The 458248-nt window shown below is 73.8% G+C and carries 405 protein-coding genes, 5 tRNA genes, 4 pseudogenes, 1 CRISPR repeat array and 1 riboswitch (2 of these 416 only partly in view); of the genes and pseudogenes, 144 read left to right on the top strand and 270 right to left on the bottom strand.

Annotated elements, in window-relative coordinates:
* Together trpS and glyA are read right to left on the bottom strand one after the other, a co-directional pair.
* Positions 1-525: the 5' portion of a tryptophan--tRNA ligase gene (trpS, locus tag ACN20G_RS08760; RefSeq protein WP_424212176.1), read on the bottom strand. 489 nt of this gene lie to the left of the window's left edge; 525 of the gene's 1014 nt are visible here — the first part of the coding sequence; it begins with the start codon at positions 523-525; its stop codon lies off the left edge, out of view.
* A gap of 245 nt (positions 526-770) precedes the next feature.
* A complete protein-coding gene (glyA, locus tag ACN20G_RS08765; protein ID WP_424212177.1) occupies positions 771-2072 on the bottom strand; it encodes a serine hydroxymethyltransferase in 1302 nt (433 codons plus the stop codon).
* Between the two features lie 255 nt (positions 2073-2327).
* Between glyA and rocD the strand changes: the two genes are divergently transcribed.
* A complete protein-coding gene (gene rocD, locus ACN20G_RS08770; RefSeq protein ID WP_424212178.1) occupies positions 2328-3611 on the top strand; it encodes an ornithine--oxo-acid transaminase in 1284 nt (427 codons plus the stop codon).
* A gap of 50 nt (positions 3612-3661) precedes the next feature.
* Here the strand turns inward: rocD and ACN20G_RS08775 are convergent, their stop codons facing one another.
* Both ACN20G_RS08775 and ACN20G_RS08780 read right to left on the bottom strand, forming a co-directional pair.
* Positions 3662-4861 carry a glutathionylspermidine synthase family protein gene (locus ACN20G_RS08775; RefSeq protein ID WP_424212179.1) on the bottom strand — a complete coding sequence of 400 codons (1200 nt, stop codon included), beginning with the start codon at positions 4859-4861 and terminating at the stop codon, positions 3662-3664.
* Positions 4862-4868: 7 nt separating this feature from the next.
* On the bottom strand, positions 4869-5189 hold the full coding sequence (locus ACN20G_RS08780; protein WP_424212180.1) for a hypothetical protein: 321 nt from the start codon (positions 5187-5189) through the stop codon (positions 4869-4871).
* Positions 5190-5319: 130 nt separating this feature from the next.
* Here ACN20G_RS08780 and ACN20G_RS08785 point away from each other — a divergent pair, with 130 nt between their 5' ends.
* Positions 5320-6177, top strand: coding sequence for a hypothetical protein (locus tag ACN20G_RS08785; protein ID WP_424215434.1), 858 nt, complete (start codon positions 5320-5322; stop codon positions 6175-6177).
* Here the strand turns inward: ACN20G_RS08785 and ACN20G_RS08790 are convergent.
* Positions 6158-8026, bottom strand: coding sequence for a PLP-dependent aminotransferase family protein (locus ACN20G_RS08790; protein ID WP_424212181.1), 1869 nt, complete (start codon positions 8024-8026; stop codon positions 6158-6160). The two genes, ACN20G_RS08785 and ACN20G_RS08790, sit on opposite strands and share 20 nt — an antisense overlap.
* Before the next feature lie 164 nt (positions 8027-8190).
* Between ACN20G_RS08790 and ACN20G_RS08795 the strand changes: the two genes are divergently transcribed.
* Entirely contained in the window at positions 8191-8694 is a 504-nt protein-coding gene (locus ACN20G_RS08795; RefSeq protein WP_424212182.1) for a carboxymuconolactone decarboxylase family protein, read from the top strand.
* Positions 8695-8882: 188 nt separating this feature from the next.
* Here ACN20G_RS08795 and ACN20G_RS08800 read toward each other — a convergent pair whose 3' ends face one another.
* The 6 genes from ACN20G_RS08800 to ACN20G_RS08825 all read right to left on the bottom strand — a co-directional run bounded on the left by ACN20G_RS08800 (position 8883) and on the right by ACN20G_RS08825 (position 14064).
* Positions 8883-9611, bottom strand: coding sequence for a hypothetical protein (locus ACN20G_RS08800; RefSeq protein ID WP_424212183.1), 729 nt, complete (start codon positions 9609-9611; stop codon positions 8883-8885).
* Positions 9611-9919 carry a hypothetical protein gene (locus ACN20G_RS08805; RefSeq protein WP_424212184.1) on the bottom strand — a complete coding sequence of 103 codons (309 nt, stop codon included), beginning with the start codon at positions 9917-9919 and terminating at the stop codon, positions 9611-9613. Before ACN20G_RS08805 ends, ACN20G_RS08800 begins: the two co-directional genes overlap by 1 nt.
* 2 nt (positions 9920-9921) lie before the next feature.
* Complete coding sequence (locus ACN20G_RS08810; protein WP_424212185.1) at positions 9922-10398, bottom strand: hypothetical protein; 477 nt, start codon at positions 10396-10398, stop codon at positions 9922-9924.
* Entirely contained in the window at positions 10388-12241 is a 1854-nt protein-coding gene (locus ACN20G_RS08815) for a hypothetical protein (RefSeq protein ID WP_424212186.1), read from the bottom strand. The genes ACN20G_RS08810 and ACN20G_RS08815 overlap by 11 nt, the downstream gene beginning before the upstream one ends.
* A gap of 102 nt (positions 12242-12343) precedes the next feature.
* On the bottom strand, positions 12344-13333 hold the full coding sequence (locus ACN20G_RS08820) for a malate dehydrogenase (RefSeq protein ID WP_424212187.1): 990 nt from the start codon (positions 13331-13333) through the stop codon (positions 12344-12346).
* Between the two features lie 353 nt (positions 13334-13686).
* Positions 13687-14064, bottom strand: coding sequence for a winged helix-turn-helix transcriptional regulator (locus ACN20G_RS08825; RefSeq protein WP_424212188.1), 378 nt, complete (start codon positions 14062-14064; stop codon positions 13687-13689).
* A 74-nt stretch (positions 14065-14138) separates the two neighbouring features.
* Between ACN20G_RS08825 and ACN20G_RS08830 the strand changes: the two genes are divergently transcribed.
* The gene (locus ACN20G_RS08830) at positions 14139-15059 is read left to right on the top strand and encodes an NAD(P)-dependent oxidoreductase (protein ID WP_424212189.1); all 921 of its coding nucleotides are present in this window, start codon (positions 14139-14141) and stop codon (positions 15057-15059) included.
* Between the two features lie 82 nt (positions 15060-15141).
* Here ACN20G_RS08830 and ACN20G_RS08835 read toward each other — a convergent pair whose 3' ends face one another.
* Positions 15142-15783 (bottom strand): short chain dehydrogenase, encoded by a 642-nt coding sequence (locus tag ACN20G_RS08835; RefSeq protein WP_424212190.1) that lies wholly within the window; start codon positions 15781-15783, stop codon positions 15142-15144.
* 120 nt (positions 15784-15903) lie between these two features.
* Between ACN20G_RS08835 and ACN20G_RS08840 the strand changes: the two genes are divergently transcribed.
* Positions 15904-16779, top strand: coding sequence for a LysR family transcriptional regulator (locus tag ACN20G_RS08840; RefSeq protein ID WP_424212191.1), 876 nt, complete (start codon positions 15904-15906; stop codon positions 16777-16779).
* A gap of 59 nt (positions 16780-16838) precedes the next feature.
* Here the strand turns inward: ACN20G_RS08840 and ACN20G_RS08845 are convergent, their stop codons facing one another.
* On the bottom strand, positions 16839-17405 hold the full coding sequence (locus tag ACN20G_RS08845) for a DUF3017 domain-containing protein (RefSeq protein ID WP_424212192.1): 567 nt from the start codon (positions 17403-17405) through the stop codon (positions 16839-16841).
* Positions 17395-18258, bottom strand: a complete 864-nt coding sequence (locus ACN20G_RS08850) for a bifunctional methylenetetrahydrofolate dehydrogenase/methenyltetrahydrofolate cyclohydrolase (RefSeq protein ID WP_424212193.1) — start codon at positions 18256-18258, stop codon at positions 17395-17397. The genes ACN20G_RS08845 and ACN20G_RS08850 overlap by 11 nt, the downstream gene beginning before the upstream one ends.
* Before the next feature lie 349 nt (positions 18259-18607).
* Between ACN20G_RS08850 and ACN20G_RS08855 the strand changes: the two genes are divergently transcribed.
* Together ACN20G_RS08855 and ACN20G_RS08860 are read left to right on the top strand one after the other, a co-directional pair.
* Positions 18608-19159 carry a hypothetical protein gene (locus ACN20G_RS08855; RefSeq protein WP_424212194.1) on the top strand — a complete coding sequence of 184 codons (552 nt, stop codon included), beginning with the start codon at positions 18608-18610 and terminating at the stop codon, positions 19157-19159.
* Between the two features lie 304 nt (positions 19160-19463).
* Positions 19464-20129 carry a hypothetical protein gene (locus ACN20G_RS08860; protein ID WP_424212195.1) on the top strand — a complete coding sequence of 222 codons (666 nt, stop codon included), beginning with the start codon at positions 19464-19466 and terminating at the stop codon, positions 20127-20129.
* 88 nt (positions 20130-20217) lie between these two features.
* Here ACN20G_RS08860 and purH read toward each other — a convergent pair whose 3' ends face one another.
* Together purH and purN are read right to left on the bottom strand one after the other, a co-directional pair.
* Positions 20218-21786 carry a bifunctional phosphoribosylaminoimidazolecarboxamide formyltransferase/IMP cyclohydrolase gene (gene purH, locus ACN20G_RS08865; RefSeq protein ID WP_424212196.1) on the bottom strand — a complete coding sequence of 523 codons (1569 nt, stop codon included), beginning with the start codon at positions 21784-21786 and terminating at the stop codon, positions 20218-20220.
* Complete coding sequence (gene purN, locus ACN20G_RS08870) at positions 21783-22397, bottom strand: phosphoribosylglycinamide formyltransferase (RefSeq protein ID WP_424212197.1); 615 nt, start codon at positions 22395-22397, stop codon at positions 21783-21785. The genes purH and purN overlap by 4 nt, the downstream gene beginning before the upstream one ends.
* Before the next feature lie 228 nt (positions 22398-22625).
* Between purN and ACN20G_RS08875 the strand changes: the two genes are divergently transcribed.
* Positions 22626-23273, top strand: a complete 648-nt coding sequence (locus ACN20G_RS08875; protein WP_424212198.1) for a hypothetical protein — start codon at positions 22626-22628, stop codon at positions 23271-23273.
* An 807-nt stretch (positions 23274-24080) separates the two neighbouring features.
* On the opposite strand, the gene ACN20G_RS08880 is transcribed toward ACN20G_RS08875, so the two are convergent.
* A complete protein-coding gene (locus ACN20G_RS08880; RefSeq protein WP_424212199.1) occupies positions 24081-25823 on the bottom strand; it encodes a DUF6350 family protein in 1743 nt (580 codons plus the stop codon).
* Positions 25824-25932: 109 nt separating this feature from the next.
* Here ACN20G_RS08880 and ACN20G_RS08885 point away from each other — a divergent pair, with 109 nt between their 5' ends.
* The gene (locus ACN20G_RS08885; protein WP_424212201.1) at positions 25933-27267 is read left to right on the top strand and encodes a helix-turn-helix domain-containing protein; all 1335 of its coding nucleotides are present in this window, start codon (positions 25933-25935) and stop codon (positions 27265-27267) included.
* A 221-nt stretch (positions 27268-27488) separates the two neighbouring features.
* Here the strand turns inward: ACN20G_RS08885 and sucD are convergent, their stop codons facing one another.
* The 5 genes from sucD to ACN20G_RS08910 all read right to left on the bottom strand — a co-directional run bounded on the left by sucD (position 27489) and on the right by ACN20G_RS08910 (position 34515).
* Positions 27489-28373, bottom strand: a complete 885-nt coding sequence (gene sucD, locus ACN20G_RS08890) for a succinate--CoA ligase subunit alpha (RefSeq protein WP_424212202.1) — start codon at positions 28371-28373, stop codon at positions 27489-27491.
* 23 nt (positions 28374-28396) lie between these two features.
* The gene (gene sucC, locus ACN20G_RS08895; protein ID WP_424212203.1) at positions 28397-29575 is read right to left on the bottom strand and encodes an ADP-forming succinate--CoA ligase subunit beta; all 1179 of its coding nucleotides are present in this window, start codon (positions 29573-29575) and stop codon (positions 28397-28399) included.
* Between the two features lie 262 nt (positions 29576-29837).
* Positions 29838-31073, bottom strand: coding sequence for a VWA domain-containing protein (locus ACN20G_RS08900; RefSeq protein ID WP_424212204.1), 1236 nt, complete (start codon positions 31071-31073; stop codon positions 29838-29840).
* A 29-nt stretch (positions 31074-31102) separates the two neighbouring features.
* Positions 31103-33406 carry a DUF5682 family protein gene (locus ACN20G_RS08905; RefSeq protein WP_424212205.1) on the bottom strand — a complete coding sequence of 768 codons (2304 nt, stop codon included), beginning with the start codon at positions 33404-33406 and terminating at the stop codon, positions 31103-31105.
* Complete coding sequence (locus ACN20G_RS08910; RefSeq protein ID WP_424212206.1) at positions 33403-34515, bottom strand: ATP-binding protein; 1113 nt, start codon at positions 34513-34515, stop codon at positions 33403-33405. The genes ACN20G_RS08905 and ACN20G_RS08910 overlap by 4 nt, the downstream gene beginning before the upstream one ends.
* 148 nt (positions 34516-34663) lie before the next feature.
* Between ACN20G_RS08910 and ACN20G_RS08915 the strand changes: the two genes are divergently transcribed.
* Both ACN20G_RS08915 and ACN20G_RS08920 read left to right on the top strand, forming a co-directional pair.
* Positions 34664-35761: a hypothetical protein gene (locus ACN20G_RS08915; protein ID WP_424212207.1), complete on the top strand. Its 1098-nt coding sequence runs from the start codon at positions 34664-34666 to the stop codon at positions 35759-35761.
* Positions 35762-36132: 371 nt separating this feature from the next.
* Positions 36133-37767: a DUF5691 domain-containing protein gene (locus tag ACN20G_RS08920; RefSeq protein ID WP_424212208.1), complete on the top strand. Its 1635-nt coding sequence runs from the start codon at positions 36133-36135 to the stop codon at positions 37765-37767.
* Between the two features lie 18 nt (positions 37768-37785).
* Here ACN20G_RS08920 and ACN20G_RS08925 read toward each other — a convergent pair whose 3' ends face one another.
* Positions 37786-38199: a cobalamin B12-binding domain-containing protein gene (locus tag ACN20G_RS08925; RefSeq protein WP_424212209.1), complete on the bottom strand. Its 414-nt coding sequence runs from the start codon at positions 38197-38199 to the stop codon at positions 37786-37788.
* A 230-nt stretch (positions 38200-38429) separates the two neighbouring features.
* Here ACN20G_RS08925 and ACN20G_RS08930 point away from each other — a divergent pair, with 230 nt between their 5' ends.
* Positions 38430-39416, top strand: coding sequence for an esterase/lipase family protein (locus tag ACN20G_RS08930; protein WP_424212210.1), 987 nt, complete (start codon positions 38430-38432; stop codon positions 39414-39416).
* A gap of 214 nt (positions 39417-39630) precedes the next feature.
* Entirely contained in the window at positions 39631-41229 is a 1599-nt protein-coding gene (locus ACN20G_RS08935) for a M23 family metallopeptidase (protein WP_424212211.1), read from the top strand.
* A gap of 76 nt (positions 41230-41305) precedes the next feature.
* Here the strand turns inward: ACN20G_RS08935 and pcrA are convergent, their stop codons facing one another.
* Positions 41306-43837 carry a DNA helicase PcrA gene (gene pcrA / locus ACN20G_RS08940; protein WP_424212212.1) on the bottom strand — a complete coding sequence of 844 codons (2532 nt, stop codon included), beginning with the start codon at positions 43835-43837 and terminating at the stop codon, positions 41306-41308.
* A 221-nt stretch (positions 43838-44058) separates the two neighbouring features.
* Between pcrA and ACN20G_RS08945 the strand changes: the two genes are divergently transcribed.
* Together ACN20G_RS08945 and ACN20G_RS08950 are read left to right on the top strand one after the other, a co-directional pair.
* Positions 44059-44412 (top strand): hypothetical protein, encoded by a 354-nt coding sequence (locus ACN20G_RS08945; protein WP_424212213.1) that lies wholly within the window; start codon positions 44059-44061, stop codon positions 44410-44412.
* A gap of 257 nt (positions 44413-44669) precedes the next feature.
* Entirely contained in the window at positions 44670-45839 is a 1170-nt protein-coding gene (locus ACN20G_RS08950; protein WP_424212214.1) for an NlpC/P60 family protein, read from the top strand.
* 33 nt (positions 45840-45872) lie between these two features.
* Here the strand turns inward: ACN20G_RS08950 and ACN20G_RS08955 are convergent, their stop codons facing one another.
* Together ACN20G_RS08955 and ACN20G_RS08960 are read right to left on the bottom strand one after the other, a co-directional pair.
* The gene (locus tag ACN20G_RS08955; RefSeq protein WP_424212215.1) at positions 45873-46583 is read right to left on the bottom strand and encodes a LuxR C-terminal-related transcriptional regulator; all 711 of its coding nucleotides are present in this window, start codon (positions 46581-46583) and stop codon (positions 45873-45875) included.
* Positions 46580-47881, bottom strand: coding sequence for a PspC domain-containing protein (locus tag ACN20G_RS08960; RefSeq protein WP_424212216.1), 1302 nt, complete (start codon positions 47879-47881; stop codon positions 46580-46582). Before ACN20G_RS08960 ends, ACN20G_RS08955 begins: the two co-directional genes overlap by 4 nt.
* Before the next feature lie 131 nt (positions 47882-48012).
* Here ACN20G_RS08960 and ACN20G_RS08965 point away from each other — a divergent pair, with 131 nt between their 5' ends.
* The gene (locus tag ACN20G_RS08965; protein ID WP_424212217.1) at positions 48013-49455 is read left to right on the top strand and encodes a PspC domain-containing protein; all 1443 of its coding nucleotides are present in this window, start codon (positions 48013-48015) and stop codon (positions 49453-49455) included.
* Entirely contained in the window at positions 49442-49666 is a 225-nt protein-coding gene (locus ACN20G_RS08970; protein WP_424212218.1) for a hypothetical protein, read from the top strand. The genes ACN20G_RS08965 and ACN20G_RS08970 overlap by 14 nt, the downstream gene beginning before the upstream one ends.
* Here the strand turns inward: ACN20G_RS08970 and ACN20G_RS08975 are convergent.
* From ACN20G_RS08975 to guaA, 4 genes are all read right to left on the bottom strand, one after another.
* Positions 49612-50166: a DoxX family protein gene (locus ACN20G_RS08975; protein WP_424212219.1), complete on the bottom strand. Its 555-nt coding sequence runs from the start codon at positions 50164-50166 to the stop codon at positions 49612-49614. The two genes, ACN20G_RS08970 and ACN20G_RS08975, sit on opposite strands and share 55 nt — an antisense overlap.
* 55 nt (positions 50167-50221) lie before the next feature.
* Positions 50222-51487: a hypothetical protein gene (locus tag ACN20G_RS08980; RefSeq protein WP_424215435.1), complete on the bottom strand. Its 1266-nt coding sequence runs from the start codon at positions 51485-51487 to the stop codon at positions 50222-50224.
* A 100-nt stretch (positions 51488-51587) separates the two neighbouring features.
* Positions 51588-52424, bottom strand: a complete 837-nt coding sequence (locus tag ACN20G_RS08985; RefSeq protein ID WP_424215436.1) for a class II aldolase/adducin family protein — start codon at positions 52422-52424, stop codon at positions 51588-51590.
* Positions 52425-52786: 362 nt separating this feature from the next.
* Positions 52787-54379 (bottom strand): glutamine-hydrolyzing GMP synthase, encoded by a 1593-nt coding sequence (gene guaA, locus ACN20G_RS08990; RefSeq protein ID WP_424212220.1) that lies wholly within the window; start codon positions 54377-54379, stop codon positions 52787-52789.
* Between the two features lie 352 nt (positions 54380-54731).
* On the opposite strand from guaA, the gene ACN20G_RS08995 reads away from it, so the two are divergent.
* Entirely contained in the window at positions 54732-55043 is a 312-nt protein-coding gene (locus ACN20G_RS08995; protein WP_424212221.1) for a chorismate mutase, read from the top strand.
* Between the two features lie 475 nt (positions 55044-55518).
* The gene (locus ACN20G_RS09000) at positions 55519-57171 is read left to right on the top strand and encodes a hypothetical protein (protein ID WP_424212222.1); all 1653 of its coding nucleotides are present in this window, start codon (positions 55519-55521) and stop codon (positions 57169-57171) included.
* Positions 57172-57283: 112 nt separating this feature from the next.
* Here ACN20G_RS09000 and ACN20G_RS09005 read toward each other — a convergent pair whose 3' ends face one another.
* The 5 genes from ACN20G_RS09005 to ACN20G_RS09025 form a co-directional block, all read right to left on the bottom strand.
* A complete protein-coding gene (locus ACN20G_RS09005; RefSeq protein WP_424215437.1) occupies positions 57284-59056 on the bottom strand; it encodes an FAD-dependent oxidoreductase in 1773 nt (590 codons plus the stop codon).
* Positions 59057-59393: 337 nt separating this feature from the next.
* Entirely contained in the window at positions 59394-61025 is a 1632-nt protein-coding gene (locus ACN20G_RS09010) for a succinic semialdehyde dehydrogenase (RefSeq protein WP_424212223.1), read from the bottom strand.
* A 164-nt stretch (positions 61026-61189) separates the two neighbouring features.
* Entirely contained in the window at positions 61190-63328 is a 2139-nt protein-coding gene (locus tag ACN20G_RS09015; RefSeq protein WP_424215438.1) for a serine/threonine-protein kinase, read from the bottom strand.
* A 150-nt stretch (positions 63329-63478) separates the two neighbouring features.
* Positions 63479-67936 carry a hypothetical protein gene (locus ACN20G_RS09020; RefSeq protein WP_424212224.1) on the bottom strand — a complete coding sequence of 1486 codons (4458 nt, stop codon included), beginning with the start codon at positions 67934-67936 and terminating at the stop codon, positions 63479-63481.
* A gap of 276 nt (positions 67937-68212) precedes the next feature.
* A complete protein-coding gene (locus tag ACN20G_RS09025; RefSeq protein ID WP_424212225.1) occupies positions 68213-68857 on the bottom strand; it encodes a hypothetical protein in 645 nt (214 codons plus the stop codon).
* A 154-nt stretch (positions 68858-69011) separates the two neighbouring features.
* Between ACN20G_RS09025 and ACN20G_RS09030 the strand changes: the two are divergent.
* Positions 69012-69509, top strand: a pseudogene (locus ACN20G_RS09030) (hypothetical protein); the annotation flags it as partial.
* A gap of 90 nt (positions 69510-69599) precedes the next feature.
* Here ACN20G_RS09030 and ACN20G_RS09035 read toward each other — a convergent pair.
* Entirely contained in the window at positions 69600-72266 is a 2667-nt protein-coding gene (locus tag ACN20G_RS09035) for a serine/threonine-protein kinase (protein WP_424212226.1), read from the bottom strand.
* A gap of 209 nt (positions 72267-72475) precedes the next feature.
* Positions 72476-74182: a glycerol-3-phosphate dehydrogenase/oxidase gene (locus ACN20G_RS09040; protein WP_424212227.1), complete on the bottom strand. Its 1707-nt coding sequence runs from the start codon at positions 74180-74182 to the stop codon at positions 72476-72478.
* Between the two features lie 362 nt (positions 74183-74544).
* Between ACN20G_RS09040 and ACN20G_RS09045 the strand changes: the two genes are divergently transcribed.
* Together ACN20G_RS09045 and ACN20G_RS09050 are read left to right on the top strand one after the other, a co-directional pair.
* On the top strand, positions 74545-75813 hold the full coding sequence (locus ACN20G_RS09045) for a nucleotide sugar dehydrogenase (RefSeq protein ID WP_424212228.1): 1269 nt from the start codon (positions 74545-74547) through the stop codon (positions 75811-75813).
* 521 nt (positions 75814-76334) lie between these two features.
* On the top strand, positions 76335-77069 hold the full coding sequence (locus tag ACN20G_RS09050) for a hypothetical protein (protein ID WP_424212229.1): 735 nt from the start codon (positions 76335-76337) through the stop codon (positions 77067-77069).
* A gap of 325 nt (positions 77070-77394) precedes the next feature.
* Here the strand turns inward: ACN20G_RS09050 and ACN20G_RS09055 are convergent, their stop codons facing one another.
* The 4 genes from ACN20G_RS09055 to ACN20G_RS09070 all read right to left on the bottom strand — a co-directional run bounded on the left by ACN20G_RS09055 (position 77395) and on the right by ACN20G_RS09070 (position 82221).
* Positions 77395-78516 carry a GuaB3 family IMP dehydrogenase-related protein gene (locus tag ACN20G_RS09055; RefSeq protein WP_424212230.1) on the bottom strand — a complete coding sequence of 374 codons (1122 nt, stop codon included), beginning with the start codon at positions 78514-78516 and terminating at the stop codon, positions 77395-77397.
* 267 nt (positions 78517-78783) lie between these two features.
* On the bottom strand, positions 78784-80289 hold the full coding sequence (guaB, locus tag ACN20G_RS09060; RefSeq protein WP_424212231.1) for an IMP dehydrogenase: 1506 nt from the start codon (positions 80287-80289) through the stop codon (positions 78784-78786).
* Positions 80290-80481: 192 nt separating this feature from the next.
* Positions 80482-81108 carry a sigma-70 family RNA polymerase sigma factor gene (locus ACN20G_RS09065; protein WP_424212232.1) on the bottom strand — a complete coding sequence of 209 codons (627 nt, stop codon included), beginning with the start codon at positions 81106-81108 and terminating at the stop codon, positions 80482-80484.
* Positions 81109-81609: 501 nt separating this feature from the next.
* On the bottom strand, positions 81610-82221 hold the full coding sequence (locus ACN20G_RS09070) for a response regulator transcription factor (protein WP_003948568.1): 612 nt from the start codon (positions 82219-82221) through the stop codon (positions 81610-81612).
* A gap of 379 nt (positions 82222-82600) precedes the next feature.
* On the opposite strand from ACN20G_RS09070, the pseudogene ACN20G_RS09075 reads away from it, so the two are divergent.
* Positions 82601-82903 (top strand): annotated as a pseudogene (locus ACN20G_RS09075) (WhiB family transcriptional regulator); the annotation flags it as partial.
* A gap of 511 nt (positions 82904-83414) precedes the next feature.
* On the opposite strand, the gene ACN20G_RS09080 reads toward ACN20G_RS09075, so the two are convergent.
* On the bottom strand, positions 83415-84311 hold the full coding sequence (locus ACN20G_RS09080; protein WP_424212233.1) for a LysR family transcriptional regulator: 897 nt from the start codon (positions 84309-84311) through the stop codon (positions 83415-83417).
* A gap of 81 nt (positions 84312-84392) precedes the next feature.
* On the opposite strand from ACN20G_RS09080, the gene ACN20G_RS09085 reads away from it, so the two are divergent.
* Together ACN20G_RS09085 and ACN20G_RS09090 are read left to right on the top strand one after the other, a co-directional pair.
* The gene (locus ACN20G_RS09085) at positions 84393-85118 is read left to right on the top strand and encodes an MOSC domain-containing protein (protein WP_424212234.1); all 726 of its coding nucleotides are present in this window, start codon (positions 84393-84395) and stop codon (positions 85116-85118) included.
* Between the two features lie 75 nt (positions 85119-85193).
* Complete coding sequence (locus ACN20G_RS09090; RefSeq protein ID WP_424212235.1) at positions 85194-85967, top strand: SDR family NAD(P)-dependent oxidoreductase; 774 nt, start codon at positions 85194-85196, stop codon at positions 85965-85967.
* A gap of 208 nt (positions 85968-86175) precedes the next feature.
* Here ACN20G_RS09090 and groL (ACN20G_RS09095) read toward each other — a convergent pair whose 3' ends face one another.
* Both groL (ACN20G_RS09095) and groES read right to left on the bottom strand, forming a co-directional pair.
* Entirely contained in the window at positions 86176-87807 is a 1632-nt protein-coding gene (gene groL / locus ACN20G_RS09095) for a chaperonin GroEL (RefSeq protein ID WP_424212236.1), read from the bottom strand.
* Positions 87808-87969: 162 nt separating this feature from the next.
* Positions 87970-88278, bottom strand: coding sequence for a co-chaperone GroES (gene groES, locus ACN20G_RS09100; protein WP_007265952.1), 309 nt, complete (start codon positions 88276-88278; stop codon positions 87970-87972).
* A gap of 527 nt (positions 88279-88805) precedes the next feature.
* Here groES and ACN20G_RS09105 point away from each other — a divergent pair.
* The gene (locus ACN20G_RS09105) at positions 88806-90227 is read left to right on the top strand and encodes an FtsW/RodA/SpoVE family cell cycle protein (protein ID WP_424212237.1); all 1422 of its coding nucleotides are present in this window, start codon (positions 88806-88808) and stop codon (positions 90225-90227) included.
* Positions 90228-90297: 70 nt separating this feature from the next.
* Here the strand turns inward: ACN20G_RS09105 and ACN20G_RS09110 are convergent, their stop codons facing one another.
* Positions 90298-91209: a polysaccharide deacetylase family protein gene (locus tag ACN20G_RS09110; RefSeq protein WP_424212238.1), complete on the bottom strand. Its 912-nt coding sequence runs from the start codon at positions 91207-91209 to the stop codon at positions 90298-90300.
* Positions 91209-92123: a polysaccharide deacetylase family protein gene (locus ACN20G_RS09115; RefSeq protein WP_424212239.1), complete on the bottom strand. Its 915-nt coding sequence runs from the start codon at positions 92121-92123 to the stop codon at positions 91209-91211. Before ACN20G_RS09115 ends, ACN20G_RS09110 begins: the two co-directional genes overlap by 1 nt.
* Positions 92124-92194: 71 nt before the next feature.
* Between ACN20G_RS09115 and ACN20G_RS09120 the strand changes: the two genes are divergently transcribed.
* Positions 92195-93496: a class I SAM-dependent methyltransferase gene (locus ACN20G_RS09120; protein ID WP_424215439.1), complete on the top strand. Its 1302-nt coding sequence runs from the start codon at positions 92195-92197 to the stop codon at positions 93494-93496.
* On the opposite strand, the gene ACN20G_RS09125 is transcribed toward ACN20G_RS09120, so the two are convergent.
* From ACN20G_RS09125 to tsaB, 5 genes are all read right to left on the bottom strand, one after another.
* Positions 93438-94145, bottom strand: a complete 708-nt coding sequence (locus tag ACN20G_RS09125) for a hypothetical protein (protein WP_424212240.1) — start codon at positions 94143-94145, stop codon at positions 93438-93440. The two genes, ACN20G_RS09120 and ACN20G_RS09125, sit on opposite strands and share 59 nt — an antisense overlap.
* Positions 94146-94211: 66 nt before the next feature.
* Positions 94212-94496 (bottom strand): hypothetical protein, encoded by a 285-nt coding sequence (locus ACN20G_RS09130; RefSeq protein WP_424212241.1) that lies wholly within the window; start codon positions 94494-94496, stop codon positions 94212-94214.
* Positions 94493-95632, bottom strand: coding sequence for a tRNA (adenosine(37)-N6)-threonylcarbamoyltransferase complex transferase subunit TsaD (gene tsaD, locus ACN20G_RS09135; RefSeq protein WP_424212242.1), 1140 nt, complete (start codon positions 95630-95632; stop codon positions 94493-94495). The genes ACN20G_RS09130 and tsaD overlap by 4 nt, the downstream gene beginning before the upstream one ends.
* Positions 95625-96143, bottom strand: coding sequence for a ribosomal protein S18-alanine N-acetyltransferase (gene rimI / locus ACN20G_RS09140; protein ID WP_424215440.1), 519 nt, complete (start codon positions 96141-96143; stop codon positions 95625-95627). Before rimI ends, tsaD begins: the two co-directional genes overlap by 8 nt.
* A gap of 59 nt (positions 96144-96202) precedes the next feature.
* On the bottom strand, positions 96203-96868 hold the full coding sequence (gene tsaB, locus ACN20G_RS09145) for a tRNA (adenosine(37)-N6)-threonylcarbamoyltransferase complex dimerization subunit type 1 TsaB (protein ID WP_424212243.1): 666 nt from the start codon (positions 96866-96868) through the stop codon (positions 96203-96205).
* Positions 96869-96992: 124 nt separating this feature from the next.
* Between tsaB and ACN20G_RS09150 the strand changes: the two genes are divergently transcribed.
* Positions 96993-97547 (top strand): hypothetical protein, encoded by a 555-nt coding sequence (locus ACN20G_RS09150; RefSeq protein ID WP_424212244.1) that lies wholly within the window; start codon positions 96993-96995, stop codon positions 97545-97547.
* A gap of 21 nt (positions 97548-97568) precedes the next feature.
* Here the strand turns inward: ACN20G_RS09150 and ACN20G_RS09155 are convergent, their stop codons facing one another.
* The 8 genes from ACN20G_RS09155 to ACN20G_RS09190 all read right to left on the bottom strand — a co-directional run bounded on the left by ACN20G_RS09155 (position 97569) and on the right by ACN20G_RS09190 (position 105943).
* A complete protein-coding gene (locus tag ACN20G_RS09155; RefSeq protein ID WP_424212245.1) occupies positions 97569-97772 on the bottom strand; it encodes a hypothetical protein in 204 nt (67 codons plus the stop codon).
* Between the two features lie 273 nt (positions 97773-98045).
* Positions 98046-98672: a tRNA (adenosine(37)-N6)-threonylcarbamoyltransferase complex ATPase subunit type 1 TsaE gene (tsaE, locus tag ACN20G_RS09160; protein WP_424212246.1), complete on the bottom strand. Its 627-nt coding sequence runs from the start codon at positions 98670-98672 to the stop codon at positions 98046-98048.
* 11 nt (positions 98673-98683) lie between these two features.
* A complete protein-coding gene (locus ACN20G_RS09165; protein WP_424212247.1) occupies positions 98684-99814 on the bottom strand; it encodes an alpha/beta fold hydrolase in 1131 nt (376 codons plus the stop codon).
* 53 nt (positions 99815-99867) lie between these two features.
* The gene (gene alr, locus ACN20G_RS09170; protein ID WP_424212248.1) at positions 99868-101016 is read right to left on the bottom strand and encodes an alanine racemase; all 1149 of its coding nucleotides are present in this window, start codon (positions 101014-101016) and stop codon (positions 99868-99870) included.
* Between the two features lie 131 nt (positions 101017-101147).
* Positions 101148-102623: a bifunctional ADP-dependent NAD(P)H-hydrate dehydratase/NAD(P)H-hydrate epimerase gene (locus tag ACN20G_RS09175; RefSeq protein WP_424212249.1), complete on the bottom strand. Its 1476-nt coding sequence runs from the start codon at positions 102621-102623 to the stop codon at positions 101148-101150.
* A gap of 4 nt (positions 102624-102627) precedes the next feature.
* Entirely contained in the window at positions 102628-102996 is a 369-nt protein-coding gene (locus tag ACN20G_RS09180; RefSeq protein WP_424212250.1) for a holo-ACP synthase, read from the bottom strand.
* A 126-nt stretch (positions 102997-103122) separates the two neighbouring features.
* Complete coding sequence (glmS, locus tag ACN20G_RS09185) at positions 103123-104970, bottom strand: glutamine--fructose-6-phosphate transaminase (isomerizing) (protein ID WP_424212251.1); 1848 nt, start codon at positions 104968-104970, stop codon at positions 103123-103125.
* Positions 104971-105220: 250 nt separating this feature from the next.
* Positions 105221-105943 (bottom strand): hypothetical protein, encoded by a 723-nt coding sequence (locus ACN20G_RS09190; protein WP_424212252.1) that lies wholly within the window; start codon positions 105941-105943, stop codon positions 105221-105223.
* Positions 105944-106376: 433 nt separating this feature from the next.
* On the opposite strand from ACN20G_RS09190, the gene coaA reads away from it, so the two are divergent.
* Positions 106377-107402 (top strand): type I pantothenate kinase, encoded by a 1026-nt coding sequence (gene coaA / locus ACN20G_RS09195; protein WP_424212253.1) that lies wholly within the window; start codon positions 106377-106379, stop codon positions 107400-107402.
* An 85-nt stretch (positions 107403-107487) separates the two neighbouring features.
* On the opposite strand, the gene glmM is transcribed toward coaA, so the two are convergent.
* From glmM to rpsL, 40 genes are all read right to left on the bottom strand, one after another.
* The gene (gene glmM, locus ACN20G_RS09200) at positions 107488-108846 is read right to left on the bottom strand and encodes a phosphoglucosamine mutase (protein WP_424212254.1); all 1359 of its coding nucleotides are present in this window, start codon (positions 108844-108846) and stop codon (positions 107488-107490) included.
* A 229-nt stretch (positions 108847-109075) separates the two neighbouring features.
* The gene (gene rpsI, locus ACN20G_RS09205) at positions 109076-109591 is read right to left on the bottom strand and encodes a 30S ribosomal protein S9 (RefSeq protein WP_424212255.1); all 516 of its coding nucleotides are present in this window, start codon (positions 109589-109591) and stop codon (positions 109076-109078) included.
* Between the two features lie 42 nt (positions 109592-109633).
* Positions 109634-110077 (bottom strand): 50S ribosomal protein L13, encoded by a 444-nt coding sequence (gene rplM, locus ACN20G_RS09210; protein WP_424212256.1) that lies wholly within the window; start codon positions 110075-110077, stop codon positions 109634-109636.
* Between the two features lie 234 nt (positions 110078-110311).
* Entirely contained in the window at positions 110312-111610 is a 1299-nt protein-coding gene (locus ACN20G_RS09215; protein ID WP_424212257.1) for a glycosyltransferase family 87 protein, read from the bottom strand.
* Between the two features lie 45 nt (positions 111611-111655).
* Positions 111656-113278 carry an ATP-binding cassette domain-containing protein gene (locus ACN20G_RS09220; protein ID WP_424212258.1) on the bottom strand — a complete coding sequence of 541 codons (1623 nt, stop codon included), beginning with the start codon at positions 113276-113278 and terminating at the stop codon, positions 111656-111658.
* A gap of 55 nt (positions 113279-113333) precedes the next feature.
* Positions 113334-114197 carry a tRNA pseudouridine(38-40) synthase TruA gene (gene truA, locus ACN20G_RS09225; protein WP_424212259.1) on the bottom strand — a complete coding sequence of 288 codons (864 nt, stop codon included), beginning with the start codon at positions 114195-114197 and terminating at the stop codon, positions 113334-113336.
* A 126-nt stretch (positions 114198-114323) separates the two neighbouring features.
* Positions 114324-114803 (bottom strand): 50S ribosomal protein L17, encoded by a 480-nt coding sequence (gene rplQ, locus ACN20G_RS09230; RefSeq protein ID WP_424212260.1) that lies wholly within the window; start codon positions 114801-114803, stop codon positions 114324-114326.
* A 141-nt stretch (positions 114804-114944) separates the two neighbouring features.
* Entirely contained in the window at positions 114945-115967 is a 1023-nt protein-coding gene (locus tag ACN20G_RS09235; protein WP_424212261.1) for a DNA-directed RNA polymerase subunit alpha, read from the bottom strand.
* Positions 115968-116127: 160 nt separating this feature from the next.
* Positions 116128-116532 carry a 30S ribosomal protein S11 gene (rpsK, locus tag ACN20G_RS09240; RefSeq protein ID WP_003956432.1) on the bottom strand — a complete coding sequence of 135 codons (405 nt, stop codon included), beginning with the start codon at positions 116530-116532 and terminating at the stop codon, positions 116128-116130.
* A gap of 68 nt (positions 116533-116600) precedes the next feature.
* Positions 116601-116981 (bottom strand): 30S ribosomal protein S13, encoded by a 381-nt coding sequence (rpsM, locus tag ACN20G_RS09245; protein ID WP_146481856.1) that lies wholly within the window; start codon positions 116979-116981, stop codon positions 116601-116603.
* Between the two features lie 189 nt (positions 116982-117170).
* Positions 117171-117284 carry a 50S ribosomal protein L36 gene (gene rpmJ / locus ACN20G_RS09250; RefSeq protein WP_003956441.1) on the bottom strand — a complete coding sequence of 38 codons (114 nt, stop codon included), beginning with the start codon at positions 117282-117284 and terminating at the stop codon, positions 117171-117173.
* 68 nt (positions 117285-117352) lie between these two features.
* Positions 117353-117574: a translation initiation factor IF-1 gene (gene infA, locus ACN20G_RS09255; protein ID WP_003956442.1), complete on the bottom strand. Its 222-nt coding sequence runs from the start codon at positions 117572-117574 to the stop codon at positions 117353-117355.
* Between the two features lie 147 nt (positions 117575-117721).
* Positions 117722-118582: a type I methionyl aminopeptidase gene (gene map / locus ACN20G_RS09260; RefSeq protein WP_424215441.1), complete on the bottom strand. Its 861-nt coding sequence runs from the start codon at positions 118580-118582 to the stop codon at positions 117722-117724.
* A gap of 125 nt (positions 118583-118707) precedes the next feature.
* Positions 118708-119355, bottom strand: a complete 648-nt coding sequence (locus ACN20G_RS09265) for an adenylate kinase (RefSeq protein ID WP_424212263.1) — start codon at positions 119353-119355, stop codon at positions 118708-118710.
* Positions 119355-120668 (bottom strand): preprotein translocase subunit SecY, encoded by a 1314-nt coding sequence (secY, locus tag ACN20G_RS09270; RefSeq protein WP_424212264.1) that lies wholly within the window; start codon positions 120666-120668, stop codon positions 119355-119357. The genes ACN20G_RS09265 and secY overlap by 1 nt, the downstream gene beginning before the upstream one ends.
* A gap of 193 nt (positions 120669-120861) precedes the next feature.
* On the bottom strand, positions 120862-121317 hold the full coding sequence (gene rplO / locus ACN20G_RS09275; protein WP_424212265.1) for a 50S ribosomal protein L15: 456 nt from the start codon (positions 121315-121317) through the stop codon (positions 120862-120864).
* Between the two features lie 2 nt (positions 121318-121319).
* Positions 121320-121502 carry a 50S ribosomal protein L30 gene (gene rpmD / locus ACN20G_RS09280; RefSeq protein WP_053682614.1) on the bottom strand — a complete coding sequence of 61 codons (183 nt, stop codon included), beginning with the start codon at positions 121500-121502 and terminating at the stop codon, positions 121320-121322.
* Positions 121502-122107: a 30S ribosomal protein S5 gene (rpsE, locus tag ACN20G_RS09285; RefSeq protein WP_128554712.1), complete on the bottom strand. Its 606-nt coding sequence runs from the start codon at positions 122105-122107 to the stop codon at positions 121502-121504. The genes rpmD and rpsE overlap by 1 nt, the downstream gene beginning before the upstream one ends.
* A gap of 45 nt (positions 122108-122152) precedes the next feature.
* The gene (gene rplR / locus ACN20G_RS09290) at positions 122153-122536 is read right to left on the bottom strand and encodes a 50S ribosomal protein L18 (protein ID WP_424212266.1); all 384 of its coding nucleotides are present in this window, start codon (positions 122534-122536) and stop codon (positions 122153-122155) included.
* A 3-nt stretch (positions 122537-122539) separates the two neighbouring features.
* Positions 122540-123079: a 50S ribosomal protein L6 gene (gene rplF / locus ACN20G_RS09295; RefSeq protein ID WP_424212267.1), complete on the bottom strand. Its 540-nt coding sequence runs from the start codon at positions 123077-123079 to the stop codon at positions 122540-122542.
* Positions 123080-123099: 20 nt separating this feature from the next.
* The gene (gene rpsH / locus ACN20G_RS09300) at positions 123100-123498 is read right to left on the bottom strand and encodes a 30S ribosomal protein S8 (RefSeq protein ID WP_424212268.1); all 399 of its coding nucleotides are present in this window, start codon (positions 123496-123498) and stop codon (positions 123100-123102) included.
* Positions 123499-123717: 219 nt separating this feature from the next.
* Positions 123718-123903 carry a type Z 30S ribosomal protein S14 gene (locus ACN20G_RS09305; protein WP_003956452.1) on the bottom strand — a complete coding sequence of 62 codons (186 nt, stop codon included), beginning with the start codon at positions 123901-123903 and terminating at the stop codon, positions 123718-123720.
* Between the two features lie 5 nt (positions 123904-123908).
* Positions 123909-124460 carry a 50S ribosomal protein L5 gene (rplE, locus tag ACN20G_RS09310; protein ID WP_424212269.1) on the bottom strand — a complete coding sequence of 184 codons (552 nt, stop codon included), beginning with the start codon at positions 124458-124460 and terminating at the stop codon, positions 123909-123911.
* Positions 124460-124783 (bottom strand): 50S ribosomal protein L24, encoded by a 324-nt coding sequence (gene rplX / locus ACN20G_RS09315; RefSeq protein ID WP_424212270.1) that lies wholly within the window; start codon positions 124781-124783, stop codon positions 124460-124462. Before rplX ends, rplE begins: the two co-directional genes overlap by 1 nt.
* A gap of 2 nt (positions 124784-124785) precedes the next feature.
* Positions 124786-125154, bottom strand: coding sequence for a 50S ribosomal protein L14 (gene rplN, locus ACN20G_RS09320; protein WP_003956455.1), 369 nt, complete (start codon positions 125152-125154; stop codon positions 124786-124788).
* A 112-nt stretch (positions 125155-125266) separates the two neighbouring features.
* Positions 125267-125548, bottom strand: a complete 282-nt coding sequence (gene rpsQ / locus ACN20G_RS09325; protein ID WP_424212271.1) for a 30S ribosomal protein S17 — start codon at positions 125546-125548, stop codon at positions 125267-125269.
* The gene (rpmC, locus tag ACN20G_RS09330) at positions 125548-125772 is read right to left on the bottom strand and encodes a 50S ribosomal protein L29 (protein WP_424212272.1); all 225 of its coding nucleotides are present in this window, start codon (positions 125770-125772) and stop codon (positions 125548-125550) included. Before rpmC ends, rpsQ begins: the two co-directional genes overlap by 1 nt.
* Positions 125772-126191 (bottom strand): 50S ribosomal protein L16, encoded by a 420-nt coding sequence (gene rplP, locus ACN20G_RS09335; RefSeq protein WP_030653642.1) that lies wholly within the window; start codon positions 126189-126191, stop codon positions 125772-125774. The genes rpmC and rplP overlap by 1 nt, the downstream gene beginning before the upstream one ends.
* Before the next feature lie 5 nt (positions 126192-126196).
* Entirely contained in the window at positions 126197-127030 is an 834-nt protein-coding gene (gene rpsC, locus ACN20G_RS09340; RefSeq protein ID WP_424212273.1) for a 30S ribosomal protein S3, read from the bottom strand.
* Entirely contained in the window at positions 127030-127377 is a 348-nt protein-coding gene (rplV, locus tag ACN20G_RS09345; protein ID WP_125642225.1) for a 50S ribosomal protein L22, read from the bottom strand. Before rplV ends, rpsC begins: the two co-directional genes overlap by 1 nt.
* 43 nt (positions 127378-127420) lie before the next feature.
* The gene (rpsS, locus tag ACN20G_RS09350; protein WP_003956461.1) at positions 127421-127702 is read right to left on the bottom strand and encodes a 30S ribosomal protein S19; all 282 of its coding nucleotides are present in this window, start codon (positions 127700-127702) and stop codon (positions 127421-127423) included.
* 12 nt (positions 127703-127714) lie between these two features.
* A complete protein-coding gene (rplB, locus tag ACN20G_RS09355; RefSeq protein ID WP_424212274.1) occupies positions 127715-128551 on the bottom strand; it encodes a 50S ribosomal protein L2 in 837 nt (278 codons plus the stop codon).
* A gap of 39 nt (positions 128552-128590) precedes the next feature.
* Positions 128591-128911, bottom strand: a complete 321-nt coding sequence (rplW, locus tag ACN20G_RS09360; RefSeq protein WP_424212275.1) for a 50S ribosomal protein L23 — start codon at positions 128909-128911, stop codon at positions 128591-128593.
* A complete protein-coding gene (gene rplD / locus ACN20G_RS09365; protein ID WP_424212276.1) occupies positions 128911-129561 on the bottom strand; it encodes a 50S ribosomal protein L4 in 651 nt (216 codons plus the stop codon). The genes rplW and rplD overlap by 1 nt, the downstream gene beginning before the upstream one ends.
* A 5-nt stretch (positions 129562-129566) precedes the next feature.
* Positions 129567-130211: a 50S ribosomal protein L3 gene (gene rplC / locus ACN20G_RS09370; protein WP_424212277.1), complete on the bottom strand. Its 645-nt coding sequence runs from the start codon at positions 130209-130211 to the stop codon at positions 129567-129569.
* 14 nt (positions 130212-130225) lie between these two features.
* Positions 130226-130534: a 30S ribosomal protein S10 gene (gene rpsJ, locus ACN20G_RS09375; protein ID WP_003948644.1), complete on the bottom strand. Its 309-nt coding sequence runs from the start codon at positions 130532-130534 to the stop codon at positions 130226-130228.
* A 604-nt stretch (positions 130535-131138) separates the two neighbouring features.
* Positions 131139-132332: an elongation factor Tu gene (tuf, locus tag ACN20G_RS09380; protein WP_424212278.1), complete on the bottom strand. Its 1194-nt coding sequence runs from the start codon at positions 132330-132332 to the stop codon at positions 131139-131141.
* Positions 132333-132482: 150 nt separating this feature from the next.
* Positions 132483-134609, bottom strand: a complete 2127-nt coding sequence (gene fusA, locus ACN20G_RS09385) for an elongation factor G (RefSeq protein ID WP_424212279.1) — start codon at positions 134607-134609, stop codon at positions 132483-132485.
* A gap of 39 nt (positions 134610-134648) precedes the next feature.
* On the bottom strand, positions 134649-135119 hold the full coding sequence (gene rpsG / locus ACN20G_RS09390; protein WP_424212280.1) for a 30S ribosomal protein S7: 471 nt from the start codon (positions 135117-135119) through the stop codon (positions 134649-134651).
* 2 nt (positions 135120-135121) lie between these two features.
* Complete coding sequence (gene rpsL, locus ACN20G_RS09395; RefSeq protein WP_007265893.1) at positions 135122-135493, bottom strand: 30S ribosomal protein S12; 372 nt, start codon at positions 135491-135493, stop codon at positions 135122-135124.
* A gap of 333 nt (positions 135494-135826) precedes the next feature.
* On the opposite strand from rpsL, the gene ACN20G_RS09400 reads away from it, so the two are divergent.
* Complete coding sequence (locus ACN20G_RS09400) at positions 135827-137344, top strand: DUF6056 family protein (protein ID WP_424212281.1); 1518 nt, start codon at positions 135827-135829, stop codon at positions 137342-137344.
* Between the two features lie 91 nt (positions 137345-137435).
* Here ACN20G_RS09400 and ACN20G_RS09405 read toward each other — a convergent pair whose 3' ends face one another.
* The 10 genes from ACN20G_RS09405 to ACN20G_RS09450 all read right to left on the bottom strand — a co-directional run bounded on the left by ACN20G_RS09405 (position 137436) and on the right by ACN20G_RS09450 (position 150823).
* Positions 137436-141335 carry a DNA-directed RNA polymerase subunit beta' gene (locus ACN20G_RS09405; protein WP_424212282.1) on the bottom strand — a complete coding sequence of 1300 codons (3900 nt, stop codon included), beginning with the start codon at positions 141333-141335 and terminating at the stop codon, positions 137436-137438.
* Positions 141336-141468: 133 nt separating this feature from the next.
* Positions 141469-144951, bottom strand: coding sequence for a DNA-directed RNA polymerase subunit beta (gene rpoB, locus ACN20G_RS09410; RefSeq protein WP_424212283.1), 3483 nt, complete (start codon positions 144949-144951; stop codon positions 141469-141471).
* Between the two features lie 525 nt (positions 144952-145476).
* Positions 145477-145860: a 50S ribosomal protein L7/L12 gene (gene rplL / locus ACN20G_RS09415; RefSeq protein ID WP_424212284.1), complete on the bottom strand. Its 384-nt coding sequence runs from the start codon at positions 145858-145860 to the stop codon at positions 145477-145479.
* Between the two features lie 110 nt (positions 145861-145970).
* Positions 145971-146501 carry a 50S ribosomal protein L10 gene (rplJ, locus tag ACN20G_RS09420; RefSeq protein ID WP_424212285.1) on the bottom strand — a complete coding sequence of 177 codons (531 nt, stop codon included), beginning with the start codon at positions 146499-146501 and terminating at the stop codon, positions 145971-145973.
* Between the two features lie 316 nt (positions 146502-146817).
* Entirely contained in the window at positions 146818-147723 is a 906-nt protein-coding gene (locus ACN20G_RS09425; RefSeq protein WP_424212286.1) for an LppX_LprAFG lipoprotein, read from the bottom strand.
* A 200-nt stretch (positions 147724-147923) separates the two neighbouring features.
* Complete coding sequence (gene rplA / locus ACN20G_RS09430; protein WP_424212287.1) at positions 147924-148652, bottom strand: 50S ribosomal protein L1; 729 nt, start codon at positions 148650-148652, stop codon at positions 147924-147926.
* Between the two features lie 83 nt (positions 148653-148735).
* The gene (gene rplK / locus ACN20G_RS09435) at positions 148736-149170 is read right to left on the bottom strand and encodes a 50S ribosomal protein L11 (protein WP_424212288.1); all 435 of its coding nucleotides are present in this window, start codon (positions 149168-149170) and stop codon (positions 148736-148738) included.
* A 170-nt stretch (positions 149171-149340) separates the two neighbouring features.
* Positions 149341-150279: a transcription termination/antitermination protein NusG gene (gene nusG, locus ACN20G_RS09440; protein WP_424212289.1), complete on the bottom strand. Its 939-nt coding sequence runs from the start codon at positions 150277-150279 to the stop codon at positions 149341-149343.
* 80 nt (positions 150280-150359) lie between these two features.
* Positions 150360-150641, bottom strand: coding sequence for a preprotein translocase subunit SecE (gene secE, locus ACN20G_RS09445; RefSeq protein ID WP_424212290.1), 282 nt, complete (start codon positions 150639-150641; stop codon positions 150360-150362).
* A 109-nt stretch (positions 150642-150750) separates the two neighbouring features.
* Positions 150751-150823 (bottom strand) — tRNA-Trp (locus ACN20G_RS09450).
* A gap of 261 nt (positions 150824-151084) precedes the next feature.
* Here ACN20G_RS09450 and ACN20G_RS09455 point away from each other — a divergent pair.
* Together ACN20G_RS09455 and ACN20G_RS09460 are read left to right on the top strand one after the other, a co-directional pair.
* Positions 151085-152311: a pyridoxal phosphate-dependent aminotransferase gene (locus ACN20G_RS09455; RefSeq protein ID WP_424212291.1), complete on the top strand. Its 1227-nt coding sequence runs from the start codon at positions 151085-151087 to the stop codon at positions 152309-152311.
* Between the two features lie 166 nt (positions 152312-152477).
* Complete coding sequence (locus ACN20G_RS09460; RefSeq protein ID WP_424212292.1) at positions 152478-153551, top strand: adenosine deaminase; 1074 nt, start codon at positions 152478-152480, stop codon at positions 153549-153551.
* Here ACN20G_RS09460 and ACN20G_RS09465 read toward each other — a convergent pair.
* The 7 genes from ACN20G_RS09465 to ACN20G_RS09495 form a co-directional block, all read right to left on the bottom strand.
* Positions 153541-153957, bottom strand: coding sequence for a hypothetical protein (locus ACN20G_RS09465; protein WP_424212293.1), 417 nt, complete (start codon positions 153955-153957; stop codon positions 153541-153543). The two genes, ACN20G_RS09460 and ACN20G_RS09465, sit on opposite strands and share 11 nt — an antisense overlap.
* Positions 153958-153961: 4 nt before the next feature.
* Entirely contained in the window at positions 153962-155017 is a 1056-nt protein-coding gene (locus ACN20G_RS09470; RefSeq protein WP_424212294.1) for a UDP-N-acetylmuramate dehydrogenase, read from the bottom strand.
* Positions 155018-155123: 106 nt separating this feature from the next.
* The gene (locus ACN20G_RS09475; RefSeq protein ID WP_424212295.1) at positions 155124-155552 is read right to left on the bottom strand and encodes a MaoC family dehydratase; all 429 of its coding nucleotides are present in this window, start codon (positions 155550-155552) and stop codon (positions 155124-155126) included.
* A gap of 3 nt (positions 155553-155555) precedes the next feature.
* Positions 155556-156008 carry an FAS1-like dehydratase domain-containing protein gene (locus ACN20G_RS09480; RefSeq protein ID WP_424212296.1) on the bottom strand — a complete coding sequence of 151 codons (453 nt, stop codon included), beginning with the start codon at positions 156006-156008 and terminating at the stop codon, positions 155556-155558.
* A 144-nt stretch (positions 156009-156152) separates the two neighbouring features.
* A complete protein-coding gene (gene rpmG, locus ACN20G_RS09485) occupies positions 156153-156317 on the bottom strand; it encodes a 50S ribosomal protein L33 (RefSeq protein WP_424212297.1) in 165 nt (54 codons plus the stop codon).
* A gap of 87 nt (positions 156318-156404) precedes the next feature.
* A tRNA-Met gene (locus ACN20G_RS09490) sits at positions 156405-156477 on the bottom strand.
* A 49-nt stretch (positions 156478-156526) separates the two neighbouring features.
* Positions 156527-156599 (bottom strand) — tRNA-Thr (locus ACN20G_RS09495).
* Positions 156600-156928: 329 nt separating this feature from the next.
* Here ACN20G_RS09495 and ACN20G_RS09500 point away from each other — a divergent pair.
* From ACN20G_RS09500 to ACN20G_RS09510, 3 genes are all read left to right on the top strand, one after another.
* On the top strand, positions 156929-158266 hold the full coding sequence (locus tag ACN20G_RS09500; protein ID WP_424212298.1) for an amidohydrolase family protein: 1338 nt from the start codon (positions 156929-156931) through the stop codon (positions 158264-158266).
* A 68-nt stretch (positions 158267-158334) separates the two neighbouring features.
* A complete protein-coding gene (locus ACN20G_RS09505; protein ID WP_424212299.1) occupies positions 158335-158991 on the top strand; it encodes an SDR family oxidoreductase in 657 nt (218 codons plus the stop codon).
* 20 nt (positions 158992-159011) lie between these two features.
* Positions 159012-159623: a maleylpyruvate isomerase N-terminal domain-containing protein gene (locus tag ACN20G_RS09510; protein ID WP_424212300.1), complete on the top strand. Its 612-nt coding sequence runs from the start codon at positions 159012-159014 to the stop codon at positions 159621-159623.
* Positions 159624-159688: 65 nt separating this feature from the next.
* Here the strand turns inward: ACN20G_RS09510 and ACN20G_RS09515 are convergent.
* Positions 159689-159770, bottom strand: a tRNA-Tyr gene (locus tag ACN20G_RS09515).
* 200 nt (positions 159771-159970) lie between these two features.
* Between ACN20G_RS09515 and ACN20G_RS09520 the strand changes: the two genes are divergently transcribed.
* Entirely contained in the window at positions 159971-160459 is a 489-nt protein-coding gene (locus ACN20G_RS09520; protein WP_424212301.1) for a YajQ family cyclic di-GMP-binding protein, read from the top strand.
* 237 nt (positions 160460-160696) lie between these two features.
* Positions 160697-162100, top strand: coding sequence for a SulP family inorganic anion transporter (locus ACN20G_RS09525; RefSeq protein WP_424212302.1), 1404 nt, complete (start codon positions 160697-160699; stop codon positions 162098-162100).
* A gap of 44 nt (positions 162101-162144) precedes the next feature.
* On the opposite strand, the gene ACN20G_RS09530 is transcribed toward ACN20G_RS09525, so the two are convergent.
* The 12 genes from ACN20G_RS09530 to ACN20G_RS09585 all read right to left on the bottom strand — a co-directional run bounded on the left by ACN20G_RS09530 (position 162145) and on the right by ACN20G_RS09585 (position 173535).
* The gene (locus ACN20G_RS09530; protein ID WP_424212303.1) at positions 162145-162537 is read right to left on the bottom strand and encodes a YccF domain-containing protein; all 393 of its coding nucleotides are present in this window, start codon (positions 162535-162537) and stop codon (positions 162145-162147) included.
* Positions 162534-163400: a zinc metalloprotease HtpX gene (htpX, locus tag ACN20G_RS09535; RefSeq protein ID WP_424212304.1), complete on the bottom strand. Its 867-nt coding sequence runs from the start codon at positions 163398-163400 to the stop codon at positions 162534-162536. Before htpX ends, ACN20G_RS09530 begins: the two co-directional genes overlap by 4 nt.
* Positions 163401-163576: 176 nt before the next feature.
* Positions 163577-165193, bottom strand: coding sequence for an NADH-quinone oxidoreductase subunit N (locus ACN20G_RS09540; RefSeq protein WP_424212305.1), 1617 nt, complete (start codon positions 165191-165193; stop codon positions 163577-163579).
* Positions 165190-166764 (bottom strand): complex I subunit 4 family protein, encoded by a 1575-nt coding sequence (locus ACN20G_RS09545; RefSeq protein WP_424212306.1) that lies wholly within the window; start codon positions 166762-166764, stop codon positions 165190-165192. Before ACN20G_RS09545 ends, ACN20G_RS09540 begins: the two co-directional genes overlap by 4 nt.
* Positions 166765-166786: 22 nt before the next feature.
* Entirely contained in the window at positions 166787-168796 is a 2010-nt protein-coding gene (locus ACN20G_RS09550; RefSeq protein WP_424212307.1) for an NADH-quinone oxidoreductase subunit L, read from the bottom strand.
* Complete coding sequence (nuoK, locus tag ACN20G_RS09555; RefSeq protein ID WP_424212308.1) at positions 168793-169173, bottom strand: NADH-quinone oxidoreductase subunit NuoK; 381 nt, start codon at positions 169171-169173, stop codon at positions 168793-168795. The genes ACN20G_RS09550 and nuoK (ACN20G_RS09555) overlap by 4 nt, the downstream gene beginning before the upstream one ends.
* On the bottom strand, positions 169173-169784 hold the full coding sequence (locus ACN20G_RS09560) for an NADH-quinone oxidoreductase subunit J (protein ID WP_424212309.1): 612 nt from the start codon (positions 169782-169784) through the stop codon (positions 169173-169175). Before ACN20G_RS09560 ends, nuoK (ACN20G_RS09555) begins: the two co-directional genes overlap by 1 nt.
* Positions 169781-170350, bottom strand: a complete 570-nt coding sequence (locus ACN20G_RS09565; protein WP_424212310.1) for a NuoI/complex I 23 kDa subunit family protein — start codon at positions 170348-170350, stop codon at positions 169781-169783. Before ACN20G_RS09565 ends, ACN20G_RS09560 begins: the two co-directional genes overlap by 4 nt.
* Complete coding sequence (locus tag ACN20G_RS09570; protein ID WP_424212311.1) at positions 170350-171318, bottom strand: complex I subunit 1/NuoH family protein; 969 nt, start codon at positions 171316-171318, stop codon at positions 170350-170352. The genes ACN20G_RS09565 and ACN20G_RS09570 overlap by 1 nt, the downstream gene beginning before the upstream one ends.
* Complete coding sequence (locus ACN20G_RS09575; RefSeq protein ID WP_424212312.1) at positions 171315-172421, bottom strand: NADH-quinone oxidoreductase subunit C; 1107 nt, start codon at positions 172419-172421, stop codon at positions 171315-171317. The genes ACN20G_RS09570 and ACN20G_RS09575 overlap by 4 nt, the downstream gene beginning before the upstream one ends.
* Positions 172418-173137, bottom strand: a complete 720-nt coding sequence (locus ACN20G_RS09580; protein WP_424212313.1) for an NADH-quinone oxidoreductase subunit B — start codon at positions 173135-173137, stop codon at positions 172418-172420. The genes ACN20G_RS09575 and ACN20G_RS09580 overlap by 4 nt, the downstream gene beginning before the upstream one ends.
* The gene (locus ACN20G_RS09585) at positions 173128-173535 is read right to left on the bottom strand and encodes an NADH-quinone oxidoreductase subunit A (RefSeq protein ID WP_424212314.1); all 408 of its coding nucleotides are present in this window, start codon (positions 173533-173535) and stop codon (positions 173128-173130) included. The genes ACN20G_RS09580 and ACN20G_RS09585 overlap by 10 nt, the downstream gene beginning before the upstream one ends.
* A gap of 205 nt (positions 173536-173740) precedes the next feature.
* Here ACN20G_RS09585 and ACN20G_RS09590 point away from each other — a divergent pair, with 205 nt between their 5' ends.
* The 8 genes from ACN20G_RS09590 to ACN20G_RS09625 all read left to right on the top strand — a co-directional run bounded on the left by ACN20G_RS09590 (position 173741) and on the right by ACN20G_RS09625 (position 184218).
* Complete coding sequence (locus tag ACN20G_RS09590) at positions 173741-174931, top strand: sensor histidine kinase (RefSeq protein ID WP_424212315.1); 1191 nt, start codon at positions 173741-173743, stop codon at positions 174929-174931.
* A 259-nt stretch (positions 174932-175190) separates the two neighbouring features.
* Positions 175191-176480 (top strand): sensor histidine kinase, encoded by a 1290-nt coding sequence (locus tag ACN20G_RS09595; protein WP_424212316.1) that lies wholly within the window; start codon positions 175191-175193, stop codon positions 176478-176480.
* A 474-nt stretch (positions 176481-176954) separates the two neighbouring features.
* Positions 176955-177626, top strand: coding sequence for a response regulator transcription factor (locus ACN20G_RS09600; RefSeq protein ID WP_424212317.1), 672 nt, complete (start codon positions 176955-176957; stop codon positions 177624-177626).
* 204 nt (positions 177627-177830) lie between these two features.
* Positions 177831-179774, top strand: a complete 1944-nt coding sequence (locus ACN20G_RS09605; RefSeq protein WP_424212318.1) for a 2-oxoacid:acceptor oxidoreductase subunit alpha — start codon at positions 177831-177833, stop codon at positions 179772-179774.
* Entirely contained in the window at positions 179767-180819 is a 1053-nt protein-coding gene (locus tag ACN20G_RS09610) for a 2-oxoacid:ferredoxin oxidoreductase subunit beta (protein WP_424212319.1), read from the top strand. The genes ACN20G_RS09605 and ACN20G_RS09610 overlap by 8 nt, the downstream gene beginning before the upstream one ends.
* Before the next feature lie 317 nt (positions 180820-181136).
* The gene (gene rarD / locus ACN20G_RS09615) at positions 181137-182093 is read left to right on the top strand and encodes an EamA family transporter RarD (RefSeq protein WP_424215443.1); all 957 of its coding nucleotides are present in this window, start codon (positions 181137-181139) and stop codon (positions 182091-182093) included.
* 222 nt (positions 182094-182315) lie between these two features.
* Entirely contained in the window at positions 182316-182627 is a 312-nt protein-coding gene (locus ACN20G_RS09620; protein ID WP_424212320.1) for a hypothetical protein, read from the top strand.
* Between the two features lie 274 nt (positions 182628-182901).
* Positions 182902-184218, top strand: a complete 1317-nt coding sequence (locus tag ACN20G_RS09625; RefSeq protein WP_424212321.1) for a M28 family metallopeptidase — start codon at positions 182902-182904, stop codon at positions 184216-184218.
* 160 nt (positions 184219-184378) lie between these two features.
* On the opposite strand, the gene ACN20G_RS09630 is transcribed toward ACN20G_RS09625, so the two are convergent.
* The 4 genes from ACN20G_RS09630 to ACN20G_RS09645 all read right to left on the bottom strand — a co-directional run bounded on the left by ACN20G_RS09630 (position 184379) and on the right by ACN20G_RS09645 (position 187896).
* On the bottom strand, positions 184379-184798 hold the full coding sequence (locus tag ACN20G_RS09630; RefSeq protein ID WP_424212322.1) for a hypothetical protein: 420 nt from the start codon (positions 184796-184798) through the stop codon (positions 184379-184381).
* The gene (locus ACN20G_RS09635; protein ID WP_424212323.1) at positions 184795-184998 is read right to left on the bottom strand and encodes a plasmid partition protein ParG; all 204 of its coding nucleotides are present in this window, start codon (positions 184996-184998) and stop codon (positions 184795-184797) included. Before ACN20G_RS09635 ends, ACN20G_RS09630 begins: the two co-directional genes overlap by 4 nt.
* A 254-nt stretch (positions 184999-185252) precedes the next feature.
* Positions 185253-186506, bottom strand: a complete 1254-nt coding sequence (locus ACN20G_RS09640; protein WP_424215444.1) for a LolA family protein — start codon at positions 186504-186506, stop codon at positions 185253-185255.
* A gap of 379 nt (positions 186507-186885) precedes the next feature.
* Positions 186886-187896 carry a polyprenyl synthetase family protein gene (locus tag ACN20G_RS09645; protein ID WP_424212324.1) on the bottom strand — a complete coding sequence of 337 codons (1011 nt, stop codon included), beginning with the start codon at positions 187894-187896 and terminating at the stop codon, positions 186886-186888.
* Between the two features lie 223 nt (positions 187897-188119).
* Here ACN20G_RS09645 and ACN20G_RS09650 point away from each other — a divergent pair, with 223 nt between their 5' ends.
* Together ACN20G_RS09650 and ACN20G_RS09655 are read left to right on the top strand one after the other, a co-directional pair.
* Positions 188120-189634, top strand: a complete 1515-nt coding sequence (locus ACN20G_RS09650) for a peptide MFS transporter (protein ID WP_424215445.1) — start codon at positions 188120-188122, stop codon at positions 189632-189634.
* A 67-nt stretch (positions 189635-189701) separates the two neighbouring features.
* Positions 189702-191714 carry a CocE/NonD family hydrolase gene (locus ACN20G_RS09655; protein ID WP_424212325.1) on the top strand — a complete coding sequence of 671 codons (2013 nt, stop codon included), beginning with the start codon at positions 189702-189704 and terminating at the stop codon, positions 191712-191714.
* A gap of 87 nt (positions 191715-191801) precedes the next feature.
* Here the strand turns inward: ACN20G_RS09655 and ACN20G_RS09660 are convergent, their stop codons facing one another.
* Positions 191802-192686 carry a Cof-type HAD-IIB family hydrolase gene (locus ACN20G_RS09660; RefSeq protein WP_424212326.1) on the bottom strand — a complete coding sequence of 295 codons (885 nt, stop codon included), beginning with the start codon at positions 192684-192686 and terminating at the stop codon, positions 191802-191804.
* A gap of 164 nt (positions 192687-192850) precedes the next feature.
* Here ACN20G_RS09660 and fahA point away from each other — a divergent pair, with 164 nt between their 5' ends.
* The 3 genes from fahA (at position 192851) to ACN20G_RS09675 (ending at position 197118) form a co-directional block, all read left to right on the top strand.
* Positions 192851-194170, top strand: a complete 1320-nt coding sequence (fahA, locus tag ACN20G_RS09665; protein WP_424212327.1) for a fumarylacetoacetase — start codon at positions 192851-192853, stop codon at positions 194168-194170.
* A gap of 84 nt (positions 194171-194254) precedes the next feature.
* Positions 194255-195373, top strand: coding sequence for a MerR family transcriptional regulator (locus ACN20G_RS09670; RefSeq protein WP_424212328.1), 1119 nt, complete (start codon positions 194255-194257; stop codon positions 195371-195373).
* A 1313-nt stretch (positions 195374-196686) separates the two neighbouring features.
* A complete protein-coding gene (locus tag ACN20G_RS09675; RefSeq protein WP_424212329.1) occupies positions 196687-197118 on the top strand; it encodes a hypothetical protein in 432 nt (143 codons plus the stop codon).
* Positions 197119-197176: 58 nt separating this feature from the next.
* Here the strand turns inward: ACN20G_RS09675 and ACN20G_RS09680 are convergent, their stop codons facing one another.
* Positions 197177-197359 (bottom strand): DUF397 domain-containing protein, encoded by a 183-nt coding sequence (locus tag ACN20G_RS09680; RefSeq protein WP_424212330.1) that lies wholly within the window; start codon positions 197357-197359, stop codon positions 197177-197179.
* Complete coding sequence (locus tag ACN20G_RS09685) at positions 197356-198219, bottom strand: DUF5753 domain-containing protein (protein WP_424212331.1); 864 nt, start codon at positions 198217-198219, stop codon at positions 197356-197358. Before ACN20G_RS09685 ends, ACN20G_RS09680 begins: the two co-directional genes overlap by 4 nt.
* A gap of 246 nt (positions 198220-198465) precedes the next feature.
* On the opposite strand from ACN20G_RS09685, the gene ACN20G_RS09690 reads away from it, so the two are divergent.
* Positions 198466-198831 carry a hypothetical protein gene (locus ACN20G_RS09690; protein ID WP_424212332.1) on the top strand — a complete coding sequence of 122 codons (366 nt, stop codon included), beginning with the start codon at positions 198466-198468 and terminating at the stop codon, positions 198829-198831.
* Positions 198832-198862: 31 nt separating this feature from the next.
* Positions 198863-199276, top strand: a complete 414-nt coding sequence (locus ACN20G_RS09695) for a VOC family protein (protein ID WP_424212333.1) — start codon at positions 198863-198865, stop codon at positions 199274-199276.
* An 84-nt stretch (positions 199277-199360) separates the two neighbouring features.
* On the opposite strand, the gene nuoN is transcribed toward ACN20G_RS09695, so the two are convergent.
* From nuoN to ACN20G_RS09765, 14 genes are read right to left on the bottom strand one after another with little or no spacing between them, the layout of a single operon-like run.
* Complete coding sequence (gene nuoN / locus ACN20G_RS09700; RefSeq protein WP_424212334.1) at positions 199361-201016, bottom strand: NADH-quinone oxidoreductase subunit NuoN; 1656 nt, start codon at positions 201014-201016, stop codon at positions 199361-199363.
* Positions 201013-202599: an NADH-quinone oxidoreductase subunit M gene (locus ACN20G_RS09705; RefSeq protein WP_424212335.1), complete on the bottom strand. Its 1587-nt coding sequence runs from the start codon at positions 202597-202599 to the stop codon at positions 201013-201015. Before ACN20G_RS09705 ends, nuoN begins: the two co-directional genes overlap by 4 nt.
* Before the next feature lies 1 nt (position 202600).
* Positions 202601-204496 carry an NADH-quinone oxidoreductase subunit L gene (gene nuoL, locus ACN20G_RS09710; protein WP_424212336.1) on the bottom strand — a complete coding sequence of 632 codons (1896 nt, stop codon included), beginning with the start codon at positions 204494-204496 and terminating at the stop codon, positions 202601-202603.
* A 12-nt stretch (positions 204497-204508) separates the two neighbouring features.
* Entirely contained in the window at positions 204509-204808 is a 300-nt protein-coding gene (gene nuoK, locus ACN20G_RS09715; RefSeq protein WP_424212337.1) for an NADH-quinone oxidoreductase subunit NuoK, read from the bottom strand.
* Positions 204805-205650 carry an NADH-quinone oxidoreductase subunit J gene (locus tag ACN20G_RS09720; protein ID WP_424212338.1) on the bottom strand — a complete coding sequence of 282 codons (846 nt, stop codon included), beginning with the start codon at positions 205648-205650 and terminating at the stop codon, positions 204805-204807. The genes nuoK (ACN20G_RS09715) and ACN20G_RS09720 overlap by 4 nt, the downstream gene beginning before the upstream one ends.
* Positions 205647-206261 (bottom strand): NADH-quinone oxidoreductase subunit NuoI, encoded by a 615-nt coding sequence (nuoI, locus tag ACN20G_RS09725; RefSeq protein ID WP_424215447.1) that lies wholly within the window; start codon positions 206259-206261, stop codon positions 205647-205649. Before nuoI ends, ACN20G_RS09720 begins: the two co-directional genes overlap by 4 nt.
* Positions 206262-206301: 40 nt before the next feature.
* The gene (gene nuoH / locus ACN20G_RS09730; protein ID WP_424212339.1) at positions 206302-207690 is read right to left on the bottom strand and encodes an NADH-quinone oxidoreductase subunit NuoH; all 1389 of its coding nucleotides are present in this window, start codon (positions 207688-207690) and stop codon (positions 206302-206304) included.
* Positions 207687-210215 carry an NADH-quinone oxidoreductase subunit G gene (locus ACN20G_RS09735; RefSeq protein ID WP_424212340.1) on the bottom strand — a complete coding sequence of 843 codons (2529 nt, stop codon included), beginning with the start codon at positions 210213-210215 and terminating at the stop codon, positions 207687-207689. The genes nuoH and ACN20G_RS09735 overlap by 4 nt, the downstream gene beginning before the upstream one ends.
* On the bottom strand, positions 210212-211597 hold the full coding sequence (gene nuoF / locus ACN20G_RS09740) for an NADH-quinone oxidoreductase subunit NuoF (protein ID WP_424212341.1): 1386 nt from the start codon (positions 211595-211597) through the stop codon (positions 210212-210214). The genes ACN20G_RS09735 and nuoF overlap by 4 nt, the downstream gene beginning before the upstream one ends.
* A complete protein-coding gene (gene nuoE / locus ACN20G_RS09745; protein WP_424212342.1) occupies positions 211597-212337 on the bottom strand; it encodes an NADH-quinone oxidoreductase subunit NuoE in 741 nt (246 codons plus the stop codon). The genes nuoF and nuoE overlap by 1 nt, the downstream gene beginning before the upstream one ends.
* Entirely contained in the window at positions 212334-213656 is a 1323-nt protein-coding gene (locus ACN20G_RS09750; protein WP_424212343.1) for an NADH-quinone oxidoreductase subunit D, read from the bottom strand. Before ACN20G_RS09750 ends, nuoE begins: the two co-directional genes overlap by 4 nt.
* Entirely contained in the window at positions 213653-214390 is a 738-nt protein-coding gene (locus ACN20G_RS09755) for an NADH-quinone oxidoreductase subunit C (protein WP_424212344.1), read from the bottom strand. The genes ACN20G_RS09750 and ACN20G_RS09755 overlap by 4 nt, the downstream gene beginning before the upstream one ends.
* A complete protein-coding gene (locus ACN20G_RS09760) occupies positions 214387-214941 on the bottom strand; it encodes a NuoB/complex I 20 kDa subunit family protein (RefSeq protein WP_424212345.1) in 555 nt (184 codons plus the stop codon). The genes ACN20G_RS09755 and ACN20G_RS09760 overlap by 4 nt, the downstream gene beginning before the upstream one ends.
* Before the next feature lie 15 nt (positions 214942-214956).
* Complete coding sequence (locus tag ACN20G_RS09765) at positions 214957-215316, bottom strand: NADH-quinone oxidoreductase subunit A (protein ID WP_424212346.1); 360 nt, start codon at positions 215314-215316, stop codon at positions 214957-214959.
* Positions 215317-216169: 853 nt separating this feature from the next.
* On the opposite strand from ACN20G_RS09765, the gene ACN20G_RS09770 reads away from it, so the two are divergent.
* Positions 216170-217057: a C40 family peptidase gene (locus tag ACN20G_RS09770; protein ID WP_424212347.1), complete on the top strand. Its 888-nt coding sequence runs from the start codon at positions 216170-216172 to the stop codon at positions 217055-217057.
* A gap of 483 nt (positions 217058-217540) precedes the next feature.
* Here the strand turns inward: ACN20G_RS09770 and ACN20G_RS09775 are convergent, their stop codons facing one another.
* Positions 217541-218824 carry a geranylgeranyl reductase family protein gene (locus ACN20G_RS09775; RefSeq protein ID WP_424212348.1) on the bottom strand — a complete coding sequence of 428 codons (1284 nt, stop codon included), beginning with the start codon at positions 218822-218824 and terminating at the stop codon, positions 217541-217543.
* Positions 218825-218918: 94 nt separating this feature from the next.
* On the opposite strand from ACN20G_RS09775, the gene ACN20G_RS09780 reads away from it, so the two are divergent.
* Positions 218919-219455, top strand: a complete 537-nt coding sequence (locus ACN20G_RS09780; RefSeq protein WP_424212349.1) for a GNAT family N-acetyltransferase — start codon at positions 218919-218921, stop codon at positions 219453-219455.
* Between the two features lie 120 nt (positions 219456-219575).
* Here ACN20G_RS09780 and ACN20G_RS09785 read toward each other — a convergent pair whose 3' ends face one another.
* Together ACN20G_RS09785 and ACN20G_RS09790 are read right to left on the bottom strand one after the other, a co-directional pair.
* Positions 219576-220499, bottom strand: a complete 924-nt coding sequence (locus tag ACN20G_RS09785) for a glutaminase (RefSeq protein WP_424215448.1) — start codon at positions 220497-220499, stop codon at positions 219576-219578.
* Between the two features lie 209 nt (positions 220500-220708).
* Positions 220709-221395: pseudogene (locus ACN20G_RS09790) on the bottom strand (demethylmenaquinone methyltransferase); the annotation flags it as partial.
* A gap of 292 nt (positions 221396-221687) precedes the next feature.
* Between ACN20G_RS09790 and ACN20G_RS09795 the strand changes: the two are divergent.
* Positions 221688-222608 carry a DUF3152 domain-containing protein gene (locus ACN20G_RS09795; RefSeq protein WP_424212350.1) on the top strand — a complete coding sequence of 307 codons (921 nt, stop codon included), beginning with the start codon at positions 221688-221690 and terminating at the stop codon, positions 222606-222608.
* A gap of 65 nt (positions 222609-222673) precedes the next feature.
* Here ACN20G_RS09795 and ACN20G_RS09800 read toward each other — a convergent pair whose 3' ends face one another.
* Positions 222674-223267 carry a dihydrofolate reductase family protein gene (locus ACN20G_RS09800; protein WP_424215449.1) on the bottom strand — a complete coding sequence of 198 codons (594 nt, stop codon included), beginning with the start codon at positions 223265-223267 and terminating at the stop codon, positions 222674-222676.
* A 68-nt stretch (positions 223268-223335) separates the two neighbouring features.
* On the opposite strand from ACN20G_RS09800, the gene ACN20G_RS09805 reads away from it, so the two are divergent.
* Positions 223336-223917, top strand: a complete 582-nt coding sequence (locus tag ACN20G_RS09805) for a TetR/AcrR family transcriptional regulator (RefSeq protein ID WP_424212351.1) — start codon at positions 223336-223338, stop codon at positions 223915-223917.
* A 112-nt stretch (positions 223918-224029) separates the two neighbouring features.
* On the opposite strand, the gene ACN20G_RS09810 is transcribed toward ACN20G_RS09805, so the two are convergent.
* The 4 genes from ACN20G_RS09810 to ACN20G_RS09825 form a co-directional block, all read right to left on the bottom strand.
* Positions 224030-224716, bottom strand: a complete 687-nt coding sequence (locus tag ACN20G_RS09810) for an imidazolonepropionase-like domain-containing protein (RefSeq protein WP_424212352.1) — start codon at positions 224714-224716, stop codon at positions 224030-224032.
* Between the two features lie 99 nt (positions 224717-224815).
* Entirely contained in the window at positions 224816-226015 is a 1200-nt protein-coding gene (mqnC, locus tag ACN20G_RS09815; RefSeq protein ID WP_424212353.1) for a cyclic dehypoxanthinyl futalosine synthase, read from the bottom strand.
* 143 nt (positions 226016-226158) lie between these two features.
* On the bottom strand, positions 226159-226647 hold the full coding sequence (locus ACN20G_RS09820; protein WP_424212354.1) for a hypothetical protein: 489 nt from the start codon (positions 226645-226647) through the stop codon (positions 226159-226161).
* A 204-nt stretch (positions 226648-226851) separates the two neighbouring features.
* The gene (locus ACN20G_RS09825) at positions 226852-227790 is read right to left on the bottom strand and encodes a serine/threonine-protein kinase (protein ID WP_424212355.1); all 939 of its coding nucleotides are present in this window, start codon (positions 227788-227790) and stop codon (positions 226852-226854) included.
* Between the two features lie 135 nt (positions 227791-227925).
* Here ACN20G_RS09825 and ACN20G_RS09830 point away from each other — a divergent pair, with 135 nt between their 5' ends.
* Positions 227926-229086 carry an alpha/beta hydrolase gene (locus ACN20G_RS09830; protein WP_424212356.1) on the top strand — a complete coding sequence of 387 codons (1161 nt, stop codon included), beginning with the start codon at positions 227926-227928 and terminating at the stop codon, positions 229084-229086.
* A 63-nt stretch (positions 229087-229149) separates the two neighbouring features.
* Here ACN20G_RS09830 and ACN20G_RS09835 read toward each other — a convergent pair whose 3' ends face one another.
* On the bottom strand, positions 229150-229998 hold the full coding sequence (locus ACN20G_RS09835) for a menaquinone biosynthetic enzyme MqnA/MqnD family protein (RefSeq protein ID WP_424212357.1): 849 nt from the start codon (positions 229996-229998) through the stop codon (positions 229150-229152).
* A 236-nt stretch (positions 229999-230234) separates the two neighbouring features.
* On the opposite strand from ACN20G_RS09835, the gene ACN20G_RS09840 reads away from it, so the two are divergent.
* Entirely contained in the window at positions 230235-230438 is a 204-nt protein-coding gene (locus ACN20G_RS09840; protein ID WP_112451444.1) for a cold-shock protein, read from the top strand.
* Between the two features lie 146 nt (positions 230439-230584).
* Positions 230585-231637, top strand: a complete 1053-nt coding sequence (locus tag ACN20G_RS09845; protein WP_424212358.1) for a hypothetical protein — start codon at positions 230585-230587, stop codon at positions 231635-231637.
* 80 nt (positions 231638-231717) lie between these two features.
* Here ACN20G_RS09845 and ACN20G_RS09850 read toward each other — a convergent pair whose 3' ends face one another.
* Positions 231718-233493 carry a lytic transglycosylase domain-containing protein gene (locus ACN20G_RS09850; protein ID WP_424212359.1) on the bottom strand — a complete coding sequence of 592 codons (1776 nt, stop codon included), beginning with the start codon at positions 233491-233493 and terminating at the stop codon, positions 231718-231720.
* A 282-nt stretch (positions 233494-233775) separates the two neighbouring features.
* Here ACN20G_RS09850 and ACN20G_RS09855 point away from each other — a divergent pair, with 282 nt between their 5' ends.
* The 3 genes from ACN20G_RS09855 to ACN20G_RS09865 all read left to right on the top strand — a co-directional run bounded on the left by ACN20G_RS09855 (position 233776) and on the right by ACN20G_RS09865 (position 237106).
* On the top strand, positions 233776-234588 hold the full coding sequence (locus tag ACN20G_RS09855; protein WP_424212360.1) for a thioredoxin domain-containing protein: 813 nt from the start codon (positions 233776-233778) through the stop codon (positions 234586-234588).
* Between the two features lie 188 nt (positions 234589-234776).
* The gene (locus tag ACN20G_RS09860) at positions 234777-236627 is read left to right on the top strand and encodes a serine/threonine-protein kinase (RefSeq protein WP_424212361.1); all 1851 of its coding nucleotides are present in this window, start codon (positions 234777-234779) and stop codon (positions 236625-236627) included.
* A 65-nt stretch (positions 236628-236692) separates the two neighbouring features.
* Positions 236693-237106, top strand: coding sequence for a VOC family protein (locus ACN20G_RS09865; RefSeq protein ID WP_424212362.1), 414 nt, complete (start codon positions 236693-236695; stop codon positions 237104-237106).
* A gap of 137 nt (positions 237107-237243) precedes the next feature.
* Positions 237244-238004: direct repeats of the CRISPR family, unit length 29 nt; unit sequence GGGGTCATCCCCGCGTGTGCGGGGAGCAG.
* 1435 nt (positions 238005-239439) lie between these two features.
* Here the strand turns inward: ACN20G_RS09865 and ACN20G_RS09870 are convergent.
* The 4 genes from ACN20G_RS09870 to ACN20G_RS09885 all read right to left on the bottom strand — a co-directional run bounded on the left by ACN20G_RS09870 (position 239440) and on the right by ACN20G_RS09885 (position 244599).
* Positions 239440-239778: a hypothetical protein gene (locus ACN20G_RS09870; RefSeq protein ID WP_424212363.1), complete on the bottom strand. Its 339-nt coding sequence runs from the start codon at positions 239776-239778 to the stop codon at positions 239440-239442.
* 103 nt (positions 239779-239881) lie between these two features.
* Positions 239882-240268, bottom strand: coding sequence for a nuclear transport factor 2 family protein (locus tag ACN20G_RS09875; protein WP_424212364.1), 387 nt, complete (start codon positions 240266-240268; stop codon positions 239882-239884).
* A gap of 85 nt (positions 240269-240353) precedes the next feature.
* Positions 240354-242180, bottom strand: a complete 1827-nt coding sequence (locus ACN20G_RS09880) for a serine/threonine-protein kinase (RefSeq protein WP_424212365.1) — start codon at positions 242178-242180, stop codon at positions 240354-240356.
* Between the two features lie 106 nt (positions 242181-242286).
* Positions 242287-244599, bottom strand: coding sequence for a serine/threonine-protein kinase (locus ACN20G_RS09885; protein ID WP_424212366.1), 2313 nt, complete (start codon positions 244597-244599; stop codon positions 242287-242289).
* 1187 nt (positions 244600-245786) lie between these two features.
* Between ACN20G_RS09885 and ACN20G_RS09890 the strand changes: the two genes are divergently transcribed.
* Positions 245787-246161: a hypothetical protein gene (locus ACN20G_RS09890; RefSeq protein ID WP_424212367.1), complete on the top strand. Its 375-nt coding sequence runs from the start codon at positions 245787-245789 to the stop codon at positions 246159-246161.
* Between the two features lie 98 nt (positions 246162-246259).
* Complete coding sequence (locus tag ACN20G_RS09895; RefSeq protein ID WP_424212368.1) at positions 246260-247579, top strand: hypothetical protein; 1320 nt, start codon at positions 246260-246262, stop codon at positions 247577-247579.
* A gap of 166 nt (positions 247580-247745) precedes the next feature.
* Here ACN20G_RS09895 and ACN20G_RS09900 read toward each other — a convergent pair whose 3' ends face one another.
* The 9 genes from ACN20G_RS09900 to ACN20G_RS09940 all read right to left on the bottom strand — a co-directional run bounded on the left by ACN20G_RS09900 (position 247746) and on the right by ACN20G_RS09940 (position 260826).
* The gene (locus ACN20G_RS09900; protein WP_424212369.1) at positions 247746-249305 is read right to left on the bottom strand and encodes an APC family permease; all 1560 of its coding nucleotides are present in this window, start codon (positions 249303-249305) and stop codon (positions 247746-247748) included.
* 380 nt (positions 249306-249685) lie between these two features.
* Positions 249686-250621, bottom strand: a complete 936-nt coding sequence (locus ACN20G_RS09905; RefSeq protein ID WP_424212370.1) for a S1 family peptidase — start codon at positions 250619-250621, stop codon at positions 249686-249688.
* Positions 250622-250910: 289 nt separating this feature from the next.
* The gene (locus ACN20G_RS09910; protein ID WP_424212371.1) at positions 250911-252470 is read right to left on the bottom strand and encodes an aldehyde dehydrogenase family protein; all 1560 of its coding nucleotides are present in this window, start codon (positions 252468-252470) and stop codon (positions 250911-250913) included.
* Positions 252467-254206 carry an N-acyl-D-amino-acid deacylase family protein gene (locus tag ACN20G_RS09915; RefSeq protein ID WP_424212372.1) on the bottom strand — a complete coding sequence of 580 codons (1740 nt, stop codon included), beginning with the start codon at positions 254204-254206 and terminating at the stop codon, positions 252467-252469. Before ACN20G_RS09915 ends, ACN20G_RS09910 begins: the two co-directional genes overlap by 4 nt.
* Before the next feature lie 339 nt (positions 254207-254545).
* Positions 254546-255673, bottom strand: coding sequence for an LLM class flavin-dependent oxidoreductase (locus ACN20G_RS09920; protein WP_424212373.1), 1128 nt, complete (start codon positions 255671-255673; stop codon positions 254546-254548).
* 347 nt (positions 255674-256020) lie between these two features.
* The gene (locus ACN20G_RS09925; protein WP_424212374.1) at positions 256021-256821 is read right to left on the bottom strand and encodes an SDR family NAD(P)-dependent oxidoreductase; all 801 of its coding nucleotides are present in this window, start codon (positions 256819-256821) and stop codon (positions 256021-256023) included.
* Between the two features lie 85 nt (positions 256822-256906).
* On the bottom strand, positions 256907-257854 hold the full coding sequence (locus tag ACN20G_RS09930; protein WP_424212375.1) for a TIGR03619 family F420-dependent LLM class oxidoreductase: 948 nt from the start codon (positions 257852-257854) through the stop codon (positions 256907-256909).
* A 195-nt stretch (positions 257855-258049) separates the two neighbouring features.
* The gene (locus tag ACN20G_RS09935) at positions 258050-259207 is read right to left on the bottom strand and encodes a hypothetical protein (RefSeq protein ID WP_424212376.1); all 1158 of its coding nucleotides are present in this window, start codon (positions 259205-259207) and stop codon (positions 258050-258052) included.
* A 1103-nt stretch (positions 259208-260310) separates the two neighbouring features.
* Positions 260311-260826 carry a SigE family RNA polymerase sigma factor gene (locus tag ACN20G_RS09940; protein WP_424212377.1) on the bottom strand — a complete coding sequence of 172 codons (516 nt, stop codon included), beginning with the start codon at positions 260824-260826 and terminating at the stop codon, positions 260311-260313.
* 179 nt (positions 260827-261005) lie between these two features.
* On the opposite strand from ACN20G_RS09940, the gene ACN20G_RS09945 reads away from it, so the two are divergent.
* On the top strand, positions 261006-261653 hold the full coding sequence (locus ACN20G_RS09945) for a hypothetical protein (protein ID WP_424212378.1): 648 nt from the start codon (positions 261006-261008) through the stop codon (positions 261651-261653).
* A 19-nt stretch (positions 261654-261672) separates the two neighbouring features.
* On the opposite strand, the gene ACN20G_RS09950 is transcribed toward ACN20G_RS09945, so the two are convergent.
* Positions 261673-261909, bottom strand: a complete 237-nt coding sequence (locus tag ACN20G_RS09950; RefSeq protein WP_424212379.1) for a hypothetical protein — start codon at positions 261907-261909, stop codon at positions 261673-261675.
* 294 nt (positions 261910-262203) lie between these two features.
* On the opposite strand from ACN20G_RS09950, the gene ACN20G_RS09955 reads away from it, so the two are divergent.
* Entirely contained in the window at positions 262204-262797 is a 594-nt protein-coding gene (locus tag ACN20G_RS09955; RefSeq protein ID WP_424212380.1) for an N-acetyltransferase family protein, read from the top strand.
* Positions 262798-262854: 57 nt separating this feature from the next.
* Here ACN20G_RS09955 and ACN20G_RS09960 read toward each other — a convergent pair whose 3' ends face one another.
* Positions 262855-263724 (bottom strand): L,D-transpeptidase family protein, encoded by an 870-nt coding sequence (locus ACN20G_RS09960; RefSeq protein WP_424212381.1) that lies wholly within the window; start codon positions 263722-263724, stop codon positions 262855-262857.
* Positions 263725-264185: 461 nt separating this feature from the next.
* Here ACN20G_RS09960 and ACN20G_RS09965 point away from each other — a divergent pair, with 461 nt between their 5' ends.
* Positions 264186-264665, top strand: a complete 480-nt coding sequence (locus ACN20G_RS09965; protein WP_424212382.1) for an NUDIX hydrolase — start codon at positions 264186-264188, stop codon at positions 264663-264665.
* A gap of 134 nt (positions 264666-264799) precedes the next feature.
* Here ACN20G_RS09965 and ACN20G_RS09970 read toward each other — a convergent pair whose 3' ends face one another.
* Positions 264800-265717, bottom strand: coding sequence for a trypsin-like serine peptidase (locus tag ACN20G_RS09970; protein WP_424212383.1), 918 nt, complete (start codon positions 265715-265717; stop codon positions 264800-264802).
* Between the two features lie 332 nt (positions 265718-266049).
* Between ACN20G_RS09970 and ACN20G_RS09975 the strand changes: the two genes are divergently transcribed.
* Positions 266050-266397, top strand: a complete 348-nt coding sequence (locus ACN20G_RS09975) for a hypothetical protein (protein WP_424212384.1) — start codon at positions 266050-266052, stop codon at positions 266395-266397.
* A gap of 687 nt (positions 266398-267084) precedes the next feature.
* Here the strand turns inward: ACN20G_RS09975 and ACN20G_RS09980 are convergent.
* Entirely contained in the window at positions 267085-268326 is a 1242-nt protein-coding gene (locus tag ACN20G_RS09980) for an amidohydrolase family protein (RefSeq protein ID WP_424212385.1), read from the bottom strand.
* Positions 268327-268683: 357 nt separating this feature from the next.
* Between ACN20G_RS09980 and ACN20G_RS09985 the strand changes: the two genes are divergently transcribed.
* Both ACN20G_RS09985 and ACN20G_RS09990 read left to right on the top strand, forming a co-directional pair.
* Positions 268684-271776 (top strand): AfsR/SARP family transcriptional regulator, encoded by a 3093-nt coding sequence (locus ACN20G_RS09985; RefSeq protein WP_424212386.1) that lies wholly within the window; start codon positions 268684-268686, stop codon positions 271774-271776.
* A 152-nt stretch (positions 271777-271928) separates the two neighbouring features.
* Entirely contained in the window at positions 271929-272156 is a 228-nt protein-coding gene (locus ACN20G_RS09990) for a hypothetical protein (protein ID WP_424212387.1), read from the top strand.
* Between the two features lie 275 nt (positions 272157-272431).
* Here ACN20G_RS09990 and ACN20G_RS09995 read toward each other — a convergent pair whose 3' ends face one another.
* Entirely contained in the window at positions 272432-273226 is a 795-nt protein-coding gene (locus ACN20G_RS09995) for an IclR family transcriptional regulator (RefSeq protein WP_424212388.1), read from the bottom strand.
* Positions 273227-273424: 198 nt separating this feature from the next.
* Between ACN20G_RS09995 and ACN20G_RS10000 the strand changes: the two genes are divergently transcribed.
* Positions 273425-274192 (top strand): class I SAM-dependent methyltransferase, encoded by a 768-nt coding sequence (locus ACN20G_RS10000; RefSeq protein WP_424215451.1) that lies wholly within the window; start codon positions 273425-273427, stop codon positions 274190-274192.
* Positions 274193-274211: 19 nt separating this feature from the next.
* Here ACN20G_RS10000 and ACN20G_RS10005 read toward each other — a convergent pair whose 3' ends face one another.
* On the bottom strand, positions 274212-275933 hold the full coding sequence (locus tag ACN20G_RS10005) for a FadD3 family acyl-CoA ligase (RefSeq protein ID WP_424212389.1): 1722 nt from the start codon (positions 275931-275933) through the stop codon (positions 274212-274214).
* A gap of 148 nt (positions 275934-276081) precedes the next feature.
* Here ACN20G_RS10005 and ACN20G_RS10010 point away from each other — a divergent pair, with 148 nt between their 5' ends.
* The 3 genes from ACN20G_RS10010 (at position 276082) to ACN20G_RS10020 (ending at position 278596) form a co-directional block, all read left to right on the top strand.
* Positions 276082-277233 (top strand): lipid-transfer protein, encoded by a 1152-nt coding sequence (locus ACN20G_RS10010; RefSeq protein WP_424212390.1) that lies wholly within the window; start codon positions 276082-276084, stop codon positions 277231-277233.
* Between the two features lie 143 nt (positions 277234-277376).
* Positions 277377-277805, top strand: a complete 429-nt coding sequence (locus ACN20G_RS10015; protein WP_424215452.1) for a Zn-ribbon domain-containing OB-fold protein — start codon at positions 277377-277379, stop codon at positions 277803-277805.
* Positions 277802-278596, top strand: coding sequence for an enoyl-CoA hydratase/isomerase family protein (locus tag ACN20G_RS10020; RefSeq protein ID WP_424212391.1), 795 nt, complete (start codon positions 277802-277804; stop codon positions 278594-278596). Before ACN20G_RS10015 ends, ACN20G_RS10020 begins: the two co-directional genes overlap by 4 nt.
* Positions 278597-278599: 3 nt before the next feature.
* Here the strand turns inward: ACN20G_RS10020 and ACN20G_RS10025 are convergent, their stop codons facing one another.
* Positions 278600-279169 carry a hypothetical protein gene (locus tag ACN20G_RS10025; RefSeq protein ID WP_424212392.1) on the bottom strand — a complete coding sequence of 190 codons (570 nt, stop codon included), beginning with the start codon at positions 279167-279169 and terminating at the stop codon, positions 278600-278602.
* A gap of 168 nt (positions 279170-279337) precedes the next feature.
* On the opposite strand from ACN20G_RS10025, the gene ACN20G_RS10030 reads away from it, so the two are divergent.
* Entirely contained in the window at positions 279338-279982 is a 645-nt protein-coding gene (locus ACN20G_RS10030; protein WP_424212393.1) for a hypothetical protein, read from the top strand.
* 105 nt (positions 279983-280087) lie between these two features.
* Here ACN20G_RS10030 and ACN20G_RS10035 read toward each other — a convergent pair whose 3' ends face one another.
* The 3 genes from ACN20G_RS10035 to ACN20G_RS10045 all read right to left on the bottom strand — a co-directional run bounded on the left by ACN20G_RS10035 (position 280088) and on the right by ACN20G_RS10045 (position 284482).
* Positions 280088-280588: a peptidylprolyl isomerase gene (locus ACN20G_RS10035; protein ID WP_424212394.1), complete on the bottom strand. Its 501-nt coding sequence runs from the start codon at positions 280586-280588 to the stop codon at positions 280088-280090.
* A gap of 447 nt (positions 280589-281035) precedes the next feature.
* Positions 281036-283510: a serine/threonine-protein kinase gene (locus ACN20G_RS10040; RefSeq protein ID WP_424212395.1), complete on the bottom strand. Its 2475-nt coding sequence runs from the start codon at positions 283508-283510 to the stop codon at positions 281036-281038.
* Positions 283511-283591: 81 nt separating this feature from the next.
* On the bottom strand, positions 283592-284482 hold the full coding sequence (locus ACN20G_RS10045; RefSeq protein WP_424212396.1) for a VOC family protein: 891 nt from the start codon (positions 284480-284482) through the stop codon (positions 283592-283594).
* Between the two features lie 404 nt (positions 284483-284886).
* Here ACN20G_RS10045 and ACN20G_RS10050 point away from each other — a divergent pair, with 404 nt between their 5' ends.
* Positions 284887-285534 carry a TetR family transcriptional regulator gene (locus tag ACN20G_RS10050; protein ID WP_424212397.1) on the top strand — a complete coding sequence of 216 codons (648 nt, stop codon included), beginning with the start codon at positions 284887-284889 and terminating at the stop codon, positions 285532-285534.
* 69 nt (positions 285535-285603) lie between these two features.
* Here the strand turns inward: ACN20G_RS10050 and ACN20G_RS10055 are convergent, their stop codons facing one another.
* Entirely contained in the window at positions 285604-286095 is a 492-nt protein-coding gene (locus ACN20G_RS10055; RefSeq protein ID WP_424212398.1) for a nitroreductase family deazaflavin-dependent oxidoreductase, read from the bottom strand.
* Positions 286095-287321 carry an acyl-CoA dehydrogenase family protein gene (locus tag ACN20G_RS10060; protein WP_424212399.1) on the bottom strand — a complete coding sequence of 409 codons (1227 nt, stop codon included), beginning with the start codon at positions 287319-287321 and terminating at the stop codon, positions 286095-286097. Before ACN20G_RS10060 ends, ACN20G_RS10055 begins: the two co-directional genes overlap by 1 nt.
* A 150-nt stretch (positions 287322-287471) precedes the next feature.
* Here ACN20G_RS10060 and ACN20G_RS10065 point away from each other — a divergent pair, with 150 nt between their 5' ends.
* Together ACN20G_RS10065 and ACN20G_RS10070 are read left to right on the top strand one after the other, a co-directional pair.
* Positions 287472-288629 carry an acetyl-CoA acetyltransferase gene (locus ACN20G_RS10065; RefSeq protein WP_424212400.1) on the top strand — a complete coding sequence of 386 codons (1158 nt, stop codon included), beginning with the start codon at positions 287472-287474 and terminating at the stop codon, positions 288627-288629.
* A gap of 54 nt (positions 288630-288683) precedes the next feature.
* A complete protein-coding gene (locus tag ACN20G_RS10070; protein ID WP_424212401.1) occupies positions 288684-289355 on the top strand; it encodes a pyridoxine/pyridoxamine 5'-phosphate oxidase in 672 nt (223 codons plus the stop codon).
* Between the two features lie 43 nt (positions 289356-289398).
* Here the strand turns inward: ACN20G_RS10070 and ACN20G_RS10075 are convergent, their stop codons facing one another.
* Positions 289399-289833: a Zn-ribbon domain-containing OB-fold protein gene (locus ACN20G_RS10075; protein WP_424212402.1), complete on the bottom strand. Its 435-nt coding sequence runs from the start codon at positions 289831-289833 to the stop codon at positions 289399-289401.
* Positions 289830-290282, bottom strand: a complete 453-nt coding sequence (locus tag ACN20G_RS10080) for a DoxX family membrane protein (protein ID WP_424212403.1) — start codon at positions 290280-290282, stop codon at positions 289830-289832. Before ACN20G_RS10080 ends, ACN20G_RS10075 begins: the two co-directional genes overlap by 4 nt.
* A gap of 204 nt (positions 290283-290486) precedes the next feature.
* Between ACN20G_RS10080 and ACN20G_RS10085 the strand changes: the two genes are divergently transcribed.
* The 3 genes from ACN20G_RS10085 to ACN20G_RS10095 all read left to right on the top strand — a co-directional run bounded on the left by ACN20G_RS10085 (position 290487) and on the right by ACN20G_RS10095 (position 294986).
* On the top strand, positions 290487-291710 hold the full coding sequence (locus ACN20G_RS10085; protein WP_424212404.1) for a flavin-containing monooxygenase: 1224 nt from the start codon (positions 290487-290489) through the stop codon (positions 291708-291710).
* 128 nt (positions 291711-291838) lie between these two features.
* Positions 291839-294076, top strand: a complete 2238-nt coding sequence (locus ACN20G_RS10090) for an acetate--CoA ligase family protein (RefSeq protein ID WP_424212405.1) — start codon at positions 291839-291841, stop codon at positions 294074-294076.
* A 190-nt stretch (positions 294077-294266) separates the two neighbouring features.
* On the top strand, positions 294267-294986 hold the full coding sequence (locus tag ACN20G_RS10095; RefSeq protein WP_424215453.1) for an enoyl-CoA hydratase/isomerase family protein: 720 nt from the start codon (positions 294267-294269) through the stop codon (positions 294984-294986).
* 272 nt (positions 294987-295258) lie between these two features.
* On the opposite strand, the gene ACN20G_RS10100 is transcribed toward ACN20G_RS10095, so the two are convergent.
* Positions 295259-296071 carry a VOC family protein gene (locus ACN20G_RS10100; protein ID WP_424212406.1) on the bottom strand — a complete coding sequence of 271 codons (813 nt, stop codon included), beginning with the start codon at positions 296069-296071 and terminating at the stop codon, positions 295259-295261.
* A 293-nt stretch (positions 296072-296364) separates the two neighbouring features.
* On the opposite strand from ACN20G_RS10100, the gene ACN20G_RS10105 reads away from it, so the two are divergent.
* Together ACN20G_RS10105 and ACN20G_RS10110 are read left to right on the top strand one after the other, a co-directional pair.
* Positions 296365-296994, top strand: a complete 630-nt coding sequence (locus ACN20G_RS10105) for a flavin reductase family protein (protein ID WP_424215454.1) — start codon at positions 296365-296367, stop codon at positions 296992-296994.
* Positions 296995-297347: 353 nt separating this feature from the next.
* A complete protein-coding gene (locus ACN20G_RS10110) occupies positions 297348-298106 on the top strand; it encodes a hypothetical protein (RefSeq protein WP_424212407.1) in 759 nt (252 codons plus the stop codon).
* A 24-nt stretch (positions 298107-298130) separates the two neighbouring features.
* Here ACN20G_RS10110 and ACN20G_RS10115 read toward each other — a convergent pair whose 3' ends face one another.
* From ACN20G_RS10115 to ACN20G_RS10125, 3 genes are all read right to left on the bottom strand, one after another.
* Complete coding sequence (locus ACN20G_RS10115; protein ID WP_424212408.1) at positions 298131-299198, bottom strand: Zn-dependent alcohol dehydrogenase; 1068 nt, start codon at positions 299196-299198, stop codon at positions 298131-298133.
* Complete coding sequence (locus tag ACN20G_RS10120; protein WP_424212409.1) at positions 299195-300472, bottom strand: acyl-CoA dehydrogenase family protein; 1278 nt, start codon at positions 300470-300472, stop codon at positions 299195-299197. Before ACN20G_RS10120 ends, ACN20G_RS10115 begins: the two co-directional genes overlap by 4 nt.
* 118 nt (positions 300473-300590) lie before the next feature.
* Entirely contained in the window at positions 300591-301502 is a 912-nt protein-coding gene (locus ACN20G_RS10125; RefSeq protein ID WP_424212410.1) for an SDR family oxidoreductase, read from the bottom strand.
* Positions 301503-301630: 128 nt separating this feature from the next.
* On the opposite strand from ACN20G_RS10125, the gene ACN20G_RS10130 reads away from it, so the two are divergent.
* Positions 301631-302557, top strand: coding sequence for a cyclase family protein (locus tag ACN20G_RS10130; protein WP_424212411.1), 927 nt, complete (start codon positions 301631-301633; stop codon positions 302555-302557).
* Positions 302558-302620: 63 nt separating this feature from the next.
* Here the strand turns inward: ACN20G_RS10130 and ACN20G_RS10135 are convergent, their stop codons facing one another.
* The 6 genes from ACN20G_RS10135 to ACN20G_RS10160 form a co-directional block, all read right to left on the bottom strand.
* A complete protein-coding gene (locus ACN20G_RS10135; RefSeq protein ID WP_424212412.1) occupies positions 302621-302881 on the bottom strand; it encodes a hypothetical protein in 261 nt (86 codons plus the stop codon).
* A gap of 89 nt (positions 302882-302970) precedes the next feature.
* Positions 302971-303630, bottom strand: coding sequence for a hypothetical protein (locus ACN20G_RS10140; protein WP_424212413.1), 660 nt, complete (start codon positions 303628-303630; stop codon positions 302971-302973).
* Between the two features lie 441 nt (positions 303631-304071).
* A complete protein-coding gene (locus tag ACN20G_RS10145; protein ID WP_424212414.1) occupies positions 304072-304521 on the bottom strand; it encodes an ATP-binding protein in 450 nt (149 codons plus the stop codon).
* A 303-nt stretch (positions 304522-304824) separates the two neighbouring features.
* Positions 304825-305844: an acyl-CoA dehydrogenase family protein gene (locus ACN20G_RS10150; protein WP_424215455.1), complete on the bottom strand. Its 1020-nt coding sequence runs from the start codon at positions 305842-305844 to the stop codon at positions 304825-304827.
* A 5-nt stretch (positions 305845-305849) separates the two neighbouring features.
* On the bottom strand, positions 305850-307010 hold the full coding sequence (locus tag ACN20G_RS10155) for an acyl-CoA dehydrogenase (protein WP_424212415.1): 1161 nt from the start codon (positions 307008-307010) through the stop codon (positions 305850-305852).
* Entirely contained in the window at positions 307010-308332 is a 1323-nt protein-coding gene (locus ACN20G_RS10160) for an amidohydrolase family protein (RefSeq protein WP_424212416.1), read from the bottom strand. The genes ACN20G_RS10155 and ACN20G_RS10160 overlap by 1 nt, the downstream gene beginning before the upstream one ends.
* Positions 308333-308461: 129 nt before the next feature.
* Between ACN20G_RS10160 and ACN20G_RS10165 the strand changes: the two genes are divergently transcribed.
* A complete protein-coding gene (locus ACN20G_RS10165) occupies positions 308462-310129 on the top strand; it encodes a class I adenylate-forming enzyme family protein (RefSeq protein ID WP_424212417.1) in 1668 nt (555 codons plus the stop codon).
* Between the two features lie 202 nt (positions 310130-310331).
* On the opposite strand, the gene ACN20G_RS10170 is transcribed toward ACN20G_RS10165, so the two are convergent.
* Positions 310332-310886, bottom strand: coding sequence for an EF-hand domain-containing protein (locus ACN20G_RS10170; RefSeq protein ID WP_424212418.1), 555 nt, complete (start codon positions 310884-310886; stop codon positions 310332-310334).
* Between the two features lie 307 nt (positions 310887-311193).
* Here ACN20G_RS10170 and ACN20G_RS10175 point away from each other — a divergent pair, with 307 nt between their 5' ends.
* Together ACN20G_RS10175 and ACN20G_RS10180 are read left to right on the top strand one after the other, a co-directional pair.
* Complete coding sequence (locus ACN20G_RS10175) at positions 311194-311739, top strand: sigma-70 family RNA polymerase sigma factor (RefSeq protein WP_424212419.1); 546 nt, start codon at positions 311194-311196, stop codon at positions 311737-311739.
* Complete coding sequence (locus tag ACN20G_RS10180; RefSeq protein WP_424212420.1) at positions 311736-312881, top strand: maleylpyruvate isomerase N-terminal domain-containing protein; 1146 nt, start codon at positions 311736-311738, stop codon at positions 312879-312881. Before ACN20G_RS10175 ends, ACN20G_RS10180 begins: the two co-directional genes overlap by 4 nt.
* Before the next feature lie 87 nt (positions 312882-312968).
* Here the strand turns inward: ACN20G_RS10180 and purU are convergent, their stop codons facing one another.
* Together purU and ACN20G_RS10190 are read right to left on the bottom strand one after the other, a co-directional pair.
* Entirely contained in the window at positions 312969-313847 is an 879-nt protein-coding gene (purU, locus tag ACN20G_RS10185) for a formyltetrahydrofolate deformylase (protein WP_424212421.1), read from the bottom strand.
* A 14-nt stretch (positions 313848-313861) separates the two neighbouring features.
* Positions 313862-314308: an SCO4402 family protein gene (locus ACN20G_RS10190; protein ID WP_424215456.1), complete on the bottom strand. Its 447-nt coding sequence runs from the start codon at positions 314306-314308 to the stop codon at positions 313862-313864.
* Between the two features lie 187 nt (positions 314309-314495).
* On the opposite strand from ACN20G_RS10190, the gene ACN20G_RS10195 reads away from it, so the two are divergent.
* Positions 314496-315965 (top strand): ABC transporter substrate-binding protein, encoded by a 1470-nt coding sequence (locus ACN20G_RS10195; protein ID WP_424212422.1) that lies wholly within the window; start codon positions 314496-314498, stop codon positions 315963-315965.
* A gap of 15 nt (positions 315966-315980) precedes the next feature.
* On the opposite strand, the gene ACN20G_RS10200 is transcribed toward ACN20G_RS10195, so the two are convergent.
* Positions 315981-316838, bottom strand: a complete 858-nt coding sequence (locus ACN20G_RS10200) for a hypothetical protein (protein WP_424212423.1) — start codon at positions 316836-316838, stop codon at positions 315981-315983.
* A gap of 868 nt (positions 316839-317706) precedes the next feature.
* Positions 317707-319092, bottom strand: a complete 1386-nt coding sequence (locus tag ACN20G_RS10205) for a transcriptional regulator (RefSeq protein ID WP_424212424.1) — start codon at positions 319090-319092, stop codon at positions 317707-317709.
* 358 nt (positions 319093-319450) lie between these two features.
* Here ACN20G_RS10205 and ACN20G_RS10210 point away from each other — a divergent pair, with 358 nt between their 5' ends.
* The 4 genes from ACN20G_RS10210 to ACN20G_RS10225 all read left to right on the top strand — a co-directional run bounded on the left by ACN20G_RS10210 (position 319451) and on the right by ACN20G_RS10225 (position 324719).
* Positions 319451-320119 (top strand): bifunctional DNA primase/polymerase, encoded by a 669-nt coding sequence (locus tag ACN20G_RS10210; protein WP_424212425.1) that lies wholly within the window; start codon positions 319451-319453, stop codon positions 320117-320119.
* A 279-nt stretch (positions 320120-320398) separates the two neighbouring features.
* Entirely contained in the window at positions 320399-321235 is an 837-nt protein-coding gene (locus ACN20G_RS10215; protein ID WP_424212426.1) for an ABC transporter ATP-binding protein, read from the top strand.
* On the top strand, positions 321232-322872 hold the full coding sequence (locus ACN20G_RS10220) for a transporter (RefSeq protein WP_424212427.1): 1641 nt from the start codon (positions 321232-321234) through the stop codon (positions 322870-322872). Before ACN20G_RS10215 ends, ACN20G_RS10220 begins: the two co-directional genes overlap by 4 nt.
* 701 nt (positions 322873-323573) lie before the next feature.
* Complete coding sequence (locus ACN20G_RS10225) at positions 323574-324719, top strand: lysostaphin resistance A-like protein (RefSeq protein WP_424212428.1); 1146 nt, start codon at positions 323574-323576, stop codon at positions 324717-324719.
* A gap of 17 nt (positions 324720-324736) precedes the next feature.
* Here the strand turns inward: ACN20G_RS10225 and ACN20G_RS10230 are convergent, their stop codons facing one another.
* The gene (locus ACN20G_RS10230; RefSeq protein WP_424212429.1) at positions 324737-325720 is read right to left on the bottom strand and encodes an alpha/beta fold hydrolase; all 984 of its coding nucleotides are present in this window, start codon (positions 325718-325720) and stop codon (positions 324737-324739) included.
* A 362-nt stretch (positions 325721-326082) separates the two neighbouring features.
* On the bottom strand, positions 326083-326775 hold the full coding sequence (locus tag ACN20G_RS10235) for a metal-dependent transcriptional regulator (protein WP_424212430.1): 693 nt from the start codon (positions 326773-326775) through the stop codon (positions 326083-326085).
* A 187-nt stretch (positions 326776-326962) separates the two neighbouring features.
* Between ACN20G_RS10235 and ACN20G_RS10240 the strand changes: the two genes are divergently transcribed.
* Positions 326963-327718, top strand: coding sequence for an SIS domain-containing protein (locus ACN20G_RS10240; protein WP_424212431.1), 756 nt, complete (start codon positions 326963-326965; stop codon positions 327716-327718).
* Positions 327719-327761: 43 nt separating this feature from the next.
* On the opposite strand, the gene ACN20G_RS10245 is transcribed toward ACN20G_RS10240, so the two are convergent.
* The 3 genes from ACN20G_RS10245 to pdxH form a co-directional block, all read right to left on the bottom strand.
* The gene (locus ACN20G_RS10245) at positions 327762-329135 is read right to left on the bottom strand and encodes a PAS domain-containing protein (RefSeq protein ID WP_424212432.1); all 1374 of its coding nucleotides are present in this window, start codon (positions 329133-329135) and stop codon (positions 327762-327764) included.
* A 100-nt stretch (positions 329136-329235) separates the two neighbouring features.
* Positions 329236-329871, bottom strand: coding sequence for a hypothetical protein (locus ACN20G_RS10250; RefSeq protein WP_424212433.1), 636 nt, complete (start codon positions 329869-329871; stop codon positions 329236-329238).
* Between the two features lie 413 nt (positions 329872-330284).
* Positions 330285-330914 carry a pyridoxamine 5'-phosphate oxidase gene (pdxH, locus tag ACN20G_RS10255; RefSeq protein ID WP_424215457.1) on the bottom strand — a complete coding sequence of 210 codons (630 nt, stop codon included), beginning with the start codon at positions 330912-330914 and terminating at the stop codon, positions 330285-330287.
* A gap of 258 nt (positions 330915-331172) precedes the next feature.
* On the opposite strand from pdxH, the gene ACN20G_RS10260 reads away from it, so the two are divergent.
* Complete coding sequence (locus ACN20G_RS10260; RefSeq protein ID WP_424212434.1) at positions 331173-332282, top strand: citrate synthase 2; 1110 nt, start codon at positions 331173-331175, stop codon at positions 332280-332282.
* A gap of 72 nt (positions 332283-332354) precedes the next feature.
* Here the strand turns inward: ACN20G_RS10260 and ACN20G_RS10265 are convergent, their stop codons facing one another.
* The 7 genes from ACN20G_RS10265 to ACN20G_RS10295 all read right to left on the bottom strand — a co-directional run bounded on the left by ACN20G_RS10265 (position 332355) and on the right by ACN20G_RS10295 (position 341308).
* On the bottom strand, positions 332355-332999 hold the full coding sequence (locus ACN20G_RS10265; protein ID WP_424212435.1) for a TetR/AcrR family transcriptional regulator: 645 nt from the start codon (positions 332997-332999) through the stop codon (positions 332355-332357).
* Positions 332987-333793, bottom strand: coding sequence for an enoyl-CoA hydratase-related protein (locus tag ACN20G_RS10270; RefSeq protein WP_424212436.1), 807 nt, complete (start codon positions 333791-333793; stop codon positions 332987-332989). Before ACN20G_RS10270 ends, ACN20G_RS10265 begins: the two co-directional genes overlap by 13 nt.
* 74 nt (positions 333794-333867) lie before the next feature.
* Positions 333868-335088 (bottom strand): acyl-CoA dehydrogenase family protein, encoded by a 1221-nt coding sequence (locus ACN20G_RS10275; RefSeq protein ID WP_424212437.1) that lies wholly within the window; start codon positions 335086-335088, stop codon positions 333868-333870.
* Entirely contained in the window at positions 335085-337100 is a 2016-nt protein-coding gene (locus ACN20G_RS10280; RefSeq protein WP_424212438.1) for a biotin carboxylase N-terminal domain-containing protein, read from the bottom strand. The genes ACN20G_RS10275 and ACN20G_RS10280 overlap by 4 nt, the downstream gene beginning before the upstream one ends.
* A 13-nt stretch (positions 337101-337113) precedes the next feature.
* A complete protein-coding gene (locus ACN20G_RS10285) occupies positions 337114-338715 on the bottom strand; it encodes an acyl-CoA carboxylase subunit beta (RefSeq protein ID WP_424212439.1) in 1602 nt (533 codons plus the stop codon).
* Positions 338712-340388 carry an acyclic terpene utilization AtuA family protein gene (locus tag ACN20G_RS10290; protein ID WP_424215458.1) on the bottom strand — a complete coding sequence of 559 codons (1677 nt, stop codon included), beginning with the start codon at positions 340386-340388 and terminating at the stop codon, positions 338712-338714. Before ACN20G_RS10290 ends, ACN20G_RS10285 begins: the two co-directional genes overlap by 4 nt.
* 80 nt (positions 340389-340468) lie before the next feature.
* Positions 340469-341308 (bottom strand): TIGR03084 family metal-binding protein, encoded by an 840-nt coding sequence (locus ACN20G_RS10295; protein ID WP_424212440.1) that lies wholly within the window; start codon positions 341306-341308, stop codon positions 340469-340471.
* 175 nt (positions 341309-341483) lie between these two features.
* On the opposite strand from ACN20G_RS10295, the gene ACN20G_RS10300 reads away from it, so the two are divergent.
* Positions 341484-341726, top strand: a complete 243-nt coding sequence (locus ACN20G_RS10300) for a hypothetical protein (RefSeq protein ID WP_424212441.1) — start codon at positions 341484-341486, stop codon at positions 341724-341726.
* 32 nt (positions 341727-341758) lie between these two features.
* On the opposite strand, the gene ACN20G_RS10305 is transcribed toward ACN20G_RS10300, so the two are convergent.
* Positions 341759-342787, bottom strand: a complete 1029-nt coding sequence (locus ACN20G_RS10305) for an EamA family transporter (RefSeq protein ID WP_424212442.1) — start codon at positions 342785-342787, stop codon at positions 341759-341761.
* A 215-nt stretch (positions 342788-343002) separates the two neighbouring features.
* Positions 343003-346053: an FAD-binding and (Fe-S)-binding domain-containing protein gene (locus ACN20G_RS10310; RefSeq protein WP_424212443.1), complete on the bottom strand. Its 3051-nt coding sequence runs from the start codon at positions 346051-346053 to the stop codon at positions 343003-343005.
* 140 nt (positions 346054-346193) lie between these two features.
* Between ACN20G_RS10310 and serC the strand changes: the two genes are divergently transcribed.
* The 4 genes from serC (at position 346194) to ACN20G_RS10330 (ending at position 352679) form a co-directional block, all read left to right on the top strand.
* A complete protein-coding gene (gene serC / locus ACN20G_RS10315; RefSeq protein ID WP_424212444.1) occupies positions 346194-347312 on the top strand; it encodes a phosphoserine transaminase in 1119 nt (372 codons plus the stop codon).
* Positions 347313-347647: 335 nt separating this feature from the next.
* A complete protein-coding gene (locus ACN20G_RS10320; RefSeq protein WP_424212445.1) occupies positions 347648-348484 on the top strand; it encodes a hypothetical protein in 837 nt (278 codons plus the stop codon).
* A gap of 5 nt (positions 348485-348489) precedes the next feature.
* Entirely contained in the window at positions 348490-349128 is a 639-nt protein-coding gene (locus ACN20G_RS10325) for a class F sortase (protein WP_424212446.1), read from the top strand.
* 281 nt (positions 349129-349409) lie between these two features.
* On the top strand, positions 349410-352679 hold the full coding sequence (locus ACN20G_RS10330; RefSeq protein ID WP_424215459.1) for a sacsin N-terminal ATP-binding-like domain-containing protein: 3270 nt from the start codon (positions 349410-349412) through the stop codon (positions 352677-352679).
* A gap of 60 nt (positions 352680-352739) precedes the next feature.
* Here ACN20G_RS10330 and ACN20G_RS10335 read toward each other — a convergent pair whose 3' ends face one another.
* From ACN20G_RS10335 to ACN20G_RS10345, 3 genes are all read right to left on the bottom strand, one after another.
* A complete protein-coding gene (locus tag ACN20G_RS10335; protein WP_424212447.1) occupies positions 352740-352928 on the bottom strand; it encodes a hypothetical protein in 189 nt (62 codons plus the stop codon).
* 13 nt (positions 352929-352941) lie between these two features.
* Entirely contained in the window at positions 352942-355611 is a 2670-nt protein-coding gene (locus ACN20G_RS10340; protein WP_424212448.1) for an HAD-IC family P-type ATPase, read from the bottom strand.
* A gap of 292 nt (positions 355612-355903) precedes the next feature.
* Positions 355904-356197 carry a DUF2530 domain-containing protein gene (locus tag ACN20G_RS10345; protein ID WP_424212449.1) on the bottom strand — a complete coding sequence of 98 codons (294 nt, stop codon included), beginning with the start codon at positions 356195-356197 and terminating at the stop codon, positions 355904-355906.
* Between the two features lie 159 nt (positions 356198-356356).
* On the opposite strand from ACN20G_RS10345, the gene ACN20G_RS10350 reads away from it, so the two are divergent.
* A complete protein-coding gene (locus tag ACN20G_RS10350) occupies positions 356357-357814 on the top strand; it encodes an NCS2 family permease (RefSeq protein WP_424212450.1) in 1458 nt (485 codons plus the stop codon).
* A 70-nt stretch (positions 357815-357884) separates the two neighbouring features.
* Here ACN20G_RS10350 and ACN20G_RS10355 read toward each other — a convergent pair whose 3' ends face one another.
* A complete protein-coding gene (locus ACN20G_RS10355; RefSeq protein WP_424212451.1) occupies positions 357885-358385 on the bottom strand; it encodes a hypothetical protein in 501 nt (166 codons plus the stop codon).
* Positions 358386-358541: 156 nt separating this feature from the next.
* On the opposite strand from ACN20G_RS10355, the gene ACN20G_RS10360 reads away from it, so the two are divergent.
* Both ACN20G_RS10360 and ACN20G_RS10365 read left to right on the top strand, forming a co-directional pair.
* A complete protein-coding gene (locus ACN20G_RS10360; RefSeq protein ID WP_424212452.1) occupies positions 358542-358979 on the top strand; it encodes a MarR family winged helix-turn-helix transcriptional regulator in 438 nt (145 codons plus the stop codon).
* Positions 358980-359920: 941 nt separating this feature from the next.
* Positions 359921-361198, top strand: a complete 1278-nt coding sequence (locus tag ACN20G_RS10365; protein ID WP_424215460.1) for an MFS transporter — start codon at positions 359921-359923, stop codon at positions 361196-361198.
* Positions 361199-361237: 39 nt separating this feature from the next.
* Here the strand turns inward: ACN20G_RS10365 and ACN20G_RS10370 are convergent, their stop codons facing one another.
* Positions 361238-361510, bottom strand: a complete 273-nt coding sequence (locus ACN20G_RS10370) for a hypothetical protein (RefSeq protein WP_424212453.1) — start codon at positions 361508-361510, stop codon at positions 361238-361240.
* Positions 361507-361944: a hypothetical protein gene (locus ACN20G_RS10375; protein ID WP_424212454.1), complete on the bottom strand. Its 438-nt coding sequence runs from the start codon at positions 361942-361944 to the stop codon at positions 361507-361509. Before ACN20G_RS10375 ends, ACN20G_RS10370 begins: the two co-directional genes overlap by 4 nt.
* 284 nt (positions 361945-362228) lie before the next feature.
* Here ACN20G_RS10375 and ACN20G_RS10380 point away from each other — a divergent pair, with 284 nt between their 5' ends.
* The 7 genes and pseudogenes from ACN20G_RS10380 (at position 362229) to thpR (ending at position 365223) form a co-directional block, all read left to right on the top strand.
* On the top strand, positions 362229-363080 hold the full coding sequence (locus ACN20G_RS10380; protein WP_424212455.1) for a helix-turn-helix domain-containing protein: 852 nt from the start codon (positions 362229-362231) through the stop codon (positions 363078-363080).
* A gap of 7 nt (positions 363081-363087) precedes the next feature.
* Entirely contained in the window at positions 363088-363282 is a 195-nt protein-coding gene (locus tag ACN20G_RS10385; RefSeq protein WP_424212456.1) for a DUF397 domain-containing protein, read from the top strand.
* Positions 363283-363356: 74 nt separating this feature from the next.
* Complete coding sequence (locus tag ACN20G_RS10390) at positions 363357-363551, top strand: DUF397 domain-containing protein (RefSeq protein WP_424212457.1); 195 nt, start codon at positions 363357-363359, stop codon at positions 363549-363551.
* A 63-nt stretch (positions 363552-363614) separates the two neighbouring features.
* A pseudogene (locus ACN20G_RS10395) lies at positions 363615-363752 on the top strand (DUF397 domain-containing protein); the annotation flags it as partial.
* Between the two features lie 122 nt (positions 363753-363874).
* A complete protein-coding gene (locus tag ACN20G_RS10400; RefSeq protein WP_424215461.1) occupies positions 363875-364057 on the top strand; it encodes a DUF397 domain-containing protein in 183 nt (60 codons plus the stop codon).
* Positions 364058-364201: 144 nt separating this feature from the next.
* Complete coding sequence (locus tag ACN20G_RS10405; RefSeq protein WP_424215462.1) at positions 364202-364537, top strand: DUF397 domain-containing protein; 336 nt, start codon at positions 364202-364204, stop codon at positions 364535-364537.
* Positions 364538-364665: 128 nt separating this feature from the next.
* The gene (gene thpR / locus ACN20G_RS10410) at positions 364666-365223 is read left to right on the top strand and encodes an RNA 2',3'-cyclic phosphodiesterase (protein WP_424212458.1); all 558 of its coding nucleotides are present in this window, start codon (positions 364666-364668) and stop codon (positions 365221-365223) included.
* 397 nt (positions 365224-365620) lie between these two features.
* On the opposite strand, the gene ACN20G_RS10415 is transcribed toward thpR, so the two are convergent.
* From ACN20G_RS10415 to ACN20G_RS10425, 3 genes are all read right to left on the bottom strand, one after another.
* Entirely contained in the window at positions 365621-366610 is a 990-nt protein-coding gene (locus ACN20G_RS10415; protein ID WP_424212460.1) for an aldo/keto reductase, read from the bottom strand.
* 967 nt (positions 366611-367577) lie between these two features.
* Entirely contained in the window at positions 367578-368291 is a 714-nt protein-coding gene (locus ACN20G_RS10420) for a hypothetical protein (RefSeq protein WP_424212461.1), read from the bottom strand.
* 1482 nt (positions 368292-369773) lie between these two features.
* On the bottom strand, positions 369774-370592 hold the full coding sequence (locus ACN20G_RS10425) for a GDSL-type esterase/lipase family protein (protein WP_424212462.1): 819 nt from the start codon (positions 370590-370592) through the stop codon (positions 369774-369776).
* Between the two features lie 193 nt (positions 370593-370785).
* Here ACN20G_RS10425 and ACN20G_RS10430 point away from each other — a divergent pair, with 193 nt between their 5' ends.
* Complete coding sequence (locus ACN20G_RS10430) at positions 370786-372204, top strand: WD40 repeat domain-containing protein (RefSeq protein ID WP_424212463.1); 1419 nt, start codon at positions 370786-370788, stop codon at positions 372202-372204.
* Positions 372205-372735: 531 nt separating this feature from the next.
* Here the strand turns inward: ACN20G_RS10430 and ACN20G_RS10435 are convergent.
* Together ACN20G_RS10435 and ACN20G_RS10440 are read right to left on the bottom strand one after the other, a co-directional pair.
* Positions 372736-373236: a hypothetical protein gene (locus tag ACN20G_RS10435; protein WP_424212464.1), complete on the bottom strand. Its 501-nt coding sequence runs from the start codon at positions 373234-373236 to the stop codon at positions 372736-372738.
* A gap of 273 nt (positions 373237-373509) precedes the next feature.
* A complete protein-coding gene (locus ACN20G_RS10440) occupies positions 373510-374442 on the bottom strand; it encodes a DUF3027 domain-containing protein (RefSeq protein WP_424212465.1) in 933 nt (310 codons plus the stop codon).
* Between the two features lie 949 nt (positions 374443-375391).
* Between ACN20G_RS10440 and ACN20G_RS10445 the strand changes: the two genes are divergently transcribed.
* The 4 genes from ACN20G_RS10445 to ACN20G_RS10460 all read left to right on the top strand — a co-directional run bounded on the left by ACN20G_RS10445 (position 375392) and on the right by ACN20G_RS10460 (position 379112).
* Positions 375392-376750, top strand: coding sequence for an MFS transporter (locus ACN20G_RS10445; RefSeq protein WP_424212466.1), 1359 nt, complete (start codon positions 375392-375394; stop codon positions 376748-376750).
* A gap of 98 nt (positions 376751-376848) precedes the next feature.
* Positions 376849-377346, top strand: a complete 498-nt coding sequence (locus ACN20G_RS10450; RefSeq protein WP_424212467.1) for a DUF2771 domain-containing protein — start codon at positions 376849-376851, stop codon at positions 377344-377346.
* Positions 377347-377473: 127 nt separating this feature from the next.
* Positions 377474-378268 (top strand): futalosine hydrolase, encoded by a 795-nt coding sequence (locus tag ACN20G_RS10455; RefSeq protein WP_424212468.1) that lies wholly within the window; start codon positions 377474-377476, stop codon positions 378266-378268.
* The gene (locus tag ACN20G_RS10460) at positions 378255-379112 is read left to right on the top strand and encodes a 1,4-dihydroxy-6-naphthoate synthase (protein ID WP_424212469.1); all 858 of its coding nucleotides are present in this window, start codon (positions 378255-378257) and stop codon (positions 379110-379112) included. The genes ACN20G_RS10455 and ACN20G_RS10460 overlap by 14 nt, the downstream gene beginning before the upstream one ends.
* 91 nt (positions 379113-379203) lie before the next feature.
* Here ACN20G_RS10460 and ACN20G_RS10465 read toward each other — a convergent pair whose 3' ends face one another.
* The gene (locus ACN20G_RS10465) at positions 379204-379587 is read right to left on the bottom strand and encodes a cold-shock protein (protein WP_424212470.1); all 384 of its coding nucleotides are present in this window, start codon (positions 379585-379587) and stop codon (positions 379204-379206) included.
* Positions 379588-379924: 337 nt separating this feature from the next.
* Here ACN20G_RS10465 and ACN20G_RS10470 point away from each other — a divergent pair, with 337 nt between their 5' ends.
* Positions 379925-380179, top strand: a complete 255-nt coding sequence (locus tag ACN20G_RS10470) for a hypothetical protein (protein ID WP_424212471.1) — start codon at positions 379925-379927, stop codon at positions 380177-380179.
* Between the two features lie 83 nt (positions 380180-380262).
* Here the strand turns inward: ACN20G_RS10470 and ACN20G_RS10475 are convergent, their stop codons facing one another.
* Both ACN20G_RS10475 and ACN20G_RS10480 read right to left on the bottom strand, forming a co-directional pair.
* Positions 380263-380856, bottom strand: coding sequence for an HAD family hydrolase (locus tag ACN20G_RS10475; RefSeq protein ID WP_424215463.1), 594 nt, complete (start codon positions 380854-380856; stop codon positions 380263-380265).
* Positions 380857-381119: 263 nt separating this feature from the next.
* The gene (locus tag ACN20G_RS10480) at positions 381120-381305 is read right to left on the bottom strand and encodes a hypothetical protein (RefSeq protein WP_424212472.1); all 186 of its coding nucleotides are present in this window, start codon (positions 381303-381305) and stop codon (positions 381120-381122) included.
* A 564-nt stretch (positions 381306-381869) separates the two neighbouring features.
* On the opposite strand from ACN20G_RS10480, the gene ACN20G_RS10485 reads away from it, so the two are divergent.
* On the top strand, positions 381870-383933 hold the full coding sequence (locus tag ACN20G_RS10485) for a HelD family protein (RefSeq protein ID WP_424215464.1): 2064 nt from the start codon (positions 381870-381872) through the stop codon (positions 383931-383933).
* A gap of 149 nt (positions 383934-384082) precedes the next feature.
* Here ACN20G_RS10485 and ACN20G_RS10490 read toward each other — a convergent pair whose 3' ends face one another.
* A complete protein-coding gene (locus tag ACN20G_RS10490; protein ID WP_424212473.1) occupies positions 384083-384790 on the bottom strand; it encodes a copper homeostasis protein CutC in 708 nt (235 codons plus the stop codon).
* A gap of 116 nt (positions 384791-384906) precedes the next feature.
* Between ACN20G_RS10490 and ACN20G_RS10495 the strand changes: the two genes are divergently transcribed.
* Both ACN20G_RS10495 and ACN20G_RS10500 read left to right on the top strand, forming a co-directional pair.
* Positions 384907-385611 carry a hypothetical protein gene (locus tag ACN20G_RS10495; RefSeq protein ID WP_424212474.1) on the top strand — a complete coding sequence of 235 codons (705 nt, stop codon included), beginning with the start codon at positions 384907-384909 and terminating at the stop codon, positions 385609-385611.
* Between the two features lie 212 nt (positions 385612-385823).
* Complete coding sequence (locus tag ACN20G_RS10500) at positions 385824-387098, top strand: Cmx/CmrA family chloramphenicol efflux MFS transporter (protein ID WP_424215465.1); 1275 nt, start codon at positions 385824-385826, stop codon at positions 387096-387098.
* Positions 387099-387265: 167 nt separating this feature from the next.
* Here ACN20G_RS10500 and ACN20G_RS10505 read toward each other — a convergent pair whose 3' ends face one another.
* From ACN20G_RS10505 to ACN20G_RS10515, 3 genes are read right to left on the bottom strand one after another with little or no spacing between them, the layout of a single operon-like run.
* Positions 387266-388933, bottom strand: coding sequence for a DNA repair helicase XPB (locus ACN20G_RS10505; RefSeq protein ID WP_424212475.1), 1668 nt, complete (start codon positions 388931-388933; stop codon positions 387266-387268).
* 54 nt (positions 388934-388987) lie between these two features.
* A complete protein-coding gene (locus tag ACN20G_RS10510; RefSeq protein WP_424212476.1) occupies positions 388988-389644 on the bottom strand; it encodes a DUF4291 domain-containing protein in 657 nt (218 codons plus the stop codon).
* Positions 389645-389694: 50 nt separating this feature from the next.
* Positions 389695-392175, bottom strand: a complete 2481-nt coding sequence (locus ACN20G_RS10515; protein WP_424212477.1) for a helicase C-terminal domain-containing protein — start codon at positions 392173-392175, stop codon at positions 389695-389697.
* Between the two features lie 106 nt (positions 392176-392281).
* On the opposite strand from ACN20G_RS10515, the gene ACN20G_RS10520 reads away from it, so the two are divergent.
* Positions 392282-393466: a hypothetical protein gene (locus ACN20G_RS10520; protein ID WP_424212478.1), complete on the top strand. Its 1185-nt coding sequence runs from the start codon at positions 392282-392284 to the stop codon at positions 393464-393466.
* A gap of 931 nt (positions 393467-394397) precedes the next feature.
* On the opposite strand, the gene ACN20G_RS10525 is transcribed toward ACN20G_RS10520, so the two are convergent.
* The 4 genes from ACN20G_RS10525 to ACN20G_RS10540 all read right to left on the bottom strand — a co-directional run bounded on the left by ACN20G_RS10525 (position 394398) and on the right by ACN20G_RS10540 (position 397402).
* Positions 394398-395864, bottom strand: a complete 1467-nt coding sequence (locus tag ACN20G_RS10525; RefSeq protein WP_424212479.1) for a hypothetical protein — start codon at positions 395862-395864, stop codon at positions 394398-394400.
* 120 nt (positions 395865-395984) lie between these two features.
* Complete coding sequence (locus tag ACN20G_RS10530) at positions 395985-396569, bottom strand: SMI1/KNR4 family protein (RefSeq protein ID WP_424212480.1); 585 nt, start codon at positions 396567-396569, stop codon at positions 395985-395987.
* A 9-nt stretch (positions 396570-396578) separates the two neighbouring features.
* On the bottom strand, positions 396579-396926 hold the full coding sequence (locus ACN20G_RS10535; RefSeq protein WP_424212481.1) for a DUF4031 domain-containing protein: 348 nt from the start codon (positions 396924-396926) through the stop codon (positions 396579-396581).
* Complete coding sequence (locus ACN20G_RS10540; RefSeq protein WP_424212482.1) at positions 396923-397402, bottom strand: hypothetical protein; 480 nt, start codon at positions 397400-397402, stop codon at positions 396923-396925. The genes ACN20G_RS10535 and ACN20G_RS10540 overlap by 4 nt, the downstream gene beginning before the upstream one ends.
* A gap of 121 nt (positions 397403-397523) precedes the next feature.
* Here ACN20G_RS10540 and ACN20G_RS10545 point away from each other — a divergent pair, with 121 nt between their 5' ends.
* The 3 genes from ACN20G_RS10545 to ACN20G_RS10555 all read left to right on the top strand — a co-directional run bounded on the left by ACN20G_RS10545 (position 397524) and on the right by ACN20G_RS10555 (position 401110).
* A complete protein-coding gene (locus ACN20G_RS10545) occupies positions 397524-398495 on the top strand; it encodes a MurR/RpiR family transcriptional regulator (protein WP_424212483.1) in 972 nt (323 codons plus the stop codon).
* 12 nt (positions 398496-398507) lie between these two features.
* Positions 398508-399458 (top strand): N-acetylmuramic acid 6-phosphate etherase, encoded by a 951-nt coding sequence (gene murQ / locus ACN20G_RS10550; protein ID WP_424212484.1) that lies wholly within the window; start codon positions 398508-398510, stop codon positions 399456-399458.
* A gap of 104 nt (positions 399459-399562) precedes the next feature.
* On the top strand, positions 399563-401110 hold the full coding sequence (locus ACN20G_RS10555) for a PTS transporter subunit EIIC (protein WP_424212485.1): 1548 nt from the start codon (positions 399563-399565) through the stop codon (positions 401108-401110).
* Positions 401111-401251: 141 nt separating this feature from the next.
* Here ACN20G_RS10555 and ACN20G_RS10560 read toward each other — a convergent pair whose 3' ends face one another.
* The 7 genes from ACN20G_RS10560 to thrC all read right to left on the bottom strand — a co-directional run bounded on the left by ACN20G_RS10560 (position 401252) and on the right by thrC (position 408766).
* Positions 401252-401905 (bottom strand): Uma2 family endonuclease, encoded by a 654-nt coding sequence (locus ACN20G_RS10560; RefSeq protein WP_424212486.1) that lies wholly within the window; start codon positions 401903-401905, stop codon positions 401252-401254.
* Between the two features lie 137 nt (positions 401906-402042).
* The gene (locus tag ACN20G_RS10565) at positions 402043-403518 is read right to left on the bottom strand and encodes an alanine/glycine:cation symporter family protein (protein WP_424212487.1); all 1476 of its coding nucleotides are present in this window, start codon (positions 403516-403518) and stop codon (positions 402043-402045) included.
* 189 nt (positions 403519-403707) lie between these two features.
* Positions 403708-404325: a phosphoribosylanthranilate isomerase gene (locus ACN20G_RS10570; RefSeq protein WP_424212488.1), complete on the bottom strand. Its 618-nt coding sequence runs from the start codon at positions 404323-404325 to the stop codon at positions 403708-403710.
* A gap of 188 nt (positions 404326-404513) precedes the next feature.
* Positions 404514-406133 (bottom strand): chaperonin GroEL, encoded by a 1620-nt coding sequence (groL, locus tag ACN20G_RS10575; protein ID WP_424212489.1) that lies wholly within the window; start codon positions 406131-406133, stop codon positions 404514-404516.
* Positions 406134-406526: 393 nt separating this feature from the next.
* On the bottom strand, positions 406527-406733 hold the full coding sequence (locus ACN20G_RS10580) for a cold-shock protein (RefSeq protein WP_424215466.1): 207 nt from the start codon (positions 406731-406733) through the stop codon (positions 406527-406529).
* A gap of 422 nt (positions 406734-407155) precedes the next feature.
* Positions 407156-407434, bottom strand: a complete 279-nt coding sequence (locus ACN20G_RS10585; RefSeq protein ID WP_424212490.1) for a MoaD/ThiS family protein — start codon at positions 407432-407434, stop codon at positions 407156-407158.
* 54 nt (positions 407435-407488) lie between these two features.
* Positions 407489-408766, bottom strand: a complete 1278-nt coding sequence (thrC, locus tag ACN20G_RS10590) for a threonine synthase (RefSeq protein ID WP_424212491.1) — start codon at positions 408764-408766, stop codon at positions 407489-407491.
* Positions 408767-408784: 18 nt separating this feature from the next.
* A riboswitch (SAM riboswitch) is annotated at positions 408785-408930 on the bottom strand.
* 194 nt (positions 408931-409124) lie between these two features.
* Here thrC and ACN20G_RS10595 point away from each other — a divergent pair.
* Both ACN20G_RS10595 and ACN20G_RS10600 read left to right on the top strand, forming a co-directional pair.
* Positions 409125-410078: a glucosyl-3-phosphoglycerate synthase gene (locus ACN20G_RS10595; protein WP_424212492.1), complete on the top strand. Its 954-nt coding sequence runs from the start codon at positions 409125-409127 to the stop codon at positions 410076-410078.
* Positions 410079-410118: 40 nt separating this feature from the next.
* Positions 410119-411618: an alpha,alpha-trehalose-phosphate synthase (UDP-forming) gene (locus tag ACN20G_RS10600; protein WP_424212493.1), complete on the top strand. Its 1500-nt coding sequence runs from the start codon at positions 410119-410121 to the stop codon at positions 411616-411618.
* Positions 411619-411644: 26 nt separating this feature from the next.
* Here ACN20G_RS10600 and otsB read toward each other — a convergent pair whose 3' ends face one another.
* The 3 genes from otsB to ACN20G_RS10615 all read right to left on the bottom strand — a co-directional run bounded on the left by otsB (position 411645) and on the right by ACN20G_RS10615 (position 414415).
* Positions 411645-412586, bottom strand: coding sequence for a trehalose-phosphatase (otsB, locus tag ACN20G_RS10605; RefSeq protein WP_424212494.1), 942 nt, complete (start codon positions 412584-412586; stop codon positions 411645-411647).
* Between the two features lie 61 nt (positions 412587-412647).
* The gene (locus ACN20G_RS10610; RefSeq protein WP_424212495.1) at positions 412648-412983 is read right to left on the bottom strand and encodes a DUF3263 domain-containing protein; all 336 of its coding nucleotides are present in this window, start codon (positions 412981-412983) and stop codon (positions 412648-412650) included.
* 73 nt (positions 412984-413056) lie between these two features.
* Complete coding sequence (locus ACN20G_RS10615) at positions 413057-414415, bottom strand: extracellular solute-binding protein (protein WP_424212496.1); 1359 nt, start codon at positions 414413-414415, stop codon at positions 413057-413059.
* A gap of 208 nt (positions 414416-414623) precedes the next feature.
* Between ACN20G_RS10615 and ACN20G_RS10620 the strand changes: the two genes are divergently transcribed.
* The 3 genes from ACN20G_RS10620 to ACN20G_RS10630 all read left to right on the top strand — a co-directional run bounded on the left by ACN20G_RS10620 (position 414624) and on the right by ACN20G_RS10630 (position 417912).
* Positions 414624-415556, top strand: coding sequence for an ROK family protein (locus ACN20G_RS10620; RefSeq protein WP_424215467.1), 933 nt, complete (start codon positions 414624-414626; stop codon positions 415554-415556).
* Positions 415556-416707, top strand: a complete 1152-nt coding sequence (gene nagA / locus ACN20G_RS10625) for an N-acetylglucosamine-6-phosphate deacetylase (RefSeq protein WP_424212497.1) — start codon at positions 415556-415558, stop codon at positions 416705-416707. The genes ACN20G_RS10620 and nagA overlap by 1 nt, the downstream gene beginning before the upstream one ends.
* 185 nt (positions 416708-416892) lie before the next feature.
* Positions 416893-417912, top strand: a complete 1020-nt coding sequence (locus tag ACN20G_RS10630; RefSeq protein WP_424212498.1) for a 1-phosphofructokinase family hexose kinase — start codon at positions 416893-416895, stop codon at positions 417910-417912.
* Between the two features lie 97 nt (positions 417913-418009).
* Here the strand turns inward: ACN20G_RS10630 and ACN20G_RS10635 are convergent, their stop codons facing one another.
* Entirely contained in the window at positions 418010-419077 is a 1068-nt protein-coding gene (locus tag ACN20G_RS10635) for a carbohydrate-binding protein (protein WP_424212499.1), read from the bottom strand.
* Positions 419078-419178: 101 nt separating this feature from the next.
* Positions 419179-420996: a diguanylate cyclase CdgB gene (gene cdgB, locus ACN20G_RS10640; RefSeq protein WP_424212500.1), complete on the bottom strand. Its 1818-nt coding sequence runs from the start codon at positions 420994-420996 to the stop codon at positions 419179-419181.
* A gap of 394 nt (positions 420997-421390) precedes the next feature.
* Here cdgB and ACN20G_RS10645 point away from each other — a divergent pair, with 394 nt between their 5' ends.
* On the top strand, positions 421391-421903 hold the full coding sequence (locus ACN20G_RS10645) for a flavin reductase family protein (protein ID WP_424212501.1): 513 nt from the start codon (positions 421391-421393) through the stop codon (positions 421901-421903).
* 92 nt (positions 421904-421995) lie between these two features.
* On the opposite strand, the gene arfB is transcribed toward ACN20G_RS10645, so the two are convergent.
* A complete protein-coding gene (gene arfB / locus ACN20G_RS10650; protein ID WP_424212502.1) occupies positions 421996-422421 on the bottom strand; it encodes an alternative ribosome rescue aminoacyl-tRNA hydrolase ArfB in 426 nt (141 codons plus the stop codon).
* A 143-nt stretch (positions 422422-422564) separates the two neighbouring features.
* On the opposite strand from arfB, the gene ACN20G_RS10655 reads away from it, so the two are divergent.
* Positions 422565-423140 (top strand): TerD family protein, encoded by a 576-nt coding sequence (locus ACN20G_RS10655; protein ID WP_424212503.1) that lies wholly within the window; start codon positions 422565-422567, stop codon positions 423138-423140.
* A gap of 111 nt (positions 423141-423251) precedes the next feature.
* On the opposite strand, the gene ACN20G_RS10660 is transcribed toward ACN20G_RS10655, so the two are convergent.
* On the bottom strand, positions 423252-423551 hold the full coding sequence (locus ACN20G_RS10660; protein WP_424212504.1) for a hypothetical protein: 300 nt from the start codon (positions 423549-423551) through the stop codon (positions 423252-423254).
* A 297-nt stretch (positions 423552-423848) separates the two neighbouring features.
* On the opposite strand from ACN20G_RS10660, the gene ACN20G_RS10665 reads away from it, so the two are divergent.
* On the top strand, positions 423849-424364 hold the full coding sequence (locus ACN20G_RS10665) for a GNAT family N-acetyltransferase (RefSeq protein WP_424212505.1): 516 nt from the start codon (positions 423849-423851) through the stop codon (positions 424362-424364).
* A 117-nt stretch (positions 424365-424481) separates the two neighbouring features.
* Here the strand turns inward: ACN20G_RS10665 and ACN20G_RS10670 are convergent, their stop codons facing one another.
* Positions 424482-425891, bottom strand: a complete 1410-nt coding sequence (locus ACN20G_RS10670) for a M1 family metallopeptidase (RefSeq protein WP_424215468.1) — start codon at positions 425889-425891, stop codon at positions 424482-424484.
* 283 nt (positions 425892-426174) lie between these two features.
* Complete coding sequence (locus ACN20G_RS10675; RefSeq protein ID WP_424212506.1) at positions 426175-426720, bottom strand: GlcG/HbpS family heme-binding protein; 546 nt, start codon at positions 426718-426720, stop codon at positions 426175-426177.
* A gap of 347 nt (positions 426721-427067) precedes the next feature.
* Here ACN20G_RS10675 and ACN20G_RS10680 point away from each other — a divergent pair, with 347 nt between their 5' ends.
* From ACN20G_RS10680 to ACN20G_RS10690, 3 genes are all read left to right on the top strand, one after another.
* Positions 427068-428459 (top strand): sensor histidine kinase, encoded by a 1392-nt coding sequence (locus tag ACN20G_RS10680; protein WP_424212507.1) that lies wholly within the window; start codon positions 427068-427070, stop codon positions 428457-428459.
* The gene (locus ACN20G_RS10685) at positions 428456-429079 is read left to right on the top strand and encodes a response regulator (protein WP_424212508.1); all 624 of its coding nucleotides are present in this window, start codon (positions 428456-428458) and stop codon (positions 429077-429079) included. Before ACN20G_RS10680 ends, ACN20G_RS10685 begins: the two co-directional genes overlap by 4 nt.
* Positions 429080-429148: 69 nt before the next feature.
* Positions 429149-429652 carry a hypothetical protein gene (locus ACN20G_RS10690; protein ID WP_424212509.1) on the top strand — a complete coding sequence of 168 codons (504 nt, stop codon included), beginning with the start codon at positions 429149-429151 and terminating at the stop codon, positions 429650-429652.
* Positions 429653-429794: 142 nt separating this feature from the next.
* Here the strand turns inward: ACN20G_RS10690 and ACN20G_RS10695 are convergent, their stop codons facing one another.
* From ACN20G_RS10695 to ACN20G_RS10705, 3 genes are all read right to left on the bottom strand, one after another.
* Positions 429795-430508, bottom strand: a complete 714-nt coding sequence (locus ACN20G_RS10695) for a pentapeptide repeat-containing protein (RefSeq protein ID WP_424212510.1) — start codon at positions 430506-430508, stop codon at positions 429795-429797.
* Positions 430509-430554: 46 nt separating this feature from the next.
* The gene (locus ACN20G_RS10700) at positions 430555-431475 is read right to left on the bottom strand and encodes an aminoglycoside phosphotransferase family protein (protein ID WP_424215469.1); all 921 of its coding nucleotides are present in this window, start codon (positions 431473-431475) and stop codon (positions 430555-430557) included.
* Between the two features lie 73 nt (positions 431476-431548).
* Positions 431549-432286: a DsbA family protein gene (locus ACN20G_RS10705; protein ID WP_424212511.1), complete on the bottom strand. Its 738-nt coding sequence runs from the start codon at positions 432284-432286 to the stop codon at positions 431549-431551.
* A 159-nt stretch (positions 432287-432445) separates the two neighbouring features.
* Between ACN20G_RS10705 and ACN20G_RS10710 the strand changes: the two genes are divergently transcribed.
* Positions 432446-433819 carry an NAD(P)/FAD-dependent oxidoreductase gene (locus ACN20G_RS10710; protein WP_424212512.1) on the top strand — a complete coding sequence of 458 codons (1374 nt, stop codon included), beginning with the start codon at positions 432446-432448 and terminating at the stop codon, positions 433817-433819.
* A gap of 55 nt (positions 433820-433874) precedes the next feature.
* Here the strand turns inward: ACN20G_RS10710 and ACN20G_RS10715 are convergent.
* Positions 433875-433948 (bottom strand) — tRNA-Thr (locus ACN20G_RS10715).
* Positions 433949-434132: 184 nt separating this feature from the next.
* Between ACN20G_RS10715 and ACN20G_RS10720 the strand changes: the two genes are divergently transcribed.
* The 3 genes from ACN20G_RS10720 (at position 434133) to ACN20G_RS10730 (ending at position 436910) form a co-directional block, all read left to right on the top strand.
* Positions 434133-435221: an ABC transporter ATP-binding protein gene (locus ACN20G_RS10720; protein ID WP_424212513.1), complete on the top strand. Its 1089-nt coding sequence runs from the start codon at positions 434133-434135 to the stop codon at positions 435219-435221.
* Positions 435222-435457: 236 nt separating this feature from the next.
* Positions 435458-435880: a hypothetical protein gene (locus ACN20G_RS10725; RefSeq protein ID WP_424212514.1), complete on the top strand. Its 423-nt coding sequence runs from the start codon at positions 435458-435460 to the stop codon at positions 435878-435880.
* 235 nt (positions 435881-436115) lie between these two features.
* Positions 436116-436910, top strand: coding sequence for a nucleotidyltransferase family protein (locus ACN20G_RS10730; protein ID WP_424212515.1), 795 nt, complete (start codon positions 436116-436118; stop codon positions 436908-436910).
* A 100-nt stretch (positions 436911-437010) separates the two neighbouring features.
* On the opposite strand, the gene ACN20G_RS10735 is transcribed toward ACN20G_RS10730, so the two are convergent.
* The 6 genes from ACN20G_RS10735 to ACN20G_RS10760 all read right to left on the bottom strand — a co-directional run bounded on the left by ACN20G_RS10735 (position 437011) and on the right by ACN20G_RS10760 (position 444039).
* Complete coding sequence (locus ACN20G_RS10735; RefSeq protein ID WP_424212516.1) at positions 437011-438615, bottom strand: DoxX family protein; 1605 nt, start codon at positions 438613-438615, stop codon at positions 437011-437013.
* Positions 438616-438986: 371 nt separating this feature from the next.
* Complete coding sequence (gene rlmB / locus ACN20G_RS10740; RefSeq protein WP_424212517.1) at positions 438987-439943, bottom strand: 23S rRNA (guanosine(2251)-2'-O)-methyltransferase RlmB; 957 nt, start codon at positions 439941-439943, stop codon at positions 438987-438989.
* 133 nt (positions 439944-440076) lie between these two features.
* A complete protein-coding gene (gene cysS, locus ACN20G_RS10745; RefSeq protein ID WP_424212518.1) occupies positions 440077-441477 on the bottom strand; it encodes a cysteine--tRNA ligase in 1401 nt (466 codons plus the stop codon).
* A gap of 187 nt (positions 441478-441664) precedes the next feature.
* Positions 441665-442195 (bottom strand): 2-C-methyl-D-erythritol 2,4-cyclodiphosphate synthase, encoded by a 531-nt coding sequence (gene ispF / locus ACN20G_RS10750; protein ID WP_424212519.1) that lies wholly within the window; start codon positions 442193-442195, stop codon positions 441665-441667.
* Positions 442185-443078, bottom strand: a complete 894-nt coding sequence (gene ispD, locus ACN20G_RS10755) for a 2-C-methyl-D-erythritol 4-phosphate cytidylyltransferase (protein ID WP_424212520.1) — start codon at positions 443076-443078, stop codon at positions 442185-442187. Before ispD ends, ispF begins: the two co-directional genes overlap by 11 nt.
* A 478-nt stretch (positions 443079-443556) precedes the next feature.
* Positions 443557-444039 (bottom strand): CarD family transcriptional regulator, encoded by a 483-nt coding sequence (locus ACN20G_RS10760; protein WP_003953493.1) that lies wholly within the window; start codon positions 444037-444039, stop codon positions 443557-443559.
* 641 nt (positions 444040-444680) lie between these two features.
* On the opposite strand from ACN20G_RS10760, the gene ACN20G_RS10765 reads away from it, so the two are divergent.
* Positions 444681-445370, top strand: coding sequence for a DUF461 domain-containing protein (locus ACN20G_RS10765; protein ID WP_424212521.1), 690 nt, complete (start codon positions 444681-444683; stop codon positions 445368-445370).
* A gap of 195 nt (positions 445371-445565) precedes the next feature.
* Here the strand turns inward: ACN20G_RS10765 and ACN20G_RS10770 are convergent, their stop codons facing one another.
* On the bottom strand, positions 445566-446246 hold the full coding sequence (locus tag ACN20G_RS10770; RefSeq protein WP_037653407.1) for a response regulator transcription factor: 681 nt from the start codon (positions 446244-446246) through the stop codon (positions 445566-445568).
* Positions 446243-447511 carry a sensor histidine kinase gene (locus ACN20G_RS10775; protein ID WP_424212523.1) on the bottom strand — a complete coding sequence of 423 codons (1269 nt, stop codon included), beginning with the start codon at positions 447509-447511 and terminating at the stop codon, positions 446243-446245. The genes ACN20G_RS10770 and ACN20G_RS10775 overlap by 4 nt, the downstream gene beginning before the upstream one ends.
* Before the next feature lie 198 nt (positions 447512-447709).
* Between ACN20G_RS10775 and phoU the strand changes: the two genes are divergently transcribed.
* On the top strand, positions 447710-448387 hold the full coding sequence (phoU, locus tag ACN20G_RS10780; RefSeq protein WP_424212524.1) for a phosphate signaling complex protein PhoU: 678 nt from the start codon (positions 447710-447712) through the stop codon (positions 448385-448387).
* Positions 448388-448666: 279 nt separating this feature from the next.
* Positions 448667-448819, top strand: a complete 153-nt coding sequence (locus ACN20G_RS10785) for a hypothetical protein (RefSeq protein WP_424212525.1) — start codon at positions 448667-448669, stop codon at positions 448817-448819.
* Between the two features lie 81 nt (positions 448820-448900).
* On the opposite strand, the gene ACN20G_RS10790 is transcribed toward ACN20G_RS10785, so the two are convergent.
* Positions 448901-449662, bottom strand: coding sequence for a phosphoglyceromutase (locus ACN20G_RS10790; RefSeq protein ID WP_424212526.1), 762 nt, complete (start codon positions 449660-449662; stop codon positions 448901-448903).
* A 229-nt stretch (positions 449663-449891) separates the two neighbouring features.
* Here ACN20G_RS10790 and ACN20G_RS10795 point away from each other — a divergent pair, with 229 nt between their 5' ends.
* A complete protein-coding gene (locus ACN20G_RS10795; protein ID WP_424215470.1) occupies positions 449892-451292 on the top strand; it encodes an MDR family MFS transporter in 1401 nt (466 codons plus the stop codon).
* Between the two features lie 13 nt (positions 451293-451305).
* Here ACN20G_RS10795 and ACN20G_RS10800 read toward each other — a convergent pair whose 3' ends face one another.
* Positions 451306-451938, bottom strand: coding sequence for a YbjN domain-containing protein (locus ACN20G_RS10800; RefSeq protein ID WP_424212527.1), 633 nt, complete (start codon positions 451936-451938; stop codon positions 451306-451308).
* Entirely contained in the window at positions 451931-453304 is a 1374-nt protein-coding gene (gene mshA, locus ACN20G_RS10805) for a D-inositol-3-phosphate glycosyltransferase (RefSeq protein WP_424212528.1), read from the bottom strand. Before mshA ends, ACN20G_RS10800 begins: the two co-directional genes overlap by 8 nt.
* Before the next feature lie 397 nt (positions 453305-453701).
* Here mshA and ACN20G_RS10810 point away from each other — a divergent pair, with 397 nt between their 5' ends.
* Positions 453702-454523, top strand: coding sequence for a class I SAM-dependent methyltransferase (locus ACN20G_RS10810; protein WP_424212529.1), 822 nt, complete (start codon positions 453702-453704; stop codon positions 454521-454523).
* 16 nt (positions 454524-454539) lie between these two features.
* Here ACN20G_RS10810 and ACN20G_RS10815 read toward each other — a convergent pair whose 3' ends face one another.
* Entirely contained in the window at positions 454540-455667 is a 1128-nt protein-coding gene (locus ACN20G_RS10815; protein WP_424212530.1) for an NlpC/P60 family protein, read from the bottom strand.
* A 286-nt stretch (positions 455668-455953) separates the two neighbouring features.
* On the opposite strand from ACN20G_RS10815, the gene ACN20G_RS10820 reads away from it, so the two are divergent.
* Together ACN20G_RS10820 and ACN20G_RS10825 are read left to right on the top strand one after the other, a co-directional pair.
* Entirely contained in the window at positions 455954-456604 is a 651-nt protein-coding gene (locus ACN20G_RS10820) for a hypothetical protein (protein WP_424212531.1), read from the top strand.
* Between the two features lie 191 nt (positions 456605-456795).
* Positions 456796-458248 carry the 5' portion of a PP2C family protein-serine/threonine phosphatase gene (locus tag ACN20G_RS10825; RefSeq protein ID WP_424212532.1) on the top strand. Its footprint extends 122 nt past the window's final position, so only the first 1453 of its 1575 coding nucleotides appear in the window; its start codon is at positions 456796-456798; its stop codon lies off the right edge, out of view.

A 458248-nucleotide genomic window follows, 5' to 3' on the forward strand; every position in this document is an offset into this window, starting at 1 on the left:
GGTGGGGCCGTAGCGCTGGTTGAAGCGCTCGGCGAGGTCGCGGGTCAGCTCGATGTGCTGGCGCTGGTCCTCGCCCACCGGCACGGCGTCGGCCTGGTAGAGGAGGATGTCGGCGACCTGGAGGATCGGGTACGTGAACAGGCCGACGGTCGCGTTGTTCGCGCCCTGCTTGGCGGACTTGTCCTTGAACTGGGTCATCCGGCCGGCCTCGCCGAAGCCCGTGATGCAGTTCATGACCCAGCCGAGCTGCGCGTGCTCGGGCACGTGGCTCTGCACGAAGAGGGTGCAGCGCTCGGGGTCGAGGCCGGCGGCCAGCAGCTGCGCCACGGAGAGCCGGGTGTTCTCGCGCAGCGCCTTCGGGTCCTGCGGGACGGTGATCGCGTGCAGGTCCACGACCATGTAGAACGCGTCGTGCGTCTCCTGGAGGGCGACGTACTGGCGGATGGCGCCGAGGTAGTTGCCGAGGTGGAAGGAGCCGGAGGTCGGCTGGATACCGGAGAGCGCGCGCGGACGATCAGAGGCCATGGGGGCATTCTCTCAAACGCTCGGATCGGGTTCGGTCGCCGCCGGCCGGAAACCCGCCGAAACACACCGGTCGTCGGGTCGGAATGCGGTGCGAATCACGCGCGGACGAGCGCCGGCGGACCGCCGCGTCGCGTCCGGATGTCGTCCCGCCCGATCGTTCGACCGGATCCCCGCAGGTGGGACGGGGTGCGCGGGGTGCGCGGGGCGGGCGCCGTGCCACGCGCCCCGCGCGCCCCGTCCGTGCGTCAGGCGATCGGCAGGCCCGGCGCCGGGAACGCGGCCATCAACTCGGCCACCTCCTCGCGGATCACGCCGAGGGTCTTCTCGTCCCCCGCGCCGGCCGCCGTGACCGCCCGGTCGATCCACTCCGCGACCTGCGGCATGTGCGCCACGCCCAGGCCGCGCGAGGTGAGTGCCGGGGTGCCGATGCGGATGCCGGAGGGGTCGAAGGGCTTCCGGGTGTCGTAGGGGACGGTGTTGTAATTGACGACGATGCCGGCCCGGTCCAGGGCCTTCGCGGCGATCTTGCCGGGGACCTCGCGGCGGGTCAGGTCCATCAGGATCAGGTGGTTGTCGGTGCCGCCCGAGACCAGGTCGAAGCCGCGCCCGAGCAGCGCCTCGGCCAGCGCCTTGGCGTTGGCGACGACGGCGTGCGCGTACGTGGTGAACGCGGGCTGCGCCGCCTCGTGCAGGGCCACCGCGATCCCGGCCGTGGTCTGGTTGTGCGGGCCGCCCTGGAGCCCGGGGAAGACGGCCCGGTCGATGGCCTTGGCGTGCTCCTCGACGCACATGAGCATCGCGCCGCGCGGGCCGCGCAGGGTCTTGTGGGTGGTGGTCGAGATGACGTCGGCGTGCCCGACCGGGGAGGGGTGGGCGCCGCCCGCGATCAGACCGGCGATGTGCGCCACGTCCGCCACGAGCACCGCGCCGACCTCCCGGGCGATCTCGGCGAACGCGGCGAAGTCCACGGTGCGGGGCATCGCCGTGCCGCCGCAGAACAGGATCCTGGGCCGCTCGGCGAGGGCCTGCTCGCGCACCGCGTCGTAGTCGATCAGCCCGGTGTCGGCGCGCACGCCGTAGCCCACGCCCCGGAACCAGGCGCCGGTGGCCGAGACGCCCCAGCCGTGCGTGAGGTGCCCGCCCATCGGCAGGGCCATGCCCATCACCGTGTCCCCCGGCTCGGCGAAGGCCAGGTACACGGCGAGGTTGGCGGGGGACCCGGAGTAGGGCTGCACGTTGGCGTGGTCCACGCCGAACAGGCCCTTGGCCCGCTCGACGGCCAGGGACTCCACCCGGTCGATCCACTGCTGGCCCTCGTAGTACCGGCGGCCCGGGTAGCCCTCGCTGTACTTGTTCTGCAGGACCGTGCCGGATGCCTCCAGCACGGCCGCCGAGACGTAGTTCTCGCTGGGGATCAGGCGCAGGGTCTCGGCCTGGAGGCGCTCCTCGGCGTCGACGAGCTCGGCGAGGGCCGGGTCCGTCGCGAGCAGCGCGGGCCGGCGGTCGGAGGGGGTGTGGGACGGGACGTGGTGCGGGCGTGCGGTCATCGCGGGCTCCCGGATCGAGGTCGAGTGTCAACCCCGCCGGGCCCAGGCGAGCGGCCCCGTCTGCGGTGCGTGCGCGCACGTCTCCCCCGGGGTTCATTCCCCGTGCGCCAGTCGGCGTGCGTGCTCACAGCCTAGCCTTCGCGCGTCCGTGCGGGCACGACACCCCGGTGGGTTTCCCTCGGGCGCCGGGGAGCGACGATAGAAGGAGACGTGTCACCCACGTCACAGGTCAGGACCGGACGAAACGGAGATCCCGTGTCTCAAGCGACTTCCTCCCCCCTCACCACCCCGGCCGGTGCCACGGCCGCCGCGATCGCCGCCGCCGAGGCCCACAGCGCGCACAACTACCACCCGCTGCCGGTGGTGATCGCCTCCGCCGAGGGCGCGTGGATGACGGACGTGGAGGGGCGGCGCTTCCTCGACCTGCTGGCCGGGTACTCGGCGCTGAACTTCGGGCACGGCAACCGCCGGCTGCTGGACGCCGCGAAGGCGCAGCTGGAGCGGGTCACGCTGACCTCCCGGGCCTTCCACCACGACCGGTTCGCCGAGTTCGCGACCCGGCTGGCCGCGCTGTGCGGCAAGGACATGGTGCTGCCGATGAACACGGGCGCGGAGGCCGTGGAGACGGCCGTGAAGACCGCCCGCAAGTGGGGCTACGAGGTCAAGGGGGTGCCGGACGGGCGGGCCAGGATCATCGTCGCCGCCGACAACTTCCACGGCCGCACCACCACGATCGTGTCCTTCTCCACCGACCCCGACGCGCGCAACGGCTTCGGCCCGTACACGCCCGGCTTCGACATCGTGCCGTACGGGGACGCCGAGGCGCTGGCCGCCGCGATCACCGAGGACACGGTGGCGGTGCTGCTGGAGCCGATCCAGGGCGAGGCGGGGGTGCTGGTGCCGCCGCCCGGGTACCTGGCGCGGGTGCGGGAGCTGACCCGGGAGCACGACGTGCTGTTCATGGCGGACGAGATCCAGTCCGGGCTCGGGCGCACGGGGCGCACCTTCGCGTGCGAGCACGAAGGGGTCGTGCCCGACCTGTACCTGCTGGGCAAGGCGCTGGGCGGCGGGGTGGTGCCGGTGTCGGCGGTGGTCGGGGACCGGGACGTGCTCGGGGTGTTCCGGCCGGGCGAGCACGGTTCGACCTTCGGCGGCAATCCGCTGGCCTGCGCGGTGGCGCTGGAGGTGATCGCGATGCTGGAGTCCGGGGAGTTCCAGAAGGCGGCGACCGAGCTGGGCGAGCACCTGCACCGGGAACTGCGGGCGATGATCGGCGACGGGGTGACGGCGGTCCGCGGCCGGGGCCTGTGGGCGGGGGTGGACGTGGACCCGGCGCGGGGCACGGGCCGGGAGGTGTCGGAGCGGCTGATGGCGCGCGGGGTGCTGGTGAAGGACACGCACGGGGCGACGATCCGGATCGCGCCGCCGCTGGTGGTGGACCGGGAGGACCTGGACTGGGCGCTGGGGCAGTTGCGGGAGGTGCTGGCGGAGCTCGCGCGGGACGCGGGGGACACGCGGGACGCGCAGGGCACGGCCTGAGCTCCGGGCGCGCGGCCCCGCCGGTCGGTCCCGGCCGGCGGGGCGGCGCGTCAGAGGATGACGTGCGGGAGGAAGCGGGCGTACTCGTCGGTGATCGGGCCCTCGGACTCGCGGATGCCGAGGCCGGCCGCCTCGTGTTCGACGACCCACGCGCCGAGCACGGGCCGGTTGCCGTCGAACTCGGGCAGCGGGGCGAGCTGCTGGAACACGTACCGTTCGCCGGGTTCGGGGACGAAGGGGGTGTCGGCGCCGGGTTCGTGGAGGGTGACGCCGGCGCCCTCGCGGCCGAGGAGGGGTTTGGCCACGTAGCCGGGGCCGTCGGGGTCGGCGAGTTCGCGGGGGCCGTCGAGGTAGGCGGGCAGCAGGTTGGGGTGGTCGGGGAAGAGCTCCCACATGATCGCGAGCAGGGCCTTGTTCGACAGCAGCATCTTCCAGATCGGTTCGATCCAGCAGGTGGAGCCGGTGGAGCCGCCGTTGTCGAGGGTGCCGAGCACGTGCGGGCCGAACTCGTCGGTGACGAGCCACTCCCACGGGTAGAGCTTGAAGCAGCCGCGGATGAAGCGGAGCTTCTCGTCGACGAAGCGGCCGGTCAGCTCGTCCCAGCCGATGGCCTCCACGGTCATGCCGACGGTGGTCAGCCCGGCCTGTTGGGCGGTCTCCTGGAGGTAGGCGACCGTCATGAGGTCCTCGCCGAGTTCGTCGGCCTCGGAGTGCGCGAAGTGGACCACGTCGGTGGGGAGCAGGGGGGCCTGCTTGCGCCAGGCGTCGACGAGGCGTTCGTGCAGGGAGTTCCACTGGTCGGCGCCGGGGAAGCGGTCCTCCATCCAGAACCACTGGGGGCTGGCGGCCTCGACCAGGGAGGTGGGGGTGTCGGCGTTGTACTCCAGCAGTTTGGCGGGGGTGTCGCGGTTCTCGTAGCGCAGGTCGAACCGGCCGTAGAGCGAGGGGAGTTCCTCGCGGCGCCGCCAGGACTCGGCGATCCGTTCGGCGACGCGTTCGTCGGTGATCCCGAGGTCGGCCCAGCGGCCCTCGGCGACGATGTGGTCGGCGGCCGAGAGGGCCATCGCGTGGAGTTCTTCGACCACGTTCTCCAGCGCCTCCACCTCGGGGAGGTCGAAGACGTAGTGGGCGCTCTCGTCCCAGTAGGGGCGCAGTTCGCCGTCGGGGTGGCGGGTGAGGGGGTAGATCAGGCCCTGTTCCTCGACGATCCGCTGCCAGTCGGGGCGGGGTTCGATGGTGCGGCGTTCCATCCCGGCGTCAGCCCCCGCTGGACTTTCCGCCGGAGGACTTGCCTATGCCGCCGCGCGAGACCTTCGACTTGTCGAAGCTGCCGCCGGAGACCTTCTTCCCGGAGGAGGAGCCGCCGCCGTAGTACCAGACGCCGCCGGAGCCGCCGCGCGAGCCGCCGCTCTTGCACTCGTAGTCGGGCAGTTGCTTCATCGTCTTGGGGTCCACGCAGCGTTTGTCGGGCTCGTCGTCGCTGCCGCAGGCCACCAGGGTGGCCGCGAGCAGGCCCATGCCGCCGAGGACGACGGCGCCGGAGCGCATCCGCCGACTGCGGCCGGTCGTGTGGTCCATTGCTGCCCTCTCCGGGGAATCAGGGAAGTCGTGTAGCGCACAGGGTAGGACGGGGGACCGACCGATGGAATTCGGCCGCCCTGTTGATCTTCGTGGGGGCGGTGATTGGAGTGGGTTCGTGCTGATCGGCATGGTTTGCGCGCTGGGTGCGGCGGTCTGTTTCGGGACCGCGTCGGTGTTCCAGGCGATGGCGGCGCGGGCGGTGGCCTCGCCGGACGGCGGGGCCGGCGGGGCGCTGGGGTTGTTGTGGCGGGCGGTACGGCAGTGGCGATACCTGTTGGGCCTGGGGCTGGACGGGGCCGGTTTCGTGCTCCAGATCGCGGCGCTGCGGGCGTTGCCGATCTACGTGGTGGGGGCGGCGTTGGCGGCGAGCCTGGCGGTGACGGCGTTGGTCGCGGCGCGGCTGTTGGGCACGCGCCTGTCACGGGCGGAGTGGGCGGCGGTCGCGGTGGTGTGCGCGGGTCTGGCGCTGCTCGCGTCGGCCTCGGGCGCGGAGGGCGGGGAGCGCGGGCCGGGGTGGTTGCCGGGGGCACTGCTCGCGGCGGCGGTGGGGGTGTTGGCGGTGGGCGCGGTCGCCGGCCGGCTGCCGGCGGGCCCCCGGGCGCTGGTGCTGGGCCTGGCGGCGGGCACCGGCTTCGGGGTGGTGGAGGTCGCGGTGCGGTTGATCGACGCGCTGGAGCCGGGGATGTTCGCGCACCTGCCGGTGTGGGCGCTGCTGGTGGGGGGCGCGGCCGGGTTCCTGCTGCTGACCTCCGCGTTGGAGCGGGGGTCGGTGACGGCGGCGACGGCGGGGCTGGTGCTCGGGGAGACGGTGGCGCCGGCGGTGGTGGGGGTGTGGTGGTTGGGCGACCGCACCCGGCCGGGGCTGGCGCCGCTCGCGGTGGCCGGGTTCGCGCTGGCCGTGGTGGCGGCGCTGGCCCTGTCCCGGTTCGGCGAACCGGACGCGGGGCCGGGGCCGGAGGCGGGGCTCAGGGCAGGGCGGCGGTGAGCGCGGCCAACGCGGCCGACCAGGCGCTGTCGGAGGGGGTGCCGTAGCCGACGACGAGCGCGTCCCGGTGCGGCCCGGTCGCGGCCGGATGCCGGAACGGGCCCAGGCCGGTGACCGCCAGATCGTGCCAGGCCGCCGCCGCCCGCACCACCTCGCCTTCCGTGCCCGGCGGCAGATCGAGGACGGCGTGCAGTCCGGCGGCCGTCCCCGAGACCGGCGCCCGGTCCCCCACGGCGCGGGCCAGCGCGTCCCGCCGCTGCCGGTAGCGGCGTCGGGTGCCGCGCACGTGCCGGTCGTAGGCGCCGGAGGTGATGAACCGGGCCAGGGTCAGCTGGTCGGTGACGCCCGTGACCCAGCCGGTGGTCCCGATCCGGGCCGCGACCGGCTCCACCAGATCGGCCGGCAGCACCAGCCAGCCGAGCCGCAGCGCGGGCGAGAGGGACTTGCTCGCCGTGCCCATGTACACGACCCGTTCGGGGTCCAGGCTCTGGAGGGCGCCCACGGCCTGCCGGTCGTAGCGGAACTCGCCGTCGTAGTCGTCCTCGACGACCAGCCCGTCCACCGAACGCGCCCAGTCCACGACGGCGGCGCGCCGGGCGGCGGTGAGGGCGTGGCCGGTGGGGAACTGGTGGGCGGGGGTGAGGAGCACGGCGCGCACCCCCGCGTACGCCGGGTCCTGCGAGAGCAGCGGGGTGCGGGCGCCGCCGGAGTCGACTTCGAGGGGGTGGGTGCGCAGGCCCACCTCGTCGGCCACGTCCCGGTGCACGAACAGCCCGTGCGACTCCACCGCCAGGTCCCGCACCCGGCGGGCCCGCAACACCCGCAGCAGCAGCCCGAGTCCGTGGGTGGCGCCGGAGCAGACCACGATCCGGTCCGGGTCCGCCCACACGCCCCGGGCGCGGGCCAGATAGCCGGCGAGGGCCTCGCGCAGTTCGATCCGGCCGCGCGGGTCACGGATGTGCCCGAAGGCTTCGTGCGGGGCCTCGGTGAGGGCGGTACGGGCGGCGGCCAGCCACGCGGCCCGGGGGAACGCGGACACGTCGGGGGTGCCGGGCAGCAACGAGTGCCGGGGGGCGCGCACGGGTCGGGGGGCGCGGCCGGCGGGGACGGGCGGGGGCGGCGGGGCGCCGAGCCGCAGCGTGAGCCCGGAGCCGACCCCCGGGGTCGGGGCGCCGGCGGGCCGACGGGGGCGGGCGCGGGGTTCGACGCGCCGGGCCACCCGGGTCCCCGAGCCCTGGCGGGCGGTCAGCCAGCCCTCGGCGACGAGTTCGGCGTAGGCGTCGGCGACGGTGTTGCGGGCCACGCCCAGGTCCAGGGCGAGGGCGCGGGAAGGCGGCAGCCGGGTGTCGGGCGCGAGCCGCCCGTCGCGCACGGCCTGGCGCAGCGCGTCGGCGAGCCCGGCCCGCACCCCGCGACCGGAGGCGGGCGCGAGGTTCAAATGCAGATCCACCCCAAGCACAGCCCCCCCGACGACGGCACCGGACTCGTACTCAGGTTCGGCGGCGGACTCGGGCTCGACGCCGGACTCGGCGACGGGCACGGGGGCGGGCCGGGACTCGGCGACGGGCACGGCGGCGGGCACGGGCACGGCGGCGGGCGCGGGCTCGGCGGCGGGCGCGGGGGCGGCGGCGGGCTCGGGGGCGGCGGGGGGCTCGGGCTCGGTGGGGGGCTTGGGGGTGACGGGCTCGCCGGAGGCGGGTTCGGGGGGCGCGGGGGGCGCGGGCGCCGGCGCGTGCTCCGGGGTCGGGGCGGGGACGGGCGGTTCCGCGTCCCGCGTCGTGCTCCGCCCGGACCGCCCCTCGCGTGCCCGGCCCGCCCCGCTCCTCGCATTGGCCCGCGTACTCGTCATGAACATGGACCCTATCGGCGGAGCGCTCCCGCACCGGCCGGCGACCGCCCGACACCCGCCCGCCGTCACCCCCGCGCGCGGCGTCCCCGCCCCGCCCATTGGCCCACGAAGACACGTCCCGGATGGCCCACGGAAGCAGGCCGCCGACTGCCTACCGTGGAGCCATGACCACGCACGAGAACCCGCCTGCCAACGCCCCCGAGCACACCCCCCGCCTGAACGTCGCCCAGCACGCCCCCGAGGTGTACCGGGCCGTGATCGCCCTGGACGCCGCGTCCCGCAAGCACCTCGACCCGGTGCTGCTGGAGCTGGTCAAGATCCGCGCCTCGCAGCTCAACCACTGCGCCTTCTGCCTGGACATGCACACCAAGGACGCGCTCGCCGCCGGCGAGACCGTGGAGCGGATCGTGCAGCTGAGCGCCTGGGAGGAGTCGCGGCACTTCTACACCGAGCGCGAGCTCGCGGCGATCGAGCTCACCGAGGCCGTCACCGTGCTCACCGACGGTTTCGTGCCGGACGAGGTGTGGGAGCGGGTCGCCAAGCACTTCGACGAGACGGAGCTGGCGCACCTGCTGGCCGCGATCTCCACGATCAACGTGTGGAACCGGTTCGCGGTCAGCACCCGCATGGTGCCCGGCCACTACACCCCCGGCCAGTACGGCCACTGACCCGAACCCGGGCCCGCCCGGTGCCGCCCGGCGCGGCCCGCTGCGGCCAGGTGCGGCGCGGCCCAGCGCTGTGCGGCCCGGTGCGGCGCGGCCCGGGGTCGGCCCCGGCGCGGCGCGGCCCGGCGCGGCCCGGCGCGGCGCGGCGCGGGCCGGGGTCAGCCCGGGCCGGGGTCAGCCCGGCCCGGGGGTCAGCTCGGGCCGGGGCGGGCCGTCGGGCGGAACGTGGACACCGCCGCCTCGTGCCGGGCCCGGGTCGCCGGCCAGTCGGCCTCAGGCCCGGCCGTGAGCACCGCCCACAGCGCCGCGTCCCCGGGCACCCGCAGCACCCGTTCCACCGCCCGCCGGGGGCCGTGGCCGGTGGGCCGGTCGTAGCGGTACACCAGCTCGGCGGCGGCGCCCGGGTCCGCGCCCGGGACCGGGCCCGCCGACAGCTCGCGGTAGCCCGCGTTGCCCCGGGCCAGCACCCCGGAGGAGTGCCGCACGGCGGCGGCCGGGGTCAGGCCCGGCTCGGTCACCCGGAACACCTGGATCAGCTCCGACTCGTCGGCGTTGACCCAGAACACCCCCTGCCCGCGCACGACCCGCCGCCAGTCCGCCGGCACCACCAGCGTGAACCCGGCCGGATCCACCACCCGACGCCCGGCGCCGCCCCCGGCGCCGACCCCCGGGCCGCCGGTGGGCCCGGCCCCGGCCCCGGCCCCCGCGCCCGGACGCGCGTCGGGGCTCGCGGCCCCCACCGGGTCCGGGACCCCGGGGGCCGCCGGCGGGCGGGGCGCGGTGCGCGGGTCGAGGGCGGGCGGCCCGGCGGAGGCCCCGACCGGGCCGGCCGCGCCGATCCGCCCCTGCGCCGCGCCCCCGTCGGCGCCCGTGCCCGCGCCCATGAGCCGTACCGCGCCCACGCCGAGCGCGGCGGCCATCAGCACCGCCGCGAGGGCGGACAGCCGGCGCCGCCACGCGACCGGGGCCGGGCCCGGGGCGGCCGGGCCCGGCCGCCCCGGGGGACGGCGCGGGTCGGGGCCGCGGGGCGCGGCGGGGGCACCCGGCGGGCGGTGGGGCCGGGTTCGGGGCCGACGTCCCAGGCCGGGGGCAGTCCGAGCCCCGGCCCGACCCCGTCCGCGGCGGGCTGCGGGTCCCGCCCGGGGGCGGGGCCGGTGGGCACGTCGTACACCCAGCGTTCCGCCCGCGCGTCCCAGCGCGGGGTGCCGCGCCGTTCGGGCCCGGGCACGGTCAGCTCCCCAGCGTGACGAGGAGGCCGGCCAGGGTGGTGGCGGCGCTGACCGTCTCGATCAGCGGGGTCCAGCGCACCAGGGCGGCCCGCAGCCGGGCCGCGATCCCGGGCCGCACGCGGTCGGGCCCGCCGTCCGGCCCGCCCGGGGCCTCCCCGTCCGCGTCCCCGCCGTCGCCCGTCGCCTCGGCGTCCGTTTCCAACGCGTCCGCGACGGCGTCGAGTTCGGCTTCCAGTGCGGCGCGTTCGGGTCCGCGCGGGGCCTGTTCGACGAGGGCGGTCCGCAACGCCAGCACGGCCTTGAGGAGTTCGCCCCGGGTCGGCGGCCCGGCCGGGGCCGGGCCGGGCGGGGGCGCGGGGCGGGCGATCTCGTTGCGGACGTGCGCGCCGCCGATGCTGAACGCGCTCCCGGTGACGCTGCCGATGCTGATCGGGCCGGGGGCCGTGCCCGGTCCCGATCCGCCGTGTTCACTCGCCATGGCCGTCGTGCCCCTTCGCCTTCGTCGCGCGGGTGGTGTTGACGACCTGTCGGCCGCCGACGCTGAACGCGCTGTCGCTGACGGAGCGAATGTAGACGCCGCCCTCGGCGACGCGCACGGTCCGCTCCCGGAACTCCTCCGTGTGTCGGCCGGATGTGTGCAGGGCCAGCGCGACCCCGTGCACGACCCGGTCCTGGATCGTGCCGAGCCAGCGGTCGAGGTCCATGGCGTGGAAGGGGGAGCCCTCGTCCTCGGCCGCGAGTTCCCGCACCGAGAGGGCCGGGCCCCGGGCCGGCAGGGGGCGGGAGCCGGCGAGGGCCCTGCCGGCCGAGGCGAGGCCCCGGAGCAGCACCAGGGGTGCGTCGAGGAGGGCTTCGGGCACGTACCCGACGGCCCGCGCCGTGCGCCGGAGGGTGCCGGGGGCGCGGTGGGCGCGGGCGCGGGCCCCGGCCTCGCGGAAGGCGCGCCGGACCGGCGGCAGCACGTGCGGGGCGACCTCCAGCGTGAGCGTCCCGCCCTGCACGTGGACGCGGACGAAGACGGTGAGGACGAGGTTGCCGTCCCAGCCGGCGACCCGGATCCGCAGGAAGTGCCGGCGGCGCTCGCCGCCCTCGGCGACCGTCTCGGCCCGCCGCTCGGCGGTCAGGGCGGGGGCGGAGGGCACCTCCTCGCGCCGGAGGGTCCCGTCGAGGGGCGTGAACACGCACTCGTCGACGACGAGTTCCCGCAGCCGGTCGGCCGCCGCGCCCGTGCCGGGCGTCGGTTCGGCGGGCACCCGCAGGGCCGCCACGAGCGGGGTGAGGGCGTCCAGGAGGATCGCGTTCGTCAGCGGGCCCGGGGCCTCGCCCTCGGGGAGGTCGGCGCGGGGGCGGAGTTCGACGGTGGTGCGCCAGGCCCGCAGCGGCAGGCCGAAGCCGCGGAAGGGCGCGTCCTCGTCGTGGCTCACGAGCGCGGAGTGCTGTTCGCGGCGGATCCGGCGCAGCCGCCGGTCGAGCCGGCCGCCGGGGGCGGGGCTGCGGGGGGCGGGGCGGCCGTCGAGGATCGCGCGGGCGAAGGCGCCGCGCCGGCGGGCCGCCACGAGGGTGACGGCGCCCAGGACCGCGAGGGCGCAGGGTCCGGTGGCCCGGCCGAGCCGGTCGGTGTCCGAGCGGTCGGCCCGCGCGGGGTCGGCGCCGAGCCGGTGCGGGGCGGCCGGGGCGGGTGCGGCCGGCGCGAGGGCGGGTCCGGTGCCGACGCCGGCGCGGGTCGGGTCCGCGGGGCCGGCGGCGGGTGTCCGGGCCTGCGGGGGCGGGCCCTCGGGGGCGGTCGGGGCGGGGCGGTCGGGTTCGGGGGCCGTGAACGGGAGCAGGGCGAGGCCGAGGGCCGCGGTGGCGGCGTAGCCCCGGGCCGTCCACCGCACGGCGCCGAGCAGGCCGCGCCGGCCGCGTCCGGCGCGGGCCGCGCGGGGGGCGAGCCTGCCGGCCGCGCCGAGGGTGACGGCGGCGCCGAACAGGGGCCACAGCGCGCCGTCGAGGACGAAGAGGCCGCCGACCCACAGGCCGCAGGTGGCGCCGGCGCAGACCACGTCGGTGCGGCGGGCGCGCAGGGCGTGTCGCAGGACCGGGGCCGCGTCGTGGCCGGGGGCGGGGGCGGCGATCCGGTCGCCGCGCTCCCACAGCTCCGCGATCACCCGATCGCGGTACCCGGCGTCGAGGTGGACGCCCGCGCACAGGTGACGGCGGGCGTGGTCGGCGGCGGGGTCGGCGGGGGGCGGCGGCCGGTCCGCGCCGCCCGGCGGGGCCCCGCCGGCGCGGGATCCCGGGGGTTCGGCGGCTCGGGGCGGGACGAGGGGCGACCTGGTCATCGGGCGACCATAGGGCGCGGCGGGAGGGCTCCGGCGCCCCGAACGCGGGAACCGCCCCGATCGGGTGGGATCGGGGCGGTTCCGGGCGGGCGCGGGGTGGGATCAGATCAGGCCGAGTTCACGGACCGCGTCGCGCTCCTCGACGAGCTCCTGGACGGAGGCGTCGATGCGGGCGCGGGAGAACTCGTTGACGTCGAGGCCCTGGACGATCTCGTAGCGGCCGTCCTTGCAGACGACGGGGAACGAGGAGATGAGACCCTCGGGCACGCCGTAGGAGCCGTCGGAGGGGATGCCCATGGAGGTCCAGTCGCCCTCGGCGGTGCCGTTGACCCAGGTGTGCACGTGGTCGATGGCGGCGTTGGCGGCGGAGGCCGCGGAGGACGCGCCGCGGGCCTCGATGATCGCGGCGCCGCGCTTGGCGACGGTCGGGATGAAGGTGTCGGCCAGCCACGCCTCGTCGGCGATGACCTCGGCGGCGTTCTTGCCGGCGATCTCCGCGTGGAAGACGTCGGGGTACTGGGTCGCCGAGTGGTTGCCCCAGATGGTGAGGCGCTTGATGTCGGAGACGGCCGCGCCGGTCTTCGCCGCGAGCTGCGAGATCGCGCGGTTGTGGTCGAGGCGGGTCATCGCGGTGAAGCGCTCGGCCGGCACGTCGGGGGCGGCGGCCTGGGCGATCAGGGCGTTGGTGTTGGCCGGGTTGCCGACGACGAGGACCTTGATGTCGTCCGCGGCGTTGTCGTTGATGGCCTTGCCCTGCGGCTTGAAGATGCCGCCGTTCGCGGAGAGCAGGTCACCGCGCTCCATGCCCTTGGTGCGGGGGCGGGCGCCGACGAGCAGCGCGACGTTGGCGCGGTCGAACGCCTTGTTCGCGTCGTCGGTGATCTCGATGCCGCGCAGCAGCGGGAACGCGCAGTCGTCCAGCTCCATGGCGGTGCCCTCGGCGGCCTTGAGGCCCTGCGGGATCTCCAGGAGGCGCAGGTTCACCGGGGTGTCCGGGCCCAGGAGGTGGCCGGAGGCGATGCGGAACAGCAGGGCGTAGCCGATCTGTCCGGCGGCGCCGGTGACGGTGACGTTCACAGGAGTGCGGGTCATGGCCTTCTCCGTTGGCTGACGATGGGGCGTCCCGGCCCCGTGTGCTGGAGGACGCCGCTCCCCAGGTGAATCTTGATGTGAAGAGACATCCGCCGTCAGGCTATCCGACCCCGCTGCCGGCGTATCGGCGGGCCCGTGTAACGCGCGGCACATCGGGCGCGCGCGGGACTTGTCAGGCCACCTTTTTGTGGGTACTTGGCAGCGGGCGCGCGGCGGGCGAACCTGGTGGAGCAACGGGGAACGCCGCGAAGCCGGCGGCGACCCGACGAACGGAGAGGGGGGCGTGGGATGTCAGTGACAGATCGGAGCGGCATCCCCCGAACGCTTCGGCCACCCTCGCCCCCCGCCCCGGCTCAGGAAGCCCGGGCCCGGACCTCCATCGGTTCGGCCTCGGCCTCCCGGGCCACCACCTCCAGACGCCGGTACCCCCAGTCCGACAGCGGACCGAGGGCCTCGGCGAGTTCCAGGCCGAAGGGTGTCAGGGAGTACTCGGTGCGCAGCGGCAGCACGTCGAACACCTCGCGGTGCACCAGACCGTCCGCCTCCATCTCGCGCAGGGCCTGAGTCAGCACCTTCTCGCTGATCCCGTCCAGTTGGCGGCGCAGCACGCCGGGTCGGGTCGGGCCCGCCTCCAACATCCACAGCAGCGTGGTCTTCCACTTGCCGTCGATCACCGCGATCGCGGCCGTCACTCCGCACACCTCGGGATCCCGGGCTCGGCCGCGCGTCACCGGCCCACCCCGTGACACCGCTTCGTCCGGCAAGACCGTTTCATCCGCATTTGCAACCTCCAGGGAGTCGTGCCATGTCCTCGTCCACCACCTCCAACGCATCCACCGGGGCCGTCCCTTCCCCGTCGACCGTCACCGTTCTGGGCCTGGGCCCGATGGGCAAGGCGCTGGCCGGCGCGTTCGCCGACGCCGGTGCCCGGACCACGGTCTGGAACCGCACGCCGGGCAAGGACGCGGAGTCGATCTCGCGGGGCGCGGTCTCGGCCGCCTCGGCCGTCGAAGCGGTGTCGGCGAGCGACCTGATCGTCGTGTCGGTCGTGAACCAGGCCGCCGTGGACGCCGTGCTCCGTGACCCCGAGGTCGCCGCCGCCCTCAAGGGCCGCACGGTCTTCAACCTGACGGCCGACACCCCGGAGCGGGCCCGCGGCACCGCCGCCTGGGCCGCCGAGCAGGGCATCGACTACGTGGACGGCGCGATCATGAGCCCGGCCCCGACCATCGGCACCCCGCACGGCGTCTTCCTGTACAGCGGCCCGACCGACCTGTACAAGCGTCACGAGTCGGTGCTGGCCCTGCTCGACGGCAGCCACACCTACCTCGGTGAGGAGATCGGCCGCGCGGCCGCCTTCGACCTGGGTCTGCTGGACCTGTTCTGGACCGCGATCGGCGGCTTCGCCCACTCGGTGGCCCTGGCCCAGGCCGAGGGCGTCTCCGCGAAGGACTTCGCGCCCTTCGCCGCCGGCATCACCGCGATCCTCCCGGCGCTGTTCGCCGACGCCGCCGAGGACCTGGAGCGGGGCGAGTTCCCCGGCACGGTGAACCCGCTCACCTCCGCCGCGTCCTCGATGGCGCACATCGTGGAGTCGGCCGAGTCCCACGGCATCGACTCGGCGATCATGCGCTCGGTGGAGGGCCTCACCCACCGCGCGATCGGCCTCGGCCACGGCGGCGACGGCTTCGCCCGCCTCGCCGAGCTGCTGGGCCGTCGCGGCTGATCGCCTTCGACCCGCACGCGGGCGTGGCCCCCGGGAGCGTACTCCCGGGGGCCACGCCCGCGTTCGCGTTCCCACCCGGCCCTCAGACCGCCAGGACCCGGCCCGTGATCGCGCCCTCCACCGAACGGACGTACGCGGCGGCGGCGTGGGCGACGGGGACGGGCACGAAGCCGGCGAACAGGTCCCCGTACGCGCCCATCGACTCCTCGAACACCGTCGGGCTGACCACGTTCACCCGCTGCCGGCCCGGCAGTTCGACCGCCGCCGACCCCACCCACGCCTCGATCGCCCCGTTCGCGAGCGCCGCGACGGAGCCGGTGACCAGGGCGTCGCGCGACAGAACGCCGGTGATCAGGGTGAAGGAGGCGTGCGCGGGAAGCCGGGCGGAGCCCTGACGGACGAGTTCGATCTGGCTGAGCACCTTGCCGTCGAGACCGGCCCGCACCGCCTCGGGGGTCAGCTCGGCCAACGGCGCCCACGGCACCCACCCGGCCGCGTTCGCGACCGCGTCCACCCCGTCGCCGACCGCGTCGTACAGGGCCGCGATCGAGGCCGGGTCGGTGATGTCCACCCGGTGGTCCACCCCCTCGCCGGAGCGGGAGGCGGTGACGAGCTCGTGGCCCCGGGCGAGCAGGGCGGTGCGCACGGCGGAGCCGAGGGTGCCGCGGGCCCCGATCAGCAGGACGGTGCGGCGGTGGGCGGGCGAAGGCGTGTCGGTGCTCATGGAACGGAGCATCCCTCCCCGCGAACCATTCAGTCCAGCTACCTTTTCTACACGGACCACGTAGCAAAACTGACGTGACGGACAGACGAGGGGGCGACGGTCGTGCTCGACGTTCGACGAATGATCATCCTGCGGGACCTGGCACTGCACGGGAAGGTGACCGAGGTCGCGGCCCTGCACGGCGTCACCCCGTCCGCCGTCTCCCAACAACTGCGCGCCCTGGAGGCCGAGGCCGGCGCGAGCCTGGTCGAACGCGACGGCCGCGGCCTGCGCCTGACCCCGGCCGGCAGCACCCTGGCCGCCGCCTGCGAACCCGTCCTCGCCGCCCTCGAACGCGCCGAGGGCGCCGTGCGGGCCCTGGAGGCCGAACCCGCCGGGCCGCTGCCGATCGGCTGCGCGCCCAGCGCCCTGGGTCCCGTGGCCGCGCCGCTGCTCGCCGAACTCGCCGTCCGACACCCCCGGTTGCGGCCCCGAGTCGCGCAGTGGGACCCGGAGGACGCCGTCCCGCTGCTGCGCGCCCGCCGGCTCGACCTCGCGATCACCTACCACTACCCGCTGCTCGGCGCCCCGCCCGGCGAAGGGGTCACGGCCCGCCCGCTGTTCGAGGACCCGCTGTGCCTGGCCGTGCCCGACGCCGACGCGGACCTCGTCGAGGCCGAGGGGATCGGCGCGCTGCGGGACCGCGACTGGCTCTCCGCGCCCGCGCCGAGCAGTTGCCGCGAGATGCTCCTCGACCGCTGCCGCGCCGCCGGGTTCACCCCGCGCGTGACCCACGACTGCGCGGACCTGCGCGCGGGCCTGGCGCTGGTGGCGGCCGGGGTCGCGGTCACGATCCTGCCCGGCCTGCTCGCCGCCGACCCGCCGGCCGGGGTCACCGTGCGCCGGCTGCCCGGCCCCGGGCGCACCGTGGCCGCGGCCGTCCGCACCGGCACCGAGACCCGCCCGGCGATCGCGGCGGCCCTGGCCGTGCTCGCCCACGCGCCCGACCCGACCTGACCGACGCCGGTCGGGCCGGGTCGGCGGGGGTCGGGTCGACGGGGGCCGGGTCGGCGGGGTCAGCGCACCGTCCAGCGGACCGCGTCCTCCAGGAACGGCACCTCCAGCCACGGCTTCGGCTCCAGGACCAGCGCCAGGAAGGTGATGGCCACGCCCAGGAACCCGTAGGTCACCAGGTCGGTGAACCGCGAGCGCACGGCGAGCATGCCCACCGACGGCAGCACCCGGCGCAGCACGGCCGCGCCGATCAGGGCCACGCCGATGATCAGGCACCCCACCCGGGGCTGCCCCAGGGCCGTCACCGACAGGCCGATCGCGGTGGCCGCGAGCACGCTGAGCATCGGCCACTGGCGCACCGGCGCGGCCGCGTCACCCGGGGCCGCGCGACCGCCGCCCTCGGGGCGGGCGGTGTCGGTGGTCAGCGAGAAGCGCCGCCCGGTGCGCCGCGCGGGCCGGCCCCCGGCGCTCCGCGCGGCCGCCCGCCCCTCGCCCGCGCCCGAGCCCTGACCGGAACCCGAACCGGAGGCGGTACCGGAACCCGAACCGGCATCCGCGGCCGCGTCCCGCTGCGACGCGGCCCGGTCCGGCTCGTCCCCGGCCGGAGCCGGACCGGACTCAGCGGGCACCGTCGGCCGCCCGCTCCGCCGCGTCCACCACGTTCACCAGCAACTGGGCCCGCGTCATCGGCCCGACCCCGCCCGGGTTCGGCGACACCCACGCCGCGACCTCGGCCACCCCCGGGTGCACGTCCCCGACGATCTTGCCGTTCTCGTCCCGGCTCACGCCCACGTCCAGCACGGCCGCCCCGGGCTTCACGTCCTCCGGCTTCACCAGGTGCGGCACGCCCGCCGCCGCCACCACGACGTCCGCCTGCCGCAGCAGGCCAGACAGGTCGCGCGTGCCCGTGTGACACAGGGTCACGGTCGCGTTCTCCGAGCGCCGCGTCAGCAACAACCCGATCGAACGCCCCACGGTGATCCCGCGTCCCACGACCACCACGTGCGCCCCGTCGATCCGCACGTCGTGCGCGCGCAGCAGCTCCACGATCCCGTACGGGGTGCACGGCAGCGGACCCGGCTCGTTCAGGACCAGCCGGCCCAGCGACATCGGGTGCAGGCCGTCGGCGTCCTTGGCCGGGTCCATCAACTCCAGCACCCGGTTGGTGTCGATGCCGCGCGGCAACGGCAACTGCACGATGTAGCCGCTGCACTCGGGGTCCTCGTTCAGCTCGCGGACCACCGCCTCGATCTCCTCCTGCGTCGCCGTCGCGGGCAGCTCGCGCCGGATGGAGTGGATGCCGACCTCGGCGCAGTCGCGGTGCTTGCCCGCCACGTACCAGCGGCTCCCCGGGTCGTCACCGACCAGCAGGGTGCCGAGCCCGGGACGCACGCCCCGCTCGGCGAGGGCGGCGACGCGGGTCGCCACCCGGGACTTGATCGTGGCGGCGGTCGCCTTGCCGTCGAGAATCCGGGCAGTCATGGGCGCTCCTGTTGTGGTCACGTGGGCCTCGGGCACATCGGGAGGACGCGACGGCTCCGCCGTTCGCCGCAAGGCAGCGCCACACCTTCACGGAGCGTCACGAACGGCCATGATAGTTGGCCGTCCCCCCACCGCTCCCCCACCGCCGAACGGCACGGGAAGCGGGTTGGTTGCACTTGCACAACAACGAACCGGTGCGCTCGGTATCGGCTGGACAATCCTCACACCGCCCCTACACGATGATCGGAACATCACCGTGGGCAGGACCGTGGGGGCGGGGACACAGCGATGGACCGCACCCTCACGCCCGGTCCGCGCGTCCCCACTTCGTCACGGAGGAACACCCCACATGAGCTTCGGCGACCCGAACAACCCCTACGGCCAGCCCCAGCAGGGTCAGCAGCCCGGTTACGGCTACCCGCAGCAGCCGCCGGCGTACCCCGCGCAGGACGGCGGCTACGGGTACGGCATGCCGACCGCTCCGGCCACGATGCCCGGTGGCGTCAAGGCCGCCCGGGTGCTGCTGTTCATCCAGGGCGCCTTCCAGATCCTCGGCGCGATCATCGTCGCCTTCGGCGCCGCCGCCATCAGCGTGGTCAAGGACGACCCGAGCCTCAAGGCCGAGGACGCCGAGATGCTCTCGTCCCTGGGCGCCGGCGTGCTCTACGTCCTGGCCGTGATCAGCCTCGCCTTCGCCGTGTTCGCGATCGTGGCGGCCGCGAAGTTCAACAGCGGCCGCAACGGCGTCCGCGTGGCGACCATCGTCTACGCCGGCATCTCCATCGTGCTCGGCGTCTTCCAGCTCCCGCTGGGCATCGTCTCCCTCGTCATGTCCATCCTGATCCTGGTGTTCGTGGCGAAGGCCGACGGCAAGGCATGGTTCAACCGCCCGAGCTACTGACGCACCACCCGTGACGCCCCCACGTCACGCACCACCGCTCGCCGGAAGGCCGCGCCCCGCACCGGGACGCGGCCTTCCGCCGTTCCCGGCCCCGGCCCCGGCCCCGCGCACCGGTCCGGTCCCGGTCCCGGTCTCGTACCGGTCCGGTGACGACCTGCCGGCCCGCCCCGTCCACGCTGGACACCGCGCCCCCACCGGCCCGACCATGGGACGCACAGTGCCGCGGAAAGTACCGGGGGGACCGACCGCTCGCTTCACCGACGTTCCTCCGCCACGCCCGCGCGTCCCCACGGAGGAACCACCCATGAGCTACGGCGACCCGAACAACCCCTACGGCCAGCAGCCCCCGCAGAACCCCCCGGGCTACGGCTACCCGCACGGCGCGGCCCCCGCCTACGGCGCGCCCGCGTACGGCGCCACCCCCTACGGCGGGTCGCCGCAGGCCCCGATGCAGATGCCGGGCGGGGTGAGGCTGGCCCGCGTGTGCCTGTGGATCACCGTCGCCTTCCAGATCATCGGGCTCCTCATCGGCGCCATCGCCCTGCTGGTCGCGGGCAGCCTCCTCAGCGACCTCGGGGACCTCGACTCCTCCTCCGGCCACGGCTACGGCTCCGCCTCCGGCGACGAGTTCGCGGCCGTCGCCATCGGCTTCGCCGTCGTCATCGGCGTCCTCGTCCTCGGATTCATGCTGTGGACGATCCTCACCGCCGCGAAGATCGGCAAGGGCGGCGGCGGGGTCCGCGTCTCCGGCATCATCCTCGGCTCGCTGATGAGCGCGGGCGGCGCGTTCAGCGTCCTGTCCAGCCTCACCCTGTTCGGCGCGGACTCCGGCGGGCTCACCCCGATCGCCGTCGTCTCCCTGCTGATGAACCTGTTCTCGCTCGCCCTCGGCCTCGGCGTCCTGATCGGCCTCGCCGGCTCGCCCGCCGGCCACTGGTTCCGCCGCCCCCGCCCCGGCGTCCACTACTGAGCCGACACGCCGACGGCCCCGCCGCCGACCGCGAGGGTCGGGGCGGGGCCGTCGGCGTACCGCCCGTCAGCCGTGCGTCGGGTGCCCGTCAGTGGAAGAAGTGCCGGGTCCCGGTGAAGTACATGGTGACCCCGGCCTTGCGGGCCGCCTCGATCACCAGCTCGTCGCGCACCGAACCACCCGGCTGCACCACGGCCCGCACCCCGGCCTCGGTCAGGATCTCCAGACCGTCGGGGAACGGGAAGAAGGCGTCGGAGGCCGCGTACGAGCCGCGGGCCCGCTCGGCACCCGCCCGCTCGACCGCCAGCTTCGCCGAGTCCACCCGGTTCACCTGGCCCATGCCCACGCCCACCGACGCGCCGTCCTTGGCGAGCAGGATCGCGTTCGACTTCACGGCCCGCGACGCCCGCCACGCAAACACCAGCTCCGCGAGGTCCGCCTCGTTCAGCGCCTCGCCGACGGCCAGCGTCCAGTTCTTCGGGTCGTCGCCCTCGGCGTCGATCAGGTCCGACTCCTGGAGCAGCACCCCGCCGCTGATCGGCTTCAGGTCACCGGGCCGACGCGGGTCCCCGTCGATCCGCAGCACCCGGATGTTCTTCTTCCGCGCCAGCACCTCCAGCGCGCCGTCCTCGTAGCCGGGGGCCACGACGACCTCCGTGAAGATCTCCGCGACCTGCTCCGCGAGCTCCACCGTCACCGGACGGTTGACGGCGATCACCCCGCCGAACGCCGACAGCGGGTCACAGGCGTGCGCCTTGCGGTGCGCGTCCGCGACGTCCGCGCCCACCGCGATCCCGCACGGGTTGGCGTGCTTGATGATCGCGACGCACGGCGCGGCGTGGTCGTACGCGGCCCGCAGGGCGGCGTCGGTGTCCACGTAGTTGTTGAACGACATCTCCTTGCCGTGCAACTGCCCGGCGTTCGCGAGCCCGCCCGGCCGGCCGTCGGTGTACAGGGCGGCCGCCTGGTGCGGGTTCTCCCCGTACCGCAGCGACGCCTTGCGCTCCCACGCCCCGGCCGTGAACTCGGGCAGTGCCGCGCCCTCGGACTCCGGCGCGTACACCTCGGTGAACCAGGAGGCCACCGCCACGTCGTACGCCGCCGTGTGCTGGAACGCCTCCGCCGCCAGCCGCTTGCGGGTCGTCAGGTCGAAGCCGCCGTCCCCGACCGCCGCCAACACGTCCGCGTACCGGCCCGGGTTCACCACGACCGCCACCGACGGGTGGTTCTTCGCGGCGGCCCGCACCATCGACGGACCGCCGATGTCGATCTGCTCCACGCACTCGTCGGCCGAGGCGTCCGAGGCCACCGTCTCCCGGAACGGGTACAGGTTCACCACGACGAGGTCGAACGGGGCGACCTCCAGCTCCTCCAGCTGCCGCCGGTGGTCCTCCAGCCGCAGGTCCGCGAGGATCCCGGCGTGCACCCGCGGGTGCAGGGTCTTCACCCGGCCGTCGAGGCACTCGGGGAACCCGGTCAGCTCCTCGACCTTCGTCACGGGCACGCCGGCGCCGGCGATCCGCCCGGCCGTGGAGCCCGTCGAGACCAGCTCGACACCGGCCGCGTGCAGACCGCGCGCCAGCTCCTCCAGTCCGGACTTGTCGTAGACGCTGACGAGCGCCCGGCGGATGGGCCGCTTGTTGCCTTCGGCGGTCACTGGATCGTTACCTTTCGTCCCTCGATGCGGTAGCCGTGCCGGGCCATGCGCCCCACGACGTCGACGAGCAGCGTGCGCTCGACTTCCTTGATGCGCTCGTGCAGAGCGGCTTCGTCGTCCTCGTCCCGGACCTCGACCACACCCTGGGCGATGATCGGACCGGTGTCCACGCCGGTGTCCACGAAGTGGACGGTGCAGCCGGTCACCCGCACCCCGTACGCCAGCGCGTCCCGCACCCCGTGCGCGCCCGGGAAGGCCGGCAGCAGGGCGGGGTGCGTGTTGACGAAGGCGCCCCCGAAACGGGCCACGAACTCCTTGCCCACGATCTTCATGAACCCGGCGGACACCACCAGGTCCGGCTCGTGGGCGGCCACGGCCTCCGTGAGCGCCCGGTCCCAGTCCTCGCGGGTCGCGTGGTCCTTCACGGAGCACACGAACGTCGGGACCCCGGCCTTCTCGGCCCGCTCCAGACCCGCGATCCCGGTCCGGTCCGCGCCCACGGCCACCACCTCGGCCCCGTACCCCCCGGGATCGGCGGCGACGGCGTCGAGCAGGGCCTGGAGGTTGGTGCCGGACCCGGAGACCAGCACGACCAGGCGGGAAGCGGCCATGAGCGGCCCTTTCTCGCGAAGGAGAGGCATGCGCCTTGTACGGTCATACGAAACATCGTGGTCCCGATATACGGGGAACCATACGAAGCGACCGACCGCCTGCAACGATACCGGCACACCGGACCGCCCCCGAGGGACGGGGGCCGGCCCGGCAGGTAGCGTCTGGGATACAACGCGAAAACACGACGCCGCAGCCCAGCCCACGACACAGGGGAAGAAACGCACCCGATGCCGGACCGCCGCCAGTCCTCCGCCTCCTCCGACACCCCGCCCTCCGACGAGCGCCCCGGGACCGGAGGCGGCGACGCGGACCGCCCCGCCTCGGACAACCCGTTCGCCGCGCCGCCCGCGGACCGGCCCGACCAGCCCTGGCAGCCCCGCCAGGGCGCGGACCGCCTCCCGCCCGAACAGCGCGAACCGGCCGGCGGCCCCGAGGGCACGGGCCGCGGCCCCGCCCGCTGGGACCCCACCGACCCCCTCCAGCGACGCGCGCGGTACGCGATGCTCGCGGGCATGTGGGGCGTGTTCTTCGGGGTGTTCGAGATCCCGTCGATGGCCCTGCTGCTCGGCGCGCTCGCCCTGTACTGGGGCATCAGCGCGCTGCGCGGCCGCCGCCCCGAACCGGAGGAGGGCAAGCCGGCCCCGCCCCCCGTCGACCCGGCGATGACCCGCCCCCAGCGCACGGCGGCGATCAGCGGCATCGTCGGCGCGACCCTCGCCGTCGTGGTCTCCCTGGCCACGTACGGCGTCCAGATCGCGTTCAAGGACTACTACGTCTGCCGAGCCGACGCCCTCACCCAAACCGCGGAACTCCGCTGCAACGACCTCCTGCCGGACAACGGCGTCGGAGCGCTCCTGCGAGTGGAACAGGAATAACCCCCACCGAGCGCCGCCCCGCCCCACCCCGGCACCGACCGGAAGGGGTGGCGGCGCGTACCCGAGCGCGGGCGCACACATGGCCGAGACGGCCGCCTGCCGGCGGCGGCCGGGAGGGAGCCCGGGGTGCGGTGCGTGGCCGGATGCGGGCACGGTCGTGGCGGGGGTGGCCGCCTGCCGGCGGCGGGCAGGTCAACAACGTTTCCCGGCGGCGGCCGGGGAGGAGACCCGGGGTGCGGTACGTGCCCGGGTGCGGGTGGGGTCGTGGCCGGGGTGGCCGCCTGACGGCGGCGGGTAAGTCAACAGCGTTTCCCGGCGGCGGCCGGGAGGGGACCCGGGTGTCGGTGAGTGCCCGGGTGCCGGTGGGTTCGTGGTGTGGGGCCCGACGGGCCCCGGTCGGGCTTCGGCCGGGCCCGAGTGTCGGGTGACCCCGGCCGCTCCGGGCCGCAGGCGCGTCTGACCGTGGGTTGGTGCGGTGGGGGGCGTGGCCACGCGCGGTCCGGGTTCGTGGAACGGATCGCCGGTCGGCTTCCCGGGCCTCTTGTGTGCTGGGGACCCGCCCCGGCCGCGTCCGGGGCTGCGGACGGCTACGGCCCCTGACCCCCGACCCCCTCCGCCGCCCCTGGGAAAAGCTTTTGACCTGCCCGCCGCCGGCAGGCGGCCACCTCGGCCACTGACTCGCCCGCAGACGGCGACGCACCCCGCCCCCAGGCCCCTCCCCGCCGCCACCGGGAAACGCCTTTGACCTACCCGCCGCCGGCAGGCGGCCACGCCCGCCACGCACCCGCCCGCAGGCCGGCGCGTGGGTCAGTTGTGCTCTGCCTGGGCGGGTTCTGATGGTTCGCCGGACGCCGGGGTCTTCGCGCGGGGCGGCTTCGCGCGTGAGCGCGACAGGAGGCGGGCCCCGGTGACCTTCACCGCCAACGGCTCGGCATCCGCCCCGGGCCCCGGCTCCGGTGCCGGGCTCGGCTCCGGGGCCGGTGCCGGGCTCGGTGCCGGCCCTGGGGTCGGGCTCGCAGCTTGCGCCTCCGCCGCCGCGCCCGCCGCCTCCCCCGGTCCCTCCCCCGACCCCCCGTCAGGGCCCGCGCCGACGCTGCGGCGGAGGAGGTCCCAGCGGGCGCCCGCGCCGATCAGCGCTTCCGCCGCCGCTTCGGCGGCGGGGTCGGGGCGGCCGGCGGTGGGGGCGGACGGGGCGGGGTCCTCGGCGGGGCGGCCGCCCGAGAGGCCCAGCAGCCACCACGCGCCGCGCCGGCCGGCGGGTTCGGCCTGGTCGGGTTCGCCCGGCGCGGGGGCGGACGCCGGAAGGAGCGCGCGGGAGGGACGGGTGCGCCAGCCGTGCACGAGGAGGGCCGGCGGGAGGGCGCAGACCAGGATCCAGGCCCCCGCCGCCGCCCCGACCTGCCACCACACGGGCCCGATGGACGCGAGCGTCCCGGTGCCCAGGGCGCCGGCGGAGGCGCCGGCCAGCAGCGCCGTGAGCGCGGCGCACACCCCGGCGGCCAGGGTCGTCGTCCAGGCCACCTCCCCGTAGCCGACCTCGCGGGGTCGGCGGACGGCGAACCAGCCGACGCCGATCCCGGCGAGCACCGGCACCGCCGCGACGGCCCAGGTCCACGGCCCGCCCGGCCCGTCGCCGGGGAGCGCCGCCAGAAGCGGGAAGCGGGGCAGTCGGGGGGAGCCGGGGAAGCCGAAGGGGGTCGCGGCGGCGCCCGCGCCGATGGTGAACCCGGGCCCGAGCGCGTAGGACACGGCCCAGGCGATCGCGTTGGGCAGCAGGGCGAGGGCGAGCAGGAGGACGGCGAAGCGACCCGACCAGACGCCGGTCAGATGGGTGAACGCCTCCTTCGCGGGGCCCCCGTGGCGGGTGAGCGCGGCCCCGAGGAGCAGGGCGCCGCCCCCCGCCAGCATGAGGGCGCCCGCGCTCCCCGCGCGCAGCGCGAGCGCGTAGCGGGGGCGTGCGATGCCGAGGCGAACGCGCCGGGGGATCCTGTCGGGGAGGGGGCCCAACGGGCGGCCCCGGCCGCACCAGACCCCGCCGGCCGCCGCCGTGAGCACGACCAGCGGGACGTGCCAGGCCGCGCTCAGCGGCACCACGGGGAGGGGCCCGCGCAGGGCGTAGACGGTGACGGCCGTCGCGACCGCGAGGTATCCGCCGGTGACGGCCGCGATGGTGACGCCGGGTGGGGTCTCGTCCTGGTCGGGGGCGGGGCGGGTGGCCCGCCAGGTGAGCCGTACGGGGAGTGCGACGAGGAGCAACGGGGTGATCCCGACGGGCGCGGGCACCCCCGAAAGGGTGTCGGGCCTGGTCAGTTCCGTGCCGTGGGCGAGCAGCCACAGGGCCGCCGCCACGTGCAGCGCGGCGCCGGGGCCGCTGTCCGGGTAGGGGGAGCTGATCCACAGCACCATCACCAGCACGGCCAGGGATCCCAGCCCCAGACCGGCCGCGACGGCGCCGCCGATCACACAGGTCGCCACGGCGGAGGTGCGGCGTCCGCCGACCCCTCGGAGGGCTTCCGACAACGCGGTCCCACGTTCGGTCACTTGGGTCACGGGGTCATGGTCCCAACGACACGCGCTGAGATCGGGTAACAAGCAATCGGCCGTTGTGTCGCCCAATATACGGTTATGTACTTTTTCGCCCTGGTTGCGGGAGTGTGAGATGACTCAGAGCGTCGACACACCCTCGGATCTCACGCTCCCCTCCCCCAAGGAGAGACGCCGTCTGCGAGAGGCCGCCGCGCTCACGCACGAGGACATCGCGGCGGCCGTCGGGGTCACCCCGAGCACGGTCCGCAACTGGGAGAACGGGCGCACCGGCCCCCGGGGCCGCAAGCGGGACACCTACCTGCGGATCCTGCACGGCCTCCAGCCCGAACGCCACGCCCCGGCACCCGGTCCGGCCCCGGCCCCGACCCCCGATCCCGCGCCTGCGCAGGGCCGGGGACAGGAACAGGGACAGGGGCAGGGGCAGGGGCAGGGGCAGGGACCGGTGTACGGCCCGGAGCCGAAGCCGACGGCCACCCACGAGCCCCCCGAGCCCCCCGCCCCGGAACCCGCCCCGGAGCCCGCCCGCGCGCGGCGCGGGGAGGGGGAGCCGTTGTTGCCCGCCGGGGTCGACGACGTGGAGGAGCGCGCGGCGGCCGAGGCGGCCGGCGGGGTCCGGCCGACCCCGGCCCGCGCCTTCGACGTGCTGTACGCCGCCACCGCCCCGGTCCTGGCGCGGCAGGCGTACCTGCTGACCGGGCGGCGGGCCCTGGCCCTGGAGGCGGTGGAGCACGCGTTCCAGCGCGCGTGGGACCGGTGGCCGGAGGTGGCGCGGGATCCCGATCCGGCCGGGTGGGTGCGGGCGGCCGTGCACGAGTACGCGTTGTCCCCGTGGCACCGGCTGCGGCGGGCCGCGCACCGCCCGGCCGTGCCGGCGTCCCCGCACCGGCCCGACGCCGCCGGGGCCGCGCCGCCGCTGATGACGGCGATGCTGACCCTGGCCCCCGTGCACCGCCGCACCGTGCTGCTCTACGACGGGATCGGCCTGGACCTGCCGGAGACGGCCGCCGAGACGGAGGCGAGCACGCCGACGACCGGGCAGCGGCTGCTGAACGCGCACGACGACCTCGCCGAGCTGCTGCCCGAGCTCGCGGGACTGCCCGACGACCGGCGGTCGGCGGTGCTGCGGGACCGGCTGGCGGCGCTGGTGCCGGCGGAGCCGTTGGTGCCGAGGCCGGCGGTGGTGGTGCGCGACGCGTGCGAGCGGCGCGCGCGGTGGTGGACGCGGGTGGTGATCGGGGTGACGGCCCTGATCACCGTGGCCACGGCGTACACGCTGGCGACGGCGCCCCGCGCCTACGAGCCGCCGCCCTCGCCGGCCGAGAGCGTCACGGGCGTGGCCCCGCACAGCGGGCCGGAGCGGCTCACCGAGCAGGGCGCTGAGCTGCGGGATCGGCTGCGGCGGGACCCGGGTTCGGTGCCGCACCGGCTGGTTCCCCGAGTCGGCTGAGCGCCGGGGCGGGGGCGTACGTCCGGACGTCCGGACCGCCTGGCGCCCGGACGGCCCGGCACCCCGACGCCCCGACGCCCGGACGGCCCGGCACCCTGGCGTCCGGACGGCCGCCCGCCCGGCCGCCCGGCCGTTCGGACGCGGGAACGGGCGCGGCCCGCGTCCCCGTGGAGGGGGACGCGGGCCGCGCCCGTTCGCGTGGTGCGAGGGTGACCGGAGGGTCAGCCGGCGAGGATCTCGCGGGCCAGGCGCGCGGTCTCGGTCGGGGTCTTGCCGACCTTGACGCCCGCGGCCTCCAGGGCCTCCTGCTTGGCCTGCGCCGTGCCGGAGGAGCCGGAGACGATGGCGCCGGCGTGGCCCATGGTCTTGCCCTCGGGCGCGGTGAAGCCGGCGACGTAGCCGACGACCGGCTTCGTCACGTGCTCCTTGATGTACGCCGCCGCGCGCTCCTCGGCGTCGCCGCCGATCTCGCCGATCATCACGATGAGGTCGGTGTCCGGGTCGGCCTCGAAGGCAGCCAGGGCGTCGATGTGCGTGGTGCCGATGACCGGGTCGCCACCGATGCCGACGGCGGAGGTGAAGCCGATGTCGCGGAGCTCGTACATCATCTGGTACGTCAGCGTGCCGGACTTGGAGACCAGACCGATGCGGCCGGGCTTGGTGATGTCGCCCGGGATGATGCCGGCGTTGGACTGCCCGGGGGTGATGAGGCCGGGGCAGTTCGGGCCGATGATGCGGGTCTTGTTGCCCTTGGCGGTGGCGTAGGCCCAGAAGGCGGCGGAGTCGTGCACCGCGATGCCCTCGGTGATGACCACGGCGAGGGGGATCTCGGCGTCGATGGCCTCGATCACGGCGGCCTTGGCGAAGGCCGGGGGGACGAACAGCACGGAGACGTCCGCGCCGGTCTTCTCCATGGCCTCGGCGACGGTGCCGAAGACGGGGACCTCGGTGCCGTCGAAGTCGACGGAGGTGCCGGCCTTGCGCGGGTTGACGCCACCGACGATGTTGGTGCCGTCGCCCAGCATCAGGCGGGTGTGCTTCATGCCCGTGGCACCGGTCATGCCCTGGACGATGACCTTGCTGTCCTTGGTGAGGAAGATAGCCATGGTGAGTCTGTGACCTCGTCCCTTTACTTCGCAGCCGCGAGCTCGGCGGCCTTGTCGGCCGCGCCGTCCATGGTGTCCACGCGCTGCACGAGCGGGTGGTTGGCGTCGGACAGGATCTTCCGACCCAGCTCCGCGTTGTTGCCGTCGAGGCGCACGACGAGCGGCTTCTCGACCTTCTCGCCCTTGCTCTCGAGCAGGGCGAGGGCCTGGACGATGCCGTTGGCGACCTCGTCGCAGGCGGTGATGCCGCCGAAGACGTTGACGAACACGGACTTGACGTCCGGGTCTCCGAGGATGATCTCCAGGCCGTTGGCCATGACCTCGGCGGAGGCGCCGCCGCCGATGTCGAGGAAGTTGGCGGGCTTGACGCCGCCGTGGTTTTCCCCGGCGTAGGCGACGACGTCGAGGGTGCTCATGACGAGACCCGCGCCGTTGCCGATGATGCCGACCTCGCCGTCGAGCTTGACGTAGTTGAGGTTCTTCGCCTTGGCCGCGGCCTCCAGCGGGTTCGCGGCGGCCTTGTCGACGAGCTCCTCGTGGGAGGGCTGACGGAAGTCGGCGTTCTCGTCCAGGGAGACCTTGCCGTCGAGGGCGATGACCTTGCCGCCCGCGACCTTGGCCAGCGGGTTGACCTCGACGAGGAGGGCGTCCTCGGCGACGAAGGTGTCCCACAGGGTCACGAGGACCTCGGCGACCTGCTCCGCGACCTCGGCCGGGAACTTGGCCAGCTCGACGATCTCGCGGGCCTTCTCGATGGTGACGCCGTCGATGGCGTTGACGGGGACCTTCGCGAGGGCCTCGGGGGTCTTCTCCGCGACCTCCTCGATGTCCATGCCGCCCTGCACCGAGGCCATCGCCAGGAAGGTGCGGTTGGTGCGGTCCAGGAGGTAGGAGACGTAGTACTCCTCGACGATCTCCGGCGCGGTCTCGGCGATCATCACCTTGTGGACCGTGTGGCCCTTGATGTCCATGCCGAGGATGTCCGTCGCGCGGGCGACGGCCTCGTCCGGGGTCGCCGCCAGCTTCACGCCGCCGGCCTTGCCGCGGCCGCCGACCTTGACCTGGGCCTTGACGACGGACTTGCCGCCCAGCCGCTCGGTCGCCTCGCGGGCCGCCTCAGGCGTGTCGATGACTTCACCGGCCAGCACCGGTACACCGTGCTTGGCGAAGAGGTCCCTCGCCTGGTACTCGAACAGGTCCACGCGCGTCCGTCCCTTGTCGTAAAGATTCGCAGTATTCGCGGTTTTCTGCGTGGGCGTGCCGCGGAGGGCAACGTGACGGCGCTGTCACAAGGGAAGCGCACACGGTGACCGTGAACGCGGCATGTCCGTCTCGCAGGTTATCCCCGCAGGACGTAGGTCCCTAAATCGCAGATCACACCGGGGCGGTGATACCTGTCACAGATCCCCTGACGGTTCACCTCGCGTTTCGTGCGATCCGACCAGCCGGGCCCGGTACCTGCGCTCATGTCGCCGGAGTCGGCACCGCGGCGCCTTCCAGCGCCGCCGCCATCACCTCCGGGAACGCGTCGGGGGTGCACGCGAACACGGTGGCGCCGGCCGCCGCGAGGGCCTCCGCGTGCTCCCGGTCCCAGGCCGGTTCGCCCTCGTCGGACAGGGCCGGCAGCACGATCACGCGGACGCCCGCCGCGGTCAGCTCGGCCACCCGCCGGCGCGCCGCGTCCCGCGCGCCCCCGTCGTGCAGGTCGCTGACGAGGACGAGGACGGTGTCCGGCGGGCGCGTGATCCGCGCGGCGCAGTACGCGAGTGCCCGCCCGATGTCCGTGCCCCCGCCCAGCCGCGTCCCGAACAGCACGTCCACCGGATCCTCGATCGACTCCGTCAGGTCCGCGACCTCCGTGTCGAACACGACGAGTCGGGTGTCCAGCCACCGCAGCGAGGCCAGCACCGCCCCGAACACCGCCGCGTAGACCGCGGACGCCGCCATCGACGCCGACTGGTCCACGCACAGCACCACCTCCTTGCGGGGCCCGCGCCCGGCCCGGGCGTGCCCCACGAGCCGCTCGGGCACGAGGGTCGCGTGCTCGGGCCGCCAGTGCCGCAGGTTGGCGCGGATCGTGCGGTCCCAGTCCACGTCGGCGGGGCGCGGCCGGCGGGTGCGGGCGCTCCGGTCCCGGGCCCCGGTGAGCGCGGCCCGCGTCGCGGGGGCCAGCCGCCGTTCCAGGTCGGTGACCACCCGTCGGACCAGTTCGCGGGCCGTGGCCCGGGTGGTGTCGGGCAGCACGTCCCGCAGCGCGAGCAGGGTGCCCACGAGGTGCACGTCGGGTTCGACCACCGCCAGCGTCTCGGGCTCCAGGAGCAGGTCCCGCAGGCCCAGCCGGTCGATCGCGTCGCGCTGGAGGATCCGCACGACGGGGGTCGGGAAGCAGGACCGAACGTCCCCCAGCCAGCGCGCGACCGACGGGGCCGAAAGTCCCGTGCCGCCCGCCCGCGCCCCGCCGCCGGGCCCGCCGCCGGATCCGCCGGGTCCCGCCGGGTCCCCGTCGGGGGCGTCGTAGAGGCGGGCGAGGGCCGCGTCCACGACGGCGTCCCGACCGGCCGGCACGTGCCCCGTGCCGTCCGCGTCCCCGCCGCCCAGCACCAGCCGCCAGCGTCGGGCCCGTTCGCCCTCCGACACCCGCGCCCCGCCCCCGGCGCCGGCCCCGACCCCGGCCCTGTCGTCGTCCCTGTCCTCGTTCACGCCGCGCTCCCCCGTTTCCGTTCCGCGCCTCATCGGGCGCTCCCGGCCAGCAGTCGCACCACCGGCACGATCGCCGCCGCCCGCTCGCGGTCCTCCCCCGCCGCCGGCGCGAAGCCCGCCGGGATCCCGTCGCCCACCGCCGGAGCCGTCCGGCCCGGCCCGCGTCGGACGGCCTCGCCCAGGGCGCGGCGGACCGCCGGCGGGAATCCGCCGAAGGTGCGCCGCAGCAGCGGCAGCGCCTCCGTGAACGCCCGCTCCGGGACCGTCGACACCCACCCGTCGAGCAGGGCCGTGAGGCGTTCGTCGTGCACGAGGAGCATGCCGCCGCCGTCGGCGAAGCCCTCGATCCAGCCGGCCGCGTCGCTCGGGTCGGTGCCCGGCGACAGGGCCAGGGACATGCGGCGGGCGGCCCCGTCCGCGTCGAGCGCGTCCGCGTCCCACAGCAGGCGCACGGCCCGGCCGCGCAGCGTCCCGGGCACCGCGGGCCGGTCCGCGAGCGCCCGCAGCGCCGCCGTCCACCGGTCCGCCAGCCCGGGGTCTCCGAGCAGACCGATCGCCCCGTGCGCCGCGTCCAGCCGGGTGCGGGCCGCGGCCGCGGCCCCCGGGTCCAGGCCCGCGCACGCGGTGGGCAGCCCGATCCGGACCCGCTCGGCGAGTCCGCCGGCCACCGCAGCGAGCGCGCCCGTGTCCGTGCCCCGCACGTCGCCGTAGCGCAGGGCCCGGGCCAGCGCGGGCAGCGCGTCGGCGAGGGCGAGGACGTCCGCGTGGAGCGCGGCCCGGTCCGCGAGGCCCGCCAGCACCTCCGGCAGGGCCCCGTCGAGTCCGGCGGCCAAGGCCGCGCGGGCCAGGTCGGCGGCGGCGGCCGGGGTCTCGGCGGCCCGCGCCTCGGCCCGGACCCGGGCCCCGGCCGCCGTCTCCACCGTGGTGCCCCACACCCCGGCCTCGGCCACCCGCACCGACAGTTCGGGCTCCCAGCGCAGCCGCCAGGTCTCCCGGAAGGTGCCGACGCCGGGCCGGGACGCGGCCGGTACGGCCCAGTCCACGCCGAGCAGTCGCAGCCGGTGCAGGAGCCGCGAGCGGTCCGCGTCCAGGGTTCGGCGCAGGTCGAGTTCGAGCTCCCGGTCCCCGGCCTCCGGTCTCAGCCGCAGGGAGCGCTGGAGCCGGTCCAGGTCCCGGCGCAGGGGCGCGGCGGGCGCCGCGGCCGGCACCTCGCCGAGGTCGTCGCCGACCACGAGCCGGTGCCCGATCAGCCCGAGCGGCAGCTCGGAGCCCTCGCACAGCACGGCCCGCGCCGCCTCCAGCGTCTCCTCCAGGCCCGGCAGGGGCCGCTCGCGCAGGGCGGCGAGGGCCTCGGCGAAGCGGACGGCCTCGATCACGTGCGCCGTGGACACGTGCAGGTCCTGCTCCCGGAGCAGGGCCGCGATCCGGGCCAGCCAGCGCTCCGCGGGCCGGTCGGGGGCCGCGAACAGGTGCGCGTACCAGCCGGGCGCGGCGATGCCGGCGCCGTAGCCGCCGGAGCGGGCGAGCCGGCGGTGGGTCCACGGCACCCACGACAGGTGCGGCCGGACCCGGGGCAGGCCGGTGAGCAGGGCGCGATCGGCGGCGACGGTGGTCCGGGCGCGCAGCGCCGGCACGTGCCAGGCCCCGCAGACCACGGCGATGCCGGGGCCGAACTCGCGCCGCGCGGCCCGGATCCGCTGCCGCATGTGCGCCTCGCGCGCGGCCTCCCGGCCCCCTTCGGCCGGGGCGCCGGCCCGTTCGCGCAGCGCGGTCATGGCCTCCTCCACGGCGAGGAACGGGGCGAGGGGGTGGTGTTCGGGGCCGGCGCGGTGCTCGACCACGTCCTCCCACCAGCGTTCCGGATCGGCGTGCCCGGCGGCCTCCGCGAGCGCCCCCAGCGGATCGGCCCGCACCCCGTCCTCCCCGTCTCCGTCCCCCGCGCCGTGCGCCGCGCGGTCCCAGGCGAGGGTGTGGGCGGCCGGGAGGTCGAAGAAGCGCGCGGGGCGGCCCCGTTCACGGGCCCAGCGGATCGCGACCCACTCGGGGGAGAACACGGCGAAGGGCCAGAACACCGATCGGCCCGGCTCGTCCGTCGGGTGGGCGGCCAGGGCGATCGGCGGGCGCAGGTCCGGGTCGTCGGCGAACTCCAGCAGCGGGTCGGCCTCCGGCGGGCCCTCCACGAGCACCGCGGCCGGGTCGAGGGCGTCCAACGCGGCCCGCACCGCGCGCGCCGACCCGGGCCCGTGGTGCCGCACGCCGAGCAGCCACGGCCCGCCCGCCGCCGACCCGTCCGTCCCCGACCCGCCGTGCGTCGTCACGCCCGACGCCGTCATGCCCGGGGGCCGATCTCGCGGCAGGCCCGGTAGAGGTCCTGCCAGCCCTCCCGTTCGCGCACCACGGTCTCCAGGTACTCGTGCCAGGCCGTCCCGTCGGCGGCCGGGTCGCGGACCACCGCGGCCAGCACCCCGGCCGCCAGGTCCGGGGCCCGCAGCACCCCGTCGCCGAAGTGCGCCGCCAGCGCGAGCCCGCCGGTGACCACGGAGATCGCGTCGGCCGTGGACAGGGTGCCGCCGGGGGACTTCAGGCGGGTGCGGCCGTCGTCGGTGACCCCTTCGCGCAGTTCGCGGAAGAGGGTGACCACCCGCCGGATCTCCGCCGAGCCGGCCGGCAGGGCGGGCAGGTCCATGGCCCGGCCCAGTTCGTCCACCCGTCGGGCCACGATGTCCACCTCGGCGTCCACGCTCGACGGCAGCGGCAGCACCACCGTGTTGAAGCGGCGGCGCAGGGCGCCCGACAGTTCGTGCACGCCCCGGTCGCGGTCGTTGGCGGTGGCGATCAGGTTGAAGCCGCGGACGGCCTGCACCTCCTGGCCCAACTCGGGTATCGGCAGGGTCTTCTCGGACAGGATCGTGATCAGCGCGTCCTGCACCTCGGCGGGGATCCGGGTCAGCTCCTCCACCCGGGCCGTGGCGCCGGCGGCCATGGCCCGCATCACGGGGCTGGGCACGAGCGCTCCCCGCCCCGGCCCCTCGGCCAGCAGCCGGGCGTAGTTCCAGCCGTAGCGCACGGCCTCCTCGGGGGTGCCGGCCGTGCCCTGCACGAGCAGGGTGGAATCGCCGCTGACGGCGGCGGCCAGGTGCTCGGAGACCCGGGTCTTGGCGGTGCCGGGAACGCCGAGCAGCAGCAGGGCCCGATCGGTGACGAGGGTGGCCACGGCCACCTCCACGATCCGGCGCGGCCCCACGTACTTGGGGGTGATCACGGTGCCGTCGGGGAGGGTGGTGCCGAGCAGGTAGTCGGCGACGGCGCGCGGCGAGAGCCGCCACCGTTCGGGGCGGGGCCGGTCGTCGGCGGCGTCGAGGGCTTTCAGTTCGTGCGCGTACGCGTGCTCCGCGTGCGGGCGCAGCACGTCGGGTCGGCTGCCGTTCTCGGACGCGGTCATGGCTCCCCCTCGGGCTCGGCGGTCCCGGTGCGAACCGCGCTCCACCACCATGCGCCGGCCCACTGACAACGCCCGCCCATTTCAACGTCGTTGCAGGTCAGCGCGGGGTCCGGGGGGATTGTCAGTGGGCCTGCCTACGGTGTTCGACATGACTGAGCGACAGGTCCGTCGGACGGCGGAACACGTGTTGTCCGCCGGTTCCGAGGACGTCGACGCGCCGTCGCGCCGGCCGCCCCGGGGCGCCGGCGAGGGGGGATCACGAACCCGGTCCGGAGCTTCCGCTTCCGGGTCCGGGCGGGCCGAGGAGGCGGCCCGGCGGCGGGCTGAACGCCGCGAGGAACGGATCGACGCGGGCGCCCGGGAGCTCGAACGGCGACTGGCCGACCTGGTCCGCGAGGGCCTGGCCGGGCGGGCCGCCGAGAGACCCGGGGACTGGGCCGGGACGGCGGCCCGGATGGTCGACGCCCAGGCCCCCGGACTGGCCGCGCGCGTCCGTGACCTGGGCGCGCTGCCGGTCTCCGAGCCCGGCCGGCTGCTCGCGGAATGCGCGACCGCGCACCTGCTGGCCCGGGCCTGGCTCGGCCGGGAGGCGCTGCCGCCCGCGTTGGCGGCGGTGGTCCGGGCGCGGGTGGGACTGCCCGCGCCGGCCGTCGGGCCGGCCGTCCGCGACCTGTGGTCGGTGCTGTCCCAACGGGACCTCCCGTCCCTCGACGGCCGCCTGACCACGCGCAGAATCTGGTTGCACGGCCACAACACGGGTGATTCCGTACTCCTGTTGGACTTCGGCGGCGGCGGTCGCCTCCCGGCCCTGACCCTGCCGGTGGGCTTCCGGATCGACGCCGAGGTACGACGCCGTCCCGGCGCGGACGGACCGCGGGCGGACCTCGGCGAGAGGTTCGGGGAACCGGACGTGGACCCGTCCGTACCCACCGGCGTGTCCACCGAGGAGGCCCTCGACGCCTACGGATCCGCCCTGCGGCGGGATCCCTGGCTCGACTCCGTGCCGGTGGTGCTGGGCCCGGTGATCCCGGTGCCGACACCGCTCGGCTGGCACGTACGCGACGCCGACGGCGCCCACGCGCTGCCGGTCACGGGCGCCGGGGGGCGTCCGAGACCGGGCCTGTGGCGGCTGGCCGCCGTCTCCGGCGGGGCGCCGGTCACGGTCTTCGGGGAGTGCGGCCACCGCGGCCTCACGCCGCTGACCGTCTGGGACCCCGTGACGGGCGAGCCCACGCCCCTCACCTGACCCGCCCGCGCACCACCCGCACACACCCACTCCACCACCAACCCGCGGCGCGCCGCGCCGCGGGACGCCCCGCCCTGCCCCGAACCGGGCCGGCGGGGCCGCCGGGACACCACCGATCGGGGGATCCGGATGTCCGACGACAACCACGCGAGCTGAACCGCGTCCGACCACGCACACCACACCGCACGCCACGCGCACCACACCACGACCCGGGGGGACTTCCGATGGACGACAACCACGCGAGCTGACACCACCGCGCCACTCCACGACGGGACCGGGGCGGCGGCCGACCACCGCCGCCCCGGCACCACCGCGCCGAACACCACCACACCACCACATCGCCGCATCGCCGCACCAGGGAGGGACCAGCCGTGCACACACCGCCCCGAGGCCCCGTCGACCCCGCCCCCACGTCCGCGTGGGAGGAGGCGGTGCGCACGGCGCTGCTCGGCACCGACCGGCGCCGCGCCGGCCCGCCCACCGAGCCCGGGGCCCTGCTCACGACGGCCGCCGAACTCGTCCTCGCCCGCCGGGCCGGCCTGCGCCCGGGCCCCGCGCCCGCCGCCCCCGCGCCCGCACCGCCCGACCCCCGGCCCGAGCCGCCCGAGGCCGCGCGCCGCAGGCTCGCGAGCCTGCTCGCGGGCCGCGCGGCCGGGCCCGCCGCCCGCCGCGCCCCGGGCCCGGACCTCACGGAGCTGCTGCCGCAGTGGTTGGCGACGGCCGTGGCCCACGGCTATCGGGCCCCGTCCGCCCTGCTGCCCGCCCTGTTGGAGACGGCGCGGGCCCGCACCGACCTGCGGGCCCCGGCCCTGGCCCTGGCCGGGCCGCGCGGCCGGTGGCTGGCCGCGCTGAACCCGGAGTGGCGGTTCGTGTCCCGGGCCCCGGTCCCGGGCGCGGGACTGCCGGACCCGGCGGACGGGCCGGCCGTGCACCGGCTGTGGGGGGAGGGCCTGTTCGCGGAACGGGTCGCGCTGCTCGGGCTGGTGCGCCGGCGCTCCCCGGCGGCCGCCGTGGAGCTGCTGCGGGCGACCTGGGACACCGAACGGGCCGAGGACCGGCTGCTGTTCCTCGACGCGCTGCGCACCGGCCTCTCCCTCGCCGACGAGCCCTTCCTGGAGGCCGCGTTGACGGACCGGAGCCGCAACGTGCGCGTCACGGCGGCCGAGTTGTTGTCGGCGCTGCCCGGGTCGGCGCTGGCCGCGCGGATGGCGGCCCGCGCCACGGCCCACGTCGGCCCCGGGGGCACCGTCCCGCCGGCGGCCTGCGACCCGGGCATGGAGCACGACGGGGTGCTCCCGCACCCGCCGTCCGGGCGCGGCGCGCGGTCCTGGTGGCTGGGGCAGCTCGTGGAGGCGGCGCCGCTGGACTGCTGGCGCGAGCGGTTCGACGGGGCCGGCCCGGCCGAGGTGCTGGCCTCCGCGACCGGGGACCGGTGGGGGCCGGACCTGCACGCGGGCTGGTGCCGGGCCGCGATCCGGCAGCGGAACGCCGTGTGGGCGACGGCCCTGCTGGGCGATCCCGGCGCGCCCGTCGCCGCCGGTCCGCTGACCGCCTCGCCGGCCGAGCGGGCCGGGCTGTTGGAGACCCTGCCGGAGGCGGAGCGGGCGGTGTGGGTGGCCGGGTTCGTGCGGGCGCACGGGCTGCCGGAGGCATTCCAACTGCTGGGCACGTGCGCGGTGCCGTGGGCCGGATCGCTGGGGGAGGCGGTGTTGGACGCGTTGGCGGCGGCCCGGGACGCGGGGGGCTACCCGTGGAGCTTCAGCGGGGTGATGGGCCTGGCCGAACGCTGCCTGGACCCGTCCGCCGCGCCCCGCCCGACCCCCGGCCCGCCCCCGCCCGAGGGCGCGCGGGACGCGACCGCCGGGGCGGGCGGCGACCCGGCCCGGGGGTCGGCGCCGGTGGATCCGACGCAGGCCGACGCCTACTGGGCGGAGGCGTTCGACCGGCTCGCGGCCACCCTGCGCGTGCGCGCGACGATGGCGGCGGAGCTGGAGCCGCCCCGGTGAGGGCCTGGGCGAGGCGGGTCAGGCGGCCTCGGCGGGGCGGATGTTGGCCCGTACCCAGTCGACGATCGCGCCCGTCGTGGCCCCCGGGGTGAAGATCGCGGCGACGCCGGCCTCCTTGAGCGGGGCGATGTCGTCCTCGGGGATGATCCCGCCGCCGAACACCTTGATGTCCTGCGCGTCGCGCTCCTTGAGCAGTTCCAGCACCTTCGCGAAGAGGGTGTTGTGGGCGCCCGAGAGGATCGAGAGGCCGATGGCGTCCGCGTCCTCCTGGATCGCGGTGTCCACGATCTGCTCCGGGGTCTGGTGGAGGCCGGTGTAGATGACCTCCATGCCCGCGTCGCGCAGGGCACGGGCGATGACCTTGGCCCCCCGGTCGTGCCCATCGAGGCCCGGCTTGGCCACCACCACACGGATCGGACCGGTCACACCCATCGCACTGCCTCCCGAGTGAACGAACGTTAAGCACAGGATCGCGCACGTCACCGTTTCGCGGTCAAGCGGGAGGGGGAAATCACACGGGGGACGCCGGCGATTCACCGACTCGGCGAGCCGCCCCGTCGTCACCGTCGCCCGTCACCGTCATCCGTCACCGCGCCGACAGCCGCACGGCACGGCGACGTGACGGTGTCGACGACGCGACCGTCGAGCCGGCGGAGACCGTCATGCGATCGTCGTCACTTCACATCAATCAGCGGGTGCGGCGCCTCGGGCCGGTCGCGCCCACCCCCGGATCCGCCCCCTTCCCGCCGTTCCCGTCCGGCCCGTTCGGGCCGCTGCCGGCGCGCGCCTCGTTCGGGCTCACGCCGCTGCCGTTCCCGCTGCCCACCTCCGGGCCGGCCGCCCGCGCCGCCCTGTTGGAGGCGCTCGTGCTCGTCGGGCACCTCGCGCTCTATCCCACCGGGATGCTCCCCGAACGCGCCGGATCCGAGGACCCGGACCGGTCCCCGGCCTCCGGGGCGGGCCGGCCCCCGGTGCTGCTCGTGCACGGGTTCTCCGACAACCGCTCGGTGTTCCTGCCGCTGCGCCGGGCCCTGCGCGCCGCCGGGGACCGGCGGGTGGAGACCTTCGACTACCCGCTCTCGACCCGCGATCCCCGGCTCGTGGCACGGCGGTTGGGCGAGCGGGTCGAGGCCCTGCGCACGCGTACGGGGCACGAACGGGTGGACGTGGTGGGCCACAGCCTCGGCGGGTTGATCGCGCGCTACCACGTGCAGTGCCTCGGGGGCGACACGCGGGTGCGGACTCTGGTCACCCTCGCCACGCCGCACACCGGCACCCGGGTGATCCCCCTGATGGACGTACATCCCCTGGTTCGCCAAGTACGCCCCGATTCACCCCTGATGGCGGAACTGTCCGCCCCGGCCCCCGGCTGCCGCACCCGGTGCGTGGCCTTCTGGAGCGCGTGGGACGCCGTGATGGTGCCGGCCTCCACCGCCCGGCTCGAACACCCCGACCTGCACGCGGAGAACATCGAGGTCACCGGCATCGGACACCTCGCGATGCCGGTGCACCCGGCCGTGATCGGCGCCGTGCGCGGGGTGTTGGACGGCGGACCGCGGTCGGTTTCCGCGGGCCCCGCGCGGGTCGACGCGGGCGCCCCCGGACCGGTCGGGAACGCCGGCGCGGCCGGCGCGGACTCCGCCGCCTGAGGGCTCGAACAGGTCTCGAACCCCAGGCCAAGCGGGGGTTGGGGGCCCTGCGGACACGGCCGAATGCCCACGCCCCGGACGCCGAAACCCGCGGAAGATTGTCGGCGCCGGTGACCGACGGGTACAGTCACGCCACTGCTCTCCGCCGGGGAACCCCCCATTCCCTTTCTCCCCGGACCCCAGGCCCCCCACCGCCGAGGCGAAAGAGACGTTGGTGAACGACCACCCCTCGCCCAGCCGGTACCCGGACACCGGGTACGACGGGTACGAAGACCTCTCCGCCGGCGGCCACGACACCCAGGGCCAAGGCTGGGCCCGGGCCCCGCACCCCGACCCCTACGGTCCCGGCGCCGACCAGGCGACCGGCTCCTGGGACAGCACCGCCTGGACCGGCGGCCTGCCCCCGGACGCGGGGCTCGGCGCGATCCCGGGGCAGCACGTCCCCGAGGACACCACCGGGCAGTGGAACGCGAGCGCGTGGAACACCTCCCACGAGGCCGGGGCCTTCGTGCCCGATCCGGCCTCCGGCGATCACACCGGCGGCGGCCAGTGGGCGATGCCGACCCCGATGCCCGGCGGCGTGGCCGACGGCGGCTCGGGCACCTGGGACTCCACCGCGTGGGCCGCGCCCGCCGCCCCGGAGGCCACGCAGGTGTGGGGCGAGCCGCTGGTGCCCGCGCCGGCCGGCGAGTGGGCGCACCCGGCGACCGCCGTGATCCCCCAGTACCAGGAGCAGTACCAGGAGCAGTACCAGGACCCCTCGCAGGACCCGTACCAGGAGCAGCGGTACTGGGACGGGGGCCCGGAGTCCCACCAAGAGCGGTTCGCGCAGGCCGAGACCGCCGTGTTCGCCCCCGTGCCGGACGCGCCCGCCGCGCACGAGGTCCACGACCCGTACGCGCCCTACGCACCCGCCCCCGAGGGCCCCGACGAGGAGTTCGACCCGCACTCCGCCGCCACCCGCACCATGCCCGCGCAGGCCCCCGCCCCCGACGCCCCCGCCGGGCGGGCCGCCGCGCGCCGCGCCGCGGGCCGTTCCGGGGGTCCGGCCGGCCGCTCCGGGTCCTCCCGGCGCGGGGCGACGAGCCCGGCGAAGCGGTCCGCGCTGCTGACGGTCGCGGTGCCCTCCGCCTGCGTGATGGGGGTGGCCGGGGTGGCCGCCGCCTCCGTGGGCGGGTTGACCGGCGGACCCGAGAAACCGGCGCCCGACACCACCACGATGGCCGCGCCCGACACGAACCCGGTGCCGGTCGCGGCGAACAGCCGGCTCGACACCCAGCTCGCCGCGCTCAGCGCCGACGCCGGCGACTTCGCCGAACGCGCCGGCCGCACCCAGGAGCGGATCGACCTGCGCAAGCGGGAGGCCGACGAGCGCAAGAAGCGCGAGGAGGAGGCCGCCCGCAAGGAGGCCCTGCGCCCCAAGTTCGCGCTGCCGGTGGCGCAGCACGGCCTGAGCGCCGGCTACGGGCAGTCCGGCATCAACTGGATGTCCCTGCACACCGGCATCGACTTCCCCGTGGCCTACGGCACCCCCGTGATGGCCGCCACCGACGGCACCGTCCGCACCCAGTGGAACAACGCCTACGGGAACATGGTCATGCTGACCTCCCCCGACGGCACCGAGACCTGGTACTGCCACCTCGGCAGCTACAAGATCCGCTCCGGCAAGGTGAAGGCCGGCGACGTGATCGCCTATTCCGGCAACTCGGGCAACTCCACCGGCCCGCACCTGCACTTCGAGGTACGGCCCGGCAGCGGCTCGCCCGTGGACCCGGCGGCCTGGCTGCGCAGCAAGGGCTTCGACCCCTCCTGAGCCCGCCCGACCGGGACGACCGAGCCGACCGGGACGAGAGGGGCCCGTGTCCCCTCCGCCCCGGCCGGCCGGCGCGTCAGAGCTTCTGCACCGGCGCGTAGCGCAGCAGCAGCCGCTTGGGCTTGGCGTCGCCGAAGTCGATCGTGGCCTGCGCGTCCGCGCCCGTGCCCTTGACCTCGCGGACCGTGCCCAGACCGAACTGGTCGTGGGTGACGCGGTCGCCGACGGCCAGCGCGATCACCGGCTTCTCGGTGGCCCGGCGGGTCGCGAACCCCGAGGGCCCGGACTTCGAGCGGGCCGTGGACAGGAACGCCTCGGGCGAGGTGCCGAAGGAGGCGCGTTCGCCGCCCCGGGCCCGCATCGGGCCGGCGGGCTTCTGCACCGGGCCGGTCCGCTTCCAGCTCAGGTACTGGTCGGGGATCTCCTCCAGGAACCGCGAGGGCGGGTTGTAGGAGGGGGTGCCCCAGGCGCTGCGCATCGCGGCGCGGGTCAGGTACAGGCGCTCGCGGGCCCGGGTGATGCCCACGTAGGCCAGCCGGCGCTCCTCCTCCAGCTCCTTGGTCTGCCCCAGCGAACGGGAGTGCGGGAACACCCCGTCCTCCAGGCCGGTGAGGAACACGACGGGGAATTCGAGGCCCTTGGCGGTGTGCAGGGTCATCAGGGTGACCACGCCGGAGCCGTCGGGGTCGTCGTCGGGGATCTGGTCGGAGTCGGCCACGAGCGCGACCTGTTCGAGGAACTCGGAGAGGGTCCCGGGGTTCTCCTCGCCCCGGGCCTGCTCGAACTCCAGGGCGACGGCGGCCAGCTCCTGGAGGTTCTCGATCCGGGTCTCGTCCTGCGGGTCGGTGGACGCCTGGAGCTCGGCCAGGTAGCCCGAACGCTCCAGGACGGCCTCCAGGACCACGGCCGGGCCCGCGCCGGACTCGGCGATGGTGCGCAGCTCGTCCATGAGCACGTTGAAGCGCTTGACGGCGTTGGTGGAGCGGGCGGCCATGCCGTATGCCTCGTCCACCCGGCGCAGGGCCTGCGGGAAGGTGATCCGCTCGCGGGCGGCGAGGGCGTCGACCATGGCCTCGGCGCGCTCGCCGATGCCGCGCTTGGGCACGTTGAGGATGCGGCGCAGCGGCACGTTGTCCTCGGGGTTCGCCAGCACCCGCAGGTAGGCGAGGATGTCGCGGACCTCCTTGCGCTCGTAGAAGCGCACGCCGCCGACCACCTTGTAGGGCAGGCCGACCCGGATCAGGATCTCCTCGAACACGCGGGACTGGGCGTTGGTGCGGTAGAAGATCGCCACGTCGCCGGCCTTGGCGTCGCGGGCGTCGGTGAGCCGGTCGATCTCCTCGGCGACGAACTGGGCCTCGTCGTGCTCGGTGTCGGCGACGTAGCCGACGATGCCGACGCCGGTGCCGGCGTCCGTCCACAGGTTCTTCGCGCGCCGGTTCTCGTTGCGTTCGATGACGGCGTTCGCGGCCGAGAGGATGGTCTGGGTGGAGCGGTAGTTCTGCTCCAGCAGGATCGTCGTGGCGTCCGGGTAGTCCTCCTCGAACCGGAGGATGTTGCGGATGGTGGCGCCGCGGAAGGCGTAGATGGACTGGTCGGCGTCGCCCACCACGCACAGTTCGGCGGGCGGCACGTGGCCGGCGGCGGCCGGTTCGTCGACCTCGCCGGCGGGCGCGGTGCCGGCGGCGCCGCCCACGAGCTCGCGGATCAGCGTGTACTGGGCGTGGTTGGTGTCCTGGTACTCGTCCACGAGCACGTGCCGGAAGCGGCGCCGGTAGTGCTCGGCCACGTCGGGGAATGCCTGGAGCAGGTGGACGGTGGTCATGATGATGTCGTCGAAGTCGAGGGCGTTGGCCTCGCGCAGCCGGGCCTGGTACATGGCGTATGCCTGGGCGAGGGTGCGTTCGAAGGCGTCGCCCCCGCCGCCGACCTGGGCGGCGTAGCCCTCGGCGTCGACGAGTTCGTTCTTGAGGTTGGAGACCTTGGCGTTGAAGGACTTCGGGGGGAACTTCTTCGGGTCCAGGTCGAGGTCGCGGCAGACCAGGGCCATCAGGCGCTTGGAGTCGGCGGCGTCGTAGATCGAGAAGGAGCTGGTGAAGCCGAGCTTCTTCGACTCGCGGCGCAGGATGCGCACGCAGGCGCTGTGGAAGGTGGAGACCCACATGGCGGCGGCGCGCGGGCCGATCAGGTTCTCCACGCGCTCGCGCATCTCGGCGGCGGCCTTGTTGGTGAAGGTGATCGCGAGGATCTGCCCGGGGTGGACCCCGCGCGCGGTGAGCAGGTGCCCGATCCGGTGGGTGAGCACGCGGGTCTTGCCGGAGCCCGCGCCGGCGACGATGAGCAGCGGGGACCCGGCGTGGACGACGGCGGCGCGCTGCTGCTCGTTGAGGCCGTCGAGGAGGGTCGCGGGGTCGATGACGGGCTTGGGGGCGCCGTCGCGGTAGTAGGCGTCCGAGGTCATCGGCTCGGCGAAGCGGCCCCCGAAGAGGTCGTCCGCGCCGGCCGGGGCGGCGTCGTACTCCGGGGCGTGCGCGTCCTCCGGCGGCGGGGGCTCCTCGTCGGCGGGGGCCAGGTCTGCCAGGAAGCTGTCGTCAAAGAGGCTGCTCATCGCGCTTTCGAGTCTGGGTCGGGGTCCGGCGGTCGGCGGGCCCGGGGCGGACGGGAGGCGGGGGACGCGGGATCGGGGCGGGGTCGGGACGGCGGTCGACCTTCCACTGTAGGCGCTCGGACCGACGGACCGGGCCCGCTCCCGGGGGCCGGTCCGGGGCGGTGGGACGGGAGCGGACCCGCGACGGCGGGGGCCCGGGAGGCACCCCGTACGCTCGACCCATGACTGTCCTCCTCAACGTCCTCGTCGGCCTGCACATCATCGGCATCGCCTCCCTGCTGGGCGGTTTCCTGACCCAGGTGAAGGCGATCGGCCCGGGCACCGCGCGGATGGTGCCGGCGATGCTGCACGGCGCGCTGACCATGCTCGTGACGGGGGTGCTGCTGGTCGGCCTGCGGGAGATGGACGGGGGCGGCCTGAACCACGTCAAGATCGGCGTGAAGCTGGCCGTGCTGTTCGTGATCCTGGCGCTGGTCTACGTGAAGCGGGACGAGGAGACGGTCTCCAAGGGCGTGTTCACGACGGTCGGCGGACTGACCGTCGCCAACGTCTTCATCGCGGTGCTCTGGCACTGAGCCGAGCCCCGGCCGCGCGGCGCGACCCCGGACGGGGCACCCGCCCGAAGCGCGGGCCCGAGCCTGACGCGCCGCACGCGCGGTCCGGTCGTCGGCGGTCGCCCGGCGCTCGGATCCGCAGCGGAACGATCTCTTCCGCTCCCACTCCGGACAATGCGGGTCATCTCGACATCGACCCGTGACCTGCCGCCCTAGCGTCCTGCCCCGAGCACCCCGGCCCCCGCCGGAGTCCGCATCGGGAAGGACGTGACCCCCGCGTGGCCAGTCATCGCAAGCCCCGCCGTCCCCGCGCCGCGCACGAGCACCCGAGCGACGCGGCGACCGGCGGGGCCCGCGCCCCCAAGGGCCCGCGCGGCCCGTTCGGCGGCGCCGCCGCCCGCATCGCCGCCGCCCTCGCCCTGGCCGGCGCCGCCGGGGCCGGCGGACTCGACGGGGCCGCGCACGCCGCCCCCGCGCCCGACCCGGCCCGGATCCGCGCCGAGGCCGACCGACTGCACCGCGAGGCCGAGGCCGCCGGGGAACGCGCGAACGGGGCCGCCGAACGCGCCGACGCCGCCGCCCGCGCCCTGGCCGGACTGCGGGCCGAGACCGCCCGCCGCACCGCCCGACTCGACGCCGCCCGCGACGGACTCGGCGCCGTGGCCGCCGCCCGCTACCGCGAGGGCTCCCTCGGCCCCGCCGTCCGCCTGGCCCTGTCCCGCGACCCCGCCCGCTTCCTGGACCGGGCCGCCCTGATGGACCGGGCCGGACAGCGCAGCGCGGCGAAGGTGGCCGAGGTGCGGCGCGGGATGCGGGCCGTGGACGAGGCCCGCGCGAAGGCCGAGGGCACCCTGGCCGAGCTGCGCCGGGAGCAGGCCGCGCTGGCCCGCGAGAAGGCGGCGGCCGGGGTCCGACTGACCGAGGCGCGGGCCCTGCTCGACCGCTTGGGGGCGACGGAACGCGCCCGGTGGGAAAACGGCCCCGACACCGGGACCGCCCCCGACACCGCCCGCGCCCCGGGCACCGCGCACGGCGCGAACGGTGCGCCCGGCACCCCGGCCGCCGTGCCCGCCGTCGCGGCCTCGAACACCGCCGGCTCCTCCCGCGCCGCCCGCGCGGTCTCCTACGCGCGCGGCGCGATCGGCAAACCCTACGTCTGGGGCGCCACCGGCCCCTCCGGCTACGACTGCTCCGGCCTGACCCAGGCGGCCTGGCGCGCGGCCGGCGTCAGCCTCCCGCGCACCACCTACACCCAGATCAACGCCGGCCGCCGCGTCTCCCGCGACCGGCTCGCCCCCGGCGACCTCGTCTTCTTCTACTCCGGCGTCAGCCACGTCGGGATCTACATCGGCGACGGCAAGATGATCCACGCCCCGCGCTCCGGCTCCACCGTGCGCGTGGCGCCCGTGGACTCCATGCCCTTCGCGGGCGCCGCCCGCCCCGCCTGACCACCCCGCCCGAGCACCCGCCCGAGCGGCGCCTCAGACCAGCCGGCGGGCCGTGGCCCAGCGCGTCAGCTCGTGCCGGTTGGACAGCTGGAGCTTGCGCAGCACCGCCGACACGTGCGACTCCACCGTCTTCACCGAGATGAACAGCTGCTTGGCGATCTCCTTGTACGCGTACCCGCGCGCGATCAGCCGCAGCACCTCGCGCTCCCGCTGCGTGAGCCGGTCCAGGTCCTCGTCCACCGGCGGGGCGTCGGTGGACGCGAACGCGTCGAGCACGAACCCGGCCAGCCGGGGCGAGAACACCGCGTCCCCGTCCCGGACCCGGAACACCGAGGCCACCAGGTCGTCGCCGGTGATGTTCTTCGTGACGTACCCGCGCGCACCGCCCCGGATCACGCCGATCACGTCCTCCGCCGCGTCCGACACCGACAGCGCCAGGAACCGCACCGCGCCCTCCCCCGACATCAGGGGCGCGCACCGCCGCAGCACCTCCACCCCGCCGCCGCCCGGCAGGTGCACGTCGAGGAGGACCACCTCGGGCCGGGTCGCGGTGATCACCGTGACCGCCTGGTCCACGTCGGCCGCCTCGCCGACCACCTCCACGCCCGTGCGCTCCGTCTCGCCGATCTCCGCCTGGACCCCGGCCCGGAACATCCGGTGGTCGTCCACGAGGACCACGCGCACCCGCCGGACCTCGCCGCCCGCCGTCGTGCCCGCCGTGCCGTCCGTGCTCTCTCCGGTCATGCTCCGCTCGCCCTCTCCATCTCCAGCTCGACTTCCGTGCCGCCGTCGGGCGCGGACCGAAGCCGCGCCGAACCCCCGTTGCGCCGCATCCGGCCGATGATCGATTCTCGTACGCCCATCCGGTCCTCGGGGACCGCGTCCATGTCGAACCCGGGACCCCGGTCCCGCACCGAGACGAACACGTTGGCCCCCTCCACCTCCGCGTACACCTGCACCGGCGCCCCGCCACCGTACTTGGCCGCGTTCACCATCGCCTCGCGCGCGGCCTGCACCTGCGCCACCAGGCCCTCGTCCAGCGGGCAGTCCCCCACCACGACCACCTCCAGCACCACCCCGTGCAGGTCCTCCACCTCGGCCGCCGTCCGCCGCACCGCCTCCGCGAGCGTGTCCGGCTCCTCCTCGGCCTCCTTGCCCGTGCCCTCCGGCTTGTACAGCCAGTTCCGCAGCTCCCGCTCCTGCGCCCGCGCCAGCCGGCGCACCTGCGCCGGATCCTCCGCGTTGCGCTGGATCAGGGTCAGGGTGTGCAGCACCGAGTCGTGCACGTGGGCCGCGACCTCGGCCCGCTCCTGGGCCCGGATCCGCATCAGCCGCTCGTCGGACAGGTCGCGGGTGATCCGGATCAGCCAGGGCCCGGCCAGCAGGACCACGCCGACCAGCACCGCCAGCGTCGCCGTCAGCACGTTGCCCAGCTGCGCCGCCGACCCCCGGATCACGATGAACACGGTCAGGCCGACGCCCACCAGGATCACCCCGGCCGCCGCCCGCCCGAACTGGAGCCAGCGGCCCCGCCCGTCGGTCTCCGGCCGCTCCGCCCACACCGCGCGGCGCGCGTTGTCCGCCTGCCGCCACACCAGCACCACGCCGGCGCCGACCAGCAGCGTCGGCCACACGTACCGCCCCGACTCGGAGCCCGAGTTCACCTTCGACGCGAAGTTCGCGGCGCCCGCCGCCAACACGATCAGCGCGATGACCTGCCCCGCGTCGGGCCGGCGCAGCCGCCGCGTCCCGTCCGGCAGGGTCTCGAACGGGAACGCCGTGCGCGGACCCGCGCCGCCCGCGCCGAGCGGCACCACCACCCAGAACACCGCGTACAGCAGCATCCCGAGCCCGTCCCCGAACAGCACCATCGCCGCGAACGCGAGCCGCACCCACAGCACCGGCATCCCGAAGTGCCCGGCCAGGCCCCGGGCCACCCCGCCCAGCATCCGGCCCTCGGCACTGCGGTAGAGCCGGCGCGGAGGGGCCTCCTCCGGGTCGGTCGTCCTGGGGGCGCGCGGGGGCGCGGTCGCTGCGGGCATGCTCCGATGGTCACACGCCCGCCGGCGCCCGGACATCAGGGCCGTCCCCGATCCTTCTCGGGGACATCTCAGGGTTCCCCCAGGGTGGGTCCCCGATGCCGCTCCGGGTCGGGGCCCGTCACCATGGGGGCATGACGGACGTGCACGAGGCCCCCGCCGCGGGGGCCGCCCCGGAGGAACGGCCCCCGCTGCGCCGCGCCAAACGCGACAAGGTGCTGGCCGGGGTCTGCGGCGGCCTAGGCCGCCGGTTCGACCTCGACCCGGTGATCTTCCGGGTGGTGCTCGGGGTGCTGGCCGTCACCGGCGGCGTCGGACTCCTCTTCTACGGCTTCGCCTGGCTGCTGCTGCCCGCCGACGGCCAGGAGGAGAGCGAGATCAAGCGGATGCTGACCGGCCGGATCGACGGCGGCGCCCTCGCGGCGGTGCTGCTCGCCCTGGTCGGCTGCGCCCTCTTCCTGTCCATGCTCGACAACGGCGTGATGGGCCTGTTCTCGGTGCTCGTCATCACCGCCCTCGGCGCCGCCGGCCACTGGTCGCACAAGAAGCGCCTCGCCGACGCCGCCGAGGCCGCCGCGAAGACGGCCGCGGAACCCGCCGGGGCCGGCGCCGCCGGGCCCGAGGCCCCCGCCGCCCCCTCCGCGCCCGCCGCGCCCGCCAAGGCCCCCCGGCACCGGCCGGAGGCCCCGCCCGAGACCCTCGCCCCGCCCGTCACCGCCGGCGTGCACTCCTGGTGGAGGGAGCCGCTGGTCAAGGACGGCACCACGGGCCCGCGGCCCGGCAGCTACCTGTGGGGCCCGGTGGGCGCCGCCTCCGCCGTCGGCGTCGACCCGGCCGCCGCCCGGGACCTGGCCGCCGCCCACACCATCGCGTACCGCGCCGCGAGCGCCCCGCCCGCGCCGCCCGCCGCCCCCGCGCCCCCGACCGTGCCGCCCCCGCGCAAGCGCGGCTCCGGCATCGGCGGCCGGATCTTCCTCCTCGCCCTGATCGCGGCCTGGATCGGCGCCGCCACCCACTGGCACGGCCACCCCCTCGGCCAGGCCCTCCAGATCGGTCTGGCCTGCGCCCTCGGGGTCTTCGGCCTGGGCCTGGCCGTCAGCTCCCTCAAGGGCCGCACCGGCTTCTGGACCCTGCTGTGGGCCGTGATCACGGCCGCCCTGCTGGCCGGGGCCACCCTGCTGCCCCGCCAGATCGGCACGGACTTCGGGCAGGCGTCCTGGCGCCCCGCCTCCGTCGCCGACCTCAAGCCCGTCTACTCGGCCGGCACCGGCACCGCCCTGCTCGACCTCAGCGGCGTGGACGTGCCCGAGGGCACCACCGTCACGGTTCGCGCGGAACTCGACGCGGGGGTGCTCAGGGTGATCCTGCCCCGCGAGGTCACCACCCGCGTGGACGCCCGGCTCGACCTCGGCGACGTCCGCCTGCCCGAGGACGCCCCCGAGGATTTCCGACCGGGCACCGACGAACACGTCTCGACGACCCTGCGACCCGTGTCCGGCACCAAGGCCGGCGGCACGATCGACCTGCGGCTGGAGAACGCCGTGGGCCTGGTGGAGGTGGACCGTGCGCACCCATGAGTTCCAGCCCGGCCGGCTGGTCGCCGGCCTGGCCCTGCTCGTCGCGGGCGTCCTGTACGTACTCGACGGCACCGGCCGGATCGACGTGGCCTGGTTCCTCGTGATCCCCCTGGCCCTCGGCGGCCTCGCCCTGGCCGCCCTCACCGGCCTGGTCGGCTACGCGATCCGGCGCGACCGCCGGGCCCGCAGGGAGGAGTCCGCCGACCACTGACCCGAGCCCGCCAGCACCAACGGCAGCCACGCCATCAGATAGGCCAGGTCGTTGCCGTAGTAGTACGGGCTGACCTGCCAGGACACCGTCAGCCACAGGCTCAGCGAGATCAGCGCCCCGCCCGCCGCCGCGACCCGCCCCCACAGGCCGACCAGGGTCCCCAGGCCCACCAGCAGCTCCCCGACGGCGATCAGGGTCCCGAACAGCACGGGCGAGGTCAGGGCCCCGTCCACCAGCGCGGGGATCGCGGAGGTGTCCCGGACCCCGCGCATGAGGTCCCCGATCGAGCCGCCGCCGGAGGCCGCGAGGAAGGCCGGGTCGGTGAGCTTGTCGAGGCCCGCGTAGACGAAGGTCACGCCGAGGAAGATCCGCAGCGGCAGCAGGGCGAGGGCCGTGCCCCGGGCGGCGAGCCGTTCCCGCGCGGAGGCGCGGGCGGGCTCGGGGGCACGGGCGGGCTCGGGCAGGGGGCGCGGCGGGGGTTCGGATGCGGAAGCGGCCATGGCCCATTCTCGCCCCGCCGGTCCCCGCGCACCCGCCCGGGGGCGGGGCGGGTCCTCAGTCCGCGATGTCGATCCAGCGGCGGTTGGACTCGGCGCCGGCCGCCGTCACCACCCGGATCTCGGTGCGGCCCGGTTCCACGTCCGCCGGGACCGGCACGGTGATCACCCCGTCGGAGGGGTTCGCGAACCCGCCCTCCACGGGCACCAGCGGCACGTGCACGTGCACCGCCCCGATCCGCACGACGAGCCGGGCCAGCATCTCCGGGGTGTGCGCCCCGGGCGGCACGAAGCCCAGGCCGCGGATCTCGATGTCGTCGCCGGTGCGGACGGCCGCGTCGAGGTCGCCGGGTTCGCGGCGGCGCACCACCGACAGCACGAGCGGCGCGGAGCCCTCGGTGAGCTTCGCGGCCAGGTAGACCCCGGCGGACAGGGCCACGAGCAGGGTCCACGCCCAGGGCAGGGTGGGCAGCCGGTCCGGGGAGCGGGCCAGGGAGACGGCCGCGAAGCCCAGGGAGACGACGGTGATCAGCGCGTACTGGGCGTCGGGCAGGTTGCCCCGGCCCGCGTCGTCGGTGAGGAGGTCGGCGCCGCGCGGCCGGTCGGCGGGGAGCTTCTGGAGCCGCTGGGTGCGCACCCGCACGCACACCACGCGGCGGACGGCGACGGCGACCCCGGAGGTGAGGGCGAGGGCCGCGAGCAGGGGCGCGGCCCGGTACAGGTCCAGGCCCGCGAACAGGGCGTCGACCTGCGGTCCGGAGGCGGCGGCGGCCAGTCGCAGCGCGGGCAGCAGGGTCGCGAACGCGATCAGCAGGATCCAGCCGGCGGCGACGGTCTTGGAGGTGGAGAGACGGTTGTCCTCGCCGACGAGCGGGGCGAGGAGTCCGCCGCGCGGGTCGTGGGCGCGGGCCGAGAGGGTGAGGAGGGCGGCCAAGAGGAGGGCGGTGAGGAGGGCGGCGGTGCGGGCGGCGGTCCAGCCGGTGCCGAGCGCGGTGCCGAGCTGTACGAGCAGCAGCAGTCCGGCGGCGATCCACACGCCGAGGACGGCGCGGCGGGAGAACAGCGAGAGCCGGCCGGGCCCGGCGGCGCGGCCCCGGTCGGCGACGGCCCGCGCGGACAGGGCGAGTTCGTCCGAGACCCATTGGCGGGTGGCGCCGGGCGAGCGGGTGACGGCGGCGGGCAGGCCCTGCCCGGCCGTGAACTCCTCGTGTTTGGCGCGGAACGCGGCCAGGGCCCGCCGGTGGCCCTCGCGGGCCCCGGTGGGGCAGGTGTCGCACGTGCAGCGGCCGGCGTGGCCGGCGCGGTGGATCTCGTCGACAGCCACAACCGTCACGCCTCCCTCACGACCGTCAGAGATTGCGCATTGTGCACCACTCGGGGTACCTCGCGCGGTCCCGTCGACGTCAGGGCAGGTGATCGTACGTTCATGGGGTTGACGCGGATGGCGGTACGGGCCGGTGGGGCGGGGGCACGGATCCCTCCCACAGGGTCTGGAAGTCGACCCAGGCCGCGAGGTCGGTGCCGAAGCGGGCGCGGGCGGCGGCGGCCGAGCGGTGGTCGACGAGGACGGGCTTGCCGGCGGCGCGGGCCAGGAGTTGGACGCGGGCGGCGCGTTCGAAGGCGATGAACCACCAGGCGGCGGCGTCCACGGAGGCCCCGACGGTGAGGTGCCCGTGGTTGCGCAGCAGCAGGGCCTTGCGGGAGCCGAGCGCGAGGGCCATGCGGGCGCATTCGGCGGGGTCGGGGGCGGCGCCGGTGTACTGGTCGAGGAGGGCGTGGTCCTCGTAGAAGAGGCAGCTCTCCTGGCTGATGGGGGCGAGGAGTTCGCCGAGGGAGGCGAGGGCGACGGCGTGCGGGGTGTGCAGGTGGGCGACGGCCACGGCGTCGGGGCGGGCCCGGTGGACGGCGGCGTGCACGGCGAACGCGGCCTCGTTCAGCCGCCGGGTGCCGCGCAGCACCCGCCCGTCGCCGTCCACGAGGAGGAGGTCGGCGGGGGTGAGACCGGCGAGCGCGCGACCGAAGGGGTTGACCCAGTAGCAGTCCTCGTAGCCGGGGTCGCGGGCGCTGAGGTGGCCGGTGACCCCGTCCTCGTAGCCGAGGGCGGCGAACAGGCGCAGGGTGCCGGCGAGGCGTTCGCGCAGGTGGGCGCGTTCGGCCTCGGGGGTGTCGAAGACGGGCGGCAGGTCGAAGCCGAGGGCGGCGGTGGGCAGCGGGGTGGGGGCCTCGGGCCCGTCGGGGCCGTCCCCCGCGTCGAGGAACACCGGCTCGGGCACGGGGGCGGGGGCATCGGCCGGGGGGCGTGCGAACGGTGAGGGCGGGGGCGCGACCGGCGGGGGCGCGAACCCCGGCGCGGACGCGCGGTCGAACCCCGGGTCGGACAACGGGTCGGTCTGCGGATCGGTCTGCGGATCGGACACGGCGGGCCCCCTCCTGCTCCTTGCGACGGGCGCAAGCTACCGGCGCGGATCGCAACAGACCAGAGCGCGGGCCGGGCGGGACCGGGCGGCGGGGCCGGAACGAGGCCGGGAACGGGGCCGGGAACGCCGGAGGCCGCCGGCCCCGCGCGCGGCGGGGACGACGGCCTCGGCCGTGCCCTCGGGCTCTCACCGGAGGGCGGGCGGGATCACTCCCACTCGATGGTGCCCGGCGGCTTGCTGGTGCAGTCGAGGACGACCCGGTTGACGTCCTTGACCTCGTTGGTGATGCGGGTGGAGATCCGGGCGAGGACCTCGTACGGCATCCGGGTCCAGTCGGCGGTCATCGCGTCCTCGGAGGACACCGGGCGCAGCACGATCGGGTGCCCGTAGGTGCGGCCGTCGCCCTGGACGCCGACGGAGCGCACGTCGGCGAGGAGCACGACGGGGCACTGCCAGATCTGGCGGTCCAGGCCGGCGGCGGTCAGCTCGGCGCGGGCGATGGCGTCGGCCTCGCGCAGCAGGTCCAGGCGCTCCTTGGTGACCTCGCCGACGATGCGGATGCCGAGGCCGGGGCCGGGGAACGGCTGGCGCTGGACGATCTCCTCGGGCAGGCCGAGTTCCTGGCCGACCATGCGGACCTCGTCCTTGAACAGCTGGCGCAGCGGCTCGACGAGCTCGAACTCCAGGTCCTCGGGGAGGCCGCCCACGTTGTGGTGGGACTTGATGTTGGCGGTGCCGGTGCCGCCGCCGGACTCGACCACGTCCGGGTAGAGGGTGCCCTGGACGAGGAACTCGACCGGGCTCTCGTCGGGGGCCTCGGCGATGATCTCGGCCTGGGCCTGCTCGAAGACGCGGATGAACTCGCGGCCGATGATCTTCCGCTTCTCCTCCGGGTCGGAGACCCCGGCGAGGGCGGTCAGGAAGCGCTCCTGCGCGTCGACGACCTTCAGCTTCACGCCGGTCGCGGCCACGAAGTCCTTCTCGACCTGCTCGGTCTCGCCCTTGCGCATCAGACCGTGGTCGACGTACACGCAGGTGAGCTGCGAGCCGATGGCCTTCTGCACGAGGGCGGCGGCCACGGCGGAGTCCACGCCGCCGGACAGGCCGCAGATGGCGCGCTTGTCGCCGACCTGCGCGCGGATCGCCGCGACCTGCTCCTCGACGATGTTGCCGGTGGTCCAGGTGGGGGCGAGGCCGGCGCCGCGGTAGAGGAAGTGCTCCAGGATCTGCTGGCCGTGCGTGGAGTGCATGACCTCGGGGTGGTACTGCACGCCGTACAGCTTGCGCTCGTCGTCCTCGAACGCGGCGACGGGCACCACGTCGGTGGAGGCGGTGACGGTGAACCCGGCCGGGGCGGCGGAGCACGCGTCGCCGTGGGACATCCACACCGACTGCTGGTCGGGGGTGCCCTCGAAGAGGGTGGAGCCGGACTTGCCGACGGCGAGGGCGGTACGGCCGTACTCGCGGGCGCCGGTGTTGTCGACGGTGCCGCCGAGGGTGACCGCCATCAGCTGGAAGCCGTAGCACATGCCGAAGACCGGGACCCCGGCCTCGAACAGGGCGCGGTCGATGCCGGGCGCGCCCTCCTCGTAGACCGAGGACGGGCCGCCGGAGAGGATGATCGCCTTGGGGTTCTTGGCCAGGATCTCGGCCACGGGCATCGTGCTGGGCACGATCTCGCTGTACACCCGGGCCTCGCGGACGCGGCGGGCGATGAGCTGGGCGTACTGGGCGCCGAAGTCGACGACGAGAACCGTGTCCGGGGCGCTGTCGTGGGCGGCGGAGGGTGCTTCTGGCACGGGGCGGCCTTCCGGCGGAAGAAACGGGTTTGTCCCGGCGATTCTAACGGGGGCGGGTCGGGGGCCTTTGTCGGACCGTCCGAACGTTCCCGGCCGGCGGGCCGGAGCTTGGCGGGCGGGGCCCGGGCCGGCACAATGCGTTCCGTGCGCGAGCAGCTGAGCTTCCTCTTTACCTATGGCACCGGACGGTCCGGCCGCCATGGGTTCTCGTGATGCTCACCGCACACATCTGAACTTCCGAGAGCGCCCCGGTCCGATGGGACCGGGGCGCTCTCGCGTTCCCCGCTCCGATCGGCCGCCGGGGGCCCGCCCCCGGACCCCACCGACCGCACCACAGACCGGAGCACCCGCCATGAACGCCACCACCGCCACCGCCCCCGTGACCGCCCCCACCGCGCCCGCCGTGACCTCGGTCGAGGAGGCGGACGCGTTGATCGCCGAGTCCCGGCGCCGGATCGACGCGATCGACGATCGGATCATCGGCCTGATCCAGGAACGGATGGCCGTCTCGGCGGTGATCCAGGAGACCCGGATCACCACGGGCGGGCGCCGGGTGCACCTGTCGCGCGAGATGGAGGTGCTGGCGCACTTCCGCGACGCACTGGGCAAGCCGGGCACGAACCTGGCGATGACCCTGCTGGAGGTCTGCCGGGGCCGGATCTGACCCGGGCCGCGTCCGACCCGGGCCGCGTCCGACACGGGCGCGCGGGCGTTCGTCACCCGTCCGGGCCGTGACCGGGCCGGCCGGGGCTTCGTTGAGGGGGTGTCCGTGCCGGCCAGGCACGGTGCCCGCGAGGGAAGCGGATCCACGAGCACCACGCGTGGCTTCGTCGGAGCGATGAGACCCGTCCACGGTGACGTGCGGCGGGTCGTGGGACCTCGCACCGACGTGTGACCGGACGGCAGGGGACAGCAGCCCGGTCACCACTGGGACGGTCGGTCCCGGGGGACGCCCCGGGCCGGCCGTCCCGCATGTGTTCGCGGCGGGCAGCGCGCTCCCCCTCCGAGCGCGCTGCCCGCGTACATGGGTGACAGACGATCAGGTGCGAAGGTTGCACGTGTCGCCCCACCCCGGAACGTGACCTCGATCACACCACCCGACACGCAACTGACCGGTAGCCTCAACAGTCTTTCTGAGCATGACAAAGATCACGGCCCTGTCGGCCGCGGCCGGCCTGGTGATCCTGGGCGCGGCCACCGCGCCCTCCGCCCTCGCGGCGGAGCCCGAGCTCGCCCTGCACGCCCCGGAACAGCAGGCCGTACGCCTGGCCGGAGGCCCCGTCGGCGGCGCCTCCTACCTCACCGTGGACACGAACCTCTCGGCCGCCGAGGCGGCCGGCCAGGAACTGGTCTTCACCGTGCCCCTGCCGAGCGCCGAGGACATCGTCGTCACCTCCGACCCCGCCGCGACCTGGCAGAAGTGCGCCGTCACGGCCGCCGACCCCGCCAAGTCCGCGCCCGCGGTCCTCACGTGCAAGGTTCCCGGCTCCACCGCCCGATCGCTGACGCTGGCGCTGATCGGCCAGAAGCAGGACAAGACCTTCCCCCTCCAGGTCTCGGCCGCCGCCCCCGGCAAGAAGTTCAAGCCCGCCACCACGAAGCTGACCGTCGGGGCGACCGAGCTGCTCGTCTCGCCGCAGGCCAAGCCCGCGCAGGCCCCGCCCGGGGCCGAGACGCGGCTGCGGCCGACGTTCGTCAACGCGGGCGGGACCGAGCTCGCCAAGGTCGACGTGACCCTGCGCACCACGCGCGGCCTGGACCTCGTCGAGACGTACACGAACTGCAAGCCGACGCCCGGGGACGTGTGGACCACGGTCGTCTGCTCCCTGGAGGGGCCGTTCAAGCCCGGCACCGTGTACGAGCTGACCAAGCCGGTCACGGCGAAGACGGACAAGAACGCGTTCGCGGACCTCTACGAGCTGTCCGCCGCCCCCGGCGCCTCCGGCGCGGGCGTCGCCCCGGCGAAGGGCGCCGGGACCCCGCTCACGGCCACCGCCAAGGGCTCCGACGCGGGCGCCGCGCGCACCGCCGAGACGACGCCCGGGGGGCCGGCGACCTGGCGCGCGAGCGCCCGCACCGAGTTCGCGACCACCAACACCGCCGACTTCCGGGCCCTGCCCGGCAAGGTCACCGGGGTGCCCGGCGCGAAGAAGGTGAGGGCCTCGTTCGGGTTCCACAACGCGGGCCCGGCGTGGATCGGCGACCCGGTCGGCGGGGCCCCCGCGGCCCGCGTGGACATCGTGCTCCCGGCCGGGGTGAGCGTGGACACCAAGCCCGCCGCCTGCGCCCCCGTCACCGAGGGCGGCACGACGTTCTACCGCTGCCTGACCGGACCGCTCGCCAAGGAGGGCACGGACCTGCTGTTCCCGTTCGAGCTGTCCGTGGCGGCCGACGCGAAGGCCGGCGGCAAGGGCGGCAGCGTCCACGTGACCGACGCCGCCGGCAAGGCGCCCGCCTTCGACCGGACCCCGGGCAACGACACGGCCGCGATCGTGCTCGACACGAAGGCCGCGACCACCTCCCCGGCCCCGACCGGCACGAAGAGCCCGAAGCCGTCCACGAGCGTCTCGGCCACGCCGAGCCGTTCCGCGACCGCGAGCCCGAGCGCCTCGCGCAGCACCGGCGCCACGACCGGCGCCACCGGCGGCAACAACACGACGCCGAACGGCAGCCTGTCGAACACCGGCAGCGACGTGGTCCCGCTCGCGCTCGGCGCGGCCGGGATCGTCGTGGCCGGCGGCGCGCTGGTCTTCGCGTTCCGTCGTCGCTCCACCGGCGGCGACGCCGCCTGACCGACCGCGGGCGCGAACCGGCGGCCCCGGTCCGCGCCCGCCCCGCGCACGCCGGACGGCCCGCGCCCCCACCCCGTCGGACGGGGTGGGGGCGCGGGCCGTCCGGCGTGCGTCAGGGGGCCTCGTGGCGGGGCGGGACCGGGGGGACGGCCAGGAACGGCAGCCGCAGCGCGCCGAACGCCTCCTTCGGGACGGCCGGCCGGACCGGTTCCACCGCCGCGATCCGCCGGTACGCCTCGCCCGGGGCCGGGCGCGGGTCCCGTTCGCCCTTGTTGGGCCAGAAGGCCATGGCCCGTTCGGCCTGCGCGGTGATGGTGAGGGACGGGTTGACGCCGAGGTTCGCGGAGACCGCCGCGCCGTCCACGACGGAGACTCCCGGGTGCCCGTGCAGCCGGTGCCAGGGGTCGACGACCCCGTCGGCGGGGGTCGCGCCGATCGGGCAGCCGCCGAGGAAGTGGGCGGTGAGCGGGGTGCCCATGAGCTCGCCGACGTTGCTGCCGGGGAAGCCGTTGATCTCCTCGGCCAGCAGGGTCGCGGCGCGGGTCGCGGCCTCGATCTGCACGGGGTTGGGCGCGCCGTGCCCCTGCCGGGCCGTCAGCAGGCCCTTGCCGATCCCGCCGGTCCTCAGGTGGGTGGTGAGGGAGTTGTCGAGGGACTGCATGACGAGGCCGATGATGGTCCGCTCCGACCAGCGGCGGTTGGACAGCGACCGGGCGAACTGGAGCGGGTGGGCGGCGGTGCGGGCGAACCAGGCCGCGACCCGGTGCCGGTGGAAGGGCACTTGGAGGACGGTCAGGAAACCCATCGCGTTGGAGCCCTTGCCGTAGCGGACCGGCTCGATGTGGGTGTCGGCGTCGGGGTGCACGGAGGAGGTGATGGCCACGCCCCTGGTGAAGTCGGCGCGGGCCCCCGCCCCGTGCCGGCGGCGATAGCGGCGGTCGTCGGTCTGGGCGCCGACGAGGCCCTCGGAGTTGGTGCGGGTGAGGTCGCCGAGGCGGGCCGAGAGCCGGGGCAGTTCGCCCTTGGCCTTCATGGTGTGCAGGAGGGTCTGGGTGCCGTAGGTGCCGGCGGCGACGACCACGTGCCGGCTGCGGAGCACGCGGGCGCGCCCGCCGCGGCGGTGGTCGGTGGGGACGGTGCGGACGCGGTGCCCGCCGTCGGGGTGTTCGCCGATCGCGGTGACGGTGGTCATCGGGTGGACGACGGCGCCGGCGCGTTCGGCGAGGTGCAGGTAGTTCTCGTTCAGGGTGTTCTTCGCGCCGTGCCGGCAGCCGGTCATGCACTCGCCGCACTCGACGCAGGCGCGGCGGCTGGGGCCGGCGCCGCCGAAGTACGGGTCGGGCACCTCCCCGCCGGGGTGGGTGCGGGCGGCCTCGGCGCCGGGCGAGCCCTCGGCGTCGCGGCCGTCGCCGAAGAACACGCCGACGGGCGCGAGGTGGAAGGTGTCGCCGACGCCCATCTTGTCGGCGACGGCCCTCAGGTGCTCGTCGGAGGGGGTGAGGGTGGGGTTGAGGCGCACCCCGAGCATCCGGCGGGCCTGGTCGTAGTAGGGCGTCAGCTCCTCGCGCCAGTCGGTGATGTCGGCCCACTGCCGGTCCGTGAAGAAGGCGTCCGGGGGGACGTAGAGGGTGTTGGCGTAGTTGAGGGAGCCGCCGCCGACGCCCGCGCCGGCCAGCACCATCACGTTGCCGAGGAGGTGGATGCGCTGGATGCCGAAGAGGCCGAGGGCCGGGGCCCACAGGTAGTCGCGCAGGGCCCAGGAGCTCTTCGGGAGGGAGGCGCGGGTGAAGCGGCGGCCGGCCTCCAGCACGCCGACCCGCCAGCCCTTCTCGCTGAGCCGGAGGGCGGTGACGGCGCCGCCGAAGCCGGAGCCGACGACGATCACGTCGTAGTCGTAGTCCGCGTCGTCGGGGAGGGTCGGGGCGGGCGGCGCGCTCTCGGCGGGGGCCCCGGTGGGAGCCCCGGCGTGCGGGTCGCGCGCCGGTGTCGTGCCGGGCGCCGAGGCCGTGCCGGGCGCCGGTGGCGTGTCGTGCCGCGGGTCCGTCCCCTGCGTCGGGTCCGGCCGGTCCGTTCCGTACTGGTCGTGCGACACCACGCGCCTCCCCATGGGCGTCGGTTGCGGGTCTCGGGCAGGCCGGACCGCCGCCGGGCGCCCGATGGGCGGGCGCCGACGGTCGGACGGTCGGTCGATCGGCGGGTCCCGGGACGGGCCCGGGCCCCGGTCAGCGCATCCGGAGGGCCTTCAGGACCTTCAGGCTGCGGTTCATGAACTCGGCGTAGCCCGCGTCGTCCATGCCCAGGGACGGCGCCATCGGCAGGATCCGCTGGTGGGCGACGGTCTGGGCCTCGGTGTACTTGAGGATGCCCTCGGAGCCGTGCCGGCGGCCCAGCCCCGAGTCCTTCATGCCGCCCATCGGCGACTGCACGCTGCCGTAGGCGGGGGCGTAGCCCTCGTTGATGTTGACGGTGCCGGTGCGCAGCCGGGCCGCGACGGCGTGGCCCCGGCGGGAGTCCTTGGTCCAGACGCTGGAGTTGAGGCCGTAGACGGTGGCGTTGGCGCGGTCGACGACCTCGTCTTCGTCGGTGAACCGGTAGATCGAGACGACCGGCCCGAAGGTCTCCTCCCCGCACACGGCCATCGGGGCCTCGACCCCGTCGAGGATGGTGGGCTCGTGGAAGAGGGGGCCGATGTCGGGGCGGGCGACGCCGCCGGCGAGGACGGTCGCGCCCTTGGCCACGGCCTCCTCGATGTGTCGGCGGACCGTCTCCAGTTGCCGTTCGCCGACCAGGGAACCCATGTCGGCGCCGTAGGCCAGGGCTCCGCCCAGCCGCATGGCCCGGGTGCGGGCCACGAAGCGTTCGACGAAGGCGTCCGCGATCGACTCGTGCACGTACAGCCGCTCGATGGAGATGCAGAGCTGGCCGGCGGAGGAGAAGCAGGCGCGGACGGCGCCCTGCGCGGCCTTCTCCACGTCCGCGTCGTGCAGCACCAGCATCGCGTTCTTGCCGCCGAGTTCGAGGGAGACCCCGACGAGGCGTTCGGCGGCGCCCCGGGCGACCTCGCGGCCGGTGCGGGTGGAGCCGGTGAAGGACACGTAGTCGGCGTGCCGCACGAGCTCCGGGCCGACGACGGGGCCCTCGCCCAGCACGACCTGGAAGACCTCGGCGGGCAGCCCGGCCTCGATCAGCAGGTCACGGGCCCACAGGGCGGTCAGCGCGGTCTCCGTGTCGGGCTTCATGACGACCGCGTTGCCCGCGACGAAGGCCGGCAGGGCGTCGCCGACGGACAGCTCCAGCGGGTAGTTCCACGGCGCGATCTGGCCGACGACCCCGCGCGGGCGGCGCAGTTCGGTGACCTTCGTCAGCAGCGGGACGGCCCCCGTGTGGCCCTTGGGGCGCAGGTAGGCGGCGGCGCGCCGGCCGTAGTGGCGGGCGGCGACGACGACGGCCTGCACCTCCTCGTGCGCGTGCAGCCGGGCCTTGCCGGTCTCCAGCTGCACCAGGTCCAGCACCTCGCCCTGACGGGCCAGCAGCAGGTCGTGGAAGCGCAGCAGGACGGCCGCGCGGGCCTTGACCGGGACCTCCTCCCACGCGGCCTGGGCGGCGCGGGCGCGGACGAAGGCCGTGGCCACGTCCTCCGGGGTGGACTCGGGCAGTTCGGCCAGCCGCTCCCCGGTGAGGGGGGTGTGGTTGGCGGTGCGGCCGGAACCGATCACGTCCCGGGTCAGCCGGGCCACCAGGTCGGGGGTGACCACGTCGGCGGCGGTGCGCGCGCCGGGCGGGGTCGGGGCGACCGGGTTGGTGGGTCGCGGCTGGGCGTCGAGGGCGGGAGCGGGGGCCTGCGAGTCCGTCATGACGTCGAGCGTATTGCGCGCGCCCCCGATTTGGGTACCCGCCGGTAACCCGATTTCACGTTTCCGCCGGCGTTCACTGGCACGGTGGCGCGATTCCGCCGGGCGGGGCGGGCGGGTGGACGGTCGGGCGGGTGGGTGGGTGGCCGGACGGTCGGGTGGGCGGGTCAGGTGCCGGGGCGGAATCCGCGCAGCGCGGTGTCCAGCGCCGATCGGGAGACCTGCGGGTCCCCGTCCGGACCGGACAGGAACACGGCGTACTCCGTGCCGTCCGCCGCCAGCCACATCTGCTCGACCCCGCGCCGGGGCCCCGGGAACGAGGTCCGCTCCGTCCACGCGAACTCCCAGCTCCCGGCCTGCCGTCGGCCCTGGAAGGTGTTCGGGTACAACTGCTCCCGCCGGTAGTCCGGCACCCGGCTCTTGATCTGCCGCTCCAACTCCAGCAGGTGCGCGTACGGGTCGGTCTGGCGGGGCGCGGGGTCGGCGGAGACGCGGATCCGGTGCCGGCCGCCGTCGGGCGTGTAGTCGATCTGCCCGTCCTCGACCTTCCGCGTCCACCCCTCGGGCACGAACAGCGTGAACCCGGCCGGGTCCCGCACCTCCCGCCAGCCCGCCGGCGGCACGGCCCGCGCGCCGGCGGAGGGCGCGGTGGACGCGGGGTCGCCGGCGGCGCCCTCGGTGTCGGTGCGGTCGGGGGCGTCGGCGGTGGTCCGGTCCGCCTCCCCCGTGCCGTCCGCGTACTTCAGCACGCCGACCGCGCCGGCCCCGCCGAGCACGGCGGCCACCAACGCCACCAGCGCGGCCCGCCGCACCCGCCCGGGCGCGCCGGGACGGGCCCGACCCACGACCCCGGCCGGCGGATCCGCGACGGCCGTCACGGCGGCCCCGACGCCGACCGGCGGAACGGGCAGTGACGCCGTGCGGGAGGGCACGGGCGGGCCGGACAGGGGAGCGGGCCCGGACGACGGCACGGGGACGGCCGCGGACGTGGGCGTGGGGGCGGGAGTGGGGGCGGGCTCGGGCCGGTACGCGGACGCGCCGTCCGCCCGGGCCCCGAAGCCCTCGAAGGCCCCGCCCGGCGCGCCGGCCGCGTCGCCGCCCGCGGGATCGCGGGGGGACGCGTACGGGGACCCGTACAGGCTGCTCTCATCGCCGCCCTCGGGGCGTTGGGGGGAGGCGTACGGGGATCCGTACGCGCCGCCCTCGTGCCCGGTCGCGGGCGGGGCCTCGTACGGGCCGCGCATCGCCGGCCGGCCGCGCCCCGGATCCGGCACCGCGCCGGCCGACCCGCTGTCACCCGTCCCGCCCGCGCCGTTCACCCCGCCCGCGCCGTACGGGTCCCGCGCGCCGTACGAGTCCCGCGTGCCCTGCGTGCCGAACGTGTCGCGCGGGTCTCCCAGCGCGTCCGGGGCCAGCACCTGCGTCGGCACGAACGCGTGCGCCGTGCGCGGGGCCCGGCCCTCCATCGCCTGGATCAGCATCTGCTCGACCTCGGCCGCCGTCGGCCGCGCGTCCGGGTCCTTCCGCAGCAACGCCGTGATCACCGGCCCCAGCGCGCCCGCCCGCGTCGGCTCCGCCGGCTCCTCCGTCACCACCGCCTGAAGGCTCGACAGCGGCGAGGTCCGGCGGAACGGGGACCGCGACTCCACCGCCGTGTACAGCGTCGCCCCGAGCGCCCACAGGTCGGACGCCGGGTTCGGGTCCCCGCCGTTGACGCGCTCGGGCGCCAGGTAGTCCAGCGAACCGATCAGCTCCCCGGTCCGCGTGATCGAGGTGTCGCCCTCGATGGCCGCGATCCCGAAGTCGGTGAGCAGCACCCGCCCGTCGCGCGCCAGCAGCACGTTGCCCGGCTTCACGTCCCGGTGCAGCACCCCCACCGCGTGCGCGGCCCGCAGCGCGCCCAGCACGTGCAGCCCGATCCGGGCCGCCTCGCGCGGCTCGATCCGCCCGGCGGCCTTCGCGGCGTCGGCCAGCGAGGGCCCGTCGATGTACTCCATGACGATCCACGGCCGCTCGTCGTGCGCGAACACGTCGTGCACGGTGACCACCGAGGGGTGCGCGATCCGGGCGGCGGCCCGCGCCTCCTTGCGGGTGCGCTGGTGCAGCACGGCCCGCTCGGCCTCGGTGACGTACAGCCCGGCGGTCAGCTCCTTGACGGCGACCGTGCGGTGCAGGAGTTCGTCGTGCGCCCGCCAGACCCGGCCCATGCCGCCCCGGCCGATCGCCTCCAGCAGCCGGTACCGGCCCGCGAGCGGTTCGCCCGTGTCGCCGGCCGCCCGGCTCCCGCTCCCGCCCGCCTGTGTCATCTCGTCCACGCCGTCCTGCCGCTCCTGCCGGGATTCCCCGCGCCAGCCTAAGGAGCCCAGGGGGGTGTTCGGCACTCGAACGGGGGCCCGGGGGGCGGGTTGTGACCGAATCGCCGGATTGACGGACCGTCACAGAGGGCGTGCGTGCGCTCAGCGTCCCGGGCGGTAACTCGACGTGGCCTTCTCGGCGACCTCGTTCACCTTCGCCATGCCGTCCTGCGGGCCCAGGACCAGCACCACGTGGTACGAACCGCCCAGGGCCACGACGTGGTTGCGGGCGTACACCACCCGGCCGCCGCCGTCGATCCACGTGTAGGTGCCCTCGGCGCTGATGGTCTGCCCCACCTTCGTGGACCGCACCCCGGCCGTCGTCGTCCAACTCGTGCTGCGCACCGGGTCCAGCTCGCGCTCGGTGTCCTTCTGGTACGTCAACGGGTCGGGGTTCCCGCGCACCGGGTCCCGGCCCGGGACCACCACGAGGGTGTAGTCGCCGTTGGAGAACCGCACCTGGCCCATGTCGTTGATGCCGCTGCGCTTCCAGTCGGACGGCACCAGGATCGAGAACGCCTCCGGGTCCTGCTGTGCGGTGTAGCCGGCGGGCGCGGTGGTCTGCGGCCCCCCGGACGCGGGCGGGGCGGCGGGCGGGGACGCCGGGCCCTTCGAGGGCGACGCCTTCGGGGAGCCGGGCGCGGGCGCGGCGGGGGTGGGCGCGGCGGGTGCCTGCGCGCCGGTGCGGCCGGCCGGGTTCGGGTCGGCGGCGTCGAAGTCCAGCGAGAACAGGGCGAAGACGACCGCGCCGGCGAGCGCGAGCACCAGCCCCAGCAGTACCGGCCGGCCCCGCGAACGGCCCCCGGCGCGGGGCGCGCGAACGGCGCGCGGGGCACGCGGCGGCTTGGGCGCGCGGGGCGGCTTCGGCGGGCGGGTGCGGCGGCCGGTCCGGGCGGACCGGGCGGGCGGGTCGACGTCGGCGTCGTGGCCGAAGTCGAGGTCCTCGTCGTGGTCGGTGGGGGCGCCCGCGTGACCGGCGGCGCCGAGGTGCGCGCCGGGCAGGTCGAGGGCGAACCGGCGCGTGTCGAACCCGTCGCCGCGACCGTCGTCGTACCCGTCACGGCCGAAGTCGCGATCGGGGGTGCGATCGGGGCCGGGCGCGGGGACAGGGGCGCGGCCGTGGTCGGGGAACGGATCGGCGTACGGCTCGCGCTCCCACGGCCGGTGATCGGGCAGACCGGTCCCGGGCCGCCGGAAAGCGGCGTCCCGATCGGCGTCCCGATCAACGTCCCGGCCCGTGTCCGTCCCGGCGTCCGCGCCGTGCCCGCCGCGCACTTCGAGACCGAACGGGGGCACGGGCAACTCCCGCGTCCCGTGCCCGGAGGCCCGCGCGGCGTCCGGGAGCGCCGGCCGCGCCGGCTCACCCGCGCCGTCGCCGACGCCCGGCCGGACCCACAGCGAATCCGTGCCCTCGTCGGGATCCGCCGCCGGACCGGTCCGGGCCGGGGCCGCCGACCCGTTCGCGCCACGCCCGGAGCGTCCGCCCCGGGAACCGAACCGGCCGCCCGCGCGCCCGCCCGTGCGGTGCCGGCCGTGCCGCAACTCGCCGCGCCGGCGCACCTCCGGCAACCTGGCCGGATCCGCGTCGGGCTGCCCGGCGGCCCACTCCGCGCTGCCGGGCTCGGGCGCGGCCCGCACGAGCGAGCGCAGCCAGCCGCGCAGCTCCTCGACCTCCGGCCGGTCCATCGGATCGGGCCGCAGCAGGGATTCGACGATCGGCCGCAGCGGGCCGGAGTCCTCGGCGAACGCGGGCGGCTCGGTGCACACCATGTCGACCAGCTCGGCGACGTCGTCCTCCGGGTAGGGGGCGTGCCCCTGCACCGCGCGGTACAGCAGAGCGCCCAGGGCCCACAGATCGGTGGCCGGGCCGACGGGCGCGGCGAGCTGCCAGTTCCCGCGCACCGGCCCGGCGGCCTGCTCGGGCGCCCACCGCTCGGTCACGGGGCCGACGACGGCCATCCGCGTGAGCCGGGCCCGTTCGGCGTCCAAGGGGGTGTCGGGGGGCCGCACGAGCGGCTCGGCCCCCGCGGGCTCGTCCCACCCGGCCCCGTGCCCGCCATCGGCCGCGCGGGCATGCCGCTCGACCCCGGGCTCACCCGCGCCCGAGACCGGTGCGGCCACGCCCGGCACGACCCCGTCGCCCGACCGCCGGTCGGCGCGCACCGGCGCCGGCGGAACGGCGGACACCGCACCACGCGGCCCGGGCACCACACCGGCCCCGGCAGGCCCCGCCGCCGCTCGACCCGCCCCGGGGCCCGAACCGTCGGGGCCCTCGTCGGGAACGGCACGCTGGAAGCCCTCGGGCAGGGTCAGCCCGGCGGGCAGCCCGGCGACCGGTCGACGGGGCTCCGCCGCGGCGCCCGGCTCGAACTCCTCGGGCAGTCGGCGCTCCACGGCCGGGCGACGCCGACCGACACCGTGCCAGGGCACGGCCCCGTCGGCGGCAGCGGCGGCCGCGGCGGCGGCCCGCGCGCGGGCCACGGCGTCCGCGTCCGGTGCGGCCTCGGGCCCGCCGAGCGACCACACCCGCGTCTCGTCCCCGACCCCGTACGGCCGCGACTCCCCCGGCCGCACCCCGCCGTCCCCGCCACCGACGCGCCCCGCCAACTCCTCGGCGGACCACACCCGCGTGGCCTCCATGTCCCCGACCCCACGCCCACCCGCGGCACCCTCGCCGGCCCGCCCACCCACCGAACCACCGGCGGACCACACGTCCGCCCCCTCCGAACCACCCCGCTCACCGCCCGGCGACACCCCCGCACGACCGTCGGCGGCACCACGCTCACCACCACCGGCAACGAGATCGTCGGCGGACCACGCCCGCGTGGCATCCGCCCCACCGCGTTCGTCGGCACCCCGGCCGCCCGCCGGCCACACCCCGGCACCGCCGCCCGCGACGAGGCCGTCGGCGGACCACGCACGTGTGGGTTCCTCGCCGCCGCGCTCGCCGGCGGCCGGCCACGCCCCCGTGCCGGCGTCCGCGCCACCGTCCGTCCGGTCGGCAGCGGACCACGACCGCGTGGCGTCCGGGCCGCCGGGCCCGCCCGTGCCCGCCGGGCCCTCGCCGGCGGGCCACGATCGCGTTCCGTCCGGGCTGCCGGGCGCGCCCGGTCCGCGTGCGGCACTCGTCGGGTGCGGGGCGGGCGACGTCCGCGTGCCGTCCGGGCCGGCTGCGGGCGGGACCGTGCGGCCCGGGCCGGTCGGGGCGGGCTGCGGCGGGGCGCCGTACGGGAAGGCGTAGTCCTGGGGGGTGGTCGAGCCGTAGGGGCGGTCGGGGGCACCCTCCTGGACCGCTCGTTCGGCGGCCCTGGTGCCGGCCCGGTGCGCGGCCACGGCCATGGCCCGGGCCGCCGCGAGCACCGCCGCGCCCGGCTCGGGGAACCCGGAGCCGGTGCCGGTGGCGGCGGGAGCCGTCTCCGGGGCCGTCGGGACGGCCTCGGAGGCCGCCGGGTCGATCAGGTCGCGGTAGACGAGCCCGCCCGGGCTCCCGCGCCCCGACGCGGACGGGCCGCCGTCGGGGCCGGTGCGGGGCACGACGCCGAACGCGGGGACGGGCGGGCGCCCACCGTCCGCACGCACCGTCACCCTCGCCCCGCCCGTGCCCGCGTCGGCCGCCGAGACCCGCCCGGGGCCCGGGCCCGCCGTGCCGTTCGCTTCGGCACCCGGCGCGCCACCGACACCACCGCCGGGGTCCGTACCGGCCGCGTCGCCTCGCCCGGGGCGTCCGTCGTCGCCCGCACCGCCCGGGGACCACACCCGCGTCGCCTCGCCCGCGTCCGGGTGGCCGCCGAGACCGGCGGGCACCGGGCCGGGCTCGGTCGCCGGCAGCGCCGGCCGGACCTGCTCACCGCCGAAACCGATCGCACCACCGCCACCGCCACCGGCCCCGGCCCCGCCACCCGCACCCGCCGCGCCGCCCACCCCGCCGCCCACACCACCGTCGGCCCACGGGCCCCGGTCCGGCTCGCGGTCGGGTTCCTCGCCCTCCCGCGGCACGGGGTCGTACCCGCACAACGCGTCCTCGGCGGCCCCGGCCGCGAGCCCGGTCAGGACGACCCGGCCGTCGTCGCAGACAAGGACGGTGCGCGTGGTGATGTTCCGGTGGGTCCACCCCTGCACGTGCAACACCCGCAGCGCGCCCAGCACGTCGGCCGCCACCTCGGCCGCCCGGTACGGCGTCAGCGGCTGGTCGGCGATCAGCGCGGCGAGCGGCCTGGCCGGCACCAGTTCGCTGACGATCCACAGCGAGCCGCCCTCGGCGAACACGTCGAAGACCTGGTCGAGCCGGGGGTGTTCGGGAACCTGCGCCGCGGCCTGCGCGGCGGCGATCGCCCGGCGCACGGCGGGCAGCGCGCTCACGGCCGCGTCGTCGGCCGGTCCGGGGCGGCGCCCGTCGGGGAGTTCGGCGTCCACGACCTCCGGCAACGGCACCTGACGGATCAGCACCTCCTGCCCGGTCCGGGTGTCGAAGGCCCGGGTCTCCACGAGGTCCCAGTCGTCGGAGGGCGGCACGGGCAGCCGGTAGCGCTGCGCGAGGATCCGTCCCGCGTACTCCTGCACCCGCCGCTCACCCCCTGAGCTGTCCGACGGCCCCCTGCCACGGCCCGCCCGACACGATACGACGCGCGGGGCGCCCGCGTCCCGGGCACCGCGAGGCCCGTGCGAACCCGTGCGAACGAGCCGTGCGAACCGTGTGGCCCCCGCCCGAACCCGTGCGGACCGGGCGGGATTCCTCCCTTGTCCCTGCCCGCCCCGACGGCCCCCCGAACCGCGTCCGCCCCGATTCCCGCGCCCGTTTCCCCCGGGCACCCGCGCCGACGTGCGGGAACGTGCCCGTCACCCGTTCGCGGGACCTTCGCTCCCGTCCGGAACGTGGACGACGTGGATCTCGGCGGCGCCCCGGGCGAGCACGCCGTCCGCCGAGTGGAAGCGCGCGCAGGCGTGCCCGGGGGCCCCGGCGCGGGCGTGGGCGGGGCCTTCGTGGACCAGGTCGAGGAAATGCCGGGCGGTCTCACGGAAGACCGGCGCGCTGCCGGTCATGAACAGGGTCTCGGCGTGCTCGTGCTGAACGAACCGGTCCCGGTTCTCCCGCCGGTGCGGCTCGGGGACACCACCGTTCCCCCGGCCGAGGCGGGCAGTGGTGGGCCGCCCGGCGTCGAGCCGGGAGCGCAGGGCCTTCCACCGGGAGGGGGCGAAGCGGAGGGAATGGTGCAGGAGCACGAGGTCCAGGTCGGCCCGGGGGCCGTCACCGGGCGCGGAGGCCCATCCGGAGCGCAGCGGGACGTGGACGAGGGAACGCGGGGAACGGGCCGCGAGCAGCCACAACCCGCCGAGCACGCGGCAGGCGTCCGTATCGACCCACAGGTCGAAGCCGAGCGGGCCGGCGACGAGTTCGGCCTCGGGCAGGGCGCGGGCGGGCCGGATCACCCGGAACTCCTCGGCCCCGAGCCGGGCGCGATGAATCAGAACGGGGAGTTCCACGGTTGGTTCCTTCCTCGCGACACGGGACGGCGATGGGTGTTTCACGTGAAACACGCGCCTTGGTGCGTGTTTCACGTGAAACACCCACCCCGAACACCTCGGCACCCGGCAGCCCCCGACCCGCGCGCACGGACCGTGCCCCGATCCCGAGCACCTGGCCCAGGCCCGGGCCCTGACCGGCGTGTTCCGCGCGGCGGTCGACCCCGACACCCTGGACTTCGACGTGGAGACGGCCGCGCGGGCCGCCGCCGAGGTGCTCGGCGGGCGGGTCCCGGGCCTCCTCGCCCGAAGGCTGCGCACCGCCCCGCGCCGGCTCGACGCCCTGGTGGCCGAGTTGGAGGGCCTCGTGCGCGAGGTGTCGGGGATGTCGGGGACGGAGCTCGTCGCGAGGGCGTTCCGGGATCAGGTCCGGCTCGCCCTGGCGCACGCCGTCACGAACGCCCCGTGGCTGGCGGTGGATCGCGACGGGCCCGCCGGGGACTCCTGGGCCTACCGCCACAACCTGCTCTTCGCCGTGCGCAACGGGGAGACCGAGCCCACGATGCCGGCGCTGCCGGTCGCGATCGAGGTCGACCTGGCCGAGCGGGAGGCGCACGAGGCGACCCTCAAGGACGCCGTCCCGTGCGGGGTCCGGGTCCGGGCCGTCCGCCTCGCTCGGGACGTTCCGGACGCGACCGATACGACAGCCGACGCCGACGACGCCGACGCCCGGGCCCGACCGAGCCCGGCCGGCCGCCCGGGCTCAGCCCAGGGGGCGGAAGGTGTCGAAGGCGGTGGTGCGGAGTTGGGCGCAGTCGGCGGCGTCCCACGCGCTCTTCTCACACGTGATCATGATCGCGTAGCCGTTCTTGGCGTCGATCTTGAAGCCCCGGTTGAGGACGCGGACGGTCTTGCCGTTCTCCGTGCGCTCGAACTCCCAGTCCGCCGTGGTCGGGTAGTCGCGGTAGTTCACGCGGCGCACGTCGAGCAGCTTGTAGTCGCTGCTGCTGCCGGCGACGGCCGGGGCGAGCTTGAGCCAGGCGAGGCGGGCGTCGCCCGTGGGGCTGTCGGTGTGGTCGATCTGCAGGCGCGGGTAGCCGCCGCCCTTGCTGTATATGGCCCCGGAGTCCAGCGCCCGTCCGGTCTGCTCGAACCCGGCGGGCACGGCCACGCCGAAGCGGAACTCGGTGTTGGTGATGCTCCGGTAGCCGGCCGGCAGCGCGGGCGGGGTCGCCACGCCGGTGCCGCTGCCCGAACCGGAGCCGTCGCCGGTTCCGGTGCCCGGGGTCGTGCCCGGCTTCTGCGAGGTGCCGCCGTTGCCGCCGTTCGGCGCGGGGCTGCCGCCCGTAGCTCCGCCGGGGGTGACGGGCGCGGGGCTGACGACGCCCTTGCCGTCGGTCTTCCCGCCGCCGCCCGGCTCCTCGTCGGAGCCGGAGACGGCCGCGACGATCCCCCACACCACCAGGGCCAGGGCCACGAGCACGCCGACGCCGACGAGGACGAGGGTGCGTCGGGCGACCACGTCCGTCAGCGGCGCCTGGGTCCACTCCACGCGGCGGATCCGACCCGGCGGCTTCGTGGCGACGGCGCTCGTGGCCTCGCCCCCGTCGGCCGCCCCGCCCTCGGAACCCGGGCCGGAGCCGGACCCGGAGCCCGCACCGGCACCCGTGCCCGCGCCGCCGCCGGAACCGGAGGCGGAGCCCGCGCCGGAAGCCGCGCCCGCGCCCGAACCGGAGCCCGTGCCCGCGCCGGCGCTCTTGGTGAGCACGGTCGGACGGTCGCCCGCGTCGCCCTCGCCGGTCTTCTCGCGCGACGCGACGCCCTCGGCCGCACCGGGCGGGGTCTTGCCGGGCGTCTTCGTGGCGCCGCCCACCGAGGCCGCCGCCGCGCCGACGGCACCGACCGTGCCGGCCGCCGCCTTGCGCGCGGCGGCGAGCGCGGCCCGCGCCCGCTCGCGCTTCTCGCGGTCCTCCTTGTCGCGACGATCCTTCTCCCGCCGGTCGCGTTCGGCCCTCTCCCGGCGCTCCTGTTCGCGCTTGGCCTTCGCCTCCGCCTTCGACGCGGCCCGCGCCTCGGCGTGTTCGGCGGCGGCGACGGCGCTGACGATGGGGATCATGCGGGTCGCGTCCATCACGTCGTCGGCCCCGGGCCGGGCCTGCCCGGGTTCGGGCAGCGCGAGGATCGTGTTGAGGAGGGCGCGGGTGCCGGCGTCGTCGAGACGGTGCTCGGGGTCCTTGCGCAGCAGCCCGTAGATCACGTCGGCGACGGGCCCGGCGTTGCGCGGCGGGTCGACCTGCTCGGTCATGACGGCGGTGAGGGTGGCGAGGGCGGAGCCCTTGTCGTACGGGGGGTGGCCCTCGGTCGCGGCGTACAGCAGGCCGCCGAGCGACCACAGGTCGGAGGGCGGGCCGGGGCGACGGCCGCGGGCGCGTTCGGGCGCGATGTAGGAGGGGGCGCCGACGAGCATGCCGGTGGAGGTGATGGACGGGTCGCCCTCGACCTGGGCGATGCCGAAGTCGGTGAGGACCACCCGCCCGTTCTCGGCGATCAGCACGTTGGAGGGCTTCACGTCGCGGTGCAGGATGCCCTGGTCGTGCGCGGCCTTCAGCACGTCGAGGACGGCGAGTCCGACCTCGGCGGCGCGGCGCGGGCTGAGCGGGCCGTGTTCGCGGATGTACTCGGCGAGGGAGGGGCCCTCGATGAGTTCCATGACGATCCACGGGCGGGCGTCCTCGTCGACCACGTCGTAGACGGTGACGGCGCCGCCGCTGCGGATCCGGGCGATGGCCTTGGCCTCGCGCAGGGTGCGGGTGACCAGGCGGCGCTTCTCGTCCTCGTCGACGCCGGAGCCGAAACGGAGTTCCTTCACGGCGACGACCCGGCCGAGGGTCTCGTCGGTGGCGCGCCAGACGGTGCCCATGCCGCCCTTGCCGAGGACGGATTCGAGCCGGTAGCGGCCGGCGAGGAGCCGGCCGACGGTGGTGCCGCCGGTGGTGGAGGACACGGGCTCGGGCGTCCGCGCGGCCTCGGCGGGCCGGGCCTCGGCGGGGCGGCGTCCCTGGGACGGTATGGATCCGGCGGCGGGCACGGCGTCCTGCGGCTCGGCCCGTTCGGAACTCTCGGAACGCGCGGGACGGGCGTCACCCGAGCCCGCACGGGGGGTGTCACGGGGCGCGTCGGCGGCGCCCTTGCGCAGCATGACGGTGGACGTGGGCACACCCGCGCCGCCGGCGACGTCGTCGACCACGGCACCGGCCGCGCCGGCGCCCACGCCGTCGGCCTCGTCCACACCCTCGGCCTCGCTCGCGGCCTCGCTCGCGGCCCGTTCCGGTTCGGCGCCCTTCACGTTCTTCTCGACCTCGCCCGGCCCGTCCGCCCCGTCCGCACCGTCGCCGTCGCGGGTCTCCCCGGGCGTCCGGTCGGAGGGCACGGCGTCCACCGGTTCGTTCGGGGTCCCGGTCCCCCCGGGAACCGGCCTGCTCGTGTGCTCCGGCTCAGACATGGGTCCCCTCTGCGCTCGTGCCGCCATCGCGTTCGACCGGCCCGCCACCCGCTCCCGGGCGTGGCGCAACCCGCCCCGGCCGAAGCCTCATTCTCCCTCACTCCGCGACGGACGGGCGCCACGGGTCCGCCGGTTCCTCAGAGCGGAACGATGTCCGGGGCGCCGAGCCGGGCCGCGTCCGCCGTCTGGTCGTCCGGTTGCCGCTGGGATTCCCGTTCGGCCTGCACCCGCTTCTCGTAGTGCTCGACCTCCTTGGCGGTCTGTTCGGCGTCCCAGCCGAGCACCGGCGCCATCAACTCGGCGCACTCCAGGGCCGATCCGGTGCCCCGGTCGAAGGTCTCGATGGAGATCCGGGTGCGGCGGGTCAGCACGTCGTCGAGGTGGCGGGCGCCCTCGTGGGAGGCGGCGTAGACGACCTCGGCCCGCAGGTAGTCGTCGGCGCCCGCCAGGGGGACGGACAGGGACGGATCGGTCGCGATGAGGTCCAACAGCTCCTCTGTCAAGGATCCGTAACGGTTCAACAGGTGCTCGACGCGCACGACGTGCAGTCCCGCGCGGGCCGCGATCCGGGCCCGGCCGTTCCACAGGGCGCGGTAGCCCTCGGCGCCGAGCAGCGGCACGTCCTCGGTGACGCAGGGGGCGACGCGCTGGTCGAGGGCGTGCACGGCCTCGTCCACGGCGTCCTTGGCCATCACCCGGTACGTCGTGTACTTGCCGCCGGCGACGACCACGAGGCCGGGCACGGGGTGGGCCACGGTGTGTTCGCGCGAGAGTTTGCTCGTCGCGTCGGACTCCCCGGCGAGCAGGGGGCGCAGGCCGGCGTAGACGCCCTGCACGTCGTCGCGGGTGAGGGGGGTGGCGAGGACGGAGTTGACGTGGTCGAGGAGGTAGTCGATGTCGGCGCTGGACGCGGCCGGGTGGGCCTTGTCGAGGGCCCAGTCGGTGTCGGTGGTGCCGATGATCCAGTGCCGGCCCCAGGGGATGACGAAGAGGACGGACTTCTCGGTGCGCAGGATCAGGCCGGTGGAGGAGTGGATGCGGTCCTTGGGGACGACGAGGTGGATGCCCTTGGAGGCGCGCACGTGGAAGCGGCCGCGTTCGCCGATCAGCGCCTGGGTGTCGTCGGTCCACACGCCGGTGGCGTTGACGACCTGCTTGGCGCGGATCTCGTACTCGCCACCCGCCTCCACGTCCCGGACCCGGGCGCCGATGACCCGTTCGCCCTCGCGGAGGAAGCCGACGACGCGGGCGCGGTTGGCGCAGCTCGCGCCGTAGGCGGCGGCGGTGCGCACGAGGGTGGTGACGTAGCGGGCGTCGTCCATCTGCGCGTCGTAGTACTGGAGGGCGCCGACGAGGGCGTCCTTGCGCAGGGCCGGTGCGACGCGCAGGGCGCGGCGGCGGGTGAGGTGGCGATGGGTGGGCAGGCCGCGGCCGTGTCCGGAGGAGAGGGACATGGCGTCGTAGAGGGCGACGCCGGTGCCGGCGTAGACGCGTTCCCAGCCCTTGCCCTGGAGGGGGTAGAGAAAGGGGACGGGTTTGACGAGGTGGGGGGCGAGGCGTTCGAGGAGCAGGCCGCGTTCCTTGAGGGCCTCGCGGACGAGGGCGAAGTCGAGCATCTCCAGGTAGCGCAGGCCGCCGTGGATGAGTTTGCTGGAGCGACTGGAGGTGCCCGAGGCCCAGTCCCGGGCCTCGACGAGGCCGGTGGACAGGCCGCGGGTGACGGCGTCGAGCGCGGTGCCGGCGCCCACCACCCCGGCGCCGACCACGAGCACGTCGAGTTCTCGTTCCGCCATGCGGGCGAGCGCCTCGGCGCGCTGCGCGGGTCCCAGTGTCGCTGTCCTCACCGCTGCCTCCCGTGATGTCACGTGCGTGCTGTGCTTCGCGAGCCGCCGCGCCGTGTGGTGGTGTCGCACGGTGCGGGGTGATGCGCCTGGTCCCCCTCCGGCCAGGTTTGCCCACTCCTGCCCCGTCCCGTCGGCCCCACGCCCGAACGGGGGCGAGCTCGGGCACGGGTTCATCAGTGTGCGGGCGCGAGGGGCGCGCCGGCCACGGCCGCCCGACGCTCCGGGGCGCCACACACGAAGATCTTCACACAATCCGGCATAACGGTCATATAACCGCCTAGTCTGACATTGCGCCACATCCCGCCACGGCGCACCACCGCGCACCACCCGTGTCCCGTCAGGGAAGGGAAGGGACGGCACCCATGCCCGCAGACCTCGCCGTCATCGGACTCGGCCACCTCGGCCTCCCGCTCGCCCAAGCCGCCGTCGCCGCCGGCATCGAGACCATCGGCCACGAACCCGGCACCCCCGCCGACTCCCCGCCGTCCGCCGGCTTCCGCGCCGGCACCCCCGACTGCCCGCTCACCGCCGCCGAACTGCGCCGCATGTCCGCCGCCGGCTTCCGCGTCGCCACCGACCCGGCCGAACTCGGCCGCGTGCGCACCGCCGTCATCTGCGCCCCCGTCCACCTCGGCCCCGACCGCGCCCCCGACCTCGGCGCCCTCACCGCCGCCGGCCGCGCCCTGGCCGCCCGGCTGCGCCCGCACACCACCGTCATCCTCGAATCCCCCGCCCACCCGGGCCTGACGGAGAACCACCTGCGGCCCCTGCTGGAAGAGGGCTCCGGCCTGCGCGCCGGCCGCGACTTCCACCTCGCCTACTCCCCCGTCCGGCTCGACCCGGGCAGCCGCGTGCACACCCTCGCCAACACCCCGAAGGTGATCGGCGGCCTCACCCCGGCCTGCACCGAGTCCGCCGCCGCGTTCTACGCCCGCGTCACGGAGAAGGTGGTCCGCGCGCGCGGCCTGCGCGAGGCCGAGACGGTGCACCTGCTGGAGACCAACTTCCGGCACGTCAACATCGCGCTGATGAACGAGATGGCCGTGCTCTGCCACGACCTCGGCGTGGACCTGTGGGACGTGATCCGCTGCGCCGAGACCAAGCCCTACGGCTTCCACTCCTTCCGCCCCGGCCCCGGAGTCGGCGGCCACTCCGAACCCATCGACCCCAACTACCTCCCCCACACCACCCGCACCCCCGGTCACCCGCTGCGGATGGTGGGCCTGGCCCGCGAGATCAACGACCGGATGCCCCAGTACGTGATCCAGCGCTCGGCGACCCTGCTCAACGAACACGGCAAGTCGGCACGCGGCGCCCGCGTGCTCCTCCTCGGCGTCACGTACAAGCCCGACCTGGCCGACCGCCAAGGCTCCCCCGCCCCCGAGATCGCCGGCCGCCTGATGGACCTCGGCGCGCAGGTCAGCTACCACGACCCCCACGTCCCCGCGTGGCGCGTCCGCGACCGCCCGATCCCCCGCGCGGAATCCCTCTACGAAGCGGCGGCGGAAGCGGACCTGACGATCCTCCTCCAACACCACCGCGTGTACGACCTCCAGGGCCTGGCGGTAAAAGCCCAACTCCTCATGGACACCCGAGGCGCCACCCCGGCCGGCGCGGCGTACCGCCTGTAGCCAACCCACCAAGGCAAACCATCCCCGCGTGCGCGGGGAGCGGGGCTTGCCGTCCCGGCCGTGCACCGGCACGAAGGGGTCATCCCCGCGTGCGCGGGGAGCAGGGCTTTTTACCTGCGGGTTTGGTGGGGCTGGGGGGACTCTCTCGCAAGGATTGGGAATCGCGACATTTCCGGCTCCACCAGGGTTCGGGGTGGGCGGAGCGTAGCAAGAGGGCGGATAGGGCCGGGGCGGCTGGAGGGCGGGCGGGGGGACTGAGGGCCCGGGCCGGTGCCCGGCGTCGGCACGTGGTCGGGACCGAGGGGTGGTGCCAAAGGCCCGGGTTTCGGGTGGGGCTCTCAGGAACGGGGTGCCGGCGTGAAAATCCCTCCCCCGCTGTCACTGGCCGCTGCTAGCGTGCGACTCCCTTGATCTCGCACTTACGTGCGACCTTTCGTGCGCCCACGTACCACCACCGTCCGACACTCGGAACATCGATTCATCGACATGGCGGGCCGGGCGCGGTACCTGGAGCGGATCCCATGTCTCAGCAGTTCCCCCCGCACGCGCCCGAGCCCAACCCCTACGGCGCCCAGCCGCACCCGCAGGCCCCGTACGGGCAGGAGAACCCCTACGGTCAGGCCCCCCAGCCCCAGGCCGCCGGCCCGTACGGCGCACAGCCGGCGCAGCCGGCGGCGGCGCCCTACGGCCAGGCCCCAGCCGCACCGGCGGCCGGCGGCAACCCGTTCGCCCAGCAGCCGCCGCAGCACCCGCAGGGCCCGCAGCCCGCGCCCGGTGTGTCCCCCTGGATCGGCGACGCCGGTGCGAACGCCGTGCCCGCCGAACCGACCCCCGCCCCGCGTCCGACCACCCCGGCCGGTTTCGCGCTCGCGCTGGTCGGCGCGGTCGTCGTCGGTCTGGTGTTCGCCGTGCTGTACGGCTGGATCGCGGGGGCGACCGGCTACTCGTTCAGCCTCGTCGCCGCCCTCGCCGGCCTCGCGGCGGGCGTCGTGGCGGGCAAGGTCGGCGGCGCGAACCCGGTGCTGCCGATCCTCGTGGCCATCGTCAGCGCGGGCTCCGTGGTCCTCGGCCAGCTCGCCACGGTCGTGTTCGTCGGCATGAACGAGCTGAACCTCTCCCTCTCCGACATGTTCGCCCTCGACCCGTCCGTCACGGAGATCTGGAAGGAGTCCCTCGGCCTGAAGGACTTCCTGTTCATCGCGGTCGGCGGCTACCTCGGCTTCTCCACCACCCGCAAGTCCGCCGGCGCCAACTGACCCCGGTCCGTTCCCCTCCGGCCGGGCCGCCCGCCCGAGCGGGGCGCGCCCCGGCCGCGGAGGCTCCCCCGTCACACCCGGGCGCATCACGTGACGTCGTTCCCCTGTCCTCCCGCTTCCCCCCATATCGAAGGTAACCGAGAGTGACCGTCTTGGGGAGGGGGCGTGCGAAGCGTGTGGGGCTTGGGGGTCTGCGCCTGCGCTCCGCCGATGCCGGAGGGCCGGCCTCCGCGCGCTGCTCGCGTGCGGGGGCCGGCCCTCCGGGTGGTTCGCCAGGTGTCGTGCCGGGCCGGTGGCGATGTCCGTGCCGCCGGCCGTGCCCGGGTCAGCGGTGGTGGGAGTCCGCCACCGTGACCTCGACGCGCTGGAATTCCTTCAGCTCGCTGTAGCCCGTGGTGGCCATCGAGCGGCGCAGGGCGCCGAAGAGGTTCATCGAGCCGTCGGGGGTGTGGGACGGGCCGGTGAGGATCTCCTCGGTGGTGCCCACGGTGCCCAGGTCGACCTTCTTGCCGCGCGGCACGTCCTCGTGCACGGCCTCCATGCCCCAGTGGTTGCCCTTGCCGGGGGCGTCCGTGGCGCGGGCCAGCGGGGAGCCGATCATGACGGCGTCCGCGCCGCAGGCCACGGCCTTCGGGAGGTCGCCGGACCAGCCGACGCCGCCGTCGGCGATGACGTGCACGTACCGGCCGCCGGACTCGTCCATGTAGTCGCGGCGCGCGGCGGCCACGTCGGCGACGGCGGTGGCCATCGGGACCTGGATGCCGAGCACGTTGCGGGTGGTGTGCGCGGCGCCGCCGCCGAAGCCCACCAGGACGCCGGCCGCGCCGGTGCGCATCAGGTGCAGGGCGGCGGTGTACGTGGCGCAGCCGCCGACGATGACCGGGACGTCCAGCTCGTAGATGAACTGCTTCAGGTTGAGCGGCTCGGCCGCGCCGGAGACGTGCTCGGCGGAGACGGTGGTGCCGCGGATCACGAAGATGTCCACGCCCGCGTCGACGACCGCCTTGGAGAACTGGGCGGTGCGCTGCGGGGAGAGCGCGGCGGCGGTCACGACGCCGGAGTCGCGGACCTCCTTGATGCGCTGCCCGATCAGGTCGGCCTGGATCGGGGCCGCGTAGATCTCCTGGAGGCGACGGGTCGCGGTGGCCTCGTCGAGGCCGGCGATCTCGTCGAGCAGCGGCTGCGGGTCCTCGTAGCGGGTCCAGAGACCTTCGAGGTTGAGGACGCCGAGGCCGCCGAGCTGACCGATGCGGATCGCGGTCTCGGGGGAGACCACCGAGTCCATGGGGGCGGCCAGGAACGGCAGCTCGAAGCGGTAGGCGTCGATCTGCCAGGCGATCGAGACCTCCTTCGGGTCGCGCGTGCGGCGGCTCGGAACAATGGCGATGTCGTCGAACGCGTACGCCCTGCGGCCGCGCTTGCCGCGCCCGATCTCGATCTCAGTCACGTGTGGTGGCCTTTCCTCTGGGTCTGCCCGTCCAGTATCCCCGAAGCCCGGAGTCGCGCGTTCTGGTGACCGCCGTACGGACAGCCGGCCGAACCGTTCGCCCGTCCCGAGCCGTCCGAGCCCGCCCGCGTCCGGGCACGCCGACGGGGCGGCCCCTCCGGGTGGAGGGGTCGCCCCGTGCGGTGCGGAGGGCCGAGAGACGGCCGCCCGCCGGTACTGCCCGCTTGTCCGTGCTGTCCGTACGTCCCGTACCGACAGCACGTCCCGTCAGTGCTTGCGCGAGTAGTTCGGCGCCTCGACGGTCATCTGGATGTCGTGCGGGTGGCTCTCCTTGAGGCCCGCCGAGGTGATCCGGACGAAGCGGCCGTTGTCCTGGAGCTCGGGCACGGTGCGGCCGCCGACGTAGAACATCGACTGGCGCAGGCCGCCCACGAGCTGGTGGACGACGGCGGACAGGGGGCCGCGGTAGGGCACCTGGCCCTCGATGCCCTCGGGGATGAGCTTGTCGTCGCCGCCCACGCCCTCCTGGAAGTAGCGGTCCTTGGAGAAGGACTTGCGGTCGCCGCGGGACTGCATGGCGCCGAGCGAGCCCATGCCCCGGTAGGACTTGAACTGCTTGCCGTTGATGAACAGCAGCTCGCCCGGGGACTCCTCGCAGCCGGCCAGCAGCGAGCCCAGCATGACGGTGTCGGCGCCGGCCACGAGGGCCTTGGCGATGTCGCCGGAGTACTGGAGGCCGCCGTCGCCGATGACGGGGACGCCCGCGGCCTTCGCGGCCAGCGATGCCTCGTAGATGGCGGTGACCTGCGGGACGCCGATGCCGGCGACGACGCGGGTGGTGCAGATGGAGCCGGGGCCCACGCCGACCTTGATGCCGTCGGCACCGGCGTCGATGAGGGACTGGGCGCCGTCGCGGGTCGCGACGTTGCCGCCGATGACGTCCACCGACGCGTTCGACTTGATCTTGGCGACCATGTCGCCGACCAGGCGGGAGTGGCCGTGGGCGGTGTCGACGACGATGAAGTCGACGCCCGCCTCGATGAGGGCCTGGGCCCGCTCGAAGGCGTCGCCCGCGACGCCGACGGCCGCGCCGACGAGCAGCCGGCCGTCCTTGTCCTTGGCGGCGTTCGGGTACTTCTCGGCCTTCACGAAGTCCTTGACCGTGATGAGGCCCTTGAGGATGCCCGCGTCGTCGACGAGGGGCAGCTTCTCGATCTTGTGCCGGCGCAGCAGTTCCATCGCGTCGACGCCGGTGATCCCGACCTTGCCGGTGACCAGCGGCATCGGGGTCATGACCTCGCGCACCTGGCGGTTGCGGTCCGACTCGAAGGCCATGTCGCGGTTGGTGACGATGCCCAGCAGCTTGCCGGCCGGGTCCGTGACGGGCACGCCGGAGATGCGGAACTTCGCGCACAGCTCGTCGGCCTCGCGGAGCGTGGCGTCGGGGTGCACGGTGATCGGGTCGGTCACCATGCCGGACTCGGAGCGCTTGACGAGGTCGACCTGGTTGGCCTGGTCGGCGATCGACAGGTTGCGGTGCAGCACGCCCACGCCGCCCTGGCGGGCCATGGCGATGGCCATGCGGGCCTCGGTGACCTTGTCCATGGCCGCGGACAGCAGCGGGACGTTGACCCGCACGTTGCGGGAGATCAGCGAAGAGGTGTCGATTTCCTCGGGGGCCATGTCGGACGAGCCGGGCAGCAGGAGCACGTCGTCGTAGGTCAGCCCGAGCATGGCGAATTTCTCGGGTACTCCGTCACCGTTGACAGTCATGACACCTTCCCGGATGGTCTTGCTCAGCGCGGATGTCCATGCTAACGGCCCCGGCCGGCGTCTCATTCCACCACCAAGATCGACCGGCTTTTTCGTCTCTTCCCACGAGCCGAAACGCCCCCGAAGCCCCGCAACACCGACCGAACGGGACGAACCGAACCGGGGCCGACGCCGAACCGCCGCCGGCCCGGCCTACTGTTCGGCCAGGGCCCGCAGTCGGCTGAGCGCCCGGTGCTGCGCCACCCGGACCGCGCCGGGGGACATGCCGAGCATCTGCCCGGTCTCCTCCGCCGTCAGCCCGACCGCGACCCGCAGCACGAGCAGTTCGCGCTGGGTCTCGGGCAGGTTCGCCAGCAGCTTCTTCGCCCAGGCCGCGTCGCTGCTCAGCAGGGCCTGCTCCTCGGGGCCCAGCGAGTCGTCGGGCCGCTCGGGCATCTCGTCGGAGGGGACGGCGGTGGAGCCGGGGTGGCGCATCGCGGCCCGTTGCAGGTCGGCGACCTTGTGCGCGGCGATCGCGAAGACGAACGCCTCGAAGGGCCGGCCGGTGTCCCGGTAGCGGGGCAGGGCCATGAGGACGGCGACGCAGACCTCCTGCGCCAGGTCCTCCACGAAGTGCCGGGCGTCGCCGGGCAGCCGCGAGAGCCGGGTGCGGCAGTAGCGCAGGGCGAGCGGGTGCACGTGGGCGAGCAGGTCGTGGGTGGCCTGCTCGTCGCCTTCGACGGCGCGGCGCACGAGGGCGCTGATCGTGCCGGCACCGCCGGTGGGGGCGCCGTCCGGGCCCGTGGCCGAAGCCGGCCCCTGGGCCTCGTCGTCGCGCATCAATCCATGGTGCCTGGGTGGCGGGGGATTCGTGGCACCCCGGTCCGTGTTGTGCATCGAAGCGTTATGAGCGGGTGCGCCGGAAGACATCGTCTGTGCCCCTCCCCTCCCGCTCGGCCGAATGGTCCCCGTGGAACCTCACACCATCAAGGATGCGGCATCGGGGGCGAAGCGACACGTCCCCCGTTCGCGTCCCCCGTTTCGCGCCCCCTCAATCACGGAACGCGCGCCGGATTGCCGCCGGCCGTGCACCCGTGCCCGGGCGTGCGCGTCGCGCGCGCCGGGCGGACGGGGGTTCGGGGGCGGGGCGGGGACGGTCCGTCCCGCGTGCCCCGCCGTACCCCTGGGCCCTCCCCCCTTCCGTGCCGCCGGTGCGGTGGCGCACGGCCGGGGAGGACGGTGGTCCTCCGCCGCGCGTGGGGCGGGGACCGCGGGACCGGGCGCGCGGCCCGGTCGACGGGCTCCGGGGGCGTGCCCCCGGGGTCCCGTGCGGTGCGCGGGTCAGCGCACCAGGCCCCAGCGGAAGCCGAGCGCGACCGCGTGGGCGCGGTCGGAGGCGCCGAGCTTCTTGAAGAGTCGACGGGCGTGGGTCTTGACCGTGTCCTCGGAGAGGAACAGCTCGCGGCCGATCTCGGCGTTGGAGCGGCCGTGGCTCATGCCTTCGAGCACCTGGATCTCGCGCGCGGTGAGGGTGGGCGCGGCGCCCATCTCGGCGGAGCGGAGCCGGCGGGGGGCCAGGCGCCAGGTCGGGTCGGCGAGGGCCTGGGTCACGGTGGCCCGCAGTTCGGCGCGCGAGGCGTCCTTGTGCAGGTAGCCGCGGGCGCCGGCGGCGACCGCGAGGGCCACGCCGTCCAGGTCCTCGGCGACGGTCAGCATGATGATGCGGGCGCCGGGGTCGGCCGAGAGCAGTCGACGGACCGTCTCGACGCCGCCGAGGCCGGGCATCCGGACGTCCATGAGGATCAGGTCGGACCGGTCGGCACCCCAGCGGCGGAGGACTTCCTCGCCGTTGGCCGCCGTGGTCACGCGCTCGACGCCGGGCACGGTGGCCACAGCCCGTCGGAGCGCCTCTCGGGCAAGCGGGGAGTCGTCGCAGACGAGGACGGATGTCATGACCGCCCTCCGGAGCTGCTGATGCGCGTCACCTTGAGCCTCCAGGCTGGTACGTGTCGTCACCTGTGCGGTCGATGCCACCGGACACCTGTCCGATCGCCGGTGCTCTCAACCGCCTTCGCACTCTCAACGACGGTCACTCGAAAGAGTTACGGGGCGGGAGCACACCTTCGGCACTCTACGTGAGGAGGCAATCACGACACGCGCACCGCCGGGTAGCTGTCCCCCATCTGGAGCTATGCCCTATTTGGCGGCTTTCCTTCCGTTTGATGGGTGTCTGACGCTAGGGTCCGAATAAGTCATATTTGCAGCTGGTCACACCACAGCTGTGGAGACTTGGACCGTATCCGCGTCAGTACCGGCACCAAGAGGACTTCCCATGGCAGATTTCTCCCGCCTCCCCGGACCGAACGCCGACCTCTGGGACTGGCAGCTGCTGGCCGCCTGCCGCGGGGTCGACAGCTCCCTCTTCTTCCACCCGGAAGGTGAGCGGGGCGCGGCCCGGAGCGCGCGCGAAGCCTCGGCGAAGGAGGTGTGCATGCGCTGCCCCGTCCGGGCCGAGTGCGCGGCGCACGCGCTGGCCGTCCGCGAGCCCTACGGCGTGTGGGGCGGACTGACGGAGGACGAACGCGAGGAGCTGATGGGCCGGGCCCGGCACCGCCTCATCCCCGCCACGGCCGCGGTCACCGCCGCCACCACCGGAGCCACCACGAGCGCGCTCGGCAACCTCACCGGCACCCTCGGCGCCCCGCAGCCGAAGCCCGCCCCCAAGCCCACCCCGCCGCCCAAGCGCACGCCCCCGCCCACCCCGACCGCCCCCACCCCGAAGCCCGCCCCGCCCGCCGGCGCCCGCACCCCCGCGCGCGCCCACACCCCGGCCGCGCACGGCAGCGCCCTCAACGGCACCGCCGCCGACACCGGCCCGCTGAACCCCAACCAGAACCCGAACCAGAACGCGAGCACCGTGAACGGCACGCCGACCGGCGCCCGACCGCACGGACACGGCGGCGGCACCGGCCGCCCGGTCGGCACCCACACCAACCGGCCCGTGCTCGCCGGCAGCCCCAACCGGCTCGGCCGCCGCGACTGACCCGAGCCCCGCTCCCCCGCCCCGACCCCGCGCGCACCGCGCACGGTCGGGGCGGGGCCCACGCGAGCCCGCCCGGCGCCCGGCCGGCCCCCGGCTCAGCGACTCAGCGGTTCGCGGCCCGTTCCAGTTCGGTCAGGGTCTCCGCCACCGCCGGCACCCGGGCCAGGTCCGGCAGGGTCAGCGCGACCACCTCGCGCTCCACCGCCGGCTCCACCACCACCGTGCGCACCCCCTTGGCCCGCACCGACTCCACCGCCAGCTCGGGCAGCACCGCCACCCCGAGCCCGGCGCCGACCAGCCCGACCACGGCCGGGTAGTCGTCGGTGGCGAAGTCGATCCGAGGGGTGAAGCCGACCCCCTCGCAGACCTCCACCAGGTGCCGGCGGCAGCGCGGGCAGCCCGCGATCCACGCCTGGTCGGCCAGTTCCGCGAGGTCCACGCGTTCCCGTTCGCCCAGCGCGTGCCCCTGTGGCACCAAGCCCACCAGCCGGTCGGTGAGCAGCGGGCGCACCACCAGGTCCTCCCATTCGGCCGGGGTGGAGGAGCCGACGTAGCGGAAGGCGAGGGCCACGTCGCAGTCGCCCTCGCGGAGCATCTCCACCGAGCGCGGCGGCTCGGCCTCCACCAGCGAGACCCGGGTGCCGGGGTGCGCGGCGCGCAGCGCCGCCAGGGCGGTGGGCACGAGGGTGGAGCTGCCGCTGGGGAAGGACACCAGGCGGACCCGGCCGGCGCGCAGCCCGGCGATGGCCGCGACCTCCTCCTCGGCCGCCGTCAGCCCGGCCAGGATCCCGGCCGCGTGCCGCACGAGGGCCTCGCCGGCCTGGGTGAGCCGCATCTCGCGGCCGGTGCGGATCAGCAGCGGGGTGCCGGCCGACTGCTCCAGGGCCTTCATCTGCTGGGAGACGGCGGGCTGGGTGCAGCCCAGTTCGCGGGCGGCGGCGGAGAAGGAGCCGGTGGTGGCGACGGTGCGCAGGATGCGGAGGTGGCGGGCTTCGATCACCCTTCGAGCATAAGCCACCCTTTCATCAAGGGGGCATTAATGCCCATGCGCCTTTGATCCTGCCTTGGATAGCGTGGTGCCATGGAGCCCACTCACACCCCCGCCGGCCCGACCGGCGTCCTCGTCTCGCTCAACGTCGGCCGTCCCGAGGCCCGGGAGTACACCGACGCCTCCGTCGGCGTCACCGCCATCGGCAAGCGCCCCGTGCCCGGCCCGCTGCGGGTGACCGCGCCCGGGCCCAAGGGCGAGGGCGGCAGCGGGGTCGAGGGCGACACCGTCTGCGACCGCCGCTACCACGGCGGCGACCACCAGGCCGTGTACGCGTACGCGCGCGAGGACCTCGACTGGTGGGGCGGGGTGCTGGAGCGCGAGCTCGCGCCGGGCCTGTTCGGGGAGAACCTGACGACGGTCGGCCTCGACGTGAACGGCGCCCTGATCGGCGAGCGCTGGCGGGTCGGCGGGGAGCTGGTGCTGGAGGTGGCCTCGGCCCGCATCCCCTGCCGCACCTTCCAGGGCGCGCTGGACGAGGGCGGATGGGTGAAGCGGTTCACCCAGGAGGGGCGGCCGGGTGCCTACCTGCGGGTGATCACCCCGGGTCCGGTCTCGACGGGGGACGCGATCGAGGTGATCCACCGTCCGGAGCACGAGGTGACCGTGGCCGTGCTGTTCCGCGCGCTGACCACCGAACGGGCCCTGCTGCCGCAGGTGCTGGCGGCCGGGGAGGCGCTGGGGCCCTCGGAGACGGCGAAGGCGCGGGAGTGGATCGCGAAGCGGGACGCGCGCGGCGCCGGGCCGGTCGGGGGCTGAGCGCGCCGCCGCCCGGGGGCACCGGGGGGCCGCCCCGCTCGTGGACGGGCGGGGGTCGGCCGTAGGTTGGGGCCCATGACGACTGCGTTGATCACCGGGTCCACCGCCGGCATCGGGGCCGCGTTCGCGCGCCGGCTGGCCTCCCAGGGCCGGCATCTGGTGTTGGTGGCCCGCGACACCGAGCGCCTGAACCGGCAGGCCACCGAACTGCACGACCGGCACGGGGTCGAGGTGGAGGTGCTGACCGCCGACCTCTCGACGGAGGAGGGCATCGCGGCGGTGGAGCACCGGCTCGCCGACCGCACCCACCCCGTGGACCTGCTGGTCAACAACGCCGGGTTCGGCAACCGGGGCCGCTGGCTGGAGGTGCCGATGGCCGACGAACTGACGATGCTGAAGGTGCACGTGGAGGCCGTGCTGCGGCTGTCGACGGCGGCGGCCGAGTCGATGCGCGAGCGCGGCCGGGGCGGGATCGTGAACGTGGCCTCGGTCGCGGCCTTCCTGCCGCGCGGCACGTACGGGGCGAGCAAGGCGTGGGTGGTGCAGTTCACCCAGGGCGCGGCGAAGGACCTGGCCGGGTCGGGGGTGCGGATGATGGCGCTGTGCCCGGGGTTCGTGCGCACCGAGTTCCACGAGCGGGCCGGGATGGGGACGGACAACATCCCGGGCTGGATGTGGCTGGACGCGGACAAGCTGGTGGCGGAGGCGCTGACGGACCTGGCGCGCGGCCGGACCGTGTCGATCCCCGATCCGCGGTACAAGGCGCTGATGGGCGTGGTGAAGCTGGCGCCGCGCGGGCTGTTGGGCGGGGTGTCCTCGAAGGCGGGCCGCAAGTACGGGCCGCGCTGAGGCCCGTGCCGGGGTGGGGTCCGTGCCCCGTGGGATCCGTGCCGGGGTGAGGCGCGTGCCCGTGTGAGGCCCGTCGTGCCGAATCGTTCCCGCGCGGCCCCCTCGGGCCGGCCCCGGACGTGCGGGAGGCCCCGCCCGGTGTTCACCGGGCGGGGCCTCGCCGTGTGCGCCGGCCCGAGGGCCGGGGTGCCCCTCGCGGGGCGGTGCCTCAGTGGCTGTGGCCGTGGCCGCCGTGGCTGTGGCCGGCGTCGCCCTCGTCCTCGGCCGGCTTCTCGACGACCAGGGTCTCGGTCGTCAGGAGCAGGGAGGCGATGGAGGCGGCGTTCTCCAGGGCGGAGCGGGTGACCTTGACCGGGTCGATGACGCCGGCCTTGACCAGGTCGCCGTACTCGCCGGTGGCGGCGTTGAAGCCCTGGCCCTTGTCGAGCTCGGCGACCTTGGAGGTGATGACGTAGCCCTCCAGGCCGGCGTTCTCGGCGATCCAGCGCAGCGGCTCGACGACGGCGCGGCGGACGACCGCGACACCGGTGGCCTCGTCGCCGGTCTTGCCGAGGTTGTCCTCCAGGACCTTCGCGGCGTGGACGAGCGCGGAGCCGCCACCGGAGACGATGCCCTCCTCGACCGCGGCGCGGGTCGCGGAGATGGCGTCCTCCAGACGGTGCTTCTTCTCCTTCAGCTCCACCTCGGTGGCGGCGCCGACCTTGATGACGCACACGCCGCCGGCGAGCTTCGCGAGGCGCTCCTGGAGCTTCTCGCGGTCCCAGTCGGAGTCGGTGGACTCGATCTCGGCCTTGATCTGGTTGACGCGGCCGAGGACGTCCTCGGAGGAGCCGGCGCCGTCCACGATCGTGGTGTCGTCCTTGGAGACGGTCACGCGGCGGGCGGAGCCCAGCACGTCGAGACCGGCCTGGTCGAGCTTGAGGCCGACCTCCTCGGCGATGACGGTGGCACCGGTGAGGGTGGCCATGTCCTGGAGCATCGCCTTGCGACGGTCGCCGAAGCCGGGGGCCTTGACGGCGACCGCGTTGAAGGTGCCGCGGATCTTGTTGACGACCAGGGTCGACAGGGCCTCGCCCTCGACGTCCTCGGCGATGATCAGCAGCGGCTTGGAGCCACCCGCCTGGATGACCTTCTCCAGCAGCGGCAGCAGGTCCTGGATGGACGTGATCTTGCCCTGGTTGATCAGGATGTAGGGGTCGTCGAGGACGGCCTCCATGCGCTCCTGGTCGGAGACCATGTACGGGGAGAGGTAGCCCTTGTCGAAGGCCATGCCCTCGGTGAACTCCAGCTCCAGGCCGAAGGTGTTGGACTCCTCGACGGTGATGACACCGTCCTTGCCGACCTTGTCCATCGCCTCGGCGATGAGCTCGCCGACCTGCTTGTCCTGCGCGGAGAGCGCGGCGACGGCGGCGATGTCGGCCTTGTCCTCGATCGGGCGGGCGGTCGCGAGGAGGTCCTCGGAGATCGCCTTGACCGCGGCGTCGATGCCCTTCTTCAGGGAGGCCGGGGAGGCGCCGGCGGCGACGTTGCGCAGACCCTCGCGGACGAGCGCCTGGGCCAGGACGGTCGCGGTGGTGGTGCCGTCACCCGCGATGTCGTTGGTCTTGGTCGCCACCTCCTTGACGAGCTGGGCGCCGAGGTTCTCGTACGGGTCGTCGAGCTCGACCTCACGGGCGATGGTGACGCCGTCGTTGGTGATGGTCGGCGCGCCGAACTTCTTGTCGATGACCACGTTGCGGCCCTTGGGGCCGATCGTGACCTTGACCGTGTCGGCCAGCTTGTTGACGCCGCGCTCAAGGGCGCGACGGGCGTCCTCGTCGAACTTCAGGATCTTCGCCATGGAAGCGGTTCAGCCCTCTCGAAAATTCCGGGGTGTAAACACGTCGCGCCCCTCGCCGCCCGGCGTGAGCGGGGAGATGAGGGGCGCGACCGCCGACGGACGACGGCCCGGGGTTCCGGACCGGCCGCGCACGCCGGGGTGATGCCTTGGTGGTGCCGGGTCTTACTTCTCGACGATCGCGAGCACGTCGCGGGCCGAGAGGACGAGGTATTCCTCGCCGCTGTACTTGACCTCGGTGCCGCCGTACTTGCTGTACAGCACGATGTCGCCGACGTTCACGTCGAGCGGCAGACGCTGGCCGTCCTCGAAGCGGCCCGGGCCCACGGCGAGGACGACGCCCTCCTGGGGCTTCTCCTTCGCGGTGTCCGGGATGACCAGGCCGGAGGCCGTGGTCTGCTCGGCGTCGAGCGGCTGGACCACAATGCGGTCCTCAAGCGGCTTGATGGCAACCTTGGAGCTGGCGGTCGTCACGATCCGACCTCCCCCTTCGGAGATCTCGCGGGGTTAACTGTCTGGGGTGCGAACCAGCCGGCCCGTCGTCGCGGGTGCCGGACCTGCCCGTCGCAATTGGCACTCACCAGGGGCGAGTGCCAGGGCCGAGACTATTCCGGTGATTAGCACTCGGTCAAGCGGAGTGCCAATTCAGCACCCTCGCGGGGTGGCCGGCGGGGTCGGGACCACCGCGCGGGACGGGGGCGGGGCGAACGGCCCGGGCTGATCAGTACCCGTCCGCGGGCCGTCCACACGGGGCCGGGGCGCCCGGTGCGGGCGGGCCGGGGCGGTGTGACTCTTCCCATCGGCGTCCGGGCCAGGAACCATGGTCACGGGCGTATCGTCAAAGACGATATGAAGACAAAGCGCCGCACAGCCGGACGGGCGGGCCGCGGGACCGACGCGTTCCCGTTCGCCCCGGCAGCCCCGGTCGGACCCGCGCCGACCCCGGCCCTCGACCTTCCCACCCGTTCCGCCTCCGCATCGTCGACCCCCGGTGGTTCCCGGTGCGCGGACTGAGCGTGGTGGGCGCCTCGGCGCGTGCGCGGCGGCGCACCGAGGCGTGGCTGTTGTTGTTCGTCGTGCTCATCAGCGTCGCGGGCGTGGCCTGCGCGGGTCTGGCGATGAACGACGAGCTGCCGGGGAACATCGGCAGCTTCGCGGTCAGCATGACCCTGCTGGCCCTGGTGGGGCATCTGGCCGTGCGCCGGTTCGCGGCCTACGCCGACCCGCTGATCCTGCCGCTGGCCCTGCTGTTGTCGGGGCTGGGCCTGGTGCTGCTGTTCCGCCTGGACCAGGCGTACATCGAGCGCTACAACTCCGAGGCGAACGCCCCGGGGCAGATGATGTGGACCGTGGTGGGCGTGGCCGCGTGCGTGATCACGCTGATGGTGCTGCGGGACCACCGGCTGCTCCAGCGGTTCATCTACATCACGATGGTCGTGGCCCTGGTGCTGCTGATCGCGCCGGCGTTCTTCGGCGCGGACACCTACGGCGCCAAGCGCTGGATCCAGTTGCCGGGCATCTCGGTGCAGCCGGGCGAGTTCGTGAAGATCATGATCGCGATCTTCTTCGCGGGCTACCTGATGATCCACCGGGACTCGCTGGCGCTGACCGGCCGGAAGTTCCTGGGGATCCGGCTGCCCCCGATGAAGCAGCTGGGGCCGATCGTGACCGTGTGGGTGGTCTCGATGCTGGTGCTGGTCTTCGAACGGGACCTGGGCACCTCGCTGATCTTCTTCGGCGTGTTCGTCGTGATGCTGTACGTGGCCACCGCGCGCACGAGCTGGATCGTGTGCGGTCTGCTGATGGCGGCGGTGGGCGCGTTCGTGGTCGGGTCCAGCGAGCCGCACGTGAAGGGCCGCGTGGACGCGTGGCTGGATCCGATGGCGTACTACACCAAGGGCACCGGCACGGATCAGCTCGCGCAGGCCCTGTTCAGCTTCGGCACCGGCGGGTTGACCGGGACGGGGCTCGGGCAGGGGCAGCCGGAACTGATCAAGTTCGCGGGCCGCTCGGACTTCATCCTGACCACGGTCGGCGAGGAGTTGGGCCTGGCCGGGGTGATGGTGGTCGTGCTGCTGTACGCGCTGCTCGTGCAGCGCGGGCTGCGGATGGCGCTGGGCGCCCGTGACCCCTTCGGCAAGCTGTTGGCGGTGGGGCTCTCGGCGGCGCTGGCCCTGCAGGTGTTCGTGGTCGCGGGCGGGGTGACCGGCTTGATCCCGTTGACCGGCAAGGCGCTGCCGTTCCTCGCGAAGGGCGGTTCGTCCCTGCTGGCGAACTGGATCATGATCGCGTTGCTGTTGCGGATCAGCGACAGCGCGGAGCGCCTGCGGGAGGCGGACGCGACGACCCCGCTGGATCCGCTGGAGCCGGGTCCGATGGGGGCGTTGGACGCATCCCCCACCATGATCACCCCGGGTCGCTGACCGGCCCCGCCCCGGATCGCGAAGGGCCCCGGACGTCGAGCGTGCTCGCGTCCGGGGCCCTTCGCGCGCGTCACATCCAGTCTTCGAGCCGGCCGATCTCGTAGCCCTGCTCCTGGATCCGGCGCAGGAGTTCGCGGGTCATCTCCACCTCGGTCTCGCCCTTGAGCTCGGCGGGGCCGCGGAAGTGGGCGAGGACGATGTCGCCGGGGCGCAGGCCCTTGCCCTCGGCGTACTGGAGGTCGTGGATCTGCATGGAGGCCCGCCACAGCACTGCGGCGCGCAGTCCGCAGCCCTTGGCGGCGCGGAGGGTGTCGGCGTTGTGGTTGCCGTAGGGCGGGCGGAAGAGCGCGGGGCGGGTGCCGAAGGCGGCGGCGAGGCGGTCCTGCTGCCCGCAGATCTCGCGCTTCTGGGCCTCGGCCCCCAGGGTGCGCAGGTTGGGGTGGGTCAGGGTGTGGTTGTTGACGACGCTGCCGTGGCCCTGGTCGCGCAGCGCGCGGAACCAGCCGTAGTCCGAGCCGGCCACGCTGTCCGTGAGGAACATGCTGATCGGCAGTTTCAGGTCGGCCGCCATGCGGAGGAAGGCGGGGTCCTTCTCGGCTCCGTCGTCGAAGGTCAGGAAAACGATTCTGCGCCCGTCGGGCACGGGTATTCGGTCCACGACCGGCACCTGGTCGGGGGCGGCCGGGGCGGGCAGCGGGGGTTTGACGGCGGGCGCGGGCGCGAAGCGCGGCGGGGCGGCCAAGCCCCAGCGGCGGTACGCGTCCGCGTCGGCGGCGGCCGGGCCGGACGGGGAGGGCCGGGCGGCCGGCGGGGCGCTCGGGGAGGCCGAGCCGGGGCCGAGGGCCTGCCGGCCCAGGCGTTCCACCGGCTCGGTGGTGCGGGAGCAGCCGCCGGCGAGGACGGCGACGGCGAGGGCGAGCGCGCCGGCCGCGAGGGCGCGGGGTCGGGAGGGACGCGGGGTCCGGGGCCGGCGCGAGCGCATCAGAGATAGTCCTCCAGGCGGGCCACGGCGTATCCCTTGTCCGTGACGGTCTTCATGAACTGACGGATCATGTCAGGCATGGATCCCTTCCAGTCCTCCCGGCCCCGGAAGTGGGTCAGGACGATGTCGCCGGGGTGCAGGTCGCGGTCCCATTCGCGCCAGTCCATCTTGTCGGGGAAGACCTCGGCGTTCCAGAGCGGGGCGTGCTTGATCCCGCAGGAGGCGGCGGCGCGCAGGGTGTCCTGGTTGTAGTTGCCGTAGGGCGGGCGGAACAGGGTGGGGCGCTTGCCGAAGACGCGCTGGATGGTCTCCTGCTGGCCGCAGATCTCCTCGCGCTGCTTCTCGTAGGAGAGGGCCGGCATGTACCGGTGGTTGAGGGTGTGGTTGTTGATGCCGACGCCGGCCTGCTGCATGCGCTTGAAGTACGGGTAGTCGTCCTTGACGACGTAGTCGCTGAGGAACGCCGTGTAGGGGATCTTCAGCTCCTTCATCATCTCGATGAACTGGGGGTCCTTCTCGGCGCCGTCGTCGATGGTGAGGAAGACGACCTTGTCCTCGGTGGGGACGGTGGTGAAGACGGGGGGCAGGCTCTCGCCGCCCTCGACCTCGAAGCCCTCGCGGGTGGTGATCTCCGCCTTCTGCCTGGGCGCGGCCGGGGCGGTGAGGGGCACCTTGGCCAGGCCCCACTTCTTGGTGGCGGCGACGAGGGCGGCGCGGGCCTGGCGGGCCTGGGCAGCCTTGTCCAGGACGGGCGCGGCGCCGGCCGCGCCCTTGGGTTGCCGCTCGGCGGGGCGGTCCGCGTCGGCGGAGCAGGCGGTGCCGAGGGAGGCGACCAGGAGGGCGCCGAGCGCGAGGGCGGCACGGCGGCGGGCGCGCGCACGGCCCATTTCTTCCTTTTGTCGTACAAGCTGCATGGCTGGATCCTGACAACGCGATCCGGCGCCACGCCGACGCCATGCGCCCCGCCACGCCGACGACCACCCCCATGGCGCACACCCGCCCCGCACCGGGCCGGGCGCGCCGCACCCCCGGAGCCGCCGACAATGGGACGGTGACCCACCCCGACACCGCCGCCGACACCGCGCACGCCCCCGCCGGGAACGACCCCCTCGCCGCGTTCGCCGCCCTGCGCACCGACACCGGCCGCGCCCTGCTGGACTCCCTGCGCGACCACCGACCCGCCGACGACCTCGCCGTCGCGACCCGGCTGCGCCGCGAGCACCCCACCGCCCTGGTCTCCGCCGCCCTGGGCCAGGCCGCCCTGCGCCGGCGCGCCGAGCCCAAGTTCGGCGTGGCGGACGCGCACCGGATGTGGTTCACCCCGGCCGGCGTCGAGATGGCCACCCGCGCCACCGTCGCCCGCCACCGCGCCGAACGCCTCGCCGCCCTCGGCGTCCGCTCCGTGGCCGACCTGTGCTGCGGCATCGGCGGCGACGCGATCGCGCTCGCCCGCGCCGGCGTCCGCGTGCTCGCCGTGGACCGCGACCCGCTCACGGCCGCCGTGGCCCGCGCCAACGCCGAGGACCTCGGCCTCGACGCGCTGATCGAGGTCCGCGAGGCCGACGTCACCGACGTGGACACCGGCGGCTGGGACGCCGTCTTCCTCGACCCCGCCCGGCGCGGCGGCCGGGGCCGCACCTTCGACCCCGAGGCGTACTCCCCGCCGCTGTCCTGGGCCGTGGAGACCGCCCGCGCCGCCCGGCACGCCGCGATCAAGATCGCCCCCGGCATCCCGCACGAGGCCGTGCCCGCCGAGGCCGAGGCCGAGTGGATCTCCGACCGGGGCGAGGTCAAGGAGGCCGTGCTCTGGTTCGGCACCACCCCCGGCGCCGTCCGCGCCACCCTGCTGCCCGCCGGGGACGCCCTCGTCGTCACCGAACCCCCCGCCGCCCCCGAGGTCGGCCCCGTCGGCCGCTGGCTCTACGAACCCGACGGCGCCGTCATCCGCGCCCACCTCGTCGCCGAGGTCGCCCGCGCCGTCGACGGCCGGCTGATCGACCCGACGATCGCGTACGTCACCGGCGACACCCCCGAGCCCGTCGCCACCCCGTGGGCCACCGCCTACGAGATCACCGACACCATGCCGTTCAGCCTGAAGAAGCTGAAGGCCCTGCTGCGCGAACGCGGGGTCGGGATCCTCACCGTCAAGAAGCGCGGCTCCGCGATCGAGCCCGAGGAACTGCGCCGCAAGGTCAAACCCCAGGGCCCGAACTCCGCGACCGTGTTCCTCACGCGGGTGGCGGGGGCCCCGACGGTGCTGATCGGGGCGCCGGCACCGACGCCGTGACCCCGGCCCCGGCGGCCGGGCCGCCCGCGCGGGCGAGCCGGGCCGCCCAGCGGTGGTGCGCCACCGCCTTGCCCAATCCGGTCAGACCCGTCACCCACAGGATCAGCCCCAGGCCGATCCAGAACCCGACCTCCCCATACGTGGCCTGCCCCGGCCGGGCCGTGCCCGCCGCCACGAAGGTCACGCTCAGCCCGATCGCGCACCACAGCGCCGAGGTCGCCAGCCACACCGCGCCGCGCACCGGGTCCCGCAGCGCCGGGTCCACCGCCGGCCCGGTCCCGTCCGGCCCGGTCTCCGCCTCGGCCCACTGCGCCAACAACCGGCGCGCCTGCCGGTCCCGCCGCGCGCCCCACCGCAACCACAACGAGGCCGGCACCAGCACCCCCACGCCGAGCAGTGTGAACACCACCCCGACCACCGTCTCCGAGACCCCGCCCCGCTCGAACGCGGGCCAGGCCAGGGCCAGACACCCCCACCCCAACACGAACACCGCCGCCACCAGCCACAGCAGCAACAGGCGCCCGTAGCCGAGCACCACCCCGCTCAACTCGGCCAGGTACCGGCCGCGGTCCACCCGCACCGCGGACTCGTCGACCCAGGCGCGCAGGTGCGGCGGCGGAGGCGGCGGCGGAAGGTCACTGCGGGGCATGTGCATGACCCTAGGGGATGTGCCGCGCGGGCCGCGCACCACCCGCGCCCCGCGCCCGCCCCCCCGTCAACCCCCGCTGCCCGCGCCCTCGAAGACCTCCGTGGACTCGAACCGCCAACGGTGCACCGGCCGCGTGATCAGGTCCGCCGCCGGCTCCGGCAACTCCGGCAACTCCGCGCCCAGACCGGCCGCCCGCCACCAGGTCACCACCAACACCCGGTCCCCGACCGCCCGCAGCACCTCCCGGCGCAGCGGGTCGGCCGCGAGCACCCGCGAACGGGCCCACTCCAACAGCTCCGGACCCCGCCCGGCCACGGCCCGGGCCTCCCACATCAACGCGACGGTGATCACGAGTACAGGTTGTCCTTGCTCAGCTCGTGCACGTGATCGTGGTCGTGCGCGTGGCCGTGACCGTGACCGTGCGCGTGCGCGTGCCCGTGGTCCTCGCCCGGCACGTGCGGCTCGGTCACCGGCAGCGAGGAGTCCGCCGACAGCCCCAGGTCCGAGGCCGGACGGTTGCGGCGGACCATCTCCGCGCCCAGCGCCGCGACCATCGCCCCGTTGTCCGTGCACAGCTTCGGCCTCGGCACCCGCAGCACGATCCCGGCCGCCTCGCACCGCTCCCGCGCCAGCGACCGCAGCCGTGAGTTCGCCGCGACCCCGCCGCCGATCATCAGGTGGTCCACGCCCTCGTCCTTGCACGCGCGGATCGCCTTGCGGGTCAGCACGTCCACCACGGCCTCCTGGAACGAGGCCGCCACGTCCCGCACCGGCACCTCCTCGCCCGCGTTCCGCTTCGCCTCGATCCAGCGGGCCACCGCCGTCTTCAGGCCCGAGAACGAGAAGTCGTACGCCGCGTCGCGCGGCCCGGTCAGCCCGCGCGGGAAGCGGATCGCCTCCGGGTCGCCCTCCTTCGCGAGCCGGTCGATCACCGGACCACCCGGGAACCCGAGCTGCAACACCCGCGCGATCTTGTCGAACGCCTCGCCGGCCGCGTCGTCGATGGTCGCGCCCAAGGGCCGCACGTCCGAGGTGATGTCCGGCGCCAGCAGCAGGGAGGAGTGCCCGCCCGAGACCAGCAGCGCCATCGTCGGCTCCGGCAGCGGCCCGTGCTCCAGCTGGTCCACGCAGATGTGCGAGGCCAGGTGGTTCACGCCGTACAGCGGCTTGCCCAGCGCGTACGCGTACGCCTTCGCCGCCGACACGCCCACCAGCAGCGCGCCCGCCAGCCCCGGCCCCGCCGTGACCGCGATCCCGTCCAGGTCCCGGGCGCTGACCCCGGCCTCCTTCAGGGCCCGCTCGATGGTGGGGACCATCGCCTCCAGGTGGGCCCGCGAGGCCACCTCCGGCACCACCCCGCCGAACCGGGCGTGCTCGTCCACGCTGGACGCGACCGCGTCCGCGAGGAGGGTCGTCCCGCGCACGACACCGACACCGGTCTCGTCGCAGGAGGTCTCGATGCCGAGGACGAGGGGTTCGTCAGCCATGGGTGGTACCGCCTTGTGCGCGCGCGCCGGCCACCGGCGCGGAATCCGAATCGGACGGGGGCGCGGCCGGATCGGCCAACCGCATCACCAACGCGTCCACATTGCCCGGCTGGTAGTAACCCCGCCGGAAACCGACCGGTTCGAAACCGAACCGCTCGTAGAGCCGCTGGGCCCGGGCGTTGTCCACCCGCACCTCCAACAGCACCTCCGCGCACTCGAACGCGGTCGCGGCCCGGATCAGCTCCGTCAGCAGCCGCGCGCCGAGCCCGGTGCCCTGCGCGTCGGCGGCCACCGCGATGGTCTGCACGTCGGCGGTGTCCGCCGCGCTCGCCAGGCCCGCGTACCCGAGCAGCCGCCCGGTCCCCGGGTCCTCGGCCACCACGTACCGGTGGGTGGCGTCCGCGCCGCGCGCCCGGGTGAGCTCCGACCAGAACATCCCGGCCGACCAGGCGTCCTCCGGGAACAGCTCGTGCTCCAGGGCCAGCACCGGCGGGATGTCCCACCAGCGCATCTCGCGCAGCACGGCGGGCGCGGGCCCGGCCGCCGCCGGGGTGTGCGTCTCGGGCCCGGTCACTGGGGGGTGACCACCTTGTAGTTCTTCGGGACCTGCGCGTCGGGCCGGCGCAGGTACAGCGGCACGGGCTCCAGGAAGGGCTCCCCGGCCGCCAACCGCTCCGCGGCCAGGGACGCGAGCGCCGCCGCCGACTGGTGCTCCGGCACGTGCGGCGCGTCCCCGAAGACCTCCGGGTACAGCACGGCGCCCGCGCCGACGGCCGGCAGCCCGGCCACCCGCTCGGCGATCTCCGCCGGCCGGTCCACCGCCGGGTCCCCGACCCGGGTGCGCGGGTCCTCGTAGCGGGCCCAGTACACCTCCTTGCGGCGGGCGTCCGTGGCCACCACGAAGGGGCCGGTCAGACCGGCCTCGCCGGCCGCCCACGCCAGGCCGTCCAGGGTGCACACGCCGTGCACCGGCACGCCCAGGGCCGCGCCGAAGGTCGTCGCCGTCACCAGACCCACCCGCAGGCCCGTGTAGGGGCCCGGTCCGACGCCCACCACGATCCCGGTGACCGCGTCGAGCTTGACGCCCGCCTCGTGCAGGACCCGGTCGACGGCGGGCAGCAGCAGCTCCCCGTGCCGGCGGGCGTCGACCTGGTCGGAGCGGGCGATGACGGAGGAGCCGTCGTGCAGGGCGACGGTCACGGCGGGGGTGGCGGTATCCACGGCGAGCAAGAGCACGCGAACAGCCTACGACTCCGCACGCCCCCGGGTGCCCCGCGTCGGCGCCACCCGGGCCGGACCCGCCCCGACTGCTACCTTTCGAGACGAACTCGTGGGACGACAAGGGTGGAGTGGAGCCGACGTGGCACGCAGCAGCTCGGGAATCGTGGTCGGACTGACGGCCGGCGCGCTGGCCGTCGTGGGCTTCCTGGCCTTCCAGGCATCCGCCACCGCCCCCGCGCACCCGCCGACCCCGAGCGCGGCCGGGTCCAAGACCCCCCAGGCCCCCGCCCCCTCCGCGCCCGCCGCCAAGCCCGACGCCGTGCCCGCCGACTCCGGCACCGGGCAGCGCGTGGTGTGGTCGCTGGCCGCCAAGCGGGTCTGGCTGGTGCCCGCCCAGGGCAAGGCCCGCACGTTCACGGTGATGCCCTCCTCGGTGGTGCCCCAGCCGGGCACCTACGCCGTCAACAACCGCACCGGCGCCCCCACCACCGGCTCGGACGGGGTGCGGATCGAGCACATCGTGCGGTTCACGGCCGTCGAAGGGGTCACGGTCGGCTTCAGCGCCCGGACGGACGGCGCGATGCCGGAGCCGGACATGACCAAGAAGACCGGCGGGGTGCGCATGACCCGCGCCGACGGCGACGCCATGTGGAACTTCGCGACGGTCGGCGTGAAGGTCGTCGTCGTCCCCTGACGCGAGCGGCCCGACCGGCCGCTATCCGCCCGACCGCTCCCCCGGGTCCGCCGAGGTCCCGGGGCGCTCCGGCGCGTCCGGGGCGGGCGCGGGCGCCTGCCGGGCCTCGTCCTCGGGCGGGGTGGAGACCGCGGTGGCGGCGGCGCAGGAGGCGAGCAGGGCGTGCATGGACACGGGCCGGCGCGGCCCGGTGAGCCTTCCCCCGGCGGTTGACGACGTCGACACGTTTGCCTCCCGAACCCGAACCGACCCAGCAGAACTTAGGCAGACCTAACCTTTCCCCTTCCATGGGACCACGCCGGGCACCCCGCGCGCAACAACTTCCCGACACCGTGTCGGCACGTGGACGCCGCCCCACTCCCCCCTCACCCACGCCCCACGCCGATCCCCACCACCGCCCCGCCCCCGCCCGGGCACGCGAAAAGGGGCCGACGGACGTCCGTCGACCCCTCGCGAGCACCCGCGCCCGACCCACCGGGCCCGGCGCGGCCCCCGGGCTCAGCCCGCCGCCAGCGCCTCCAGCCCCGCCCGCGCCTGCGCGCGCGACCAGCGCCCGCCCAGACCGCGCACGGTGATCCGCCGCACGTCGTCCAGGACCTCCTCCGCGCCCACCGCCCGCTCGATCAGCACGTGCAGCCGGTCCTCCGACAGCTCCTCCACCTTGCCGTCGCCCCACTCCACCACGATCACCGAATCGGGCAGCGACACGTCGAGGTCCAGGTCCTCCATCTCGTCGAGCCCGCCCGCCAGCCGGTACGCGTCCACGTGCACCAGCGCCGGCCCGCCCACCAGCGACGGGTGCACCCGGGCGATCACGAACGTCGGCGAGGTCACCGCACCGCGCACCCCCAGCCCCTCGCCCAGGCCCCGGGTCAGCGTGGTCTTGCCCGCGCCCAGCTCGCCCGTCAGCAGCACCAGGTCCCCCGGGCCGAGCAGCGCGGCCAGCTCCCGCCCGAACGCCGTCATCCGCTCCGGGGAGTCCACGGTCACGCGCGCCACCACCCCGTCCCCGTCCGTGGCCTCCGGGCGCGGGATCGAGGGCACGTCGAGATCGGCGGCGGGAACGGCGGGAACGGGGGCGGGGGCCCGGTCGGAGCGGGCGGCTGCGGTCTGCGGTGCTTCCATACCGACCAACGTTAGCGCCCGTCGCCGGCCGCCCCGGCCCGCTCCCCGACCCGCCGCAGCAACTCCTCCAACAGCCCCGAGACCCGCTCCGGGTGCTCCAACATCAACAGGTGCCCGGCGTTCTCCAACACCACCAGCTCCGCCCCCGGCAGCAGCTCCTTGATCGCCTCGCTGTGCTCCGGCGGGGTGATCATGTCCCGGTCGGCGGCCACCACCGTCACCGGCAGCCCCTCGAACAGGGCCAGCGCCTCGCCCTTCTCGTGCGCGCCGAACGCCGGGTAGAACTCCGCCACCACGTCGATCGGCGTGCCCTCGATCAACCGCTCCGCGAACCGCGCCACCGCCGGGTCCACCTCCCGCGACCCGAAGGAGTACCGCTTGATCATCCCCGCGAACAGGTCCGCCGTGGCCCGCCGACCCCGCTCCACCAGCTCCGCCTGCGAACCCAGCGCCCGCAACACCCCCGGCAGCACCCGCCGCACCGCCGCGACCCCCGCCACCGGCAGCCCGTAGGTCACGTCCGCGAGACCCCCGCTGGAGGTCCCGATCAACGCCACCCCCACCACCCGCTCGCGCACGAACCCCGGGTCCGCGTCCGCCGCCGCCATGATCGTCATGCCGCCCATCGAATGCCCGACCAGGACCACGTCCCCCTCGGGCACCGCCGCGTCCAGCACCGCCCGCAGGTCCGCGCCCAACAGGTCGATGGTGACCGGCTCGCCCGACTCCTGCCCGACCCCGCGCGCCGAGCGGCCGTGACTGCGCTGGTCCCAGAAGACCGCCCGCACCCCCAGCTCCCGCAGCGCCGCCCGCTGGAAGTGCCACGAGTCCTGGGAGAGGCAGTAGCCGTGGCAGAACACCACCGTCAGCTCCGGCAGCCCCGCCGCGACCCGCGCCGCCGCGTCCTCGGCGGAGGGCTCGTCCACCTCGTACACCAGCTCCGTGCCGTCCTCGGCCGCGACCCGGCCCACCGTGCCGCGCAACGAGCCGTAGGGCCCCGCCGCGTCCAGCGCCAACCGCGCCTCACGCCGCACCCCGCGCCCGACCGTCAACCGCTCCACGGCCACACCGGCCGCCGCGCCCGCCGCCAACACGCCCAGTGCCGCGCCGGCCCAGCCCGCCTTGCGCCAGTTCTCGCCCACGCCGCCGTCCTCGCTCACCGAGAGGGCCCGGGGGACGATGACCCCCGAGCCGCTCAGACGTTCCGGTACACCCGGGGCACGCGCGCCCCGATCCGGGTGACGATCTCATACCCGATCGTGTCGCAGGCATCGGCCCAGTCCTGCGCCGTCGGCTCGCCCGACCCGCCCGGACCGAACAACACCGCCTCGTCCCCCGGCCGCACCTGCGGCCCGGACCCCGCCGGCCCGAGGTCCACCACGAACTGGTCCATCGCCACCCGACCCGCCGCCCGGTGCCACGCGCCGCCCACCAGCACCGGACCGCGCCCGGAAGCGTGCCGGGGCACCCCGTCCGCGTACCCGGCCGGGATCAGCGCCAGCCGGGTGCGCTCCGAGGTCGTGTAGTGGTGCCCGTAGCTGACGCCCTGCCCGGCCGGCACCTCCTTCACCAGCGCCACCGAGGCCCGCAGCGTCATCGCCGGCCGCAGCCCCAAGCGCTCCGGGGTGCCGACCTCCGGGGCCGGCGAGACCCCGTAGACCGCCAGGCCCGGCCGGATCAGGTCGAAATGCGACTCGGGCAGGGTCAGCACGGCCGGGGAGTTCGCGATGTGCCGCACCTCCGGCGTCAACCCCTCCTTCTCGGCGTGCGCGAGCATCTCGCGGAAGGCCGTCAGCTGGAGCGCGATGGAGGGGTGTCCGGGCTCGTCGGCGCACGCGAAGTGCGACCACACGCCCGTCACCGTCAGCAGCCCCTCGGTCTGCGCCGCCAGCGCCGCCGCGACCAGCTCCTCCCAGTCGGCCGGACCGCAACCGGCCCGGCCCAGACCCGTGTCGGCCTTCAGCTGCACCCGCGCCGGCCGTCCCGCCGCCCGCGCCGCCGCGCGCACCTCGTCCAAGGCCCACCGGGCGCTCACGGACACGTCGATCCCGGCCTCGATCGCCTCCCGCCACGGCCCGCCCGGGGTCCACAGCCAGCACAGCACCGGCGCGGTGATCCCCGCCGCCCGCAGGGCCAGGGCCTCCTGCGGGGTGGCCGTGGCCAGCCAGGTCGCCCCGGCCTCCAACGCGGCCCGGCCGCAGGGCACGGCCCCGTGCCCATAGCCGTCGGCCTTCACCACGGCCATCAGGGCGGAGCGGGGCGCCAGCGCGCGCAGGGCGCGGACATTGGCCCGAACGGCGTCAAGGTCGATCTCGGCGTGCACGCGCGGCGGTGTCTCGTTCATCGGCCCCATCCTCTCAGAACGCGACCCGCCCCCGATCCGGCCCCGATCCGGCCCCGATCCGGCCCGCCGCGGCCCGTTTCACGTGAAACACCGCGCACCGGACGGCGCCCGGACACCGCGCCGGGCCCCGCTCAGCGCTCCGCCGTCACGTCCTGCCACGCCCCGCGCAGCGCCCCCGCCACCTCGTGCGCGAGCAACGGGGAGGGGCCCAGCCGGCGCGCCGCCAGCCCGTGCAGGAACGCGCCGCACCCGGCCGCCCGCACCGGCTCCAGCCCACCCGCGAGCAGCGCCCCGGTCAGCCCCGCGAGCACGTCCCCGCTGCCCGCCGTGGCCAGCCACGGGGTCCCGGTCGGATTCACCCACACCGGACCCGCCGCCGCCCCCTCGGGCCCCGCGGCCGGCGCCACCAGCGTGGTCGAGCCCTTGAGCAGGGCCGTCACCCCGAACCGCGCGGCCAACTCCCGCACCGCCGCCACCCGCCCGGCCTCCACCTCCGCGCGCGGCCGGCCGAGCAGCGCGGCGGCCTCCCCCGCGTGCGGGGTGATCAGGGTGGGCGCGGACCGCCCCGCGAACTGCGCCCCGCGCAGCCCGTCGGCGTCCACCAGCACCGGCACCTCCGAGGCCAGCACCGAGCCGACCTCCTCCTCCCGGCCCTCCCCGATCCCCGGGCCCACCACCCACGCCTGCACCCGGCCCGGCCCGATCAACGCCTCCGGGTACGCGGCCAGCACCTCCGCCGCGCACGGCCCCACGTACCGCACCGCGCCCGCGCCCCCGCGCAGGGCGCCGGCCACCGCGAGCACGGCGGCCCCGGGATAGCGCCGGGAACCGGCGAGCACCCCCACCACCCCCCGCCGGTACTTGTCGCTCTCCCCCGTCGGCACCGGCAGGGCCCCGGCCACGTCGGCGTACTGCGGGGCCACCAGCGCCGGGTCCCCCGCCGCCGCCAGCAGCGGCCCGATGCCGATGTCCACCAGCCGCAGGGCCCCGGCCCGGCCCGCGCCCGGGTCCACGAGCAGACCGGGCTTGTACGCGCCGAAGGCCACGGTGGCGTCGGCGGTCACCGCCTCGCCCGCGACCTCGCCGGTGTCCGCGTCCACGCCGCTGGGCAGGTCCACGGCCACCACCAGGGCCCCGGCCGCGCGGGCCTCGGCGGCCTGGGCGGCGAGCGCGGCCGCCGCCGGCCGCAGCCCGCCCCGCCCCCCGATGCCGAGCAGCCCGTCCAGCACGAGGTCCACCCCGCGCCGCGGCCCGCGCCCGGGACCGTCCGGGCCCGTGCCCGGGACCGCCTCGGCGAGACGACCGCCGGCCGCCCGCAGGGCCGCCAGGCCCCCCGGGTGGGCCCGCTCGGGATCCAGCAGCACGGCGGTCACGGCGGCCCCGCGCCGGGCCAGCCGGGCCCCGGCGTACAGGGCGTCCCCGCCGTTGTCCCCGGGGCCCGCCAACAACGCCACCCGGGCCCCGGCCGCCCGGCCGCCGGGCAGCAGCCGGACACAGGCGGCGGCCAGGCCGGCGGCGGCGCGCGCCATCAGCGCGCCCTCGGGCAGTTCGGCCATCAGGGCCCGTTCGGCGGTTCGCACCGCTTCGACACTCCACGCAGTCCGCATGGACTCAGCTTTCCGCGATGACCACCGCGGATGCCACTCCGGCGTCGTGACTGAGGGAGACGTGCCACGAACGGACCCCGAGGGCCTCGGCCCGCGCGGCCACCGTGCCGGTGACCCGCAGCCGGGGCCGCCCGCTCTCCTCCACGTGCACCTCGGCGTCCGTCCACAGCATCCCGCCGGGCGCGCCCAGGGCCTTGGCCAGGGCCTCCTTGGCGGCGAAGCGGGCGGCCAGGGAGGCGATCCCGCGCCGCGCGCCGCTGGGCAGCAGCAGTTCCGCCGGGGTGAACAGGCGCTCCGCCATCGCGGGGGTGCGTTGCATCGTCTTCTCGAACCGGTCGATCTCGGCCACGTCGATTCCCACGCCGACGATCACGCGGCGCCTCCTTCGCTGTCGTCCGTCACGCCCCGGCCCGGGCGGCCCGGGGCGCGCGAAGGGCGGGGCACGTCCCGCGCGCCCCGCCCCGTCGTGCCGCCGACCCGGCCGGTCACCCGGTCCCGGTCACTCCACGGTGACGGACTTGGCCAGGTTGCGCGGCTGGTCGACCTCGTTGCCGCGGGCGGTGGCCAGTTCGCAGGCGAAGACCTGGAGGGGCACGGTGGCCACCAGCGGCTGGAGCAGGGTCGGGGTGGCGGGGATCCGGATCAGGTGGTCCGCGTAGGGCACCACCGTCTCGTCGCCCTCCTCCGCGATCACGATCGTACGGGCTCCGCGGGCCCGGATCTCCTGGATGTTGGAGACGATCTTGTCGTGGAGGACGGAGCGGCCGCGCGGCGAGGGCACCACGACCACCACCGGCAGGTCCTCCTCGATGAGCGCGATCGGCCCGTGCTTGAGCTCGCCGGCGGCGAAGCCCTCGGCGTGCATGTAGGCCAGTTCCTTGAGCTTGAGGGCCCCTTCGAGGGCCACCGGGTAGCCCACGTGCCGGCCGAGGAAGAGCACGGTGTTCTTCCCGGCGAGGGAGCGGGCGAGTTCACGGACCGGCTCCATCGTGTCCAGCACCCGGGCCACGGCCTCCTCGGCGTCGGAGAGTTCGCGGATCACCGTGTGGATCTCGTCGCCCCACTTCGTGCCGCGGACCTGCCCGAGGTAGAGGGCCACGAGGTAGCAGGCCACGAGCTGGGTGAGGAATGCCTTGGTGGAGGCGACGGCGACCTCGGGGCCGGCGTGCGTGTAGAGCACGGCGTCGGACTCGCGCGGGATGGTGGAACCGTTGGTGTTGCAGATCGCGAGGACCTTCGCGCCCTGCTCCCGGGCGTGCCGGATCGCCATCAGGGTGTCCATGGTCTCGCCGGACTGCGAGATGGCGATGACGAGGGTGCGGGGGCCGAGGATGGGGTCCCGGTAGCGGAACTCGCTGGCCTGCTCGGTCTCGCAGGGGATCCGGGTCCAGTGCTCGATGGCGAGCTTGGCGATCATCCCGGCGTGGTGGGCGGTGCCGCAGGCCACGATGACCACCTTGTCGACCTCGCGCAGCACCGAGTCGGGGATGCGCAGTTCGTCGAGGGTGAGCCGGCCCTGGGCGTCGATCCGGCCGAGGAGGGTGTCGGCGACGGCCTTGGGCTGTTCGGCGATCTCCTTGAGCATGAAGTGGTCGTAGCCGCCCTTCTCGGCGGCGGAGGCGTCCCAGTCCACGACGTAGGCGCGGACGGTGGCGGGGGCGCCGTCGAAGTCGGTGACGGTGACGGACTCGCGGCGCAGTTCGACGACCTGGTCCTGGCCGAGTTCGATGGCGGAGCGGGTGTGGGCGATGAACGCGGCCACGTCGGAGGCGAGGAAGTTCTCGCCCTCGCCGATGCCGACCACGAGCGGGGAGTTGCGGCGGGCGCCGACCACCACGTCGGGTTCGTCGGCGTGCACGGCCACCAGGGTGAACGCGCCGTCGAGCCGGCGACAGACCTGCCGCATGGCCTCGGCCAGGTCCCCGCAGGAGGAGAAGGTCTCGGCGAGCAGGTGGGAGACCACCTCGGTGTCGGTCTCGGAGGTCAACCGGTGCCCGCGCTCGGCGAGTTCGGCGCGCAGCGCGGCGAAGTTCTCGATGATGCCGTTGTGCACGACGGCGACCCGGCCCGCGTTGTCGAGGTGGGGGTGGGCGTTGGCGTCGGTGGGACCGCCGTGGGTGGCCCAACGGGTGTGGCCGATGCCGGTGGAGCCCGCCGGGAGCGGCCGGCCGACCAGTTCCTTCTCCAGGTTGACGAGCTTGCCGGCCTTGCGCGCGGCGGCGAGACCGCCGTCGGCGAGGACCGCGATGCCCGCGGAGTCGTACCCGCGGTACTCGAGGCGCTTGAGCCCGGCGATGACCACATCGAGCGCGGACTGCGCTCCTACGTATCCGACGATTCCACACATAGGCGGCAGGGTACGCCCGGCGGGCCCTCCCGTCCGGTACCTCGGCGGGGAGGATGACGCGCATCCGCGCGGAAAGAACCCGCTCCCGGGGGAAGCCCGGGACGGGAGTTGACGCGTGGGACCCGGGTGACGGACGGGGCGCGACGTGGCCGGGCGGGCGGGAACGCAGTCGGCCCCGGTCCGCGAGGGGACCGGGGCCGACGCGCGACGCCCGCGCGGCGCGGCGGGACGGGCGGGGGCCCGTCCCGGCTCAGCCGAGCTTCTTGACCTGCGCCTCGATGACTTCCTTCGGCTGCTGGGTCTGGCCGGTCAGGGCCACCGAGGAGAAGGTGACGAGGGTGTGGCCCTTGCGGACCACGACCACGTTGTTGACGAGCTTCATGCCCTCGGCGTCGATGGTGATGTTCGTGCCGGCGGCCTCGTCGCCGGCGGTCACCGCGTCGGGGGCCACGGAGCTGACCTTCGCCGGGGTGCCGTCCTGGGTGGCGGTGTACCCACCGGCGCAGGCGCCGGCGGCGGTCTTGAAGGCGGTGAACGCCTCCTCGGCGCCCTTGCCGTCGTAGGAGGCCACGGTCACGGCGGTGCCGGTGGACTTCGAGGAGATCGAACCGATCTTGACCTTGCCCGTGCCGGTCGGGGTGCCGAACGCGGTGAACGTCTGCGCCTGCACCAGCGGCTTGCACTCGGCCTTGTCGGAGGCGGCCGTCGGGTCGCCCTTGGCCTCGTCCGCCGAGGGCTCCTTCACCAGGTGCTTGGGCAGCTCGGCCTGGGTCACCAGCAGCGCCTTGACCTCGGCGTCGGTCTTGCCCTTCGCGGCCGGGGCCTCGGGCGCGGAGGAGGTGGCGCCGCCGCCCTTGCCGGCGTCGGCGGGCTTGTCGGCGGCCTTGTCCTCGGAGCCGCACGCGGTCACCAGCAGGGCCAGGGACACGGCGGCGGCGGACAGGGCGGTGGAGCGGAGCAGGTTCTTGCGCACGGAAAGAGTTCCCCCATGAGTGACGTACTGCGGAACGGTCGCCGCCGGTGGCGGACCGGATGCCGGGCGTCCGCGACACGCACCACCGAACGGCGGGAACGGCGGTGGGGCCCACGCGCGACCGTGCGAAGACGGCCCCGCACCCCGGCGGACGCGCACCCGAGGTCAACGCCCGGTGCGACTCACGCAATGTAGAGGCAAAATGGATCATCCCGCTTCCGCATTTCGCCCGTTTCCCCACACCCCCCGTCGATCGTGACGCTCCCGAGACCGGCCGTCCGTCCAATCGAGACCAATCGCCGACGCGCTCACACCGACATCACGGCTCCCCCACTCCGTCACCACATTCCGTGCCTCCGCACGCCCCCGCACGTGACCGAACCCACCACGCGCGCTCGACCCGCATCCGGTCGGGAGCCACGACAATGGGACCGTGATCACTTCGCCGCCACGAAGCGCACCCGACAACGCGGGCCCCGCGAACCACGCCGCCCCCCGGCACCGCGGCGACGCCTCCCCCTACGTCGACCTCGGTCGCGAGGAGTGGAGCGCCCTGCGCGAGCGCACCCCGCTCCCGCTGACCGCCGACGAGGTCGAGCGGCTGCGCGGGCTGGGCGACGTCATCGACCTCGACGAGGTCCGCGACGTGTACCTGCCGCTGTCCCGCCTGCTGAACCTGTACGTCGGCGCCACCAGCAACCTGCGCGGCGCCCTCAACACCTTCCTCGGCGACGCCGGCGGCGGGCACGGCGCCCAGACCGGCACCCCCTTCGTGATAGGCGTCGCCGGCTCGGTCGCGGTCGGCAAGTCCACCGTCGCCCGCCTCCTCCAGGCCCTGCTGGCCCGCTGGCCCGAGCACCCGAGGGTCGAGCTCGTCACCACCGACGGCTTCCTCTACCCGATGAAGGAGCTGGAGCGGCGCGGCCTGATGTCGCGCAAGGGCTTCCCCGAGTCCTACGACCGGCGCGCCCTGACCCGCTTCGTCGCCGACATCAAGGCCGGCAAGGACGAGGTCACCGCCCCCGTCTACTCGCATCTGATCTACGACATCGTCCCCGGCGAGCGGCTCGTGGTGCGCCGCCCCGACATCCTCATCGTCGAGGGCCTCAACGTGCTCCAGCCGGCCCTGCCCGGCAAGGACGGCCGCACCCGCGTGGGCCTCGCCGACTTCTTCGACTTCAGCGTGTACGTGGACGCCCGGCCCGAGGACATCGAGCGCTGGTACCTCAACCGGTTCCGCAAGCTGCGCGAGACCGCGTTCCAGAACCCGTTCTCCTACTTCCGCAAGTACACCCAGGTCTCCGAGGAGGAGGCCATGGAGTACGCGCGCACCATGTGGCGCACGATCAACCGCCCCAACCTGCTGGAGAACGTGGCCCCCACCCGCGGCCGCGCCACCCTCATCATCCGCAAGGACCACGACCACAAGGTCCGCAAACTGAGCCTCCGCAAACTCTGACCCCACCCCGCGAGAACGGGCCGACACGCCGACGGGGCGCGCTCCGGGTTCGGAGGGCGCCCCGTCGGGGGTGGTGCGGGGGTGTCTAGCCGAGGGCGGCCTTGACCACGTCGGCCAGGCGGCCGGCGACGGCGCGGGCCTGCTCGATGTCGGCGGCCTCGACCATCACGCGGACCAGCGGCTCGGTGCCCGAGGGGCGCAGCAGGACGCGGCCGGTGGTGCCCAGGGTGCGCTCGGCCTCGGTGACGGCCGCGGCGACCTCCGCCGAGGTGCCCACGCGGGAGCGGTCCACGTCGGGCACGTTGATCAGGACCTGCGGCAGCCGCTTCATGACCCCGGCCAGCTCGGCCAGCGACTTCCGGGTCTCCGCGATCCGCGCGGCCAGCATCAGGCCGGTGAGGGTGCCGTCGCCGGTGGTGGCGTGGTCGAGGATGATCACGTGGCCGGACTGTTCGCCGCCCAGCGCGTAGCCGTGCTCCTTCATCGACTCCAGCACGTAGCGGTCGCCGACCGCCGTCTGCACCAGGGCGATGCCCTCGGACTCCATGGCGAGCTTGAACCCGAGGTTCGACATCACGGTGCCGACCACGGTGTCCCCGCGCAGCTGCCCGCGCTCGCGCATGGACAGGGCCAGCACGGCGAGGATCTGGTCCCCGTCGATCTCGCGGCCGTCCGCGTCCACCGCCAGGCAGCGGTCCGCGTCCCCGTCGTGGGCGATGCCGAGGTCGGCGCGGTGCTCGACCACGGCCTTCTTCAGCAGGTCCAGGTGGGTGGAGCCGCAGCCGTCGTTGATGTTGAGCCCGTTGGGCTCCGCGCCGATCGTGATCACCTCGGCGCCGGCCCGCGCGAACGCCTCCGGGGAGACCCGCGCGGCCGCGCCGTGCGCCTCGTCCAGGACGATCCGCAGCCCGTCGAGCCGGTTGGGGAGCACGGCGATCAGGTGCGCGACGTAGCGGTCGAAGCCCTCGTCGTAGTCGCTGACCCGGCCCACGCCGGCGCCGGTCGGACGGTCCCAGGGGGCGCCGGTGCGGTGCTGCTCGTAGACGGTCTCGATGCCGTCCTCCAGCTCGTCGGCCAGCTTGTGCCCGCCGCGCGCGAAGAACTTGATCCCGTTGTCGGGCATCGCGTTGTGGCTCGCGGAGAGCATCACGCCGAGGTCGGCACCCAGCGCGCCGGTGAGATACGCCACCGCCGGGGTGGGCAGCACACCGACGCGCAGGACGTCCACGCCCGCGCTCGCGAGGCCGGCGACGACCGCGGCCTCCAGGAACTCGCCCGAGGCCCGCGGATCGCGGCCCACCACCGCCGTGGGACGGTGACCCTCGAAGGTCCCCGCCTCCGCCAGCACGTGTGCGGCCGCCACGGACAGACCGAGCGCCAGCTCGGCCGTGAGATCCGCGTTGGCGACACCGCGTACGCCGTCCGTGCCGAAGAGTCGTCCCACTGTGTCCTCCGAGTTCCGTGACTGATCCGTGCCCGGTGCCGAGAAGCGGCCGGCCCCCCGTGTTCGGGACCGACCGTTCGCGCACCGTTCGCGCACTGCTCGTGCACCGCTCGCGCGCCGCTTTATGAGCTGCTTGTGACAGGTATACGCCGCTTTCGGCGACAAACGAACCGCCCCGGCAGCACAGGTGTGCCGCCGGGGCGGAATCGTGCAGAACTGCAGGCGGTGTTTAGCGCTTGCTGTACTGCGGAGCCTTGCGGGCCTTCTTGAGACCGGCCTTCTTCCGCTCGACCGCGCGGTCGTCACGGGAGAGGAAGCCGGCCTTCTTCAGCGCCGGGCGGTTGTTGTCCACGTCCGCCTCGTTCAGCGCACGGGCCACACCGAGGCGCAGGGCGCCGGCCTGGCCGGACACGCCGCCACCCGCGATGCGGGCGACGACGTCGTAGCGGTTGTCGAGCTCGAGCACCTTGAAGGGCTCGTTGACTTCCTGCTGGTGCACCTTGTTGGGGAAGTAGTCCTCAAGGGTGCGACCGTTGATCTTCCACTTGCCGGTGCCCGGGATGATGCGGACGCGGGCGATGGCGTTCTTGCGACGGCCCAGGCCGGCGGCCGGCTGCGGGTCGCCGAAGCGGCCGGCGAGCGACTCGGAGGTGTAGTCACCCTCCGGCGCCTCCGACTCGAAGGTGGTGACGGCGTCGTAGGTCTCGTCGCCCTCAATGGGGGTTTCGACGGTGGTCTCGGCCACGATTCTCCTCAGATTTCTCTACGTCTTAGGGGGTGGCCGGAACTACTGCGCGACCTGGGTGATCTCGAACGGCACCGGCTGCTGCGCAGCGTGGGGGTGCTGGTCGCCCGAGTAGACCTTCAGCTTCGAGAGCATCTGACGGCCCAGGGAGTTCTTCGGAACCATGCCCTTGATGGCCTTCTCGACGGCCTTCTCGGGGTTGTTCGCGAGCAGGTCGTCGTAGCGCACCGAGCGGAGACCGCCCGGGTAGCCGGAGTGGCGGTAGGCCAGCTTCTGCGACGCCTTGTTGCCGGACAGGTGCACCTTGTCGGCGTTGATGATGATGACGAAGTCACCCATGTCCATGTGCGGGGCGTAAGTGGGCTTGTGCTTGCCCCGCAGGAGGTTGGCGGCCTGGGTCGCCAGACGGCCGAGGACGACGTCTCGGGCGTCGATGACGTGCCACTGGCGCGAAATGTCGCCGGGCTTGGGGCTGAACGTACGCACGCGTATGCCTTCGCTTCTTCAGTGGTGGGCGTCCACCCGGCCGAAACCGAGCGAACAGGTCCTGACATGGGTCACCACGGACGATCACGACAGCCCTGGTGCACTCCGGGGACGCAACCCGTGTGCACCGCTGGTCATCGGCCCGGTGGACCGGCGTAAGGGCCCTTTCACGTGAGAATGAGCAAGCCAATACGCATAACGAACCAGCAGGATAGCCGCGATGCCCCGGACGGGTCAAAACGCCGGACGCGCACCCGCTCTCGCGGGCCGCTCTCCGGGGTGACTCCGGGCCGAGGGCACGACCGCTCCCGCGGTGCGTTCGTCGTCCAGGTTAACCCGAGCCGGCCGCAGACACCCGCGCACCACCGTCCCGGCGATCACCACCAGCGTGAAGCAGTCCCGAAACGCCCGCCGCTTCCCGCTCAGACCCGGCCACGGCACCCCGCCCACCTGCGGCACCAGCGCCACCCACAACCACACCGACCGCGCCACCGCCCCCACCCGCGCCGTCGACACCAACAGCAACGGCAACACCACCAGCAGGTAGTGATCGAACGAGGGTCGCGACACCAGGAACGCCGCCAACATCACCGCGCACGAGGTCTCCGCCAACCGCAGCGGCCCCTCGTCCCCCCGACGCCACCGCGCCCACACCGCCCACAGCCCCGCCGCCGCCCCCGCGAACGACACCCCCACCGCCACCCACGCCGGCACCCCCAACCGCGGCAGCACCGCGATCGGCGACGCGTCCCACGGCAACGCGAACGCGTCCTGCCCCCCGAGCAGGAACGGCAGGGTCTTGGTGAAGAACAACGACGGCGAGGGCATCGCCAACGCCCCCGCCAACGACAACCCGAGCGGCACCAGCACCAACCCGGCCAGCCCCCGCCACGCCCGCGCCAACAGGAACACCGCCGCCATCGGCACCAGCATCGGCTTCGCCGCCACCGCCAGCCCCAGCAGCATCCCCGCCCGGCCCCAGCGCCCCCCGGCCGCCCAGCACAGCGCCACCGGCAGCGCCGCCGCCGACAACACCGTCCAGTTCCCGATCAGCACCAGGTTCACGTACGGCTTGAAACCGATGGCCAGCACCCCGAACCCGACCACCGCGAACCGCGACCGCGCCGGCACCGACAGCAACCGCAGCGAGGCCCACCACCCCACCGCGACCAGCCCCGACACCAGGGCCGGCAACAACACCCGCAGCACCGGCGTCGGCACCAGGGCCTCCGGCACCGCCAACAGCACCGCGCTCGGCAGGTACAGGAACCGCTTGTCCTCGTACGGCGACTCCCCCGCCAACAACGCGTCCGCCGCCTTCACCGCGAACGCGTTGTCCGAGCCCCAGTTCTCCCGCAGGCTCGTCGCCACCGAGATCCCCACCACGACCGCGAACATCGCCGCCCACCAGGGCCGCGACGCCGGCTGCGCCGCCCAGGCCAGCACCCGGTGCCCGAACCCGTCCACCCGGTCCCGCACCCGCCGCACCCGCCCGGACAGCCCTCTCGCCGCCGCCGCAGCCCTGCCGCTCACCCGCGCCCCCATCCACTTCCCTCACAGCACCTCACGGCGCGGAGCTCAGCGGGCGCGCTCCACCCGCCGCTCGTCCCAGACCGGCTCGGCGGTCTCGCGCACGACCCCATCCGACCCGAAGACGAGGTAACGGTCAAAGCTCCGCGCGAACCACCGGTCGTGGGTCACGCACAGCACCGTCCCGTCGTACCGCTCCAGACCGTCCTGAAGGGCCTGCGCCGACTCCAGGTCCAGGTTGTCCGTCGGCTCGTCCAACAACAGCGCCGTGGACCCCGACAGCTCCAGCAACAGGATCTGGAACCGCGCCTGTTGACCGCCCGACAGCCGGTCGAACGCCTGGTCCCCCTGCCGCTCCAGCTCGTAGCGCCGCAGCACGCTCATAGCCGCGCCCCGGTCCTTCGCGTGCTCCGTCCACAGCACGTCCACGAGGGTCCGACCGAACAGTTCCGGCCGCGCGTGCGTCTGCGCGAAATGCCCCGCCACCACCCGCGCGCCCAGCCGCCACTCCCCGGTGTGCGTCACGCCCTCCCCCGCCAGCAGCCGCAGGAAGTGCGATTTGCCCGATCCGTTCGAGCCCAGCACCGCCACCCGCTCCCCGTAGAAGACCTCCAGGTCGAAGGGCTTCATCAGGCCAGTCAGCTCCAGCCCCGCCACCGTCACGGCCCGCACCCCGGTGCGCCCGCCGCCCAACCGCATCGTGATGTCCTGCTCGCGCGGCGGCTCCGGCGGCGGCCCGGCCTCCTCGAACTTCTTGAGCCGGGTCTGCGCCGCCGCGTACCGCGAGGCCATGTCGTGGCTGACGGCCGCCGCCTGACGCAGGTTCAACACGAGCTTGCGCAACTGCGCGTGCTTCTCGTCCCACCGCTTGCGCAGCTCCTCGAAACGCGCGAACCGGTCCCGCCGCGCCTGGTGGAAGGTGTCGAACCCGCCGCCGTGCACCCACGCCTCGGAACCCTCGCCGCCGCCCGCCTCCAGGCTGACGATCTTCTGCGCGGCCCGCGACAGCAGCTCCCGGTCGTGGCTGACGAAGAGCACCGTCTTGCGGGTGGTCTTCAGCTGCTCCTCCAGCCAGCGCTTGCCCGGCACGTCGAGGTAGTTGTCCGGCTCGTCGAGGATCAGCACCTCGTCCGTGCCCCGCAGCAGCGCCTCCAGCACCAGCCGCTTCTGCTCACCGCCCGAGAGCGTGCGCACCTCACGGAACTGCGCCTTCTCGTACGGAACCCCCAGCGCGGCCGTCGTGCACACGTCCCACAGGGTCTCGGCCTCGTACCCGCGCACGTCGGCCCAGTCGCTGAGCGCCTGCGCGTAGGTCATCTGCGCGGCCTCGTCGTCCACCGTCACGATCAGGTGCTCGGCCCGGTCCACGGCCCGCGCCGCCTCCCGCAGCGCCGGCTGCGCCACCGACACCAGCAGGTCCCGGACCGTGGTCTCGTCCCGCACCGAGCCGACGAACTGCGACATCACGCCGAGCCCCCCGGTCACGGTGACCCCGCCGCCGTGCGGCGCCAGCTCGCCCGACAGCAGCTTCAACAACGTGGTCTTGCCGGCGCCGTTCGCGCCGACCAAGGCCACCACGGAGCCCTCGCCGACCCGGAACGAGACGTCGTCGAGCAACACCCGCCCGTCGGGAAGGTGGTACTCCAGGTGGCTCGCCTCAAGATGTCCCATGCCGGGCATTCTCCCGGCCGACCGCCCCCGGCCCCAAACCGATATTCCGCCGGGCTCAGCAGCAGCCCGGGGACTCCTCGCGGCCCGGCAGGGTCCGCAGGTTCCGCGCCTCCCGGCTGCGCGCCGCCAGCAGCTCGTCGGCCGGGTAGCCGACCTCCTCCAGCGTCAGCCCGTGCGGCTTCACCACGTGCACGGAGGAATCCCGCACCCCGGCCGCCAGCACCTTGCCGGGCCACTCCACCGGCCGGTGCCCGTCGCCCACGTGCAACAGCGCGCCCACCAGCGAGCGCACCATGTTGTGGCAGAACGCGTCCGCGCGGACCGTCGCCGTGACGAGCCCGTCCGCGCCCCGCTCCCACTCCAGCCTCTGGAGGGTGCGGATGGTGGTCGCGCCCTCCCGCTTCTTGCAGTACGCGGCGAAGTCGTGCTCGCCCAGCAGCGCCCTCGACGCCTCGTTCATCGCGGCCACGTCCAGCGGCCAGTCGTGCCACAGCACGTGCCCGCGCAGCAGCGGGTCCACCCCGCCCTTGTGGTCCCCGACCCGGTACGCGTAGCGCCGCCAGATCGCCGAGAACCGCGCGTCGAAGCCCGCGGGGGCCTCGGCCACCCGCCACACCCGCACGTCGTGCGGGAGCCGCCCCGCCAGCCGCCGCAGCAGCTTGTCGTGGTGCTCCTCCCACACCTCGCGCGCCAGGTCCACGTGCGCCACCTGCCCGCGCGCGTGCACCCCCGCGTCGGTCCGGCCCGCCACCGTCAGCTCCACCGCCTCCGGCAGCCGCATCACGGTCGACAGCGCCGACTCCAGCTCGCCCTGCACTGTCCGCCGGGAGGGCTGCTTGGCCCAGCCCGAGAAATCGCCACCGGCGTACGACAGATCCAACCGCACCCGAACCAGCCCGGGCTCCACCTCGTCACTCACCCGAGCATCCTCTCACCCGCGCGCCGCCCGCCCCGCCCGCGCGCCTCCGGGCACGCGAACGGGCCCGCCCCCCGAAGGGAACGGGCCCGGTCGTGCGAATCAGCCCGCGGGCGATCCAAGGGGGCCTCAGGCCTCCTTGGTCTCCTCGGCCGGCGCCTCGGTCTCGGCGGCCTCGGCCTTGGCCTCGGCCTCCTTGACGGAACGCTTGGTGGCGGCCTCGGCCTCGGCGATCGTGGCGGCCTTGGCGATCTCGCCCTCGACCAGCTCGATCACGGCCATCGGCGCGTTGTCGCCGCGGCGACCGCCGATCTTGGTGATGCGGGTGTAACCACCGGGACGCTCCGCGTAGCGGGGGGCGATCTCGGTGAAGAGGGTGTGGACGATGCTCTTGTCCGTGATGGTCTGGAGCACCAGGCGACGGTTGTGGATGTCGCCCTTCTTCGCCTTGGTGATGAGGCGCTCGGCGACGGGACGCAGGCGACGGGCCTTGGCCTCGGTCGTGGTGATGCGGCCGTGCTCGAAGAGCGACTTCGCGAGGTTCGCGAGCAGAAGCTTCTCGTGCGCGGCGGAGCCGCCGAGGCGGGCGCCCTTGGTGGGACGCGGCATGGTGTTTCTCCTCTGTGCTGCACCGGCCGTGCGAGGTACCGGTGTCAGTTCCCCCCGGCTTTTGCCGGGAGGGTGCGCGACGCGCGCCGAAGCGCGCGCCACGAGTCATCGTACGGACGGACCCCGAAGGGCCCGGCCCGACTAGTACTGCTCGGTCTCCACGAAGCCGGCGTCCACGTCGTCGTCGGCGCCGAAGGCGTCGGCGGCGGCGGTCGGGTCGAATCCGGGCGGGCTGTCCTTGAGCGCCAGGCCCATGCCGGCCAGCTTCGCCTTGACCTCGTCGATCGACTTCGCACCGAAGTTGCGGATGTCGAGCAGGTCGGCCTCGGAGCGGGCCACGAGCTCGCCCACCGAGTGGATGCCCTCGCGCTTGAGGCAGTTGTAGGAGCGAACGGTCAGCTCCAGCTCCTCGATCGGCAGCGCGAGATCGGCGGCCAGGGCGGCGTCCGTGGGGGACGGGCCCATGTCGATGCCCTCGGCGTCGATGTTCAGCTCGCGGGCCAGGCCGAAGAGCTCGACCAGGGTCTTGCCGGCGGACGCCATGGCGTCGCGCGGGCGCATGGCCTGCTTGGTCTCGACGTCGACGATCAGCTTGTCGAAGTCGGTGCGCTGCTCGACACGGGTCGCCTCGACCTTGTAGGTGACCTTGAGCACGGGGCTGTAGATGGAGTCGATCGGGATGCGACCGATCTCCTGGCCCAGCTGCTTGTTCTGGACGGAGGAGACGTAGCCGCGACCGCGCTCGACGGTCAGCTCCATCTCCAGCTTGCCCTTGCCGTTGAGGGTGGCGAGGACCATGTCGGGGTTGTGCACCTCGACACCGGCCGGGGGCGCGATGTCGGCGGCGGTGACCAGACCCGGGCCCTGCTTGCGCAGGTACATCACGACCGGCTCGTCGTGCTCCGAGGAGACGACCAGCTGCTTGATGTTGAGGATCATGTCGGTCACGTCCTCCTTGACCCCCGGCACGGTGGTGAACTCGTGCAGGACGCCGTCGACGCGGATGCTGGTGACAGCGGCACCCGGGATCGAGGACAGGAGGGTGCGGCGGAGGGAGTTGCCGAGGGTGTAGCCGAAGCCCGGCTCCAGCGGCTCGATCACGAACCGCGAGCGGTACTCGTCGACGACCTCTTCGGTCAGCGAGGGACGCTGAGCGATCAGCATGTCGTTGATTCCTTCATTCGTGGACGCCCGCTATTTGACGCCCGACGGTCCGCTGCCGGTGGGCAGCGGTAAGACAAGGGTACGGGCGACGCGCTCCCGAAGGGGAGCACGCCGCCCGGAACCACGTGACGCGGGGCACGCGCGAGGCGTACCGCCCGGGTCAGACGCGGCGGCGCTTCGGCGGACGGCAGCCGTTGTGCGGGGTGGGGGTGACGTCCTGGATCGAACCCACCTCGAGGCCGGTGGCCTGGAGGGAGCGGATCGCGGTCTCACGGCCGGAGCCGGGACCCTTGACGAAGACGTCGACCTTGCGCATGCCGTGCTCCTGCGCGCGGCGGGCGGCCGACTCGGCGGCCATCTGCGCGGCGAAGGGGGTGGACTTGCGCGAGCCCTTGAAGCCGACGTGGCCGGCGGAGGCCCAGGAGATCACGTTGCCCGAGGGGTCGGTGATCGAGACGATCGTGTTGTTGAACGTGCTCTTGATGTGGGCGTGCCCGTGAGCGACGTTCTTCTTTTCCTTGCGGCGCACCTTCTTGGCAGCGCCCTGACGACCCTTGGGGGGCATCTCTTACTCCTACAGGGAGGTGGTCGGTCCTACAGCGCAAGACCGCTGGAAAGCGTGTCCGCTGAGGACTACTTCTTGCCCGGCTTCTTCTTGCCGGCGATGGCGCGACGCGGGCCCTTGCGGGTACGGGCGTTCGTGCTGGTGCGCTGACCGTGCACGGGCAGGCCACGACGGTGGCGCAGACCCTGGTAGCAGCCGATCTCGACCTTGCGGCGGATGTCGGCCTGGATCTCGCGGCGGAGGTCACCCTCGGTGCGGAGGTTGGCGTCCACGTACTCGCGGATCTTGACCAGGTCCTCTTCGGCCAGGTCGCGAACGCGGGTGTTCGGGTTCACGCCGGTGGAGGCGAGGATCTCCTTGGACCGGGTGCGCCCGATACCGAAGACGTAGGTGAGTGCGATCTCCACACGCTTTTCGCGCGGGATGTCGACACCGGAAACGCGTGCCATTCAATGGCTCCTGTGTGTTCGGGGGTCTTCAGCAAGGCCGCTCCCGGCTCGCCGTGTGAGGTACGAGTCGAGTCCCCGGCCCCCGCCGGAGGTGCCGCCGGTTCCGTCACGGAACTGGGCGGGCCCTGCGTGTGTACGTACTGCTTGCGTCGCGCGAAGAACTGCGAAATGCAGGTCGGTCGGCGTGCGTCAGCCCTGGCGCTGCTTGTGGCGCAGGTTGTCGCAGATGACCATGACCCGGCCGTGACGGCGGATCACCTTGCACTTGTCGCAGATCTTCTTGACGCTCGGCTTGACCTTCATGTGGTGAGGTTCTCCGGGTCAGTGCCGGCAGCCCCCGCGCGGAATGCGCGAGGGCCGGCGGGCAAGATCTACTTGTATCGGTAGACGATCCGGCCACGCGTCAGGTCGTACGGGGAAAGCTCCACGACGACCCGGTCATCCGGGAGGATGCGGATGTAGTGCATCCGCATCTTGCCGCTGATGTGCGCGAGGACCTTGTGACCGTTCTGCAGTTCCACCTTGAACATCGCGTTCGGGAGGGACTCGATCACGGTGCCCTCGATCTCGATGGCACCTTGCTTCTTGGCCACGCTTCGCCCTTCGGGATCGACTACCTTGATCGGCTCCCACCGCCCCGTCCGAAGTCCGGACAGGAAGATGCAGTGAGCCGACGAGTCAGTCTACGTCAGGGCCCCCGGAAAGACGAATCCGGAAAGTTTGCCCATGAGTGTAGATCATTAAGCGGACTTGTTCAGCGGGTCCGGAGCCGCCGTGATGCCGTACTCGGCGAGCTTCGCCTTGCCGCAGTCGGGCGAAGTCAGGACCAAGGGCCCCTCCTCCGTCACCGCGATGGAGTGCTCCCAATGGGAGGACCAGGTGCCGTCCGTGCTGACGACCGTCCAGTCGTCCGCGAGCACCTCGGTCTCGGGGGTGCCCAGCGAGACCATCGGCTCGATCGCGAGGCAGACGCCGGGGACGAGCTTGATGCCCTTGCCGCGCCGGCGCGAGACGTAGTTCAGCAGGTGCGGGTCCATGTGCATCTCGGTGCCGATGCCGTGGCCGCCGTAGTCCTCGATGATCCCGAAGCGACCGCGGCTGTGCTCGCCGGTGGCCGGACGGGGCTGGCGCTTGATGTACGTCTCGATGGCGCGGGAGATGTCCACGAGCCGGTTGCCGGCCTTCATGGCCGCGATCCCCGCCCACATGGACTCCTCGGTCACCCGGGAGAGCTCGATCAGCTCGGGCGCGTGCCCGGTGCCCACGAAGGCGGTGTACGCGGCGTCGCCGTGCCAGCCGTCCACGATCGCGCCGGCGTCGATCGAGATGATGTCCCCGTCCTTGAGCACGGTCTTCTCGTCCGGGATGCCGTGCACGACGACCTCGTTGACCGAGGTGCAGATCGTCGCGGGGAAGCCGCCGTAGCCGAGGAAGTTCGACTTCGCGCCGTGGTCGGCGATCACCTTGCGGGCGACCATGTCGAGGTCGAGGGTGGTCGCGCCGGGCACGGCCGCCTCACGGGTGGCGGCGTGGATGGCGGCCACGACCAGACCCGCCTCCCGCATCTTCGCGATCTGCTCCGGGGTCTTGATCTGGACCATGCCTGCCTGCCTCATGCCTCTCGTCTGTCACACGTCTTGCTCAACAGTACGGCCGCGGCGTCCGGTGGACACCGCGGCCGTCTGGCGCTACCGGCCCCGCGCGGCGGCGCGGGGTTCGGTCCTGCTTACTTCTTCAGCGCGTCCATCGCGCGCTGGGTGATCTCCTCGACCTTGCCGAGCGCGGGGATCGTGACCAGCAGGCCCTGGGCCTTGTAGTGGTCGATGATCGGCTCGGTCTCGGTGTGGTAGACCTCCAGGCGGTGCCGGACGGTCTCCTCGGAGTCGTCCGGACGCTGGTACAGCTCGCCGCCGCACTTGTCGCACACGCCCTCGACGGCCGGGGCCGCGTAGGTCGCGTGGAACACGTGCGAGGAGTCCTTGCGGCAGATGCGCCGACCGGCGATCCGCTTGACCACCTCGTCCTCCTCGACCTCCAGGTCGAGGACGGCGTCCAGCTTGTGGCCGGACTCCTTCAGGAGGGAGTCCAGCGCCTCGGCCTGCGCCAGATTGCGCGGGAATCCGTCAAGAAGGAAGCCGCCCGCGGCGTCCCCCTGCTCCATCCGGTCCTTGGCCATGCCGATGGTGACCTCGTCCGGGACCAGCGCGCCGGCGTCGATGAACGCCTTCGCCTGCTTGCCCAGCTCGGTGCCCTGGCTGATGTTGGCCCGGAAGAGGTCGCCCGTGGAGATGTGCGGGATGTTCAGGTTCTTGGCGAGGTACGCGGCCTGCGTGCCCTTGCCCGCACCGGGAGGACCGACGAGGACGATTCGCATCAGCGGAGGAACCCTTCGTAGTTGCGCTGCTGGAGCTGGCTCTCGATCTGCTTCACGGTTTCCAGACCCACACCCACGATGATCAGGATGCTCGTCCCGCCGAACGGGAAGTTCTGGTTCGCGCCGAAGCCGGCCAACGCCATTGTCGGCACAAGCGCGATGAGACCCAGGTACAGCGAACCCGGCCAGGTGATCCGGTTGAGCACGTAGCTCAAGTACTCGGCGGTCGGCCGGCCCGCCCGGATACCCGGGATGAAGCCACCATACTTCTTCATGTTGTCGGCCACTTCCTCCGGGTTGAAGGAGATGGCCACGTAGAAGAACGCGAAGAAGACGATCAGGAGAAAGTAGGCGGCGATGTAGTACGGGTGGTCGCCCTTGACGAAGTACTTCGAGATCCAGGTGGCCCAGCCCGCGGTGGAGCCGGAGAACTGGACGATCAGCGCCGGGATGTAGAGGAGCGACGAGGCGAAGATGACCGGGATGACACCGGCCTGGTTCACCTTGAGCGGGATGTAGGTGGAGGTGCCGCCGTAGGCACGGCGTCCGATCATGCGCTTCGCGTACTGCACCGGGATCCGGCGCTGGGCCTGCTCGACGAAGACCACGAGGGCCACCATCGCCAGACCGACCAGGATCACGACGCCGAACTCGACCCAACCGTCGGCGATCTTGCCGGAGGTCTTGATCTGCCACAGGGCGCCGACGAAGCCGGCCGCGATGGAGATGAACATGAGGATGGACATGCCGTTGCCGACGCCGCGGTCGGTGATGAGCTCACCGAGCCACATGACGACACAGGTACCGGCGGTCATGGTGACGACCATGACGACCGTGGTGAAGATCGAACGGTCCGGAACGATCTGCTGGGCCACCGGGCAACCGGTGAAGAGCGCGCCGCTGCGGGCGGTGGCCACGAGGCCGGTGCCCTGGAGGATCGCGAGCGCGACGGTCAGATAACGCGTGTACTGCGTGATCTTGGCCGTGCCGCTCTGTCCCTCCTTCTTCAGGTTCTCCAGCTTCGGGATCACCACGGTGAGGAGCTGCAGGATGATGCTCGCCGTGATGTACGGCATGATGCCGAGGGCGAAGATCGTGATCTGGAGCAGCGCACCGCCGCTGAACATCTGCATCAGGCCCATGAGGCCCTGGCCGGAGCCCGCCGCGTCGAGACAGATCTTGACGTTCTTGTAGCTCACGCCGGGTACCGGGATGTGGGACCCGAGCCGGAACAGCACGATGATGCCGAGCGTGAAGAGCAGCTTCTTGCGCAGGTCGGGCGTCTTGAACGCCCGGGCGAACGCGGTGAGCACGGTGCCTCCTGCGACCCCCGCGCTGATGCGTCAGAGGTGACGGTCTGAGGGATCGACGAATACGACAGAACAAAGGTGCAGGCCACCATACCGGCGACCCCACCTCCCGTGGAACGACCAACCGGGGATGCCCCATATGTGGAGGCATCCCCGGTCGGTTTCATTCGATATGAGTCACTGGACTCGTCTCGGATCAGACGAGCTCGGTGACGGTGCCGCCCGCGGCGGCGATCTTCTCCTTGGCGGAGCCGGAGACGGCGTCAACCGAAACCTGCAGCGCCACGGAGATCTCGCCCTGGCCCAGGACCTTGACGAGCTGGTTCTTGCGCACGGCACCCTTGGCGACCAGGTCGGCCACGGTGACCTCGCCACCCTGCGGGTACAGGGTCGCGAGCTTGTCCAGGTTCACGACCTGGTACTCGGTGCGGAACGGGTTCTTGAAGCCCTTGAGCTTCGGGAGACGCATGTGAAGGGGCACCTGGCCACCCTCGAAGCGCTCCGGAACCTGGTAACGAGCCTTGGTGCCCTTGGTACCACGACCGGCCGTCTTACCCTTGGAGCCCTCGCCACGACCCACGCGGGTCTTGGCGGTCTTGGCACCCGGGGCGGGACGGAGGTTGTGGATCTTGAGCGGGTTGGTCTCCGCCATGATCAGTCGACCTCCTCAACCGTCACGAGGTGGCGGACGGTCTGCACCATGCCGCGGAACTCAGGACGGTCCTCCTTGACGACCACGTCGTTCAGGCGCTTGAGCCCGAGCGAACGCAGCGTGTCGCGGTGGTTCTGCTTGCTGCCGATGTACGACTTCGTCTGCGTGATCTTGAGGCGGGCCATTACGCACCAGCCCCGGCACGCGCACGAAGCAGAGCCGCGGGGGCGACGTCCTCGAGGGGCAGACCGCGGCGGGCCGCGATCTCCTCGGGACGCTGCAGGCCCTGAAGGGCCGCCACGGTCGCGTGCACGATGTTGATCGCGTTGTCGGAGCCCAGGGACTTCGACAGGATGTCGTGAACGCCGGCGCACTCCAGAACGGCGCGCACCGGGCCACCGGCGATGACGCCGGTACCGGGGGAAGCAGGCTTCAGCAGGACGACGCCCGCCGCCTTCTCACCCTGGATGGGGTGCGGGATGGTGCCCTGGATACGGGGGACCTTGAAGAAGTGCTTCTTGGCCTCCTCAACACCCTTGGCGATGGCGGCCGGCACCTCCTTGGCCTTGCCGTAACCGACACCGACGGTGCCGTCACCGTCACCCACCACGACCAGCGCGGTGAAGGAGAAACGACGACCACCCTTGACAACCTTGGCGACGCGGTTGATCGCGACTACGCGCTCAACGTACGCGGTCTTCTCGGCGGCAGCAGCGCCACCGTCGCGACCCTTCCGGTCCCGCCGCTCGCCGCCACCGGCACCGCTTCCGCGGCGCTGGGGTCCAGCCATTGGATTACCTCTCTCTGTTACGTCCGTTAGTCCCGGAACCGGGGCTCAGAACTTCAGCCCGGCTTCGCGGGCGGCGTCAGCCAGAGCGGCAATGCGCCCGGCGTACCTGTTGCCACCACGGTCGAACACGACGGTCTCGACGCCCGCGGCCTTGGCGCGCTCGGCGACCAGGGCGCCGACCTGCTGGGCCTGCGCGGACTTGTCGCCCTCGCCACCGCGGATCGAAGCGTCCAGGGTCGACGCCGACGCCAGGGTGTGACCCTGGATGTCGTCGATGACCTGGGCCACGATGTTGCGGTTCGAACGCGTCACGACCAGGCGCGGACGCTCGGCCGTTCCCGACACGTTCTTGCGGATGCGGATGTGGCGGCGGGCCTTGGCGGCCCGCTTGTAAGCGTCGCCCTTGGCGATCTTCACACCGTATGCCATGGCTTACTTACCAGCCTTTCCGACCTTGCGGCGGATGACCTCGCCCGCGTACTTGACGCCCTTGGCCTTGTACGGGTCGGGCTTGCGCAGCTTGCGGATGTTGGCGGCGACCTCGCCGACCTTCTGCTTGTCGATACCCTCGACAGACAGCTTGGTCGGGGACTCGACCTTGAAGGAGATGCCCTCGGGCGCCTCCACCAGGATCGGGTGGCTGTAGCCGAGCTGGAACTCCAGAGCGGAGCCCTTCGCGGCCACGCGGTAACCGACACCGCTGATCTCGAGCGCCTTGGTGTATCCCTGGGTCACACCGGTGATCATGTTGGCCACCAGCGTGCGGGACAGGCCGTGAAGGGCCTTGTTCTGACGCTCGTCGTTCGGACGAGTGACGTTCAGAACGCCGTCCTCACCCTTGACGATCTCGATGGGGGCGGCGACGGTGTGCGTCAGGGAGCCCTTGGAGCCCTTGACGGTGACCGTGCGGCCTTCGATGGTGACGTCCACGCCGGCGGGAACCGGGATGGGGAGCTTGCCGATACGCGACATTGCTATTCCTCCGTTCCCGACTACCAGACGTAGGCGAGGACTTCCCCACCCACGCCCTTCTTCTGCGCCTGCTGGCCGGTCAGGAGACCGTGGGACGTGGAGATGACCGCCACGCCCAGGCCGCCGAGAACCTTCGGCAGGTTGGTGGACTTCGCGTACACGCGCAGACCCGGCTTGGAGATGCGCTTGATGCCGGCGATCGAACGCTCACGGTTCGGGCCGAACTTCAGCTCCAGGACGAGGTTCTTGCCGACTTCGGCGTCCTCGACCTTCCAGCCGGTGATGAAACCCTCCTGCTTGAGGATTTCCGCGATGTGCGACTTGATCTTGCTGTGCGGCATCACCACGGTGTCGTGGTACGCCGAGTTAGCGTTACGCAGACGGGTCAGCATGTCTGCGATCGGGTCAGTCATGGTCATGAATCGGCCTTCGGCCTCTCTCGCCGGGGTTTCCTGTATGTGCCATCCCTCTCCCCACACAGGGGCGGGACGGGTGCGGCACGGGGACCTACGGCGTAGTAAGTCGATAGGGCGGCGGACGCCCAACCACACCAGCCTACGGCATGGGGGCGGGGCGGTCCGCCGACCTGATGCTTACCGAGAGCTCGGGAAACCTTCGCACCCGAGGGTGCGGAGTGTTTACCAGGAGCTCTTGGTCACGCCCGGCAGCTCGCCACGGTGAGCCATCTCACGAAGGCACACGCGGCACAGGCCGAACTTGCGGTACACGGAGTGCGGGCGGCCACAACGCTGGCAGCGGGTGTAGGCGCGCACACCGAACTTGGGCTTACGAGCAGCCTTGGCAATAAGAGCCTTCTTCGCCATCTCGCTTACGCCTCCTTGAACGGGAAGCCGAGGTGACGAAGGAGGGCGCGGCCCTCGTCGTCGTTGGTCGCCGTGGTGACCACGGTGATGTCCATACCCCGGACGCGGTCGATCTTGTCCTGGTCGATCTCGTGGAACATGACCTGCTCCGTGAGACCGAAGGTGTAGTTGCCACGGCCGTCGAACTGCTTCGGGGACAGGCCGCGGAAGTCGCGGATGCGCGGAAGCGCGAGCGACACCGTACGGTCCAGGAACTCCCACATGCGGTCGCCACGGAGGGTGACGTGCGCACCGATCGGCTGACCCTCACGCAGCTTGAACTGCGCGATGGACTTGCGGGCCTTGGTGACGGCCGGCTTCTGACCGGTGATCGTGGTGAGGTCGCGGATGGCGCCATCGATCAGCTTGGAGTCGCGGGCGGCGTCGCCCACACCCATGTTGACCACGACCTTCACGAGGCCGGGAACCTGCATGACGTTCTCGTACGAGAACTCTTCCTGCAGCTTGCCCGCGATCTCCTCGCGGTACTTCGTCTTCAGACGCGGAGTGGTAGCCATCAGATGTCCTCACCCGTGCGCTTGGCAACGCGGATCTTGTTGCCTTCGTCGTCGAAGCGGAAACCGACGCGGGTGACGACCTTCTTGCCGTCCTTCTCCACCACGAGCTGAACGTTGCTCACGTGGATCGGGGCCTCGGTGATCACGATGCCGCCGGCCTGCGAACCACCAGCGGTGGGACCGGCCTTGGTGTGCTTCTTGACCCGGTTGACACCCTCGACCAGGACGCGGTTCTCAGTCGGCATGGCCTGAATGACCTTGCCCTGCTTCCCCTTGTCCTTACCGGTGATGACCTGGACCAGGTCGCCCTTCTTGATCTTCATGCTTACAGCACCTCCGGCGCGAGCGAGATGATCTTCATGAACTTCTTCTCGCGCAGCTCACGGCCGACCGGCCCGAAGATGCGGGTGCCGCGAGGGTCGCCGTCGTTCTTCAGAATGACGGCGGCGTTCTCGTCGAAGCGGATGTACGAGCCGTCCTGGCGGCGGCGCTCCTTGACGGTGCGAACGATGACCGCCTTGACGACGTCACCCTTCTTCACGTTGCCACCGGGGATCGCGTCCTTGACGGTGGCGACGATGACGTCACCGATGCCCGCGTAGCGGCGACCCGAGCCACCGAGAACACGGATGCAAAGGATCTCCTTGGCACCAGTGTTGTCGGCGACGCGAAGTCGCGACTCCTGCTGGATCACGTCTATCTCCTGTTTGTCTGCCGGTTCCCGGCCGGGGCCGCCCCCTCAAAGGGGGCGGCGGCCCGACCGAGCCTGGCGGAACGAATCCGAAGGGGAAGCCCCTCGGACGTGATTACTTGGCCTTCTCGAGGATCTCGACGATGCGCCAACGCTTGCTGGCGGACAGCGGCCGGGTCTCCATCAGGAGGACGCGGTCGCCGATGCCGGCGGCGTTCTGCTCGTCGTGCGCCTTGAGCTTGGTCGTACGGCGGATGACCTTGCCGTACAGGGGGTGCTTGTCCCGCTCCTCGACGGCGACGACGACGGTCTTGTCCATCTTGTCGCTGACGACGAGACCCTCACGGGTCTTGCGGAAGCCGCGCTGGGTCTTCTCGGTCACGTTGCTCTCGCTCATCAGACGTTCTCCACCGTCTCGATGCCGAGCTCGCGCTCACGCATCAGGGTGTAGATCCGGGCGATGTCCTTGCGGACAGACTTGAGTCGGCCGTTGTTCTCGAGCTGCCCGGTCGCCGCCTGGAAGCGGAGGTTGAACAGTTCTTCCTTGGCCGAACGCAGCTTGGCAACGAGCTCCTCGTTACCGAGCTCGCGCAGCTCGGTCGCCTTGATACCGGCCGCCATCACGACTCACCTGCCTCGCGCTTGACGATCCGGCACTTCATCGGCAGCTTGTGAGCCGCACGAGTGAGAGCCTCACGCGCAATCTTCTCGTTGGGGTAGGACAGCTCGAACATGACCCGGCCCGGGTGCACGTTCGCGATCCACCACTCCGGCGAACCCTTACCGGAACCCATGCGGGTCTCGGCAGGCTTCTTGGTGAGGGGACGGTCCGGGTAGATGTTGATCCAGACCTTGCCGCCACGCTTGATGTGGCGGGTCATCGCGATACGAGCGGCCTCGATCTGACGGTTGGTGACGTACGCCGGCGTCAGAGCCTGGATGCCGTACTCACCGAACGACACCTCAGTGCCACCCTTGGCCATACCGCGACGCTTGGGGTGGTGCTGCTTGCGGTGCTTGACCCTGCGAGGGATCAGCATGTCGGTCAGGCCTCCGTTCCGGTGCTCTCGGCCGGAGCGGCGGCAGCGGCCTCGGCCTTGGGGGCCTCGGTCGCGCCGGCCTGCTGCGGCTTGCGGCCACCACGGCCGCCACGCTCGCCACCGCGGCCACCACGGCCGGCGGGACGGTCGGCGCCACCACGGGCCGGGCGGTTGCCCGCACGGGCCGCGGCGTTCTCGGCGCGAACCTCGGCGATGTTCTTGACGTCGCCCTTGTAGATCCAGACCTTCACGCCGATGCGGCCGAAGGTGGTCTTGGCCTCGAAGAAGCCGTACTCGACGTTCGCGCGCAGCGTGTGCAGCGGCACACGACCCTCGCGGTAGAACTCCGAGCGGGACATCTCGGCGCCGCCGAGACGGCCACCACACTGGATCTTGATGCCCTTGGCGCCGGCCTTCATGGCGGACTGCATGCTCTTGCGCATGGCCCGACGGAAGGAGACGCGGGAGGAGAGCTGCTCGGCGACGGCCTGGGCCACCAGCTGAGCGTCGACCTCGGGGTTCTTGACCTCGAGGATGTTCAGCTGGACCTGCTTGCCGGTCAGCTTCTCCAGGTCGCCGCGGATGCGGTCGGCCTCGGCGCCGCGGCGGCCGATGACGATGCCCGGACGAGCGGTGTGGATGTCCACGCGGACGCGGTCACGGGTGCGCTCGATCTCAACCTTCGAGATGCCGGCGCGCTCCATGCCGGACGTCATCATCCGACGGATGGCGACGTCTTCCTTGACGTAGTCCTTGTACAGCTTGTCGGCGTACCAGCGCGACTTGAAGTCGGTGGTGATGCCGAGCCGGAACCCGTGCGGGTTTACCTTCTGGCCCATTACCGGGTTCCTTCCTTGCTGCTGACGACCACGGTGATGTGGGAGGTCCGCTTGCGGATCCGGTAGGCACGGCCCTGCGCACGCGGACGGAACCGCTTCAGGGTCGGGCCTTCGTCAACAAACGCCTCGCTGATGTAGAGCGAGGAGGCGTCCGTGTGGTTGTAGTTGTGCGCGGCGTTGGCGATGGCGCTGTCAAGCACCTTGCCCACCGGCACAGTCGCGGCCTGCGGAGCGAAACGCAGGACCGCCTGGGCCTCCGTGGCATCCATGCCACGGATGAGGTCCACCACACGGCGGGCCTTCATGGGCGTGACACGGATGTACCGCGCCTGAGCCCTGGCTTCCATGGTTGTCCCTTCGGTGTAAGTCATGATCGTTCGCACCCCGCCGTTAGCGGCGCTTCGACTTGCGGTCGTCCTTGACGTGGCCGCGGAAGGTGCGAGTCGGCGAGAACTCGCCGAGCTTGTGGCCGACCATGGACTCGGTGACGAACACCGGGACGTGGGTCTTGCCGTTGTGCACCGCGATCGTGTGGCCGAGCATGGCCGGGACGATCATCGAGCGACGGGACCAGGTCTTGATGACGTTCTTGGTGCCGGCTTCGTTCTGGACATCCACCTTCTTGATGAGGTGGTCGTCGACGAAGGGCCCCTTCTTGAGACTGCGCGGCATCTAAACCCGCTCCTAGCGCTTCTTGTTCGTCTTGCGGCGGCGGACGATGTACTTGTTCGAAGCCTTCTTCGGCGAACGAGTACGACCCTCCTTCTGACCCCACGGGGAGACCGGGTGACGACCACCGGAGGTCTTGCCCTCACCACCACCGTGCGGGTGGTCAACCGGGTTCATCGCGACACCGCGGACGGTCGGGCGAACGCCCTTCCAGCGCATGCGGCCGGCCTTGCCCCAGTTGATGTTCGACTGCTCGGCGTTGCCGACCTCGCCGACCGTGGCGCGGCAGCGCGCGTCGACGAGACGGATCTCACCGGACGGCATGCGGAGGTGGGCCATGGTGCCCTCCTTCGCCAGCAGCTGCACGGAGGCACCGGCCGAACGGGCGAACTTCGCGCCGCCACCGGGACGGAGCTCGATCGCGTGGATCGTGGTACCGACCGGGATGTTGCGCAGCGCCAGGTTGTTGCCCGGCTTGATGTCGGCCGTGGGGCCGTTCTCGATGCGGTCGCCCTGCTTGAGCGACTTCGGCGCGATGATGTAGCGCTTCTCGCCGTCCGCGTAGTGCAGGAGCGCGATGCGCGCGGTGCGGTTGGGGTCGTACTCGATGTGCGCGACCTTGGCCGGCACGCCGTCCTTGTCGTGACGACGGAAGTCGATCACACGGTAGGCGCGCTTGTGTCCGCCACCCTGGTGGCGAACGGTCACACGACCGGCGTTGTTACGGCCGCCCTTGCTGTGCAGCGGGCGGACCAGCGACTTCTCCGGCGTGGACCGCGTGATCTCGACAAAGTCGGCGACGCTGGAGCCACGACGGCCCGGAGTCGTCGGCTTGTACTTGCGGATACCCATTTCTCAGTCCTCGTCCGATATTCGGACCAGGGCGCTCCGTTAGGAGGCCTGGCCGAAGATGTCGATACGGTCGCCCTCGGCAAGGGTCACGATGGCGCGCTTGGTGTCCGCGCGCTTACCGAAACCGGTGCGGGTGCGCTTGCGCTTGCCCTGGCGGTTGATCGTGTTCACGTTCGTGACCTTGACCGAGAAAACAGCCTCGACGGCCTGCTTGATCTGGGTCTTGTTCGCGGTCGGAAGCACGATGAACGTGTACTTGTTCTCGTCCAGCAGCGCGTAGCTCTTCTCGGAGACAACCGGCTTGACGAGAATGTCGCGCGGGTCCGTGAAGGTCTTGCTGGTGATCGTGGCCTCGGACATCAGCCCTCGTTCCCTTCGGTCTCAGCGGCCTTGGGGCCAGACACGAAAGACTCGAAAGCGGCCTGGGTGAAGACCACGTCGTCGGAGACGAGCACGTCGTACGTGTTCAGCTGGCCCGGGTCCAGGATGTGCACCTGGGGCAGGTTGCGGGCGGACAGCCACGCGGCCTCGTCGGCGCGGTCGACGACCAGGAGCAGGTTCTTGCGCTCCGAGATCTTGCCGAACAGCGTCTTGGCGGCCTTCGTGGAGGCGGCACCCTCGACCACGCCGGAGACGACGTGGATGCGGGAGTGACGGGCCCGGTCGGTGAGGGCACCGCGGAGGGCGGCGGCCTTCATCTTCTTGGGGGTCCGCTGCGAGTAGTCACGCGGCACGGGACCGTGCACGACGCCACCGCCGGCGAACTGCGGGGCGCGGGTCGAACCCTGACGGGCGCGGCCGGTGCCCTTCTGGCGGTAGGGCTTCTTGCCGCCACCACGGACCTCGCCACGCGTCTTCGTCTTGTGCGTGCCCTGACGGGCGGCCGCGAGCTGCGCGACGACGACCTGGTGGATCAGCGGAACGCTGACCTTGGCGTCGAAGATCTCGGCCGGGAGCTCAACGGTCCCGGTCTTGTCGCCTGCGGGCGACAGAATGTCAATGGTGCTCATAGTCCTCAGGCCCCCTTGGCCGCGGTGCGGACCAGGACGAGGCCGCCGTTCGGACCAGGAACCGCGCCCTTGATGAGCAGCAGGCCCTTCTCCGCGTCAACGGCGTGAACGGTCAGGTTCTGGGTGGTGACGCGCTCGTTGCCCATGCGGCCGGCCATGCGGAGGCCCTTGAACACGCGGCCCGGGGTGGCGCAGCCACCGATGGAGCCGGGAGAGCGGTGCTTGCGCTGCGTACCGTGACCGGCGCCGAGACCACGGAAGTTGTGGCGCTTCATGACACCGGCGAAGCCCTTGCCCTTGCTCTTGCCCGTGACGTCAACCTTGACGCCGGACTCGAACACAGCGGCGGTGAGCTCCTGGCCGAGGGTGTACTCGGACGCGTCGGAGGTGCGCAGTTCCACCAGGTGGCGACGCGGGGTCACGTCGGCCTTGGCGAAGTGGCCCTTGAGGGGCTTGTTCACCTTGCGGGGGTCGATCTCGCCGAAGGCGATCTGGACCGCTTCGTATCCGTCGACATCGTTGCTACGGACCTGGGTGACAACACAGGGCCCGGCCTTGACGACGGTGACCGGGACGACACGGTTGTTCTCGTCCCAGACCTGGGTCATGCCGAGCTTCTCGCCCAGGACGCCCTTGATCTGCTTAGCCATCTTCTCCGTGCCTCTCAGAGCTTGATCTCGATGTCAACGCCGGCCGGAAGGTCCAGGCGCATCAGCGAGTCAACGGTCTTGGGCGTCGGGTCGAGGATGTCGATCAGGCGCTTGTGCGTGCGCATCTCGAAGTGCTCGCGCGAGTCCTTGTACTTGTGCGGCGACTTGATGACGCAGTACACGTTCTTCTCAGTGGGCAGCGGCACCGGGCCCGCGACCGACGCACCAGTGCGCGTCACCGTCTCGACGATCTTCTTCGCCGAGGAGTCGATGACCTCGTGGTCGTAGGCCTTGAGCCGGATGCGGATCTTCTGTCCCGCCATGGCTACTTCGTAGTCCTTTGTCTCAATGGAACGCTCTGGTACTCGGTCGGCTGCCTGTTCGGCCGCTTCTCTCCGACCCACGCGGTCGGGCGTGTCGCACTCCCGCCAAGCAAAAATCCCATGCGGAATTTCCCTGCTTCGAGGGGGTGCGATCCGTCACGGACCGCGGCCGGGGGAGAAACACCCACCGAGTGCCTGGTGAGAGCCCCGCCCACGCTTCCCGGAAGATTCCCGTACGTCCGCCTCAGCGCTGCCCCGAAAGACAGATGAGACGACGAGTACTGTGGGACTCGCTTCCGGTCCTCCCGGCGGGAGGCGCGCAGCATCGGCACTCAACCGAGCAACCCGACCAGTCTGCCATACGAGACTCGTACTGCGCCAATCGGGCCTTACAGCGTACCCCGCGACGATCAGTGGGCAAACCATTCCGGGGCCCCAACTCCCGCCCCGAACAGGCCGGATGTCGCGAATGTGAGCTGCCCCACGAGGACCTCGCGGCCCGCCGACGCCCGGGAACGCCGAAGGGCCCCCGCCGGCCGCTCACGCGGTCGACAGGGGCCCTTCTTGGTGCTCTGGAGAGCTACCAGGTCAAACCGTCAGGTGATTACTTGACGATCTTGGTGACCTGGCCGGCGCCCACGGTCCGGCCACCCTCACGGATGGCGAACTTCAGGCCCTCTTCCATGGCGACGGGCTGGATGAGCTTGACGTTCATCTCGGTGTTGTCGCCCGGCATGACCATCTCGGTGCCCTCGGGGAGGGTCACGACGCCGGTCACGTCGGTGGTGCGGAAGTAGAACTGCGGGCGGTAGTTGTTGAAGAACGGGGTGTGACGGCCACCCTCGTCCTTCGACAGGATGTAGGCCTGGGCCTCGAACTCGGTGTGCGGGGTGACCGAACCGGGCTTGATGATGACCTGGCCGCGCTCGACGTCCTCGCGCTTGATGCCGCGGAGGAGCAGACCGACGTTCTCGCCGGCCTGGCCCTCGTCGAGCAGCTTGCGGAACATCTCGATGCCGGTGACCGTGGTGGTGGTCTTCTCTTCCTTGATGCCGATGATGTCAACGGTCTCGTTGACCTTCAGCACACCACGCTCGATGCGACCGGTGACGACGGTGCCACGACCGGTGATCGTGAAGACGTCCTCGACGGGCATCAGGAACGGCTTGTCGACGTCACGCTCGGGGGTGGGGATGGACTCGTCCACCGCGGCCATCAGGCCGAGCAGCTTCTCGCCCCACTCCTTGTCGCCCTCGAGGGCCTTGAGCGCGGAGACCTGGACGACCGGAAGGTCGTCGCCCGGGAACTCGTACTCGGAGAGGAGCTCACGGACCTCGAGCTCGACGAGCTCCAGGATCTCCTCGTCGTCCACCATGTCGGCCTTGTTCAGGGCGACGACGATGTACGGAACGCCGACCTGGCGGGCCAGGAGCACGTGCTCCTTGGTCTGCGGCATCGGGCCGTCGGTGGCGGCGACCACGAGGATGGCGCCGTCCATCTGCGCGGCACCGGTGATCATGTTCTTGATGTAGTCCGCGTGACCGGGGCAGTCGACGTGGGCGTAGTGACGCGCCTCGGTCTGGTACTCGACGTGCGCGATCGAGATCGTGATACCGCGCTGGCGCTCCTCGGGAGCCTTGTCGATCTGGTCGAAGGCCGAGGCCTCGTTCAGGTCCGGGTACGCGTCGTGCAGCACCTTGGTAATGGCGGCCGTGAGGGTCGTCTTACCGTGGTCGATGTGACCGATGGTGCCGATGTTGACGTGCGGCTTAGTCCGCTCGAACTTCGCCTTCGCCACTGTGGTCCTCCTGGAGTGGTTCTGTACGCCTTACTCATCGGCGCCAGGTGATCTTTGCTGGGATGCCGGTTCCCCCGGGGCAGCGCGGAGCGGTGGCTCCTGCTGCCCCGGAGGCTCCGGTGACAAGCCTAAAGCGTGTACTCGGGAGAGTTACTCGCCCTTGGCCTTCGCGATGATCTCCTCGGCGACGTTCCGGGGAACCTCGGCGTAGGAGTCGAACTGCATCGAGTAGCTTGCGCGACCCGAGGTCTTGCTGCGGAGGTCGCCGACGTAGCCGAACATCTCCGAGAGCGGCACCAGACCCTTGACGATCCGGGCGCCCATGCGCTCCTCCATGGCCTGAATCTGGCCACGGCGGGAGTTGATGTCGCCGATGACCTCGCCCATGTAGTCCTCGGGCGTGGTGACCTCAACGGCCATCATCGGCTCGAGGAGCACGGGGGAAGCCTTGCGCGCGGCCTCCTTGAAGGCCTGCGAACCGGCGATCTTGAAGGCGAGCTCCGAGGAGTCGACCTCGTGGTAGCCACCGTCGTGAAGGATGACACGGACACCGGTCATCTCGTAGCCGGCGAGGATGCCGAACTGCATGGCCTCCTGCGCGCCCGCGTCCACCGAGGGGATGTACTCACGGGGGATGCGGCCACCGGTGACCTTGTTCACGAACTCGTAGGCCGCCTCGCCGCCCTCGATCGGCTCGATGCCGATCTGGACCTTGGCGAACTGGCCCGTGCCACCGGTCTGCTTCTTGTGCGTGTAGTCCACGCGCTCGACGGCCTTGCGGATCGTCTCGCGGTAGGCCACCTGCGGCTTGCCGACGTTGGCCTCGACCTTGAACTCACGGCGCATGCGGTCGACGAGCACCTCGAGGTGCAGCTCGCCCATGCCGCCGATGATGGTCTGGCCGGTCTCCTCGTCCGAGTGGACCTGGAAGGAGGGGTCCTCCTCCGCGAGACGCTGGATGGCGACACCCAGCTTCTCCTGGTCGCCCTTGGACTTGGGCTCGATCGCGACCTGGATGACCGGGGCCGGGAAGTCCATGGACTCCAGGATGACCGGCTGCTTCTCGTCGCACAGCGTCTCACCGGTGGTGGTCTGCTTGAGACCCATCACGGCGATGATGTCGCCGGCGCCCACCGACTCGATCTCCTCACGCTTGTTCGCGTGCATGCGGTAGATCTTGCCGATGCGCTCCTTCTTGCCCTTCACGGAGTTCAGCACCGCGGTGCCGGAGTCCAGGCGGCCCGAGTAAACCCGGACGAAGGTGAGCTTGCCGAGGTGCGGGTCGCTCATGATCTTGAACGCGAGCGCGGAGAGGGGCTCCTCGTCCGACGGCTTGCGCTTGACGACCTCGTCCGGGTTGTTGACGGCGTGGCCCTCGATGGCCTCGACGTCAAGCGGGGACGGGAGGTAGCGCACGACCGCGTCGAGCAGGGGCTGGACGCCCTTGTTCTTGAACGCGGTGCCACAGAACACCGGGGTGACCGTGGTGTCCTCGGACTTGCCGGTGGTGATGGTGATGCGACGGATCGCGGCCATCAGCTGCTCCTCGGTGGGCTCTTCGCCCTCGAGGAACATCTCCATCAGCTCTTCGTCGTGCTCCGACACCGTCTCGATGAGCTTGGCGCGCCATTCCTCGGCGGCCTCGGTGTGGGTGGCGGGGATGTCGACGACGTCGTACATCTCACCCTTGGCGGCCTCGGCGGACCACACGAGGGCCTTCATGCGGACCAGGTCGACAACGCCCTGGAAGTCCGCCTCGGCCCCGATGGGGAGCTGCATGACGATCGGGACCGCGCCGAGGCGGTTCTCGATCATCTCGACGCAACGGTGGAACTCGGCGCCGGTGCGGTCGAGCTTGTTGACGAAGCAGATGCGCGGCACGCCGTAGCGGTCGGCCTGACGCCACACGGTCTCGGACTGCGGCTCCACACCCGCGACACCGTCGAACACGGTGACGGCACCGTCGAGCACGCGGAGCGAACGCTCCACCTCGACGGTGAAGTCGACGTGCCCGGGGGTGTCGATGATGTTGATGGTGTGGTCGACGTCCTCGAGCGGCCAGTGGCAGGTCGTCGCGGCGGACGTGATCGTGATGCCGCGCTCCTGCTCCTGCTCCATCCAGTCCATCGTGGCAGCGCCGTCGTGGACTTCACCGATCTTGTACGAGACGCCGGTGTAGAACAGGATCCGCTCGGTGGTGGTCGTCTTGCCCGCGTCGATGTGGGCCATGATGCCGATGTTGCGCACCTTGGCCAGGTCAAGCGAAGTGGTAGCCATGAGGCTCGATCTTCTCTCGGTCTCGATAGGGGGGTTCGACTACCAGCGGTAGTGGGCGAAGGCCTTGTTGGACTCGGCCATCTTGTGCGTGTCCTCACGCTTCTTGACGGCGGCGCCAAGACCGTTCGACGCGTCCAGCAGCTCGTTCATGAGGCGCTCGGTCATGGTCTTCTCGCGGCGGGCGCGGGAGTAACCGACGAGCCAACGCAGCGCGAGGGTGGACTGACGACCGGGCTTGACCTCGATCGGGACCTGGTAGGTCGCGCCACCGACACGGCGGGACTTGACCTCGAGGGACGGCTTGACGTTCTCCAGCGCGCGCTTCAGCGTGATGACCGGGTCGTTGCCGGTCTTCTCGCGGAGGCCCTCCATGGCGCCGTAGACGATGCGCTCGGCGGTGGAGCGCTTGCCGTTCAGGAGGAGCTTGTTGATGAGCGAGGTCACCAGAGGAGAACCGTAGACCGGGTCGATGATGACCGGGCGCTTCGGGGCGGGGCCCTTACGAGGCATTCTTACTTCTCCTTCTTGGCGCCGTAGCGGCTGCGGGCCTGCTTGCGGTTCTTGACAGCCTGCGTGTCAAGCGCACCGCGGATGATCTTGTAACGAACACCCGGCAGGTCCTTCACACGGCCACCACGCACGAGCACGATCGAGTGCTCCTGCAGGTTGTGCCCCTCACCCGGGATGTAAGCGGTGACCTCGATGCCGGAGGTCAGGCGAACACGCGCGACCTTCCGCAGCGCCGAGTTCGGCTTCTTCGGGGTGGTGGTGAACACACGCGTGCAGACGCCGCGGCGCTGGGGCGATGCCTCAAGCGCGGGCGTCTTCGTCTTCTCGACCTTGTCCTGCCGGCCCTTGCGGACCAGCTGCTGGATCGTAGGCACTACTTCTCCGGTTTCTGTGTGCCGTCTGTAAAACTAACCTGGAACTCGCCCGACCCACGCGGTCGGGTGTGTCGCGCCCGGCGGACTTCCGCAGCGACGGAAAAAACGCTCGGGAGCTGTGGCCTTCGGAACTCGCGTGCGGCAGTGGACACGCACGGGAACCCAGGCACACCCCAGGCACAAGGTCTGAGCGTACCTACCTCATCCATCCCGGTCAAAACAAATGCTCGCGGGCCCCTTCCGAGGCCCATCGAGCCACCCCCTCGTCAAGGGGTCTCGGTCCTAGACTACGCACGGCCGGACGGCCCCCGTCCCCCCACGTGAAAGGCCCGCATGACCCCCGAAACCCTTCCCCCGCGGCTGCGCGGACCGCTTCGGATCGCGGCGGCCGCGATCGCGGTGGCGGCGGCGGCGCTGGTGGCCGTCGGCTGCTTCCTGGCCCTGTACGTGCGCCCGACCTCGGACGACTGGTGCGCCGCCTGGAAGGCCCGTGACATGGGCGTTCTCGGGATCGTCGGCGATTTCTACACCACCCAGAACGGCCGGGTCACCAACGCGTTCCTGAGCGGGATCATCTACGCGGACGGGATCACCGGCCCCAAGGTGCTGCCCACCGTGATCGCCCTCTCGCTCGGCGCCGGACTGGTGCTGCTGGCCCGCGCCGGACTCCGTTCGACGGGGCTCCGGGCCCCCCTCGCGGTCCTCGTCGCCGGCTCCGCCGTGATCGTGGCCCTGTTCTGCTTCGCCGGCACCCGCGTGTACCAGGCGCTGCTGTGGGCGCCCGCGACCATCTCGCACACCCTCCCCGCCGTCATCGGCGTCTGGGCCGTGCTGGTGGGCGTGTGGGGCGCCCGCAGCCCCCGTCCCGGGGTCCGCCGGACGGCCCTGGCCGTCACCGCGCTGCTCGCGTTCGGCATCGGCACCCTCAGCGAGCCCTTCACCATCGTCGGCGGGCTGATCCTGGGCACCGCCGGTCTGCTCGCCCTCCCCCGGGTCGGCCTGGCCCGCACCTGGTGGCCGTTCACCTGGGCCGCCGTGTGGTGCGTCACCAGCCTGATCGGGCTGGCCGTGCTCTACACCTCCCCCGGCGCCCGCTGGCGCCGCTCGGTGCAGCCGCCGGCCGACTCCATGTTCTCCGGCGAGGCCCTGGGCAAGTCCTGGGACGACTGGCTGCGGATCTGGGGCACGATCTGGGGGCAGCCGGCCTACCTGGGAGCCCTCGCCGTCGGCCTGCTGATCGGCCTGGCCCTCACCCGCCTCCCCCGCGCCGAGGCCGCCGCCGAGGCCGATTCGGGAGCCGGCGCGGACCGCCCGGGCACCGGGCCGCGGGCGCTCGTGATCCTGCTGCCCGTCCCGGTGCTGGCCCTGGGCTCCTTCGTCGTCGCCATGGCCCTCAACTCCAGCTACGGGCCCAACGGCTGGACCTTCGCCCGCACCTGGAACAACTTCCTCGTGCCCTTCCTGATGGCCCTGTGCCTGTACGGGGTGCTCCTCGGCCGGCTGCTCGCCCGCCGGCTCCCCCGCGCCGTCGACGGGGTCCGGCCCCGGATCCTGCCGCTCGCCCTCGCCGGCGGCCTCGTGACCGCCCTGACCCTGCTCTCGGTCGCGGCCCTGGTGCAGCCGGTGCGGGACCTCACCACCGCCACCGTCTCCCGCTCCCTGACCTGGGACCGGCAGGACGAGCGGATCCGCGCCCTCGCGGCCCGCGGCGAGCGCGACGTGGAGTACCGGCCCTCGTACATCGGCGGCCTGGCCGAGCCCTACTTCACGAAGAACGAGGCCAAGGACTGGGTCGCCCAGTGCGTCGCGGAGTACTACGGCGTCGACCGCGTCCACAAACCCGCCGAGTAGCCCGGCACGACGAAGCCCCCCGCCCCTTCCTCACGGAAGGGACGGGGGGCTTCTTCACACTCCTCGGGCGCTCTCACGCCCCGGAGGCGACTCAGCCGTTGTACGGGCCGTAGTCGTAGTCCTCCAGCGGGACGGCCTGGCCGGAGCCGGAGCCGAACGGCGAGTAGTCGATGTCGTCGTAGCCGACGGCCGAGTACATCGCGGCCTTGGCCTCCTCGGTGGGCTCCACCCGGATGTTGCGGTAGCGGGACAGACCCGTACCGGCCGGGATGAGCTTACCGATGATGACGTTCTCCTTGAGGCCGATCAGGGAGTCCGACTTGGCGTTGATCGCCGCGTCGGTGAGCACCCGGGTCGTCTCCTGGAAGGACGCCGCCGACAGCCAGGACTCGGTCGCGAGCGATGCCTTGGTGATACCCATCAGCTGCGGACGGCCGGAGGCGGGGTGACCGCCCTCGGTGACCACACGACGGTTCTCGGTCTCGAAGCGCGAACGCTCGACGAGCTCGCCCGGAAGCAGCTCGGCGTCGCCGGACTCGATGATCGTCACGCGGCGGAGCATCTGCCGGATGATGATCTCGATGTGCTTGTCGTGGATCGACACGCCCTGCGAGTTGTACACCTTCTGGACTTCGCCCACGAGGTGGACCTGCACGGCGCGCTGGCCGAGGATGCGGAGCACGTCGTGCGGGTTGGTGGCACCCGCGGTGAGCTTCTGGCCCACCTCGACGTGGTCGCCCTCGGTCACCAGGACCTTGGCACGCTTGGAGATCGGGAACGCCGTCTCCTCGGTGCCGTCGTCCGGGGTGACGACGAGCTTCTTGGTCTTCTCGGTCTCCTCGATCCGCACGCGGCCGGAGGCCTCGGAGATCGGGGCGACACCCTTCGGGGTACGGGCCTCGAAGAGCTCGACGACACGCGGCAGACCCTGCGTGATGTCGTCACCGGCCACACCACCGGTGTGGAAGGTACGCATCGTCAGCTGGGTGCCGGGCTCACCGATGGACTGGGCGGCGATGATGCCGACCGCCTCGCCGATGTCGACCAGCTTGCCGGTGGCCAGCGAGCGGCCGTAGCAGAAGGCACAGGTGCCGACCGCGGACTCACAGGTCAGGACCGAGCGGGTCTTGACCTCCTCGACGCCGTTCGCGATGAGCGCGTCGATGAGCACGTCGCCGAGGTCCACGTTGGCCGGCGCGATGACCTTGCCGTCGATGACGACGTCCTCGGCCAGCATGCGGGCGTACACGGAGGTCTCGACGTCGTCCGCCTTGCGCAGGACACCCGTCTCGTCCTTGGAACCGATCCGCAGCTTCAGACCGCGCTCGGTGCCACAGTCCTCCTCGCGGATGATCACGTCCTGCGAGACGTCCACCAGACGACGGGTCAGGTAACCCGAGTCGGCGGTACGCAGGGCGGTGTCGGCCAGACCCTTACGGGCACCGTGGGTGGAGATGAAGTACTCCAGCACCGACAGGCCCTCACGGAACGAGGCCTTGATCGGACGCGGGATGGTCTCGTTCTTCGCGTTCGACACCAGACCGCGCATACCCGCGATCTGCCGCATCTGCATCATGTTTCCTCGGGCGCCCGAGTCGACCATCATGAAGATGGGGTTGGTCTTGGGGAAGTTCGCGTTCATCGCCTCGGCGACCTCGTTGGTCGCCTTGGTCCAGATCGTGATCAGTTCCTGCGTGCGCTCCTGCTTGGTGATCAGGCCGCGCTCGTACTGCTTCTGGACCTTCTCGTCCTGCGCCTCGTAGCCCGCGACGATGGCCTTCTTGGCCTCGGGCACGACGACGTCGGAGATGGCCACGGTGACGCCCGAACGGGTCGCCCAGTGGAAGCCGGCCGCCTTCAGGTTGTCGAGCGTCGCCGCCACGATCACCTTGGGGTAGCGCTCCGCCAGGTCGTTGACGATCTCGGAGAGCTGCTTCTTGCCCACCGAGTAGTCGACGAACGGGTAGTCCTCGGGCAGCAGCTCGTTGAAGAGCGCGCGACCCAGGGTGGTCCGCAGACGGAAGCTGTCGCCCGGCTGGAACTCCTGCTCGCCCTCCTCGGCCACCGGCGCGACCCAGCCGCGCGGCGGGATGGTGCCCACCGGGAAGCGGATGTCGACCGAGGACTGGAGCGCCAGCTCGCCGCCGTCGAACGCCATGATCGCCTCGGCCGTGGAGCCGAAGGACCGGCCCTCGCCCTTGACGTCGCGGAGCTCGCCGTCGGTGGTGAGGAAGAACAGACCGAGGACCATGTCCTGGGTCGGCATCGTCACCGGACGGCCGTCGGCGGGCTTGAGGATGTTGTTCGAGGACAGCATCAGGATGCGGGCCTCGGCCTGCGCCTCCGCGGAGAGCGGCAGGTGGACGGCCATCTGGTCACCGTCGAAGTCCGCGTTGAACGCGGTGCAGACGAGCGGGTGGATCTGGATGGCCTTGCCCTCGACCAGCTGCGGCTCGAATGCCTGGATGCCGAGGCGGTGCAGCGTGGGCGCACGGTTCAGCAGCACCGGGTGTTCGGCGATGACCTCTTCGAGGACGTCGTACACGACGGTGCGGCCACGCTCGACCATGCGCTTGGCCGACTTGATGTTCTGCGCGTGGTTCAGGTCGACCAGGCGCTTCATCACGAACGGCTTGAAGAGCTCCAGCGCCATGGCCTTGGGCAGACCGCACTGGTGCAGCTTGAGCTGCGGGCCGACGACGATGACGGAACGCGCCGAGTAGTCGACTCGCTTGCCGAGCAGGTTCTGACGGAAACGACCCTGCTTGCCCTTGAGCATGTCGCTCAGGGACTTCAGCGGACGGTTGCCGGGGCCCGTGACCGGGCGACCGCGACGGCCGTTGTCGAAGAGGGCGTCGACCGCCTCCTGGAGCATCCGCTTCTCGTTGTTCACGATGATCTCGGGGGCACCGAGGTCGAGCAGACGCTTCAGACGGTTGTTGCGGTTGATCACGCGGCGGTACAGGTCGTTCAGGTCGGAGGTCGCGAAGCGGCCACCGTCCAGCTGCACCATCGGACGCAGGTCCGGCGGGATGACCGGCACGCAGTCCAGCACCATGCCCTTGGGGCTGTTGCTGGTCTGCAGGAACGCGGAGACGACCTTGAGGCGCTTGAGCGCGCGGGTCTTCTTCTGGCCCTTGCCGGTGCGGATGATCTCGCGGAGGCGCTCGGCCTCTTCCTCGAGGTCGAAGGACTCCAGGCGCTTCTGCAGCGCGGCGGCGCCCATCGAACCGTCGAAGTAGGTGCCGAAGCGGTCGCGCAGCTCGCGGTAGAGCAGCTCGTCGCCCTCGAGGTCCTGGACCTTGAGGTTCTTGAAGCGGGCCCACACCTCGTCGAGGCGGTCGATCTCGCGCTGCGCGCGGTCACGGAGCTGCTTCATCTCGCGCTCGGCGCCTTCGCGCACCTTGCGGCGCACGTCGGCCTTGGCGCCCTCGGCCTCGAGCTCGGCCAGGTCGGTCTCGAGCTTCTTGGCCCGGCCTTCGAGGTCGGAGTCGCGGCGGTTCTCGATCTGCTGGCGCTCGACGGAGACGTGCGCCTCCAGGGACGGGAGGTCGCGGGTGCGGCGCTCGTCGTCCACGAACGTGATCATGTACGCGGCGAAGTAGATGACCTTCTCGAGGTCCTTCGGCGCGAGGTCCAGCAGGTAGCCCAGGCGCGAGGGGACGCCCTTGAAGTACCAGATGTGGGTGACGGGAGCGGCGAGCTCGATGTGGCCCATCCGCTCACGGCGCACCTTGGCGCGCGTGACCTCTACGCCACAACGCTCACAGATGATGCCCTTGAAGCGGACACGCTTGTACTTGCCGCAGTAGCACTCCCAGTCCCGGGTCGGACCGAAGATCTTCTCGCAGAAGAGTCCGTCCTTCTCGGGCTTCAGGGTGCGGTAGTTGATGGTCTCCGGCTTCTTGACCTCGCCGTGGGACCAGGTACGGATGTCGTCCGCGGTGGCAAGGCCGATCCGCAGCTCGTCGAAGAAGTTGACGTCGAGCACTGTGCGTCAATCCCTCTTTCGGGGTCGTGTCTCTGATCAGTGGTCTGTGGAGATCCCGCCGGGACCCGATGGGGTCGGCCGGCGGGAGGGGCCAGGGGCGGCGGGGGCTCTTTCGAGAGCCCCCACCGGCCACTCAGACCTCTTCGACGCTGCTCGGCTCTCGCCGGGACAGGTCGATACCGAGCTCCTCCGCCGCGCGGAAGACGTCCTCGTCCGTGTCGCGCATCTCGATGGACATGCCGTCCGAGGACAGCACCTCCACGTTGAGGCAGAGCGACTGCATTTCCTTGATGAGCACCTTGAAGGACTCGGGAATGCCCGGCTCGGGAATGTTCTCGCCCTTGACGATCGCCTCGTAGACCTTCACGCGGCCGGTGACGTCGTCGGACTTGATGGTCAGCAGCTCCTGGAGGGCGTAGGCGGCGCCGTAAGCCTCCAGCGCCCACACCTCCATCTCGCCGAAGCGCTGGCCACCGAACTGCGCCTTACCACCCAGCGGCTGCTGCGTGATCATCGAGTACGGACCGGTCGAACGGGCGTGAAGCTTGTCGTCGACCAGGTGGTGGAGCTTGAGGATGTACATGTACCCGACCGAGACCGGGTCCGGGAACGGCTCGCCGGAGCGGCCGTCGAACAGGCGGGCCTTGCCGGACGGGAGCACCATGCGCTCGCCGTCGCGGTTCGGGATGGTGTGCTGGAGCAGACCGGCCAGCTCGTCCTCGCGGGCGCCGTCGAAGACCGGGGTCGCGACGTTGGTGCCGGGGGCGACCTGGTCCGCGCCGATCGCCTGGAGGCGCTGCGCCCACTCGTCGGCGAGACCGGAGACGTCCCAGCCGCGGCTGGCGAGCCAGCCGAGGTGGATCTCCAGCACCTGTCCCGGGTTCATTCGGGACGGGACGCCGAGCGGGTTGAGGATGATGTCGACCGGGGTGCCGTCCTCAAGGAAGGGCATGTCCTCGATCGGAAGGATCTTGGAGATGACACCCTTGTTGCCGTGGCGGCCGGCGAGCTTGTCACCGTCGGTGATCTTGCGCTTCTGGGCCACGTAGACGCGCACCAGCTGGTTCACGCCCGGGGGAAGCTCGTCCCCCTCCTCGCGGTCGAAGACGCGGACGCCGATGACCTTGCCGATCTCGCCGTGGGGCACCTTCAGGGAGGTGTCACGGACCTCGCGCGCCTTCTCGCCGAAGATCGCGCGGAGCAGGCGCTCCTCCGGGGTGAGCTCGGTCTCGCCCTTGGGCGTGACCTTGCCGACCAGGATGTCGCCGGCGACGACGTCCGCGCCGATGCGGATGATGCCGCGCTCGTCGAGGTCGGCGAGGACCTCCTCGGAGACGTTCGGGATGTCCCGGGTGATCTCCTCGGGGCCCAGCTTGGTGTCACGGGCGTCGACCTCGTGCTCCTCGATGTGGATCGAGGAGAGGACGTCGTCCTGCACGAGGCGCTGCGACAGGATGATCGCGTCCTCGTAGTTGTGGCCTTCCCACGGCATGAACGCCACGAGGAGGTTCTTGCCGAGGGCCATCTCGCCCTCTTCGGTCGCCGGGCCGTCGGCGAGGACCTGCGACTCGACGATGCGGTCGCCCTCGTTGACGATCACCTTCTGGTTGACCGAGGTGCCCTGGTTCGAGCGGGAGAACTTGGCGACGCGGTACGTGGTGTACGTGCCGTCGTCGTTGGCGACGGTGACGTAGTCGGCCGAGACCTCCTGGACCACACCGTCCTTCTCCGCGCGGATCGAGTCACCGGCGTCGACCGCACAGCGGTACTCCATGCCGGTGCCGACGAGCGGGGCCTCCGCCTTGATGAGCGGAACGGCCTGGCGCATCATGTTCGCGCCCATGAGGGCGCGGTTGGCGTCGTCGTGCTCCAGGAAGGGGATCATCGCGGTGGCGACGGACACCATCTGGCGCGGCGAGACGTCCATGTAGTCGACTTCGGTGCCGGGCACGTAGTCGACCTCGCCGCCGCGGCGACGGACGAGGACGCGGGGCTCGGCGAAGCGGAGGTCCTCGTCCAGGCGCGCGTTGGCCTGGGCGATGACGAACCGGTCCTCCTCGTCGGCGGTCAGGTAGTCGACCTCGTCGCTGACCTGGCCGTCGATCACGCGACGGTAGGGGGTCTCGACGAAACCGAACGCGTTGACGCGACCGTAGGACGCGAGCGAGCCGATCAGACCGATGTTCGGGCCTTCGGGGGTCTCGATCGGGCACATGCGGCCGTAGTGCGAGGGGTGCACGTCACGGACCTCGAAGCCGGCCCGCTCACGCGAGAGGCCACCGGGACCCAGCGCCGAGAGACGACGCTTGTGCGTCAGACCCGACAGCGGGTTGTTCTGGTCCATGAACTGCGACAGCTGGCTGGTGCCGAAGAACTCCTTGATGGAGGCGACGACCGGCCGGATGTTGATCAGGGTCTGCGGCGTGATCGCCTCGACGTCCTGGGTGGTCATGCGCTCGCGCACGACGCGCTCCATACGAGCCAGACCCGTGCGGACCTGGTTCTGGATGAGCTCGCCGACGTTGCGCAGACGACGGTTGCCGAAGTGGTCGATGTCGTCGACCTCGACCACGATCTGCGTGCCGTTCTCGCCGACCGTCTCGGTCTCGCCCGCGTGGAGCTTGACCAGGTACTTGATGGTGGCGATGACGTCGTCGGTGGTGAGCACGCCGGCGTCCAGCGGCTCGTCCGCGCCGAGCTTCTTGTTCACCTTGTAGCGGCCGACCTTGGCGAGGTCGTAGCGCTTCGGGTTGAAGTAGAGGTTCTCGAGCAGCGTCTGAGCGGCCTCGCGGGTCGGCGGTTCGCCCGGACGCAGCTTGCGGTAGATGTCCAGGAGCGCGTCGTCCTGGCCCTGGGTGTGGTCCTTCTCCAGGGTGGCGCGCATGGACTCGTACTGGCCGAACTCGTCCAGGATCTGCTCGGTGGTCCAGCCGAGGGCCTTGAGCAGGACGGTCACGGACTGCTTGCGCTTGCGGTCGATGCGGACACCGACCATGTCGCGCTTGTCGACCTCCATCTCCAGCCAGGCACCCCGGGACGGGATGATCTTGGCGGAGAAGACGTCCTTGTCGGAGGTCTTGTCGATGGAGGAGTCGAAGTAGACGCCCGGCGAGCGGACCAGCTGCGACACCACGACACGCTCGGTGCCGTTGATGACGAAGGTGCCCTTGTTCGTCATGAGCGGGAAATCGCCCATGAAGACCGTCTGGGACTTGATCTCGCCGGTCTCGTTGTTGGTGAACTCGGCGGTGACGAAGAGCGGGGCCGCGTACGTGAAGTCGCGCTCCTTGCACTCGTCCACGGAGTTCTTCGCGGGCTCGAACCGGTGGTCGCGGAAGGTCAGCGACATCGACCCGGAGAAGTCCTCGATCGGCGAGATCTCCTCGAAGATCTCTTCAAGACCGGACTTGGTGGGGACGTCCTGGCCACTCTCCAGAGCGGACTCGACGCGGCTCTTCCAGGCGGCGTTGCCGAGCAGCCAGTCAAAGCTCTCGGTCTGCAGCGCCAGGAGGTTGGGAACCTCGAGGGGTTCCTTGATCTTTGCAAAGGAGATGCGCAGCGGGGCAGTGCCGGCACCGTTGTTCGTATTGGTCGAGGCGTTGCGCGAGGCGGCCAAGAGGGGGTCCTTCCGAGGGCTCGGACTCACTACGCGCGTACCGGTCCCAGTCGGCCACTGAAGGAAAACCCCAGATCAGGGGCGATCAATCGGAAGTGGACGAGCGTGGACAGACCCCTGGCGACGGGCAGGGGGCAGCTAACAGGCAGCGCAAAGGGACAGTGTAGCCACTTGGCTCACTGATGTCCAGACCAGGTTCCCGGAGTCCGGCAACAGGCATTCCCCTTGTTGTTCGACCGCGGCACTCCCGCACACGGAGCGCATATCAGTACTGCCCTCTTCGTAGCCGATCCATGCCTCGGATTCGGATCGACTGGCGACGGTCCTGAGAATTGCGCGACTCGTGCCGTTCGTCAAGGGCCCTGCTCCGAGCGGCCCATCCCGGGACCCCCGCCCGGAGGCATCGAAGATCACCATACTCCCCAACGAGGACAGGGCACACCAGGCACTGTGGGTACGCCGAAGGGCGACCACCCATGAGGGTGATCGCCCTTCGTCAGAGGCCGTCAGGCGGCCTCGGAGGTGTTACTTGACCTCGACGCCCGCACCGGCGGCCTTGAGGGCCTCGGCGGCCTTGTCAGCGGCCTCCTTGTTGACCTTCTCCAGGACCGGCTTCGGGGTGCCGTCCACGAGGTCCTTGGCCTCCTTCAGACCCAGGGAGGTCAGCTCGCGCACGACCTTGATGACCTGGATCTTCTTGTCGCCGGCACCGGTGAGGATGACGTCGAACTCGTCCTTCTCCTCAGCGGCCTCGGCCGGGGCACCGGGGACACCGGCGGCGGCGACGGCGACCGGGGCGGCGGCGGTGACGTCGAACTTCTCCTCGAACGCCTTCACGAACTCGGCGAGCTCGATGAGGGTGAGCTCCTCGAACTGCGCGAGCAGGTCTTCCTGAGACAGCTTCGCCATGATGGGCGATCCTTCCACTAATTCGGCAGGTGCCGGATGTACAGAGAGGCGGGCGTGACGGCCCGCTGTGACCCGCGCACTAGGCGGCGCGGATCATTGCGCGAGCCGAATTACTCGGCACCGCCCTGCTCGTCGCGCTTGACGCGGAGAGCCTCCACGGTGCGGACGAGCTTCGACGGGAGCGCCTGGAAGAGCGCCGCAGCCTGGGACTGCTTGCCCTTCATGGCACCCGCCAGCTTGGCGAGCAGAACCTCGCGGGACTCGAGGTCCGCGAGCTTCTTGATCTCATCGGCGGAGAGCGCCTTGCCATCAAGGACACCCGCCTTGATGATGAGATTCGGGTTCTCCTTGGCGAAGTCACGCAGGGCCTTCGCCGACTCCACCGGGTCACCGGTGACGAAGGCGACCGCGGTCGGACCAGCGAAGTGCTCGTCCAGTGCGGTGATCCCGGCCTGGTTGGCCGCAATCTTGGTCAGCGTGTTCTTCACCACGGCGTACTGGGCGTTCTCACCGAGCGAACGACGCAGCGTCTTGAGCTGCGCCACGGTGAGACCCCGGTACTCGGTCAGCACAGCGGCGTTCGAGCTGCGGAACTGGTCCTCAAGCTCGGCCACCGAGGCAGCCTTGTCGGGCCTTGCCATGAGCGTCGGCCTCCTTCCGGGTGATGAGGACCGCGCGGAAGGAACTCAACACAGCAAAACGCCCCGAGCGCAGGCGCACGGGGCTTCAGCTCCACCGACCGGAGTCGGGAACTTCTTTCCGGTGTCACCTGCGCGGGTCGTTCGCATCGAGCGAATCCTTCGGCCACCGTTTCCTCACGGACACGGCAACGACCTGCGGTCTTTGGCTTCTCGACGAGAGTACGCGACCCGTCCCCCGATCGCCAAATCGCCTCCCGTCACCCCACCGGAGCAGGCTCCCGGCCGGTTCCTCGACCGGCCGGGGCCCGCGCGGGGCTCAGGCGCCGCCGCCCTCTTCCTTCATCATCGCGGCGAGGTCGAGGACCTTGTCGCCGGTCGGTGCCTTGACGGCCGGGGCCTTGTCGATGTCGGTGAACCTCATCGTCACGTCGACCGGGCCCTCCTCGCTCCGGCCGACCATCTTGACCTGCCGGGTCATGCCGTCCTCCCCGATCCAGACGTCCATCGTGAGGTCGCTCAGGCCGAACTGCTTGATCTGGGCCGCCAGCTTGTCCCGATTGGCCTTGTCGGCGGCGCTCTCGCCCTCCTTGGCCTTCAGCACGTCGCTCTCGCTGAGCTTGCCGCTGAGCCGGGTGGTCTTCACCCCGTCCACGGTCTCCTCGCCGACGATCCGGAGGTCCTTGGCGCCCGCGAGCGGACCGGCCTGGGCGCCCGGGCCGGCCGTGCCCTGGGTCTCCGCCGCGCCGGCCTTGGCGCCGAGGCCCTTCAGCTTGTCCTGGAACTTCGGGTCGTCCTTCATGGCCTTCATGTCGAACTTCAGGTACTGGCCGTCCGCGCCCATGTACATGGCCTCGTCGACGAGGACGATCTCGACCTTGCCCTCGGTGCCGCCCGTCATGGTCATGTGCATCGCCATCGGCTCGGTGTGCAGGTCGATGGTCTGCTCGAAGGCGGTGCCCGCGACCGTGCCCTTGCCCAGCATGCGGAAGGACTTGACCTGCTCCCCGCGCTTGCCGGCCTTCTCCAGGAAGGAGGCCGGGGTCGCCTGGACCGGCTTGTCGGCGGCCGGGGTCTGCGAGGCGGAGGCGGACGGGGCGGCGGCCTTCGCGTCCTTCTTGTCGGTGTCCCCGCACCCGGTGGCCAGACCGGCCAGCAGGGCCACGGAGACCGCGGCCGTGGTCAGACGGGCTCGGCGAGTGGTGCGGACGCGCTGCACGCGCATGGTGGGGTCCCTCCCGTGATCATGTGGTTCTGATGTGAACCTTAGGGACGGGTGGGGCCGGAAGGCGCGGGTATTTCGGGCACGGAAATCGTGCTTTCGGCCGGGACCGTCCCGGGTGGTGGGCCGGAAACGGGGACGGGCCCCGCGCCTTCCGTGAGGGAAGGTGCGGGGCCCGTCGAGCCACTCGCGAGTCGTCGGACTCAGACCGCGGCCGGGTCCTCGGCCTCGAGGAGGTTCCGGGTGCGGTTCGGGTCGAGCTGGATGCCCGGGCCCATCGTGGAGGCCAGGGCGGCCTTCTTGACGTAACGGCCCTTGGCCGCCGACGGCTTCAGACGAAGGATCTCGTCCAGGGCCGCGGCGTAGTTCTCGACCAGCTGCTCATCGGAGAAGGAGACCTTGCCGATGATGAAGTGCAGGTTCGAGTGCTTGTCCACACGGAACTCGATCTTGCCGCCCTTGATCTCGGTGACGGCCTTGGCGACGTCCATGGTGACGGTGCCGGTCTTCGGGTTCGGCATGAGGCCACGGGGACCGAGCACGCGGCCGAGGCGGCCGACCTTGCCCATGAGGTCCGGGGTGGCGACGACCGCGTCGAACTCGTTCAGACGCTGGCCCTTGGCGATCTCGGCGATCAGCTCGTCGCTGCCGACGATGTCGGCGCCGGCGGCTTCCGCGGCCGCAGCACGGTCACCGGTCGCGAAGACCAGGACCCGGGCGGTCTTACCGGTGCCGTGCGGGAGGTTCACGGTGCCGCGGACCATCTGGTCGGCCTTGCGCGGGTCGACACCCAGGCGGAAGGCAACCTCGAGGGTCGCGTCGAACTTGACCGAGGAGATCTCCTTGGCGAGACGGACGGCCTCGAGCGGGGCGTACAGCTTCTCCCGGTCGATCTTGGCGTCCGCAGCGCGGAGAGTCTTGCTGCGCTTCACTTCTGCTCCTGTGTTGTTCAGGCGTGGAGTCGTGGTACGGGCCTGCGCGGGCCCTGCCACTGGTGGTGCTGGAGGGGGCTGAATCAGCCTTCGACCGTGATGCCCATGGAACGGGCGGTGCCGGCGATGATCTTCTCGGCGGCGTCGAGGTCGTTGGCGTTCAGGTCGGGCATCTTGGTGGTGGCGATCTCCCGGACCTGGTCGCGCGTGAGCTTGGCGACCTTGGTCTTGTGGGGCTCGCCGGAGCCCTTCTCCACGCCCGCGGCCTTCAGGATGAGGCGCGCGGCCGGCGGGGTCTTGGTGATGAAGGTGAAGGAACGGTCCTCGTAGACCGTGATCTCCACCGGCACGACCATGCCACGCTGCGACTCGGTCGCGGCGTTGTAGGCCTTGCAGAACTCCATGATGTTGACGCCGTGCTGACCCAGCGCGGGGCCGACCGGCGGAGCCGGGTTGGCCGCACCGGCCTTGATCTGGAGCTTGATGAGCCCCGTGATCTTCTTCTTCTTGGGAGGCATTGCTCTCTCCGGGTCCTAGTGAGAGTGTTCCTGCCCCCGATCCGGTCATCCGGATGGAGGCATACCGCACCACGATAACGGGTATCGGTGCGGAGCCTGAAACCGCGCAGGTCAGACCGCCTGTGAGGGGCGGTCTGACCTGGGCGGAAAGCGTGTGGCCGGAAGAACCGTCAGTTCTTCTGGATCTGGTCGAAACTCAGCTCGACCGGGGTCTCGCGACCGAAGATCTCCACGAGGCCCTTGACCTTCTTCGAGTCCGGGTTGATCTCGTTGATGGTGGCCTGGAGGGTCGCGAAGGGGCCGTCGGTGACGGTGACCGAGTCGCCGACCTCGAAGTCCAGCACCTGGATCTCGCGCTTGACGGCGGGCGCCGGGCGGCCCTCGGCCTCGGCGGCCTCGCGGTCCGCCTTCTCCTTGGCCTCGGGGGCGAGCATCTTGACGATCTCGTCGAGGGTCAGCGGGTACGGGTCGTAGGCGTTGCCCACGAAGCCGGTGACGCCGGGCGTGTTGCGCACGACGCCCCAGGACTCGTTCGTCAGATCCATCCGGACGAGCACGTAGCCGGGCAGCTTGTTCTGCCGGACGTTCTTGCGCTCGCCGTTCTTGATCTGGACGATCTCCTCCTCGGGGACCTCCGCCTGGTAGATGAACTCCTCGACGTTGAGGGAGACGGCGCGCTGCTCCAGGTTCGCCTTCACGCGCTTCTCGTAGCCCGCGTAGGTGTGGATGACGTACCACTCGCCGGGCAGCAGGCGCAGTTCCTCGCGCAGGGCCTGGACCGGGTCGACGGGGGCGGCCGGCTCGACGGCGGCCTCCTCGACCTCTTCCTCGGCCTCTTCGGCGTCCTCGTCCTCGTCGGCCTCGTCGACCTCTTCGTCGGCGTCCTCGACGGCCTCATCGGCTTCGTCGGCGTCCGACTCGTCCTCGACCTCGACCTCGTCCGCGGCGTCCTCGACGTGCAGCGCCTCGACCTCGGCGGCCTCGCCGGCCTCGATGTCGGCGGCCTCAGCCTGGTCGGGGTCCACGGCGTCCGCAGCCTCGACGATGTCGAGCTGGTCCTCGACGGACTCGACGGAGTCGTGGCTCGCGTTCAGGTTCGGGTCAGACACGGTGGCTGCTTCTTCCTGCAAAAGGTGGTGGAACATGCGAAAAGGGGCGGCAGCCATCATGGCGCCGCCCTCCGCGGGGATCAGCCGAAGACGAACTTGATGGCTTCCGAGAACCCATAGTCAATCACGGTCACCAGACCGATCATGATGACGACGAAGACGATCACCACGGTGGTGTACGTCGTCAGCTGGTTGCGCGTGGGCCAGACGACCTTGCGCAGCTCGGCGACGATCTGGCGGTAGAAAAGCGCGAGGCGGCCCAGAGGGCCCTTCTTCCCACGCTTCCCGCCCTTGCGGGACTTACGGTCGCGGGTCTCGTCCTCGGCATCAGGCATGTCGATGGAGCCCAAGGCGTCCGTCACGTCTCTCACCTGAATCCGGGTCATGGCCGTGCCGCGCCCGGTTGAGTGAGCCGCACGGCGTTGCATCGAAGTACGTACCTGCGCACACATCCGGCGAAGGAGTGTGAAGCAGGGCCGGAGGGACTCGAACCCCCAACCCCTGGTTTTGGAGACCAGTGCTCTACCAATTGAGCTACGACCCTTTGCTGCGACCCCCAACTTACCTCACTTACTCACAGCACCGGGGTGCGTTGAGGCGTGGCGGTTGAGGTCCAACGAAAGAGGAGTGTACGTGCTCGCGGGCGCCACGTCGAACACGAAGATCCGCGCACTGCTCCGTACGGTGCACGTGGCGGGGTGTTCCGACCGCGTCCGGTGTGCTTTCGACCAGTCCCCGCCCGGGTCCCGTCCCGCTCGTCGGAACGGTGTGCGGGGCCGTGAGGCCGTCTGGGAGCATGGCCCCCATGACCTCTGCAACGCCTTCCTCCGAGCGGCGGGTCTCCGCCCGTATCGCCGCCATCTCCGAGTCCGCGACCCTCGCCGTCGACGCCAAGGCCAAGGCCCTCAAGGCCGCCGGGCGTCCCGTGATCGGTTTCGGCGCGGGCGAGCCCGACTTCCCGACCCCCGACTACATCGTCGAGGCGGCCGTCGAGGCCTGTCGCAACCCGAAGTTCCACCGCTACACGCCGGCCGGCGGTCTGCCCGAGCTCAAGCAGGCGATCGCCGCGAAGACGCTGCGCGACTCCGGGTACGAGATCGACGCCTCCCAGGTCCTGGTGACCAACGGCGGCAAGCAGGCGATCTACGAGGCGTTCGCGGCGATCCTCGACCCGGGCGACGAGGTCATCGTGCCCGCTCCGTACTGGACCACCTACCCCGAGTCGATCCGGCTCGCGGGCGGCGTGCCGGTGGAGGTCGTGGCCGACGAGACCACGAACTACCGGGTCTCGGTGGAGCAGCTGGAGGCGGCGCGCACCGAGCGCACCAAGGTCGTCCTCTTCGTGTCCCCCTCGAACCCGACCGGCGCCGTGTACAGCGAGGCCGACGCCGAGCGGATCGGCCGCTGGGCCGCCGAGCACGGCCTGTGGGTGCTGACGGACGAGATCTACGAGCACCTGGTCTACGGGGACGCGAAGTTCACCTCGCTGCCGGCGATCGTGCCCGAGCTGCGCGAGAAGTGCATCGTCGTCAACGGCGTCGCCAAGACCTACGCCATGACGGGCTGGCGGGTCGGGTGGGTCATCGGCCCGAAGGACGTGATCAAGGCCGCGACGAACCTGCAGTCGCACGCCACCTCGAACGTGTCCAACGTGGCCCAGATCGCGGCCCTGGCCGCCGTCTCCGGCAACCTGGACGCGGTGGCCGAGATGCGGACCGCCTTCGACCGGCGCCGCCAGACCATCGTGCGGATGCTCAACGAGATCGAGGGCGTCTTCTGCCCCACCCCCGAGGGCGCGTTCTACGCGTACCCCTCGGTGAAGGAGCTGCTCGGCAAGGAGATCCGCGGCAAGCGTCCGCAGACCTCCGTGGAGCTGGCCGCGCTGATCCTCGACGAGGTCGAGGTCGCGGTCGTGCCCGGCGAGGCGTTCGGCACCCCCGGCTACCTGCGGCTGTCCTACGCGCTCGGCGACGAGGACCTGGTGGAGGGCGTGTCCCGGATCCAGAAGCTGCTGGCCGAGGCCCAGGCGTAAGGACCGGCACACGCGTCCGGTCGTCCGACGGCGGCGGTCCCCCTTTCGGGTGGGGACCGCCGCCGTCGGCGTGTCGGGGGTGCGCCGTACCGCTAAACGCGTTCGGTCACGTCCCGTTCAGGGAATCGGGCTCCCGGAGCGGGCCGGGATGCGGCAGTATCGGCAAATGGAGCACGTACGAGACCTCACGCTTCTGCCCAAAGCCCACCTGCACCTGCACTTCACCGGTTCGATGCGGCCGGCCACGCTGCTGGAGCTCGCCGACAAGTACGGGGTGCGGCTGCCCGACGCGTTGACGGGCGGGGAACCGCCGAGCCTGCGGGCCACCGACGAACGGGGCTGGTTCCGCTTCCAGCGCCTCTACGACGCCGCCCGGTCCTGTCTGCGCGAGCCGGACGACATCCGGCGGCTGGTGCGGGAGGCCGCCGAGGAGGACGTGCGGGACGGTTCGGGCTGGCTGGAGATCCAGGTGGACCCGACCTCGTACGCCCCGCACCTGGGCGGGTTGATCCCGGCGGTGGAGGTGATCCTCGACGCGGTGGACGCGGCCTCGCGGGAGACCGGGCTCGGGATGCGGGTGGTGATCGCGGCGAACCGGATGCGGCACCCCCTGGACGCGCGGACGCTGGCCCGGCTGGCGGTGCGGTACGCGGACCGGGGCATCGTCGGGTTCGGGCTCTCCAACGACGAGCGGCGCGGGATGGCCCGTGACTTCGACCGGGCCTTCGCGATCGCGCGGGAGGGCGGGCTGCTGGCCGCCCCGCACGGCGGGGAGCTGACCGGGCCCTCCTCGGTGCGGGACTGCCTGGACGATCTGCACGCGGCCCGGATCGGGCACGGGGTGCGGGCGGCGGAGGACCCGCGGCTGCTGAAGCGGCTCGCCGACCGGCAGGTGACCTGCGAGGTGTGTCCGGCCTCGAACGTGGCGCTGGGGGTCTACGAGAAGCCCGAGGACGTGCCGCTGCGGACCCTGTTCGAGGCGGGGGTGCCGATGGCGCTCGGCGCGGACGACCCGCTGCTGTTCGGCTCGCGGCTGGCCGCCCAGTACGGGATCGCGCGCGAGCACCACGCCTTCACGGACGCGGAGCTGGCGGAGCTGGCGCGGCAGTCGGTACGGGGCTCGGCGGCGCCGGTGGAGGTGCGGGAGCGCCTGTTGGCCGGGGTGGACGCGTGGCTGGCGGCGGCGCCCGGCGAGGCGGCGCCGGGGCCGCGGGTGCCGGTGGGCTCGGTCAGCGGGTGAGGCGGAGGTCGCCCTGCCAGCAGTCGGCGCGGACCCGCTGACCGCCGGGGAAGTCGATCTCCAGCAGGACCCGCCCGGTGCGGGGGTCGGCGAGTTCGCGGACCCCGGTGACGGTCTGCCCGATGTGCCGGCGGAAGGGATGGTCGCCGAGGTCCTCGCCGACCTCCACCCGACCCCACTCCCCCATGTCGTAGGGGGTGTCGGGGTCGGCGGTCTCGACGATCAGGCAGTGGTCGGAGCCGGTGGTGACGCGGGTGGACTCGCCGGCGCTGTCGAGCAGCCAGACGTCGAGCGGGGACTCGGAGCGGGCGCCGTCGCTGACGTGCCAGGAGGCGACGACGGCGCGCAGGATCCGACCCACGAGGCGGGTCGGGTCGCAGCCGCCCCCGTGCAGGGGACAGATCACGCCGTCAGATCCGGACGCCGACCGTCACCGGCTCGTTGACGAGGGTCACGCCGAACGCGGCGTGCACGCCGGCGACGACCTCGCGGGCCAGGGCCAGCAGGTCCTCGGTGGTGGCCGTGCCCCGGTTGGTGAGGGCGAGGGTGTGCTTGGTGGAGATGCGGGCCGGTCCGGTGCCGTGGCCCTTGGGGAAGCCGGCCTTGTCGATGAGCCAGGCGGCGCTGGTCTTCACGTGGCCGACGCCGGCCGGGTAGGCGGGCGGGGCGGTGTCGGGGCCGAGGCGGTCGCGGACGCGGTCGAGGAAGGCGGCGTGCTCGGCGTCGGTGAGGATCGGGTTGGTGAAGAAGGAGCCGGCGGACCAGGTGTCGTGGTCGGCGGGGTCCAGGACCATGCCCTTGCCGGCGCGCAGGGCGAGGACGGTCTCGCGGGCGCGGGCGGCGGGCACCCGGTCGCCGGCCTCGACGCCGAGGGCGCGGGCGGTCTCGGGGTACTTCAGGGGGGCGGAGAGGCCGCCGGCGTCCTCCAGCTCGAAGCGGACGCGCAGCACGACGTAGCGGTCGGGGCGGTCCTTGAAGAGGCTGTGCCGGTAGGCGAAGGCGCACTCGGCGTTGGTGAGGGTGACGAGCTCGTCGCGTTCGCGGTCGAAGGCGTCGACCTCGGTGATGGTGGCCGAGACGTCCTGGCCGTAGGCGCCGACGTTCTGGATGGGGGTGGCGCCGGCGGAGCCGGGGATGCCGGCGAGGCATTCGACGCCGGCCAGTCCGGCCTCGACGGTGCGGGCGACGGCCTCGCTCCAGTTCTCGCCGGCGGCGAGTTCGAGGCGGGTGCCGTCGAGGTGGAAGCCGGTGGTGGCGATGTGCAGGGCGGTGCCCTCGAAGCCGGCGTCGCCGATGACCAGGTTGCTGCCGCCGCCGATGATCAGCAGCGGGGTGCCGGCGGCGTCGGCGGCGCGGACGGCCTCGATCACCTCGGCGTCGGTGGTCGCGGTCACCAGTCGGGTGGCCGGGCCGCCGAGGCGGAAGGTGGTGAGGGGGGCGAGGGGGGCGTCGTGGAGTTCCTGCACGGGGACAAGGGTACGTGCGGCGGCGCCGGGGCCGGTCCGGTCGGGGCGGGACGCGCGGAGGGCGCCCGCCGCGGTCCCGGCGGGCGCCCTCGGGCCGGTCGCGGGCTCAGGCCAGGCGGACGACGGCGCGGGACATGCCCAGCACCTTCTGGCCGGCGCTGGTGGCGACGAGGTCCACGCGGACCAGGTTGTCGTCGAGCTTGACGGCGACCTTGCCGGAGACCTCGACGAGGGCGCCGGTGTCGTCGTTCGGGACCACGACGGGCTTGGTGAAGCGGACCCCGTAGTCGACGACGGCGCCGGGGTCGCCGAGCCAGTCGGTGACGACGCGGATCGCCTCGGCCATGGTGAACATGCCGTGGGCGATGACGTCCGGGAGGCCGACCTCCTTGGCGAAGCGCTCGTTCCAGTGGATCGGGTTGAAGTCCCCGGAGGCGCCGGCGTAGCGGACGAGGTCGGCGCGGGTGACGGGGAAGGAACGGGCGGGCAGCTCGGTGCCGACCTCGACGTCGTTCCAGGCGATCTGTGCGGCCATCGGTCAGCCCTCCTCGGCGGCGCGGGAGACGAGCTTGGTCCAGGCGGTCACCACGTGCTCGCCGGTCTCGTCGTGGACCTCGCCGCGGATGTCGATGATGTCGTTGCCCGCGAGGGACTTCACGGCCTCGATGGTGGAGGTCACCGAGAGGCGGTCGCCGGCCCGGACGGGGCGGCGGTAGGAGAACTTCTGGTCGCCGTGGACGACGCGGCTGTAGTCGAGCCCGAGCTGCGGGTCCTCGACGACCTGGCCGGCGGCCTTGAAGGTGATGGCGAACACGAAGGTGGGGGGCGCGATCACGTCGGGGTGGCCGAGGGCCTTGGCGGCCTCGGGGTCGGTGTACGCGGGGTGGGGGTCGCCCACGGCCTCGGCGAATTCGCGGATCTTCTCGCGCCCGACCTCGTAGGCGGGGGTGGGCGGGTAGGTCCGCCCGACGAAGGACTGGTCGAGGGCCATGGGCTTGCCTCCAACGAAAAGGGGGTGACGGTGATCACACGCGCCCGGAATTCACCCGCGGAGCGCGCAAAACAACACGAGGCCGCCCCCGTGAACGGGGACGACCTCGTGTCAATTGGCCTGTGTGCCGTGAGGCCCCTGGTGTTAGCGGGTCTCGCGGTGCGCCGTGTGAGAGTGGCAGCGCGGGCAGTGCTTCTTCAGCTCAAGACGGTCCGGGTTGTTGCGCCGGTTCTTCTTGGTGATGTAGTTCCGCTCCTTGCACTCCACGCAGGCCAGCGTGATCTTCGGGCGGACGTCGGTGGCAGCCACGTGAGTGCTCCTTGACGGACGGGTAGACGGATGAACGCACAAATAGTAGCCGACCGGGAGACCGACCCCACAATCGGCTACTGTGTGTAGCGGCGACCGGACTTGAACCGGTGACACAGCGATTATGAGCCGCTTGCTCTACCGACTGAGCTACGCCGCTTTGATGACCTCTGCTCCCCACCTTGCGAGTGGTTCGCTTCGTTCACCAGAGCCCCAATGCGGAATCGAACCGCAGACCTTCTCCTTACCATGGAGACGCTCTACCGACTGAGCTATTGGGGCCAGCGGTGAAGACATTACACGCTCCCCGACCGATCGCCCAAATCCTTTGGCCGCCCCCCTGCCGGCCCTGTGTTCACAAGGATTCGACGCCCCTCGCGGGCGGTTCGCGAGGGGCGCGCGGGAGGGATTCGCGCCCGTGGGCGGGGTGTGACGCCGGGCACTCGACAGGGCCGCCGGGGCGGGCCCCGGTACGACTATTGCGACCCCGCCCACCGGCTCCGCGTCCGGCGCGCCGGGTCGCCCTAGGCTCTGGCTCCGTTGCGTGATCTTGTCGCCGCGCGCCCGTCGAGCGACCGGCGGCACACCGTACGAGCCACCGCAGGAGCGCGATGTCCGACAGCCCGCCGCAACAGCCCCCCTGGCCCCGGGACGGGGGCCCCGAGCGGCGCCCCGCGCGCGGCGGGCCGGGGGCCGGGGAGCCGGGACCGGTGGGCATCGGGCGCGGTCCGCTGCCCGCGCCGGAGGTCACGCCGACCCTGCTGCTCACGGGGGCGCGGCTGACCGACGGGCGGACGGTCGACGTGCGGCTCGGCGACGGGCGGATCCAGGCCGTGGGCACGGCGGGCAGCCTCGCCGCTCCGTCCCCGAACCGCGTGGACCTCTCCGGGCACCTGCTGCTGCCCGCGCCGGCCGAGCCCCACGCGCACGGGGACAGCGCGCTCACGGCGGACGTGGACGGGCCGGTGGACGACGCGCCGGCCGAGGTGCAGCGGCGGGCCACGGAGGCGGCGCTGTTGCAGCTCGGGCACGGGGCGACGGCGGTCCGCTGTCACGTGCGGATCGGGGACGTGCGGGGGCTGGCGCCGTTGGCGGCCGTGCTGCGGGCCCGGCGCTCGCTGCGCGGGCTGACGGACCTGGCGGCGGTGGCCATGCCGCGGCTGCTGACCGGGCGGGCCGGGGCGGACGGGGCGGCGATGCTGCGGGACGCGATCGCGATGGGCGCGTCGGTGATCGGCGGCTGCCCGGACCTGGACCCGGACCCGAGCGGGTACGTGGAGACGGTGCTGGCGCTGGCGGCGGACCACGGGGTGCCGGTGGACCTGCACACGGACGGGGACGATCCGGTGCGGCTGGGCCGGCTGGCCGCGATGGCGGGCGGGCTGGGCACGGGGGTGGTGATCGGGCCGTGCGGGGGGCTGTCGCGGCTGCCGCTGGACGTGGCGGGCCGGGTGGTGGAGCGACTCGCGGGGGCCGGGGTGAGCGTGGTCTGCCTGCCGCAGGGGGACTGCGCGGCCCTGGAGCGGCGGGGGCTGCGGACCGCGCCGGTGCGGCTGCTGCGGGCGGCCGGGGTGCGGGTGGCGGCGGGCAGCGGGGCGTTGCGGGACGCGGCGAACCCGGTCGGGCGGGGCGATCCGCTGGAGGCGGCGTACCTGCTGGCCTCGCAGGGCGGGGTGCGGCCGGCGGAGGCGTACGAGGCGGTCAGCTCGGCCGCGCGGGAGGCCCTGGGGTTGCCGGAGGTGCGGGTGGAGGCGGGGTTCCCGGCGGAGTTGTTGGCGGTGCGCGGGGAGCGGATCGCGGGGGTGTTGTCGTTGGCGTACAGCCGGATCGTGGTGCACCGGGGGCGGGTGGTGGCGCGGACGAGCGCGGTGCGGGAGTACTGCGATTCGGCGGTGGCGGTGGCCCTGGAACTGCCGCGTCAGGGGCGGGCGGAGCCGCCGGGGCCATGAGGGCGGCGGCGGGCGGGCCCGGGGTGTCGTCGCGGGCGGGCGCGGGCGGTTCGGCGTACCGTCGGGACATGCGCATGGTCATCGCGGGTGGACACGGGCAGATCGCGTTGCGGTTGGAGCGGCTGATGGCCGCGCGGGGGCACGAGGTCGTGGGCCTGGTCCGCGATCCGGCCCACGGGCCGGATCTGGAGGCGCACGGGGCCGAACCGGTCCTGTGCGACCTGGAGTCGGAGTCGTTGGAGCGGGTCGCGGAGGTGTTCGCGGGCGCGGACGTGGTGGTGTTCGCGGCCGGGGCGGGGCCGAACAGCGGGGTGGAGCGCAAGGACACCGTGGACCGGGGCGCGGCGGTGCTGTGCGCGGACGCGGCGGAACTGGCGCGGGTGGGGCGGTTCCTGATGGTCTCGTCGATGGGCGCGGACCCGGACCGGGACGGGGACGAGGTCTTCGACCACTACCTGCGGGCCAAGGGCGAGGCGGACGCGCACCTGCGGACGCGGTTGGGCCTGGGGTGGACGGTGCTGCGGCCGGGCGCGCTGACGGACGAGGCGGGCACGGGGCTGGTGCGGTTGGCGGCGTCGACGGGGCGGGGCTCGGTGTCCCGGGACGACGTGGCGCTGGTGTTGGCGGAGCTGGCGGAGACGCCGGCGACGGCGGGGCTGACCTTGGAGCTGGTGGCCGGGTCGGTGCCGGCGGAGGTGGCGGTGAAGGACGTGGCGGGCAACTGACGCCGGAGGGGGCAGGTGCGGTGGGGACCTCGGGGAGCGCGGGAGCGGTCGGCGCGAAGGCGGTGGAGCGGGCGGCGGCGGTGACCGTCGCCCTGCTCGGCGGGTGTGTGGAGCGGGACTGGGGGGCGCCGGCCGGGGGCCTGGAGTGGAGCTGCCGGGAGACGGTGGTGCACGTGGCGCACGATCTGACGGCGTACGCGGCGCAGTTGGCGGGGCGGGTGCGGGGGCCGGGGTACCTGCCCTTGGACCTGACGGTGCCGGAGTCGGCGGGTCGGGGCGAGGTGGTGGAGGTGTTGTCGGCGAGCGCGGCGCTGTTGGCGACGGTGGTGCGGGCGGCGCCGGCGGGGGCGCGGGGCTGGCACTGGGGTGCGTGCGACGCGTCGGGGTTCGCGGCGATGGGGGTGGCGGAGCTGACGCTGCACACCTGGGACGTGGCGCGCGGGCTGGGCGTGGCGTGGGAGCCGCCGGTGGAGGCGGCGGAGGCGGTGTTGGGGCGATTGTTCCCGCCGGCGGTGCTGCCGGATCCGCCGCGCGCGTCCCCGTCGGACCTGCTGTTGTGGGCGACGGGCCGCACGGTCCTGCCGGACCGCCCGCGTCGCACGGACTGGGTGTGGCGGGCGGCGCTGGAGTGAGCGGTGTGGGGTGGGCGGAGACAACACCAGAGGCCCCCCGCTGCTGCGGGGGGCCTCTGTGAGTGTGGCGACGCCAGGATTCGAACCTGGGTAGGCTAAGCCGACGGATTTACAGTCCGCTCCCATTGGCCGCTCGGGCACATCGCCATGGGGTCGTCGGTTCGTCTCGCTTTCGCGGTGCTCCCCGGCAACGAGGTAAACCATACCCGATGCTCAGGGGTGGTTCGCCACTTGATTGAGCGGCGGCGATCCCGGGCGTGGTGGCTACGCTGTGTGGGACGGGTCGGGGATGGCCGGTCCGCGTCCCGGTCCGGGGCGACGCAGCCGATTTCAAGGAGCCACAGCACATGGCCGACTCCAGTTTCGACATCGTCTCGAAGGTCGAGCGGCAGGAGGTCGACAACGCCCTCAACCAGGCCGCGAAGGAGCTGTCGCAGCGGTACGACTTCAAGGGCACCGGGGCGTCGATCGCCTGGTCGGGCGAGAAGATCCTCATGGAGGCCAACTCCGAGGAGCGCGTGAAGGCCGTTCTCGACGTGTTCGAGACGAAGCTGGTCAAGCGGCAGATCTCGCTGAAGGCGCTGGACGCCGGCGAGCCGCAGCTGTCCGGCAAGGAGTACAAGATCTTCGCGTCGATCGAGGAGGGCATCTCCCAGGAGAACGCGAAGAAGGTCGCCAAGATCATCCGCGACGAGGGCCCGAAGGGCGTCAAGGCGCAGGTGCAGGGCGACGAGCTGCGCGTCAGCTCCAAGAGCCGTGACGACCTCCAGGCCGTCCAGCAGCTCCTCAAGGGCAAGGACCTGGACTTCGCGATCCAGTTCGTGAACTACCGGTAGTTCCGGCGCGGGCCCCTCGTCGGGTCCGGTCGGGTTTCGGCCCCGTCGTGCGGTGATCCCGGCACGGCGGGGCCGCGGTGTTCCCGGGGGCGGGCGCGCGGCGGTGTGCGGGGCGCTTGGGGGCGTGCGTGCGGCGCGTGCTCCGAGGTGTGCCTCGTGTGATCACTGTCGACGCCCCCCGGGCCGGACTCAAAGTGGACGGGAGAGCGTCACTCATCGTGAGCAGGGGGGCGGGTCATGCCGGGGCTCGGGGCGGTGCGGGGCGACCTCGGGGCGTCCGTCGTGGTGGCGTTGACGGCGCTGCCCCTGTGCGTGGGGATCGCCGTGGCCTCCGGGGTGCCGGTGGGGGCGGGGATCGTGACGGGGGTGGTCGGCGGGCTGGTGGTCGGGGTGCTCGGGGGCGGGGCGGCGCACGTGAGCGGGCCGGCGGTCGGGTTGGCCGCGGTCGTGTACGGGGCGGTGCGGGAGTTCGGGTTGCCGGCCCTGGGGGTGCTCGTGTTCGCGGCCGGGGTGGTGCAGGTGGCGTTGGGCCTGCTGCGGTGCGGGCGGTGGTTCGGGGCGGTCTCGGCGGCGGTGACGCGGGGGATGCTCGTCGGGGTGGGGGCGGTGTTGCTGCTGGGGTGGTCGTACGCGGTGGGGGGCGCGGTGGACCGGTGGGCGGTGGCCCTGGGGGTGGGGACGGTGGGGGTGTCGGTGCTGTGGGGGTGGGCGCCGGGGCGGTGGCGGGTGGTGCCGGGGCCCTTGGTGGGGGTGGGGGCGGCGACGCTCGTGGCGTGGGCGTGGTCGATACCGGTGGCGCGGGTGCGGGTGGAGGGGGTGTGGGAGGCGTTCGGGGTACCGGACGGGTCGGCGTTCGGGGTGCTGGGGTCGGCGTCCGCGTGGGGGACGGTGGTGGCGCTGGCGTTGATCGCGTCGGCGGGGAGCCTGTGCGCGGTGGCGGCGGTGGACCGGGCGGGGACGGATCCGGACCGGGAGCTGGTGGCCCAGGGGGTCGGGAACGCGGTGTGCGGGGCCCTGGGGGTGTTGCCGTTGGCGGCGGTGCTCGTGCGGAGCGCCGCGAACGTGGCGGCGGGGGCGCGGACGCGGGCGGCCCGGGTGCTCCAGGGGGTGTGGCTGGGGCTGTTCGCGGTGGTGGCGCCGCAGGTGGTGGGCGCGGTGCCGGTGGCGGCGGTGGCGGGGGTGTTGGCGCACGCGGTGTGGCGGGTGGTGCCGGTGCGGGCGGCGCCGGGGTGGTGGCGGGGGCGGCGGGGGGAGCTGGTGGTGTCGGGGGTGACGGCGGTGGCGGTGGTCGCGGGCGGGTTGGGGCGGGGGCTGGTGGCGGGGCTGGCCGTGGCGGGGGCGCGGGCGGTGTGGGAGGGCGCGCGGGTGCGGCTGGAGCCGGTGGGCGGGATCGGGGGGCCGGAGGGGGTGTTGTGGGTGCGGGTGGTGGGCAACGCGCGCTTCGTGCGGGTGCCGCGGCTGCTGGAGCGGCTGGACGAGCTGCCGGCGGACCGGGTGGTGCGGCTGGACCTGGGGGGCCTGCGCTGCCTCGACCACGGGTGCCTGGCCTCGCTGGACGCGTGGGAGCGGCGACGGGCGGCCCGCACCCCGCCGCCGGGCGGTCGCCCGACGGACGGCTGCGGGGAGCGGACCGCCGGCTGAGGCGCGGCGGCGTGGAGCGGGTGCGGGGTGGGCCGCCGGGCGGGTCAGCGGGTGGCGAAGGGGGCGTTCGTGGGGACGATCTCCTTGCCCAGGGGGAGGAGGGAGAGGGGGACCATCTTGAAATTCGCGATGCCGAACGGGATGCCGATGATCGTCAGGCACAGGGCGATGCCGGTGGCGATGTGGCCCAGGGCCAGCCACCAGCCGGCGAGGACGAACCACAGGACGTTGCCCACGCAGGAGCCGGCGCCCGCGTCGCGCCGGTCCACGGTGGTGTACCCGAAGGGCCACAGGGCGTAGACGGCGATGCGGAACGCGGCGATCCCGAAGGGGATGCCGATGATCGTGACGCACAGCAGCAGACCGGCGAGGCAGTACCCGAGGAACAGCCAGATCCCGCTGAGCACGAGCCAGATGACGTTGAGGATGGTCTTCACTGCCGGTGTCCTGCCATGTGTTCGAGCCGGGCGATGCGCTCGGCCATCGGGGGGTGGGTGGAGAAGAGCTTCGCCATGCCCTCGCCGGGGCGGAAGGGGTTGGCGATCATCATGTGGCTCGCGGCCTCGATGCGGGGCTCGGGGGGCAGCGGGAGGCTGCGGGTGCCGGCGTCCAGTTTGCGCAGGGCGTCGGCGAGGGCGAGGGGGTCGCCGGTGAGCTGGGCTCCGGAGGCGTCGGCCTCGTACTCGCGGGAGCGGCTGACGGCGAGCTTGATGATGCTCGCCGCGACCGGGCCCAGCAGCATGATCAGCAGCATGCCGAGGACCCCGGGGCCGCCCTGGTTGCCGTTGGAGCGCTGGCCGGGGATCAGCCAGGCGAACTGCACGAGGAACATGACCACCGAGGCCAGGGCGCCGGCGACCGAGGAGATGAGGATGTCGCGGTTGTAGACGTGGCTCAGCTCGTGGCCGATGACCCCGCGCAGTTCGCGTTCGTCGAGGATCCGCAGGATGCCCTCGGTGCAGCAGACGGCCGCGTTGCGGGGGTTGCGGCCGGTGGCGAACGCGTTGGGGGCGTCGGTCGGCGAGATGTAGAGCCGGGGCATGGGTTGGCGGGCGGCCGTGGACAGCTCGCGGACCATCCGGTACAGCTCCGGGGCCTCGAATTCGCTGACCGGGCGGGCGCGCATGGCGCGCAGGGCCAGCTTGTCGCTGTTCCAGTACGCGTAGGCGTTGGTGCCGACCGCGACGAGGACGGCGATGACCAGGCCGCGCGATCCGAAGGCGCCGCCGATGACGAGGATGAGTGCGGACAGTCCGCCGAGGAGCGCGGCGGTCTTCAGCCCGTTGTGTCGGCCGTGCACGGTACGCCCTCCTGATGGTGCGGGTGGGAGACCGGTGAAAGGTCCTGTGGTCCAGTGGACCCTCCCTTTCCGGTCAACGCGAGGCGGGCGGCTCCGGTTCCCGGGCCCGGGACGCGTCGACGCCCCCGACCTGGGCGGGCGGGGGCGTCGGGGGCCAGTGGGGCGCGGGGTGCGGCTCAGGGGGCCAGATGGGTGTCGAGCAGCCGCAGGACCAGTTGGGGGGCGGCCGAGAGGACCAGGGCCGTGCCCGTGGTGACGGCCAGGGCCAGCGCGGTGGGCCACGGGGTGCGCGGGGAGGGCGCGGGCGCGGCGGCCGGGGTCGCGGCCGGGGCGGGTTCCGCAACGGTGTCCGGGCTCGGGTCCGGGGCGGTGTCCGGGGTTCGGGTGAAGAGGAGGGCCGTCCAGCGCAGGTAGTAGTACAGGCCCACGACCACGTTCACGGCGAGCAGCACCGCGAGCCAGCCCAGGCCCGCGTCCACCGCCGTCCGCACCACCGCGACCTTCGCGAACAGGCCGATCACGCCCGGCGGCAGTCCGGCCAGACAGAGCAGGAAGAAGGCCAGGGCCAGGGCCGGGACCGGGCGGCGGTGGTAGAGGCCGCGCAGGTCGGCGAGGCGCCCGCCGGGGCGGTCGGCGGCGGTGAGGGTGAGCACGGCGAAGGCGCCGAGGTTCACGGCCGCGTACATCAGGGCGTAGGCCAGGGTGGCGCCGATCGCGTCCCGGTCGCCGTAGGCCGCCGCCGCGATCGGGACCAGCAGGAACCCGGCCTGCGCCACCGAGGACCAGGCCAGCAGCCGTACCGCGCTGTGGGCCCGGTCGGGGTCCTGGCGGACGGCCGCCGCGTTGCCGAGGGTGGTGGTCAGGGCGGCGAGGACGGCCAGCACCGGGCCCCACACGTCGGCGCGGCCCGGGAAGGCGTGCACGGTGACGAGGATCAGGCCGGTCAGGCCCACGGCCTTGCCGACCACCGACAGGTAGCCGGCCACCGGCAGCGGCGCCCCGACGTAGGTGTCGGGGACCCAGAAGTGGAAGGGCACGGCGGCCGTCTTGAACGCGAACCCGACCAGGGTCAGGCCCACGCCGACGGAGGCGAGGGTCTCCAGGCCGGCCGGGACGGCGTCCAGGCCGTCGGCGACCCGGTCCAGGTGCACGGCACCGGTCGTCGCGTACACGAAGGACACCCCGAGGAGGGTGACGGCGGTGGCGGTGACGGAGGTGAGGAAGAACTTCAGGGCCGCCTCGGCCGACAGCCGGCTGCCCCGGCGCAGGCCCACGAGGGCGAACGCGGGCAGCGAGGCCACCTCCAGGGCCACGATCAGCGTGATCAGGTCACGGGCCGCCGGCATCAGGGCCGCGCCGGCCGTCGCCGACAGCAGCAGGAACCAGTACTCGCCGGCCGGCAGCCGCCGCTCGCGGACCGTCGCGATCGACAGCAGGGCCGTGACCAGGGCCGCGCCCAGCACGAGGAGCTGCACGGCGAGGGTGAGGGAGTCCACCGCGTACGAGCAGGCGGGCGGCGCGCCCGGGCCGGTGCCGGTGCCGGGGCCGGTCAGGCAGAACGTGGCCCGGTCGCCGGCGCGCAGCGGCAGCAGCGCGAGCAGGGCCGCCGCCAGTCCGAGCACGCTCGCCACGCCGAGCAGCGGTTTGCGGCGGGCCGGCAGGAACAGGTCGGCGACCAGGACCACGAGGGCCAGGGCCGCCGGGAGCAGCGCCGGCGCGAGCGCGAGCCAGTCCACCGACTGGGTCAGGGAGCCGGGGTCGGCGGCGGCGAGGGCGTGGGCCGGGGCCGTCATGCGGTGCCTCCCGCGAGGAGCTTCTGGACGGCCGGGTCGGTCAGGCCGAGGAGGATCGCGGGCCACAGGCCCGCCAGGACGGTGAGGGCGACCAGCGGGCCCCAGGCTGCGGCCTCGTGGCCGCGCAGGTCCGTGATCCCGGTGGCGGGCGGGGCCGGGGCCCGTTCCGGGTCGCCCATGCAGATCCGGCGGACCGTGATCAGCAGGTACGCGGCCGTCAGCAGGGTGCCGAGGCCGCCGAGCACCAGGTAGGTGCGGAACGCGGCCACGGGCAGGCCGGCGGCCGGGCTCCAGGACCCGAACAGGGTCAGCATCTCGCCCCAGAACCCGGCCAGGCCGGGCAGGCCGAGGGAGGCGACGGCGGCGAACGCGAGCAGCCCGCCCAGGCGCGGGGCCCGGCCGTAGAGGGCGCCGCCGACCGCCCCGGAGAGGGTGTCGAGGTCGGTGCTGCCGTAGCGCTCCTTGAGGGCGCCGACCAGGAAGAACAGCAGGCCGGTGATCAGGCCGTGGGCGATGTTCGCGAACAGGGCGCCGTTGATCCCGGTGGGGGTGAGGGTGGCGATGCCGAGCAGGGTGAAGCCCATGTGCCCGACGGAGGAGTACGCGATCAGCCGCTTCAGGTCGGCGCCGGTGCCCCGCCGGGTCAGGGCCAGACAGGCCAGTGAACCGTAGACGATGCCGATCGCGCCCAGGGCGCCCAGGTACGGGGCGAGGACGCGCAGCCCGTCGGGGGTGATCGGGACCAGGATGCGCACCATGCCGTAGGTGCCCATCTTCAGCATGACCCCCGCCAGCAGCACCGAGCCGACGGTGGGCGCGGCGGTGTGGGCGGCCGGCAGCCAGCTGTGCAGCGGCCACATGGGGGTCTTCACGGCCAGGCCGACACCGATGGCGAGGGCGGCCAGGAGCTGGGTGCCCGCGGGCAGGCCGGGGCCGGTACGGGCGAGTTCGACCATGTCGAAGGTGCCGGCGTGCAGCCCGATCAGGAGCAGGCCCAGCAGCATGACCACGGAGCCGAGCAGGGTGTAGAGGACGAACTTCCACGCGGCGGCGCGGCGGCCGGCCCCGCCCCAGCGGGCGATGAGGAAGTACATCGGGATTAGGACCGTCTCGAAGGCCAGGAAGAACAGCAGCAGGTCGAGGACGGAGAAGGTGGCCAGGGTGCCCAGCTCCAGCAGGAGCAGCAGCGCCACGAATGCCTTCGGGGCGGGGCCCGTCGGCGGCCTGAAGTAGGAGTACAGGGCGCAGAGGAAGAACAGCAGGGCGGTCAGGACCAGCAGCGGGAGGGAGATCCCGTCCACGCCGAGGTGGATCCGCACGCCGAGGGCGGGGATCCAGGGCAGGTCGGTGACGGCCTGGAAGCGGTCGGCGGCGCCCCGGTCGAAACCGGCGGCCAGGGCGAGCGCGGCCAGCAGCACGGCGCCGGTCACGGTCACCCCGTGCCGGAGCACCGCCTGGTCGGGGCCGGCGCCCTTGAGGCCGGGCGGGGCGGGCAGCAGGGCGGCCAGGGCCCCGAGGGCGGGGGCGAGCACGACGAAGACCAGGAGGAGCTGCGTCACGGTCGGGTTCATGTCGATCACGGCAGGCTCAGGCTCACGATCCGGCGTTGGCGTTGGCGAGGGCGGCGCCGGCCAGGGCCAGCAGGAGGGCGCCGGCGAGCAGCACCGTCAGGTACGTCTGCGTGTTGCCGGTCTGGGCCCGGCGGGTCAGCGCGCCCAGCAGGCGGGGGCCGGCGGCGGCGCCGCGCACGTAGGTGTCGACGACCTCGCGGTCGAGGAAGCGCACGAGGCCGGCGGCGGCGCGCACGGGGCGGACGAACAGGGCCGTGTAGAGGGCGTCGAGGTGGAAGCCGGCGGCGGCGTGCGGGTGCAGCGGGCCGAGCAGCACGCGGCCGGGGTCGGTGGCGGGCAGCGGGGCGGGCACGGCGGCGGGGGCGGTGGTCGCGTCCACGGCCACGGGGTCCACGGGCACGTCGTCTGCGGGCACGTCGTCTGCGGGCACGCGGCCGGCGGGGGGCGGGGCGGTCGGGAGCGGCCTCGGGCGGGAGCGGCGCCAGACCGCCCACACCGTGACCGCGCCCAGCAGGGCCGCGCCCGTGCCGAGCACCCCGGTCAGCGGGGACATGCCGAACGCGGTCCCGTCCAGCCGCTCGGCCAGCGGGCCGGCGGCCAGGCCGAACCCGAGCGAGGGCAGGGCCAGCAGCCACAGCGGGCCGGTCTCGGCGAGCGGGGCCCGCCCGTGGTCGGGGGCGGGCGCGCCACTGCCCCGGAAGGCCAGCAGCCACAGTCGGGCCGCGTACGCGGCGGTCAGCAGGGCCGTCAGCACACCGGCCACGAGCACCAGCCACCCGGCCGCCGTCGGGGCCGCCGGGGTCTCGCCCAGCGCGGCGTGCTCGGCCGCGACCAGCACGGCCTCCTTGGAGAAGAACCCGGCGAACGGCGGGATCGCGGCGAGCGCGAGCAGCGCGATCGTCATCGTCCAGAACGCGTCCGGGGCCCGCTTGGCCAGGCCGTCCATCCGCGACATCGCGGTCAGGGAGGCGGTGCCGGCGGCGTGCACGACGACGCCCGCGCCGAGGAACAGCAGGGCCTTGAACGCGCCGTGCGAGATCAGGTGGAAGACGGCGGCGCCCCGGTCGGCGACGGCCAGCGCGCCCGTCATGTAGCCGAGCTGACCGATCGTCGAGTAGGCCAGGACCCGTTTCAGGTCGTCCTGGGCGAGGGCGGCCAGCGCCGAGCCGACCATGGTGACGGCGGCCATCACGGCCAGCACCACGAGGGCGGCGGCCGAGGCCGTGAACACCGGCAGCAGCCGGGCCACCACGTACACGCCGGCCGCGACCATCGTGGCCGCGTGGATCAGCGCCGAGACGGGGGTGGGGCCGGCCATCGCGTCCGGCAGCCACGTGTGCAGCGGGAACTGCGCGGACTTGCCCGCCACCCCCGCGAGCAGCAGCAGGGCCACGAGGGTGGGGTGGTCCAGGCCGCCGGCGGCGACCGTGTCCAGGATCCGGCCGATCCGGAACGAACCGGCGTCCGAGGCCAGCGCGAACAGGCCGATCAGGAAGGGCACGTCACCGAGCTTGGTGACCAGGAACGCCTTCAGCGAGGCCGAGCGGGCGGCGGCGCTCTCCCAGTGGTGACCCACCAGGAAGTAGGAGCAGACGCCCATCACCTCCCAGCCGACCAGCAGCACCATCAGGTCGCCCGAGTAGACGACCAGCAGCATCGCGGCGGTGAACAGGGAGACGAGCGCGGCGTACGAGGGGTAGCGGGGGTCCTCGCGCAGGTAGGCCGTCGAGTACAGCTGCACGCAGCAGGCCACCACCCCGACGAGGACGGCCGTGTACACGGCGAACCCGTCCAGGCGCAGCGCCAGCTCCACCGGCACCGACCCGGTCGGGGTCAGTTCGCGGGCCGCCTCCACCACGTGCCCGCCGCCGTGCCGCACCGCCACCAGGACGGCGATCACGGTCGACGCCAGGGTCGGCAGCAGGGCCAGCGGGCGGACGAAGCCGGGGGCGACGCGGCCCAGCGCGAGCCCCGCGAGGGCGCCGAGGAACGGCAGCAGCGGGACGAGGACGGCGAGGGTCGGGAGGGTCACGCGGCGACCTCGGGGGCTCGGGACGCACCGGCCGGCGGGGCGTCGAGGTCGGCGTCGGGGCGGCCGGGGCGCGGCTCGGCGGTGTCGCGGAGCCGGTCCACGTCGGCGGTGCCCCGGGCCCGGTACACCATGAGGACGATGGCCAGGCCGATGCCGATCTCGGCGGCGGCGATGGCGATGGTGAAGAGGGTGAGGGCCTGACCGGCGTGCAGGGTGTCGCGCAGCCACACGTCGAAGGCGACCAGGTTGAGGTTGACGGCGTTGAGCATCAGCTCCACCGACATCAGCACCAGGATCGCGTTGCGGCGGGCGAGGACCCCGTACACGCCGACGCAGAACAGCAGGGCGGCGAGGACCGCGGGATAGGCGAGGTGCATCAGCGGGCGTCCTCGGGGGAATCGGCGCCGGCCGGGTCGGGGGACCCGGTGGGCTCGGGGTGTTTGCGGGACAGCACGATCGCGCCGATCAGCGCCGCCAGCAGCAGCACCGACAGGGCCTCGAAGGGCAGCACCCAGTGCCGGAACAGGAAGGTGCCGGTGGCGTCGGTGGAGCCGCCCGTCACCCCGTTCAGGTCGATCCACGTGGCCCGGAACGCGTCCGCGACCACCCACACCAGGGCGATCGCGGCGAGGCCGGCGACGACCGCGGCGAGCGGTCGGTTGCGCGAGTCGGCGTCCGGGGACGGACCGATCGGCGCCTTCGTCAGCATCAGGCCGAACAGCAACAGCACGACCACGGACCCCACGTAGATCAGCACCTGCACCCAGGCGATGAACTCGGCGGTCAGCAGCAGGTACTCCACCGCGACCCCGCCGAGCGCCACCACCAGCCACAGCGCGGCGTGCACCAACTGCCGGGTGGTGACCGTCAGCACGGCCGCGCCCAGGGTGACCAGGCCGACGAGCAGGAACGTGATCTCCACGCCGGACGGGGACAGGAACCCGCGCCCGGCGGCCTCGGCCGCGAGCACGGCGTGCGCGGCGCTCACGCCTCCTCCCCCGCCCCGGCGGCCCGCGCGGCCTCGGCGGCGGCAAGCGCCTCCGCCTTCTCCGCGGCCTTGCGGGCGGCGGCCCACTCCTTGGGCTCCTCCGCCGCCGGATCGAGGGCGGGCGGCGCGGGCACCGTCCACATCCACTCGCGCAGCCGGTCCCGTTCGTGGGTCAGCTCGTGGATGTCGGTCTCGGCGTACTCGAACTCCGGCGACCAGAACAGGGCGTCGAAGGGGCACACCTCGATGCAGATGCCGCAGTACATGCACAGCGAGAAGTCGATCGCGAACCGGTCCAGCACGTTGCGGCTGCGCTCGCGGCCGCCGGGAGCCGCCGGGGGCACCGTCTCCTTGTGGGAGTCGATGTAGATGCACCAGTCGGGGCACTCGCGGGCGCACAGCATGCAGACCGTGCAGTTCTCCTCGAACAGCCCGATCACCCCCCGGGTGCGCGGCGGCAGCGCGGGTTGCGCCTCCGGGTACTGCGCCGTGTGCGACCGGCGGGTCATGGTGCGGAGGGTCACGGCCAGGCCCTTGGCGAGGCCGGAACCGGGGACGGGGGACATCAGAGGATCGCCACCTTCACGATGCCGGTCAGCGCGATCTGCGCGAGCGCGAGCGGGACGAGGACGGTCCACGCGAGTTTCTGGAGCTGGTCCTCGCGCAACCGGGGGAAGCTGACCCGCAGCCAGATCACCACGAAGGCCAGCAGGCCCACCTTGAGCAGGGTCCACAGCGGGCCGAGGCCGGTGTCGCCGAAGGGGCTGTGCCAGCCGCCGAGGAAGAGCACGGTGGTCAGCGCGCACAGCACCACGATGCCCGCGTACTCGGCGAGCAGGAACAGCGCGAAGCGCAGGCCCGTGTACTCGGTGTACGCGCCGAAGATGATCTCGGAGTCGGCGACCGGCATGTCGAACGGGGGGCGCTGGAGCTCGGCGAGGCCCGCGACGAAGAAGACGATCGCGCCGCAGATCTGCCAGGGCAGCCACCACCAGGCGAACGCGTCCACGATCCCCGGCAGCGAGACCGTGCCCGCCGCCATCGCCACGGACGCGGCGGCCAGGAGCATCGGCAGTTCGTAGGCGAGGAGCTGGGCGGCGGTGCGCAGGCCGCCGAGGAGGGAGAACTTGTTGGCGGAGGCCCAGCCGGCCATCAGGTTGCCGAGGACGCCGACGCCCATCACGGCGAGGGCGAAGAACACGCCCGCGTCGATCACCTGCCCGACCAGGCCCGGGCCGGAGCCGATCGGGATCGCGAGCAGCACGAGGAGGTAGGGCAGGAGGGCGACGGCGGGCGCGAGCCGGAAGACCTTGCGGTCGGCGCCGGCGGGGACGACGTCCTCCTTCTGCGCGAACTTCACGCCGTCGGCGACGAGCTGGGCCCAGCCGTGGAAGCCGCCCGCGTACATGGGGCCGAGCCGGCCCTGCATGTGGGCCATGACCTTGTGCTCGGTCTGGCCGACGACGAGGGGGAGGACGAGGAAGGCGGCGAAGACGAGGACGAGGCGCAGGGCGATGTCGAGCGCGTCGGTCACGGGGTGCGTCCTTCCTCGGTCGGCGGCTGTTCGGGGGCGGGCTTCTCGGTGGGGGTGTCCGGGTCGAAGGCCGGTTTCGGGTCGTGCCAGGGGGCGTCGGGGCTGCGGGGCGCCGCGGGCGGGGCGGCGGGGGCCGGGCCGGTGGGGCCGGCCTGGCTCGCGGAGCCGTCGGAGGCGCTGCGGTTGCGGCGCGGGGGGCGGGCCGGCTCGGGCGCGGGCGCCGGCGGGCCGGCCTGACTCGCCGAGCCCTCCGAGGCGCTGCGGTTGCGCCGGGGCGGGCGGGCGGCCGGTGCGGCGGGGTCCCCGGACTGGCTCGCCGAGCCCTCCGAGGCGGTGCGGTTGCGGCGCGGGGGCTGAGTGGTCGGGGGCTCCGGGCTCGCGGGTCCGGTGGGCGGGTCGGTGGGGGTGGCCGGGGTCTGGCTCGCGGAGCCCGCGGTCACCGAGCGGGTGCGGCGCGGGGGCGCGCCCTCGGCGCCGGCCGTCGCCGCGCGCGGGGTGCGGGCCGGGCGGGTCGGGGCGGCCGGGAGGGTGCCCTTGAGGGGGCCCCAGTCGTTCGGGTCGGGCACGCCGGGCGGCAGCATCTGGCGCCGCTTGGGCGCGCCGTCGCCGGCGCCCTCGCCGGGTTCCTTCGCGCCGGGCCACGCCTTGGCGACGCGGGCGGCGAGCACGAAGTCCTTGCGCAGCGGGTGGCCCTCGAAGTTCTCGGGGAGCAGCAGCGGGCGCGGGTCGGGGTGGTCGGTGAAGACCACGCCGAACATCTCGTGGGTCTCGCGCTCGTGCCAGGCCGCGCCGGCCCACAGGTCGACGGCGGTGGGGAGTTCGGGGGCGGAGTGCGGGACGGTGGTGCGCAGCAGCAGTCGGCGGACCCTGCGGTGTTCGAGGGCGACGACGTGGGCGCAGATCCGGAAGCCGGTGCCGGGTTCGTCCACGGCGCTGAGCCAGTCGAACCAGGTGCAGCCGAGCTTGTCCCGGGCGATCTCCAGGGCGGGGATCCAGGAGCCCACGGGCACGTCCACGGTGAGCAGGTCGTGGGCGCGGACGGCGTGCGCCTCCGCGCCGAAGATCTGCGGGGCGGCGTCGGGGAGGGCGTCGTACAGGGTCATGCGCGGGGCTCCCCCGGGGCGGGCGGCGGGGCGACGAGGCCGCTGGAGAGGCGGGCCGCGGAGGGGTCGGCGGGGGTGCCTGTTTCACGTGAAACAGGGTCGGCGGCCGCGGGTGTTTCACGTGAAACGGGCGCGTTCGCCGGGGTGGTCCCGTAGCGCTCGGCCAGGGATTCGGCGGCGATCTTCTCCTGGAGCTTGAGGATGCCCTGGAGGAGGGCCTCGGGCCGGGGCGGGCAGCCGGGCACGTAGACGTCGACGGGGATGATCTGGTCGACGCCCTTGGTGACGGAGTAGGAGTCCCAGTAGGGGCCGCCGCAGTTGGAGCAGGCGCCGAAGGAGATGACGTACTTGGGCTCGGGCATCTGCTCGTACAGGCGCTTGACGGCGGGGGCCATCTTGTCGGTGACCGTGCCGGAGACGATCATCAGGTCGGCCTGACGGGGTCCGGGGGCGAAGGGGATCACGCCGAGCCGGATGAAGTCGTGGCGGGCCATGGAGGCGGCGATGAACTCGATCGCGCAGCAGGCCAGCCCGAAGTTGAACACCCAGAGGCTGTAGCGGCGGCCCCAGTTCAGGACCACCTTCATGGGTTCGGGGGCCAGGCGGGAGAGCACGCCGAGCCGTTTGGGCTCGGGCAGCGGCACGGGGCCCGCGGTGGGGACGGGGTGCGGCGGCGTGGCGTCGGCCGCGTCGCGCGGCGTCTGCGTCACGTCCATGTCAGGACGCCCTTCTTGTACGCGTAGAGCAGGCCGACGGCCAGGAACCCGAGGAAGACGAACATCTCGACCAGGGTGACGGCGCCGAAGCCGGTGGCGGCGAACACGGTCGCCCAGGGGAAGAGGAAGATCGAGTCGACGGCGAAGATGACGTAGAGGAAGGCGTACACGTAGTAGCGGACCTGGGTGTGGGCCCAGTTCACGCCGACCGGGTCGACGCCGCACTCGTAGGTCATGAGCTTCTCGCGGGTGGGCACGTCGGGCCGGAGCAGCCGGTTCGCGCCGAAGGCGACGGCGACGAAGAGGACGCCGAGGACCGCGAGCAGTCCGACCACCGAATAGCTTCGGAAGTGGTCGGCGGCGAGCGTGATCACGTCCGATCCCGTTGCTTCTGGCACGTCCGCATCCTTCGTTTCCCGGGTCGTGGTGGCGTCGTCGTTCGTTTCCGCGCGTCCGTCGCCGCCGGGGCCGCCGGCGGGCGGCGGAGCGGCGCGATCACGGACCGGAGTCTAGGGGGTGAGGGGCGCGGGGTGGGGTTACCCCCCGTTCACGTCACCGGGTCCCCCCATGGCCGGCCGGGGCGCGGATTGGCAGGCTGGGCCCATGACCCTGCGTGATGCCTCTTCCGCCGCCGCCGACGACCCCGGTCGTCCGGCGCCGCCCCGTCCCGTGTTCTCCCGCGACACGTGCAAGGAGTGGTTGTGGGCGGTGTCGAACCTGCCGACCACCCTGCTCGGGTTCACGGCGGCCGTGACCATGGTGTCGGTGTCGGCGGGGCTGACGGTGACGGTGATCGGCTTGCCGCTGTTGGCGCTCGGGCTGAAGGGTTCGCGGCTGCTGGGGCGCTGGGAGCGGGCGCGGGCGCGGGTGCTGTTGGGGACGCGGGTGGCGGAGCCGACGCCGTTGCCGGGGCCGGGGCGCTCGGGCGGGTTCATGCCGTGGCTGTGGGCCTCGGTGAAGGACCCGGTGGGGTGGCGGGCCACGCTGTACCTGCTGCTGCGGCTGCCGTGGGGGGTGCTGACCTTCACGCTGGGCGTGACGGGGCTGTTCGTGGCCTGGCCGGTGCTGCCGTGGCTGTTGCGGTGGGCGGGGGACGCGGACCGGGCGATGGTGCGGGCCCTGCTGTCGCCGTCCGACGAGTTGGAGCGGCGGATCGCCGAGCTGGAGGCGGACCGGGGGGTGGTGGTGGACACGGCCGCCGCCGATCTGCGGCGGATCGAGCGGGATCTGCACGACGGGGCGCAGGCCCGGCTGGTGGCCTTGGCCATGGGTTTGGGGATGGCGAAGGAGAAGCTGTTGGAGGACCCGGTGACGGCGGCGGCGATGGTGGACGAGGCGCACGGCGAGGTGAAGTTGGCCCTGCAGGAGTTGCGGGACCTGGCGCGCGGGATCCATCCGGCGGTGCTGACCGATCGGGGTCTGGACGCGGCCCTGTCCTCGGTGGCGGCGCGGTGCCTGGTGCCGGTGGCGGTGTCGGTGGACCTGCCGGGCGGGGAGGCGGGGCGGCCCGCGCCGGCGGTGGAGGGCATCGCGTACTTCACGGTCTCGGAGCTGCTGCAGAACATCAGCAAGCACGCGGGGGCGAGCTGCGCGCGGGTCGAGGTGTGGCGGGCGGAGCGGCGGCTGATGCTGCGGGTGGAGGACGACGGGAAGGGCGGGGCGAGGGTCGTGCCGGGCGGGGGCATGGCGGGGCTGGCGGAGCGGTTGGGTGCGGTGGACGGGGTGTTCGACGTGGTGTCGGCGCCGGGGGCGGGGACGGTGGTGACGGTGGCGGTGCCGTGGCGCGACCGCTGAACCGCCGGGCGGGGTGAAGGTCGACGGGAAGGGTCCCGGGCGCGTGTGCGCCCGGGGCCCTTTCGGCGTGCGCGGGGCGGCGCGGTGGGGGCCCGGGCGCCGTCGGCCCCCGGTCACGGGTGGGGATAACCCCCGGTCCGGGACGCCGACCTGCCGGATGGAGCGGGTGGGGGGTCGGGCGCGAGGGTGGTGGTGAGAGGTGACGCGGGGTCCGGGACGGTTCCGGACCCGGGGCCCGTGAGTGTGGAGGTCGGATTCGATGAGCGCGGTGGTGGGGTTCCTGCGGGCGCCGGTGTCGGGGCGGACGTGGCGGGAGTTCGGGTACGTGCTGACGGGTTTCCCGTTGGCGGTGCTGTACTTCTGCGCGGCGGTGACCGGGCTGAGCCTGGGCGCGGGGCTGCTCGTGACCTTCATCGGGGTGCCGGTGCTGGCCGGGGCGCTGATGCTGTGCCGGGGCTTCGGGTTCGTGGAGCGGGCGCGGGCCCGGGTGCTGCTGGGGGCGGAGGTCGCGGATCCGGAGCCGGTGCGGGCGGCGAAGCCGGGGGTGCTCGCGTCGGTGGGCGCGGTGCTGCGCAGCGGGAGCGCGTGGCGGCACGTGCTGTACATGTTCCTGCACTTCCCGTGGGCGGTGTTCTCGTTCTCGGTGGCGCTCACGGTGTGGGTGTACGGCTGGGCGATGTTCCTGTACCCGCTGTGGCACTGGACGCTGCCGACGTTCGCCGACGAGCCGGGGCTCGCGGTGTTCTCGACCGGGGACCGGCAGTACTACCTGGCGACGCCGCTCGCGATCGCGCTGGCCTCGCTGATCGGGCTCGCGGTGGTGCTGGTGACGCCGGCCCTGCTGCGCGGGCTGACCACCGTGGACCGGGTGCTGGTGGGCGGGCTGCTGGGGGCCTCGGCCTCCGAGCGGCGGGTGGCGCGGCTGGAGTCGGACCGGGGCGCGGCCGTGGACACGGCGGCGGCGGACCTGCGCCGGTTCGAGCGGGAGCTGCACGACGGGGCGCAGGCCCGGCTGTCGGCGGTGGCGATGGGTCTGGGTTCGGCGAAGGAGCGGATGCAGGGGGACCCGGAGGGTGCGGCGCGGCTGGTGGACGACGCGCACGGCGAGGTGAAGACGGCGCTGCGGGAGCTGCGGGAGCTGGCGCGCGGGCTGTACCCGGCGGTGCTCACGGACCGGGGGCTGGACGCGGCGCTGTCGGCGGTGGCGGCCCGGGGCGGGGTGCCGGTGCGGGTGTCGGTGGACCTGCCGGCAGACGGGGGGCGGCCGGCGCCGGCGGTGGAGCGGCTGGCCTACCTGGCGGTGTCGGAGCTGCTGGCGAACGTGGACCGGCACGCGGGTGCCTCGCGGGCCTCGGTGGAGGTGTGGCGCTCGGAGGAGCGGCTGCTGCTGCGGGTGGAGGACGACGGGCGGGGCGGGGCCGCGGTGGTGTCGGGGCGGGGTCTGGCGGACCTGTCGGGCCGGCTGGGCTCGGTGGACGGGGTGCTCGACGTGGTGTCGCCGGCGGCCGGCGGGACCGTGGTCACGGCCGAACTGCCCTGGCGGGGGTGAACGGGGCACGAACATCCGACCCTGTCGGTGCGGACCTCCGTCCCGATTCGGGGCCGCGTTGGACCTGTTTTCCCCACGGCGCCCGACCCCCTTCCCCGCCTCTCCCCCGCGCCTTCGTCGCGTCCCCCTCCCCGGCCTCCGTTTCCGCTCTCCCGCTCGCGCCGTCGGCCGGGCCGGGTCCCGTGCCGCCTGAGCCGCGCGGGTCCTCGGGTGGGGCGCGGGGGTGCGGGCGGGGGGTTCCGGTGGGCCCGGTTCCGCCGTTCGGCGGGGTCGGGCCCCTCGTGCGTTCGGGGGCTCGCGCGGGCCGTCGGCCGGCGCCGGATCGCACGGCGTGCGCGCCGATCGGCCCCCGAACGGCGCACGGGGTGCGCCCGCGCACATCCTCGGGACCGCCCCGTTCGGCGTCGGGTACTGGGATGCTTGGTACCGCCAGTGATGTCGGGTGCCGAGCGTGTGCGGGGAGCGTAAAGGGTCGTGGAGGACAGGGTGCGGGTCGTCATCGCCGAGGATTCGGTGTTGCTGCGGGAGGGACTCACCCGGCTGTTGACCGATCGGGGCCACGAGGTGGTCGCGGGCGTGGGGGACGCCGAGGCACTGGGGAAGACGGTTGCCGAGCTGGCCGCCGAGGGGGCGTTGCCGGACGTGGTGGTGACGGACGTGCGGATGCCGCCGCACCACACCGACGAGGGGGTCCGGGCGGCGGTGGCGCTGCGGGCGCTGCATCCGGAAATGGGCGTGCTGGTGCTGTCACAGTACGTGGAGGAGCGTTACGCCACCGAACTCCTGGCCGGTTCCACCTCGGGGGTCGGCTACCTGCTCAAGGACCGGGTCGCGGACGTGCGCGAGTTCACCGACGCCGTGGTGCGGGTGGCGCGCGGCGGGACGGCCCTGGACCCCGAGGTCGTGGCCCAGCTGCTGGGACGCAGCCGCAAGCAGGACGTGCTGGCCGGGCTGACCCCGCGCGAACGCGAGGTGCTGGAGCTGATGGCGGAAGGCCGGACGAATTCGGCGGTGGCCAAGCACCTGGTGGTGAGCGACGGCGCCGTCGAGAAGCACGTGGGCAACATCTTCATGAAGCTGGGCCTGGCACCGAGTGACGGGGATCACCGACGCGTGCTGGCCGTTCTCACCTACCTGCGGTCGTGATTCGCTGACACGCTGTCAAGGCGAGTCCGTCCGCACTCGCCCGTGGCAGTCCTTCTCTCGCGGGCACGCAACACCATCCGAGCGGGACCGTCTCATCCGACGGTCCAGCATGTGAGCGCCCCCGGGAGGGGGACCCCGCCCGACGTAATGTGGAAAGGGTCCGATTCCAGGGGAGCGCGACGCCTCGTAGGGAGGTCCAGTTCAGTGACCAGCCAGGTCAGTAGCCCAGCCGAGCAGGCCGACGGGGCCGGAGGGGCGGTTGTCGCAGGACAGCGCACCCCGCCGGAGTCCCAGGGCAAGGAAGTCCGCCGACTCGACCGGGTGATCATCCGGTTCGCCGGCGACTCCGGTGACGGTATGCAGTTGACCGGTGACCGTTTCACCTCCGAAACGGCCTCGTTCGGCAACGACCTGTCCACGCTCCCGAACTTCCCGGCCGAGATCCGGGCGCCCGCCGGCACCCTGCCGGGCGTCTCCTCGTTCCAGCTCCACTTCGCCGACCACGACATCCTCACGCCCGGCGACGCGCCGAACGTGCTGGTCGCGATGAACCCGGCCGCGCTGAAGGCGAACCTCGGGGACGTGCCGCGCGGCGCGGAGATCATCGTCAACACCGACGAGTTCACCAAGCGCCCGATGGCGAAGGTCGGCTGGGACGTCTCCCCCCTGGAGGACGGCTCGCTGGAGGCGTACAACGTGCACCCGGTGCCGTTGACCACGCTGACGGTGGAGGCCCTCAAGGAGTTCGGGCTGTCCCGCAAGGAGGCCGAGCGCAGCAAGAACATGTTCGCGCTGGGCCTGCTGTCGTGGATGTACCACCGGCCCACCGAGGGCACGGAGACCTTCCTGCGCCGCAAGTTCGCCAAGAAACCCGAGATCGCGGAGGCCAACGTCGCCGCGTTCCGCGCGGGCTGGAACTTCGGCGAGACCACGGAGGACTTCGCGGTCTCCTACGAGGTGGCCCCGGCCTCCGCCGCGTTCCCCACCGGCACCTACCGCAACATCTCCGGCAACCTCGCCCTGTCCTACGGCCTGATCGCGGCCGGCCGACAGGCCGACCTGCCCGTCTACCTGGGCTCGTACCCGATCACCCCGGCCTCGGACATCCTGCACGAGCTGAGCCGCCACAAGAACTTCGGCGTGCGCACCTTCCAGGCCGAGGACGAGATCGCGGGCATCGGCGCGGCCCTGGGCGCGGCCTTCGGCGGCGCCCTCGCCGTGACCACCACCTCGGGTCCCGGCGTGGCCCTGAAGTCCGAGACCATCGGCCTGGCGGTCTCCCTGGAGCTGCCGCTGCTGATCGTGGACATCCAGCGCGGCGGCCCGTCCACGGGCCTGCCCACCAAGACCGAGCAGGCCGACCTGCTCCAGGCCATGTACGGGCGCAACGGCGAGGCCCCGGTGCCGATCGTGGCCCCGAAGACCCCCGCCGACTGCTTCGAGGCGGCCCTGGACGCGGCGCGGATCGCGCTCACGTACCGGACGCCCGTGTTCCTGCTGTCGGACGGCTACCTCGCCAACGGCTCCGAGCCGTGGCGGATCCCGGAGCCGGCCGAGCTGCCGGACCTGCGGACCCGTTTCGCGACCCTCCCGAACCACACCCTGGGCGACGGCACCGAGGTGTTCTGGCCGTACAAGCGCGACCCCGAGACCCTGGCCCGGCCCTGGGCCGTGCCCGGCACCCCGGGGCTGGAGCACCGCATCGGCGGCATCGAGAAGCAGGACGGCACGGGCAACATCTCCTACGACCCGGCCAACCACGACTTCATGGTCCGCACCCGCCAGGCCAAGATCGACGGCATCGAGGTCCCCGACCTCGCCGTCGACGACCCCGACGGCGCCCGCACCCTCGTGCTGGGCTGGGGCTCCACCTACGGGCCGATCACGGCGGCCGTGCGCCGGCTGCGGGTGGCGGGCGAGCCCATCGCCCAGGCCCACCTGCGCCACCTCAACCCGTTCCCGAAGAACCTCGGCGAGGTGCTGCGGAGCTACGACAAGGTCGTGATCCCCGAGATGAACCTCGGCCAGCTCGCCACCCTGATCCGCGCGAAGTACCTGGTCGACGCCCAGTCGTACAACCAGGTGAACGGCATGCCGTTCAAGGCGGAACAGCTCGCCACGGCGCTGAAGGAGGCCATCCATGGCTGAGTCGCTGCTCTCGTTGGTCCCCAAGGCCGAGGCCAAGCAGTCCATGAAGGACTTCAAGTCGGACCAGGAGGTCCGCTGGTGCCCCGGCTGCGGCGACTACGCCGTGCTGGCCGCCGTGCAGGGCTTCATGCCGGAGCTCGGGCTGGCGAAGGAGAACATCGTCTTCGTCTCCGGCATCGGCTGCTCCTCCCGCTTCCCGTACTACATGAACACCTACGGGATGCACTCCATCCACGGCCGCGCCCCGGCCATCGCCACCGGCCTGGCCACCTCGCGCCGGGACCTGTCGGTGTGGGTGGTCACCGGTGACGGCGACGCCCTGTCCATCGGCGGCAACCACCTCATCCACGCGCTGCGCCGCAACGTGAACCTCAAGATCCTGCTGTTCAACAACCGGATCTACGGCCTCACCAAGGGGCAGTACTCCCCCACCTCCGAGGTCGGCAAGCTCACCAAGTCCTCGCCGATGGGCTCCCTCGACGCCCCCTTCAACCCGGTGTCCCTGGCCATCGGCGCGGAGGCGAGCTTCGTGGCCCGGACCGTGGACTCCGACCGCAAGCACCTCACCGAGGTGCTGCGGCAGGCCGCCGAACACGACGGCACGGCGCTGGTGGAGATCTACCAGAACTGCAACATCTTCAACGACGGCGCGTTCGAGGTCCTCAAGGACCGCGACCAGGCGCTGGAGGCCGTGATCCGGCTGGAGCACGGCAAGCCGATCCGGTTCGGCGCGGACGATGCCAAGGGCGTCGTGCGCGACCCGGCCACCGGCGACCTGGAGGTCGTGGAGGTCACGGCGGAGAACGAGTCGCGGATCCTCGTCCACGACGCGCACACCGCCTCCCCCACCACCGCCTTCGCCCTCTCCCGCCTCGCCGACCCCGACACCCTGCACCACACGCCGATCGGCGTGTTCCGCAGCGTGGAGCGGCCGGTGTACGACACCCTCATGGCCGACCAGCTCGACGAGGCCGTGGAACAGCAGGGCAAGGGCGACCTCGGCGCCCTGCTCGCCGGAAACGACACGTGGACGGTCGTCGGCTGACCGCCCCCGCGTCCGGCGCGGAGCCCGGTCCGACCCACCCGCACGGGAGGGACGGGCCGGGCTCCGTCGCGTGCGGGCTCCGTCGCGCGCGGGGCCCGCGTGACGGGGGAGGCACCGGTGGTGACCCCGCGCGAGCGTCATGACCATCAGGCGACATGGGACATGACAGCGCCCGCCCGCTGCCGGTACCGTCCACAGGTTGGGCGACCGCCGCGGACACCGGAAGACCGCGCGGCGGCCACGGGAGGACGGGGACAGTGAAGGCAGCACGGAGCGAACAGCGCACGGGCCTGATCAACGGATTCGCGGCGTACGGAATGTGGGGCCTGGTCCCCCTGTTCTGGCCGCTGCTCAAGCCCGCCGGGGCGATCGAGATCCTCGCCCACCGCATGGTGTGGTCGGTCGGCGTCGTCGCCGTCCTGCTGCTGTTCATGCGCCGCTGGGCGTGGATACGCGAGTTCGCGCGACAACCGCGCAAGGTCGCGCTCACCGGCCTCGGGGCGACGCTGATCGCCGTCAACTGGGGCATCTACATCTGGTCCGTGAACAACGGGCACGTGGTCGAGGCCAGCCTCGGCTACTTCATCAACCCGCTGGTCAGCATCGGCATCGGCGTCCTCGTCCTCGGCGAACGGCTGCGGCGCGCCCAGTGGGCGGCCGTCGGGGTCGGCGCGGCGGCCGTGCTCGTCCTGGCCGTCGGCTACGGCCGGCCGCCGTGGATCTCCCTCACCCTGGCCTGCACCTTCGCGACCTACGGGCTGGTGAAGAAGAAGCTGGACATGGGCGGCGTGGAATCCCTCGCGGCCGAGACCGCCCTGCTCTTCCCCGTGGCCCTCGGCTACCTGCTGTGGCAGGGCGCGACGGGCGGCTCCTCGTTCACCGACGGCGGCCCGTCCCACATGGCGCTGCTGGCCGCGACCGGCCTGGTCACGGCGATCCCGCTGATCTGCTTCGGCGCGGCCGCGATCCGCGTCCCGCTCTCCACCCTCGGCCTGCTCCAGTACATGGCGCCGGTGTTCCAGTTCGGACTCGGCGTGCTCTGGTTCCACGAGGAGATGCCGGCGGAGCGCTGGGCGGGCTTCGCCCTGGTGTGGGCGGCGCTGGTGATCCTCACCTGGGACGCCCTGCGCACGGCCCGCCGCGGCCGGCGCGCGCTGGCGAAGGCGGAAGCGGAAGCGGACGCCACCCCGCCACCGATGCCGGACCCGACCCCCCTCACCCCGGCCCCCACCCCGGAGGCCCAGGACCTCACCCCACCGAAACCGACCCTCTGACCCCCGGCCCGAGGGGTGGCGGGGCGACAGCGTGGGCACGTCGCACTGGGGAACAGTGCGCCGACGGCAGGGAGAGGTGGCGGGCATGGGTGTCGACGGTGGGACCGACGCGCGACGGTGGGAGCGCACGGCGCGCGGGGCGGGCCGCGACGGGCACGGGCACGGGCGGGAGCCTGGGCCGGTGCCCCCGCCCCCCGCGCCCTCGACGGCGGGGGTGGTGCGGTGAGCGGGTACCGGGTGCCGGCCGTGTGCGGGCCGGGCGACGTCAGCGTGTGCGAGGCGTGCTGGCGGGAGCCGGTACGGGTGGAGCGGCGCGGCCCGGACGGCGGGCGGGACCTGCTGTGCGCGGCCTGCGGCGAGGCGGGCCACCCGGCGCGGGTGGAGCTGTTCCCGCCGTTCGGCGTCCGCAACCTGCACCCCGCGCCCGAGGACGCGGACTCGGACACGGACACGGACGGGATCGGGGACGGCGCCCCCGGCGCCCCCGGCGGGTCCGCGCCGGCCGCGACCCCGGCCCCGCGGCCGCCCGGGTAGCCGTTCGTCCTCCTCCGCTTCGTGTGCCCGCCGGGTTCGTTCGGCGGGCACGCGTGTGTGGGCCGTGTTGCGGGGGTGTTGCGGGGGGTGGGGGATTCGGGGAGGTCGGGGTGGGGGTGTTCGGATTGCGAACCGGGGTGACCGGATTGGGGTCTTGACCGATTGTCATGGACTCGCCGAACATCAGGCCGGACACATCGCGCACCCCGTGCGTCGCACGGTCTTCACCCGCACGTTCCGTTCTCATCCCCGTTCGGAATCCCGGAGCCCCCACATGAGCCTGTCCGTTCCCCGGCGCCTGGCCGCCGTGACCGCGATCGCCCTCGCCGGGCTGTTCGCGTCCACCGCCCCCGCCGCCCTCGCCGCGCCCAGCGCGCCCGCCGCCGTGACCCCGCCGGACATCCCGCTGGCCAACGTCAAGGCGCACCTCACCCAGCTCCAGACCATCGCGACCAACAACGGCGGCAACCGCGCCCACGGCCGCGCCGGTTACAAGGCGTCCATCGACTACGTGAAGGCCAAGCTCGACGCGGCCGGCTACACCACCACCCTGCAGACCTTCACCTCCTCCGGCGCCACCGGCTACAACCTCATAGCCGACTGGCCCGGCGGCGACCCGAACTCCGTGCTGATGGCCGGCTCGCACCTGGACTCGGTGACCGCCGGTCCCGGCATCAACGACAACGGCTCCGGTTCGGCGGCCCTGTTGGAGAACGCGCTCGCCGTCTCCCGCGCCGGCCTCCAGCCCACCAAGCACCTGCGGTTCGCCTGGTGGGGCGCCGAGGAGCTGGGGCTGATCGGGTCGAAGTACTACGTCAACAACACCCCGGCCGCCGAGCGCTCGAAGATCTCCGGCTACCTGAACTTCGACATGATCGGCTCGCCGAACCCGGGCTACTTCGTCTATGACGACGACCCGACCATCGAGCAGACCTTCAAGAACTACTACGCGGGCCTGGGCATCCCCACCGAGATCGAGACCGAGGGCGACGGCCGTTCCGACCACGCCCCGTTCAAGAACGTGGGCATCCCGGTCGGCGGCCTGTTCTCCGGCGCCGACTACACCAAGACGGCCGCGCAGGCCCAGAAGTGGGGCGGCACCTCCGGTCAGGCATTCGACCGCTGCTACCACTCCTCCTGCGACACCACCGCGAACATCAACGACACGGCCCTGGACCGCAACGCCGACGCCATCGCCTACGCGATCTGGAACCTCGGCACCGCGACCGCCCCGCAGCCCGGCCAGTCCTTCGAGAACACCGCCGACGTGAACATCCCCGACTCCCCCGGCGCCGCGGCCTCCTCGCCGATCACCGTCTCGGGCGTCACGGGCAACGCGCCGGCCACCACCAAGGTGGACGTGAACATCGTCCACACCTACCGGGGCGACCTCCAGATCGACCTGATCGCGCCGGACGGCACCGCCTACCGGCTGAAGAACTCCTCCACCTCGGACTCCGCCGACAACGTGGTGGCCTCCTACACCGTCAACGCCTCCTCCGAGGTCGCGAACGGCACGTGGAAGCTCCAGGTCAAGGACGTGGCCGCGCAGGACACCGGCTACATCAACAGCTGGAAGATCACCTTCTGATCCGGCCCCGAGCCGGCGACGCGCGGTGCGCCGAGCACCGCGCGGCACCCTCCTCGCACGGGCGTCGTCCCGTCCGGTCCCCCGCTCCGGGGCCGGGCCGGGCGGCGCCCGTCGCCGTGCGTCCCGGCGTCGTGCGTCGCGGCGTCGTGCCGCGCGGGGGTCAGGTGCCGTCGGTGCCCAGCGGGAGGGAATCCTGGGCGGCGCGGCGCTCGATCTCGGCGCGCAGCCGCTCGGCCACGGCGATCACGTCCGCCCGGCCCTTCTTCGCCGCCTCCACAAGGTCGCCCAGGAGTTCGGGCGAGGGCAGGCCGGGGGCCCCGGCCACGCGCAGGTAGGAGCGGGTCGCGGCCGCCGCGTAGAACTCGTTCATCGGGGACTCCAGCGCCGGGCAGACCGCGAGGGTGTGCAGGAAGGCCGCCGCCCGCCACGCGGTGTCCGGTTCGGGCTGGTCGGCGACCATGACCAGGTCGCTGCGGTGCCGGGCCACGGCGGCGACGACCCCGGAGGGGTCCCAGACCGCCGGGTCGGAGGGCAGGTGATGGGCGAGGGCCGTCCAGGCCCATTCCTCGGTGATCTTCACTTGCCGAATCGCTCCTGGAAGTAGCCCCAGTGGTCGGCGAACTCCTCCACACCCGAGAGGAAGTTCCTCCGGTCCTCGTCCAATTCGCGCTCCGTGATCTCGGTGATCAGGGCGGTGACCGTCGTGCCCAACTCCGCCGCGCGCGCCTTCAGGCGTTCGTGGAACTCCTCGTCCAGGCGGATGGTGACGTGTCTCGACATGGGGCTCACGGTACCCGCGCCGGCCGGGATCCGGCACGGGGCAGAGGGTTTTCGGCCGGCGTGCACGGAGCGGACACCGGCCGGGACCGTGCCCGGGGCCGCGCCCCTGACCACGTCCGCGACCGTGCCCGGGAACGCCGACGGGCCCGCTCCGCGCGAGGCGTCCCGGGTGGGCCGGGGCGCCCGCGCGTGCGGGCCCGTCAGGGTGCGGAAGAGGAACGGCGGACGGGGCGACAGGCCCCGTCCGCTCGCCCCTACTTCGCGGTGTTCGCCGTCTTCACCAGCGCGTCCTTGGTGACCGCGCCGACGTAGACCTTGCCGTCGTCGGTGATCAGGGCGTTGACCACGCGGGTGGAGATGACGCGGCCGGTGCCGAAGGAGCCGGAGACCTTCTCGCCGAGGGAGCCGAGGAACTGCTTGGCCTCCGCCGGCACCTCCTTCTCCTGCTCCAGGGCGTTCAGGCCCTTGCCGCCGGGCACGGTGATCCGCGCGACGGTGGCCCAGCCCTCGCCGAAGGTCCGCACGTCGCGGCCGGCCGCCGCCGGGTCGCCCGCGATGCCGTTCAGCCCGGGGATGGACTCCAGGGCCTTGTCGAGGCCCTTCTCGGCGTCCTTGCCGGCGCCCTCGCCCGCGGCGCGGGAGTCGGAGCCCTCCGTCACCTTGGCGCCCTTGGGCGGGGTGAAGGAGAAGGTGTCGGCGGCGGGCTTCGCGTAGTCGATCTTCGTGAAGCCGGCGTCGAGGATGGGCTTGCCGCCCTCGGAGGACAGCACCTGGAGGCGCAGCGGCACGCCGTTGGCGGCGTCCACGGCGATGTTCACGGAGCCGATGGTGGAGCCGGCCTGCTTGGGCTTGAGGACCAGCTGGTAGGCGTCGCGGCCGGCGACGCGGGCGGTGTCGCCCACGGTGACGGCGGTGGTCGGACCGGCGGCCTGAAGGACCTCTCGGGCCAGCTCCTGCGGGGCGGGGGCGGTCCGGTCGGCGGTCTTGTGGCCGCGCTCGCCCTTGCCGGCGTTCTTCTCGTGGAAGACCTCGTTGGTGGTGCTGTCGTGGCCCCACACCTCGGCGCCGTTGTGCACGACCGTGTACTGGTCCTGGCCGTCGCGGAAGGTGACCTTCTGCCGGTCCGGGCCGTCGGCCGCGAGGTCGAGGGTGTGGGTGCCGCTCGCCAGCTTGGTCAGCTTCTCCTGCGGGTCGGCGGAGCCGCCGGTCACCTTGTCGGCGCCGAGCAGACCCGAGGCGATGGTGGGCAGGCCCAGGTCGGTGGTGATCTTCGCGCTGCCGCTGAAGGTCTCGACCTTGGAGTCGGCGACCTTGGCGATCAGCTGCTCGGCGGTCAGCTTCGGCAGGTCCGGGCCGCCGGCGTTCGCGAAGGCGGGGACCATCGCGACCGAGGCCGCGGCCACGGCGGCCACCGAGATCGGGACCGCGTAGCGGGAGAGCCGGCGCGGGCGGCGCGGCGCGGGGCCGGGGCCCTGGGCGTCGTCGTGCGCGGTGTTCGCGGTGTTCATGGTGTCCATGTCGGTTTCTGCCCTACCTCTGTGTGTACGGCGGCGATGTACCCGTCTCGTGCTTCCTCGTCCACCCCGTGCCGCCACTCTCACCCGTTCCGGTGGGGATGTGCCTCTATCTGACCAAAGTCCCGGGCCCGGGGCGTCACCCCTCGGGATCAACCCCGTGTACGCCCCTGGGATGACCCACCCCGAGACGACACCCGGGGCGCACGCCCCCGGCGGAACGCGGACGGACCCCGCTCCCCGCCCGCTCCCCGCAGGTCGGGGACGGGGCCGGGACCGGGGTCCGGTCGGCTCGTGCGCCCTACGACGGACGCGGTACGGGCGTGGCACGGGAGTGGAACGGGCGCGGGCACGAGGTCCCGCGTGCGCGGTCTCAGCCCGCGCGGTGCACCACGGCGTCGCAGAGTTCCTCCAGCGCCGCCTTCGCGAAGCACTCGGGCAGCGGGCCGAGCATGGCGCGCGCGTCCTCGGCGTAGCGGATGGTGTCGCGGCGGGCGCGTTCCAGCGCGGGGTGGACGCGCAGTCGGCGCAGCACCTCGGCGAGGACGGCGTCGTCGGCGAGGTCGCCGTCGATCATGGCCACGAGTTCGCGGTCCTCGGGCCGTCCGTCGCGGTCGGCGAGCTCCCGCAGCCGCAGCACGGGCAGGGTGGGGATGCCCTCGCGCAGGTCGGTGCCGGGGGTCTTGCCGGACTCGTGGGAGTCGGACGCGATGTCGAGGACGTCGTCGGCGAGCTGGAAGGCGACGCCGAGCCGTTCCCCGTACTGCGTGAGCACGTCCACGACCTGCTCGTCGGCCCCGGCCATCAGGGCGCCGAAGCGGCCGGAGACGGCGATCAGGGAGCCGGTCTTGCCGGCGATGACGTCGAGGTAGTGCTCGACGGGGTCCCGGCCGTCGCGCGGGCCGGCGGTCTCCAGGATCTGGCCGGTGACCAGGCGCTCGAACGCCTCGGCCTGGATCCGGACGGCCTCGGGCCCGAGGTCGGCCAGGATGTGGGAGGCGCGGGCGAAGAGGAAGTCGCCGGTCAGGACGGCGACGGAGTTGCCCCAGCGCGCGTTGGCGCTGGCGACGCCGCGGCGGACGTCCGCCTCGTCCATCACGTCGTCGTGGTAGAGGGTGGCGAGGTGGGTCAGCTCCACGACCACCGCGGAGGGCACGATCCCGGGGGCGTAGGGGTCCCCGAACCGGGACGCGAGCATGACCAGCAGCGGCCGGAACCGCTTGCCGCCGGCCCGCACGAGGTGCTGCGCGGACTCGGTGATGAAGGGGACCTCGCTCTTGGTCGCCTCCAGCAGACCCGCCTCGACGGCGGCCAGCCCGGCCTGCACATCGGATTCGAGAGCCTGGTCCCGCACGCTCAGTCCGAACGGCCCGACGACGGTCACGAGAGGTACTCCTGTCTGCTGACGATCACGTTGACGATCCCCTGGATTGTCGATGTGTCGCTGCCTTCACTCAAGCCAGCGTATCCCGTCCATTTTCGATCACCGTCCGCACCCGCTCGTCCACGCCGGGCGGTGCCCCCGAAGCGTTGACCGAACCACACCGGTATGTTCAATAGGAGTCAATAGGACCGGAGAATCTGCTTTGCCCAGAAATGAGACCGGACTGAACGGCCCGGAGGGCCCTGAGACCGACCCGGAGAACGACTCTCGGGCGGACCTTCCCCCGGAACGGGACGATCATGCGTTCCTCGGCCACCCCAGGGGTCTGGCTACCCTGTCGGGGCTGGAGGTGTGGGAGCGCTTCTCCTTCCTCGGCATGCAGGCCATCCTGGTCCTCTACTTCGCGGACAAGGCGCACGGCCTGGGCATGGACCCGGGGACGGCGGCCTCGGTCACGGCCGGTTACGGCGTGCTCGTCTACCTGGTGTCGGTGGCGGGCGGCTGGCTCGCGGACCGGATCCTGGGCTCGTACCGCTCCGTGTTGTGGGGCGGCGTGCTGATCGCCTGCGGCCACTACACGATGGCCGTGCCGGCCGCGTGGGCCACCTGGACGGGCCTGGGCCTGATCAGCGCGGGCACGGGCCTGCTGAAGCCGAACGTGGCGAGCATGGTCGGCAAGCTGTACCGGACCGACGACCAGCGGCGCGACGCGGGCTTCGCCCTCTACTACATGGGCATCAACATCGGCGCCTTCGCCGGCCCGCTGATCACCGGCTGGCTGGGCGAGCACCAGGGCTGGCACTGGGGCTTCTCGGCGGCGGCGATCGGCATGACGGCCGGTCTCGCGCAGTACGTGCTGGGCCGCCGGCACCTGGCGGGCCGCAAGCACGACGCCGAGTTCCCGCTGGCCCCGGCCGCGATGCGGCGGGCGGTGCGCTCGATCGTGATCGGGCTGCTCGTGGCCGGCGCGCTGGGCTGGCTGCTGGCCTCGCTGGGCTGGCTGACCATCGGCCGGTTCGTGGACCTGCTGACGCTGGTCTCGGTGATCGCGCCGATCGTGTACTTCACGGTGATGTTCCGCAGCGAGCGCGTGACCCCGGCCGAACGCGGCCGGCTGCGGCCCTACCTGGTGCTGTTCGTGGCCTCGGTCGCGTTCAACTTCATCCTGTTCCAGGCGTACTCCACGATGATGCTGCTCGCGTCGACGAACGCGCGCACGGAGATCCTGGGCTTCGAGTTCCCGGCGAGCTGGTACGCCTCGGCGCTCGGCGCGTTCGAGGTGGCGCTGGCCCCGGTGGTGGCCGGGGTCTGGTCCCGGATGGGCCGGCGGCAGCCGCACGCGTCGAACAAGATCGCGATCGGGGTGGTCCTGGGCGGCCTGTCCTTCCTGCTGATGGTGCTCGCGACGATGGGGCACTCGGGCAACGAGTACACGATCGCCGCGTGGTGGATCGTCGGCTCGTACCTGCTGCTGGGCCTGGGCGACGTGCTGCTGGAGACCTCCGGCATGTCGGCCACGACGAAGCTGGCGCCGAAGGCGTTCAGCAGCCAGACCATGGCCCTGTGGTTCCTGTCGCTGGCCCTGGCCAACGGCATCCAGGCGCAGGTCGTGAAGTGGTACGGGTCGGTGTCCAACCCCGTGTACTTCGGGGTCAACGGCGCCGTGGCGGTGGCCGTGGGCCTCGGCGTGATCGCGCTCGCCCCCTGGCTGAAGCGCACCATGCACCCCGTCCACTGAGCCCCGCGCCGGGCGCCCCGGCCCCCCTTTTCGAACCGTTTCGCACTCACCCCCCGCGAGGCCGAGCATGATCATCCGCACCGAGTTCCCGTACCCCGTCCGCCACGAGGACGTCAGGATCCCGCTGGCCGACGGCACCGAGCTGTACGCCCGGATCTGGCGCCCGGTCACCGACGAGCCGGTGCCGGCGCTGCTGGAGTACCTGCCGTACCGGCTGACGGACTGGACCGCCCCTCGCGACGCCCAGCGCCACCCCTGGTACGCGGGCCACGGCTACGCCTCGGTGCGCGTAGACGTGCGCGGGCACGGCAACAGCGGCGGGCTGCCGGGCGACGAGTACGACGCGCGGGAGCTGGCCGACGGGGTCGCCGTGGTGGAGTGGCTGGCCGCGCAGCCCTGGTGCAGCGGCCGGGTCGGCATGTTCGGGATCTCCTGGGGCGGGTTCAACTCGCTCCAGATCGCGGCCCTGAGACCGCCCGCGCTGAAGGCGATCGTCACGGTCTGCTCCACCGACGACCGCTACGACAACGACGTGCACTACATGGGCGGCTCGGTGCTCGCCGTGGACATGCACGCCTGGGCCGCGACCATGCTCGCCTTCGCCTCCCGCCCGCCGGACCCGAAGTACGCGGGCGAGGGCTGGCGCGACGCGTGGCTGGAGCGGCTGGAGGCCCTGGACCCGCTGATCCACACCTGGCTCGCGCACCAGACCCGTGACGACTACTGGCGCCACGGCAGCGTCTGCGAGGACTACTCGGCGATCGACGCGGCCGTCCTCGCCGTCGGCGGCTGGCACGACCCCTACCGCGACACGGTGCTGCGGCTCGTGGAGCACCTGCCCGCGGACCGGGTGCGCGGCCTGATCGGCCCGTGGTCGCACCAGTACCCCGACCGCGGCCTGCCGCCCGGCCCCGCGATCGGCTTCCTCCAGGAGACCCTGCGCTGGTGGGACCACTGGCTCAAGGACCGGGACACGGGGGTCATGGCGGAGCCGCTGCTGCGCTCCTGGATCAGCGAATCGCACCCGCCGGCCACCGTGTACGAGACCCTGCCGGGCCGCTGGGTCGGCGACACCGCCTGGCCCTCCCCGCAGGTCTCCCCCGTCGTGTACGCGCTGCGCGGGGAGCCGGTGCCGGTGGCCTCCCCGCAGCACACCGGGCTGGACGCGGGCCGCTTCTTCCCCTTCGGCAACGACGCCGACCTGCCGCCCGACCAGCGCGAGGAGGACGCCAAGTCGGCGTGCTTCGAGTTCCCCGTCCCCGAGGGCGGGGACCCGGTGGAGATCCTGGGCCGGGCCTCGGTCACGGTGCGGCTGCGGATGGACGTGCCCTACGGGCAGATCGCGGCCCGGCTGTGCGACGTGGCCCCCGACGGCTCCTCCACCCTGATCACGCGCGGCGCCCTCAACCTCTCCGCCCGCCACGGCCGCGACCGGGCCGAGCCCTGGCCGGTCGGCTCCTGGGAGTCGGTCACCTTCGAGCTGAACGGCATCGGGCACGCCGTCCCGCCCGGCCACCGGCTGCGGCTGGCCCTGTCCTCCGCGTACTGGCCCTGGCTGTGGCCGCGCGCCGGCTCGGAGGCCGGCTGGACCATGGACCCCTCCAACAGCTCCCTGACCCTGCCCGTGCGCACCCCCGACCCGGCGGTGGACGGGCGGATCTCCTTCGAGGCCCCGGAGCAGGCCGAACCCCTCGGCGTGGTCTTCCCGACCCCGCTGGACGCGGAGCCGCGCCCGGAACGGCTGGTCACGCGGGACGTGGCGGCCGGCACCTGGCGGCTGGCGGTGGACCCGCGCTACGGCGGCACCCGGCTCTACCCGGACGGCCTGGAGTTCACCGAGGACGCGGAGGAGGTCTACGAGATCGCCGACGGCGACCCCCTGTCGGCCCGCACCCGCAGCCGGTGGACGGTGCGGCTGCACCGGCCGGAGGAGGGCTGGGACGCGCGGGTGGAGACCCGTTCGGAGATCTCCTGCGACGAGGGCGGGTTCCTGACGGAGAACGAGGTGGTGTGCCGGGACGGCGAGGAGGTCGTCTTCCACCGCACCTGGTCCCGCCGACTGCCGCGCACGGCGGGCTGAGCGGAGGAGGGGCGGGGGTGTCCCCTCCGCCCCTCCGCACCCTCTCCCGGGGTTCGTGACACGTGTCGGCGGGCGTGCGCGAGGGGCTCAGGCGGGTCTGCCCGCCCCGTGGGCACCGGCCGGGACGGGCACGGGGACCGGGACGGGTACCGGTACCGGGCAGAGCCGTTCCAGGACCCGGGCCACGCCGTCCTCCTCGCTGGAGGTCGTCAGCTCGTCGGCCACCGCCCGCAGCTCCTCGTGCGCGTCGGCCATGGCCACCCCCCACCCCGCCCACGCGAACATGGGCACGTCGTTGGGCATGTCCCCGAAGGCGATCGTGTCGCAGGGGGCGACGCCGAGCAGGTCGGCGGCGAGCGCGAGCCCGGTGGCCTTGTCCACGCCGGGCGGTTGCAGCTCCACGGTGTGCGCGCCGGCCATGGTCACGTTCACCAGGTCGCCGACGAGGGCGCGCGCCACCCGGGTCAGTTCGTCGTCGTCCAGCTCGGGGTGCTGGAGCAGCACCTTGGTGATCGGCGCGTCCCACAGCCGGGCCCGGCGGGCCGCGGTGACGGTGGGCAGGTGCGGCTGGACGATCCGGTAACCGGCCTCCACGAGCATCGCGGCCCCGTCGCCGGCGCCCCGGCCGGACTGGTTGACGGCGGCCCGGACCCCGCCGATCTCGGCCTCGATCCGCGCGAGCGCGAGGGTCGCGAGGTCGCGGTCGAGTTCGAGGGAGAGCAGCATCCGGCCGGTGCCCGCGTCCCAGACCTGCGCGCCCTGTCCGCAGACGGCCAGCCCCCGGTGGCCGAGCGCGTCCAGCACGTGGCCGATCTGGAAGACGGGCCGTCCGGTGACCACGAGGTGCCGGGCGCCGGCCGCGCACGCCGTGGCGAGCGCCGCGTGCGAGCGGGGCGAGATCCGGTCCCCGGAGCGCAGCAGCGTTCCGTCCAGGTCAGTGGCGATGAGGGCGTAGCGGAGGGCGCTTTTCACCGGGCCTACGATACGGACCGCTGTGGACAACTCCTCCGAATAGGGCGCGAATCCGGCCTCCCGTGGGCCCCGTTCGCCACGTAACGTGTCGCCTGTCCCACCCCGTTTCCCGTCCCTGTGTTCCCGGGTCACCCCCGGTCCGCGAGGAAAGCGAGGCAGCACCCATGCCGCAGCCCGAGCCCTTCGGCGACGAGGCCGCGGGCCCCGTCCGGGCCCCGTCCGACACCCCTTCGGACGCGTTTGCGAACGACCCCTTCCACCTGGCCGAAGACGACCCGTTCGGTGTCCACAACCTGCCCTACGGGGTGTTCTCGACGGCCGGGGAACCGGGGCGCCGGCGGCTCGGCGTGCGCTTCGGCGGGTACGTTCTCGACCTCGGAGCGGCGGCCGGAGCGGTCGATTCCGGCCACGCCGAGCTCCTCTCCCAGGGCTCCCTGAACCCGCTGCTTGCCGCAGGGAGGACGGTGTGGACACAGGTACGGGCGGCCGTCACGGACTGGCTGACCAACCCGTCCCGGCGGCCGGTTCTCGCCCCTCACCTGCACGCTCTCGACACGGTGACCCTGCACCTGCCCTACGAGGTCGCCGACTACGTCGACTTCTACGCCAGCGAGCACCACGCGACCAATGTCGGCCGGATCTTCCGCCCCGACGGCGAGCCGCTGACCCCCAACTGGAAGCACCTGCCGATCGGCTACCACGGCCGCGCGGGCACCATCGTGGTCTCCGGCACCGACGTGGTCCGCCCGGCCGGCCAGCGCAAGGCCCCCACCGACCCGGTCCCCGTGTTCGGCCCGAGCGTGAAGCTCGACATCGAGGCGGAGGTCGGCTTCCTCGTCGGCGCCCCCTCCGCCCAGGGCACCCCGGTCCCCCAGTCCGCCTTCCGCGAGCACGTCTTCGGCGTCTTCCTGCTCAACGACTGGTCGGCGCGCGACCTCCAGGCCTGGGAGTACGTGCCGCTCGGCCCCTTCCTCGGCAAGTCCTTCGCCACCTCCGTCTCGGCGTGGGTCACCCCGCTGGAGGCGCTGGACGCGGCCCGCGTCACCCCGCCGACCCGCGACCACCCGCTGCTCCCCTACCTGGACGACACCGGCACCGTCGCCGAGCCCGTCGAACCCGGCGGCCTCGACCTGCGGATCACGGTGGAGATCAACGGCCGGGAGGTCGCGCACCCGCCGTTCGCCGGCATGTACTGGACGGCGGCGCAGCAGCTCGCGCACATGACGGTCAACGGGGCCTCGCTGCGCACCGGCGACGTGTACGGCTCGGGCACGGTCAGCGGCCCGGAGCCGACCCAGCGCGGCTCGCTGCTGGAACTGACGTGGAACGGGCGCGACCCGCTCGACCTCCCGGAGGGCAAGCGCACCTTCCTGGAGGACGGCGACACCGTCACCCTCACCGCCTGGGCCCCCGGCCCGGACGGCACCCGCGTCACCCTCGGCGAGGTCACCGGCCGCATCACCCCGACCCCGACGGGCGCGTAGCGCCTCGGGTGCGGCCGGCGCGGGCGCCGGCCGCACCGGAGGAGACTTGACCCTCGACCTGGTGAAGGGCCCAGGGTCACGGGTGTGGAGAACGAGATGTACGGCATCGGCGAGACGGCGCGGGAGAGTGGCCTGGGCGTGAGTGCCCTGCGGTTCTACGACCGCGCCGGGGTGCTGGTCCCGGCCCGGGTCGACCCCGTCACCGGCTACCGCTGGTACGCGCCCGAACAGGTCGCCGAGGCCGCCCTCCTGGCCCGGCTGCGCCGGACCGGGATGCCGCTGGCCGACGTGCGCCTGGTCCTGGCCGGCCGGTCGGCCGCCGACACGGCCCTGGTGCGCACCCTGCTGGACGCGCACCTGCGCCGCCTCGAACAGGGCCTGGCCGACGCCCGCGTCGAGTTCTCCGCGATCCGTGCCCTGCTCGCGACCCGGGAGAACACCATGTCCACGCCCACGCCTACCTCTGCCCCCGCGCCCGCCGCCCGGCGGTCCCCGTCCGTCCGCGTCACCGTGGCCGGCCCCGCCCTGGCCGCGGCCCTGGACTCCGTCCGCTTCGCCGTCGGCGTCGACCCCGAGGTGCCGATGCTGCACGGCGTGCTCTTCGACGTGGAGGACGGGGCGCTGCGCGTCGTGGCCACCGACCGCTACCGGCTCGCCGTCGGCCACGCCCCCGCCGAGGGCCACGACGGCCCCCGCGCGCAGACCCTCGTGCCCGCCCCGCTCGTCGACGCGATGCGCGCCCTGCTGACCGGGGGCGCGCCCGCGACCCTGCGGGTGGCCGACGGCCTCGTCGCCCTGGAGACGGACGGCCGCGCCACCTCCGGCCCGGCCCTCGACCAGGACTTCCCCGACTACCGCCGGCTCACCCGCCTCCCCGCCGGCCGGAGCACCCGCGTGAACGCGCGGGCCTTCGCCGACGCGGTCCGCGCGGATCCCGCGCCGGACGCCCTCATCCGCCTCACCCCGGCGCCGAACGCCGAGCTCCGCCTCACGGCGGACGGCGAGGAAACCCCGGACACCGTCGCCGTAAAACGCGCCTACCTCCTGGACGCACTGACGGCCGGGTCCGAGGCCGCGGGGGTCGAGGGCGCGGGGGCCGAACTGATCCTGGAGCTGGGCGCCCCGGACGCCCCGGTGGCCGTCCGCCGGACCGACACCGAGGACAGCTTCTCCCTGCTCATGCCGGTCCGCGTCGAGCACTGACCCGCCCGGCGGCCACCCCGACGGCGGCGGCCGGGGTGCGCGGGGGCCGGGGGTGCCGGAGCCTGGAGGTTCCCCCGTCCCCCCGCCCCGGAGCGCCCATGCCCACACGCCGCCCGTCCCCCCATCCCCGCCCCAGACCGCGCCTGCGCTCCCGCGTTCGCCGCCTGGCCTGGCTCCTGACCACCCGCCCGGCCGGCCGAACCCCGCCTACCTGACCGAGGCCAACCGGGCGGCCAGGTCGTGGACGGCCGCACGGGAATCGTGCCCGTGCCGACCATGGCCCGCAGCTCGTCCGGGCCGGTCTCGGCCCGGACGATCCCCGCGGCCTCGTAGTCCAAGTGCCACTCCCCCGTCACGGCGGCCCACAGACTCCCGGCGAACGCGTACACGTCACCGGCCGGGGTGAACTCCCACGGCCAGGGCTCCCGGGTGACGGCGTCCGCGATCTCGGGGGCGAGCAGATGGATCAGCCCACCCCGAAACCCACGAGGCGGAGGATTGCCGGCGCTGGAGGCCGAGGCCATGTCGATCAGGTGCACGCGCCGCCCGTCCACCAGCGCGTGCGCGGCCTGGAAATCCCCGTGCACCCACCCGGCCCGATGCAGCCCGGCCAAGGCCAAGGCCACATCAGCGGCCACCCCCACAAGCCCGGCCCGCGACCCGGCGGCCGGCCCCTCCCGGAACACCCGCCCTAGCGAAGGCGCGTCCACCCACTCGCTCACGACCCACGCCACGCCCTCGCGGACACCCGCCGCACAAAGCAGCCGATCGGAAACGGCCCGCAGAACCTCCCCCTCACGCGCCACCACCGCCAGTCCCACGCCTCGCCCGACCTTGACGGCGACCACCCCACCGGGCCCCTCAACCCGATACACGGCAGCCCCCCGCCGCGAGGTCACCACCCCCACCGTCACGGGCCCCCCACAGACCCGCCCGACCGCCGCACGGGCAGGCACCGGGATGACGTCCTCAAGGGCTGCAACGTCGAAGACCACGCGCACAATTCCTTCCAGCTGCCGGAAAAATCGACCGTGCCCTCCCGCCCACCGCCCTCGGCGCCGCGAGCCGCGGGAAGAGGACTCGATCCTCGGCCAACGCCACGCGATCCGGGGCGAATCCGCCGCACCCGACCCGTCCGGGTGAGCGGCCGGCGGGTCGCGGGGCCCACCACGACGTGCGCGGCATGATGCACGCGACCGGCGCTACCGCCCCGGCCGATTCCCGGCACCCACCTGGAGGTTCCGTGCCCCGTCCACCGCGACCCCGCCGGCGCCGACGCCCCGCCCTGCCGACCGGCAACGAGCGCTGATCCGGTGCCGGAGGACGACGAGGACGTGGCGACCGCCGAGCGGTACCGGCGGTGGACGGAGCGGTACCGGGGCACGACCTGTGCGCTGCCGGTGCCCGGGCGGTGGCCCTGGCCCGTGGGGCGGGTGGAGTTCCGGGACGGTGACCCCGACACGGGGATGACGGCCGTGACCGTCGAAGGCGGACCGGGCAAACAGGCCGTCCTGGTCCGCGCCCCCGCCACCGACCCGCCCTACGCCCACGGCCGGCCCGGCCTGGCCCGCCGCCCGTCCGACGACCCGGACACAGTGGTCTCGGTGCACCACTGGACCGAGGCGGGGGCCGAGGGCGACGGAGCATGGCGGTGGAGCCTGTTCACGTTCGGACCGCCACTGCCGGAACACGTCCTCGACCGTGTCCGCACGTCGATCACATGGCAGCGCTTCCCCTGCCCCTGAGAACGCCGACGGGCCCCGCCGAGCAGAGGGCGGGGCCCGGACGGTGGGGCGGCGGAGGTCAGCCGGTGGTCTTCACGCCCCGGACAAAGGCCGTCCATGCCGCGTCGGGAACGGCGATGCAAGGTGCGGCAGTGTCCTTGGAATCCCGGACGCCGACCACCTCTGTCCCCAGCCGGCGAAACTCAACGCAGCTGTTTCCCTCATTCGAGTAAGACGACTTCGTCCATGCATTGCTGATCACTGTTGCGCTACTTCCTTGAGGAGGGCCAGAGTCGCATCGTCGCTCAGGGCACTTTTCTGAATCGCCCGGAACCGGCCAACCTCTGCATCGACCTCCCGCTCATCGGTGCTCAGGAGGCCGGATCGGGGCAGGTTCGAGAACAGGACCGATGGATCTTCGGGGAAGTTGTACTCCAGCACCGTGAAGGTGTTCCCGCTCAGACTGCTCATCTCGGCTTCGATCGGTATCACACGGAAGCTCACGTTCGGCCTCTGCGCCACCTCCACCAGCTTCTCAACCTGCCGCTGATGGACTTCCGCCCCGCCAACCCGTGACCGCAAAGCCACTTCGGAACAGACGAACTCAAGCCGCTCGGCCCGCTCAACCACCTGGAACCGCTTCAGCCTGGATTCCACGAACCGGCGCCGATAGTCCCGCCCCTGGCTCGGGTGGTAGAAGTCGGCCAAGCGCTCAGCGAACTCACGGGTCTGGAGATTTCCCGGCACCAGCGGACCGCTGTAGATCAGATGCGTGTCCGCGGCGTCCTCGTATGCCCAGAAGCGGAACGTCGCCGCGGTCGTGAAGAGATCCGTGTAGTCGTCCCACCACGCACGAGGCGACTCTTGCGCGGCACGCAACAGAGCGATCGTCTGCTCGCGCAGGCCCGCCTCGACTCCATAGACGCCGAGTAGGACTTCGAGCTGCTGGACGGTCGGCTCGTACTCGCCTCGTTCGAAGTTGGAGATGGTGGCGTGGGTGACCTTCAAGGCCTTGGCGGCAGCCGCCTGGGTCGCCTTCGCGTGCTTCCGCGCATCACGCAGACGCGTTCCGAGCCGCCTGTCCAACACAAGGCGGTTGGCGGGTGCTTCGGCCACGGCCACTGAGTCACTCCAAGGGGTGGATGTCAACGGGGCAACGGTAGCGCAGCACGCACTTGAGCCGGGAGATCCCTCCCGTCCACCCACGCCGACTTACACAAGTGCTTGCGTAAGTACTTACTTAAGCGCCATGCTCATACAGCACGCTACGCCGCCAAACGGTCACGGTGGGTTCCTGTCGCCATGGCGCAGCGGGGCCTCTCGGCCGCGACGGACCTACTTCGGTACACAACCCGCGAGGAGAACGACATGAGCGTCGATCCGGACAAGGGAACGACCGTCACCGAGCACGGAGTGCGCGTCACCTACAAGGAGCTCCCACATTTCCGCCTCACCGGGGGGTCGCTCGCGACGCGGGCGGCCGGGCAGGCCGTGCACGCGTACGCCGTGCCCGAGGTGTCGGCGAGCGCCAAGGTGTTTCTCGTGCCGTTGGAGCTGCGGACGGCCGACGGGGCCAGGCCCGAGCCGATCGGGTTCTATCTGACGCCCGTGCAGGCCGAGCATCTGCACGCCGCGCTCGGGCTCGCGCTCGCCAAGGCCGATGACGGGCTCGACGGGGCCTACTGGCCCGTGCCGCCCGCCGCGCTCGCCGCGCTCGGGTACGGGGGTCGGTGAGGCCCTGCGGGGCCTGTGGCAGGATCGCCGGATGCTGCGACTGACCGACTTCATCATCGACTGTCCGGACGCCCTCGAACTGGCCCGCTTCTACTCCGGGGTGACGGGGCTCCCGGTCAAGGAGGACAGCACCGCGGAGTGGGCCGGGATCCAGGTCGGTGACGTCGAACTGGCCTTCACCCCGGTCGAGCACTACCGCGCCCCGCGCTGGCCGGACGCCGAGCACCCCAAGCAGTTCCACCTCGACTTCGAGGTGGACGACATCGACGCCGAGGAGCGCCGTGTGCTCGCGCTCGGCGCGACCCTGCACCGGTCCCACGTCGGCCCCGAGGGCTACGGTTTCCGCGTCTACACCGACCCCGTCGGCCACCCCTTCTGCCTCTGCCGCAACAAGGGTGTCGTCTGGACCGAGCAGGGGCCCGTCTGGCCCTCCCGGGGGCAGTAGCCGCCCTGTTTCACGTGAAACAACGGCGCCGGCCCGGGCCCCGCGCGAAGGGGGTCCGGGCCGGCGCCGCGAGCGGAACGCGCGCTACCTGACGAAGGTGCTCGCGCTGCCCGCCAGGTCCAGGAAGTACTGCGGGAAGATGCCCAGCGCGACCGTGACGGCCACGCCGACCGCGATCGTGGTCATGGTCAGCGGCGAGGGCACGGCGACCGTGGGGCCGTCCGCCTTCGGTTCGCTGAAGAACATGAGCACGATGACGCGGATGTAGAAGAACGCCGCGATCGCCGACGAGATCACGCCGACCACCACCAGCGCTCCCGCGCCGCCCTCCGCCGCCGCCTTGAAGACCGCGAACTTGCCCGCGAACCCGCTGGTCAGCGGGATGCCCGCAAAGGCCAGCAGGAAGACCGCGAACACGGCCGCGACCAGCGGCGAACGCCGGCCCAGGCCGGCCCACTTCGACAGATGGGTGGCCTCGCCGCCCGCGTCGCGGACCAGGGTCACCACGGCGAACGCGCCGATCGTGACGAAGGAGTACGCCGCCAGATAGAAGAGGACGGACTTCACGCCCTCCGGGGAGGTCGCGATGACACCGGCCAGGATGAACCCGGCGTGCGCGATGGAGGAGTAGGCCAGCAGTCGCTTCACGTCGGTCTGCGTGACCGCGATGATCGCGCCCGCGAGCATGGTCACGATGGCCACGCCCCACATGACCGGCCGCCAGTCCCAGCGCAGCCCCGGCAGGACCACGTACAGCAGCCGCAGCAGCGCGCCGAAGGCCGCGACCTTCGTGGCCGCCGCCATGAACCCGGTGATCGGGGTGGGGGCGCCCTGGTACACGTCCGGGGTCCACATGTGGAAGGGGACGGCGCCGACCTTGAACAGCAGGCCCATCAGGATGAGCGCGCCGCCGATGAGCAGCAGCGCGTCGTTGCCCATGGTCTGGGCGAGCACCGGGTCCAGGGTCGTGACCTGGCCGTCGACCACGTCCGCGATGACCGCGTACGAGACCGAGCCCGCGTAGCCGTAGACCAGGGCGATGCCGAACAGCAGGAACGCCGAGGAGAACGCGCCGAGCAGGAAGTACTTGAGCGCGGCCTCCTGCGAGATGAGCCGGTTGCGGCGGGCCAGCGCGCACAGCAGGTACAGCGGGAGGGAGAAGACCTCCAGGGCCACGAACAGCGTCAGCAGGTCGTTGGCGGCCGGGAAGATCAGCATGCCCGCGATGGCGAACAGGGCCAGCGGGAACACCTCGGTGGTGGTGAACCCGGCCTTCACGGCCGCCCGCTCGCTCTCGCTGCCCGGGGTGGACGCGGCCTGGGCCACGAAGGAGTCCACCTTGTTGCCGTGCGAGGCCGGGTCCAGCCGGCGTTCGGCGAAGGTGAACACGGCCACGATCGAGGCCAGCAGGATCGTGCCCTGGAGGAACAGCGCCGGGCCGTCCACCGCGATCGCGCCCATCGCCGCGATCTGCGCCTTGGCCTTGGCGTGTCCGGTCGAGGCCAGCCCGACCACCGCCGCGAACGCGCAGGCCAGCGCGATCACGGTCCACACCACCTGCACCGGGTACCGCAGCCTGCGCGGCAGGAACGCCTCCACCAGCACCCCGACGACCGCCGCGACGATCACGATGAGGGTGGGGGCGAGCTGCACGTACTCGATGGTCGGGGCCGGGATCCGGGCCAGGGGCTGCGTGGCCCCGTCGGCGGCCAGGGCCCACTGCGCGAGAGATGCGCTCACTTGGCCGCCTCCACGTTCTCGGCGGGCACCGCGGGCGCGGGGTCCGTCTGCTTCACGTCCGACAGGGTGTGCTCCACCGCCGGGTTGACGATGTCGGTGATCGGCTTCGGGTACACGCCGAAGCCGATGAGCAGCGCGATCAGCGGGGCGACCACGAGCAGCTCACGGGCGTTCAGGTCGGGCATGGTGCGCGACTCCTCGCGCAGCGGGCCCGTCATCGTGCGCTGGTACAGCACGAGCGTGTACAGGGCGCCGAGGACGATGCCGATCGTGGCGATGATCCCGACCACCGGGTAGCGCGCGAACACGCCCACCAGGACCAGGAACTCGCTGACGAACGGCGCCAGCCCCGGCAGCGACAGCGTCGCCAGGCCGCCGATCAGGAAGGTGCCGGCGAGCACCGGCGCCACCTTCTGCACGCCGCCGTAGTCCGCGATCAGACGCGAGCCGCGCCGCGAGATGAGGAAGCCGGCGACCAGCATCAGCGCCGCCGTCGACAGCCCGTGGTTGACCATGTAGAGGGTCGCGCCGGACTGGCCCTGCGAGGTCATCGCGAAGATGCCCAGGATGATGAACCCGAAGTGCGAGATCGACGCGTACGCGACCAGCCGCTTGATGTCCCGCTGGCCGACCGCCAGCAGCGCCCCGTAGACGATGCTGATCAGGGCCAGCACCAGGATCGCCGGGGTCGCCCACTTCGACGCCTCCGGGAACAGGCCCAGGCAGAACCGCAGCATCGCGAAGGTGCCCACCTTGTCGACCACCGCCGTGATCAGCACCGCCACGGGGGCCGTGGACTCGCCCATCGCGTTCGGCAGCCAGGTGTGCAGCGGCCACAGCGGGGCCTTCACCGCGAACGCGAAGAAGAAGCCCAGGAACAGCAGCCGCTCCGTGTTCGTCGCGATGTCCAGCTTCCCGGCCGCCCGCGCGTCCGCGATCTCCACCAGCGAGAAGTTCCCGGCCACCACGTACAGGCCGATCACCGCCGCCAGCATGATCAGGCCGCCGACCAGGTTGTACAGCAGGAACTTGACGGCCGCGTAGGAGCGCTGCGCCGCCGCGTTCTCGTCCGAACCCGCGTGCGCCCGGTCCCCGAAGCCGCCGATGAGGAAGTACATCGGGATGAGCATGGCCTCGAAGAACAGGTAGAAGAGGAACACGTCGGTGGCCTCGAAGGAGATGATCACCATCGCCTCGACCAGCAGGATCAGGGCGAAGAACCCCTGCGTCGGCCGCCACCGCGAGGACCCGGTCTCCTCCGGGTCCGCGTCGTTCCACCCCGCCACGATCACGAACGGGATCAGCAGCGCGGTCAGCGCGATCAGCGCCACCCCGATGCCGTCCACGCCCAGCTCGTAACGGACCCCGAAGTCCGCGATCCACGACCGCGACTCCACCAGCTGGTACCGCTCGCCGCCCGGGTCGAAGCGCACGGCGACCACGATCGCCAGCGCCAGCGTGCCCAGCGAGAACAGCAGGGCCAGCCACTTGGCGGCGGCCCGACGGGAGGCCGGTACGGCCGCCGTCAGGATCGCGCCCACCGCGGGCAGCGCCGCCGTGGCCGTCAGAAGCGGGAAACTCATCTCACACCGCCCTCATCAGCAGGGTCGCGGCGATCAGGATCGCCGTGCCCCCGAACATCGAGACCGCGTAGCTGCGGGCGTGGCCGTTCTGCAGCTTGCGCAGCCGGCCCGAGAGCCCGCCGACCGACGCCGCCGTGCCGTTGACCACCCCGTCCACGAGGGTGTGGTCCATGTAGACCAGCGAGCGGGTCAGGTGCTCGCCGCCGCGCACCAGCACGACGTGGTTGAAGTCGTCCTGGCCCAGGTCCCGCCGGGCCGCCCGCGTGAGCAGGCTGCCGCGCGGGGCGACCACCGGCACCGGCCGGCGCCCGTACTTCGCCCAGGCCACGCCGACACCGGCCACCAGGGCCACGATCGTCGCCGAGGTGATGGCCGCGGCCCCGATCGGCGGGTGCCCGTGCTCGAACGAGGTCACCGGCTCCAGCCAGCTCACGAAGGACTCGTTGAGGCTGAACAGCCCGCCCGCGAACACCGAGCCGAAGGCCAGCACGATCATCGGAACGGTCATCGACTTCGGGGACTCGTGCGGGTGCGGCTCGTGGCCTTCGGCGTCCGGCTGCCAGCGCTTCTCGCCGAAGAAGGTCATCAGCATCACGCGCGTCATGTAGAACGCCGTGATCGCCGCGCCCAGCAGGGTGACCGCGCCGAGGATCCAGCCCTCGACCCCGCCCTTCGCGAACGCCGCCTCGATGATCTTGTCCTTGGACCAGAAGCCCGACAGGCCCGGGAACCCGATGATCGCCAGGTAGCCGAGGCCGAAGGTCACGAAGGTCACCGGCATGTACTTGCGCAGCGCGCCGTACTTGCGCATGTCGACCTCGTCGTTCATCCCGTGCATGACGGAACCCGCGCCGAGGAACAGCCCGGCCTTGAAGAAGCCGTGCGTCACCAGGTGCATGATCGCGAACGCGTAGCCGATCGGACCCAGGCCGGTGGCCAGGATCATGTAGCCGATCTGCGACATCGTGGAGCCGGCCAGCGCCTTCTTGATGTCGTCCTTCGCGCAACCGACGATCGCACCGAAGAGCAGGGTCACCGCGCCGACCACGACCACCGCGGTCTGCGCGTCCGGCGCCCCGTTGAAGATCGCGCCCGAGCGGGTGATCAGGTACACGCCCGCCGTCACCATCGTCGCCGCGTGGATCAGGGCCGAGACCGGGGTCGGGCCCTCCATCGCGTCGCCGAGCCAGGACTGGAGCGGCACCTGCGCCGACTTGCCGCAGGCCGCGAGCAGCAGCATCAGGCCGATCGCCGTCAGCTTGCCCTCGCCCGCGCCCTCCGCCGCGCCGAGCACCGGCCCGAACGCGAAGGTCCCGAAGGTCGTGAACATCAGCATGATCGCGATCGACAGGCCCATGTCGCCGACCCGGTTGACCAGGAACGCCTTCTTCGCGGCGGTGGCCGCGCTCGGCTTGTGCTGCCAGAAGCCGATCAGCAGGAACGAGGCCAGGCCCACGCCCTCCCAACCCACGTACAGCAGAAGGTAGTTGTCCGCGATCACCAGCAGCAGCATCGCGGAGAGGAACAGGTTCAGGTACGCGAAGAAGCGCCGCCGGCGCTCATCGTGCGCCATGTACCCGATGGAGTAGATGTGGATCAGGGTGCCGACGCCCGAGATCAGCAGCACGAAGGTCATCGAGAGCTGGTCGAGCTGGAAGGCCACGTCGGCCTGGAAGCCCTCCACGGGGATCCAGCTGAACAGGTGCTGGCGCACCGCCCGCTCCTCGACGGGCCGGCCCAGCATGTCGAAGAAGAGGACCAGGCCGACGGCGAAGGAGCCGGCGGCGAGGAGGGTGGCGAGCCAGTGCCCGACACGGTCGAGCCGGCGGCCGCCGAGGAGCAGCACCACCGCTCCGAGCAGGGGCGCCGCGATCAGCAGCGCGATCAGGTTGTCCACGGTGTGCGCCCCTTACAGCTTCATCAGGTTGGCGTCGTCGACCGAGGCGGTGTGCCGGGCCCGGAACAGCGAGACGATGATCGCCAGGCCCACCACGACCTCGGCGGCGGCGACGACCATCACGAAGAACGCGATGATCTGCCCGTCGAGGTTGCCGTGCATCCGCGAGAAGGTGACGAGCGCCAGGTTGCAGGCGTTCAGCATCAGTTCCACGCACATGAACAGCACGATGGCGTTGCGCCGGATCAGCACCCCGGACGCGCCGATGGTGAACAACAGCGCCGACAGGTACAGGTAGTTGACCGGGTTCACTTGGCGGCCTCCTCGGGGACCGGCGGGGCGTCCACGTCGGCGTCCGCGTCACCGGCGCGGCCGAGCCGGACCGCCGAGCGCTGCTCCAGGGCCGCGAGGTCGGCGAGGGCCTGCCCCGACACGTCCCGCACCTGGCCCCGCGCGCGCAGCGTCGGGTTGACGGTGAGCTCGGACGGGGTGCCGTCCGGCAGCAGGCCGGGCACGTCCACCGCGTTGTGGCGGGCGTAGACACCGGGGGCGGGCAGCGGCGGCAGGTGCACGCCGTCGCGCACCCGGCGCTCGGACAGCTCGCGCTGGGTGGCGGCGCGCTCGGTGCGCTCCTTGTGGGTGAGCACCATCGCGCCGACCGTCGCCGTGATCAGCAGGGCGCCGGTGAGTTCGAAGGCGAACACGTACTTGGTGAAGATGAGCGCGGCCAGGCCCTGCACGTGGCCGGCGGAGTTGGCCCGGCCCAGGCCCGCGAACTCGGTCAGGGAGGCGTTGCCGATGCCCGCGATCAGCAGGATGCCGAAGCCGAGGGCGCAGAGCACGGCCATCCAGCGCTGGCCCTTGAGGGTCTCCTTGAGGGAGTCGGCGGCGGTGACGCCGACCAGCATGACCACGAACAGGAAGAGCATCATGATCGCGCCGGTGTAGACGACGATCTGCACGATGCCCAGGAAGTAGGCCCCGTTGGCCAGGTAGAACACGGCGAGCACGATCATCGTGCCGGCCAGGCACAGGGCGCTGTGGACGGCCTTCTTCAGCAGGACCGTGCACAGGGCGCCGACCACGGCGACCGTGCCCAGGATCCAGAACTGGACGGCCTCGCCGCGCGAGGCGGCCTCGGCGAGGGTGTTCACGCGGGCACCCCGTCCGATTCGGGGGTCTCGCCCTTGGAGACGGCGACCTGGCGGACGGTCCCGGGGGCGGCGGCGGTGACCTCACCGCGGTAGTAGTCGCCCTCGTCGGTGCCGGGGAACAGGTTGTGCGGGGCCTCGACCATGCCCTCGGTGAGGCCGGCGAGGAGCTGTTCCTTGGTGTAGATCAGCGATTCGCGCGAGGAGTCGGCGAGCTCGAACTCGTTGGTCATGGTCAGCGCCCGGGTGGGGCATGCCTCGACGCAGAGTCCGCACAGGATGCAGCGGGCGTAGTTGATCTGGTACACGCGGCCGTAGCGCTCGCCCGGGGAGTACCGCTCCTCCTCGGTGTTGTCGGCGCCCTCCACGTAGATGGCGTCGGCGGGGCAGGCCCAGGCGCACAGTTCGCAGCCGACGCACTTCTCCAGCCCGTCCGGGTGCCGGTTGAGCTGGTGCCGGCCGTGGAAGCGGGGGGCGGTGGTCTTGGGCTGCTCCGGGTACTGCTCGGTGAGCCGCTTCTTGAACATGGCCGTGAAGGTCACGCCGAAGCCGGCGACCGGGTTCTGCCACTTCTCCCGGTCGGGGCCCTCGCCCCCCGGGCGCTGCTCGCCCACGGCGGGCTCGGCCTTCTCCCGCTTGGCGGGACGCTTGTCGTCAGGCACGGTCGACGCCCTCCTCTCGGTCGCTGTCGTTGTTCGGGCCGCCGCTGCCGATCAGTTCGCGGTCCCGGTCGCGGTCGGCGCGGGGCCGGCGGCGCGGCACGGGGGCCAGGGTCTGGCCGGGCTTGGGCGGGACGGGGAATCCGCCGGCCATCGGGTCGAAGGGGGCGGTGTCGTTCTCGGCGGTCGCGGCGCGTTCGCCGCGTTCTCGCTTGTCGCGCAGCACGTCGGCGACCAGGGAGATCAGGAGGACGGCGACGACGGCGCCGGCGACCCAGAGCACGATCTCGTTGAACGCGTAGTTCTCGTTGCGCAGGGCCCGGACGGTGGCGACGAGCATCAGCCAGACCACGGAGACCGGGATGAGCACCTTCCAGCCGAGCTTCATCAGCTGGTCGTAGCGGACCCGGGGGAGGGTGCCGCGCAGCCAGATGAAGAAGAAGAGGAGGAGCTGCACCTTGAGGACGAACCAGAGCATCGGCCACCAGCCGTGGTTCGCGCCCTCCCAGAAGGTGCTGATGGGGGCGGGTGCGCGCCAGCCGCCGAGGAAGAGGGTGACGGAGACGGCGGAGACGGTGACCATGTTGACGTACTCGGCCAGCATGAACATCGCGAACTTGATGCTGGAGTACTCGGTGTTGAAGCCGCCGACGAGGTCGCCCTCGGACTCGGGCATGTCGAAGGGGGCGCGGTTGGTCTCGCCGACCATCGTGATCACGTAGATGATGAAGGAGACCGGCAGCAGCACGATGAACCAGCGGTCGGCCTGGGCGTCCACGATGGCCGAGGTGGACATGGAGCCGGAGTAGAGGAACACCGAGGCGAACGCGGCGCCCATGGCGATCTCGTAGCTGATCATCTGGGCGCAGGAGCGCAGGCCGCCCAGGAGCGGGTAGGTCGAGCCGGAGGACCAGCCGGCGAGCACGATGCCGTAGATGCCGACGGAGGCCACGGCGAGGATGTAGAGCATCGCGATGGGCAGGTCGGTGAGCTGCATCGTGGTGCGGTGGCCGAGGATCGAGACCTCGTTGCCGGCGGGTCCGAAGGGGATGACCGCGATGGCCATGAAGGCGGGGACGGCGGCGACGATGGGCGCGAGGATGTAGACGACCTTGTCGGCGCGCTTGACGACGAGGTCTTCCTTGAGCATGAGCTTGACGCCGTCGGCGAGGGACTGGAGGAAGCCCCAGGGTCCGTGCCGGTTGGGGCCGATGCGCAGCTGCATCCAGGCGACGACCTTGCGTTCCCAGACGATGGAGAACAGCACGGTGATCATGAGGAAGGCGAAGCAGAACACCGCCTTGATCACCACGAGCCACCAGGGGTCGCGGCCGAAGAGGGAGAGGTCCTCGGCGGCGAGGACGGTCAGGTGTGCGGCGTTCACGCGTCCACCTCCGAGGGGGTGTCGCCGGTGGGGGCGGCCGGGCGGGCGGGGGCGATCCGCACGAGGGTGCCGGTGCGGGCCCCGGTGTCGGCGAGGACGCCGTGTCCGACGGAGTTGAGCGGGAGCCAGACCACGCGGTCGGGCATCTCGGTGATCCGGAGCGGGAGTGCGGTGGTGCCGGTGGGGCCGGTGACGGCGAGGAGGTCGCCGTCGGTGACGCCGGTCTCGGCGGCGGTGGCGGCGGAGAGCCGGGCCTCGGCCTCGTGGCGGGTGCCGGCGAGGGCCTCGTCGCCCTGTTGGAGCAGGCCGAGGTCGAGGAGGAGGCGGTGGCCGGCGAGGACGGCCTCGCCGGTGCCGGGTCGGGGCAGCGGCCGGGCCTCGGTGTGCCGTTCGGGGGCGGGGGCGCCGGTCCAGGGTCCGAGCCGGTCGTACTCGCGGCGCACGGCGTGCACATCGGGCAGGCCCAGGGGGTGGTCGGCGGCGTCGGCGAGCATGTGCAGCACGCGGGCGTCGGCGGGGGCGGAGCGGCGGGTCATCTGGTCGGGCTTGAGGGCGGCGGCGAAGGGCCGGACCCGGCCTTCCCAGGTGAGGAAGGTGCCGTCCTTCTCGGCGACGGCCGCGACCGGCAGGACCACGTCGGCGAGTTCGGTGATCTCGCTCGGGCGCAGTTCGAGGCTGACGGTGAAGGTGTCGCGCAGGGCCTGGCGGGCCCGGGCGGGGTCGGGGAGGTCGGAGAGTTCGACGCCGGCGACGAGGAGGGCGCCGAGGCGTCCGTCGGCGGCGTCCTCGATGATCCGGGTGGTGTCGCGGCCGGGTCGGTCGGGGAGGGTGACCAGGCCCCAGGCGGCGGCGACCTCCTCGCGGGCGCGGGGGTCCTCGGCGGGTCGGGCGCCGGGCAGCAGGCCGGGCAGGGCGCCGGCCTCGATGGCGGCGCGTTCGCCGGCGCGGCGGGGGATCCAGACGAGGCGGGCCCCGGTGCCGGTGGCGGCGCGGACGGCGGCGGTGAGGGCGCCGGGGACGGCGGCGAGGCGTTCGCCGACGACGATGACGGCGCCGGGGGCGCGCAGGGCCTCGGCGGCCTCGTGTCCGTCCCCTTCGAGTCCGGCGCCGTCGAGGCCGACGCGGTCGGCGAGGGCGTCGAGCCAGGCGGGTTCGGTGCCGGGGGCGGCGGGGAGCAGGGTGCCGCCGGCCTTGGTGAGGCCGCGGGTGGCGAAGGGGGCGAGGGCGAAGGTCCGCTGCTTGTGCTTGCGGTGGGCCTTGCGCAGGCGGAGGAAGACGCCGGGGGCCTCTTCCTCGGCCTCGATGCCGACGAGGAGGACGGCGGGGGCCTTCTCCAGGGAGGTGTAGGTGACGCCGGTGCCGTCGAGGTCGGGTCCGGCGCCGGCCACGTGGGCGGCGAGGAAGTCGGCTTCCTCGGCGCTGTGGGGGCGGGCGCGGAAGTCGACGTCGTTGGTGTCGAGGACGACGCGGGCGAATTTCGCGTACGCGTAGGCGTCCTCGACGGTGAGCCGGCCGCCGGTGAGGACACCGGCGCGGCCGCGGGCGGCGGTGAGGCCGCGGGCGGCGCGTTCCAGGGCCTCGGGCCAGCTCGCCGGGACCAGCTCGGCCGACTCGGGGTCGCGGACGAGCGGGGTGGTGAGGCGGTCGGGGCGCTGGGCGTAGCGGAAGCCGAAGCGGCCCTTGTCGCAGATCCACTCCTCGTTGACCTCGGGGTCCTCCTGCGCGAGTCGGCGCATGACCTTGCCGCGCCGGTGGTCGGTGCGGGTGGCGCAGCCGCCGGCGCAGTGTTCGCAGACACTGGGGGAGGAGACGAGGTCGAAGGGGCGGGAGCGGAAGCGGTAGGCGGCGGAGGTGAGGGCGCCGACGGGGCAGATCTGGATGGTGTTGCCGGAGAAGTAGGACTGGAAGGGGTCGCCTTCGCCGGTGCCGATCTGCTGGAGGGCGCCGCGTTCGACGAGTTCGATCATGGGGTCGCCGGCGACCTGGTTGGAGAAGCGGGTGCAGCGGGCGCAGAGCACGCAGCGTTCGCGGTCGAGGAGGACCTGGGTGGAGATGGGGACGGGCTTCTCGTAGGTGCGCTTGACGCCTTCGAAGCGGGAGTCGGCGTTGCCGTGGCTGAGGGCCTGGTTCTGGAGGGGGCATTCGCCGCCCTTGTCGCAGACCGGGCAGTCGAGGGGGTGGTTGATCAGGAGCAGTTCCATGACCCCGCGCTGGGCCTTGTCGGCGGCGGCGGAGGTGAGCTGCGTCTTGACGACCATGCCGTCGGTGCAGGTGATGGTGCAGGAGGCCATGGGCTTGCGCTGACCCTCGACCTCGACGATGCACTGGCGGCAGGCGCCGGCGGGGTCGAGGAGGGGGTGGTCGCAGAAGCGGGGGATCTCGATGCCGAGTTGTTCGGCGGCCCGGATGACGAGGGTGCCCTTGGGGACGGAGAGTTCGATTCCGTCGATGGTGAGGGTGACGAGGTCGGCGGGGGGTACGGCCGCCTCGCCGCCGCCGGAGGGCGCGCTTGTGGTGACGGTCATGCGTTCACCTCCGTGTCGGCCCAGAGGGTCGACTTGCTGGGGTCGAGGGGGCAGCCCTGGCCCGTGATGTGTTGTTCGTACTCCTCGCGGAAGTACTGGAGCGAGGAGAAGATCGGGCTGGCGGCGCCGTCGCCGAGCGCGCAGAAGGACTTGCCGTTGATGTTGTCGGCGATGTCGTGGAGCTTGTCGAGGTCGGCCATGGTGCCCTTGCCGGCCTCGATGTCGCGCAGGAGCTGGACGAGCCAGTAGGTGCCCTCGCGGCAGGGGGTGCACTTGCCGCAGGACTCGTGGGCGTAGAACTCGGTCCAGCGGGTGACGGCGCGGACCACGCAGGTGGTCTCGTCGAAGCACTGGAGGGCCTTGGTGCCGAGCATGGAGCCGGCGGCGCCGACGCCCTCGTAGTCGAGGGGGACGTCGAGGTGGGCGTCGGTGAACATGGGGGTGGAGGAGCCGCCGGGGGTCCAGAACTTGAGGCGGTGGCCGGGGCGCATGCCGCCGCTCATGTCGAGGAGTTGGCGCAGGGTGATGCCGAGGGGGGCCTCGTACTGTCCGGGTCCGGCGACGTGGCCGGAGAGGGAGTAGAGGGTGAACCCGGGGGACTTCTCGGTGCCGAGGGAGGAGAACCATTCCTTGCCGCGGTCGAGGATCGCGGGAACAGAGGCGATGGACTCGACGTTGTTCACGACAGTGGGGCAGGCGTAGAGGCCCTCGACGGCGGGGAAGGGGGGCCGCAGTCGGGGTTGGCCGCGGCGGCCTTCGAGGGAGTCGAGGAGGGCGGTCTCCTCGCCGCAGATGTACGCGCCGGCGCCGGCGTGCACGGTGAGTTCGAGGTTCAGTCCGGTGCCGAGGACGTCGCGGCCGAGGTAGCCGGCGGCGTATGCCTCGCGGACGGCCTCGTGCAGGCGGCGCAGGACGGGCACGACCTCGCCGCGCAGGTAGATGAAGGCGTGTTCGGAGCGGATCGCGTAGCAGGCGATCACGATGCCCTCGATGAGGCTGTGCGGGTTGGCGAAGAGGAGGGGGATGTCCTTGCAGGTGCCGGGTTCGGATTCGTCGGCGTTGACGACGAGGTAGTGGGGCTTGCCGTCGTTCTGCGGGATGAACTGCCACTTCATGCCGGTGGGGAAGCCGGCGCCGCCGCGTCCGCGCAGGCCGGACGCCTTGACGTAGGCGATGACCTCGTCGGGGGTCATGGCCAGGGCCTTGCGCAGGCCCTCGTAGCCGCGGTGGCGGTGGTAGGTGTCGAGGGTCCAGGAGGCGGGGTCGTCCCAGAAGGCGGAGAGGACGGGTGACAGGAGTTTGTCGTGTCCGCCGGCGGCGCCGGTCCGCGCGGTGTCGGCGGTGTCGGGGTTCGGGCGTTCCTGTGGAGTGGACACGGTCATCACTCCCCTCCCTCTGCGGAGTCGCGTTCGGCTCGCGGGTGCACGATCGCGGGGTGCGGGTTCTCGCCGCGGGCGATGCGCAGGCCGATGAGGCTGGCGGGGCCGGCGCCGCCGCTCGCCTCGACGGCGCCGGGGCGCTCGTCGGGGAAGCCGGCGAGGATGCGGGCGGTCTCCTTGAAGGTGCACAGGGGGGCGCCGCGGGTGGGTTCGACGGGGCGGCCGGCGCGGAGGTCGTCGACGAGCTCCTTGGCGGACCGGGGGGTCTGGTTGTCGAAGAACTCCCAGTTGACCATCACCACGGGGGCGAAGTCGCAGGCGGCGTTGCACTCGATGTGTTCGAGGGTGATCTTGCCGTCGGGGGTGGTCTCGTCGTTGCCGACGCCGAGGTGTTCCTTGAGCTCTTCGAGGATGGCGTCGCCGCCCATGACGGCGCACAGGGTGTTGGTGCAGACGCCGACCTGGTAGTCGCCGGAGGGCTTGCGGCGGTACATGGTGTAGAAGGTGGCGACGGCGGTGACCTCGGCGGTGGTGAGGTCGAGCACGTCGGCGCAGAAGCGGATGCCGGTGCGGGTGACGTGCCCTTCCTCGGACTGCACGAGGTGCAGCAGGGGCAGCAGCGCGGAGCGGGCGCCGGGGTAGCGGGCGATCACCTCGCGGGCGTCGGCCTCCAGCCGGGCGCGGACCTCGGCGGGGTAGTCGGCGGCGGGGAGTTCGGGCATCCCCAGGCTGATCTCGGTCATCGGTCGACGCCTCCCATCACGGGGTCGATGGAGGCGACGGCGACGATCACGTCGGCGACCTGGCCGCCTTCGCACATGGCCGCCATGGCCTGGAGGTTGGTGAAGGACGGGTCGCGGAAGTGGACCCGGTAGGGGCGGGTGCCGCCGTCGGAGACGATGTGCGCCCCGAGCTCGCCCTTGGGGGACTCGACGGCCGCGTAGACCTGGCCGGGCGGGACCCGGAAGCCCTCGGTGACGAGCTTGAAGTGGTGGATCAGGGCTTCCATGGAGGTGCCCATGATGTTGCGGATGTGGTCGAGGGAGTTGCCGAGTCCGTCGGGGCCGAGGGCCAGCTGGGCGGGCCAGGCGATCTTCTTGTCGGCGACCATGACGGGGCCGGGGGCGAGGCGCTCCAGGCACTGTTCGACGATCCGCAGGGACTGGCGCATCTCTTCGAGCCGGATCAGGAAGCGGCCGTAGGAGTCGCAGGTCTCGGTGGTGGGGATGTCGAACTCGTAGTTCTCGTATCCGCAGTAGGGGTCGGTCTTGCGCAGGTCGTGCGGGAGGCCGGCGGAGCGCAGCACGGGGCCGGTGGCGCCGAGCGCCATGCAGCCGCTGAGGTCGAGGTAGCCGACGTCCTGCATGCGGGCCTTGAAGATCGGGTTGCCGGTGGCGAGCTTGTCGTATTCCGGCAGGTTCTTCTTCATGGTGGCGATGAAGTCGCGCAGGCGGTCGACGGCGCCGGGCGGGAGGTCCTGGGCGAGGCCGCCGGGGCGGATGAACGCGTGGTTCATGCGCAGGCCGGTGATCAGCTCGAAGAGGTCGAGGATCAGTTCGCGGTCGCGGAACCCGTAGATCATGATCGTGGTCGCGCCGAGTTCCATGCCGCCGGTGGCGATGCACACCAGGTGGGAGGAGAGTCGGTTCAGCTCCATGAGCAGGACGCGGATCACGGAGGCCCGGTCGGGGATCTGGTCGGTGATCCCGAGGAGCTTCTCGACGCCGAGGCAGTAGGCCGTCTCGTTGAAGAAGGGCGTCAGGTAGTCCATGCGCGTGACGAAGGTGGTGCCCTGGGTCCAGTTCCGGAATTCGAGGTTCTTCTCGATGCCGGTGTGGAGGTAGCCGATGCCGCAGCGGGCCTCGGTGACGGTCTCGCCGTCGATCTCCAGGATCAGGCGGAGCACGCCGTGCGTGGACGGGTGCTGGGGGCCCATGTTGACGACGATGCGCTCGTCGTCGGCGGCGACGGCGGCCTTGGCGATCTCGTCCCAGTCGCCGCCGGTGACGGTGTAGACGGTGCCCTCGGTGGTTTCCCGGGGCGAGGCGTGGGATGTGCTCACGAGTACGACCTCCGCTGGTCGGGAGCCGGGATCTGGGCGCCCTTGTACTCGACGGCGATCCCGCCGAGCGGGTAGTCCTTGCGCTGCGGGTGGCCCTGCCAGTCGTCGGGCATCATGATCCGCGTGAGCGCCGGGTGGCCGTCGAAGACGAGCCCGAAGAAGTCCCAGGTCTCGCGCTCGTGCCAGTCGTTGGTCGGGTAGACCGCGACGAGGGACGGCAGGTGCCGGTCGGTGTCGGGGACGGACACCTCCAGCCGCAGCAGGCGCCCGTGGGTGAGCGAGCGCAGGTGGTAGACGGCGTGCAGTTCGCGTCCGGTGTCGTGGGGCAGGTGGACGCCGGAGACGCCGGTGCACAGTTCGAACCGAAGGGCGGGGTCGTCGCGCAGGGTGCGGGCGACGCGCACGAGGTGTTCGCGGGCGATGTGGAAGGTGAGTTCGCCGCGGTCCACGACCGTCTTCTCGATGGCGTTCTCGGGGAGCAGGTCCTGCTCCTCCAGGGCGCCCTCCAGCTCGTCGGCGACCTCGTCGAACCAGGAGCCGTAGGGGCGGGAGGAGGGGCCGGGCAGGGCGATGGTGCGGGTGAGGCCCCCGTAGCCGGAGGTGTCGCCGCCGTCGTTCGCGCCGAACATGCCCTTGCGGACGCCGATGACCTCGCCGGCGCCGCCGCGCGGGGCGGGCAGCGAGCCGCCCCCCACCGCCTCGTCGTCGGCCGCGTCGTGGTGGGTGTCGCTCACCGGAGCAGCCCCTTCATCTCGATGGTGGGGAGCGCCTTGAGGGCCGCCTCCTCCGCTTCGCGGGCGGCTTCGACCTGGTTCACGCCGAGCTTGCCGTGCTGGATCTTCTGGTGGAGCTTGAGGATCGCGTCCACGAGCATCTCGGGGCGGGGCGGGCAGCCCGGCAGGTAGATGTCGACGGGCACGATGTGGTCGACGCCCTGCACGATGGCGTAGTTGTTGAACATGCCTCCGGAGGAGGCGCAGACCCCCATCGAGATGACCCACTTCGGCGCGGGCATCTGGTCGTAGACCTGGCGGAGCACCGGCGCCATCTTCTGGCTGACCCGGCCGGCCACGATCATGAGGTCGGCCTGGCGCGGCGAGCCGCGGAAGACCTCCATGCCGAAGCGCGCCAGGTCGTAGCGGCCCGCTCCGGTGGTCATCATCTCGATGGCGCAGCACGCGAGGCCGAAGGTGGCCGGGAAGACGGACGCCTTGCGCACCCAGCCCGCGGCCTGTTCGACGGTGGTCAGCAGGAAGCCGCTCGGCAGCTTCTCTTCCAGTCCCATGGAAAATTCAGCCCCTCAGTCCCATTCCAGGCCGCCCCGACGCCACACGTACGCGTAGGCGACGAAGACGGTGAGCACGAAGAGCAACATCTCCACGAGCCCGAAGATCCCCAGGGCGTCGAAGGTGACGGCCCAGGGGTAGAGGAAGACGATCTCGATGTCGAAGACGATGAAGAGCATCGCCGTCAGGTAGTACTTGATCGGGAAGCGACCGCCTCCCGCGGGCATCGGCGTCGGCTCGATGCCGCACTCGTACGCTTCGAGCTTCGCCCGGTTGTACCGTTTTGGACCGATCAGCGTGGCCATGACCACGGAGAAGATCGCAAACCCTGCGCCTAGGGCGCCGAGCACGAGGATGGGCGCGTAGGCATTCACGCTCCTCGCTCCTTCCAGTCGTCCTTGACCGTTGGACCGCTGTGCCGGCGCGGGTGTCCCACCTCGCGAAGATCGTGCACATGTGAGGCAGTTCACAAGCCGGACTGGTGCGCATCCTATGCCCGTGGATCTGTGATCTGCGACACGGGGGACGGGAGCGAGTTTGTGATCTCCACCACCTGACGAACGATCATGTAGTCGGATGAGACGTGATCTTCGTACGCGAGGCGTTCGGATGATCACCAATGGTGACATCGGGGCCTTCCGGCCCAGCTCAGAGGCCCGATGCACTATCAAAAATTCTGGCCTGCACGCAAGTTGGCAGGAGCGGGACCCTCATGATAAGGGGATTCGCGTCCCCCGAGAGGGGGATGGGGCGCGGACGCGAGTGGACGCGCGGGACGGGAGGGGCGCGAGGGGCGCCGGTCGGGGATCACCCCGACACCCGGAGGGACGATCGCGGGCCGGCTCCGGGTCCGCTCCGGGCCGGCTTCGAGTCGACCGCGGGCCGGGTTCGGGCGCGCGACGGGGCGGGCGCGCGCGGACGTGGAAGCGGAACCCCCCGTTCCCTCCCGCCCTCGATGGGACACGGACCGGAGGGTGTGATCTGCGTCACCTGGATCACGAAACGAAAAAGGCGGGCTTGGCCACCGGTCGGCGCCGATGGTAGACCCGGATCAAATAGGACGAATTGACGAAAAGCCAAGATCACAGCGATGTGACGGGCAGTCCGAAAGACCCTTCCCGGCGTCAATACGGCCCACGACACGCCCGGTTCAAGCCCCACCCCGGCAACTGTGGCGCAAAACACGTTTCTTGATGTGACCCGTCGGGCCCTGATAGCGGTTTACCCATGTCCCACACCGCTCACATACCCAGCCACCGGAAGCCCCGCCGCAGCGCCTCGAAGCTCGCGGTCCGCGCCGGAGTAGCCGGTGGCGTTCTCAGCACCCTGGCCATGGCCGGCACGGCGAGCGCCACCCCGTCCCCCCAGCCGGTCACCGAGACCCTCGAAATGCCCGTCCTGGACCTGGACCTGGGCACCGAGGTCTCCTCCGCCGTCACCACGGCCGCGGACAACTCCCGCGCCGCCGCGCTCCAGGGTGAGCTGACCCAGCAGCAGAACGAGGCCCTCTCGGGCGCCGCCGCCGAGGCCAAGGAAGCCAAGCAGGCCGCGCAGGAGAAGGCCGAAGAGGACAAGAAGGCCCAGGAGGAGGCCGAGAAGGCCGCCGCCGAGGAGTCCCGCGCCTCGCGCGGCGACGACCGCACCGAGCTCACCTCCACCTCCGGCTCCGGTTCGAACTCCGGCTCCGACGACTCGTCCACCCCCTCGAAGGGTTCGGGCTCCGGGTCCACCGGCTCCAACACCGGGTCCTCCAGCAACACCGGCTCGCTCTCCCCCGCCATCAACTTCGCCTACGCGCAGGTCGGCAAGGCGTACGTGATGGGCGGCACGGGCCCCTCCTCCTACGACTGCTCCGGCCTGGTGCAGGCGGCCTACCGCGCGGCCGGCATCACCCTGCCCCGCACCTCGCAGGCCCAGTCGAACTACGGCACCGAGGTCTCCCTGAGCAACCTCCAGCCGGGCGACATCCTGTACTGGGGCGGCAAGGGCAGCGCGTACCACGTGGCCCTGTACGTCGGCGGCGGCAAGTTCGTCGGCGCGCAGAACCCCAGCACCGGCATCGTCGAGCGGCCGATGAGCTACGACATGCCCTCCGGCGCCGTCCGGGTCCGCTGACCCGAACGACCGGAACCGGAACGCCCCGTTCGCGACGGCGGGGCGCCCCGGGCCCCCGCGATCCGCGGACGTGACAGGCCGGCGCTCCCCCGCTCGGGGGCGGAGCGCCGGCCTTCGCCGTCCCCCGTCAATGCGCGCCGACGGGACACACCACCCGTCACCCGACGAAACGGACAGGGGACTTCACACCCCGTCACCCGAGGCCGTCCCACCCGGCCCTCGGGCCCTCGCCATGCCACCCCACGGAACGCGAGCCCGAATCACCCCCCTTCGCCCGGGAACACCCCCTTCGCTCCGCTCACCCGCCCCGCCCCACGCACCCCGACACCCCCCACAACCCCCACCGCGGGCCCCGAGCCGCCCGAACCCCACCCCCACCCCACAAACCCCCCGCCCCACCCCCCGAACACGCCACCGCCCGCCCCGGGGGTTCGGGGCGGGCGGGTGGGGGTGGGGCGGGGGCGGCGCGGGCGCCGGGGGGGGTCATGCCTTGGGGGCCGCCTTCGAGAGGCCGTTGATGACGCGGTCCATCGCGTCGCCGCCCGTGGGGTCGGTCAGGTTCGCCAGCATCTTCAGCGTGAACCGCATCAGCACCGGGTGGCTCAGCCCCCGCTGCGTCGCGATCTGCATCACCTTCGGGTTGCCGATCAGCTTCACGAAGGCCCGGCCGAGCGAGTAGTAGCCGCCGTAGGTCTCCTTGAGCACCTTCGGGTAGTTGTGCAGGGCCAGCTCCCGCTGGGCCGGCGTGGCCCGCGCGTTGGCCTGGGTGATCACCTCGGCCGCGATCTTCCCCGACTCCATCGCATAGGCGATGCCCTCGCCGTTGAACGGGTTGACGAGCCCGCCCGCGTCCCCGACCAGCAGCAGCCCCTTGGTGTAGTGCGGCTGCCGGTTGAAGGCCATCGGCAGGGCCGCGCCCCGGATCGGCTGCGTCATGTTCTCGGGGGTGTAGCCCCACTCCTCCGGCATGGACGCGCACCACGCCTTCAGCACCTCGCGCCAGTCCAGCTCGCGGAAGGCGTTGGAGGAGTTCAGGATGCCCAGGCCCACGTTGGACGTGCCGTCGCCCATGCCGAAGATCCAGCCGTAGCCGGGCAGCAGCTTGTCCTGGGCCCCGCGCCGGTCCCACAGTTCCAGCCAGGACTCCAGGTAGTCGTCGTCGTGGCGCGGGGAGTGGAAGTAGGTGCGCACGGCCACGCCCATCGGCCGGTCCTCGCGCCGGTGCAGGCCCATGGAGAGCGAGAGCCGGGAGGAGTTGCCGTCGGCGGCGACCACGAGCGGGGCGCGGAAGGTGACGGGGGTCTTCTCCTCGCCGAGCTTGGCCTGCACGCCGGTGATGTGTCCGGTGCGCGGGTCGCGGATGGGCTCGCCCACGTTGCAGCGCTCGTACAGGCGGGCGCCGGCCTTCTGGGCCTGCCGGGCGAGGGTCTCGTCGAAGTCGTCGCGCTTGCGGACGAGGCCGTAGTCGGGGAACGAGGCCAGTTCGGGCCAGTCGAGCTGGATCCGGTGGCCGCCGCCGATGATGCGCAGGCCCTTGTTGCGCAGCCAGCCGGCCTCTTCGGAGATGTCGATGCCCATGGCCACGAGCTGCTTGGTGGCGCGGGGGGTGAGGCCGTCGCCGCACACCTTCTCGCGGGGGAAGGCCGTCTTCTCCAGGAGGAGCACGTCCAGGCCCGCCTTGGCGAGGTGGTAGGCGGTGGTGGAGCCGGCGGGACCGGCGCCGACGACGATCACATCCGCGGTGTGTTCGGAGAGGGGCTCGGTCACGGCGGGAACTCCCGAGGCTCGATACGGGGGTGCCGAACGGCACCGGACACGTGCAGTCTATGCAGCGACATCGAGCGTGACGGAAGGGCCGCCCATGAGCACACCCACGATCGACCGCCGCCCGCTGCCGGACATCCGGCTGCGGGTGCCCGAGCACGAGGACGCCCACGCCTGGCACCGCGTCTTCGGCGACCCGGAGGTGATGGAGTTCCTCGGCGGGCCCGCCGAGCTGTCGGCGTACGAGGAGATGACGGCGCGCCAGCGCATGCACGACGCGGCGCTCGGCTTCTGCCTGTGGACCGTGCTCGACGAGGACGGGGAGGTGCTCGGGTTCACCGGCGCGCAGCCCTGGCCCGAGGACCGGCCCTGGGGCCCGGTCGGCGAGATCGAGATCGGCTGGCGGCTGGGCCGGGACGCCTGGGGCAAGGGGTACGCGACGGCGGCGGCGGAGGCTGCGGTGGCCCGGGTCCGCGCGGCGGGCCCGGCCCGGGTGGTGGCGGTGGTGGACGCGCGCAACCTGCGGTCGCGGGCGGTCGCGGAGCGGCTCGGGATGACCCTCGACCGCGAGCTGACCACGCCGAGCGGGCGCGCGGGCGTGATCTACGCGCTGGAGCTGTCGCCGGCGGCCTGAGCCGGGGTCCCGCGCGCCCCGTGCCCTCCGGTCCCCCGCCCCGCCCGTCGTGAGGGGCGGGCCGGGGACCGGCGGCCGGGGACCGGCGGTCGGGGGCGCGCGGACCGCTCGGAGGACGGCTCAGAAGACGGAGAGGCCGGTGAGGGTGGTGAACCGGTCGAGGGCGGCGACGCCGGCGACGGAGTTGCCGTGCCGGTCCAGGCCGGGGCTCCAGACCGCGATCGAGCAGTGCCCGGGCACGACGGCCATGATCCCGCCGCCGACCCCGCTCTTGCCGGGCAGGCCGACCCGGTAGGCGAACTCGCCGGCCGCGTCGTAGGTGCCGCAGGTGAGCATCACCGCGTTGATCTGCTTGGCCTCGCTGCGGGTGAGCAGCCGGCTGCCGTCGTCGCGCAGTCCGTGCCGGGCCAGGAAGCGGCCGGCGAGGGCGAGGTCGGCGCAGTCCATGGAGATGGAGCACTGCCAGAAGTAGTGGTCGAGCAGGGTCGGCACGGGGTTGTCGATGTTGCCGTACGAGGCCATGAAGTGGGCGAGGGCGGCGTTGCGGTCCCCGTTGTCGTGCTCGGAGCCGGCGACCTCGGCGTCGAAGGTCATCTCGGCGTTGCGGCTCTCCTCGCGCAGGAACTTCAGCAGTTCGCTGGAGGCGTCGCCGGTGAGGGTCTGGAGCCGGTCGGTGACCACGAGGGCGCCCGCGTTGATGAACGGATTGCGGGGGACGCCGTTCTCGTATTCGAGCTGCACGAGGGAGTTGAACGGGTTGCCGGAGGGCTCCCGTCCGACCCGCTCCCACAGGCCGGGGCCGCCCTCGGCGAGGGTGAGGGCGAGCGCGAACACCTTCGTGACGGACTGCGCGGAGAACGGCACCCGCCAGTCCCCCACCCCGTGCACGTTCCCGTCGAGGTCGGCGATGGCCATCCCGAACTGCCAGGGGTCCACCGAGGCCAGGGCCGGTATGTAATCGGCCGGCGCCCCGCTGCCGACGAGCGGGGCTATGTCCGCCTCGATCCGCCGCAGCAGGGCCGCGTAGTCGAGGTCGGGGCCGATGACGGTCCCGGCCCCGGTACTGGCGCTGTCGGTGATGCCCGCGGGCGTGGCCGGGACGGGGGCGGTGGTGGGGGCCACGGGGGTTCCTCTCGGGCGGGCGGACGTGCGGGCTAGTCGCCGTCGGCGGCGGTGCGCTCGGCGGTCGCGGGCTCGGTGACGAGCGCGGTCACGGCGTCCTCCGCGACGGCCTCGGCCACGGGGGCGGCGGGCTTGAAGCCGCGGTGCAGGGCGACGACGCCGCCCGTCAGGTCGCGCCAGGCCGGCCGGTCCCAGCCGGCCTTGGCCAGCAGCTCGGCGAGGGCCGGCTGGTCGGGCCACTCGCGGATGGACTCGGCGAGGTACACGTACGCGTCGGGGTTGGAGGAGACCGCGCGGGCCACCGGCGGCAGCGCCCGCATCAGGTACTCGGTGTAGACGGTGCGGAACGGCGCCCAGGTGGGCCGCGAGAACTCGCAGATCACGACCTTGCCGCCGGGCTTGGTGACCCGGTACAGCTCGCGCAGCGCCGCGTCCGTGTTCTGCACGTTGCGCAGCCCGAAGGAGATGGTGACGGTGTCGAAGACCCCGTCGGCGAAGGGCAGCCGGGTGGCGTCGCCGGCGGTCAGCGGCAGCCAGGGGTTGCGCTTCTTGCCCTCGGCGAGCATCCCGAGGGAGAAATCGCACGGGACCACGTACGCGCCGGTCGCGGCGAACGGCAGCGAGGAGGTCGCGGTGCCGGCGGCGAGGTCGAGGACCTTCTCGCCGGGACGGGCGTCCACCGCCTTGGCGACCGCCTTGCGCCAGGACCGGGCCTGACCGAGCGACAGCACGTCGTTGGTGAGGTCGTAGTGGGCCGCGACGCCGTCGAACATCGAGGCGACTTCGTGCGGCTGCTTGTCCAGGGAGGCGCGGGTCACTGGCTGGCCCCTAAGGCAGAGGAGGTGGCGGACCCCCCCATTCTCGCAGGCCCGCCCGGACCTCGGCCGGCGGCCGGGCGCCGCGGGACCCGGGCGGATCAGGTCGGGGTTGTCAGGACGAACGGGACGAAGTTGACTGGTCCCCGGCGGGGATGATCGATCGCACACACGCACGCTCCCCCGACCGCGCGGGCCGGGGGGGCCGCAGGTGCGCGGGCGGGGTGAGGGGGAAGGGCGCGCGGGCGGGAGTCCCGCCGTCGGCTCCCGTCCCGATCGATCCTCCGGAGAAACGATGCGTTCCCGTCCGTCCGACCGTTCCCGCCGCCCGGCACCCGTGCCCGCCCCGCGCCCCGACGGGGGTCTGGGGCGGGCCGGGCAGCGGGCGCGCCGCGAGGAGCGCCGGCGCCGGTTGCGGCGCACCCTGCTGGTGGGGGGCGTGCTGGGCGTGGCCGTGCTGGTCGGGTTGTGGGCGCTGCCGAAGGAGGACGAGCCGTTCGCGGACGCGGCCGAGCCGGTGGCCGGGAGCGCGCCGACCGGGGGCCGGGGGGCTTCGGGCGGGTCCGCGTCCCCGTCCGCCCCGCCCTCGCCCGCGGCCTCCTCCCCCGCCCCGTCCGCCTCCGCCTCCGCCTCGACCGGCCCGGTGCCGGAGCGGGGCCCGGGCACGTTCACCGCCGCGACCGCGGGCGGGCCCCAGCGGGGCTCGGGGACCGCGAAGACCTTCCGGGTGGAGGTGGAGAAGGGCTCGGGGATCGACGCGAACGAGGCGGCCCGCGCGGTGGACGCCGTGCTCGGGGACCGGCGCGGGTGGGTCCGCGAGCCGGGGGTCGCGTTCCGGATGGTGGCGGGCGGGGGCGCGGCCGACCTGGTGGTGCGGATCGCGACCCCGGGCACCGCCGACCGGTTGTGCTCGATCACCACCGAGTCCCTCAAGGGCGAGGCGAACTGCCGCACGGGCCGGTTCGTCGTGGTGAACCTCAGGCGCTGGGTGGAGGGGTCCCCGCAGTTCGACGGGCCGATCGCGGAGTACCGGGCGTTGATCGTCAACCACGAGGTGGGGCATTTCCTGAGCCGTCCGCACCTGGGGTGCGCGGGCCCGGGGCAGTTGGCGCCGGCGATGATGCAGCAGATGAGGGGGCTGCGGGGGTGCAAGGCCAACGCGTGGCCGTACCGGGCGGACGGCACCACGGTCCGCGGCCCGGTCGTGAAGGACTGACCGGACCCGGCGGACCCCACGGGTCACGCGCCCCGGGTGCCGCGCCCCGGGTGCCGCGCCCCTGCTCAGGGGCGGCGGACGAACCGGGTGAGGGTGACGCCGTTGGGGAAGGCGGTGCGCTCGGCGACCTCGAAGGCGGTCGGGTCGAAGGCCCCGTCGACCATCGGCACGCCCGCGCCGGCGAGCACGGGGTAGCTCTTGACCACGAGTTCGTCGATCTCGGGCAGCAGGGCGCCGGCGAGTTTCCCGCCGCCGCACAGCCAGATGTCGAGTTCGCCGTCCTCCGCCTTGAGCTTGCGGACCAGGCCGAGCGGGTCGGCGGGCACGACGGTGACGGCCGGGTCGGTGTCGGCGGGCAGGGTGCCGGAGACCACGTACTGGCGCAGGTGGGCGTAGGGGCTGGTGATGCCGTGGTCGTGGGCGGGGCGGTAGGCGCCCAGGCCCATGAGGACGGTGTCGAAGTGCCGGTTGGGGGCGTCGGCGAGGCCGACGGCCTCGCGGAAGGCGGTGGGGAGGGTGTCGGGGTACAGGTTGTTCGTCCAGGTCGAATAGGCCGCGGCCTGCCGCGCGTCGCCCTGGGGGAAGAAGTCGAACTCCCCGTCGGGTCCGGCGATGCGTCCGTCGAGGGTGACGGCGACGTAGTAGACGAGCTTTCGCAAGCGGTTCTCCATGCGTAGTACTGTGTGTGTAGTGGTGTGACCGTAGTACTACACATGGAGTGGTGTCAATGGCGAGACGGAACGACGCCCGGCGGGCGGCCCTCGTGGACGCGGCGATCGAGGTCCTGGCCCGCGAGGGCGCGCGCGGACTGACCTTCCGGGCCGTGGACGCGCAGGCGGGCGTGCCGCTCGGCACCGCCTCCAACTACTTCACCGGCCGCGACGACCTCTTCACCCAGGCCGGCGCGCGGGTCTACGAGCGGCTGATCCCCGACGAGGCCACGGTCGCCGGCCAGGAGGTCGCGGGCCGGGACCGCGAGACCTACGTGCGCCTGATGCGCGAACTCGTGGGCCGGGTCTCCGCGTTCCGCACTGGCTACCTGGCCCTGCTCGAACTGCGCCTGGAGGCGACCCGGCGCCCGGCCCTGCGGGAGGTGCTCACCGCGCGGGTCCGCGCCGACGTGGACGCCAACGTCGCGTACCACGAGGCATCCGGCCTCCCCGGCGACGGCACCGGCGTGAAACTGCTGATCCTCACCCTGAACTGGCTCATCGTCGAACAGCTCACGCTGCCGGAGCTGTTCACGGAGGAGGAACGGGAGGAGCTGGTGCGGGCCGCCGTCGAACGCATCGTCCCGCCCGACGCCTGACGCCCGGGGCCGCGTGCACCCCGGGGCCGCATGCACCCCGGGCCCGCGTGAACCCCAGGGCCCGCCCGACGCCCGGGCCCGCGTGAACCCCGGGCCCGCGCGGGCGGTCCGGTCAGCGGCGGCGGTGCAGCAACCGGCCGCCGATGACCGTGGCCACGCACCGGGTCGCGCCCTCGCGCAACAGCGCCGCCGCGTCCGGCACGTCGAAGACCGCGAACCGGGCCTGGGTGCCCGGGGTCAGCAGACCCGCGAACACCTCCGGGAGCCGCCCCGGGTCGCTCAGCCCGGCCAACGGGTCCAGGGCCGCGCGCGGATCCGCCGGGGCCGGCCCGGCCGCCGCCGGCAGCGTGCCCGGCTCCAGCACCGCCAGCCCCGAGCGGCCCACCGCCGTGCGCACCGCCCCGATCGCGAGCCGCGCCTCCACCGCCACGACCCCGCGCGCCAGCAGCTTCTGCCCGACCCGGCGCGCACTGTTGCCCCACCGGGACTCGGTCATCGCGAGCGCCGCCAACGCCGGCCCGGTCAACGGATCGGGGCCGAGTTCGGCCAGCTCGTACGGGTCGTCGGGCCAGTAGGCCCGCTCCAGCAGCGCCGTCCCGCCGCGCACCGCGAGCCCCGGCACCAGCAGCCCCGGCCAACGCCGCACCCGCGCGTGCGGGTACGCGGCGGCCAGCTCCCGGTACGGGCCCACGGCGGCGATCCGGTCGCCCTCCACGAGCACCGCGCCCTCCGGCACCGGGGTCCCGGCCACCGGGCCCGCGCCCCGGACCAGCGTGTCCGCCGTGTGCAGCGTCAGCATCGCGCCGTCCGTCCACTCGTTCGCCGGTTCACGTGTTCGCCCGCCGGGCGCGCCGGCGACACGGCGCCCGACGGGCGGGGGGAAGGGAGGGGCCTCGCCTCAGGAGGAGGCGATCAGCTTCAGCTCGGGGTGGGCGGTGCCGCCCTCGATCGCGATGGAGGAGATGTGCGAGGCCACCCGGTGGTCCCGCGGGTCGTCCGCGGGGTCCTCGTGCACGGCGAGGTGCTCGTAGGTGGTGGCGCGCTGCGCGGGCACCCGGCCGGCCTTGCGGATCAGGTCGATGATCTCGTGCCGGTTGGAACGGTGCTTGGCGCCGGCCGAGGAGACCACGTTCTCCTCCAGCATCACCGAGCCGAGGTCGTCGGCGCCGTAGTGCAGCGACAGCTGCCCGGCCTCCTTGCCGACCGTCAGCCACGAACCCTGGATGTGCGCCACGTTGTCGAGGAACAGCCGCGCGATGGCGATCATCCGCAGGTACTCGAAGACGGTGGCCTGGGTCCGGCCCTTCAGGTGGTTGTTCTCGGGCTGGTAGGTGTAGGGGATGAACGCGCGGAAGCCGCCCGTCCGGTCCTGCACGTCGCGGATCATCCGGATGTGCTCGATCCGCTCGGCGTTCGTCTCGCCCGTGCCCATCAGCATCGTGGACGTGGACTCCACGCCCAGGGTGTGCGCCAGCTCCATGATCTCCAGCCAGCGCTCGCCCGACTCCTTCAGCGGCGCGATCGCCTTGCGCGGCCGGGCCGGCAGCAACTCGGCGCCGGCGCCCGCGAAGGAGTCCAGACCGGCGGCGTGGATCCGACGGATCGCCTCCTCGGCGCTCACCTTCGAGATCCGCGCCATGTGGTCGACCTCGGACGCGCCGAGGGAGTGGATCACGAGCTGCGGGTACGCGGCCTTGATCGCCGCGAAGTGCTCCTCGTAGTACTCCACCCCGTAGTCCGGGTGGTGCCCGCCCTGGAACATGACCTGCGTGCCGCCGAGCTCCACCGTCTCCGCGCAGCGCCGCAGGATGTCCTCCATGCTGCGGCTCCAGCCCTTCTCCTTGTCCTTCGGAGCGGCGTAGAACGCGCAGAACCGGCAGGCGGTCACGCACACGTTGGTGTAGTTGATGTTGCGCTCGATGATGTACGTCGCGATGTGCTCGGTCCCCGCGTAGCGGAGCCGGCGCGCGGCGTCGGCGGCGGCCCCCAGCGCGTGCAGGGGAGCGTGCCGGTACAGGTCGAGCGCTTCCTCCGGGGAGATCCGGCCGCCGGCAGCGGCTCGGTCGAGGACGGACTGGAGAGCGGCCTGGTCGGTCACCGGTGCGACACCTTTCGGCGGGGGACGAGGACGAGGGGACGAAGTCGTCCGGACCGATCCAGCCTACGCCCCCGCCCACCCCACCCCGGGCCGGGGCGCCCACGACCGACACGTCCCGTGCGGCCCGCACGGCCCGGGACGGTTCACGCCCCGTCGGCGGACCCCTCGGCGGGGACCCGCACCAGCCCGTCCGCCACGTACCTCCCCTCGGCATCGGCGGACCGGGACAACACGGTGCCGTCGGCGCTGAGACGGTAGCGGACCTCCCCGTCCACCGGACAGGACTCCGGCAACGGGGCAGGCCGCCAGGAGGCGTCCACGACGAGCTCCGTCCCCATCGCCGACAGCAGCCGCGCGGGCCCGCCGCAGTCCACGTCCGAGCCGGAGACACGAATCCTCGACCGCAGCACGACGTCCCCGACCTCGCCCCGGACGACGGTCACCTCCAGCGCGCCCGTGGTGACGTCGGAGTCGGTGATCTGCCCCCGCCAGGTACCCAGGAACTCCTCCGGGACCGCACCGGCCGCACCGTCACCGCCACCGGAGCCCCCGCCCCCGTCCCCGGCGCCCCAGGACGGGACCAGCCACACCCCGAGCCCCACCGCGAGCAGCACCGCGCCCGCGGCGGGCACCCGCCACCACCGTGCGGAGCGCACCGACCGGGGCGGCGCGACGGGCCGCGCGAGGCCCGCGTCGAAACCCGCGGCTCCCGCGTCCCGCCGCCGGCACCGGTCCGGGTCACGACGTCCGTGAGCCCGGACCGCCCGCCGGTCCCGCCCTCGGCCACCTCGGTCGGCGGACGCGCACCGACCGTTCCGGCGCGCGGGCCGCCCGGTTCACCCGCACCGGCCGGCGGCGCGGGCCGGCCCGACCCGGCCCGCGTCGTCCGCCGCCTCCCACGCGATCAGGTCCAGCGCCGCCCGGTGCGCGTCCGCCCGCACCACCCCCGGCAGCCAGCTCGGCCCCAGCGCACCCGCGCACGCGGCCACCACCTCCGCCGGCCCCGGCCGAGCCGCCGGATCCTTCGTCAGGCACGCCGCGACCAACTCCCGCAGCCCACCCTCCTCGGGCACCCCCGACAGGTCCGGTTCCTCGTGCACGATCGCGTACAACACCGTCGCCTGGTGTTCGCCGGGAAACACCGGCCGCCCGCCCGCCGCCCATCCGAGCACCGCCCCCAGCGCGAACACGTCGGCGGCCCCTGTCACCCGCTGCCCGCGCACCTGCTCCGGCGCCATGTACCCGGGCGAGCCCAACACCAGGCCCGGGTGGGTCAGGCCCTCCGTCAGGTCGGCCGCCCACGCGATCCCGAAGTCGATCAGGCGCGGCCCCGCGTCCGTCAGCAGCACGTTCCCCGGCTTCACATCCCGGTGCACCATGTCCAGCCCCGCCATCACCGTCAGCGCCCCGCCCAGCCCCTCCCCCAGGGCCCGCACCGCGCGCACCGGCAGCGGCCCGTGCCGGCGCACCGCCACGTCCAGGGCCGGACCGGGCACGAAGACGGAGGCCACCCACGGGGGCTCCGCGTCCGGGTCCGCCCCGAGCACGGGCACGGTCCAGTCCGCGCCCAGCCGCCCGGCCACCGTCACCTCCCGCCGGAACCGCCGACGGAACGCCGGATCCGCCGCGAAGGACTCGTGCACCACCTTCACCGCCACCGACAGCCCGTCCGGCCCGCGCCCCAGGTACACCCGGCCCATGCCCCCGGCGCCGAGCCGGCCCAGCACCCGGTACGGCCCGATCTCGTACGGATCCCCGGCTTCCCTCTCCCGCACGCCCCCACCCCTCCCCTGTTCGAATCACCGACCCCCCTACCCCGTGCGCCCGTCCCGCATCCGACACACCGGCGCCACGCCGCGCCACGCCGACCCGGCGCCGTCCCTGTTCGAACGGGATGGCACCTTGGGCGCATGAGTCTCCGTACCACCGCCGCGCCCCGGGCCCTGGCGGTCCTGCTGGCCTCCTGCCTGGCCCTCGCCGCGACGGGCTGCGCCGGCGCCGACGCCCCCGGACCCGACGCCAAGTCCGGGGCGAGCCGCTCGGGCGCCGTGCCCGGCGCCGACCCGATCACCCCGCCCCCGCCGAGCCCGACCCTGAGCGAGGCGGAACGGGTCACCTCCCTGCCCACCGGCCCGAAGGCCGAGTTCCGGACCCGCTCCACCCTCGACGACGGCACCACCATCGACCTGACCACGCTGGTCGGGAAGAAGTCCGGGTTCACCGGCAAGGTGTGGGTGTGGACGCCCAAGCAGTACGCGGACCCGGCGTACGCGAAGAGCGGTTTCCCGGTGCTCGTGGCCCTGCCCGGCGGCCCCGGCTACCCGGACAACTACTGGATCGGCGGCGACCTCCAGCTGCAACAGCGGGTCACGGAGTGGTCGAAGCAGGGCCGGAGCCTGCCGTTCATCATCGTGATGCCGGTGCTGAACCCGGACTCCAAGCACTACTACGACGGCGCGGACATCCCCGGGCAGCCGAAGATGGGCACCTGGCTGACCGAGGACGTGCCGGACCTGGTGCGCGCCAACTTCCGCACCTTCAAGGACCGGGACGGCTGGGCCTTCCTCGGCGCGTCCTCGGGCGCCTTCGCCGGCCTCAACTCGGTGCTGCGCAAGCCCGATCGCTTCAAGGCCGTGGTGGCGGCCGGCCCCGACACCGAGCCCGACTCCCCGTTGTGGCGGGGACACGAGAACGAACGCGACGCGAACAATCCGGAGAAACTCGCGGCGGCCCTTCTCGCGAAAGGCGGACCCGACGTGTACCTGGCATTCGACATCGGCGCCTCGGAGGGCGGAATCGAAAAGCTTCGGAAGTTCATCGCGAATTACGGAAAGGGACCGGTGAAAACCCGGCTGCACGTGATCCAGGGCGGGGCGCACAGCGCGAAGACATATGTCCGGGGATTCGGCGAGGGATCACTGGAGTGGATCTCGAAGCAGTTGCGCGCGCCCATCGCCGACCCAGCCGCCGGGGCCTCCCCGGCCGCCTCGTCGGCGCCCGCCCCGGGCTCGTCGGCGCCGGCCGCCGGGGCCTCGCGGGGGTCCGTCACGGGCGCACCGGCCGCCCCGTGACCGACTGGGCGCGGCCCCCGTGCCGCCGGACCCGATCGGTGGGGTCCGGCGGGGTGGGGCGGCTCAGCGGGTCAGCAGTTCCACCGTGACGTCGGCCGGGAAGCCGGTGTCCGGACCGGTGCGGCGGGCGAACTCGCGGACGCCGGCGAGCTGGTCGGGGCCGAAGCGGAAGTCGAGGGTGGTGAAGTACCGCTCCAACAGTTCGGCGTCGAACGCCTCCCAGAGGGCGGCCTGCTCGGCCACCTTCCCGACCTCCTCCAGGGACAGGTCGCGGGAGGCGAGGAACGCCTCGTGCACCTTGTGGACCACCTCCGGCTCGCGGGCCAGGTAGTCCTTGCGGGCCGCCCAGACGGCGAACACGAAGGGCAGTCCGGTCCACTCCTTCCACATGAGTCCCAGGTCGTGGACGGTGAGCCCGAGCCGGGGGGCGTCGTGGAGGGAGGCCCGCAGGGCCGCGTCGCCGATGAGCACGGCGGCGTCCGCCTCCTGCATCATCAGGCCGAGATCGGGCGGGCACGTGAAGTAGTCGGGGGTCACCCCGTAGCGCTCGGCGAGCAGCAGCCGCGCCAGCCGCACGGAGGTGCGGGAGGTGGATCCGAGGGCCACCCGGGCCCCGTCCAACTCCTCGAGCGGAACCTTCGAGACGATCACGCAGGACATCACCGGGCCGTCGCACCCGACCGCGAGATCGGGGAAGGCCACGAGATCGTCCGCGTTGCGCAGGTACTCGACGAGGGTGATGGGACCGATGTCCAGCACCCCGCGCACCAGTTGCTCGCTGAGCTTCTCCGGGGTGTCCTTGGTCAGCTCCAGGTCCAGCAGGGTCCCCGTCCTGGCCAGCCCCCAGTACAACGGAAGGCAGTTCAGGAACTGAATGTGCCCGACCCGAGGCCGGCTGCGATTGGCGTCCACATCGCGACACTAGACCCTGACTCGCGTCAGCATCCGCGCGGGTCTTCAAACGTCCGAGTGACGTGATCTTCCCCTCTGGCACTCCCCGGAGTCCTCATGCTAGGCTCGACGCAAGTTGCAGTTTGGTTTCCCTTGCAGTACGAGGCCTGCGGATCATGTAACCGCGGGCTTTTGTAGTTTTCAGACTTCTTAGCAGGTTCTGGAGCAGGGCGACCCTTTGGCCCATAGGAGGGCTCATGGCTACCGGAACCGTCAAGTGGTTCAACGCTGAAAAGGGCTTCGGCTTCATCGCCCAGGACGGCGGCGGCCCGGATGTCTTCGTCCACTACTCCGCGATCAACGCGGCTGGCTTCCGCTCCCTGGAGGAGAACCAGCTCGTGAACTTCGACGTCACCCAGGGCCCCAAGGGCCCGCAGGCGGAGAACGTCACCCCGGCCTAATCGCCCGGGCCAACCGATCGCGGTTGGAACTCTAGAGCAGCACCCAAGGAGCCCTGCTTCTCCGTTCCGCGGAGGGGCAGGGCTCCTGCCTGTTTCCCGACGCACCCCGCGTCCCCCGTGTCCCTCCTCGGCCACCGGAAGCCCACGTGTCCCACGCGCTGCCCCCCTCGCACCCCACCCGCACCCTCACCCCCGCCGCTCCCCCCGGTCCCGGCCCCGACCCCCGAATACCCGTCGGGCCCCGCCCGCCCCGGGTACCCGTGCAGCCCGGCGCCGCCGAGGCCCCCGGGGAATCCCCCCACCGACCGCTGCCCGGACACCCCGACGCCCTCGGCCCGGGCGGCCCCGGCGGCCCGCACGACACCGGCGCCGGCGGCGACGGCACGGGCGGCGCCGGCGGCAGCGGCGGGCACGGCGACGGGCCCGCCCCCGGCGGACACCCCGTGCCACCTGCGGGCTCCCGGCGGCGGCTCCTGGGCACCGTCATCACCTGGCTGCTGCTCCTGGCCGGCCCCGCCATGATGATCGGCGGCGGCCTCCTCGCGAGCCAGGCCATCCGGGGCGAGCGCGAGTCCCTGGAACGCGCCGAGGCGTACGCCAAGGTCCCGCGCTGCGAGAGCAAGGCCCTGGCCACCCCCGCCTGCCGCCTGCCCGTCTGGGTCACGGTCACCGAGGTCGGCCCGCCCAACAACGGCCACGGCCGGCACCGGATCGAGTTCCTGCACCCCGAGGCCACCCTCAGCGCCGACGCCGAACGCTCCCCCTCGGTCTACCTCAAGCCCGGCGACAAGATCCGCATCGAACGCTGGGACCGGCGCACCGCCGCCATCGAGACCCGCGGCACCTGGTACTTCCTGGAGGACCTCAACAAGCCGAGCCGCGACTCCCTGGCCTGGACCATGGCCTTCGGCCTCGCCGTCGCCACCCTCGGTCTCGCCGTCCTCGAAGGCGCGATCGGCCACGCCCGCGGCCACGGCCCCGCGCACCCCGCGCGCCGCCGCACCATCCGCCTGGCCTGGGCCACCGCGCCGGTCACCGTCGCCACCATCGGCGCGGCCGCCCTCATCGCCCGCCTCAGCGGCTCCCCCGAGAGCATCCTGCTGAGCTGGGCCCTGGTCTCGACCGCCGCGATCGCCCTGGCCCTGGCCCCGTCCCCGCGCCGCCTCCTGACCCGCGCCCGAGCCCGCTCCCGCCGCTGACCCCGGCCCGCCGGACGCGCACGCGCGCCGGCCCGGACCGCGCGGGCGGTCCGGGCCGGTGACGGGGTGCCGGGGCGGGCTCAGTCCTTGGCGTCGGCGGTGCCCTGCGAACGGGCCTCGACGACCTGGACCTCGATGATCAGCGTCCGCCCGCCGTCGGCGGTGACCCGCAGCCAGTACGTCCCGGTCGGGTCGTCCGTGCCCGGGGCCTGAATGGCCGGCAGCAACAGGCCCTTCTCCGAGTCCTGGATCACCACGAGCGGCTTCTCCAGCGGCTTGCCCGCGGCGTCCACGAACGACAGCTGCGGAGCCCCGGCCGCCACCGGCTTCCAGCCGGTCCCGTCCTTCGTGACCGCCTCGACGGTGAGGACCGCGCCCTTGACCCCGGCGCCGTTCTTGTCCGAGGCCCGGACCTGGATGTCCGTGCGCCGGCCGCCCTGCTCGACCTTGATCGCCTTGCCGGCGCCCGCGTCGACCCGGCGGATCTCCGTGACCACCGGGGTCACCGTGCCCTCGTACCGGACCGTGAAGGTCCGGCCCGAGCTCAGCTCGGCCGTCACGACGAACGCCCCGGACTTCGTCCCGGCCGCCAGTCGGGGCGCCGTGGCCGTGCCGTCGGCACCGGTGGTGACGCCCGCCGTGCGGTCGCCGCCCTCGAAGGTGACGGAGGTCTTCGGCTTGCCGGCCACGTCCGTGATCCGGAAGACCACCCCGTGGTTCGCGGCGGGCCTGCCGTCGCTCATCAGGGCCTTGACCCGCACCGCGTCCGCCGCGAACCGCTCGCCCGCCTCGGCCGACAGCTTCGTGGACCCCACGACCCGCAGCTCGGAGAGGGTGGCCGGAGGCTTCGTCGGCGGGGTGGTGGGCGGAGTCGTCGGCGGGGTCGTCGGCGGCTTGGTGGGCGGGGTGGTCGGGGGCCTGGTGGGCGTCGTGGGCGTCGTCGTCGGCGTCGTGGGCCGGGTCACCGGCGGCGGGGTCACCACACCGCCGCCCGTGCCGGTGGTCGGCGGGACCGGCGGGGTCGTCGCCGGCGGGTAATTGCCCGCGCCCGGGTTCGGGACCCCGGCCACGCCCTCCTGGTACTTGCGCATCCACGCGGTGACGTCGTTCACGTACTTGCGCGAGCGGTTGTAGGACAGGATCGCCTTGTCCAGGTCCTCGGCCTTCGCCAGGTCCTTGCCGCCCGCGCACAGGTACAGGCCGGTGCCGAGCGCGGCGTCGAAGATGTTGTTGGGGTCGCGCTTGCCGTCCCCGTTGCCGTCCGCGCCCCACTGCTTCCACGTGGACGGGATGAACTGCATCGGGCCGACCGCCCGGTCGTACTCGGCGTCGCCGTCCCACTCGCCCTTGTCGGTGTCGAGGATCTTCGCGAAACCGTTGCCGTCGAGCTTCGGGCCGCGGATCGGGCGCTCGGTGCTGCCGTCGGGCCGCAGGCCGTAGCCGCTCGCGTGCTCGGACTCGATCTTGCCGATGCCCGCGACCAGTTGCCACGGCAGGTTGCAGCCGGGCAGCGCCGCCTTCACGGCGCGCTCGGCGCGCTGGTACGCCTCCAGGGCGGTGGCCGGTATGCCGGCCGCGCCGGCCGGCACCGCCCCGCCGCCGGCGGCCACGGGCGGGTCGGCGACCAGGTCGGGGAGGTCCAGACGCGCGTTGCCGCGTTCGCCGGCCTGCGGATTGCCGGCGTCCGCGCCCGTGTCACCGGCCCCGTTGCCGCCCCCGCCGCCCCCGGGCCCGAGGGTCCCGGCACCGGCGGCCGGCGTGCCGGCGACCGCGGCGGTGGTCAGGCTGGCCGCGAGCGCGGCCGTGCACAGGACCTTGCGCGAGGTGCTGACGAGCTGGCGCTGAAGCGGCTTCACGGCGCGGTGTTCCCCCCGGGGTGACCGGAGCGAGCGACTCTCACCCGGTCGGACGAATCATGAGCATGTCCTGTCTACCAGGTCGGGTCGGCGTAAGGCGCCCCCGGAACCCAGATGTGACGTTCCGTTCGATCGATGCCCCGAATTCCTTCACAACTCCACCGCGACCAGAGACCTTCGGCCCGTCCGAATTCCACCGAAAGACCCGGGTGTGTACCCCCCGCCCGTACCCTAAAGTGCGAGGTGGACCGGGGGGCCCGTGTCGAAAGGAGCCCCGCCGCGATGGCCGGGAAGAAGAACGACGACAAGCGCGCCGCCCGCGCCCGCCTCCAAGCCGAGCGCGAGGCCCAGGTCCGGCGCAACAAGGTCAGGGGCCGGCTGATCATCGGCGGCGCCCTCGTGGCCGCCCTCGGCATCGCCGCCGGCGTGGGCCTGTGGGTCGCCAAGTCCAACGGCTCCGACTCGGGCTCGGACGCCGAGGCCGCGAAGAAGCCGTTCGTCCAGCCGAAGAACACCAGCGGCGAGGACGGGGTCGTCGTCGGCTACGGCAAGCCCGACGCCAAGGACAGGATCTCCGTCTGGCTCGACCCGCGCTGCCCGTTCTGCGCCGGCGTCGAGATCGGCCTCGGCAAGACCCTCAAGGACGAGGCCGACGCCGGCAAGTACCGCGTCGAGTACCACTTCGCGACGTTCCTCGACGGCAGCCTCGGCGGCAAGGGCTCCAAGCGCGCCCTGAACGCGCTCGGCGCGGCCGTGAACGAGGACCCGAAGAAGTTCATGGACTACCTCCAGGTCCTCTACAAGAACCACCCCGAGCAGGAGACCACCGACACCTTCGGCTCCACGGCCAAACTGCTGGAGTTCGCCGACGAGGTGCCCGGGCTGCGGACCCCCGAGTTCAACAAGGCCGTCAAGGAACTCACCTACATGCCGTGGGTGGAGAAGGTCTCCGAGGCGTTCTACGAGAGCGGCAAGAAGGGCACCCCGGCCGTGGAGGTCAACGGCACCGAGGTGAACGTGCTGACCGGCAAGGGCATCGACTCGATCACGGGCGAGCAGTTCAAGAAGCTGGTGGCCGAACACCCGAAGAAGTAGCCCCGGGCGCCGCCGGAACCTCCCGACACCCCTCCCCCGCACGGCCGTTCGGGACGTTCCGGAACCGGACCCGAATGGTCACGGAACGGTCGCGCGGGCGGCCGGAACCGGGCGATATGACTACCCTTCAGACGGTCGCGCCGCTGTCGGCGCGCGAAGCACGCGGCACGCGGGGTCTGGGGGCGGGGATGGCGACGGACGAACGGCGCGAGAACACGGAGGACTCGGGGAACTCGGGAGGCGGGCGCCTGCTCGCCGACCGCTACCGGCTGGAGGAGGAACTCGGCCGGGGCGGCATGGGCGTGGTCTGGCGCGCGCAGGACACCCTGCTGTCGCGGCCCGTCGCCGTGAAGGAACTGCACGTCCCCGAGGGCTCCGCCGACCGCACCGACCGCACCGACCGCGAATCCCGGCGCTCCCGCCTGATGCGCGAGGCGCGCGCGGCGGCGCAGATCAACCACCCGAACGTCATCACCGTCCACGACGTGCTGCTCCACGCCGACCGGCCGTGGATCGTCATGGAGCTCATCGACGGCGAGAGCCTGGAGGAGGCCGTCGACGAGGGCGTGCTGCTGCCCCGCGAGGCCGCCCGCATCGGCGCGGGCCTCGCGGCCGGCCTGGCCGCCGCGCACGCCGCGGGGGTGCTGCACCGGGACGTGAAGCCCGCCAACGTCTTCCTCACCCGCGACGGCCGGGCCGTCCTCGGCGACTTCGGCATCGCCGTCCTCGACGGCTCCTCCGGCACCACCCGCACCGGCGAGGTCGTCGGCTCCCCCGATTACCTCGCCCCCGAACGCGTCTCCGGCAACCGCCCCGGCCCCGCGAGCGACCTGTGGTCCCTGGGCGCGACCCTGTACGCGGCGGTGGAGGGCAACGGCCCGTTCCGGCGCCCCACCCTCGTCAGCACCCTGAACGCCATCCTCACCGACCCGCCCGCGCCCCCCACCCGGGCCGGCGGACCCCTCGGCGGGGTGCTGGAGGCACTGCTGGCGAAGGACCCGTACGCCAGGCCCGGCGCCGAACTCACGGCCCGGGCACTGCGCGAGATCGCGGAGACGGGCGACACGAACGCACTGGCCGTGCCCCCGTCCACGATCACGATCACCGCCCCGCCCCGAACCCCGCAGGCACCGCAGGCACCGCACCCGCCGATGGCGGTCTCCCCGACCCTGACATCGCGGCCCGCCCCCGGCCCCGTCCCCCCGCCGCCCGTCACCGGCCACGGGGAACTGCCGGGCACGTACGAGGTCCACGGCCCCCCGCCCGAACTCCCCGCACACCGCCGGCGGCTCGCGATCGCGACCGTCGTCGCGGTCGGCCTCGTCCTCGGCGTGGGCGCGGCCCTGTGGCTGCGCCCCCCGGACGGCACGGACGAGGCGAAGACCGACCCCCGACCCCCGGCGGCGTCCACCCCGTCCTCCCGCCCCCCGACGACGCCCACGCCCACACCCCCGCCCACCACACCCCCCACCGCCACGGCGGCGGCCCAGCAGGCCCAGGGCGGAACCACCGGCGGGGACGCGGCGAGCCGCGACAGCGACTACACGCCCCCGCCGCCGCCCGCGTCCGACGGCAAGGCCGGCGGCGCCTACCCGGGCACCGTCCGCGCCGGCCACCACCGCGTCTCCGACCCGGCGGGGTTCACGATCGCCGTCCCGGACGGCTGGTACCGGGCGGCGGGCGGCACCTCGGGCCAGATCGACTACAAGTCCCCCGACGGCACGGGCCGCCTGCGCATCGGCGTCACCCCCGCCGACCCGCGCGGGGTCCTGGCCCACTTCCGCGAACTGAGCGCCACGGCCGAACGTCTCGACGACTACCGGGTCGTGGACCTCTCGCGCACCGAGTTCCGGGGCTGGGACGCGGCGCGCTGGGAGTTCGACTGGACGGAGAAGGACACGCAGACGTACGGCCTGAACCACGGGTTCGTCGCCCCCGACGGCAAGGAGTACGCGATGTACATCACGGGCCCGGTGGAGGACTACCGTCCGCTCCAGCGCGTCCTGGACGTGGCCCTGGACACCTGGTCCCTGACCTGAGGTCCGACCCCGGCGGGGGCGACCCCGCCGGACCCGGCACGACCCCGAGGACGTACCGTCCGCACATGATCGACACCAAGACACACGTCCGGGTGGCCCGCCCCTGCACCGACCTGGCCGCCGCCGAACGCTTCTACGTGGACGGCCTCGGCCTCGACGTCATCTGGCGCACCCCGGCGGCGGGCGAGGAAGGCCACGAACCGGGCGAGTTCGACCTCCTGATGGTCGGCCCGGCCGGCGGCGGCTGGCACTTCGAACTCGCCCGCGACCCCGCACACCCCGTGACCCCGACGCCGACGGTCGAGGACCTGTTCGTCCTCTACCTGGGCACCGAACCGGACCAGGCCCTCGTGGACCGCCTGATCACCCACGGCGGCACCCGCGTCCCCTCACACAACCCGTACTGGGACCGCTGGGGCATCACCCTCACCGACCCGGACGGCTACCGCCTGGTCCTGACCTCCCGAACCTGGCCCTGACCACCCCACCCAGCCCGGCCCACCATCCGCACGCGGGGGGAGCAAGGGTTGCGCGAGGGTGCCCTGCTCAGCCGGGCGGGGTCATCCCGCGTGTGCGGGGAGCAGACCTGAATGTGCTGCGGTCCACCTCAAGGGTAGGGGTCATCCCCGCGTGTGCGGGGAGCAGACGCCGAGCGGGCGGCGGCTGGAGGGCCTGCCGGGGTCATCCCCGCGTGTGCGGGGAGCAGCACCAGCAGGCCCAAACCCCCCACGGCGCCCTGGGGTCATCCCCGCGTGTGCGGGGAGCAGGATGTCGTGTGCGTCCGAGGCGCCGCCGAGGTGGGGTCATCCCCGCGTGTGCGGGGAGCAGCGCGGGTACGAGCTCCCGAACTGCCCACCCAAGGGGTCATCCCCGCGTGTGCGGGGAGCAGGAAGCCCTGGCGGACCTTCACCATCGGGGCCCGGGGTCATCCCCGCGTGTGCGGGGAGCAGTCCCCAACGACGGCTCCGTCAGCACTGGCGACGGGGTCATCCCCGCGTGTGCGGGGAGCAGCACAACTCGCCTCCCAGAATTCACGCGAAGGGGGGGTCATCCCCGCGTGTGCGGGGAGCAGTCGGGGCCGGCAGCGTCGTCCACCAGGCCGTCGGGGTCATCCCCGCGTGTGCGGGGAGCAGCTTAGGTCCTTGCCGCACGGCACGACGTACAGGGGGTCATCCCCGCGTGTGCGGGGAGCAGACGACGGCGTCAAGGAGTCCGAAAGCAGCAGCGGGGTCATCCCCGCGTGTGCGGGGAGCAGATCCTCACCTCCTTCACCGGCTGGATCGGCTCGGGGTCATCCCCGCGTGTGCGGGGAGCAGGCGAAGAGTCCGCAGCATCAGACCGCGAGGCCGGGGTCATCCCCGCGTGTGCGGGGAGCAGAGTCTTTTACCTGCGGGTTTGTCGCGGCAGGGTGGTGTTTTGAGCAAAGATTGGAGAGTCCGGCATTTCGGTCATTGTGGGCCTTGGATGGTGAGGCGCCGCCGTCAGGCGGGGGTTTGGTGCCATCGTCGCGGATTTTTGGGCGGGTGGGGCCGCGTACGGCGGGATGGGGCTGGGCTTGTCGGGCGGGGTTCGGTTGGGTGGGGCTGGGGTGGCCGCCTGCCGGCGGCGGGTAGGTCAAAAGCTTTTCCCAGGGGCGGCGGAGGGGGGCCGGGGCCTGGGACCGTGGCCGTTCGACGGTTCGTGTGGGGCGGGGGTTGGTCCACGGCAGGCAATAGGCCCGGGGGTGCCTGGGGTGGTCTGTCCCATGAACTGCGACCGTGCACCCCGCCACCCGCCACACCCACCGGGAGGTCTCGGGCGCGTGCGGGCCCGTCGTGCACCACGAACCCCGGCCGCCTGACACCAGGCGGGTCTGACCGCGTCCTGCCCGGCGTGTCGCCACGTCGAGCAGCCGTCTGACACCTGGCGGGCTCGGCTGCGGCCGGGCCGATGTGCCGCTACGGGCGGTCGTCCGACACCTGGCGGGCTCAGCTGCGTACCGCCCGGCGTGTCGCCACGTCGAGCAGCCGTCTGACACCTGGCGGGCTCGGCTGCGGCCGGGCCGATGTGCCGCTACGGGCGGTCGTCCGACACCTGGCGGGCTCAGCTGCGTACCGCCCGGCGTGTCGCCACGTCGAGCGGCCGTCTGACGCATGGGCGTCTTGGGCATCGCCGGGCCTGGTGCGCCGCCACGTGCCCCAGCCGTCTGGCACCTGGCGGGCCCGGGGTGGGACGGGCTGGTGTGCCCCCACTTGCCGACCCGCAGGCAGGGGGCGGCCTTCGCCCGGGCCGGTGCCCCCGCCCGGCACGTTTCTTTCGGATAGGGGGCGGTGCCGGCAGAGCGGTTGGCTTGCGCCGGTGGGGACGGGGTCAAGGGTGGCGCGCAGCGCCATCGCGCAGCGACGCGACCGAAGGGAGCGCCCTTGAAGCCGTCACCGCCGGTGAAAGACGATCGAGCTGACGGGAGCGACCCGACCCACCCCAGCCACGCACCACACCACCAACCCACCCGCACCCGCGCTGCCTGCCGGAGTGGTGCGACCCGGTGCGTCGTGTTGTCTCGGTGGGGCGCTTCAGTGTCGTCGGTTCGGCGGGTTGGCACGCGGCGGCGTCGACGGTCTCGCCCCATGCCCCGCCCTGCCTCGGTCCCGCCTCGCATCGCCCCCGCCCCGTCTCACCCGCTCCCCCGCGTCCCGGCCGGCCGCCCCCGGTCCCACCGTCCGGCCGGCCCCGGGCCCGCCGTCCGGCCGCCGTCCGCGCGTCATCCGCTCGCCGTCCGCGCGTCATCCGCTCGCCGTCCGGCCGGCGGTGGTGGGCCCGTGGGGTGGTGGGGTCAGGTGGTGGGGCGGTCCGGGGTGGCCTGGGCGAGGGGGGCTTCCGGGGCGCCTGCCTCCAGGGACTTGCCGGCGGCCTTGAGGGAGGTGTCCGTGGCCTTCGTGGAGTTGTCGGCGACGTTGGCGACGACTCCGACCGCCGTCTGGGTGTCCTTCACCGCCTGGCCCGGGTGCTTGACCATGCCGCCCAGTCGTTCGGTGACGCCGGACGCGGCCGGCTTGGCGTCCCCGTCGGCGGCGTGGGCGAGGCCGGGGGCGAGGGTCAGGGCCGCTCCGCCGAGGGCGAGGGCCGTCAGGGCGCGCTTGACGTTCGCGTTCACGTTCACGTTCAGGGTCATGCCGGGCCCAACGACCCCCGGCGGCGGCGGGTCACCCCCGGGTGCCCCGTACGGGTCACCCGCGCGGGCGGCCCCGCCGGACCGGGCCGGCGGGCGGGCGCGTTCAGTCCGCGTCGAGGACGGTGACGTCCGAGGGTCCCCAGTAGGCGCGCATTCGTGCGATGCGGCCCTCCTCGTCGAAGGTCATCACGTCGATCACCTTGATCCGCAGCCGGCGCCCTTCGTGGCGGGTGTCGACGGTGAAGGCCATGGCGGCCTCGTTCCCGTGCGAGGCGCGGATCTCGGTGTCGAGGGTGAGGAAGGTGTCGGCGGCGGCGTGCCGGTAGACCTCGGCGATGGCCTCGATGCCCTTGCGGGGTTCCGTGCCCACCGGGTCCTCCCAGATCGCGTCCGGGGCGAAGAGCCCGATCAGGGCCTCCGCGTCGCCGGCCGCGAAGCCCTCGACGTACGCCGTCAGGACGTCCTTCATCCGCTGTTCGGACACGGGCACGGTGCCGCACCTTCTCTCCGTCTGTTCGGGGTGACGGCGCCCATCCCAGCCGATCGGCGGCGTGGGCTCCACGGCGGGTTCCCACTCAGCGGACGTAACGGTCCGGCGACTGCTCCCCGCCGGGCCGCTCCCGCAGCAGGACGGTGCCCCCGGCGTCGAGGGTGAGCCGGCTGGACGCCGTCCCGGAGAGGCATCCGGTGCCCTCCCGGTCCGTCTTCCAGGTGAGCCTGGTGGCGCCGAACACAACGCTTTCGGCGGCCGAGAGGAGCCGCGCCTCCCAGGTGCACAGCAGGACCCCGTCGGCTCCGGACATGGCCAGGACCATGAGGGCGTCGCCGACGCCGCCGGGGCTGAGGGTGAGCCGCCAGCGGTTGCCCGAGTCGGCGCGGGTCCGCCATTCGCCCTCGAACGCGGCGGGCAGGGTGCCGGGGGCGGGCGTCGGATCCCGGGGCGGGGTCGACTTCGGGGGCGTGGTCGGGGTCGGGGTCGGCTCGGGCTCCGGGTCGGGTTCGGAGGGGCGGCCCGTGTCGGTCCGCTCCGACGACGGGGGTTGTGGGGGCGCGCTCTTGCGGTGGTTCGGGGGCGTGGGGGTGGGGTCCGGGGCGGGGGTGTCGGCGGGTGGTGTGACGGAGAGGGACGGGGTCGGCGCGGCGGCCCGGTCGTCGCCGGCGTTCCGTTCGCGCATCAGGGCGTACGTGGTGCCGCCGACGAGGAGGGCGGCGACGAGGGTGACGGACGCGGCGAGGAACAGGACCCGGCGGGCCTTGAGGTGCGGATCGGGGGCCGGGACGGAGGGGGTGGAGGGGGCCGAGGACACGGGAGAGGCGGACGGGGTGCGGGTGCCGGGGCCCACCCCCGAACCCGGGGGCGGGGCGGCGTGACCGTGGTGGGCCGGTGGGTGGGCCGTGAGGGTCGGGGACGCCGCCGGTCCCGCGTCCGGACCGCCCGTCGCGCCGCCCACGGCACCGGCCGCCGGGGTGCCGGGCGCGAGGGGGGAGTCGGTGGCCAGGATCTGGGCCACCTCCGCCACCAGGTGCGCCAACAGCGGCGCCGGAAGCCACGGTTCGGGGCGCGCGTCCGTCGGGACGGGGAGCTGGACGGTGGCGCGGGTCGCGATCTCGGCCGGGGTGGGACGCCGGGCCGGGTCCCGGTGCAGGCAGTCCGCGATCAGTTCGCGCAGGTCGGCCGGGATGTCGCCCAGGTCGGGTGTGCCCGCGTCGATCCGGTCGAGGATCTCGCCCGGCCCGGCCAGGGACCGGAACGCCCCGAACGGCAGCCGGCCGGACGCGGCGTGCGCGAGGACCGTGCCGAGGCAGAACACGTCGCACGCCGCCGTCAACGACTCGCCGCGCAACTGCTCCGGCGCCATGTGCGAGGGCGAGCCGATGACGAGTCCGGCGCCGGTGAGCACCGTGTTCTCGCCGTCGAGGGCGCGGGCGATCCCGAAGTCGATGACGCGCGGCCCGTCGACGGTGACGAGCACGTTGGACGGTTTGAGGTCGCGGTGGATCACGTCGGCGGCGTGGATCTCCGTCAGGGCCTCCGCCAGCCCGGCGGCGAGCACCCGCACGGAGTCGGGCGGCAGCGGCCCGAAGCCGAGCCGGAACACCTCACGCAGCGAGATGCCCGGCACGTACTCAGTGACGAACCACGGCACTTCGGCCTCGGTGTCGTGGTCGACGACGGGCGCGGTGCGGCGGCCGGCGGCGCGCGTGGACGCCGTGATCTCGCGGCGGAACCGGGCCCGGAACTCCTCCTGCGCGGCGAGCGCGTGGTGGACCCGTTTCACGACGACGGTCCGGCCGCCCGGCGACCGGGCGAGGTGGACCACTCCCATGCCGCCGGCTCCGAGCCGGGCCAACAGGACGTAGGGACCCACGCGCGGCGGGTCCTCCCGTGCGAGTCGCTCCATGTCCGCCGTCCCCCCGGAAGCGGTGCCTGTGGTGTTTCGGCCCAGCATGGGGCAGGGAGCGGGGGGAGGGAAGGAGTCCGGATGTGTCCGGGTTCGTGGTGGTGCGTCAGGGACGGCGGTAGAGCCGTGGGGTTTCTCCGCCCCTGCTCAGGGTGCGGGTGAGGTTGCCGTTGGAGAGGGTCAGCGTGCTCGGATAGCTGGTCAAACAGCCGCCGCTGCCGTCGTAGGTGAGGTAGGTGCTCGTCACGCTGATGCTGTCGGCGCCGCCGCCGCCGACGAGGAGGTCGGCCGCGTAGCCGCACTGGCGGGTGTTGCCCGGCGTGTACCGCTCCAGGGTCATGACCCGGGAGCCGACGGGACCGTCCACGAGGGTCATGACGTAGGTGTAGCCGCCGGTGTCGTCGGCCCGCCAGCGCCCGAGGAGCGCGCGGGGCACGCCGGGACCGGTGACGGGGGGCGGCGGGGCCGGGGTCTCGACGGGCGCGGTGGTCGGGGCCGGGTCGGTGGTCGTGGGGGGCGGCGAGCCGGTGCGGCTCGGGGTGGTGGACGGGTCCGGGGCCCCGCCGCCGGCGGGCGGGGTCGCCGAGTGGCTCTCGCGGGCCGGCGGGGAGCTCGCGGAGGCGACCACGTCGCCGTTCCGGCCGCCGCCGACGTTGCCGCCGTTGTCGCCGCCGCCGTCCCGCCCGTCCCGGCCGAGGAACCAGACGGCCCCGCCGGCGACCAGGGCCACGAGGAGGCACAGGGCGGTGAGCTTGCCGTAGCGGGCGGCGCGGTCGTGCCGGTCGGGTCGGTCGGGTCGGTCCCCGCGTTCACGGGGCGGGAGCGGCCCGGGGTCACGGTGGCCGACGAGGTTGTCGTCGACGGTGGCCGGGGTGCCGGGGTCGCGGGGGCCGGGGGGAGGTATCGGGGGGAGAGGGACGACGGGCGTCCGGCCCGGGGTGTGCAGGGCACCACCCGTGAGGGTGGGCGTATGGTGCACGTCACCCCCCGAGCCGGACACACCACCGGAACCACGCCCGCCACCACTACCGGGCGCGCCGTCGGTGCCGCGCACGCCACCACTGCCGGGCCCGCCACCGAAGCCGGGTGAGCCGCCAGAGCCGGGTGAGCCGGGTGAGCCGAGCACGCCGTCGGAGCCGGGCACGCCGTCGGTGCCGATCACGCCGTCCGTGCCGAGCACACCACCACTGCCGGACGCACCACCGGAGCCGCGCACGCCACCACTGCCGGACGGACCACCGAAGCCGCGCACGCCACCGGAGCCGATCGCCCCGTCCGTGCCGAGCACACCGCCGGAGCCGAGCGCGCCGTCGCCCGTGGTCCCGGCACTCCGGGGAACGCCGCCGTCGCCCGACCCCACGTCGCCCCGCCCGCCGACGCCACCGCCGCGCCCACCACCGCCCCCGCGCCCGCCACCACCGCCGGGCCCACCACCACCGCCGCCGGGCCCGTCGCCCTCGTCGCTCTCCTCGCCCTCGTGGTCGAGCAGGCGCTCGGACTCGCGGCCCAGGTGCGCGATCAGCTTCGCCGGGAGCCATGGTTCGACGGCCCGGCCGTCGGACACCGTCGTGTCCGCGCCCACCCGGTCCAGGATCTCGGCCGGGGTCGGTCGGTCCTCCGGTTCCTTGGCGAGGCACGCGGCGACGAGCGGTCGCAGCTCGTCGGGCACGCCGGACAGGTCGGGCTCCCCCGACGTGATCCGCGTGTACAGCGCGTACATCCCGCCCTGGCTGGTGGACTCGCCGAACGGCAGCGTGCCGCCGGCCGCGTAGACGAGGGTCGTGCCGAGGCTGAACACGTCGCAGGCCGACGTGACCCGTTCCCCCCTGAGCTGTTCCGGCGCCATGAACCCGGGCGTGCCCAGGATCTGGCCGGTCATCGTCAACCCGTTGTCCCCGCCCCCGCCCGCTCCTCCGTCGCCGTCCCACATCGCGCGCACGACGCCGAAGTCGATGACGCGCGGGCCGTCGATGGTCACGAGCACGTTGGACGGCTTCAGGTCCCGGTGCACGAGGCCGGTGCCGTGGATCTCGGTCAGCGCGTGCGCGAGACCGGCCGCCAGGACGCGCACGGAACGGGCCGGCAGCGGCCCGAACTCGTCGCCGACGACGGATCTGAGGGTCGGGCCGGGCACGTACCCGGTCGCGACCCACGGCAGGTCCGCCTCGGTGTCGAAGTCGATGACCGGCGCCGTCCACCGGCCGCCGACCCGCCGCGCCGCGTCGACCTCCTGCCGGAACCGCAGCCGGAACTCCTCGCGCTCGGCGTACTCGCGGTGCACGAGCTTCACCGCGACGGTCCGGCCGCGCGCGTTGCGCGCCAGGTAGACCCGCCCCATGCCGCCGGCGCCGAGCCGGGCGAGCAGACGGTACGGGCCGATCCACGTCGGATCGGACGGCGTGAGTCGTTGGGTCGCCAAGGCCCCTCCCCCATAGGACTTCCCGGCCCGGCCGTCACCCTCGCGCGGCCCCCGGACCCGTCCTCACCGCGCGCCGCCCGCCCGCCGCCCGTCCCGCCGCGGGGTCGCCCGGCCTGCGGGCCCCCCTGGGGCCGGGCGCCGGACGAACCGGCGGCGCGACACCCGTGTGACGGGCGGCACGCATGGTGCGGGAGAGGCGTCCGGCGGGGCCGGGCGGCTCGGGTCTCCGCGGGGCCGGGAGGACCGGCCGGGATCCCCCAGAGAATAGCGCCGGGGACGATCTCTGTCCGTCCCCACCACCCCGCCCGGACCGTTCGACACCGGATCGGTACGAGGAACTCCCGCTTCCGCGACGGAGGTTCGGCAGAGCCGCACGCACACGCTCCACAACCACCCGCCAACGCCAGCCCCAGTGCTTCCCGTTGCACCGCTCGCAAGCGACGGCACGAACGGCGCCCGCCACCGAACACCTCCCCGTCACGGCCCTGCCCCACCCCACGCCGGCAACGTCGAAATGACCCACCCACCACCCCTCGGACGGGCACGAGCACATCGGCGCGCAGGCTCGCAGACGCACCCAGGCTCGCGACGGAGAGCCCCCTCCCGTCCGAGCGTCGGGGCCCGCACCGCACCCGCACCCCGGGGATCCGGCCCCGTCCCCGAACCGAGGGCCCGTCACACGAGAACCGCCGCCGTCGGCGCCCTGCGTCCACCGAACCCACGGGGGACGCCGGCAGGGCTCGTCGCCCTAGGGCGAGTACCCGAGCACGGCGTTCTCCGCCGCACCCCCGAACCCTCCGGACCCGCCGGACCCGCCGGACCGGAGACCCCCCAGGTGCTCCACGATCCCCCTCGCACCGAACCACGCCCCCGCTCGGGCGGCGGGCTCGTCCGCACGTCCGCCCGTCCACGTGTCGACGCCGTCGTGACAGCCGGCGACGCGCACGGGTGGACGGGAGCGGGCACGTCGAACCCGGCGCCGACTCGGGCCCCAACCCCGACACCGGCGCGTGTGCCATCCACGGCGCCATGGTGCCCGACCGGTCTGACAACGCGGTCCGGGCCCGCTGCGAGACTGGATCCGTACGCGCCGCACTCGCACCCGACAGCCGCCGCCCGGGTCCCTCCCCCTCCCTCCTCGGGTCGTGGGAGGACGGGAGAGCGGAGGTCGGAGACGGGGAGAAACCATGACCCACGACCGCCCCGACCGGTCCAGCCGGCCCGACCGACCCAACCGGCCCAACCGGTCCGCCCGGTCCGCCCGGTCCGACCGTCCCGACCGACGGGGGTGGGCGATCGAGATCGTCCTCGGCTCCGGGGTCACGGTGGGGACCCTGGTCACCCTCGGCGCGGCGGGGGTGTTCGCGGAGGCCCGGAGCGGGGCCGGCGCCGTCGTCGTGGAGATCGGGTGGCCGACGCTCGCCCTCTCCGTGCTCGCGGGCTCCTGGGCCGCCTCTCGCTACCGTCGACGCGCCCTGCGGCGTACCTCGCGACACGATCACGAAGAACTCCCCGTCGACGCACGGGCCACCACCGGCTCACCGCTCACACCCGCACCATGACCGCAACGGTCGCCCGCCCCGCCCCACCCGCGACTCACCCGAAAAGGGCCGGCGTGGAGGGGAATGGGGCGGCAGGATCGCGTGGTTGAACGAGTCGGGTGGACGTGGGGTGGGGGCGGTTGGCGGAGGTCTTCGTCTGCGCGTGCTGTGGGCAGGCGTTGACGGCGCCCGTGTCACGGGTGGTGCTGCCCTCGCACTCCTCACACAGCGGGGCGCACTCCTTCCTGCCCTCGTTGATGGAGCCGGGTACCTACGCCGTGCGACGGGACTCCCGGCGGCGGGGGCGCGAGTTCGTGTGCTCGGCGGGGGATTCGCGCGGCACGGTGTTGGTGCCGGAACTGTCCGGTGACCCCTGCCTGGGCATCGTGCCCGGACCGCGACCCAACGTGCTCTGCGCCGGCTGTGGCACGGGGGTCGGGGAACGCTGGGACGACTGCGGGATCTGGAACCAGCTCGTCCTGCTGCCCCGGCGGGTGCGCCGGAGGGGCCCGAGGCCCGGCGAAGGGCCCGTGCGCGCGGAGCCGACCGACAGGGTTGGGTACGCGCGCGGGTACACGCACGGCGAGGACTCACGGCTGCCCGCGCTGACCCCGGACGGGCATTGGGAACCGCGGTGGGAGGCGGAGGGCGGGGCCGTGTCGGCCCGCCTGTTGGCGGCGTCGGGAGGCATGCCGCTCCGGCTGCCGGCCGGACTTCCGACGCGGATGTTCGATCGACTCCTGCGCGCCCTGCTGCCGTACGGGCCGGCGGTCGAGAGCGCGGGATGGCCGCGGGTGGCCGTGGCGGGGCCCGGGCTGCCGCCGCACGCGGACGCGCGGGTACTGCTCGTGCCGGCCGATCCCCGGACCGGCCTGCCGCTGGATCCGGTGACCGGCGGGGTCACGGACGGCTCCCCGCGTGCCCGTCGTCCCCGTCGGCTCCGGCCTGTCGCCACGCCCGCACCCCCACCCGCAGCGGCACCCGCGTCCGCTGCCACCCCCGCGCGCCACGGCCCCGCCGCCTCCGACGGCGACGGCCGCGGCCGGGACCGGGACGGTGACCGGGGCCGCGACCGCGACCGCGGCCGCGTCGGTGACCGGGCCGCCGTCCAAGCGGGCGGCACGCCGGATCCCGTAGCCCGCACCTGGGCCGGGCCGGATCGGCGGCCGGCGGGCGGGAGCCGGTTGGTGCCGGTGGCGGGGCCGGTGTGGCGGGAGCTCGTGGCACCGACCGTCCGGACCCGGCTTCCGGTGTCCGGTGGGCTGCCGCCCGGCGTGGAGGCGGATGATCCCGTTCCGAATCACCCGACCCGCCTGTTCCAGCCCTCGCACAGGGTGCTGACGGCGACGCTGGAGCGACTGCCCGAGGCGCGGGAAGCGTGGTTCGAGCCGATCCGGCGGCGGCTGGAGCACGCCGACGTGCGCCGGCTCCTCTCCTGATCCCGGCCCAACTTCACCCCACCCCACCCCGCCCCACCCGGATGCGCGGACGGCCCCGCTCGGCGACCGGGTCCGGGTCTGACACAGACGGACGGACGGTTCTCGCCGGGCGGGGCCGTGGGCCGCGCGGATGGTGCGGGTGGTGCGGATGGTGCGGGTGGGTCGGTCAGTCCTCGACGACCAGCGCCGGGGTGCTGCGCGTGAGGATCTCGCCGCGGAAGAAGGCCGGGCTGCGGCGCTCCGTGACGACCATGACGACCAGGCCGAGGGCCAGCAGGCCGACGCCGATGACGAAGACGCTGCCGACGCCGAGGACGGTGGAGCCCGAACCGTAGGTGGGGTCCCACATGTCGTACAGGGTCTTGGCGAAGACCGCGGCCAGGAGCACCCCGCCCAGGAGCGGGAAGACGCCCTTGAAGAACAGGTCACGGGCCGAGTTGCGCAGGTCGCGGCGGAAGTACCAGGCGCAGGCGAACGCGGTCAGGGAGTAGTAGAAGCAGATCATCAGGCCGAGCGCGAAGATCGTGTCGGTGAGGACGTTCTCGCTGACCAGGGTCATCACCGTGTAGAACGCGCCGGTCGCGACGCCCGCCATGACGGTGGCGCGGCCCGGGGTCTTGAACTTGGGGTGGACCCTGGCGTAGGCGGGCGGCAGGGCCTCGTACGTGGACATGGCCAGGACCGTGCGGGCCACCGGGATGAAGGTGGTCTGGAGGGACGCGGTCGCGGAGGCGAGGACGGCCACGAACAGGAGCACGCCGAGGACGGGACCCATCACGGGGCCGGCGAGCGCGGCGAACACGTTGTCGGAGGTCTCGGGGTTGCCGAGGCCCAGGCCGCTGCCGCCGGAGCCGACGGCCATCTGCGCGGCGATGCCGGTGGCGAGGTAGGAGCCGACCAGGACGACCATCGCGACGAGCGCGGCGCGGCCGGGGGTCTTGGCGGAGCCGGTGGTCTCCTCGTTGGTCGCCAGGCAGGCGTCCCAGCCCCAGTACATGAAGATCGAGAGCGACAGACCGGCGGTGAACGCGGCGAGGGAGTCGACCGCGAAGGGGTTCATCCACTGCCAGGAGAAGTCGAGGCCGGTGTCGAAGGTGTTGGCGCCGGCCTTCTGGAAGGCCATGGCGACGAAGATCGCGAGGACGGCGAGCTGGAGGCCGACGAGGGTGTACTGCACGCCCTTGGTGGCGGTCATGCCCCGGTAGCTGATGGCGGTCGCGGCGGCGATCAGGGTGAGGCAGGTGAGGATGTGGACCGGCTTGTTGTCGTCGAGGGCAGCGATCGACGGGTTTCCGGTGATCTCGCCGGCGAGGAGCCAGAAGTAGCTGGTGGCGACGCCCGCGAGGTTGGAGAGGACGATGATCGTGGCGATCACCAGGCCCCAGCCGCACATCCAGCCGATGCGCGGGCCGAATGCCTTCACGGTCCACGTGAAGGAGGTGCCGCAGTCGGGCATCGCCTTGTTCAGCTCGCGGTAGGCGAAGGCCACCAGGAGCATGGGGAGGAAGCCCGCGAGGAAGATCGCGGGCATCTGCATGCCGACCTCGCCGGCGGTGGAGCCGAGCGTGGAGGTCAGGCAGTAGACGGGGGCGACGGTCGATATGCCGATGACGGCACTGCCGAGCAGACCGACGGATCCCTTTCCGAGACCCTTGCCTCGAACGCCGCCCTCGGCGACGCCCATTACCGTGTCTCCGGCCGGGAGCCGAACGTCCATCTGTGTCATGGGTCAGGACGTTAGACGCTGCGATATCCACATCCGGAGGACTAAAGTCCACTCACGAAGGACCCTCTCGTCCTTGGAATCTTGAGATCGTGAGACTTAACGATCACGTAATAGAAGGTTCACAGACCTGACGGAGTCGGTTTGAACGGGTCCGGAGACCTGCTTCCGCCATACGGAAACCGCAGCTCTGCCCGTTTTGCCCCATTCCAAACTTTCCCGCACGAGTTTTCCAAGGCCCCCGGAACCCCCGATTCCTCCACACACCGCCGCCGACCGATCACCCTGCGCCTCCCCACGCGCCCCCGCCGACCCCGCCGCCGCCCGGGGCCGGGAGGGGCGGGGCGCTCACGGGGCACTCACGGGGCACGGCCGGCCGGTGCTCAGGAGGGGCCGAGGGCCTTCACCGGCACCCCCGCCACCTCGGTGATCCACTCCGCGACGGACTCCTCGCCCAGGTTCACCCCCACCCACGCGTACTCGCCCGCCGGCACGCCCGAGGGCGCGCCACTGCCCCGGACCGCCGACACCTGGTACCTCGCCCCGTCCCGCACGATGGTGATCGGGCCGCCCGAGTCCATCTGCGCGGCCGACTGCCCACCCGGATTGTCGAAGCAGAGCGACAGCCTCGGGTACCGGTCGACGATCGCGTTCGCCGCGCAGTCACGAGTGGCCCGCAGACCGGTGTCGAGCAGCTTGAGCCGGTCCGCCGGCCGGTCACCCTCGGGGTCGGTGAGGCCCCAGCCGAAGACCCGCACCGGGTCGAGGCCGTCAGCGCCCGTACCGAGCCGCACCGGAGTGCCGAGCGCCGGCTCCACCGGCTTCGCCAGGCGCAGCAGCGCCACGTCGTGCTGCCGGCCCTCGGGGGTGCCCGGGCCGGGCAGGTACTCGGGGTGCACGACCACCTCGGCCACGTCGAGGAGCGCACCGCCCCGGGCGTGCTCCGTCGAGCCGATCCGCACCTTGCGGCTGCCGGCGTCCGTCGTGTCCGCGCAGTGCGCGGCCGTCAGCACCCAGTCGTCGGCGATCAGCGACCCCCCGCAGTAGTGCGAGACCTCACCGCCCCACGTGACCGCCTGCACGGACACCACGAAGGGCTGCTCCCCGGGCGTCGCCTCGTGGCCGCCGATGATCGCGTGCGCGGGGGCCGCCGTGAACAGCGGGGCGAGCACGGCGCCGAGCGCCGCCGCCGTCAGCGCGACCCCGGCGCGGGGACGGACCCGGGGGCGGGTGCCGGGACGGGTGCCGGCGGCGGGCGGACGGGAGTACCGGCGGGCGTCGCGGTCTGCGTCACGGCGGGTGGAACGGTTCGCGGTCACGGGGTGGTGTGGCCTTTCACGAGGGGGCGGAGGGCGGGGTGTGCGCTCCGTCCGCAAGCCTGCCGCCGCCCCAACCGGGGCCCCGTCGGCGAACGACCCGTGATCATCGCCCCTCGGCCCGGCCGCGTTCCACTCCGCGCCCGGGCCGTTCCCCCCCCCTGTCCCGCGCCCGTTCCGTCCCCGTTCCCGCCCTGTTCCCGGGCGGCGGCGCGGCCGACACCGGCCCCGTCGGATTCCGACGGAATCCATCGGCATCCGTCGGCATCCGACGGGACCCGTCGGCCCCCCGTCAGGTGGTCCAGACGATCGACTGGGTCTCGCTGTACGCGTGCAGCGCGTACGAGCCCACGTCGCGGCCCACCCCCGACTTCTTGAACCCGCCGAACGGCGCCTCCATGTTCCGGCCGATCGTGTTCACGCCGACCCCGCCCGCGCGCAGCTCGCGCGCGACCCGGAACGCCCGTGCCACGTCCTTCGACCACACGTAGTCGATGAGGCCGTAGTCGCTGTCGTTCGCCAGCGCCACCGCCTCCTCCTCCGTGTCGAACGGCACCACGACCACCACCGGCCCGAAGATCTCCTCCCGGACCGCCCGCATGTCGTTCGTGCAGTCCGCCAGGAGGGTCGGGGCCACCCAGAAGCCCTTGCCCCGGGCCGCGCCCTCGCCGACGACGGGTCGCTCGCCGCCCGCCACCACCCGCGCGCCCTCCTTGCGGCCGAGTTCCACGTACGCCTCGACCCGGTCGCGGTGCGCCGCCGAGATCACCGGGCCGACGACCGTGCCCCGTTCGCGCGGGTCGCCGACCTTCATGAAGGCCAGGTAGCCAGTCAGCTTCTCCAGCAGCGCGTCCTGCACCGAGCGGTGCACCAGCACGCGGGTGGGCGCCGTGCAGATCTGCCCGCTGTAGAAGGAGAAGGTGGTGCCGATGCCGAGGGTGGCCGCGTCCAGGTCGGCGTCCTCGAAGACGATCGCCGCGCCCTTCCCGCCCAGCTCCATCAGTTGCCGTTTCATCTGCCGGCCGCAGACCTCCGCGATCCGCTGCCCGACGGCGGTGGAGCCGGTGAACGACACCATGTCCACCTCGGGCGCGGCCACCGCCGCCTCCCCGACCGCCACGGACTGCCCGTTCACGACGTTCACGACCCCGGCCGGCACCCCGGCCTCCGCCAGCGCCGCCGCCATCCGGAACACCGACAGCGGGTCCTGCGGGGCGGGCTTGACCACCACCGTGTTGCCCATGGCCAGCGCCGGCGCCACCTTGCCCGCCGGGTTCGCCCACGGATTGTTGTACGAGGTCACGCACGTCACGACGCCGACCGGCTGGCGCACCTCCAGCGCGCCCAGCACGCTCGCGCCGCCCATCGGGCCGGCTTCCGTGACCTGCGGCGGCAGCCCGCGTTCGGTCGGCTCCAGCGCGCCCTTGGCGTAGCGTCGGAACCGCGAGACGCCGACGCCGACCTGCATGCCGCGCGAGATGCCCGTGGTCGCGCCGGTCTCGGCCTGGGCCAGTTCCGCCCAGCCGACGAACTCCCGCTGCATGATGTCGGCGGCCCGGTCGAGGATCGCGGCCCGTTCGGCCGGGGAGGTGCGCGACCAGCCGGCCAGCGCCTCCCGCGCCGCCCGCGCCGCGTCCGCGACCTGCTCGACCCCGGCCTCGGGGGCCAGGCCGACCACGCTCTCGTCGGCGGGGTTCACCACCTCGTAGTGGCCGCCGCTCGGCTCGACCCACTCGCCGCCGATGAACAGGGACTGCCGCACGGGCCCCCCGCCGCCGGATCCCCCGCCCCCGGGCCTCCCGCTGCCGGGCCTCCCGCTGCCCCCGCCGACAGCACCGTCGTTGACGCTCATCGCGTGCTCACCGTCCTCGTGTCCCGGCCGGAGCGCAGCACGATGCCCGGGATCGCCCCGGTCACCTCGTCGTCCCGGATCGTCTCCACTCCGTTGACCCGCACCGACACCATGCCGATCGCCCGCGAGTCCAGCCGCGGGCTGTCCCCGGGCAGGTCGTGCACGAGGGTGGCGGGCCCGGCGTCGATCCGCTCCGGGTCGAAGAGGACGAGGTCGGCGTGGGCGCCCACCTCGATCCGGCCCCGGTCGCGCAGCCCGAACAGGCGGGCCGGGTCGTCCGTCAGCATCTTCACGGCCCGCTCCAGCGGCAGCAGCCGGCGCCCGCGCAGGCAGTCGCCGAGGAACCGGGTGGTGTACGGGGCGCCGCACATCCGGTCCAGGTGGGCGCCCGCGTCCGATCCGCCGAGCAGCACGTCCTCGTGCTCCCAGGTCTCCGCGCGCAGGGCCCAGCTCGCCGGGTCGTTGTCGGTGGGCATGGGCCACAGCACGGTGCGCAGCTCGTCGTTGGCGCAGATCTCGACCAGGCACTCGAAGGGGTCGAGGTCGCGTTCGGCGGCGATGTCGCGCACGACGCGGCCGGACAGGCCCTCGTTGGCGGCGCTGTAGGTGTCGCCGATGACGTACCGGCCGAAGTCGGCGAGCCGGCGGAAGACGCCGGCCTCCTTGCTGTCGGCGCGGCGCAGCATCTCGGCGCGGGTGTCGGGGTCGCGCAGGCGCGCGATCCGCTCCGGGACGGGCAGCGCGAGGACCTCGCCCCAGCCGGGGATGAGGTTGAGGGCGCAGAACGTGCCCAGGGACATGTTCATGGGGGTGAGGATCGGCATGGTCAGCGCGACGATCCGGCCGCCCGACTTGCGGGCCCGTTCGCTCGGCACGAGCTGGCGCGGCACGCGCTCGGGCACGGCGGCGTCCACGGTCAGCACGTTCCAGTTCAACGGGCGACCGGCGGCGGCGCTCATCTCCACGAAGAGGTCGATCTCCTCGTCGGCGAACTGGTCCAGGCAGCCGGCGACGATGGCCTCCAGCTGCGTGCCCTCGTGCTCGCCGACGGCCCGCGACAGGGCCAGCAGTTCCTCCGGCCGGGCGTGCCGGGAGGCGACGGGGGCGCCGTCGCCGTCGGAGTGGGTGGAGGACTGGGTGGTGGACAGGCCCCAGGCGCCGGCGTCCATCGCCTCGTGCAGCAGGGCCAGCATCGCGTCGAGCTGCTCGGGGGTGGGCTGCCCGCCGACGGCGTCCTCGCCCATCACGTGCCGGCGCAGCGCGCAGTGGCCCACCATGAATCCGGCGTTGACGGCGGTGCGGCCGTCGAGGGCGTCGAGGTACTCGCCGAACCCGGACCAGGACCAGTCCACGCCCTCCTCCAGCGCGGCCAGGGCCATGCCCTCGACCTTGCTCATCATGCGGCGCGTGTAGTCGGCGTCCTCGGGGCGGGCCGGGTTGAGCGGGGCCAGGGTGAACCCGCAGTTGCCGCCGACGACGGTGGTCACCCCGTGGTTCATGGACGGCGTGGCGAACGGGTCCCAGAACAGTTGGGCGTCGTAGTGGGTGTGCGGGTCGACGAAGCCGGGGGCGAGCACGAGACCGGTGGCGTCCTCGTCGGTGCGTGCCTCCTCGGTGACCGTGCCGGGGGCCGCGACGACGGCGATCCGGCCGTCCCGGATGCCGACGTCGGCGACGAAGGCGGGAGCACCGGTGCCGTCCACGACGGTCGCGCCCCGGATGAGGTGGTCGAGCATGAGACGAGCCTCCTGTGCGGTGTGCGATCTGCGGTGTGCGCTGTGCCTGCGGGCCGGGGGCCGCGGGGCCCGGGCCAGCGTCCGGCGCGGGCGGCGCCCCAGGCGCCCCCGGCGCGTGCGGCGCGCGCGGGCGGGCGTCGCGGGCATGCGGGCGGGCCGGCGCGGGGGCGGGTGGGCGCGCGATGGGCCCCGGCGGGGGCGGTGGGCCGGCCGCGGCCGTACCGCCTCCGACCGGGGCCGGGGTGCGGGGTGGCGGTCCGGGAAGACGCCACCCCGGTTCACGGGGGCCGGCCGGGACGCCGTGCGCGACGCGCGCGCACCGCCCGGGCCGACGGGGCCTCAGCCCTCGGCCGCCTCGCGGAACCGCGTGGTGCGGTGCACCGGGTCGGTGTCGATGTGCGGGATCACGTGCTCGCCGATCAGCTGGATGCTCTTGAGGGTGTCCTCGCGGGACACCCCGATCGGCAGGCCGAAGGAGAGCTGGTCGGCCCCGGCCTCCTCCCAGCGGCGGCACTGCGCGAGGACCTCCGACGGGTCGCCGCAGATCATCAGCTCCTCCGCGATCAGCAGCTCGATGATCTCCGCGTTGTACTCCGGCAGCAGTTCCGGCCACTCCGGGATGCCCTCGGGGCGCGGGAAGGTGTCGTGGTAGCGGAAGACGAGCGACTGGAGCCGGTTCAGTCCGCCGTTCACGGCGATCTCGACGGCCTTGTCGTGGGTCTCGGCGCAGATGGCGGTGGAGGTGACCATCACGTTGTCGTTGACGAACGCGCCGATGGCCTTGGCCTCGCGGATCGCGGTCTTGTACTGGTCCAGCACCCACTCCATGTCGGAGACCTTCTGGACGCTGAACCCGAGCACGCCCAGGCCCTTGCGGGCGGCCATCGCGTAGGAGGCCGGGGAGCCGGCGGCGTACCACATGGCCGGGTGGGCCTTGCCGTACGGCTTGGGGAAGATCTTGCGCGGCGGCAGCGACCAGTGCTTGCCCTGGAACCCCTCGTACTCCTCCTGGAGGAACATCTTGGGGAACTCGGCGATGGTCTCCTCCCACAGCTCCTTCGTGTGGTTCATGTCCGTGATGCCCGGGAAGAAGCCGAGGATCTCGTGGCTGCCGGCGCCGCGACCGGTGCCGAACTCGAACCGGCCCTCGGAGAGGTGGTCGAGCATGGTGACCTTCTCGGCCACCTTCACGGGGTGGTTGACGGGGGCGAGGGGGTTGAAGATGCCGGAGCCGAGGTGGATGCGCTCGGTGGCGTGGGCGAGGTAGCCGAGGAAGACCTCGTTCGCCGAGATGTGGGAGTACTCCTCCAGGAAGTGGTGCTCGGAGGCCCAGGCGTACTTGAAGCCGGACTTGTCGGCCTGGATGACGTACTCGGTCTCCTCGATGAGCGCCTTGTGCTCCGCCTCGGGGTCGACCTTGGACCGCGCCTCGGGCACGTAGCCCTGCACAAAGAGACCGAATTCCACGGGGTTCACCGTCCTTCTCGGTTTCTGACTAACCGTCAGATGCGATGGGTCCGACTGTTCCACCGCGACTCACGACCGTCAATACCTGACGATCCATCAGTCAACGGGCTCTCGACCGCCCCGCGGAGCCCCCGGAAACCTCGCGCGCCGGCCCATGCCGAAGCCCGCGGGCCCAGACGACGCCGAGGGCCCGCGGACGGGTCGGAGGGAGGGGCGGGGAGCACGGTGGCGGGCAGGTCAGGGGCGATATGGGGGGCCTCGGTGCCCGGGGCCGGGGATCGGGGGTCCGGGGTCGGGGTCAGAGGGGATAGGCCCGGGGTCCGGGGCCAGACGCCAGAGGTCCGGGGTCAGAGGATGCTGACGCCGGCCAGCCACCCGCCGTCCACGACGAACGGCTGCCCCGTGGTGTAGCTGGAGTCCTCGCCGCTCAGGAAGAGCGCGAGCCGCGCCGGCTCGTCCGGGCGCCCCGCCCGACCCAACGGCACCACCCTGCGGTAGATCGCGTTGACCGCCTCCGTCGCCTCCGGGCTGGGGCCCGCCGGGTCGAGCAGGGCGGGGTTGGACATGGGGGTGTCCACCGCCCCGGGGCAGATGGCGTTCACCCGGATGTTCCGGTCGGCCAGCTCCACCGCCGCGACCCGGGTGAGCCCGAGGATCGCGGCCTTGGTCGCCGCGTACGCGCCCACGTACGCCATGCCCGTCAGCCCCGTGTACGAGGACGTGTTCACGATCGTGCCACCGCCGGCCGCCGCGATCTCCGGGGCCACGGTCTTGATGCCGAGGAAGGTGCCGATCTGGTTGACGCGGATCAGCGCCTCGAACTCCTCCAGCGGCGTCTCGACCAGCTGGTTGAACCGCAGGATGCCCGCGTTGTTGACCAGTCCGTCGATCCGGCCGCCGAATGCCTCCTTCGCGACGGCCACGGCCGCCTCCCAATCGGCGGGCAGCGAGACGTCCAGGTGCGCGTAGCGCGCCCGGTCCTCCCCGTGCTCCTCCCGGATCTCCTTGGCGACCGCCTCGCCCTGCGCGTCGAGCACGTCGGCGAGCAGCACCCGCGCCCCCTCGGCCGCGAACAGTCGCGCCTCCTGCTCGCCCTGCCCGCGCGCGGCACCCGTGATGACGACGACCCGTCCGTCGAGCTTGCCCATGACCGAACCCCTCCCTCGTGAGTACCTGTGAACCCGGTGGAACCGCCCCGCTCTCCCGCCCCGCTCTCCCGCCCCGCTCTCCCGCTCAGCCCTCCAGCAGCGGTGCGACCTCCGCCCCGAACGCCGCGATCTGGTCCAGCAGCTCCGCACAGTCCCGCGAGCGGAACCGGACCTGGATCTGGTCGACGCCGAACCCGCGGTACTCCCGGAGCGACGCGGCCAGGGCCTCCGGCTTGCCCGTGAGGGTGCGGCGCCCCGTGTCCCAGCCCGGTTCGCCCACGTAGAGGACCTCCGTGATCGCGCCGATCTCGATCGGGTCCGTGACCCCGGCGGCGGAGCGCAGTTCGCGCAGGCGGGCGATCTGGGCGGGGAACGCCGTGCGCGGGTCGCCCTGCGGGAGCCATCCGTCCCCGCGCACCGCCGCGCGCCGGACGGCCGCCGGGGAGGAGCCGCCGACCCAGATCGGCACCCGTTCCTGCGCGGGACGCGGCGCCTGGCCGAGGTCACGGAAGGAGAACAGCTCGCCCTCGAACTCGGGGAACTCCTCCGGGCCGAGCGCGGCACGCAGGGCGTCGATGGTCTCGTCCAGCACCGGGCCGCGCCGTTCGAAGTCGACGCCCAGGACCTCGAACTCCTCCTTCACGTGGCCCGCGCCGACGCCGAGGATCAGCCGGCCGCCGGCCAGGTGGTCCAGGGTGGCGTACTGCTTCGCGCTGATCAGCGGGTGCCGCAGCCCGGCGACGGCCACGTGGGACAGCAGCCGGACCCGGGTGGTGATGCCGGCGAGGAAGGAGAGGGTGGCGATCGGGTCGTACCAGATGGTGCTCATGGGGCCCGCCAGCCGCCGGGGGATGGCCACGTGGTCGCACGAGGCGAGGTACCCGAAACCCGCCTCCTCCGCCGCCCGCGCGACCGCCGCGAGTTCGCGGGGACCGGCCCCGGCCTCCCAGGGCTCGGCGTAGATGACACTCTGCGACTGGACCGGGAGCTGCATCCCGTAAACCAGCCGGCCTTCCTCGAACACGCGCGCCATGGGGACCGCCTCTCGCCGCGATGGGGTGCGGGTGCGCGCCCCATCGTGGTACCTGACGGATCGTCAGACAAGGGGTGCGGCCCCACCTCCCCGACCCGGACCGGGCAGGGCCGACCCGGACCGGCCCGCGGACGCCGAAGGGCCCGGCGTGACCGCCGGACCCTTCGTGACGCACCCGCACCGCCCACCGGCGGCTCAGATCGCGTACGGCCACACGCTGAGCATGTGCGCCCCGTACCAGCACCCGAAGAGGACGCCGCCCGAGAGCACCACCACCGCCGTCCGCGTGCGGGCCCGCGCGAGCCCGAGCGCGACCGGCAGCAGGAACACCACGGCGGGCGCCAGCAGCCGCAGCTTGCAGTGGTAGAAGTTGCTCTGCCCGAGGGTGATCACGACGAGGAACACCCCGTACGCGAACAGGGGTGGCCACGCACCCCGCCGCCAGGCCAACGCGGTCGCCGCGACACAGGCCGACACGAGCACCGCCGTGCTCACCGGCACCCAACCCGCGTTCCCGTCCTGGTGCCCCTCCGCGCCCAGCGTGTTGCCGAGGAACTCGACGAAGGCCCGGCCGCTGTCCCAGTGCGTGCCCCACCCCGCCTCCTGCACCACGAACCACGCGTCCATCCGTCCCAGCCGCAGGCCCACCCACGCCAGGTAGGCCGGCATCCCCACGCAAGCCAGCGCGAGCCCGCCGACGGGACGCGCCGCCGAGGACCAGGGCAGGCCCGCCCGACGATCCGCCACGACCCGCAGCAGCACCGCGACCCCGAGCGCCGCCACGACGCACACGGCCGCCGGCCGGGTCAGCCCCGCGAGCATCCCCGCCGCGCCCGCCCACCACCAGGCACCACGACGCGCCGCGTAGAGCGTGCCGAGGCACAGCGCCAGGAACAGCGATTCGCTGTACCCCATCACGAACGCCACCGCCATCGGCTGCGCACCCGCCAGGAGGACGAGCCCGATGAACGCCGCGCGACGCCCGTACAGATCGGTCAGCAACCGGTCGGCGGCCACGAGGGCGGCCAGCAGCCCGAGGTGGGCGACCAGCAGCGCGGCCGTTCCCGCGTCCAGCCCCGTGAGGGCGTGCACCCCTCGGGTGAGCAGCGGGTAGAGGGGGAAGAAGGCCGTGTTGTTGCCCTGGGGCGCGCCGTTCTCCCCGAAGGTCAGCGCGGTCGGATAGCCGTTGGTGGCGACGTCCAGGTACAACTGCGCGTCCCACGACAGCAGCCGGTCGCGCACGGAGAGGCCCCCGGGCCGGGACATCGCCGCGAGCACGAGCAGGTGCAGGACCGTCGAGACCGCGTACACGAGCAACGCCGGACCGACCAGTTCGACGGCCCGCCCGAGCACGGGACCCCGCACCCACCGGCCAACCGACGCGTCGACCACGCCACGTCGCCCGCCACGGCGGACGGCGGCCGCGCCGGAACCCCCCGCGCCACGCCCGCGCCGGACATCGGCGGCACCCCGGGCATCGGCGGCACCCCGGCCGCCGTCGGCGCCCACGGACCCACCCCCGGGCCCGTCGTCGATCAACGCAACACCCGGTCCCCCGGGTTTCATTCCGTCCCCGGCCGCCGATATCCCGCCGCCCCGCACACCACCGGGCGCGGACGGACCGTACGCACCGCGTGCGTCCGGCGCGCCGTACCCGGCACCCGTCCCCTCGGGGCCGGGCCCGCCGTCGGGCGGAGCGGCGTACGGCCTGGGCCCGGGAACCGGTGTGCCGAACGGCGGCGCCGGCACCCCCTCCCCGTCGCCCGCCGTCGGGCGCGCGTGCTGCTGGTCCACGTCGCTCTCGTCTCCTCGTGCATCGATCTCTGGGTGGTGCGTCACGGGGTGTACGCCCGGCGCGGGCCCGCGGGTGGACAGGGGAACGCGAATGTGGCGGGTGTCACGTCGGCCGCCCCTCGGGGGTGCCGGTCGCCGGCACGGTCGGCGAGGCCGTCGGCCGGAGCGGCGACGTCGGTCCCGAGGCGGGTTCCGTCGTCGGAGTCGCCGGCGGGCCCGCGTCCGGTTCCCGGACCCGCGTCGGGGTACCGGTCCCGGTCGGGGCCGGCGAGGGCGCCTCACGGGAGGCGGACCCGGTCGGGCCCGGCCCCTCCGTCACCGGCGCGGCGGGCGGTGCCACGGGATCGTCGGGCCCGACTCCGTCGGTCGGGCCGAACCCCGGACCGAACACGAACAGCACACCGGCGAGCGCCCCGCCCACACCCACGCCGACCGCGGCCGACCGCCGGCGGCGCCGTCGACGGGCCCGTGCGCGGATCTCGTGGGCCGGCGCCGGGCCGGCCCGGCGCGCGCCCGACTCCGCGAGCGCCCGGACGCCGTCGCCCACCACGTCCACCGCGTCCGCCTCGCCGCCGACGCGCCCGGCCGCGACGCGCCCGGGATCGGCACGCCCGGGATCGGCGGCGCCGTCGGCGCGCGGGGCATCGGGCCCCGGCCAGTTCTCAACCACGCCCGGCCTCCTCCTTCACGCCCCGGCGCTCCGCGGGCCCCAGGCGCGCCTCCAGCCGAGCGCGGGCCCGGGCCAGATGGGTCTTCACCGTGCCGGGGGACACGCCCATCTCCCGGGCGGTCTCCTCCACGGACAGATCGCACACGTAGTGCAGGGTCACCACCCGGCGCTGCCGGTCGGGCATCCGACGCAGCACGGCCGCGAGGTCCACCCCCGGCAGGACGGCGTCCGGCGGGTCCGCCACCGCGGGCTCGGCGCGCCGCCGCCAGGCGAACAGGTCACGCAGCACCCGACGGCGTCGGCTCACCGCGAGCCGCCACGCCACCGTGCGCACCCACGCCTCCGGCCCCCGTTCGAACTCCAGCGCGTGGCGTTTGCCCCAGGCCCGCACGAACGCCTCCTGCACCACGTCCTGGGCCTCGTGGAAGTCCCCGGTCATGACGTACAGGCGCCCGGTGAGACGGCGCACGGTGTGCGAGTAGAACGCGTCGAACTCGTCCTCCGTCACCCGCCCGCCCTTCGCCCGCACCACGCCTTGCCGGCCCGGGACGCCCTTCGGCGCCCGGCATCCCATCCGAGTCCCGGCACGGTCCGGACCTGCCGTTCCAGACCCTCCAGTGTGCCCGACCCGCCCGAAGGGGCCGGTCGGACGTTTCACTGACGGGCCCGCCGGGGACTGCCCGGCTCATGGACATCGAGTTGGCCCTCACCCTCGTCAGCGGTATCGCCTGGACCGTCGCCTACGTCGGGATCCTGCGCGCCGGCGCCCGTGACCGGACGTACGGGATGCCGCTCGCGGCCCTCGTCCTGAACCTGGCCTGGGAGTCGACGTACGCCGTGAACGAGTTCCGGCACGGGCTGTCGGCCCAGGGCGTCGTGAACGTGGTGTGGACCGCTCTGGACGTGGCCATCCTCGCGGGCTGGTTCCGGCACGGGCGGGCCGAGCTGCCGGCCTGGGTGGGTCGCCGGCTCTTCATCGCGTGGGGCGTCCTCGCCCTGGCCGCCGGATACGCCGTGCAGTGGCTCTTCCTCGCGCACTTCGGCACCCACGACGCGACCCGGAACTCCGCGTTCCTTCAGAACCTGCTGATGTCGGTCCTGTTCATCGCGCTCTACACGCGGCGTGAGGGGCCTCGCGGGCAGTCCCTGACCGTCGCGATGGCGAAGTGGCTCGGCACCCTCGCGCCGACCTTCCTCTTCGGCGTCATCGAGGACTCCCCGTTCATCCTCGGCCTCGGGCTGCTGTGCTGCGTCTTCGATCTGCTGTACATCGCGCTGCTCGTCAGGAACCCCGCGCTCCGCCCCGCCCCCTCGAACCCCGCCCCGGCCCAGTGAACCCAACGGAGCCGAAGGGTCACCGGGAGCCGACGGGCGGTGCCCCGTCGGTCCCCGTGATCGACTCGCCGCAGCGCCGCAGCAGGGCCGTCACCCGGCACGGCAGATCGCTCGGGTCCGCACAGCCCTCGTAGCCCGCGGCCCACAGGGCGAGTTCCGCCTCCGCCACCAACAACAGGATCACCACGGGCACGGCAACCAGCGCACCCCACAGCGCCTGGACCGCGTGCGGGGTCACGGTCTTGTCCACACTCATCGAGCCGTGTCTCCTCCCAGCACAGGACTCGGGCGGGCCTGGGGCGGTTGCCGCCGGGACATTCTGCGGGCCTCGGAGCACGGCTCTCACCCCTCCGCGCGAATCACGCGCACACCGCCACAACACGCGCATTTCGCGCATCCGAGCGGGTGTCCGCAGGCCGGCCCGGCACCCCGCCCTCAACCCGTCTCGGCATGCGGACGTTTTCCCCTCCGTCGGCGAGACGATCTGCGCTCCGCGCGCACCCGCCCCCGGGGCTGCGCCGCCCGCGCCCGGGACCTCTACGCTGTCCGCATGTTCTCCGTCCGGCAGGCCCTTCCCGCCGACGGCGTCGCGCTCGGCGACATCCACAGCACGGCATGGGCGGCGACATACGCGCCCTTCTTCGCCGCCGACTTCGCCGCCGAGGGCATCGCCTCCCGCCGCCACACCTGGCACGCGCGCATCGCCCGAACCCTCCCGCCCCCACCCACCGGCGCGTCGGACCCCCGTACCGGGGTCGGTTCGGCGCCGGCCGGCCCTGGGGAGCCCACACTCCGCGACGCGGGCACGATCCTGGTCGCCGAGGACGCCGGTCGTCTCCTGGCCCTCTCCTGGTTCCGCGCCTCGGGCACCGGGCCCGACGAGGTCGAGATCCTTTCGTTCTTCAACCACCCGGCCGGCTGGGGGACCGGCATCGCCGGGGCCCTGATGACCGCCACCCTCGCGCGCTCGGCGGAGGAGGGCTTCCGCCACGTCCGCCTGTGGACGCTGCGTGACACCCCTCGGTCCCGCCGCTTCTACGAGAAGTGCGGCTTCGCCCTCTCCGGCGCCGACCGTCCGCACGACTTCGGCGACGGCGAGCCCCTCGTCCAGGTCGAATACCGACGTGCCCTCAGCGCCCCCTGAGCCGAGGCCCGGACAGCTCGCGCGCGACCACTCGGCGCGCTGCCGCCCGTCGCGGGGTCAGAAGCCCGCGGGGCCCATCACGACCACGGGCCTGGCCGCCGGGTCCAGGGTCGCCAGCAGGGCCCGCATGCCCTCCTTGGGGAGACCGACACAACCCTGCGAGGGGCCGTCGTGGTCCACGTGCAACCAGATGTTGCCGCCCTTCGCCGCCCCCTCGGGCTTCGTCGGGTCGAGCGGCGACACGCCCTTGGCACGGTTGAAGTCGATCGCGATGACGTAGTCGAAGGACCCTGCCAAGGACTCCCCCTCGACCCCCCGCCCGCCCGCGACGAAAGCCGAGTCACGGTCGTACGGCAGCCGGGTGCCCTTCGGGGCGGCCAACAGGCCACCGGCGTCCGACAGGCTGAACACGCCCTGCGGCGAAGTGAGGTCACCGTAGGAGCGAGCGCCGTCCGCCGACCAGCCCTTGGCCCCGTTGCGCGCGGGCCAGGTCCCCGACGCGGCCCAGGGAGCGTTCGTCGTGGGTCGCGTGTAGAGGGTGACGGTGGCATGGGAGGACTTCGCGTCCTTGCCGGTGACGAGCACCAGTTGCCGAGAGTCCGCGGGCACCTTCGCCGCCGTCGCCGCGCTCAGCCCCGGCAGCCCGGCGGTGTTCGGGCCGGCCGCCCGTTCCTCGCTCCGGTCCGCCCGGGAGTCCTGACCACCGTGCGTGCCGCTCGCGCTCTTGGCGTCGGCCGCCGAGCCGTTCTCCGCGAGGTCCGAGCTGCCCTGGGTCTGCCGCGGCCAGGGGGCACCGGGCTGCTCGACCAAGGCGTACATCCAGCCACCCGTGAACGTCAGCAGACCGACCGTCGCGGCGTATCCGATCCGACGGGAGGTCGCGGAGGTGGTGGGGCCGGTGGAGCGGGCTCGGCGGTGCTTGCTCATGACGGCCGACCGTACCAGCCGGGGATCCGGCGAACGCCGAACGTGTGAACTTCCGGTGAATCCCCGTCCGAACCCCTCGGACGATCCCAACCTCCTTGTTTCTGATGGTTTGTCGCCCGGAACCGTCACCGGCGGCAGACCCCCGCAGGGCTTTGCGGGCCGCTCGCACCCGCCCGGGGGTGTGACGAACCGCATGGGCGCGACTCCCCCACCCCAGCGGCGCCCGCCCCCGCGTCCCCGCGCCCGCCTCCCCTCGGCCGGGCTCCGTCGCCCCTCCCGGACGCCCCCGGCCACGCGCACCGCTCACGCCCTGTCAGGCCCGTCCGCACCCGTCGGAACGAAACCTTCCGACCTCCCCTTTCGCCCCGGTTCGGAACACCCCGTCAAACAACTCCGGGGCGGCGGTTTTCCGCCGGCCCGATGGTCGGGACGGCGCCTCGAACCGGTCGTACGCTGCACTGATGACCATTCCCCGACTGAGCCCCAGGCGGGCTCGCACCCCACGCCGCGCGGCGCGCATCGTCATCGTCTCGCCCACCGGATCGGTCTTCCTCTTCCGCGAGAACAACGTGGAGGTGGGCATCCACTGGCTGCCGCCCGGCGGCGGCATCGACCCCGGCGAAAGCCCCGAGGACTGCGTCCGGCGCGAACTCCGCGAGGAGACGGGCTGGACCGATCTCGCGCCCCAGCGCCTGCTCTGCACCTGGGAGCACGACTTCACCCACCAAGGCGTGCCGGTGCGTCAGCACGAGCACATCTTCGTGACGCGGGGCCCCCTGCGCACCCCCACCCCCGAGGAACCCGACGCCGACTGGCGCTGGCTCTCCCCGCGAGCCCTCCGCGAGCTCGACGAGCCGATCTGGCCCCCGAACCTGACCACCCTCCTCGCCGAGGGAGCGGCGGGCCCCCTCGAACCCGTCCACCTGGGCCTGGTGCGCTGAGTCGCGAGCGACCCCGCCCCATCCCTCGCCCGTGCTCCGACAACGACCGGGGGCGGGAGCGGATTCCCGGGGATCGACGATTCACCCTTCGGAGGGCCAGGGACACACCGCGCCCTCCGAGCCGACCGGCACCGTCAGCGCCCGGCGGTGGCCCTCCGGTACAGGTCCGCGGTCCAATCGCCGAAGACGGTGCTGGTGGACACGTCGTCCGTGTCACCGCCCGTCAGGACACCGACGACCGCGCCGTCCGCCGCGATCCACGCGCTGCCGCTCGTGCCGCCCGGGAAGTCGGCGCAGTCGAAGCGCTGCTCCGTCGCCGACGTGCGCACGGCGGGGCCCGCGCACACGCGCGGCCGGTCACGGTCACTGGGGTAGCCGGTCACGGTGATCGGTTCCCCGACCCGGCCCGCCGTGTCCAGGCCCGCGGCCCCGACCACCGACTCCACGCTCCGCCCCGAGGCGTCGGGGGCGAGCCGGGCGAAGGCCAGGTCGTAGGCGTCGTCCTGAGAATCGGCCCACCGGGAGTCCTGGAACACCTCCGTGATGCGCCAGGTTCCGTACGGCGCCTTCCCGTCGGTGAAACCCGGTGCGAAGACCGCTCCGCGCCCCTCGGTCGGCGCCCCGTCGGAAAGGCAGTGGCCGGCGGTGGCTATGAGATTGCCGCCGGGACTGTGGACCACCGTGGCGGTACAGAAATGCCCGTCGGCCAACGGGCCTTCGAAGAGCGGGCCCGCGAAACGCGCGGCCTCGGGCCTGGTGTTCCGGGTGTCGGAGCCGGAGGCCGACGGACCGGGCGGCGACGACGAGGGCTCGGACGATGAGGGTCGCGGGGACGGCGTCGCGGGAGAGGGGGAGCCGAGGGCCGTGTGCGTGGGCGCCGACAGGGGATCGGCGCCTCCGTGCGGGCGCGGCGCGGCGGCCTCCGGGGCGGCCGGGGTGGCGCCGGCGAGTTTCTCGCTCCGCCCGTTCTCCAGGGCGGAGGTCACGAATCCCGAGGTGACGATGGCCACGGCGAACAGCAGGACGGCCAGCGCCGCACCCTTCCACGTCATCGAGCCCTCCCTCGCCATCAGCGGCTCCCCCTTCGCCCCCGCGAATCCTGCCCGGAGGCACGCGTCCCCCGCAAGGGTGACCGGGGTTCCGTCCACAGGCTGTGCAGAAGCCCCCGCCTCCGGGCCGAGCGACCCCCGCCCCCGGGGACCTTCGACCCTGTCGAAGATCCTTTCGCCGGAATTGAAACAAGAAAAGGAAGGCAATCCTTTCCTTAGTTTTTCATCGAATTCAATTCGGCCGGAATTCGCTGCTACAGTCCGATTTAAAGCGGCGCCGAAACCTTTCGGCGCACGCGTTTTCCCATGCGCACGCGGCGCGGCCTGGAGGGGCGATGAAGACGGCTGAGACTCGGATCGGCATGCGGCGGATGATCCACCGAGGCCCGATCACCACCTTGCGCACCACCGTGCCGCCCATGGTCCGCCGCCCCCGCGCGGCCGTCGGCCCGGTCACCATGTCCGCCGCCGCGATGCCCTGCCGCCACTGCACCGCGCCGGCCACCGCCTGCGCCGGGTGCGAGATGAACGCCTGCAACGGCTGCGCGGAGGCCGCCACCGCGTGCGCCACGTGCGCCGTCGCCGCGTGCCGCCAGTGCAACGCCCCGGCGTCCGCCTGCCGCACCTGCGAGATGAACGGCTGCAACGGCTGCCTGGAGATCACCACCGGCTGCGGCGGCTGACGACCCGACGAACGACCGCGGAGCGCGGGAGCGGCGAGAGCCCTCCCGCGCTTCGGCGTATCCGGGGCCGCTCGGGGCCGCGCGTTCACCCGATCGGGGGACTTGCCGATTACGGAGAGTAATCGCATCCTGATGGTGCACCCGATGTCGGGGCGAGCGCGGCGAGCACGACGAACGTGAACTCTCCCCCCTCCCCCCGGCGTCGGGTGGGGCGCCCGAGAACCACGAAGACAGCGAGCGAAAGGGGACCTTTCAGGAGAGACGACAGGGCCGGGGCACGGTCACACCGAGCAGTCCACGGGCGCCCATCCCGTCCGCATCCGACAACGAACCTTCGGCATCCGACCGACCACGAGGTCAGCGGCGACAGCGGTCGCCCCCGTCGGCACCCCGAGAAACCCGTGCGAACCCGTCCGCCCCGGCGCCGGGGCGGAATGTTCAGCACGTCTCCCGAGTGAGCGGTCCGTCATCGATCCGCGCACTCGCGATCCCGGCCGGCCCCTGAGGACCGGTCCGGCCCGGATCTCGCCGGTGGGCACCTTGCGAACTGAACAGTGGACAGCGCGCATCCCACGCGCACCCGGCGGGACACCCCTCGTCCCGCCCCGGCCGGTGTGGTCGAGGGTCTCGTGACGACCCTCGACCACACCGGGCTTTCGCCGTCGGCTCCGGTGGAGGACGACGGCGCTATCGGGCGGCGCCCTCGGAACCGGGACCTCGCCACAGACCCTCCGGGGTGAGCCCCAGCAGATCGATGGCGTTGCCCCGGACGATCCGGTCGACGACATCGGGCGGGAGGTGCCCCATCTGCCCCTCGCCGACTTCCTTCGACTTGGGCCACGTGGAGTCGGAGTGCGGGTAGTCCGTCTCGTAGAGGACGTTCGCGGCCCCGATCGCGTCCAGATTGCGCAGGCCGAACGCGTCGTCGAAGAAGCAGCCGAAGACGTGTTCGGCGAACAGCTCGGACGGCGGCCGGGTCACCTTGTCCGCCACCCCACCCCAGGCCCGGTTCTCCTCCCACACCACGTTCGCCCGTTCCAGGATGTACGGGATCCAGCCGATCTGGCCCTCCGCGTACATGATCCGCAGGTTCGGGAAGCGTTCGAACTTGCCGCTCATCAGCCAGTCCACCATCGAGAAGCAGCAGTTGGCGAAGGTGATGGTGGAGCCGACGGCGGGCGGGGCGTCGGCGGAGGTCGAGGGCATCCGCGAGGAGGAGCCGATGTGCATGGCGATCACGGTGCCGGTCTCGTCGCACGCGCGCAGGAACGGGTCCCATTCGTCGGTGTGGATGGACGGCAGTCCGAGGTGCGGGGGTATCTCGGAGAAGGCGACGGCACGGACCCCGCGTGCGGCGTTGCGACGGACCTCGGCCGCGGCCAGTTCCGCGTCCCACAGGGGGATGAGGGTGAGCGGGATGAGGCGTCCGGCGGCCTCGGGGCCGCACCACTCGTCGACCATCCAGTCGTTGTAGGCACGCACCCCGAGCAGGCCCAGTTCGCGGTCCTTGGCCTCGGTGAAGGTCTGTCCGCAGAACCTCGGGAAGGTGGGGAAGCAGAGTGCGGACTGGACGTGGTTGACGTCCATGTCGGCCAGGCGGTCGGGCACCGAGAAGGAGCCCGGGCGCATCTGCTCGTAGGTGATGACCTCCAGGCGGATCTCGTCCCTGTCGTAGCCGACCGCCGTGTCGAGGCGGGTGAGGGGACGGTGCAGGTCTTCGTAGACCCACCAGTCGCCGATCGGTCCGTCGTCGCCGGGGTTGCCCATGACGGGGGCGAACTTGCCGCCGAGGAAGGTCATTTCCTTCAGGGGGGCGCGGACGACGCGGGGCCCGATGTCGCGGTATTTGGACGGGAGTCGATCCCGCCAGACGTGAGGGGGCTCCACCGTGTGGTCGTCCACCGAGATGATCCTGGGGAAGGTCTCCATGGATCCACGGTAGCGCCGATCTGACGCATCGTCAGCTCTTTGGTGCGGGGTTGGTGCCGGCTTGGTACGGGATCGGCACGCGGGGGCCGCCCTCACGGACTGCCGTGTCCGCGCCAAACACGGCAGACTGGCCACTGGCAGAACGTCACAACGACCAGGGGGGTGGGGAGAGATGGGGCACATGGACGACCGGGGGCGAGGACGCGGATCCACCGACATCGACGACGGGCGCTCGGAGCACCCCGACCGCCTGCCCCCGGCACGGCGCCCCTGTACCCCTCGCCCACGGGTGGGGGCGCGCGGATCCGTCCGCACCCCCACCCCCGACCGGCGGACGCGGATCCGGCGGGGCGCGGAGTGACCGGGCGAGCCGTCCGAAACGGCGCGGACGAGGTGGTCGGAGCGGGTCCCGGGGCGCGGGCCGGGGCCGGCCGCGCGGAGGTCGTGGCGGCGGGGGCGGAGGTGGACGATGCCTACCGGTTCTCGGTGCTGGGGCCGGTGCGGGCCTGGCGGGGGCAGACTGCGCTGCCCTCGGGCAGCCCGCAACAGCGGGCGCTGCTCGCGACCCTCCTCCTGCGGGACGGCCGGACCGCCACCGCCGCCGAGTTGATCGACGCCATCTGGGGTGAGGACCCGCCGAACCAGGCCCTGGCCACGATCCGTACCTACGCGTCGCGGCTCCGGAAGATCCTGGCCCCCGGAAGCCTGGTCAGCGAGTCGGGCGGTTATGCCGTGCGGCTCGATGCGCGCGACGCGCTGGACGTCAGGCGGGCCGCCGCCCTGGCCGCCGAGGCCGAGGCCCTGCGCCTGGCGGGGGACCTGACGCGGGCGGGCGAGACCTACGGGCTCGCCCTGGGCCTCTGGGAGGGTGAGCCGCTGGCCGGGGTGCCCGGGCCCCACGCGGAGACCGAGCGGGCCCGGCTCTCCGAATGGCGGCTGGCCCTGGTCGAGTGCCGCGTGGATCTCGACCTCGAATTGGGCCGGCACGCCGCGACCGTCTCGGAACTGACGGCGCTGACCGCCGCGCACCCCCTGCGGGAGCGGCTGCGGGAGCTGCTGATGCTGGCCCTGTACCGGGGCGGGCGGCAGGCCGAGGCGCTCGCCGTGTACGCGGACACCCGGCGGCTGTTGGCCGAGGAGCTGGGGGTGGATCCGCGGCCCGAACTCGCGGCCCTGCAGCAGCGCATCCTGCGCGGTGACAGCGATCTCATCCCGGCCGTGCCCCCGGCCCCGTCGAACGGCCCGAGCCCGGTCCGGCCAGCGCAGTTGCCGGCCACCGTGCCCGATTTCACCGGCCGTGCGGGGTCCGTGGCCGAACTGTCGCGGGTGCTGGCCCCGGGCGACGGACAGCCGGCGGACGCGGCCCCGGATGGGGAGGGCGCCGGAGCGGGCGGGGGCCGGATCATGGCGGTGTCGGCGCTCGCGGGCATAGGCGGAGTCGGCAAGACCACCCTCGCCGTGCACGTCGCCCATGCCGCGCGCGGCCATTTCCCGGACGGCCAGTTGTACGTGGACCTGCAGGGCACGGATCCCCGGCCGGCCGAGCCGGAGGCGGTCCTCGGCTCGTTCCTCCGCGCGCTGGGCACCCCGGAGACGAACATCCCCGACGCGCTCGCCGAGCGGGCGGCCCTCTACCGGTCCCTGCTGGACGGTCGACGGGTGCTGGTCCTGCTCGACAACGCGCGGGACGCCGCCCAGGTGCGTCCCCTGCTGCCCGGGACGGCGGGGTGCGCGGCCCTCGTCACCAGCCGGGTCCGGATGGCGGGCCTGGCGGGGGCCCACCTCGTGGACCTGGACGTGATGAGCCCGGAGGAGGCCCTGCAGCTGTTCACCCGGATCGTGGGGGTCGAGCGGGTGGGGGCGGAGCGGCAGGCGGCGCTCGCCGTCGTCGGGGCCTGTGGGTTCCTGCCGCTCGCGATTCGGATCGCCGCCTCGCGACTGGCCGCGCGGCGGACGTGGACGGTGGCCGTGCTGGCCGCCAAGCTCGCCGACGAACGGCGGCGGCTGGACGAGCTCCAGGCCGGCGATCTGGCCGTGAAGGCCACCTTCGAGCTCGGCTACGGGCAGCTCGACCCGGCGCAGCGGCGGGCGTTCCGGCTGGTGGGGTTGGCGGACGGTCCCGACATCTCCCTGTCGGCCGCCGCGGCCGCGCTGGACCTGCCCGAGCACGACACGGAGGACCTCTTGGAGGACCTCGTCGACTGCTCCCTGCTGGAGTCCGCCGCTCCCGGGCGGTACCGGTTCCACGATCTGGTGCGGCTCTACGCGCGGGCCTGCGCGGACCGGGACGAGGAGTCGAGCGGCGAGTGCGCCGAGGCGCTCTCCCGGTTGTTGGACTTCTACCTGGCCACGGCCGCCGGCGTGTACGCGCTGGAGCGGCCCGGGGACCGGCTCCCGCACCACTTGGCGGACACGCACTATCCCGGCCTGGTGTTCGCCGATCGGCACGCGGCCCTGGACTGGCTGTACGCGGAGGCGAACCCGCTGCTCGCGGCGGCCCGGCAGGCGGCGGGCCCGGTCGGTTCCGGGGCGGCGGGGCCCGTCGGCGGGGTGTTGCGGCGGGGCGTGGACCTGTTGTGGGCCGCGAAGGATCTCGCGGAGTCCGGGGCCAACGCCCGTCAGTACGAGTCGGCGGCGATCGCGCTGCGGGACGCCGCCCGAGTGGTGGCGGATCCGTTCGCGGAGGGTCGGGCGCGGACGACGTTGACCAATGTGCACCTGGTGGGCGGACGGTTCACCGAGGCGGACGAGGAGGCCCGGCGGGCCACGGAGTTGGCACGCTGCGCCGATGATCCGCTGCCCCTGTGCTGGGCCTCGAACGACCGGGGGATCATCGCCCTGCAACGGGGTCGGTACGAGGACGCCGAGCGGTTCCTGCTCACGGCGATCGACACGTTCCGGGCCGACGGCAACCACGTCGGGGAGGCCAGCGCGTTGTGCAACCTGTCGCGGGTGCACGTGGCACAGGACCGGTTGGTCAGCGCCGTCGCGTTGGCGGAGCGCGGGATCGCCGTCTACGACCGGATGGGGTTGACGCTGCGGTTGGCCAACGGCCGGTACGCGTTGGGGATCGCGCTGACGCGCGCGGGTCGGCACGCGGACGCGCTCGCGGAGCTGGGCTCGGCGCTGCACCTGTTCCACGAGAACCGGCAGCCGCTGTGGGAGGGCGTGACGCACTTCCGGATCGCCGAGGCGCATTTGGCGGCGGGTCGCGCGGGGCGGGCGGCGAGCCACGCCGAGCAGGCGATCGCGTTGCGGTGCATCGGGGGGGACTGGCGTCGGGCGACGGTCGTGACCGTATTGGGCCGGGCCCTGGAGCGGCTGGGACAGAACGATCGGGCGCGGGCCTGTTGGCAGGAGGCGGAGGCCGTGTTCGAGGCGATGGGGGCGCCCGAGTTGGCCGAGGTCAGGGGCCTGTTGGGGCGGAACAGGGAGCCGTCGACGGGGTGAGCGGGGCCGGGCCGGGGTGGGGGTGAACGTCGCGTTCATCGTTCGTTTATCGCCGGCCGACATGATGGATACGTCCGAACGACCCGTTCGGCGGTCCGCGGGGGAATCGCCGAACGGGCCTCGGTCTCTGCCTCACCCACCAGGGAGTGATCATGACCACTGAGAACGCCCTCCCGGACGACGGCGACCTCAAGCCGCTCGACAACCACGCCTCGGGCATCGGCATCAAGCCGATCGGTGACCGGCCCTCGGGCGGTCGGCTCGACAACGACACCGACCAGGCGTCGGCCGGGGAGAACGCGCCGAAGCCCGCCGAGGCGGCGCCGGCGGCGGAGGAGATCCGCACCCTGGACAATCACGCGTCCGGCCCGCGTCCCTGAGGGACGCGGTCGGCACACGGGGGCCGTCGAGATGGTCGGGGGGCGTCCCGACGGCGCACGACCGGGGTCTTGGGGGACCCCGACGGGGGAAACAAGGGGGAACGCCGCGGTCCTCGGGGGAGGCCGACGGCAGGGGGAACCGCAGGGGCACCGGGGGGAGTCACTGCGGGCCCGCGCACGGGGGACAACGGGCGCGGGGCGTGTGATCGGCGGTCGTGGTGGCCGGGGGGAGGCCACCGCGACCGCCGGCCGCGTGGAGCCGACGGTGGTGCGGGTCAGCCGAGTTGCAGCAGCCGTTCCACGCCTCGGGCGGCCTCCAGCAGGGCCGGGGCGTACGCCTCCAGCTCGGCGCGGGTGGTGAGGAAGGTGACGGTGGTGAGGCTCACGCCGCCGACCGGGTTGCCGTTGCGGTCGAAGACCGGGGCGCCGAGGCAGCGGATGGAGGTCTCGTTCTCCTCGTCGTCCAGTGCGTAGCCCAGCCGGCGGACCCGTTCGAGTTCCGCGTCGAGGGCGGCTCGGGTGGTGATGGTCTGACGCGTGCGTTCGGTCAGGCCGGTGGCCTCGACGATGGCGTCGACCTGGTCCTTCGGCAGGTGCGCGAGCACCGATTTGCCGATGGCGGTGCAGTGCAGCGGCATCCTCATGCCGATCCGGGAACCCGTCCGGAAGGGCTGTTCGCTCTCGATCTTGCGAATGTAGGTGAGGGCGTTGCCGCTGTGCAGGGCGAGGTGGACGGCTTGGCCGGTGCCCTTCTGGAGGAACTCCAGCAGCTCCACGATGCCCTCGGGCTTCTCGGCCGCGATCTGCGCCGCGAGGGCGCGCAGGCGGAGTCCGATGCCGTAGCTTCCCTCGCCGTCGGTGACGGCGTAACCCTGCTCGACGAGCGAGACGAGGATCCGGTACGTGCTGGACTTGGGAACACCTGAGGTGTAGGCCAGCTCGGCGAGTCGATGGGGGCCGCCCGGGGCGGTCAACGACTCCATGATCCTCAGGGTTTTTTCCAGAGCGCTGCCGGCGGTGGACGTGCGGCCGACCCGTTGCGCCGGCCCGTCTCCCCGTATAGCACTCATCACGAAAACCTCAAGAAATAGTAAAGTGGTCGCTTTCACTGTACGACACGCCCAACACCCCCGGATGGGCCCAAAGGCCCGGAAACACTACCTAAACCCACAGGTCAACAGCCTGGGGCAGAGGGCATGGCCAGGGGTCCCGGTGGTGACTTCCGGCTCTGCGCCGGCGGCCCGGCGCTCGGGCGTAGTCTCGACAGCGTGTTCACGCCCGAGGGTCCCACGCTCCGCGAACTCGCCGTCCAGGCCCTGTCCTCCGTGGAGGCCGGTTACGACCTGTTGGCCCCGAAGTTCGACGCCACTCCCTTCCGCACCCCCGACCGAATGCTCGACGCCGTCGAGGAGGCGCTGACGGGGGCCTTCGACGCCCGGGACTCCGCACGGATCGCCGACGGCCTCGACCTGTGCTGCGGCACCGGCGCCGGCATCCCCCTGTTGCGGCGGCTGTGCCGGGAGTCGGTCACCGGGGTCGACCTCAGCGCGGGGATGCTCGCCGAGGCGGCCCGGACGCACGCCCCGGCCGACCCGGGGCGCCCCGCCGCCGGTCCCGCCGTCTCCTTCGTACGGGCCGACGCCCGCGCGCTGCCGCCCTCCCTGCACGGCCGCCACGACCTGGCCGTGAGTTTCGGCGCCTTCGGGCACTTCCTGCCGGCCGAGCGGCCCGCGCTGTTCGCGGGCGTGCGGGCCGCGTTGCGGCCGGACGGACTGTTCGCGTTCCCGATCGGGGCGCCGCTGTCCCCCCGGCGTCCCGTGTGGTGGGCGGTCGCGGGCTTCGACGCGGCGATGCGGGTGCGCAACGCCGTCCGCCGACCCCCGTTCGTCATGTACTACCGGACCTTCCCGCTCGGGCCCGTCTCCCGGGATCTGGAGGCGGCGGGTTTCCGGGTGGGCACCGTGCCCCTGCCTCGGTTCGGGCGACGGCCCGACGGCAGCCCCCACTGGCGCCTGGTGCTGGCCCGCGCCGCCTGACACGGGCACGGGCACGACCTCAGGGCCGGGTGGTCTCGCGGCCCCGCAGCTCGGTCTTGAGGACCTTCCCGCTCGCGTTGCGGGGCAGTTCCCGCACGAACTCGACCGTGCGCGGCACCTTGTAGTTCGCCATCTCCCGCCGCGACCACGCGATGAGGTCGTCACCGGTCAGGGGGGACCCGGGACGCCGCACGACGTACGCCTTGCCGACCTCCCCGAGCCGGGCGTCCGCGACGCCGACCACGGCGACGTCCGCCACGTCCGGGTGCAGCCCGAGGAGTTGCTCGATCTCGGCCGGATAGGCGTTGAACCCGCCCACGATGAACATGTCCTTGATCCGGTCGGTGATCCGCAGGTTCCCGGACTCGTCGAGCACGCCGATGTCCCCGGTGCGCAGCCATCCGTCGGCGGTGAGGGCTCCGGCCGTGGCCTCGGGGTCCTCGAAGTACCCGCGCATCACGTTGTGGCCCCGGACCAGCACCTCGCCGGCGGTGCCCGGGGCCAGGGGGGCTCCGGTCTCCGGGTCGACGACCTCGACCTCGGTGTCCGGGATGGCCCGGCCCGAGGTGGCGGCGATCACCTCGGCGTCGTCGCCGCGCCGGCACATGGTCACGATGCCGCTGGCCTCGGAGAGCCCGTACGCGGTCAGGACGGTGCCCACGTGCAGTTCACCGCGCAGTCGCTCCACCAACAGCAGCGGCACCACGGCGGCGCCCGTGACGACGAGGCGGAGGGCCGACAGGTCGTGCCGGTCGCGCTCGGGGTGGTCGAGCAGCGACTGGTGCAAGGTTGGCGGGCCGGGCAGCACGGAGACGCGTTCGGCGGCGATGTTGGCGAGGACGGTGTCCACGTTGAACACCGGCTGCGGGATCATCGTCGCCCCGCGCATCAGGCAGGCGATGACGCCCGCCTTGTAGCCGAAGGTGTGGAAGAAGGGGTTCACGATCAGGTAGCGGTCGCCGGCGCGCAGCCCCGCCAGTTCGGCCCACACCTGGTAGCAGCGCAGGGTCTGGGCGTGGGTGATGACGGCGCCCTTGGGCCGGCCGGTGGTGCCGGAGGTGAAGATGATGTCGGAGGGGTCCTCGGGGACGACGTGGGCGGCCCGGGCCCGCACGGTCGCGCCGTCCACGCCCTCGCCGGCGGCCAGGAAGTCCTTCCAGGTGCGGAAGGACTCGGGGGCGTCCTCGGCGAGCACGACCACCTCGCGCAGGTGCGGCAGCCCGGGGAGCGGGCCGGTGCCGGGGCCCTCGGCGGCGGCGCGGCGCAGCGAGGCCACGTACGAGGTGCCGAGGAAGGTGCCGGTGACGAAGAGGAGCCTGGCGCGGCTGCGGTCGAGGACGTACGCGGCCTCGGCGCCCTTGAAACGCGTGTTGAGGGGCACGAGGACCGCGCCGGCGGTGACGGCGCCGAGGGCGGAGACGATCCACTCCAGGGTGTTGGGGGCCCAGACGGCGACGCGGTCCCCGGGTTCCACGCCGGCCGCGATACAGGCGGCGGCGGCCCGTTCGACGCGTTCCCCCAGGGTGCGGTAGTCGACCCGGGTCCGTCCGTCGACGACGGCCTCGCGGTCGCCGAAGCGGGCGACCGCGTCGTACAGCAGGGCCGGGACGCTGCCCCAGCGCAGGTCGCCCCGTACGAGCTCCCCGGCGTCGCCCTCCGACCCCTCGCCTGCCGGCCCCCGCCTCCTCGGCCCCTCGTCCCTCGATCCCTCGCCCGTGCCCCTGCCGGCCGTCGCGACCATCCCCGCCCCTCCCTCGGCCGGGCGCGCCCGGACCGCCGGTGCGCGCCGTGCCCTCGTTCGTCGGTCGTACCTCGGTAGCTGACTATCCGTCAGATTAACGGTAGCCTTCGCCGCTGTCAGCACTGGTGCACGCACCCCGGAGGTGGCGATGGCGGCAACGCTCAAGGACGCGACGGCGATCGTCGGGATCGGTCAGACGCCCTTCGCCAAACAACTCCCGCAAAGCGAACGGGAACTCGCCTGCCGGGCCATCCTGGCCGCCCTGGCCGACGCGGGCATCGAGCCCGGCGAGGTCGACGCCTTCGCCTCCTACACGATGGAGGAGACCGACGAGGTCGAGATCGCCAAGGCCATCGGCGCCGGCGACGTCACCTTCTTCTCCAAGGTCGGATTCGGCGGCGGCGGCTCCTGCGCCACCATCGGACACCTCGCCGCCGCCGTCGCCACCGGCCAGGCGTCGGTGGGCGTGGCCTGGCGCTCGCGCAAACGCGGCTCCGGCCCCCGCCCCTGGCGCAACACCGACGTGCAGCTGCCCACCCCCGCCCAGTGGACCCGCCCCTTCGGGCTGCTGCGCCCCGCCGACGAGATCGGCATGCTGGCCCGCCGCTACATGCACGAGTACGGCGCGACCCGCGACCACCTGTTCAACGTGGCCCTCGCCTGCCGCAACCGCGCCAACCAGAACCCCGCCGCGATGATGTACGAACGGCCCCTGACCCGCGAGATGTACATGACCTCGCGGTGGATCAGCGAGCCCCTGTGCCTCTTCGACAACTGCCTGGAGACCGACGGGGCCCTCGCCTGCGTGATCGTCTCCGCCGAACGCGCCCGCGACTGCCGGCAGAAGCCCGTCTACGTGCACTCGGTGGCCCAGGGACTGCCGAGCCAGCACCACGGGATGGTCAACTACTGGAACGAGGACCCGTTGTCCGGCCCCGCCTGGACGGCCGCCCGCCACCTGTGGAAGCAGGCCGACTTCGGCCCCTCCGACGTGGACGTGGCGCAGATCTACGACGCGTTCACCCCGCTCATCCCGCTCTCCCTGGAGGGCTACGGGTTCTGCGGGCGCGGCGAGGGCGCCTCGTTCACCGAGGGCGGCGCGCTGGAGATCGGCGGCCGGCTGCCCATCAACACCGGCGGCGGCGGGTTGAGCGAGGCGTACGTGCACGGGTTCAACCTGATCAACGAGGGCGTCAAACAGCTCCGGGGCATCTCCACCGCGCAGGTCCCCGACGCGGAGACCTGCCTGGTCACGGCCGGCGAGGGCGTTCCCACCTCGGCCGTCCTGCTCCGCGCCTGAACCCCGCCCCGCCCCGTCCATCCCGCCCGAGCGATCGGAGGACCCACGCCGTGACCGCACCGACCACCCCCGCCGAGCCGCCGCCCACCCCCCGGGCCACGCCGCCGGCCGGCCCCCCGCGCTCCGTCTCCTCCGACGGGTACCTGCTGCCGGTGCCCGACGTGGACGGCGCCCCGTTCTGGGAGTACGCGGCCCGCGGCGAACTGCGCGTGCAGGCATGCGCCGCCCCCGACTGCGGCGAGCTGCGCTTCCCGCCCCGGCCCTGTTGCCCGCACTGCGGCTCCTTCGACAGCGAGTGGCGGGCGATGAGCGGCCGCGGCCGGATCTGGTCGTACGTGCTGCCCCACCCGCCGCTGCTGCCCGCCTACGCGGCCCAGGCCCCCTACAACGTGATCCTCGTGGAACTCGTGGACGCGCCCCGGATCCGGCTGGTCGGCAACCTCGTCACGGCCCCCGACGCCCCGCTGGACTCGATCGCCCCGGGGCGGCTGCGGATCGGGGCCCGGGTGCAGGTCGCGTTCACCGAGGTGGACGGCGTCACGGTGCCGCGCTGGCTGCCGGAGAAGTCGTGACGGGCTCCGGCCCGGCCGGGCTGCGGGTGGAACGGGACCGTGCCGACGGCGTCGTCCTCGTGACCCTGGACCGGCCGGCCCGGCACAACGCCGTCGACCTGCCCACCGCCGCCGCCCTCTCGGAGCTGTGGCGGGCCCTGCGCTTCGACGAATCGGCGCGGGCGATCGTGGTGACGGGCGCGGGCGGGGCCGCGTTCTGCACCGGGGTCGACCGGGACGCCGACATCCCGCAGCCCCCCTCCCCCTACACGATCGACGACCCGATGATCGCGATCGGGCCCAAGGCGAACGACCTGTGGAAGCCGGTGATCGCCGCCGTCAACGGGATGGCCTGCGGCGGGGCCTTCTACCTGCTCGGCGAGGCCGAGTTCCTGATCGCGAGCGAGTCCGCGACCTTCTTCGACCCGCACACCACGTACGGCATGGTCAGCGCCTACGAGGCCATCCACATGGCCCAGCGGATGCCGTTCGGGGAGGTGGCCCGCATGTCGTTGATGGGCACCGCCGAGCGGCTCTCCGCACGCCGCGCGTACGAGATCGGGCTGGTCTCCGAGCTGACCGCCCCGGAGGAACTGCTGCCCGCGGCGCTGCGGGCGGCGGGCGTCCTGGCCGAGCTGCCGACCGACGCCGTCCAGGGCACGGTGCGCGCCCTGTGGTCGGCGAAGCAGGTCGCCCGGGACCAGGCCCTCGCCCACGCCCCGCACCTGATCAAACTGGGCAACCTCGATCCGAAGCGGCAGGCGGAACTGTTCACGGAACGACGCCGCGATCCGGGCTTCCGCCTGCGCTGAACCTCAGCCCGTGCCGGAAGAGGGGGAGGGGGAGGGCGGGGTCGGGGACCCGGACGGGTCCGGCGCGGGCACCGACCGCACGCGCACCAGCTCGCACTCCGCGACCCGGCCCGCGTCGGCGGGACGGGTCAGCGCGGCCGGCAGCTCCGCCCGCTCCCCGGAGCCGAGCGTCACCCGCACCTCGACACGTTCCACTTCCCGGTCGCCCGCGTCCTCGAAGCGCAGCTCGATCGTGAACTCACGGGTGTCGGCGGTCCGCGAGACCACCCGCAGCAGGGCGCGCGGCAGGTCGGCGGGCGCGGCCCCGGGGGCATTGGCGCAGCGCAGGATCGTCACGTCGGCCTCGTCGCGGTTCTTGCCCGAACGCGGCGTCGGCGTGCCCGCGTCGGACCCCCCGCCCGAACCCGAGCCCGAACCGGAGCCGGAGGAGGTGTTCCGCTTCTTGCTCGACGAGCAGCCCCCGCCCCCGCCGCCGTCGGACTTCGACCCCGAACCGTGCCCCGAGGAGAACCCCGTCAACGCGATCACCACCGCGCCGGCGGCGGCCGCGAACCGGACCCGTCGTCCCCACATGCCCCTACCCCTCTCCCCCGACAGGCCGACGGCCCGCACACGGTGACACAGGACGCGGGCACCTGCCGAAACGGTTCCCCTCACTCGCGCGGCGGCCCGCGGGGTGCGGGTTCCACCGGCCGCTCGTAGCGTCGGGATCAGCCGCAGACCTGACACGAGAGGCCCGGCATGATCCGCAACTTCCTGGGTTCGCTGATGGGTCTGGTCGCCGCCGTCGCGGCGGTCTGGAGCGCGTTCCGCCCCTGGTACGGGCGGCGCGAGGGCCGCGACTACCGCATCGCCGAACTCTTCTCCTCCGAGGGGATCACGCTCACCGACGCGGGCCTGTTCACCTCGCTGTTCCTCCCCCTCGCGTTCGCCGCGCTGGTGGTGCTGTCGGCGATCGTGATGCGCTCGCGCCTGCTGATGGTCCTGGCCGGGGTGATCGTGCTCGGATTCTCCGTGCTGTGGATGGTGCGCCAGGGACAGGCGGCCGGCAGCCTCTCGGTGGGCGGCCCGACCGGCACCGGGCTCGGGGTCGGCGTCGCGAACGCCTTCGGGGCCGGCGCCCTGCTGCTGCTCACCGGGGCCCTCATGCGCGGCCGCCGCCCCGCCCAGCGCGCCCGCACCCGGGCCCCCGGCACCTACGACCTGCCGCCCGTGACCCCGCTGCCGGACCCGCCGCAGACCCGGGGCCAGGGCCGGACCGCCCCGCCCCCGCACGACACGCCGCACGACACCCCGGTCGAGCGCTCCGCGCCGACCGCCCCGTACCCCTTCCCCGACCCCGAGCCGCCCCGCACCGACCGGGGCCCGGACACCACCGGCCGCTGAGGACCGCGCGGCCCCGGGCACGGCCGCGCCCCGACCCGAAGACGATCCGAGGGATCGTTTCGGCCCGGGGCGCGGCGGTCGTGCGTGGTGGAGGGGATCCGTGGATCAGCCCTCGACGACGCCCGAGGCGCCGACCTTGATGCGGGCGCTGGTGGCGCCGGAGCGGGAGCCGAGGCCCTCGATCTTCTTGACCAGGTCCTGGCCCTCGACGACCTCGCCGAAGACGACGTGCTTGCCGTCGAGCCAGTCGGTGACGATCGTGGTGATGAAGAACTGCGAGCCGTTGGTGTTGCGGCCGGCGTTCGCCATCGAGAGCAGGTACGGACGGTCGTGCTTCAGGGTGAAGTTCTCGTCCGCGAACTTCTCGCCGTAGATGGAACGGCCGCCGGTGCCGTTGCCGTTGGTGAAGTCGCCACCCTGCAGCATGAACTGCGGGATCACGCGGTGGAACGGGGAGTCCGCGTAACCGAAGCCGTGCACACCGGTGGCCAGCTCGCGGAAGTTCTGCGCCGTCTTCGGGACGACGTCGTCGAAGAGCTTGAAGACGATCCGGCCCGCCGGCTCGTCGTTGATCGTGATGTCGAAGTAGACGTTCTTGTCGGTCATGGGGTCCATCCTGTCACCCCGGGCCCGCCGATCCCGCGCCCACCACCGATCGGGTCGGGACCAATGGCCCGCTGCCCGCCGGCCCCGGATATGGAATATTCAAGATCGCAGCCACCTTTGCGCAGGTCACAAGGGTGGTACCGGTGTCCGGCGGCAGGTTCGCCGGTCGGGTGGCGTGCGCCGCGCGCGGACACGCGCCCGTCCTCGGCACCCGTCACCTCGTGCCACGACGCGGTCACCACGAGCGCCGCGGGCCGCACCGGCCGCACGCCCGAGGCAGCCTCGCCCCCGGGTGGCACCACCTCGCCGGCGGGGTCCGATCGCCCCCGCCCGGCCCGGCGCCACCCCCGACACGTCCGCCGTTCCGACCCGAGCCGACGGACGCGTCCCTCCCCGTGGTCGGCGGTACACCCCACCGCCGGCCACGGGCACGACCCGCCCGCGCCGTCAGGCGCCCGAGGAACGGGTCCCGGTGCCCTTCGCGGCGTCCAGCGCGTACACGCACCGGTCCTTGCTGCAGGCGTAGACGACCCCGCCCTCGGCCACCGGGGCCCCGGTGATCTCACCGCCGGTCGCCAGCTTCCAGCGCAGTTGGCCGCCGGCCGCGTCCAGGGTGTACAGGCAGTGGTCGGCGGAGCCGAAGTGCACGCGGCCGTCGGCCACCACGGGGGCCCCGGTGATCTCGCCGCCCGCCGGGAACCGCCACTTCGGGGTGCCCGTCACGGCGTCCAGCGTGTAGAGGGCGCTGCCCGCGCCCAGGTGCACGCTGCCGGCCGAGATCAGCACCGGGTCCACGGCCTGCCGCTGCTCGGTCGCGATCCGCCAGCGGTCCTTGCCGGTGGTCGCGTCCAGCGCGTACACGGTGCCGAGGTAGTCCACGAGGTACACGCCGCCGCCGGTGACGGCCGGGCCGGGCGCGAACGCGGGCGGGGCCAGGAACAGCGCGGGGGCCTCGAAGTGCCAGCGGACCCGGCCCGAGGCCCGGTCGACCGAGAGCACCCGGGTGCCGGCGCTCACGTACACGTTGCCGTCCGGGGCCGGCGCCACCCTGATCGGGACGTTTCCGCACGCCGCCGCGTCGCCGATCGGGTAGGACCACGCCTCCACGCCGCTGCGCGCGTCCAGGGCCCGCAGCCGGGCGTCCTGCCACACGTAGACGAGGCCGTCGTGGAGCACGGGGGCCGCGTCGGTGGTCTCGAAGTCGGTCTGGGCGCCGCCGGTCTCCCACAGGCGCTGTCCGGTGGACGCCTCCCAGCCCTGCACGCCGCCGCCCCGGGTCGCGGTGACGACGGTGCCGCGCTCGGCGCGCAGCGCGTACACCCACGCGTCGGAGGCCAGCCGCCACAGCTCGCTGCCGTCGGAGGCGTCGAGGGCGTAGACGGAGGGGCCGTCGGAGGCGTGGATGCGGCCGTCGGCCACGGCCATCGCCCAGGCCACGTCACGGGTCTTGAACTGGCGCCGGCCGCTGGCCACGTCCAGGGCGTGCACCTCGAAGGAGGTGACGTACAGCAGGTCCCCGGCGACCGTGGGGGTGCCCCACACGTCGTTCGACATGCGGAAGCGCCAAGGGCGCCAGCGGCCGCCGTCGGGGCCGGTGGTCTGGGAGGTCGCGCCGGTGCCGCCGTGGGGGCGGGGCAGCAGACCGGATTCGGCGTGCCCGGGGGCGGGGCGGCCGTCGGGCGGCCGGATCCAGCCGGTGGCCGCGTCGGAGGCGGCCGGGGCGGCGTGCGCGGGGCGGGCGCCGGCGGCGGTCCCGGCGCGCGGGCCGGGACCGATGGGGACGGGTGAGGAGCCGAGCCGGACCGGGTCGCTGCCCGCGGGGCCCGGCGGGGCGTGCGGCGGGTGCGCGGGCGGCGGGGGCACGGCCTGGCCGGTGCGCGGGTCGGCCCACGGGTCGCCGCCGCGCGGGGCGCGCTCGCCGGCGGGCGGGCCGGCCTGGTGCGGGGGCCTGCGGTGGGTGGCGGGGCCGGAGGGCTGTCCGCCGGCTCCGGGCGGGCCGCCCACTCCGGTGGCGCCGGCGGCGGGCCGCAGGCCGGCGCGGCGGGCCTCGATCATGGCGACGGCGCGGCCGGGGAGCCAGGCGGAGGCGGTGCCGGAGTCGTCGCCGGCGGCGAAGAGGTGCGGGGCGAGCTGGGCCTGGAGGTCGGCGGGGGTGGGGCGCAGGGTCGCGTCCATCTGCATGCAGGACTCGATGAGCGGCCGGAGTTCCTCGGGCAGGCCCTCCAGGTTGGGGCCCTCGCGCAGCAGCATGAACACCGTCTCGACCGGGTTGGCCCCGTGGTACGGGGGGTGGCCGGTGGCGGCGAAGACGAGGGTGGAGCCCAGCGAGAACACGTCGGAGGCGCCCTTGACGCTGCGCGAGTCCTTGGCCTGCTCGGGCGACATGTAGGCGGGGGTGCCGACGGCGACGTTCGTCATGGTCAGGCGGGTGTTGGAGACGCCGCTGGCGATGCCGAAGTCGATGACCCGGGGGCCGTCCTCGACGACGAGCACGTTCGAGGGCTTGAGGTCGCGGTGGACCAGTCCGGCGCCGTGGATGGACTGGAGGGCCTCGGCGATGCCGGCGGCCAGCCAGCGCACGGCCTGCGCGGGCATCGGCCCGCACTCGTTGACGATCTCCTCCAGGGAGGGCGCGGGCACGTAGGCCGTGGCCAGCCACGGCACGGCGGCCCGCGGGTCGGCGTCCACGACGGCCGCCGTGTAGAACCCGGAGACGGCGCGCGCGGCCTCCACCTCGCGGGTGAACCGGACGCGGAAGAGCTGGTCCTCGGCGAGTTCGGTGCGCACCGTCTTGATCGCGACCCGTCGGCCGGACGCCGATCGCGCGAGATAGACCAGCCCCATGCCGCCGGCTCCGAGCCGGCCCAGCACCTCGAAGGGGCCGATCCGTCTCGGGTCGTGCTGCGTCAGCTGCTCCACCACTCGCCTACACCTCCCCGTACGGACCCTCATGCAGCGCCGGACCCCGGGCGCCGCCCGGGGTCGCGCATCCCCCCGATTCTGTCAGGCCCGGGGCGACTGTGGCCCCTCCGGCTCCACCCGCTCCATCGGCTGTGTGACCTCGCCCCATTCCGCGTCGGCCCTCGCGGGCGGGAACGGGGCGGGGGCGAACGTGATGTCCGGCTCCGCGAGGAGGGCGAAGGACGCCCCCTGATTGTCCGTGACGACGGCGACGCGTCCATAGGGCGTGTCGAAGGGGTCGGCGGTGATCCGGCCGCCGAGTCGGCGGACCTCGGCGGCGGAGGCGTCGCAGTCGGCGACGCAGAAGTAGACGAGGAAGTGGGCGGGGAGCATCTCGGGGAAGGCCCCGGTGATGGGGGTGCGGCCCAGGACGGCCGTCTCGGGTCCGGGGGCGGTGCCGGCCGGGGACCAGACCCGGTAGTCGGTGCCGGCGTCGTCCTCGTCCCGGGCCACGTAGCCGAAGACCTCGGCGTAGAAGGGGTCGACGGCTTCGCGGTGGCGGGTGTACAGCTCGGCCCAGCAGTAGCTGCCGGGGCGGTCGACCAGGGCGAAGCCGTGGTGGGTGCCGGGTTGCCACAGGCCGAAGACGGCGCCGCCGGGGTCGGCGGCCATGGCGGCGGTGCCCTGGGGTCCGAGCGGGAGCGGGTTGGTGACGAGGCTGCCGCCGGCGGCGAGGATGCGGCGGGCGGCGGCGTGCACGTCGTGGGTGTAGAGGTAGACGCCCCACACGGTGGGCATGCGGCCGTCGGGCTTGGGGGCGAGGGCCGCGACGTTGCGTCCGTCGAGGTATGCCTGGGTGTAGTGGCCGTACTCGGGGCCGGCGGGGGGTCCGAAGGTCCACCCGAACAGCTCACCGTAGAAGCGCTTGCCCGCCTCGAGGTCGGGCAGCGAGGCGTCCACCCAGCAGGGGGTGCCCTCGGTGAATGCGGCCATGGACCGTGTCCCTCCGGTGCGGTGGTACGGGCGGGCCGCCCGGCTGGGGTGCGGCACGTGGCGGTCACGGCGGTCGGCCCGTGCGTCACGTTCGCCTCTGACGGCACGACCGGCGCACGGGTCGCTTCCGTACCCGCTCCTCCATCCTCGGACCGGATCGCGCGCTCGGCCCGTCGGCGCGACCGTTCGGAGGACCCCCGTGCCGTCCGCCGCCGTCCCCTGTCCGCCGGCCGTCCGGCTCCGGTCGGCAGGCGCGCCGGGGCCCGTGCGCGGCGCTCGCGCGGGCCGTCCGAAAGCCACCGCTCGCCCCGCTTCCGGGGCACGGCCGCGCAGGTCGGAGGTGGGACAACCCCATTTGCACGCGGCCGAATCGCGCCCGGACACCCCCTCGGTAAGCTGACGGCATGACAGGACAAGTACGCACCGTTGACGGCCGCGTGGCGGGCCGGCGCGGCCAGGCAACGCGGCAGAAGTTGCTCGATTGCCTCGGCGAGATGTTGAGCTCCTCGCCGTACCGCGACGTCAAGGTCATCGACGTCGCCCGCAAGGCCGGCACGTCGCCCGCGACCTTCTACCAGTACTTCCCGGACGTCGAGGGCGCCGTCCTGGAGATCGCCGAGGACATGGCGGGCGCGGGCGCGCAGTTGACCGCGCTGGTGGAGGGACGGACCTGGGTCGGGAAGTCGGCGTGGGCCGCGGCCGAGGAACTCGTGGAGGGCTTCCTCGACTTCTGGCGCAAGCACGACGCGATCCTCCGGGTCGTGGACCTCGGGGCCGCCGAGGGCGACAAGCGGTTCTACAAGATCCGCATGAAGGTCCTCAACGCGGTCACCAACTCCCTGACGGAGTCGGTGAAGGAGCTCCAGGCCAAGGGCAAGGTCGACAAGGACGTGAGCGCGGCCGCGGTGGCCGGTTCGCTGGTCGCGATGCTCGCGGCGGTCGCCTCGCACCAGAAGGGGTTCCAGACCTGGGGCGTGAAGCAGGCCGAGCTGAAGCCGAACCTCGCGCTCCTGGTCCACTTGGGCATCACCGGCAAGAAGCCGACGAAGTAGCCGGCGGACCCGCGTACCGGGTCCGCCGCCGCCCGTTCCCCCGGGCCGGCACCGCGCCGCTGTCCGGCCTCAGCCCGTCGTCTCCCCCGCGACGCGCTCCAACCGGAACAGCCTGATCTGCCGGTCGATACGCGCCTGATAGGTCGCGTACGGCGGCCAGAACCGCAGTGCCGCACCCCACACGGCCTCGCGTTCCTCCCCTTCCAGCAACCGGGCCCGCACCGTGTATTCCCGTCCCTCCCAACTGACTTTCGCGTCGGGGTTCTTCAGGAGGTTCGCGGTCCAGGCCGGATGTCCGGGGCGTCCGAAGTTCGATCCGATGAGGACCCACGTCGTGCCGCCGTCCTCCGGCATGCAGGCCAGCGGCGTGGTCCTCGGCTCCCCCGTTCGGGCGCCGCGCGCGGTCAGGACCAGTCCCGGCAGCATGCGGGCGCTGAGCATCACCCTGCCCTTGGTGAGGCGGTGCACGGTCTTGTCCATCAACGGGATGACGTGCGGCGCGATCCGCGCGAACAGGCGCGTGGACGAGATCCTCTGGACCAGTGCGACTCCGGGGGGCATCAGACCCGCCCTCCTTCCGTGTCGACCCGCACGGCGGCGGCCGGGGCCGCGGCCGGCGCGAAGAGTCCGGCCCGGTCGGCGGCGTGGGCGCGCAGCCGGTGCACGGGCCCGAACAGCAGCTCGTCGGCGGCGGCCCGCTTGAAGTACAGGTGGACCTCGTGCTCCCAGGTGAAGCCGATGCCGCCGTGCAACTGGATCGCCTCGGCCGACGCCACCCGCAGCGCCTCCAGGGCCTGGGCCAGCGCGAGCCCGCCCTGTTCGGGGTCCCAGGCCGCGTAGTAGGCGGCGGACCGGGCCGCCTGCACCTGCACGTACACGTCGGCCAGGCGGTGCTTGACGGCCTGGAAGGAGCCGATGGGGCGGCCGAACTGTTCGCGCTGCGCGACGTACTCCACCGTCCGTTCCAGGGCCCGGTCGGCCGCGCCGACGGCCTCGGCGGCGAGGGAGGCGGCCAGGGTCCGGCCGGTGGCGGCCAGGGCGCGCGGCACCGCGCCCTCCGGGTCCTCGGGGTCGTCCCCGAGGAGTTCGGCGGCCACGTCGCGCAGTTGCACGCGGCCCTGCGGGCGGGTCTCGTCCAGGGTGGTCTGTCGGGTCCGGGTCAGCCCCGGGGCCTCGGCCCGCACCAGGAAGAGCAGGGCGCGGCCGCGGGCGAAGCCGCCGACCCGGGCGGCCACGAGGAGCAGTCCGGCGCTGTGCCCGTCGAGGACCTGCCCGGCCTCCCCGTACAGGCGCCAGCCGCCCGCCCCGTCCGGGCGGGCCTGCACGCCGCCGGCGCGACCGCCGCCGGCCCAGTCGCCGCCCGCGTTGGGGCCGGTGAGCCCGAGGGCCCCGGCCAGGGCGGGTCCCGCGACGGCGAGGGCCGCGGTGAGCGTGCCGGAGGCGAGCCGCGGCAGCAGCTCGGAGCGCTGGGCCCGCGTGCCGAGGGCTTCGATCAGGGGGATCGCGAGTCCGGCGGTGGCGGTCAGGGGCGAGGGCAGCAGGGCGCGGCCTGTCTCCTCGCAGGCCAGGGCCAGCTCGGCGGGGCCGCAGCCGACGCCTCCGTACTCCTCGGGCACGGCGAGGCCGGGCAGGCCGAGCCGTCCGGCGAGGGTGTGCCACAGCTCGCGGTCGTGCCCCTCCTCGGTGCGCACGGCGGCCTTGACCTCGTCCGGACCACAGCGTTTGCCCAGGATCTCGCGCAGGGTGCGGCGTATCTCGTCCTGCTCCGCGGTGAAGGCGGCGTCCATCGGCGGGCTCCTCCCCGTATCTGACGGGTCGTCATATTAGAGCGGGGCGATGCCGAAACACAGGGTGCCGACGGGCGGGTCATCTGATGTACCGTCAGATATCTTGCCGGCAGCACCTCGTGAACGACCCCCTTCGGAGGAGGAACGCGAATGCGCAAGGTCGCGGTGGCGGGCGTCGCCCTCTCGGACTGCGGACGGGTGGACGGCCCCACCCCCTTCGCCCTGCACGCCCAGGCCGCCCGCCGCGCCCTCGCCGACTCGGGACTGGACCGCTCGGTCGTCGACGGATTCGCCTCCGCGGGCCTCGGCGTGCTGGCCCCCGTGGAGGTCGCCGAGTACCTGGGCCTGCGCCCCACCTGGGTCGACTCCACCAGCGTGGGCGGCGCCACCTGGGAGGTGATGGCCGCGCACGCCGTCGACGCGATCGCCGCCGGGCACGCCAAGGCCGTCCTGCTCGTCTACGGATCCACGGCCCGCGCCGACATCAAGGCCCGCCGCCGCACCGCCAACCTGTCCTTCGGCGCCCGCGGCCCGGCCCAGTTCGAGGTGCCCTACGGCCACACCCTGATCGCCAAGTACGCCATGGCCGCCCGGCGCCACATGCACGAGTACGGCACCACGGCCGAGCAGCTGGCCCAGATCGCCGTCCAGGCGCGCGCGAACGCCGCGACCAACCCCGACGCCATGTTCCGCGATCCCCTGAGCGTCGACGACGTCCTCGGCGCGGAGATGATCGCCGACCCGTTCACCAAACTGCACTGCTGCATCCGCTCCGACGGCGGCTGCGCGGTCCTCCTGGTCTCCGAGGAACTGGCCCGCGACCTGGCCAAACCCCCGGTGTGGGTGCTGGGCTCCGGGTCGGCGATCTCCCACACCACCATGTCCGAATGGGAGGACTTCACGGTCTCCCCCGCCGCCGTCTCCGGCCGCATCGCCTTCGAACGCGCCGGGGTCCGCCCCGACGAGATCGACATCGCGCAGATCTACGACGCCTTCACCTACATGACCCTGGTGACCCTGGAGGACCTGGGCTTCTGCGCCAAGGGCGAGGGCGGGGCCTTCGTGGAGAAGGGCAGGCTGCTGCGTGACGGCGAACTGCCCGTGAACACCGACGGCGGCGGACTCTCGGCCTGCCACCCGGGCATGCGCGGGCTGTTCCTGCTCGTGGAGGCGGTCCGCCAACTGCGCGGCGAGGCCGGGGAGGGCCAGGTCACCCGCGCGGACGGCAGCCTGCCCGCCCTCGCCGTGGCCTCGGCCACCGGGGGCTGGTTCTGCTCCTCCGCCACCACGGTCCTCGCCCGGGAATAGCCCGCGCGCCGGTCGGGGGCCGCGCCGGACGCGGCCGTGCTGTTCCATGGGGCCATGACCGGTACCGAGGACTTCCGCACCACCCTGCACGCGCTCCGGGTCTGGGACACCGAGCTCCCGTCCTTCGACCCGGACGCCGCGCCCGACGAACCCCTGGCCCTGTTCCGCACCTGGTTCACGCACGCCGCCGGCGCCGGACAGCCCGAGCCCCACACCATGTCCCTGGCCACCGTCGACGCCGAGGGACGGCCGGACGTGCGCACCCTGATGCTCCACGACGTGGACGAGGCCGGCTGGCACTTCGCCTCCCACCGGGGCAGCGCCAAGGGCCGGCAGCTCGCGGCCCGGCCCGAGGCGGCCCTGGGCTTCTACTGGCCGAGCGTGGGACGCCAGGTCCGGATCCGCGGCACGGTGCACGCGGCCGACCCGGCCATCAGCCGCGCCGACCTCGCCGCGCGGACCCGCGGGGCCCTCGCCGCCGCCCTCACCGGCCGGCAGAGCGAGCCGCTGGGCTCCCTCGACGAACTGCGGCGCGCCTCGGAGGCGGCCTGGGAACGCGCCGGAGCGGAACCGGACGCCCCGGCTCCGACCTGGGTCCGCTACCACTTGGCGCCGACGGCGGTGGAGTTCTTCCAGGGCGACCCCACCCGACGCCACGTGCGACTCCGCTACGAGCGCCCCACCGCCACCGACCCCGCCTGGACCCGCACCCTGCTGTGGCCGTAGTCCCGGAGCACGGCGGACCGGGCCTGCGGGGCGGGGCGGTGGCTCAGTCGCGTCCGGCGGGCCTGAACACCGGCACCCGCACCCCTTCCGCGATCTCCCGGAACGCGACCTCCAGCGGCATGCCCACCACCAGGTCGGCGGCCTCGCAGTCCACGACCTCGGTCATCATCCGCGGCCCTTCCACGAGGTCCACCACGGCCGCCGTGTAGGGCACGCGGGTGCCGAAGGGCGGCAGGTCGTTGCGGTGGATCACGGACCACGTGTACAGCTCGGCCCGTCCCGACGCGGGTCGCCAGGCGACCTTCTCGCCGTCCGCCCAGCAGAAGGGGCAGAACTCGCGCGGGTAGTGGTGGGACCGTCCGCAGGCCACGCAGTGCCGCACCAGCAACCGCTCCTGCGCGCACGCCTCCCACCAGGTCCGGGTGAAGTCGTCGATGTCGGGCAGGTCGTAGCGGGGGCCGGAGGGGGAGGCGCTCACAGGAAGAGTCCAATCGCCGCGTCGAGTGACCAGACCTGCCAGCTCATGGCGAGGAGGGCGACGAGCGAGACGAGTGCCATCATCGCGTTCTGCCCCTGCTCGGCCCAGTCGTGGATCATCAGCACGAGGTACAGCAGGTTGAGCAGGAGCCCTCCGACGAGGGCCACGGGGGTCAGGAATCCGAGGACCAGCCCCAGCCCGAGGGCCAGCTCCGCGTACACGACCACGTAGGCCATCAGCTTGGGCCGGGGCCGCACGACGCTCGCGAAGCCCTTCCGCACGAAGCCCCACCTGTGCTTGCCGGCCACGTCGGCGGCCCAGGCGATGCCGGTGCCGCGCTCGAACCAGCCCTTCTTGTCCTTGTGGCGCCAGCTCTCCAGCCACCACAGCCCGAGGCCGATCCGGAGCACGGCGACCCACTCGGCGCCGGTGAGCCAGACACTCTGCATCCGCCGCTCCCCTCTCCTCCACGCTGATCTGACGGTACGTCAGTTCAGCGGATCCACCCCCTCCCCCGCAAGACCCCGAACCCCACCCCTCTCCCGCGACCACCGGCCGGGCCCGGCGACCCCGGCCGCGCGTGATCGATCCGCAACCCTTTTCCTCGTTGACCGAGACACATCAAGTCGCTTCTGTCGATACGCTCACCCCTCATGGCCGACCTCGCCCTGAGCACCCAGCCGTACCCCGTCTACGTCATCGGCGCCGGACCGGGCGGACTCGCGGTCGCGGCCTGCCTGCGCCGACGCGGGGTGCGCGCCGTGGTCGTCGAACGCGGCGAGGCCGTCGGCACCTCCTGGCGCGGCCACTACGACCGGCTGCGCCTGCACACCACCCGGCGGCTCTCCGGCCTGCCCGGCCTGCCCATCCCGCGCGCCTCGGGCCGCTGGCCGGCCCGCGACGACTTCGTCCGCTACCTGGAGCGCTACGCCGAGCACCACGAACTGGAGATCGTCACGGGCGTGGACACGACCCGCGTCGACCACGCCCCCGAGACCCTGAACGGACCCCGGTGGCTGCTGCGCGGCACCGGCGGACGCGTGCTCGCGGCCCGGTCCGTCGTCGTCGCCACCGGCTACAACCACACCCCCCACACGCCCGACTGGCCCGGCCTCGACACGTTCACGGGCGAACTGACGCACGCCCGCGACTACCGCGAGCGGGGCCCATGGGCCGGCCGCGACGTGCTCGTCGTCGGCGTCGGCAACACGGGGGCCGAGATAGCCGCCGACCTGGCCGACCCCCACCCCCCGACACCCGGCGGCCGGACGCGGACCCGGGGCGCCGCGACCACCGCGCCCCCGCCGGCGGCGCGGGTCCGGCTCGCCGTGCGCACCGCCCCGCACATCCTGCGCCGCTCCACCCTCGGCTGGCCCTCGCAGCGCACGGGCATCCTGGTGCGCCGACTGCCGGTCCCCCTGGTGGACCGGATGGGCCGCGCGCTGGCCCGGGTCGCCGTCCCGGACCTGACCCCCTTCGGCCTCCCGCGACCGGACGGCGGCCTGTACAGCCGGGTCCTGGACGGGGCGATCCCCGTGCAGGACGCGGGCCTGATCGCCGCCGTGCGGGCCGGTCGGGTGGAGCCCGTCGCCGCCGTGACCGGCTTCGACGGCCCGCACGCTCTCCTCGCCGACGGCTCGCGCGTCACCCCCGAGGCCGTGATCGCGGCCACCGGCTACCGGCGCGGCCTGGAACCCCTGGTCGGACACCTGCACGGCGTCCTGGACGGGCACGGGCTGCCCACCGCCCACGGCCCGGACTCCCCGGCGGGCAACCCCGGCCTGCACTTCACCGGTCTGGCCACTCCCCCCATCAGCGGCTCCCTGCGCGAACTGGCCCTGGAGGCGGAGCGCACGGCCCGGGCGCTGGCCGGCTGATCCCCGGGGGCCCTTCACCGAGCCTCCCCACCCCCACCCAGGTTTCCCCGTGCAGCAGTGTTCCTGACGGCGCGTCAGTTGCGTAATCTGACAGAACGTCAGTTGTCGAGCAGGGAGCGGGCGGAACGATGCTTGGATCTACTCACGGCACCCTCACCACTCACTTCCGCGCGCGGGTCGAAGCCTGTGGCGAGACCCCCCGCGAGGCCGTCCACTCGACGGCGCCGCTCTCCGACGACGAGGCCGCGCAGGCGGTCGACGTCAGCGGACGGTCCCTGCACGCCGACGTTCCCGACCTGGACCGATTCTTCCGCCCCGAGTCCCTCGCCGTCATCGGGGCCTCCGACGCCGAGGGCCGCCCCAACACGGGCATCACCCGCCAGCTGATCGCCTGGGCCGAGCGGGTCGGCGCCCGCGTCCACCCCGTGCACCCCTCCCGGACCTCGGTCTTCGGCCTTCCGTGCGTGCCCTCCGTGGCCGATCTGCCCGAGACGGTGGACCTCGCGGTGCTGCTCGTCGCCGACCCGCTGCCCGTCATCGAGGAGCTGGCCGAGGCCAAGGTCCGGTTCGCCGTGGCCTTCGCCTCCGGGTTCGCGGAGACCGGCGACGAGGGGGCCGCCGCCCAGGAGCGGCTCGCCGCCGCCGTTCGGGGCTCGGGCCTGCGCCTGCTCGGCCCCAACACGAACCTGAACGCCTTCGAACGCTTCCGTGAGGACCTCGACGGCCCCGCGATCGCCCTCATCACCCAGTCCGGGCACCAGGGCCGCCCGCTGCACTCCCTCCAAGAGCTCGGCATCCGCCTGTCCCACTGGGCCCCGACCGGCAACGAGGCCGACCTGGAGATCGCGGACTTCATCTCCTACTTCGCCACCCGCCCCGAGGTGGGGGCCATCGCCTGCTACGTCGAGGGGCTCAAGGACGGCCGCTCGTTCCTCCTGGCCGCCGACCGGGCCGCCCGCAACGGGGTGCCGGTGGTCGCGGTGAAGGTGGGGCGCACGGAGGCCGGAGCCCGGATGGCGGCCTCCCACACCGGCAAGCTGACCGGCGCGGACACCGTGGTCGACGCCGCCATGCGCCAGTTCGGTGTGATCCGCGTCAACGGGCTCGACGAGCTCCAGGACACCGCCGCCCTCCTCGCCCGGGCCCGCAAGCCGGTGGCCGACGGGGTCGTCGTGTACTCGATCTCCGGCGGGACCGGAGCGCACTTCTCCGACCTCGCCACCGCCGCCGGGCTGCGCCTGCCGAGCCTCTCCCGGGCCAAGCAGGACGAGCTGCACCAGTGGATCCCGGACTACCTGAACGTCGCCAACCCCGTGGACAACGGCGGGCACCCGGTCGGCGACTGGCGCGGCCGGAAGATCATCGACGCGATCCTGGCCGATCCCGAGGTCGGCGTGCTCATCTGTCCGATCACCGGCCCGTTCCCTCCCATGAGCGACAAGCTCGCCCAGGACCTCGTGGACGCCGCGGAGACCACCGACAAGCTGATCTGCGTCGTGTGGGGCTCCCCCGTGGGCACCGAGACCGCCTACCGCGAGACCCTGCTCGGATCCTCGCGCGTCGCGACCTTCCGCACCTTCGGCAACTGCATCACCGCCGTCCGCGCCCACCTGGAACACCACCGGTTCACCGCCTCCTACCGGTCGCCGTTCGAGGACGCCCCGCGCGTGCCCTCGCCCTCGTACCGCAAGGCCAAGATGCTGATGCGGCCCGGCCAGCAGCTCAGCGAGCACGCCGCCAAGCAGCTCCTGCGCGCCTACGGGATCCGGGTCCCCCGCGAACAGCTGGTGACGAGCGCCGCCGCCGCCGTGCGCGCGGCGGGTCTGGTCGGCTACCCCGTCGTCATGAAGGCCAGCGGCCCCCAGCTCGCCCACAAGACCGAACTCGGGCTGGTCAAGGTCGGGCTGACCTCGGCCAGTCAGATCCGCGACGCCTACCGGGACCTCACGGACATCGCCCGCTACGAGAACGTGCCGCTGGACGGGATCCTCGTCTGCCAGATGGTCGAGCGCGGGGTGGAGATGGTGGTGGGCGTCAGCCCGGACCCGCTGTTCGGGCCCACCGTCACGGTCGGCCTGGGCGGGGTGCTGGTGGAGGTGCTGCGGGACGCCGCCGTGCGCGTGCCCCCCTTCGGCGAGGACCAGGCCAGGGCCATGCTCACCGAGTTGCGCGGGCACGCCCTGCTGGAGGGGGTGCGCGGCGCGCCGCCGGCCGACGTGGACGCGCTGGTCGAGGTGGTCCTGCGGGTCCAGCGGATGGCCCTGGAGCTGGGGGACGACCTCTCCGAACTGGACATCAACCCCCTCATGGTGCTGCCCCGCGGGCAGGGCGCCGTCGCCCTGGACGCGCTCGCGGTCTGCCACTGAGTCGCCGAAACCCGCCCGGAAGGAAGCCTCCGTGCCCGATCTGTCCGAGAGCACGCCCGAGCCCGCCGCTCCCGCCGCACCGTCCACGCCGTCGGCGGCCCCGGCGTCCCCCGCCCCCGATCCGGTGACGACGGTGCTGCACCGGGTGGAGAACGCGGTCGCCTGGATCACCCTCAACCGGCCGGAGGCGATGAACGCCGTCACCCCGGCCCAGCGCGAGCGGATCATCTCCCTGCTGGAGTCGGCGTCCGCGGACCCGACGATCCGCGCCGTGGTCCTGACGGCGGTCGGGCGCGGGTTCTGCGCGGGCGCGGACCTCAGCGGCGGCGCGGCGGCCGGCGACCGGGTGGCCGGGGACGTGACGCGGCTGATCCGGGCCGGCGCCCAGCGCCTGATCACGGCCGTCCTCGACTGCGAGAAGCCGGTGATCGCGGCGGTCAACGGAACGGCGGCGGGGATCGGCTCGCACCTCGCGCTCGCCTGTGACCTGGTGCTGGCCGCCGAGTCGGCCCGGTTCATCGAGGTGTTCGTGCGTCGAGGGCTGGTCCCGGACGGCGGCGGGGCGTATCTGCTGCCCCGGTTGGTCGGTCCCCGCAAGGCGAAGGAGCTGATGTTCTTCGGGGACGCGCTGTCGGCGCCGGAGGCGGCGGGGCTCGGGCTGGTGAACCGGGTGGTGCCCGACGCGGAGTTGGCGGAGCTGGCCCGCGCGTGGGCCGAGCGCCTGGCCCAGGGGCCGACGCGGGCCCTGGCGATGACCAAGCAGTTGGTGAACGCCTCGCTCGACACGGACCGGGCGACGGCCCTGGCGGCGGAGGCCGCGGCGCAGGAGATCAACATGACCACGGCGGACGCCGTGGAGGGCGTGAGCAGCTTCGTGGAGCGACGGGCCGCGAAGTTCCGGGGGGTGTGACCCCCGCCCCGGTCCCGGTCCCGGCGGCGGACGGCGCCGGGACCGGAGACGGAGCCGGGTCCGCGGGTCCCCGGCCCGGTGTTCCGGGCCGGAGCCCGCCCCGGCGGCCTTCCGCGTGCTCGCACCCCCGCCATGTCCCCGCCCCGTTCCCCGTGTCGCGCCGGCCCTCAAACGACCGGCTCCCCGCACACCAGGATCCGAGCCCCGACCCGCGTTCGCCAGACCGTTCGACCCGATTCACACAGACGAGCGAAGAACCCTCGGGTGTTGACTCACCCGGCCCGGCGCGGCTCCGGCCGCAGCACCGCGAACACCGCCCCCGCCGGGTCCGCCAGCCACGCGATCCGTCCCACCTCGGGCACGTCGGCCGGTTCCATCAGCACGCTCCCGCCGGCCTCCCGCACCCGGCTCGCCGCCGCGTCCGCGTCCGCCGTGCAGAAGTAGGGCACCCACCGCGCGCGCCCGCCGCTCTCGGCACCGCCCTCCTCGGCGCTCTCGGGCCCGAGCGGGGCGACTCCGCCGAAGGACGCGTCCTCGATGTCGCCCTCGGCGACGCTCAACACCCGGTACGTCATCCCGGGCACCTCCATGACCTGCGAGCGCCAGCCGAACAGGATCCCGTAGAACCGCAGGGCCTCCGCCGGGTCCGGCACGTGCAGCTCGACCCAGAGCAGCGTGTTCTCGGCCGACGCGAGGTCGAAGCCCCGGGTGCGGCCGGGCTGCCAGACCGCGAACTCGGCTCCCTGCGGGTCCGTGAGCTGGGCCAGCCACCCCTCGCCCATCACGTCGCCGGGCTCCATCCGCACCCGGCCGCCGCCGGCGCGCACGGCCTCGACGGTGGCCTCGATGTCATCGGTCCTGAAGTGGACGGTCCACGCGCTGCGCGCGCCCTCCTCGGTGAGGGGCCCCATCGCGGCGACGGTGCGGTCGCCGATCCGGAAGAAGCCGTAGTCGCCCGTGTTCGGGCCGGCGGAGACGAACTCCCAGCCGAACACGGCGTGGTGGAACGCGGCGGCGGCCGCGATGTCGGGGGTGCCGAGGTCGAGCCAGTTCGGTGATCCGGTGCGGAAGTCGGTGCCGAGCATGGGGTCCTCCCGGGGACGGTGGAGACACGGGGCGCGGGCGGGGCCGGCCCGGGTCGTCGCGGGCCGGGGTGCGCGGTCGGTCGTCGCGGGCGGGACACGGGCGCGGTTCCCGCGGCGCGACGGCCGACCGTCGGCCACGATGCCGAACCGGGACGGGACCCGCTCGGCGCGTCGGGCACGGCGGGCCGGACGGTCCACTCGTACGGCGGAGGCGGGCGCGGTCCGGGCCGGTGCCGACCCTTCACATCTGACGCTCCGTCAGCTTCAATCGAGGGATGATGGGACACGCGGGGATGGCGGCCACCGTCGTCCGATACCTGAGATCAGCCGGCGCCGCCACGAGCGCCGGAGCCGAACCGGTCGACACCCACCCCCGCCCCGACCTGCGGGCGGTGGGGGCGGACGAACGGGCCCCGGTGAGCCCGGCGGAGTTCCGTTCCGTGCTCGGCAACTTCGCGAGCGGGGTGACGATCGTGACCGCGCCGGCGGCCCCCGACGAGGAGGGCGCCCCCGGCCCCGCGGGCTTCGCCTGCCAGTCCTTCGCCGCGCTCTCCCTGGACCCGCCGCTCGTCACGTTCATGGTGGCCCGCACGTCCACGACCTGGCCGCGGATCGCCCGCGCGGGAGTGTTCTGCGTCAACATCCTGGGCGAGCGGCAGGGCACCCTGTGCCGCGCCTTCGCGGTGAGCGGCGCGGACAAGTTCGCCGGGGTCACGCACAGCCCGGCGCCCGCGACCGGGTCTCCCCGGATCGACGGGGTGCCGGCCTGGATCGACTGCCGGATCCACGCCGTGCACACCGGCGGGGACCACCTGATCGTGATCGGTCGCGTGCTCGCGATGGGGGCCGCCGGGGAAGGGGACCCGCTGCTCTTCCACAAGGGCCGGTTCGGGCGTCTCGCGCCGGAGGGCGCCGGGTCCTGACCCCGGGCGCGCGGGGCCGCGAGGCGCCCTCGTTCCCGGCCCTCCTATGCGCACGACGAGCCCCTCACACACTCATTCGCTCATCTGTGTGAATCGGCCCGACGGGTCTGGTGCGCCCCGCCCCCGGCACCCGATGCTGAGGTCCTCCCCGCCCCGATCCGAGGGGCCGCCAGGGGAGCGTCCAGCCATCCGGGAGCACACGATGACGCACGCCCACACCCACATCCGGACCCACGTCCGGACCCAGGCGCCGACCACCTGTCCGGGGCGGAACGACGCGGGCCCTTCGGCCCTGAGCAGCGGGGCCGAAAGCCCGAGGGGCGCGGGGCGGGCCCGGCGTAGGTTCGACGTAAATGGACACGCCACCGCCGCCCCCGCCACGACCCGACGACCCCTTCCGCGCCCGCCGCGAGACGCGGTCCGCCGGGCGCTCCGACGAGGAGCCGCCGTCGGCCGGGCCTCGCCCCTATCCGACCTGGCGCGCCTGCTGCTGGGCCCTGCCCGGGCTCGCGACCTTCGGGATCGGTGCCTGGATCCCGTTCGTCGTGCTCGGGCGACGGGCCGCACGCCAAGGACGGACGCGCTCCGGGCACGCCTACACGATCACCGCGATCGTCTTCGCGCTGTGGGCGATCGCCTGGGTCGCCTTCTCGCCCGGTTTCGCGGACCAGAAAGCGACCTGGTGGGACCTCGTCATGGCGGGACCGTGGGTGCTGGGGTCGGGCATCGCCGTCCACTGCTTCCGACGGGACCCGTGGCTGCCCGGTCCGGGGGACCTGGCGCGCGCCCACCGCAGGGCGATGCGCCGCCGGGAGACCCTGCGCCGGCGGGCCCACGCCCTGGTGGCCCGGGATCCGGCGGCGGCCCGCGCGCTCGGCGTCGGACGGCCGGACCTGCCGAACCGGTACGCGGACGGCGGCCTGGTGGACGTCAACACCTGCCCGGCCGAGGTGCTCGTCGCCGTGGCCCGGTGGACCGCCTCGGACGCGGCGGACGTCACCGAGGCCCGGGCCCTGATCGGCCGGTTCGCGACGCCGGAGGACCTCGTGGCCCACACGTCCGTTCCGGCGGCCCGGGTGGAGGCCGTCCGCCACCTCCTCGTCTTCACCTGACCCTCGGGGGCCGGCGCGCGCGGGTCAGAAGGTGAGGACCCCCCGGGCCACCCGGCCGTGGTGGGCGTCGTCGGCGGCCGTGGCGAAGTCCTCGATCGGGTAGACCTCCGTGACCAGTTCGTCCAGGAGCAGCCGGCCCTGGCGGTACAGCTCGGCGTACAGGCCGATGTCCCGCTGGGGGCGGGAGGAGCCGTAGCGGCAGCCGAGGATGGACTTGTCGAGGTACATGGAGGAGACCTGGAACGTGGCCTCCTCCGTGAAGCCGGGCACTCCGAGGAGGACGGCCTGGCCGTGCCGGTCGAGGAGGTCGACGGCCTGCCGGATGAGCTTGACGTTGCCGACGCACTCGAAGGCGTGGTCCGCGCCGGCGGGCAGGATCTCCTTCACGGCCGCCGTCGTGTCCACCCCGGGGCCGGCGGTCACGAAGTGGGTGGCGCCGAAGAGCCGGGCCGTCTCCTCCTTGGCCGGGTTGGCGTCGACCGCGACGATGGTGGTGGCCCCCGCGATCCGGGCGCCCTGGAGGACGTTGAGACCGATGCCGCCCGTGCCGATGACGACCACCGTCTCGCCCCGGTCCACCTTGGCCCGGTTGAGGACGGCCCCGACACCGGTGAGGACCCCGCAACCGATCAGGGCGGCCGAGGTGAACGGGATCTCCCGGGGGATCCGGACCGCCTGGACGGCCTTGACCAGGGTGCGTTCCGCGAACGCCGAGTTCGAGGCGAACTGGAACACGGGCTTGCCGGCGCGGGAGAACGGCCGGTCGGGCCTGCCGATGGCCTTGCGGCACATCGTGGGCCGGCCCCGGTCGCAGTCGGCGCAGGCCCCGCAGTTGGCCAGGGTGGACAGGGCCACGTGATCGCCGGGCACTACGTGGGTCACGCCCGCCCCGACCGCCTCCACCACGCCCGCGCCCTCGTGCCCGAGCACCACCGGCGGCGGGAACGGGATGGTCCCGTCGATCACCGACAGGTCGCTGTGACAGAGCCCGGCCGCGCGGATCCCGACCAGGACCTCGCCGGGTCCCGGCTCGCGGATCTCCAGGTCGGTGACCACCTGCGGCGTCTCGCCGTCGAACACCACGCCCCTCATCGGGCCTCCCTCGGCAGGCCGAGCACCCGCTCGGCGATGATGTTGCGCTGGATCTCGTCCGAGCCGCCGTAGATGGTGTCGGCCCGGGTGAACAGGAAGAGGCGCTGGTCCTCGGTCAATCGGTACGGGTCCTCGGGGGTCCACGGGTCCGGGCCGACGCTCGCCCCGGCCCCGCGCACGGCCACGGCGAGTTCGCCGAGCCGGCGGTGCCAGCCGCCCCAGAGGAGTTTGGCGACGCTGGGGGCGCCGGGGTCCGCGGCCGTCGGCGTCCTCCCGGCCCCGTTCGACCCCGCGCCGCCCGACGCGCCTGTCGCGCCGCTCGTGCCCAGGGTCCGCAGGGCGTTCCAGCGCATGGTGCGCAGTTCGGCCCACTGGCGCACGAGCCGGTCCCGCAGCACGGGGTCGTCGACGGTGGGCGAGTCGGGGGCCAGGTGGGCGGCGAGGACCCGTTCCAGTTCGGCCGCGAAACCGATCTGCTGGACGAGGGTGGACACCCCGCGTTCCAGGGCGAGCAGGCTCATGGCGACGTTCCAGCCCTCGCCCTCGCCCCCGACGAGCTCCTCGGCGACGGCGCCGTCGAGGAACACCTCGTTGAACTCGCTGGTGCCCGAGAGCTGCCGGATGGGGCGCACCTCCACCCGGCCGGGCTGGTCCATCGGCATCAGCAGGAAGGACAGGCCCCGGTGCCGGCGGGAGCCGGCCTCGGTGCGCGCGAGGACGAAGCACCAGTCCGCGTCGAGGGCCAGGGAGGTCCAGATCTTCTGGCCGGTGATCCGCCAACGGTCCCGGCCGGGACCGAGGTGTTCGCGGACGGCCGCGGTGCGGATGCCGGCGAGGTCGGAGCCGGCGCCGGGCTCGCTGTAGCCCTGGCACCACAGTTCCTCGCCCCGGGCGATGGCGGGCAGGAAACGGGCGCGCTGTTCGGGGGTGCCGTGGGCGAGGAGGGTGGGGGCGAGGAGGTTCTCGCCGATGTGTCCGAGCCGGCCGGGGGCGCGGGCGCCCGCGTACTCCTCCGCCCACACGACCTGCTGGGTGAGGGAGGCGTGCCGCTGACCGTACGCGCCGGTGCCCGCCTCCCAGCCGAGGCCGATCCAGCCGCCCCGGCCGAGTTCGCGTTCCCAGGCGCGTCGGACGTCGACGGCCTCGTGCTCGCTGCCCGGGCCGCCGAGGCCGGCCCCGCTCGCGTAGGGCCCGGCGGGTCCCATGCGTTCCGTCAACCAGGCCCGTGCCCGGGCCCGGAAGCCCTCGTCGGCCGGGCCGAAACCGAAGTCCACGCCGCTTCCCCGCCTCTCCCCGCCCCGTGCGGACCGGGTCCTGTCGCGCCCTGACCCGCCGTGCCCTGACCTGCCGTGTTCCGCTCTGCCCTGTCCGCCGTGTCGCCGCGTCGCCGCGTCAGGCGTTGGGGCGGTCCTTGGCGGCGGCGGCCTTCGCCATCGCCTCCAGTTGCGCGAGCATCGGCATCGGGTCCTGGCCCACGGTGCCGGGCAGGAAGTCCGCGATCCGCTCCGGGGTCCACGGCTCCTCGGCGTAGCCGGCGCGCAGCTCGCGCGGCTGCGCCCACACGGCGATCTTGGGGCCGGCGATCGTGTAGACCTGCCCGGTGATCCGTTCGGCCGCCGCGCGCTCGGAGAGCAGGTAGGTGACCAGGGCGGCCACGTCCTCGGGCTCGCCGATCTCCTTCAGCTCCATGGGCACGTTCGCCGACATGCGGGTCCGGGCCACGGGGGCGACCGCGTTGGCCGTGACCCCGTACTTGTGCAGGCCGAGGGCGGCCGAGCGGACGAGCGAGATGATCCCGCCCTTGGCCGCCGAGTAGTTGGCCTGGGCCACCGAGCCCTGGTGGTTGCCGCTGGTGAACCCGATGAGGGTGCCCGAGCCCTGCTTGCGCATGACGGCGGAGGCGGCCCGGAAGACGGTGAAGGTGCCCTTGAGGTGGGTGGCGACCACGGGGTCCCACTCCTCCTCCGACATGTTGAAGAGCATCCGTTCGCGCAGGATGCCCGCCACGCACACCACGCCGTCGATCCGCCCGAAGGCGGCCAGGGCGGTGTCCACGACGCGCTGCCCGCCGGCCATGGTCGAGATGTCTTCGGCGACGGCGACGGCCTCGCCGCCGGCCGCCACGATCTCCTTCACGACGGACTCGGCGATCTCGCCGACCGGTTCGCCGCCCTCGATCGAGACCCCGTAGTCGTTCACGACGACCTTGGCGCCCTCGGCGGCGGCGGCGAGCGCCACGGCCCGGCCGATGCCCCGGCCGGCTCCCGTGACGGCGACGACCTTGCCTGCCAAGAAGTTCCCCACGACGGCCCCTTCCCGCGTTTTCTGACGGTCCGTTAGATTCTATGGCCGGCCGAAGCCGTGCGCACAAGACCCGGACACCCACCGATCCGCCCGAGATCCCCACGCCCCGCCCGAGGAGCCACGCCACGATGAGCCTGCCGCCCGAGTTCCACGAGATCGCCAAGCGCGTCAACAACTGGGGCCGTTGGGGCGCCGACGACGAGATCGGCACCCTGAACCTGATCACCGACGAGGTCCTGCGCGCCGCCGCCGGCGAGATCCGCTCGGGCCGTCGCGTCCCCCTGGCCCTGCCGCTGAAGGCCGACGGGGTGCAGTCCGGCATGATCCCCGGCCGGATCAACCCGCTGCACTCGATGGTGCAGATCAACCAGGAGATCTTCGGCCCCGGCACCGTGGCCTGCAGCGACGACGCCGTGACCCTGGGACTCCAGGCCGGCACCCACTGGGACGCCCTCACGCACGTCTCGCACTCCGGCCGGATCTGGAACGGGCGCCCCGCCGACACCATCACCGCCCACGGGCGGGCCGAGTACAGCGGGATCGAGAAGGCCCCGCCGATCGTCTCGCGCGGGGTGCTGCTGGACGTGGCCCGCGCCAAGGGCCTGGACCGGCTGCCCGGCGACCACGCGGTGACCCCGGAGGACCTCGCGGAGGCGGAGGAGTTCGGCCGCGTGAGCGTACGGGCCGGGGACATCGTGCTGGTTCGCACCGGCCAGGTGCGGGTGTACCTGGCCGGCGACAAGCACGGCTACGGCTACCCCTCACCCGGCCTGTCCATCCGCACTCCGGAGTGGTTCCACGCGCGGGACGTCGCGGCCGTCGCCAACGACACCCTCACCTTCGAGATCTTCCCGCCCGAGGTGGAGAACCTCTGGCTGCCCGTGCACGCCCTCGACCTGGTCGAGATGGGCATGCACCAAGGGCAGAACTGGAACCTGGAGGGCCTCTCCGAAGCCTGCGCGGACGCGGGACGGTACGCGTTCCTGCTGTCGGCGATGGCCGAGCCCTTCGTGGGCGGCACGGGCACCCCGGTGGCCCCGGTGGCCGTCCTCTGACCCGACCGGCCCGACGGCGGGCCGCCCACCACCCGCCCGCCGCCCGCCCGCGTCCCGCCCCGCTCAGGGTGTCAGCGTGTCCACGTAGCGCTTCGCCTCGACCAGCGGGGCTCCCGGATGGTCCGTGCGGACCTTGCGGACCGCCGCCACGGGCCCCGACTCCGTCAGCACGGCGCGGACCGCAGGTTCGTCCACGGCGGCCCGGAACTCCTCGAACGTGGGATACCGGGCACGGAACTCCCGCTTCCGGCGCCGGTCCACGGTCGTTCCGAAGACCGCCGCCGACGCCGCCGCCACCAGCCCGACCAGCGCCGGTCCCGCCATGTCCCCGAGCATCCCCGCCCCCTCTCGCCGGCGCGCCCCGTCGGCGCGCCCGGTGCACATCGTGCCCCGCGTCCGTCGTCCCCGCGCCCCTACCCCAGGTCGGGGCGCTGCAACGCGCGGCCCGTCACGTGCTCCGCGTACTCGATGATCCCGCGCAGCGCGGCCTCCGCCTCCGCCTCCGGCAGGGAGGCGGAGGTCCGGGGCGCGACCAGGCGGTGCCAGCGTCCGTCCACGTCGAGCAGGAAGACGCTCCGCCCGGCGCCGCCCGAACCCTCGGCGCCGGCCGCGCCGCGCCGCGCGCCCCGGCCCGCGCTCCCGCTCCCGGCCCGCTGCCGACCCGAGTCCGCGATCTTGAGGTAGCGCACCTCGTCCCAGCTCCAGGACCGCTTGTACCAACCCCAGCGCGTGATGGCCACGCCCCGACGGTGGACGCGGACGTGCCCCCGGCCGAGGAAGAGCCAGGCGCAGCCCGCGAGGAGGGCCAGCGGGAGGCAGCCGAAGCCGAAGAGGGACAGGCGCGCGTGCCCCCAGAACTCGCCCGCGCCGACCGCCGCAGCGCCGACCACGACGAACAGCGCCAACATGGGCAGCGCGCCCCGGCGTTGGAACTCGGATTCCGCGAATACGAGTTCTTCGCGCCCGCCGCGCCGCGAGCCCTTCCGGGGCGCGGACGGGGCGCCGCCCGACGCCCCGGCCACCGGCTCGGGGCCCGGGGTGTTGGGCGGGTGCGGATGGGACGACGGCGACACGGACGGGGCAGGGGACGGGGACGGGTGTGCGGACAGCGGCGGCGAGGAGGTCATGTCCCCCAGGGAACCCGTCGGCGCGAGTCGCCCGGCAGGGCCCTACGTCCCCTCCGCGTCCCCCCGCGCCGCCCCCGCGTTCCACCGGGCGGCCCCCACCCCCCGATCCCCCGACCCAACGCCCGCCGACCCACCACCTCGCCGACCCACCGCCTCGCCGCCCCACCGACCCAGCGCCCCGCCGGCCCCGCGTCCTGACGGTCGGCGGCGGCCCGCCGCTGCGTGCGCGCCCCGAGCGCGGCACGGCCGCGGCCACCGCCGACCACACGACCCGCACTCGTCAAGGTCGGCCCGTGCGTTGCCGGAACGGGCCAGACCCTTGGCGTCCCCTCGCGACGCGTCGTTCATCCAAGGGTGATCACCCGACAACGGCGCGTCAACATCTCGTTAGAGGTACACCCGCGGTTCCCGCGACACGCCGGTCACTTCACTTGCATCGTGCACCGGCTTCCCCACGCGGTCGACCTCGCACCAGATCCGCTTGCCCGCGCCCTCGCGCTGCCAGCCCCAGCGGTCGGCCAGTCCGTCCACGAGCTCCAGGCCGCGTCCCCCGGTGTCCTCGCCGCCCGCGTGGCGCGGGGCCGGCGGGCAGGCGCTCGTGTCGGCGACCTCCACCCGCACTCCGGGTCCGCGGAAGAGCATGCGCAGCACGGCCGGGCAGCCGGTGTGCACGACCGCGTTCGTCACGAGTTCGGAGATGAGCAGGATCAGGGTCTCGGCGACCGGCTCGTCCTCCCCTATCCCGGAGCCGGCGAGACGGGACCGGGCCCACCTCCGCGCGCGGCCGACCTCGGCCGGGTCGGGACCCACTTCGAGCTGCATCTGAAGCACCTGCACCGCTCACACCATCCGAACCGGCGGACACTTCGCCTCGCGAAAGGACGACGGGATCACACAACGTGATCCCCTTGTGGAGCAGCATGGTTGACATACAGTCACCACAACAAGCGCTTCGGGCATATTCCAGCGCGAAGGAGTGGACGTGCTGCATACTGTGCGACGCCCGCGCCGCTCTTCCGCTCGCATTGGGTGGAGCGTACCGGAGCGGGCGGGCGACTCCGGTCCGTGAACGGGCCCTGAAGGACACAAACCGATATCAACTCTGCGTAATCGGACATGCGTCCCGGGTCGTCGGCCCCGTCACCCGACCACGGCCGCGAGGTCCGCCGCCAACAGCTCCTCCGCCTCCCCCTCCGACAGCCACTGACCGGCGCGCACCCAGGCCCGTTTCACGTACAGGTGTACGTCCGCCTCCCAGGTGAAACCCATGCCTCCGTGCACTTGGAGGCAGTCCCGCGCACCCCGCACGGCCGCCTCGTCGGCGAGCAGTTTCGCCGCCGCGATCTCCCCCGGATCGCCGGTCACGGCGGCCGCGTAGACCGCCACCCGGGCCGGTTCGGCCCGCGCCAACATGTCCGCGCAGAGGTGCTTCACGGCCTGGAAGCCGCCGATCGGGCGCCCGAACTGTTCGCGGTCCTTGGCGTACCGCACGGCCAGCTCCCCGCACCGCAGCGCGGCCCCGACCTGGAGGGCCGCCGTCAACAGGGCGCCGGTGGACCGTTGTGACGCCGAGTAGTGCGGTGCGCCCGCCGCGAGGCCCCCGCCGACCCCACCGCCCTCCCCCGCCCCGCCGACGACCCCGCCGCCCCCGCCCGGCAGCCGACCGAGCGGGGTCAGCGGGTCCGCCGAGCGCACGGCGAGCACGCCCGCCCCGCCCAGCGCCGTCGCCGTCCCGGCCCCCGGCGGCCCGAGCAGCGCGTCCGCCTCCCGCCCGTACGCGAGCACGAGCCCCTCCCCCGAGCCCCCGGCCGCGAAGTCCGCCGCCGTCACCACCGTCTCGCCCTCCGCCGCCCCCGGCACCTCCCCGGCCGCCAGGAACGTCGCCACCAGCGGCCCCGGCACCAGCGCCCGCCCGGCCTCCTCGAAGACCAGGACCGCCTCCGGCAGCCCGAGCCCCACCCCGCCCGCCGACTCCGGTAGGCACAGCGCGAACAGGCCCGCCCCGCCCAGCTCCCGCCACAGCCCGCGCGGCACGACCTCCCGGCCGGCGTCCCCGGCGTCCACGGCGGCCCGCAGCGCCTCCCGCCCGAACCGGCCCTCCAGCAGTTCGCGGACCCCCGCCCGCAGGGCCCGCTGGTCCTCCGTCAACCGGAAGTCCACGCCGCTCACCTCTCCTTCGGCAGGCCGAGGATCCGCTCGGCCACGATGTTGCGCTGGATCTGCGAGGTGCCCGCCGCGATCGTGTACGACAGGGACGAGAGCCGGTCCAGGACCCAGTCCCGGTCGAGTTCGAGGCCGCCGACCGCGCCGAGCACCTCGGCGGCGAGGTCGAAGAGCTCCTGTCGGGCGTGCGAGTAGCGCAGTTTGAACACCGAGCCGCCGATCCCCGGCACCCCGGTGCCCGCGGCCTCGGACTCGCTGACGTTCCACTGGGTGAGCCGCCACAGCGCGCCGAACTCCCCGTACAGCCTGCCGAGCGCGCGCCGCAGCACCGGATCGTCCCAGCGGCCGGTGCGCCGGGCCTCGCGGGCCAGGTCCACGAGGATCCGGCGGCAGGCGACGACCTCGCCGACGAAGGCGGTACCGCGTTCGAAGGAGAGGGTGACCATGGTGACCCGCCAGCCGTCGTTCTCGGCGCCGACCCGGTACGAGACCGGCACCCGGACCTCGTCGAGGAAGAGCTCGGCGAACTCGGTGGAGCCGGCCAGGGTGCGCAGCGGTCGCACGGTGATGCCGGGGGCGTCCATCGGCATCGCGAGCCAGCTGATGCCCCGGTGCCGGGGGGCGTCGGGGTCGGTGCGCACGAGCAGTTCGCACCAGTCGGCGACCTCCGCGTGCGAGGTCCAGATCTTGGACCCGCTGACCACGTAGTGGTCGCCGTCGCGCACCGCGCGGGTGCGCAGGGAGGCCAGGTCGGAGCCGGCGCCCGGCTCGCTGAAGCCCTGGCACCACACCTCCTCGCCGCGCAGCACGGGCGGCAGCCAACGGGCCCGCTGTTCGGGGGTGCCCTCGGCGGCGATGGTGGGCCCGGCGTGCAGCAGGCCGACGAAGTTGGCGCCGACGTACGGGGCGCCGGCCCGCTCGGTCTCCTCCAGGAAGATCAGGTGCTCGGTGGGGCCCGCGCCGAGGCCGCCCGCGTCCACGGGCCAGTTCAGGCCCGCGTAGCCCGCCTCGTGCAGCCGGCGCTGCCAGCCGAGGTCGTACGCGCGCCGGCCGGGCCAGTCGTCGGGGGAGGGCCGGGGCGGGAGTTCGGGCAGCACCTTGCCCAGCCACTCGCGCAGCCGGGCCCGGAACTCCTCCTCCGCCGGCGTTCGAGAGAGGTCCATCAGCGGCCCGCCGACGCGCCGGCCGCGCCCGACGGCCCCGCGCCGCCCGCACCGCCCGTCCCACCTGCCCCGCCCGCCCCGCCGGGCTTGCGGTCCCGGTCGAGATCGAGGTCGAGCATGCGGATCGCGTTGCCGCGCATCAGCTTGTACACCGTCTCCTCGTCGAGCCCGGCGACGTGGTCCAGGGCCACCTCCTTGGTGTGCGGGAAGGTGGAGTCCACGTGCGGGTAGTCGGTCTCGAAGGTGGCGTTGTCGCGGCCGACCACGTCGAGGGCGGCGATGCCATGCTTGTCGCGGAAGAAGCAGCAGAAGATCTGCCGGTAGTAGTAGGTGGACGGCGGCTCGGGGATCAGGTCGCGGACGCCGCCCCAGGCCCGGTGCTCGCGCCACACGTCGTCCGCCCGCTCCAGCGCGTACGGGATCCAGCCCATCTGCCCTTCGCTGTAGGCCAGCTTGAGGCGGGGGAAGCGGACCAGGACGCCGGAGAACAGGAAGTCCATCATCGAGGCCATCGCGTTGTTGAAGCTGAGCGATGCCTGCACGGCGGGCGGGGCGTCGGGGGAGGCGGCGGGCATCTGGGAGGAGGAGCCGATGTGCATGTTCACGACGGTGCCGGTCTCCTGGCAGGCCGCGAAGAAGGGGTCCCAGTGGCCGGTGTGGATCGAGGGCAGGCCCAGGTGGGTGGGGATCTCGGAGAAGGTCACGGCCCGCACCCCGCGCGCGGCGTTGCGGTGGATCTCGGCGACGGCGAGGTCGATGTCCCACAGCGGGATGATGCACAGCGGGATCAGCCGGCCGCCGCTGTCCCCGCACCACTCCTCGACCATCCAGTCGTTGTAGGCGCGCACGCAGGCGAGCGCGACCTCCTTGTCGTGCGCCTCGGCGAAGGTCTGCCCGCAGAACCGCGGGAAGGTGGGGAAGCAGAGGCTGGCCTCCACGTGGTTGAGGTCCATGTCGGCCAGCCGGGCCTTGGGGTCCCAGCAGCCCCGGCGCATCTCGGCGCGGGTGATGCCCTCCAGGGTCATGTCGTCGCGGTCGAAGCCGACGGCGGCGATGTTGCGCTTGTACGGGAACTTGAGGTCCTCGTAGATCCACCAGTCGGTGGGCGGGCCGTCGGGGTCCATGGAGATCACGTACTTGCCGCCGGTGTACACCAGCTCCCCGATGCCGGCGGTGAGGGCCTTGGGGCCGCGGTCGCGGTACTTGGCCGGCAGCCACACGTCGAAGAGGTGCGCCGGTTCGATGACGTGGTCGTCGACGCTGATGATCCGGGGCAGTTCCATGGGCCAGATCCCCTCGGTGCGGGTTCGCGAACCATCCATCTGATGGATCGTCAGAAACTTGGCACGACCACGCTAGCCGCCCACCCCTGGACCGACAAGCGCCCGCGCCCTACGCTCCCCCCATCGATCTGACATTCCGTCAGATCCGGATCGTCCCGGGGAGGACCCGTGCCGAACGAGAGCCCGCGACGGCGGCACGCCGCCGACAGCGCCGCCGAGGCGACCGCCCGCGAGCTGGAACGTTCCGCCACCCTGTGGGAACTGATCGAACGCCGCGCCGCCCTCACCCCCGACGCCCCCGTCCTCATCGAGGCCGCCGAGAACCCCGCCGACGACCGGACCCTCACCTTCGGGCAGCTCCGCGACCGCGCCGAACGCGTCGCCGCCGGCCTCCACGCGCGCGGGGTCCGCCCCCGCACCGTCGTCGCCTGGCAGCTCCCCACCCGCATCGAGACCGCGCTGCTCTCCTTCGCCCTCGCCCGCCTCGGCGCCGTCCAGTCCCCCGTGATCCCCTTCTACCGCGACCGCGAGACCGGCTTCGCCCTGCGCGAGTCCCGCGCCCGCCACTTCGCCGTCCCCGGCGTCTGGCGCGGCTTCGACCACACCGCGATGGCCCACCGCCTGATCGCGGCACCTCGCGAGGACCCGACACCCGGAGACCCGGCGGTCGGGCCGGTGGACGTGTTCGAGGCGTACCGGGCCGAGGAACTGCCCGACGGCGACCCCGCCCTCCTCCCGCCCCCACCGGCCTCCGGCACCGAGGTCCGCTGGATCTACTGGACCTCCGGCACCACCTCCGACCCCAAGGGCGTCCGGCACACCGACCGCTCCCTCATCGCCGGCGGCTCCTGCCTCGCCCACGCCCTGCGCCTGCGCCCCACCGACGTGGGCTCGATGGCCTTCCCCTTCGCCCACATCGCCGGCCCCGACTACACGATCATGCTGCTGCTGTACGGGATACCGGCGGTCATGTTCGAACGCTTCGCCCTGCCCGACGCCCTCGACGGCTACCGGCGGCACGGGGTCACCATCGCCGGCGGCTCCACCGCCTTCTACTCCATGTTCCTCGCCGAACAGCGCAAGGACCCCGGCCGCCCCCTGCTGCCCGCCCTGCGCCTCCTCGCCGGCGGCGGCGCCCCCAAACCGCCCGAGATCTACCACGCCGTGGTGCGCGAGATGGGCTGCCAACTCACCCACGGCTACGGCATGACCGAGGTCCCCATGATCACCATGGGCGCCCCCGACGACACCCCCGAGAACCTCGCCGGCACCGAGGGCCGACCCCCCGCCGCCATGTCGATCCGGATCACCGACACCGAGGGCCGACCGCTCCCGGCGAACGAGGACGGCGAGGTACGGCTGCGCGGCGAGGCGGTCTGCGCCGGCTACCTGAACCCCGCGCAGAACGCCGACGTGTTCGACGCCGACGGCTACCTGATCACCGGGGACCTCGGGCACCTCACCCCGTCCGGCCACCTCGTCCTCACCGGCCGCAGCAAGGACGTCATCATCCGCAAGGGCGAGAACATCTCCGCCAAGGAGATCGAGGACCTGCTCCACCTGCTGCCCGGGGTCACCGACGCCGCCGTCGTGGGACTGCCCGACCCGGCCCGCGGCGAACTCGTCTGCGCCGTCCTCGAACTGCCCGCCGACGCGCCCCCCGTCACCCTCGACGCGCTCGTCGCCCACCTGCGCGGCCACGGGCTGGCCACCCACAAACTGCCCGAACGCCTGGAGCGCCGCACGGCCCTCCCGCGCAACGAGACCCTGCGCAAGGTCCTCAAGTACAAGCTCCGCGAGGAGTACGGCGCCCCCGATCACGGCGCCCCCGCCTGAGCCCGCCCGACCCCGGCGGGCGCGCGGCCCGCGCGGGTACGGGGTCGAGGGCGCGCGCCGTCGCGCGCGCGTCCCCGACCTCTCCCCCGGGGCTGCCCGTCGGGGCGAGCCTCACCCCGGACCCCGGCGGTCCCACGGGGCCGCCCGGCCGCTCCCCGATCGGAAGAACGTCCGCGACCCCGCGTCCTGTTCCGCGTCGCGTTCAGCCGGTGGGTCCGACCTCCAGCGACCCGCAGTAGCCGGCGAACGCGCGCACGATCCGCTCCTCCGAGATCCGCCCGTCCCCGTCCCCCGCGCCGTCCCCGGCACCGTCCGACCCGAGCTGCGCCGCGACCCGCTCCGCGAGCTCCGGCACGATCCCGAACACGCGCAGCGTCCGCGCCACCGCCGCCGGGGTGACCCCGGCCGCCGCGCCGTCCGGCTCGGCCACGGCGATCACGGCGTGCAGGAAGGGCCGCGCGATCTCCGCGAACCGCTCCGGGTTGTCGTGCAGCCGCTTGACCGCGCCGGTCAGGAACTCCTCCCGGGTGACCCGCTGGTCGCCGTCCACGTCGGCGATCCCGGCCATTCCCTGCCAGAACGCCTCCGCCCCGATCAGGACCGCCTGGCCCCGGTCGGAACGCGGCGTCGTGCCGAATTCGGCCAGCACGCCCCGCGCGGCGGACGTGAAGTCCTCACGGTCGATGGCGCCGTTTCCATCCTGGTCGAACACGGCGAATCGGGCGGCGATCCTGCGCTCGTACTCTGCGTTGTCCATGGTCGAGATTCCGCCTTCACGTCATCTGCGCGGTGGGGTTGGGGTCCAGACAGTTCGAGACCGTTACAAGACAAGGACAGGAGAGTAAGGCCAAGAAGGCCCGCACGTTAAGCCGCGTCATACGACCGCACGCCGCATCGAACCCGCGCACGAGAAGCGCGCCCGGGCGCGTCCGCCGGGCGCACGCGCGACGGGGCCCGCGCTCCCCTACCAAAGGCGCGGCTGCCCCGAGCGGTTTCCGCCAAAACAGGCGCACGGCGGCACTTGGCCATTACATTCGTCTGGTTGACACACGGCTGGGGGCATCATGCCGAAGGACGCACCACCCCGTTGGGACCACAGGATGCGACAGCGCCTGTCCCGGGGCGAGGCCGCCGCGCTCGGCGAACTGTACGACCGGTACGCCTCCTTGGTGCACATGCTCGCGCACCGGGTCCTGGAGGACGAGGCGCAGGCCGGGCGGGTCACCCGCGAGGTCTTCGCCCACGTGTGGGAACACCCGGACGAGTTCTCCCCCACCGGACACGGCACCCTGCGCTCCTGGTTGGCCGAAATCACCCAGGAGCGGGCCGTGGAAAGGCTGCGCCGCACCGCCGACCCGGAGGCCGGCGAGGAGGAGCTGGCCAAGCTGGTGGCCCGCGCCGGCACCGCCGCCCGCGCCGACTACATCGTCAACGTGATGCCCGCGCCCCTGCGCGCCGCCCTGCACCTGGCCTACTTCCAGCGCCGCGACTACCGGCAGACCGCCGCCGACCTCGGGGTGACCGAGGACGAGGCGCGCCGCCGGCTCCGGCTCGGCCTGCAACTCCTCGCCTCCGCCCACGCCTCGCCCCGCGACGGAAGTCCCCGATGACCGGCCCCGTACCCGTACCCGTACGCGCGCACGCGCCGGAACCGCCGCGCAGCCACTCCGTGCTCAAGTCCCTGCTCGGCGCCTGGGCCCTGTCGGCCTGCTCCGCCGAGGAGACCGAGGCCGTGGAGGCGCACCTGACCGAGTGCGCCCCCTGCGCCGACGAGGCCCTCGGCCTGCGGGACGCCGTGGGCCTGCTGCACCGGGAGGAGCCCCTGGACCTGGACCCGCTGCTGCGCGCCCGGGTGCTGGAGGGCTGTCTGGTGCGCCGCCCGGCCCGGATACCGGTCCCGTCCTGGGCCGGCCCGTACGACGCCGAGACCGCCCGCCTCGACGACCTGCTGCGCGACCTGCCCACCGCCGAATGGCACACCCCGGTGCGGTTGAAGTGGTTCGAGGACGAGGCGCAGACCTCGCGGCGCACCACGGTGGCCGGGGTGATCGGGCACCTGATGACGGTGGACGGGCTGGTGGCCGCCGCCCTCGGTCTCGACGACCCGCTGGGCCCGGACGCCCCGCCCGCGCCGACCGAGCGCACCGAGTCCTACTGGGCCTCGCTGCCGCACCCGGCGACCCGGCAGGTCCGCGAACCGTGGCGGGACCAGTCGCAGAACCTGCTGCGCACCCTGTCCTACGCGGGCCCGGCCGCCGCGAGCCTCAAGGTGCCCTACGGCCCGTACGAGCTGCCGCTGGAGGACGCCCTCGTGGAGCGGGCCTTCGAGTGCTGGGTGCACGCCAAGGACATCGCGGACGCGGTGGCCTACCCCTACGACCCGCCCGCCGGCGCGCACCTGAACCTGATGATCGACCTGGCCGCGCGCCTGCTGCCGGCGAGTCTGGCGGCACGCCGTCGGGCCGGACTGCACCGGACGGGGACCCGGCTGGTGGCGGCGGGCGCGCCGGGGCGGACCCTGCGCCTGGAGCTGGAGGGCGTGGGCGGCGGGAGCTGGGACATCGCCCTGGACTCGCCGGGCGCGACCCCGTCCGGGGACCACGTGGTGGCGGAGGTCGCGTTGGACGGGGTGGAGTTCTGCCGGCTCGCGGCCGGGCACGTGCTGCCGGAAGAGGCGATGCAGGGCGCGTACGGGGACCTGGAGGCCGCGCGCGAGGTGCTGTACGCGGCGGCCTCGCTCAGCCGGATATAGCGCGGCGCCCGCCCCGCCGGCCCGCCCCCGCCGGTGGGCCGGGGGCGAGGGCCGGACCCGCGCTCGGGCTCTGACCCGGGCTCGGGCTCAGGCGAAGACGACCGTGCGGGTGCCGTTGAGGAGCACGCGGTGCTCGCTGTGCCACTTCACGGCGCGCGCCAGGGCCTGGCACTCCACGTCGCGGCCGATGGCGACGAGCTGGTCGGGAGTGACCTCGTGGCCGACGCGCTCGACCTCCTGCTCGATGATCGGGCCCTCGTCGAGGTCGGCGGTGACGTAGTGGGCGGTCGCGCCGATCAGCTTCACGCCCCGCGCGTGCGCCTGGTGGTACGGCTTGGCGCCCTTGAAGCTCGGGAGGAAGGAGTGGTGGATGTTGATGATCCGGCCGCTCAGTTCCTTGCAGAGCCGGTCGGAGAGCACCTGCATGTAGCGGGCGAGCACCACCAGTTCCACGTTCTCCTCGGCCACCAGGTCCAGGAGTTCCTGCTCGGCCTCCTGCTTGGTGTCCTTCGTCACGGGGATGTGGCGGAAGGGGATGCCGTAGCCGCCGACCAGTTCCTCGAAGTCGGTGTGGTTGGAGACCACGGCCGCGATCTCCACCGGCAGGGCGCCGATCCGGGAACGGAAGAGCAGGTCGTTCAGGCAGTGCCCGAACTTGGAGACCATGAGCACGACGCGCATCCGCTCGTCGGCCCGGTGGATCTGCCAGTCCATCCGGAAGGAGTCGCCGATGGCGGCGAAGCTGGCCCGCAGCTTCTCGACCGTGACCGGGTCCTCGGCCGAGAAGTGCACGCGCATGAAGAACAGGCCCGTGTCGTGGTCGCCGAACTGCCGGCTGTCCTCGATGTTGCAGCCGGTCATGAAGAGGTAGCTGGAGACGGCGTGCACGATGCCCTGCTTGTCCGGGCAGGACAGGGTCAGGACGTACTGGTGCGGCTGGGCCTGGGGCCGGGGGTCTTCGCTCATGACCGCACAGCCTTTCACATGACGCGGGTGAGGAGGCGCAGGTCGGCGAGGGTGCGGGGGCGCAGGTCCGGATCGTCCCCGTCCGCCCCGGCCATCCGCAGGTGCGCGGCGCGGGCGGCGGCGACGGCGGCGGGCCAGTCGGCGTGGTCGAGGTAGGCGGCGGCCGGGGCGTCGGGGCCGACCTCGTGCAGCACGCGGAGCACGCGCAGGACGGCGGCGTCCACGAGCGCGGCCTCGGCGGCGTCGCGGAAGACGGTCCCCACGTACTTCTCGGCGGACCAGTTGTCCAGCCAGGTGTCCTCGACGAGCCGGTACACGGCGTCGGTCACGTCTCCCCAGCCCTCGGCGCCGGCCCGCCACGTGTCCGCGTGGAAGGTCGGGTCGGAGAGCATGTGCAGGCCCGAGCGGACGTTGGTCCGCCAGCGCCACCACGGCATGTCGTTGAGCGGCATGGGACCCATGGTCCCGGAGCGGCGGCCCCGGCGGGAGGTGTTCTTCGAGTCTTGGACGAATGTCACGCTTTCGATCGTACGTTCCCTTCCGCCGCGCCCCGGACGACCCCCGGCCCCCCGCAATTCACCGAGCCGACACGGAATGTTGTGTACACCTCACCCGCCCATTCCCCGGCGGTCGGAAGTGTCCATCCCCATGACGACCCGGCCCCGAGCCCCTCGCGCGCCCCAGGCACCGCCCGCCGCCGCGTCCCCCGCAGCCCCCGCGCGCCGCTGTCCGCGCCCCCGCCGCGAGGCGCTGCGCGCGTTCGTCGCCGGCCTCACCGGGGTCGGCCTCCTCGTCGGCGCCTCCGGCTGCGGGATGCTGCCCGAGGCCCTCGGCGGCGAACCCGCGCGCGAGACCCTCACCGTCATGACCTTCGCGCCCGAGGGCACCCAGGCCACCAACATGCCCGGGATGCCCGCCATGGCCGAGGCATACGCCCGCTGGGTCAACGCGCGCGGCGGCCTCTCCGGCCGCACCCTGCGCGTGATCACCTGCAACGAGCACAACACCGCCGCCGGCGCCCGCGCCTGCGCGCAGCGCGCCGTCGAGGAGAGGGCCCTCGCCGTCGTCGGCTCCTACAGCCAGCACGGCCGCTCCTTCACGGCCCCGCTGGAATCCGCCGGCATCCCCTTCCTCGGCGGCTACGGGGTCTCCGCCGAGGAGTTCCAGAGCCCGCTGTCGTACCCCGTCAACGGCGGCCAGTCCGCGCTCCTCGCCGGCGCCGGCCGGCAGCTCGCGGTCTCCTGCCGCAAGGTGGTCCTGGTCCGCCCCGACACCCTCGCCGGCGACGTGCTGCCGGAACTCCTCAACGTCTCCCTCAAGGACCGCGGACAGCCCGTGGCCCAGGACGTGCGCGCGCCCGAGGACACCGCCGACTTCGCCGCCGAGGCCCGTGCGGCCCGCACCGGGGCGGGCACGGACGGCGGCTGCGTCGCGGCGGTCCTCGGCGAACGCACGGAGACCTTCGCCGACGCGTTCCGCCGGCAGGGCACGGGCACCCCGACGGCGACGGCGACCACCGAGGACGCCGCCCCGTCGGCCGCCGCCCCGTCCGCCCCGTCCCCCTCGGCCGGGCCCACCGGACCGGCTCCGGCGGCGGACGCGGGCGGCGGCCCCCGGCTGTCCTCCGTGCTCGGCAGCGTCAGCCAGGGCCTCGTGGACCGCACCGGCGGCAAGGACAGCCCCTTCGAGGGCGCCTACGTCACCGGCTGGTACCCCGTGGCCACCGACCCCGTCTGGAACCCCATGCGCAAGGTCATCACCGACCACGCCTTCGGCGACGACCGCGTCGACGCCGACGACAGCGGCGTCCAGACCACGTGGATCGCGTACAACGTCCTCGCCGAGATGGTCCGGCGCCTCGACCACGAGGCCCCCGGGCAGCCGGTCACCGCCGACCGGCTCGCCCGCGCCCTCGACCGGGCCGACCCCGTCGACACCGCCGGCCTCACCCCCGACCTCAGCTGGCGCTTCCACGACATGCGCGCCATCGGCGGCTTCCCCCGCCTCGTCAACGGGCGCGTCACGTTCCAGCAGGTGCGCGGCGGACGGCTGGTGTCCCAAGGGGAGACCGCCCGCGACATGACCGCGGTCCTGGAGAAGGCCCCGATCCAGGGCTGACCGGGGACACGGCCGTCACAGCGCGCCGGCCTCCCGGCGCGACAGGTCGTACTGGCGCGCCACCCGGTTCCAGTACGTGGCCGCCGACTTCTTCGCCTTCGTCGCCTCGCCGCTGAACCGGTCGGCGGCGGTCGCACTGCCGCCGCCCTTCGCCTTGCCCCCCTTGCACAACGCGTCCTCGTCCCCGTCGAGTTCCTCCGCCCAGTCCGCGTAGGACAGGTCGGCGGAGGCGGAGGCCCGCCACGCCTTCGCCAGGGCCTCGGCCAACTTGTCGTGATCCTTGAGCTTGTCGAGGGCGAGGTCCTGCAACCGGGTCACGGACTCCTGCCGTTCCCGCGCGGCGTCGCGCAGGTCCTCGGCGGCGCCGTCCAGGTTCTCGCATTTGCGGATCGAGCCCACGGCCTTCACCACGGAGGCGCGGCTGGCGTTGCTGTCGGCGAGCAGCCGGTCCAACTGCACGGCCTGCGCCCGCGCCGGATCGGGCGCGTCCCCGTTCTTCGGCACCGCGCCGGCCGCCCCGGCCTCCGATCCCGCCGGGGAGGGCGGGGCCGCGGCGGCGGTCGGGTCGTTGTTCTGCTTCGGCCCGTCGCCCAGCAGCGCGCCCACCCCGAGGCCGCACACCAGCAGGCCGATGATCGTCGCCCCGATCACCGCCGGGGACACCCGGCGCGAGGGCTCCTCCGGCCCCGGGTCGTACACCTCGGGCGGGGCCGACGGCGGCGGCACGGGACCGGACCGGCGCACGGGCACGGGTCGGGGCGGCGGCGCGGCAGGGAAGGCGCCCGTGCCGTGCCCGGCCGGATCCCCGGGCCCGCCCCGGAACAACGCGTCGAACTCGGCCGCGGGCCCCCCGCCGGCGCCGGCGCCCGGCACGGGCGGAATGTACTGCGTGGCCGCCTCCGCCCCGGGCCCCACAGGACCGGACGGCACGGGCGGCAGATACTGCGTCGCGGGCTCCTGCCCGAACCCACCAGGCCCACCCGGCACGGGCGGGATGTACTGCGTCGCATCCTCCGCCCCCGGCCCCACAGGACCGGACGGCACGGGCGGCAGATACTGCGTCGCCGGCTCCTGCCCGAACCCACCAGGCCCACCCGGCACCGGCGGAATGTACTGCGTCGCATCCTCCGCCCCGGGCCCCGCAGGACCAGGCGGCACCGGCGGCAGGTACTGGGTCGCCGGCTCCTGCCCGAACCCGCCAGACCCACCGGCCCCACCCGGCACCGGCGGGATGTACTGCGTCGCGTCCTCCGCTCCCGGCCCCACCGGGCCGGGCGGCACGGGCGGCAGGTACTGGGTCGCCGGTTCGGCGAAGGGTGGGCCCGGGGGTGTCGGCGCCCCGCCCGGCGGCGTGCCGTACCCGCCGGGGCCCGCGCCGTGACCGCCGTCGGGTGCCGGCAGCCCGTGCGCCGCGTGCGCGCCGTACGCGCCCCCGCTCTCGCCGCCCGGCCACGCCCCGGCGCCCGGGGCGCCCGGCGCCGCCTCCGGATCCGCCCCCGGAGCCGGGGGCCTGCGGCGCCGGCCGGTGCCCGGGGAGACGTCCGGTCCCGCGCCGGGCCACGGCTCACCGGGCCGTCCGGGCACGGGATCCTGTCCGCTCTGCGTCACCGGGGCTTCCTCTCGCTGGACCGTCGGCCCACGCTACCCGGTCACCCCGCCCGCTGGTCATGTCCCCCACAACCCGCACGGGCGGCCGGCGTGCGGACGACCCGCCCGCCCCGCCGGCCGCCCGCACGTCGACTCAGGCCGCGACCTGCGTCTCCAACCGCGCCGTGAACTCCCGTACCGCCGTCTCCTCCCGGTACGGCTCCAACCGGGACCGGAAGTCCTCCAGGTACTCCGCGCCCCGGCTCGACCGGACCGTGCCGAGCAGTTCCGTGGCGCGCGCGGCCGTCGCGCACCCCTGCTCCACCTCACGACGCTGCACCTGCGAGCCCGCGAGCAGCAGCATCCCGATGGCTCGTCTGCGCGCCTTCGCCTCCGGCAGCAGCCGCAACGCCTCCTCCGCCCGCCGCGCCGCGGCCTCCGCCTGCCCCAGGTCCCGGTGGCAGTGCGCGAGTTCGTCCGCGAGGTACGCCTCGTCGAAGTGCGCGATCCACGCCGGGTCGTCCCCGGATTCCGGTTCGGCCCGCTCCAGCGCCGTCACGGCCCGCCCGGCGAGCACCGCCGCCGACCGGCCGTCGCCGAGGAGCGCGTGCCCGCGCGCCTCCGCCGCGTAGAACATCGCCTCCACCCGCGGCGTGATCTGCCCGCGGGCCCCTTCCTGCGCGGCCCGCGCCAACTGCGCGATCTCGCGCGGGTTGCCGAGCTCCGCCGCGAGGTGGCTCATGGACGCCGCGAGCACGTACCCGCCGTACGCCCGGTCCCCGGCGGCCTGCGCGAGCCGCAGGGCCTGGATGTAGTAGCGCTGGGCGAGTCCCGGCTGTCCGGTGTCCACGGCCATATAGCCCGCCAGTTCGGTGAGACGTGCCACCGCCGCGAACAAGGCCCGCCCGACGGGCTCCCGGTAGGAGCCGCCGATCAACCCCGAGACCACGCTGTTGAGGTAGTGCACGACGACGGGCCGCACGTGCCCGCTGCCGAACCGGTGGTCGAGTTCGGTGAGGGCCTCGGTGGTGGCGCGCACCGCCGCCACGTCCGGCATGCCCACCCGGGCCCCGCCGGTGCGGGCCACCTGCGCGTCCGCGCCCGTGATCAGCCAGTCGCGGCTGGGTTCCACGAGCGCCGACGCGGCCACCGCGGACCCGGCGAGGAAGTCCCGCCGGCCCACGTCGCTGCGCCACAGCTCACACACCTGCTCGATCGCCCCGACGACCGTGGGCGAGAACTGCAGGCCCACCCCGGAGGCGAGGTTCTTGCCGTTCGCCATGCCGATCTCGTCGATCGTGACGGTGCGGCCGAGCTTGCGCCCGAGCGCCTCCGCGATGATGCCCGGCGCACGCCCGCGTGGTTGTTGGCCGCGCAGCCAACGCGCCACGGAGGTCTTGTCGTAGCGCAGGTCGAGGCCGTGTTCGGCCCCGCACATGTTGACGCGCCGGGCCAGGCCCGCGTTCGAGCACCCGGCTTCCTGAATGAGCGCCTGCAGCCGTTCGTTCGGCTGACGGGCGACGAGGGGTCGGGCTGCCATGAGGTACTCCCTGGGGGGTGCGGGGCGATCGTTGGAAAGATCGCTTCCCGCCTGATCTGTGCGGAATCTTCCGCTCTGCGTGTTGTCGCTACCCAGTCGCCACGCCCGGTCCTCGCGCGCGCCCCCGTCCGTGCATCGGTGCGCCCCGTGTGCGGACCGAATGCCGTCGTCGGCGCCCCTCGCGCTTCCGCGCCGTCCGTGCGATCGCCGGGGCGTGAAGTGCGCCGGCGGTCGCGGGTCCCGGGTCGGCGCCCTTCGTGCCCCCGCGCGCCGCACCCGATCGGGTGCAGGATCGATGCTCCGTCTACGCGCGTGCCCACGCCCGTAACCCCGGGTGGTGCCCGGAGTTGTGAATCACGTGGAAGAGACCATCGGAGTCACGGATACCGCCCCCATCCCCCAACAGCGCGGCGAACCCCTGCTGGAACACGCGGTGCGGTACGCGGAAGAACGGCACTGGGACGTGTTCCCCGGCACCTGGCTGGAACCCGCCGACGGACGGGAGTTGTGCTCCTGCGGGGACCCGCAGTGCCAGAGCCCGGGCGCGCACCCGGCGGTCAAGGACTGGGCGGCGCAGGCCACGGGCAGCGCGGTGCAGGTGCGCCGGATCTGGGAGAAGAACGGCGCGGCCTCGATCCTGATGCCCACCGGCCGCACCTTCGACGCGATCGACGTGCCCGAGACGGCCGGTTTCCTCGCCCTGGCCCGGCTGGAGCGGATGGGGCTGACGCTGGGGCCGGTGAGCCTCACCCCGCAGCGTCGAATGCTGTTCTTCGTCCTGCCCGGCGCCGCCGCGAAGATGCCCGACCTGGTCCGCAAGTCGGGCTGGTCCCCGGCCGCGATCGACCTGGTGGCGCGCGGCGAGGGCGATTGGGTCGCGGCCCCGCCCACCCGGTTCGGCGGCCGGGGCGCGGTCCAGTGGGCCCGCCGGCCCACGCCCGCGAACCGTTGGCTGCCCGACAGCGACGAGCTGATCGACGCGCTGGCGTACGCCTGCGGCAGCGAGGCCAGGGCTCGCCGGGGCTGAGGCGGGCCCGGTGCGCCCGGACCCCCAGGCACCTCGCGACCGGCACGGCACGACCCACCACGGGGCGGCGGAGGCGGCGGGAGCGGATCATGAGGATCCGCTCCGGACCCGCCACCGCGCGCCCCTTCCTCACGTCCCTCCCCACCTCCCTGAAAGGGCAGGTCACCGGCGGCCGATCGATGACATTCGTCATGGGCCGGCGGTGCCGGACGGCCCCTAGGCTGAATGCGGCCCGGGACACGGGGCCGACACACGGGGACAGGACGAAAGGACGGGCTCATGCCTGACCGGGCAGACACGGCGGCGACGCCGACGGGGGACGGGACCGGAACCGGGGCCGGGGCGGTCGCGGTGCGGATCGAGGGCTTGTGGAAGCGGTTCGGCGAGCAGATCGCCGTCGGGGGCGTGGACCTGGAGATCCCGGCCGGCCGGTTCATCGGGCTGGTGGGCCCGAACGGGGCGGGCAAGACCACCACGCTGTCGATGGTCACGGGGCTGCTGCGGCCCGATCAGGGCCGGATCCTGGTCGCGGGGCACGACGTGTGGGCGGACCCGGCCGAGGTGAAGGCGCGGATCGGGGTGCTGCCGGAGGGCCTGCGCCTGTTCGAGCGGCTGTCCGGTCGGGAGCTGCTCGGGTACATGGGCCGGCTGCGGGGGCTCTCGGGCCCCGAGACCGACAAGCGGGCCGCGCAGCTGCTGGAGGTCCTGGACCTCGCGGGCTCGCAGAACAAGCTGGTGGTCGACTACTCCACGGGCATGCGCAAGAAGATCGGGCTGGCGGCGGCGCTGCTGCACAATCCGCAGGTGCTGTTCCTGGACGAGCCCTTCGAGGGGGTGGACCCGGTGTCGGCGCAGACCATCCGCGGGGTGCTGGAACGTTACACCTCCTCCGGGGCCACGGTGATCTTCTCCTCCCACGTGATGGAGCTCGTGGAATCGCTCTGCGACTGGGTGGCCGTGATGGCGGGTGGCCGGATCCGCGCGGCCGGTCCGCTGGAGCGGGTCCGCGGGGACGCGCCGAGCCTTCAGCACGCCTTCCTGGAGCTGGTCGGGGCGCAGGGCCGCGCCGGCGGCGAGTCCCTGGACTGGCTCGGCGGCGGGGTGGCGGGCCGATGAGCGCCGGCGGTTTCGCCTCGGCGGTGCCCGCGGTCCCGTTGACCCCGGTGTTCGTGCGCCTGAAGCTGTCGCTGCTCGGCAACGGGCTGCGCACCTCGGGGAAGCGGAAGGCCGTCTTCATCGGCTCGCTGGTGATGACCCTGTTGCTGGCGGCGCTGGCGTTGCTGCTGCTGTCGGTGTTGCGCGGCAGCGCGTACGCCGGCGAGGTGGTGGCGGTGCTCGGCGGGTTCCTCGCGCTGGGCTGGCTCGTCATGCCGCTGTTCTTCGTGACGGGCGACGAGACCCTCGACCCGACCCGGCTCGCGATGCTGCCGCTGCGCCCCCGCCCGCTGGTGCGGGCCCTGTTGGTGTCCTCGCTGATCGGGATCGGGCCGCTGTTCACGCTCTGCCTGGCGATCGGATCGGTGATCGCGCTCGCGGACGGACCCGCGGCCTGGGCCGCGGGGGTGCTCGCGGTGCCGCTGGTGCTGCTGGGGTGCGTGACGCTGGCCCGTGCCATGGCCACGGCCAACGTGCGGATGCTGACCAGCCGCAAGGGCCGCGACCTCGCGGTGCTCAGCGGTCTGGTGATCGCGGTCGGCGCGCAGTTCCTCAACTTCGGCGTGCAGAAGCTGACGCAGCCGGGCGGGATGGACGCGCTGGAGCCGATCGCTGAGGTGGTGCGGTGGGTGCCGCCGGCCACCGGGCTCGGCATGGTGGAGTCGGTGTCCGAGGGCGCGTGGGGCAGGGCGGCGGCGCAGTGCGCGCTGTCGGTGGCGGCCGTGGTGGCCCTGGTGTGGTCCTGGGAGCGGAGCCTGACGAAGGTCATGGTGACCCCGGACGGTTCCACCTCCGGCGCGGCCCCGAGCGGCAAGGACGAGAAGGAGCGGTCCGGGACCTCGGGCTCGGGCGGCCTGTGGGCCCTGCTGCCGGCCGGTCGGGCCGGCGCGGTGGTGCAGCGGTCGCTGCGGTACCTGGTGCGCGAGCCGAAGGTGAAGGCATCGTTCGTGACGGCGCTGGCGATCGGCCTGATCGTGCCCGTGTTCAACGCCCTCCAGGGCGACGGCACGGTGTGGCTGGCGTGCTTCGGCTCGGCCATGCTCGGCGTGCAGCTCTACAACCAGTTCGGGCAGGACACCTCCGCGTTCTGGATGGTGGCGCAGACCATCGGCACCCCGAGGGACGCGTACGAGGAACTGCGGGCCCGGGCGCTGGCCCTCGCGCTGGTCACCGTGCCGTTCACGGTGCTGGTGGCGGTGGTCACGGCCGCGGTGGTCGGCGACTGGGGCACGCTGCCCGAGGTGGTCGGGGTCTCGCTGGCGCTGGTCGGCGGGATGACGGCCACGGGCGTCCTGGGGTCGGTGTACTTCCCGTACTCGATCCCCACGGACGGCGCGTTCAAGAGTGTGGCCCCGGGGCAGGCCGGCCTGGCGTGGCTGAGCATCCTCGGTGGGGTGGCGGCCTCGCTGCTGCTGTCCCTGCCGGTGCTCGCGCTGACCATCGGGTTGCACGTGACGGATACGCAGGGGCTGTTGTGGCTCGTGCTGCCGGTGGGCGTGGTGTGGGGCGCGCTCGTGACGTGGGGCGCGCTGCGGCTCTCGGCGGGCCCGATGCACCGGCGCCTGCCGGAGATCCTGGCGGCCGTCAGCAAGGGCTGAGCCCGCGCGGGACGGGGTGGTGACGGGGCGGGGCTCCGGTCGGCGGTGCGCCGGTCGGGGCCCCGCCCCGTTCCCCCGTTCGTCGTCCGACCCCGGGGTCGGGGCAGGATGAAGGCGCGCGCGCCGACGGTCGGCGGGTGGTGACGGGGACGTCACGGGGAGAAGGGCGGGGCGCGGTGGCGCAGGAGCCGACGGGGAACGGGTCGACGAGGTCGGACGGGGTGACGGAACCGACCGGGGCGACGGCGGGACCGCCGGGCGGGGAACCGACCCCGGACGACCTCGTCCCCCTCCCCCTCCCCAAACCACCGACCCCGACGCCGCCGAGCGAGCCGGTGGGGACGGAAGCGGGCCGACCGGCGGGTGCGGAGAGCGGGTCACGGGAGGCCGGCGCGGGCCGGCAGGTACCGCCCGGGCTCCCGGCCCCCGGCTACGGCCCGAGCCCGGCACTCGCGCCCGGCTATGGCCCGGGCTCCGCACCCGCGCCGGCGCCGGCGGCCGCCGGGCCGGGCTCGCCGTGGGCCGCGCCCACACCGGGCACCACCCCCACCCCACACCCCCAGGGCCCGCACCCGACCGGGGCGCACCCGCAAGGCCCGTACCCGCAGGGCGCGTACCCGACCGGCCCGTACCCGGCTGGCGCGTACCCGGGCGGCCCTTACGCGCCGGGCGTGTACCCGCAGGCTTCTTATCCGGTGGGGGTGCCGGGGCAGGGGGGTGGGGGTGTTGGTTCGGGCGCGTACGCGGCGTACGGGCGGGTGCCCGGGGTCTGGGGGCCCGCGCCGTACGGGCAGCACCCGCAGGCGCAGCCGTACCCGCAGGCCCACGCGCACCCGTACCCGTACCCGTACCCCTACGGGACCCCGCCGGTTCGGTCCTCCGTGGTCGCCGCGCCGGCCGGGTCGGGGTACACGGAGCAGGGCCGCAACGGCCGGCAGAACGTGGGGAATCGTTTCGGCGAGTTCTTCGTCGTGCTGGGCGGCATCCTCGCGATGACCATCGGCACGATGCTGGCCGCGTTCGTCCTCGCGTCGCTGTTCGGCCTGGACGCGACGCCTGAGGACGGCACCTCGGAGCAGATGTTCGCGAACCCCCTGTTCGACCTCGGCGTCGGCCTGGCCTCGCTCGCGGTGCTCACGCCCGTGGTGCTCGCGGCCGTGCGGTGGTGCGGGCACCGGCCCGCGTGGACCCTGGCATCGGTGACGGGCCGCCTGCGCTGGGGCTGGTTGTGGCGGTGCGGGGTCGTGGCGGTGGCCGCGATCGTCCTGCAGACCGTCGTGCTGATCACGTGGAGCCTGTTCCAGGGCGAGCCGCCGCTGGACGAGGCCCCGGCCGGGGCCGACGCCCCGGACCTCGCGGGGATCGCCTTGTCGCTGCTGCTGGTGCTCGCGCTGGTGCCCTTGCAGGCATCGGCCGAGGAGTTCGTGTTCCGGGGTTGGATCCCGCAGTTCCTCGGCGGTTTCCTGAAGTCGCCCTGGTGGGGCATCGGCGCCGGTTCGGTGCTGTTCGCCTTCGCGCACGGGCTGGGGAGCTGGTCGGGGTTCGCGATGCTCGTGTACTCGGCGGCCTGGTGGGGCTGGGTGACGGTCCGCACCGGCGGCCTGGAGGGGGTCGTGGCCCTGCACACGGCGAACAACCTGATGGCCTTCGGGATCAGCGCCCTGACGGGGACCCTCGCCGACACGCAGAACGCGGCGGACGCGCCCTGGGAGCTGTTCGTGGTCGAGCTGGTGATGGCGCCGCTGACCTGTCTGGCGCTGGCCAAGTGGGCCGATCGGCGCGGGGTGGAGCGGCGCACCGGCGACGGGACCCCGGCGGCCGTCGCACCGGCCCCCGCCCTCGTCTGAGAGCCGGCTCGGGGGGCTCAGGGGGTGCGGACGCCGCGCAGGAACGGTTCCACGGCGGCCAGCCAGCGGTCGGGGCGGTCCACGTGGAACCAGTGCCCGGCGTCCGACACCTCCGCGTAGCGCCCGCGCGGCAGCACCCGCACCATCTCCTGGGCCTCCGCCCGCCCCAGCTCGCCGTCGATCCCGCGCAGCACGAGGGTCGGGCAGGTGACGCGGGCCAGGTCCTCCCAGTGCGCGTCGTGCACCCACGCCTCGCGGATCGCGAGCATCCGGCGGCGCGAGAAGGTCGGGCGCCAGCCGTCGCGGGCGGGGCGCACGACCTCCGTGAAGAACGCGCCGCGCGCCGGGTCGGGCCGTTCCAGGCGCGGGTCCTCGATCGCGAACCAGCGGCGGGCGGCCTCCGGGCCGGAGAACGGCAGCGGCCAGCGGCCCAGCCACTCGGCCCACTCCTCCTGGGACCGGGCGCCGAGGGCGGCGGCCCGCATGTCGCAGATCACGAGGGCGCCGACGAGGTCGGGGCGGCGGGCGGCCAGGTTCCAGCCCACGAGGGCGCCCATGCCGTGGCCGACGACGGTGACCGGGCCGAGGTCGAGCTGTTCGACGGCGGCCTCGGCGTCGGCGACGAAGGCGTCCCGGGTCCAGGGGCCGTCGTGCGGGGTGCCGGAGGGTCCGTGGCCGCGCTGGTCGAGGGCGACGGCGCGGTGCGTGGGGGCCAGCAGGCGGGCCGCCGGGGCCCAGTGCGCGGCGCGGCCCATCAGGCCGTGCAGGAACAGCAGCCCGGGGCGCGGGTCGGGGGCCCGGTGGTCCGGGCCGGGGCCGTGCGCGGGGGCGGCACGGCGCGGGCGCGGGACCACGCGGTCGGTGTCGGCGGGCGGCGCGTCGGCCGTCGGGCCGCCGTCGGCCCGGCGCACGGGCTCGCGCGGCCCGTCCCCCTCGGCGTCGAAGGACCAGGCCGAGAGCCGGACCCCACCGGCGCCGACCACCTCGAAGCGTCGTGTCACCGAGGACGCACCCCCTCTTCGGTCCGCGCCAGAGTATCGAACTCACATTCGAGATTGCCGGGTTCGCCGACAACATCGCTCTTTCGAGTGACCTTGCTCAAGGATTGACGGCCGCTGCCGAGGGGAGATCTTCCACGGGAGGCGGGCCGCTCGGGGAAGACGGTCCGAGGGGATGACCCTGAGAGCTCGGGGCTCCGGGTCAGCACAGGGGAGGAAGGAGTCCCGGCACCGTCAGGTGCCGGGACTCCCCCACGTTCCCACCGGCCGCCGGCGACGGACCTCCGAACGGCCGCACGGACACCCGCACGGACACCCACACGGGCGCCCCCGGCCATCGGTCCGGCCGCGCGCGGCCGAAGGGGTCAGCGCTTGGCGACGAACACGTGCGAGGCGACCTCGGTCTCCAGCTCGGCGGCCTCGCCCCCGCTGCCGACCAGCACCCCGCCGGGCGACTCGGTGACGCTCACCACCGAACCGGGCTGCACCCCGGCCCGCCGCAGCGTGTACATCAGCTGGGCGTCGGTCTGGATCGGCTCGCCGATCCGCCGCACCACCACCGTCTTGCCCTCAGCGCCGGGATCCAGCTCGGACAGGCTGACCATGCCCTCGTCGAGGAAGGGGTCGGCCTCCGCCTTCTCCCCCAGCTCCTCCAGGCCCGGGATCGGGTTGCCGTACGGGGACTCGGTGGGGTGACGCAGCAGCTCCAGCACCCGCCGCTCCACCGCCTCGCTCATCACGTGCTCCCAGCGACACGCCTCCGCGTGCACCTGCTCCCATTCCAGACCGATCACGTCCACGAGCAGGCACTCGGCGAGCCGGTGCTTGCGCATCACGCGGGTCGCCAGCCGGCGGCCCTCCTCGGTCAGTTCCAGATGCCTGTCGCTGGCCACCGCGACCAGACCGTCGCGCTCCATGCGCGCCACGGTCTGGCTCACCGTGGGCCCGCTCTGGTCGAGTCGCTCGGCGATCCGGGCGCGCATCGGAACCACACCTTCCTCTTCGAGTTCGAGGATGGTGCGGAGATACATCTCCGTGGTGTCGATCAGTCCGGACATTCGTGCCCCTCGGATATCGTGCGCTGGCCCTGCTCCAATTCTGCCGCAGAGGACCGACAACCGGCCCCGCCCCGACGGGCCGGGGCTTTCGCCTCTTGCCCGGGCGCCGTATTGACACGCAGTTGGTCCAGACCGCACGGTGTCGGCGGACACGGACGCACCCCTACCCCGGAAGGGTCCTCGACGCATGAGCGAGAGCAAGCTGGCCGGTCGTTTCTTCGATGCCGCGATCGGTCTGTTGCAGCGGGTCCGGGACGAGGAGTCGGAGTCCCTGGCCGCCGCCGGGAAGGCCGTCGCGGACGCCGTGGCCGCCGGGAACCGCCTCTTCGTCTTCGGCGCCGGCCACTCCTCCCTGCCCGCCCAGGACGTGGTCTACCGCGCCGGCGGCCTCGCCCTGATGAACCTGCTGGCCGTCCCCGGCACCGTCGGCGTCGACGTCATGCCCGCCACCCTCGGCAGCGCCCTGGAACGCGTGGACGGCCTGGCCGGCGCGGTCCTGGACTCCAGCCCCGCCAAGCCCGGCGACGTGCTCGTGATCATCTCGCTGTCCGGGCGCAACGCGCTGCCCGTCGAGATGGCCATGAACGCCCGCGCCCTCGGCCTGACCGTGATCGGCCTGACCTCCGTGGCCTACGCCGAGGAGACCAAATCGCGGCACGTCTCCGGCGGCTTCCTCAAGGACCACTGCGACATCGTCCTCGACAGCAAGATCGCCGTCGGCGACGCCGAACTCACCCTGCCCGGCATCGAGGCCCCCTTCGCCCCCGCCTCCACCGTCGTGACCAGCGCGATCATGCAGGCCGTGATGGCGGCGGCGGCGGGCGAACTCGCCGAGCGGGGCATCGAGCCGCCGCTGCTGCGCTCCGGCAACGTGGACGGCGGCCACGAGTGGAACGGCCGCGTGCTCACCGAGTACGGCGACCGGATCTTCTTCCGCCACTGATCCCGGCCCGCGCGGGCCCCGCCCGCGCCCCGCCCCGGGACCCTCAGGTGCCCGGGGCCCGGGTCGGCGCGGTCAGGAACGCCAGGTCGAGATCGGCCGCGATCCGGGCCGCCACCTCCTCCGCGTGCCCCGCGTCCGCCTTCAGGAACGGACTGCGCGACCCGCCCCGCAGGAAGGTCAGCACCCCCAGGTCCCGGCCCCGGCTGCGCAGCACCGCGCACAACCCGTGCGCCGGCTCCCCCGGCCACTGCCGGGCCGCCGCCCACCCCGGGGAGCCCGGCCCCTGCGGCGCGCTGATCCGCACCGGCACCCCGCGCTCCAACGCCTGCCGCGCCGGGTGCGAGGGCCCGTACCGCACCGGCAGCGCCCCCGGGTCCGGCAACGGCCCGGTCGGCGCCGGCCCGTCCGGGGACTGCGCCGAGCGCACGAGCCGGGGCGCGCCCCCCGCCGCGCCGCCCGCGCCCTCCCCGTCCGCCGGCACGCACAGGTCGATCAGCGCGTGGTCCGCGAACCCCGCCAGCGCGAAGTCCAACCGCACCCCCACCGCCTCCACCGGGTCCTCGCAGTCCGCCGCCGCCCGCCCCGCCCGGTGCAACTGGGCCGTGCGGAACCGCAGCCGCGCCGCCTCCACCTCCGCCTCGCGCGCCTCCGTCACGTCCTGGAACAGCCAGCCCACCCCCAGCGGCACCGGCTCCCGCGACAGCGGGCTGGCCAGCCGCACGAAGCCCGAACGCCAACAGCGCCGCCGCACCCCCTCCGCCGTGCGCACCGACACCCACAGCTCCACCGGCGCCGCCGGCGAGCCCTCCGCCAGCACGTGGTGCAGCGCCGCCTCCAGCTCCTCCACCCCCTGGGACAGCACCTCGCCGAGCGGCCGACCCAGCAACGCCGTCCGCCCCGTCGCGAAGGCCCGCGCCGCGTGCACGTTGACCAGGGCCGGCCGCAGGTCCACGTCCACCAGCACCACGCCCCAGGGCGCGTCGTCCATCAGGGCCTCGCTGAGCGCGATCGACCGCTCCAGGTCCACCTGCGCGTGCACCTCGGTGAAGGCGCAGTACACCCCGGCCGGTTTGCCGTCCGGGTCCGCGACCCCCGCCGACTGCGTGCGCACCAGGACCCGGCCGCCGTCCTTCGTCAGCAGCGCGAACTCGTGCACCCGCCGGCCCGCCGCGTGCCGCGCGGCCAGCAGCCTGGTCTCCACCTCCGCCGCGTCGGCCGGGCGCACGGCCCAGCCCGCCAGCCCCCGGCGGCCCACGGCGTCCCGCGCCGACCACCCGAGGATCCGTTCCGCCTCCCGGTTCCAGTGCGTGACGACGCCGTCGGCGTCGAAAGCGCACAGGGCGGCGTCCATCCCGTCGAGCAGGGCGGCCAGCAGGTCGTCCCCCGCCCGCGCCTCGCCACGTCCGGAAACACTCACCTGGCACCCCCCGCAGGTGTTCGCGCGTGCGACACGTCCGTCCCGATCAATTGAACCGGAACGTGACGCAGCGCACACCGGATTCCGCGAACTCCCCCGCTCAGTCTCCGGACAGCAGCACCACGGCGACCACGATCACGATCAGCACCAGCCCCGTCGCGCAGCCCACCCCCATCGCGGCCAGCAGCCCGCGCTCCCGGGCCGCGGTGCGCTCGATCCGGGCCCGGGCCTGCTCGTCGGCCCGCCAGTCGGGCCCGCGCAGCTCCTCCCACGCCTCGGTCAGCAGGGCCAGCTCGCGCTCCACGTCCACGTGGTTGTCGTCGAGGTACATCAGCTGCACCCGCCGGCCGCGCGCGTCGTGCACGTGCCCGAGCACCCGCGGCTGGTTGCGGTGGGCGCCGGCCGAGGGGTTGGGGGCCGCCGCGAAACCCTGGATCCCGGACCAGTCCAGGCGGCGCGTGGACAGGAAGCGGGTCACCCGGACCCCCTTGAGGTCGGCGTGCGTGGCGCAGCGCGGCGCCCGCCACAGGAGCCAGCCGAACAGCAGCAGGATCAGGGCGGCGAGCCCGAGCTTGAGGCCCGCCGAGGCGTCCTGGAGGGTGATCAGCGGGAACATGCAGACCGGGGTGCCGAGCCCCGCCGCCACGTACATGCCCCGGCGCTGCGCGGGGCCCATCCGATACGCGCGGGGCAACGACGAGGACGCGAACGGGACGGGTGGTTCCACAGCTGACACGGGTCCTCCCCCTGGCGGACGCGGTGCGCGGGCGACCAGGGTAGGGCGCCCCGACCCGCACGAGAAGCCCTCGCGCGACGGCCCGGAGAAGCCGCCGGGGAAAACACTCGAATAAATCCGTTGAGCGGGGCGCCGGGGGTGCCTAGGCTCTGTCGTACACGAGAAGGGAGGTGGTTCCGGAAATGTACGGCAACCGGACGCGTGAGGTGACTGCGGGCTGAGGCCCGTTGTCGCAACGCACCCAGTGCGGGACGACGCGATGCGTCGGCCCAAACCCAGCAGTCACCCGACCCGCGAACTCGCCGGCACGTCCGGCCGGCCCTCTTACTGCAGAAGAGGACCCGAGTTCGCGGGTCGCCTGCGTTTCGGCGCGGCCCCGCCCGCGCCCCGCCCGCCCGCGCCCCGCCCGCCCGCTACGGGCAGAGGCGGGTGATCTCCCACGGGGCGCCCGGCTCGGGCCGGGTGTAGTACAGCCGGTCGTGCAGCCGGTTCTCGTGGCCCTGCCAGAACTCGACGGCGTCCGGCTCGATCCGGATCCCGCCCCACTCCGGCGGCACCGGCACCTGCTCCCCCTCCGGGTAGCGCGCGGACAGCTCCGCGTACCGCCGGTCCAGTTCCTCCCGCGAGCCGATCGGCCGGGACTGCTCGCTGGCCCAGGCGCCCAACTGCGAGCCGTGCGGCCGGGACCGGAAATAGGCGGCGGTCTCGTCGCGCCCGATCCGTGTCGCGGTGCCCGTGACGCAAACCTGGCGGGCGATGGGGTGCCAGGGGAAGAGGAGGGCGATGCGGGGGTTCTCGGCCAGTTCGCGGCCCTTGCGGGAGCCGTAGTTGGTGAAGAAGACGAAGCCGCGCGCGTCGAACGCCTTGAGCAGGACCGTGCGCGAGCTGGGGCGTCCGCTCGCGTCGGCGGTGGACACCACCATCGCGTTGGGTTCGAACACACCGGCCTCGGCGGCGTCCCGGAACCAGCCGGCGAACTGCTCCATGGGGTTCCCGGCGAGGCTCGTCTCGGTCACGATCCGCGAGCGGTACTGCTTGCGCATGACGGCGGGGTCAAGATCCTGATCGGTCACCGGCTCATCCTCCCGCACCGCGCGCCGGGCACGGGCCGTGTGGATGTGCCGTATGTCACGCTTCCGTGCGTCACGCGGAACGTACAGACTCTTGGGGCCGGTCAGCGGGTCCGAGCCCGTACGGGTGACCCACGGCCGACCCGGGCATCAACGTGGATGACCGCGCCGGACCGCGAGGACCGCGCCGGCAGCCGCCGCGCGAGACCGCACTACTGAGGGAGCCGCCTGATGTCCGATTTCGTCCCCGGACTCGAAGGGGTCGTCGCGTTCGAGACCGAGATCGCCGAACCCGACAAGGAGGGTGGCTCGCTGCGCTACCGCGGCGTGGACATCGAGGACCTCGTCGGGCACGTGTCCTTCGGGAACGTGTGGGGCCTGCTCGTGGACGGCGCCTTCAACCCCGGCCTGCCGCCCGCCGAGCCCTTCCCGATCCCCGTGCACTCCGGTGACATCCGCGTCGACGTGCAGTCCGCGCTCGCGATGCTCGCCCCCGTCTGGGGTCTGAAACCGCTGCTCGACATCGACGCGGCCACCGCCCGCGACGACCTCGCGCGCGCCGCCGTCATGGCCCTGTCGTACGTGGCGCAGTCCGCGCGCGGCCAGGGGCTGCCGATGGTGCCGCAGCGCGAGATCGACAAGGCCGAGTCCGTGGTCGAGCGGTTCATGATCCGCTGGCGCGGCGAGCCCGACCCCAAGCACGTCAAGGCCGTCGACGCCTACTGGACCTCCGCCGCCGAGCACGGCATGAACGCGTCCACCTTCACCGCCCGCGTCATCGCATCCACCGGCGCCGACGTGGCCGCCGCCCTCTCGGGGGCCGTCGGCGCCATGTCCGGGCCGCTGCACGGCGGGGCGCCCTCCCGGGTGCTCGGCATGATCGAGGAGATCGAGCGCACCGGCGACGCCGGCGCCTACGTACGCCAGGCCCTGGACAAGGGCGAGCGGCTGATGGGCTTCGGGCACCGCGTGTACCGCGCCGAGGACCCGCGCGCCCGCGTGCTGCGCCGCACCGCCAAGGAGCTCGACGCGCCGCGCTACGAGGTGGCCGCCGCGCTGGAGAAGGCCGCGCTGGACGAGCTGCACGCCCGCCGGCCCGACCGGGTGCTGGCCACGAACGTCGAGTTCTGGGCCGCGATCGTGCTGGACTTCGCCGAGGTGCCGGCGCACATGTTCACGTCGATGTTCACCTGCGCCCGCACCGCCGGCTGGTCGGCGCACATCCTGGAGCAGAAGCGCACCGGCCGGCTGGTCCGCCCCTCCGCGCGCTACACCGGGCCCGGCTCCCGCGACCCGCGCGAGATCGCGGGCTACGAGGACATCGCGCGCGCCGCGCTCTGACCTTCCGCGTGCCCGCGCCCCCGGCCCCGCTGTTCCTCGGCGGGTGCGGGGGCGCGGTCGTTCCCGGGGCCGTCAGTCCCCGGCGGACGGCGGCAGGGCGGCGTCCACGAGCCGGGCCCAGTGGGCGACGACGCGTTCGCGGCGGGCCGTGTCGTCGGTGAGCACGTTGGCCAGGCCGAGGCCGCGCGCGAGGTCGAGCAGGCCCTGCACGGTCTCGCGGACCCCCGGGGCCGACTCGTCCACCCCGAGCAGGTGCACGGCCATCCGGTGGGTCTCGCGGCCCAGGTGGGCCTCCAGGGCCGCGACCCGGGGCCGCAGGTGTTCCTCGTGGGACGCGGCGACCCACAGTTGGAGGGCGGCCCGGAACATGGGTCCGGTGTAGAGGTCCACCAGGGCGGCGACGACGTCCTGGCGGGCGGGCCGGCCGGCCGGGTGCTCGGGGAGCAGGGCGGGCAGTTCGCGGGAGCGGGCCTCGGCCATGTGCGCGATGGCGGCCGTGAACAGTTCCTCGCGGGTGCGGAAGTGGTGCTGGGCGGCGCCGCGCGAGACGCCGGCGCGTTCGGCGACGACGGCCACGGTGGTGCCGACCCAGCCGTGTTCGGCGAGGCAGGAGACGGCGGCCTCCAGCAGGTGGCGTCGGGTGACCCGGCTGCGGGCCTGCTTGGGCTCGGGGGCCTCGTGCGCCGTCGCGGTCGGGGTCTCGTTCACAGGGCCCATGCCGGGTCCCGTCGTTCGAACCGGGCGGTGATGCCCTCGCGGGCCTCGGGGGCGGCGAAGAGGGCGACGGAGAGTTCGGTGAGGCGGGCGCCGTCGCGGTCGAGGCCGGCGCGGAGCCCGGCGGTCAGGAGTTCCTTGGTCGCGGCCAGGGCCGTGGGGGCGGCGCGGCGCAGGCCGGCGAGGACGGGAGCGAGGGCCGCGTCCACCCCGTCGGCCGCCGTGCCGGGTGCGGCGTGCAGCGTGATCAGGCCGATCCGGGCGGCCTCGGCGGGGCCGAAGACCTCGGCGGTGAGGAGGTAGCGGGAGGCGGCGCGGGGGTCGAGGCGGGGCAGCAGCGGGGCGGTGATCACGGCCGGGGCGAGGCCGAGGTGGGTCTCGGTGAACGCGAAGTCGGCGTCGGCCCCGGCGGCCACGAGGTCGCAGACCCCGAGCAGGCCGAGCCCGCCGGCGCGGACGTGGCCGGTGACGCGGGCGAGGACCGGGACCGGGAGTGCCGGTATCGCGGCGAGCAGGGCGAGGAAGTCGGCCGGGGCGCAGGGGGCCTTGAGGTCGAGGCCGGCGCAGAAGGTGCCGCCGGTGTGCGCGAGGAGCACGGCCCGGGTGCGGGGGTCGGCGGCGGCCCGGTCCAGTGCGGTGCGCAGGGCGGCCACGAGGGGGGCGGAGAGGGCGTTGCGGGTGGCCGGGGAGTTCAGGGTGAGGGTGGTGATCCCGCGCTCGTGGGCCACGCGCACGAGGTCGGGCGCCGCGGGCGCGGCGGCGGGATCGGGCGCGGGGGGCTGCGGCGGCGTCGACATGCGGGCCTTTCGGGTGGGGCGGGGACCCGCGCCGCGGTGGGTGCGGCGGCGCGGGTCGGGTCCGCGGGGGGCGGTCAGTAGGACTTGGGCAGTCCCAGGGTCTGGTGCGAGAGGTAGTTGAGGATCATCTCGCGGCTGACGGGGGCGATGCGGGCCACTCGGGAGGCGGTGATGAGGGCGGCCAGGCCGTACTCCTTGGTGAGGCCGTTGCCGCCCAGGGTGTGGACGGAGCGGTCGACGGCCTTCACGCACGCCTCGGCGGCAGCGTACTTGGCCATGTTCGCGGCCTCGCCGGCGGCGACGTCCTGGCCGGCGTCGCACAGGTGGGCGGCCTTGGCGGTCATGAGGCGGGCGAGTTCGATCTCGACGTGGCTCTCGGCGAGGGGGTGGGCGATGGCCTGGTGGGCGCCGATGGGTTCCTTCCACACCTGGCGGGTGCGGGCGTAGTCGACGGCCTTGTCGAGGGCGTACCGGGCCATGCCGATGGCGAAGGCGGCGGTCATGATGCGTTCGGGGTTGAGGCCGGCGAAGAGCTGGAGCAGGCCCGCGTCCTCCTGGCCGACGAGGGCGTCGGCGGGCAGTCGGACCTCGTCGAGGACGAGTTCGAACTGCTTCTCGGCGGCGTGGAGTTCCATGGCGATCGGGGAGCGGCCGAAGCCGGGGGCCTCGCGGGGGACAATGAACAGGCAGGGCTTGAGGCGGCCGGTGCGGGCGTCCTCGGTGCGGCCGACGATGAGGGTGGCGTCGGCGATGTCGACGCCGGAGACGAAGACCTTGCGGCCGTTCAGGATCCATTCGCCGGTGTCGGGGTCGCGGCGGGCGGTGGTGGTGATGCGGTGGGAGTTGGAGCCGGCGTCGGGTTCGGTGATGCCGAAGGCCATGGTGCGGGTGCCGTCGGCGAGGCCGGGCAGCCAGGCGGCCTTCTGCTCGTCGGTGCCGAAGCGGGCTATGACGGTGCCGCAGATGGCGGGTGAGACGACCATCATGAGCAGGGGGCAGCCGGCGGCGCCGAGTTCTTCGAGGACGATGGCGAGTTCGGCGATGCCGCCGCCCCCGCCGCCGTACTCCTCGGGGAGGTTGACGCCGAGGAAGCCGAGTTTGGCGGCGTCGGTCCAGAGCTCCTCGGGGCGGCCGCCCTCGTCGGCGATCCGGCTGAGGTAGGCGCGTCCGTAGCGGCGGCCGAGGGCGGCCACGGAGGCCCGCAGGTCGCTCTGCTCCTGGGTTTCGAGGAGGGCGGAGGCGGTGGTGGGGGCGGGTGCGGGGGTGGGGGCGTGGGTGGCGCGGGAGGTGCTCATGGTTGCGTTTCCTCCTGGACGACGGCGAGCAGGGCGCCGGCCTCGACCTGGCGGCCGGGGGCGACGTGGAGCGCGGTGAGCGTGCCGGAGGCGGGTGCGAGGACCCGGTGTTCCATCTTCATGGCCTCCAGCCAGAGCAGGGGCTGTCCGGCGGTGACGGGGCTGCCGGGGGCGAGGCCCTCGGCGACGCGGACCACGGTGCCGGGCATGGGGGCGAGGAGGGAGCCGGGTTCGGTCCGTTCCTCGGGTTCGGTGAACCGGGGCAGCCGGGTCAGGGTGTGGGAACCGAGGGCGGAGTCCACCCAGACCGTGTCGGCGGCGAGCGGGTCGTGGTGCGGGTCGGCGGGGTCGGTGCGCTGTTTCACGTGAAACACGCGTCGGATCCCGCCGAGTTCGAGGACCACGCGGTCGGCGGCGAGGTCGACGACGCGGGTGTCGGGGTGGTGCCCGGGGTCGGGCACGGGGCCGCCGCGGCCCTGGTGCCAGCGGGCCTCGTGCACGGTGTCGGGGTCGGGGCCGGCGGCGTCGGCGTAGCGGCGGGTCTGCGGGGCGGAGGGCAGCGTGCGCAGGGCGCCGAGCCGGCGGGCGAGGCCGGCGCCGGGCGGGGGCACGGTCGCGGCGAGGGCGGCGGCGAGGACGGCGGGCCGGGGGTCGGGGGCCCGCTCGGGGGCGGTGAGCTCGGGCAGCCGGCGGGCGTAGAAGCCGGTGTCGAGCCGTGTGGCGTCGGGGTCGGTGACCTCGGGGTGGACGAGGGTGGCCACGAGCAGGTCGCGGTTGGTGGTGACCCCGTGGATCCGGGCCCGGGACAGGGCCCCGGCGAGGGCGCGCAGGGCCTCGGCGCGGGTGGGGGCGTGGGCGATGACCTTGGCGAGCATGGGGTCGTAGTGGGGGGTGACGGTGTCGCCGGGGCCGACCCCGCTGTCCACCCGCAGCAGGTGGTCGGGGCCCCGGTGTTCGGGCAGGTCGAGGGTGTGCAGGGTGCCGGTGTGGGGGCGCCAGTCGTGGGCGGGGTCCTCGGCGTACAGGCGGGCCTCGACGGCGTGCCCGGTGGGGGCGGGGGGTTCGGGCGGGAGGGCGGCGCCCTCGGCGATCCGCAGTTGCCAGGCGACGAGGTCGAGTCCGAAGACGGCCTCGGTGACGGGGTGTTCTACCTGGAGGCGGGTGTTCATCTCCAGGAAGTGGGCGCGGCCGGCGCGGACGAGGAACTCGACGGTGCCGGCGCCCCGGTAGTCGGTGGCGCGGGCGGCGCGCAGGGCCTGGGTGCGCAGTTCCTCGGCGAGGGCGGGCGGGAGGGCGGGGGCCGGGGCCTCCTCGATCACCTTCTGGTGCCGGCGTTGCAGGGAGCAGTCACGGGTGCCGAGGGTCCAGACGGTGCCGTGGGCGTCGGCGAGGATCTGCACCTCGACGTGCCGGCCGTCCTCCAGGTAGGGCTCGATGAACACCTCGCCGTCGCCGAACGCGGCCAGGGCCTCGGCGCGGGCGGCGGTGAGGGCGGCGGGCAGTTCGGCCCGTTCGCGCACCACGCGCATGCCGCGTCCGCCGCCGCCGGAGGCGGCCTTGACCAGCACGGGCAGGTCCGCGTCGGTGATGTCGGCGGCCTCGGTGAGGGTGGGCAGGCCCATCAGCTTCTTGGCGCGGGTCTTGGAGGCCATGGCCTCGATGGCGGCCGGGGGCGGGCCGATCCAGCGCAGTCCGGCGTCCTGGACGAGCCGGGCGAAGGCGTGGTTCTCGGAGAGGAAGCCGTAGCCGGGGTGGACGGCGTCGGCGCCGCTCGCGCGGGCCGCGGCGAGGACGAGGTCGGCGCGCAGGTAGGTGTCGGCGGGGGCGGCGCCGGGGAGGCGGACGGCGGCGTCTGCGGCCCGCACGTGCGGGGCGTCGGCGTCGGGGTCGGAGAAGACGGCGACGGTCTCGATGCCCAGCGCCCGGCAGGTGCGCTGGATCCGGACGGCGATCTCGCCCCGGTTGGCGATCAGCAGTCGCCGGATCGGGCCGGCGGGGGTCTCGGTGGTCATGGGGTGCTGGTCCTCACATCCGGAAGACGCCGAAGCCGCCGCGGGCGCCCTCGACGGTCGCGTTGTGGACGGCCGACAGGCACAGGCCGAGCACGGAACGGGTGTCGCGGGGGTCGATGACCCCGTCGTCGTAGAGCCGTCCCGACAGGAACATCGGCAGGGACTCGGCCTCGATCTGCTGCTCGACCAGCGCGCGCAGTCCCGCGTCGGCCTCCTCGTCCCACGGCTGCCCCTTGGCGGCGGCGGAGGCCCTGGCCACGAGCGAGAGCACACCCGCGAGCTGCTGGGGGCCCATGACGGCGGACTTGGCGCTCGGCCAGGCGAACAGGAACCGGGGGTCGAAGGCGCGGCCGCACATGCCGTAGTGGCCGGCGCCGTAGCTGGCGCCGATGAGCACGGACAGGTGGGGCACCTTGGAATTGGCCACCGCGTTGATCATCATCGCGCCGTGTTTGATGATCCCGCCCTGTTCGTACTCCTTGCCGACCATGTAGCCGGTGGTGTTGTGGAGGAAGAGCAGGGGGATGTCACGCTGGTTGGCGAGCTGGATGAACTGGGCGGCCTTCTGCGACTCGGGGCTGAAGAGCACGCCCTGGGCGTTGGCGAGGACGCCGATCGGGTGGCCGTGGAGCGTGGCCCAGCCGGTGGCGAGTCCGGCGCCGTAGCGGGGCTTGAACTCGTCGAACTCGGAGCCGTCGACGAGCCGGGCGATCACCTCGCGCGGGTCGAAGGGGGTGCGCAGGTCGCCGGGGACGATCCCGAGCAGCTCCTCCGGGTCGTACAGCGGCTCGGCGTACCCGGCGGCCGGTTCGGGATGGGCGCGGCGGTGGTTGAGCCGGGCCACGATCCGGCGGGCCCGGTGGATCGCGTCGTGCTCGTCCGCGGCGTGGTGGTCGGCGAGGCCGGAGATCCGGGAGTGCATCTCGGCGCCGCCGAGGGACTCGTCGTCGCTCTCCTCGCCGGTGGCCATCTTGACCAGCGGCGGGCCGCCGAGGAACACCTTGGAGCGGTCCTGGATCATCACCGTGTGGTCGGACATGCCGGGGATGTAGGCCCCGCCGGCGGTGGAGTTGCCGAAGACCACGGCCACGGTGGGGATGCCGGCGGCGGACAGCCGGGTCAGGTCGCGGAAGATCGCCCCGCCCGGGATGAAGATCTCCTTCTGGGAGGGCAGGTCGGCGCCCCCGGACTCCACGAGGCTGATCACGGGGAGGCGGTTGGCGAAGGCGATCTCGTTGGCGCGCAGGCTCTTCTTGAGGGTCCACGGGTTGGAGGCGCCGCCGCGCACGGTCGGGTCGTTGGCGACGATCAGGCAGGTGACGCCGGAGACGGTCCCGATGCCGGTGATCACGGAGGCGCCGACGGGGTGGTCGGTGCCGTGGGCGGCGAGCGGGGACAGCTCCAGGAAGGGGGTGTCGGGGTCGAGGAGGAGCTCGACGCGTTCGCGGGCGAGGAGTTTGCCCCGGGCGCGGTGCCGGTCGGTGTACTTGGGGCCGCCGCCGGCGAGGGCCTTGGCGTGTTCGGCGTCGACGGCGGCGAGGCGTTCGAGGGCGGTCTCGCGGTGGGCGAGGTGGTCCGGGTGCCGGGGGTCGACGGTGGAGCGGAGGCGGGTCATCGGCGCTCCTCGGGCAGGAGGTGGACGGGGATGTCGGTGTGGCGGGACCGGAGCCATTCGCCGAGGGCCTTGGCCTGCGGGTCGAAGCGGTGTCCGGCGGCGACGCCCGCGCCGAGGATGCCCGTGACCACGAAGTTCAGGGCGCGCAGGTTGGGCAGTTCGTGGCGGACCACGGGCAGTTCGCGGGTCTCGGGGAGCAGGGCGCGCAGGGTCTCCACCGTGAGGTGTCCGCGCAGCCAGTGCCAGGCGGCCTCGGACTCCACCCAGACCCCGATGTTGGCGTCGCCGCCCTTGTCCCCGCTGCGGGCACCGGCGAGGCGCCCGAGCGGGACCCGGCGGGTGGGGGCGGCCGGATCGGGCGGGGGCTGCTCCGTGCCGGGTGCGGCGGGGGTGCGGCCCGGGTCGTGCGGGGGCGGGGCGGGGGCGGGCGGCGGTACGCGCAGGACGGTGCCGTCGGCGAGGACGGCGCGGTGCCCGACCTCGGCGGCGGGCACGGCGAGGGCCGTGAACACCCCGTACGGGCGGGGTTCGGCGGGCGGCGCGGTGACGTGGAAGCCGGGATACCCGGCCAAGGCCAGTTCGATGGCGGCGGAGGTCAGCGGCCGGCCGACCCGGGCCGCGTCGGGGTCCCGGACCACGAGCCGCAGCAGGGCGCTCGCGGTCTCCTCGGTGTCGGCGTCGACGTGGTCGGTGCGGGCCAGGGTCCAGGTCACCGATTCCACCCCGGCCAGGGCGGGGGCGAGTTGGGCCCGGGTGAGGGCGGCCTTGGCCTCGATGTCGAGGCCGGTGAGGACGAACACGACCTCGTTGCGCCAGCCGCCGAGCCGGGTGGTGCCCACCTTGAGGGTGTCCGGCGGGGCCTCGCCCCGGACCCCGTGGACGCGGACCCGATCCGGCCCGTCCGGGGTGAGGCGGACGGTGTCGAGGCGGGCGGTGGTGTCGGGGCCGAGGTAGCGGGCGCCCTGGGTCTCGTAGAGCAGTTGGGCGGTGACGGTGGACACGTCGACGACCCCGCCGGTCCCCGGGTGCTTGGTGATCACGCTGCTTCCGTCGGCCGCGATCTCGGCGAGCGGGAAGCCGGGGCGCAGCAGCCGGGCCGGGTCGTGGCGGGTGAAGAAGGCGTGGTTGCCGCCGGTGGCCTGGGTGCCGCATTCCAGCACGTGCCCGGCGACGACCGCGCCGGCGAGGGCGTCGAGCCGGGCGGCCCCGGTCGGGCCGCCCGGCTGGTCCCAGTCGAACCACCAGGCGGCGGGGCCGGAGACGAGGGCGGCGTCGGTGACCCGGCCGGTGATCACGACGTCCGCGCCGGCGCGCAGGGCGGTGGTGATGCCGGCGCCGCCGAGGTAGGCGTCGGCGGTCAGGGCGTCGGCGGGGACGGCGGGGTGCCCGAGCAGTTCGGCGCCGGTGACGTGGGCCACGGACACGGGCAGGCCCAGCTTCTCGGCGAGGGCCTCGACCTGCTCGGCGAGGGCGGCCGGGTTCAGCCCGCCCGCGTTCGCGACGATCCGCACCCCCCGCGCGTGCGCCTCGCCCAGGGCCGTCTCCAGTTGCCGCAGGAAGGTGCGGGCGTAGCCGCGCGCGGGGTCGCGCAGCCGGTCGCGGCCGAGGATCAGCATGGTGAGTTCGGCGAGGTAGTCCCCGGTGAGCACGTCGAGGGGGCCGCCGGTGAGCATCTCGTGGACGGCGTCGAAACGGTCCCCGTAGAAGCCCGAGGCGTTGCCGACGCGCAGCGGGCGGGTGCCGCGTTCGGCGCTCACCGCGCGTCCCGCGCGCGGGGCTCGGGGTCGGCGCCGGGCGGGCCGGCGAAGGACTGGGCGATGTCCAACCAGCGGTCGGTCTCGGCCCCCTCGGCCTTCAGGTCGAGGTCGGCGCGGTGCGCGCGGCGGGTGACCAGGAGGCAGAAGTCGAGGGCGGTGCCGGTGACCCGCTGTTCGGCGTCGGCCGGGCCGTACTCCCAGAGACCGCCGCCCGGGGCGCGCAGTTTCACGTGAAACAACGCGTCCGGAACGGGCAGGCCCCGGACCTGGTGGGCGAAGTCGCGGGTGGCGAAACCGATCCGGACCACGTGCCGCAGCCGTTCGGTGGGCGGGCGCACGACACCGAGGGTGTCGGCCACGTCCTGCCCGTGCGCCCAGGTCTCCATGAGCCGTGCGCTCGCGAGGGTCGCGGCCTTCATCGGGGGCCCGTACCAGGGGAACCGGGTGTCGGGCGAGGCGGCGGTCAGGGCCCGGTCCAGGGCGGCGCGGCCGGCCCGCCAGTCGGCGAGGAGTTCGGCCGGCGGGCGGGCGGCGCCGGCCTCGGCCGCGTCGTCCACGAAGCGCTCGGGCGCGGCCATGGCCTCGGCGACGAGTCCGGCGAAGCCCTCGGGGTCGGTGAGGGCCGTCAGGGCCGCCCGGTCGGTCCAGGCCAGGTGCGCGATCTGGTGGGCCAGGGTCCAGCCGGCGGCGGGGGTGGGACGGGCCCAGTCGGCCGCCGGCAACCCCGTGACCAGGGCGTCCAGCTCCTCGCCCTCGGCCCTCAGGTCCCCGATCACGGCCCGGCGCGGATCGTCTGCGGGGTGGTTGGCGGGCGGTGCGGCGGACGGTTCGGGCACGGTGTGCTCCCCTCGGCGCGGCGGCGTGAGGGGAAGACTGGCAGCGTCCGGAAAAACAATCAAGCGTGCTGGCTTGATTGGCCGGAATGGATTTTGCCGAACAACAACCGGACGAAAAAGGGGATTTGAGGGCCGCGCCCTCCCGCTTCGGCCGCCGGTCTGCCAGGCTCACGTCATGACGACCCCGCGCGTGGTGCTCGCCGCCACCCTGACCGCGCTGGCCCTCGCCGTGTCGATGTTCAGCGGCTGGGGGCGGGAGTTCCCGGACGGGAAGGACACCCCGAACGGCACGGGCCGGGCCGAGCACAGCGAGGACCGCTCCGGCCCCGCCCCGGAGGCGAACGAGGCCGGCCCCCGCTCCCCCAGCCCCAGTCGGGCCCTCGCCGGTGTGGGCGGGGGGACCGGGGTCCGGTTGTGAGGAGCGGGGGCCGAGGGCTCTCGTGGCGGGGTTCAGACCTCGCGGGGCGCCGCCTTCGCGACCTTCGCCGCGCGCGCCGACTGGGCCCGTACCGCGCCGATGCTGGCGGCGATGACCAGGGAGATCGCGAGCGCGTCCGTCCAGGACATGGCCTGGCCGAGGACGAGGAACCCGGCGACGGCCGCGATGGCCGGCTCCAGGCTCATCAGCACGGCGAAGGTCTGCGCGGGCAGTCGACGCAGCGCCACGAGTTCCAGCGTGTACGGCAGCACCGAGGACATCAGCGCCACCCCCAGCCCGAGGGCCAGGGTGGTGGGGTTCAGCAGCGCCGAGCCCCCGTCCGCGATCCCGAACGGCAGGCAGACCACGGCGGCGATCGCCATCGCGAGCGCCAGTCCGTCGGCCTGCGGGAAGCGGCTGCCGGTGCGGGCCGCGAAGACGATGTACGCCGCCCACATCGCGCCGGCCGCGAGCGCGTACACCGCGCCGACCGGGTCCAGGGAGGCGAAGCCGAGCCCCTGCCCGCCGTGCCCCGACAGCAGGACCACGCCGGCGAGGGCCAGGCCGGCCCAGAGCAGGTTCGACCAGCGGCGCGAGACGAGCACGGAGAGGGCGAGCGGCCCGAGCACCTCCAGGGTGACGGCCGGGCCCAGCGGGATCCGGTCGATGGCCTGGTAGAAGAAGCCGTTCATGCCGGCGAGGGCCAGGCCGAACGCGACCACCGTGCCCCAGTCCGCGCGGCGGTGGCCGCGCAGCCGGGGGCGGCAGACGATCAGCAGGACGAGCGCGGCGAAGGTGAGCCGCAGGCAGACCACGCCGAGCGCGCCGGCGCGCGGCATGATCGTCACCGCCATCGCGGCCCCGAACTGCACCGACAGCCCGGCGGCCAGCACCAGTCCGACCGGCCCGAACCGCCCGGCGCCGGCGAAACGCCCGCGGCCGGCGCCGGGCCCGCCCCGGGGAGCGGCGGTGTCGGGGGCGTGGGTGGCGGGGGCGTGGGCGGCGGGGGTGGGAGCGGGTCCGGAGGTGACCGGCCCGGCGGGTTCAGCGGCGCGGGACATTACCCCAGCCTAAGCCCCGGGTAAGGAGCATGCGGGGGTGAATTCCCTTACCCTCGCCCACCCGCCGGCCCGGGTCGAGCGGCCCTCGACGAGGCGGGCGGGGGCGATTGTCAGTGGGGTGGTTCACGATGGGCGAGCAATGGTCACGCAGGGTGACGAACCCTGCGGACCCCCACGCGAACCGGAGCCGCCCCATGTCCGTACACCTGCCCGCGTCACACGGAGCGCCCGCGCGCGGCGAGCCCTTCGGCCAGGAGTTCCGCCAGGTGGCGGGCGCGGGGCGGGGTCGGCGGGCCTCCTGGGAGGCCGGGGGTGGTGGGGCCGTGGTGGGCGATCTGGGTGCGGCAGGAGAAGCCGTCGGCCTGGACCACCGCCCCGAGCGGGGCCGCGCGCAGCGCCGGCAGCAGGGTCTCCTCCGCGACGGCCCGCGAGACCTCGGCGTGTTCCGACACGAGGCCGAAGTCCCCGGCGAGCCCGCAGCAGCCGCCGCCGGGCTCCCCGACCAGGCCCGCGCGGGCCCGCAGCCGCCGGTCCGGGCCGTCGCCGAGGACGGCGTGCTGGTGGCAGTGGGTCTGCCCGACCAGCGGCCGGTCCAGGCGCGGGGGCGACCAGTGCGGGGCCCGCTCTTCGAGGGTCTCGGCGAAGGTGCGCACGGCGCCGGCGAGCCGGGCCGCGCGCGGGTCGTCGGGGAGCAGGGCGGGCAGGTCGGAGCGGAGGGCGGCGGCGCAGGAGGGTTCGAGGACGGCGACGGTCGCGGCCGGGTCGTCGAGGGCCTCGCCGAGGGTGTCGAGGGTGCGGCGCAGGGTGCGGCGGGCCCGGTCGAGGCGGCCGGCGGAGAGGTACGTCAGCCCGCAGCACAGGGCGCCCGGCGGCGGCGGGGTGACGGGGAGGCCGGCGTCGGCGAACACCCGCAGCGCGGCCCGGCCCACCTCGGGGGCGAGGTGCTCGGTGAAGGTGTCGGGCCACAACAGCAGGGGCCCGGCGGCGGGCTCCGGCGGGGGCGGGGCCTCGCCGGCGGGCGACGGGAGGGGCGCGGAGGCCGGGACGCGGGCGGGGGCCGGCACGGGGGCGGTGCCCCGGGCGCGGGCCCGGGCCCAGGCGCGGGTGAACGGGACGGGCGCCGGGGCCGGGAGCGGGCGGCGGGGGTCGAGGCCGGCGGCGCGGCCGATCCCGGGGATCCGGGCGAGGGCGGCGGCCGGGAGGGTCAGGCGCAGTCGGGCGGTGAGGCGGAGCCAGTCCGGCAGGCCGCCCAGGGTGTAGTGGACCAGGGGGCGGATCCGCCCGGCCCAGTGCCGGTGCAGGAACTCGGCCTTGTACGCGGCCATGTCCACGCCGGCGGGGCAGTCGCTCGCGCAGCCCTTGCAGCCGAGGCAGAGGTCGAGGGCCTCGTGGACCTCCGTCGAGCGCCAGCCGTCGGTGATGACCTCGCCGGCGAGCATCTCGTGCAGCAGGCGGGCCCGGCCGCGCGTGGAGTGCCGTTCCTCGCCCGTGACCCGGTACGAGGGGCACATGACCCCGGCGCCGGCGGGGTCGGCGGTGCGGCACTTGGCGACGCCGACGCAGGCCGCCGCCCCGTGCGCGAGACCGTGCGCGAGCCCCGGGGTGCCGGCGGCGCGCGGGAGGACGGCCGTGCGGGGCAGGACGGTGAGCCGGAGGCGTTCGGGGGCGTCGAAGGGGCCGGGGCGGACCAGGACCCCGGGGTTGAGGCCGCCGCGCGGGTCCCACGCGGCCTTGTAGGCGGCGAACAGCGCGATCAACTCGGGCCCGTACATGCGGGGCAGGAACTCGGAGCGGGCCAGGCCGTCGCCGTGCTCCCCGGAGAGGGAGCCGCCGTGCGCGACGACGAGGTCGGCGAGGTCGGCGGAGAAGGCCCGGTAGCGGGCCCGGCCGGCGTCGGTGACCTGGTCGGTGTCGATCCGGACGTGCACGCAGCCCTCGCCGAAGTGCCCGTAGGGCACCCCGCGCAGGCCGTGCGCGGCGAGCAGCGCGCGGAATTCCCGCAGGTAGGCGGGGAGTCGCGCGGGCGGGACGGCGCAGTCCTCCCAGCCGGGCCAGGCGGGGGAGCCGTCGGGGAGCCGGCCGGCGGTGCCGGCCGCGTCCTCGCGGATCCGCCACAGGGCGCGCCGCGCGGCGGGGTCGGTCACCACGAGGGTGTCGAGGGCGTCGGCGGCGCGCGCGACCCGGTGGGCGGCGGCCTCGTCGGGCATCTCCACGAACAGCCAGGCCGCGCCGCGCGGCAGTCGGCCCGCGCCGCGCCGGGCGCCGCCCGGGGCGAGCCCGAGGAGGTCCTCGGCCATGCCCTCGACGGTGAGCGGGGCGTGCGGCAGGAGCCCGACGGCGGCCTCGGCGGCGGCGCTCTCGTCGGGGTAGCCGAGCACGGCGAGGGCCGGCGCGGCGGGAGCGGGGACGAGCCGGACGGTGGCCCGGGTGAGCACGCCCAGCGTGCCCTCGGAGCCACAGAACGCGCGGGCCTGGTCGGTGCCGCGCTCGGGCAGCAGGGCGTCGAGGGCGTAGCCGGAGACGCGGCGGCCGAAGTCGGCGGGCATGCCGGTGCGCAGGGGGCCGAGGTGCGCGCCGATCAGTTCGGGCAGTCCGGGCGGGGCGCCGGTCCAGCCCCGGCCGATCCGGTGGGCCGGGCCGCCGCCGTAGCGGACCACGTCGAGGTCGAGGACGTTGTCGGCGGTGGTGCCCCGGGCCACCGAGTGGGCGCCGCAGGCGTTGTTGCCGATCATGCCGCCGAGGGTGCAGCGGGAGTGGGTGGAGGGGTCGGGTCCGAAGACGAGTCCGTGCGGGCGGGCGGCGGCCGTGAGGGCGTCGAGGACGAGGCCGGGGCCGACGACGGCGGTGCGGGCCTCGGGGTCGAGGTGGTGCAGGCGGTTCATGTGCCGGGTGAGGTCGAGGACCACGCCGAGCCCGGTGGCCTGTCCGGCGATGGAGGTGCCGCCGCCCCGGGGCACGACCGGGACCCCGGCGTCGGCGCACACGGCGAGGGCGGCGGCCACGTCCTCGGCGTCCCGGGGCGCCACGACGCCGAGCGGGATCCGGCGGTGGTTGGAGGCGTCCATCGTGACCAGGGCCCGGGCCCCCGGCGAGAAGTCCACCCCGCCGCGCACGGCCCGGCGCAGGGCCTCGGCGAGCTCCCGCCCCGGCCCGCTGCCCGCTCCGCCCGCCGCTCCGCCCGCCGGTCCGGCGCCCGGTCCGGTTCGGGCGTGCCGCGCCGTGTCCTCGGTCCGCTTCCGCTCCGGTCGCTCCCCGCGTGCGCTCATGGGCCCATCCTGGCCCGCGCGCGGCCCGGGCACCCGTCCCGACCTCGCCGCTTGCACGGTGTGTCCGAATCGCCCCCCGGTTCGTCTCAGCGCGTGGACACCGCGCGAGGGCCGCGACGCACATTCGCTACGCTCCGCTCGTGGCTGAGATCCAGATTCCCGCTGACATCAAGCCCGCCGACGGACGTTTCGGCGCGGGCCCCTCCAAGGTGCGGACGGACGCGCTGGACGCGCTGGCCGCCACCGGTACCTCCCTGCTCGGTACCTCCCACCGCCAGGCCCCGGTCAAGAACCTGGTCGGCTCGGTGCGCGAGGGCATCCGTTCCCTGTTCTCCCTGCCCGAGGGCTACGAGGTCGTCCTCGGCAACGGCGGGTCCACCGCGTTCTGGGACGTGGCGACCCACGGCCTGATCGAGAACAAGTCCCAGCACCTCAACTTCGGCGAGTTCTCCTCGAAGTTCGCCAAGGCCGCGAAGCTCGCGCCGTGGCTGGCCGAGCCCACCGTCATCGCCTCCGACCCGGGCACCCACCCGGAGCCGGTCGCCGAGGCCGGCGTGGACGTGTACGCGTTCACCCACAACGAGACCTCGACCGGTGTGGCCGCGCCGCTGCGCCGCGTCGCGGGCGCGGACGCCGACGCGCTGGTGCTGGTGGACGCCACCTCGGGCGCCGGCGGCCTGCCGGTGGACATCACCGAGACCGACGTCTACTACTTCGCCCCGCAGAAGTCCTTCGCGTCCGACGGCGGCCTGTGGCTCGCGGCGTTCTCGCCGGCGGCCCTGGAGCGCGCGGCCCGGATCCACGCCTCCGGCCGGCACATCCCGGAGTTCTTCTCGCTGCCCACCGCGATCGACAACTCGCTGAAGAACCAGACGTACAACACCCCGGCCCTGTCCACCCTGTTCCTGCTGGACCAGCAGCTGAAGTGGATCAACGGCCAGGGCGGTCTGGACTGGGCCACGGCGCGCACCGCCGAGTCCGCCGCGGTCCTGTACGGCTGGGCCGAGGAGTCCAAGTACGCGCAGCCCTTCGTCACCGACCCGGCCAAGCGCTCCTCGGTCATCGGCACGATCGACTTCGACGACAGCGTGGACGCGGCGGCCGTGGCCAAGGTGCTGCGCGCCAACGGGATCGTGGACACCGAGCCCTACCGCAAGCTCGGCCGCAACCAGCTGCGCATCGCGATGTTCCCGGCGATCGACCCGGCCGACGTGAAGGCCCTGACGCTCTCGATCGACCACGTCATCGAGCGCCTCTGACCCTCGGCGCGGTCGCGCGCCCCGCGTCCGCGTCCCGAAGGCCCCCGTCCCGCACCTCCCGGTGCCGGGCGGGGGCCTTCGCGCGTGCCGGGAGGCGGCGCGGCGGGCCTTGACGGATCCCTGACGGGACCTTGGTCCCAAAAATCCCGGCAAAGGGACTCCCACGCTCCGATTTCCCCCCACCACCCGGCCTGCGGGTTCCTCCTCCGGGACCTTCGGCAGGGGGGTCCGGGGCGGGCCGGCGGGCCCGGAACCACGAGCCCAGGATGTCGGTCATGTCTGGTGTGTCGGATGTGAACCGAATTTCCGGCACGGCCCGTTCAGGAGGAAATCCCATGCGCAAGGCCCTCGCCTACTCCGCCGTCGCCCTCGCCTCCGCGATGGCGCTCGCAGCCCCCGTCGCCGCCTCCGCCGCCGAGGCCCCCGTCGCCCCCGCCCCGGTCACCTCGACCGACCACGGCAAGGGCTCCGACAAGGGCACCGGCGACGACACCCACGCCTCCGCCGCCTCGCTGCGGCTCTCCGTGAGCTCCGCGAAGCCCGGCGACAGCGTCAAGGTCACGGTGAACGCGCCCAAGGGCTCCACCAACCTCTCCGTCTCCTCCGCCGCCCTCGGCGACGTGAAGCTGAGCCCGGCCGGCGACGGCGTCTGGACCGGCACCGCCACCGTCGCCAAGGTCGCCGACGGCAACTACGGCGCCTCCCTCACCGGCAGCGCCCCCGACGGCACCAAGCTCCAGGCCACCGCCCAGCTCAGCGTCAAGGCCGGCACCCCCACCCCGGCGCCCTCCGAGGACAGCGTCAGCCTGTCCACCGACTTCGGGCACGCCGGGGACCACGTCAAGATCACCATCAAGACGAACAAGACCAGCGCCTTCGTCGACTCCAAGGCATTCGCGGGCGGCCGGGTGAACCTGACCCTCGCCTCCAAGGGCGTCTGGACCGGCACCGCCACCGTCGCCAAGGACGTCACCAGCGGCTACTACGGCGTCGACGCCTACGCGGGCGGCAAGAAGTTCGACACCGTGAAGTTCTCCACCGAGGCCACCGGCCCCGACCACAAGGGCCACGACAAGAAGGTCGTCCCGGTGAACCCGAAGGACCACAAGACCCCCAAGGGCTCCGTCAACACCGGCATGGCCCCCGTCGGCTACGTCCCCGAAGGCCGCTGACCCCCATGCCCGAGCAGCACCTCCTCCACCGGAACGGCGGTCCGCGCGTGCGGGCCGCCGGCCTGGCGGCGGTCACCCTCGCCGCCCTCCTCGCCACCGCCGGCTGCTCCGCCGGCGGCACGGCCAAGGCCGCGGACGGCGCGTCGGACGCGAAGAACGTCGCCCACTCGGCCTCCGTGCTCCCCGCGTCCGTCCCCGACCGGATCTCCATCCCGGACATCCACGTCGACGCGCCCCTCGACACCGTCGGCCTCGACAGCGCGGGCGTGATGCAGGAACCCGACTTCGCCAAGCCCGACGACGCCGCCTGGTACAAGCAGGGCCCCACCCCCGGCGAACAGGGCGCGTCCGCGATCGTCGGACACATGGACACCCCGCAGGCCCCCAAGGCCGTGTTCTTCAACCTCAAGCAGTTGAAGAAGGGTCAGCAGATCAAGGTGCACCGGGCGGACGGCGGCACCGCCGTGTTCTCCGTCGACGAGGTGGACACCTTCGCCAAGAGCTCCTTCCCCACCGACAAGGTCTACGGGGACACCCACGGCAAGGCCGAACTCCGCCTCATCACCTGCGGCGGCAACCTGACGAAGGACCGTCACTGGGACTCCAACGTCGTGGTCTTCGCCCACCTCACCGGCACCGCCTGAGCCGCCCCGCGCCCCGCGCGTCCCTCGCGTCCCTGCGCACCCGAACCCCCTCGCGCCCCGGCGCGGGCCCCACGACCCCGTCCGGTCGGGGGCCCGCGCCGTCCGCGTACCCGCGGGGCACGCCCTCACACCGGGCGTCCCACCCGCCCCGTCCACCCCACACCGGTCCGGAGGTCGACGGACGCGTCCCCGCCGCCCCGGCGCGCCGGGGCCGCCCGGCCGCGCGTCGGATACCGTCGAAGACCTCTCGGCAACACACACTTGGAGGCGACGGCGTGAGCATGCGAGTGACGGCTGACCAAGGCGGCACCGACCCCTTCGGCACGGCACGGCTGCGACGCGGGGTCCTCGACGCCTGGGCGGCGAGCCCGGCCCGGTTCCGCGAGGACGCCAACGCGGAGGAGGACCTCGCCCTCGGCGGGCACCGCGACCGCCTGATCGTGGAACTGGCCCAGAATGCCGCCGACGCGGCGGCCCGTTCGGGAGTACCCGGCCGGCTGCGCCTCACCCTGCACCCCACCGACCCCGAGGACCCCGCCGGCCCCGCCGGGCCCGTCCTCGCCGCCGCCAACACCGGCGCCCCCCTCGACGCGGCCGGCGTCGAATCCCTCAGCACCCTGCGCGCCTCCGCCAAACGCGAGGACGTCGGCGGTGAGGGGGCCGTCGCCCCCGTGGGCCGCTTCGGCGTCGGCTTCGCCGCCGTCCTCGCCGTCACCGACGAACCCGCCGTCCTCGGCCGGCACGGCGGCGTCCGCTGGTCCCTGGCCGAGGCCCGCGACCTCGTCGCCGAAACGGCCGCCGACCGCCCCGAGCTGGCCGACGAACTGCGCCGCCGCGACGGCCACGTGCCCCTGCTGCGCCTGCCCTCCCCCGCCGAGGGCACCGCCCCCGAGGGCTACGACACCGTCGTCGTCCTCCCCCTGCGCGACGCCGCCGCCGAAGCCCTCGCCGAGCGCCTGCTCGCCGACCTCGACGACGCCCTCCCGCTGGCCCTGCCCGGCCTCGTCGAGATCGTCGTCGAGACCCCCGCCGGCACCCGCACCCTGCGCCGCCGCACCGAGGGACCCCACACCCTCGTCGAGGACACCACCGCCAACGGCACCACCACCCGCCGCTGGCGCACCGTGCGCCACAGCGGTCACCTGGAGCCCGCGCTGCTCGCCGACCGGCCCGTCGAGGAACGCCTGCGGCCCGTCTGGTCGGTGACCTGGGCCGTCCCCGTGGACACCGACGGCGCCCCCGTCCCGCCCACCACCGCCGCCGTCGTCCACGCCCCCACCCCCACCGACGAACCCCTCGGCGTCCCCGCCCTCCTCATCGCCTCCTTCCCCCTCGAACCCACCCGCCGGCACCCCGCCCCCGGGCCACTCACCGCGTTCCTCACCGAGCGCGTCGCCGACGCCTACGCCGAACTCCTCGCCGGCTGGCGCCCGGTGACCTCCCGGATCCTCGACCTCGTACCCGGCCCGCTCGGCGCCGGCACCCTCGACGGCGACTTGCGCAGCGCGATCCTCGACCGCCTCCCCCGCACCCCCTTCCTCCCCCCGGCCGCCGTCCCGCACGGAACACCGGGCGGGGAGCCGCACGCGGAGCCGGACGCGGAGCCGGGCCGGGAGGAGCGGGAACAGCCCGAGGCCCTGCGCCCCTTCGAGGCCGAGATCGTCGAGGGAGCCGGCGCCGACACCGTGCGCGTGCTCGCCGAGGTCCTGCCCACCCTGCTGCCCGGCGGGCTGGAGCGCCGCACCGAACCGCGCGTGCTGGGCGTGGGCCGGCTCGGACTGGGCGAGGCCGTCGAACGCATCGCCGGCATCGAACGCCCGCCCTCCTGGTGGCACCGCCTGTACGACACCCTCGCCGGCGTGGACCCGGACCGGCTCAGCGGCCTCCCCGTCCCCCTGGCCCCCACCGAGGACGAGGACACCGACGCGGCGGAGGACCCCCTCGGCCGCGGCCCGGCCCGCCCCACCGGCACCCGCACCGCGATCGGCCCGCGGCACGTGCTGCTGCCCGGCCCCGGCACCCCGCCGGGCCTCACCCGCCTCGGTCTGAAGGTCGCGCACCCCGACGCCGCGCACCCGCTGCTGGAGAAGCTGGGCGCCCTGCCCGCGACCCCGCGCGCCGTGCTCACCACCCCGCAGGTGCGGGCCGCGGTGGCCGCGTCCCTGGACGCCGGCGACGTGTGGGACGAGGACGCCCTCGCCCCCGAGGACCTCGCCGAACTCGTCCTGGGCCTGGCCCGCGACGCCGAGCTCGCCCCCGGCGACGAGCCCTGGCTCGGCGCCCTGGCCCTGCCCGACGAGGACGGCGAACCCACCCCCGCCTGCGAACTCGTGCTGCCGGGCAGCCCCTTCGCCGCCGTGATCCGGCCCGACGAACTGCCCTTCGTGGACCCCGAGCTGGTGGCCCGCTGGGGCGCCGGCCCGCTGACGGCGGTCGGGGTGACCGCCGAGTTCCACCTCGTGCGCGCCGGCGACGTGGTCCTGGACCCCGACGAACTGGAGCCCCGCGACGGCGACTTCCCCGAGCCCGACGACGTGGGCCTGCTCGACGCCGTCGACGTGTGGTGCGAGGACGCCCTCGACCGGCTGCCCGACTCCCCCGTGCCCCCGGTGGCCGGCGAGATCGTCGCCGTCCGGGACCTGGAGCTCGTGGACGACGAGCAGTGGCCGGCCGCGCTCGCGATGCTGGCCCGACCGCCGCTGCGGGACGCCCTCACCCAGCCCGTCCGGGTGCTGCTGCCCGACGGCACCACCGCCCCGGTCCGCCCGTACACCGCGTGGTGGCTGCGCGATCACCCGATCCTCGACGGGCGGCGCCCGGCGGGCCTGCGCGCGGCGGGCGGGGACCCGCTGCTGGCCGGGCTCTACGAGGAGGCCGACGCCACCGGCTTCGAGGACGAGCAGGTGCTGCGGGCCCTCGGCGTGCGCACCTCGGCGGCGGCCCTGCTCGCCGAACCGGGCGGGGCGGCCGAGCTGCTGGGCCGGCTCGCCGACCCGGACGCGGAGGTCACCGAACGGCAGCTGCACGGGCTGTACTCGCTCCTCGCCGAGCTGGACCCGGAGGAGGTCACCCTCCCCGACGACCTCCGGGCCGTGCTGGACGGGGAGGTGGTGGTGGTCGACGCCGGCGAGGCCGTGATCGCGGACGCCCCGGACCTGCTGCCGCTGGCGGCCGGGCTGCCGCTGCTGCCGGTGGCGCCGGCGCGGGCGGCGGACCTGGCCGAACTGCTCCAGGTCCGGCGGCTCTCGGAGTCCGTCCCGGCGGAGGTGAGCACCCCGGGCACGGAGCACGAGGTCCCCGCCCCGGTCCGGTCCCTGCTGGGCGCGGACACCCCGGAGACCTGGCTGGAGCACGAGGAACTGATCGCGGGCGGGGTGGAACTGGACTGGCGGCACACCCCCGACGGGGTGGTGCACGCGGCGACCCTGGAGGGCGTGGCGGCGGCCCTGTCCTGGGCCACGGGCCAGTGGCCGCGCCGCTTCGAGGTGGCGGCCCTCCTGGAGGACCCGACCCGCACGGCGGAACTCTCCCGAGACCGCTGGTTCGACTGACCCCGACCACCCACCCCGGATGCGACGGCGGGGTGCTGTTTCACGTGAAACAGCACCCCGTCAGAACCCCCATGTGTGGAAATCCCGATCGGCGACATCCCGCTCCGCCTCCGTGAGCGGGCCGTATTCGCTTTGCAGCAGTCGCGACAACTCGGCGAGATCGCCGTCGGTACGCGAACGGCCGTCGGGTCCCACGATGTTCATGGGACCCGACGGCCGTGTTTCGTTCCGGCTGTTCTCCGTGCTCATCGCAAGAGTGTCGCTACGCCGGGAATTTGCGGTCAACACTCCTGAAGGTGAACTCGATGAGCGCCGCCGCGACCGCCGCGATGCCCACCGCCGTCCACGGCATCGTGGTGCCCTCCAGGCGGAGCTGGAAGAAGTCCTGGAGCCAGGGCACGACCAGGACGATCAGGAAGGCCAGGCCCATCGTGGCCACCAGGCCGATCCGCCACCACGTGTACGGCCGGGCGATGATCGCCAGGACCCACATCGAGGTGAGGAACAGGGTCAGCGTGGCCGCGCTGGTCTGGGCCTTGAGGACCTCCGCGCCCTCGCCCGTGTAGTGGGCGCGGGCCACCAGGTACGTCACGAACGTGGCGACCGCCGCGATCACGCCGCCCGGGATCGCGTACCGCATGACCCTCTTCACGAAGTGCGGTTTCGCGCGTTCCTTGTTCGGCGCGAGGGCCAGGAAGAACGCGGGGATGCCGATCGTGAGGCTGGAGAGCAGCGTGAGGTGACGCGGCAGGAAGGGGTATTCGACCTGGCTGCACACCACGAGCACGGCGAGCAGCACGGAGTAGACCGTCTTGGTGAGGAACAGGGTCGCGACGCGGGTGATGTTGCCGATGACCCGTCGGCCCTCGGCGACCACCGAGGGGAGGGTGGAGAAGGAGTTGTTGAGCAGCACGATCTGGGCGACCGCGCGGGTGGCCTCGGAGCCGGAGCCCATGGACACGCCGATGTCGGCGTCCTTGAGGGCCAGCACGTCGTTGACCCCGTCGCCGGTCATGGCGACGGTGTGCCCGCGGCTCTGGAGCGCGGCGACCATGTCGCGCTTCTGCTGCGGGGTGACGCGCCCGAACACGGCGTTGTCGTCGAGCATCCGCGCCATGCCCTCCTGGTCGGAGGGGAGCTTGCGGGCGTCGACGGTGTTCTCCGCGCCGGGCAGGCCGAGCTTGCCGGCGACGGCGCCGACGGAGACCGCGTTGTCGCCGGAGATGACCTTGGCCTTGACGCCCTGCTCCTCGAAGTAGCGCAGGGTGTCGGCGGCGTCGGGCCGCAGGCGCTGTTCGAGGACGACGAGGGCGGTGGGCCGGACGTCCTCGCCGACCCGGGGGTCGTCGAGGTCGCGGCTCGCTCGGGCGAGGAGCAGGACGCGCAGGCCCTGCTCGTTGAGGTGGTCGATCTCGGCGAGGGCGGGGTCGCCGGCCGGGAGGAGCACGTCGGGGGCGCCGAGCAGCCAGGTGGAGGTCTCGCCGTCGCTCTCGCCGAAGCTCGCGCCGCTGTACTTGCGGGCGGAGGAGAACGGCAGCGATTCCACGCACCGCCAGTCCTCGCGGTCGGGGTAGGCGTCGATGATGGCCTGGAGGCTGGCGTTGGGGCGGGGGTCGGATTCGCCGAGGGCGCCGAGCACGGTCTTGACGTAGCCATCGTCCGCGCCGCCGAGGACGCGGAGTTCGGTGACGTCCATGCCGCCCTCGGTGAGGGTGCCGGTCTTGTCCAGGCAGACCACGTCCACGCGGGCGAGGCCCTCGATCGCGGGCAGTTCCTGCACGAGGCACTGCTTGCGGCCGAGCCGGATCACGCCGATCGCGAAGGCCACGGAGGTCAGCAGGACCAGGCCCTCGGGGATCATCGGGACGATGCCGCCGACGGTGCGGGCGATGGAGTCCTTGAGGTTGTTGTCCTTGACCACGAGCTGGCTGATGATCAGCCCGATCGAGGTGGGGATCATCATCCACGTGACGTACTTGAGGATCGTGGAGATGCCGGAGCGCAGTTCGGAGTGGACCAGGGTGAAGCGGGACGCCTCTTCGGCGAGCTGGGCCGCATAGGCTTCCCGGCCGACCTTGGTCGCGGTGAACGCGCCGCCGCCGGCGACCACGAAGGAGCCGGACATGACGGGGTCGCCGGGCTTCTTCAGCACCGGGTCGGCCTCGCCGGTCAGCAGCGATTCGTCGATCTCCAGCCCGTCGGCCTCGCCGACCACGCCGTCGACCACGCACTTGTCGCCGGGCCCGAGCTCGATCACGTCGTGCAGGACGATCTCGGAGGTGGAGATCTCGGCGGCGCGGCCGTCGCGGCGGACGCTCGGTTTGGCCTCGCCGATGACGGCCAGTCCGTCGAGGGTCTTCTTGGCGCGCAGTTCCTGGATGATGCCGATGCCGGTGTTCGCGATGATCACGAAGCCGAACATGCTGTCCTGGATCGGCGCGACGATCAGCATGATCACCCACAGCACGCCGATGATCGCGTTGAAGCGGGTGAAGACGTTGGCGCGGACGATGTCGGGGGTGGAGCGGGAGGAGCGGACGGGGACGTCGTTGACCTCGCCGCGCGCGACGCGTTCGGCGACCTCGGCCGTGCTCAGGCCGCCGGGCCGGAAGGCCGGCGCGGCGCCCTCGGCGCCGGCGGCGGCCGCGTCGGACCCGCCGGACCCGCCCGCCCCGGGTGCGCCGAGGTGGGATTCGGGCAGGGGCCGGGGGTGCACGGGGTCCAGCTCGGCCCCCGCGTCGATGGCCAGGCCGGCGGGTGCGCCGGAACCCGCGTCCTGCCGCCGGCCCTCGTCCCGCGCCGCCTGATGGTCTTGGTGCGCGCCCGTGGCGGCCGGGTCGCGTGCGGGCCCGTGCCCGCCGCCGTCCCCGCCGCCGGCGCCGCCGGAGCCGCGCTCCGGCCCGTCGGAATCGATCTTCGCCCGCTGCGTCATGTATCCGACGGTAAATGGCTTGTGCGGGGTTCACCTGCCGGCGGGTGCGAAGATCCGACTTCGGGATGACCCCAATCCTCCGCAGGTAGTCCCCGATCCCCCGCGCCGAGCCCGCCGCCGCACCGCCGAGCCGTCGCCGTCACGCCGGCCGCGCGGGGCCCGCCGCAGCGTTCCCGCCGGTCAGAGCCCTGGGCGGGGCATGGGAACGGCGGGACTCAGCCGGCCCGTGACGCGCCGCGCGACACCGTCCCGGAGCCCGGATCGAGGCCGGGTCGAAGGTCCGGGCAGTACGTCACGAATCCGCGCCGGCCGCCGCCGGGCCCCCCGGGCCCGCCTCGCGGGCCGCCGCGTGCCGCTTCAGGGCCGCGTCCCGCCCCCGGACGTACCAGATGCCGATCAGCCCGAGGGCGCCGCCGGCGGCGCAGGTCCACACCCACCACAGCAGGTCGCGGTCGGCGAACCAGCCGTAGAAGGGGAGCTGCACGACGAACAGCGCGAACCACAGGATCGTTCCGCCGGTGATCGTCGAGACGATCGGCCCTTCCAGGGGTTCGGGTGCCTCGTGTCGGGGGGTCCACTTCGCCATGCGGCCAGTTTAGGCCGCCGATCTCGCAGGTCGAACGGGTCTACGCGCGGAGATGGACGCCACTTCGTTCATGTGTTCATACTGAAATGGTTTGCCTGTGGCTACTTCTTTTCGTAGGAAGCCACAACCACGGACCCTTTTTCTGAGGACCAGGACCGCATGAGCACCTCGGCCCCCGCCGCTCCCCCGACCTCGCCTCCCCCCGCCCCGGGCGGTGGCGGCGGCGCGATCGACCGTTATTTCAAGATCTCCGAGCGCGGCTCGACCGTCGCCCGCGAGGTCCGCGGCGGTTTCGCCACCTTCTTCGCGATGGCGTACATCATCGTGCTGAACCCGATCATCCTCGGCAGCGCGAAGGACATGTACGGCCACCAGCTCGACGGCGGCCAGCTCGTCACCGCGACCGTGCTGACGGCCGCGTTCTCCACCCTCCTCATGGGCGTGATCGGCAACGTCCCGATCGCCCTCGCCGCCGGCCTCGGCGTCAACACCGTCGTCGCCCTCCAGCTCGCCCCCCGGATGAGCTGGCCGGACGCGATGGGCATGGTGGTCCTCGCCGGCGTCGTCGTCATGCTGCTGGTGGCGACCGGCCTGCGCGAGCGCGTCATGACCGCCGTCCCGCTCGGCCTGCGCAAGGGCATCGCGATCGGCATCGGCCTGTTCATCATGCTGATCGGCCTGGTCGACTCCGGGTTCGTCTCCCGCATCCCGGACGCCTCGCACACCACCGTGCCGCTCCAGCTCGGCGGCAACGGGCACCTGCACGGCTGGCCGGTGCTCGTCTTCGTGCTCGGCGTGCTGCTCACCCTCGCGCTGCTGATCCGCAAGGTGCCCGGCGCGATCCTGATCTCGATCGTCGCCATGACGGTGCTCGCCGTGGTCGTGCAGCTCGCCGCGAACCTCCCGGGCCAGTCCTGGGGCCTGACCGTCCCCGAATGGCCCGGCAACCCGGTGGCCGCCCCCGACTTCGGGCTGGTCGGGCAGGTCAGCCTGTTCGGCGGCTTCGGCAAGGTCGGCGTCCTGACGGGCGTGCTGTTCGTGTTCACGGTGCTGCTGAGCTGCTTCTTCGACGCGATGGGCACGATCCTCGGCGTCGGCGACGAGGCCAAGCTGATCGACAAGAACGGCAACTTCCCCGGCATCAACCGCGTGCTGCTCGTGGACGGCCTGGCCGTCGCCTCCGGCGGCGCCACCTCCTCCTCGGCCACCACCTGCTTCGTGGAGTCCACGGCGGGCGTCGGCGAGGGAGCGCGCACGGGCCTGGCGAACGTGGTCACGGGCGGCCTGTTCACGGTGGCCCTGTTCCTGACCCCGCTGGCCACGATGGTGCCCTCGCAGGCCGCCACCCCGGCCCTGGTCGCGGTCGGCTTCCTGATCCTGGCGGGCTCGGTCCGCGACATCGACTGGAGCGACTTCACCATCGCCGTCCCGGCCTTCCTGGCCATGGTGATGATGCCGTTCACGTACTCGATCACCAACGGCATCGGCATCGGCTTCGTCTCCTTCACCGTGCTGCGCCTGGCCACGGGCCGGTGGCGCGAGGTGCCGATCGCGATGTACGTGGTCTCCGCCGTGTTCGTCTTCTACTACGCGATGCCCTCGCTCGGCCTCACCTGAGCCGGGGTCCGCACGCGGACGACGAACCGTTTCCCCTGAGCCCGGCCGGGCCCTGTCGCCCCGGCCGGGCTCAGGGGCGTCCGGGGCCGGTGGGCGGGTCGACCTCGGTTCGGGCGACGGCGGCGGGGGCGGGGGCGGCCGGGTCGGCGGAGGCGGCGGGGCCGGGGGCGGCAGGGCCGGGGGCCGGATCGGGATCGGCGGGGGCGAGGGAGCCGGGGCGCCCGCCCTGGCCGGAGGGCACCTCGGGGTCGGCGGGCCCGTAGAAGCGCTCCGTCTCGTCCACCGCCGTCTTGAACCGCTCGTCGAAGTCGTCGCGCACGAGGGTGCCCACGACGTAGTCCTGGAGGGTCATCCCGCGCCGCGCCGCGTGCCCGCGCAGCCGGGTCAACAGGTCGCCGTTTATCCGCAGGCTCAGGACGAGGGATTCCGCCGCGCCGGGCGGCGGCGCCGGTTCGGGCGCGGGCCGGGAACCGGACACCAGCCGGGGGCCGGGACCGAGATCGGGCCCGAAACCGGGGGCGGGACGGGGTACGGGGTGCGGGGATGCCGTGTGCGATGCCGTGGACGCCATGGCGACAGCGTCGGGGCAGCACGCCGGCACGCGAGCACATTTCCGGAACGGTCTCACCCGTACGAGTGATGTTGCGGGTACGCGCGCGCGGAACGTCGCGCACGTCACGGGAAACCCCCTGTTCTTTAGAAAGAGTAATGAGTTACGCTAAAGAACATGCGTGACCTTTCCCATGGCGACGACGCGGCCGCCGTGAACGATCTCCGGTCGGCCGTGATGCGGCTCGGCCGGCGCCTGAAACACCAGCGTGTGGACGAGTCGCTGAGCCCGACCGAGATGTCGGTCCTCGGCACCCTCTCCCAATGCGGTCCGGCCACCCCCGGCGAGCTGGCACGACGTGAACACGTCCAGCCCCCGTCGATGACCCGGATCGTGGCGCTCCTGGAGGCCAAGGGTCTGGTCACGCTGGAGCCGCACCCGGAGGACCGCCGGCAGAAGGTGGTCAGCAGGACCGAGGAGGCCGTGGCGATGCTCGACGAGAGCCGACGCAAACGGAACGCCTTCCTCGCCGGACTCGCGGCCGAGCTCGACGAGGACGAGTGGGCGAAGCTGAAGGCCGCCGCTCCCGTCCTGGAGAAGCTCGCGCACCTGTAGGAGACGACGCGAGGAGGCGAGAGCCCTTGAGTACGGCAACCGGAGCGAACCCCGCGACCGGCCGGACCCCGACCACCCCGACCACCCCCACCGCCACGACCCCCACCGGCACCGCGACGCACGCCACCGGCCTTCCGGCACCCGCCGAGGCCGCGGCCGCGCTCGGGGCCGAGGCGGAGGCGGAACCCGAGACACCCGGCGCGGTCGCCGGGCCCGCGGCCCCCACGGCCGCGAAGGCGACCGCGGGCACCACCCCCCGCACCACCCCCGCCCACACCACGAGCACGCCCGACCCCGACACGGCCGGCGCACGCACGCCCGGCACGATGACGTCCGCCGCGAACCCGATCCGCACGAACCCGGTCGGCACGAACACGACCGGCACGACCGAGGTCGGCGCGAACGTGGCCGGCACGAGCCCGATCCGCGTGAACGCGACCGGCACGAACGGGGCCGGCACGACCGAGGTCCACGTGAACGCGGTCCACGCGAACGCGACCGGCGCGAACGCGACCGGCGCGAACGCGACCGGGGCGAACGCGGTCGGCACCAGCGCGGTCCACGTGAACGCGACCGGCGCGAACGGGGCCGACCCGCGCCACACGGCCGCCGCGCACGGTATCCGCCCGGGCACCGCCCGCACGCACGCCGACGGCGCACCCGCCACCGGCCGCGCGGCCGGCGACCGTACCCTCGCCGCCGCCCACACCGCCGCCCCCGTCGTCGCCCCCGCCGCCCGCGGCACCGGCCCGGCCTCCGCCTCCGGCGTCCCCGGCACCGGCGCCGACGTGACCCACCCGGGCCCCGCCGGCGCACCCGCCCCCGAGGCGCGCGCTCCGCGCAACGGGACGGGCACCCCGCGCGGCACCGACCGTGCGGCGGGCACCGACCGTGCGACGGGCACCGCCCCCACCCCGGCCGAGGAGCCCGTCCCGAAGTCGATGTTCGCCTCGCTGCGGATCCGGAACTACCGGCTCTTCGCCGCCGGCCAGCTCGTCTCCAACACCGGCACCTGGGCGCAGCGCGTCGCCCAGGACTGGCTGGTGCTGTCGCTGACCGGCTCCGCCTCCGCCGTCGGCATCACCATCGCCCTCCAGTTCCTGCCGATGTTGCTGTTCGGCCTGTACGGCGGCGTCCTCGCCGACCGGCTGCCGAAGCGTCCGCTGCTGCTGGGCACCCAGTTCGCGATGGGCGCCACCGGCCTCGCGCTGGCCGCGTTGACCCTCACCGGCCACGTGCAGGTGTGGCACGTCTACCTGACCGCCTTCCTCCTCGGTCTCGTCACCGTCGTGGACAACCCGGCGCGGCAGATCTTCGTGTCCGAGATGGTCGGCCCGCGTCAGGTCGCCAACGCCGTCAGCCTGAACTCGGCGAACTTCCAGTCCGCCCGCCTGGTCGGCCCGGCGCTCGCCGGCGTGCTGATCACGGCCGTCGGCTCCGGCTGGGCGTTCCTGCTGAACGGCCTGTCGTACGCCGCGCCGATCGCCGGTCTGCTGCTGATGCGCGCGAACGAGCTGCACCCCGTGACCCCGCGCCCACGCGCCAAGGGGCAGTTGCGCGAGGGGCTGCGGCACGTGGCCGGGCGGCCCGAGCTGGTGTGGCCGATCGTGCTGGTCGGGTTCATCGGCACCTTCGGGTTCAACTTTCCGATCTGGCTCGCGGCCTTCGCCGACGACGTGTTCCACGGCGACGCCGGCACCTACGGCCTGTTCAACACCCTGATCGCCGCCGGTTCGCTGGCCGGTGCCCTGCTCGCGGCCCGGCGCGGCCGGTCCCGCCTGCGGGTGCTGGTCATGGCGGCGGCCCTGTTCGGAGCGGTGGAGATCGCGACGGCGTTCTCGCCGAACCTGTGGGTGTTCACGGCGCTGCTGATCCCGGTCGGCATGTTCGGGATGACCGTGAACGTGGTCGCCAACTCCGGCGTGCAGATGGCCACCGACCCCGAGATGCGGGGACGGGTGATGGCCCTGTTCATGATGGTGTTCATGGGCGGCACCCCGATCGGAGCGCCGCTGGTCGGCTGGATCACCGACACCTACGGCGTGCGCGTCGGCATGGCCGCCGGCGGCGGCATCGCGCTGATCGCGGCGCTGGCCGTCGGCCTGGTGCTGTCGCGGATCGGCAACCTGCGGCTGAGCGTCTCGCGGCACGGCGTCACCTTCGTGCCCAACCGGACGCGGACGCCGGCGCGCCGGGAGGAACTCGTCCCGGTCGCGTAGCCCGTGTGTGCGTCCCCCTCGCCCGCCGTGCCGTCCGTGTCAGGACGTGCGGCGGGCGAGTCTGTTGGGGGTCACGACCACGTGCAGGGCCCCGCTCGGCGAGGGCTCGTCGAGTTGCACGCGCAGGCGGTTCACGAGGTGGAACTCGCTGACCGCGACCGTCCCGGCGAACAGCGTGTCCGGCATCGTGTCGAGGTGCACGTGCACGGGCGTCCCGGCCGGGAAGTCCGCGGCGGTCGGCAGGTGCTCCCCGGGCGGCAGGGTGGGCTCGCAGGCGCCGGGGTGGTGCGGGAACGGGTCGAAGGAGGTCACAGGGCGCTCCCGGTGGGATCGACGGCGGCGGGCGGGGACCCGAGCGGGGTACGGGCGTCCACGGGCCGCAGATCGCGGTGCAGGGCGCCCCACACGCGGTCGGGCATGTCGGGGAAGTGCAACCAGATCCACCGCCCGGGAATCGCGGGCGTGGTCACGACGCCCTGCCGGTTCTTCTGCCTGTCGTAGACCAGTGTCCCCACCTCGGGCCGAAACCGCTCGGAGTGCGAGAAATCCCCCTCCCCCGTGTCCCCACCGCGGCCACCCCCGGTGTCCCCGGTGAGGCCCCGGCCGGTGTCGCCGCCCATGTCGCGGCCGGTGTCGCCGACACGGCTGTCGCCGCCGCTGCCGCCGTTGCTGCTGTCGCCACCGCTGCCGCCGATGTGGCTGCCGTTCCCGTTGCCGTTGCTGCCGGCGCTGCTACCGATGTCCATCCACACACTCCCGCTCACAACCGACTCCCTCGTCGGTCTCCCTGGACGTGCTCTGATCGGGCGATGCCGCCTCGCCTGGCCTGGCCGATCCGCCTGCGGAAACTCCGCAACTCCCTTGCGAATGGCTGCACTTGACGTGATCGAACGCTCTCGCCGCGTGATTTAAAGTAGGCCCAATCTTGGGCCGGGTGCAAGCGTGCACCCACGCCTATCACTCGCAAGGGTGAGTGGACCCTTGCGACGCCTCACGGCACACTCGTACCGAACCGACTGGAGAGGGATCCATGCCACCACGCTCAGACCCGACGGCCCGACAGGTCCGCCTGGGAACGGAGTTGAGGAAGCTCCGCGAGGCCGCCGGCCTCACCAGCAAAGTGGCGGGCGAACGCCTCGGCGGCGGCACCGCGCAGATCAGTCACATCGAATCGGGCCGCTACGGCGTCAGCGGCGCCCGCGTTCGCCACATGGCCGCGCTCTACTCCGCCCAGGACATGGACGTGGTCGATGCCCTGGCTGCGATGGCGGAGGAGCGGGGTAAGGGGTGGTGGGAGCGATACCGCCCTTCACTCCCGGTCAACCTGCTCGACCTCGCGGAGCTGGAGCACCACGCGACCTTCCTGCGAAGCATCCAGCTGCTCGCGGTACCCGGAATTTTCCAGACCGAGGAGTACGCGCACGCGATCTTCTCCAGCGGCAACCCCGGGGTCGCCGCAAAGGAACTCGCTCTGTGGATCGACCATCGGCTCTCTCGCCGCCAGATCTTCGACCGAGAGACACCTCCGCCCTTCGAGGCCATCATCCACGAAGCGGCTCTCCGCATCCCGTACGGCAGCAGGAAAGCGACCCGGGCCCAGCTCAGCTCACTCCTCGATGTCTGTGACTGGCCAAGCGTCGCGATCCGCGTGATTCCGTTCGCGATCGAGGCTTTCCACGGGGCAGCTCAGCCCATGCTTTACGCCGGCGGACCCGTGCCGGCCCTCGACACCGTCCAAGTCGACGACGCATCCGTTGGCTCGGTGCTCGACGCAACCGCACAGCTCCGCAAGTACCGGGACGTCTACAGCTCCATCCACGAACTCTCGCTCACCACGGAAAAGTCGCGAGATTTCATCCACCGCATCGCAAAGGAAACCTGAGCACGGCATGAACAGCGAACCCAAATGGCAGAAGTCCTCGTACTCCACGGACACCAACGCGTGCGTCGAGGTGGCGGCACACGACGGCAACATCGTCATGCGGGAGAGCGACGATCCTGAATTCGTGGTCACCACCACCCCGGCCAAGTTGCGAGCGTTCATCCTGGGCATCAAGGCCGGCGAGTTCGACCACCTCGTCTGATCTCGGCGCCCTTGACCAGCTCTCGCTCGCGGGCGCAGGCTCCTCTCGTATCGCCCGGTACGAGAGGAGCCGACATGAAAGCCCCCATCGCGTGGCAGAAGTCCTCCTTCTCCGCCGCGCAGGAGAACTGTGTCGAGCTGGCGACACACGGAGACGACATCGTCATGCGAGAGAGTGACGCCCCCAACGTGGTCGTCACCACGACACCGGCCAAGCTCCGAGCCTTCATTCTGGGCGTCAAAGCTGGCGAGTTCGACCACCTGACCTGAAGCCCGGCCAAGCGCGCCCCTCGCTCTGCCCCTCACCGGCGGGAGACCCACGCGTCGGCACCGATCCTCCGGCAGAAGTCATCGTTCTCCGGGGACACCATGGCGTGCGTTGAGTTGGCGACTCACCAGAGAGGGATCGCCGTGCGGGAAGGAGATGATCCCGGCGTGGTGCTGACCGCGACGCGCGACAAACCGCGCGCCTTCATCCTGGGCACCGAAGCCGGCGAGTTCGACCACCTCGTCCGCATCGGCACCCCGCCCACATCCGGTCGCCTCCAGCGCTCTCTCACAACCGATCTGAGGGCGTCGCCGCGACAGCAGCGATCGCTTGGCGGAGGTCCTCGTGCTCCAAGGCGAGCATGGCGTGCGTCGAGGTGGCGACTCACCGTGGGCGGATCGTCATGCGGGAGGGTGATGATCCGGGCCTGGTGGTGACCACCTCACCGGCCAAGCTGCGGCCGTTCGTCCTCGGGGTCAAGGCCGGGGAGTTCGACCACCTCGTGTGAGCGCCGCCGGAACCGCGCTGGACCGCCCGGTACCGCGTGCCGGCGGCAGAAGTCATCGTTCTCCGGGGACACCGTGGCGTGCGTTGAGGTGGCGGCTCACCTTGGGGGATCGTCGTGCGGGAAAGCGGTGATCCCGGCGTGGTGGTGACCGCCACGCGCGACAAACCGCGCGCCTTCATCCCGGGCATCGAAGCCGGCGAGTTCGACCACCTCGTCCGCATCGGCACCCCGCCCACATCCGGTCGCCTTCGGAGGCTCTCCGAGAGCCGATCCGAGGGAGTCGCCGCGACAACAGCGGGCGCTTGCCGAAAGTCCTCGTGTTCCGGGGCGAGCATGGCGTGCGTCGAGGTGGCGACTCACCGTGGGCGGATCGTCATGCGGGAGGGTGATGATCTGGGCGTGGTGGTGACCACAACGCGCGAGAAGCTGCGGGCGTTCGTCCTCGGGGTCAAGGCCGGGGAGTTCGACCACCTCGTGTGATCGCGACCGGAACCGCGCGGGGCCGCCCGGTGCCGCGTGCCGCCGGCCGGGGCCGCGCCCGCGTCCGGCACCGCCCCGTGCGCGGTGGGGTGGTGCCGGGCGGGGGTCCGGTCCGGCACACTCCGCGCATGCGACTCTTCACCGCCGTGCTGCCGCCCGCCGCCGTGACCGATCCGCTCCTCACCGAGGTGACGGCGCTCCGGAAGGCCGGTGTCGGCGACCCGGACGGGTCCGGGCACTGGACCGACCCGGCCGGCTGGCACCTCACCCTCACCTTCCTCGGCGAGGTCCCCGACCCCGCCGTGCCCGACCTGGTCGCCGCCCTGGAGGCGGTGGGCGCGGCGCACGCGCCGTTCGCGTCCGTGCTCCGGGGCGCCGGCGTGTTCGGTGGCCGTTCGCTCTGGGCCGGCGTCGGCGGCGACGTGGCATCGCTCACAGCGCTCGCCGCCGCCGGTCGCTCCGCCGCCGAGGCGACGGGCGTCCCGGCGGACGCGCACACCACGTTCACCCCGCACCTCACCCTCGCCCGCCTCCCCGATCCGGAGCCCGCGCGGGCCGCGTTGGAGGAGTGGGAGGGTCGGGAGTGGACGGTGCCCGAGTTCGCGCTCGTCCGCAGCCGGCTGCGCGACGGGGACGAGCCCGGCCCCCGTTACGAGGCCCTGGCACGCCTCCCCCTGATCGGCTGATCCGCGACATTCGTTACGCTCGACGGCGTGGATCCGAAGACCCGTAACCGTGTGATGGCGAGCGTTCTCGTCCTGATGTTCCTCGTCGTGGCCGTGGCCGCCGCCGTGGGCCAGTAAGCCCCCGCCAGGGCCCGCACACGCCCTGACCTCGTCCCCTGGGCCCCCGCCCACCGCCTCGAACCGTGCCGCAGCAGGACGGCGACGGGCCGGTCGTCGGCCCCCGGGGTCTACACCCCGGCACCGACGACCGGCCCGTTCGCGTGCCCGTCGCCCCGCCCACCGTGCCCGTGCGCACGTCGGACGGGACGGGACGGTCGCACGCCGGCGGGTGACACCCGTACGTGCGCGCGACCGCCCCGAAACCCCTCCGGGATCCGCAGACCCGGCCGGCGGACGACTACCAGGCGAATGCCTCCGGGGAGGGGCCGGGGCCGGGGAAGATCTCGTCCAGCGCCGACAGCACCTCCTCGCTCAGCTCCAGCTCCAGCGCCCGCAGCGCGCTGTCGAGCTGCTCACCGGTGCGGGGCCCGACGATGGGACCCGTCACGCCCGGCCGCGTCAGCAGCCACGCGAGCGCCGTCTCGCCCGGCTCCAGGCCGTGCTTGTCGAGCAGGTCCTCGTACGCCTGCACCTGCGCGCGCACCTGCGTGTTCGCGAGGGCGTCCGCCGAGCGGCCTTCCGCCCGCCGGCCGCCCGTCGCCTCCTTCTTGATCACGCCGCCGAGCAGGCCGCCGTGCAGCGGGGACCACGGGATCACGCCGAGCCCGTACTCCTGCGCGGCCGGGATGACCTCCATCTCGGCACGGCGTTCGGCGAGGTTGTACAGGCACTGCTCGCTGACGAGGCCGACGAGGCCGCGCCGGTCGGCGATCTCGTTCGCCTGGGCGATCTTGTAGCCGGGGAAGTTGGACGAGCCGACGTACAGGATCTTGCCCTGCTGGACGAGCACGTCGAGGGCCTGCCAGATCTCCTCGAACGGGGTCCGGCGGTCGATGTGGTGCATTTGGTACAGGTCGATGTAGTCGGTCTGGAGCCGCTTGAGGCTCGCGTCGACCGCGCGCCGGATGTTCAGCGCGGAGAGGCGGTCGTGGTTGGGCCACACATCACCGTCGCCGGCCATGTTGCCGTAGACCTTCGTGGCGAGGACCGTCTTGTCCCGGCGACCGCCGCCCTGGGCGAACCAGGTGCCGATGATCTCCTCGGTGCGGCCCTTGTTGTCGCCCCATCCGTAGACGTTGGCGGTGTCGAAGAAGTTGAGACCCGCGTCGAGCGCGGTGTCCATGATCGCATGGCTGGTGGGTTCGTCCGTCTGCGGACCGAAGTTCATCGTGCCGAGGACAAGTCGGCTGACCTTGAGTCCGGTGCGCCCGAGCTGCGTGTACTTCATGGGACACCAGACAACTGCTTGGAGTGCACTCGAAGCAAGAGCGTGGGCCCGGGGCGCGCCGGGGCAATTTCACGAGGGTGCGGAACCCGGGTGGAAACCCGGGAAAAAATCCACCCGAGGAACGGGAACACGCTGCTGTGGCCGCGAGTTGAAGCCTGCGAGTGGGCACATGACGGGGTGTAGGGGTACACCCCGCGAGGGAACCAAGGCGCCGACGAGGGGTTGTCGGGCCACGCGCACGCAAGGCCGCCTGACCGTGGGCGGGTTGCGGCGGTACGACACGGGACCGGAACGAAGACCGGGCGCACAGGCGTGGGCACACGCACGACGAGCACACCGAGCACGCACTCGCCGCGCGAACACGAACGCGGAGGCCAACGCCCGGACCGCGCGGGGGCCCAGGGCACGGGGCACGAGGCACAGAAGCGGGTACGGTGCGGGGGGTGGGGGCGGGCACAGGACCCGGAACACCCGGGGCTCAACGACCCACAGACGACCGAGGACAGGGACCAAGGGAGCAGGGGCCGACGTAGGCCGAGGGCGGAGGCGGAGGCCAGGACAGGGGCCGGCACGGGCCAAGGCCAGAGGCGGGGACAGGGCCCGACGCAGGTCAAGGCCGGAGGCGGGGGCAGAAGCCGGCACGGGCCAAGGGCGGGGCCAGAGGCGGGGGGGGCAGGGGCCAACGCGGGCCACGGGGAAGGCCGCGGGTCAAGGCAGGGGCCGACACGGGTCAAGGCCAGGGGCGGGGGCAGAGGCCGACGCAGGCCAAGTGCAAGGCCAAGGGCGGAGGCGGGGGCCAACGCGGGCCAAGGCCGGGGGCAGAGGTAGAGGCCGGCACGGGACAAGCGCGAGGCCACGGGCAGGAGGCAGGTGCCGACGGGGGCCATGGGGGAGGCCGAGGGCCAGGGCAGGGGCGGGGCCGGGGGAACAAGGCCGGGGGCAGGGGCCGGGGGAACAAGGGCGGGGGTCAGCCGAGGATCAGGCCCACGAGGGCCGAGGCCGCGCCGGTCACGGCGAGCACGTCCGCCCAGGGGAGGAAACGGGGAACCGTGACGATGCCGGGGGCGTGCCCGCGCGTCGGGGACACTTCGGCGATGCGGTCGATCTCGTCGGCCATCCACTCGGCCTCACCCTGCGGCACGGGCAGCCACATCCAACGCCGTTCGGTCGCCAGGTGGTTCCAGTCCCGACCGGCGTGCGGGAGCAGCATCCGGGGGTCCTCGCCGTCCTGGAGCAGGAGCAGCAGCCCCCGTCCGGGGTCGGCATCGGCCCCGATGAGGTGTCCGTAGGGGACGACGTGCCGCCGGAAGGTGTCCGTGACCACCAGCCGGTCCTCGTGCGCCACCACACGCACCGTCGCGAACCGCAGCAGCACCGCGAGGAACAGGAGCGCGAGCCCCAGAACGAGACACCGCGGGCCGGTCCCCCCGTCGAACCCCGCCCACCACACCGACAGCGCCACGACGACCACCCCGAGAACACCCAGGCACGGGCCGAGCAACCGACTCCTGCGGTACCGGGCCGGAATCACGATCGGCACGTCGTCCACAAGTCTGCCGTCGCCTCTCCCGCCTTCGACCCGCCCGCCGTCGATCGGCCCGTCCCCGTACCCGTCCTCGACCCGCCCGGGGTCCTCGCCGCTGCCCGAACCCGCCCCGTTCACCCGCCTCGTGTGCCCCATGGGGGCCTCCCTCTCGCTCGCGTTCTCCCCGTTCGACCCTATGGAAGCCACACCCGGTGCGGGACGGGACCAAAGCACCGAATCGCGGCCCTGGCGTGGTGTCACGTGCCGAGCTCACGGCGAGACGCCGGGGCGGATACCGAGCCCGCCCGGGCCGGCTCCGTCACCGCTTCGGCCGCCCGGCCGACAGGGCGCTCGTGCCGGCGAGCGGCGCGTCCACGTCCCCAGGCGGCAGCCCTGACCCCGCCGTGCCGTACGGGGCGGGAGCCCTGTGGGCCGCTCGCCCCGCTCGGCGGGTGCGTCGCCCCCGCACGGGTCGGATGACGGGCCGGGAAGCGGCCCGGGAGCATCGCATCGGCAGACCGTACGGGTCGGCAGGCCGGCGAGCCGTCGTCCGCGCGGGGACGCCGGCCAGGGGGCGGCTGCGCGAGGACGTGTACCGGCCGATGTGCGGCCGAAGGCCGGTGTGCGGCCGAAGGCCGGTGTGCCGGGGGGGCTGGTGTACCAACCGAAGGGGCCAGCGTGCGGCCCGAAGCCGAAGGCCGGTGTGCGCCGAAGGCAGCGTGCGGGGGGGCTCGTGTACCTGCCGCAGGGGCGGATGTGCGGGCTGGCGGGGCCGATGCACCAGCCGGAGGGACCGGTGCGCGGGCCGAGGGCCCAATGTGCGGCCGGCGTAGCCGGTGTACCGGCCGGACGGGCCGGTGTGCGGCCGGAGGGGCCAATGTGCGGGCCAGGGGGCCGATGCACCAGCCGGAGGGACCGGTGTGCGGGCCGAGGGCCCAATGTGCGGCTGGCGTAGCCGGTGTACCGGCCGGACGGGCCGGTGTGCGGCCCAGGAAACCGATGTGCGGCCGGAGGGGCCAATGTACCGGCCGACAGGGCCGATGTGCGGGCCGGCGGGACCAACGCACCGGCCGGAGGACCGGTGTGCCGCCCGGGGACCGATGTACCGGCCGACGGGGCCGATTGTGCGGGCCGGAGGGGGTGGTGTGCGGCTGGAGGGGCCGATGTGCCGGCCGAGGGGGCCGATGTGCGGGCCAGCGGGACCGGTATGCGGCCCGGAGGGCCGATGTGCAGCCCGGAGGCTGGTGTACCGGCCGATAGGGCCGACGTGCGGGCCTGCGGGACCGGCGTGCGGCCCGAAGGGGCTGGTGTGCGGCCCGGGGGGGCGATGTGCGGCCCCGGCGGGACCGGGTGCAGCCCGGGGGGGGCGGGTGCAGCCCGGGGGGCCGATGTGCGGCCGGAGGGGGCGGTGTGGGGCCGGAGGGGCCGATGTGCCGGCCGGAGGGGGTGGTGTGCGGGCAGTGGGGCCGGTGTGTGGGGTGGCCGGGTCTGGGTGCGGGGCGGGGTGGCGGGGCGGCCCGGGGCGGCGGTCGCCGTGTCACTGGGGTGGGCGGGTGTGCCGACCGGTGGCCGGTGACGGGCTGCCCGTGGCCGTGGGCTTGACGGGGGCTCGCGGCAGGGCTCGACGGAGGGGCGGGGTCAGAAGGGGTGGGTGTACGGGGCGCCGATGGACCATGCCTGGTGGAGGACGGTCGCGAACTCGCGGGCCAGGCGGTGCTCGCCGGAGACGCTGGGGTGGGTGCCGTCGTACGTGTCCACCGCGCGGTCCCAGCCCTGCGGGCGGTCCGTGAGGAGCAGCGGGGACGTGGCGTCCGCGAGGTCGGCGACGGCCTTGGCCAACAGCACGTTGAACCGGGCGCACTGGGCGCCGAAAGGAGCGTCCTCGTCGGCGCGCACGTTCGGGATGACCGGCATGAGGACCATGCGCACGTCGGGGCGCGCGGACCGGGCCTCCGCGATGAAGCGGCGCACGTTGACCTCGGTCTGGTCGGCGTCGGTGTAGAAGCCCAGGTCGATGAGGCCGAGGGAGACGAGCAGCACGTCCGGGCGGTGTTCGGCGACGACCGGGCCGATGAGGGGGGCCATGTGCTGCCAGCCCTCGCCCCAGCCCGCGAGGTGCCGGCGCGCGGCCGACGGGAACGCGGGGTCGGCGTACGCCGACGCCGCGGCCCCGGACACGGGTCGGGGAGCGCCGACGTCCGTACCGGCGTCCGCCGCGGTGGTGGCGGCGGTGGCAACGACGGTAGTGGCGGCGCCGGCAGCGGTGGTGGCGGCGTCGTCGCCGGTGGCGGTGGCGGTGGCGGTGGCGGTGGGCGGGACGTACAGGTCGGTGCGCGGGCCCACGATCTCGACGGGCTCGGCGCAGGCGGCCGTCAGGTGCCGCCACATGCGGTACCGCCAGGTGAAGTCGCCCGCGCAGCCCACGGTCATGGAGTCCCCGACGAACAGGAAGCGCATCGGGCCATCATCGCGGATCGACACCCCCCGCCCCCTGTGACCCCGAACACGCCGCATGCGGCCGGCCTGGCACGCTGGGGAGATGCGCCGTTCCCGCCGCCCCGTGCCCGCGACCCCCTCCGCGCCCGCACTCGCGCCCGCCCGCCTCCCCGCCCCCGGTCCCGGGTCGGCCCCCGGGCCCGCTCAAGGAGCCGTGCGCGGGCCCGCTGACGGAGCCGGCTTCGCCCCCGCCCGACCGCCCATCAACCGGCCCGTCACCAGCCGGCTCGCCCCCGACCTGCCCGCCAACGCTCGGCCCGCCACCACGCAGCCCGCCACCGGCCGGCTCGTCCCCGACCTGTCCGCCAAGGCTCGGCCCGCCAACGCCCCGCTCGCCCCCGCCCGACCCGCCACCACCCAGCTCGTCACCAACCGGCCCGTCACCGGCCGGCTCGCCCCCGACCTGCCCGCCAACGCTCGGCCCGCCAACGCCCCGCTCGCCGGTGCCCGACACGTCGCCCCGCCCGGCCCCGCCCGGCTCGCCGCCGTGCCCGTCGGCGTGCGTGGGCGGCGGATCGCGCGGGTCTCCCGGGTCGGGCGCGCGGTCGGGGTCGTGCTCGTCGCGTGCGGGGTGCTCGCGCTGCCCGCCGTCGGGGTCGCGGGGGCCGCCGGCGTGCCCGGGACCGAGACGTTCACGATCAGCGACCCGCGGATCACCGAGTCCAGCGGCCTGGCCGCGAGCCGCCGGCACCCCGGGGTGTTCTGGACGCACAACGACAGCGACGACGGCCCGTACGTGTACGGCGTGGACGCGGCCACCGGGCGCACCGTCGCCCGCGTGACGCTGACCGGCATCGGCGACCCGCGCGACGTGGAGGGCATCTCGCTGGGCCCGGACGGCCGGCTGTGGCTCGGTGACATCGGCGACAACCTCGGCGGCACCTGGGACCGCGTGTGGCTGTACCGCTTCGAGGAGCCGAGGGAACTGGGCGACAGCACGGTCGCGGCGACCCGGTTCACGGTCCGGTACGCGGACGGGCCGCGCGACGCCGAGGCCCTGATGGTGCATCCGGTGACGGGGCGGGTGTACATCGCGAGCAAGCACAAGGAGAAGGGCGGGCTGTACGAGGGGCCCGAGCCGGGGCGGATGACGACGGAGGGCGTGAACACGTTCCGTCGGATCGACGACGTGCCGTGGACCACCGACGGGGCCTTCTCCCCGGACGGGAAGTCGCTGACCCTGCGCGGCTACCTGTGGTCGAAGACGTACCCGTGGCGGGACGGGCGACCGGTCGGCGAGGGCACGGACGCGGGCGCGCCGTTCCAGGGGCAGGCGGAGTCGGTGACGTACTCGGCCGACGGGTCGACGCTGCTGTTCGGGGCGGAGGGCCGCAACAGCCAGGTCATCGCGGTGCCCGTGCCGGGCGTGGAACGCCCTTCGCCGAAGCCGGGCGCGGCCGGGACCGGGGCGGACGCCTCGAACGCGCCGGGCGGGGAATCCGGAGCGGGCGCGGCGGCCGGGGAGGCCACGTGGTCCAAGGGGGCGGTGGGCCTGGTGGTGGTGCTGTTCCTGGGCTTCGTGATCCGGGGTTGGCTGCGGAGGAAGACGGGCGGCGGCGCGGGGCGCGACTGAACCCCGGACCGGCGCCGGTCCGGGCCGGCGAGTGGGCCGGACCAGCGAGTGGGCCGGGCCGACGGGTGAGTCGGGCCGACGGGTGGGCCGCTCGGTCCGGGCCGGGTCGGGCGGTCCGGGCCGGGTGGTGTCACGGGGGGGGGTGCCGGACGCTCCCACGGTCAGGCGGCACAGGCGAGCGTCACAGCCGGGCGGCGGGGCCGGACGGGACGGGCGGGCGGCACGGCCGGACGGGACGGCCGGGCGGGACGGGCAGGCGGGACGGGCAGGCGGGACGGGCAGGCGGGACGGGCAGGCGGGACGGGCGAGCGGCACAGCCGGGCGGTACGACCGGACGGCACAGGCAAGCGGCACGGGCGGGCGAGCGAGCGGCACGGGCGGGCGGCGGGGCGGGGCGACTGGGTGGTGGACGGGGTGGGGTGCGGTGTGTGGTGGATGGTCGGCCCTGGGGTTCACAGGCGCGGCAGGTGGGTCGTGAGGAGGGCCCGCAGTCGGTCCGCGTGGGCCCGTGACATGCCCCGCTTGGGCATGTCACCCCAGGTGTCCGGTGTCGAAGACGAGCACGAACAGGGTGTGGGTCTCGCCCCACCCCTCGTAGCGGGACCACGGGTAGCCGACGCCCGTCCCGTCGGGCCGGATGCTCACCGTGCCGCGCTCGTGCGTCACCGTGCGGTACTCCGGGTACTCCGCCGCCCACCGCCGCATCCGCGCGGCCACCAGGGACCGCGTCACGAATCCGAGGGCCCACGCCGCGCCGACCGCGGCGAGGACCGGCACGAGTCGGGAATCGGGCCCGACCACCGGCAGCGGGTGGAGGGCCGCCACCGCGGTCGCCGGGACGGCGGGGGCCGCCACCGCCCGGAACAGGAACTCGATCCGGCCCGCCCGGCGCCGTCGCGTGCGCCGGCACAGGACCGCGCGCACGTCGCCGGCGCGCGGCTCGTGCCGTGACTCCACCGCACCCGGGCCGAAGCGGCCCAACGGTTCGCCGGCCCGACCCGTTCCCGCGCTTCCGCCGTCGCTGTCCTCCACGACGGCGCAGCGTGGATGGGCCACCGCGCCCGCTCGCGGGCGGGGGCGGGGTGGGTCACGTGGCGGCGGCACCCCCGCCGCCGTTCGGGATGGCGCACCGCGCTCCGCGGACCGGCCGCCGTGACCCACCGGCCCGGGAACGGAGGCGAAGGCGGTGCCATGCCCGAAGCGGGGCCGGGGCCGGGGCCCGACGGCGCGGGCTGTCCGGTCTGCCCGGGGAGCCCGTGACGTCGGGCCCCGGGGCCCTCGGGGCGCGCTCGCGGGCCGTGGGGGTCAGCTGTGGCCGAGGTCCGCTTCGGTCTCGGACTGGGCGCCGACCGGCACGGAGCCGGTGTCGGCGGCCGGGCGCAGCGGGAACGCGTCGGCCGTCATCGAGTCGTGCACCGGCTCGGCGGGGCGCGGCGGCTTCGGCATGACGGCGGCCTCGGAGTGCCCGCCGCAGCCGTAGGTCAGGGAGACCAGGCGGCCGTCGGCCGGGCCGAACTCGTTGGCGCACACGCCGAATGCCTGGCCCAGCGAGCCGCCGATCGCGACGAGGAACCCGCACGAGTTGCAGGACGCGGGCGCGGCCTGCGCCATCGGGGTCTTCGCCCCGTACTGCTCGTCCCAGCGGTCGGCGGCGGAGTGCAGCCCGTAGCGGGACAGGACGCGGGCCCGGCGCATGCCGAGTTCCTCGGCGACGGCGGTGATGGAGCCGCGTTCGGGGATGACCACGCGGTCGGTGACGACGGCGTCCTCGGCCTCGACGAGCTCGGCCATCTCGGCGGAGACGGCGGAGTTCGGCGGCGGCTGGTCCTCGCCGGTGTAGCCGGGCTCCAGGCGCAGGTCGTCGGCCTCGGTGGGCAGCAGGTCGCCGGGGCCCATGTCGCCGGGGCGCAGGCGCTCGCTCCACGGCACCCATTCGGGGGCGAGGACGGCGTCGGGGCCGGGCAGCAGGACAGTCTCGTCGAGGGTGACGTTCTTGGCGCGGGAGGCGCGGGTGACCGTGACGGCCCAGCGCCAGCCGCGGTAGCCGGGTTCGGCGCACTCGAAGAAGTGGGTGACGACGCGGTCACCCTCGGAGACCACCGAGACGTGCTCGCCGACCACCCCGGGGGCGGCCGCCTCCTCGGCGGCGCTCCGTGCCAGGTCCACCGCCTCGACGCACAGCCGATCGGGGGTACGCGGGGTACGCGGGGCACGGCTTCGCGTGGTCGCAGCACTCACTGGTCTCGTTCTCTCCTACGCCGTCTCACGAGTGCGCCGTCCGTACTTGTCGTCGTTCAACGACCCGTCGGTCCAGGCCGTGCGAAGCGCGGGCGGAGCGGACCTGGGGGCCGCGTCGACGTCCGCGCCCGAATCGGTCTCGGGCACACCTCCTGCCATCCATTCTGCGGGATCGCAAAGAGGCGCGCGGCCAAGAGGTACCGCCGGTGGCGCGCTACGCACGCTACCTCGTTACCGGCCCGGGGCCCACATGCAAGTCCGATTCGCGGACAGCCGGACGGCCCTGCGGGAGGTCCGCGCGACCCCCGATCGGGGGTCCCGGGCGGGCCGGCGGGGCTGTCACGGCGGGGTGCGGGAGGGCCGAACGGGTGTGATCGGAGGGCGGGGTGACGGTCCTGCGGGCGTGTCGTCGCAGGTCGCGCGGGACTCGGCCGGGCGGGTGCGGGGCGGTGTCGGCGGGTGACGTGATTCCGCCGCGAGCCGATCCGGGTGGATCCGGGCCGGCGGGGCGGGCGTCGCGCGATCGGGGTCACGGGAGGGGGCGCGGGGCGGAAACGGAAGCGGAGGGGGCGCGGCACGGGCGGACGCGGCGGGGCGCGCGGTCGGGGTCGCGGCACGGGGGTGAGTCGAAGGCCCGGGTCGAAGGGGCCGAATCGCGGGCCGAATCGCGGGCCGGCGCGCGTTCCGGGGACACGCCGGGGCCTGTCGGCGCGCGTCACGGGCCGGTCGGGGCCGGTCGGGGGCCGGTCGGGGGGCGGTCGGGGGCCGGTCGGGGCCGGTCGGGGCCGGTCGGGGGGGCGGACGGGACCGGTCGGGGGCCGGTCGGGGCGGCCCGTGCGGGGCTCGCGGGTGCCGGGCGCCGCCGAACGGGCGGTGTGCGGGGTGGTCGGCGGGCCGGAAGCGCGTGTTCGGGGCGCCTTCGGCGGGTGGGGTGGGGCAGTATGGCCGGATGGCACCCGCACGGTCGTCTTCCGACGGCTCGGGCCGGGCCAGTCGGGCCGCCCGGGCGGTCGGCCGTGCCCTGCACCTGCCGATCACGGGTACCGCGCGCGGTATCCGGCGCGCGACGCACGCGCACGGCGCGGGTGAGTCGGGGCTCGGCAAGCTGATCGAACTGCACGCCGTGAACGGCGCGGGCGACGTGTTGATCACGGTCGCGTTGGCGTCCACCGTGTTCTTCTCCGTCCCCACCGACGAGGCGCGCGGTCGGGTGGCGCTGTACCTGGCGATCACGATGGCGCCGTTCACGTTGCTCGCGCCGGTGATCGGGCCGTTGCTGGACCGGCTGCCGCACGGGCGGCGGGCCGCGATGGCGGCGGCGATGTTCGCGCGGGCGGTGCTGGCCGTGGCCATGTCGGGGGCGGTGGCGACGGGCGGGCTGGAGCTGTACCCGGCGGCGCTCGGGGTGCTGGTGGCGTCGAAGGCGTACGGGGTGGTGCGCAGCGCTGTCGTGCCCCGCTTGTTGCCGGCGCGGTTCTCGCTGGTGAAGGCGAATTCGCGGGTGACGTTGGCGGGGTTGTTGGCGACGGGCGCGGCCGCGCCGATCGGGGCCGGGTTGCACGCGATCGGGCCGCCCTGGCCGCTGTACGGGGCGTGTCTGGTGTTCCTGGTGGGGACGGTGGCGGCGTTCACGTTGCCGCACACGGTGGACGACGCGAAGGGCGAGCGGCGGGCCCGGCTGTCGGCGCACGAGCGGCGTTCGCGCAAGCCGGGGCTGCGGACGGTGGGGCCGTCGGTGCTGTGCGGGCTGGGCGCGAACGCGGCGATGCGCTGCCTGTCGGGGTTCCTGATCTTCTTCCTGGCGTTCCTGCTGCGCGAGCACCCGTTGGCCGGGCAGAGCGCGGCGGTGTCGTTGGGCGTGGTCGGGGTGTCGGCGGGCCTGGGCAACGCGCTGGGGACGGCGGTGGGCGCGTGGCTGCGGGCGCGGGCGCCGGAGGCGATCGTGGCGGCGGTGCTGGTGTCGGTGGTGGTGGTGGCCGTGTTGGCGGCGGTGTTGTTCTCGGGGGTGATGGTGGCGGTGTTGGGGGCGACGGCGGGGTTCTGTCAGGCGTTGGCGAAGTTGTCGTTGGACGCGATGATCCAGCGCGACGTGCCGGAGGAGGTGCGCACCTCGGCGTTCGCCCGGTCGGAGACCTTGTTGCAGGTGGCGTGGGTGTTGGGCGGGGCGATCGGGATCGCGTTGCCGTTGCACGGGGTGTTGGGGATGTCGGTGGCGGCGCTGGTGGTGACGCTGGGCGCGGTGGCGGCGGTGCGCGGGCTGGTGGCGGCGCCCCGGCACGGGCCCGGGACGCGGCCCCGGCCCGTGTGAGGGCTCGGGTCGGGCCGGCCGCGGGCCCGGGTGTGACGTCGGCAACCCGGCCGACCCCGTGCGGGCCGGCGGGGTGATCGACCGATAGCCTTCGGCTCATGACCGCACCGCTTTTCTCAGGTAGGGCCCGCCGCAGTGTCGCGGCCCTCGGGGCCGTGTCCGCCGGCCTCCTCGTCCTGTCCGCCTGCGACAAGCCGACGCCCTTGGCGACCGTGACGGTCGGCAGTTCGTCGGTCACCGCCGAGGCGACCTGTCTGCCGGCCAAGGGCGCGAAGGAGCTGAGCGAGAAGCAGCTCTCCGACTGCCTGACGCCGGATCCGAAGAACACCAAGACCATCGACTTCTCCCCCGGCGACGTGCTGCGCCTGGGCGTGGACCCGGAGATCGTGGAGGGCGGCAAGCGTTGGGCCGCCGTCGCCGGTCAGCAGGGGCTGGGCGAGCCGACGGACAAGACGTACCAGAGCTTCAACGGGGTGAACCCGTTCGCGACGAACGGTCAGGGCCCGGCGCCGGAGTCGATGCCGGTGCACATCGCGCAGTTCGGCGAGGACAACAAGCCGATCGCGATCTGGTCCTTCACCCTCAAGCGGGTCTGATCCGCGGGCCGGCCCTCCTCCCGGGCCGGCCCCGACCCGTCGGAGAGACGACTCCGGGCCCCCCTTCACCCGGAGAGACGACGACGCGGGGAACGCGTCGCACGCGACGAAACGAGGCGAACGGGCCGTGCGCGTACTGGTGGTGACGGCGGTGGCGGCCGAGGCCGAGGCCGTGGTCGCCGGACTGTCCTCGGCGACCGACCCCGGTCGGGGCGGTGTGCCGCCCGAGCCGGAGCCCTGGGCGGGCGACGCCGGCCCGGGCGGCCCGCGCACCCTGCCCGGCGGGTACCCGCTGACCCGTCGGGACCTGCCCGGGCTGGCCGTGGACGTGCTGGTGGGCGGGGTGGGACCGGCCGCCGCGGCGGCCGGCACGGCGACCGCGCTGGCCTTGGCCGGGCCGGACCGGCCCTACGCGGCGGTGGTGTCGGCGGGCATCGGCGGCGGTTTCGTCGAGCGGGCCCCGGTGGGTTCGCTGGTGGTCGCCGACCGCATGGTCGCGGCCGATCTGGGCGCGCAGGACCCGGCCGCGCCGACCGGGTTCCGGGGCGTGGACGAGCTGGGCTTCGGGCGGGGCGAGCACCGGGCCCCGGTGGACCTGTCGAAGGCGTTCGCCGTCGCGCTGGGGGTGACGCCCGCCCCCGTGGTGACCGTGTCCACGGTCACCGGCACCGCCGAACGGGCCGCCGAGTTGGCGGCCCGGCATCCGGGGGTCGCCGCCGAGGCCATGGAGGGCTTCGGGGTGGCCGAGGCCGCCGTCGGGTACGGGCTGCCGGTGGTGGAGGTCCGGGCCGTGTCGAACGCGGTGGGGCCCCGAGACCGGGACGCCTGGCGGATCGGGCCCGCGCTGGCGGCGCTGACCGAGGGTTTCCGCGTGCTGGGACCCGTACTCGCGAGCTGGGGAGAGAACCATGATCGCCGCTGACACCGTCCGCATCGCGTACTCGCCGTGCCCGAACGACACGTTCGTGTTCGACGCGTGGGCCCACGGCCGGATCCCGGGCGCGCCCGCGCTGGACGTGGAGTTCGCCGACATCGACGTGACGAACGGGTGGGCCGAGCGCGGCGAACTCGACGTGCTGAAGGTGTCGTACGCGGCGCTGCCGTGGGTCCTCGACGAGTACGCGCTGCTGCCGTGCGGCGGGGCCCTGGGGCGGGGCTGCGGTCCGCTGGTGCTGACGCGCGAGCCGGGCCTGGACCTGACGGGGCGGACGGTGGCGGTGCCGAGCGAGCGCTCGACCGCGTACCTGCTGTTCCGGCTGTGGGCGGCGGACACGCTGCCGGCGGGGGTGGGCCGGATCGAGGTGCTGCCGTTCCACGAGATCATGCCGGCGGTCCGCGACGGACGGGTGGACGCCGGACTCGTCATCCACGAGGCGCGGTTCACGTACGGCGAGTACGGGCTGCACTGCCTGGCCGACATGGGCGAGCACTGGGAGGCCACGACCGGCCTGCCGATCCCGCTGGGCGCGATCATCGCGAAGCGGTCGCTGGGCGCGGAGCGGCTGCGGGCCCTGGCGGAGGCGGCGCGGACCTCGGTGCGGATGGCGTGGGAGGACCCGGAGGCATCGCGGCCGTACGTGCGGGCGCACGCGCAGGAACTCGACCCGGCGGTCGCGGACCAGCACATCGGGCTGTACGTGAACGAGTTCACGGCGGACCTCGGCGAGGCCGGGTACGCGGCGGTGCGGGGGCTGCTGACGCGGGCGGCGGCGGAGGGCCTGGTGCCGCCGATCAAGCCGGACGCCCTGGACTTCCCCGGCGCCTGAACCGACGCGTGGGCCGACGCGTGGGCCGGAACGCGACGGTGCCCCGGCGCCGCCCGTGGGGGCGGGGCCGGGGCACCGGTGCGCGGGAGGGTCAGACATCGAGCTGGTCGGCGACCGCCCGCAACAGTCCGGCGATCTTCGCGCCGTGCGTCTTGTCGGGGTAGCGGCCCCGCTCCAGCATCGGCGTGATGTTCTCCAGGAGGGTCGTCAGGTCCTGCACGATGGACGCCAGCTCGTCGGGCTTGCGCCGCTGGGCGGCCGCGACGGAGGGCGTCGGGTCGAGCACGATCACCGAGAGCGCCTGGTCGCCGCGCTGGCCCGCCACGACACCGAACTCCACGCGCTGGCCGGGCTTGAGCGAGTCGACCCCGGCGGGCAGCACCGACGAGTGCACGAAGACGTCACCGCCGTCGTCGCGGGAGAGGAAGCCGAAGCCCTTCTCGCTGTTGAACCACTTGACCTTGCCGGTAGGCACGTCCGTCCTCTGTCCTTGTGCTCGTCGGGTCCGGGAACCCCGGGTGAAAGGGTCCGGATAACAGTGCAGCGGGTCGCTGGGACCCGCTGATTCCAGGCTAATGCTCCCAGGTGACCTGGCAAGACGCTGCCCGGTCCTTCCCTGGGTACCGCTTCGGCCAGGAACTACCCGGACGCGGTCCGATTCATGCCGCCCTGACCTGTGGCTTTCCCCTCGGCCCGGCCGGGAACCGGGAACGGGGCCCGCCGGCCGGGCCCGAACGGCGCGCGGTCCCGGGCCGATCCGGGGCGGCGCGGGGCGGGTGGGGGCGGGTCGGGCGGGGTCTTAGGCTGGGGGCGTGACCTCTACTGCGCGCATCGACGACCGGCGACCCGGGGACGGCCTCGTGAAGGCCGGCGGGATCGTGTTCATCCTGGGCGCGGTGGCGACCCTGGCGACCATGGCCCCGCTGTTCCTGGGGACCACGCCGCTGCCCTCGTGGGCGTGGTCGGCGTGCATGTTGATGGGCGTGGGCTTCGCCGTCTCGGCGGCCGGGGTGCTGCGGTCCATCGCGTTCCAGCGGCGCGCGGCCCGCGCCTCGCAGACCGGCTGACCGACCGGCCCACCCCCGTACCGGCCCCAACCCGTACCGGCCCCGCGTCCGTGCCGACGCGGGGCGGTGGCGTACGCCCGGGCTCAGACGCCGGCGGTGCGCTCCGCGCGGTGCTCGGCGAGCCAGGCGGGCAGGGCGGTCAGGTCGGACAGGATCACGTCCGCGCCGGCCTCCCGCAGCTCCTCCGCCGGGCAGGGCCCGGTCGGGACGGCCACGGACAGCGCCCCGGCGGCACGGGCCCCGCGCACGTCACCGACGTGGTCGCCCACGTACACGGTCGCGTCGTAGGCGCGCAGGGCCTGCGCCTTGGCCTCGGCCCACAGCCAGCCGACGACCGCGTCCGGTTCGATGCCGAGGTGGTCGAGGTGCATCCGCGCGTTGGGCTCGTGCTTGGCGGTGACGACGATCGCCCGACCACCGAGGGCCCGGACGGCGGCGACGGCCTCGCGGGCACCCGGCAGGGCCGGGGTCTCGGCGATGGCGTGCTCGGGGTACAGCTCGCGGTACCGGGTGGTCATGGCGGGCACGTCGGCCTCGGGGAACCAGCGGATCAGCTCGTCCTGGAGCGGCGGCCCCAGCCGGGTCACGGCCTCGTCGGCGTCCACCCACACCCCGGTCTCGGCGGACAGCGCGCGGTAGGCGGCGCGGATGCCGGGGCGGGAGTCGATCAGCGTCATGTCGAGGTCGAAGCCGACGGTGAACGCGGCCGGCGGGATCTCGGGGAAGACGGGGGACTCGGGAGCGGCGGAGGTCGGGATGTCGGAGCGCATGCCGGCCATTGTGCCCGGGTTCGTACCCGGGTCGGCGGGCCTCGGGGTCACCGCGGATGACGGGAGGGCGAACATCCGGGGCGCGGGTCGGGTCCGGCGGGGCGGCGGCGGTGCGCTGCCGGAACGGCGGGCGGGTGGGCGGGCCGGGTGGCCGGTCGGGCGGCGCCGGGTCAGCGGCGGACGATGCCGGCGTCCTCGGCGTACTCGCCGAATATCACCACGCCGACGGCGGTGCCCGCGAAGACCTTCGCGGCCCGCAGCACGCCGCCGAGGCCGGTGCGGCGCGGGGCGTCGGAGGTGGCGGTGGCCCCGTTCGCACGGTCGGCCTGGATCGGGGTGAGGAGTGCGGTGGTCATGGGTTCAATCCTGCCGATCCGTCCCCTTCGGCACATCGGTCCCCAGGCGGAACCCTCGGGCCCCCGGCGTCCTCCTCAAGACGCATCCCACCCCCGAGGAAGCACGACCCGGCGCGTACCCCCGGCGCACCCGACAAGATCGCCCCGAAGCGGGTTCGGGATCCGAGCGGGACCGGAACGGGCTCGCGCGCGGTGCGGCGGGGGGTCTAGAATCGCCGGTCTTGCCGCCTCCACCGCCATCACCGGGGAGTGCCGCCGACCGGTCGGAACCGGTCGGTTCGTGTTTCTGTCAGCCGTCCCGGCCGTCGCGCGGGTCGCGCCCACCGCCGTCGCGGGATCGGAGCGCCCCCGTCCGCGCGCGCCGGCAGCACGCAGTAGGAGGCAGTTCCCGTGCCCGCGCACGCCCCTGAGAGCAACCCCGAGACCGACCCCGAGAACCCCGAGAACCCTCAGGGTCACCGCCTCGCCCCCGAGGCACTCGCCCCCGAGGCCCTCGCCCCCGACACCGGCCCGCTGGAACGCGAACGCGCGCACCTGGCGTCCTCCCGGGCCGCGCTGCGCGCGATGCGCGCCGAGGCCGAGGCCCTGGACATCAAGGACGTCACCGCGAACTGGGTCAACGCGATCGTCCTCCAGGCGCAGATCGACGACCGGATCAAGGCCCTCGCCGACCTCGCCGACACCCCCCTGTTCTTCGGCCGGCTCGGCTACCTCACCGCGCCCGGCGCCGACCTCGCCGAGGGCGCGGCCGGCGAGGAGTTCCACATCGGCCGCCGGCACGTCCACGACGCCGACGGCGACCCGATGGTCATCGACTGGCGCGCCCCCGTCTCCCAGCCCTTCTACCGGGCCTCCAAGGCCGATCCGCAGGGCGTCGTGCTGCGTCGCCGCTTCGGCTACACCGGCGGCGAACTGACCGCCTACGAGGACGAGCACCTGACCGACCCGGACGAGGCCGACCTCGGCGTCGGCAACCTGCTCCAGCAGGAGATCGAGCGGCCCCGCGTCGGCCCCATGCGGGACATCGTGGCCACGATCCAGCCGGAGCAGGACGAGATCGTCCGCTCGGGCCTCGGCGGCACGGTCTGCGTGCAGGGCGGACCCGGCACCGGGAAGACGGCCGTGGGCCTGCACCGGGTGGCGTACCTGCTGTACGCGCACCGGGAGCGGCTGGCGCGCACCGGCACCCTCGTGATCGGGCCGAACCGTTCCTTCCTGCACTACATCGAGCAGGTGCTGCCGGCCCTCGGCGAGCTGGAGGTCAAGCAGGCCACCGTCGACGACCTGGTGACCCGGCCCGGCGTGGCCGAGATCAAGGGCACGGACGCCGCGCCGACCGCCGTGGTGAAGGGCGACGCGCGGATGGCGACGGTGCTGCGGCGGGCGGTGTGGTCGCACGTGACGGAGCCGACCGAGGCCCTCGTCGTGGTGCGCGGTTCGCGACGGCACCGGATCCCCGCGTACGAGCTGGCCGAGATCACGGCCGAGCTGCGGGCCCGGGACATCCGCTACGGGGCGGCCCGGGAGGCCCTGCCGCAGCGGATCGCGCACGCGGTCCTGGTGCGGATGGAACAGTCCGGCGAGGCCCCGGACGACCGGGTGCAGAACGCGGTGGCCCGCAACGCGGCGGTCAAGGCAGCCGTGAAGGAGATCTGGCCGCCGGTGGACCCGGCGAAGCTGGTGCTGCGGCTGCTGTCGGACCCGGAGTTCCTCGCGGAGCACTCCGAGGGGGTGCTGAGCGAGGCCGAACGCGAGCTGCTGCTGTGGCCGAAGCCCTTCCGCAGCGTGAAGTCCGCGAAGTGGTCGGCGGCCGACCTGGTGCTGGTGGACGAGGCGAACGACCTCGTGGAACGGACCGGCTCGCTGGGGCACGTGGTGGTCGACGAGGCGCAGGACCTGTCGCCCATGCAGTACCGGGCGGTGGGACGCCGGTGCAGCACCGGCTCGGCCACCGTGCTCGGCGACCTGGCCCAGGGCACCACGGCGTGGGCCACGCGCAGTTGGACCGAGGCGCTGGAGCACCTGGGGAAGACGGACGCGGTGGTGGAGGAGCTGACGGCCGGCTTCCGGGTGCCGCGCGAGGTCATCGCGTACGCGTCCCGGCTGCTGCCGGCGATCGCGCCGGGCCTCGCGGAGGTGGCCTCGGTGCGTGAGGCCCCCGGCTCGCTGGAGGTCCGCCACGTGCCCGCGCCCGCCGTGCCACGACCTGCTGAGGCCGAGGCGGGGGCGGAGGCCGAGGCGGTTCCGGACACCGCCGCGCTGACCGCCGCCGTGGTCGCCGCGTGCCGGGACTCGCTGCGGCACGAGGGCTCCATCGGGCTGATCGCCGCCGACGCGCGGATCCCGGAGCTGGCCGAGGCCCTGCTCGCGGCGGACCTGCCGTACCTGGACCCCGGCACCGAGACCACGGCCGCGTCCCGGCTGACGCTGGTGCCGGCCTCGCTGGCGAAGGGCCTGGAGTACGACCACGTGGTCCTGGACGAGCCGGCCGCGGTCGTGGACGGCGAACCGGACGAGCGGACCGGCCTGCGCCGGCTGTACGTGTGCCTGACCCGCGCGGTCTCCGGCCTGGTCACCCTCCACTCCCGCCCCCTCCCGGCGGCCCTCGGCACCCCCGTCGCGGTCTGATTCACGGCGCGAGAGCGGGTCGGGGGGTGTTTCACGTGAAACACGGTCCGGCCCGCTCTCGGCGTCGTGCGCCGACCCCCGGCCCGCGCCCGGTGGTCGGGGTGGGGCGGGCCGTGGGTCGGAGTTCAGGGGGGCGGTCGTTCAGGGGGTCAGGCGAGCGGGCGGTCCAGGGCGGCGCGCCAGTCGGCGACGGCCGCCGCCGACACGGGTCGCTGCCAGCCCTCGGGACGCGCGGCGCCGCCGATGTGGAAGGCGTCGAGGCCGGCCGCGCGCAGGCGCGGCAGGTGGGCGAGGCCGAGGCCGCCGCCGACGAGGATCTGCTGCTCGTAGCCCTGCTCGCCGGAGCGCGCGGCCTCGGCGAGGAGCACGTCGAGGCCGACGTCGACGCCGTCGGCCGAGCCGGCCGTCAGGTACGTGTCGAGGCCGGGCACGTCGGCGAGGGCCTTGCGCAGGCCGTCGCGGTCGGGGGTGCGGTCGATGGCGCGGTGGAAGGTGAAGCGGCAGCCGGAGATCTCGGCGGCCAGGGCCTCCACGGCGACGAGGTCGGGGCCGCCCTCCGGGGTGAGGAAGCCGAGCACGAACTCGTCGGCGCCCTCGGCGCGCAGCACGCGGGTCTCGGCGAGGAGCCGGTCGAGGTCCTCGGCGGAGCCGGCGGAGAAGCCGTCGGTCTTGCGGAGCATCACGCGCAGCGGGATGTCGACGGCCGCACGGATCGCCGCGAAGGTCTCGCGCGGCGGGGTGAGACCGTCGGCGGCCATGTCGGTGACCAGTTCGAGGCGGTCCGCCCCTCCGGCCCGGGCCGCGATCGCGTCCTCGGCGTCGAGGGCGATCACCTCCAGGACTGCGCGCTTGCTCATACGGTCCCACTCCTCCGGAATACGGGCGGTCTGCGAAATAGGTCTAGTCCAATATCCAGAGTACGGGGCGCCCGGCACCCCCACCAGCACATCCGCGCCACCCTCACAATGTCCGCATGCCATCGCAGACCCCGCCGCCCGCACCCGAACCCCTCGACGACCCCGCCGCGCGGGCCCGACTGGCCGCCGACTGGGCCGCGTTGACCCGCGCCGCCGGCGCCGACCCGACCGTCGACCCCGCCCCCTACGGCGACCGGCTCCTGACCGCGTGGGCCGAACCCGCCCGCCGCTACCACGACACCGCGCACCTGCTCGCCGTGCTGCGCCGCGTGGACGAGCTCCTCGACGCCGGCGCTCCGGCCCCCGACCCGGCGGCCGTCCGCCTCGCCGCCTGGTTCCACGACGCCGTCTACCGGCCCGACCGCTCGGAGAACGAGGAACGCAGCGCGGCCTGGGCCGAGCGCGCCCTGCCCGAGCTCGGCGTGCCGGGCGCGCGCACCGCCGAAGTGGCCCGCCTGGTCCGGCTGACCGTCACCCACGACCCCGCCCCCGGCGACCGGCACGGGGAGCTGCTGTGTGACGCGGATCTCGGCGTCCTCGCCGGCGACCCGGATGCCTACGCCCGGTACGCCGCCGCCGTCCGCGACGAGTACTCCTTCGTGCCCGAGCCCGCCTTCCGCGCCGGTCGGGCCGACGTGCTGCGCGGGCTCGCCGAGCTGCCCGCCCTGTTCCGCACCGCGCACGGGGCCGCCCACTGGGAGGGCCCGGCCCGCCGCAACCTCGCCGCCGAACTCCGCGCGCTCACCGAAGCCGGCTCCTGACCCGGGACTCACCCCCGTCACGCCGGGGCCGACCGAAACAAACCGACCAACACGGGAATGTGCACACGCAATAACCGGTTGGCCCCGTCATGCCCGCAGAACGACACCGAGACGATCCCGCCCGCCCCGACCCCGACCCCGCCGCCGCCCCTGCCACCGCCTCCGGGTCCGCGCCCGCGCCCGCGAGCTCGCCCGCGAACGGCCGGGGGCGGATGCCCGTGGCCGTCCACATGCTCGGGCTGTCGGTGTTCGCGCTCGGCACCAGCGAGTTCATGCTCTCCGGGCTGCTGCCGCCGATCGCCGAGGACATGGGCGTCTCGATCCCGCAGGCGGGCCTGCTGATCTCGGCGTTCGCGATCGGCATGGTGGTCGGGGCCCCGCTGCTCGCCGTCGCCACCCTCCGGCTGCCGCGCCGCACCACCCTCGTGGCCCTGATCACGCTCTTCGGGCTCGGCCAGGTCGCGGGCGCCCTCGCCCCGAACTACGCGATCCTCTTCGCCTCCCGCGTGGTCTCCGCCCTCGCCTGCGCCGGGTTCTGGGCCGTGGGCGCCGCCGTGGCCGTCGCCATGGTCCCGGTCGGCTCCCGCGCCCGCGCCATGTCCGTGATGATCGGCGGCCTGTCCATCGCGAACGTGCTCGGCGTGCCCGCCGGCGCCTTCCTCGGCGAGCACCTGGGCTGGCGCTCGGCCTTCTGGGCCGTCGCCGCGGCCTCCGCCGTCGCCCTGGTCGGCCTGCTCGCGCTGGTGCCGCCGATCCCGCTGCCCACCGAGCGCCCCACCCTCCGCCGCGAGCTGGGCATCTACCGCGACCGACAGGTGTGGCTGGCCGTACTGATCACGGCCCTCGCCGCGGGCGGCGTGTTCTGCGCCTTCAGCTACCTCGCCCCGCTGCTCACCGACGTGTCGGGCCTGTCCTCCGGCTGGGTGCCCTCCGTCCTGGCCCTGTTCGGCGTGGGCGCGCTGGTCGGCACGATGGTCGCCGGCCGGGTCGCCGACGGGCGTCTGTTCCCGGTCATGTTGTGGGGCATCACCGGTTCCACCGCCTTCCTCGTCCTGCTCGCGCTCTTCGCCCCGGTCCCCGCGGTCACCGTGGCCCTGTCCTTCCTCCTCGGCGTGACCGCGTTCTTCACGGCGCCCGCGCTGAACGCCCGCATGTTCGAGGTCGCGACGATCGCCCCGACCCTGGGCGCGGCGACCACCACCGCCGCGTTCAACCTCGGCAACACCGGCGGCCCCTGGCTGGGCGGCGCCGTGATCGACGCCGGGCTCGGGTTCGCCGCCACCGCCTGGGCGGGCGCGGCGATGACGGTCACGGCCCTGGCCCTGGCCTTCTGGGCCCGCCGGATCGCGGACCGGACCCCGGGCGGCCCCGACCGGGCCACCCGCCGCGTCACGGGCTCCGCCCCCGCCGTCCCCGCCACCCCCGCGCCGGCCGCGGATCCCGCGCGCCACACCGTCACCACGACCGGACCGGCCGCCACGGCCTGAGCACCGGCGCGCCCGCTGTTTCACGTGAAACAGCGGGCGTGTTTCACGTGAAACACGAGCGGCCCCCGCCCCGGATCATTCCGGGACGGGGGCCGTGTGCGTGGGGCGGCGACGCGGGCCGGGCCTCGCCGCACCCGCCTGCGCGCCGTGCTCGCCCCGCTCTCGCCCTACTCCTCGTCCGCGCCGGTCGCGCCCTCGTCGGCCAGCAGTTGGTCGGCGTCCATGATCCGGTAGGCGTAGCCCTGCTCGGCGAGGAAGCGCTGCCGGTGCGCCGCGAAGTCCTGGTCCACGGTGTCGCGGGCGACCACCGAGTAGAACCGCGCCTCGTGCCCGTCCGCCTTCGGCCGCAGCACCCGCCCGAGCCGCTGCGCCTCCTCCTGCCTGGACCCGAAGGTGCCCGACACCTGGATCGCGACGGTGGCCTCGGGCAGGTCGATGGAGAAGTTCGCGACCTTCGAGACCACCAGCACGGTGATCTCCCCCTGCCGGAACGCCTCGAACAGCTTCTCCCGCTGTGCGTTCGAGGTCTCGCCCTTGATCACGGGCGCGTTCAGGTGCTCGCCCAACTCGTCGAGCTGGTCGATGTACTGGCCGATGACGAGGGTCTGCTCGCCCCGGTGCCGGGCCACCAGCGCCTCCGTGACCCGCCGCTTCGTCGCGGTCGTCGCGCAGAACCGGTACTTGTCCTCGGTCTCGGCCGTCGCGTACGCGAGCCGCTCGCTCTCGGTCAGGTTCACCCGCACCTCGACGCAGTCGGCGGGCGCGATGTAGCCCTGCGCCTCGATCTCCTTCCACGGGGCGTCGAAGCGCTTCGGGCCGATCAGCGAGAACACGTCCGACTCCCGGCCGTCCTCGCGCACCAGGGTCGCCGTCAGGCCGAGCCGGCGCCGGGCCTGGAGGTCGGCGGTGAACTTGAACACGGGCGCCGGGAGCAGGTGCACCTCGTCGTAGACGATCAGGCCCCAGTCCCGCGAGTCGAAGAGCTCCAGGTGCGGGTACACGCCCTTCCGGCGCGTGGTCAGCACCTGGTAGGTCGCGATGGTGACCGGCCGGATCTCCTTGCGGGTGCCGCTGTACTCGCCGATCTCGTCCTCGGTCAGGCTGGTCCGCTTCACCAGCTCGTGCTTCCACTGCCGAGCCGAGACCGTGTTCGTGACGAGGATCAGCGTGGTCGCCTTGGCCGCCGCCATCGCCCCCGCGCCCACCAGCGTCTTGCCCGCCCCGCAGGGCAGCACCACGACCCCGGACCCGCCGTGCCAGAAGCCCTCCACGGCCTGCCGCTGGTAGGGCCGCAGCGCCCAACCGTCCTCGGCCAGCTCGATCGGGTGGGCCTCGCCGTCCACGTACCCGGCGAGGTCCTCGGCGGGCCAGCCCAGCTTCAGCAGGGACTGCTTGATCTGCCCGCGCTCGGAGGGGTGCACGGCCACGGTGTCCGCGTCGATCCGGGTCCCGACCAGCGGGGTGATCTTCTTCGACCGCAGGATCTCCTCCAGCACCGGCCGGTCCGTGCTGGTCAGCACCAGCCCGTGCACGGGGTGCTTGGACAGGGTCAGCCGGCCGTAGCGGGCCATCGTCTCGGCGACGTCCACGAGCAGGGCGTGCGGCACGGGATAGCGCGAGAACTCCACCAGCGCGTCCACGACCTGCTCGGCGTCGTGCCCGGCGGCCCGCGCGTTCCACAGGCCGAGGGGGGTGATCCGGTAGGTGTGGATGTGCTCGGGCGCCCGCTCCAGCTCGGCGAAGGGGGCGATGGCCCGCCGCGCGGCGTCGGCGAGCTCGTGGTCGACCTCCAACAGGAGCGTCTTGTCGCTTTGGACGATGAGTGGCCCGTTCACGCACGTCTTCCCTTCGGCGAGGACAAACCTCCAGTCTGCCGTATCGCCGGGGAATCAGGCGCCCAGGTGCGGCAGTGGGCCGGTCGGGTACGGGGGTTCCGCCGGCAGCAGGGCCCGTGCGCGCTCCGTTCGGCCGGACCGGGACAGCTCGTGGATCTCGCGCGCCAGCGGGGTCACGTCGCGGATGTCGACCGTCCACTCGTCCGCGTAGGCCCGGGAGGCCGGGCCGGACAGGCCGAGCTGGAGGGAGCGGTACGGCAACGGGTTCAGCGCCAGGTCCCGTTCCGGGTCCCACTGCACGCGCACCGGCGCCGCCCGCAGGGCCGCCCGCCACCGCGCGTGGTCGGCGTGCACCGTGCGGTCGAAATGGGACAGGCACGCCTCGCGCAGTGCCGCGTCGAACCCGGCCCGGGTGATCTCCACCGCCAGCACCACCTCCTGGTCGGGCTTCGTGCCCCATCCGCAGCGGTACATCATCCACAGGAACGAGGGCTTCACCCAGGTCATCCGCTCCCGCTTCCAGGCCGCCGGGAACCGGCCGTCACGGGCCGCGGGCAGCCCCAGGTGCGGGGCGTACGCCTGGTAGACGGTGACGGTGTCCGCCCCGTGCCGGGCCCGCACCCGCCGCGCGGGCTCGGGCGCCGGGCCGGTCGACTGCGGGCCCTGGGGCGTCGGAACCGTCGGGGGCGTCGGGGGCATGGACTCGGTCATCCGCCCAGCCTCCCCGACCCGCCCCGCACCCCGCCGGCGGTTTTCGGCGCCTACAGGTGCTCCTCGGTCAGCTCCCTGACCCCCGTGATCCGGTGCAGCGGATAGGTCCGCACCTCGTCCGTCGTGTGGTCGTAGCCCGTCACGAACCCGCCCTCGACCCGCACCGGCTCGATGACCCGCGTGGTCGCCGCGCCCTCCGCGTTCACGTACCCGATCCACACCGCCGACCCGGTCAGCGCCGCCGCCTGCACCGTCGCCAGCGTCTCGGCGGCCGTGGTGCGCGGCAGCTCCCGCTGCGTGGGCGCCGGCACGGACACCACCGGCGCCGTCGCCACCGCCGCCGACACCGCCCGCGCGGGGGTCACCGGCGCGGGGTCCGCCGCCCTGATCGCCCGCACCACCGCCGCCGGCAGCCCGTCCCCGACCGTGCCCGGCCCGTCCGGCACCGGCACCGGAGCGGCCCGCTCGCCGGTACGGCGGGCCCGCGTCCCCGCCACCACCACGTCCCCGGTCGCCGACTCGGCGGCCGGCGCGTAGCCCATGGCCCGCAGCCCGTCCAGCAGCGCCGCGGGCTCGGCGGACGCCGCCAGCACCGTCGGCGCGAGCCGCCGCAGCCCCATCCCGGCGGCCCGCCGGTCCGCGAGGATCTCCCCGAGGGTCGCCTCGTCCTCGCACCGCACGTACGCCGACGCCGCGCCCACCCGCAGCACGCCGTGCCGCCGCGCCACGTCGTCGATCAGGTAGGCGAGCGGCTGCGGCACCGGGGTCCGGCTGTGCTCGGCGAGGAACGCGTGCAACTGCTCCGGCGTCAGCCCCGAATCCAGGGCGCGGCGCACCGAACCCGGCGTGAACCGGTACACGGTCGCCCCGCCCTTGGACTCCACGGTCGCCAGCAGCGCCAACGTCCGCGCCACCTCCCGCCGCAACGGCCCCGGCGCCACCGCCGTCAGGTCCGCCTGCAACAGCACGTGCTCCACCGGCGGCGGCAACAACGGCGCCAACGCCGCCGCCACGTCCCCGCCGGCGACCAGCGCCCGGCCCGGCCCCGTCAACGCCCCGCGCCCGACCACGCCCAGCAGATCGGCCTCCGCCAACGCCCACCGGGCCAGCCGGATCCGCAGCTCGGCGGCGGCCCCGCTCGGGCCCTGGCCGCCCGGCCGCTCCCACTCCAGACGGGCCAGCAGCGACTCCGGGTCCGCCGACGCGCCCTCGGGGAGCTCGGCCAGCAGCTCCAGCACCCGGCGCCGCACCTCGGGCGCCGCCGACCGGTCCAGCCCGTCCCCGAGCGCCGCCGTGCCCCGGCCCCGCGCGTCCGGCTCCCCCACCACCCCGGGGGTGCGGGTGGACGTGAACCAGGCCCGCACCAGCGCGGCCCACCGCCACGCCACGTCCTCCTCCGCCCAGTCGTCCCAGGCGGGAGTCGGCGCGTAACGCTCGTCGACCTCCCCGTCCGAGGCCACCAGCCCGGCCCCGTAGGCCGCCTCCAGCCAGAACACCGCGCCCTGCTCGTCGGTCTCCAGCACCGACGCGACCCGCTTCAGGTCCCGCACCGACAGACCACCGGCCCGCAGCACGGCCGGGCCCTCGTGCTCCCACTCGCCCACCAGCTCGGCCACCGTGCCCACGGCCGCCAGCGCCTGCCCGGCCGCCGCCGCGTCCACAACCTGTGGACGGTGCTCCCGCGCCACGGCCACGGCGGGCGCGATCGGCTCCGGCTCCCGGTGCGCGAGCCCGCCCCGCAGGTGCAGGGCCACCTCGCGCGGCAGCACGAGCATCCGCGTGCCGGCCGGCAGCAACAGCCCCCGGTCCCGCAGCCAGCGCACCGCCGGCGTCGGATCGGAGGTCACCTCCCCGTACGGCGGCCCCCACATCAACCGCCCCAACACCGCCAGGGCCTCCCCCGGCGCCCGCGCCAACAGCTCCGCCATCGCCTCGGGATCACCGAACATCCCGGACAGCGCGGCCACCGCCGACACCGGATCGTGCGTGGCCCGCAACCCGGCGGTCGCCACGATCTCCTGCAAGCGGGTCGGCGACATGCCGGCCGTGGCCTCGGCCACCGTCGGCCCCAACCCCGTCGGCGAAGGCCGCGACGCGTTCGGCGCCAACACCTCCCGCGCGGTCCGCACCAGCCGCAGCCGGTCCGTCGGCCCCCACAACAACGCCTGCGCCCGCAGCCGCGCCACCGCCCCCGGCAGCGCCGCCCGCACCTCGGGCCGCCCCCCCGGATCCGTCCCGGCCAGCAACGACTCCAGCACCGGGTACGGGCACGGGTCGGGCGCCACCGCCAGCGCCTCCACGGTCTGCGCGAGGAACCGGTCCAGCCGGTCCAGCGCCCGCACCACGGAGGCCCGCTGACCGGCGTGCCCGGCCAGCTGCGTCACGTCGGCGGGCGGCGGGGACAACAGATCGGGCCGGACACGCAACAGCTCGACGAGCTCGCCGTCGGAACGCCCGCGCAGGTCCTCGGCCAACGACCGGGGTGCGGACGTGCCGGAGCCGGCACCGGGCTCGATCTCGGGGTCGGGCACTTCGCCTCCAGGTCACGTGGAACCAGGCGGTTCCCCATCCGATCCACGGTATCCGCTGCGCGCCGCACCACTCCACGTCACACAGGCGCTACCGTCGGGATCACCGGTGACGACAGGGGAGGAACGCGCGGTGGGGGTGGAGGGCGAACGGCTGGTCCACGAGTACCTGAGCCGGGTCGGGGACCTGGCCGGACAGCGACGCGTGCCGTCGCGGGAACGGATACGGCTGGTCGCGGGCCTGCGCGACGAGATCGACCGACAACGGGCCCGCTACGAACCGGAGACCAGCGCCACCGTACGGCATGTGCTCGACCGCCTCGGCACCCCCGAGGAGGTCCTCGACACCCACCTCCCGACGACCACGCCCCGCGCCCCGGACTCCCCCGGCACCGGGGACCGGCCGGGCGTGTCGACACCGGACCGGGGCACGGCGCCGGACGGGCCCGAGGCACCCGGCGAGGCCCCGGAACGCGCCGGCGTGCCGCAACAACGCGGCCCCCGCCGCCTGCGCCGCACCCCACCGCCGCCACCGCCCGCCCGCACGGCCGGGCTGCCCCCGCACCTGGCGGGCCTGGACGAACTCGGCCCCTCCGAACGCGGGCGGGGCGGCGACGGCCCGACCGGCCCCGGCGCGCGGGACCGCGAACCGGAACCGGAATGGTGGCGCCAGACGGAGGCCCCCCAGGTCCCGGGCTTCGCCGGCGGCATCGAGTTCCCGACCTCCTGGACCACGCGACCGGCCACGAAACCGGACCCGGACGAGCAGGCGGACGGCGAAGCGGAGGCCGAGGAGACGGAAAAGGGGAAGGCCAGGGGGAAGGGCAAGGGCGCCAAGGACGACGGCACGAAGACCGACGAGGGCGGCGCCGCCGGCCCCGGCATCGGCCGTCGCCTGCTGCGGTTCGCCCTGGGCCGCCCCGCGAAGGACACCGCCCCCGGCGACACCCCCGCCCGAACCCGCCCCCGCGCCCTGCCCCTGCTGGCCGCCGCGCTGCTGGTCGCGGCGGTCGTCACGGGCCAGGCCCTTCTGTTCGGCGCGGGCTGGCTGGCCATATACCTGGCGCGCAACACCCTCGGCCCCACCGAACGCACCACGGCGCTCTACGCCCTGCCCGGCACCGTCCTCGCGGGGGCGGGCGTCTGGATCTGGGGCCGCACCAACAACCACTGGGGCACCCACATCCCGCCGGACGCGGCGGGCACGACGTTCATGGAACTCCTCCCCACGACGATCCGCGTGGCGGCCCTGACCACGGCGGCCTACCTGACCTGGCGCGCCCGCCGACGCTGAGGGTGGGCGGGACCTCGGGGGTGCGGTGCGGAGCGGTGCGGAGCGGTGCGTGGCCGGGTGCGGGTCCGTTCGGGGCTGGGGTGGCCGCCTGGCGGCGGCGGGCAGGTCAACAGCGTTTCCCGGCGGCGGCCGGGAGGGGACCCGGGGTGCGGCGCGTGGCCGGGTGCGGGCCCGCTTGGGGTCGGGGTGGCCGCCTGCCGGCGGCGGGTAGGTCAACAGCGTTCCCGGCGGCGGCCGGGAGGGGGGCCGGGGCGCGGCGCGTGGCCGGGTGCGGGCACGGACGTGGCCAGGGTGGCCGCCTGGCGGCGGCGGGCAGGTCAAAGGCGTTTCCCGGCGGCGGCCGGGAGGGGTGCGGGGTGTCGGTGGGTGCCCGGGTGCCGGTGGGTTCGTGGTGTGGGGCCCGACGGGCCCCCGGTCGGGGTCGGGCCGGGCCCGAGTGTCGGGTGACCCCGGCCGCTCCGGGCCGCAGGCGCGTCTGACCGTGGGTTGGTGCGGTGGAGGGCGTGGCCACGCGCGGTCCGGGTTCGTGGAACGGATCGCCGGTCGGCTTACCGGGCCTCTTGTGTGCAGGGGACCCGCCTCAGCCGCGTCCGGGCCTGCGGACGGCTACGGACTCGGACCCCCGACCCCCTCCGCCGCCCCTGGGAAAAGCTTTTGACCTGCCCGCCGCCGACAGGCGGCCACCCCGGCCACGGACCGGGCCGCAGACGGGAACGCGCCCCCACCCCGGCCCCCTCCCCGCCGCCGCCGGGAAACGCTGTTGACCTACCCGCCGCCGGCAGGCGGCCACGCCCGCCCCGAACCGACCCGCAGACGGCAACGCGCCCCCACCCCGGACCCCTCCCCGCCCGCCGCTCGTGGCCGAAGGCCCGCTCCCCGAGCGGGCCTTCGTGTTCACCGTGGTGTGCGGGGTGGGGCGGGGCGGGGCGGTTCAGCGGAGGGGCTGGGCCACCGCCGGGCGGACCTTCGGTTGGGTCGCGGGCGCGTCCGGCGTCGCCGGGCTCGCCTTGACCGGGACCGCGCCGGGTGCGGGTTGGGTCGGCGCGGGCTGGTCCGCGGGCTTGGCGGGAACGGTGGGCTTGGCGGGCCACGGGGTCAGCGGCGGTTCCTGCGTGCAGAACGGCACGGTGCCGAGGTTCTGCGCGTAGTACGCCGAGATCCAGCCCTTGTCGTCCGCGAGGCGGTACCAGAGCGGGTTGTCGCCGATCCGTTCACCGCGCGACTTGCAGCTCACCGTCACGACCGTGCCCTCCGGGTACTCGGCCAGGGCCTCGTACGTCGTGCCGGGTCCGGTGCGGGCCTTCAGCGGGGAGTTGCCCACGCCGACGACCTTGGCGCGGACGGTCGTGGGCGCGGCCGGGGTGTTCGGGTCCGTGGGGGTCACGGGGGGCTTGACGGGAGGCGAGACGGGGGGCTTCGTGGTGCCCGTCGGGGTGTGCGGGCCCTTGTCGCCGCGCGGGCCTCGCGGGCCTTGGTCGCCCTTCTCCCCTTGCGCGCCCTTCTCGCCCGGGGCGCCTTGCGCTCCCTGTTCACCCTTCTCGCCCTGCGCGCCCTGTTCGCCTCGGGGGCCGGCCGGGCCTGCGGGGCCGGGGCGGCCCTGTTCGCCGCGTTCGCCCTGTTCGCCGCGTTCGCCCTTCGGCCCGGCCGGACCCGCCGGACCCGCCGGACCCGCGGGGCCTGCCGGGCCAGCCGGGCCGGCCAAGGGGCCGTTGCCGAGGCCGCGTTCGCCGGCTTCGCCGCGTGGGCCCTGGTCGCCCTTCTCGCCCTTGACGCCCGGCGCGCCGCGCTCGCCCTTCAGGCCGGCCGGGCCCACCGCGCCCGCGGCGCCCTTCGGGCCCGCCGGGCCGGCGGGGCCCGCGGCCCCGGGCAGCGGGGTGGCGACGGCGAAGAGGGTCGGGGAGTTGCGGAACCCGTTCTCGACCACCCACATGCCGCGTTCCAGCATCGCGCCCGTCGGCGCGTCCGCGTCCACGCGGAGCGAGACCTGGAGCACGGCCTTGGTCTCGGCCAGGAACAGGTACGAGTCGCCCTCGCAGGTCAGTTGGCGCTTGTCGGCGGCCAGCGTGCACGGGATCGTGCCCCGGTCGTCGTCGAACCAGTAGCCGGCCTCGGCGAAGGTGGTGGAGTCGGGGGCGGTCACGCGGAACGCGGAGACCTCCGCGTCCCCGGTGCCGTTGGTCGCGACGAGGGTGACGCGACCGACCTTGCCGGGCGCGATGAACGGCACGTAGGGCTGGGTGAAGTGCATGGACGCGGCGTCGGCGACGGCCGGCGTCGCGAGGCCGGGCAGGGACACTCCCGCCACTGCGGCGGTGACGACGGCCGTCAGGACCCGGCGGGACAGCGCTCGCCTCGAACCGGGTCGGGACGGGGGGACGTTGGGGGACAGGCTGGACATGCGGCGGACTCCGATCGGGCACTCACCACCGACACAGGGACGCCCTCACTGAAAAGCAGATGATCCGCTCATCGTTCCTCCCACGCCGGACGTCGCCCGCACATCACCCACCCGGCCCACTCATCGACACAGCAGGCCGACCGTGTCCTCGAAGTCGGGGAATTCGGCGCGGGCCGCCGCCACGACCTCCGCCGCCGTGCGGCGCGGGCCGGGGGCGTGGCGCAGGGCGAGGGCCAGCAGGCCGGGGTCCTCGCGGCCGGCCGGCTCGTCCCATTCGACCGCCTCGCGCGGTCCGACGCCCTCGGCGAGCAGCCACAGCAGCGCGGCCGCGTGCGGGGCGATCACCCCGGTCTCGCCCTCCGATCCGAGGAAGACCACGGGCTGTTCCGCCAGGGGCCGGCCCTCGCGCACCAGCCACAGCGCGGCCTGCCCGCCCGCGCCGTCCTGGGCGAAGGGCAGCACGGGCAGTTCGGCGACGGTCGGTCCGGCCGGGGTCAGGCCGGCGTTGCCGGTCCACGCGACGAGCCAGTCGTGGATCTCCGCCGCGTCCGAGAACGCGTCGTAGGGCTCGTAGTCGACGCCGAGGTACTCGTCGTTCTCGTCGTCGTAGTCGTGGCAGAACTCGTGCCGGGTCAGGGCGGCGAGGGCCTCGGGCAGGGCGGGGACGGCGGCGCTGTCGACGGGCGCGGTGTTGTCTGTGGTCACGGCCGCAGGCTAGGCGGCGCCACCGACAGCGCCGCCGGCCGCACCCCCACCGGCGCCGACCGCGCCGGTGGCCACGCCCGCGTCCGCGCCGGGCCACGGGCGGTGCTTCGGGCGGCGCAGGCCGGCCGCCGTCAGCCGGCGCACGAGTTCCTTGCTGCCGATCTCCACCGCGCCCGCCCCCACGGCGTCGGCGTAGCGGTGCGCGGGCACGTCGTAGTGGTCGCGTTCGAAGGCGCGCGGCGGGCAGCCGATGCGGGCGGCGAAGGCGTGCAGTTCCTCGTACGAGGCGTCGCTGACCAGGTGCGACCAGAGCCGGCCGTGGCCGGGCCAGGTGGGCGGGTCGATGAAGACGGTCACGAGTCCTCCCACTCCCCGTGCCCGTGGTCCGCGTGCCCGTGCGCGTGCCCGCCGGCGCCGGCGCCGCCGCCGAGGAGGCCGCCCGGCACCCCGTCCAGCGCGCCCACCGCCGCGACCCGCACCCCGGCCTCGGAGCAGACCCAGTACGGGTCGGGCCCCAGCTCCGGGTCCACGTCCAGGGCGTGCGGGTCGCCGTGGCCGCAGACGGGGCACAGCGGCCAGCGGCCGTAGGAGTCCAGCAGGGCGTCCTGCACGTCCTGCGCGACGAGTCCCGGCAGGAACTCCGCGCCGTCCGGCCACTGCTCCACCCACCACCGGCGCCCGGCGACGGCGTCCTCCACGAGCGAGACCACGTGCGCCCCCTCGACCCCGCTCGCCACCACGTCGGCGAGGACCAGGGCGCGCGCGACGTGCAGGGACCGCTCCAGCGGGGCGGGCTCGGGGGACGGGGGCGGGGTGGCAGGCGTGTGGTCCATGCCCCCATTGTCGTCCCCCTCCCCCGGTCCGGATCCGGACCGGGGGCGTGGCGAAGGTCCCACCGACCCGGTGCCTTACGGCGCCTTGACTCCGGGACCGCGCTGAAAATATGTTTCAAGCGTGAGCAAGAACGCGAAAGAAACTTTCAGCACGCCGGCGGCGGCCCCGTCGCCGGCCCCGGCCCCGGCGACGCTGCGGGCCAAGATCCGCACGCTCGGCCCCTCGATGACCCGCTCCATGCAGGCCGTCGCCGAGGTCGTCGCCGCCGATCCGGCCGGGTGTTCCGCGCTCACCGTCACCGCCCTCGCCGAGCGCACCGGGACCAGCGAGGCCACCGTCGTGCGCACCGCCCGGCTCCTGGGCTACCCCGGCTACCGCGACCTGCGCCTGGCACTGGCCGCGCTCGCCGCGCAGCAGGAGTCCGGCGCGGCCCCGGCCGTCACGGCGGACATCGCGGTCGACGACCCGATCGCCGCCGTGATCGCCAAGCTCGCGGCCGAGGAGGCCCAGACCCTCGCGGACACCGCCGCCGGTCTCGACCCCCGGCAGATCGAGGCCGCCGTGACCGCCCTCGCCGAGGCCCGCCGGATCGAGATCTACGGCGTCGGCGCCTCGAACCTGGTCGGCCGCGACCTCGCGCAGAAGCTGCTGCGCATCGGCCTGATCGCGCACGTGCACACCGATCCGCACCTCGCCGTCACCAACGCGGTGCTGCTGCGGCCCGGCGACGTGGCCGTCGCGATCACGCACTCCGGCGGCACCGCCGACGTGATCGACCCGCTCCGGATCGCCTTCGAACGGGGCGCGGGCACGATCGCCATCACCGGCCGGCCGAACGGGCCCGTGTCCCACTACGCCGACCTGGTGCTGCCGACCTCGGCCGCCCGTGAGACCGAATTGCGACCGGCCGCCATGTCGAGCCGCACCTCGCAGCTGCTCGTGGTCGACTGCCTGTTCGTCGGCGTCGCGCAGCGCACGTACGAGACGGCCGCGCCCGCGCTGGCCGCCTCCTACGAGGCCCTCGCCCCCCGCCACACCGCCCACGCCGTCACCACGAGCGGCAACCGCACCACCTCCCGCATCACCCGCTAGGAGCCCCCCACCATGACCGAGACGACCGCCACCCCGTACGCGGAACTGCGCGCGCAGTTGGAGACCCTCACCACCGAGGCCTTCCGTCCCGAGCTGGCCGAGATCGACCGGCTGTCGACCCTCGACATCGCCCGCACCATGAACGCCGAGGACGCGACCGTCACCACGGCCGTGGCCGCGTGCCTGCCGACCATCGCGACCGCGATCGACGAGATCGCCGAGCGCATGGCGCGCGGCGGCCGGCTGATCTACGCGGGCGCCGGCACCGCCGGCCGGATGGGCGTGCTGGACGCCAGCGAGTGCCCGCCCACCTTCAACACCGACCCCTCCGTGGTCGTCGGTCTGATCGCGGGCGGCCCGTCGGCGATGGTGAAGGCCGTCGAGGGCGCCGAGGACTCCAAGGACCTGGCCGCCGAGGACCTCACCGCCCTCGCCGTGAACGCCGACGACACCGTGATCGGCATCTCCGCCTCCGGCCGCACCCCGTACGCCATCGGCGCGGTGGAGTTCGCCCGCGAGCGCGGCGCGCTGACCGTCGGCCTGTCCTGCAACGCGGGTTCGGCGCTGGCCGCCGCCGCCGCGCACGGCGTGGAGGTCGTCGTCGGCCCCGAGCTGCTGACCGGCTCCACCCGCCTGAAGGCCGGCACCGCGCAGAAGCTCGTCCTCAACCTGATCTCCACGATCACGATGATCCGCCTGGGCAAGACCTACGGGAACCTGATGGTGGACCTGCGGGCCTCGAACGAGAAGCTGCGCGCCCGCTCGCGCCGCATCGTGGGCCTGGCCACCGGCGCCGAGGACACCGAGATCGAGGCCGCGCTGATCGCCGCCGACGGCGAGGTCAAGCAGGCCATCCTGATCATCCTCGGCTCCGTCGACGGCCCCACCTCGGCCCGGCTCCTGACCGAGGCCGCCGGTCACCTGCGCGTCGCGCTCGCCGAGGCCGCCCGCCTCGACGCCTGACCGCACGCCCTCCCCGCCCCCCCCCACCCCCGCGAACCCCTGCCACCCCCCACTTGCTCGGCCCAGACAGCAGCAGCAACCCCCATAGCAAGGCAGCTCCCACCATGGCTACAGACAAGAACCGCGCCACAGCCGCCGCGATCCTTCCTTTGGTCGGCGGCCCGGACAACATCACCTCCATCGCCCACTGCATGACCCGCCTGCGGATCGGTCTGCGCGACCGTTCCCTCGTGCAGGACGAGGCCCTGAAGGCCGTGCCGGCGGTCATGGGCGTGGTGGAGGACGACACCTACCAGATCGTGCTGGGCCCCGGCACGGTCGCCCGGGTCACCCCCGAGTTCGAGGCGCTGGTCGCCGAGGGCCGGTCCGCGAACCCCGCGCCGGCCGCCGCCCCCGCCCCGGCCGCCGGCGGCGCCGCGAGCGCCGAGGAGCTGGCCGCGCAGGGCGCCGCGATCAAGGCCGCGCAGAAGGCGAAGAACGCGACCCCGTTCAAGCTGTTCCTGCGCAAGATCGCCAACATCTTCGTGCCGCTGATCCCCGCCCTGATCGGGTGCGGCATCATCGCCGGCCTGAACGGCGTGCTCACGAACATGGGCTGGCTGCCCGCGCTGGTGCCCGCGCTCGGCGCGATGGCCTCCGGGTTCATGTCGCTGATCGCCGTGTTCGTCGGCTACAACGCGGCGAAGGAGTTCGGCGGGACGGCGATCCTCGGCGGCGCGGTCGCCGCGATCATCGTCTTCCCGGGCGTCGCGAAGATCACGGCGTTCGGTCTGGAGCTGAAGCCCGGACAGGGCGGCGTGCTGGGCGCGCTGGCGGCGGCGGTGCTCGCCGTGTACGTGGAGAAGTGGTGCCGCAAGTGGGTGCCGGAGGCGCTGGACGTGCTGGTCACGCCGACCCTCACGGTGCTGATCTCCGGTCTGGTCACGATCTTCGGCCTGATGTTCGTCGCGGGTGAGATCTCCACCGCGATCGGCGACTTCGCGAACTGGCTGCTGGCCGCCGGCGGCGCGATCGCCGGTCTGATCCTGGGCGGCCTGTTCCTGCCGCTGGTCATGCTGGGCCTGCACCAGGCGCTGATCCCGATCCACACCACCCTGATCGAGCAGAACGGCTACACGGTCCTGCTGCCCATCCTCGCCATGGCGGGCGCGGGCCAGGTCGGCGCGGCCATCGCGGTCTACCTGCGGCTGCCCCGCAACCGCTCCATCCGCAACACGATCAAGTCCGCCCTCCCGGCCGGTTTCCTCGGGGTCGGCGAGCCGCTGATCTACGGCGTGTCGCTGCCGCTGGGGCGCCCGTTCATCACGGCCTGCGTCGGCGGCGCGGCGGGCGGCGCGTTCCTCGGCCTGTTCAACCAGCTCGGCGTGTCCTTCGGCTCCACCGCGATCGGCCCCTCCGGCTGGGCGCTGTTCCCGCTGCTCGACGGCAAGAGCGGGATGGGCGTGACCATCGCGATCTACGCGGGCGGTCTCGCGGCCGGCTATCTGGTGGGCTTCCTCGCCACCTACTTCTTCGGATTCACGAAGGAGATGCTGGAGGAGTTCAACGCGGGTGACGACGAGGGCCCGGCGGACGCCGCCCCGGCCCCGAAGGCCCCCGCGAGCGACACCGGCACCGCCGACGCGCAGAAGTCCCCGGCGCTCACCACCTGAGCCGCCGGTCCGACCCTCCCGAGACTCCCCCCACGGGACCGCGGGTCCGGCCCCACCCGGCCCGCACCACACCCCGGAGCCCCCTTCCTCCCCCCGGAAGGGGGCTCCGGCCCGTTCGGGGCCGGCAGGGGCGTCCGGTCGTCACTCGCCGGTCGGGAACTCCGCGGTGTCCACCTTCACGGAGAACGGCTTCGGCAACTCGACGGCCTCCCCGAACGGCGTGCGCAGACGGCTCGCGTACACGCCCCGCTCCGGCTTCGTGAAGAGCGTGACCGTGGGCCCCGCCGCGTCGAACCGGTCGATGAGCAGGTAGGCGGGGACCTCTCCCAGCGCGTAGCCGGCGGCCTTGCCCTGCCGCTCGTCACCGGCGTTGCCCTTGGAGGTCACCTCGACGGCCAGCAGCACGTCCGGCGCCTCGCAGGGGTCGCCGCCCTCGTCGCCCCGCCCGGCGGGCAGCACGAGCAGGTCGGGCACGTAAAGCCGCTCCAGGGCAGGGATCAGGATGCCCTGGGTCTGGTAGACGAGCAGGTCGTCGGGGAGGGCGCGCGCCAGCTGCCGGTTCAGCAGCGCGAGGATCCGGTTGTGCAGGTATCCGGGGGGTGGCACCAAGGTGATTCGTCCTCCGCTGATCTCGGCACGCCAGCCTTCCGGCGCGTCCATGTCCCGCCAGTGGCCCAGCAGACGGTCCCACACGGTCGGGGCATCGGCGTCGGGGTCGCCGTGATCGGCGCTCCCGGCCCCGCCGACACCGCCCGCACAGCTGCTCCCGACGGAATCGACCATCGCGGCGGTCATGGTGGGTCTCCTCTCCTGTGGCCCGTGCGCACGAGCGTAGAAGGACGACGAAACGGCGCGAGGCCGCCGCGTTCAGCTTCCCACGATCGTGGGGCGTACGCGGCGACCTCGCGCCGGGGCACCGGGGTGCGGAGGGGTCAGACGGGCTCCGGGGCCCGCTCCCCCCTGCCCGCGTTCACCGGGGTGATCCTCGTCCGGACCGGGTCCCAGCACTGGACGCCCTTGAGGTCCGGCATCCGGTCCCGGGTGAACACCGGGTCCAGGCCGGCGCGGCGCTGCGCCTGGTAGTCGGCGAGCAGGCGGAAGGCGATCGTGGACAGCGGGATGATCGCGGCCAGGTTCACCAGCGCCATGAAGCCCATGAACACGTCGGCGAGGTTCCACACGATCGACACCGAGCCGAGCGCGCCGAAGACCACCGCGGCCAGCACCAGCGCCCGGTACGAGGGCAGCACCCAGCGCTTGCGGGTGATGAACTGGATGTTGGTCTCGCCGTAGTAGTAGTTCCCGATCATGGAGCTGAACGCGAGCATGAACACGACCAGGGTGAGCACGTGCCCGGCCCAGCCGCCGAGGGTGTCGCTCAGCGCGTTCTGCGTGAGGTCCGCGCCCTGCCGGCCGGCCAGGCTCGGGTTGGTCACCAGCACGATGAACGCGGTCATCGTGCACACCAGCAGCGTGTCGAAGAAGACGCCCAGGGACTGCACCAGGCCCTGCTTGACCGGGTGCGAGACCTCGGCCGCCGCGCCCGCGTTCGGGGCCGAGCCCAGGCCCGCCTCATTGGAGAACATGCCGCGCCGGATGCCCTGCTGGAGGGCCGCGCCGATGCCGCCGGCCGCCAGTTCGCGCAGGCCGAAGGCGCCGCCGACGATGTCGGCGAACACGCGCGGCAGCTCGGTGACGTTCAACAGCACCACGGCCAGTCCGAGCAGCAGGTAGATCACCGCCATCACGGGCACGAGCACGCTCGTCACGGACGAGATGCGGCGCACCCCGCCGAAGACCGCGAGCGCCAGCAGCCCGGCCAGCGCCAGGCCGGTGACCGGCGCGAACCAGTCCCCGCCGGCGCCCGACAGCGAGCCGCCCGCGACCGAGGTGATCGTGTTGGCCTGCACCGCGTTGAACACGAACCCGAAGGTGACGGTGATCGTGACGGCGAACAGCACGCCCAGCCACCGCTTCCCCAGGGCCCGCTGCATGTAGTACGCCGGACCGCCCCGGTAGGCGCCGGTGGAGCCGCGCACCTTGTAGAGCTGCGCGAGGGCCGATTCGACGAACGCGGAGGCCGCGCCGACCAGCGCCATCATCCACATCCAGAACACCGCGCCCGCCCCGCCGAGGGTGATGGCGGTGGCCACGCCGGCGATGTTGCCGGTGCCGACCCGCGCGGCGGCCGAGATCGTGAAGGCGCCGAAGGAGGACACCTGCTTGCGGCCGTCGGCGCGCGGCGGGGTCTTCTCCTTCACCACCCGGAACATCTCGGGCAGCAGGCGCAGCTGGACGCCCTTCGACCGGACCGTGAAGTAGAGACCGGCGCCGATGACCAGGGGGATCAGCAGCCAGGTCCAGAAGTGATCGTTCACGGTGACGATCAGCGCGTCCAGGTTCTCCATATCGGAAGTGTCGCGGGGACGGAAGGCCCGCCGACAGGGACCAAGGGCCGTGACCCATGGGACCCACGGCCCACGAAACGCGCCCTTCGCCCCGTTTTGGTCCCGCGTTCGCGGGCGCCGCTCAACCTTCCGGCCGGGTTGCCCCTCCCCCGTTCAGGGCCGTGCGAAGGATCACGTCCGGGGCCGGTTTCAGGAGCGCGCGGCGGCGAGGAAGGCGCGGATCAGCTCCGGGGACTTCACCCCGCGCTCGCCCTCCACCCCGCTCGACACGTCCACGCCCCACGCGCCGGTCACCTTCAGCGCCTCCCGCACGGTGCCCGGCGTGAGACCCCCGGCCAGCAGCCAGCGCCCGGCGGGGGCGGTGAAATCGGCCGCGCCCCAGTTCCACGGCCTGCCCGAGCCCGGGTCCGGGGCGTCCACGAGCAGCAGGTCCTCCCCGTGCTCCCCGCAGCGCTCCACCCGGCGGGCGGTGGCCCGCAGCAGGGTACGGCCGGGGACCCGAAGCCGGGGGTACCAGGCGGCGGGCTCGTCCCCGTGCAGCTGCACCCCGCGCACCCCGCTCTCCTCGGCCAGCCGCTCGACCTCGGCGAACTCCTGGCCGCGGAACACGCCGACGGTCAGCACGTGGGCCGGCACCTCGGCGGCCAGGGCTCGCGCCAGCTCGGCCGTGACCGTGCGGGGGCTGCCCGGGGCGAGCACGAAGCCGACGGCGTCGGCCCCGGCCTCGACCGCGACGCCCACGTCGTGCGGGGTGCGCAGACCGCAGATCTTCACGTACGGGGCGGCGGCGGTGGCGGGGCTCGTCATGGCCCCCAGTCAACCGCAGGAACCCGGTCGCGGGCGAGCCCCGCCCCAGGGCCGGGTACGCGAACGGGCGGTGTTTCACGTGAAACACCGCCCGGCAACGCCCGAGGGCGGGCCCCCCTCCCTTGCGGAAGCGGGACCCGCCCTCGGTCGGTTCAGCGATGGAGCCGCCGATCAACCCGTGGGGTCGATCAGAAGTCCATGTCACCGCCCGGCATGCCACCGGGGGCCGCGGCGGCCTTCTCCGGCTTGTCGGCGATGACGGCCTCGGTGGTGAGGAAGAGCGCGGCGATGGAGGCCGCGTTCTGCAGGGCGGAGCGGGTGACCTTGGCCGGGTCGATGATGCCCTCGGCGACCAGGTCCACGTACTCGCCGGTCGCGGCGTTGAGGCCGTGACCCGGGGTCAGGTTGCGCACCTTCTCCACGACGACGCCACCCTCGAGGCCGGCGTTGACGGCGATCTGCTTCAGCGGGGCTTCCAGCGCCAGCTTGACGGCGGCGGCACCGGTGGCCTCGTCGCCCTCCAGCTCCAGCTTCTCGAAGACCGCGGAAGCCTGCAGCAGGGCCACGCCACCACCGGCGACGATGCCCTCTTCGACGGCCGCCTTGGCGTTGCGCACGGCGTCCTCGATGCGGTGCTTGCGCTCCTTGAGCTCGACCTCGGTCGCGGCACCGGCCTTGATGACGGCGACGCCACCGGCGAGCTTCGCCAGGCGCTCCTGGAGCTTCTCGCGGTCGTAGTCCGAGTCCGAGTTCTCGATCTCGGCACGGATCTGGTTCACGCGACCGGCGACCTGGTCGCTGTCACCGGCACCGTCGACGATGGTGGTCTCGTCCTTGGTGATGACGACCTTGCGGGCGCGGCCCAGCAGGTCGAGACCGGCGTTCTCCAGCTTGAGGCCGACCTCCTCGGAGATGACGGTGCCACCGGTGAGGATGGCGATGTCGCCGAGCATGGCCTTGCGACGGTCACCGAAGCCCGGGGCCTTGACGGCGACGGACTTGAAGGTGCCGCGGATCTTGTTGACGACCAGGGTCGACAGGGCCTCGCCCTCGACGTCCTCGGCGATGATCAGCAGCGGCTTGCCGGACTGCATGACCTTCTCCAGCAGCGGAAGGAGGTCCTTCACGTTGCTGACCTTGGAGTTGACGATGAGGATGTACGGGTCGTCCAGGGACGCCTCCATACGCTCCATGTCGGTGGCGAAGTACGCCGAGATGTAGCCCTTGTCGAAGCGCATGCCCTCGGTGAGCTCGAGCTCCAGACCGAAGGTCTGCGACTCCTCGACGGTGATGACGCCTTCCTTGCCGACCTTGTCCATCGCCTCGGCGATGAGCTCGCCGATCTGGGTGTCGGCGGCGGAGATGGACGCGGTGGAGGCGATCTGCTCCTTGGTCTCGACGTCCTTCGCCTGCTCCAGCAGGGCGGCGGAGACGGCCTCGACGGCCTTCTCGATGCCGCGCTTCAGAGCCATCGGGTTGGCGCCGGCGGCCACGTTGCGCAGGCCCTCGCGGACCAGCGCCTGCGCCAGGACGGTCGCGGTGGTCGTACCGTCACCGGCGACGTCGTCCGTCTTCTTGGCGACTTCCTTGACCAGCTCGGCGCCGATCTTCTCGTACGGGTCCTCCAGCTCGATCTCCTTGGCGATGGACACGCCATCGTTGGTGATCGTGGGGGCGCCCCACTTCTTCTCAAGGACGACGTTGCGACCCTTGGGGCCAAGGGTGACCTTGACGGCGTCGGCGAGCTGGTTCATGCCGCGCTCGAGACCGCGCCGGGCCTCCTCGTCGAACGCGATGATCTTGGCCATGTGAAGTGGTCCTCCCGGACTGGGGTGGATTGCTCCGGACCGTGCTCCGATGCCCGCGACGGACGGCCCGAGCACCCGGCGGTTCCTTCCCGCCCGGCCCTTCGAACCTCATCGAATCGGTCCAAGTTTTTGTCACTCTCAAGGGGAGAGTGCCAACGCCAATGATTAGCACTCGCCCCCCACGAGTGCAAGCGCCTTCGGAGAACCCGCAGGTCGGCGCGGAGCACGCGCTCGGGCGGGCCGCCCCCGGGAGGCCGTGCCGCGCCGGTCGCCGCGCCGGTCCCGCGCCGATCGCGGGCCCGCCGGCCGCACAACGCGTGAGGGGCCCATCCCCCTCTGGTGGGGATGGGCCCCTCACGGGTGCCTGTCGGTCGTGGCCCGATCGCGTCGGACTCAGCCCTCGGCGTGCTTGACCATGTCCGCCTGCGGACCCTTCTGGCCCTGCGAGATCTCGAATTCGACCCGCTGACCCTCTTCAAGGGTGCGGTATCCGTCCATCTGAATGGCGCTGTAGTGGACGAATACATCCGCACCACCGTCGACCGCGATGAAGCCGTAGCCCTTCTCCGCGTTGAACCACTTGACGGTGCCCTGAGCCATGCCCAACTCCCCTATTACCGGCCCTTGCGCGGGAACGCACTTCGCGATCCCGGGTCAGAACTTGCGTCGGAACGCCTCGACCGCGGCTGAATGTATCTGCACCAACGCGGTCTGCAACAGGTCAATCCGACGAGAAATCCGGCCATACCCGAATATGCAAATAGGGTGAAACTCGGGAATATTCTCGGGCAACTCGGGCGAGACAAACGACGCCAAAGCCCCATAGCGCACACGGAGGTTGGCGCGATGTCGACGGTCTCCGGGCAATTTCACCGGGACCGGACACGTACGGGAGCGGGGGCTTCCCCAACCTTACCGCGCCCAATCAAGCAGAATTGCCCCCTCCGCTTGTCGCGGAGAGGGCAATCGACAAACTCCCGAGGCGATCCGGGAGCGCCCCCCGACGCCCCCGGACCGAGGACTCAGCAGCCGCCGGCGACCGCCGGGATGATCGAGACCCCGGCGCCGTCGGGGGTCTTGGCGTCCAGACCGCCCTCGAAGCGCACGTCGTCGTCGTTGACGTACACGTTCACGAAGCGACGCAGCTTGCCCTGGTCGTCCAGGATGCGCGCGCCGATGCCCGGGTGCGAGGACTCCAGGGAGGCGATGACCTCGGCCAGGGTCGCGCCCTCGGCGGGCACCTCGGCCCGGCCGTCGGTGTAGGTGCGCAGGATGGTGGGGATGCGGACGTTGACGCTCATGACAGGGGCCTTCCGTGAGGACGGGGAGGGGACGGGGGAGGAGCCGCGGAGGGCTCAGGCCAGACCGGCGCTCCGGAAGGCGTCCAGGTTGGGCCGGATGGTCGCGGAGGGCCGGCAGTCGGCCACCGCGTCCAGGGTCTTGAGCCCGTCGCCCGTGTTGACCACGACGGTGGTCAGCGTCGGGTCCAGCAGGCCGTTCTCGATCAGCTTGCGGGTCACGCCCACGGTCACGCCACCGGCGGTCTCCGCGAAGATGCCCTCGGTGCGCGCCAGCAGCTTGATCGCGTCCACGACCTGCTCGTCGTCGACGTCCTCGACCGCGCCGCCGGTGCGCCGGGCCACGTCGAGCACGTACGGGCCGTCCGCCGGGTTGCCGATGGCCAGGGACTTGGCGATGGTCTTCGGCTTCTGCGGGCGGACCACGTCGTGCCCGGCCTTGAAGGCCACGGAGACCGGGGAGCAGCCCTCGGCCTGCGCGCCGAAGACCTTGTAGGGCTTGTCCTCGACCAGACCGAGCTTGATGAGCTCCTGGAGGCCCTTGTCGATCTTCGTGAGCTGGGAGCCGGAGGCGATCGGGATGACGATCTGGTCCGGGAGCCGCCAGCCGAGCTGCTCGCAGATCTCGTAGGCCAGGGTCTTGGAGCCCTCGCCGTAGTAGGGGCGCAGGTTGACGTTGACGAAGCCCCAGCCCTCGCCCAGCGGGTCGCCGATGAGCTCGGAGCAGAAGCGGTTCACGTCGTCGTAGTTGCCCTCGATGGCGACGAGCTCGCCCCCGTAGACGGCGGCCATGACGACCTTGCCGTCCTCCAGGTCGTGCGGGATGAACACGCAGGAGCGCAGTCCGGCCCGGGCGGCGGCGGCGCCGACGGCGCCGGCCAGGTTGCCGGTGGAGGAGCAGGAGAGGGTGGTGTAGCCGAAGGCGCGGGCGGCCTCGACGGCGATGGCCACGACGCGGTCCTTGAAGGAGTGCGTCGGGTTGCCCGAGTCGTCCTTGACGTAGAGCTTGCCGGTGATGCCCAGCTCCTTGGCCAGGTTCTCGGCGTCCACGAGCTTGGTGAAGCCCGGGTTCAGGTTGGGCTTGTCGGCCACGTCGGCGGGGACGGGCAGCAGCGGCGCGTAGCGCCAGATGTTCTGGGGGCCCGCCTCGATCGCGGCCCGCAGCGCCTCGGGGTCGCCGAGGGGCAGGTCGTACGCGACTTCCAGCGGGCCGAAACACTCGGCGCAGGCGAAGATCGGGCCGAGGTCGAACCGGGTGCCGCACTCGCGACAGGAGAGCGCGGTGGCGGGACCGAGATCGACGGAGGTGGCGGAGGCGACAGTCTGTGCAGCCATGGCAGGCGAGGCCCTTTCTCCTCATCTTCCTCGTGGGCGCGTTTCGCCACACGAGACGGATTTGGCACCTTCCCTAGTCGGGGGACCTCGCGAATGCGCGAGAACCGACTGGAGGGTTGCCGGGGCTTCAACGGGCCGTTTCCCTCTGCCCCTCTGGATGAGCGGTATGGCGCCGGTCGCGCGCTTGCTGACGCGCCGGTGCGTTTGTGCGCGGAGGACCCCGACATGCGATGGTCCTTCGCGTTGCTCAAGACTGTAACCGAAGGCCCGGGTGGTTGAGACAGACGTCCGAACCGCGAGATGGATCACATTTCGGACCGCCACGGGCCACCGCCGACCCACCCAGGGAGTGTCGAAGGTGCTGGAAGAAGTGGAGCGTTGGCTGGCCGACCGCTCCTGGTCGGCGGCCGCGCGCCCGCTGGAGCTGCTGCTGGAGCGCAAACGGGCCTCCGGCACCACCGTCAGCGTGGTCCTGCCCGCGCTGAACGAGGAGGAGACGGTCGGGGAGATCGTCACCGCCATCCGGCGCGACCTGATCGAGGCCCCGCCCGCCCCGCTGGTGGACGAGCTGGTGGTGATCGACTCCGGGTCGAAGGACCGCACCGGCGAGGTCGCGGCCAAGGCCGGGGCCCGGGTCGTGCACCGGGACGAGATCCTGCCGCGGATACCCGCGCTGCCCGGCAAGGGCGAGGTGCTGTGGCGCTCGCTGCTGGTCACGCGCGGGGACGTGGTGTGTTTTGTCGACGCCGACCTGCGCGATTTCACCTCCACCTTCGTCTCGGGGATCCTCGGCCCGCTGCTGACCGATCCCGAGGTGGCCTTCGTGAAGGCCATGTACGACCGGCCGCTGGGCGAGCTGCCCGGCCAGGGCGGCCGGGTCACCGAGCTGGTCGCCCGTCCGCTGCTCAACCTGCACTGGCCCCGGCTGGCCGGTTTCGTGCAGCCGCTGGGCGGCGAGTACGCCGTCCGCCGCGAGCTGCTGGAGCGGCTGCCGTTCCCGGTCGGCTACGGGGTGGAGCTGGGGCTGCTGGTGGACGCGCTGCACACCGTGGGCCTGGACGCGTTGGCGCAGGTGGACGTGGGGGTGCGGGCGCACCGGCACCAGGACGGGCAGGCGCTGGGCCGCATGGCCGCCGCCATCCACCGCACCGCCGAGGTGCGCCTGGACCGCCGGCACCTGGTCCGCCCGGAGCTGGTGCAGTTCGAGCGGACGGCGGAGGGCTTCGCGCCCCGCAGCCACCCGGTGGACACGGTGGAACGGCCCCCCATGACGGAGATCGCCGAGTACCTCGGACGCCGCCACGTGGCCTGACACACGTTTGCCCGCCGGCCGCCCCGGCCAGGATCGCCACATGGCCCACGAAGCGTCCCCCTCCCCCGCCGTCCCCTCCGCCCCCGACGCCGGCGGTGCCCGGGTCCTGGTCGCCGCCAACCGCGGCCCGGTCTCGTACCTCCTCGCCGAGGACGGCGCCCTGACCGCGCGGCGGGGCGGGGGCGGGCTGGTCTCGGGCCTGTCGGCGGCCCTCGCCGAGCGGCCCGGGGCCCGCTGGATCTGCGCGGCCCTCTCGGACGCGGACCGCGAGGCCGTGCGGCGCGGGATCGCCGAACCGGGCGTCCGGATGCTGGACATCGATCCCACGATGTACGACGCCGCGTACAACGGGATCGCGAACTCGGTCCTCTGGTTCGCCCACCACGGCCTGTGGAACACCCCGCGCGAGCCCGTCTTCGACCGCGCCTTCCACACCGACTGGGAGCGCTACGTCGCCTACAACGAGACCTTCGCCGCCGCGCTCGCGGAGGAGGCCGGGCCCGGCGCCGCCGTCCTCGTGCAGGACTACCACCTCGCGCTGGTCCCCGGGCTGCTCCGGGAGCGCCGCCCCGACCTGCGGATCGCGCACTTCACCCACACCCCGTGGGCCGAGGACGCGACCCTGCGGCTGCTGCCGCCGGCGGTCCGCGAGCAGTTGCTGTGGGGGATGCTCGGCGCCGACGTGCTCGGCTTCCACACCGGGGCATGGGCCGGCGAGTTCCTGGCCGGCGCGGCCCTGGACGGGCCCGGCGGGCGGGCCGTGGCCGTGCCGGACCCCAGCGGTCCGCACGTGGCCCACCAGCGCGCCGGCGCCCCCGGCCCGCGCCGCACCCGCGTGGTGCGCCACCCGCTGGGCGTGGACGCCGACGAGCTGCGGGCGCTGGCCCACCGCCCGGAGGTCGACGACCGGCTCGCGGCGCTGCGGGCCGAGGTCGGCGATCGGCTCACGATCGTCCGGGTGGACCGCACGGAGCTGTCCAAGAACATCCTGCGCGGGCTGCTGGCCTACGCCGAGCTGCTCGACGAGCGGCCCGAGTGGCGCGGCCGGGTGGTCCACCTGGCCTCCGCCTACCCCTCGCGGCAGGACCTGGCCGCCTACCGCGACTACACGCACGCGGTGCACGAGCTGGCCGGCGAGATCAACGAGCGCTTCGGCACCCCGGACTGGCAGCCGGTGCTGCTGTCGGTGAAGGACGACTTCACGCGGTCCCTGGCCGCGTACCGGCTCGCGGACGTGGCCCTGGTCAACCCGGTGCGCGACGGCATGAACCTGGTCGCCAAGGAGGTCCCGGTGGTCTCGGAGGCCGGCTGCGCGATCGTGCTGTCCACCCGGGCGGGCGCGTACGAGGAACTGGCGGGGGACGTGTTCGCCGTGGAGCCCTTCGACGTGAGCGCGACCGCGCGGGCCCTGCACGAGGCGCTGTCGCTGCCGGCCGAGGAGCGGGCCGAGCGCACCAAGCGGCTGGCGGCGACGGCCACGGCCCTGCCCCCGGCCGCCTGGTTCACGGCCCAGCTCGCGGACCTGGCCGAGCTCGACTGAGACCGGGCCCGGCCCCGGACCCCGGCTCAGCCCACCGCGTCGGCCAGAGTGCGCAGGAAGGCGGCGACGGCCGGGGGCCCCGGAAGGACCAGGTCGGCGCGGCCGGCGAGTTCGGGGACCGGGTGGTCCTCGCCCGGGGCGGCGGCGCCCGAGCACAGCAGGAGGCCGGGCAGGCCGTCGGCGCGGAGCTTGTCCACGGCGGCGAACGCGGCGAGGTCGCCGAGGTCGTCCCCGGCGTAGACGACGGCGCGCGCGCCGGTCTCGGCGAGCAGCGCGGTCAGGGCGGCGCCCTTGTCGGCGCCGGGCGGGCGCAGTTCGAGGACGGCGCGGCCCGGTTCGACGATCAGGCCGTGCCGGCGCGCCAACTCGCCGAGGGGTTCGCGCAGGGCCTCGAACGCGGCCTCGGGGTGTTCGGCGCGGCGGGTGTGGACGGCGAGCGCCCGGCCCTTCTCCTCGATCCACGTGCCCCGCCAGGCCCCGATGGAGTCGAGGAACCCGGGCAGTTCGGCGCGGACGGCGGCGACCCCGGGGTGCTCCTCGGGGGCGCGGAGCTCGCCGGTGGCGGCGTCCCAGCGTTCGGCGCCGTAGTGGCCGAGGACGACGAGGTTCTCCAGGCCGGGGACCCCGGCGAAGCCGCCGTGGCGGACGGCGACCCCGGCCGGCCGGCCGGTGATCACGGCGACGGCGGCCACCTTGGGCGCGAGGGCCGCGAGGGCGGGCACGGCGTCGGGATGGGCGCGGGCCCGGTCGGGGTCGGGCACGATCTCGGCGAGGGTGCCGTCGAAGTCGAGGGCGATCACGGCGTGCGCGGGGTCGCGGAGCACGGCGGCGAGGGCGTCGCGGCCGGTCGCGGTGTCGGGCACGGGCAGGGCCGCGGGCGGCGGGGTCCCGGTCGGCGCGCCCGGTGCGGTCGGGTCCGTCGGGTCGGTCGGGTCGTTCGGCAGGTGGTTGCGCTGGCTGCTCCCCATGGGCCGACCCTAACGAACCGGGCCGCGCGGGACACCCCCGCGTCGGGGGCGGCGGGAGGGGTCAGCGGCGGGCCCTGCGGGCCTCGCGCAGCCGGCGCAGGCGGTTCACGAGCGTCGGGGCGTGTTCCAGGGCGCGGGGGTCGTCCACGAGGTGGTTGAGGAGCTGGTAGTAGCGGGTCGGGGTGAGGCCGAGGGCCGCGCGTATCTCGCGTTCCTTGACGCCGACGCTGGGCCAGGGACGCTGTTCGTGGGCGAGGACGGCGACCTCGCGGGGGCTGAGCTCGGGACCGGTCGCGGGGCCGGTCACGGGGCCGGTCGCGGGCGGGGCGGGTTCGCGCGCGTCGTCCGTCCGTTCGTGGCCGGGTGTTGTCCCGGGCGTCGCCTCCTGGTCCGTCATGGGCCCCACCGTAGCCCCGCCGGCCGACACCCGCCCCTCGCGTGGCGGCGGGGGGCGGGCCGGCGGGGGCGGGTCAGCCGGCGTCGGCGGCGCGGGCCTGCGCGGCGATCCTGGCGAGGACCTTGGCGGGCTGCCCGCCGGGGGCGACGGCGGCGCCGATGCCGGTCTTGACGGTCTCGCTGGTGGCGGCCCAGGACTCCTTGTTCACGGGGTACAGGCGGCTGGCCGGGAGGGTCTTGAGGAAGGTCTTCAGGCCGGTGACCTTGGGGTCGGCGCTGCTCTCCATGGCGCGGTAGCCGGAGGAGGTGGTGGGCAGCAGGCCGTAGGTGTCGGTGAACGCGGTCACGTTCTTCTGCGCGAAGAGGGTGTCGAGGAACTTGCCGGCCTCGGCGGGGTGCCCGTTCTTGAAGGCCATGACCCAGTCGGCGACGCCCATGGTGGGTTCCTCGGCGCCGTCGAGGGTGGGCATGGGGGTCATGCCGTACTCAATGCCCTTGGCCTGGGCCTGCTTCATGAGGGTGGGGTGGCCGTTGAGCATGCCGACCTCGCCGCGGGTGAAGGCGTCGAAGGCGGCCTGCCGGTCGAGGGAGGCGGGGGCGACGGGGCCGGTGAGCCCGGGGCCGGTGAGGTGGTCGCGGATCCAGGTGAAGGTGGCCGCGTTGGCGGGCGAGTCGATGGCGTAGGACTCGTCGGGGTCGGTGTACCCGCCGCCGCCGGCGAGGGTCCAGATCATCGTCTCGGCCTGGGCCTCCTCGCGGCCGAGGGGGATGGCGACGGGGGTCTTGACCTTGGCGCGTTCCTTGAGGGCCTTGGCGGCGCTCTCCAGGTCGGCCCAGGTCTTGGGGTGCCAGTCGGTGTCGGCCTTGGCGACGCCGGCCTCGTCGAGGAGCTTGCGGTTGTAGAAGAGCAGGCGGGTGCTGGCGACGAAGGGCATGCCGTACTGCACGCGGCCGACCTTGCCGGCGTCGGCGAGGGACTCCTGGAAGTCGGCCTGGGTGGTGACCTTCAACACCTCGTCGGCCGAGTACAGGCGGCCGGCGGCGGCGTGGTCGGCGTAGGCGCCGATCTGGGCGATGTCGGGGGCCTTGCCGGCCTTGACCATCTCGGCGACCTTGGCGTCGACCTCGGACCAGGAGTAGACGCTGACGTCGACCTTGACCCCGGGGTTGGCCTCCTCGAAGTCCCGGGCGAGCTTGTCCCAGTAGCCCTTGGAGGAATTGGCGGGGCTGTCCCCGTAGTCGGCCGCCACGACCTTGAGGGTCACCTCGTTGTCCCCGGTGAGTCCGAGGGTCCCGCATCCGCCGAGGGTGAGGGTCAGGCTCGCGACGACGCCCAGGGCCACCGCTCCGGCGCGGGTCCGAGAGGTCCGCGCGGTCGGGTGGGGTCGGCTCTCGGGGGTGCCCCCGGGCACCTTCGCCGCCGCGGGCGTCATCGGCGTCCGGTTCGGGTTTCGGCCCTTCACTGCTTGTCTTCCGCCCTGTGTGAGTACGTACGATGCCCATAAGGTCTACACCACTTCCGGCCCCTTCGCGGACCGCCCGACGGACCAAGGTCCCGATTTTGTATGGCGGCTCAACAATCCCTCCCAATGGACTAGACCTTTTCCCGGCGCACGCGCGAGACTGTTCCCCGTGAAACCCGTGAAACACGTCATCGCCCTCGATGTGGGCGGCACCGGGATGAAGGCCGCCCTCGTCGCCGAGGACGGCACCCTGCTCCACGAAGCGCGCCGGGCCACCGGCCGCGAACGGGGCCCCGACGCCGTCGTCGAGTCGATCCTGGAGTTCGCCGCCGAACTGCGCGCCCTGGGCCTGGAGCGGTTCGGGCAGGCCGCCTCCGCCGCCGGCGTCGCCGTCCCCGGCATCGTCGACGCCGACCGGGGCATCGCCGTCTACTCGGCGAACCTCGGCTGGCGCGACCTGCCGATGCGCGACCTCCTCGGCAGACGCCTCGGCGGCGTCCCCGTCGCCCTCGGGCACGACGTGCGCACGGGCGGACTCGCGGAGGGCCGGATCGGCGCGGGCAAGGACGCCGACCGGTTCCTCTTCCTCGCCCTGGGCACCGGCATCGCCGGCGCCATCGGCATCGAGGGCCGCATCGAGGCCGGCGCCCACGGCTACGCCGGCGAGATCGGCCACATCGTGGTCCGCCCCGACGGCCCCGCCTGCGGCTGCGGACAGCGCGGCTGCCTGGAGACCCTCGCCTCCGCCTCCGCCGTCTCCCGCGCCTGGGCCACCGCCGCCGGCGACCCCACCGCCGACGCCGCCGACTGCGCCAAGGCCGTCGAATCCGGCGACCCGCGCGCCCTCGCCGTCTGGCAGGCCGCCGTGGACGCCCTGGCCGACTCCCTCGTCACCGCGCTCACCCTGCTGGACCCCCGGACGCTGATCATCGGTGGCGGGCTCGCGGAAGCCGGGGAAACCTTGTTCACACCACTCCGGACGGCCGTCGAGGAACGCGTCACGTTCCAGCGGCTCCCCCACATCGTTCCGGCAGCCCTCGGGGACACCGCCGGATGCCTGGGCGCAGGTCTCCTCGCCTGGGATCTACTCGCCACGGAGGTACCTGCCTGATGTCCGCAAGCGCACACAGCACGGTCCTGTCCGGCGCCAAGGTGGTGCTGCCGACCGGGACCGTCACCAACGGGCGGGTCATCGTCGACGGCGACCGGATCGCCGGTCACGCCCCGGAGGGCGCCGAGGTCCTCGACCTCTCCGGCCACTGGCTCGTCCCCGGTTTCGTCGACATGCACAACCACGGCGGCGGCGGGGCCTCCTTCACCTCCGGCACCCCCGACGAGGTGCTGCACGGCGTGCGGACCCACCGCGAGCACGGCACCACCACCCTCGTGGCCTCCTTCGTCACCGGCGACCTCGACGAGCTGGGCCGGCGCGCCGCCCTCCTCGCCGAACTCGTCCAGCAGGGCGACATCGCCGGCCTGCACTTCGAGGGCCCGTTCATCTCCCCGTGCCGCAAGGGCGCGCACAAGGAGGACCTGCTCCGCCACCCCGACCCGGCCGAGGTCCGCAAGCTGATCGACGCCTCGCACGGCACGGCGCGCATGTTCACCCTCGCCACCGAGCTGCCCGGCGGCCTCGACTCCGTGCGCCTCCTCGCCGAGCAGGGCGTGATCGCCGCGATCGGGCACACCGACGCCAGCTACGAGCAGACCCGCGCCGCCATCGACGCGGGCGCCACCGTCGCCACCCACCTCTACAACGCCATGCCCGGCCTGGAGCACCGCGCGCCCGGCCCGATCGCGGCGCTGCTGGAGGACGAGCGGGTCACCGTCGAGCTGATCAACGACGGCGTGCACCTGCACCCCGCCATGCTGGAACTCGCCTTCCACCACGCCGGCGCCCACCGCGTCGCCCTCATCACCGACGCCATGGACGCGGCCGGCTTCGGCGACGGCACCTACCACCTCGGGCCGCTGGAGGTCGAGGTCAAGGAGGGCGTCGCCCGCCTGGTCGAGGGCGGCTCCATCGCCGGCTCCACCCTCACCCTGGACACCGCCTTCAAACGCTCGGTGACCGTGGACCGGCTGCCGGTGGAATCCGTGGTGCAGGCCATCTCGGCCAACCCCGCCAAGCTGATCGGCCTGTACGACGAGGTCGGCTCCCTGGAGGCCGGCAAGTACGCCGACCTGGTCGCCCTGGACGCCGAGTTCAACCTCAAGGGCGTCATGCGGCGCGGCGAGTGGATCGTGAACCCGCTCGGCTGACGCCGGATCACGAGAACGCAACCGATCGGCGGCGGTCGGCCCGGGGGTCTGGGCCGGCCGCCGCCGATTTGGCATGATCCCGGGGCACCACCCGCGCGTCCGGGACCGGCCGCGACCGGCCCCCGGGCCCCGCGGGTGGCCCACCGCCCCGTCCGCCCGTCGCGCCACACCCCGGGGGTGCCGCCATGCCCACACCCACACCCGTGCCCGAGGACCCGGCCCGAGCGGCCGGCCCCGTCGGGTTCCCGCTGCCGCCGACCGAGGCCGCGCCGATCCTCACCGTCACCCTCAACGCCGCCTGGGACGTGACCTACCGGGTCCCCCGGATGCGCGCGCACTCCGCTCACCGCGTGGACGAGGTCGCCGAACGGCCCGGCGGGAAGGGCGTGAACGTCTCGCGGGTGCTGGCCGCCCTGGGCGTGCCCACCGTCGCCACCGGCTTCCTCGGCGGGCCCGCGGGGGACCGCCTGGACGCCGCCCTGGCCCGGCTCGCGCCCTCCGTGACGCGGGAGTTCGAGCCCTGCGCGGGCGAGACCCGCCGCACCCTGGGCGTGGTCGACGCGCACACCGGCGACACCACGCAGTTCAACGAGCCCGGACCGCAGGTCACGGCCGCCGAGTGGACCGCGTTCCAGGAGCGCTACGCCCGCCTGCTGGGGCCCGAGGGGCCGGGGATCGGGGCGGTCGCGCTGTGCGGGAGCCTGCCGCCGGGGGTGCCCGTGGGGGCGTACGCGACGCTGGTGCGCGCGGCGCACGCGGCCGGGGTGCCGGTCCTGCTGGACACGGGCGGGGAGGCGCTGCGTCGAGGGGTGGCCGCGCGGCCCACGTGGATCAAGCCGAACGCGGCCGAGCTGGCCGAACTCACCGGCTCCCGCGACCCCCTGACGGCGGCCCGGGACGCGCGCCGACGCGGGGCGCGCACCGTGATCGCCTCGCTGGGGCCGGACGGGCTGCTGGCTACGGGCCCGGCCGGGACCTGGCGGGCCGCCCCGCCCCGGGCCCTGCGCGGCAATCCGACCGGGGCCGGTGACTCGGCGGTGGCGGGGCTGCTGTCGGCGCTGGCCCAGGGGCTGCCGTGGCCGGCCCCGCTGGGGCGGGCGGCGGCGCTGTCGGCGGCGACGGTGGCGACGCCGGCGGCCGGCGAGTTCGATCCGGCGACGTACGCGGAGCTGCTGCCGGCGGTGGCGGTGACGGAAGGCCGCTGACCGGACGGGACGACGTGCCCGGGGGCCGTGACACGGCGGCGGGGGCCGGTCGCTCCCGCGTCCGGCCCCCGCCGCCCCGCTCACCCGCGCGTGCGGGCTATTCCAGCCACAGCTGCGCGATGTTCACGTTGCACTGGGATGCCTGCTCGCAGGTGATGGTGACCTTGTTCTGGCCCTTCTTCAGATTCACTATCGAGAAGGTGTGGGTCCAGCCCCATTCGCCGTCCTTGGCGCGGGAGAAGTTGGCCATGTTGATGCCGTCGTTGCGCTTCTGCTCGTTGACGGTCAGTCCGGGGCGCTGGTCCTTGCCGGGCACCGCGTACGAGAACTTCAGCTTGTAGCTGCGGTCTTCGGGGGCGTCGAAGGTCCAGGTGAGGGTGGCGCCGGCGGTGTTGAGGGCCACGTAGCGGCCGTTGCCGCTCTTCGCGCCGGGCACCGAGCTGTCGATCGTGGCGCCGCCGGTGAGGGCGAAACCGGTGCTGGTGGCGTCGGCGTGCGGCAGGTCCGCCTTGGGGGCCTCGGAGGAGGAGCTCTCCGGGGAGGGCTTGGTCTCCTCCTGGGACTTCTCCGGCTCGGGGGCGGCGGACTGGCCGGATCCGGCCGTGGTCTGCTGCTCCTTCTTCTTGTCGTCGTCCTGGCCGAGCCAGACGGCGGAGCCGATGCCGACGGCGACGGCCGCGACCACCGCTATCGCGGCGATGAGCACGCCGCGCTTGGAGGAGCCGCCGCGCTGCGGGGCGGGCTGGGCATGGCCTTGGCCGGGGCCGCGGGGGCCCTCGGGCCGGCCGCCCTGCGGGGGAACCTGGTAGCCGCCGGCCTGTATGGCCTCGGGGGCCTGGTAGTGCGGCTGCTGCTGCGGGTAGCCGTAACCGCCCTGCGGGGCGTTCTGCTGCTGGCCGTACGGGGCCTGCGGGGGCACGCCGGGGCGGCCGACTCCCTGGTTGCCGCCGTAGGTGCGCTCACCGACGGTGCGGACCTGGTTGTAGGAGGTGCGCGGGACGCCCGGCTGGTGGTCCTGCCGGGCACCCGGGTAGCCGTAGCCACCCGCCGCCGGCGGGTTCCCGCCACCCGTCGCCTGCCCGTCCTCGTAGAGGTAGCCGAAGGGGTCGTCGTCCTCCGGCGGGTTCACCCCGTTGTTCGGGCCGTGGTTCGCGGGCGTCGTCATCGCGGGTCACTCCTTTCGACCCACGGGAGCCTACCCCGAACACCCATGCCCACGGGGTGGCACCCGGGGTGCGGGACGCGCGACGGGGCGCCCGATCACGCTCAGCCGGCGCGCCGCTGGGCCTTGGAGCGGGATCGCTTCTCCACGTACATGCGTTGGTCCGCGGACTGCAGGACCTCTTCGGCGGACATGCCGCAGGCGGCCCATCCGATGCCGAAACTGGCCCCCACCCGAACGGCCCGACCGTCCACCCGGATGGGCGGGATGATGGCGCCCCGCAGCCGGACGGCGAGGTCGGCGGCGTCGGCCACGCCGAGCCCGTCGGCGAGGACGACGAACTCGTCGCCGCCGAGCCGGGCCACGGTGTCGCCGTCGCGGACGCAGCCGGTGAGCCGGCGGGCCACCTCGATGAGGACGGCGTCGCCGGTGTGGTGGCCGAAGCGGTCGTTGATCGACTTGAAGCCGTCGAGGTCGCAGAAGAGGACGGCCAGGCCCTTGGTGCCGTCGTCGGCGGCCCCGGTGTCGGCGGGCGGGGCGACGGCGTGCACGTGGTGTTCCCAGGGGCCGGCCTGCCGGGCGTCGGCCTCGGCGCCGCCCGCGCCGGGGCCCGCGCCGGGGGTGCCGTGCCCGAAGGCGTCGAAGGCGGGGGCGGCCGGGGCGGGGACGGTGGGACCCAGGCCCGCGCCGTCGGCGGGGAACCCGTGCTCGGGGCCGGGCCCGTGCCCGCCGCCGTAGGTGGAACGGGGGTACTCGGCGGGGGCGAAGCCGGGCGCGGGGCCGAAGCCCGCCGCGGCCGGGGCCGGGTCCCCGGGGCCGGCCGCGACGGCGGTCCGGCCCGACTGGGGGCGGCGACAGAGCCGGGAGGAGAGGCGGGCGCGCAGTTCGGCGCTGTTGGGCAGGCCGGTGAGGGAGTCGTGGCTGGCCCGGTGGGCGAGCTGGAACTCGTGCCGCTTGCGGTCCTCGATGTCCTCGACGTGGGTGAGGAGGAAGCGGGGGCCGTCGGCGGCGTCGGCGACCACGGAGTTGCGCAGCGAGACCCACACGTAGGTGCCGTCGCGCCGGCCGAGTCTCAGTTCGGCGCGCCCGCCCTCGGCGGAGGTGCGCAGCAGCAGGCCGATGTCCTCGGGGTGCACGAGGTCGGAGAAGGAGTAGCGGCGCAGCACGGAGGCGGGGCGGCCCAGCAGCCGGCACAGGGCGTCGTTGGTGCGCAGCAGCCGGCCGTGCTGGTCCCCGCCCATCTCGGCGATGGCCATGCCGCTGGGGGCGTACTCGAAGGCTTGGCGAAACGACTCTTCACTGGCGCGCAGGGCCTGTTGTTCGCGTTCGAGGCGGACCAGGGCGCGCTGCATGTTGGCGCGCAGCCGGGCGTTGCTGATGGCGATGGCGGCCTGGAAGGCGTACATCTGGAGGGCCTCGCGGCCCCAGGCGCCGGGCCGCCGGCCGTTGCGGGGGCGGTCCACGGAGACCACGCCGAGCAGTTCGCCGGTGGTCGCGTACATGGGCGCGTACAGGCGGTCCTCGGGGTGCCATTCGTCGGCGAACCGGGGTTCGGGGCCCTCGGTGTGCCACTGCGGCACGTCGTCGTCGAGGAGGACCCAGCCCTCGGTGTGGGGGATGAAGCGCAGGCCGCCCCAGCTCTCGCCCATGAGCAGGCGGCGTTCCCAGGAGGCGCGGGAGCCGACCCGGCCGGTGATCAGGGCCTCGGCGGAGGGGTCCCCGGCGAAGGCGGCGACGACGAGGTCACCGTCGGGCCGGACGAGGTTGACACAGGCGAGTTCGTAGCCGAGGCCGACGACGATGCCGTCCACGACGGTCTGCAGGGTGTCCGCCAGGCTGCGGGCCGTGTTGAGGTCGGCCACCACCCGGTGGAGCTGCCGCAGGGTCGCAAGACGGACATAGGGCTCCGACTCGGTCTCCATTGCTCGCTCTCCCCGAGACCTCGACAGCAACTCCGGTTTTGTCATCGGCGTTTCGGTGCGGTGTCCCGTCCACTGAATCACAGCGCGCTCCGCGCCGGGTACACAGGGTCAACAATTCCTGCCCTCTGTGACTCAAGTCACACGATATGAATATCGAGGTTCACGCACCGCTTTCTCCACCGGGCGCACGCCGGGGCGCCCACGGGGCTCACGGACCCGCTCACACCCCACGCACCCCCCTTCCGCCCCGCCCTCCGGTCCTACGCCTCCGGCCCGAGACGGGGTTCCGCCCGGGGCCCGATGCATCCCCGTGACGGGCGAGATTAGCGTGACGCACGTGATCCCCGTGACCCGCTCCCCCGCGACACCCGCAGACCACCCCCATGCTGAGGGGGTGAGTGAAGCAGAGTTCCGCGCCGCCCTGTCCCGGCTGGCCTCCGGCGTCGTCCTGGTGACCGCGCACGAACCCCCGCTGACCGAGGACGGGCCCCCCGGCGAGGACGTGGGCATGACCGCCACCGCCTTCGTCTCGGTCTCCCTGGAGCCGCCCCTGGTGATGCTGAGCGTGCGGGAGGGCTCCCGCATGGACGACCTGTTGGCCGAACAACCCCTGTGGGCCGCTTCCTTCCTGGCGGAGGGTCAGCACGGCACGGCGGCGCGCTTCTCGATGAAGAACCGGATCAGCGACCGGCTGCTCTTCGCCGACCTCGACACCACCCGGGGCCCCCTCAGCGGCGCCCTGCTGCCCACCGGGGCGCTGGCCTCGCTGGAGTGCCGCACCGAGTCCCTGATCCCCACCGGCGACCACACGATGGTCGTGGCCCGGGTGCTCGGCGCGAGCTTCCCGACCGGGGAGGCGGATCCCCTGGCCTACTTCCGCGGCCGCTACCGCCGCCTCACGGGCTGAGACGCGGGCCGGGCGGACGGGCCGGGCGCGTGGGCGGCTCGCTGTTTCACGTGAAACAGGCCCGGACCACCGCCGGGCCGGGGCGCGACCGCCTACCAGTCCCGGCCGGTCCGTCCCCGTTTGGTCTCCCCGCGCGCCTTCTTCTCCCGCAGCCGCCGCTCGTTGATCCCGCGCGGGATCCGGGTCGGTCGGCGCGGCTTCGGCGGGGGCGCGGTGGCCTCGGCCAGGGTCGAGGCGAGCCGGACCAGGGCGGCCTCCCGGTTGCGCCACTGCGAGCGGTGCTCGGAGGCGCGCACCGTGAGCACGCCGTCCACCAACCGGCCGGCGAGCCGCTCCAGGGCCCGCTCCTTCCACACGGCCGGCAGGGCCTCCGTGGCGCCGAGGTCGAAAAGGGCCTCGACCTTGGAGTCGGAGGTGTTGACGTGTTGCCCGCCGGGTCCCGACGAACGCGAGAACCGCCAGGTGATCTCGGACTCGGGGACCACGACCGAGCCGCGGATGACATGGGGACCTGACATGCCCCCATCGTCCCGCCTCCGACACCCGTCCGTCACGCGCATTACGCGTGATCCCGACGCGGGGCGTGGAACCCGCACGCCCTCCCCACGCGTTGTGGACGACAGCGGTACTTTCTGCAGCACGACAAGGGAAGGGACATCTCATGGCTGTCAGCCTGTCCAAGGGCGGCAACATCTCGCTCTCCAAGGAGGCCCCCGGCCTCAGCGCCGTCACGGTCGGCCTCGGCTGGGACGTCCGCACCACCACCGGCGTGGACTTCGACCTCGACGCCTCCGCCATCGCCGTGAACACGGCCGGCCGCGTCTACTCCGACGCCCACTTCGTCTTCTTCAACAACAAGACCACCCCGGACCAGACCATCGTCCACACCGGCGACAACCGCACGGGCGAGGGCGCGGGCGACGACGAGGCCATCAACGTCAACCTCGCGGGCCTGCCCGCCGACGTGGACAAGATCGTCTTCCCGGTCTCGATCTACGACGCCGAGACCCGCAGCCAGAACTTCGGCCAGGTCCGCAACGCGTACATCCGCGTCGTGAACCAGGCCGGCGGCGCCGAGATCGCCCGCTACGACCTCTCCGAGGACGCCGCCACCGAGACCGCGATGGTCTTCGGCGAGCTGTACCGCAACGGGGCCGAGTGGAAGTTCCGCGCCGTGGGCCAGGGCTACGCCTCCGGCCTCGTCGGCATCGCGCAGGACTTCGGCGTCAACGTCTGACCCGAACGCGCGCCGCGCGCGCCGCATCGCGTCACGAGCCCTCGTCCCCGCTCCGGGGGCGGGGGCTCGCGCGCATCCGCGGCGGTGGCGGCGCGGCTCAGGCGCCCCGGCTCAGGCGTCGCGCATGTGCCCGCAGGCCGCGCAGACCCACAGGCTCGGCTGACGCCACATCGTCTGCCGGCAGACGGGGCACCCGGCCGTCTCGATCCCGTGCGGGCCCATCAGCGGCGGGTCGGGGGTGGCGGCGGCGTAGGCCACGATCCGGGCCCGCACCGCGCCGTCCTCACCGCCCGCCATCCGCAGCAGCCGGGCCTCCCGGGACCGGGCCTCGTCGGCGAAATCGGGTCGCTCCTCGGCTTCGGCACGGGGGTCGGGGCGCAGGTCCGGGGGAAGATCGGTGCTCGTCGTCACCGCACGCACGCTAGGGGAACGCGGGGCGCGGGGGCGCGGGACCGGCCCGGATGCCCCCGGACGGGGGACCGCCCGGCCGCACGGTCGGCCCACGCGCCGATCCCCTCGAACCGCTGCCGGGCCACCGCCGGACGGCCCTCGGACGCCCCTCGGACACACCTGCGACGCCCGCCCGAACTGCCCCCGACAAACCTCGCCGATCCCCCGCGATCCCCACCGATCCGGCCTGAAACGGCCGAAAACGTCATTGTGACGCACCGGCGTCGACGCTAACGGAAGGTCGGCTACCGTCGGGCCATGATCCTGCACCCGCTCGTCCCCCTGGACGGCGACCTGCCCGGCCCGGTGCTGACCGAGGTCGCCACGCTCTACGCCACAAACCGCGCCTTCTTCGAGCTCAGCGGGGACTTCCCGGACCCCGCCCGCATCACCGTCGAACAGGTCGCCGCGGCCCTCGCCGACGAACTCGCGCTGCCCGGCTCCGAGGTGCTCCTCGCCCGCAGCTCCGGCCGCCTGGTCGGCCTGGCCGCGACCCTCGCGCACCACCCGGACCCGGCCGACGAGGACCCGGACCCGTGGATCGGGCTGCTGCTCGTGGACGCCACCGCGCAGCGCTCCGGCCACGGCCGCACCCTGGCCGGGCTGGTCGAGGACCGGTTCCGGGAGGCCGGCCGCGCCGGGCTGCGGCTCGCGGTGCTGGAGAACAACCCGAGCGCCCTCGCGTTCTGGGACGCCCTGGGCTACGAGGAGCTGCGGCGGGGCACCGAGCGGGAACACGGCCGCCCCTGCCGCGTGCTGCGCAAGAAGCTCTGAGTAGCGAGACCGCCGGGCGTCCTCTCCCGCCCGTCGCGGTCACCCCCGTCCGCCGCCCTCGGCACGGTCCGCACACCGTGCCCGACGGGGCCGGACGGCGTGCCCCGGGAGCTCGCCCTATGCCTTCGGGCGTCCACGTCCGTACAACCAGGTGTCCCACACCTTCGACAGCCCCCGTCCCGCGGCCCGTTCCGCGAACGCCGTGAACGCGGCGGTGTCCGCCGTGCCGTGCCGGTGCTCGGTGGCCCACCCCTTGAGCAGGGCGAGGAAGGCCCGGTCGCCGATCTCCTGGCGCACCCGGTGCAGGACCATCGCGCCGCGCCCGTAGACCGGGGCGGCGGAGATCGACTTGGCCGACGGCGGGTCGGCCGGCGGGAACGCCGCCCAGTCGGAGTCCGCCGAGGGGTCCACCGCCGTGTCCCCGCTCAGGTAGGCCCGGAACCGCTGCTCGGCCGTGGGGCCGCCGTGCCGCTCCGACCACAGCCACTCGGCGTAGGTCGCGAAGCCCTCGTTCAGCCACATGTCCTTCCACGTGGCCGGGGAGACCGAGTCCCCGAACCACTGGTGGGCCGTCTCGTGGACGATCAGCGGCACGTCCGGCGGGCCCGGGTAGACGGGCCGGGTCTGCGTCTCCAGCGCGTACCCCAGGGTCCCGGCCGGCGCGACGATCGCGCCCGCCGACTCGAAGGGGTACGGGCCGAAGAGGTCGGCGCACCAGTCGAGGACCTCGGGCAGCCGGCGCAGCGCGGGCCCGGCGGCCTTCGCCTCCCCGGGGTCGACGGCGTTCAGGATCGGGATGCCGCCGGGGCTGCGGCCGGTGGTGGTCTCGAAGCGGCCGACGGCCACCGTGGCCAGGTAGCTCGCCATCGGCTCCCGGGACCGGAAGCGGTAGCGCGAGCGGCCGTCCTCGTCGCCGGCGGCGACGAGCACGCCGTTGGAGACGGCCTTCGTGCCGCGCGGGACGGAGATCGACAGGCTGTAGGTCGCCTTGTCGGAGGGGTGGTGGTTGCCGGGGAACCAGGTCATGGAGCCCACCGGCTCGCCGACGGCGACCGCGCCGTCCGCGCCGCCGAACGGGGCCGGCATCCAGCCCTCGGCGGAGCCGTCGGGGTCCCGGTGCGGCGCGGGCGTGCCCCCGTAGCGGACGGTGACGGTGAACTCGGCGCCCTTGCGCAGTTCGTGCGCGGGCCGCACGGTCAGCTCCTGCCCGGTGTGGTTGAACCGGGCCTCGCGCCCGTCCACGACCACCCGGGAGACCTCCAGGCCGGCGAGGTCCAGGTTGAAGGCGCTCAGGCCCTGCGTGGCCCGCGCGGTGAGCACGGCGGTGCCCGCGAGCCGGCCGCCCCCGGAGCCGACGGCCCCGGCGCCGGCGGGCGGGTCCCAGCTCAGGTCGAGGTCGTAGTGGGCCACGTCGTAGCCGCCGTTGCCGGCCTTCGGGAAGTACGGGTCGCGCAGCCCGGAGGCACCGGGCCGGCCCTGCACCGTGCTCCCCGTGCACCCGCCGAGCAGCAGCGGCGCGGCCAGCAGCGCGGCGGCCGCGAACGCACCGCGCCGTCGGGACCGGGCGGAGCCGGAGCCGGAGCCGGCACGGGTGGTGGGTACGGGGGTCGGGGCGAAGCGGGGGCGCACGGGCGCATCCTAGGCGGAACCCGGCGCTCCGGGCGCGGGCACGGCGACGGGCCCGCCGCGCGCCGGAGGCAACTCCGGCGCGGCGACGGGCCCGTGGACCCCGCACCACCGTGGCGGACGGGCGCACGGCGTGTCAGGTCCCGTCCGGCCGGCAGGGATCCGGACGGGACGGAAGGAGGGGTCAGCGGCCGAGGGAGGCGACGCCGGCCTGCGCGAACTTCTCGTCCAGGTCGCCGCTGGGCGCGCCCGCGACACCGATGCCCGCGATCGGGGCGCCCTTGTACTGGACCGGGGCGCCACCGCCGAGGAACAGGGTGCCGGGGATGTCCTTCAGGTTCGGGGTCTGGGCCAGCCGACCGGCGAGGACGGAGGTCGGGGCGTTCCAGGACACGGCGGTGAACGCCTTGCGCTGGGCCGACTCCCAGGACTGCGGGCCGGCGCCGTCGCCGCGCAGCTGGACCACGGTGTTGCCGTTGCGGTCGACGACGGCGACGGTGACCTTCTGGTTCTCCTTGCGGGCGGCGTCGAGCGCGGCCTGCGCGGCCTTGGTGGCCGAGGCGATGGTGAGGTGGTCGGTGGTGGTCACGTTGCCGCGACCGGCGTCCTGGGCCACGGCGGCGGCCGGGGCGATGGCGGGGGCGGCGGAGGCGTTGACCGCGCCGAAGGCGCCGGCGCCGAGCACGGCCGCCACGGCGGCACCGGTGAGGACGCGGGTACGGGTGTTCATCGCTGTGACTCCAAGGGATGCGGGGTGTGGTGCGGTGGCCGGGAGTACCTCTCGGCCCCCTGGGCCGGGGAAGGTTCGGGCCCGGCCTCCGGGTCCCTGCGGACCGGGTGACCGGCGGGCCCCCACCGGCTCTTCGATCCTCCCCGCGCACCCCCCGGCGGCGGATCCGCGCACCGGCTCGCTCCGGCGCGCGGACCGGTGGACCCGAGGGTCCACCGATCGGTTGATGCGGGGCCCGCGCGCGCCGCCAGACAATCCCCTCTCACCCACCCCCCACGCCCCGGATCCGACCTTTCGGGCGGGCGCACGGCAGCATGGAGGGTGCCCGCACCCCAGGAGTACCGCCCATGAACCGCCGCGCCGCACCCCCCGAACCCGCCGTCGGGCCCCTCGACGGGCCCGCCGCGCCCCGGGCCGGCGCACCCGTCCCGACCGGCGCGAGCGGTGTGCCCGGCACCGACCCCCGCGCCGCCCGGCTGCTGGCCGCCGTCGTGCACACCGCGTTCTTCCTGCTGCTGATCGGCTCCCTGTCCCGGTACCTGCTGCGGCACCCGGGCGAGGCCCGGATCCCGTGGGTGATCGCGCTCAGCGCCGTCCTCGCCCTGCTGTACCTGCTCGGACCGGCCGCCGCCCCGCCCACCGAGGGCCCGCCGCCGCCGGGCCGGCGCACCCCGCGCGGGCCGCTGCTGCGCCTGGTGCCGCTGGTCGCGGCGTGGGTGGTGCTCGTGCTGCTCGCGCCGAGCTTCGCGTGGTGCGCGGTGCCGCTGTTCCACACCGCGCTGCGGACCCTGCGGCCGCGCGCGGCCGTGGTCCTGGTCACCCTGCTGACGGTGCTGGTGGTGGTGGCCCAGTTCCGGCTGGCGACCGTCTTCGACCCGAACCTGCTGCTCGCCCCGCCCGCCGTCGCCGCCCTGGCCACCGCCGTGTTCCTGCACATGGAACGGCAGGCCGAGGAACAGCGGGCCCTCATCGCCGACCTGCTGCGCACCCGCCGCGAGCTCGCCGAGGGCATGCGCCGTGAGGGCACCCTCGCCGAACGCCAGCGGCTCTCCGCCGAGATCCACGACACCATCGCCCAGCACCTGTCCAGCCAGCAGATGCTGCTCCAGGCCGCCGACCGGATCTGGGACGCCGACCCGGGCACGGCGCGGGCGCACGTGCGCACCGCCGGCGAGATCGCCGGACGCGGGCTGGCCGAGGCACGCCGGCTCGTGCACGATCTGGCACCCGCCGAACTCGCCGCCGGTCCCGCCCCCGGCACCCCCACCGCCCTCCCCGGCGCCCTGCGGGCCCTGGACGCGGGCCCCGACCTCCTCGTCCGCTTCCACGTCGAGGGCGCCCCGGTACCCCTGCCGGCGCCCGTGGAGGCGGCGCTGCTGCGGATCGCGCAAGGGGCGCTGGCCAACGTGCGCGAGCACGCGGGCGCGAGCACCGCCGCGCTGACCCTGTCCTTCCTCGGCGACCAGGTGGTGCTGGACGTGGCCGACGACGGACGCGGCTTCACCCCGGGCGCGGCCGGCGGACCGGGCACGGGCGTGCGCCGGGGCCGGGGGCACGGGCTGCCCGCGATCCGGGCCCGGCTGGCGAAGGTGGGCGGCACCCTGACCGTGGAGTCCGCCCCGGGCGAGGGCACCGTGCTGTCGGCGGCGGTGCCGCTGTCCGGCCGCCCCGCCGTCGCGGACCCCGCCCCCTCCCCCATCGACCCGATCACCCCCGACGCACCGGAGTCCGCCCGATGACCACGATCCTGCTCTGTGACGACCACGCGGTGGTCCGCGCCGGCCTCCTCGCCCTGCTCGGCAGCACCCCCGACATCGAGGTGCTCGGCGAGGCGGGCGGCGGGGAGGAGGCGGTGGTCCTCGCCGAACGGCTGCGGCCCGACGTGGTGCTGATGGACCTCCAACTCGGCGACGGCATCGACGGGGTGGAGGCCACCCGCCGGCTGGTCGCGCTCCCGAACCCGCCGCACGTGCTGGTGCTCACCACGTACGACACCGACGCCGACATCACCCGCGCGATCGGCGCGGGCGCGACCGGGTACCTGCTGAAGGCCGAGCGGCCCGAGGAGCTGTTCGCGGCGATCCACGACGCGGCCCAGGGCCGCACCGTGCTCTCGCCGCCGGTGGCCGGTCGGGTCATGGCGCACCTGCGGGGCGGCACCCGGCCCGCCCTGACCGACCGGGAACGCGACATCCTGGGCCAGCTCGCGCGCGGCCTGGGCAACCGCGAGATCGCCCGCGCGCTGTTCATCAGCGAGGCCACCGTCAAAACGCACCTGGGGCGGATCTACGACAAGCTCGGCGTGGACACGCGCGCGGGCGCGGTGGCCGTCGCGAAGGAACAGCGCCTGCTCCCCTGAGCCCGCGCCGATCGGGGGTCGGCGGGCGGCCGGCCCCGCCCGCCCCGGAACCGTGACACCATCGACCACGTGCTCGACATCGGCTACTCCCTCTCCCGGCGCTTCCCCGACCCTCCGCAGACCGACTACCGGACCGCGGACGTCCACACGCTGCGCCACGACCTGTTCTGCGGGGACGTCTACCTCGCCGACACCGTGGAAGACCGCGAGGTGGCCACGGACTGGGGTTGGGTGCCCGTCCTCGACTTCGCCTGGGCCCTCTGCGACATCGCCGAGGAACTCGACAAGGACCCCCGCGGCAGCCGCTCCGCCCACCGCCGCTTCGCCGAACTCGACTTCACCGAGTCCGCCGACCGCCTGCTCTTCGAGCGGCGTTTCGGCTGGGTGGACATCTACGCGGAATGGATGCCCGGCAACGAGGAACCCCTGGCCTTCGGGCACGCCGTGTTCCGCCGCGAGGCCCGCGACTTCCTGCACGACCTGATCGCGGACCTCATCGACATGCACGAGGGCCTGGGCGACAACCCCTCGATCTGGAGCCTCCAGGCCCGCTTCCCCCGCGTCCCCGCGTAACGGCCCGCGCCCCTGTTTCACGTGAAACAGGGGTCCGTTTCACGTGAAACACGGAGCGCGTTTCACGTGAAACACACCGGGACCCGGCGACCGGGACCCGAGACCCCGCTCCCGGCGCCCGACACCCCGATCCCGGGGCCCGCTACGGCGCCTCCACCCGCACGCCCAACCGGGCCGCGAACACCGGCGCCAGGTCGATCAGCTGCGCGGGACTGATCACCGCGCCCGCCAGCGCCTCCACCCCGCCCGCGAAGTCCAGCTCCGTCGCCCCGCGCAGGTCCACGTCGGTCAGTCGCGCCCCGGTCAGCTCGGCGCCCCGCACCACGCAGTCCCGGAACTCCACCCGCTCCAGCACCGCCCGCGCGAAATCGGGCTCCACGAGCACGCAGCCCTCGAAGACCACGTCCCGCAGCCGGGCCTCCCGCAGGTTCAGGAAGTCGATCTTCCCGCCCCGCACCAGCACCCGCTCCCACACCGAGCCGTGCGCCCCGACCCCGCCGAGCCGCGCGTCCACGAGTTCCACGTCCCGCAGCGTCCCGTCCGCGAGGTCCGCCCCGACCCCCCGAACCCCGACCAGTCGGCTGTCGAGGAACCGGGCCCCGCGCAGCCCCGTCCCGTCCAGGGCGCAATCGCGCAGTTCGCAGTCGAGGAAACGGCTCCCCGCGCCCTCCTGTCCCCCGAAGTCCTGCCCGGCCAGCAGCACCCCGTCGTGATCGCCGTCGGGCCGCAGCCCGCCGCCTTCCCAGGGCAGCAGCTCCGCCAGGTTCAGCTCGGGCCGCCGGGCCGGCTTCACCGCCCGCGCCCCGCGTCCCCGTCCCGTACCGCCATCCGTCCGTCCACCCGCGTTCTTCGCCATCCGCCCACCCTGCCGCACCGCGCCGACAACACGGCCCCGGCGGCCCTCAGCGCGCGCCCAGCGCCCGTCCGCCGAGCAGCTCGGCGATCACGAGCTGCTCCGCCGGCAGCGGCTCCCCGTCCTCCAGCTCCCACAGGCTGTTCTGCAAGACCCGGCCCAGGGTCCAGGCCCGGGCCCGTTCCCGGTCCAGCCCGAGCACCCCCGTCATGAGGTCGAACCACCGCGGCACCACGTCCGCGTCGAACCGGTCCGCGATCGCCGGCAGCAGCTCGAACCCCGGGTCCCCGGCCAGCGGCTTGGGGTCGATGGCCAGCCACTCCCCCCGCCCCTCGGCCCGCGCCCCGGGCGGCGCGGCCAGCACGTTCTCGTAGTGCAGGTCCCAGTGCAGCAGCCGGTCCCCGGGCTCGTCGGCGACCTCCGCGACGGCCGCCGCGCACCCGCGCAACACCCGCCGGGCCCGCGCGTCCGCGACCCCCGCCAGGGCGCCGGGCACCTGCGCCAGCATCTCCTTCGCCACGTCCCCCAGGCTCCGCAGCCCGGCGGGCGCCGGCCGCGCCGTGAGCCGGGCCAACAGCTCGGCGATCACACGGACCGCCGCGTCCCCGTCCCGCCCCGCGAGCTCCGTCAGGTGCCGGCGCTCGTCGAGGCGCTCCAACAACATCGTGCCGGTGCCCTCGTCGTGCTCCAGCAACCGGACCGCGCCCCTGCCGTCCCAGGCCCGCAGGGCCACCGGTTCGCCCTCGCTCTCCTCGTCGAGGAGTTGGAGCTTGAGCACCGCCCGCGTGCCGTCCGCGCGCTCCACCGGCAGCACCAGAGCCGCCATGCCGTGCATCACCGGGCCGGTCCGGCGCAGCCCCCACGCGTCCGTGAACCGGTCCGCCAGCGCCGGCAACCCGGCCAGGAACTCCCGCCCCACCTCCCCGTGCGCCCGTTCCTGGGAGGCGCGCAGCCCCTCGGGCACCTCCACGCCCCACTCCCCCGACCCACCGGCCCCGGCCCCGTCCCTGTCCCTGTCCACGCCCGCACCCTACGGCGGCCGTTCAGCCGATGCCCACCTTCCGCAAGGTGTCCGCGAACGCCGCCGCGTCGAACATCGAACGGTCCTTCGCCCCCACCGGCTTCCCCTCCACCAGCACCACCGGGGTGCCCGGCACCCCGGCCGCCTCGAACTCCCGCTGGGCCCGGGCCGCCCAGCTCCACCACCGGTCCGTGCGGACCTCCGCGTCGAAGCCGGCGCCGCGCAGCCCCGGCACCCGGTCCGCGATCCGCAACAGGTGCTCGTCCGTGAACCCGCCCTTGACCTGGGACGCGAACAGCGCCGCGTGGTACTCCGCGAACCGGCCCCGCTCGGCCGCCGCCCGCAGCGCGTTCACGGCCTTCGCCGACCCCCGCGTCCCGTCCGAGTCCAGGAACGACGCCAACACGTACTCCACCCGCACCTTGCCCTCCGCCGCCCGTCGCAGCAGCGTCTCCCCGCCCGTGGCCTCGAACCGCGCGCACCACGAACAGCGCGGGTCCGCCAACACCCGCGCCACCTTGGGCGCCTTCGGGTCGCCCACCACGATCCGCGCGCCGTCCACCCGCGCGGGCAGCTTCGCCAGCAGGTCGGCGATCGGACTCGTGCGCACCACCGCCACGTCCTCCGCCGCCGCCACCGGATCCGCCGCGGCCGGCGCCCCGTCCCCGCCCCCACACCCGGCCAGCGCCGTCACCACGAGGGACACCCCCACCAACGGCGCCGCCCACCGCCCCGCCCGCACACCCGCACGCCACCGCACGCCCCACACCTCACCACATCGACAAACCGGACGAACCCTCCGCCACCCTAGGAAGGCCGGCCGCCCCCGCGCATCGACCGAAGGACCCTGATCACCCCCGCCCCGCCCCGCCCGCCGACCCCTGGACAGCACTCCGGCCCCCGGTGTACCAACGACCCCATGACGGTCAACGGCGGTATATCCCACTGGTTCGCCGACCTGGGCCTCCCGCCCGCCCGCGAACCCCTCGCCTCCTCCGCCGACACCGACGTCGCGATCGTCGGCGGCGGCTACACCGGCCTGTGGACGGCGTACTACCTCAAGCGCGCCGACCCCGCCCTGCGCGTCACCGTCCTGGAACGCAAGTTCTGCGGCCACGGCGCCTCCGGCCGCAACGGCGGCTGGCTCTACAACGGCATCGCGGGCCGCGCCGCCCACGCCGCCCGGCACGGCCGGCCCGCCGCCATCGCCCTCCAGCGCGCGATGAACGACACCGTCACCGAGGTGATCGACACCGCCGCCAAGGAGGGCATCGACGCCGACGTGCACCGCGGCGGCGTCCTCGAAGTGGCCCGCACCCCCGCCCAACTCGCCCGCCTGCGCGCCTTCCACGCCGACGAACTCGCCCACGGCGAGACCGACCGCCTCCTCCTCGGCGCCCGCGAGACCCGGGCCCGGATCGACGTGTCCGACGCCGTCGGCTCCTCCTGGACCCCGCACGGCGCCCGCCTGCACCCGGCCAAACTGGCCGTCGGCCTCGCCGCCGCCTGCGAACGCCTCGGCGTCGTCATCCACGAGTCCACCCCGGTCACCGAGATCGCCCCCCGGCGCGCCGTCACCCCCTACGGCACGGTCCGCGCCCGGTACGTCATCCGCTGCACCGAGGGCTTCACCGCCGACCTCAAGGGCGCCCACCGCACCTGGCTGCCGATGAACTCCTCGATGATCGTCACCGACCCCCTGCCCGACCGGCTCTGGGACCGGATCGGCTGGCAGGGCGCCGAGACCCTCGGCGACATGGCCCACGCCTACATGTACGCCCAGCGCACCGCCGACGGCCGCATCGCCCTCGGCGGCCGGGGCGTCCCCTACCGCTTCGGCTCCCGCACCGACAACGACGGCCGCACCCAAGCGGCCACGATCCGGGCCCTCACCGACCTGCTGCACGCCTTCTTCCCCCAGGCCGTCGGCGTACCGATCGCCCACGCCTGGTCGGGCGTCCTCGGCGTCCCCCGCGACTGGTGCGCCACGGTCACCCTGGACCCGGCCACCGGCCTCGGCTGGGCCGGCGGCTACGTGGGCTCGGGCGTCGCCACCGCCAACCTCGCCGGCCGCACCCTGCGCGACCTGATCACGGGCACCGACTCCGCCCTCACGACCCTCCCCTGGGTCAACCACCGCGTCCGCGCCTGGGAACCCGAACCCCTGCGCTGGCTCGGCGTCCACACCCTCTACGCGGCCTACCGCACGGCGGACCGCGCGGAATCCCGCACCCACACCCCCACCACCCACCCCCTGGCCACCCTGGCCGACAAACTCGCGGGCCGCCACTGACCCCGAAAACCACCAGGGACCCGCCGCGAACAACGCGGCGGGTCCCTGACCTGCGAGCCCCCTGTCGGGTTCGAACCGACGACCCCCGCTTTACAAGAGCGGTGCTCTGGCCAGCTGAGCTAAGGAGGCATGGCCTCTGTCACTTTACACAGGGGGTCCCCGGGGCTGCCATCAACTTGTTCGCGTCGGGGTACTGACAGATCGGTGGCCGGCCGGTAGCGTCACCCACGGTCCACCACGTGGACTAGACCACGTCTTTTCCTTCCACTCGGATCGTCCGGCACGTTCCTGCCGGTAGAAGGGACACACCACCATGGCCTCCGTCACGTTCGAAAAGGTCTCCCTGCGCTACCCCGGCGCCACCTCCGACTCCGTCAAGGAGCTGGACCTGGAGATAGCCGACGGCGAGTTCCTCGTCCTCGTCGGTCCCTCCGGCTGCGGCAAGTCCACCTCGCTGCGGATGCTCGCGGGCCTGGAGGACGTCACCGCCGGGTCCATCCGGATCGGCGACCGCGACGTCACCGACCTGCCGCCCAAGGACCGGGACATCGCGATGGTGTTCCAGAACTACGCCCTGTACCCGCACATGTCCGTCGCGGACAACATGGGCTTCGCCCTGAAGATCGCGGGCGAGGACAAGGCCACCATCCGCCGCAAGGTGGAGGAGGCGGCGAAGATGCTCGACCTCACCGAGTACCTCGACCGCAAGCCCAAGGCCCTCTCCGGCGGTCAGCGCCAGCGCGTGGCCATGGGCCGCGCGATCGTGCGCAAGCCGCAGGTGTTCCTCATGGACGAGCCGCTGTCGAACCTCGACGCCAAGCTCCGCGTGTCCACCCGCACCCAGATCGCCGCCCTCCAGCGCGACCTGGGCATCACCACCGTCTACGTCACCCACGACCAGGTCGAGGCCATGACGATGGGCGACCGGGTGGCCGTGCTCAAGGACGGGATCCTCCAGCAGGTGGACACCCCGCGGAACATGTACGACCGGCCCGCCAACCTGTTCGTCGCCGGCTTCATCGGCTCCCCGGCCATGAACCTGGTCGAGGTGCCGATCACCGACGGCGGCGTGCGGTTCGGCGAGTCCGTCGTGCCCGTGTCCCGTGACGCGCTGGCCGCCGCGACCGAGGCCGGCGACCGCACCGTGACCGTCGGCATCCGCCCCGAGCACTTCGACATCGGCGAGAGCGGCGGCCTGAGCGTCACCGTGAACGTGGTCGAGGAGCTCGGCGCCGACGGCTACGTGTACGGCTCGGCCCGCGTGGGCGAGGAGTCCAAGGACATCGTCGTGCGCGTCGGCGGACGCGCGGTGCCCGAGAAGGGCGCCGAGCTGCACGTCGTGCCGCGCGCCGGCGAGCTGCACGTGTTCTCCACCTCCACCGGGGCCCGCCTCTCCGACTGAGGCGCGGGGGCGGGCCGTTGACCCGACCGCCCCGCCCCCGGACCTCGACCCCGCGCGAGCGGCGACCGCGTCACCCCTGCGGCCGTCGCTCGCGCACCCATATGACAATGACCGCGACAGAAGCGGACGTTCCACCCTGCGAACGTCAACTCGGCTTTCGAAAAGCCACGTCGAAACATCCCCCGGTCGAGTGACTAAATGTCGCCAAATCTTCACCGAGCGCTACGCTCCCCTTCGTGACCCACTCTGCCCGCCGAATCGGCCGATCCCTCACCCTGGTGCTGCCCGTCGTCCTGGTCCTGTCCGGGATCCTGGCGGTCACCCTGGTCCCCTGGGCGGACACCTCCTCCTCCCAGGTCCTCACGGCCTCCGCCGAGGACGTGTCCTCCCCCGCCAACGCCAAGCCCCGCACCCCGCAGGACGTGCTGCGCGACCGGCTCGTCGGGGAGGTCCAGCAGGGCACCCAGCCCGGCACCGTCCTGACCCACCTCCAGCAGGAGGTGGACAAGCGCCCCTCGCTCGCCGCGTACTGCGTCGGCATCGCCCGCGCCATCGGCCGGGCCGCCGTGGACGTGCACGGGCCCACCAAGGCCCAGTCCTACGCCCGTCCCGTGTGCGACACCTCCTACGCCGCCGGCGTCGCCTCCTTCGCGAGCTGACCCGGGGGCACCGACCCCGGCCACCGGTCGAGCGCGCCGCCGCGCGCGACGACCCGCCCCCGCGGTCGCCCCACGAGACCCGTCCGCGTTCCCGGCCCGGCGGCCGGCCCCGACGCCCGCACCGCGGCGTCCGGCCCCCGCCGGACCGCGCGCGTCTCCCCCTCCCCGAGCGCCCATACCCGGCCGTTCGCCCCGTCTCCCTCGGCACGCACGGCCGCCCCGTAGGCTTCCCCGCATGACGGAAGCCTCCGACGACCGACCCGACACCGCACGCGCCGCACGCGCCGGCGGTGCCCCCTCCTCGGCCGCCCACCCCGGTACCCCGACCCAGGCCGTGGTCCTGGCCGGCGGCCAGGGCTCCCGGCTGCGCCCCTACACCGACGACCGGCCCAAGCCGATGGTCGAGATCCCCGGCACCGGCGTGCCGATCATCGGCCACCAGCTCGCCTGGCTCGCCGCCGAGGGCGTGACGGACGCCGTGATCTCCTGCGGCCACCTCGCCGAGGTGCTCCAGGAGTGGCTGGACAAGGCCGAACTGCCGCTGCGGGTGACCACCGTGGTGGAGAACGAGCCGCTCGGCCGCGGCGGTGGCCTCAAGTACGCCGCCGCCCACCTGCCGCACCCGGACCGGCCCTGGTACGCGACCAACGGCGACATCTGGACCCGGTTCTCGCTGCGCGAGATGGCCGCCTTCCACAACGAGCGCGGCGCGACCGCGACCCTCGCCCTGGCCCGCCCGCGCATCCCGTGGGGCGCGGTCGAGACCAACGAGTTCGGGCACATCCTCGACTTCATCGAGGCCCCGCCGTCCCCGTACCTGATCAACGCCGGGGTGTACGTGTTCTCCGCGGACTTCGCGTCCCTCCTGCCGGACCTCGGCGACCACGAGCGCACGACGTTCCCGCGGCTGGCCCGCGAACGCCGGCTCGCCGGTTTCCCGTTGCCGCAGGGCGCGTACTGGCGCGCGATCGACACCGCGAAGGACCTCACCGAGGCCGCCAAGGAACTCGCCGCCCAGAAGCGCGGCTGAGGCCCCGCCCGGAGCGGGTCACGAACACGGCCGTGGGGCCCGTCGCGCGTCGTGCGCGACGGGCCCCACGGCCGTTCCCCGATCGTTGCGATCCGTCCGGTCAGTTGCCGAGCAGGCCGCCCACCAGGCCGCCGCCCTTGTTCGCGCCGCCGGAACCGGAGCCCGGCTCGGCGGCCCCGCCGGAGCCCGAGCCCGGGGCCGCGCCGCTCGCGGGACCGGAGTCCGAGCCGCCGCCGCCCTGACGCGGGGTCGACTTCGGGGAGCCGGAACGCGGTGCGGAGGACCCGGTGCCCGAGCCCTTGCCCGCGCCGGAACCGGAGCCGCGGCTCGGGGTCGAGGAGCCGGTCTTCGCGCCCTGCGGGCTCTGCGAGGCGGTCTTGCCGCCGGTCGGCGCCGCCGAGGGCCCGGTGCCCGTGACCCCCTTCGCGGGCCGCTGCCCGCGCGGGGCGCTCGCCGTGCCCGGTTCCTGCGGGAGCGGGGAGCCGGGCAGGTAGTTGCTGGGCTCGCGGCCCGGACCGGGCACGGTGACGACGGTGCTGGAGCGCACCGCCCCGCCGAGCAGCGAACCGAGCAGCAGGGTCAGCCCGCAGACCACGGCGGCCATCATGGCGCCGCGCCGCAGCACCCGGCGGCGCAGTTCCCACACGGCCGAGCGGGGCCCGAGGGTCCGCCACGCCTCGCCCGCGAGGCGCCCGTCCAGCGAGTAGACGGGGGCGCCGGCGATGATCAGCGGGCTCCACGCGGCGAGGTAGATGATGTCGGGCGCGTCGTACGCCGGCACCGTCCGCCAGCTCACCGTCATCAGCAGCGCCGCCGACAGCAGCGCGCCGATGCAGGCCGCGAACCGCTGCCACAGGCCGAAGATGGTCAGCACGCCGACGATGACCTGGAGGAAGGCCACCGTCAGGCCGGCGCCGACCGGGTGGGCGAGGGCGAAGTCCCGCAGCGGTTCGGCCAGGGCCCACGGGTGCAGGGTCTGCAACCACGTGACCATCGAGCCGCGTTCGCCGCCGTCGAAGTACACCGGGTCGCAGAGCTTGCCCATCCCCGCGTAGACGGAGATGAAGCCGAGGAAGACCCGCAGCGGCAGCAGGACCACGCCGAGGTTCATCCGGCGGTCCGGGTAGTACGAGGAGTGCCCGCGCGCGTCCGCGCCCCCGCGCCGCGCGCCGGACCCGGGGGGCTGCGGGGCCACGGGGGCGCCGGAGAGCCGCACGGGCGGGAAGGCACGGGTCTCGCCGCCGGCCGCGCCCGCGCCGGGGTGGCTGCGCTGGCCGATGACGGTGGGGGTGGCGAGGGTGTCCTCGGCGAGGTCGCGGTCGAGGTCCACGCGGGGGATGGTCTGCGTGGCGCCGCCGTCGAACTCCTCGCCGCGGCCGAGGCCGGCCTCGCGCACCGCCTGGAGCAGGCCGCCGGTCGCGGCGTCCTGGCCGGGGGCGGACTTGCCGCTCCACGCCACGAGGTTGCGCCGGCGGGTGACCACGGCGGCTCCCGCGAGGGCGCCGGCCAGGGCCGGGACGCGGGCCGGATTCGGCGCGCCGGGCGCGGAGGCGGGGGCGGTCGCGGGACGCGCGTTCGGGCTCGGGGAGAGCCGGACGCGGAAGCTGGCGTGGTTCACGATGACCTGTGCGGGGTCGCACGGCACCTTGACCATGCTCAGTGCGGGCTGGTCGTCGAACCTGGGCGTTCTGGTGTCCACACTCATCTAACCGAGTGATGAGTGTTTAGGACACTGCTTGACAGAGATGCTCTGTCGGGGGCCCGTCAAGATCAGGCCGGCCGGGGAACGGCCGTTCGGCGGCCGTGCGCCCGGCCTCCCGGGGTGGGGGAACGGGTCGGACGGAGGTGGACCGGGGGCTTCGCGGAGGGGATCCGACGGGCTCTCCCGCCCCACCCGTCACACCCGTACCGGCTCCGGGAGCCCGCTCGGGGTCCGGGCCGGCCGAAAGCAGAAGGCCCGGCGCCCTCCGACGCCGCCCGCCCGCCCGCCCGCCCGAAGAGCCGTGCCCGCGCCCCGTGCCCGGGACGGATCCTCGGATCCTCGGGGCACGGCGCACGGGCACGGGCTCACGCGGTTCAGGCGCGGCGGCGGGATGCCTCGTAGAGGACGACGCCGGCGGCGACACCGGCGTTCAGCGACTCGGCGCCGCCCGGCATCGGGATGCGGACCAGGAAGTCGCAGGTCTCGCCGACGAGCCGGCCCAGGCCCTTGCCCTCGGAGCCGACGACGACGACCACGGGGCCGCCGAGCGCCTCCAGGTCGCCGATCTCGTGCGTGCCCTCGGCCGCGAGGCCGACGATGGTGATGCCGGCCTTCTTGTACTCCTGGAGCGTGCGGGTCAGGTTGGTGACCCGGGCCACGGGGGTGCGGGCCGCGGTGCCGGCGGAGGTCTTCCACGCGCCGGCGGTCATGCCGGCCGCGCGGCGCTCGGGGATGACCACGCCGTGCCCGCCGAAGGCGGAGACGGAGCGGATGATCGCGCCGAGGTTGCGCGGGTCGGTGACGCCGTCGAGGGCCACGATCAGCGGGTCCTGGCCCGCGTCGTACGCCTCGGCGGTGAGGTCCTCCGGGTGCGCGTACTCGTACGGCGGGACCTGGAGGACGAGGCCCTGGTGGTTCAGGCCGTTCGTCATCCGGTCCAGCTCGGGGCGGGGGGCCTCCATCAGGTTGATGTTGCCGCGCGCCTGGGCGAGGGCGAGGGCCTCGCGCACCCGCTCGTCGTTGTCGATGAACTGCTGCACGTACAGGGTGCTGGCGGGCACGCCGTCGCGCAGGGCCTCGAAGACCGAGTTGCGGCCCACGACCATCTCGCTGGTGCCCTTGGGGCCGCCGCGCCGGGGCGCGGGACGGCGCCGCGCGGCCTGGCGGGCCTTGGCGTTCTCCAGCCGGTTCTTCTTGTGACCCTTGCGGTCGGCGGCGGGCGGCGTGGGGCCCTTGCCCTCGAGGCCCTTGCGCCGCTGGCCACCGCTGCCGACCGTGGCGCCCTTCTTGTTGGACGTGCGGCGGTTCCTGCGCTGGCTGTTCCCGGCCATGACCTCGACCTACCCGATTCCTTGGTGCTGCGAAAAATATGTACGTGTGAATGTCAGTGTGCCGTCCGCGCGCGCGGACGGCACATGCGGGCCCGCCGCCCGGCCGGGGTTCCGGCGGGTGGCGGGCCGTGGCTCAGCGCGGGCCGAGCGTCCAGCGCGGGCCCGTGGGACCGTCCTCGACGACCAGGCCCGACTGGGTGAGCTGGTCGCGGATCGCGTCGGCGGTGGCCCAGTCCTTGCGGGCGCGGGCCGATTCCCGCTGTTCCAGCACCAGCCGGACGAGGGTGTCCACCGCGCCGTGCAGATCCTCGCCCCGATCGGACTCGCCGGCCCAGTGCGGGTCGAGCGGGTCCAGGCCGAGCACGCCGAGCATGGCGCGGACCTCGGCCAGTCGGGCGATGGCGCCTTCCTTGTCGTCGGCGGCCAGGGCGCTGTTGCCCTGCCGGACCGTGGTGTGCACGATGGCCAGCGCCTGCGGCACGCCGAGGTCGTCGTCCATGGCCTCGGCGAAGGCCGGCGGCACCTCGGCGGCGGGCTCGACCGGCCCGCCGGCCTTCTCGACGACCCGCTGCACGAAGCCCTCGATCCGCGCGAACGCCGACTCGGCATCGCGCAGGGCCTCCTCGCTGTACTCGATCATCGAACGGTAGTGCGGGGTGCCGAGGTAGTAGCGGAGCACGATCGGGCGCCAGTTCTTGACCATCTCGGAGACCAGCACCGAGTTGCCCAGGGACTTCGACATCTTCTCGCCCGACATGGTGACCCAGGCGTTGTGCACCCAGTACGTCGCGAACTCGTCGCCGAACGCCTTGGCCTGGGCGATCTCGTTCTCGTGGTGCGGGAAGATCAGGTCCAGGCCGCCGCCGTGCACGTCGAAGGCCGAACCCAGGTACTTGTGCGCCATCGCCGAGCACTCCAGGTGCCACCCGGGCCGGCCGCGCCCCCACGGTGTCTCCCAGGAGGGCTCCCCGGGCTTGCACGCCTTCCACATGGCGAAGTCACGGGCGTCGCGCTTGCCGGTCTCGCCCACCATCTCGGGCTGCCGGATGTTGTCGAGCTCCTGCCCCGAGAGGGACAGGTAGCCGGGGAAGGACTTCACGTCGAAGTAGACGTTGCCCTCCGCCTCGTACGCGTGGCCGCGCTCGATCAGACCGCGCATCATCTCGATCATCTCGGGGATGTGGCCGGTGGCGCGCGGTTCGTAGGTGGGCGGCAGGCAACCGAGGGCGTCGTAGCCGTTGTTGAAGGCTCGCTCGTTCTCGTAGCCGATGGACCACCAGGGGCGGCCCTGGTCGGCGGACTTGGAGATGATCTTGTCGTCGATGTCGGTGACGTTGCGGATGAACGTGACCTCGTAGCCGCGGTGGGCGAACCACCGGCGCATGATGTCGAAGTTCAGCCCGGACCGGATGTGTCCGATGTGCGGAGCGGCCTGCACGGTCGCACCACAGAGGTAGATCGAGACGCAGCCCGGGACGAGCGGGGAGAAGTCGCGGATCTGCCGGGCGCTGGTGTCGTACAGGCGAATAGTCACGGCATCCAGGGTAGTGCGCCCGGGGGTGTGCCTCGCGACCCTTCGGGGGGCCGGAACGGGGTTTGTGACGGGACCGGGATCCCGGCGCGCGCCGGGGCCCGGGCCGCGTTCGCGCGCGCCGTGCCGAGGGCCCCGGACCGGCGAGCGGAGGGAGCCCCTCCGCCGGCCGGCCCGGGCCCTCGCACGGCTATCGGTCGACCCGGTACACCAGCGCCGTCGCGATCGCGGCCAGGCCCTCGGCGCGGCCGGTCAGACCGAGCCCGTCCGTGGTGGTGCCGGAGACCGAGACGGGGGCGCCCGCCGCCTTGCCGAGCGCCTCCTGCGCTTCCGTGCGCCGTTTGCCGACCTTGGGCCGGACACCGATCACCTGCACGGCGATGTTGCCGATCTCGAAGCCCTCGGCGCGCACGATCCGGGCGGCCTCCGCGAGCAGGGTGACCCCGGAGGCCCCGGACCACTCGGGCCGCGAGGTGCCGAAGTGCGCCCCGAGGTCGCCGACGCCGGCGGCCGAGAACAGGGCGTCGCAGGCCGCGTGGGCGGCGACGTCCCCGTCGGAGTGACCGGCCAGGCCGTGGCTCTCCTCGGGCCACAGCAGGCCGGCGCACCACAGCTCGCGGCCCTCCTCGAAGGCGTGCACGTCGGTGCCCACGCCGACCAGCGGCAGCACGGGGACGCCGGGCACGGCGGCGGGACGGGGGGTGGTGGGATCAGTAGGCATCGGTGGCCCTCCTGCGGGCGAGTACGGCCTCGGCGAGCACGAGGTCGAGGGGACGGGTCACCTTGAACGCCTCCTCGTGACCGGGCACGAGGAACACGGGCACGCCCGTGCGCTCCACCATCCCGGCGTCGTCGGTGGCGCCCTCCCCGGCGACGGGGACGGTCTCGTGGGCCCGGACCAGGGTGTCCCGGTCGAAGCCCTGCGGGGTCTGCACGGCGCGCAGCCGGGCCCGCTCCGGGGTGGCGACCACCGGTTCGGGCTCGCCGGGCGCGCCCGGCTCGACCTCCTTGACGGTGTCGGCCAGCGGCAGTGCGGGCACGACGGCCAGGGCGCCGGCGCGGATGGTCTCCACGACGGTGTCCACGGTGTCCACGGGCACCAGCGGGCGGGCCGCGTCGTGCACGAGGACGGTGGCGACGTCGGCCGGCAGCGCGGCGAGGCCGGCCCGGACCGATTCCTGGCGGGTGTCGCCGCCGGGGACGACGATCACGTCGGTGTGCGAGACGCCGGTCAGGGCGTGCTCGTCGAGCAGCCGGCGGACCTCGGGCGCGCCGTCGGCGGGGGCGACCACGACGACGAGGGAGACCGCGCGGGACCGGGCCATGGCGCGCACGGCGTGCACGAGCATGGGGATCCCGCCGAGGGTGCGCAGGGCCTTGGGGGCCCCGGGGCCGAGGCGGACCCCGCGACCGGCGGCCGGGATGACGGCGGCGGTGCGGGAGGCGCGCTCGGGCGCGGCCGGGCTCTCGGGGGTCGCGGAGGTCGTGAAGGTGGCGTCGGGGGCGGATTCAGGGGTGGTACCGGCGCCGGACGGGCCGGTCTCGGCGGGGGACGTGGGGTCCGTGGGGGTCCCGGGCCGGCCGGGACGGGAGGTGTCGGACATGCGGTGGCTCCGGGAAGTCGGCCAGGTTTGTGGCTTCGGCCGGCGTGGGTATGGCCAGAAGCGTGTCGGGTGCGATGCCCTCGCCCCTTTCCGTGACGACCGGTCGAGCCGGCTGCCCGGACCCGGCACGCCAATGGAGCGGGGTGGTCCGCGCGTCCCGGTGCCCGCCGGGGCCTCGGGTCGCCGCGGGTGGGTACGGCGTGGTGGTGCTCGTGCGCGACGGTGAACGGCGGTCGCCTGGCGTCCGTGATCACGCGTCGAGGACGAACGCTACGCGGTCACGCCGTGACGGCGGGAACCCGGACCCGCGGGTGGGGCGGGTGTGACGGGGCGCGCCTCACGGGGTGACAGCACCGCGGGCGGCACGGCGGCGGAAAACAGACATGCCGCGACGCCCGGAGACGGGCCTCCCGGGGGAGGTCCGACAGCGGGCACCGCGGCACGGCTGCGCTATGCGTAAAACGGTTCGCTCATCGCGTCAGGACGCGAGAACCTCGTCGAGGAGGGCCTCGGCCTTGTCCTCGTTGGTGTTCTCCGCGAGCGCGAGCTCGCTGACCAGAATCTGGCGCGCCTTGGCGAGCATGCGCTTCTCACCGGCGGAGAGTCCGCGCTCCCGCTCGCGACGCCACAGGTCGCGAACGACCTCGGCGACCTTGATGACATCGCCGGAGGCGAGCTTCTCAAGGTTCGCCTTGTAGCGGCGGGACCAGTTGGTGGGCTCCTCGGCGTACGGCGCGCGCAGCACCTCGAAGACCCGGTCCAGCCCGTCCTGGCCGACTACGTCGCGTACGCCGACGAACTCCGCGTTGTCCGCGGGCACACGAACCGTCAGGTCGCCCTGGGCGACCTTGAGCACCAAGTAGGTCTTGTCCACGCCTTTGATCTGGCGAGTTTCGATGGCCTCGATCAGCGCGGCCCCGTGATGGGGATAGACCACGGTGTCGCCAACCTTGAACGTCATGTGACAGGTACCCCTTCCGTGGCTATCCAGAGTAACACGAGAATGGAGTGTTCTGAATGGCGTTTTCGCAGGTCAGGGCGGTTCTCGGGGCTTGACAACACCGCCGGGCACGTGCTGCGGAGGGCCCTTTGGAAGGGGTATCCGCAGGTGGGAGCGGTTGTGCGGACGAGGCGAATCGACCAACCTACACCCGCCGAACCTGCCGCACGACGTGACGTACATCCCGTTTTGCCGGGTTCGGATTCGTGAAACCCGGCTACTCCGTTCGACTGTCCGCGCGGGACGGCGGATCGGTTCCGGCCCAATCCGGAATTGATCACGGAGAGCCGTTCGGGGGAATCCCGCAATTGATCACCCGCCGGCCCCGACGCGGATTTCGACCGGCCCCGACGCCCCCCGGCGCGGCGGGGACACCGAGGACGGACCACGGGGGCCCGGCGGGCCCGGTCCGGCGGCGACGGGTGTCACCGCGAGTGACCGGAGGGTCGGGTGCGGGCCCGAGCCGGCCGCTCGGTAACCTAAGCGCGCTGACACACCCTTAGGGCGGCTTTACCTCGTATCCCGGGACCGACGGGGACGCGACGGAGAGGGCCGTCCGCCCGTCCTGTCCGTTCCCGTACGTCCAAGGAGATGCCGCCGCCGTGAGCCGCAGCCTTCGACGCGGCGCCCTCGCCGCCACCGCCATCGTGTTCTCGATCGGATCCCTCGCAGCCTGCGGCGCGGGCAACGACGCGCAGACGCTCCAGATCCGTCCGGACAACGCCGCCACCACCAAGGGCGACATCAAGGTCCAGAACGCGCTGGTGATCACCCAGGGCGAGAAGGCCGCGAAGGGCCCCGCGGTCGTCTCCGCCACCCTCTTCAACACCGGCGTCAACGACCAGACCCTGGACGCGATCACCCTGCCCGGCGGCACCGGCACGGTCGTGCTCAAGCCCGCCAAGGGCGCCGGCAAGGTCACCGTCCCGGCCGGCGGCTCCCTCGTGCTCGGCGGCCAGGGCAACGCCTCCGCCGTCATCGCCGGCGGCCGCGAGGCCGTCCAGGACGGCAACGCGCAGCAGGTCGTCTTCAAGCTCAGCAAGACCGGCGACGTCAAGCTCGCCGCGTTCGTGGTCCCCTCGGCCGGCTACTACGAGGGCTTCGGCCCCACCGACGCCCCGGCCGCCGGCCCCACGGCCCGCCCCTCCGGCTCGGCCTCCGCGTCCACCTCGGCCGACCCGAACGGCACCCCGGCGGTCGGCGCGTCCGCGTCCACCGGCGCCTCCACCGGCCCGTCCGCGCCCGCGAACGGCGGCGTCAGCCCGTCCGGCACCCCGAGCACGGCCCGCTGACCCCCGCCCCACCCCGCGCGCCCGCCGCGCACCCCGCACAACGCCCGTGGGCCCCTCGACGTGATCGAGGGGCCCACGGGCGTTGTGCGGGGGAAGGAAGGGGCCGGCCTACGGCTCGGCCCCGGCCTTTGGTCGGCCTACGGCTCGGCCCCGGCCTTTGGTCGGCCTACGGCTCGGCCCCGGTCCTTGGTCGGCCTACGGCTCGAACTTGTACCCCAGCCCCCGGACCGTGACGAGGTAGCGCGGGGCGCCCGGGTCGGGTTCGATCTTGGCGCGCAGGCGCTTGACGTGCACGTCCAGGGTCTTGGTGTCGCCGACGTAGTCCGCGCCCCAGACCCGGTCGATGAGCTGCATGCGGGTCAGCACGCGGCCCGCGTTCCGCAGCAGCATCTCCAGCAGGTCGAACTCCTTCAGCGGCAGGTCGACCTTGGCGCCGCCGACGGTCACCACGTGCCGGTCCACGTCCATCCGGACCGGGCCCGCCTCCAGCGCGGCCGGGGTGACCTCCTCCGGCTCCCCGCGCCGGCGCAGCACGGCGCGGATGCGGGCGACCAGCTCGCGGGAGGAGAAGGGCTTGGTGACGTAGTCGTCCGCCCCTATCTCCAGCCCGACGACCTTGTCGATCTCGCTGTCCTTGGCCGTCACCATGATCACGGGGACGTTGGACCGGCCGCGCAGCTGCCGGCAGACCTCCGTGCCCGGCAGCCCGGGCAGCATCAGGTCGAGCAGGACGAGGTCGGCGCCGTTGCGCTCGAACTCGTCCAACCCGTCGGGTCCGGTCGCGGCGACCGCGACCTCGAAGCCCTCCTTGCGGAGCATGTAGGACAGGGCGTCGCTGAATGATTCCTCGTCCTCGACGACGAGCACTCGGGTCACGGAAGGACCTCCGGGGCAGGGGTGGTGACTGGTTCGGGGTGGTGGTGCGGGTTGACGCGGGCGGCACCCGCGGCGGACGAGGGGCCGGCGGACGGGTCCGGGGCACCCTTCGCCGTCGACTCGGGGAGGCGGAGGGTGAAGGTGGAACCCTGACCCTCCGAACTCCAGACGGTGACCTCGCCGCCGTGCGAGGCCGCGACGTGCTTGACGATGGCGAGACCGAGGCCGGTGCCGCCGGTGGCGCGGGAGCGGGCCGGGTCCACGCGGTAGAAGCGCTCGAAGATGCGCTCCTTGTCCTTGTCGGGGATGCCGATGCCCTGGTCGGTGACGGCGATCTCGATGAGGTCCCCGCCCGGCGCGGCGACCCGCCGGCCGGCTATGCCGACCCGGGTGCGGGCCGGACTGTAGTTGACGGCGTTCTCGACGAGGTTGCCCAGCGCCGCCGCGAGCTGCCCCCGGTTGCCCCAGACCCGCAGGTCGGAGGTGCCGCCGGCGGCCATGGTGATCTGCTTGGCGGAGGCCGTGTGCCGGCAGCGGTCGATGGCCTCGGCGACGAGGGTGTCGATCCGGACCGGCTCGGCGTCCTCCAGCGGGTCGTCGTTCTGCACCCGGGAGAGGTCGATGAGCTCCTGCACGAGGTTGGTGAGCCGGGTCGCCTCGATCTGCATCCGGCCCGCGAACCGGGTCACGGCCTCGGGGTCGTCGGAGGCGTCCATGACGGCCTCCGACAGCAGGGACAGGGCGCCGGTCGGCGTCTTCAGCTCGTGCGACACGTTGGCGACGAAGTCACGGCGGACCGCCTCGATGCGCCGCGCCTCCGTCAGGTCCTCGACCAGCAGCAGCACCAGCCGGGAGCCCAGCGGGGCCACCCGTGCCGACACCGCCAGCGCCTCGCCGCGGCCGGTGCCCCGGCGCGGCAGGTCGAGCTCGACCTGACGTATCTCCCCGTCGCGACGGGTGTCGCGCGCCATGTGCAGCATCGGTTCCACGGCCAGCTTCCCGCCGCGCACCAGCCCCAGGGCGTACGCCGCCGAGCTGGCCTTCACCACGGCGTCGGCCTCGTCGAGCACCACGGCGGAGGAGCGCAGCACCGAGAGCACCGTGTCCACCCCCGGGGGCAGCACGGCGCCGGCGTCGGGCCGCAGCGAGCTCCGGGTGGGGCGGGACTGGTCGCGTTCGCTCCAGCGAAACGCCAGCATGGCGATCACCCCGGTACAGAGCCCGGCGATCGCGGCAGCTGCGGCGACCGCCGCGTTCACGTCCATGTGTCCAGGTTAAGCAGGCGGAACGCGAGATCCACAGCCGTTCGGGTGGCGACTCGAACACTCGTCGCCCAGAGTTCACCGTGGCGACGGTGCTGATTCACTTCGGGTGGAGGAGTCGGACGCGTTCGAAGCGGACCGTGGCACCGTGGGGCGAGAAGGCCCCGGCCCCCGGCAGGAAGCAAGAGAGGGACACCCACCATGCGGGACGCGTACCACGAGGAACTGGACTCGATCGGGGAGGGCCTGGTCGAGATGGCCCGCCTGGTCGGCTCCGCCATCGGGCGGGCGACGACCGCCATGCTCGACGCCGACCTGAAGCTCGCCGAGTCCGTGATCGCCGCGGACCAGAGGGTCGACGACCTCCAGCACGACCTGGAGGCCCGCGCGATCGCCCTGCTGGCCCGCCAGCAGCCGGTCGCCACCGACCTGCGCATCGTCGTGACCTCCCTGCGCATGAGCGCCGACCTGGAGCGCAGCGGCGATCTCGCCCAGCACGTCGCGAAGTTGGCGCGCCTGCGCTTCCCGGACACCGCGGTCCCCCGGGACCTGCACGCGACCATCCTGGAGATGGGCCAGCTCGCGCAGCGCCTGATGGCGAAGGCCGGCGAGGTCATCATCACCAAGGACGTCGACCTCGCGCTCCAGCTGGAGACGGACGACGACGAGATGGACCAGCTGCACCGCACGCTCTTCCAGCACCTCATGGACGACCGCTGGAAGCACGGCATCGAGACGGCCGTCGACGTCACCCTGCTCGGCCGCTACTACGAGCGCTTCGCCGACCACGCCGTCTCCGTCGCCAAGCGCGTGGTCTTCCTCGTCACGGGCGAGCACGCGGACGAGGTCCAGAACGCCGTCAACGCCGAGACCGCCTGATCCGCGGCTCCTCGGACGGGCGCGCGGAGGACCGCGCGCGGGCCGCGGACACGGTCGGGAAACCGAACGCACGCGTTGCTCCGTACGGGTGAACCGTCCCGGGGTCGGCCCCCCGGGACGGGGCGCGCGGGCCGAAGCCCCCGCGCGCCGTTGACGCGGGGGCCGCACTGGGCATGAATGGGGCGACAGGCACGGCCCACACCCGCGCCCGAGGCGGCTCGTCCGCCCCCGGCGCCCGCCCCGGCCCCGCGCCGGCGCGGCTCCCGACGAGGAGGCACCATGCCCGACACCCCCGTCCCGATCACCCCGGAGCAGGAACAGCCTGAACGACCGGCCCGGGAGCCCGCGCGGCTGCCGATGCTGGCGATGTGCGGCTGCGGCTCGGGCTGCGGCTGCGGCTGCCAGTCCGGCGCCCCCTGCCAGTGCGGCTGACCCCAGCCCGCCCGCGTACGCCGAGAGGCCCCCCACCCGCCATGTGCGGGTGGGGGGCCTCTCGAATGTGGGACTCGGGTGTTACTTCTTCTTGCCCTGGTTCTTGACGGCCTCGATGGCGGCGGCCGCGGCGGCCGGGTCGAGGTAGGTGCCGCCCGGGTTGAGGGGCTTGAAGTCGGCGTCGAGCTCGTAGGAGAGCGGGATGCCGGTCGGGATGTTCAGGCCCGCGATGTCGGCGTCGGAGATGCCGTCGAGGTGCTTGACCAGCGCGCGCAGGGAGTTGCCGTGCGCGGCGACCAGGACGGTGCGGCCCGCGATGAGGTCCGGGACGATCGCGTCGTACCAGTACGGGAGCATCCGGACGACGACGTCCTTCAGGCACTCGGTCTTCGGGCGCAGCTCCGGCGGGATGGAGGCATAGCGCGGGTCCTCGGACTGCGAGAACTCGGTGCCGTCTTCCAGCGCCGGCGGCGGGGTGTCGTACGAGCGGCGCCACAGCATGAACTGCTCCTCGCCGAACTCGGCGAGGGTCTGGGCCTTGTCCTTGCCCTGGAGGGCGCCGTAGTGGCGCTCGTTCAGGCGCCAGGAGCGGTGGACCGGGATCCAGTGACGGTCGGCGGCCTCCAGCGCGAGCTGCGAGGTGCGGATCGCGCGCTTCTGGAGGGAGGTGTGCACGACGTCGGGGAGCAGACCGGCGTCCGTGAGCAGCTCACCGCCGCGGACCGCCTCCTTCTCGCCCTTCTCGTTGAGGTTGACGTCCACCCAGCCGGTGAACAGGTTCTTCGCGTTCCACTCGCTCTCGCCGTGACGGAGGAGGATCAGCTTGTACGGTGCGTCGGCCATGCGTACGAGCCTAATGGACCGCGGATGCCCTCGCGCGCGTCCGCGTGAGGGGGGACGGCGAGGCCCGGGACGGTCCTGAGGCGGGGTCGGGACGGGCGGGGCGGGGGCGCCGGCGGGGCCGGGCGGGTAATGCGGTGGCGGGCGCCGGGGCGGGATCGTAAGGTGCCTCAGTCCGTCATGCCGCTTACTCCAGCCGTTGGAGCCCAGGGGGATTCCCGCCGTGCCCGTTCTGTCCCGGGCTCGGATCGCCGGCGCGATCCGAGATTCCGTTTCCGGCCTGCCGACCGCGTTCTGGTGGTTGTGGGTCAGCACCCTCGTCAACCGACTCGGGGCCTTCGTCGCCACGTTCATGACCTTGTACCTGACCCTGGAGCGGGGCTTCTCGGCCTCGTTCGCGGGACTTGTGGCCGCTTTGTACGGGCTCGGCGGGGTGGTCTCGACCCCGATCGCGGGGGTGCTGACGGACCGGCTCGGGCGGCGGCCGACGCTGCTGGTGTCCCAGCTCGGGACGGCGTTGACGGTGGCGGTGCTCGGGTTCATGGAGCACCCGGTGGCGATCGCGGTGATGGCGGCGCTGGTCGGCATGGCCTCGAACGCCTCCCGGCCGGCGGTGCAGGCGATGATGGCGGACATCGTGCCGGAGCGGGACCGGGTGCGGGCCTTCGCGCTGAACTACTGGGCCATCAACCTCGGTTTCGCGGTGAGCGCGGCGGCGGCGGGGTTCGTCGCGGAGTGGTCGTACCTGGCGGGGTTCCTGGGCGAGGCGGTGCTGACGCTGGTGTGCGCGGTGCTCGTGTTCGTCAGGTTGCCCGAGTCCCGGCCGGAGCCGGTCGCGCCGGCCGGTGCGGCGGGGGCGGCGGGGGCTGGTGCGCAGGAGGGCGGGGACGGTGGTTCGGGGCTCGGGGCGGTGCTGCGGGACGGCCGGTTCATGGGCGTGGTCGGGCTCTCGTTCCTGATCTCGTTGATCTTCACGCAGGGTTCGGTGGGGCTGCCGGTCGCGATGGGACGCGAGGGGTACTCCTCGGGCGACTACGGCATGGTCGTGATGGTCAACGGCCTGCTGATCGTGCTGCTCCAGATCCCGGTGACCCGGTTCATCCAGCACCGCGACCCGCGCCGGCTGCTGGTGATCTCGGCGCTGCTGGCCGGGTACGGGTTCGCGCTGACCGCGCTGGCCGGGTCCCTGTGGATGTACGCGCTGACCGTGTGCGTGTGGACGCTGGCGGAGATCGTGAACTCGCCGACCCAGATGAGCCTGGTCGTGCGGCTCTCGCCGGCCTCGGCGCGCGGCCGCTACCAGGGCGTCTACAGCATGTCGTGGGCGGTGGCCTCGCTGGTCGCGCCGCTGATGGCGGGCACGGTCGTCGACCGGTTCGGGGCGGGGTGGCTGTGGGCCTCGGTGGGCGTGCTGGGCACGGTGGCGGGGCTGGGGTACTGGCTGCTGATGCGGGACCTGCCGGCGGAGTCCTCGGCGGTCGTGCCGGTGCCCGTGCCCGTGCCGGTGCCCGTGGACGGGGCGAGCGTGGCACCCGCCCCGGTCGCGGCCCCGGGCCCGGGCCCGGTCGCGGCCCCGGCCGAGCCTCGGGGCGGGTCCGGGCGGGATCGGGACCGGGAGCCGACGGCGGGCTGAGCCCGTCGGACCGCTACGGGGCGCCGGGCTCGTCGGGCTTCGGCGCCCCGGGCGGATGGGGGCACCTCCCGGCCCCCTGGGGCTGGGGGCGGGTCAGGTGGGCGAAGGCGTCGAGGTTGCGCGTGGACTCCCCGCGCGCGACCCGCCACGCGTACTCGCGCCGGATCGAGGAGGCGTAGCCCAGTTCCAGCAGCGGGTTGAAGGCCCCGTCCGCCGCCTCCAGCACCGCGCCGAGCAGCCGGTCGAGCTCCTCCGGGGTGATCACGGCCAGCGGCAGCCGGCCGACGAGGTACACGTCGCCCAACGCGTCCACGGCGTAGCTCAGGCCCCCGCGCAGCCGCAGGTTCCGCTCCAGCAGCCAGCGGTGCACGCCGGCCTCGTTCTCGTCGGGGTGCCGGATGACGAACGCGTTCACCGACAGGGTGTGCCGGCCCACCCGCAGCGAGCAGGTGGTGGCGAGCTTGCGGGTGCCGGGGAGGGTGACCACCCAGGTGCCGGGTTCGGGGCTCTCCCAGGACAGCTCGGCGTCGCGCAGCGTGTCCTCGACCACCCGGGCGTGCCGGGCCGCCTCGGTCGCGGGCCCGGCGCCGCCGCCGTCCCCTCCGGTGCTCGTGCCGTGGGTGCCGCGCGTGCCCTGGTCAGCCATGGAGGGAGCGTACGCGACGGCGGTGTTCGTGCAGGGCGGCGGTGTACACGTCCGCCGTGCCGCTCGCGGCCGTGTCCCAGCCGAAGAACCGCGCGTGCCGGGCGGCCTGCGCGCCGAGCCGGTCGGTCAGCCCGGGGTCGTCCACGAACAGGCGCAGCCGGCGCGCCCAGTCCACCGGGTCGTGTCCGGGCACGAGGATGCCCGTGGCCCCGTCGTTCACGGCGACCGGCAGTCCGCCCACCTCGGCCGCGAGCACGGGGGTGCCGGTGGCCTGCGCCTCGATCGCCACCAGCCCGAAGGACTCGTTGTACGAGGGCACGACCAGCACGGACGCGGCCCGGAACCAGTCCGCGAGGCTGTCCTGACCCACCGGCGGGTGGAAGTGCACGAGGTCGGCGATGCCGAGACGGGCGGCCAGCTTCTGCAGGCCCTCGGGCTTGGCGAGGCCGCTGCCGCTGGGGCCGCCGACGACCGGCACGAACAGGCGCCGGCGCAGGCTCGGGTCCTCGTCCACGAGCACCGCCACCGCCCGCAGCAGCACGTCGGGCGCCTTCAGCGGCTGGATGCGGCCGGCGAACAGCGGGATGACGGCGTCCTGCGGCAGGCCCAGGCGGGCGCGGGCGGCGGCCCGGCCGTCGCCCACGGTGAACCGGTCGAGGTTCACCCCGGGGTGCACGACGGCCACCTTGCCGGGGTCGGCCTCGTAGTGCCGCACGAGTTCCTCGGCCTCGTCGGCCGTGTTGGCGATCAGCCGGTCGGCGGCCTCCACGATCTGCGTCTCGCCGATCACCCGGGCGGCCGGCTCGGGGGTGTCGCCCTCGGCGAGCGCGGCGTTCTTCACCTTGGCCATGGTGTGCATGGCGTGCACCAGCGGCACGCCCCAGCGTTGGGCCGCGAGCCAGCCGACGTGCCCGGAGAGCCAGTAGTGGGAGTGCACGAGGTCGTAGTGGCCGGGCCGGTGTCCGGCCCACGCCTGCATCACCCCGTGGGTGAAGGCGCACAGCTGCGCGGGCAGCTCCTCCTTGGCGAGCCCCTCGTAGGGGCCCGCGTCCACGTGCCGCACCAGGACGCCGGGGGCCAGCTCCACCACCGAGGGCAGGCCGCCCGCGGTGGCCCGCGTGAAGATCTCGACCTCGATGTTGATCGCGGCGAGCCGGCGGGCCAGCTCCACGATGTAGACGTTCATGCCGCCCGCGTCACCCGTGCCGGGCTGGTGCAGCGGGGAGGTGTGCACGCTGAGCATCGCCACCCGGCGCGGCTTGCGGGGATGCCCCACGGAGGGCAGCCGCAGGCGCGGGGCGTCGTGACGGGCACTGTTGCGGACGGCGGCGAGCCTGCCGCCGAGCCGGGACACGTACTGGCTCAAGGGGAGCGGTCCTCTTCTCGGTCTCGGTCGGGCCGATCGCGGGCACGGCGACGGTCGGTCGGGGTCGGGCACGCCGGGGAGAGCGCGCCGGGGCGGCGGACCGGGTGGTGGGGAGACCGCCCCGCGACGCTGCGGGACGGGACCACCGGTCCCTGGGGTGGCGGGCGCCGGCCCACTGCCCACCGCCCCCCAGTCGACTCGCGGCGGCCGGGGAGGGATGTACGCGGAGCACCCGTCAAGCCTGTGCAACCGTGCAACCGGCCCCCGCATTCCGCAACCGGTGCGACACCCGCCCCTTTACCCGATCTTGGACCCGGCGACGGCCTCCGGATGGCCCCGACGCCCCCACCCGCCCACGCGTGCGCCTGCCCGCTCCCCGGGCGCTTAGGCTCGACGCATGTCCTCCGCACGTGTCGATTCCGCCCGCTCCCGCCGCCCGGTGGTGGGCACGGTGACGCGGGGCACCACCAACCCGAACCGGCTGCGGCGCATGGACCGCTGGATCGCCGCGACCCACGGCGACGCCCTGCGGTCGGGGCCCGCGCCGATCGCCGTGGACCTCGGATACGGGGCGGCGCCCTGGACCGCCGTGGAGCTCCTCGACCGGCTGCGGCGGGCCGCGCCGCGCGTGCGCGTCGTGGGCATCGAGATCGAACCGGCCCGGGTGACCGGCGCGAAACCCTGGGAACGCGACGGGCTCACGTTCCGGCACGGCGGTTTCGAGGTGCCGCTCGGCCCCGGCGAGGCCCCCACCCTGATCCGCGCCGCGAACGTGCTCCGCCAGTACGACGAGGAGCGGGTGACCGAGGTGTGGGAGCGGCTCTGTCGACGACTCGCGCCCGACGGGCTGCTCGTGGAGGGCACCTGCGACGAGATCGGCCGCCGGCACGTGTGGGTCGCCCTCGGCCCGGAGGGGCCGCGCACGGTCACCTTCGCGACCCGGCTCGGCTCCCTGGACCGCCCCTCCGACCTGGCCGAACGACTGCCCAAGGCCCTGATCCACCGCAACGTCCCGGGCGAGCCCGTGCACGCCTTCCTGCGGGACTTCGACCGCGCCTGGGCCGCCGCCGCGCCCTACGCCGCCTACGGGGCCCGTCAGCGCTGGCTGCGCACGGCCCGGGACCTGGCCGCGGACTGGCCCGTCACCAGCCCGCACGCCCGGCTCCGACAGGGCGAACTCACCGTCCGCTGGGACGCGCTCCGCCCCGCGCGCCCCTGATCCGCGCGGCCGCCGCTCAGGCGTCGGGTCTGACGATCGCCTTGATGGGCATCGAACCGGCCCCCGCGATCGTGACGGTGCGGCCCGGCTTCGGGGAGTGGATCATCTTGCCGTCGCCGATGTAGAGGGCGACGTGGCTCGCGTCGTCGAAGTAGACGATCAGGTCGCCCGGGCGCATGTCCTTGGGCGCCACCCTCGGCAGGCGCAGCTGCTCCTGGGAGGTGCGCGGTATCGCGCGGCCCCCGGCCCGCCATGCCTGGAGGGTCAGGCCGGAGCAGTCGAAGGAGTCCGGGCCCTGCGCCCCCCACACGTACGGCTTGCCGAGCTGCGCCGTCGCGTAGGCGATCGCCTCGCGGGCGCCCTCGCCGACCTCTCCGGAGTTCACGGCCCCGTTGAGCACCCCGGTGTTCAGCCAGCCGGCCTGGGCCCGGGCCTGGGCCTCCGCCTCCAGCCTCAGCAGCCGGGCCTTCTCCTCCGCCGAGAGGCGGCTCTCCAGCAGCTCCGCCGCCTTGATCTTCTCCTCTATCTCCTTCTTCCGCTTCTCCCGCGTGACGCGGTTGGCCTCCATCCGCTGCCAGACCGCGCTCGCGTCCCGCGCGTACTGCTCCAGGTCGGTCTGGGTGCGGCCGAGTTCGAGGAGGGCCCCGGCCGTGGCCTGCTCGCCCTGGCGCAGTCGGGCGGAGCTGTCGAGGAAGTGGTTCGGGTCACCGCTCATCGCCAGCCGGGCCTCGGGCGGAAGCCCCCCGGAGCGGTACTGGGCCCGGGCCGCCGCCCCCACCCGGTTCTTGAGGGTGGCCAGTCGCTGCCGGCCCTCCTCGACCCGCTTGGTGACGGAGACGAGCTGCTTGGACTGTTCCGTGGTCTCGGACACGGCGAGGTTGTACGCGTCCGTGGCCGACCCGGCCTCGCGGTAGAGGCGTTCGATCTCCTGGCGCACCTCTTCGAGGGCGCGGGGGGTGCTCGCCCCGGGCGAGGCCGAGGGCGCGGGTGTCGGGGGTGGGGCCGGCGCGGCCAGGGCGTCGGGGGCGAGGAGTATCGCCGTCGCCGCGAGCGCCACCGCCGCCGTCGCGAGCGCCCGCCCGCGTCCCCGCGGTCGCGCGTCCCGCCGTGCTTCCCGTCGTACGTCACTCCGTACGTCCGTCATCGATCCCCCCAACTCCCCCATGAGCCGCAAGGCCATCACTTCTGACTATCCGTCAGTAACATCCGGTCACCCCGGGGATGGTGTCACGGCTCATCCGATTTCGACACCCTTCGCAGGCGACAACGGCCCTCGGGCGAACCACTGTTCCCCCTTCGTTCACGTTCACCCCATCGAGCGGGACCCGACCCGGCCCGGTTTGAGTCCCCGTACTCATGCGGAGTGGGGCGCGCCTGAGCGACCATCGCCCCGACCGCCCTCCGCCCGCGCCCCGTCGAGGAGTCCGACCGTGCCCTCCCGCAGCGCCCGCACCGCCCGCACCACCCGCCCCCGCCGCCCCGCCGTCACCGCGTTCCTCGCCGCCGGCGGCGCCCTCCTCGCCCTCACCCTCACCGCCTGCACCACGAGCACCACCACCCGCACCGAGGGTCCCCGGCCGGTGAGTTGGGTGCCGATCACCCCGAAGCCGAGCCCCACCGCCTCCCCCGCGCCCACGCCCGCCGCCGACGCGCTCGCCCGGCACGACGCCCGGTTCCCCGAGATCGCCGCCCTCTGCCCGCCCGGCGTGCGCTACCCCGACCCCGGCGCCTCCCCCTTCCGGAAATTCGCCCCGATCCCCGGCCCCCTCGCCGGGGAACCGACCCGCCTCGGTCTCGACCCCGCCTCCCAGTGCCGGGCCGCCGCCCACGCGCACCGCGTACTGCGCGCCGTGATCGACGCCCCCGAACCCGTGGACGTGCGCGACGCCGGCCGACTGCGCGCCTTCCTGCGCGGCCTCGGCTACGAGCTCCGCGATCAGGACGTGCGCCCCCACCACATCGCGGACCTCCTCTTCGAGGTCCGCGTCCCCGAATCCGGCCCGTGTTTCGGCGGCCAGATCGGGGACCTGGTCCGGACCTATCCCCTGGGGCCGCTGCCGAACGGTTCCTGCGCGGCCTGAGCCGGCCGGATCCGAGCCCCCCGGCCGTCTCGACACCCGGACTCCGGCCCCGGAGTCGTGACACATCTCATCTGCCCCGGTGGTGTTTTCGCCGCCTTGACGGCATATGCCACCGCCCCCGGGAGATCACACCGTTCCCCCCGCCGGAACCTGCCGCTAGGGTCGAGCGGCGAGGGAAGGAACCGGAGACGATGCCCGCACCCGTACCGCGGCCCAGGGAGACCCCGGCCGCCGCGAGCGGCCCGGCAGGCACCACCCCGCCGCCCATGACCCCCACTGGCCCCCTTTCGGCGGAGCCGGAGCCGGAGCCGATACCCGCCATGAGCACACACGAGACCGCCACGATCACGACCGAGCAGCAGCCCCCGGGCCCCGCCTCCGGCCCGCTGACAACGGTGCCGGCGCCCGCGCGCCCGCCCGCGCCCGCGGACGCTGCGCCGCCCGCGCCCGCGACCGTCCCGGTGCCCCGTCCGGTCGGGATCACCGCGCACACCGGCACCGACCCGCTGCCCTCCCCCGACTCCGTCCTCACCCTCCTCGTGCTGGAGGACGACCCGGTCGGCGGCCTGACCGTGCCCGAGATCCTCGGCGCCGACGGCGTGCGCATCCGGATCCGCACCGCCCGCAACCTCACCGAGGCCGCCCGCCTGCTCACTCCCGAGGTGCACTGCGTCCTGCTCGACCTCGACCTGCCCCACCCCCCGCCCACCGAGCCCGAGGCCGCCCCCCTCGCCGTGTTCGCCCCCGAACCCGCGCCGGAACCGGGGACGGAGCCGGGGACGGGCCCGCGCCAAGGCCCGGCCGTGCTGCGCCACGTGCTGCGGCTCGCCCCCGAGCACGCCGTGCTCGTGCTCACCTCCGACGCCGACACCCGACGCGCCGCCGAGGCCGTCCGCTTCGGCGCCCAGGACTTCCTGCACCGCGACGAACTCGACGGCCGCGTCCTCGGCCGCGCCATCCGCTACGCCGTCGCCCGCAAACGCGCCGACATCGCCCAGTACAAACTGGCCGAATCCCGACTGCGCGCCCAAGAGAACGCCCGCCTCGAACGCGGCCTGCTCCCCACCCCCCTGCTCGAAGGCTCCGACCTGCGGTTCGCCGCCCGCTACCGGCCCGGACGCAGCCGCGCCCTGCTCGGCGGGGACTTCTACGACGCCGTGCGCACCCCCGACGGCACCGTGCACGCCATGATCGGCGACGTCTCCGGCCACGGCCCCGACGAGGCCGCGCTCGGCGTGGAACTGCGGATCGCCTGGCGCGCCCTCACCCTGGCCGGGCTCTGCGGCGACGACCTGCTGTCCACCCTCCAGGAGGTGCTGGAGGTGGAGAGACCCGGGGACGAGATCTTCGCGACCCTGTGCACCGTGGACATCTCCCCCGACGGCCGCAGCGCCGGCCTCTGCCTGGCCGGCCATCCGGCGCCGCTGGTGACCCGCCCCGGCGAGCCGGCCCGACTGCTGCCGTACGAGAACAGCGGCCCCGCCCTCGGCCTGCTGCCCCGGGCCCGCTGGCCGCGCCGTCAGGTGCAGCTCGGCGGGGAGTGGAGCCTGATGCTCTACACGGACGGCCTGATCGAGGGCCGCATCGGGCGGGGCCGGGAACGGCTCGGGCAGGACGGCATGGTCGACATGATCAACCGGCACC

The organism is Streptomyces dryopteridis (assembly GCF_049606955.1).
Taxonomy (GTDB): domain Bacteria; phylum Actinomycetota; class Actinomycetes; order Streptomycetales; family Streptomycetaceae; genus Streptomyces.

Excerpts from the sequence above, each read along its gene's own strand:
- ACN20G_RS10560 (WP_424212486.1), bottom strand. The coding sequence starts at position 401,905 with ATGACCGCCGCGATGGTCGATTCCGTCGGGAGCAGCTGTGCGGGCGGT.
- rplF (WP_424212267.1), bottom strand. The coding sequence starts at position 123,079 with ATGTCGCGTATCGGCAAGCTCCCCATCCCGGTTCCCGCCGGCGTGGAC.
- tsaE (WP_424212246.1), bottom strand. The coding sequence starts at position 98,672 with ATGGAAGCACCGCAGACCGCAGCCGCCCGCTCCGACCGGGCCCCCGCC.
- ACN20G_RS08830 (WP_424212189.1), top strand. The coding sequence starts at position 14,139 with ATGTCCTCGTCCACCACCTCCAACGCATCCACCGGGGCCGTCCCTTCC.
- glyA (WP_424212177.1), bottom strand. The coding sequence starts at position 2,072 with ATGACCGCACGCCCGCACCACGTCCCGTCCCACACCCCCTCCGACCGC.
- ACN20G_RS10710 (WP_424212512.1), top strand. The coding sequence starts at position 432,446 with ATGACGGTCAACGGCGGTATATCCCACTGGTTCGCCGACCTGGGCCTC.
- ACN20G_RS09565 (WP_424212310.1), bottom strand. The coding sequence starts at position 170,350 with ATGTCCCCCGTCCCCGGTTCCGGCCTCGCCAAGGGCCTGGCCGTGACC.
- ACN20G_RS10415 (WP_424212460.1), bottom strand. The coding sequence starts at position 366,610 with ATGAAGTACACGCAGCTCGGGCGCACCGGACTCAAGGTCAGCCGACTT.
- ACN20G_RS09965 (WP_424212382.1), top strand. The coding sequence starts at position 264,186 with ATGACCATTCCCCGACTGAGCCCCAGGCGGGCTCGCACCCCACGCCGC.
- ACN20G_RS09520 (WP_424212301.1), top strand. The coding sequence starts at position 159,971 with ATGGCCGACTCCAGTTTCGACATCGTCTCGAAGGTCGAGCGGCAGGAG.
- ACN20G_RS09015 (WP_424215438.1), bottom strand. The coding sequence starts at position 63,328 with ATGACACAGGCGGGCGGGAGCGGGAGCCGGGCGGCCGGCGACACGGGC.
- ACN20G_RS08820 (WP_424212187.1), bottom strand. The coding sequence starts at position 13,333 with ATGACCCGCACTCCTGTGAACGTCACCGTCACCGGCGCCGCCGGACAG.
- ACN20G_RS09475 (WP_424212295.1), bottom strand. The coding sequence starts at position 155,552 with ATGGCCGCACAGATCGCCTGGAACGACGTCGAGGTCGGCACCGAGCTG.
- ACN20G_RS10060 (WP_424212399.1), bottom strand. The coding sequence starts at position 287,321 with ATGGACGCCGCCTTCACCGCGGAGCAGGACGAGATACGCCGCACCCTG.
- ACN20G_RS09070 (WP_003948568.1), bottom strand. The coding sequence starts at position 82,221 with ATGACATCCGTCCTCGTCTGCGACGACTCCCCGCTTGCCCGAGAGGCG.
- sucD (WP_424212202.1), bottom strand. The coding sequence starts at position 28,373 with ATGGCTATCTTCCTCACCAAGGACAGCAAGGTCATCGTCCAGGGCATG.
- ispF (WP_424212519.1), bottom strand. The coding sequence starts at position 442,195 with ATGCCTACTGATCCCACCACCCCCCGTCCCGCCGCCGTGCCCGGCGTC.
- ACN20G_RS08915 (WP_424212207.1), top strand. The coding sequence starts at position 34,664 with ATGACTGAGCGACAGGTCCGTCGGACGGCGGAACACGTGTTGTCCGCC.
- ACN20G_RS09460 (WP_424212292.1), top strand. The coding sequence starts at position 152,478 with ATGGAGCACGTACGAGACCTCACGCTTCTGCCCAAAGCCCACCTGCAC.
- ACN20G_RS08810 (WP_424212185.1), bottom strand. The coding sequence starts at position 10,398 with ATGGCGAGTGAACACGGCGGATCGGGACCGGGCACGGCCCCCGGCCCG.
- ACN20G_RS09500 (WP_424212298.1), top strand. The coding sequence starts at position 156,929 with ATGTCCGACAGCCCGCCGCAACAGCCCCCCTGGCCCCGGGACGGGGGC.
- ACN20G_RS09860 (WP_424212361.1), top strand. The coding sequence starts at position 234,777 with ATGGCGACGGACGAACGGCGCGAGAACACGGAGGACTCGGGGAACTCG.
- ispD (WP_424212520.1), bottom strand. The coding sequence starts at position 443,078 with ATGTCCGACACCTCCCGTCCCGGCCGGCCCGGGACCCCCACGGACCCC.
- ACN20G_RS09590 (WP_424212315.1), top strand. The coding sequence starts at position 173,741 with ATGACCCTGCGTGATGCCTCTTCCGCCGCCGCCGACGACCCCGGTCGT.
- pcrA (WP_424212212.1), bottom strand. The coding sequence starts at position 43,837 with ATGAGCAGCCTCTTTGACGACAGCTTCCTGGCAGACCTGGCCCCCGCC.
- ACN20G_RS09930 (WP_424212375.1), bottom strand. The coding sequence starts at position 257,854 with ATGGCGCGCGTGTTCGAGGAAGGCCGGCTGGTTTACGGGATGCAGCTC.
- ACN20G_RS10305 (WP_424212442.1), bottom strand. The coding sequence starts at position 342,787 with ATGTCCCGCGCCGCTGAACCCGCCGGGCCGGTCACCTCCGGACCCGCT.
- ACN20G_RS10760 (WP_003953493.1), bottom strand. The coding sequence starts at position 444,039 with ATGACGTTCAAGGTTGGCGACACCGTGGTCTATCCCCATCACGGGGCC.
- ACN20G_RS10810 (WP_424212529.1), top strand. The coding sequence starts at position 453,702 with ATGTCCTCCGCACGTGTCGATTCCGCCCGCTCCCGCCGCCCGGTGGTG.
- ACN20G_RS09695 (WP_424212333.1), top strand. The coding sequence starts at position 198,863 with ATGCTGCGACTGACCGACTTCATCATCGACTGTCCGGACGCCCTCGAA.
- ACN20G_RS08790 (WP_424212181.1), bottom strand. The coding sequence starts at position 8,026 with ATGACGAGTACGCGGGCCAATGCGAGGAGCGGGGCGGGCCGGGCACGC.
- ACN20G_RS08840 (WP_424212191.1), top strand. The coding sequence starts at position 15,904 with ATGATCATCCTGCGGGACCTGGCACTGCACGGGAAGGTGACCGAGGTC.
- ACN20G_RS09540 (WP_424212305.1), bottom strand. The coding sequence starts at position 165,193 with ATGACGGCCCCGGCCCACGCCCTCGCCGCCGCCGACCCCGGCTCCCTG.
- nuoE (WP_424212342.1), bottom strand. The coding sequence starts at position 212,337 with ATGACCGAGATCAGCCTGGGGATGCCCGAACTCCCCGCCGCCGACTAC.
- ACN20G_RS10480 (WP_424212472.1), bottom strand. The coding sequence starts at position 381,305 with ATGACCACCGCACTCCTCACCCCGATCCAGGCCGACCGTGCGAACGGG.
- rpmD (WP_053682614.1), bottom strand. The coding sequence starts at position 121,502 with ATGGCCCGCCTCAAGATCACGCAGACGAAGTCGTACATCGGCAGCAAG.
- rimI (WP_424215440.1), bottom strand. The coding sequence starts at position 96,143 with ATGCGCTGGTGGGACATCCCGCCGGTGCTGGCCCTGGAGCACGAGCTG.
- ACN20G_RS10065 (WP_424212400.1), top strand. The coding sequence starts at position 287,472 with ATGCGCAAGGTCGCGGTGGCGGGCGTCGCCCTCTCGGACTGCGGACGG.
- ACN20G_RS10160 (WP_424212416.1), bottom strand. The coding sequence starts at position 308,332 with ATGGATGGTTCGCGAACCCGCACCGAGGGGATCTGGCCCATGGAACTG.
- nagA (WP_424212497.1), top strand. The coding sequence starts at position 415,556 with ATGTCCGCAAGCGCACACAGCACGGTCCTGTCCGGCGCCAAGGTGGTG.
- ACN20G_RS09735 (WP_424212340.1), bottom strand. The coding sequence starts at position 210,215 with ATGACCGTCACCACAAGCGCGCCCTCCGGCGGCGGCGAGGCGGCCGTA.
- ACN20G_RS10665 (WP_424212505.1), top strand. The coding sequence starts at position 423,849 with ATGATCCTGCACCCGCTCGTCCCCCTGGACGGCGACCTGCCCGGCCCG.
- ACN20G_RS10635 (WP_424212499.1), bottom strand. The coding sequence starts at position 419,077 with ATGACGACGCCCGCGAACCACGGCCCGAACAACGGGGTGAACCCGCCG.
- ACN20G_RS09575 (WP_424212312.1), bottom strand. The coding sequence starts at position 172,421 with ATGACCCTGTACGACGCCCTCCCCGACGCCGCCCCGCAGATCTTCGGC.
- ACN20G_RS09090 (WP_424212235.1), top strand. The coding sequence starts at position 85,194 with ATGACGACTGCGTTGATCACCGGGTCCACCGCCGGCATCGGGGCCGCG.
- ACN20G_RS09970 (WP_424212383.1), bottom strand. The coding sequence starts at position 265,717 with ATGACGTGGAAGGGTGCGGCGCTGGCCGTCCTGCTGTTCGCCGTGGCC.
- ACN20G_RS09640 (WP_424215444.1), bottom strand. The coding sequence starts at position 186,506 with ATGAACACCGCGAACACCGCGCACGACGACGCCCAGGGCCCCGGCCCC.
- ACN20G_RS10205 (WP_424212424.1), bottom strand. The coding sequence starts at position 319,092 with ATGGCAGCCCGACCCCTCGTCGCCCGTCAGCCGAACGAACGGCTGCAG.
- rarD (WP_424215443.1), top strand. The coding sequence starts at position 181,137 with ATGTGGGGCCTGGTCCCCCTGTTCTGGCCGCTGCTCAAGCCCGCCGGG.
- ACN20G_RS09400 (WP_424212281.1), top strand. The coding sequence starts at position 135,827 with ATGACCCCCGAAACCCTTCCCCCGCGGCTGCGCGGACCGCTTCGGATC.
- ACN20G_RS10585 (WP_424212490.1), bottom strand. The coding sequence starts at position 407,434 with ATGAGCGTCAACGTCCGCATCCCCACCATCCTGCGCACCTACACCGAC.
- rplX (WP_424212270.1), bottom strand. The coding sequence starts at position 124,783 with ATGAAGATCAAGAAGGGCGACCTGGTCCAGGTCATCACCGGTAAGGAC.
- ACN20G_RS10345 (WP_424212449.1), bottom strand. The coding sequence starts at position 356,197 with ATGGCGAAGTGGACCCCCCGACACGAGGCACCCGAACCCCTGGAAGGG.
- ACN20G_RS10130 (WP_424212411.1), top strand. The coding sequence starts at position 301,631 with ATGAGCCTGCCGCCCGAGTTCCACGAGATCGCCAAGCGCGTCAACAAC.
- ACN20G_RS10195 (WP_424212422.1), top strand. The coding sequence starts at position 314,496 with ATGACGACCCGGCCCCGAGCCCCTCGCGCGCCCCAGGCACCGCCCGCC.
- ACN20G_RS10790 (WP_424212526.1), bottom strand. The coding sequence starts at position 449,662 with ATGGCCGACGCACCGTACAAGCTGATCCTCCTCCGTCACGGCGAGAGC.
- ACN20G_RS09220 (WP_424212258.1), bottom strand. The coding sequence starts at position 113,278 with ATGGGACATCTTGAGGCGAGCCACCTGGAGTACCACCTTCCCGACGGG.
- cdgB (WP_424212500.1), bottom strand. The coding sequence starts at position 420,996 with ATGGAGACCGAGTCGGAGCCCTATGTCCGTCTTGCGACCCTGCGGCAG.
- ACN20G_RS09175 (WP_424212249.1), bottom strand. The coding sequence starts at position 102,623 with ATGCGGACTGCGTGGAGTGTCGAAGCGGTGCGAACCGCCGAACGGGCC.
- ACN20G_RS10155 (WP_424212415.1), bottom strand. The coding sequence starts at position 307,010 with ATGGACCTCTCTCGAACGCCGGCGGAGGAGGAGTTCCGGGCCCGGCTG.
- ACN20G_RS09950 (WP_424212379.1), bottom strand. The coding sequence starts at position 261,909 with ATGAGTGTGGACAAGACCGTGACCCCGCACGCGGTCCAGGCGCTGTGG.
- ACN20G_RS09690 (WP_424212332.1), top strand. The coding sequence starts at position 198,466 with ATGAGCGTCGATCCGGACAAGGGAACGACCGTCACCGAGCACGGAGTG.
- ACN20G_RS10275 (WP_424212437.1), bottom strand. The coding sequence starts at position 335,088 with ATGAGCACCTCCCGCGCCACCCACGCCCCCACCCCCGCACCCGCCCCC.
- ACN20G_RS10080 (WP_424212403.1), bottom strand. The coding sequence starts at position 290,282 with ATGCAGAGTGTCTGGCTCACCGGCGCCGAGTGGGTCGCCGTGCTCCGG.
- ACN20G_RS10490 (WP_424212473.1), bottom strand. The coding sequence starts at position 384,790 with ATGAGCAAGCGCGCAGTCCTGGAGGTGATCGCCCTCGACGCCGAGGAC.
- ACN20G_RS10320 (WP_424212445.1), top strand. The coding sequence starts at position 347,648 with ATGCGCAAGGCCCTCGCCTACTCCGCCGTCGCCCTCGCCTCCGCGATG.
- ACN20G_RS08860 (WP_424212195.1), top strand. The coding sequence starts at position 19,464 with ATGAGCTACGGCGACCCGAACAACCCCTACGGCCAGCAGCCCCCGCAG.
- alr (WP_424212248.1), bottom strand. The coding sequence starts at position 101,016 with ATGAACGAGACACCGCCGCGCGTGCACGCCGAGATCGACCTTGACGCC.
- ACN20G_RS10570 (WP_424212488.1), bottom strand. The coding sequence starts at position 404,325 with ATGACGAGCCCCGCCACCGCCGCCGCCCCGTACGTGAAGATCTGCGGT.
- ACN20G_RS10680 (WP_424212507.1), top strand. The coding sequence starts at position 427,068 with ATGAACCGCCGCGCCGCACCCCCCGAACCCGCCGTCGGGCCCCTCGAC.
- ACN20G_RS10800 (WP_424212527.1), bottom strand. The coding sequence starts at position 451,938 with ATGGCTGACCAGGGCACGCGCGGCACCCACGGCACGAGCACCGGAGGG.
- ACN20G_RS10035 (WP_424212394.1), bottom strand. The coding sequence starts at position 280,588 with ATGACCGACAAGAACGTCTACTTCGACATCACGATCAACGACGAGCCG.
- ACN20G_RS10330 (WP_424215459.1), top strand. The coding sequence starts at position 349,410 with ATGCGAGTGACGGCTGACCAAGGCGGCACCGACCCCTTCGGCACGGCA.
- ACN20G_RS10425 (WP_424212462.1), bottom strand. The coding sequence starts at position 370,592 with ATGCGCTTCCTGTTCGTCGGGGACTCCATGACCGTGGGCTGCGCGGGC.
- ACN20G_RS10510 (WP_424212476.1), bottom strand. The coding sequence starts at position 389,644 with ATGACCGAGTCCATGCCCCCGACGCCCCCGACGGTTCCGACGCCCCAG.
- rplJ (WP_424212285.1), bottom strand. The coding sequence starts at position 146,501 with ATGGCAAGGCCCGACAAGGCTGCCTCGGTGGCCGAGCTTGAGGACCAG.
- ACN20G_RS10010 (WP_424212390.1), top strand. The coding sequence starts at position 276,082 with ATGGCGGCAACGCTCAAGGACGCGACGGCGATCGTCGGGATCGGTCAG.
- ACN20G_RS10105 (WP_424215454.1), top strand. The coding sequence starts at position 296,365 with ATGGCGGCCACCGTCGTCCGATACCTGAGATCAGCCGGCGCCGCCACG.
- ACN20G_RS09580 (WP_424212313.1), bottom strand. The coding sequence starts at position 173,137 with ATGGACGTGACGCAGACGCCGCGCGACGCGGCCGACGCCACGCCGCCG.
- thpR (WP_424212458.1), top strand. The coding sequence starts at position 364,666 with ATGCGACTCTTCACCGCCGTGCTGCCGCCCGCCGCCGTGACCGATCCG.
- ACN20G_RS09120 (WP_424215439.1), top strand. The coding sequence starts at position 92,195 with ATGGCGCACACCCGCCCCGCACCGGGCCGGGCGCGCCGCACCCCCGGA.
- rpmJ (WP_003956441.1), bottom strand. The coding sequence starts at position 117,284 with ATGAAGGTCAAGCCGAGCGTCAAGAAGATCTGCGACAAGTGCAAGGTG.
- ACN20G_RS08965 (WP_424212217.1), top strand. The coding sequence starts at position 48,013 with ATGACGGACGTGCACGAGGCCCCCGCCGCGGGGGCCGCCCCGGAGGAA.
- ACN20G_RS09760 (WP_424212345.1), bottom strand. The coding sequence starts at position 214,941 with ATGGGACTGGAAGAGAAGCTGCCGAGCGGCTTCCTGCTGACCACCGTC.
- ACN20G_RS10815 (WP_424212530.1), bottom strand. The coding sequence starts at position 455,667 with ATGACGGACGTACGGAGTGACGTACGACGGGAAGCACGGCGGGACGCG.
- ACN20G_RS10730 (WP_424212515.1), top strand. The coding sequence starts at position 436,116 with ATGACGGAAGCCTCCGACGACCGACCCGACACCGCACGCGCCGCACGC.
- ACN20G_RS10180 (WP_424212420.1), top strand. The coding sequence starts at position 311,736 with ATGACCGGCCCCGTACCCGTACCCGTACGCGCGCACGCGCCGGAACCG.
- ACN20G_RS10115 (WP_424212408.1), bottom strand. The coding sequence starts at position 299,198 with ATGAGGGGCGTGGTGTTCGACGGCGAGACGCCGCAGGTGGTCACCGAC.
- ACN20G_RS09900 (WP_424212369.1), bottom strand. The coding sequence starts at position 249,305 with ATGACACAGATGGACGTTCGGCTCCCGGCCGGAGACACGGTAATGGGC.
- pdxH (WP_424215457.1), bottom strand. The coding sequence starts at position 330,914 with ATGCGCAAGCAGTACCGCTCGCGGATCGTGACCGAGACGAGCCTCGCC.
- rplK (WP_424212288.1), bottom strand. The coding sequence starts at position 149,170 with ATGCCTCCCAAGAAGAAGAAGATCACGGGGCTCATCAAGCTCCAGATC.
- ACN20G_RS10695 (WP_424212510.1), bottom strand. The coding sequence starts at position 430,508 with ATGGCGAAGAACGCGGGTGGACGGACGGATGGCGGTACGGGACGGGGA.
- ACN20G_RS10610 (WP_424212495.1), bottom strand. The coding sequence starts at position 412,983 with ATGACGGACCAGGAGGCGACGCCCGGGACAACACCCGGCCACGAACGG.
- ACN20G_RS09525 (WP_424212302.1), top strand. The coding sequence starts at position 160,697 with ATGCCGGGGCTCGGGGCGGTGCGGGGCGACCTCGGGGCGTCCGTCGTG.
- thrC (WP_424212491.1), bottom strand. The coding sequence starts at position 408,766 with ATGGCTGCACAGACTGTCGCCTCCGCCACCTCCGTCGATCTCGGTCCC.
- ACN20G_RS09865 (WP_424212362.1), top strand. The coding sequence starts at position 236,693 with ATGATCGACACCAAGACACACGTCCGGGTGGCCCGCCCCTGCACCGAC.
- ACN20G_RS10655 (WP_424212503.1), top strand. The coding sequence starts at position 422,565 with ATGGCTGTCAGCCTGTCCAAGGGCGGCAACATCTCGCTCTCCAAGGAG.
- ACN20G_RS09870 (WP_424212363.1), bottom strand. The coding sequence starts at position 239,778 with ATGACCCTGAACGTGAACGTGAACGCGAACGTCAAGCGCGCCCTGACG.
- ACN20G_RS10335 (WP_424212447.1), bottom strand. The coding sequence starts at position 352,928 with ATGAGCACGGAGAACAGCCGGAACGAAACACGGCCGTCGGGTCCCATG.
- glmS (WP_424212251.1), bottom strand. The coding sequence starts at position 104,970 with ATGTGTGGAATCGTCGGATACGTAGGAGCGCAGTCCGCGCTCGATGTG.
- ACN20G_RS10025 (WP_424212392.1), bottom strand. The coding sequence starts at position 279,169 with ATGTGGGGACGACGGGTCCGGTTCGCGGCCGCCGCCGGCGCGGTGGTG.
- ACN20G_RS09110 (WP_424212238.1), bottom strand. The coding sequence starts at position 91,209 with ATGCGCTCGCGCCGGCCCCGGACCCCGCGTCCCTCCCGACCCCGCGCC.
- map (WP_424215441.1), bottom strand. The coding sequence starts at position 118,582 with ATGGTCCAGATCAAGACCCCGGAGCAGATCGCGAAGATGCGGGAGGCG.
- ACN20G_RS10365 (WP_424215460.1), top strand. The coding sequence starts at position 359,921 with ATGTTCGCCTCGCTGCGGATCCGGAACTACCGGCTCTTCGCCGCCGGC.
- ACN20G_RS09805 (WP_424212351.1), top strand. The coding sequence starts at position 223,336 with ATGGCGAGACGGAACGACGCCCGGCGGGCGGCCCTCGTGGACGCGGCG.
- ACN20G_RS09990 (WP_424212387.1), top strand. The coding sequence starts at position 271,929 with ATGACCACTGAGAACGCCCTCCCGGACGACGGCGACCTCAAGCCGCTC.
- ACN20G_RS10070 (WP_424212401.1), top strand. The coding sequence starts at position 288,684 with ATGACCGGTACCGAGGACTTCCGCACCACCCTGCACGCGCTCCGGGTC.
- rlmB (WP_424212517.1), bottom strand. The coding sequence starts at position 439,943 with ATGGCCGGGAACAGCCAGCGCAGGAACCGCCGCACGTCCAACAAGAAG.
- ACN20G_RS10420 (WP_424212461.1), bottom strand. The coding sequence starts at position 368,291 with ATGGGGCACACGAGGCGGGTGAACGGGGCGGGTTCGGGCAGCGGCGAG.
- ACN20G_RS09955 (WP_424212380.1), top strand. The coding sequence starts at position 262,204 with ATGTTCTCCGTCCGGCAGGCCCTTCCCGCCGACGGCGTCGCGCTCGGC.
- ACN20G_RS08955 (WP_424212215.1), bottom strand. The coding sequence starts at position 46,583 with ATGACCGGAGAGAGCACGGACGGCACGGCGGGCACGACGGCGGGCGGC.
- rpsG (WP_424212280.1), bottom strand. The coding sequence starts at position 135,119 with ATGCCTCGTAAGGGCCCCGCCCCGAAGCGCCCGGTCATCATCGACCCG.
- rpsM (WP_146481856.1), bottom strand. The coding sequence starts at position 116,981 with ATGGCACGCGTTTCCGGTGTCGACATCCCGCGCGAAAAGCGTGTGGAG.
- ACN20G_RS09425 (WP_424212286.1), bottom strand. The coding sequence starts at position 147,723 with ATGCGCGTGCAGCGCGTCCGCACCACTCGCCGAGCCCGTCTGACCACG.
- rplD (WP_424212276.1), bottom strand. The coding sequence starts at position 129,561 with ATGAGCACCATTGACATTCTGTCGCCCGCAGGCGACAAGACCGGGACC.
- ACN20G_RS10190 (WP_424215456.1), bottom strand. The coding sequence starts at position 314,308 with ATGGGTCCCATGCCGCTCAACGACATGCCGTGGTGGCGCTGGCGGACC.
- ACN20G_RS09840 (WP_112451444.1), top strand. The coding sequence starts at position 230,235 with ATGGCTACCGGAACCGTCAAGTGGTTCAACGCTGAAAAGGGCTTCGGC.
- rplR (WP_424212266.1), bottom strand. The coding sequence starts at position 122,536 with ATGGCATACGGTGTGAAGATCGCCAAGGGCGACGCTTACAAGCGGGCC.
- ACN20G_RS10110 (WP_424212407.1), top strand. The coding sequence starts at position 297,348 with ATGGACACGCCACCGCCGCCCCCGCCACGACCCGACGACCCCTTCCGC.
- ACN20G_RS09995 (WP_424212388.1), bottom strand. The coding sequence starts at position 273,226 with ATGAGTGCTATACGGGGAGACGGGCCGGCGCAACGGGTCGGCCGCACG.
- ACN20G_RS10240 (WP_424212431.1), top strand. The coding sequence starts at position 326,963 with ATGAGCGAGAGCAAGCTGGCCGGTCGTTTCTTCGATGCCGCGATCGGT.
- rpsK (WP_003956432.1), bottom strand. The coding sequence starts at position 116,532 with ATGCCCCCCAAGGGTCGTCAGGGCGCTGCCAAGAAGGTGCGCCGCAAG.
- ACN20G_RS10055 (WP_424212398.1), bottom strand. The coding sequence starts at position 286,095 with ATGCCCCCCGGAGTCGCACTGGTCCAGAGGATCTCGTCCACGCGCCTG.
- purN (WP_424212197.1), bottom strand. The coding sequence starts at position 22,397 with ATGGCCGCTTCCCGCCTGGTCGTGCTGGTCTCCGGGTCCGGCACCAAC.
- ACN20G_RS10375 (WP_424212454.1), bottom strand. The coding sequence starts at position 361,944 with ATGGACATCGGTAGCAGCGCCGGCAGCAACGGCAACGGGAACGGCAGC.
- ACN20G_RS10325 (WP_424212446.1), top strand. The coding sequence starts at position 348,490 with ATGCCCGAGCAGCACCTCCTCCACCGGAACGGCGGTCCGCGCGTGCGG.
- ACN20G_RS10685 (WP_424212508.1), top strand. The coding sequence starts at position 428,456 with ATGACCACGATCCTGCTCTGTGACGACCACGCGGTGGTCCGCGCCGGC.
- ACN20G_RS09795 (WP_424212350.1), top strand. The coding sequence starts at position 221,688 with ATGCGTTCCCGTCCGTCCGACCGTTCCCGCCGCCCGGCACCCGTGCCC.
- murQ (WP_424212484.1), top strand. The coding sequence starts at position 398,508 with ATGACCGAGACGACCGCCACCCCGTACGCGGAACTGCGCGCGCAGTTG.
- ACN20G_RS08995 (WP_424212221.1), top strand. The coding sequence starts at position 54,732 with ATGAACGCCACCACCGCCACCGCCCCCGTGACCGCCCCCACCGCGCCC.
- ACN20G_RS10460 (WP_424212469.1), top strand. The coding sequence starts at position 378,255 with ATGATCGCCGCTGACACCGTCCGCATCGCGTACTCGCCGTGCCCGAAC.
- rpsC (WP_424212273.1), bottom strand. The coding sequence starts at position 127,030 with ATGGGCCAGAAGGTAAACCCGCACGGGTTCCGGCTCGGCATCACCACC.
- ACN20G_RS10540 (WP_424212482.1), bottom strand. The coding sequence starts at position 397,402 with ATGGACCACACGCCTGCCACCCCGCCCCCGTCCCCCGAGCCCGCCCCG.
- ACN20G_RS09810 (WP_424212352.1), bottom strand. The coding sequence starts at position 224,716 with ATGCTGACGCTGCACACGGCGGACACGCTGGTCCGGGGCGCGGGCCCG.
- ACN20G_RS09610 (WP_424212319.1), top strand. The coding sequence starts at position 179,767 with ATGGCTGAGTCGCTGCTCTCGTTGGTCCCCAAGGCCGAGGCCAAGCAG.
- rplP (WP_030653642.1), bottom strand. The coding sequence starts at position 126,191 with ATGCTGATCCCTCGCAGGGTCAAGCACCGCAAGCAGCACCACCCCAAG.
- ACN20G_RS10450 (WP_424212467.1), top strand. The coding sequence starts at position 376,849 with ATGACCGCACCGCTTTTCTCAGGTAGGGCCCGCCGCAGTGTCGCGGCC.
- ACN20G_RS10355 (WP_424212451.1), bottom strand. The coding sequence starts at position 358,385 with ATGGCGTCCACGGCATCGCACACGGCATCCCCGCACCCCGTACCCCGT.
- ACN20G_RS09125 (WP_424212240.1), bottom strand. The coding sequence starts at position 94,145 with ATGCCCCGCAGTGACCTTCCGCCGCCGCCTCCGCCGCCGCACCTGCGC.
- rpsQ (WP_424212271.1), bottom strand. The coding sequence starts at position 125,548 with ATGAGCGAGAGCAACGTGACCGAGAAGACCCAGCGCGGCTTCCGCAAG.
- ACN20G_RS09050 (WP_424212229.1), top strand. The coding sequence starts at position 76,335 with ATGTCTCAGCAGTTCCCCCCGCACGCGCCCGAGCCCAACCCCTACGGC.
- ACN20G_RS09235 (WP_424212261.1), bottom strand. The coding sequence starts at position 115,967 with ATGCTGATCGCTCAGCGTCCCTCGCTGACCGAAGAGGTCGTCGACGAG.
- rplL (WP_424212284.1), bottom strand. The coding sequence starts at position 145,860 with ATGGCGAAGCTGTCTCAGGAAGACCTGCTCGCGCAGTTCGAGGAGCTC.
- ACN20G_RS10095 (WP_424215453.1), top strand. The coding sequence starts at position 294,267 with ATGAACGCCGTCACCCCGGCCCAGCGCGAGCGGATCATCTCCCTGCTG.
- rplC (WP_424212277.1), bottom strand. The coding sequence starts at position 130,211 with ATGGCTAAGCAGATCAAGGGCGTCCTGGGCGAGAAGCTCGGCATGACC.
- rplO (WP_424212265.1), bottom strand. The coding sequence starts at position 121,317 with ATGGCGGAGACCAACCCGCTCAAGATCCACAACCTCCGTCCCGCCCCG.
- ACN20G_RS09910 (WP_424212371.1), bottom strand. The coding sequence starts at position 252,470 with ATGAGCGTCAACGACGGTGCTGTCGGCGGGGGCAGCGGGAGGCCCGGC.
- ACN20G_RS09960 (WP_424212381.1), bottom strand. The coding sequence starts at position 263,724 with ATGAGCAAGCACCGCCGAGCCCGCTCCACCGGCCCCACCACCTCCGCG.
- ACN20G_RS10720 (WP_424212513.1), top strand. The coding sequence starts at position 434,133 with ATGGCCTCCGTCACGTTCGAAAAGGTCTCCCTGCGCTACCCCGGCGCC.
- ACN20G_RS09705 (WP_424212335.1), bottom strand. The coding sequence starts at position 202,599 with ATGAGTTTCCCGCTTCTGACGGCCACGGCGGCGCTGCCCGCGGTGGGC.
- nuoK (WP_424212308.1), bottom strand. The coding sequence starts at position 169,173 with ATGCACCTCGCCTATCCCGCGGTCCTCGCCGCCCTGCTGTTCTGCGTC.
- ACN20G_RS08975 (WP_424212219.1), bottom strand. The coding sequence starts at position 50,166 with ATGGCCGCTTCCGCATCCGAACCCCCGCCGCGCCCCCTGCCCGAGCCC.
- ACN20G_RS08800 (WP_424212183.1), bottom strand. The coding sequence starts at position 9,611 with ATGGCCGCCGCGCTCGGCGTGGGCGCGGTACGGCTCATGGGCGCGGGC.
- arfB (WP_424212502.1), bottom strand. The coding sequence starts at position 422,421 with ATGTCAGGTCCCCATGTCATCCGCGGCTCGGTCGTGGTCCCCGAGTCC.
- ACN20G_RS09770 (WP_424212347.1), top strand. The coding sequence starts at position 216,170 with ATGTCCCACACCGCTCACATACCCAGCCACCGGAAGCCCCGCCGCAGC.
- ACN20G_RS09265 (WP_424212263.1), bottom strand. The coding sequence starts at position 119,355 with ATGCGAATCGTCCTCGTCGGTCCTCCCGGTGCGGGCAAGGGCACGCAG.
- ACN20G_RS09890 (WP_424212367.1), top strand. The coding sequence starts at position 245,787 with ATGACCCACGACCGCCCCGACCGGTCCAGCCGGCCCGACCGACCCAAC.
- ACN20G_RS09505 (WP_424212299.1), top strand. The coding sequence starts at position 158,335 with ATGCGCATGGTCATCGCGGGTGGACACGGGCAGATCGCGTTGCGGTTG.
- ACN20G_RS10220 (WP_424212427.1), top strand. The coding sequence starts at position 321,232 with ATGAGCGCCGGCGGTTTCGCCTCGGCGGTGCCCGCGGTCCCGTTGACC.
- ACN20G_RS10045 (WP_424212396.1), bottom strand. The coding sequence starts at position 284,482 with ATGGCCGCATTCACCGAGGGCACCCCCTGCTGGGTGGACGCCTCGCTG.
- ACN20G_RS08780 (WP_424212180.1), bottom strand. The coding sequence starts at position 5,189 with ATGGACCACACGACCGGCCGCAGTCGGCGGATGCGCTCCGGCGCCGTC.
- rpsJ (WP_003948644.1), bottom strand. The coding sequence starts at position 130,534 with ATGGCGGGACAGAAGATCCGCATCCGGCTCAAGGCCTACGACCACGAG.
- ACN20G_RS10170 (WP_424212418.1), bottom strand. The coding sequence starts at position 310,886 with ATGGACAACGCAGAGTACGAGCGCAGGATCGCCGCCCGATTCGCCGTG.
- ACN20G_RS08945 (WP_424212213.1), top strand. The coding sequence starts at position 44,059 with ATGACTGTCCTCCTCAACGTCCTCGTCGGCCTGCACATCATCGGCATC.
- ACN20G_RS09655 (WP_424212325.1), top strand. The coding sequence starts at position 189,702 with ATGATCATCCGCACCGAGTTCCCGTACCCCGTCCGCCACGAGGACGTC.
- purU (WP_424212421.1), bottom strand. The coding sequence starts at position 313,847 with ATGAGCGAAGACCCCCGGCCCCAGGCCCAGCCGCACCAGTACGTCCTG.
- ACN20G_RS10135 (WP_424212412.1), bottom strand. The coding sequence starts at position 302,881 with ATGGCGGGACCGGCGCTGGTCGGGCTGGTGGCGGCGGCGTCGGCGGCG.
- ACN20G_RS09855 (WP_424212360.1), top strand. The coding sequence starts at position 233,776 with ATGGCCGGGAAGAAGAACGACGACAAGCGCGCCGCCCGCGCCCGCCTC.
- ACN20G_RS10555 (WP_424212485.1), top strand. The coding sequence starts at position 399,563 with ATGGCTACAGACAAGAACCGCGCCACAGCCGCCGCGATCCTTCCTTTG.
- ACN20G_RS09455 (WP_424212291.1), top strand. The coding sequence starts at position 151,085 with ATGACCTCTGCAACGCCTTCCTCCGAGCGGCGGGTCTCCGCCCGTATC.
- groL (WP_424212489.1), bottom strand. The coding sequence starts at position 406,133 with ATGGCCAAGATCATCGCGTTCGACGAGGAGGCCCGGCGCGGTCTCGAG.
- ACN20G_RS10270 (WP_424212436.1), bottom strand. The coding sequence starts at position 333,793 with ATGTCGACGCCGCCGCAGCCCCCCGCGCCCGATCCCGCCGCCGCGCCC.
- ACN20G_RS10735 (WP_424212516.1), bottom strand. The coding sequence starts at position 438,615 with ATGAGTGTGGACACCAGAACGCCCAGGTTCGACGACCAGCCCGCACTG.
- ACN20G_RS10340 (WP_424212448.1), bottom strand. The coding sequence starts at position 355,611 with ATGACGCAGCGGGCGAAGATCGATTCCGACGGGCCGGAGCGCGGCTCC.
- ACN20G_RS10495 (WP_424212474.1), top strand. The coding sequence starts at position 384,907 with ATGCCATCGCAGACCCCGCCGCCCGCACCCGAACCCCTCGACGACCCC.
- ACN20G_RS10280 (WP_424212438.1), bottom strand. The coding sequence starts at position 337,100 with ATGACCACCGAGACCCCCGCCGGCCCGATCCGGCGACTGCTGATCGCC.
- ACN20G_RS09085 (WP_424212234.1), top strand. The coding sequence starts at position 84,393 with ATGGAGCCCACTCACACCCCCGCCGGCCCGACCGGCGTCCTCGTCTCG.
- ACN20G_RS09045 (WP_424212228.1), top strand. The coding sequence starts at position 74,545 with ATGCCCGCAGACCTCGCCGTCATCGGACTCGGCCACCTCGGCCTCCCG.
- guaB (WP_424212231.1), bottom strand. The coding sequence starts at position 80,289 with ATGACTGTCAACGGTGACGGAGTACCCGAGAAATTCGCCATGCTCGGG.
- ACN20G_RS10390 (WP_424212457.1), top strand. The coding sequence starts at position 363,357 with ATGAAAGCCCCCATCGCGTGGCAGAAGTCCTCCTTCTCCGCCGCGCAG.
- ACN20G_RS10675 (WP_424212506.1), bottom strand. The coding sequence starts at position 426,720 with ATGAACACCCGTACCCGCGTCCTCACCGGTGCCGCCGTGGCGGCCGTG.
- ACN20G_RS10775 (WP_424212523.1), bottom strand. The coding sequence starts at position 447,511 with ATGGACGTGAACGCGGCGGTCGCCGCAGCTGCCGCGATCGCCGGGCTC.
- nuoF (WP_424212341.1), bottom strand. The coding sequence starts at position 211,597 with ATGACCGTGTCCACTCCACAGGAACGCCCGAACCCCGACACCGCCGAC.
- rpsH (WP_424212268.1), bottom strand. The coding sequence starts at position 123,498 with ATGACCATGACTGACCCGATCGCAGACATGCTGACCCGTCTGCGTAAC.
- ACN20G_RS10500 (WP_424215465.1), top strand. The coding sequence starts at position 385,824 with ATGCCCGTGGCCGTCCACATGCTCGGGCTGTCGGTGTTCGCGCTCGGC.
- ACN20G_RS10445 (WP_424212466.1), top strand. The coding sequence starts at position 375,392 with ATGGCACCCGCACGGTCGTCTTCCGACGGCTCGGGCCGGGCCAGTCGG.
- ACN20G_RS08785 (WP_424215434.1), top strand. The coding sequence starts at position 5,320 with ATGGTTTGCGCGCTGGGTGCGGCGGTCTGTTTCGGGACCGCGTCGGTG.
- ACN20G_RS10615 (WP_424212496.1), bottom strand. The coding sequence starts at position 414,415 with ATGACGCCCGCGGCGGCGAAGGTGCCCGGGGGCACCCCCGAGAGCCGA.
- ACN20G_RS09065 (WP_424212232.1), bottom strand. The coding sequence starts at position 81,108 with ATGCGCGACGACGAGGCCCAGGGGCCGGCTTCGGCCACGGGCCCGGAC.
- ACN20G_RS10265 (WP_424212435.1), bottom strand. The coding sequence starts at position 332,999 with ATGGGCCCTGTGAACGAGACCCCGACCGCGACGGCGCACGAGGCCCCC.
- ACN20G_RS09980 (WP_424212385.1), bottom strand. The coding sequence starts at position 268,326 with ATGGAGACCTTCCCCAGGATCATCTCGGTGGACGACCACACGGTGGAG.
- ACN20G_RS10385 (WP_424212456.1), top strand. The coding sequence starts at position 363,088 with ATGAACAGCGAACCCAAATGGCAGAAGTCCTCGTACTCCACGGACACC.
- rpmC (WP_424212272.1), bottom strand. The coding sequence starts at position 125,772 with ATGGCGGCCGGTATCAAGGCGACCGAGCTGCGCGAGCTCGGTAACGAG.
- ACN20G_RS10085 (WP_424212404.1), top strand. The coding sequence starts at position 290,487 with ATGGCCGACCTCGCCCTGAGCACCCAGCCGTACCCCGTCTACGTCATC.
- ACN20G_RS10215 (WP_424212426.1), top strand. The coding sequence starts at position 320,399 with ATGCCTGACCGGGCAGACACGGCGGCGACGCCGACGGGGGACGGGACC.
- phoU (WP_424212524.1), top strand. The coding sequence starts at position 447,710 with ATGCGGGACGCGTACCACGAGGAACTGGACTCGATCGGGGAGGGCCTG.
- ACN20G_RS10090 (WP_424212405.1), top strand. The coding sequence starts at position 291,839 with ATGCTTGGATCTACTCACGGCACCCTCACCACTCACTTCCGCGCGCGG.
- ACN20G_RS08815 (WP_424212186.1), bottom strand. The coding sequence starts at position 12,241 with ATGACCAGGTCGCCCCTCGTCCCGCCCCGAGCCGCCGAACCCCCGGGA.
- ACN20G_RS08875 (WP_424212198.1), top strand. The coding sequence starts at position 22,626 with ATGCCGGACCGCCGCCAGTCCTCCGCCTCCTCCGACACCCCGCCCTCC.
- ACN20G_RS09625 (WP_424212321.1), top strand. The coding sequence starts at position 182,902 with ATGAGCCTGTCCGTTCCCCGGCGCCTGGCCGCCGTGACCGCGATCGCC.
- ACN20G_RS10005 (WP_424212389.1), bottom strand. The coding sequence starts at position 275,933 with ATGGTCGCGACGGCCGGCAGGGGCACGGGCGAGGGATCGAGGGACGAG.
- ACN20G_RS08925 (WP_424212209.1), bottom strand. The coding sequence starts at position 38,199 with ATGGGTGTGACCGGTCCGATCCGTGTGGTGGTGGCCAAGCCGGGCCTC.
- fusA (WP_424212279.1), bottom strand. The coding sequence starts at position 134,609 with ATGGCTACCACTTCGCTTGACCTGGCCAAGGTGCGCAACATCGGCATC.
- ACN20G_RS09545 (WP_424212306.1), bottom strand. The coding sequence starts at position 166,764 with ATGAACCCGACCGTGACGCAGCTCCTCCTGGTCTTCGTCGTGCTCGCC.
- ACN20G_RS10175 (WP_424212419.1), top strand. The coding sequence starts at position 311,194 with ATGCCGAAGGACGCACCACCCCGTTGGGACCACAGGATGCGACAGCGC.
- ACN20G_RS09000 (WP_424212222.1), top strand. The coding sequence starts at position 55,519 with ATGACAAAGATCACGGCCCTGTCGGCCGCGGCCGGCCTGGTGATCCTG.
- ACN20G_RS08775 (WP_424212179.1), bottom strand. The coding sequence starts at position 4,861 with ATGGAACGCCGCACCATCGAACCCCGCCCCGACTGGCAGCGGATCGTC.
- ACN20G_RS10630 (WP_424212498.1), top strand. The coding sequence starts at position 416,893 with ATGCCCACACCCACACCCGTGCCCGAGGACCCGGCCCGAGCGGCCGGC.
- ACN20G_RS08905 (WP_424212205.1), bottom strand. The coding sequence starts at position 33,406 with ATGACGGCGTCGGGCGTGACGACGCACGGCGGGTCGGGGACGGACGGG.
- ACN20G_RS10360 (WP_424212452.1), top strand. The coding sequence starts at position 358,542 with ATGCGTGACCTTTCCCATGGCGACGACGCGGCCGCCGTGAACGATCTC.
- ACN20G_RS08910 (WP_424212206.1), bottom strand. The coding sequence starts at position 34,515 with ATGACCGCGTCCGAGAACGGCAGCCGACCCGACGTGCTGCGCCCGCAC.
- groL (WP_424212236.1), bottom strand. The coding sequence starts at position 87,807 with ATGGCGAAGATCCTGAAGTTCGACGAGGACGCCCGTCGCGCCCTTGAG.
- rplW (WP_424212275.1), bottom strand. The coding sequence starts at position 128,911 with ATGTCCGAGGCCACGATCACCAGCAAGACCTTCACGGACCCGCGCGAC.
- ACN20G_RS10475 (WP_424215463.1), bottom strand. The coding sequence starts at position 380,856 with ATGACGCTGATCGACTCCCGCCCCGGCATCCGCGCCGCCTACCGCGCG.
- rpsS (WP_003956461.1), bottom strand. The coding sequence starts at position 127,702 with ATGCCGCGCAGTCTCAAGAAGGGGCCCTTCGTCGACGACCACCTCATC.
- ACN20G_RS09945 (WP_424212378.1), top strand. The coding sequence starts at position 261,006 with ATGGACATCGAGTTGGCCCTCACCCTCGTCAGCGGTATCGCCTGGACC.
- ACN20G_RS10290 (WP_424215458.1), bottom strand. The coding sequence starts at position 340,388 with ATGCTCACCGGCGGCCCCCTCGACGTGCTCACCGGGGACTACCTCGCC.
- ACN20G_RS10310 (WP_424212443.1), bottom strand. The coding sequence starts at position 346,053 with ATGAGCGCACGCGGGGAGCGACCGGAGCGGAAGCGGACCGAGGACACG.
- ACN20G_RS10485 (WP_424215464.1), top strand. The coding sequence starts at position 381,870 with ATGCGCGCCGAGGCCGAGGCCCTGGACATCAAGGACGTCACCGCGAAC.
- ACN20G_RS08850 (WP_424212193.1), bottom strand. The coding sequence starts at position 18,258 with ATGACTGCCCGGATTCTCGACGGCAAGGCGACCGCCGCCACGATCAAG.
- ACN20G_RS09305 (WP_003956452.1), bottom strand. The coding sequence starts at position 123,903 with ATGGCGAAGAAGGCTCTTATTGCCAAGGCTGCTCGTAAGCCCAAGTTC.
- ACN20G_RS10580 (WP_424215466.1), bottom strand. The coding sequence starts at position 406,733 with ATGGCTCAGGGCACCGTCAAGTGGTTCAACGCGGAGAAGGGCTACGGC.
- ACN20G_RS08795 (WP_424212182.1), top strand. The coding sequence starts at position 8,191 with ATGACCACGCACGAGAACCCGCCTGCCAACGCCCCCGAGCACACCCCC.
- ACN20G_RS09595 (WP_424212316.1), top strand. The coding sequence starts at position 175,191 with ATGAGCGCGGTGGTGGGGTTCCTGCGGGCGCCGGTGTCGGGGCGGACG.
- ACN20G_RS10300 (WP_424212441.1), top strand. The coding sequence starts at position 341,484 with ATGACGACCCCGCGCGTGGTGCTCGCCGCCACCCTGACCGCGCTGGCC.
- ACN20G_RS09880 (WP_424212365.1), bottom strand. The coding sequence starts at position 242,180 with ATGGAGCGACTCGCACGGGAGGACCCGCCGCGCGTGGGTCCCTACGTC.
- ACN20G_RS09010 (WP_424212223.1), bottom strand. The coding sequence starts at position 61,025 with ATGACGGACTCGCAGGCCCCCGCTCCCGCCCTCGACGCCCAGCCGCGA.
- fahA (WP_424212327.1), top strand. The coding sequence starts at position 192,851 with ATGCCGCAGCCCGAGCCCTTCGGCGACGAGGCCGCGGGCCCCGTCCGG.
- ACN20G_RS09975 (WP_424212384.1), top strand. The coding sequence starts at position 266,050 with ATGAAGACGGCTGAGACTCGGATCGGCATGCGGCGGATGATCCACCGA.
- ACN20G_RS10030 (WP_424212393.1), top strand. The coding sequence starts at position 279,338 with ATGATCCGCAACTTCCTGGGTTCGCTGATGGGTCTGGTCGCCGCCGTC.
- ACN20G_RS09780 (WP_424212349.1), top strand. The coding sequence starts at position 218,919 with ATGAGCACACCCACGATCGACCGCCGCCCGCTGCCGGACATCCGGCTG.
- ACN20G_RS09635 (WP_424212323.1), bottom strand. The coding sequence starts at position 184,998 with ATGTCGAGACACGTCACCATCCGCCTGGACGAGGAGTTCCACGAACGC.
- ACN20G_RS10565 (WP_424212487.1), bottom strand. The coding sequence starts at position 403,518 with ATGGAGAACCTGGACGCGCTGATCGTCACCGTGAACGATCACTTCTGG.
- rplQ (WP_424212260.1), bottom strand. The coding sequence starts at position 114,803 with ATGCCGCGTCCCACCAAGGGCGCCCGCCTCGGCGGCTCCGCCGCGCAC.
- ACN20G_RS10100 (WP_424212406.1), bottom strand. The coding sequence starts at position 296,071 with ATGCTCGGCACCGACTTCCGCACCGGATCACCGAACTGGCTCGACCTC.
- ACN20G_RS09480 (WP_424212296.1), bottom strand. The coding sequence starts at position 156,008 with ATGGCCCTCGACCAGTCCTTCGTCGGGCGGACCTACCCGCCCACCCCC.
- ACN20G_RS10380 (WP_424212455.1), top strand. The coding sequence starts at position 362,229 with ATGCCACCACGCTCAGACCCGACGGCCCGACAGGTCCGCCTGGGAACG.
- ACN20G_RS09925 (WP_424212374.1), bottom strand. The coding sequence starts at position 256,821 with ATGGGCAAGCTCGACGGACGGGTCGTCGTCATCACGGGTGCCGCGCGC.
- ACN20G_RS09830 (WP_424212356.1), top strand. The coding sequence starts at position 227,926 with ATGAGTCTCCGTACCACCGCCGCGCCCCGGGCCCTGGCGGTCCTGCTG.
- ACN20G_RS10050 (WP_424212397.1), top strand. The coding sequence starts at position 284,887 with ATGACAGGACAAGTACGCACCGTTGACGGCCGCGTGGCGGGCCGGCGC.
- tsaD (WP_424212242.1), bottom strand. The coding sequence starts at position 95,632 with ATGGCTGACGAACCCCTCGTCCTCGGCATCGAGACCTCCTGCGACGAG.
- ACN20G_RS08960 (WP_424212216.1), bottom strand. The coding sequence starts at position 47,881 with ATGCCCGCAGCGACCGCGCCCCCGCGCGCCCCCAGGACGACCGACCCG.
- ACN20G_RS10260 (WP_424212434.1), top strand. The coding sequence starts at position 331,173 with ATGTCCGATTTCGTCCCCGGACTCGAAGGGGTCGTCGCGTTCGAGACC.
- ACN20G_RS10235 (WP_424212430.1), bottom strand. The coding sequence starts at position 326,775 with ATGTCCGGACTGATCGACACCACGGAGATGTATCTCCGCACCATCCTC.
- ACN20G_RS09115 (WP_424212239.1), bottom strand. The coding sequence starts at position 92,123 with ATGCAGCTTGTACGACAAAAGGAAGAAATGGGCCGTGCGCGCGCCCGC.
- ACN20G_RS10785 (WP_424212525.1), top strand. The coding sequence starts at position 448,667 with ATGCCCGACACCCCCGTCCCGATCACCCCGGAGCAGGAACAGCCTGAA.
- rplV (WP_125642225.1), bottom strand. The coding sequence starts at position 127,377 with ATGGAAGCCAGGGCTCAGGCGCGGTACATCCGTGTCACGCCCATGAAG.
- otsB (WP_424212494.1), bottom strand. The coding sequence starts at position 412,586 with ATGGGGAGCAGCCAGCGCAACCACCTGCCGAACGACCCGACCGACCCG.
- rplB (WP_424212274.1), bottom strand. The coding sequence starts at position 128,551 with ATGGGTATCCGCAAGTACAAGCCGACGACTCCGGGCCGTCGTGGCTCC.
- rplE (WP_424212269.1), bottom strand. The coding sequence starts at position 124,460 with ATGGCTACCACTCCGCGTCTGAAGACGAAGTACCGCGAGGAGATCGCG.
- ACN20G_RS09915 (WP_424212372.1), bottom strand. The coding sequence starts at position 254,206 with ATGCTCGACCACCTCATCCGGGGCGCGACCGTCGTGGACGGCACCGGT.
- ACN20G_RS08835 (WP_424212190.1), bottom strand. The coding sequence starts at position 15,783 with ATGAGCACCGACACGCCTTCGCCCGCCCACCGCCGCACCGTCCTGCTG.
- ACN20G_RS08855 (WP_424212194.1), top strand. The coding sequence starts at position 18,608 with ATGAGCTTCGGCGACCCGAACAACCCCTACGGCCAGCCCCAGCAGGGT.
- ACN20G_RS10600 (WP_424212493.1), top strand. The coding sequence starts at position 410,119 with ATGGCCCACGAAGCGTCCCCCTCCCCCGCCGTCCCCTCCGCCCCCGAC.
- ACN20G_RS10350 (WP_424212450.1), top strand. The coding sequence starts at position 356,357 with ATGAGCACCTCGGCCCCCGCCGCTCCCCCGACCTCGCCTCCCCCCGCC.
- ACN20G_RS08885 (WP_424212201.1), top strand. The coding sequence starts at position 25,933 with ATGACTCAGAGCGTCGACACACCCTCGGATCTCACGCTCCCCTCCCCC.
- rpsE (WP_128554712.1), bottom strand. The coding sequence starts at position 122,107 with ATGGCTGGACCCCAGCGCCGCGGAAGCGGTGCCGGTGGCGGCGAGCGG.
- ACN20G_RS10285 (WP_424212439.1), bottom strand. The coding sequence starts at position 338,715 with ATGACCCGCCTCCGCTCCACCGTCGACCCCCGGCACCCGGACCACCTC.
- ACN20G_RS08930 (WP_424212210.1), top strand. The coding sequence starts at position 38,430 with ATGCGATCGTCGTCACTTCACATCAATCAGCGGGTGCGGCGCCTCGGG.
- ACN20G_RS10525 (WP_424212479.1), bottom strand. The coding sequence starts at position 395,864 with ATGTCCAGCCTGTCCCCCAACGTCCCCCCGTCCCGACCCGGTTCGAGG.